The organism is Rhizomicrobium electricum, assembly GCF_011762045.1.
Classification (GTDB): domain Bacteria; phylum Pseudomonadota; class Alphaproteobacteria; order Micropepsales; family Micropepsaceae; genus Rhizomicrobium; species Rhizomicrobium electricum.
On record NZ_JAASQS010000004.1, the window covers coordinates 166,730 to 524,475 of the forward strand.

Annotated in this window: 319 protein-coding genes, 7 tRNA genes, 2 other RNA genes and 2 pseudogenes; 197 read left to right on the forward strand and 133 right to left on the reverse strand. The window is 63.6% G+C overall.

Translation table 11 applies throughout. From position 1 onward, the window contains the following. Positions 1-19 precede the first annotated feature (19 nt). From FHS84_RS08905 to FHS84_RS08955, 11 genes are all read left to right on the forward strand, one after another. Complete coding sequence (locus tag FHS84_RS08905; RefSeq protein ID WP_166933144.1) at positions 20-433, forward strand: phage major tail protein, TP901-1 family; 414 nt, start codon at positions 20-22, stop codon at positions 431-433. A gap of 36 nt (positions 434-469) precedes the next feature. Further along, the gene (locus tag FHS84_RS08910) at positions 470-817 is read left to right on the forward strand and encodes a GTA-gp10 family protein (protein WP_166933146.1); all 348 of its coding nucleotides are present in this window, start codon (positions 470-472) and stop codon (positions 815-817) included. Between the two features lie 23 nt (positions 818-840). After that, entirely contained in the window at positions 841-951 is a 111-nt protein-coding gene (locus tag FHS84_RS21835; RefSeq protein WP_341801818.1) for a phage tail assembly chaperone, read from the forward strand. Positions 952-954: 3 nt separating this feature from the next. Next, positions 955-1,464: a phage tail tape measure C-terminal domain-containing protein gene (locus FHS84_RS08920; protein ID WP_166933150.1), complete on the forward strand. Its 510-nt coding sequence runs from the start codon at positions 955-957 to the stop codon at positions 1,462-1,464. A gap of 17 nt (positions 1,465-1,481) precedes the next feature. After that, complete coding sequence (locus tag FHS84_RS08925) at positions 1,482-2,105, forward strand: DUF2460 domain-containing protein (RefSeq protein WP_166933152.1); 624 nt, start codon at positions 1,482-1,484, stop codon at positions 2,103-2,105. After that, a complete protein-coding gene (locus FHS84_RS08930; protein ID WP_166933154.1) occupies positions 2,102-2,977 on the forward strand; it encodes a DUF2163 domain-containing protein in 876 nt (291 codons plus the stop codon). The genes FHS84_RS08925 and FHS84_RS08930 overlap by 4 nt, the downstream gene beginning before the upstream one ends. 67 nt (positions 2,978-3,044) lie before the next feature. Next, a complete protein-coding gene (locus FHS84_RS08935) occupies positions 3,045-3,497 on the forward strand; it encodes an NlpC/P60 family protein (RefSeq protein ID WP_166933156.1) in 453 nt (150 codons plus the stop codon). A gap of 15 nt (positions 3,498-3,512) precedes the next feature. Then, positions 3,513-7,352, forward strand: a complete 3,840-nt coding sequence (locus FHS84_RS08940) for a baseplate multidomain protein megatron (RefSeq protein WP_166933158.1) — start codon at positions 3,513-3,515, stop codon at positions 7,350-7,352. Beyond that, on the forward strand, positions 7,342-8,952 hold the full coding sequence (locus FHS84_RS08945; protein WP_166933160.1) for a DUF2793 domain-containing protein: 1,611 nt from the start codon (positions 7,342-7,344) through the stop codon (positions 8,950-8,952). The genes FHS84_RS08940 and FHS84_RS08945 overlap by 11 nt, the downstream gene beginning before the upstream one ends. Next, complete coding sequence (locus FHS84_RS08950) at positions 8,942-9,349, forward strand: D-Ala-D-Ala carboxypeptidase family metallohydrolase (protein WP_166933162.1); 408 nt, start codon at positions 8,942-8,944, stop codon at positions 9,347-9,349. Before FHS84_RS08945 ends, FHS84_RS08950 begins: the two co-directional genes overlap by 11 nt. Further along, positions 9,316-9,774 (forward strand): hypothetical protein, encoded by a 459-nt coding sequence (locus FHS84_RS08955; RefSeq protein WP_166933164.1) that lies wholly within the window; start codon positions 9,316-9,318, stop codon positions 9,772-9,774. Before FHS84_RS08950 ends, FHS84_RS08955 begins: the two co-directional genes overlap by 34 nt. Positions 9,775-9,829: 55 nt before the next feature. Here FHS84_RS08955 and FHS84_RS08960 read toward each other — a convergent pair whose 3' ends face one another. Together FHS84_RS08960 and FHS84_RS08965 are read right to left on the reverse strand one after the other, a co-directional pair. Beyond that, the gene (locus tag FHS84_RS08960; RefSeq protein WP_166932828.1) at positions 9,830-10,414 is read right to left on the reverse strand and encodes a hypothetical protein; all 585 of its coding nucleotides are present in this window, start codon (positions 10,412-10,414) and stop codon (positions 9,830-9,832) included. A 193-nt stretch (positions 10,415-10,607) separates the two neighbouring features. After that, positions 10,608-11,021 (reverse strand): hypothetical protein, encoded by a 414-nt coding sequence (locus FHS84_RS08965; protein WP_166933166.1) that lies wholly within the window; start codon positions 11,019-11,021, stop codon positions 10,608-10,610. A 155-nt stretch (positions 11,022-11,176) separates the two neighbouring features. On the opposite strand from FHS84_RS08965, the gene FHS84_RS08970 reads away from it, so the two are divergent. The 6 genes from FHS84_RS08970 (at position 11,177) to FHS84_RS08995 (ending at position 17,305) form a co-directional block, all read left to right on the forward strand. Beyond that, complete coding sequence (locus FHS84_RS08970) at positions 11,177-11,947, forward strand: PepSY domain-containing protein (RefSeq protein WP_166933168.1); 771 nt, start codon at positions 11,177-11,179, stop codon at positions 11,945-11,947. Positions 11,948-11,950: 3 nt separating this feature from the next. Further along, complete coding sequence (locus FHS84_RS08975) at positions 11,951-12,628, forward strand: response regulator transcription factor (RefSeq protein ID WP_166933171.1); 678 nt, start codon at positions 11,951-11,953, stop codon at positions 12,626-12,628. Positions 12,629-12,683: 55 nt separating this feature from the next. Next, positions 12,684-14,000: an ATP-binding protein gene (locus FHS84_RS22225; RefSeq protein WP_166933173.1), complete on the forward strand. Its 1,317-nt coding sequence runs from the start codon at positions 12,684-12,686 to the stop codon at positions 13,998-14,000. Between the two features lie 76 nt (positions 14,001-14,076). Next, entirely contained in the window at positions 14,077-15,474 is a 1,398-nt protein-coding gene (locus FHS84_RS08985; protein ID WP_166933175.1) for a hypothetical protein, read from the forward strand. A gap of 87 nt (positions 15,475-15,561) precedes the next feature. After that, positions 15,562-16,995: a CoA transferase gene (locus FHS84_RS08990; protein ID WP_166933177.1), complete on the forward strand. Its 1,434-nt coding sequence runs from the start codon at positions 15,562-15,564 to the stop codon at positions 16,993-16,995. After that, complete coding sequence (locus FHS84_RS08995; RefSeq protein ID WP_166933179.1) at positions 16,964-17,305, forward strand: hypothetical protein; 342 nt, start codon at positions 16,964-16,966, stop codon at positions 17,303-17,305. Before FHS84_RS08990 ends, FHS84_RS08995 begins: the two co-directional genes overlap by 32 nt. 8 nt (positions 17,306-17,313) lie before the next feature. Here the strand turns inward: FHS84_RS08995 and FHS84_RS09000 are convergent, their stop codons facing one another. Then, complete coding sequence (locus tag FHS84_RS09000) at positions 17,314-17,952, reverse strand: hypothetical protein (RefSeq protein ID WP_166933181.1); 639 nt, start codon at positions 17,950-17,952, stop codon at positions 17,314-17,316. 65 nt (positions 17,953-18,017) lie between these two features. Between FHS84_RS09000 and ccmE the strand changes: the two genes are divergently transcribed. The 8 genes from ccmE to FHS84_RS09040 all read left to right on the forward strand — a co-directional run bounded on the left by ccmE (position 18,018) and on the right by FHS84_RS09040 (position 27,857). Then, a complete protein-coding gene (gene ccmE / locus FHS84_RS09005) occupies positions 18,018-18,467 on the forward strand; it encodes a cytochrome c maturation protein CcmE (protein ID WP_166933183.1) in 450 nt (149 codons plus the stop codon). Positions 18,468-18,585: 118 nt separating this feature from the next. Next, entirely contained in the window at positions 18,586-20,130 is a 1,545-nt protein-coding gene (locus FHS84_RS09010; protein ID WP_166933185.1) for a DegQ family serine endoprotease, read from the forward strand. A gap of 121 nt (positions 20,131-20,251) precedes the next feature. Further along, positions 20,252-20,929 (forward strand): response regulator transcription factor, encoded by a 678-nt coding sequence (locus FHS84_RS09015; protein ID WP_166933187.1) that lies wholly within the window; start codon positions 20,252-20,254, stop codon positions 20,927-20,929. Beyond that, positions 20,916-22,331 (forward strand): ATP-binding protein, encoded by a 1,416-nt coding sequence (locus tag FHS84_RS09020; protein WP_166933189.1) that lies wholly within the window; start codon positions 20,916-20,918, stop codon positions 22,329-22,331. Before FHS84_RS09015 ends, FHS84_RS09020 begins: the two co-directional genes overlap by 14 nt. A 332-nt stretch (positions 22,332-22,663) precedes the next feature. Beyond that, positions 22,664-25,492 (forward strand): bifunctional [glutamine synthetase] adenylyltransferase/[glutamine synthetase]-adenylyl-L-tyrosine phosphorylase, encoded by a 2,829-nt coding sequence (locus FHS84_RS09025; protein WP_166933191.1) that lies wholly within the window; start codon positions 22,664-22,666, stop codon positions 25,490-25,492. A 200-nt stretch (positions 25,493-25,692) separates the two neighbouring features. Further along, positions 25,693-25,767: transfer RNA gene (locus FHS84_RS09030), tRNA-Gly, on the forward strand. Between the two features lie 360 nt (positions 25,768-26,127). Then, positions 26,128-26,661: a hypothetical protein gene (locus tag FHS84_RS09035; RefSeq protein ID WP_166933193.1), complete on the forward strand. Its 534-nt coding sequence runs from the start codon at positions 26,128-26,130 to the stop codon at positions 26,659-26,661. Between the two features lie 254 nt (positions 26,662-26,915). Further along, a complete protein-coding gene (locus FHS84_RS09040) occupies positions 26,916-27,857 on the forward strand; it encodes a TolB-like translocation protein (RefSeq protein ID WP_166933194.1) in 942 nt (313 codons plus the stop codon). Positions 27,858-27,994: 137 nt separating this feature from the next. On the opposite strand, the gene FHS84_RS09045 is transcribed toward FHS84_RS09040, so the two are convergent. Further along, positions 27,995-29,026, reverse strand: a complete 1,032-nt coding sequence (locus FHS84_RS09045) for a hypothetical protein (RefSeq protein ID WP_166933196.1) — start codon at positions 29,024-29,026, stop codon at positions 27,995-27,997. 484 nt (positions 29,027-29,510) lie between these two features. Here FHS84_RS09045 and FHS84_RS09050 point away from each other — a divergent pair, with 484 nt between their 5' ends. From FHS84_RS09050 to kduD, 7 genes are all read left to right on the forward strand, one after another. After that, positions 29,511-32,780 carry a TonB-dependent receptor gene (locus FHS84_RS09050; RefSeq protein WP_166933198.1) on the forward strand — a complete coding sequence of 1,090 codons (3,270 nt, stop codon included), beginning with the start codon at positions 29,511-29,513 and terminating at the stop codon, positions 32,778-32,780. 122 nt (positions 32,781-32,902) lie between these two features. Continuing rightward, entirely contained in the window at positions 32,903-34,372 is a 1,470-nt protein-coding gene (locus FHS84_RS09055; RefSeq protein ID WP_166933200.1) for a tetratricopeptide repeat-containing sulfotransferase family protein, read from the forward strand. Positions 34,373-34,374: 2 nt separating this feature from the next. Beyond that, positions 34,375-35,841 (forward strand): tetratricopeptide repeat-containing sulfotransferase family protein, encoded by a 1,467-nt coding sequence (locus FHS84_RS09060; RefSeq protein WP_166933202.1) that lies wholly within the window; start codon positions 34,375-34,377, stop codon positions 35,839-35,841. A gap of 50 nt (positions 35,842-35,891) precedes the next feature. Beyond that, positions 35,892-38,504 (forward strand): DNA ligase D, encoded by a 2,613-nt coding sequence (gene ligD / locus FHS84_RS09065; RefSeq protein WP_166933204.1) that lies wholly within the window; start codon positions 35,892-35,894, stop codon positions 38,502-38,504. Between the two features lie 185 nt (positions 38,505-38,689). Continuing rightward, entirely contained in the window at positions 38,690-39,778 is a 1,089-nt protein-coding gene (locus tag FHS84_RS09070) for a LacI family DNA-binding transcriptional regulator (RefSeq protein ID WP_341801819.1), read from the forward strand. A gap of 87 nt (positions 39,779-39,865) precedes the next feature. After that, the gene (gene kduI, locus FHS84_RS09075) at positions 39,866-40,720 is read left to right on the forward strand and encodes a 5-dehydro-4-deoxy-D-glucuronate isomerase (RefSeq protein WP_166933207.1); all 855 of its coding nucleotides are present in this window, start codon (positions 39,866-39,868) and stop codon (positions 40,718-40,720) included. A 9-nt stretch (positions 40,721-40,729) separates the two neighbouring features. After that, entirely contained in the window at positions 40,730-41,485 is a 756-nt protein-coding gene (kduD, locus tag FHS84_RS09080; RefSeq protein WP_166933209.1) for a 2-dehydro-3-deoxy-D-gluconate 5-dehydrogenase KduD, read from the forward strand. A gap of 64 nt (positions 41,486-41,549) precedes the next feature. On the opposite strand, the gene FHS84_RS09085 is transcribed toward kduD, so the two are convergent. Then, entirely contained in the window at positions 41,550-43,121 is a 1,572-nt protein-coding gene (locus FHS84_RS09085) for a carboxylesterase/lipase family protein (RefSeq protein WP_166933210.1), read from the reverse strand. Between the two features lie 449 nt (positions 43,122-43,570). Here FHS84_RS09085 and FHS84_RS09090 point away from each other — a divergent pair, with 449 nt between their 5' ends. Both FHS84_RS09090 and FHS84_RS09095 read left to right on the forward strand, forming a co-directional pair. Continuing rightward, positions 43,571-46,513 (forward strand): TonB-dependent receptor, encoded by a 2,943-nt coding sequence (locus tag FHS84_RS09090; protein ID WP_166933212.1) that lies wholly within the window; start codon positions 43,571-43,573, stop codon positions 46,511-46,513. Positions 46,514-46,678: 165 nt separating this feature from the next. After that, the gene (locus tag FHS84_RS09095) at positions 46,679-50,506 is read left to right on the forward strand and encodes a LamG domain-containing protein (protein ID WP_166933214.1); all 3,828 of its coding nucleotides are present in this window, start codon (positions 46,679-46,681) and stop codon (positions 50,504-50,506) included. 67 nt (positions 50,507-50,573) lie between these two features. On the opposite strand, the gene FHS84_RS09100 is transcribed toward FHS84_RS09095, so the two are convergent. Beyond that, entirely contained in the window at positions 50,574-51,713 is a 1,140-nt protein-coding gene (locus FHS84_RS09100; protein WP_166933216.1) for a pectate lyase, read from the reverse strand. 407 nt (positions 51,714-52,120) lie between these two features. Between FHS84_RS09100 and FHS84_RS09105 the strand changes: the two genes are divergently transcribed. From FHS84_RS09105 to msrA, 4 genes are all read left to right on the forward strand, one after another. Beyond that, positions 52,121-52,942, forward strand: a complete 822-nt coding sequence (locus FHS84_RS09105) for a 2-keto-4-pentenoate hydratase (RefSeq protein WP_166933218.1) — start codon at positions 52,121-52,123, stop codon at positions 52,940-52,942. Positions 52,943-53,122: 180 nt separating this feature from the next. Then, complete coding sequence (locus FHS84_RS09110; RefSeq protein WP_166933221.1) at positions 53,123-54,280, forward strand: DUF2914 domain-containing protein; 1,158 nt, start codon at positions 53,123-53,125, stop codon at positions 54,278-54,280. 127 nt (positions 54,281-54,407) lie between these two features. Further along, a complete protein-coding gene (gene msrB, locus FHS84_RS09115; protein ID WP_341801820.1) occupies positions 54,408-54,869 on the forward strand; it encodes a peptide-methionine (R)-S-oxide reductase MsrB in 462 nt (153 codons plus the stop codon). A gap of 10 nt (positions 54,870-54,879) precedes the next feature. After that, positions 54,880-55,545 carry a peptide-methionine (S)-S-oxide reductase MsrA gene (gene msrA, locus FHS84_RS09120; RefSeq protein WP_166933227.1) on the forward strand — a complete coding sequence of 222 codons (666 nt, stop codon included), beginning with the start codon at positions 54,880-54,882 and terminating at the stop codon, positions 55,543-55,545. Here msrA and zwf read toward each other — a convergent pair whose 3' ends face one another. Next, complete coding sequence (zwf, locus tag FHS84_RS09125) at positions 55,546-56,985, reverse strand: glucose-6-phosphate dehydrogenase (RefSeq protein WP_166933229.1); 1,440 nt, start codon at positions 56,983-56,985, stop codon at positions 55,546-55,548. A 95-nt stretch (positions 56,986-57,080) separates the two neighbouring features. After that, entirely contained in the window at positions 57,081-58,412 is a 1,332-nt protein-coding gene (locus tag FHS84_RS09130) for an MFS transporter (RefSeq protein ID WP_166933231.1), read from the reverse strand. A 237-nt stretch (positions 58,413-58,649) separates the two neighbouring features. On the opposite strand from FHS84_RS09130, the gene FHS84_RS09135 reads away from it, so the two are divergent. Next, a complete protein-coding gene (locus tag FHS84_RS09135; RefSeq protein ID WP_166933234.1) occupies positions 58,650-59,372 on the forward strand; it encodes a YwaF family protein in 723 nt (240 codons plus the stop codon). Here the strand turns inward: FHS84_RS09135 and FHS84_RS09140 are convergent, their stop codons facing one another. After that, positions 59,373-60,047, reverse strand: a complete 675-nt coding sequence (locus FHS84_RS09140) for an SDR family oxidoreductase (RefSeq protein WP_166933237.1) — start codon at positions 60,045-60,047, stop codon at positions 59,373-59,375. A 55-nt stretch (positions 60,048-60,102) separates the two neighbouring features. Between FHS84_RS09140 and FHS84_RS09145 the strand changes: the two genes are divergently transcribed. After that, positions 60,103-60,822, forward strand: coding sequence for a TerB family tellurite resistance protein (locus FHS84_RS09145; protein ID WP_166933240.1), 720 nt, complete (start codon positions 60,103-60,105; stop codon positions 60,820-60,822). 36 nt (positions 60,823-60,858) lie between these two features. On the opposite strand, the gene FHS84_RS09150 is transcribed toward FHS84_RS09145, so the two are convergent. After that, positions 60,859-61,377 carry a DUF4410 domain-containing protein gene (locus tag FHS84_RS09150; protein WP_166933243.1) on the reverse strand — a complete coding sequence of 173 codons (519 nt, stop codon included), beginning with the start codon at positions 61,375-61,377 and terminating at the stop codon, positions 60,859-60,861. Positions 61,378-61,622: 245 nt separating this feature from the next. Next, entirely contained in the window at positions 61,623-61,805 is a 183-nt protein-coding gene (locus tag FHS84_RS09155; RefSeq protein ID WP_166933246.1) for a hypothetical protein, read from the reverse strand. A 175-nt stretch (positions 61,806-61,980) separates the two neighbouring features. On the opposite strand from FHS84_RS09155, the gene FHS84_RS09160 reads away from it, so the two are divergent. Both FHS84_RS09160 and FHS84_RS09165 read left to right on the forward strand, forming a co-directional pair. Beyond that, complete coding sequence (locus tag FHS84_RS09160; RefSeq protein WP_166933248.1) at positions 61,981-62,295, forward strand: hypothetical protein; 315 nt, start codon at positions 61,981-61,983, stop codon at positions 62,293-62,295. An 11-nt stretch (positions 62,296-62,306) separates the two neighbouring features. After that, the gene (locus FHS84_RS09165; RefSeq protein WP_208393778.1) at positions 62,307-62,618 is read left to right on the forward strand and encodes a ribbon-helix-helix protein, CopG family; all 312 of its coding nucleotides are present in this window, start codon (positions 62,307-62,309) and stop codon (positions 62,616-62,618) included. A gap of 3 nt (positions 62,619-62,621) precedes the next feature. Here FHS84_RS09165 and bla read toward each other — a convergent pair whose 3' ends face one another. Continuing rightward, positions 62,622-63,440 carry a class A beta-lactamase gene (gene bla, locus FHS84_RS09170; RefSeq protein WP_166933250.1) on the reverse strand — a complete coding sequence of 273 codons (819 nt, stop codon included), beginning with the start codon at positions 63,438-63,440 and terminating at the stop codon, positions 62,622-62,624. A 36-nt stretch (positions 63,441-63,476) separates the two neighbouring features. On the opposite strand from bla, the gene FHS84_RS09175 reads away from it, so the two are divergent. From FHS84_RS09175 to hemG, 5 genes are all read left to right on the forward strand, one after another. After that, a complete protein-coding gene (locus tag FHS84_RS09175; RefSeq protein WP_166933253.1) occupies positions 63,477-64,145 on the forward strand; it encodes an N-acetylmuramoyl-L-alanine amidase in 669 nt (222 codons plus the stop codon). Positions 64,146-64,340: 195 nt separating this feature from the next. Then, positions 64,341-64,610: a hypothetical protein gene (locus FHS84_RS09180; RefSeq protein WP_166933256.1), complete on the forward strand. Its 270-nt coding sequence runs from the start codon at positions 64,341-64,343 to the stop codon at positions 64,608-64,610. 21 nt (positions 64,611-64,631) lie between these two features. Beyond that, positions 64,632-65,162 (forward strand): hypothetical protein, encoded by a 531-nt coding sequence (locus tag FHS84_RS09185; protein WP_166933258.1) that lies wholly within the window; start codon positions 64,632-64,634, stop codon positions 65,160-65,162. A 43-nt stretch (positions 65,163-65,205) separates the two neighbouring features. Further along, positions 65,206-65,608: RNase P RNA component class A (rnpB, locus tag FHS84_RS09190), an RNA gene on the forward strand. Positions 65,609-65,964: 356 nt separating this feature from the next. Beyond that, the gene (hemG, locus tag FHS84_RS09195) at positions 65,965-66,519 is read left to right on the forward strand and encodes a menaquinone-dependent protoporphyrinogen IX dehydrogenase (RefSeq protein ID WP_166933260.1); all 555 of its coding nucleotides are present in this window, start codon (positions 65,965-65,967) and stop codon (positions 66,517-66,519) included. A gap of 6 nt (positions 66,520-66,525) precedes the next feature. Here the strand turns inward: hemG and FHS84_RS09200 are convergent, their stop codons facing one another. Further along, positions 66,526-67,530 (reverse strand): SDH family Clp fold serine proteinase, encoded by a 1,005-nt coding sequence (locus tag FHS84_RS09200; RefSeq protein WP_166933264.1) that lies wholly within the window; start codon positions 67,528-67,530, stop codon positions 66,526-66,528. A 75-nt stretch (positions 67,531-67,605) separates the two neighbouring features. Continuing rightward, positions 67,606-68,064 carry an SAM-dependent methyltransferase gene (locus FHS84_RS09205; protein WP_166933268.1) on the reverse strand — a complete coding sequence of 153 codons (459 nt, stop codon included), beginning with the start codon at positions 68,062-68,064 and terminating at the stop codon, positions 67,606-67,608. A gap of 331 nt (positions 68,065-68,395) precedes the next feature. On the opposite strand from FHS84_RS09205, the gene FHS84_RS09210 reads away from it, so the two are divergent. The 19 genes from FHS84_RS09210 (at position 68,396) to FHS84_RS09300 (ending at position 90,454) form a co-directional block, all read left to right on the forward strand. Further along, on the forward strand, positions 68,396-68,926 hold the full coding sequence (locus FHS84_RS09210; RefSeq protein WP_166933271.1) for a division/cell wall cluster transcriptional repressor MraZ: 531 nt from the start codon (positions 68,396-68,398) through the stop codon (positions 68,924-68,926). Continuing rightward, entirely contained in the window at positions 68,923-69,843 is a 921-nt protein-coding gene (gene rsmH, locus FHS84_RS09215; RefSeq protein WP_166933273.1) for a 16S rRNA (cytosine(1402)-N(4))-methyltransferase RsmH, read from the forward strand. The genes FHS84_RS09210 and rsmH overlap by 4 nt, the downstream gene beginning before the upstream one ends. 9 nt (positions 69,844-69,852) lie before the next feature. Then, positions 69,853-70,224, forward strand: coding sequence for a cell division protein FtsL (gene ftsL / locus FHS84_RS09220; RefSeq protein WP_166933275.1), 372 nt, complete (start codon positions 69,853-69,855; stop codon positions 70,222-70,224). Positions 70,225-70,231: 7 nt separating this feature from the next. After that, on the forward strand, positions 70,232-71,830 hold the full coding sequence (locus FHS84_RS09225) for a peptidoglycan D,D-transpeptidase FtsI family protein (protein WP_166933277.1): 1,599 nt from the start codon (positions 70,232-70,234) through the stop codon (positions 71,828-71,830). Then, on the forward strand, positions 71,817-73,283 hold the full coding sequence (locus FHS84_RS09230) for a UDP-N-acetylmuramoyl-L-alanyl-D-glutamate--2,6-diaminopimelate ligase (RefSeq protein ID WP_166933281.1): 1,467 nt from the start codon (positions 71,817-71,819) through the stop codon (positions 73,281-73,283). Before FHS84_RS09225 ends, FHS84_RS09230 begins: the two co-directional genes overlap by 14 nt. Beyond that, positions 73,280-74,638: a UDP-N-acetylmuramoyl-tripeptide--D-alanyl-D-alanine ligase gene (locus tag FHS84_RS09235; protein WP_166933283.1), complete on the forward strand. Its 1,359-nt coding sequence runs from the start codon at positions 73,280-73,282 to the stop codon at positions 74,636-74,638. The genes FHS84_RS09230 and FHS84_RS09235 overlap by 4 nt, the downstream gene beginning before the upstream one ends. Before the next feature lie 3 nt (positions 74,639-74,641). Continuing rightward, positions 74,642-75,733, forward strand: coding sequence for a phospho-N-acetylmuramoyl-pentapeptide-transferase (gene mraY, locus FHS84_RS09240; RefSeq protein WP_166933286.1), 1,092 nt, complete (start codon positions 74,642-74,644; stop codon positions 75,731-75,733). A gap of 4 nt (positions 75,734-75,737) precedes the next feature. Further along, complete coding sequence (gene murD, locus FHS84_RS09245; protein WP_166933288.1) at positions 75,738-77,123, forward strand: UDP-N-acetylmuramoyl-L-alanine--D-glutamate ligase; 1,386 nt, start codon at positions 75,738-75,740, stop codon at positions 77,121-77,123. Next, entirely contained in the window at positions 77,120-78,256 is a 1,137-nt protein-coding gene (locus tag FHS84_RS09250) for an FtsW/RodA/SpoVE family cell cycle protein (protein WP_166933291.1), read from the forward strand. Before murD ends, FHS84_RS09250 begins: the two co-directional genes overlap by 4 nt. After that, positions 78,253-79,335 carry an undecaprenyldiphospho-muramoylpentapeptide beta-N-acetylglucosaminyltransferase gene (gene murG, locus FHS84_RS09255; protein ID WP_166933293.1) on the forward strand — a complete coding sequence of 361 codons (1,083 nt, stop codon included), beginning with the start codon at positions 78,253-78,255 and terminating at the stop codon, positions 79,333-79,335. The genes FHS84_RS09250 and murG overlap by 4 nt, the downstream gene beginning before the upstream one ends. Beyond that, entirely contained in the window at positions 79,332-80,753 is a 1,422-nt protein-coding gene (gene murC / locus FHS84_RS09260; protein WP_166933296.1) for a UDP-N-acetylmuramate--L-alanine ligase, read from the forward strand. The genes murG and murC overlap by 4 nt, the downstream gene beginning before the upstream one ends. Continuing rightward, on the forward strand, positions 80,750-81,658 hold the full coding sequence (gene murB, locus FHS84_RS09265; RefSeq protein WP_166933299.1) for a UDP-N-acetylmuramate dehydrogenase: 909 nt from the start codon (positions 80,750-80,752) through the stop codon (positions 81,656-81,658). Before murC ends, murB begins: the two co-directional genes overlap by 4 nt. Continuing rightward, positions 81,655-82,572 carry a D-alanine--D-alanine ligase gene (locus FHS84_RS09270; protein WP_166933302.1) on the forward strand — a complete coding sequence of 306 codons (918 nt, stop codon included), beginning with the start codon at positions 81,655-81,657 and terminating at the stop codon, positions 82,570-82,572. Before murB ends, FHS84_RS09270 begins: the two co-directional genes overlap by 4 nt. Continuing rightward, positions 82,560-83,504 carry a cell division protein FtsQ/DivIB gene (locus FHS84_RS21845; protein ID WP_166933304.1) on the forward strand — a complete coding sequence of 315 codons (945 nt, stop codon included), beginning with the start codon at positions 82,560-82,562 and terminating at the stop codon, positions 83,502-83,504. Before FHS84_RS09270 ends, FHS84_RS21845 begins: the two co-directional genes overlap by 13 nt. Then, positions 83,504-84,784 carry a cell division protein FtsA gene (gene ftsA / locus FHS84_RS09280; protein ID WP_166933306.1) on the forward strand — a complete coding sequence of 427 codons (1,281 nt, stop codon included), beginning with the start codon at positions 83,504-83,506 and terminating at the stop codon, positions 84,782-84,784. The genes FHS84_RS21845 and ftsA overlap by 1 nt, the downstream gene beginning before the upstream one ends. A 71-nt stretch (positions 84,785-84,855) precedes the next feature. After that, positions 84,856-86,406 (forward strand): cell division protein FtsZ, encoded by a 1,551-nt coding sequence (ftsZ, locus tag FHS84_RS09285; protein WP_166933309.1) that lies wholly within the window; start codon positions 84,856-84,858, stop codon positions 86,404-86,406. 69 nt (positions 86,407-86,475) lie between these two features. Then, positions 86,476-87,135 carry a GNAT family N-acetyltransferase gene (locus FHS84_RS09290; protein WP_166933311.1) on the forward strand — a complete coding sequence of 220 codons (660 nt, stop codon included), beginning with the start codon at positions 86,476-86,478 and terminating at the stop codon, positions 87,133-87,135. A gap of 1,699 nt (positions 87,136-88,834) precedes the next feature. Beyond that, complete coding sequence (locus FHS84_RS09295) at positions 88,835-89,854, forward strand: tetratricopeptide repeat protein (protein WP_166933313.1); 1,020 nt, start codon at positions 88,835-88,837, stop codon at positions 89,852-89,854. Between the two features lie 189 nt (positions 89,855-90,043). Further along, entirely contained in the window at positions 90,044-90,454 is a 411-nt protein-coding gene (locus FHS84_RS09300; RefSeq protein ID WP_166933315.1) for a hypothetical protein, read from the forward strand. Between the two features lie 155 nt (positions 90,455-90,609). On the opposite strand, the gene FHS84_RS09305 is transcribed toward FHS84_RS09300, so the two are convergent. Next, complete coding sequence (locus tag FHS84_RS09305) at positions 90,610-92,811, reverse strand: tetratricopeptide repeat protein (protein ID WP_166933317.1); 2,202 nt, start codon at positions 92,809-92,811, stop codon at positions 90,610-90,612. A gap of 187 nt (positions 92,812-92,998) precedes the next feature. Here FHS84_RS09305 and FHS84_RS09310 point away from each other — a divergent pair, with 187 nt between their 5' ends. Beyond that, on the forward strand, positions 92,999-95,020 hold the full coding sequence (locus FHS84_RS09310) for a glycoside hydrolase family 97 protein (RefSeq protein ID WP_166933319.1): 2,022 nt from the start codon (positions 92,999-93,001) through the stop codon (positions 95,018-95,020). A 199-nt stretch (positions 95,021-95,219) separates the two neighbouring features. Then, positions 95,220-96,530: an alpha-amylase family glycosyl hydrolase gene (locus tag FHS84_RS09315; RefSeq protein ID WP_166933321.1), complete on the forward strand. Its 1,311-nt coding sequence runs from the start codon at positions 95,220-95,222 to the stop codon at positions 96,528-96,530. On the opposite strand, the gene FHS84_RS09320 is transcribed toward FHS84_RS09315, so the two are convergent. Together FHS84_RS09320 and FHS84_RS09325 are read right to left on the reverse strand one after the other, a co-directional pair. Further along, positions 96,508-96,702 (reverse strand): hypothetical protein, encoded by a 195-nt coding sequence (locus FHS84_RS09320; protein WP_166933323.1) that lies wholly within the window; start codon positions 96,700-96,702, stop codon positions 96,508-96,510. The genes FHS84_RS09315 and FHS84_RS09320 overlap by 23 nt on opposite strands. A 142-nt stretch (positions 96,703-96,844) precedes the next feature. After that, complete coding sequence (locus FHS84_RS09325) at positions 96,845-97,729, reverse strand: hypothetical protein (RefSeq protein WP_166933325.1); 885 nt, start codon at positions 97,727-97,729, stop codon at positions 96,845-96,847. Positions 97,730-97,882: 153 nt separating this feature from the next. On the opposite strand from FHS84_RS09325, the gene lpxC reads away from it, so the two are divergent. From lpxC to FHS84_RS09350, 5 genes are all read left to right on the forward strand, one after another. Further along, positions 97,883-98,734, forward strand: coding sequence for a UDP-3-O-acyl-N-acetylglucosamine deacetylase (gene lpxC, locus FHS84_RS09330; protein WP_166933327.1), 852 nt, complete (start codon positions 97,883-97,885; stop codon positions 98,732-98,734). A gap of 198 nt (positions 98,735-98,932) precedes the next feature. Further along, on the forward strand, positions 98,933-99,778 hold the full coding sequence (locus FHS84_RS09335; protein ID WP_166933329.1) for an outer membrane protein assembly factor BamD: 846 nt from the start codon (positions 98,933-98,935) through the stop codon (positions 99,776-99,778). Between the two features lie 103 nt (positions 99,779-99,881). Beyond that, positions 99,882-101,558: a DNA repair protein RecN gene (recN, locus tag FHS84_RS09340; protein WP_166933331.1), complete on the forward strand. Its 1,677-nt coding sequence runs from the start codon at positions 99,882-99,884 to the stop codon at positions 101,556-101,558. Then, complete coding sequence (gene ligA / locus FHS84_RS09345) at positions 101,555-103,684, forward strand: NAD-dependent DNA ligase LigA (protein WP_166933333.1); 2,130 nt, start codon at positions 101,555-101,557, stop codon at positions 103,682-103,684. Before recN ends, ligA begins: the two co-directional genes overlap by 4 nt. Continuing rightward, positions 103,681-104,307, forward strand: coding sequence for a 3'-5' exonuclease (locus FHS84_RS09350; protein ID WP_166933335.1), 627 nt, complete (start codon positions 103,681-103,683; stop codon positions 104,305-104,307). The genes ligA and FHS84_RS09350 overlap by 4 nt, the downstream gene beginning before the upstream one ends. 40 nt (positions 104,308-104,347) lie before the next feature. Here the strand turns inward: FHS84_RS09350 and FHS84_RS09355 are convergent, their stop codons facing one another. The 12 genes from FHS84_RS09355 to FHS84_RS09410 all read right to left on the reverse strand — a co-directional run bounded on the left by FHS84_RS09355 (position 104,348) and on the right by FHS84_RS09410 (position 114,276). Continuing rightward, positions 104,348-105,034: a hypothetical protein gene (locus FHS84_RS09355; RefSeq protein WP_166933337.1), complete on the reverse strand. Its 687-nt coding sequence runs from the start codon at positions 105,032-105,034 to the stop codon at positions 104,348-104,350. Between the two features lie 25 nt (positions 105,035-105,059). Next, positions 105,060-105,380: an NIPSNAP family protein gene (locus FHS84_RS09360; RefSeq protein WP_166933339.1), complete on the reverse strand. Its 321-nt coding sequence runs from the start codon at positions 105,378-105,380 to the stop codon at positions 105,060-105,062. Positions 105,381-105,445: 65 nt separating this feature from the next. Then, positions 105,446-106,486 carry an alpha/beta hydrolase-fold protein gene (locus tag FHS84_RS09365; RefSeq protein ID WP_208393780.1) on the reverse strand — a complete coding sequence of 347 codons (1,041 nt, stop codon included), beginning with the start codon at positions 106,484-106,486 and terminating at the stop codon, positions 105,446-105,448. Next, entirely contained in the window at positions 106,456-108,270 is a 1,815-nt protein-coding gene (locus tag FHS84_RS09370) for an aminopeptidase P family protein (protein ID WP_166933341.1), read from the reverse strand. Before FHS84_RS09370 ends, FHS84_RS09365 begins: the two co-directional genes overlap by 31 nt. Positions 108,271-108,310: 40 nt before the next feature. Beyond that, positions 108,311-109,171 (reverse strand): 50S ribosomal protein L11 methyltransferase, encoded by an 861-nt coding sequence (locus tag FHS84_RS09375; RefSeq protein WP_166933343.1) that lies wholly within the window; start codon positions 109,169-109,171, stop codon positions 108,311-108,313. Positions 109,172-109,202: 31 nt separating this feature from the next. Further along, a complete protein-coding gene (locus FHS84_RS09380; RefSeq protein WP_166933345.1) occupies positions 109,203-109,592 on the reverse strand; it encodes a DUF6632 domain-containing protein in 390 nt (129 codons plus the stop codon). A gap of 30 nt (positions 109,593-109,622) precedes the next feature. After that, a complete protein-coding gene (locus tag FHS84_RS09385; protein WP_166933347.1) occupies positions 109,623-110,039 on the reverse strand; it encodes a hypothetical protein in 417 nt (138 codons plus the stop codon). 8 nt (positions 110,040-110,047) lie between these two features. Beyond that, entirely contained in the window at positions 110,048-110,854 is an 807-nt protein-coding gene (locus FHS84_RS09390) for a hypothetical protein (protein WP_166933349.1), read from the reverse strand. 24 nt (positions 110,855-110,878) lie between these two features. Then, positions 110,879-113,203: a UvrD-helicase domain-containing protein gene (locus FHS84_RS09395; RefSeq protein ID WP_166933351.1), complete on the reverse strand. Its 2,325-nt coding sequence runs from the start codon at positions 113,201-113,203 to the stop codon at positions 110,879-110,881. A gap of 67 nt (positions 113,204-113,270) precedes the next feature. Next, complete coding sequence (locus FHS84_RS09400; protein WP_166933353.1) at positions 113,271-113,447, reverse strand: DUF4169 family protein; 177 nt, start codon at positions 113,445-113,447, stop codon at positions 113,271-113,273. A 2-nt stretch (positions 113,448-113,449) separates the two neighbouring features. Continuing rightward, positions 113,450-114,037 (reverse strand): glutathione S-transferase family protein, encoded by a 588-nt coding sequence (locus FHS84_RS09405; protein ID WP_166933355.1) that lies wholly within the window; start codon positions 114,035-114,037, stop codon positions 113,450-113,452. Positions 114,038-114,066: 29 nt separating this feature from the next. Further along, positions 114,067-114,276 carry a ribbon-helix-helix domain-containing protein gene (locus tag FHS84_RS09410; protein ID WP_166933357.1) on the reverse strand — a complete coding sequence of 70 codons (210 nt, stop codon included), beginning with the start codon at positions 114,274-114,276 and terminating at the stop codon, positions 114,067-114,069. 105 nt (positions 114,277-114,381) lie between these two features. Between FHS84_RS09410 and FHS84_RS09415 the strand changes: the two genes are divergently transcribed. Further along, positions 114,382-114,759 carry a hypothetical protein gene (locus FHS84_RS09415; protein ID WP_166933359.1) on the forward strand — a complete coding sequence of 126 codons (378 nt, stop codon included), beginning with the start codon at positions 114,382-114,384 and terminating at the stop codon, positions 114,757-114,759. On the opposite strand, the gene FHS84_RS09420 is transcribed toward FHS84_RS09415, so the two are convergent. The 4 genes from FHS84_RS09420 to FHS84_RS09435 form a co-directional block, all read right to left on the reverse strand. Then, the gene (locus tag FHS84_RS09420; protein WP_208393781.1) at positions 114,760-115,662 is read right to left on the reverse strand and encodes a DMT family transporter; all 903 of its coding nucleotides are present in this window, start codon (positions 115,660-115,662) and stop codon (positions 114,760-114,762) included. 122 nt (positions 115,663-115,784) lie between these two features. Further along, a complete protein-coding gene (locus FHS84_RS09425; RefSeq protein ID WP_166933361.1) occupies positions 115,785-116,513 on the reverse strand; it encodes a spermidine synthase in 729 nt (242 codons plus the stop codon). Positions 116,514-116,624: 111 nt separating this feature from the next. Next, complete coding sequence (gene fumC / locus FHS84_RS09430) at positions 116,625-118,016, reverse strand: class II fumarate hydratase (RefSeq protein ID WP_166933363.1); 1,392 nt, start codon at positions 118,014-118,016, stop codon at positions 116,625-116,627. Between the two features lie 55 nt (positions 118,017-118,071). Next, positions 118,072-118,605: an SspB family protein gene (locus FHS84_RS09435; protein ID WP_166933365.1), complete on the reverse strand. Its 534-nt coding sequence runs from the start codon at positions 118,603-118,605 to the stop codon at positions 118,072-118,074. 131 nt (positions 118,606-118,736) lie between these two features. On the opposite strand from FHS84_RS09435, the gene FHS84_RS09440 reads away from it, so the two are divergent. Then, on the forward strand, positions 118,737-119,987 hold the full coding sequence (locus tag FHS84_RS09440; protein WP_166933367.1) for an MFS transporter: 1,251 nt from the start codon (positions 118,737-118,739) through the stop codon (positions 119,985-119,987). A 73-nt stretch (positions 119,988-120,060) separates the two neighbouring features. Here FHS84_RS09440 and ssrA read toward each other — a convergent pair. Beyond that, positions 120,061-120,401, reverse strand: a transfer-messenger RNA (tmRNA) gene (gene ssrA / locus FHS84_RS09445). 10 nt (positions 120,402-120,411) lie between these two features. On the opposite strand from ssrA, the gene FHS84_RS09450 reads away from it, so the two are divergent. The 4 genes and pseudogenes from FHS84_RS09450 to FHS84_RS09465 all read left to right on the forward strand — a co-directional run bounded on the left by FHS84_RS09450 (position 120,412) and on the right by FHS84_RS09465 (position 122,368). Next, on the forward strand, positions 120,412-120,972 hold the full coding sequence (locus FHS84_RS09450; protein WP_166933369.1) for a hypothetical protein: 561 nt from the start codon (positions 120,412-120,414) through the stop codon (positions 120,970-120,972). Between the two features lie 54 nt (positions 120,973-121,026). Further along, positions 121,027-121,301, forward strand: a pseudogene (locus tag FHS84_RS23065) (BrnT family toxin). Continuing rightward, the gene (locus FHS84_RS09460; RefSeq protein WP_166933373.1) at positions 121,273-121,545 is read left to right on the forward strand and encodes a BrnA antitoxin family protein; all 273 of its coding nucleotides are present in this window, start codon (positions 121,273-121,275) and stop codon (positions 121,543-121,545) included. The pseudogene FHS84_RS23065 and the gene FHS84_RS09460 overlap by 29 nt, the downstream one beginning before the upstream one ends. Before the next feature lie 28 nt (positions 121,546-121,573). Then, a complete protein-coding gene (locus tag FHS84_RS09465; RefSeq protein ID WP_166933375.1) occupies positions 121,574-122,368 on the forward strand; it encodes a thymidylate synthase in 795 nt (264 codons plus the stop codon). Positions 122,369-122,434: 66 nt separating this feature from the next. Here the strand turns inward: FHS84_RS09465 and FHS84_RS09470 are convergent, their stop codons facing one another. Next, the gene (locus FHS84_RS09470; protein ID WP_166933377.1) at positions 122,435-122,962 is read right to left on the reverse strand and encodes an RcnB family protein; all 528 of its coding nucleotides are present in this window, start codon (positions 122,960-122,962) and stop codon (positions 122,435-122,437) included. A gap of 133 nt (positions 122,963-123,095) precedes the next feature. On the opposite strand from FHS84_RS09470, the gene FHS84_RS09475 reads away from it, so the two are divergent. From FHS84_RS09475 to FHS84_RS09490, 4 genes are all read left to right on the forward strand, one after another. Then, positions 123,096-123,572, forward strand: coding sequence for a GNAT family N-acetyltransferase (locus FHS84_RS09475; RefSeq protein WP_166933379.1), 477 nt, complete (start codon positions 123,096-123,098; stop codon positions 123,570-123,572). 121 nt (positions 123,573-123,693) lie between these two features. Next, on the forward strand, positions 123,694-125,085 hold the full coding sequence (locus FHS84_RS09480; protein WP_166933381.1) for a serine hydrolase domain-containing protein: 1,392 nt from the start codon (positions 123,694-123,696) through the stop codon (positions 125,083-125,085). A gap of 3 nt (positions 125,086-125,088) precedes the next feature. Continuing rightward, a complete protein-coding gene (locus FHS84_RS09485; RefSeq protein WP_166933383.1) occupies positions 125,089-125,583 on the forward strand; it encodes a dihydrofolate reductase in 495 nt (164 codons plus the stop codon). 65 nt (positions 125,584-125,648) lie between these two features. Beyond that, positions 125,649-126,011, forward strand: a complete 363-nt coding sequence (locus FHS84_RS09490) for a hypothetical protein (RefSeq protein WP_166933385.1) — start codon at positions 125,649-125,651, stop codon at positions 126,009-126,011. A 152-nt stretch (positions 126,012-126,163) separates the two neighbouring features. Here FHS84_RS09490 and FHS84_RS09495 read toward each other — a convergent pair whose 3' ends face one another. Together FHS84_RS09495 and FHS84_RS09500 are read right to left on the reverse strand one after the other, a co-directional pair. Next, positions 126,164-126,805 carry a putative 2OG-Fe(II) oxygenase gene (locus FHS84_RS09495; RefSeq protein ID WP_166933387.1) on the reverse strand — a complete coding sequence of 214 codons (642 nt, stop codon included), beginning with the start codon at positions 126,803-126,805 and terminating at the stop codon, positions 126,164-126,166. A gap of 19 nt (positions 126,806-126,824) precedes the next feature. Beyond that, entirely contained in the window at positions 126,825-127,913 is a 1,089-nt protein-coding gene (locus FHS84_RS09500; RefSeq protein WP_166933389.1) for an Mrp/NBP35 family ATP-binding protein, read from the reverse strand. Between the two features lie 75 nt (positions 127,914-127,988). Here FHS84_RS09500 and hflK point away from each other — a divergent pair, with 75 nt between their 5' ends. From hflK to FHS84_RS09520, 4 genes are all read left to right on the forward strand, one after another. Then, a complete protein-coding gene (gene hflK, locus FHS84_RS09505) occupies positions 127,989-129,107 on the forward strand; it encodes an FtsH protease activity modulator HflK (protein WP_243850897.1) in 1,119 nt (372 codons plus the stop codon). Beyond that, entirely contained in the window at positions 129,104-129,970 is an 867-nt protein-coding gene (gene hflC / locus FHS84_RS09510) for a protease modulator HflC (RefSeq protein WP_166933392.1), read from the forward strand. Before hflK ends, hflC begins: the two co-directional genes overlap by 4 nt. A gap of 119 nt (positions 129,971-130,089) precedes the next feature. Beyond that, positions 130,090-130,557 (forward strand): GAF domain-containing protein, encoded by a 468-nt coding sequence (locus FHS84_RS09515; protein WP_166933394.1) that lies wholly within the window; start codon positions 130,090-130,092, stop codon positions 130,555-130,557. 189 nt (positions 130,558-130,746) lie between these two features. Next, positions 130,747-132,099 (forward strand): Do family serine endopeptidase, encoded by a 1,353-nt coding sequence (locus FHS84_RS09520; protein ID WP_166933397.1) that lies wholly within the window; start codon positions 130,747-130,749, stop codon positions 132,097-132,099. 1 nt (position 132,100) lies between these two features. On the opposite strand, the gene serB is transcribed toward FHS84_RS09520, so the two are convergent. Beyond that, positions 132,101-133,027, reverse strand: a complete 927-nt coding sequence (gene serB, locus FHS84_RS09525; RefSeq protein ID WP_166933399.1) for a phosphoserine phosphatase SerB — start codon at positions 133,025-133,027, stop codon at positions 132,101-132,103. Here serB and miaA point away from each other — a divergent pair. The 10 genes from miaA to FHS84_RS09575 all read left to right on the forward strand — a co-directional run bounded on the left by miaA (position 133,027) and on the right by FHS84_RS09575 (position 142,724). After that, a complete protein-coding gene (gene miaA / locus FHS84_RS09530; protein WP_208393782.1) occupies positions 133,027-133,947 on the forward strand; it encodes a tRNA (adenosine(37)-N6)-dimethylallyltransferase MiaA in 921 nt (306 codons plus the stop codon). The two genes, serB and miaA, sit on opposite strands and share 1 nt — an antisense overlap. A gap of 244 nt (positions 133,948-134,191) precedes the next feature. Further along, on the forward strand, positions 134,192-135,961 hold the full coding sequence (locus FHS84_RS09535; RefSeq protein WP_166933402.1) for an acetolactate synthase 3 large subunit: 1,770 nt from the start codon (positions 134,192-134,194) through the stop codon (positions 135,959-135,961). Between the two features lie 11 nt (positions 135,962-135,972). Further along, positions 135,973-136,245: a DUF6881 domain-containing protein gene (locus FHS84_RS09540; protein WP_166933405.1), complete on the forward strand. Its 273-nt coding sequence runs from the start codon at positions 135,973-135,975 to the stop codon at positions 136,243-136,245. Further along, positions 136,242-136,751 (forward strand): acetolactate synthase small subunit, encoded by a 510-nt coding sequence (ilvN, locus tag FHS84_RS09545; RefSeq protein WP_208393783.1) that lies wholly within the window; start codon positions 136,242-136,244, stop codon positions 136,749-136,751. The genes FHS84_RS09540 and ilvN overlap by 4 nt, the downstream gene beginning before the upstream one ends. Before the next feature lie 79 nt (positions 136,752-136,830). After that, positions 136,831-137,859: a ketol-acid reductoisomerase gene (gene ilvC / locus FHS84_RS09550; protein WP_166933420.1), complete on the forward strand. Its 1,029-nt coding sequence runs from the start codon at positions 136,831-136,833 to the stop codon at positions 137,857-137,859. Between the two features lie 260 nt (positions 137,860-138,119). Further along, on the forward strand, positions 138,120-138,842 hold the full coding sequence (locus tag FHS84_RS09555; protein ID WP_166933422.1) for a hypothetical protein: 723 nt from the start codon (positions 138,120-138,122) through the stop codon (positions 138,840-138,842). Positions 138,843-139,156: 314 nt separating this feature from the next. Next, the gene (locus tag FHS84_RS09560; protein ID WP_166933424.1) at positions 139,157-140,500 is read left to right on the forward strand and encodes a M28 family peptidase; all 1,344 of its coding nucleotides are present in this window, start codon (positions 139,157-139,159) and stop codon (positions 140,498-140,500) included. Positions 140,501-140,751: 251 nt separating this feature from the next. Further along, complete coding sequence (locus FHS84_RS09565) at positions 140,752-141,456, forward strand: hypothetical protein (RefSeq protein WP_166933426.1); 705 nt, start codon at positions 140,752-140,754, stop codon at positions 141,454-141,456. Between the two features lie 62 nt (positions 141,457-141,518). Beyond that, entirely contained in the window at positions 141,519-142,268 is a 750-nt protein-coding gene (locus FHS84_RS09570) for a hypothetical protein (RefSeq protein ID WP_166933430.1), read from the forward strand. Between the two features lie 57 nt (positions 142,269-142,325). Beyond that, the gene (locus FHS84_RS09575) at positions 142,326-142,724 is read left to right on the forward strand and encodes a GFA family protein (protein ID WP_166933433.1); all 399 of its coding nucleotides are present in this window, start codon (positions 142,326-142,328) and stop codon (positions 142,722-142,724) included. Positions 142,725-142,975: 251 nt separating this feature from the next. Here the strand turns inward: FHS84_RS09575 and FHS84_RS09580 are convergent, their stop codons facing one another. Next, a complete protein-coding gene (locus FHS84_RS09580; protein WP_166933436.1) occupies positions 142,976-144,271 on the reverse strand; it encodes an ABC transporter ATP-binding protein in 1,296 nt (431 codons plus the stop codon). A gap of 95 nt (positions 144,272-144,366) precedes the next feature. After that, positions 144,367-146,049: an ABC transporter permease gene (locus FHS84_RS09585; RefSeq protein WP_208393784.1), complete on the reverse strand. Its 1,683-nt coding sequence runs from the start codon at positions 146,047-146,049 to the stop codon at positions 144,367-144,369. A gap of 556 nt (positions 146,050-146,605) precedes the next feature. Here FHS84_RS09585 and FHS84_RS09590 point away from each other — a divergent pair. The 11 genes from FHS84_RS09590 (at position 146,606) to FHS84_RS09640 (ending at position 161,346) form a co-directional block, all read left to right on the forward strand. Then, positions 146,606-148,162 (forward strand): 2-isopropylmalate synthase, encoded by a 1,557-nt coding sequence (locus tag FHS84_RS09590; protein ID WP_166933440.1) that lies wholly within the window; start codon positions 146,606-146,608, stop codon positions 148,160-148,162. A 91-nt stretch (positions 148,163-148,253) separates the two neighbouring features. Beyond that, on the forward strand, positions 148,254-149,294 hold the full coding sequence (locus FHS84_RS09595; RefSeq protein ID WP_166933442.1) for a rod shape-determining protein: 1,041 nt from the start codon (positions 148,254-148,256) through the stop codon (positions 149,292-149,294). A 52-nt stretch (positions 149,295-149,346) separates the two neighbouring features. Further along, entirely contained in the window at positions 149,347-150,375 is a 1,029-nt protein-coding gene (gene mreC, locus FHS84_RS09600) for a rod shape-determining protein MreC (RefSeq protein ID WP_166933446.1), read from the forward strand. Positions 150,376-150,383: 8 nt separating this feature from the next. Beyond that, positions 150,384-150,911 carry a hypothetical protein gene (locus FHS84_RS09605; protein WP_166933448.1) on the forward strand — a complete coding sequence of 176 codons (528 nt, stop codon included), beginning with the start codon at positions 150,384-150,386 and terminating at the stop codon, positions 150,909-150,911. Further along, positions 150,911-152,797 carry a penicillin-binding protein 2 gene (gene mrdA, locus FHS84_RS09610; RefSeq protein WP_166933450.1) on the forward strand — a complete coding sequence of 629 codons (1,887 nt, stop codon included), beginning with the start codon at positions 150,911-150,913 and terminating at the stop codon, positions 152,795-152,797. The genes FHS84_RS09605 and mrdA overlap by 1 nt, the downstream gene beginning before the upstream one ends. A 2-nt stretch (positions 152,798-152,799) precedes the next feature. After that, positions 152,800-153,954 (forward strand): rod shape-determining protein RodA, encoded by a 1,155-nt coding sequence (rodA, locus tag FHS84_RS09615; protein WP_166933452.1) that lies wholly within the window; start codon positions 152,800-152,802, stop codon positions 153,952-153,954. A gap of 121 nt (positions 153,955-154,075) precedes the next feature. Beyond that, positions 154,076-154,151: transfer RNA gene (locus FHS84_RS09620), tRNA-Lys, on the forward strand. A 268-nt stretch (positions 154,152-154,419) separates the two neighbouring features. Further along, positions 154,420-157,452 (forward strand): TonB-dependent receptor, encoded by a 3,033-nt coding sequence (locus FHS84_RS09625; protein ID WP_166933454.1) that lies wholly within the window; start codon positions 154,420-154,422, stop codon positions 157,450-157,452. 376 nt (positions 157,453-157,828) lie between these two features. Further along, positions 157,829-159,118: a NupC/NupG family nucleoside CNT transporter gene (locus FHS84_RS09630; RefSeq protein WP_166933456.1), complete on the forward strand. Its 1,290-nt coding sequence runs from the start codon at positions 157,829-157,831 to the stop codon at positions 159,116-159,118. Between the two features lie 134 nt (positions 159,119-159,252). Next, entirely contained in the window at positions 159,253-159,999 is a 747-nt protein-coding gene (locus tag FHS84_RS09635; protein ID WP_208393785.1) for a COG4705 family protein, read from the forward strand. 60 nt (positions 160,000-160,059) lie between these two features. After that, on the forward strand, positions 160,060-161,346 hold the full coding sequence (locus FHS84_RS09640; RefSeq protein WP_166933460.1) for a M18 family aminopeptidase: 1,287 nt from the start codon (positions 160,060-160,062) through the stop codon (positions 161,344-161,346). On the opposite strand, the gene FHS84_RS09645 is transcribed toward FHS84_RS09640, so the two are convergent. The 4 genes from FHS84_RS09645 to FHS84_RS09660 all read right to left on the reverse strand — a co-directional run bounded on the left by FHS84_RS09645 (position 161,343) and on the right by FHS84_RS09660 (position 165,385). Continuing rightward, positions 161,343-162,548 (reverse strand): beta-ketoacyl-[acyl-carrier-protein] synthase family protein, encoded by a 1,206-nt coding sequence (locus tag FHS84_RS09645; RefSeq protein ID WP_166933463.1) that lies wholly within the window; start codon positions 162,546-162,548, stop codon positions 161,343-161,345. The two genes, FHS84_RS09640 and FHS84_RS09645, sit on opposite strands and share 4 nt — an antisense overlap. A gap of 38 nt (positions 162,549-162,586) precedes the next feature. Next, entirely contained in the window at positions 162,587-162,850 is a 264-nt protein-coding gene (locus FHS84_RS09650; RefSeq protein ID WP_166933465.1) for an acyl carrier protein, read from the reverse strand. A gap of 102 nt (positions 162,851-162,952) precedes the next feature. Next, the gene (locus FHS84_RS09655; protein ID WP_166933468.1) at positions 162,953-164,230 is read right to left on the reverse strand and encodes a glycosyltransferase; all 1,278 of its coding nucleotides are present in this window, start codon (positions 164,228-164,230) and stop codon (positions 162,953-162,955) included. 66 nt (positions 164,231-164,296) lie between these two features. Then, complete coding sequence (locus FHS84_RS09660) at positions 164,297-165,385, reverse strand: glycosyltransferase family 4 protein (protein ID WP_166933470.1); 1,089 nt, start codon at positions 165,383-165,385, stop codon at positions 164,297-164,299. A 168-nt stretch (positions 165,386-165,553) separates the two neighbouring features. Here FHS84_RS09660 and FHS84_RS09665 point away from each other — a divergent pair, with 168 nt between their 5' ends. The 5 genes from FHS84_RS09665 (at position 165,554) to FHS84_RS09685 (ending at position 170,786) form a co-directional block, all read left to right on the forward strand. Further along, positions 165,554-166,519 (forward strand): hypothetical protein, encoded by a 966-nt coding sequence (locus FHS84_RS09665; protein WP_166933473.1) that lies wholly within the window; start codon positions 165,554-165,556, stop codon positions 166,517-166,519. Positions 166,520-166,605: 86 nt separating this feature from the next. Then, complete coding sequence (locus tag FHS84_RS09670) at positions 166,606-167,556, forward strand: polysaccharide deacetylase family protein (protein WP_166933475.1); 951 nt, start codon at positions 166,606-166,608, stop codon at positions 167,554-167,556. Between the two features lie 82 nt (positions 167,557-167,638). Continuing rightward, a complete protein-coding gene (gene lptB / locus FHS84_RS09675; protein WP_166933477.1) occupies positions 167,639-168,355 on the forward strand; it encodes an LPS export ABC transporter ATP-binding protein in 717 nt (238 codons plus the stop codon). After that, positions 168,352-169,587 (forward strand): LptF/LptG family permease, encoded by a 1,236-nt coding sequence (locus tag FHS84_RS09680; protein WP_166933479.1) that lies wholly within the window; start codon positions 168,352-168,354, stop codon positions 169,585-169,587. Before lptB ends, FHS84_RS09680 begins: the two co-directional genes overlap by 4 nt. Then, complete coding sequence (locus FHS84_RS09685; protein ID WP_166933481.1) at positions 169,584-170,786, forward strand: LptF/LptG family permease; 1,203 nt, start codon at positions 169,584-169,586, stop codon at positions 170,784-170,786. The genes FHS84_RS09680 and FHS84_RS09685 overlap by 4 nt, the downstream gene beginning before the upstream one ends. On the opposite strand, the gene FHS84_RS09690 is transcribed toward FHS84_RS09685, so the two are convergent. From FHS84_RS09690 to FHS84_RS09700, 3 genes are read right to left on the reverse strand one after another with little or no spacing between them, the layout of a single operon-like run. Next, a complete protein-coding gene (locus FHS84_RS09690) occupies positions 170,773-171,354 on the reverse strand; it encodes a DUF4833 domain-containing protein (protein WP_166933483.1) in 582 nt (193 codons plus the stop codon). The genes FHS84_RS09685 and FHS84_RS09690 overlap by 14 nt on opposite strands. Next, positions 171,347-172,546, reverse strand: a complete 1,200-nt coding sequence (locus FHS84_RS09695) for a glycosyltransferase (protein WP_166933485.1) — start codon at positions 172,544-172,546, stop codon at positions 171,347-171,349. The genes FHS84_RS09690 and FHS84_RS09695 overlap by 8 nt, the downstream gene beginning before the upstream one ends. Next, on the reverse strand, positions 172,543-173,715 hold the full coding sequence (locus FHS84_RS09700) for a glycosyltransferase (protein WP_166933487.1): 1,173 nt from the start codon (positions 173,713-173,715) through the stop codon (positions 172,543-172,545). The genes FHS84_RS09695 and FHS84_RS09700 overlap by 4 nt, the downstream gene beginning before the upstream one ends. 80 nt (positions 173,716-173,795) lie before the next feature. Here FHS84_RS09700 and FHS84_RS09705 point away from each other — a divergent pair, with 80 nt between their 5' ends. The 4 genes from FHS84_RS09705 (at position 173,796) to FHS84_RS09720 (ending at position 178,682) form a co-directional block, all read left to right on the forward strand. Further along, the gene (locus tag FHS84_RS09705; protein WP_279589299.1) at positions 173,796-174,533 is read left to right on the forward strand and encodes an SDR family NAD(P)-dependent oxidoreductase; all 738 of its coding nucleotides are present in this window, start codon (positions 173,796-173,798) and stop codon (positions 174,531-174,533) included. Positions 174,534-174,693: 160 nt separating this feature from the next. Next, entirely contained in the window at positions 174,694-175,566 is an 873-nt protein-coding gene (locus FHS84_RS09710; protein WP_166933491.1) for a hypothetical protein, read from the forward strand. Continuing rightward, positions 175,563-177,428, forward strand: a complete 1,866-nt coding sequence (locus tag FHS84_RS09715; protein ID WP_166933500.1) for a phospholipid carrier-dependent glycosyltransferase — start codon at positions 175,563-175,565, stop codon at positions 177,426-177,428. The genes FHS84_RS09710 and FHS84_RS09715 overlap by 4 nt, the downstream gene beginning before the upstream one ends. Positions 177,429-177,452: 24 nt before the next feature. Further along, positions 177,453-178,682: an aminotransferase class I/II-fold pyridoxal phosphate-dependent enzyme gene (locus FHS84_RS09720; protein WP_166933503.1), complete on the forward strand. Its 1,230-nt coding sequence runs from the start codon at positions 177,453-177,455 to the stop codon at positions 178,680-178,682. A gap of 96 nt (positions 178,683-178,778) precedes the next feature. On the opposite strand, the gene FHS84_RS09725 is transcribed toward FHS84_RS09720, so the two are convergent. From FHS84_RS09725 to FHS84_RS09750, 6 genes are all read right to left on the reverse strand, one after another. Further along, positions 178,779-179,939 (reverse strand): N-acetyltransferase, encoded by a 1,161-nt coding sequence (locus tag FHS84_RS09725; RefSeq protein WP_166933505.1) that lies wholly within the window; start codon positions 179,937-179,939, stop codon positions 178,779-178,781. A 113-nt stretch (positions 179,940-180,052) separates the two neighbouring features. Next, a complete protein-coding gene (locus FHS84_RS09730) occupies positions 180,053-180,427 on the reverse strand; it encodes a hypothetical protein (protein ID WP_166933507.1) in 375 nt (124 codons plus the stop codon). Between the two features lie 162 nt (positions 180,428-180,589). Next, positions 180,590-181,567, reverse strand: a complete 978-nt coding sequence (gene glk, locus FHS84_RS09735) for a glucokinase (protein WP_166933509.1) — start codon at positions 181,565-181,567, stop codon at positions 180,590-180,592. 119 nt (positions 181,568-181,686) lie between these two features. Beyond that, the gene (locus tag FHS84_RS09740; RefSeq protein WP_166933511.1) at positions 181,687-182,892 is read right to left on the reverse strand and encodes an ABC transporter permease; all 1,206 of its coding nucleotides are present in this window, start codon (positions 182,890-182,892) and stop codon (positions 181,687-181,689) included. Further along, on the reverse strand, positions 182,889-183,524 hold the full coding sequence (locus FHS84_RS09745; protein WP_166933894.1) for an ABC transporter ATP-binding protein: 636 nt from the start codon (positions 183,522-183,524) through the stop codon (positions 182,889-182,891). The genes FHS84_RS09740 and FHS84_RS09745 overlap by 4 nt, the downstream gene beginning before the upstream one ends. A 56-nt stretch (positions 183,525-183,580) precedes the next feature. Then, complete coding sequence (locus FHS84_RS09750; RefSeq protein WP_166933513.1) at positions 183,581-184,765, reverse strand: efflux RND transporter periplasmic adaptor subunit; 1,185 nt, start codon at positions 184,763-184,765, stop codon at positions 183,581-183,583. A 267-nt stretch (positions 184,766-185,032) separates the two neighbouring features. Here FHS84_RS09750 and FHS84_RS09755 point away from each other — a divergent pair, with 267 nt between their 5' ends. After that, positions 185,033-186,178: a hypothetical protein gene (locus tag FHS84_RS09755; protein ID WP_166933515.1), complete on the forward strand. Its 1,146-nt coding sequence runs from the start codon at positions 185,033-185,035 to the stop codon at positions 186,176-186,178. A gap of 9 nt (positions 186,179-186,187) precedes the next feature. Here the strand turns inward: FHS84_RS09755 and FHS84_RS09760 are convergent, their stop codons facing one another. After that, positions 186,188-186,604, reverse strand: coding sequence for an Lrp/AsnC family transcriptional regulator (locus tag FHS84_RS09760; protein ID WP_166933517.1), 417 nt, complete (start codon positions 186,602-186,604; stop codon positions 186,188-186,190). Positions 186,605-186,734: 130 nt separating this feature from the next. Between FHS84_RS09760 and FHS84_RS09765 the strand changes: the two genes are divergently transcribed. Further along, a complete protein-coding gene (locus FHS84_RS09765; RefSeq protein WP_166933519.1) occupies positions 186,735-187,622 on the forward strand; it encodes a dimethylarginine dimethylaminohydrolase family protein in 888 nt (295 codons plus the stop codon). Between the two features lie 22 nt (positions 187,623-187,644). Further along, positions 187,645-188,883: an ornithine--oxo-acid transaminase gene (gene rocD / locus FHS84_RS09770; RefSeq protein ID WP_166933521.1), complete on the forward strand. Its 1,239-nt coding sequence runs from the start codon at positions 187,645-187,647 to the stop codon at positions 188,881-188,883. Here rocD and FHS84_RS09775 read toward each other — a convergent pair whose 3' ends face one another. The 6 genes from FHS84_RS09775 to FHS84_RS09800 all read right to left on the reverse strand — a co-directional run bounded on the left by FHS84_RS09775 (position 188,884) and on the right by FHS84_RS09800 (position 193,181). Next, complete coding sequence (locus tag FHS84_RS09775; RefSeq protein ID WP_166933523.1) at positions 188,884-189,258, reverse strand: hypothetical protein; 375 nt, start codon at positions 189,256-189,258, stop codon at positions 188,884-188,886. Between the two features lie 187 nt (positions 189,259-189,445). Continuing rightward, positions 189,446-189,853, reverse strand: a complete 408-nt coding sequence (locus FHS84_RS09780; protein ID WP_166933525.1) for a hypothetical protein — start codon at positions 189,851-189,853, stop codon at positions 189,446-189,448. A gap of 123 nt (positions 189,854-189,976) precedes the next feature. Then, positions 189,977-190,507, reverse strand: coding sequence for a PAS domain-containing protein (locus FHS84_RS09785; RefSeq protein WP_166933527.1), 531 nt, complete (start codon positions 190,505-190,507; stop codon positions 189,977-189,979). A gap of 157 nt (positions 190,508-190,664) precedes the next feature. Continuing rightward, positions 190,665-191,567 (reverse strand): lysophospholipid acyltransferase family protein, encoded by a 903-nt coding sequence (locus FHS84_RS09790; protein WP_166933529.1) that lies wholly within the window; start codon positions 191,565-191,567, stop codon positions 190,665-190,667. A 4-nt stretch (positions 191,568-191,571) separates the two neighbouring features. After that, positions 191,572-191,940 (reverse strand): DUF423 domain-containing protein, encoded by a 369-nt coding sequence (locus tag FHS84_RS09795; protein ID WP_166933531.1) that lies wholly within the window; start codon positions 191,938-191,940, stop codon positions 191,572-191,574. Continuing rightward, a complete protein-coding gene (locus tag FHS84_RS09800) occupies positions 191,937-193,181 on the reverse strand; it encodes a M20 family metallopeptidase (protein WP_166933533.1) in 1,245 nt (414 codons plus the stop codon). The genes FHS84_RS09795 and FHS84_RS09800 overlap by 4 nt, the downstream gene beginning before the upstream one ends. A gap of 67 nt (positions 193,182-193,248) precedes the next feature. Between FHS84_RS09800 and FHS84_RS09805 the strand changes: the two genes are divergently transcribed. Then, on the forward strand, positions 193,249-194,013 hold the full coding sequence (locus FHS84_RS09805; RefSeq protein ID WP_166933535.1) for an alpha/beta fold hydrolase: 765 nt from the start codon (positions 193,249-193,251) through the stop codon (positions 194,011-194,013). A gap of 212 nt (positions 194,014-194,225) precedes the next feature. Further along, positions 194,226-195,248: a LysR family transcriptional regulator gene (locus FHS84_RS09810; RefSeq protein ID WP_166933538.1), complete on the forward strand. Its 1,023-nt coding sequence runs from the start codon at positions 194,226-194,228 to the stop codon at positions 195,246-195,248. On the opposite strand, the gene FHS84_RS09815 is transcribed toward FHS84_RS09810, so the two are convergent. From FHS84_RS09815 to FHS84_RS09850, 8 genes are all read right to left on the reverse strand, one after another. Continuing rightward, complete coding sequence (locus FHS84_RS09815; RefSeq protein WP_166933540.1) at positions 195,214-195,441, reverse strand: hypothetical protein; 228 nt, start codon at positions 195,439-195,441, stop codon at positions 195,214-195,216. The genes FHS84_RS09810 and FHS84_RS09815 overlap by 35 nt on opposite strands. A gap of 117 nt (positions 195,442-195,558) precedes the next feature. After that, positions 195,559-196,110, reverse strand: coding sequence for a PRC-barrel domain containing protein (locus FHS84_RS09820; RefSeq protein ID WP_166933543.1), 552 nt, complete (start codon positions 196,108-196,110; stop codon positions 195,559-195,561). A gap of 48 nt (positions 196,111-196,158) precedes the next feature. Further along, entirely contained in the window at positions 196,159-197,955 is a 1,797-nt protein-coding gene (locus FHS84_RS09825) for a cation:proton antiporter domain-containing protein (protein ID WP_166933545.1), read from the reverse strand. Between the two features lie 53 nt (positions 197,956-198,008). Continuing rightward, the gene (locus FHS84_RS09830) at positions 198,009-198,695 is read right to left on the reverse strand and encodes a hypothetical protein (RefSeq protein WP_166933548.1); all 687 of its coding nucleotides are present in this window, start codon (positions 198,693-198,695) and stop codon (positions 198,009-198,011) included. Then, a complete protein-coding gene (locus tag FHS84_RS09835; RefSeq protein WP_166933550.1) occupies positions 198,676-199,170 on the reverse strand; it encodes an NUDIX hydrolase in 495 nt (164 codons plus the stop codon). The genes FHS84_RS09830 and FHS84_RS09835 overlap by 20 nt, the downstream gene beginning before the upstream one ends. Further along, entirely contained in the window at positions 199,170-200,105 is a 936-nt protein-coding gene (locus FHS84_RS09840; protein WP_166933896.1) for an inorganic phosphate transporter, read from the reverse strand. The genes FHS84_RS09835 and FHS84_RS09840 overlap by 1 nt, the downstream gene beginning before the upstream one ends. A 69-nt stretch (positions 200,106-200,174) precedes the next feature. Next, positions 200,175-200,819 carry a DUF47 domain-containing protein gene (locus FHS84_RS09845; RefSeq protein ID WP_166933552.1) on the reverse strand — a complete coding sequence of 215 codons (645 nt, stop codon included), beginning with the start codon at positions 200,817-200,819 and terminating at the stop codon, positions 200,175-200,177. Positions 200,820-200,998: 179 nt separating this feature from the next. Next, entirely contained in the window at positions 200,999-202,396 is a 1,398-nt protein-coding gene (locus FHS84_RS09850; RefSeq protein ID WP_166933554.1) for a GH1 family beta-glucosidase, read from the reverse strand. A 163-nt stretch (positions 202,397-202,559) separates the two neighbouring features. Here FHS84_RS09850 and FHS84_RS09855 point away from each other — a divergent pair, with 163 nt between their 5' ends. Further along, a complete protein-coding gene (locus FHS84_RS09855) occupies positions 202,560-202,970 on the forward strand; it encodes a DUF1810 domain-containing protein (protein ID WP_166933556.1) in 411 nt (136 codons plus the stop codon). Positions 202,971-203,053: 83 nt separating this feature from the next. Then, positions 203,054-205,525, forward strand: coding sequence for a ligase-associated DNA damage response DEXH box helicase (locus tag FHS84_RS09860; protein WP_166933559.1), 2,472 nt, complete (start codon positions 203,054-203,056; stop codon positions 205,523-205,525). A gap of 32 nt (positions 205,526-205,557) precedes the next feature. On the opposite strand, the gene FHS84_RS09865 is transcribed toward FHS84_RS09860, so the two are convergent. Next, positions 205,558-206,370, reverse strand: a complete 813-nt coding sequence (locus FHS84_RS09865) for a PEP-CTERM sorting domain-containing protein (protein ID WP_166933561.1) — start codon at positions 206,368-206,370, stop codon at positions 205,558-205,560. A 204-nt stretch (positions 206,371-206,574) separates the two neighbouring features. Here FHS84_RS09865 and pdeM point away from each other — a divergent pair, with 204 nt between their 5' ends. Next, a complete protein-coding gene (gene pdeM, locus FHS84_RS09870; RefSeq protein ID WP_166933563.1) occupies positions 206,575-207,321 on the forward strand; it encodes a ligase-associated DNA damage response endonuclease PdeM in 747 nt (248 codons plus the stop codon). On the opposite strand, the gene FHS84_RS09875 is transcribed toward pdeM, so the two are convergent. The 8 genes from FHS84_RS09875 to FHS84_RS09910 all read right to left on the reverse strand — a co-directional run bounded on the left by FHS84_RS09875 (position 207,246) and on the right by FHS84_RS09910 (position 215,426). Then, the gene (locus FHS84_RS09875; protein WP_166933566.1) at positions 207,246-207,983 is read right to left on the reverse strand and encodes a TIGR02186 family protein; all 738 of its coding nucleotides are present in this window, start codon (positions 207,981-207,983) and stop codon (positions 207,246-207,248) included. The two genes, pdeM and FHS84_RS09875, sit on opposite strands and share 76 nt — an antisense overlap. Then, positions 207,980-208,900: a sulfite exporter TauE/SafE family protein gene (locus FHS84_RS09880; RefSeq protein WP_166933568.1), complete on the reverse strand. Its 921-nt coding sequence runs from the start codon at positions 208,898-208,900 to the stop codon at positions 207,980-207,982. Before FHS84_RS09880 ends, FHS84_RS09875 begins: the two co-directional genes overlap by 4 nt. A gap of 139 nt (positions 208,901-209,039) precedes the next feature. Then, on the reverse strand, positions 209,040-211,307 hold the full coding sequence (locus FHS84_RS09885; protein ID WP_166933573.1) for an SEL1-like repeat protein: 2,268 nt from the start codon (positions 211,305-211,307) through the stop codon (positions 209,040-209,042). 273 nt (positions 211,308-211,580) lie between these two features. Then, complete coding sequence (locus FHS84_RS09890; RefSeq protein WP_166933577.1) at positions 211,581-211,940, reverse strand: Mpo1-like protein; 360 nt, start codon at positions 211,938-211,940, stop codon at positions 211,581-211,583. A gap of 21 nt (positions 211,941-211,961) precedes the next feature. Further along, positions 211,962-212,510, reverse strand: a complete 549-nt coding sequence (locus FHS84_RS09895; RefSeq protein WP_166933581.1) for a CAP domain-containing protein — start codon at positions 212,508-212,510, stop codon at positions 211,962-211,964. Between the two features lie 352 nt (positions 212,511-212,862). Beyond that, a complete protein-coding gene (locus FHS84_RS09900; RefSeq protein WP_166933583.1) occupies positions 212,863-213,456 on the reverse strand; it encodes an inner membrane-spanning protein YciB in 594 nt (197 codons plus the stop codon). A gap of 10 nt (positions 213,457-213,466) precedes the next feature. Further along, on the reverse strand, positions 213,467-214,015 hold the full coding sequence (locus FHS84_RS09905) for a hypothetical protein (RefSeq protein ID WP_166933586.1): 549 nt from the start codon (positions 214,013-214,015) through the stop codon (positions 213,467-213,469). A gap of 139 nt (positions 214,016-214,154) precedes the next feature. Continuing rightward, entirely contained in the window at positions 214,155-215,426 is a 1,272-nt protein-coding gene (locus FHS84_RS09910) for a hypothetical protein (RefSeq protein ID WP_166933589.1), read from the reverse strand. A gap of 215 nt (positions 215,427-215,641) precedes the next feature. Here FHS84_RS09910 and FHS84_RS09915 point away from each other — a divergent pair, with 215 nt between their 5' ends. Genes FHS84_RS09915 through FHS84_RS09925 form a run of 3 tightly spaced genes read left to right on the forward strand, consistent with a single transcriptional unit; the run spans position 215,642 to position 219,159 of the window. Continuing rightward, entirely contained in the window at positions 215,642-216,550 is a 909-nt protein-coding gene (locus FHS84_RS09915; protein WP_166933591.1) for an aldo/keto reductase, read from the forward strand. Further along, on the forward strand, positions 216,547-217,332 hold the full coding sequence (locus FHS84_RS09920) for an SDR family NAD(P)-dependent oxidoreductase (protein WP_166933593.1): 786 nt from the start codon (positions 216,547-216,549) through the stop codon (positions 217,330-217,332). The genes FHS84_RS09915 and FHS84_RS09920 overlap by 4 nt, the downstream gene beginning before the upstream one ends. A gap of 24 nt (positions 217,333-217,356) precedes the next feature. Continuing rightward, positions 217,357-219,159, forward strand: a complete 1,803-nt coding sequence (locus FHS84_RS09925; protein ID WP_166933596.1) for a patatin-like phospholipase family protein — start codon at positions 217,357-217,359, stop codon at positions 219,157-219,159. Here FHS84_RS09925 and FHS84_RS09930 read toward each other — a convergent pair. The 3 genes from FHS84_RS09930 to FHS84_RS09940 all read right to left on the reverse strand — a co-directional run bounded on the left by FHS84_RS09930 (position 219,156) and on the right by FHS84_RS09940 (position 220,125). Further along, entirely contained in the window at positions 219,156-219,314 is a 159-nt protein-coding gene (locus FHS84_RS09930) for a hypothetical protein (protein ID WP_166933599.1), read from the reverse strand. The genes FHS84_RS09925 and FHS84_RS09930 overlap by 4 nt on opposite strands. 102 nt (positions 219,315-219,416) lie before the next feature. Then, positions 219,417-219,662, reverse strand: a complete 246-nt coding sequence (locus FHS84_RS09935; RefSeq protein WP_166933603.1) for a hypothetical protein — start codon at positions 219,660-219,662, stop codon at positions 219,417-219,419. A 1-nt stretch (position 219,663) separates the two neighbouring features. Further along, the gene (locus tag FHS84_RS09940) at positions 219,664-220,125 is read right to left on the reverse strand and encodes a cytochrome c oxidase assembly factor Coa1 family protein (RefSeq protein ID WP_166933604.1); all 462 of its coding nucleotides are present in this window, start codon (positions 220,123-220,125) and stop codon (positions 219,664-219,666) included. 74 nt (positions 220,126-220,199) lie between these two features. On the opposite strand from FHS84_RS09940, the gene FHS84_RS09945 reads away from it, so the two are divergent. The 8 genes from FHS84_RS09945 to FHS84_RS09980 all read left to right on the forward strand — a co-directional run bounded on the left by FHS84_RS09945 (position 220,200) and on the right by FHS84_RS09980 (position 228,291). Continuing rightward, on the forward strand, positions 220,200-221,297 hold the full coding sequence (locus FHS84_RS09945; RefSeq protein ID WP_166933606.1) for a class I SAM-dependent DNA methyltransferase: 1,098 nt from the start codon (positions 220,200-220,202) through the stop codon (positions 221,295-221,297). Between the two features lie 12 nt (positions 221,298-221,309). Then, positions 221,310-221,912 carry a DJ-1/PfpI family protein gene (locus FHS84_RS09950; protein ID WP_166933608.1) on the forward strand — a complete coding sequence of 201 codons (603 nt, stop codon included), beginning with the start codon at positions 221,310-221,312 and terminating at the stop codon, positions 221,910-221,912. 94 nt (positions 221,913-222,006) lie between these two features. Then, positions 222,007-222,417: a hypothetical protein gene (locus tag FHS84_RS09955; RefSeq protein WP_166933610.1), complete on the forward strand. Its 411-nt coding sequence runs from the start codon at positions 222,007-222,009 to the stop codon at positions 222,415-222,417. 114 nt (positions 222,418-222,531) lie between these two features. Then, positions 222,532-223,116 carry a TetR family transcriptional regulator gene (locus FHS84_RS09960; protein ID WP_166933612.1) on the forward strand — a complete coding sequence of 195 codons (585 nt, stop codon included), beginning with the start codon at positions 222,532-222,534 and terminating at the stop codon, positions 223,114-223,116. Between the two features lie 101 nt (positions 223,117-223,217). Further along, on the forward strand, positions 223,218-223,727 hold the full coding sequence (locus FHS84_RS09965; protein ID WP_166933615.1) for a Dps family protein: 510 nt from the start codon (positions 223,218-223,220) through the stop codon (positions 223,725-223,727). Beyond that, positions 223,724-224,611 carry a pirin family protein gene (locus tag FHS84_RS09970; RefSeq protein ID WP_166933617.1) on the forward strand — a complete coding sequence of 296 codons (888 nt, stop codon included), beginning with the start codon at positions 223,724-223,726 and terminating at the stop codon, positions 224,609-224,611. Before FHS84_RS09965 ends, FHS84_RS09970 begins: the two co-directional genes overlap by 4 nt. Before the next feature lie 204 nt (positions 224,612-224,815). Continuing rightward, positions 224,816-224,890, forward strand: a tRNA-Gln gene (locus FHS84_RS09975). Between the two features lie 476 nt (positions 224,891-225,366). Then, on the forward strand, positions 225,367-228,291 hold the full coding sequence (locus tag FHS84_RS09980; RefSeq protein ID WP_166933619.1) for a TonB-dependent receptor: 2,925 nt from the start codon (positions 225,367-225,369) through the stop codon (positions 228,289-228,291). Between the two features lie 90 nt (positions 228,292-228,381). On the opposite strand, the gene FHS84_RS09985 is transcribed toward FHS84_RS09980, so the two are convergent. Beyond that, the gene (locus FHS84_RS09985) at positions 228,382-229,269 is read right to left on the reverse strand and encodes an AraC family transcriptional regulator (RefSeq protein WP_166933621.1); all 888 of its coding nucleotides are present in this window, start codon (positions 229,267-229,269) and stop codon (positions 228,382-228,384) included. A 152-nt stretch (positions 229,270-229,421) separates the two neighbouring features. Here FHS84_RS09985 and FHS84_RS09990 point away from each other — a divergent pair, with 152 nt between their 5' ends. Together FHS84_RS09990 and FHS84_RS09995 are read left to right on the forward strand one after the other, a co-directional pair. Continuing rightward, positions 229,422-230,372, forward strand: a complete 951-nt coding sequence (locus FHS84_RS09990) for an SDR family NAD(P)-dependent oxidoreductase (protein ID WP_166933624.1) — start codon at positions 229,422-229,424, stop codon at positions 230,370-230,372. Between the two features lie 157 nt (positions 230,373-230,529). After that, positions 230,530-230,606 (forward strand) — tRNA-Pro (locus FHS84_RS09995). A 90-nt stretch (positions 230,607-230,696) separates the two neighbouring features. Here the strand turns inward: FHS84_RS09995 and FHS84_RS10000 are convergent. Next, positions 230,697-231,842 (reverse strand): acyltransferase family protein, encoded by a 1,146-nt coding sequence (locus FHS84_RS10000; protein WP_166933626.1) that lies wholly within the window; start codon positions 231,840-231,842, stop codon positions 230,697-230,699. 136 nt (positions 231,843-231,978) lie between these two features. Here FHS84_RS10000 and FHS84_RS10005 point away from each other — a divergent pair, with 136 nt between their 5' ends. The 6 genes from FHS84_RS10005 (at position 231,979) to FHS84_RS10030 (ending at position 236,959) form a co-directional block, all read left to right on the forward strand. Then, a complete protein-coding gene (locus FHS84_RS10005; RefSeq protein ID WP_166933628.1) occupies positions 231,979-232,818 on the forward strand; it encodes a LytTR family DNA-binding domain-containing protein in 840 nt (279 codons plus the stop codon). Positions 232,819-232,938: 120 nt separating this feature from the next. Next, entirely contained in the window at positions 232,939-233,853 is a 915-nt protein-coding gene (locus tag FHS84_RS10010; protein WP_166933631.1) for a hypothetical protein, read from the forward strand. Continuing rightward, positions 233,850-234,773, forward strand: coding sequence for a sulfotransferase domain-containing protein (locus tag FHS84_RS10015; protein WP_166933633.1), 924 nt, complete (start codon positions 233,850-233,852; stop codon positions 234,771-234,773). The genes FHS84_RS10010 and FHS84_RS10015 overlap by 4 nt, the downstream gene beginning before the upstream one ends. Continuing rightward, positions 234,770-235,036, forward strand: a complete 267-nt coding sequence (locus FHS84_RS10020; protein WP_166933636.1) for a PqqD family protein — start codon at positions 234,770-234,772, stop codon at positions 235,034-235,036. The genes FHS84_RS10015 and FHS84_RS10020 overlap by 4 nt, the downstream gene beginning before the upstream one ends. Positions 235,037-235,133: 97 nt before the next feature. After that, positions 235,134-235,343 (forward strand): hypothetical protein, encoded by a 210-nt coding sequence (locus FHS84_RS10025; protein ID WP_166933639.1) that lies wholly within the window; start codon positions 235,134-235,136, stop codon positions 235,341-235,343. A gap of 92 nt (positions 235,344-235,435) precedes the next feature. Then, positions 235,436-236,959 carry a glycosyltransferase family 39 protein gene (locus FHS84_RS10030; protein WP_166933641.1) on the forward strand — a complete coding sequence of 508 codons (1,524 nt, stop codon included), beginning with the start codon at positions 235,436-235,438 and terminating at the stop codon, positions 236,957-236,959. A 121-nt stretch (positions 236,960-237,080) separates the two neighbouring features. Here FHS84_RS10030 and FHS84_RS10035 read toward each other — a convergent pair whose 3' ends face one another. Next, complete coding sequence (locus FHS84_RS10035; RefSeq protein ID WP_166933643.1) at positions 237,081-237,824, reverse strand: TorF family putative porin; 744 nt, start codon at positions 237,822-237,824, stop codon at positions 237,081-237,083. A gap of 228 nt (positions 237,825-238,052) precedes the next feature. After that, positions 238,053-238,850 (reverse strand): SDR family NAD(P)-dependent oxidoreductase, encoded by a 798-nt coding sequence (locus tag FHS84_RS10040; RefSeq protein WP_166933645.1) that lies wholly within the window; start codon positions 238,848-238,850, stop codon positions 238,053-238,055. A 192-nt stretch (positions 238,851-239,042) separates the two neighbouring features. On the opposite strand from FHS84_RS10040, the gene FHS84_RS10045 reads away from it, so the two are divergent. Both FHS84_RS10045 and FHS84_RS10050 read left to right on the forward strand, forming a co-directional pair. After that, positions 239,043-239,642 (forward strand): histidine phosphatase family protein, encoded by a 600-nt coding sequence (locus FHS84_RS10045; RefSeq protein WP_166933647.1) that lies wholly within the window; start codon positions 239,043-239,045, stop codon positions 239,640-239,642. 118 nt (positions 239,643-239,760) lie between these two features. Next, complete coding sequence (locus FHS84_RS10050; protein ID WP_166933649.1) at positions 239,761-240,117, forward strand: hypothetical protein; 357 nt, start codon at positions 239,761-239,763, stop codon at positions 240,115-240,117. A 19-nt stretch (positions 240,118-240,136) separates the two neighbouring features. On the opposite strand, the gene FHS84_RS10055 is transcribed toward FHS84_RS10050, so the two are convergent. Next, positions 240,137-241,051: an SDR family oxidoreductase gene (locus FHS84_RS10055; protein ID WP_166933651.1), complete on the reverse strand. Its 915-nt coding sequence runs from the start codon at positions 241,049-241,051 to the stop codon at positions 240,137-240,139. A gap of 137 nt (positions 241,052-241,188) precedes the next feature. Here FHS84_RS10055 and FHS84_RS10060 point away from each other — a divergent pair, with 137 nt between their 5' ends. Next, positions 241,189-241,665: a hypothetical protein gene (locus FHS84_RS10060; protein ID WP_166933653.1), complete on the forward strand. Its 477-nt coding sequence runs from the start codon at positions 241,189-241,191 to the stop codon at positions 241,663-241,665. 54 nt (positions 241,666-241,719) lie between these two features. On the opposite strand, the gene FHS84_RS10065 is transcribed toward FHS84_RS10060, so the two are convergent. Together FHS84_RS10065 and FHS84_RS10070 are read right to left on the reverse strand one after the other, a co-directional pair. After that, on the reverse strand, positions 241,720-243,774 hold the full coding sequence (locus FHS84_RS10065; protein WP_166933655.1) for an SPFH domain-containing protein: 2,055 nt from the start codon (positions 243,772-243,774) through the stop codon (positions 241,720-241,722). 472 nt (positions 243,775-244,246) lie between these two features. Beyond that, positions 244,247-246,628: a tetratricopeptide repeat protein gene (locus FHS84_RS10070; protein WP_166933657.1), complete on the reverse strand. Its 2,382-nt coding sequence runs from the start codon at positions 246,626-246,628 to the stop codon at positions 244,247-244,249. Between the two features lie 111 nt (positions 246,629-246,739). Here FHS84_RS10070 and FHS84_RS10075 point away from each other — a divergent pair, with 111 nt between their 5' ends. Next, positions 246,740-247,867, forward strand: coding sequence for an aminotransferase class I/II-fold pyridoxal phosphate-dependent enzyme (locus FHS84_RS10075; RefSeq protein WP_166933659.1), 1,128 nt, complete (start codon positions 246,740-246,742; stop codon positions 247,865-247,867). On the opposite strand, the gene FHS84_RS21545 is transcribed toward FHS84_RS10075, so the two are convergent. The 3 genes from FHS84_RS21545 to FHS84_RS10090 form a co-directional block, all read right to left on the reverse strand. Next, positions 247,864-249,636, reverse strand: coding sequence for a methyl-accepting chemotaxis protein (locus FHS84_RS21545; RefSeq protein WP_208393786.1), 1,773 nt, complete (start codon positions 249,634-249,636; stop codon positions 247,864-247,866). The genes FHS84_RS10075 and FHS84_RS21545 overlap by 4 nt on opposite strands. Positions 249,637-249,718: 82 nt before the next feature. Further along, the gene (locus FHS84_RS10085) at positions 249,719-250,174 is read right to left on the reverse strand and encodes a cache domain-containing protein (RefSeq protein WP_166933661.1); all 456 of its coding nucleotides are present in this window, start codon (positions 250,172-250,174) and stop codon (positions 249,719-249,721) included. 27 nt (positions 250,175-250,201) lie between these two features. Then, entirely contained in the window at positions 250,202-250,660 is a 459-nt protein-coding gene (locus FHS84_RS10090; RefSeq protein ID WP_166933663.1) for a cache domain-containing protein, read from the reverse strand. Between the two features lie 366 nt (positions 250,661-251,026). Here FHS84_RS10090 and FHS84_RS10095 point away from each other — a divergent pair, with 366 nt between their 5' ends. Further along, positions 251,027-252,625: a family 43 glycosylhydrolase gene (locus tag FHS84_RS10095; protein WP_166933667.1), complete on the forward strand. Its 1,599-nt coding sequence runs from the start codon at positions 251,027-251,029 to the stop codon at positions 252,623-252,625. Between the two features lie 171 nt (positions 252,626-252,796). On the opposite strand, the gene FHS84_RS10100 is transcribed toward FHS84_RS10095, so the two are convergent. From FHS84_RS10100 to purH, 7 genes and pseudogenes are all read right to left on the reverse strand, one after another. Then, entirely contained in the window at positions 252,797-254,050 is a 1,254-nt protein-coding gene (locus FHS84_RS10100) for a D-amino acid dehydrogenase (RefSeq protein WP_166933670.1), read from the reverse strand. A 98-nt stretch (positions 254,051-254,148) separates the two neighbouring features. After that, entirely contained in the window at positions 254,149-254,613 is a 465-nt protein-coding gene (locus FHS84_RS10105) for a chemotaxis protein CheW (RefSeq protein WP_166933672.1), read from the reverse strand. 29 nt (positions 254,614-254,642) lie between these two features. Beyond that, complete coding sequence (locus FHS84_RS10110) at positions 254,643-256,526, reverse strand: methyl-accepting chemotaxis protein (RefSeq protein WP_166933674.1); 1,884 nt, start codon at positions 256,524-256,526, stop codon at positions 254,643-254,645. Between the two features lie 318 nt (positions 256,527-256,844). Further along, positions 256,845-256,937, reverse strand: a pseudogene (locus tag FHS84_RS23070) (hypothetical protein); the annotation flags it as partial. 32 nt (positions 256,938-256,969) lie between these two features. Continuing rightward, positions 256,970-258,853, reverse strand: coding sequence for a methyl-accepting chemotaxis protein (locus tag FHS84_RS10115; RefSeq protein WP_208393787.1), 1,884 nt, complete (start codon positions 258,851-258,853; stop codon positions 256,970-256,972). A gap of 317 nt (positions 258,854-259,170) precedes the next feature. Continuing rightward, positions 259,171-260,154, reverse strand: coding sequence for a 2-hydroxyacid dehydrogenase (locus FHS84_RS10120; RefSeq protein WP_166933676.1), 984 nt, complete (start codon positions 260,152-260,154; stop codon positions 259,171-259,173). Positions 260,155-260,228: 74 nt separating this feature from the next. Further along, positions 260,229-261,815 (reverse strand): bifunctional phosphoribosylaminoimidazolecarboxamide formyltransferase/IMP cyclohydrolase, encoded by a 1,587-nt coding sequence (gene purH / locus FHS84_RS10125; RefSeq protein WP_166933679.1) that lies wholly within the window; start codon positions 261,813-261,815, stop codon positions 260,229-260,231. Positions 261,816-261,997: 182 nt separating this feature from the next. Between purH and FHS84_RS10130 the strand changes: the two genes are divergently transcribed. Next, positions 261,998-262,237, forward strand: coding sequence for a hypothetical protein (locus FHS84_RS10130; RefSeq protein ID WP_166933681.1), 240 nt, complete (start codon positions 261,998-262,000; stop codon positions 262,235-262,237). Here the strand turns inward: FHS84_RS10130 and FHS84_RS10135 are convergent. Then, complete coding sequence (locus tag FHS84_RS10135; RefSeq protein WP_166933684.1) at positions 262,231-263,313, reverse strand: aminotransferase class III-fold pyridoxal phosphate-dependent enzyme; 1,083 nt, start codon at positions 263,311-263,313, stop codon at positions 262,231-262,233. The genes FHS84_RS10130 and FHS84_RS10135 overlap by 7 nt on opposite strands. Positions 263,314-263,470: 157 nt before the next feature. Between FHS84_RS10135 and FHS84_RS10140 the strand changes: the two genes are divergently transcribed. The 3 genes from FHS84_RS10140 to FHS84_RS10150 all read left to right on the forward strand — a co-directional run bounded on the left by FHS84_RS10140 (position 263,471) and on the right by FHS84_RS10150 (position 267,516). After that, a tRNA-Leu gene (locus FHS84_RS10140) sits at positions 263,471-263,556 on the forward strand. 137 nt (positions 263,557-263,693) lie between these two features. Next, complete coding sequence (locus FHS84_RS10145; RefSeq protein ID WP_166933686.1) at positions 263,694-266,741, forward strand: DUF748 domain-containing protein; 3,048 nt, start codon at positions 263,694-263,696, stop codon at positions 266,739-266,741. Positions 266,742-266,829: 88 nt separating this feature from the next. Then, the gene (locus FHS84_RS10150) at positions 266,830-267,516 is read left to right on the forward strand and encodes a hypothetical protein (protein WP_166933689.1); all 687 of its coding nucleotides are present in this window, start codon (positions 266,830-266,832) and stop codon (positions 267,514-267,516) included. A 989-nt stretch (positions 267,517-268,505) separates the two neighbouring features. Here the strand turns inward: FHS84_RS10150 and FHS84_RS10155 are convergent. The 3 genes from FHS84_RS10155 to FHS84_RS10165 all read right to left on the reverse strand — a co-directional run bounded on the left by FHS84_RS10155 (position 268,506) and on the right by FHS84_RS10165 (position 273,270). After that, positions 268,506-270,152: an ATP-binding protein gene (locus FHS84_RS10155; protein ID WP_166933699.1), complete on the reverse strand. Its 1,647-nt coding sequence runs from the start codon at positions 270,150-270,152 to the stop codon at positions 268,506-268,508. Further along, a complete protein-coding gene (locus FHS84_RS10160; protein ID WP_166933701.1) occupies positions 270,149-270,907 on the reverse strand; it encodes an ATP-binding protein in 759 nt (252 codons plus the stop codon). Before FHS84_RS10160 ends, FHS84_RS10155 begins: the two co-directional genes overlap by 4 nt. A gap of 287 nt (positions 270,908-271,194) precedes the next feature. Beyond that, the gene (locus tag FHS84_RS10165; RefSeq protein WP_208393788.1) at positions 271,195-273,270 is read right to left on the reverse strand and encodes a M3 family metallopeptidase; all 2,076 of its coding nucleotides are present in this window, start codon (positions 273,268-273,270) and stop codon (positions 271,195-271,197) included. Between the two features lie 276 nt (positions 273,271-273,546). Between FHS84_RS10165 and FHS84_RS10170 the strand changes: the two genes are divergently transcribed. The 6 genes from FHS84_RS10170 to FHS84_RS10195 all read left to right on the forward strand — a co-directional run bounded on the left by FHS84_RS10170 (position 273,547) and on the right by FHS84_RS10195 (position 282,080). After that, a complete protein-coding gene (locus FHS84_RS10170; RefSeq protein ID WP_166933705.1) occupies positions 273,547-274,005 on the forward strand; it encodes an Rrf2 family transcriptional regulator in 459 nt (152 codons plus the stop codon). A gap of 141 nt (positions 274,006-274,146) precedes the next feature. After that, positions 274,147-275,256 carry a LacI family DNA-binding transcriptional regulator gene (locus FHS84_RS10175; protein WP_166933707.1) on the forward strand — a complete coding sequence of 370 codons (1,110 nt, stop codon included), beginning with the start codon at positions 274,147-274,149 and terminating at the stop codon, positions 275,254-275,256. Positions 275,257-275,511: 255 nt separating this feature from the next. Then, positions 275,512-276,981 carry a sugar porter family MFS transporter gene (locus tag FHS84_RS10180; RefSeq protein WP_166933711.1) on the forward strand — a complete coding sequence of 490 codons (1,470 nt, stop codon included), beginning with the start codon at positions 275,512-275,514 and terminating at the stop codon, positions 276,979-276,981. Between the two features lie 2 nt (positions 276,982-276,983). Beyond that, positions 276,984-277,850 carry an aldose 1-epimerase gene (locus tag FHS84_RS10185; RefSeq protein WP_166933713.1) on the forward strand — a complete coding sequence of 289 codons (867 nt, stop codon included), beginning with the start codon at positions 276,984-276,986 and terminating at the stop codon, positions 277,848-277,850. Between the two features lie 147 nt (positions 277,851-277,997). After that, positions 277,998-280,865: a glycoside hydrolase family 3 protein gene (locus FHS84_RS10190; RefSeq protein ID WP_166933715.1), complete on the forward strand. Its 2,868-nt coding sequence runs from the start codon at positions 277,998-278,000 to the stop codon at positions 280,863-280,865. Between the two features lie 234 nt (positions 280,866-281,099). Continuing rightward, positions 281,100-282,080 carry a retroviral-like aspartic protease family protein gene (locus FHS84_RS10195; protein WP_166933717.1) on the forward strand — a complete coding sequence of 327 codons (981 nt, stop codon included), beginning with the start codon at positions 281,100-281,102 and terminating at the stop codon, positions 282,078-282,080. Positions 282,081-282,105: 25 nt separating this feature from the next. Here the strand turns inward: FHS84_RS10195 and FHS84_RS10200 are convergent, their stop codons facing one another. After that, positions 282,106-283,683, reverse strand: coding sequence for a sodium:solute symporter family transporter (locus FHS84_RS10200; RefSeq protein WP_166933719.1), 1,578 nt, complete (start codon positions 283,681-283,683; stop codon positions 282,106-282,108). A 170-nt stretch (positions 283,684-283,853) separates the two neighbouring features. On the opposite strand from FHS84_RS10200, the gene FHS84_RS10205 reads away from it, so the two are divergent. Further along, positions 283,854-284,660 carry a 23S rRNA (adenine(2030)-N(6))-methyltransferase RlmJ gene (locus FHS84_RS10205; RefSeq protein WP_166933721.1) on the forward strand — a complete coding sequence of 269 codons (807 nt, stop codon included), beginning with the start codon at positions 283,854-283,856 and terminating at the stop codon, positions 284,658-284,660. A gap of 195 nt (positions 284,661-284,855) precedes the next feature. Continuing rightward, complete coding sequence (locus FHS84_RS10210; protein ID WP_166933723.1) at positions 284,856-286,478, forward strand: DUF6600 domain-containing protein; 1,623 nt, start codon at positions 284,856-284,858, stop codon at positions 286,476-286,478. Positions 286,479-286,502: 24 nt separating this feature from the next. On the opposite strand, the gene FHS84_RS10215 is transcribed toward FHS84_RS10210, so the two are convergent. Both FHS84_RS10215 and FHS84_RS10220 read right to left on the reverse strand, forming a co-directional pair. Beyond that, entirely contained in the window at positions 286,503-287,840 is a 1,338-nt protein-coding gene (locus FHS84_RS10215; protein WP_166933725.1) for a PAS domain-containing sensor histidine kinase, read from the reverse strand. A 271-nt stretch (positions 287,841-288,111) separates the two neighbouring features. Beyond that, positions 288,112-288,516 carry a hypothetical protein gene (locus tag FHS84_RS10220; RefSeq protein WP_166933728.1) on the reverse strand — a complete coding sequence of 135 codons (405 nt, stop codon included), beginning with the start codon at positions 288,514-288,516 and terminating at the stop codon, positions 288,112-288,114. Between the two features lie 559 nt (positions 288,517-289,075). Here FHS84_RS10220 and FHS84_RS10225 point away from each other — a divergent pair. Both FHS84_RS10225 and FHS84_RS10230 read left to right on the forward strand, forming a co-directional pair. Continuing rightward, positions 289,076-289,165, forward strand: a tRNA-Ser gene (locus tag FHS84_RS10225). 112 nt (positions 289,166-289,277) lie between these two features. After that, entirely contained in the window at positions 289,278-289,904 is a 627-nt protein-coding gene (locus tag FHS84_RS10230; protein ID WP_166933730.1) for a corrinoid protein, read from the forward strand. A 12-nt stretch (positions 289,905-289,916) separates the two neighbouring features. On the opposite strand, the gene FHS84_RS10235 is transcribed toward FHS84_RS10230, so the two are convergent. From FHS84_RS10235 to FHS84_RS10250, 4 genes are read right to left on the reverse strand one after another with little or no spacing between them, the layout of a single operon-like run. Then, positions 289,917-290,189 (reverse strand): hypothetical protein, encoded by a 273-nt coding sequence (locus FHS84_RS10235; RefSeq protein ID WP_166933732.1) that lies wholly within the window; start codon positions 290,187-290,189, stop codon positions 289,917-289,919. A gap of 50 nt (positions 290,190-290,239) precedes the next feature. Continuing rightward, on the reverse strand, positions 290,240-291,694 hold the full coding sequence (locus tag FHS84_RS10240) for an ASKHA domain-containing protein (RefSeq protein WP_166933743.1): 1,455 nt from the start codon (positions 291,692-291,694) through the stop codon (positions 290,240-290,242). After that, positions 291,691-292,428 carry a DUF1638 domain-containing protein gene (locus FHS84_RS10245; protein ID WP_166933746.1) on the reverse strand — a complete coding sequence of 246 codons (738 nt, stop codon included), beginning with the start codon at positions 292,426-292,428 and terminating at the stop codon, positions 291,691-291,693. The genes FHS84_RS10240 and FHS84_RS10245 overlap by 4 nt, the downstream gene beginning before the upstream one ends. Further along, positions 292,425-293,306 carry a homocysteine S-methyltransferase family protein gene (locus tag FHS84_RS10250; protein ID WP_166933748.1) on the reverse strand — a complete coding sequence of 294 codons (882 nt, stop codon included), beginning with the start codon at positions 293,304-293,306 and terminating at the stop codon, positions 292,425-292,427. The genes FHS84_RS10245 and FHS84_RS10250 overlap by 4 nt, the downstream gene beginning before the upstream one ends. Positions 293,307-293,480: 174 nt before the next feature. Here FHS84_RS10250 and FHS84_RS10255 point away from each other — a divergent pair, with 174 nt between their 5' ends. After that, positions 293,481-294,506 carry a uroporphyrinogen decarboxylase family protein gene (locus FHS84_RS10255; protein WP_166933750.1) on the forward strand — a complete coding sequence of 342 codons (1,026 nt, stop codon included), beginning with the start codon at positions 293,481-293,483 and terminating at the stop codon, positions 294,504-294,506. Positions 294,507-294,509: 3 nt separating this feature from the next. Here FHS84_RS10255 and FHS84_RS10260 read toward each other — a convergent pair whose 3' ends face one another. Genes FHS84_RS10260 through FHS84_RS10270 form a run of 3 tightly spaced genes read right to left on the reverse strand, consistent with a single transcriptional unit; the run spans position 294,510 to position 296,205 of the window. Beyond that, positions 294,510-294,746 (reverse strand): hypothetical protein, encoded by a 237-nt coding sequence (locus FHS84_RS10260; protein ID WP_208393789.1) that lies wholly within the window; start codon positions 294,744-294,746, stop codon positions 294,510-294,512. Between the two features lie 2 nt (positions 294,747-294,748). Further along, positions 294,749-295,426 (reverse strand): hypothetical protein, encoded by a 678-nt coding sequence (locus FHS84_RS10265; RefSeq protein ID WP_166933752.1) that lies wholly within the window; start codon positions 295,424-295,426, stop codon positions 294,749-294,751. Between the two features lie 59 nt (positions 295,427-295,485). After that, positions 295,486-296,205, reverse strand: coding sequence for a class I SAM-dependent methyltransferase (locus FHS84_RS10270; protein WP_166933754.1), 720 nt, complete (start codon positions 296,203-296,205; stop codon positions 295,486-295,488). A 136-nt stretch (positions 296,206-296,341) separates the two neighbouring features. Between FHS84_RS10270 and FHS84_RS10275 the strand changes: the two genes are divergently transcribed. From FHS84_RS10275 to FHS84_RS10285, 3 genes are all read left to right on the forward strand, one after another. After that, a complete protein-coding gene (locus FHS84_RS10275; protein WP_166933756.1) occupies positions 296,342-297,751 on the forward strand; it encodes an amino acid permease in 1,410 nt (469 codons plus the stop codon). Positions 297,752-299,160: 1,409 nt separating this feature from the next. Next, the gene (locus tag FHS84_RS10280) at positions 299,161-300,057 is read left to right on the forward strand and encodes a CPBP family intramembrane glutamic endopeptidase (protein WP_166933759.1); all 897 of its coding nucleotides are present in this window, start codon (positions 299,161-299,163) and stop codon (positions 300,055-300,057) included. 339 nt (positions 300,058-300,396) lie between these two features. Then, positions 300,397-301,170 carry an NYN domain-containing protein gene (locus FHS84_RS10285; RefSeq protein WP_166933761.1) on the forward strand — a complete coding sequence of 258 codons (774 nt, stop codon included), beginning with the start codon at positions 300,397-300,399 and terminating at the stop codon, positions 301,168-301,170. Positions 301,171-301,180: 10 nt separating this feature from the next. Here the strand turns inward: FHS84_RS10285 and FHS84_RS10290 are convergent, their stop codons facing one another. The 4 genes from FHS84_RS10290 to FHS84_RS10305 all read right to left on the reverse strand — a co-directional run bounded on the left by FHS84_RS10290 (position 301,181) and on the right by FHS84_RS10305 (position 303,916). After that, the gene (locus FHS84_RS10290) at positions 301,181-301,861 is read right to left on the reverse strand and encodes a DUF1349 domain-containing protein (RefSeq protein ID WP_166933763.1); all 681 of its coding nucleotides are present in this window, start codon (positions 301,859-301,861) and stop codon (positions 301,181-301,183) included. 197 nt (positions 301,862-302,058) lie between these two features. Next, a complete protein-coding gene (locus FHS84_RS10295; RefSeq protein ID WP_166933765.1) occupies positions 302,059-302,979 on the reverse strand; it encodes a hypothetical protein in 921 nt (306 codons plus the stop codon). 15 nt (positions 302,980-302,994) lie between these two features. Beyond that, the gene (locus FHS84_RS10300) at positions 302,995-303,384 is read right to left on the reverse strand and encodes a hypothetical protein (protein WP_166933767.1); all 390 of its coding nucleotides are present in this window, start codon (positions 303,382-303,384) and stop codon (positions 302,995-302,997) included. A 52-nt stretch (positions 303,385-303,436) separates the two neighbouring features. Continuing rightward, positions 303,437-303,916 (reverse strand): Lrp/AsnC family transcriptional regulator, encoded by a 480-nt coding sequence (locus FHS84_RS10305; protein WP_166933770.1) that lies wholly within the window; start codon positions 303,914-303,916, stop codon positions 303,437-303,439. A gap of 205 nt (positions 303,917-304,121) precedes the next feature. On the opposite strand from FHS84_RS10305, the gene trxB reads away from it, so the two are divergent. The 6 genes from trxB to FHS84_RS10335 all read left to right on the forward strand — a co-directional run bounded on the left by trxB (position 304,122) and on the right by FHS84_RS10335 (position 310,441). Continuing rightward, a complete protein-coding gene (trxB, locus tag FHS84_RS10310; protein WP_166933772.1) occupies positions 304,122-305,123 on the forward strand; it encodes a thioredoxin-disulfide reductase in 1,002 nt (333 codons plus the stop codon). Positions 305,124-305,134: 11 nt separating this feature from the next. After that, complete coding sequence (locus FHS84_RS10315; protein ID WP_166933774.1) at positions 305,135-306,031, forward strand: LysR family transcriptional regulator; 897 nt, start codon at positions 305,135-305,137, stop codon at positions 306,029-306,031. 306 nt (positions 306,032-306,337) lie between these two features. Then, positions 306,338-306,934, forward strand: a complete 597-nt coding sequence (locus FHS84_RS10320; RefSeq protein ID WP_208393791.1) for a LemA family protein — start codon at positions 306,338-306,340, stop codon at positions 306,932-306,934. Positions 306,935-306,993: 59 nt separating this feature from the next. Further along, complete coding sequence (locus FHS84_RS10325) at positions 306,994-307,752, forward strand: TPM domain-containing protein (RefSeq protein ID WP_166933776.1); 759 nt, start codon at positions 306,994-306,996, stop codon at positions 307,750-307,752. After that, a complete protein-coding gene (locus tag FHS84_RS10330) occupies positions 307,752-308,327 on the forward strand; it encodes a TPM domain-containing protein (protein ID WP_166933777.1) in 576 nt (191 codons plus the stop codon). Before FHS84_RS10325 ends, FHS84_RS10330 begins: the two co-directional genes overlap by 1 nt. A 122-nt stretch (positions 308,328-308,449) precedes the next feature. After that, positions 308,450-310,441 (forward strand): TonB-dependent receptor plug domain-containing protein, encoded by a 1,992-nt coding sequence (locus tag FHS84_RS10335; protein WP_166933778.1) that lies wholly within the window; start codon positions 308,450-308,452, stop codon positions 310,439-310,441. On the opposite strand, the gene FHS84_RS10340 is transcribed toward FHS84_RS10335, so the two are convergent. Beyond that, positions 310,414-311,109: a phosphatase PAP2 family protein gene (locus FHS84_RS10340; protein ID WP_166933779.1), complete on the reverse strand. Its 696-nt coding sequence runs from the start codon at positions 311,107-311,109 to the stop codon at positions 310,414-310,416. The genes FHS84_RS10335 and FHS84_RS10340 overlap by 28 nt on opposite strands. An 85-nt stretch (positions 311,110-311,194) precedes the next feature. After that, a complete protein-coding gene (locus FHS84_RS10345) occupies positions 311,195-313,249 on the reverse strand; it encodes an elongation factor G (protein ID WP_166933781.1) in 2,055 nt (684 codons plus the stop codon). Between the two features lie 236 nt (positions 313,250-313,485). Between FHS84_RS10345 and FHS84_RS10350 the strand changes: the two genes are divergently transcribed. Then, positions 313,486-314,835: an MFS transporter gene (locus FHS84_RS10350; protein WP_166933783.1), complete on the forward strand. Its 1,350-nt coding sequence runs from the start codon at positions 313,486-313,488 to the stop codon at positions 314,833-314,835. Here FHS84_RS10350 and FHS84_RS10355 read toward each other — a convergent pair. Then, positions 314,825-315,325, reverse strand: a complete 501-nt coding sequence (locus FHS84_RS10355) for a DUF4405 domain-containing protein (RefSeq protein ID WP_166933785.1) — start codon at positions 315,323-315,325, stop codon at positions 314,825-314,827. The two genes, FHS84_RS10350 and FHS84_RS10355, sit on opposite strands and share 11 nt — an antisense overlap. A gap of 100 nt (positions 315,326-315,425) precedes the next feature. Then, entirely contained in the window at positions 315,426-316,643 is a 1,218-nt protein-coding gene (locus FHS84_RS10360; protein ID WP_166933787.1) for a pyridoxal phosphate-dependent aminotransferase, read from the reverse strand. Between the two features lie 136 nt (positions 316,644-316,779). Between FHS84_RS10360 and FHS84_RS10365 the strand changes: the two genes are divergently transcribed. Next, entirely contained in the window at positions 316,780-317,226 is a 447-nt protein-coding gene (locus tag FHS84_RS10365; RefSeq protein WP_166933788.1) for a hypothetical protein, read from the forward strand. A gap of 85 nt (positions 317,227-317,311) precedes the next feature. On the opposite strand, the gene FHS84_RS10370 is transcribed toward FHS84_RS10365, so the two are convergent. Further along, positions 317,312-317,659, reverse strand: a complete 348-nt coding sequence (locus FHS84_RS10370) for a DMT family protein (protein WP_166933790.1) — start codon at positions 317,657-317,659, stop codon at positions 317,312-317,314. A 619-nt stretch (positions 317,660-318,278) separates the two neighbouring features. Between FHS84_RS10370 and FHS84_RS10375 the strand changes: the two genes are divergently transcribed. The 5 genes from FHS84_RS10375 to FHS84_RS10395 all read left to right on the forward strand — a co-directional run bounded on the left by FHS84_RS10375 (position 318,279) and on the right by FHS84_RS10395 (position 323,371). Next, positions 318,279-319,775: an efflux transporter outer membrane subunit gene (locus FHS84_RS10375; protein ID WP_166933792.1), complete on the forward strand. Its 1,497-nt coding sequence runs from the start codon at positions 318,279-318,281 to the stop codon at positions 319,773-319,775. Positions 319,776-319,938: 163 nt separating this feature from the next. Next, the gene (locus tag FHS84_RS10380; RefSeq protein ID WP_166933794.1) at positions 319,939-321,069 is read left to right on the forward strand and encodes an ABC transporter permease; all 1,131 of its coding nucleotides are present in this window, start codon (positions 319,939-319,941) and stop codon (positions 321,067-321,069) included. A 1-nt stretch (position 321,070) separates the two neighbouring features. Continuing rightward, a complete protein-coding gene (locus tag FHS84_RS10385; RefSeq protein WP_166933796.1) occupies positions 321,071-321,841 on the forward strand; it encodes an ABC transporter ATP-binding protein in 771 nt (256 codons plus the stop codon). A 4-nt stretch (positions 321,842-321,845) separates the two neighbouring features. After that, on the forward strand, positions 321,846-322,694 hold the full coding sequence (locus FHS84_RS10390; RefSeq protein ID WP_166933798.1) for an MlaD family protein: 849 nt from the start codon (positions 321,846-321,848) through the stop codon (positions 322,692-322,694). Further along, positions 322,691-323,371, forward strand: coding sequence for an ABC-type transport auxiliary lipoprotein family protein (locus tag FHS84_RS10395; RefSeq protein ID WP_166933800.1), 681 nt, complete (start codon positions 322,691-322,693; stop codon positions 323,369-323,371). Before FHS84_RS10390 ends, FHS84_RS10395 begins: the two co-directional genes overlap by 4 nt. Here FHS84_RS10395 and FHS84_RS10400 read toward each other — a convergent pair. After that, positions 323,368-324,285: a diacylglycerol/lipid kinase family protein gene (locus FHS84_RS10400; protein WP_166933801.1), complete on the reverse strand. Its 918-nt coding sequence runs from the start codon at positions 324,283-324,285 to the stop codon at positions 323,368-323,370. The genes FHS84_RS10395 and FHS84_RS10400 overlap by 4 nt on opposite strands. 54 nt (positions 324,286-324,339) lie before the next feature. On the opposite strand from FHS84_RS10400, the gene FHS84_RS10405 reads away from it, so the two are divergent. Continuing rightward, a complete protein-coding gene (locus tag FHS84_RS10405; RefSeq protein WP_166933803.1) occupies positions 324,340-325,113 on the forward strand; it encodes a metallophosphoesterase in 774 nt (257 codons plus the stop codon). Here FHS84_RS10405 and FHS84_RS10410 read toward each other — a convergent pair. Together FHS84_RS10410 and FHS84_RS10415 are read right to left on the reverse strand one after the other, a co-directional pair. After that, positions 325,083-327,764: a PAS domain S-box protein gene (locus FHS84_RS10410; protein ID WP_166933805.1), complete on the reverse strand. Its 2,682-nt coding sequence runs from the start codon at positions 327,762-327,764 to the stop codon at positions 325,083-325,085. The genes FHS84_RS10405 and FHS84_RS10410 overlap by 31 nt on opposite strands. A gap of 150 nt (positions 327,765-327,914) precedes the next feature. Then, positions 327,915-329,075 (reverse strand): sensor histidine kinase, encoded by a 1,161-nt coding sequence (locus tag FHS84_RS10415; RefSeq protein ID WP_166933807.1) that lies wholly within the window; start codon positions 329,073-329,075, stop codon positions 327,915-327,917. Between the two features lie 293 nt (positions 329,076-329,368). Here FHS84_RS10415 and FHS84_RS10420 point away from each other — a divergent pair, with 293 nt between their 5' ends. From FHS84_RS10420 to FHS84_RS10445, 6 genes are read left to right on the forward strand one after another with little or no spacing between them, the layout of a single operon-like run. Then, positions 329,369-330,001: a hypothetical protein gene (locus FHS84_RS10420; protein WP_166933809.1), complete on the forward strand. Its 633-nt coding sequence runs from the start codon at positions 329,369-329,371 to the stop codon at positions 329,999-330,001. Next, on the forward strand, positions 329,998-331,299 hold the full coding sequence (locus FHS84_RS10425; RefSeq protein WP_166933811.1) for a hypothetical protein: 1,302 nt from the start codon (positions 329,998-330,000) through the stop codon (positions 331,297-331,299). Before FHS84_RS10420 ends, FHS84_RS10425 begins: the two co-directional genes overlap by 4 nt. After that, a complete protein-coding gene (locus tag FHS84_RS10430; protein ID WP_166933813.1) occupies positions 331,286-332,236 on the forward strand; it encodes an AAA family ATPase in 951 nt (316 codons plus the stop codon). Before FHS84_RS10425 ends, FHS84_RS10430 begins: the two co-directional genes overlap by 14 nt. A 3-nt stretch (positions 332,237-332,239) precedes the next feature. Beyond that, on the forward strand, positions 332,240-333,550 hold the full coding sequence (locus tag FHS84_RS10435; protein WP_166933815.1) for a DUF58 domain-containing protein: 1,311 nt from the start codon (positions 332,240-332,242) through the stop codon (positions 333,548-333,550). Continuing rightward, the gene (locus FHS84_RS10440; protein WP_166933817.1) at positions 333,547-334,554 is read left to right on the forward strand and encodes a stage II sporulation protein M; all 1,008 of its coding nucleotides are present in this window, start codon (positions 333,547-333,549) and stop codon (positions 334,552-334,554) included. Before FHS84_RS10435 ends, FHS84_RS10440 begins: the two co-directional genes overlap by 4 nt. Then, entirely contained in the window at positions 334,541-335,380 is an 840-nt protein-coding gene (locus FHS84_RS10445; protein WP_208393793.1) for an RDD family protein, read from the forward strand. The genes FHS84_RS10440 and FHS84_RS10445 overlap by 14 nt, the downstream gene beginning before the upstream one ends. Before the next feature lie 59 nt (positions 335,381-335,439). Here the strand turns inward: FHS84_RS10445 and FHS84_RS10450 are convergent, their stop codons facing one another. Beyond that, positions 335,440-336,240, reverse strand: coding sequence for a DUF7847 domain-containing protein (locus tag FHS84_RS10450; protein ID WP_166933819.1), 801 nt, complete (start codon positions 336,238-336,240; stop codon positions 335,440-335,442). Between the two features lie 304 nt (positions 336,241-336,544). Here FHS84_RS10450 and FHS84_RS10455 point away from each other — a divergent pair, with 304 nt between their 5' ends. After that, entirely contained in the window at positions 336,545-340,360 is a 3,816-nt protein-coding gene (locus FHS84_RS10455; protein ID WP_166933821.1) for an autotransporter outer membrane beta-barrel domain-containing protein, read from the forward strand. 218 nt (positions 340,361-340,578) lie between these two features. On the opposite strand, the gene FHS84_RS10460 is transcribed toward FHS84_RS10455, so the two are convergent. Further along, on the reverse strand, positions 340,579-341,184 hold the full coding sequence (locus FHS84_RS10460) for a PEP-CTERM sorting domain-containing protein (protein ID WP_166933824.1): 606 nt from the start codon (positions 341,182-341,184) through the stop codon (positions 340,579-340,581). Between the two features lie 155 nt (positions 341,185-341,339). Between FHS84_RS10460 and FHS84_RS10465 the strand changes: the two genes are divergently transcribed. Both FHS84_RS10465 and FHS84_RS22230 read left to right on the forward strand, forming a co-directional pair. Further along, positions 341,340-342,404, forward strand: coding sequence for a LuxR C-terminal-related transcriptional regulator (locus FHS84_RS10465; RefSeq protein ID WP_166933826.1), 1,065 nt, complete (start codon positions 341,340-341,342; stop codon positions 342,402-342,404). A gap of 513 nt (positions 342,405-342,917) precedes the next feature. Continuing rightward, the gene (locus FHS84_RS22230) at positions 342,918-344,069 is read left to right on the forward strand and encodes an oligogalacturonate lyase family protein (protein WP_208393794.1); all 1,152 of its coding nucleotides are present in this window, start codon (positions 342,918-342,920) and stop codon (positions 344,067-344,069) included. Between the two features lie 76 nt (positions 344,070-344,145). Here the strand turns inward: FHS84_RS22230 and FHS84_RS10475 are convergent. From FHS84_RS10475 to FHS84_RS10490, 4 genes are all read right to left on the reverse strand, one after another. Next, positions 344,146-344,236 (reverse strand) — tRNA-Ser (locus FHS84_RS10475). Between the two features lie 191 nt (positions 344,237-344,427). Beyond that, positions 344,428-344,880 (reverse strand): hypothetical protein, encoded by a 453-nt coding sequence (locus FHS84_RS10480; RefSeq protein ID WP_166933830.1) that lies wholly within the window; start codon positions 344,878-344,880, stop codon positions 344,428-344,430. A gap of 58 nt (positions 344,881-344,938) precedes the next feature. Then, on the reverse strand, positions 344,939-345,289 hold the full coding sequence (locus FHS84_RS10485) for a lipid-A-disaccharide synthase N-terminal domain-containing protein (protein ID WP_166933832.1): 351 nt from the start codon (positions 345,287-345,289) through the stop codon (positions 344,939-344,941). Beyond that, positions 345,290-346,012 carry a glycosyltransferase family 2 protein gene (locus tag FHS84_RS10490; RefSeq protein WP_166933835.1) on the reverse strand — a complete coding sequence of 241 codons (723 nt, stop codon included), beginning with the start codon at positions 346,010-346,012 and terminating at the stop codon, positions 345,290-345,292. Between the two features lie 203 nt (positions 346,013-346,215). Between FHS84_RS10490 and FHS84_RS10495 the strand changes: the two genes are divergently transcribed. The 7 genes from FHS84_RS10495 (at position 346,216) to FHS84_RS10525 (ending at position 353,412) form a co-directional block, all read left to right on the forward strand. Further along, complete coding sequence (locus tag FHS84_RS10495) at positions 346,216-347,898, forward strand: ArnT family glycosyltransferase (RefSeq protein ID WP_166933837.1); 1,683 nt, start codon at positions 346,216-346,218, stop codon at positions 347,896-347,898. A gap of 359 nt (positions 347,899-348,257) precedes the next feature. Further along, positions 348,258-349,535 (forward strand): KamA family radical SAM protein, encoded by a 1,278-nt coding sequence (locus FHS84_RS10500; protein WP_166933839.1) that lies wholly within the window; start codon positions 348,258-348,260, stop codon positions 349,533-349,535. A 251-nt stretch (positions 349,536-349,786) separates the two neighbouring features. Next, positions 349,787-350,776: a D-alanine--D-alanine ligase family protein gene (locus FHS84_RS10505; RefSeq protein WP_166933841.1), complete on the forward strand. Its 990-nt coding sequence runs from the start codon at positions 349,787-349,789 to the stop codon at positions 350,774-350,776. Further along, a complete protein-coding gene (locus FHS84_RS10510) occupies positions 350,773-351,738 on the forward strand; it encodes a D-alanine--D-alanine ligase family protein (protein ID WP_166933843.1) in 966 nt (321 codons plus the stop codon). The genes FHS84_RS10505 and FHS84_RS10510 overlap by 4 nt, the downstream gene beginning before the upstream one ends. Beyond that, positions 351,735-352,361 (forward strand): hypothetical protein, encoded by a 627-nt coding sequence (locus FHS84_RS10515; protein WP_166933845.1) that lies wholly within the window; start codon positions 351,735-351,737, stop codon positions 352,359-352,361. Before FHS84_RS10510 ends, FHS84_RS10515 begins: the two co-directional genes overlap by 4 nt. A gap of 48 nt (positions 352,362-352,409) precedes the next feature. After that, a complete protein-coding gene (locus tag FHS84_RS10520; protein WP_166933847.1) occupies positions 352,410-352,775 on the forward strand; it encodes a hypothetical protein in 366 nt (121 codons plus the stop codon). 127 nt (positions 352,776-352,902) lie between these two features. Beyond that, positions 352,903-353,412 (forward strand): hydrolase, encoded by a 510-nt coding sequence (locus FHS84_RS10525; protein WP_166933849.1) that lies wholly within the window; start codon positions 352,903-352,905, stop codon positions 353,410-353,412. Positions 353,413-353,415: 3 nt separating this feature from the next. Here the strand turns inward: FHS84_RS10525 and FHS84_RS10530 are convergent, their stop codons facing one another. The 4 genes from FHS84_RS10530 to FHS84_RS10545 form a co-directional block, all read right to left on the reverse strand. Beyond that, positions 353,416-353,757, reverse strand: a complete 342-nt coding sequence (locus FHS84_RS10530; protein WP_166933851.1) for a GreA/GreB family elongation factor — start codon at positions 353,755-353,757, stop codon at positions 353,416-353,418. Positions 353,758-354,065: 308 nt separating this feature from the next. Further along, entirely contained in the window at positions 354,066-355,490 is a 1,425-nt protein-coding gene (locus FHS84_RS10535) for a methyl-accepting chemotaxis protein (RefSeq protein WP_166933853.1), read from the reverse strand. Between the two features lie 181 nt (positions 355,491-355,671). Further along, positions 355,672-356,574: a DMT family transporter gene (locus FHS84_RS10540; protein WP_166933855.1), complete on the reverse strand. Its 903-nt coding sequence runs from the start codon at positions 356,572-356,574 to the stop codon at positions 355,672-355,674. Next, a complete protein-coding gene (locus FHS84_RS10545; RefSeq protein WP_166933857.1) occupies positions 356,571-357,548 on the reverse strand; it encodes a magnesium transporter CorA family protein in 978 nt (325 codons plus the stop codon). The genes FHS84_RS10540 and FHS84_RS10545 overlap by 4 nt, the downstream gene beginning before the upstream one ends. Between the last annotated feature and the right edge of the window lie 198 nt (positions 357,549-357,746).

The window sequence follows — 357,746 nt, forward strand, 5'->3', positions numbered from 1 at the left end:
TCTTGAAAGGAGTCTCCCCATGACCGCACAGCGCGGCAAAGATTTGCTCATCAAGATCGGCGACGGTGGCTCGCCCGAAGTCTTCACCACGGTGGCCGGGCTCAAGGCGACCGGGCTCGCCTTCAACGCCACCGCTATCGACGTCACCAATGCCGATTCCGCCGACATGTGGCGCGAGCTGCTCAATGCCGGCGTCAAATCGGCGACCGTCACCGGCTCCGGCGTGTTCCGCGACCAAGCCTCGGACGCCACGCTGCGCAGCGTGTTCTTCGCGCAGAGTCTGGCCAACTGGCAGATCGTGATCCCGAGTTTCGGCATCGTCTCCGGCCCGTTCAAGCTGACCCAGCTTCATTACGAAGGCCCTTATGACGGCGAGGTGAAGATCACCCTCTCGCTCGCCTCGGCCGGCGCGTTGTCGTTCACGGCGATCTAACCACCTCCCCCTTGTGGGGAGGTTAAGGAGAAAACCATGCCCAATGCCATTCGCGGCGAGGCCGCGCTCGAAGCAGGCGGCAACAGCTATCGCTTGCTGCTCACCCTCGGTGCGCTGGCCGAAATCGAAGACGGTCTCGGTTTGGCCGATCTCGCCGAAGTCGGCCCGCGCCTGAAACACGCCCGCGCCGCCGATCTTGCCATTGTTGCGGCGGCGCTGCTACGCGGCGGCGGTCACGCTCTGTCGCCTGCTGACGTGCTCGCTTTGCCGTGCGAGATCGGCGCGCTGGTCGCCGCCGTCGCGCAAGCCTTCGACCGCGCGGGCTTAAGCGGCGAGGGCGCCGGCCGCCCTTTCGCTGGGACGATCTCCTCGCCCTCGGGCTAGGCCGTCTCAAGCTCGCGCCGTCCGTGTTCTGGTCGCTGTCGTTCGCCGAATGGCGTGCGCTGCTGTCACCGCAGCGTGCGCCCGCGCTCGACCGCGCCGGTTTCGAAACCCTGATGAACGCTTTTCCGGATTGAGCCATGGCCACTGAAACCAATCTCGACAGCGCCGGCAAGGCGCTCGCCGATTTCGCCTCCGGTCCCGTCGCCAGCGCGGCGGACAGCATCGGACAGACGATGGACCGCACCTTTGGCGCGATGGAGAACGCCATCGCCCGCTTCGTCGTTTCGGGCAAGGCGTCGATTGCCGACTTCGTCGCCTCGGTGGTGTCCTCGCTCGATCGCTTGGCGGTGAAGGACTATCTCCTCGCCCCGCTCGAAGGCGTGGTCAGCAGCGTGGTGCAATCGATCATGCCGGTCGGCGGCGCCCGCGCCGAAGGCGGACCGGTCGATGCCGGAAAATCCTATCTCGTCGGCGAGAACGGTCCCGAGACCTTCGTGCCGTCCGAGAGCGGCACCATCGTGCCCAATGCGCGGCCGTCCATCGTCCTCAACGTCCAGGCGCGCGACGCCCAGACCTTCCTGAAATCGGAAACCCAGCTCGCCGCGATGCTGGCGCGGGCTTTGGCGCGCGGGCAACGAAATTTGTGACATGGGGAATTTGTGACATGACCTTCCACGAAATCCGCTTTCCCACCACCATCGCGTTCCACTCGACCGGCGGGCCCGAGCGCAAGACCGAGATCGTCACGCTGGGCTCCGGCTTCGAGGAGCGCAACGGCGTCTGGCTGCATTCGCGCCGCCGTTACGATGTCGGCTACGGCATCAAGACGCTCGACGACATCCATGCCGTGATCGCCTTCTTCGAAGCGCGCGCCGGGCGGCTTTACGGCTTCCGCTTCAAGGATTTTGCCGATTTCAAATCGTGCGCGCCGCAAACCGCAGCGACTCCGCGCGATCAGACGCTGGGAACCGGCGACGGCACGACGAAGAGTTTCGCGCTCAAGAAGACCTACGCCTCCGGCCCGACCGGTTGGACCCGCGCCATCGTCAAGCCGGTGGCCGGCACGGTGCGGGTTGCCGTCGGCGGCGTCGAAACCTCGGCCTTCGCGCTCGATGCAACGACCGGCGTCGTCACGCTCACGACTGCGCCTGCAACAGGCGCTGCGGTCACCGCCGGATTCGAATTCGATGTGCCGGTGCGCTTCGACACCGATGCGCTGGCGATCAATCTCGCCGGATTCCGCACCGGCGAAATCCCGTCCATCCCACTGGTGGAGATCCGCGTATGAAATCGCTGTCCTCGGTGCTGCAGACCCATCTTTCCTCCGGCACCACCACGCTTTGCTGGTGCTGGAAGATCGTCCGCCGCGACGGCGTCGTGCTCGGCTTCACCGATCACGATGCGCCGCTCGCATTCGCGGGAACGAATTTCGCCGCCGCCACCGGCTTCACCGCCGGCGAGATGAAATCGGCCGCCGATCTGTCGGTCGACAATCTGTCGGTGATCGGTGCGCTTAATGCCGGCAGTCTCAACGAACACGATCTCGCCAGTGGCCTGTTCGACAACGCGGCCATCGAGATCTGGCGGGTCAATTGGACGGCGCCCGAGCAGCGCGTGCTGATGCGCTCCGGCACCCTCGGCGAAGTCAAACGCGGCAAGACGGCGTTCGAGGCCGAAGTGCGCGGGCTGACACAGGCCTTGAACCAGCCGGTCGGCCGCGTCTTCAGTCACACCTGCGATGCCGTGCTCGGCGATGCGCGCTGCACCGTTGCCGTCGCGCCGGTCGCCGGAACGGTGATCGCCGCCAGCGACGCCCGACGCTTCACCGCGACGCCCCTCAATACCGCCGGCTGGTTCGCAGGCGGCAAGCTGACCTTCACCTCCGGCGCCAATACGGGCCGCGCCATGGAGGTCAAGCGCCACACCGTGGCGAACGGCGCCGCCGCGTTCGAACTCTGGCAGGCGATGAGCGAAGCCATTGCGGCCGGCGACGCCTTCACCGTCACGCCCGGCTGCGATCATTCCTTCGCCGCCTGCAAGGCGAAGTTCGCCAACGCCGTCAATTTCCGCGGCCATCCTTACATGATCGGTGCCGATGCCGCCTTCGCCGCCGCGTCCTCGTCCACGCCGCTCGATGGAGGCAGCCGCTATGGCAACTGAAAAATCACCTCCCCCTTGCTTGCCGGGGCGTAGCTCCGCTGGAGCGAAGGCCGGTGGGGAGGTCGAAATGCGCAGCGTTTCGGGTGGGGGGCTGACGGAGAAGTCTGCTTCGGTCCTGGACATCGCCCGGTCCTGGATCGGCACGCCTTATGTGCATCAGGCGTCGGTGAAAGGCGCCGGTTGCGATTGCCTCGGCCTGTTGCGCGGGGTGTGGCGCGAGCTTCACGGCGAAGAAGCGGAAGACATTCCGCCTTACCGGCCCGATTGGGATGCGTCCGGCGGCGAGGCGTTGCGCGACGGTCTTGCCCGTCATCTTGCGCCGATCGCGGTGAAGGACATCGCGCCCGGCGACGTCGTGTTGTTCCGCATGGTGCCGCGCGCCAGCGCCCGCCACTGCGCCATCGTCGGCGCCAAGGACGGCGTCCTCACGCTGATCCACGCCCGCCAGAACAGGCGCGTCGGCGAAGAACCGCTGTCGCCGTTCTGGCGCGCCAAGCTCGCTTACGCCTTCCGTCTCTAGCGAAAGACCACACCCATGGCTTCTCTGGTTCTCGGCGCCGTCGGTTCGGCGATCGGTTCGTCGTATGGCGGCGTCACGCTGTTCGGCTACACGCTGACGGGCGCCCAGATCGGCGGCATGGTCGGCGCCACCGTCGGCACCATGCTCGACAGCGCCTTGATGCCGTCGATCAAGTATTCCGGCGCCCAGCGGTCCGACATCGCCATCCAGTCCTCGACCGAAGGCCTGGCGATTCCGCATGTTTACGGCCGCGTGCGTCTGGCCGGGCAGATCCTATGGGCCTCGCGCTTCAAGGAGGGCAGCGAAACCTCCGGCGGCAAAGGCATCGGCGGACGCAGCGTCGAAAGCACTACCTACACCTATTCGGTGTCGTTCGCGGTCGGGCTATGCGCCGGACCGGTCACCCGCATCGGCCGCATCTGGGCTGACGGCAATCTGCTCGATCCCACCGCCTACACCATCCGCGCCCATCTCGGCAGCGAAACGCAAGGGCCCGATCCGGCCATCGAAGAGATCGAAGGCGAAGGCAACACGCCTGCCTATCGCGGGCTTTGCTATGTCGTGTTCGAGGACATGCCGCTGGCCGCGTTCGGCAATCGCATTCCGCAATTGCAGTTCGAAGTGGTGCACGCTTTGGCGCTGTCCGACCCCGACGCGCTGGAGAACCGGCTCACCGCCGTGGCGCTCATTCCCGGTGCCGGCGAGTTCGTGTGTGCGCCCGCTCTTGTCACCGAAGACAACGGCCTCGGCACCACCAAGCCGCTCAACGCCCATAATGCGACCGGCGGATCGGATTGGTCGGCCTCGCTCGACGAATTGCAGGCGCTGGCGCCGAATTTGCAGTCGGCATCGCTGGTGGTGGGCTGGTTCGGCAGCGATCTCAGGGCGGGAAACTGCGTCGTGCAGCCGGGCGTCGAACAAGCGGTACGCCGCACCACGCCCGAAAGCTGGAGCGTCGACGGCATCGAACGGCGCGACGCCTATATCGTCTCGTATCGCGACGACCGTCCCGCGTACGGCGGCACGCCGTCCGACGACAGCATCAAAGCCGCGCTGGCCGATCTCAAAGCGCGCGGGCTCGCCGTCACGTTTTATCCTTTCGTGTTCATGGACATCGCGGACGGCAATACGCTGCCCGATCCGTGGACGGGCAATCCCGCGCAACCGGCCTATCCTTGGCGCGGGCGTATCACCGTCACACCGGCGCCCGGACTTTCCGGCAGTCCCGATGGCACGGCCGCGGCCACCAGCCAGATCAATGCGTTCTTTGCGGGCGGCTACCGCCGCATGGTGCTGCATTACGCCCGGCTTTGTGCCGAGGCGGGCGGTGTCGAGGCGTTCCTGATCGGCTCGGAACTGCGCGGCCTCACCCAGGTGCGCGGCGATGGCGCGATTTATCCCGCGGTGGCGGCGCTCAAAGCCTTGGCGGCCGAGGTGCGCGCGATCCTGCCGTCCGCCAAGATCGGCTACGCCGCCGATTGGAGCGAATTCCCGCCGCATCCGACCGGCAATGCCGGTCTCGCGTTCAACCTCGATCCGTTGTGGTCGGACGCCAATATCGATTTTCTCGGCATCGACAACTATATGCCGCTGGCCGACTGGCGCGACGGCAGCGATCATCGCGATGCGGCGTCGTATGCCTCGATCTACGATCCCGCCTATCTCGCGGCCAACATCCGCGGCGGCGAGGATTACGACTGGTACTACGCCTTCAGCACCGACCGCGCCGCGCAATGGCGCACGCCGATCACCGACGGACTCGGCAAACCGTGGGTATGGCGCGCCAAGGACATCTGGTCGTGGTGGTCGTCGCAACATTTCGACCGCGTCAATGGCGTCGAAGCGGCATCGCCCACCGCCTGGGTGCCGCAAGCAAAACCGATCCGTTTCACCGAACTCGGCTGTCCGGCGGTCGACAAGGGCGCCAACCAGCCCAACGTGTTCCACGATCCCAAATCGGCCGAGAGCGCCTACCCGTATTTTTCGCGCGGCGTGCGCGACGATCTCATCCAGCGCCGCTTTCTCGAAACCCATCTCAACTATTGGCGCGTGGCGGCCAACAATCCGGTGTCTTCCGTCTATCACGGCCCGATGCTCGAAACCGGCCGCATGGCGGTGTGGTGTTGGGATGCGCGTCCCTTTCCCTTCTTTCCGTCGCGCGCTGACGTCTGGGGCGATGCCGGCAATTATGCCACCGGTCATTGGCTGAACGGCCGCCTCGGCGATGTCCAGCTCGACGATCTGGTGACGGCGTTGTGCGCCGAGGTCGGCGTTCCCTGCGATGCCAGCGCGCTCGCCGGCGTCGTCACCGGCTTCACCATCGGCGGAACCACAATGCGCGAGGCGCTGGGTGCCCTGATGGCCGCGTACTTTTTCGATGCGGTGGAGAGCGAAGGTCTAATCCGCTTCGTGCCGCGCGGCCGTCCCGATCCGCTGGGGCTTTGCGAAAGCGATCTTGTGCTCTCCGGCGAGGCCGCGTGCGGCTTCGTGCTGACGCGGGCGCAGGAAAGCGATCTGCCGCGTGCGGCGCGTCTCGTTTATGTCGACAGCGACACCTACGAGCAGGCGGTGTCCGAAGCGCGGCGGCTGGTAACGGAGTCGAACGCCGTCGCTTCCTCGAACGTGCCGCTGGTGATGAGCGCCGCCGAGGCGTCCGGCATCGGCGAACGGCTGCTGCAGGACGCCTGGACGATGCGCGAGACGGCAAGCTTCGCCGTGCCGCCGTCGCTCTTGGCGCTGGAACCGTCCGACGAGATTTTGCTGTCGGCAGGCGGCCGGATGCGCCGTTTGCGTCTCACCCAGATCGAAGACAGCGAAGCCCGCGCCTTGACGGCGGTGGCGACCGATCCCTCGCTCTACGAACCGCTCACCGGGGCGGCGCGTTCGGTCGCGGCCACCGAGGCATTGCATCCGCCGGGACGGCCGCTGGTGGTGTTTCTCGATCTGCCGCTGATCACCGAAAGCCAGAATCCGAATGCGCCGTTCGCCGCCGCCTTTGCCGATCCGTGGCCGGGCGCCGTGCCGGTTTACAAGGATTACGCCTCGGCGCCATGCGTCAGTCTCACCACCGCCGCGACCATCGGCGAAACGTTGTTCGATTTCTGGTCCGGGCCGACCGACCGCTGGGATCGCGTCAATCACCTTTACATCAAGCTCTATCGCGGCACGCTGCAGTCCGTCGGCGACGCGCAGGTGTTCGGCGGCGCCAATGCGCTGGCGATCGAGAATGCCGATGGCGATTGGGAGATCGTGCAGTTCGCCACTGCCGAATTGACCGCACCGGGCGAATGGCATCTCAGCCGTTTGTTGCGCGGCCGCCAAGGCACCGAACAGGCGATGCGGGCGCCGGTAGCTGCCGGTGCGCGTGTCGTCGTCCTGGATCGGGCCCTCAAGCAGGTGCCGTTGTCACTTGCCGAAGCGCGTCTGCCGCACACGTTCGCTTACGGCCCGCTCGGCAAACCGGTCACCGATGCAACCTTCCAGACGGCGAACCAGACCTTCTCCGCCGCCGGTCTCGTGCCGCCCGCGCCGTGTCATATCGGCTTTGCCTGGACCACGACGCGCGATCTGGTGCTCACTTGGATGCGCCGCGATCGCGCTCCGGCGGCGAACCAGATCGCGCTCGCCGAAACACCCGCCAGCGATCCGATCCTGTTCGATGTCGAGATCCTGTCGAACGGTGCCGTCGTGCGCACGTTCGAATCCGTGCCGCAGAATTCACAGGTCTACACCGCCGCCGAGCAGGCGGCCGATTTTCCCTCCGGTCTTCCCAACCCCCTGACGGTCCGCGTCGCGCAGCGTTCGAGCGCGCTCGGCCGTGGCCGCAGCAAAACGGAATCCCTCTATGTCCGATGACACCGCCCGTCTCAAACTGCCGCACCTCGTCTCGTTGCAGGAGCTCAACGCCGTCACCTGGAACGAGGCGCTGGAACAGATCGATGCGCTGGTCGATCTCCATCTCCTCGGCCAGTTCGTCAACACCCCGCCCGCCTCGCCGCAGGACGGCGACGCCTATCTGATCGGCGGTGCGCCCACCGGCGCCTGGAGCGGCTACGCCTACAAGATCGCGTCCTGCCGCGACGGCGCTTGGCGGTTCTATCAACCGTTCAACGGTCTCAGTGCGTTCGTCGCCGGTACGGTGATCGTCTATGTCAACGGCGTGTGGCAGCCGGTCGGCTCGACCGATTTCGCCACCCGCTCTGGCAGCGAGACCCTGACCGGCAAGACGCTTTCGAACGCGGCGCTGTCGGGAACGACCGGTTTTCCCGGCGGCAGTGCCATCAGTGCGTCGGGATGGATCGGCGTCGGCAAGGCGCCGGTCCACACGCTGGATGTCGTTCGCACGGATGTCACCTCGAACGCGTTCGTGCAGGCCGGGGCGTCGGTCGTCTACACCGCAACGCCCGGCGGGCTGACCGGGACGAACTTCGTGATCGCCGGCTACTATGCGGCGACCCTGAACGGGCCAGTCACCAGCGGCTCGACCTATCTGCGCGGTTTGCAGGGGAGCGCAACGCTGAATGCTACCGCGATGGGCGCTCTGATCGAGACGCTTGGGCTTACGTTTGCGATCTACAATTATCAGCCCGCCGGAAGCTCGGTCGTCAACGTCTGTGGCACCGATGTCTGGTACAATCATCGCGGTGGCGGATCGCTGACCAATCTGTTCGGTTTTCGCTGGATCGGCGCGCTCAGCGGCGGCACCGGCACCATCGCCAACAGCTACGGCCTCTATCTCGACACCTCGGCGCTCGATAGCTGTATCGCCAGCAATTATGGCGTCTATCAGGCCGGCGGCAATGCCCGGAACTACTTTGCCGGCCGTGTCGGCCTCGGTACCTCGAGTCCGCTCGCCGGTTGCGCGCTCGATGCGGCGGGACACGTCTTTCCCCATGCCGCCAACAGCTACAATCTCGGCTCGTCATCCTATTACTGGGCGAACGGCTACATCCAGAACGCCTGGACAGTGGTCTCCGACGAGACCCTGAAGGACGACATCGCCGGGCTCACCGAAGCCGAAATGGCGGTGGCCAAACGGATCGCGTCGCTGATCGCGACCTACAAGATGAAAACGGCGGTGGCCGAAAAAGGCCCGCTGGCGCGCAAGCATTGCGGCTGGATCGCGCAACGGATCGAAGAGGTGTTCGCCGATCACGGGCTCGATCCTTTCGCTTACGGCTGCGTCGGCTTCGATCCGGCGACCAAGACCGTGACGCGGGTGCGCTCCGTCACGCGTCCGAAAATGGACGGACCGGATGCGGTGATCGATGCCGACGGTACTCCGGTGATGGAGACGGTCGACGAAGCGTACGACGAAGAGGTGCCCGATTGCGACGAAAGCGGCGCGCAACGCACGATCCACAATCTGCGCCTCGAGGAAGTGACGGCCTTCGCCTTGGCCGGTCTTGCCGCGCGTGTTGCCGCGTTGGAAGCGGAGCGTGGCGATGACGACTGACGCAAGCTGGCGCTGGCCGCACGTTGCGCCCGATACCATTGCGTGCCGGTGTTGCGGCGAGACGTTCGTCGATCCGGTGGCGCTCGATGCGCTCGAACGTCTGGCGCAATCGCTCGGTGAAAATTTGGTCGTCACCTCCGGCCATCGCTGCGCGCTGCATAACGCCCGCGTCGGCGGCGCGCCGTTGTCGCGGCACAAGCGGCTCGCGTTCGACATCGCGCTCGCCGGTCACTGCAACGCCGAGCTCGTCGCGGCGGCACGTGCGGCCGGGTTCACCGGGTTCGGGTTCGGCCAAACCTTCCTGCATCTCGATACGCGGGCGCGTCCCGCCCGCTGGTTCTACGGACAAAGGAGCATTGAGCAATGGACATCGGTTCTCTGTTGGATTCCGGCCTGACCGGCGGCCTGTTCGGTCTTCTCGGCAATCTCGCCGGCAAAGTGATCGGCATTTTCGAAACCCGCGAAGCCTTCGCGCAGAAAAAGGAAGAGTGGGGCCACGAAGAACGCCTGCTCGACATGCAGGTGAAGGCCAAGGCGGCCGAGACCGAGCAGGAGCTGGCCGTCACCGCCGCGTCGGGCTCGTGGACCGGGCTCGGCGAAAGCCTGAAGGCGGAAACCGCGATCGGCTCCACCTATCCGTGGGTGAATGCGGTGCGGGCGCTGGTGCGTCCGGCGCTGACGCTCGGCCTCGGCGGCTTTCTCTGTGCCGCGTTCTTCGCCACCGGCGGCGAGACGCGCGCCGGAATTTCGGATTCGCTCGTTTTCGCCGCCGTCACCGCGGTGGTGTGGTGGTTCGGCGATCGCGCACCGAAGAAGAAATGAGCAACGAAAAAGCCCGCGAGTCGCCTCGCGGGCTTTTGCCTTCAGGCCGGTACGGTCAGGGCCGGATGACGCCGATGAATTCGCCGGTATACGGATTGAGTTCGACCATAATCGGACGGCCCCAGCGGTCGAAGGTGCGGACCACGAAATGGCCGCGGAACCAGTAGGGATCGCCGTCGAAGCGATTGAAGCTGTGCTGGCGCAATACGAAGAACAGCCGGTCGCGCGGAACGAAACCGCCGCGGAAATTGGGCCGCCAATAGCGGTCGTGATCGCGATGCCAGCCGCCGCGATTGTCCTGCCAATGCCAGTCGGTGGCATTGTTGTTCCAGCCGGGACCGCCCTTGAACGCCGGGCCGGATTTTGGCGCAGGCCCGCCCATCATCGGACCGGGTTTGGGTCCGGGTCCCATCGAACCGGGATGCATGGTGCCGGGGCCGCCCATCTGATTGCGGTCGCCCATCTTGTTGGGACCGCCCATTTTTCCGGGGCCGTTCATCTGGTCGTGGCCGCCTTGCGGTCCGTTGTTCTGGCAATGCTGTTGGCCCGGCGGGCAGTTCTGCCCGTGCGGGGGTTCGGCAGACGCACTCGCAAACGCCAGCGCCGCCGCGCCGGCCAGAAGCATCAGTGTCGATTTCATTGGATGAATCCCCAAAAGAATCCGCTCGTTGCATTGTCTACCATCGGTAGCGCAGGCCGGGTCTGAAACATTGTATTGATCTGTATCAAAGCCGAAGGCCCGTGGTGGGACTTCCACGGGCCTTCGCTTGATCGCCGTACAAACCTGCAGGGAGGGGCGGACTGCGGCCCGCACGGCTCAAGAGGTCAAATCATCAGAAGCGGATCACGCCGATGAACCGGCCGGTATAGGGATTCACTTCGACGATCACCGGCCGGCCGAAGCGGTCGTAGCTGCGGATCACATAGCGGCCCTGGTACCAGTACGGCGCGCCATCCCAGCGATTGTAGTGATTGCGGCGCAGTTCGAAATAAACCCGGTCCGCGCCGACATAACGGCCGTAACCATGGCGCCAATAGCGGTCGCGATCGTTGTGCCAGCCGCCGCGGTCGTCGCGCCAATGCCAGCCGGGGCGTCCGCGCCAGGCATCATTATAACCGTCGCGGTCGTGGCGTTCGGCCCAGCTATGGTCGGGGCGGCCGTCGCGGTCGCGGTCATAGGCAACGGCACCGGTGGTGGCCAGAATGGCAGCGGCAGCGGCCGTCAAAAGAAATTTGCTGATCTTCATCGTCGTCTCCCTATTGGGCCATTCGGCCCCCGAAATAGCGTCGGCGAAAGTTCTTGCGCCGATTTGATGAAAGGCAGACTAGAATGGTCTGGCTGAACGGGCCGTGGATGGGACGTTCATGGGGGGTTCATGTCTTCGGGGCTATAGAAAGAAACATGCGCGCGCGGTGGCTCATTTCCCTGTTGATGTTCGCGCTCGCGTTTCCGGGCCTGGCACAGGACCGGCGCGGCGGGTCGCTCGATCGTGTTCTGCCGCATGTACGCCAATCGGTTCCCGGCACGTTCTATGATGCGGAAGGCCCGTTTTTCGGGCCCGACGGCCAAGCCAGCTATCGTCTCAAATGGATGACCCCGGACGGCCGCATCATCTGGTTCAGCGTCGATGCGCAGAACGGGCGCGTTCTCGGTGGTGTGCCGCCGGGTTCCTCCCGCGGACGCTCCCGCGATGACGGTGACCGCGGCAGCGGCTGGGGCGGCACCCCGCGCAACAACTGGCAGGATAATGACCGCGGCGGCTGGGGTGATCGCGACGGCTCGAGCGGTTGGGGCGATCGCGACAACCAGGGCGGTTGGGGCAATCGCAGCGGCGGGCGCTCGGGCTGGGGTGATCGCGGCAATCAAGGCGGTGATGGCGACCGGGGCGGCCGCTGGGGAGGTCGCGGCGGCAGCCAAGGCGGCTGGGGCGACCGTGACAACCAAGGTGGTGGCTGGGGAGATCGCGGCGGCAAAGGCGGTCAAGGCGGCTGGGGCGACCGTGGTGGCAACCAAGGCGACCGGGGCGGCAACCAAGGCGGGCGTGGCGGCAATTGGGGTGACCGCGGCGGCAACCAAGGCAAACACGACAACTCAGGCGGTTGGGGCGGTCGCGGCGGCGGCGGACGTGGTAATGATGATCGCGGCGGCGGACATCGCCGTCCTGGTGGATGAGTCATGCGAATTTTGCTTGTTGAAGACGATGCCGATCTGCAGCGCCTGTTGAAGAAGGCGCTGACCGATGCGGGGTATGTGGTGGATCAGGCGCTCGATGGCGAGGAAGGCCATTTTCTCGGCGATACCGAGCCCTATGACGCGGTGATCCTCGATCTCGGCCTGCCCAAGATGGATGGCGTCACGGTGCTGCAGAAGTGGCGCAAATCGGGGCGGACCATGCCGGTTCTGATCCTGACCGCGCGCGACCGCTGGAGCGACAAGGTGGCGGGTTTCGATGCCGGTGCCGACGATTATCTCGCCAAGCCGTTCTATACCGAGGAGTTGCTGGCGCGGGTGCGGGCACTGCTGAGGCGCGCCGCGGGAATCGCGACGTCCGAAATCGAGATCGGGCCGCTCACCATCGACACGCGCTCGAGCCGAGTCACGCTCGACGGCAATCCGGTCAAGCTGACGAGCCTCGAATACCGTCTCTTGTCCTACCTCGCCCATCACAAGGGCAAGGTGGTATCGCGCACCGAACTGGTCGAACATCTTTACGATCAGGATTTCGATCGCGACTCGAATACAATCGAAGTCTTCGTCGGCCGGCTCCGCAAGAAGCTCGAGGCCGATCTCATTCAGACGGTACGCGGCCTTGGGTATTGCCTCGACGATCCGAACGCTCCTCGCAAAGATTAATCTCTCCCGGCGCGGGCCCCGTTCGCTGGCCGGCCGGCTGATCCTGGCGGCCGCCGTGTGGGCGGCGCTCGGGCTGGCGGCTGGCGGCTGGGTGCTGTCGGAGACGTTCGGCTTGGCGATGCGGGACAATTTCGACGCCACGCTGCAGACCGATCTCGACGGCCTGATCGCGGCGGCCGAGCCCGATGCCTACGGCTCCATCACCATGCGGGCGCAGTACCTCAATCGCCGCTTCGAGCGCGCCTATTCGGGACTGTACTGGCAGATCGAAACCGAAGGCTTGCCGGTGACGGTATCGCGGTCGATGTTCGACAACACCCTGCATCCGCAGGATCTCAAGCGGGGTCCGGGGGGATCGTGGGGCTACGCCGAGGGCCCGCTCGATCAGCAACTGCGCGTCCTCGTCAAGCATGCGAAATTTCCGGTGCGGGCGACCCGCAATCCGAATGACTTTCGCGCCTACACCTTCATGGTGGCGGGCGATACCGCCAGCGTCGATGCCGCGGTCAAGGAATTCAATTCGACCATCTTCTGGTCGTTCGCGGTCTTGTTCTTCGGCTTCGTCGCCGCCGTTTTCATCCAGGTACGGGTCGGCCTGCTGCCGCTGCGCCAAGTCCAGCAATCGCTGGCGCGCATCCGCGACGGCTCCGCCCAGCGTCTGGAAGGACGCTTTCCGGCCGAGATCGCGCCGCTGGCGGCCGAACTCAACAGCCTGATCGAGCATTCTTCGGAAGTGGTGGGGCGGGCTCGCGCCCACGTTTCCAATCTCGCCCATTTCCTCAAGACGCCGCTGACCGTGCTCGCTGCCGAAGCCGAAGCTTCGCCGGGTCCGCTCGCCGATGCGGTGCAGAAGCAGGTCGGGGTGATGCGCCGGCAGGTCGATCATTATCTGACGCGGGCCCGCACCGCAGGCGCCCTCAACGTGCTCGGCAACCGCACGCCGGTCGCACCGGTGCTGGAGGATCTGGCCCGCGTGCTGCGCCGGATCCATGCCGAGCGCGGCATTGCCATCGCCGTCACCTGTCCCGACGAGATTTGCTTCCGGGGCGAGCGCCAGGATCTCGAAGAAATGGCCGGCAATCTGATGGACAATGCCTGCAAATGGGCGCGGTCGCGGATCACGGTCGCGGCGGTCCGCCTCGAGGGGCGCAGTTTCCGTCTGGTGGTGGAAGACGACGGGCCAGGTCTGGCTCCCGAAGACCTCGGCCGGGAGCTGAGCCGGGGCGAGCGGCTGGACGAATCCGTGCCGGGATCCGGGCTCGGCCTGTCGATTGTTCGGGATATCTCCAAGTTATACGGAGGGGGATTATCACTGGGGAAGGCTGAATTGGGCGGTCTTTCGGCTGCTCTGACGCTTCCGGCTTTGGCCTAATCCCGGCTATTCTGGTCGGAAATCGCCCATTAATACTAAGTCTGTAGGCTGACCGCCGGATACCCTTGGGTTCTGCATGCTGTCGCCTGAGAAAATATCGCTGCTGCAGTCGTTCCTCGGCGCTTTGCCGAAGGACATTGCTGCGCGTCTGGCGACGGCCGTCGAACTTGACCGGCTCGCCGACGGATCGTTGCTGCCGCATGATCTCATTCTCGAAGGCTTGCGTCCGATTCTGCGCAGCGATGATTCGCGCCGGCGCACGCCGACGCCGTTGCGTCTGTTTTGCATTCCGTTCGAGGACCTTCTGGTCAACACGCCGCGTCCGGAAAAACAGAAGGGCCGCATCTTGCGGGCGCATGTGGTGCCGGTCTGGCATTGGGTGAGCAACACCGTCGTTCCCGCCGAAGCCGCGAAATATGCCTCCGACATTCGCTCGTGCGCACTGACCGGGCGATACGGCAAGGCGCTGGAGCGGGCGGAGCGATTTTGGCCGATTGCCGGTGCCGCCATGGTTGCCGAGTTGGTCAAGAACCGCAAAGCCGCGGCGACCGCGCTGGGCGGAGACATGGTTGCCGCCGATGCCGTCGATATTGCGCAGGTGGTGCAATCCGGCAGTGCGATGATGTCGGTGCAGGCGCTGCTGCCCAAGCCGACGCCGGTCCTCACCGAGGAATTGCTCTGGGGTCTCAGGCGGATTTTCGACATCGTATCCGAGACCAACATCGATGCCGCGCCGTACGTCTCGGTGGTGGCGATGCGGCGGCTGGCCAAGCCGTGGGAGGCTTTGAAGCTGGCGCTTCTGGTGGCGCGTCAGACGCACGACGCCCTGATTTCCTCGACCGACATGGGACTGGCGGGGGACGTTCTGTTCTCCGACATGGAAGACGCGCGCACCGCGATCATGAACATCCGCCATCCGCATTTCGATCCCGATAGGCTGGTCGCCCATCTGGCCTCCTTCACCGAAATTTCGGCCGCCATCGTCAAGGAAGTGGAGATTCTGCGTACCAGCCGCTGGGGTCAGCGGCTGCTGAAGGATCGCGCGGCCGTCGGCGAGGTCATGGAGACCTTCATGGAAAAAGCGCCGAAGGAGATCGCCGGGGCGTTGCCGACGCACAAGGCCGGCTATTCCGGAGGGCCGCGCGTTCCCGATTTCAGCCGTCCCGTCGATCCCGATCGCATCGACCGCGCTTTGCGCTACGCCAAGGTGATATCGCGGACCCGGCTTTTGGCGGGGCCCGGCTCGTTCGGCGCCAAGCATCAGGATGCGCTCGACGAGGCGTGCCTCTATGTTCGCAGCTACACCGAAGATCTTTTGAAGGAGTTGCGCACGGCGGAAGGGCCGCGGCGCGAAAACGTCGAACACCAGTTCCAGCTGGTACTCGAATTGACCCAGCTCCTGTTTGATGTGTCGGAAGCGGATTTCCTGCGCCGTCGCGGCAAGGCGGCGGGGGCGCAGTGTCTTGCGGCGTGATGGCCGCGGAATAATCCGAACGCCTCCGCGTGTGGCGCGATTGTCGCCATTCGCAACCGGGTCTAACACTGGCGCACGGAGATCGCCATGACGCCGCAAGCTGCGTTTGAATCTCTCGTCCGCTCCGCCGGTATTGCGCCGTTGGCGATGCCGGCGTTCGACGGTTCCGAAGCGCTTGTGCCGTCGCCCTTCCGGATCGCGACGGCGATGGCGGCGGCCTTGGGATATGCCGGCGCCGCTGCGGCCGAGATCTGGCGCTTTCGCGGCGGCGACAAACAGGAGGTCGGCGTCGATCTGAAGGCGGCCGCCGCGATGGTGGTGCCGGAATACAAGCTCAACGGCACGGCGGTCCGTCCGATGCTGCCGCCGTCCGCCGTCACCGGCTTTTATCAGAGCGTCGACGGACGCTGGCTGCATCTCAACGGCGGTTTCCCGCACCTCAAACTGCGCACCCTCGATCTCCTGAATGCCAATGATACGAAGGCGTCGGTGATGGAGGCGGTCTCCAAATGGAATGCGCTGGCGCTCGAAGATGCGCTCGGCTTTCTCGGGCTTTGCGGGGCGATGGTGCGCAGCGAGAACGAGTGGCGCAGCTGGATTCCCGGCCGTCTCGCGCTGACGCCGATCGTCTTGACCAATGTGGCGCCCGGTCCGCCGCTGCGCCTCGCCGACAGTGCGGTGCCGCTCGGCGGCCTCAAGGTGCTCGATCTGACGCGCGCCGTGGCCGGGCCGTTGTGTTCGCGGCAGTTGGCGGAGCACGGCGCGGAAGTGCTGTCGGTGGCGGCCGGACGCCTGCCGTCGGCCGGCGTTCTCGATGACATCTACGCGGCAGGCAAGCGGCAGACGAATCTCGACCTGATCGAGCCGTCGGCGGCGGAAGCGCTGCGGCGGCTGGCCCGCAGTGCCGATGTGTTTGTCGACTCCTACCGTCCGGGGGCGCTGACGGCGCTCGGCTTTTCGCCTGCCGCGCTCGCCCATCTGGCGCCGGGCATGATTTCCGTTTCGATCTCGGCCTACGGGTTCGAAGGACCGTGGGCGGCGCGGCGCGGGTTTGAGGAAACCGTCGAGGCCGCCACCGGCCTTGCGAGCGAGCAAGGCGCGTTCATGGCGGCGCGTCACGGCGGCGCCAACCAGCCCGAACTGCTGCCCGGCGCGGTGCTGGCGACGTTGACCGGCGTGCTGGGGACGGTGGGGGTGCTGGCCGCGCTGCTCCGCCGGATCCGCGAAGGCGGCAGCTGGCATGTTGAGGTTTCGCTGGCTGCGACCGCGGCGTGGCTGTCGTCCCTGGGCCGGATTGACGCTGCCGTGGTCCCGGAAGTCTTCGAGCCGTTCACCGGACTCGACCAATATCTGCAATCGTGCGAAACGAAGGACGGCTGGTTCGAATTCCTCGGACCAGTCGTCCGGATGGCGAAGACGCCGCCGCGTGGCGGTTCGCTTCCGGAAGGTATCGTTTCACCACACTGGGCGTCCGCGCACGAGGAAGCCAATGCCGCCGAAAACAAATCCGCTCAAACTTAATCCGCTTCAGCTTCGCACCCTGACCATTCTGCAGGGGCTGGCCAGCCTGCCGGACTTCGCCGCCCGCGAAGCCAACGGCGAGATCACCATCACTCGGTTCCCGCAGCCGCATGGCGATCATTTCCATCTCGGCAACGCCGTCGTGGCGACCAAGGACACCACGGGCCTGTTCAACGAGGCGGTGTGGAACGCGCTGGCGCGCAAGAACCTGGCGCGGACCGATTGGCCGCACCGGCTGACCCTGACGCTCGACGGACTGCAGTACAACACCGGCCTGGCGCAAGAGATCTTCCATCTCGCGCAGCACTGAACGGCAGATCACTCCGCCTTCGTCAGCACGCCGATCTTTTCGAACAGGTCGATCGCGGTCGGCTTGGCGAAAAACGCGTCGAGCGCGGCCGGATCGGCGGTAATGCGCACGTCGGGCGTGCCCTCGTACTCTTTGCCGTCGGCGGTATAGGTGTGTTTTTCGACGTTGCCGGCGATGCGGCCCGCTTTTACGGCCGCTGCCACTTTGTCGATGTCGAGTTTGAAAATCGTGAGATCGCCGTTCGCTTCGAAGCGGTAGAGTACCGGTGACGTTCCGTGTTTCGGCAGCGTCTGGGGTGTCTCTCCAGCAGGCGCAAGCATCACGACATTGAGGAACCGGTTTTCGCCCGCCCGGCCGCTCGATGCTCGATAAACAGCGTAATCGCCAGTGTCGCCGGGCTTGGCCGGTAGCGAGACCACGACGATCTCGAACGGACCTTCACGGGTCGGAAGGACATGCACGTAGCCGCCGCGTTTGCCATCGGCGGTGCGTACGAGGGCGCCGCCTTTCTCATCGTGCGGCCACCACGTGCCGATCAACGCCGGATCGGGCGCCAGGCCGGTGGTCGAACCGACCGGGTATTGGGTGGAAACCTCGCTGCATCCGGCCAGCATCACGGCGGCGACAAGCGCTACGAAGCGGAACATCCCGATTTCCCCCTGTGGCCCGCGTCTGATTAGTATAGTTGAGCCCCGATCCTCAAAGAACCCGCATGAACGCCCGCAAACGCCGTCGCCTTGCTTTCGTCCTCGCCCTTGTGGCCGGAGGGGCGGGCGCGGCCGCCCTGTCGATTGCGGCGCTGAAGGACAATGTCCTTTATTTCTACGGTCCGTCCGAGGTTTACGCGAAGCACGTACCGTCCGGCGTGGCCTTCCGGGTGGGCGGACTGGTGGAGGCGCAGTCGATTCGCAAAGGGCCGGGGCCGCTGGTGCGGTTCAAGGTCGGCGATGGCCGGTCCACTGTGGCTGTGCGTTATGAAGGCGATCTGCCCGCCCTGTTCCGCGAAGGGCAGGGGGTGGTCGCCATCGGCAAGCTTGATGGAACCGGGACCTTCGAGGCTTCGCAGGTATTGGCCAAGCATGACGAGAAATACATGCCGCCGGAGGTGGTTGACGCGCTAAAGCGCGAGGGCCGCTGGCAGGAAACATCCGGGCGGCAGTGACCGCGGCAGAAGCATTGCCTATTTGTCATAAACAGGCAATAATCAGGCAAGCTTTTGGTCGTATCTCAATCATGCTCCACGGTGATGGAGAGTAGGACCAATGAACAAAGAGCAGGTCATGGCATACGTAAAGCGCAACAAGGCGGTGCTGGCCGGATCGGCAGCCGCGGCGGTGATCCTCGTCAGTTTCGGAGCTTATGCGCTCCTGCCCGATCGTTCGGCCGATGTTGGAACGGCTGCCCGCTATGAGGCGCCGGAGCGCGGCAGCGCCGCCGCCCCGCCGCGGATGATGGAGAACGGCACCCCGTTCAGCTTCGCCGATCTGGTGGAGCGGGTGAGCCCGGCCGTGGTCAGCGTCACCGCCGAAGAGAAGGTGGCTCAAGCCGAAGGCGGCGATATGCCGGATGGCTTCCGCGAGTTCTTCCGCCAGTTCGGCGGCCGCGGTATGCCGCAGATGAAGCCGCAGGTCCGCAAGGCGACTTCGATGGGCTCGGGCTTCATCATCGACAAGAACGGCCTGATCGTTACCAACAATCACGTCGTCGACGGCGCCACCAAGATCAAGGTCAAGCTGCCCGACGGGCGTACCTTTGACGCCAAGCTGGTCGGTACCGATCCGGCGACCGACGTCGCACTGCTTCGCGTCAAATCCGACAAGCCGCTGCCGACCGTCGAATTCGGCAATGACCGCGCCCTGCGTGTCGGCGATTGGGTCGTGGCCGTCGGCAATCCGTTCGGTCTCTCGAACACCGTTACGGCCGGTATCGTGTCGTCGATCGGCCGCGACATCGGCAATGCCGAGCAGCCTTATACCGACTTCATCCAGATCGACGCGCCGATCAACCGCGGCAACTCGGGCGGCCCCACCTTCGACCTGCGCGGTCAGGTGATCGGCATGAACTCGATGATCTTCTCGCCCACCGGCGGTTCGATCGGCATCGGCTTCGCCATCCCGTCCTCGACCATCAAGGATGTGGTTGCGGCGCTGGAGACGCATGGCCGCGTCTCCCGCGGCTGGCTTGGCGTGCAGATCCAGCCGGTGACGCCGGAAATCGCGTCGTCGCTCGGGCTCAGCGATCCCAAGGGCGCTCTGGTCGCCACTATCGTGCCCGACAGCCCTGCGGCCCGTTCGGGCGTGCGCCAGGGCGACGTGATCGTCGCCATCAACGGCAAGGATGTCGCCGATGCGCATGACGTGACCCGCCGGGTAGCCTCGCTGGCCGCCGGCAAGGCAGCGGCCTTCACGATCCTGCGCGATGGCCAGCGTCAGACCGTCAACATCACCATCGGCGTGCGCAAGGAAACCCAGCTTGCGGCCAATTTCGATCCGCAGAGCGGCGCTCCCGCGGGCGTCACGGCGACCGGCAAGGCGATGGGTCTCGGTCTCAGCGCGCTGACGCCGGAAGTACGGCGTGCCTACAACCTCGACGAAAGCGTTCAAGGCGTGCTCGTTACCCAGGTCGATCCGGACTCCAATGCCGCCGAGCAAGGTTTGCAGCCCGGTGACGTGGTGGTGTCGATCCGCAACAAGGCCGTGCATTCGCCGCAGGACGTCGAGAAGGGCGTCGCGGCTGCGAAGTCGGCCGGCCAGAAGAGTGTTCTGTTGTTGGTCTCGACCGACGGTACGCCGCACTTCGTCGCGGTTCCGATCGATCGGACGTGAGTTCTCGTTCCGGGCTTCATCCCATCGGGGGTGAGGTCCGGCCCCTGCGCCGGCGGCGGTGGCCCTCCCCCCGTTACTGCTGCCGGTGCGGACCCTTTTCACTGTTTGAATGGAGGCTGGGATGCGCATCCTCGTCGTGGAAGACGATCTTGAGGCGCAGCGCTATCTGGTAAACGGATTGAAGGAAGCCGGCCATGTGGTCGACGATGCCGCCGATGGCGACACCGGGCTGACGCTGGCGCTGTCTCGTCCCTACGATTGCGCGATTATCGATCGGATGCTGCCGAAGCTGGACGGCTTGAACGTGGTGGCTGAGATGCGCGAGCACGGCAACACCATGCCGGTGCTGTTCCTGTCGGCGCTGTCGGAGGTGGATGACCGGGTCAAGGGCCTCAAGGCCGGCGGCGACGATTACCTCACCAAGCCGTACGCGTTCGTCGAACTGCTCGCCCGCATCGATGCCTTGATGCGGCGGCGGGCGCCGGCGGCGGTCAAGACCAAGCTTGCGGTCGGCGAGCTCGAACTCGATCTTTTGACCCGCACGGCGACGCGCGAAGGCCAGGCCATCGACCTTCAGCCGCGCGAATTCCGGCTCTTGGAATATCTGATGCGCCATGCCGGCCAGGTGGTGACCCGCACCATGCTTCTCGAAAGCGTGTGGGAATACCACTTCGATCCGCAAACCAACGTGATCGACGTGCACATCTCGCGTCTGAGAGCCAAGATCGACAAGGGCTTCTCGGCGCAGTTGCTGCATACGGTCCGCGGCGCGGGTTACATGATCCGTGCTGCGAAATAGCGCATTCCTGCATTGGGCGCAGCGGGTCCTGCACACGCAGGCTTTCCGCATTACCCTGGTTTTTGTCTTTTTCTACGCGGTGACGGCGACCGCGCTGGTGGCGTTCACCTGGTGGAACTCGCAGCGCGCGCTCGACGCCCAAACCGATCAGACCATCGAAGCCGAAGTCGCCGGTTTGCGCGATACCTATCTGCGCCTCGGCGTCATCGGGCTTTCCGACGTCATCAACGGCCGTGTCGCCCAGCACGGCAGCGGCATCTATTATCTCGAAAGCCCCAGCCGCGCAGTACTGGCCGGCAATCTTCTCGGCATTCCGGAAACCGCCAAATCGGTCGGCGGTTTCTTCGAGTTCGAATACCAGCGGGCTCAGCAGAGCGAAACCGTGACCCGTACCGCGCGCGGCGAAGGCTTCACGCTGCCCGGCGGCTACATTCTTCTGGTGGCGCGCGATGTCACCGACCAGAAGTACTCGCGCAAGAAGTTCTTCACCACCATTCCGTGGACCATCGGCCTGATGCTGTTGCTCGGCATCGCCGGTGGCGTTCTCTTGAGCCGGAACATTCTGCGTCGTCTCGATACCATTACGCGGACCAGCTCCGAGATCGTGGCCGGCGATTTCTCCCGTCGCGTGCCGATCACGCCGGCCGGTGACGAGTTCGACACCCTCGCCGAGAATCTCAACGTCATGCTGGAGCGGACCGAGCGGCTGATGAAGGGCATGCGTGAGGTGGTGGATTCGGTGGCGCACGACTTGCGCACGCCGCTCAATCGCCTGCGCAACCGGCTCGAGGACATGCAGCGTAAGCTCTCGCCCGAGGACCCGCATCTCGACGATATCGATTCCGCCATCGCCGAAACCGACCGGCTGATTGGCACCTTCAATGCGCTGCTGCTGATCGCCGAAGCCGATTCCGGCATGACCCGCGGCAGCATGAGCGCCGTCGATCTGTCCGCCATCGTGGCCGACATCGCTGACCTCTATGCCCCGCTCGCCGAGGAAAAGGAAATCGTGCTGGAGGTAGCGCCGTCCGGTGTGCTCACCATCGAAGGTAATCGCAGTCTCGTCAGTCAGGCGCTCGCCAACCTGATCGACAACGCCATCAAGTATACGCCGTCGGGCGGCCATATCTGGGTCGCCGCCACTGAGACGCCGGCCGGTATCGATCTCTGCGTTGCCGACAACGGTCCCGGCATTCCGGTTCAGGACCGGACCCGCGTACTGGAACGTTTTGTCCGCCTCGAAAAGAGTCGCAACTCGCCGGGCACCGGTCTCGGTTTGTCGCTGGTCGCCGCCGTCGCCCGCATGCATGAAGCCAAGCTTACTCTCGGCGACAATGCTCCGGGCCTGAAAGCCACGATCAGCTTTCCAAGGACGTTCGTGAAGAAGGGCAACAGGGAGTAGCAAACCCTACCTGTCATCCCCGGCGAGCCCGCGCGCACACCGTCTGTGGTTTGGCACAACGCCATCCGCGCGGGCGAGGGAAGGGGACCCAGGTGTTAAAATGGGCCCGCTGCTTGACGTGATCCTCGCGTGTTCTTCATCACCGAATTTGAGTCACCACCAGGTCCCCCTTCCCTCGCTGCGCTGACGCTAGCTCGGCCGGGGATGACAGCTCGTTGGGAGCGGCGAACGACTCGGCAATTTCGGAAGAATTGAGCTATTCTCCCCCCATGTTCGCGATCTCATCCGCTTCGTTGCCTCAGCCGTTCGACCGTGCCCGGTCGCAGCGGACCTTGGACCAGTTGGCCGAAGCCGGTTATCGGCCGGAAGGCGAAGCACGGGCGCTGTTGGAAGCCGCGTTCGGCAACAGTCCCTATCTCTGTCGCATCGCCATTCACGAACACGGCACCCTTCCGCGTCTGTTTGCCGAAGGTCCCGCGCCGCTGCTCGCCGAGGCGATCGCCGCCGCGCTTGCTGCCGCCGATGCGCCGCGCGATGCCGATGCGATGCAGGCCTTGCGCCAAGCCAAGCGGCAGACCGCGCTGGTGGTGGCGCTTGCCGATATCGCTGGGACGTTCAGTCTCGCCGATGTCACCCAAAGCCTCACCCGGTTTGCCGATGCTGCGGTCAAAGGGGCGCTGCGGTTTGCCTTGAAGAAAGCGGCGACCGGTACCGAATACGAGAGCTGGCCTGCGGCCGCCATCGAGGACGCGACCGGCCTCGTCGTGCTCGCCATGGGCAAGTACGGCGCATTCGAGCTGAACTATTCGTCCGATATCGACCTCGTGGTGTTCTACGACACCGCCCGCTTTCCGTTCCTCAAGCGCGACGATGCCCGCGGTGCCGCCATCGATGTCGTGAAGACGCTGGTCCATCTGATCGCCGACATCACCGTCGACGGCTATGTCTTCCGGGTCGATCTCAGGCTCCGCCCCGATGCCGGTGCTACCCAGATCGCGATTTCGACCGAGGCGGCGGAAACCTATTACGAAGGCATGGGCCAGAACTGGGAGCGCGCCGCCTTCATCAAGGCGCGGCCTTGCGCCGGCGATGCCGAGGCCGCGGCGGCGTTTCTCAAGCACGTCATCGATCCGTTCATCTGGCGCCGCAATCTCGACTTCGCCGCCATCGAAGACATTCAGTCGATCAAGCGCCAGATACATGCCTATCACGGCCATTCCGAGGTTGCGGTCGCCGGTCACAACATCAAGCTCGGCCGTGGCGGCATCCGCGAGATCGAGTTCTTCGTCCAGACCCAGCAGCTTATTCTAGGGGGCCGCGATCCGTCCTTGCGCGTTTGCGCCACGCTCGATGCCATGGAGGCTCTGCGTCTGCGCGGCCATGTCAGCGATGTCACGGCGCGCGAATTGACCGAGGCCTATCGCTTCTTGCGCACGCTCGAACATCGCCTGCAAATGACCGACGACGAGCAGACCCATACCGTGCCGAAGAACCCGCACGATCTTGCTGCGACGGCTTGTTTTGCCGGCTTCGCCGACGTGACTTCGTTCGGCGAGGCGCTGACCCGCCGCCTGACGACCGTGCAAGGCCATTATGCGCGCCTGTTCGAACAAGCCGCGCCGCTGGCGGGCGAAAGCGGCAGTCTCGTTTTCACCGGCGTCGAAGACGATCCCGAAACGCTGGAAACGCTCCGCCGCATGGGTTTCAAGGATCCCGCGCACGTTTCGGGCGCGATCCGCGGCTGGCACCACGGCCGTATCCGGGCCACCCGTTCGGCCCGCGCCCGCGAGCTTCTGACCAAGCTGATCCCGGCTCTGTTGGCCGCGCTCGCCGCTACCGCCGATCCCGATGCGGCATTTGCCCAGTTCGATCGCTTCCTTTCCAACCTGCCATCGGGCGTGCAGTTGTTTTCGCTGCTCATCGCCCATTCCGAACTGTTGCGTCTGATCGCGTCGATCATGGGATCGGCGCCGCGTCTTGCCACCCATCTGTCGCACGCGCCGGCGACGCTCGATGCTTTGCTCGATCCCGGTTTCTTAAGGGCGCTGCCGCAGAGGGCGGAACTTGAGGAGCAGTTGTGCGGGCTGTTGGCGCGTGCACCGGTGTACGAGGCGGCGCTCGATACCGCCCGCCGTTTCGCGCACGAACAGATTTTCCGCGTCGGTGTGCAGGTGATCGACGGTCTGGCCAAACCCAACGCCGCCGGTCCTGCCTTCGCCGCCATCGCCGAAACCGTCATCGACGGCTTGCTTCGCCGCACCGAAGACGAACTCGCTGCGACGGCGGGCAGGGTGCCGGGCGGCGCGTTTGCGGTGATCGCGATGGGCAAGCTCGGCGGTCGCGAGATGACGGCAGGCAGCGATCTGGATCTGATCTTCGTCTACGAGGCGCCGGTCGGCGTCGAGGCCTCGGACGGACCCAAGCCTTGGGCAGTCAGCCAATACTATGCCCGCTTGGCGCAACGCTTTATCGCCGCGCTTACGGTGCCCACGGCCGAAGGCGGGCTCTATGATGTCGATATGCAGCTTCGCCCCACCGGCAACAAGGGGCCGGCGGCGGTGAGCCTGGAATCCTTCACCCGTTACCACGCTACCGAAAGCTGGACCTGGGAGCGCCTCGCGCTCACGCGCGCCCGCATTGTTGCTGGGCCCGAAGCGCTGGCGGAAAAAATCCAGGCTGTGGTGGGCAATACGTTGCGAAGGCCGATGCCCTGGTCGCAGCTTTCGGCCGATGCCTCCGGCATGCGCCGCAAGGTGGTCGAGAACATCCCGGCCAAAAGTGCCTGGGACCTGAAATACGCGCGCGGCGGACTGATGGACATCGAGTTCACCGCCCAGGTGCTGCAGCTCCGCTATGCCCCCGACGATCTGTCCGTGCTCAGGCAAGGCACCCTTGCCGCCTTCGAGGCGCTGGCTGCCGCCGGGCACCTCGCCGAAACCGATACGGCGGTGTTGACGGCCGCCGCCGAACTGCAACTCGCGCTGATGCAGGTGCTGCGGATTGCCCTTGATGGGCCGCTCGACCCCGAAACGGCGACCCCCGGCCTGAAGCTGCTGCTCACCAAGGCGGCCGGGGTGGACGACTTCGCCAATCTCCAGCGCCTGCTGGCCGATCTCCAGAGCCGCGCCCACGCCGTGTTCGTCCGGCTGGTCGAGGGTTGATCGATCTCCCAATGGGAAATTCCCGCTCCTGGCGAGGCGCCGGAAGCCTTTCTGCGGGCAGGTAAAAGGCCATTTTTTACGGAAACTTGCCGGGAGCGGCAGTCCGCCGCGCAGTTTGCCCCCCGCCGGGCCTCCGCCCCCCGGAAAAGCCGCTTGAATCCTGCCCGAGGACAGGTCATAACCCGCCTCCCACTTGGAACGCGGGCGTAGCTCAGGGGTAGAGCATAACCTTGCCAAGGTTAGGGTCGGGCGTTCGATTCGCCTCGCCCGCTCCAAAGTGGATCTTCCAAAAAAACCAGTAGTGTACGACCCCTTCGGGGGCAGGTTGCGTCTCGATCGACGGACGGCTGAGAAGTGGCCGGGCAGCGTATACGCGCCCGCGGATGCGCATTCGACCGTGCGGCGTCGGTGGATCAGTCAGCCCCGCAAAGCTGGGCGGAGTGCACGGAGCAGCAATGCAGCCGACGGGGCACCGCATGCTCCGGCTACGGATCAATTTCGATGCAATACCTCTCCAGCTTTGGACACGATGCGGTGGAAAGGTAGGACTGCGACGGCTCAATTGCCGCTGCGTTGACATGCGAGCGGCGGCGCGCGCAGACTTGCCGGAGGGATAGATAAGGGGGAAGGGGCATATGCGAATCCTGTCTATGTTTGCCGTTTGCGCACTGGCGGTGCTGCTGCCGACGAAAGCGAGCGGCGAGACGTTCACGTCGGATCAGTACGGCTTCTCCGCGGCGTTTCCCGCCGAAGTGACGGTTGGAGACCCGCAAGCGTCGGAAACCGATGCCAAAGGCAACGCCATCTCGAAGTCGGTCATCATCCAGTCGCGGGTGATGGGCGTCTGGACGGCCATGGTCACGGTCGACACCTATACCGTGCCCCGCAAGATCGATGCCGCCACGGCGTTGACGACCATGCCCAAGATGTTCGCCGCCCAGCTCGACGCCACCATCACGGCGAGCAAACCCGGCAAAGTGGGGGCCTACAAGGCGCGTTTCTTCTCGTACGTCACCAACGACAAAAGCTCGTCCGGCAAAGGCATCATGATCGTCGTGCCGAGCGCCAAGCCGCGGACGTTCCAGGTCCTGACGTCGCATACCAGCCTGGCGTCGCCGGAAAACATCGCCGAGCTCGAGAAATTCCTCGCCTCGTTCCAGCCGAAATAGGGCTCGCGGATACAGTTCCACGTGAAGGAATGGGCGGCGAGGTTTCATTGCTCGCTCGCTCCATTTCAAAAGTTGACGCAAAAATCAGCTCGATCCAATCGGCGCGGCCTTTCACGGGCAGGTTGATACGTCGTACCGTCGTGGCCTGACGACGAGTGCTGTGCGCTCCATGGAGTGGCGTCATGAAGCCGTGCTGGCAGCGCCGCATAAAATGCCTCGCATGAGAGTTTCTTCCGCACCTTTGGTATCGGCAGATGAGCAAAGACAAGAGTTGGTGGGAGAAGCGCGGGACACGCGATCTAGAAATTTCAGTTCCTGTCGCGCTCTGCGCCCTGGGTCTCGCTTCACAATTGGCCGTAGCCGCGCAAACGGATGTCCCGGTGCAGAATCCCACGCACTGGGCTCCGGCCGGAATTGCGAGCCCGCTGTTCGAGTCTCACGCGGCCTTTGATCCCCGGACGGGAGATTTTCTCTTCGTTCGCAGTTCGAAGGAATTCACGGGTTGGCATCTTTTGCTGAGCCGCTGCGGAGACTCCGGATGGACGGACCCGCGGCCGCCAGCGTTCGCCGCACCCGGTCTTGAAGCCGATCCATTCTACACACCCGACGGCCGATGGCTGTATTTCAACTCGACTCGGGCAACGGGAAGTTCGCATAGCCGGGATTTGGACATCTGGCGAATGCAGCGCGATGCCGGTGGGCATTGGGGTGCTCCCGAACGGCTGCCCGAACCGGTCAATTCCGCTTCGGCCGAATGGTTTCCTCGCCCTGGTGCGGATGGTTGGCTCTATTTCGGCTCCAGCCGGCCGGGAGGTCTGGGCAAGACCGATATCTGGCGGGCTCGTTCGGACAACAGAGGGCTTTGGCGAGTGGAAAACCTCGGGCCGTCGGTTAACGGCTCCGGAAACGAATACGAGCCGCTGCCTTCGCCCGATGGAAAACGCCTCATCATCGCAACAGAGGATGGTTATTACGAGTCCCTGCGCCGGGGAGAGGCGTGGTTGCCGCGGCAACGTCTGGGTCCGCAGATCAATGCCAACGCAAACGAGATCGGCGCGGTTTTTTCGCCCAAGGGCCATAGCCTTCTGTTCGCCCGCGATCTCAAAGACAACGGATCGGGTGAGTTCTTTGTTTGGCGTTTGCAGGGCAATGAAGACTGGCCGCCGACGTGCCCGCATCGGCCCGCTCGCTTTTGATCGGCCACCTTATCCGCGGACGTTCCAGTCGGGCGCTGCCGACCCAACGCTGAACGATATAACCTTTCGTGTTTCAGCCGAGGCAAGATAGCGGCCGCCGGACCGCGAAAATCCGGCGGCCGTTTCGAGAGATGCGGCTACGGCCGCTTAGGATTGAGTGCACACGTCACGCCGCGTTTGGCGGCTCCGGCACAGTCGACCACCTCGAATGGCGCCTTGACCCCGTTGAGCGGCAGGTAGGCGACAAGGCCTTGCGGGTGCTGCGAGCATTTGAACTCGACGACAAAGCGCTTCAGGTTGGTTTCCTGGCCGTGCAGGCGGACATCGTTGTCGGCGGCATCGCAGGCAATGGCGCGCTGCTTGAGCTCCTTGCGGAAGGTCTGTGGCGTCAGGGCTTCGCCGCCGTTATCCGACAGCTTGCAAGGCAGACCGCGCGCATTGGACTCGCGGCAACTCAAGGCTCGCGCCGGCGCGGTCGAGCCTGGAAGAGCATAGGTCACGATGTAGCCGGTATTGTCGGTGCAGGCCACTTCGCCGAACTCGACATGGGCGCTGGAATTATTGCCGACCCAGCGGTAGTCGCGTGCGGTGCAGGGCGTGCCGATGCGCGTCATCAGGTTGGTCGCGATGGTTTTGACGTCGGCGACTTCCGGCTGCAGGCAGGCCGGCCCAGGCTTGCGCCCGGCCGCCTTGTCGGCGGCGTTGGCGGCGTCGGCCGCCAGACAGGATAGCGCGGTGGTGGGCAGGGATTCGCGCGAGGTCAGGAAATAGCCAAGGCCGTTGGTGCAGACGGTTTCATAGGTTTTCGTCTGAACGGTTTTGCCGTCAACGGTTGCGGGACCTTCGGCGGCGAGAACCGCTTTGTCGACTTGGCAGGCAAACGGCATTGCAGCCACCAAGGCTGTCGCGGCTGCTTTGTCTTCCTTCATCAAGTCTTCGACCGTCTTGCCTTTGTTGTCGCCGCTCAGGCGCTTGGATACGTCGACATAGTCCTGCAGCTTGTTGAAATCCTCGGCCGAGATATTGCCGCGGCCCATTTGGGTACCTGGCGCTACGACGCCGCCGGGACCGCTGCCGGCGCCCCCGCCGCCCACGGGACTGGTTTGGGCTGCTGCGGCCGTTGCGGTCAGAAGCAGTCCAAGTCCGGCAATCGCGATCATGCGTGGCATGTGTGGTCCTCCCCCTTGCCTTTTCTCGGCATGCAGGCGCGTGGAACGCGCTGGGTCACGCCGGGTGCGTGAGAGGATAGCTTTCTCTGGGAGCGTTACCAATAAACAAATTGTGTCATATATGTGGCGTGGCATGCGTCAACCAGCCACATGAGGAAATCTATATATCATATTAAATATCAATGGCTTGAGAGATAATGAAAATGAAGTGCACAACGATGGCGTGAATCTGCAACACGATTCGACCTTTTTCGACACAATGTAGCCCCATTCTTGACGGGCCGATGTTGATAGCGTTATCAACACTCAACTGGGGCTTGGGCGTGCATTGGGTAAGCGCTGACGGCTGCTGCTTCGCGGCTATTCGACGTTGATCGAATTGCCTCTGACCCCGGTCGATAACCATCCCAGGGGAGGGAAAAATATGCATCCAACAGTGAGTAGATGGAGTGGACGCGCGAAGACCGCACTTCTCGGCTCGAGCATGCTTGCGAGCGTTGCTGTGTTGGCCGCTGCGCCGGCTTACGGGCAGGAAATGATGGAAACGGTCACCGTGACCGGCATCCGAGCCAGTCTTCAGTCGGCCCAGGCGATCAAGCAGAACGCCGACCAAGTGGTCGACTCGATCACCGCGGTGGATATCGGTGCGTTGCCGGACAACAGCGTTGCGGAAGCGCTGCAACGCGTGCCGGGCGTTCAGATCACCCGCACCGACCAGCCCAATGACCCTCTGCGCTGGGCCGGTTACGGCAATGGCGTTTTCATTCGCGGCCTGTCGTGGGTGAAATCGCTCGTCAACGGCGAGGAAATCTTCGGTGCCGAGAACGGCCGTACCATCAGTTTCGCCGATATTTCCCCGGATCTCATGTCGGGTGTGGACGTCTACAAGAACCCCAGCGCCAAGATGATCGAAGGCGGCGTCGGTGGTACGGTGAATCTCAAGACGCGCAAGCCGTTCGATTTTGACGGTCGCAAGATCGCGGTATCGGGCTCGCTCGATTATGGAATGGTGGCCGATAAGGCCGGCCCGTCGGTCAACGTTCTCTACAGTGACCGCCTCAACACGAAGATCGGCGAATTCGGTGCGCTGGTCTCCGCCAGCTATCAGAATCTGATCAACGCCAACAACATCGGCACGACCGACCCCTGGACCAGAAACCAGAGGACGGGTCCTTGGACGAACAGCACGGACAATTACCCCCCGTTCCAGACGGATCAGTATTATCCGCGTGGTCTGACCAAGGCCTTCGGCATGGTCGGCTATCGCCACATGGATTGGAAGCAGCCGCGTGTGACGTTCGATGCGACGCTGCAATGGCGGCCGAACGACAAGCTCGAGGTCACCTTCGTCGGTTTGTTCACGAAGGCCGAACCGCAGAGCGACGAACACAACGTGGCCTGGATCGTTCCGGTGGTGAACACGCAGCATTGCGGCACGCATATGAATGGTTCGGCAGCGACCGAAACGGACGGTTCTTGCACCTATCCGCTCAACTCGTTGTCGTCCCTGCAAGCCGGAGATATGACCTCTGCCTTGGCGTCGATGCAGAGCTACGGCTACGACGGCAACGGCTACCTGAATAAAGGCACGATCTTCAACGCCCAGTCCGACTCGACGTACGTCAACTATTTCGACACTCGCTTCGACGTTCGCCATCACATCAACAAGAACGCCGAACTGACTTTGAAGTATCAGCCCACCAACAACCTAACGGTGGTGGTGGATGCGAGCTACGTCGAATCGCGCGCGACCATGTCGAGCATGACCATGTACTACGGCACCAAGAGTGACCGGTACATGCAGTCGTCCAACTACTCCGGGCACGCCGAGTTCTATCCGAATGCGCCGCATATCAACGTCAAGTTCGACCTCACCGATGCCTCGCCTCAGTTCACCTATGACGACGTAGGCCGGAAGGCCTTGGCCGATCAGAGCGAATACCTCTGGGCAGCGGCTATGGACCACTACGAGAACAACTTCGCACAGGCTTATGTCACCCGCGCCGACGCCACCTACACCTTTAACGGCAACGGTCTTGGCGGCTGGCTGAAGTCGGTCGACGCCGGCTTCCGCAGCGCGTTCAAGTCATCGGCGACGCGTAATACCGGTTGGAACTGGGGCCGTATCGGCTTTGCGACCTGGAACACGCTGAACTGCGGTCGTACTTCCAGCTATGGCGCCAACTATGTCCCGGTCGCGGAGTGCGCCACGAATCTCGGCGATTTCTCGACCCGTCTGGCCGGTAACACCGAGTACTACGCGTTCCCGGACTTTTTCGGAAAGAGCATGCCGGGCGTCTGGGAGCCGTCGCTCAACTGGATGAAGCAGCCTTACAAAGTGTGGCAGGACCTCCAGCCGATGTTCACCGAGTTGGCCAAGATCAAGTGGCCTTACACCGCGGCGAACACACCGGAAGCGGGCGCTTCGACGGCGGCCGACAGCACCTGGATTCCGGCCATCGTGCGCGACGGGACCTGCACAGGCACGCCCTATCTGTGCAACAGCGTGTACACCAGAGGGACGGTGAATACGCAGCGTGAGGACACCCTGGCGGGATATTTCGTCGCTTCCTTTGCGCACGAAACCTTCCTCGGCATGGAACTGCCGATCGACGGCAATATCGGTGTTCGCTTTGTCAATACCCGTTACGACAGCGGCCAGGGCCAATTGCGGATGCCGAACGTGACGGATTGCACCACTGCCGCGGCCGGCTCCGACCGGGCGGCGACCTGCACGTTCCTCGGTGCGCAGAACAACTCCACGACGGCGTATCCGGGTGTTGTGAACGAGTATCTCAATGTGCTGCCGTCGTTCAATTTCCGCGCTGCCATAAGCGACAAGCTGCAACTCCGCCTTGGCTATTCGCAAGGTCTGGTCAGGCCCGATCTCGACCGCATGCGCAACTACACCCAGCTCAGCTATGCCTGGGGCGCCATGACGGCTCGCGATCAGTTTGCGTCCTCCAACCCGCGGACAGGCACGGGCAGCAATCCTTATCTCAAGCCGACTTATTCGCAGAACTACGACGTCAGCCTCGAGTGGTTCTTCTCGCCTAGCGGCAATGTGGCTCTGGCGTTGTTCCACAAGACCATCTCCAACTACGTCATGAGCGGCATCCAGCCGATGTCGTTCACGCGCAATGGCGTCACCCAGACGTTCAACGTGTCGAGCTACGTGAACGGTTCCAAGGGGACGGTGGAAGGCTTCGAACTCTCCTATCAGCAGTTCTACGATCAGCTGCCGGGAGCTTGGGGCGGGATCGGCGTGCAGGCCAACTACACGAAGATCTACAATGCCGGTGGCGCCAACCCCGTCGCCGCCATTTACAACCCGGTTAACGGCGTCAACGCCTACTCCAACATCAACGGCACCGACTTCACGCCGCAGGCGCTCGGCTATGCGGGCGACACCACCCTTCCGATGGAAGGCATGTCGAACGACAGCTTCAACGTCGCGCTGATGTACGAGAAGTACGGAATTTCCGGGCGCATCGCCTATAACTGGCGTTCGCGTAACCTGGTCAACTCCTATCCGGCCAACATCTTCCAGCCGGTGTTCCAGAGGAGCTACGGCCAGCTCGATGCGTCGTTCCTCTACACCTTCCTGGAGCACTACAAGGTCGGTATTCAGGGCGCCAATCTGCTCAAGCAGACCGCGGTCCTGGAAGTCGGCCCGACCGTGGCCAGCAAGCATCAGTATCAGTGGGTCGAAGGCGAGCGGAAGCTCTCGCTTGTCCTGCGCGCCACCTGGTAAACGTCCCAACCTGAGTATTTCGGCCCCCCGGTACTGCCGGGGGGCCTTTTTTCTTCTTCGGCGATCTTCACGGCAAACTGCAGAATTGGATAGTGTTGTCGTCGTTATCCCGTGAGTGTGTCATGTGCAGTCAGAGCCATACGTCCAGCGACGCTGCCTATCAGGCGGCGGTGGCCCTGCATATGCAAGGGCGGACGGCGGAAGCCGAAGCCGCCTATCTCGGCGTTCTCAATACCCATCCCGATCACGGCAACGCGCTGCATGGACTCAGCGTGCTCTATGTCCAAACCGGACGCACGGAGGCTGCCGTGGGATGCCTTCGCCGGGCCGTGGCTGCAACACCCAACGATCCCGTGTTGTGGTGCGGCCTTGGCGAAGTGCTGGGGGCGTTGCAGGGCCATGATGAAGCCGCGCAGTGCTTTGCACGGGCCACGCAGTTGGCTCCCGACTTCGCGCTGGCTCATTTCAACCGCGGCACGGCCTTGTTCTATCTCGGCTGCGCGGCCGAGGCGGCAGATGCTTTCTCCCGTGCCGTTGCGCTGGAGCCGCAAGATCCGGCCTTCCGGCGCGCTCTTTTGGGTATCGAAAAAGTCCAACCCGGCAATGTGCACCTCAAAGCGCTCGAAGCCATGGCGCAGGACGGGCTGTCGCCGTCGGAGCGGATTGCTCTCCATTTTGCGCTGGCCAAAGCGTATGACGACCTCGGTGACTATGCCCGCGCCTTTGCCGAGCTCGCTCGGGGCAATGCCGAAAAGCGGCGCTTCAGCCGCTACAGCATCGCCACCGATCTCGCGCGGTTCGAAGCGATTGCCGCAACATTTTCGGCGGATTTCCTCTCCTCTCATGCCGGCTTGGGCACTTCGAGCGATGTGCCGGTATTCGTGATCGGCATGCCACGTTCGGGGACGAGCCTGGTCGAGCAGATCCTCGCCAGCCATCCGGATGTCTTCGGTGCAGGCGAACGCGATATACTGCCATCCTTCATCAACGCCGGAAGGGTGGGACGCGAATTCCCCGCCGGCGTGGGTGCGCTCGAAGATTCCGCGTGGACGCGACTTGGGGAAGATTACGTCCGGACTCTGCGAGCCCTGGCGCCCGATGTTGCACGGATCACCGACAAGCTGCCACTCAACTTCCATCTCGTCGGCCTGATCCGGATCGCGATGCCCAATGCGCGCATCGTTCATGTCCGGCGCGATCCGCTCGATACGTGTTTTTCGTGTTTCTCGACGTTGTTCGACGATGATCTGGACTTCAGCTGCGATCTCGCCGACCTGGCGCGCTATTACCACGGTTACCACCGTTTGATGGATCATTGGCGGGCGGTATTGCCGGCCGGTGTCATGCTCGAAGTGCAATACGAAAGGCTCGTCGCCGATATCGACGCCGAAGCACGCCGGCTAATCGACTTCTGCGGCCTTGACTGGAACGAACGCTGCCTCAAATTCTATGAAACGAGGCGGCCGGTTCAGACGGCAAGTGCGCTGCAGGTGCGCCAGCCGCTCTATACGAGTTCGGTCGGTCGCGCCGCGCGTTACGCGCCCTGGTTGGAGCCCCTGCGCCGACGGCTGGAAGCGCAGGAAGGCACCTGATCATGCCGGCTCCGGAGTTTTTCCTGAATCAGCAGCTGGCGACGGCGATGGACCTGTGCCGGGCCGGAGAGGTCGACCGGGCGAAGTCCATCTATGCCTCGGTGATGGCGGCGGCGCCGTGGCGGATCGAGCCCTATCTCGGCAGTGGTCATATCTGTCTGTCGAGTGGCCAGTTCGAGGAGGCCCACTACTGGTTCGAACGCGCGCGCGATGTTGCGCCGGATGACCCTGCGGTTTTGGACGGCGCCGGATCGGCTCTTCTCGCCTTGGGGCGTCCGGCCGAGGCGCTGGCCTTGTTCGAAAAGCTGCAAGCAGTCGCTCCTCATTCCGACGTTGCGTTTCACCAAGCTGGCGAAGCCTTGAGCCAGCTCGGACGCATCAAGGAGGCGCGGACGGCGCTGGAGCGGGCCGTGGCACTGGCGCCCGATGTTGCCGGCCATCATTGTTTGTTGGCGCAGTTTGCCCGCTTTGTCGAAGGCGATCCCCGTCTATCCGGTCTGGAATGGCTGTCGCAAAAGGCGGAAAGTCTTTCCGAAGCCGATCAATGCGAGCTTCACTTCGCGCTTGCCAAGGCCTGTGATGATCTTGGCCGCCACGCTGAAGCATTCGAGCACTGGCGAATCGCCAATGCCATCAAGCGCCGCCACATCGTCTACGACGAGGCGCTATTTCTGGGCGTTCTGCGCGATCTCGCTGCGGCATTCACGCCGAACGTCATTGCGTCCCGCCAAGGCGTCGGCGATCCGTCCGATGTTCCGGTCTTCGTCGTCGGAATGCCGCGGTCGGGAACGAGTCTGGTCGAACAGATCATCGCCAGCCATCCCGAAACGTTCGGCGCCGGCGAGAAGATGTATCTGCACTATCTGCTCGGGCAGGATTTGGCCGGACCGAACTTTCCGGCACATTTCGCCGGCGTGCGGAATGAGGATTTGCGAAAGTTGGGGTCCCTGTATGTCACGCGTCTCAGGGCCAATGCACCGAAAGCGAGGCGTATCGTCGACAAGCTCACGGCGAATTTCATGCTGTGCGGCTTGATCCACCTCATCCTGCCTAAGGCAAAAATCATCCACGTCCGGCGCGATCCGCTCGATACCTGCTTTTCCTGCTTTACGAACATGTTCGCGCAGAACATCGACTACAGCTACGATCTTGGCGAACTCGGATGCTATTACCGCGCCTACGAAGGCCTGATGGCGCACTGGCGACGTGTACTGCCGGAAGCGGCCATTCTCGATGTTTCATACGAGGCTCTGGTTGGCGATTTCGAAAGCCAGGCACGGCGTATCATTGCCTATACCGGCCTCGAATGGGACGAGGCATGCCTTTCGTTCCACCGAACCAAACGGGTGGTTCATACGCTGAGTGCGTCCCAGGTTCGTCAGCCGCTGTATAGCCGCTCCGTCGGCCGGTCGGTTCCCTATGCCGCTTTTTTGCAGCCGTTACGGAAGGCACTCGCGGGCGAAACCTGACGGCGCAGCGATTTTGCATTTGCCGCGTTCTCTCCGCGATGGAGAGCCGTGTGGCAAAGAAGAAACTCGCCTCGTACCGGGCCAAGCGTGATTTTTCCCGTACCGCCGAGCCCAGCGGGGCCGAGGTCGTGGCCCCGGCGCGGGCGTTGCGGTTTGTCGTTCAGAAACACGCCGCCTCGCATCTGCATTACGATTTCCGCCTGGAGATGAACGGTGTGTTCAAGTCCTGGGCGGTGGCCAAAGGTCCGTCCGTGGACGCGGCCGTGCGCCGGCTGGCGGCGGAAGTGGAAGATCATCCGCTCGATTACGGCGATTTCGAAGGCACCATTCCCAAGGGGCAATATGGCGGCGGGACTGTGATGCTGTGGGACCGCGGTTTTTGGCAACCCGAAGGTGATCCCAAGGCGCTCTACGCCAAAGGGGATCTCAAATTCGTGCTGGCCGGCGAGAAGATGAAGGGCGGCTGGGTTTTGGTGCGTATGAAGAACGACAAGTACAAGCGCAAGCTCCCCAACTGGCTTTTGATCAAGCATCACGACGAATTCGAACAGCCTGGCAGTCCCGACGCGCTCCTTGATCTCGACCGTTCGGTCGCATCAGGCCGCAGCATGGACGATATCGCCGCCGGAAAGGGGCGAAAGCCGAAGCCGTTCATGCGTAACGCAAGCTTCGAGCGCGATGCGGTGTGGAATTCCAATCGCGCCGATGCCGGTGATCCTGTCGGGGAAAAGAAAGCGCAGTCCAAGAGCAAGCCCACCAAACCCAAGAGCATACCCGTTACCAAGATGCCGACCTTCGTGGCGCCAATGTTGTGCAAGCTGGTCGACCGGCCGCCAGAGGGCGCCGATTGGGTGCACGAGGTGAAGTTTGACGGCTATCGCATGCAATTGCGCGTGGAAGCGGGCAGGGCGGTGTTGCGCACGCGCAAAGGACTCGATTGGACCTCCCGCTTTGCGGCGATCGCTCGCGAGGCGCGAAAATTACCGGACGGAATCTACGATGGCGAGATCGTAGCCCTGGACGCCAACGGTGCCCCCGATTTCGCTGCGCTGCAGGCCGCGTTGTCCGATGGCCACGATGATGCTTTGATTTTCTTCGCGTTCGATCTCCCATTTGCCACCAGAGAGGATCTACGTCCCCAGCCTTTGTCGGAGCGCAAAAAGCGTCTCAGCGCGATCCTGGCATCGACCGACAAAGGCCGTATTCGTTACGTCGAGCATTTCCACTCCGGTGGTGATGCTGTGCTGCAGTCGGCCTGCCGGATGGCGCTCGAAGGGATCGTGTCGAAAAATCTCACCGTCCCCTATACGTCCGAGCGTGACGGGTCGTGGACCAAAGCCAAGTGCCGCACCGGCCACGAGGTGGTGATCGGCGGCTGGAGCGATACCGAAGGCCGATTTCGTTCGCTGCTGGTTGGCGTCCATCGGGGCGAGCATCTCATCTATGTCGGGCGGGTCGGCACCGGCTACGGCAAAGATAAGGTCGCTCGTCTGTTGCCCCGTTTGAAGGCCGAGGCGAGCAAGCAAAATCCGTTCACCGGTGTGAATGCGCCACGCAGCAGTCGTGAGGTCCATTGGGTCAAGCCGGTGCTCGTTGCCGAGATCGAATTTGCCGGCTGGACCGGTGATGGGATGGTGCGCCAGGCTGCATTCAAGGCTCTGCGCGAGGACAAACCTGCCGGCGAGGTTGAAGCTGAAAAGCCGGTTCGACCTGCTACAGCGGTCCTTGCCAAACCGGTGACGAAATCCACCGCACGTGCGGGCAATTCCGTGGTGATGGGCGTACCGATCTCTCATCCGGATAAGCCGCTTTGGCCCGATGCCGGCGACGGGCGCCCCGTCACCAAGCTCGAATTGGCGCAGTATTTCGAAGCGGTCGGGCCGTGGATGCTGGAGCATCTCAAAGGCAGGCCATGCTCGATCGTCCGCGCCCCCGACGGGATCGCGGGCGAGCATTTCTTTCAGCGCCACGCCATGCCGCGTCAGTCGAACTTGCTGTCGACCGTCATGGTATCGGGCGATCGCAAGCCCTATCTTCAGATCGACCGGGTCGAAGCGCTCGCCGCTGTAGCGCAGGTCGCGGCGCTCGAACTGCATCCCTGGAACAACGTGCCGGGCAAGCCCGCCGAACCGGGGCGGTTTGTGTTTGATCTAGACCCTGCGCCCGACGTGCCGTTCGATCGCGTCATCGAGGCGGCGCTCGAATTGAAGGACCGCCTCGACGCGATCGGACTCGAGGCGTTCTGCAAAACCACCGGTGGCAAAGGGTTGCATCTCGTGACGCCCTTCGATGCCAAAACGATCGATTGGCCGTCGGCCAAAGCGCTCGCCCGCGAGATCTGCGCCCGGATGGCCACCGACTCGCCGAAGAAATACCTTGTCACGATGACCAAGAAGGACCGCGCGGGCCGGATCTTCCTCGATTATCTCCGCAACGACCGGATGGCGACCGCGGTCGCTCCGCTCTCGCCTCGAGCCCGCGAGGGCGCCACGGTTTCGATGCCGCTGACCTGGGCGCAGGTGAAGAAAGGCCTCGACCCGAAACGCTTTACCATCCGGACCGCACCGGCTTTGATCGCCCGGAGCGCCGCCTGGAAGGACTATGCAGCCCGTCCCAATCTCATTGCAGTGCTCAAACGTGTCGTCGGTCGTGCCGCGGCCTGAATTTGTCCGGTGGACCGGTTGGCCTGTCATCCAGGCAGCATTGCTCCATAAGCCTTTGTAATTAAAAGAGTAAACAAATTGTCGCGGCGATTAAGCGCGTGGACAAGTTGTCATTTGAACTGGAGCAAAAATCTGTATTCTCGGCGCCGAACAAATCGCTTGTGGAGTGGCGCGGTCGTTCGGTCGTGAGTTCTCCACGCTTGATTGCCGGAGTATCGCCCACGCCGACCGATCCGATCGAGAAAGACCGCAGCCGAAAACGGTCAACTATCAATGACATCGCGCGTCTGGCCAATGTCTCAAAGAAGACGGTCTCACGCGTGATCAACGAGTCTCCTTTCGTTAAGGAGGAGACGCGGCTCAGGGTCAACGCCATCATCCGCGAGGTCGGCTTCGAACCCGATCCGCAGGCGCGGGGTTTGGCATTCCGCCGCTCGTTCCTGATCGGCATGATCTACGACAATCCGACGCCTCAATATGTCGTGAACATGCAGCAGGGCATTCTCGATGCCATGCGCGGCACCAGCTACGGCCTTCTGGTGCATCCTTGCGAGCGCACCAGCCCGACCTATCTCTCCGATTTGCGCGGCTTTATCGAACGCCAGAAGCTGTTCGGGGTCATCCTGACGCCGTCGATCTCGGAAGACGAGCGGATGGTCAAGATGCTGCGGGAGTTCGAGTGCCATTACGTGCGCATCGCTTCCGTCATGCTCGACAAGCCCTCAACCATGGTGGTCACTCACGATGCCGATGGCGCGGCCGAAGCGGCCCATTATCTGGCCGAGTTGGGACACGAGCGGATCGCTCATATTTCGGGGCCGCCTTCGTTCCGCTCCGCCCATGAACGCCGCCGTGGTTTCCGCGAGGCGCTGGCGCAGCGCGGCGTGAAACTTCGTCCCAGTTTCGATCGGGAAGGCAACTACACGTTCGATAGCGGCATTGCTGCGGCGCGCGAACTTCTCGCGCTGAAGCCTCGGCCGACCGCGATCTTCGCCGGCAACGACGAAATGGCCGCCGGTGTCTACAAAGTCGCCCATGAGTTGGGGATCGACATCCCGCGCCAGCTCTCGGTGATCGGGTTCGACGACAGCGCCACTGCCTTGAGATTGTGGCCGGTGTTGACGTCCGTACGCCTGCCGGTCCGGGAAATGGGCAAGCTGGCGACCGATAAGCTGTTCGGCCGTCAGGCAAAAAAGAAGCCGGCCGAGCCCGAACTCTCGGAAGTCATTCCCAAATTGATCATCCGCGAGTCCACTGCCGCCCCGTCCGAATAAATTCATCTCCGATGCCGTTGCGCGCGACGCGCAAGGGCGTTATGACACCGGTTACCAAGGCCGCCGGCCTAGAACGAGGATGCGCCCATGTCCCTGTACAAGAAGACCCTTTATGCCACCGATCCTGCCAGCATCATCGGTGCGACCAACCAGCAACTGCGCGACAGCTACCTGATCGACGGAATTTTCGTTCTCGACGAGATTTCGTTGACCTACACCCACATCGAACGGCTGGTAGCCGGCGGTGCGTTTCCGGTGAACAAGGCCGTGGCGCTGCCCGTCCAGGATGAGCCGGCGTCGGCCAAGGGAAAGCCGTACTTGGAGCGTCGCGAGCTCGGCATCGTCAATGTCGGCGAAGGGGCCGGCACGGTGACGGTCGACGGCGTCAAATACGATATGATCCCGGAAGACGGGCTTTATGTTCCGATGGGGACTGCCGAGGTGGTGTTCGCCTCGAATGATCCCAAGAAGCCGGCCAAGTTCTATCTCGCCTCGACCCCGGCCCATACCCGCTACGAGACGGTGAAGATTTCGGTCGAGAAGTCGGTGCCGCTGGAGCGTGGCGCGCTGGCCACCTCGAACGAGCGCACCATCCGCCAATACATCGTGCCGACCACCTGCAAGTCCTGCCAGCTTCTTTTGGGGGTGACGACGCTGAAGACAGGTTCGGTATGGAACACGATGCCGCCGCACACCCACGAACGCCGCTCGGAGGTCTATTTCTATTTCAAGGTCAGCCCGGCCGATCGCGTATTCCATTTCATGGGCAAAGCCGATGGACTGCGTCACATCGTTTTGAAGAACGACGAGGCCGTGGTGTCGCCGCCGTGGTCGGTGCACATGGCCGCCGGAACGGCCGCCTACACCTTCATCTGGGCCATGGGCGGTGAGAACCTCGACTACACCGACATGCAGAACATCGACGTCTCCGATTTGAAATAGGAACGGAACATGAGCAATCTTTTCAGCCTTGAAGGCAAAGTCGCCCTCGTGACGGGTGCCAACACCGGCCTCGGACAGGGCATCGCGGTGGCGCTGGCCGAAGCGGGCGCCGATATCGCAGTTGCGGGCTTCGTGCCGCCGACCGAAACCGAAGCGATCATCAAGAAGATCGGCCGCAAGTTCGTGAACATCGACGCCAACCTGATGACCATCGAACCGGTCGGGCGCATCGTCGCCGAAACGGTTGCCGGCCTCGGCAGGCTCGACGTTCTGGTCAATAACGCCGGCATGATCCGACGTCAGGACGCCCTCGAATTCTCCGAGAAGGACTGGGACGACGTGATGAACGTCAACATCAAGTCCGCGTTCTTCCTCAGCCAGGCGGCGGGCCGTCAGTTCGTCAAGCAGGGCGGCGGCAAGATCATCAACATCGCTTCGATGCTGTCGTTCCAGGGCGGCATCCGGGTGCCGAGCTATACTGCCTCCAAGAGCGGCATTGCCGGCATCACGCGCCTTCTCGCAAACGAATGGGCGTCGAAGAACATCAATGTGAACGCCATCGCGCCCGGTTACATGGCCACCGACAACACCCAGCAGCTTCGTGAGGATCCCGATCGCTCCAAGGCGATTTTGGATCGCATTCCGGCCGGTCGCTGGGGTACGCCCAAGGACGTCGGCGGCACGGCCGTGTTCCTGGCTTCTTCGGCGGCCGATTACCTCAACGGAGCCATCATTCCTGTCGATGGCGGTTGGCTGGCGCGCTGACCCGATCCGTTTCAGTCTGCTCGACTGGCCCCCGTCCGCAAGGACGGGGGCCTTTTGTTTGGCCTCACGTCCCTTGCTGGATGAATGGGACCTTCTCGAACAATTTGCGCTCACGCCCACGCGGATCGTTTTCGAGATGGGGCGGCAGGTCGAACACCATGGTTTCACGTCCGGCAAGCGAGTAGGGCGTCCAAGTAGGGATCAGCGCATTGTCGGGTCTGCCGGTCCTGGCAAACGCGATGAAGGTTTCACTGAGGATGGCGGCCATCTTGCGTGCCGCTTCGCCGTTACCGGTGACGGCGCCTTCCTTGTCGGTATTGTCAAACGCCAGCGGAATGTCGGTGGTGTGCATGGCGCGGCGCTTGTCGTCCGGGCAGGGGAAGTCGAGTTGATAGGCGAACGCCGGCGTTCCGGCCGCCGCCCGCAGTTCGTCTTCCACGATTGCAGCGCGCCACGAGCGTCCAGCGGTGGTGGCGAGGAAAAACAGATCGGTCGGTGAAATGCCGGTATACCAAGCCTTGTATTGGTCGATAACGAACGACGGCAGAATGTCGACGCGCAGATTCCTGGCTAGCCGTTCCGGTAATTCCTCCCAACTGAGCTTGTAGACCCCTGGGTCGGAGATGAAGGCGCGCGTCTCGTCATGGGTATTGCCGATCATCATCGGGATGGCGGCGCTCTGGGCCGGCGCATCCGGATAGAACGGATGGCGAGTGAGATTCTTGAAATCGAGAACCGGACCGAAATACACCCCGCCCGAACCGATGACCGGGTCAGTCGCTCCCAAGGCCGCGACCAGCTTGGCCGTGTCGAGCGTCTTCAAATCGTCGATCTTGGCGACGCCCAGCGCCTTTAGATACACCTCGGCACGTTTCCTCGCATTCAACGGTCCCGAGGCGGTGATCTGTTGGCCGCTCATGCTGACGGCGCGATGAAATAAGCCCTTAGCGCCGGGCATTGCCATCATGGTGGCGATCTTGGCGCCGCCGCCGGATTGGCCGAACACCATCACGCAATTCGGATCGCCGCCGAACTCCGCGATGTTCTCCTTCACCCAGTTGAGCGCCAGGATGATGTCAAGCTGCCCGACGTTGCCGGAATCGGCGTAGCGATCGTCCAGCATGCCGAGCGAGAGATACCCGAACGCATTGAGGCGATGGTTGATCGTCACAACCACAACATTGCCGCGCTTGCAGAGATTGGTGCCGTCGTAGATTGCAGCCGAACCCGAGCCGTTCGAATAAGCGCCGCCATGGATATAGAACATCACAGGCCGCCTGCCGCCGTCGCGCAAAGCCGGTGTCCAGACATTGAGAAAGAGGCAGTTCTCGCTTTGGTTCGGCTCATTCGAACCCTGCGGCGAGGCCGGGCCGTACGCGATGGCCTTCCTTACGCCCCGCCAGGTCTTTGCCGGAACCGGAGGCTGGAAGCGGGTTAGGCGGGTGTCGGCGCCATAGGGAATGCCCTTGAACCCGTAGATGCCATTCTCCGTGTTGCCCTCGACGAGGCCGGAATTTGTTTTGGCTCGCGGTAATGTCCGATGCGTTGCGGCCAGTGTCGCTGCTGCGGAGTTTGCCAGCCCGCCGATCCCAACCAGTCCGCCGAGAACTTTTCGCCGGTTTGACACCGTTGTCATTGATGTACCTCTTCGCCCCTGTTCTCCAGAGTGCCGTTGTTTCGGCGCTAAAAGCGAAGCATGGCTACACCAGATCATGAGGGCAACAAGGAATCTGATGGGAAAACGGCGGTGGGCCTTACTGGAAGTATCCGTCGGGAGGTGTTGAGCGTCAGGCCTTTTGATAAGGCTTTCAGAGTCTTACCTCGCGGTAGCGTTATCAGTAAGTGCTTGAAAGTGTTGCGCTGCTGCATCGCCCGTCGGACAACGCCTCAGTTTTGCCTGCCTTGGACTTGTGGCTGAGAACGGGATCGACGTATGCTCTGGTGCTACCGGTGTCAGAAGATACTGACACCGGTGTCAGCGCCGGCCCGACATTCCGGCGTTAGGGGAAACGTTCGGAACCGACGCTGTCGCACAATACGGAGAACAAGCCGTCCTGACGGCAGCAGCGAGGGAGGGAATACGCCTTGAATAAGAATCTGACCGCGAGCTTCAAGCTGGGCGCGTCTGCGGTAGCGCTGATGGCCGTCATCGGTGCCAGCGGCGCCGCTTATGCGCAAGACCAGGACATGGAAACCATCGTGGTGACCGGTTACCGGGCCAGCCTTGAGAAGGCGATGGACCTTAAGCGCAATTCGCTTGGTGCGACCGACTCGATCATGGCGGAAGACATCGCGAAATTCCCCGACATGAACGTGTCGGAATCACTGCAGCGCATTCCTGGCGTCGCGATCAACCGCGATGCCGGCGAAGGGCGCCAGATCACCGTGCGCGGCCTCGGCCCGCTGTTCTCCCGCGTCCGCATCAATGGCCTCGAAGCCATGTCGACTGCCGGCGGCTCCGACGCTTCGGGCGGCACCAACCGCGGCCGTTCGTTCGACTTCAACGTGTTCGGTTCGGAACTGTTCAGCGGCCTGACGGTCAATAAATCGGCATCGGCTTCGATGGAAGAAGGCTCTCTCGGTGCCACCGTCGACATGCGGACGGCCCGTCCGTTCGACTACAACCGCTTCGTTCTCTCGGCAGCGGTGCAGGAAGGCTATAACGACTTCGCCGGCTCGGCCAACCCGAAGGCTTCGGTCCTGGTTTCCGATACCTTCCTCGGTGGTCGCGTAGGTGCGCTGTTCTCGGCGGCTTATACCGTCCGTCATACCCTGGAGGCGGGCGCTTCCACCGTGCGTATTTCCGCGAACGGCAATTCCGCGGTTGCGGTCGACACCGCCACGCCGGCAACGACCGGCATTCCGGTCCGGCCACGCATGCCCCGTTACGAACTCTATCGCGGCGCCGAGAAGCGTCTGGGCCTGTCGAGCTCCCTGCAATGGCAGGCGGGTGAAAATACGCTGTTTACATTGTCCGGCCTGTTCTCGGACTTCGCTTCGCAGCGCGAAGAGACCCAGCTCGAGATGCAGACCAATTCGTATGGCACGCTGAGCGCCGTCTCCAACCAGGTCTATATCCCTGCGGGCGTCTGCGGTGGCACGACCAACTGCTACTGGCAGCCCGTTCTGAAGAGCGCCAGTGGCGCCAAGATTCGCACCGAACACCGCCAGGATCACCTCGACACCCGCTTCATGCAGGTGACTTTGGAGGGCTCGCATAGCTTCTCCGAGAAGCTCAAGACCAACGTAAGACTGGGATGGTCGGAATCGCATCATCGTAATCCGCTTCAGGATTACATCATGCTCGATCAGTTCAATGTGTCGGGCTATGGCTATGATTTCCAGAACAACGGCAACAACTGGTCGCCCGAACTGAACTACGGCAGCGCCAATCTTGATGTCGCGGGTCTGTCTTCGTCGGCCCCGTCGGGTGGGGCGAGCACCTGCACAGCTGGCAGTAATTGCTGGTTCGTTTCGAGCTTCCGCCGTCGTCCGCAATACAACTTCAACAGCTTCCGTGCGGCGTCCTGGGACATGGAGTTCAAGCCGATCCGTGAAATCACCATCACCGGCGGCTTCGACTACAAGAACTATGGCTTCCGTACGATCTCTTATCGCCTGACGACGGGCGAGGGCACGTCTACGGCTGCGAGCAATCAGGAAACCTTCGCCAGCGCGTATGGCACGTCGACCAGTGCGGCGTTCTACGGAGCCGGTGGAACTGCAGGTACGTTCGCCAACAAGGTCTTGACAACCAAGATCTCCGACATTGCCAAAATGGTCAACTTGCCGGGTTACGCCCCCGGCGTCACGCCGCACTCCTGGCTTGTGGCTGACTTCGACAAGGCGCAGCAGGCGTGGGATTACGAGAACCTGCTCAAGGTTGGTCCCGGTCCCGACCTCGGCAACAACCGCTCGGTCCAGGAAAACGACTACGCCGGCTGGCTCCAGGCTGGGTGGGATCTTGAAGTTCTCGGCATGGGTTTCCGCGGCGATGTTGGCGCGCGGTACGTCAACACGATGGTCACGGCACTCGGTTACGGTTTGACTTCGTCGGGTACCTTCCAGCCGACGCTCACGACCACCGGTTATCATGACTTCCTGCCGACGTTGAACATGGTCGTGGAGCCGGTCGAAAATCTCCTGGTCCGCCTCAACATGGCGCAGGTGATGAGCCGTCCGGACCTCGGAAGCCTTGCCGGTGATTTCATCAGCGTGTCGGGTTCTTCGCACACGATTAACGTGGCGAACTCCAACTTGAAGCCGTTCCGCGCCAACACTATCGATCTGGCGTTCGAGTGGTATTACGGCAAGGGCGCCATGCTGTCGGTAGCCGGCTTCTACAAGAAGCTCGGGACGTTCATCGCGACCTACCGCAACACCAACGTCATTCCGAATGGTGCGGGCGACGCGGTGTTCACGTTGCCTTCCTATGTGACGGGTGTGTCGAAGACGATCGGCGCAGCGGCATTGCAGGCCGCGTGCGGCGCCACCCCGAATTGCGCGACATCGCCGTGGTCAATCGGCGAGTCGATCAACACACCCGGCGGACATATCGATGGTGTCGAAATCAACTGGCAGCAGCCGTTCACCTTCCTGCCCGGCATGTGGAGCAATTTCGGCGTAACTGCGAACGGTACGTTCGTGGAATCGAATATGTGCTACATCGTCGGTACGGCCTGCGCGTATCATCCGCTCACCAACCAGTCGCGCAACAGCTACAACACCACCATTTACTATGACGATACGGTGTTCCAAGCGCGCGTGTCCGCAGCCTATCGCAGCCACTATTTCACTGCGTTGCCCGGCTCCTACACCGACTATGAGGCTGGTGACGATACGTTCAATCTCGATGCTTCTGCGAGCTATAAGTTCAACGAGCACTTCATGGTCACGTTCGATGCGCTCAATCTCACCGATCAGCATCAGCGGCAGTACACGGGCTATTACGACAGCTCGAACAAATACATGTACGTGAACCATCGCACCGGTACCGACTACTACATCGGCATCAAGTACGATTTCTGATCATCTCTCCACTTGCTTGTATTTGCGCCGGGGATTCTATCCCCGGCGCTTTTTCTTTGTGCCATAGTGCGGCTTGCATGCGGCGGGTGCGCGACAATCATGCAAGCCGCGCGGCAGCGGTATGTGGCGTATACAGTCGTTGCCATTGCGAACAGGAGCCTCGCCATGAAGAAGAAATCGGCGCGCCAGTTGGTCACGGCAATTCTGCTCTCGGCATCGGCTCTTGCTCCGGCCGCGGGCGACAGCGCCGGCACGAAAGACGGCCTGCTGTTTTATCTTTCCGGCGCCAAGGGCTTTGACGCCGACGTGGCCTCCGGCGATCCCTCGCCGAATTTCATCGACAAGACGGCGATAGCCTCCGACCCCAAAGCCGGTCCGTTCATCCGTTCCGAGGGTGAGCAGCTGCTCGCATGGCACGCCGGCGGTAACATCTACGCCCAGCGCGGCACACTGGCATTCCGCTTCCGTCCACGCGAGCCGCTTGGCGAGATGCAGTTCCCGCTGTGGCGCGTTTCCTACGCCGACCATACCTCATGGGACATGGACTTCCTGCGCATCGACTGGAACGGCCATGGCATCGATGCGTTCGTCACCGACAACAATCTCGCCCGCCTCCGTGTGTCCTACAGGATGGACACGGTCCCGGCCCCGGATCAGTGGATCGACATCACCTTCACCTGGGACGAGACGGCCGGTGTGAAGCTCTATGTCGGCGGGAAACTGGTAGCCGAGAAAATACAGACCGCTGTGCTCGATGCGGGGCTCGACCAGTTCGGTCCGTTCCACCGGACGATTTCGCCGATGCAGGTCCAGAGCCAATACCAGTATGTGCGCGGCGGCGATATCGATGAAATCCGCATCTATGATCATGCCATCAGCAGCGACGGTGTTGCTGCGCTGGAAGCCGGTCGGCCGCTGACGGCGGACGCGACACCCGCCAGATCCTTGGCCGATCCTCGATTCCGCCAGGAGTGGCTGACGCGGTATGGCTGGACCAATGAGCCGCCGGTTGTACTCTCGGCGCCGCAGACGGCGATCCGCAAGGTGGAAGTGACTGCAGCGTGGGACATCAAGGAGCGCATGATGGGCGCTTCAGACGGCATGGCCGAGACCACTTGGCCGGGCGTCTACAACCGGTCGAAGCTGCCTGGTCGGCACGACTATTTCGAATTGCCGGATTGGAACGTCTATGCCGAGGGCGGCAAGGCGATCACATTCGATTTGCCGAATGAAGCCTGGAACCACATCGAGTTCACCGGTGCTGCTTCCGGCACCCTGACGGCCATCAATTCCACCGGCGAAGAAAAGCTCGGCGACCGGCCGCAAGGTCTCGAGCGCAACGCCTACCAGTTCGCGGCTCGTTCGGGCGGCCACTTGCGCTTCAACAACGCCGTTCAAGAGACACCGATCCAGGAGCTCGGATTCTACAACATCGTGCCGGGCGCCGAACCGCAGAACGAAACCAAGCTCTCCTACACGGTGCGCGCAAGCGCGGAGCCGGACACTTACGCCTCTACCAGCGAACTTCGCCGTTTCATCGATGCCCGCTATGTTGCCGACGAGCGGGAGACGGTGGTTGCACTGCCTGATGGTGCGCCGTCCCGCAAACGTGCGCCTGCGGCGGGCCGATATCAGCCCATCGCGCACATTCTCATCCCGTCCGACTTCCGCAATGGCCGCGGCGGGGCGCCGTCGAAATTCTCCTACACCTGGGAGAACATGGATGCCGGTCTCGACGGAATAGCGCTCGATATTCCGGCTCTGAAGGTGAAGCCGCTGAAGGACGGCCTGTTCCCGCTCAACATCCGGGTGATGGACCCGATCTGGCCCGGCCGCACGTTGATGGACGTCAACGTTTCGGTGAAGCCGGGCGAAGCCCGTACGCTGTGGCTTGATACGCGCGACCGCCTCCTTCCTCCGCATACAAGTCTTTATCTCACGGTGGCCGGCGGCGGCGGCGATTTCTCCGCTGCATCACTCGATGGCATGAAGGTGCGGCTGGTGATGAAGCCGCGTGCGGCCGCGCTGGCCGAGCACATTGCCGATCGTTGGGCACAGGTTCGTGACAACATGGCGTTCGTGGTGGAAGAACACACCAATGACAGGCGCCTGTCCCGCTACGAGCGCATGGAACGCGAATTCCAGTCTCTGTTCGCCGCCGATCCGGAACACACCCAAGGGCGGCTTTATTGGGCGGAACTCAATCCCGAACAGGGTTGGCCTGCCTTCAAACAACCCACACCGCCGAAAGGCGTGCCGCTGTGGGCGTTCCGCCAGACCGAAGATCTGAAGCTCGTGCGCCGCTTCATCGAATGGTGGATCGATCACCGCCAGTCCGATTACGGCGATTTCGGGGGCGGAATTTCCGACGATACCGATCTGACCCAACAGTGGCCGCCGCTCGCCGCTATGGGCGTGATTCCCGACAAGGTGCGGAACTCGTTGCGTGCCTTGACCGATGCCGTCGACAAGAATGGCATGATCACGAATGGGCTCAACACCATCCTCACCGATTATCTCCACACCTACGAGGAAGGCATCAACGCCCGCGGCGAGGATGCCTATCTCAATGACGGCGACCCGAAGTCTTTCGAGCGTCTGATGCAGACGGCGCGCGCTTATCCCAAGATCATCGAAACCAACAAAAGCGGGCACACCGGCTTTGTCAGCCAGGCGTTCAGCGCCACCCGCGTGGTGCGCGAAGGGCCGTGGGGATGGGAGCATCCCTATTCCTACATTTTCCTGCAGCCGGGCATGCAGTTGGTGAATTTCAACGGCAATCCTGCGCTGAAGAAACTGATCCTCGACATCGCCGACAGCTACATCGCCTATGGCAAAAAGAATGCCGACGGATCGATGTGTTTCCCCGAGTTCTTCAATCTCGCAACCGACCAGACCAAGGGCTGCCTGTCGCCGTCGACACGCGGACTCTATGGCGCAACGCAGCTTTTCTGGGCCGCCTATAGCTGGACCGGCGACAAGAAGTATCTTGCGCCGCTCGAAAGCTTCATGGGGCCAGGCCTGCATCTGGCTGTGCGCGGCATCAATGCCAATGCGTTGCCGCTGATGGGCAAGACCGAGGCGTGGGGCAAGGACATCCTCGACTACGTCGCCAAACTGCCGCGGTCCAGCACGGAATCGCGCAGCTTCACGGCCGCCCGCGACGATGGCTCGATGCCGATCGAGATGTACCGCTACGTCGGCTGGCTGCTCTCGGGAGACAAGAAGTATCTCGAAGACATCTACGGCGATGAAATCCAGACCGCCAACCAGCGCATGTACATGGTCACCGAAGGCCATTGGTGGAGCGATCGCGTCGAACTTTACAGCGATCTTCTGCAGCGCACTCGCCTCGGCGGCATAGTCGTCCGCCGCAACCAGGTCTTTCAGGGCAATCTGGTGAGCTGGCGCTTCGCCGGTCCCACCGACGCCGAACAGGTCGGCATCCTGGTTGGCGGAGCCATGCCGGACCGCTTCACCGTGGAGGCCTACAATCTCGCCGCCAAGCCGATCAAGGCGGCTATGACGGGCTGGATGATCGCCCCCGGCACCTGGAAAATGAGCGGCGCTGGCATCGCCCCCAAGACGTTCAAGTTCGAACGTGCCACCAGCGTCGATCTCGTCTTCGCGCCGCGCAAGACAACCATGCTGACGTTCGAGCGGGTCGAAGCCGGTCCGTCGACCGCCGACCGTCCGGATCTCGGCATCGGCGAAGACGACGTCGTGCTAACTGCCGATACCGTGGAGGTCACGGTGCATAGTCTCGGCGCCAAGCCGGCGGAAGGCGGCAAGATCGAACTCCTGGATGCCAAGGGTAAGGTTGTGGCCACCGCGCCGGTCCCTGCGCTGGCGGCTCCAACGGACCTACTTCCCAAGACTGCGAAGGTTACGCTGCCGCGCAAAGCCGGGGCGGCCAGCGTGCGAGTCGTGATGTCCACGCCGGAGATCACGCTCCTCAACAACCAGGTTCGCGTGCCTGCGGCCAAGCACTGAACGCGATAGTAAAAAGAAGGGCGGGCCTTGCGGTCCGCCCTTTTTGTATGCGCAATGCGAAAGGCGATCAGGTGCCCTTCGCTTTGGAGCCGGAATCCAGCGCGGCTGGATTTTTCGGCGTCATATCGTTGAGATTCCAGTCATCGGGATTGAACGGCCGTGCCGTCGGCTTCTGGACCGGGTACCCGTGCAGTTCGTCCTGGCTCGCGATGATATAGCCGCGCCCTTCGGCAACGTCGGCGATCAGGCGCACATCATTATAGTCGCGGTCCCAGGGCCGGGCGCCGGCATTGTGCAGAACATACTGCTGCACTTTTTCCACCGGCATCGGCGTCACATACGGCGGCCAAAGCGGCGGTTCTTTCATGGTGATGATCTTGGCCGGCGAGGTGGTGTAACGGCCGGTGAAGGGGATCGGTCGGCCGATCTGGTCCACCGCGATGTTGTCCTTCATATAGAGTTCGAGGTCGCCGTAACCGCCGAGTTCGACCATCGCAAGATTGGCGGGCGTCGAAATGCCGGCCCGCAGCACCGTGCCGACAAGCGTCAGCTTGCCGACCTGCCACGCCTTGTCGCCCCATTCCTCGGCCATCAGATTGTAATGGACGGCGCGCTGGCCGGGATCGTAGATCAGGTTGTTGATCATCGCCGCGCGCACGCCGCCCTTCAGCAGCGGGTTGCGCTCGTAATTGTGCGCATAGAGATTGTTGACGATCAGGATGTCGTTGGCGTTGTCGTGGATCAACGACCCTTTGGAATGTTCGATTTTGGCATGGGTGGCGAAGGTCAGGCCCTCGGCGATGATGTTGTTCGAGAACGTCACCCGGTGCGAGGCCATCTGCCGCCACCTGTCGGGATCGCTGCCTTCGAAGCGTTGGCCCGAGGCGCTCATGTTTTCGTCGGTAGCCCAGGTGACGGTGTTGTGATCGAAGATCACGTCGTGGGCCGCGCCGCTGGTGCCCATCGCGTCACAGTCGAAGCCGCTTTTCTTGGGCAGGCCGGCATCGCCGACACGCACGCGGATGTGCTGTACCACCACGTCATGGGTGGCGACGTCGATGCCGCCGCGAATGAACGTGATGCCCGGCGAGGGGGCGGTCTGGCCGGCGATGGTGAGATAGGGCTCGGAGATCTTCAGCTCTTTGGCGCCGAGATCGATCACGCCGCCGACTTCGAACACGACGATCCGAGGCCCCTTGGTGGCCACCGCTGCCGCGAACGAGCCGGGCCCGTCAGTGTTGAGATTGGTGACTCTGATAATTGCGCCCCCGCGGCCCCCTGGGGTTGTGGCTGCCCAGCCCATAGCCCCTGGAAAGGCCAATGGCGCAGATTGAGATTGAGTTGCAACAGGAGGGGTTGCTGGTTTGGCCTTCGGAGCTGCCTGGGTGGGCAGGAGCAGCAGAAGGGCGGCCGCCGCCGCAAAATTGAGTCGGCACATGGAGGCTCTCCTGAAGACGGCTGGAGGCGGTAACGCCGGAAAGGCCGGTGCGTACCGTCGCAGTTCCCGTCTCTTTGATTGATAATGACACCGGTTTCCTATAAACCCATTACACCTGCTCCGGAAGGGGCAACCGGCACGACATCAACACCCGTCGGCATAGAGTGGAGCGCGTCATGGAGGCAGTCCTCACGTCCAATTCGGTCGCTGAAGCAATCGCCAATGAATTTGTTTCGGCTCGTTTGAAGGCTGTGGCGCTCAGCGGATTTCCGGGAACTCTGCCTGCGACCCTGGATGCGGCCTACGCCGTGCAGGATGTCGCGATCAAGATTTTCCCCGACGAAGTTGCCGGCTGGAAGATCGGCAAGATTCCCGCCGACCTGGTCGGACCGCTCGGCTCCAAATCGGTTTCCGGCCCGGTCTTCCGTAAGGACGTGCGCTATGCGGCGCCCGGCGGCACGGTCGAATACGGGCAGTTCGTCGGAGGCTTTGCCGCAGTCGAAGCCGAATACATGTTCGAAATCGGCGAAGATGCGCCGGCCGGCAAGACGGTATGGACGACCGCCGACGCGATTGCCGTGGTGAAGCGGATGGTGTGCGGTGTCGAAATGGCCGGCAGCCCGCTGGCCACGATCAACAAGATCGGTCCGCTCTGCGTCGTATCGGATTTCGGCAATAACAACGGCATCATCGTCGGACCCGAAATTCCCAATTGGCGTGATCGCGTGCTCACCGAACTCACCTGTGAGACGTTCATCAACGGCAAGTCGGTTGGCACCGGTATGGCTGCCAATGTGCCGGGCGGCCCGCTCGAATCTCTGCGTTTCGTGGCCGAACTTTGCGCCAAGCGCGGTCTGCCGCTGAAGGCCGGGATGATGATCACCACGGGTGCCATCACCGGTGTTCACGACATCAATCCGGGCGAAATGGCGCGGATCGAGTTCAAGGGCCTCGGCGCCATCCAGTGCGTTGGCGTCCCGATGAAGCCGCGGGTCTGAAGGACCGCCGCACTCAACGTCTGCTTTGACGGACCGGCATTGACCGCTGGACTTCTTCGGCGTGCCTGAAATCGGCAAAAAGGCCGAAGTTTGAGAGGGTTACTCGCGCGACGCGGGGTCGCCTTCGCGTCCGCGGCCATCCGGCTTATCACGCAGCGCAACCCGCTTTACGCTGTGGCCATGTATAAACCGCCCATTCAGCAATGGATGTCGACCCTCAAGGCTTACGAGCGTCACATCTCGGCGGCGGCCATGCTCGGCGGCTTCGGGTTCGACTTTTTCGCGTATGGCCGCGTCGACCACGCCGTCACGCAGACTTTGCTGATCGTCTATCTCGGCGTTGCGGCGTTCTCGATCGCGCTGCTGCATTGGCTTGAAGCGCATCAAGAGTGGGAATCGACGTTTGTCGCCAAGCTGCGAGCCTATCTGCCTGCGCTGACGCAATTCGTGCTCGGTTCGCTGTGGAGTGCGTTCCTGGTGTTTTACGCCCGAAGCGGCGTGCTGGCCGGTTCGTGGCCGTTCCTTCTCATCCTGTGTGCCATCTTCGTCGGCAACGAGGTGTTCAAGCGCTACCATGCGCGCCTGATATTCACCACAACGCTGTTCTTCTTCGCGCTGATCTCCTATTGCGCCTTCATGCTGCCGGTCTTCACCAAGTCGATCGGCGTGGCCATGTTCCTGGCGAGCGGCGTCGTCGCGGTTGCAGTGTTTGCCGGCTTCTTGTGGCTACTCTCGAAGCTCAGCCGCTCGCGGCTCGGTGAGGTGAAATGGCAGATCGGTGGCAGCGCCGTGGCCGTCTATGCGCTGGTCACCGGACTTTATTTCCTCGATGTCCTGCCGCCATTGCCGCTCGCGATGCAGCAGACCGGCGTTTACCACTCCATCTGCCGCGTCCCGGCGAGGGGTGCTATCCGTTGCGTCGGCACCAAGCCGGACAAGGGCATGGCCCGCGCCCGGAGCATATATTACCTAGCGGCAGAGGAACCGCGTTCGCTGCTCGGTTCCGTGGTCAGCCGCCGTACCGTTCACGTCGAGCCGGGCATGCCCGTGATCGTGTTCGGAGCGGTGTTCGCGCCGGTCGACCTCAATACCACCACCTATTATGTCTGGCGGCGGTATGACGATACAAAGGGCGATTGGGAGACGGTACAGCGGCTCACCAACAATCTTCGCGGCGGCCGCGACAAGGGCTATCGCAACTACTCCTACAAGAACAACGTGGATCCCGGCCTCTGGCGGGTCGACGTCGAGTCGGTAGACGGCCGCCTGATCGGGCGCACCGAGTTCAACGTGGTCAATGCACCGGCACCTAGCGACCTGAAAATCGTTCGCCTCTAAACAAAATCAACTTGGCAAGGCCGGCTCCGCTCCCCACATAATCGTCGTGCGGGGACCGGAGGTACGCGTGACGCGACGCCAATTACTGGGTTCCGCAACAATATCCGCACTATTTGTGCGGCCATCTGTGGCCACTACGACCGTTTCGGTGACGGAGTTCTCCGCTGCCGGGCAGGCGCTAGGCGTTAAGCCTATACCCAAACTCGTGCGAAGCGACGAGGACTGGCGCCGGCTGCTCCCTCCGCTCGCCTTTGAGGTGACGCGCCATGCCGGAACCGAGCGTGCGTTCACCGGTCCCGGTTGGGACAATCATGCCGACGGTCTCTATCGCTGCGTTTGTTGCGGCACCGCATTGTTCGATTCCCGTACCAAATACGATTCGGGGACTGGCTGGCCGAGTTTCTATCGCCCAATCGCGGCGAGCAACGTTCGCGAGACCCGCGATGGCAGCTTGTTCGCAGTGCGCACGGCGGTGTCGTGTGTTTTGTGCGACGCCCATCTTGGCCATGTCTTCGGCGATGGACCGCGACCGACTGGCTTGCGCTACTGCATGAACGCCGTGGCGCTCAAATTCGTCCCGCGGGCATAAGGAGATCGCGATGCTGAAGCCTCTGCTCCTCTCCATTCTGCTCCTCTCCGCTTCGGCGTGTGCCGAGGAAACCCAACGGGCACTACCCATGCCGCAGCAGGATGTGCCGGCGAGCGACGCCAATCAGACCGCGGTATTCGCAGGCGGCTGCTTCTGGGGGATGCAGGGCGTCTTTCAGCATGTCAGAGGCGTGAAGTTCGTGACGGCGGGCTATTCCGGCGGAGCGGCGTCTACCGCTCGCTACAATGTGGTCGAATGGGGCAATACCGGCCACGCGGAAGCCGTGCGTATCACCTACGATCCACATCAGGTTTCCTATGGCACGCTGTTGCGGGTTTTCTTCTCGGTCATGGATCCGACCGAACTCAATCGCCAGGGACCCGACGAGGGGCCGCAATATCGTTCCGAGGTCTTTGCCGCCGATCCGGCACAAGCACGGGTCGCATCCGCCTATATCGCCCAGCTGACGGCAACCCGCGTTTTCTCAAGACCGATCGCTACACGGGTGTCATCGCTTTCCGGCTTCTATCCTGCCGAGGATTACCACCAGGACTACCTGATCAAGCATCCCGATGCCCCGTATATCGTCGTCAACGACCAACCCAAGATCGAGAAGTTGCGGGCGCTGTATCCCGCAGTCTACAGCGCCCGCGCGATCACGATGGCTCGACGGTGATCATTCTACCCACGAGTACCCCTGGCGTTCGGTGAGAGCGAAGGAACTCGACGGTCCCCAGGTCCCGGCGGTGTAGGGCAAGGGGCGCATGTCGCGCTCCTTCCAGCCCGCCTCGATGCGATCGATCCAGGTCCAGGCACTTTCGACCTCGTCGCGTCGTACGAACAGGAACATCGAGCCGTTCAAGGCATCGAAGATAAGCCTTTCGTAGGCGATGCGCCGCCGCGTGGTGCGGAAGGCATCGATCAAATTGAGGTCGAGCGTCACGGGCCGCAAACGCACCGCTTCCAGTTCGGGCGTCTTGTTCATGATCTGCAGCGCAATCTCTTCCTGTGGCTGCAGCCGGATGACAAGGCGATTGGGCGCGTTCATGGTGCGGTGGAAAATCGAATGTGGCACCGGCTTGAACTGCACCACGATCTGGGTTGAGCGTGTCGGAAGCCGCTTTCCGGTTCTCAGGAAAAAGGGCACGCCGGCCCAGCGCCAGTTATCGATGTGGGCGCGTAGGGCGACAAACGTCTCGGTGTCGGAGGTCCCACCGCCGGCTTCCTCGCTGTACCCCGGCACGGCGCCGCTTTCCATGAAACCGCGGCGGTATTGACCGCGCACGGTTTCACGCTCCACTTCGGCGGCACCGATCGGGCGTAGGGAACGCAGCACCTTGACCTTCTCGGTGTGTACGGAATTGGCGTCAAGGTCGGGTGGCGGTTCCATCGCGACCAGGCAAAGGAGCTGCAACATGTGGTTCTGCACAATGTCGCGCAGGGCGCCGTAGGAATCGTAATAGGACCAGCGCCGCTCAACGCCGACGGTCTCGGCGACGGTGATCTGGACGTGTTCGATGGAATCCTTATTCCACAAGGGTTCGAACAGCGTGTTGGCAAACCGGAGCGCGATCAGATTCTGCACCGTGTCCTTGCCGAGATAGTGATCGACGCGGTGAATGCGGTCTTCTGGAACCGCTTGCTCCAACGCGATTTCGATTTCGCGCGAAGTTTTGAGGTCGCGGCCGATCGGTTTTTCCACCGCAATCCGTGTCTCCGGTCTGATCAGGCCTGCGCTCTTGAGGTGCCCGGCAATGGTGCCGAAGAAGTCGGGCGAGGTCGAAAGATAGTGCAGCGGAATCGCGCAATCCTTGAGTCGTTCATTGAGACCGCGATAGGGCGTTTCTTGAGTAACGTCGCCGGCGCAGTAACTGAGGCGCCCGGCGAAACGGGCCCAGACGTCTTCACGGAAATCGGCGCCCGCGTGATCGACCAGGCTGTCATGCACCTTCGCGATGAAGGCGTTGTCTTCGAGTTCGCTGCGGGCCGCGCCGACGACTATGAGGTTGTCGGCAAGATGGCCTTCCATGTCGAGAAAATAGAGCGAGGGGTAGATCATCTTCAGCGCGAGGTCGCCGGTGGCGCCGAAGATCACGAGCGCTTGTTTGTCTGCCATGCAGCCTTTCCGAAATGAAACAGGCCGGAGTCTCCTCCGGCCTGTTCAAAATCGCAATCGTACAAGCGCATTCCCTTACGGGAACAAACGCACCTTTATGCCAGTTTGCAGTCGTCGAAGTTCGCCGGCTTGAGGCGCGGCGAGATCAGATGCACGACCAGCAGGCCGATCAGGTAGATCACGCCGGCGATGACGAAGATCAGGGTGAACCCACCGGTATGTGCCAGCGCCCGGCCGACGCCCGCGGCCATGATGATGCCGCCGATGGCGCCCATAGTGCCGCCGATGCCCGAGCAGCGGCCGACGGCCTGCTTCGGCATCAAGTCTGAAGTGAGCGTCATCAGGTTGGCCGAGAAGGCTTGGTGTGCGGCAGCGGCGATGCCGATGATCGCGACCCAGGCCCACATGTCGGTAACGAGCTGGCTGAACACGGCCATCGGCAAGACCGCGGCGGCGCAGATTAGCATCGAGAACTTGCGTGCCTTGTTGACGGTGAGGCCGGCTTTGATCATCGCGGAACTCATCCAGCCGCCGAACACCGAACCGACGTCCGACACCAGGAAGATGATGATGACCGGCAGCGCGGTGCCCGTGATTTCCACATGATAGGTCGTCTGGAAGTAGTAGGGCAGCCAGAAGGAATAGAGGAACCACACCGGATCGGTGAGGAACTTGCCGAGGCCATAGGCCCAGGTTTCCTTCTTAAACAGGACCTTCAGCCACGGCAGCTGCTTCACCGGCACGAAGGGATCGCTTTCGATGTAAGCGAGCTCCTGCTTGGAAACGAATTTGCTCTCTGCGGGCTTCGAAAATAATGGGATCCAGAAAAACAGCCACATGATCGACAGACCGGCAGTGGCGACGATGGCCCATTGCCAGCCATAAAGCACCAGCACGAAGGGGACTATCAGTGGCGTCAGGATGGCGCCGAGATTAGTACCGGCATTGAAGATGCCGATGGCGAACGACCGTTCGCGTTGCGGGAACCACTCGGCCACGGTTTTGAGTGCCGCCGGGAAATTGCCGCCTTGGCCAAAACCGAGAACGGTGTAGCTGACCGTGAAGCTGATCAGGATCAAGGTAGGCGGCAGGAAGCCGACAACGGCGCAGGCGATATGCGCGAAAGTCCAGACGCCGACTGCGATCATATAACCGCGCTTGGCGCCGAACTTGTCAATCAGTTGGCCGAACACCAGGAAGCCGACGGCATAGGCGGCCATGAAGAACTGCACGATGCCGGCGTAGTCGGTTTCGCTCCAGCCGTATGTTTCCTGCAGCGTCGTCTTCAGGTAACCGAGCGTCAGGCGATCGACGTAAAGAAGGCTGGTGGCGAAAAAGATCAGCGCACATGCCACCCAGCGGTACCAACCTGTCGCTTTTACCGCGACCGGCCCCGCTTTGTTTCCGCCAAGGTCGGTTTGACTCATCGTATGATCTCCCTGGATGGCGGTGTCGCCGCCGTGAGGTTCGGGTTACCGGTTCTGACGCCGGTCACTAAATTGGATAGCACAGTCTGTTACCGGTAACGAATGTGCCATTGCCGCTCCCCGGTCGAGAGTGGGAAGGCATTGGATGCAGCGCGAATCTTGGCATCATCCGGGTTCCGGTTCCGGCCTGGATAGGGGCATTATGGCGGAGTTGACACCGGTGGACAAGGAGGAGCTATGACGGGGGAAGAGGCGGCACCGTTCGTCGTTTTCGGACCATCGCACCAGATTGTGCTGGGATTGATTGTCGTTGTGCCACTGGTGCTGTCGGCGCTGGTGAAACTGACTCGGTCCGTCACATTGTCGCGGGCGATCTCGTGGTCGTTTGTTGCCGCCATTGTCGGTGCCTGGATCGCTTGGTACGTCGTCTTCACCCGGCAGGGCTGGATCGATCTCGGTAACGCGCTGCCGCTCGATCTTTGCAGTTGGGCAGCCATCGCCACGGTGGTTGCGCTCATCACCGGCAACCAGAAGGCGTACGAACTCGCTTGGTTCTGGGCCATGGCTGGTACCGTTCAAGGCATCGTCACGCCCGACATCCCCGACGATTTTCCCGCCTTCCGCTTCATCGAGTTCTCGACCTTCCATGGCGGGATCATTGCCGGTGTCCTGTTCCTGACGCTCGGCCGCGGCATGCGCGTTTATCAGCGTTCGATTCCGCGCGTGATCGGCTGGTCGCTGATCTACATGGCGGTCGCAGGAATTGCCGACTGGGTTCTCAAGGTGAATTACGGCTTCCTGCGCGCCAAGCCGGGCCACGCGTCGCTCTACGATCTGATGCCGGTCTGGCCTTGGTACATCCCGGTCGTGGTGGCGTTGGCGCTGATCGCTGTTCTGATCTGTTATTTGCCTTTCGCAGTCGCCGACGCAGTGGTGTGGCTCAAACGCAAGAGGGCGTAACTACCAGCCGATTTCCTTGCCGGAATAATCGAGGAAGCGCCCGCTCGTCCGCGGCGAGAGTTCCGCGATGCGCGTCCGCAAGCCGGTCACGGATGTCTTGGCGTCGAGCGGCGCATGGGGGCCGCCCATGTCGGTTTTGACCCATCCGGGATGGAAGATGCCGACAAGGAGGCCTTCGCGCGCCCACTCCTTGGCGACGGCATGCATGATCATGTTGAGGGCCGCCTTCGAGGCGCGATAGGCAATCTCGCCGCCGGAAGAATCGGAAATCGATCCCATCTTCGAGGTCAGCACGGCCAATTTCCGGTCGCGGCCCGCCAGCAGATTGGGTTTGAACGTGCGCGCCAGCCGAAAGGGCGCTACGGCGTTCACCCGCAAGGTTTCCGTGACCGCGTCGGGATCGCAGGTGTCGGCGCCCTGTGCGCGCGGCCCCCAGATTCCGGCATTACTGACCAGGATATCGATGCCGACACCGTTCAGTGTCGCGGCCAGCGTGGCGACGCTGGCCGGATCGGCAACATCGAGTTCCATCACCTTGACGCCGAGTTGCTGCAGCGAATCGGCCTGCGCCGGATGGCGGCAGCAGGCGATTACATCGACGTCCTCGGTCTGGTACTGGCGGGCGAATTCCAGCCCAAGTCCGCGATTGGCCCCGGTAATCAGCACGGTCGTCATGTCTTACCTTGGGTTCAGTTGTAATTGTCGCCAGTTTGCCGTTTAGCTTGGGCTCATGTCCATCTGGGGAAAAATCGGCGTTGGAGCGGCCGGGCTTTTGTTCGGCGGTCCGGTGGGAGCGGCCCTCGGCTTTGTCGCGGGTCATTATCTGTTCGATCGCGCGGCGGAGATCGACGGAGCCGATCCGGGGGTCGCTTTTACCATCGCGATGATCGGATTGGCGGCCAAGATGGCGAAGGCCGACGGAGTCGTCACCGAAGCGGAGATCGAAGCGTTCGATCGCGTCTTCCGGGTTCCGCCGGAGGAGCAGGCGACCGTACGCCGCTTCTTCGATCTCGCACGGCAGGATACGGCCGGCTACGAAGCCTACGCGGTTCAGATCGCCCGGATGTATGCCGCCCAGCCCGCCGTATTTGAAGACATCCTCGACGGTCTGTTCGAAATCGCCGCCGCCGACGGGGTACTGCATCCCGACGAGGAGCGATTCCTCGAACGTGTGGCGGACATCTTCGGCTTGTCGCCGGGCGAATTCCGGCGCATCCGTGCCTCGCATTTTGCACCCGATGCCGCCGATCCCTATGTGGTTCTCGGTGTCGAGTACGAGGCGAACACCGACGAGATCAAGCGGACCTATTACCGTCTTGTGCGCGAGAACCATCCCGACAGCCTGATCGCGCGCGGCGTGCCGGAAGAGTTCGTGAGAATCGCCAATGACAAACTGGCTGCGATCAACGGCGCCTACGACAAGATCTGCAGAGAACGCGGAAGCAACTGAGCCCGCACAATTCTGCGCGGGCCCAGCGATAGCTGCCTAATTCTTCTTGACGATCTCTGCGACCGATTTGGCAAAGCCGTCTTCCACGTCTTGAATGGAGGTGGATGCGCCAGCGACACCGCCAAGCGCGAAATCCTTCGAAACCTGGTATTTTCCAGTTGTAGCGCCGCTCGGGTCGAGGATCTGGATATCAGCGTCGACGTGAATCTGGCCAAGGCCGATCAGCATCGCACGAGCAAAAGCGCTGCCAGCGTCGTACTGCGTGAAATTGAGCTTCATCTCGCTGGCTGCCGCCGCTTCGGGGCTGGTCGGATCGATGAGGATGCCAGGCGTTGTGGCGCTGAGCTCGTTTTTCACCTTCATCACTATGCGTTCGAAATCACTAGCCGTCATGACGACGCCGGGTGCGGCCGTTGCTGTTATCGTCTTCAGTTTCAGGGTCTGAACCTGCTCGGCACTCATAGCCTGCAAAACGGTCGGCTTGGTCGAACTAGTAGCGCAGGCGCCGAGCAACAGTGCGAGGACCACGGTCCCCGCGAAATGCGTGATTTTCATTTGCCCCCCAAAGGTGAGATGCGTCATCCGCATCAGGTGAAACCGGCCGGAACATACCGCGCGATGGGGGATTACGGATATGCGGGCCGGCCGCAGGGCTCGCTGCAAATCGTCTCATAACCGGTGGGCCGACCTCGTCAGCGATGTCCGATGGTATATCTGATGTGAGGTGGTCTGGGGGCGGGCGGCTCCGGAAGAGGGGCATCGCCCGTCGCAACGCCATCGATCTCGGTCGATTGATCGGCTTATCGCCGACGTTTCACGGAGCAGTGCGGGCTGAGTTCAGACGCCACTGCTTCCCAAAATTCTTTTTGCGCCAACTCCGTTTCAGCCCGCTTCATCGCTTCGCGATAGGCGGCCAGACCGAATTCGGCTGCCAGCTCATTGGCCTTGCGTCCGACCTCGACGGGATTGGGTTGCTCGCTCATGCCGGCGTTTTGGCACATCTAGGCAGTTTTCAGAAGCCTCGTTGCAGCGGTTTTCTCAGTTATTACAAATGGTTGAAGGTGCTTTTCGGAAGACGCTTGACGATTGATGATTTATTGATGATATTCACATCAATAGAACGCCGGAAATGGCTCCGGCCTCAAGCAAGGAGATTTCATGAGCAAAATCGGTGTCGGCGTTGGGGAAGACTTCCCGGTCGACGAAAACAACAAGCCCGAGCCCGACGTGGAGGATCTCGGCACCTGCCACCACCGCCACCATGGGCGGAAAGAGGCTTGGCGGCGTTTCCGCCATCAAATGCATCAGGAATGGCATGCGCGCCGGCGCGCCTTCCGGGATCGCCTCAACGAACGCGAAGGCGTGGAAGCGATCCACGAATTCCGCGAACACCATTTGCATCATCTGATTGTCGGCGGACTGGCCGTTCTCGGCCTGGCGGCCTTGATTGCCGGTTTGAGCCGTCGCGATTAATGGAGGGCGCCATGCATCACGATCACATGCGCCGCCGCTTCCGCGGCATGACGGCCGAGGCCATGCGTGCCGCCGCCGATGCCATGGAAGCGTCGGGCGTCGAACCTGCCCGCGCCACCACGCGGGTGCAGCTCGAACTGCCGCCGCAGGCAATGGAGCGGCTGCAGCGGCTCAAGGACCGCACCGAAGCGGCGTCTTATGCCGAAGTCATCCGTAACGCCCTGCGCCTGTTCGAGGCACTGGTCGACGAACACGAAAAGGGCGCCGAGTTTTCGTTGAAGCGCGCCGACGGCGAAACGGTGGCTTACAAGATTTTCGTTTGACCTCTACATCGCAGCGATGGCGCGGCCCACTTCGGCAAGAGTGTTTTCCGGATCGGGCCGCGTCGCCTCCGTGTAGTAGGCACACGCCAGGATCGGCGCCCGCCCCGGAGGGTAGATAATGGCGACGTCATTATAGGTATCATGCTTACCCGTGCCGGTCTTATCGGCAATTCGCCAGTCCTTCGGCAACCCGGCCTTCAGTCGTTTGATACGGGTAATACTTCGGGCCATCGTGTCGATCAGATGCTGCCGCGAGGCGGGCGTGAGCACATCGCCAAGTAGCACTTTCTGCAAATTCTCCAGCATGGCGTCGGGCGTGGTGGTGTCGCGCGGATCGCCGGGATCGGCGTTGTTGAGCGTCAGTTCGGTGCGGTCGAGCCGGCTGGTCTTGTCGCCGAACCCACGGACAAACGCCGTCCATCCCGCTGGTCCACCGATGGTGTCTAGAAGCAGGTTGGCCGCCGTGTTGTCGCTGACCTGCACAATGGCGTCGACTAGGTCCGTTACGGGAAGGGCTGTGTGCTTTTCCGTTACCGGCGACCAAACGAGATGATCGGCTTTGCTGTAGGCGATCACACGGCTGGCATCTTCTTTACCCGTGTCGATGCGCTTCAGCACTGCCGCGGCGAGCAGGAGCTTGAATGTCGAGCACATGGCAAACCGTTCGGTCGCGCGATGACGCAACCTTTTGCCGCTGCCGGTGTCGAGTACGGAAACACCTAGACGGCCGCCCGTATCGAGCTGGCCGAGGCTGTCTTCGGCTCGCGCCGGTGACGCCACCACGGCTGCCACACCTGTCATAACCGCACGTCGTGTCAGCATTGGTTCTTCTCCATGATCTGAGGTTAAATCGTTCCTATGCGACTCGTCGAGCGTCCTTCACCCAACCACGATGCGCGCCCCGGCGGCGTCGACATGCTGATCCTGCACTACACCGGGATGCCGACCGGCGAATCTGCGCTGGAACGGATGTGCGATCCCGACGCGAAGGTTTCGGCTCATTACATGATCGACGAAGACGGCACGGTGTATCGCTTGGTTCGGGAGGAACGGCGTGCTTGGCATGCCGGCGTTTCGTACTGGGCTGGCGAGAAGAACGTCAATGGCCGCTCGATCGGTGTCGAATTGGTCAATCCTGGACATGAATGGGGCTATCGACCGTTTCCTACCGCTCAGATCGAAGCCTTGATCGAACTCAGTCGCGGTATTCTCGAGCGACATCCGATTCCGGCGCGCCATGTTCTTGGCCATTCCGACGTAGCGCCCGACCGCAAAACCGATCCCGGCGAGTTATTTCCATGGCGGGCGCTGGCGAAGAGCGGCATCGGTCTTTGGCCCTCACCAGGCAAGTTGGAGGGCGATTTTGCGCAAGCACTGGCCGCGTTCGGCTACGGCGTTTCTCCGGATGTCCCGGCTTCGCTTGAGTGCGTCACTGCCGCGTTTCAGCGCCACTTCCGTCCGGCCCTTGTCGATGGCGTAGCGGATGCCGAGTGTACCGCCATCCTGGCAGGGCTGGTGGCGGCATAAGGCCTGGATTCCCGGACGCTTAGGTTGCCCGCAAGATCGTTGCGCTGCCTTTTCCGGGCTTAGGCCGGCCGCCTTACGATGGTGCAAGGTTAACGTTGGCGCACTTCGGTTACGCGCAATTTTGCCGGGAGCGCCTTCTTTCTTTCGTAAAGAATGTGTTAAAATTAACGCCGTAATCGTGGGGAGGGTCGCTTTATGCCCAAAGAGGATAAAGACCTGATTCCGGAGTATGACGTGCAAGTCACCCCGGTATCGATGGCTGGCGCGCCCATAGCCACGCAGTCTGCCGGTCCCGCGGGAGTTCCGATGCAAGTGCCGGGCGGCGGCGGTTATGTTCTGACGTCCGGATCGAATGCGCCGATCATTGTGCAGTCGGCGCAACCCTCGCTGCTGGTGATTACGCTCGCCCCGAAAAAAGAAGGGAAGAAGGAGAAGAAATCCTCGAGCGTGTTCCAGAGGCTTTGAGAAACAACGGGGGGCGGGGCGATGGTGCAGTGGATTGTAACCGGGCTCGCGTTGGCGACGGTTGTGGCACTTGGTGGGGTCTACATAATGTTTTTCTGGTTTGGCGCGGGTTCGCGCAGGCTCAGCGCGCCCAAGCGCGACATGCGTATGACGTGGAAGGTCGTCAAGATCGGTGAGCCGGTGCTGGAAGGCATGGGGCTGGTCGGCAAGATCGAATACGGCGTGATCATTTCCACCGATGAAATGCTGGCGCAAACGCAAACGTTGTTGTTCTGCCCGTTGTTCGATGGCGTGGATAGAGTAGCCCAGAAAGCGCTCGCTATTTTGCCGTGGCACGTCGAAGTGGATATTCGTCCGGAGCCGGACAAGCACTTTGCCGAGGTCGATCTCACCCGCAAATATGTATCGACCAAGATCGTGTTGCCGGTCGGTTCCAACGAAATCGATATGGATGGGCTCGAGCGCGGCTACCTCGACGAGCACAGCCGTATTGCGGTGGCCAGGAAGCTGGCGCTGTGGATGCCCTCCTTCGCGAGGATTGCCCGCGCTTAAGCGGCTGGCTTCGGCCGTAACGCCCCTCTATACTCGTCCTGCGTCAGATGGCCGGATGGCCGCTTGGCTTCGTAACTGCGTGCGAACGCAAAGCGCGAGGTGCAAGAGGAAAGTCCGGGCTCCACGGAAACACGGTGACGGATAACATCCGCCGGGGGCAACCCCAGGGATAGCGCCACAGAAATCAAACCGCCGACGGCGTTCGCGCCGGGCAAGGGTGAAATGGTGCGGTAAGAGCGCACCGCGGTCCCGGCAACGGGAACGGCATGGCAAGCCCCACCGGGAGCAAGACCAAATAGGGACGGCACGTAATCCGTTTCCGGATAGCCGTCCGGGTAGGTCGCGCGAGGCGGCAGGCAACTGTCGTCCCAGAGGAATGGTCATCCCGTTACCAGAGCTTCGGCGACGGTGGCGGACAGAACCCGGCTTACAGGCCATCTGGCGCTTTTACTCTTCACCCTGATTTGCGAATGCAATTCAGGCGACTTCCGGGAGCCCGTAGCACCTCGCGAAAGTGGCTATTTCCGATTTGGCTTCTGGGACTTATGTCGCCGAAATCTGTTCGATCGATGGGGTTTGGCTTGAGTGCTGCCCTGCATAATTGCGATTTGTTCTTATGATCCATTTAGAATTGTCTTGGCGGCAACCTTCAGCGCTGATATTGTTTTGGCTCTACTTCAATCGATGGGGTGTTCTCGAGGGCCGTTCGCTGGGGCGTTCGGCCCTCTGGTTTTTTGGCGATTGAGGAAGCGGCCCGGTGGTGGCAGTGTCGGGTCTACCCTCATTCGCATCTTTGCTCTCCATGTCCTCTTCCCTTCCGGTTTTCTACGCGTCTCGTGACGGCCATACCCGCCGCATTGCCGAGCGCATTGCAGCGCGACTGACGGCAGCCGGGATCGCGGCCGAGCCCGTCGATGCCGCTGGCCCGCTTTCGCGGCAAGCGCTGGTGCCGCTCCCGTACATGATTCTCATCGCGGCGATCCGTTACGGACATCATTTGCGCGAGGCTGAGGCCTTGCTCGATGTCTACACGAAGCTCGATGCGAAGCCGCCGTTGGCGCTCGCTTCGGTGAATCTGACGGCGCGCAAGCCGGAGAAGTGCACGCCCGAAACCAATCCCTACCTGCGCAAATGGATCAAACGGCGCCGGCTATCGCCCGATCTCGCGATCGCGATCGCGGGACGCTTGGTTTATCCGCGTTACAGTCTGTTCGACCGGCTTGCGATCCAGTTCATCATGACGCTGACCGGCGGAGTGACCGATCCGACCGCTGAGGTCGAATATACCGACTGGAACGGCGTCGACGCGTTCGCCGACAAGATCGTCGAGCGCGTGCAGGCGCCGACCGAGGCCTAGTCGACCTTAGCGCATATGGAACACCGAGACGCCGACCTTGCCGTCGACGATTTCGGCTTTCTTCCAGGTCGAATTGTCGTTGAGCGACACCCAGCGGCGTTCCTCGGCGCGATAATGCCAGTCCTTGTCGCGCTGGAAGAAGACCTGCACGCTCTTGCCTTCGATGATGTTGAGGATCGACAGGTCGTGGCTGTTGCGCTCGTCGAAATCGGTCGAGGCGTTCTGACCCATCTCGGAATAGATCTCGTTGAGTTCCAAGAGGTCCGCATTCACGCCGTCGGCCAGCGGCCGCACGTTGAGGCCGATGCGCTCGGCTTCGCGAATGGTGATGGGATAGGAGTGCGATGGGAAACTCGCATTCAAGGTGTTGGAGATTTCCTCGGCGCGCTTCCTGTCCTTCAAATGATAGGACAGGATGTCGACGCAAAGCCGGGTCGACAGGGCGCTCGCCCGGTCCACGGCGCCGATCACCAGCGGATGGACGTGGCGATAGAGTTCGCCATACGGATTATCGCTTTCCTTGCCGGATTGTTCGCGCCACAGCCGGACCACGCGCGAAAGTTCGTCCTGGCTGACCTTGACGCGATCGTTGTCGCGGTCGATCGGCGACAGATCGTGAGTCAGGGAGGTATCGACCGCCGAAAGCTGCGCCAAGGGGCCCATTAGGATCTTGTCGGCGCCCAGCGCCAGCATGGTGGCGGCGCTTTCGCATTCGAGCGGCACCAGCACGGTCAGTTGATCGACGAACTGGCGCAGAAGATGAACCATGCGCAGGCTGGCCTCGCCGAAGCCGCCGGTCGATTTGATGAACAGCGACAGCCGCGGCACCGGGCCAATGCTCTTGAGGACGCCGTAAAGGCCGATCACGTCGTTGGAACAGATCGAGCCGTTGGACGAGTTCCAGTAGGTGATCAGCGGCTCGCCGAGACGGGATTCCAGCCGCTCAATGACGTTCTGTGTCTTTTCGAACAATACCGGCGGGCGCTTCAAAATGGGGGTCTGGTCGGTCATCTCGGCCTCTTGTCTGAAGCCGCGATGATCGGGCGGGCCCCGCCTGCTCACAAGTGCGCAGTGTCCCTTACGTTCTTACCAATAGTGGCGCATCAGTTCCTTCGCCCATTCCGGCTCGTGAACCTCGTCGCGGGGGAGAAAGTCCTTCATAACCGGTTTTATATCGAGCACCGGCGTGCCGTGGATGGCATCCAATCCGGCGACTTTCAGCGTCGTTCCGTGCACGGAGAGAATCCGGCAGAGCGTGGCTCCGATGCGGTTGGGGCGGTCCTTGGCGCGCTGAGCGAAGATGCCGACGCGCGGCCAGTCGGGATTACCGCGAGGACGCCGGGCGCCGGTTTCCGGCGCGGCTTCGGTCGCATGGAAATGAAACAGCACCTCGACGTGCGAGAAATCGGCAAGGCCCAAAAGAGCATCGGGACCGAATTGGTCGGGGTCCAGTTCTATGTGTGCGGGTATTGCCCCCCAGCCGTCGTCGTCCGGCGTGGTGCGGGTGGACCGGACATACCCGACCGGATTCATGAGGATTGGCATCGACACCTCCGAGGCGAAGTCTGTTTCTCCAGTCCTGTTAGGGATCTGTTAACCATTACGGGCTCACCGTTCCACCCGTATTAAGGGTTCGTTTACTTTTCTTAGTGGCCGCTTAACTCGTCTACGGTTTGTTCCAGGATTCGCTAAAGCTAGAGTCGCAATGTCTACCACTTGATTCCAAGGCTGTTCCAAGTCCCTCAATTTCCTAGGTTTTTCGTTGACTTCCCAGTCTGGCCCATGTAAACCCATACGATCCCATGGAGCGTACGGGGTCGGAAACCCGTAATGTCGGCAAGGTGCCGGTCGCCCCAGGGTCTATGGGGCGGAACCTTTGTCCAACCAGCGTTTCATTACGACGTTTGCTGGTACGCTCGACGCGAAGGGGCGGGTTTGCATTCCCGCACCTTGGCGGCAGGTTCTGACTGCCCAGGAAACTACCGGCGTCTATGTTTGCCCTTCGCTCGACGGCGACAGCCTGATTGGCTTCGGCGGCGAGCTGATGAGTGCCGAGCTCAAGCGGCTCGAGACGATGGATCCGGTCTATTCGGAGGATTACGAGACCTATGCGCACCTGGTCTCGTACAGCAGCCAATTGCCGATCGACGAGAACGGCCGGGTGCGCTTGCCCGATGAGCTGATCCAGGCGGCCGGCCTCAAGGACAAGGTCGTCTTCGTCGGCATGGGCATCAAATTCGAGATCTGGAATCCGGATACGTTTGCGCCCGTGAAGGCGCGGCGTCTTGCCAATGCGCGTGCCGAACGTGCGGCTCGCTCCGCCCAGGAGCTTGCGGCCCGTGCGGCGATGCAGGCGGCGGCGGCTCCTGCTGCTCCGGCAGCGCCGACAACCGAGGGCACGCCATGAGCCATGTCCCGGTTATGCTCGCCGAAGTGCTCGCCTCTCTGAACTTGCACGACGGCGGCCATTACGTTGACGGCACCTTCGGCGGCGGCGGCTATTCCCGCGCCATCCTCGAAGCCTGCGATTGCCGCGTTCTCGGCATCGACCGCGATCCGGAAGCTATTGCCCGCGGTCAGGCGTTGGTTGCCGCTTATCCCGGCCGCCTTACCCTGATGCATGGCGCCTTCTCCGACATGGACAGCCTGCTCGCCGAGAGCGGCGAGGCCGCCACCAACGGCGTGGTGCTCGATCTCGGCGTGTCGTCGTTTCAGTTCGATGAGCCGGACCGCGGCTTTTCGTTCCGCGCCGACGGCCCGCTCGATATGCGCATGGCGGCCGAAGGCATGAGCGCGGCCGATTTCCTCAACACCGCCGACGAGCGCGAGATTGCCGACGTTTTGGTGCGCTACGGCGAAGAGCGTCAGGCCCGCCGTATTGCCCGCGCCATCGTCAAGGCGCGGCCGTTGTCCCGCACGCTGGAATTGGCGGATCTCGTCGCCGACGTGCTGGGTCCGGCGGCACAGCGTCTGCCGATCCATCCGGCGACGCGCACGTTCCAGGCCCTTCGTATCCATGTGAACGACGAACTCGGCGAACTCTCGCGCGCTCTCGAAGCCGCGACCGAAATCCTGGCGCCGCAAGGGCGTCTGGCCGTGGTGTCGTTCCACAGTCTCGAAGACCGCATCGTCAAGCGGTTCCTCACCGAGCGGGGCAAGGAGACACCGCAGCCTTCGCGTCATGCTCCGCAGACCGCCAAAACCAACAAGCCGCAGTACCGCCTCGTCTCTTCGAAGCCGCTCACACCCGGCGAGGCGGAGATTCATGCCAATCCCCGTGCCCGTTCCGCGAAGTTGCGTGCGGCCGAACGCCTGGCCGCTTAGGAGAGTGCCATGATCCGTGTCGTGAGTACGTTCTGCGTTGGACTGATGGGGTTTGCGTGCATCGCCAACTACCACGTCTCCGAGCAGACCCGCATCGCCCGTCAGGAGCTGACCCGCACCGACAAGCAGATTCAGGCGGAGAAGAAGGACATTCGCGTCCTCGAGCTCGAGTGGCAGCGGGTCGCCAATCCGGCGGTGATCCAGAAACTCGCCGAGGCTCAGCTCGGCATGCAGAATGCGCCGTCGGTGCAGCTCGCCTCGGTGCGCGATCTGCCGCGCCGCAGCGACGCGCTCAACAACGAAGAGGTGCGTTCCGCCAGCGCGGAAGCCGAGACCCAGCCGATGCCGGTCGTCAAGGCCGCAATGCGCAGCGGAATGTGATGAATCCATGGCGGCGCAGCCCACCGTCTATCAGCGGAGAATCCTGTTAGGGGCGGCGTTCGCGTTCGTCGCGTTCCTCGGGGTGGGGGCGCGTCTTGTTGATGTTACGGCGTTCAGCGACCGGCCGGCTGCGCGCAAGGCTCAATCCGTTTTCACCGCACGCGCCGATATTTTCGATCGCAACGGCGACTTGATCGCCCGCGATCAGCCGGCCGACGATCTTTATGCCCGTCCGCGCCTTTTGAAGGATAAGCGCGCCGCTGCCGTCGCGCTGTCTGCAGCGACCGGTGCCGATCTCAGCCGCGTGACAATGGTGCTGAACGACAAGTACCCGTCCGCCTTGATCGCTCGCCGCGTCGTTCCCGAGGTTCGCGCCAAAGTCGACAGGCTGAAGCTGCCCGGCCTCGAATACCTGTCGAATTCCAAGCGCGACTATCCTTTCGGTCGCGCCACGGCGCAGGTGGTCGGCGTCACTGACCTTGACGGCAAGGGTGTGTCGGGACTCGAACTCGGCCTCGAACCGCGTATCCGCAGCGGCAAAGGCCCGATCGTCACCTCCATCGATAACCGGGTGCAGTTCATTCTTCGCGATGCCGCCGCCGCCGCCATGGCCGAATTCCGCGCCCGTGCCGCCGGCGGTCTCGTCATGGACGTCAAGACGGGCGAGGTGCTGGCACTCGTATCGCTACCGGACTTCGATCCCAACGCACGCGATTTCGCCGAGGGCGATTCCGGCCGCAACATCATGGTGCAGGACGTCTACGAGCTGGGATCGGTGTTCAAGATTTTCGCCTTCGCCCTGGCGGTCGACGACCACAAGGTGCGGCTGGATGAATCCATTCCCATCGGCAATGGCTTCAAGCTCGGCAAGTACACCATACACGAAGCCGAGCACATGCCGGCCTATTTGTCGGCGCGCGATGTGTTGGCGCAGTCGTCCAACATCGGAACGGCCCAGATCGCGCTGCGTTCGGGTGCCATCCGTCAGCGGGAATTCCTCACCAATCTCGGGTTGTTGAAGCCGGTGCGCAGCGAACTGCCGGAGCGGGCGCGCCCGCTCTATCCCTCGAATTGGGGGATCGTCGAAACGGCGACGATCGGTTTCGGTCACGGTGTCTCCGTCAGCCCTCTCAGTTTCGCCGCAGCTGCCGCGTCCGTCGTCAACGGCGGGCGGAGGATTCAGCCAACCTTCCTCAAAAATCCGGTGGATTCACGGGGCGATCAGGTGGTGTCGCCGGAAACCAGTGCCACCATGCGCCAGCTTCTGCGCTACATCGTCACCGACGGCACCGGAAAAAAGGCCGACGTTCCAGGCTATGACGTCGGCGGCAAGACTGGATCGGCGGAAAAGCCGGGCCGTCATGGTTACCAGGCCCACAAACTGGTGACGTCGTTCTGTGCCACCTTCCCGGTCGAGGATCCGCGCTATCTCGTTTTTGTTGTGCTCGACGAGCCGCACGGAACCAAGGCGACCTATGGTTTTGCGCTCGCCGGTTACACCGCGGCGCCGATGGCCGGCCATGTGATTGCGCGCATTGCTCCCTTGCTCGGGGTTCCGATCAATCCGATAACGCTCGCCAAAGAGAACCATAATGGTAGCGGGTAAGAAGGTGTTGGCGGCAATGGATTTGGCGCGGGCGAAGACGTTCGCCGGGCTCGCCAGTGACAGCCGCGAGGTCAAGGCCGGTTTTATGTTCGCCGCCATTCCCGGTACCAAGGGGGATGGCGCAAGCTTTGTTGGGGATGCGGTGGCGCGCGGCGCCGTCGCGGTGCTCGGCAGACCTGAGATCGCCGGTGCGGTGAATGCGGCCGGTGTGGACTTCATTCCTGCCGAAAATCCACGCGCGGCTCTGGCCGCGTTTGCGGCGGCATTTTACGGCGCCCAGCCGGCAACGATCGCGGCCGTGACCGGCACCAACGGCAAGACCTCGATCACGGTGTTCCTGCGCGAGATTTGGACGGCGCTTGGCAAGCGTGCCGCCAGTATGGGCACCATCGGCGTCGTGACGCCGGAGCGCACCATCAAGCTCAACAACACCACGCCGGGACCAATCGAAGTTCAGAAGATTCTGGCGGAAGCCAAGGCGGATGGGATCGATCACCTGGCGCTCGAAGCCTCCAGCCACGGTCTCGACCAATATCGCCTCGACGGTGCCGATATCGCGGCGGTGGGTTTCACCAACCTGACGCCCGATCATCGCGATTATCACCCCACCATCGAGCATTATCTCAATGCCAAGCTGCGTCTGTTCCGTGACTTGGCGCGCGATGGCGCGGCGGCGGTGGTCAATGCCGATGTCGAACACTCCGAAGCCTTCATCGCGGCCGCGGCCGAACGCGGGCTGAAGCTGATCACTGTCGGTGTTCATGGCGGCGGACTGAAACTGGCCGGCCGCAAGCCGACACTCGATGGCCAGACGCTCGATATCGTTTACGCCGGCAAGAATTATGCGGTGGCGCTGCCGCTGGCGGGCGGGTTTCAGGCGTCTAATGCGCTGGTGGCGGCCGGTCTCGCTCTCGGCCTCGGCGAGCCGGCAGACGGCGTGTTCGCCGCATTGGAGCATCTGAAAGGTGCGCCGGGGCGGTTGGAAAAAGTAGCGGTCGCGGCATCCGGTGCGCCGGTGTTCGTCGACTATGCCCATACGCCCGATGCGCTGGAAAACGTGTTGGCAGCGCTGCGGCCTCACGCAGCGCGGAAGCTGGTAGCGGTCTTTGGCTGCGGCGGCGATCGCGATAAAGCCAAGCGACCGCAGATGGGCGCGATCGCGATGCGGCTCGCCGATCACGTCATCGTCACCGACGACAATCCGCGGACCGAAGATGCGGCCCAGATCCGCCAGGAAATTCTCGCCGGTTGCCCCGATGCGACCGAGATTGGCGATCGCGCCGATGCGATCCGCACGGCCATCGCCGAGCTTGGGGCGGGCGACATTCTGGTGATCGCGGGCAAGGGGCACGAGAGCGGGCAGATCGTCGGTGCGACGGTGCATCCGTTCAGCGACCGCGACGAAGCGGTTAAAGCGGCAGTGAAGCTTGGCGGGCGGGAGTGGAACCGATGAGCGCGTTGTGGACTTCGGACGAGATCGAACGCGCCACGCTCGGCAAGGCCTCGGCGCCGTTCGAAGTGAAAAACCTGGTGCTGGATTCGCGCAAGGCGACGGCCGGTTCGCTGTATCTCGCGGTCAAAGGCGAAAACAAGGACGGCCACGATTTCATTGCCTCCGCGTTCGAGAACAAGGCCGCCGCCGCGCTGGTGCACAAGCCCGTCGATGCTGCGGGGCCGGTTCTGACAGTGGCGCACACCCAGCGCGCGCTGGAAGATCTTGCCCGTGCTGCCCGCGCCCGTTCGATTGCCAAGGTGGTTGCCGTCACCGGTAGCGCTGGCAAGACGACGACCAAGGAAATGCTGAAGCTCGCGTTCGGCGCGCTCGGCAAGACCCATGTCTCGGGGGCATCCTTCAACAATCATTGGGGCGTGCCGTTCTCAGTCGCCTCGCTGCCGCGCGATGCCGCATTTGCGGTGTTCGAGATCGGCATGAACCATTTCGGCGAGATCCGCGGTCTGGTGCCGCTCGCCAAGCCGCACATCGCGGTCATCACCACCATTGCGCCGGCGCATCTCGAATTCTTCGGCAACTGTGATGCCATTGCCGATGCCAAATCGGAAATCTTCGAGGGCTTGCTGCTGGGCGGGCCGGCGCTGCTGCCGGTGGATAGTCCGTATTGCGAGCGCCTGCGGACTCGCGCCAAGCAACTCGGCGTGACCAACATTCTCACGTTCGGTTCCGCGGCCTGTGCCGACGGCCGCCTCACTCACTATGAAGAGACCGCGGAAGGCGTTCGCATCCGGGCCGAGATTCTGGGCAAGGCTGTCGATGCGGTGATCGGCGCTCCCGGCAAGCACATTGCCGCTAACGCTCTCGCGGCTTTGACCACGGTTGGCGTGGCTGGCGGCGACGTCGTGACGGCAGCCGCTGCGCTCAAGGATTTTGCAGCGCTCAAGGGGCGCGGCGAGCGCATCCACGCGCACGGCGTCGAGATCATCGACGAAAGCTACAACGCCAATCCGGCTTCGATGGCGGCGGCGCTGGCGCTGCTCGCCAAGGCACCGGGGCGCAAGATTGCCGTTCTCGGCGACATGCTGGAGATGGGGCCGGAGGGTCCGGCGCTGCACGCCGGTATCGCGTCGCATCTGGCGTCCGCCGATCTCGTTTTCCTGTGTGGGGCGCTGATGCGGTCGCTTTACGACGCGCTGCCCGCGGATCGCCGCCATGGTTACGCCGTCAATTCGAAGGAGCTAGCGCCGCTCGTGGCCGCCGCGGTGAAGGCCGGCGATACGGTGCTGGTGAAGGGCTCGAACGGCAGTCGCATGGGCGCCGTGATCGAGGCCATCAAGGCAAGGGCTGGGGGCTGAGCGATGTTCCATTTCCTTTTCTATCTTCCGCACGCCGACCAGCTCGCGTTCCTGCGCCTGTTCAAGTACTTGACGTTCCGCTCCGGCGGCGCGGTACTGACGGCGCTGTTCATCGCGTTCTGGATCGGTCCCGGCCTGATCCGCTGGCTGAAGGTGAAGCAGGGCAAGGGCCAGCCGATCCGCGAAGACGGTCCGCAGCGCCATATCGTCGAGAAGAAGGGTACGCCGACGATGGGCGGCCTTCTCATTCTCATCTCTGTGGTGTGTTCGACCCTGCTCTGGGCCGACCTGACCAACCCCTACGTCTGGACGGTACTGTTCGTAACGGTGGCTTACGGCGCGCTCGGTTTTGCCGACGATTACATGAAGATCACCAAGCGCTCGAGCGACGGCATCAGCGGCAAACTCCGGTTGCTGGTGGAATTCGGCGTCGGCTTCCTCGCCACATTCTTCATTATGCAGGCCGAGCCCGAGGGTCTCAGCGGCGTGTTTGCGGTGCCGTTTTTCAAGAACGTTGTGCTCTATCTCGGCCTCGGCTTCATTGTGGTCGGCGGCTTCTGGATCACCGGTTTCGCCAATGCGGTGAACTTCACCGACGGTCTCGATGGCCTCGCCATCATGCCGGTGATGATTGCAGCGGCAGCCTTTATCCTGATCGCCTATTGCGTCGGTAACGAGAAGTTCGCGAGCTACCTGCAGCTCGTTTACGTCCGCGATACCGGCGAACTCGCGGTATTCCTGGCGGCGCTGATCGGCGGCGGCCTCGGCTTCCTCTGGTACAACGCCCCGCCGGCTTCGGTTTTCATGGGCGATACCGGGTCTTTGCCGCTGGGCGGTGCGCTCGGTGCGGTCGCGGTGTCGGTCAAGCACGAGATCGTGCTGGCGGTGATCGGCGGCCTGTTCGTGCTCGAAACCGTGTCGGTGATCGTGCAGGTGATTTCGTTCAAGCTGACGGGCAAGCGGGTGTTCCGCATGGCCCCCATCCATCATCATTTCGAACAGCTCGGCTGGCGTGAGCCCACCATCGTGATCCGGTTTTGGATCATTGCTGTGGTGCTGGCGCTGATCGGCCTGTCGACGCTGAAGTTGAGGTGATGCGGTGATTGCGGTCGACACTTTTGCGGGCAGGACCGTTGCCGTCTTCGGACTGGCGCGATCGGGATTGGCGGCGGTGCACGCACTCCGCGCCGGCGGCAGTGAAGTTTTGGCTTGGGACGACAAGGAGTCGTTGCGCGATGCCGCGCGCGCGGCCGGCGCCAAAACGATTCCGTGGACCGAGTGGCCGTGGGACCGGCTCGCCGCCGTGATCCTGTCACCGGGCGTGCCGCTGACTCATCCCGTGCCGCACGACGTGGTAGTGCGCGCCCGCGAATGGGACGTGGAAGTGATCGGCGAAACCGAACTGTTCGCCCGTACCATCACCAAAACGCCCGTGATTGCGATTACCGGCACCAACGGCAAGTCGACCACCACGGCGCTGATAGGCCATATCCTGAAGGAAGCCGGTTTCGACGCCCAGGTCGGCGGCAATATCGGTCAGCCTGCGCTGGCGCTCGCCGCACCGGGCCCCCAAACGATCTATGTCCTCGAAATCTCGTCGTATCAGATCGACCTGTCGCCGGGATTGGAAGCCGACGTCTCGATCCTGTCGAACATCACGCCCGACCATATCGACCGTCATGGCAGCCTCGAGAATTACGCTGCGGTGAAGATGCGGCTTTTGAAGCAGACCAAGCGTGCCGGGCGCAACGTGGTCGGTGTCGACGACAGCCATTGCTCGGGCATCTTTACCCGGCTCACCTCCAACGGCGGCGCGCCCTGCGTGCCGGTTTCGGTCGGCAAGGTGCTGGGGCGCGGCGTTTTCGTGCTCGACGGTGTGCTGTACGATGCGCAAAGCGAGCGCTCGACCAAAGTGATGGACCTCAAGTCGGCGCCTCATCTGCCGGGGGCGCATAATTGGCAGAACGCCGCGCTTGCCTATGCGGCCGTAGCGCCGTTCGTCGGCAACGCCGATACGATTGCCAATGCCATCATTTCCTTCCCCGGCCTCGCACATCGCATCGAGGATGTGGGGCGGATCGGTAAGGTGCGGTTCGTCAACGACTCCAAGGCGACCAATGCCGACGCCGCTGAGCGGGCGCTGGTTTGCTTCGATGATATCTGGTGGATCGCGGGCGGCCGGCCCAAGGCGGGCGGCATCGTACCGCTCGCGCCGTATTTTTCGCGCATCCGCAAAGCCTACCTGATCGGCGAAGCGGCCGAGGCGTTTGCCGAAACCCTGCAGGGCAAGGCAGAGGTCGTAATGAGCGGCACGCTCGAAGCTGCCGTAGCCGCCGCGGCGGCCGATGCCGCTGCCTCTGATGTGGCCGAGCCGGTCGTGCTGTTGTCGCCGGCCTGCGCTTCGTTCGACCAGTTTTCCGATTTCGAGAAACGCGGCGATGTCTTCCGCGACCTCGTGGCCAAGCTGAAGCCGGAGACCGCATGAACCGCGCCAGTCGCAACTTCCTGTCCGATTGGTGGTGGACCGTCGACCGCGCATCCGCGATCACGGTGCTGCTCTTGATCGGCATCGGGTTGATGCTGGCGGTGGCCGCGAGCCCGGCGGCGAGCGGCGGGCCCATGACCGAAGGAAATTTCTATTTTGCGCTGAAGCAGGGCATTTTCGCTGCCATCGCTATTGCGATCCTGTTCGGTACGTCCCTGCTCAAGCCCGACGACGTCAGGCGGCTCGCGACCGTGGTTTACGCGCTGGCGGTGCTCGGTTCGATTTTGGTGCTGTTCGTCGGCACACGAACGTTGGGCGCCAAGCGCTGGCTCGATCTCGGCGTCTTTACTCTGCAGCCGTCGGAGTTTCTGAAGCCTGCGTTTGCGGTTCTGGCGGCCGCCATTTTGGCAAACACCCAGACGACGCGTCTGTCCAAGCCGGTGCAAGTGCTGCTGCTTCTGGCGCCCGCCGTCGGCGTCCTGATGTTGCAGCCCGACGTCGGCCAGACGTTCCTGTTGGTTCTGCTCTGCGTGGCGATGCTCTATTTTGCCGGCCTCTCCTACAAATGGATGGGAATCATGGGCGGCGGTGCGGCGGCTCTGGCCGGCATCGCGATCTGGAAATTCCAGCACGTGCAGCATCGCGTGCTGCAATTCTTCCATCCGACCGAGAAGGGGCTGCAGGTTGACCGTTCCTTGCAGGCATTCCAGCATGGCGGCGTGCTCGGCGTCGGTCCCGGCGCGGGCACCGTCAAATACCGGCTGCCGGACGTGCATTCGGACTTCATCTATGCCGTAGCGGGCGAGGAGTTCGGCCTGATCGTTTGCGGCGCCATCGTCATCCTGTTCTGCTTTTTGACGGTGCGCCTGATGCTCAAGGCCGCGAACGCGCGCGAAACCTTCCTCCAGCTCGCCGCAGCCGGTCTGGCGACTGTGCTGGCATTGCAGGCCTTCATCAACATGGCGGTGGCGATGAACATGATGCCCGCCAAGGGTATGACGCTGCCGTTCATCTCCGCCGGCGGCTCGTCGCTGTTCGCCGTGGCGCTGACGATGGGCTTCATCCTGGCGCTCGGACGCCAGCGTCCGCAGGTCGAATTGCGCGAAGGGTTCGGCAAAGGAGTGCGGCCATGACGGTTGTGCTGGCGGCCGGCGGAACCGGCGGGCATTTGTTTCCGGCAGAAGCGCTCGCGGGCGAGCTGATGGCGCGCGGGCACAAAGTCGTGGTGATGACCGACAAGCGCGGCACCGGTTATGGCGACGTGTTTCCCGGTGCCGAGATCGCCATCGTGCCCTCGGCGGCGTTTTCCGACCGCAGCATTATCGGCCTCATGACGGCGCCGTTTGAAATTCTGGCCGGCATTGCGGTGTCGTTCGCCAAGCTGAAGAAGCTGAAGCCGTCGGCCGTGGTGGGTTTCGGCGGCTATCCCAGCGTGCCGGTGATGCTGGCGGCGTGCCTCGGCGGCTTGCCGACGGCGATTCTGTCGCCCGATGCGTTGCTCGGCCGTGCCAACCGGCTATTGATGAATTACGTCAAGGCGATCGCCGCCAACTTCAAGCTGGTGCGCTTCCTGCCGCGGAATCCGGCTAAAATCGTCTACACCGGCAACCCGATGCGCCCGGACGTAATCGCGCTCCATGCCGCGCCTTACGAGGTGCCGGCGGGCTCGATCCGCCTCTTAGTGTTCGGCGGCAGCCAGGGCGCGCGGGTGTTTTCCGAGCGCGTGCCGGATGGCATCGATCGCCTGCCGGAGCCGTTGAAGGCCCGCCTGGAAATCGTGCAGCAATGCCGTCCTGAAGATCTCGACGGCGTTCGTCGCGTCTATGCGCGCATGCACGTCAAGGCTGAACTGGCGCCGTTCTTCAAAGATATGCCGCAGCGGATCGCCGATGCCCATCTTGTGATTGCGCGCGCCGGAGCGGGCACCGTGTCGGAACTGGCCTGCATCGGGCGACCCGCGATTCTGGTACCGCTGCCGCACGCTCTCGACGACAACCAGACGCCGAATGCCCAGGCGTTGGCGGACGTCGGCGGCGGTTGGCGCCTGCCGCAGAAGGATTTCACGCCGGAGAAGCTGGCGGCGATGCTGACCGAAGCCTTCGCCGATCCGCAGAGCCTCGCCAAGCGCGCGGCCGCTGCACTCACCCTGGCCAAGCCCGACGCCACGCGCGCGCTGGCCGATCTTGTCGAAAAATTGGAGGGGGCGCGATGACCGCACCCGTTGGGACCCGCGTTCCGCTCGATATCGGTGCCATTCATTTCATCGGCATCGGCGGCATCGGCATGAGCGGCATCGCCGAGATCATGCACAACCTCGGCTATCGCGTTCAGGGCTCGGACGCGGCCGACAATAATAATGTGAAGCGCCTTCGCGCCATGGGCATTCCGGTGCATGTCGGCCATTCGCCGGAGAACCTCGCCGAGGCGCATGTGGTCGTCTATTCCTCGGCGGTGAAGCCCGGCAATCCCGAATTCGACGCTGCGCGGCTGCAAGGTCTGCCGCTCGTCCGCCGTGCCGAGATGCTGGCCGAGATCATGCGGCTGAAATCGTGCATCGCGGTCGCCGGCACCAACGGCAAGACCACGACGACCACGATGGTTGCCGCACTGCTCGATGCCGCCGGGCTTGATCCGACGGTCGTCAACGGCGGCATCATCAACGCCTACGGCACCAACGCGCGCCTGGGGCAGGGCGAATGGGTCGTGGTCGAAGCCGACGAGAGCGACGGCACCTTCCTGCGTCTGCCCTCGACCATCGCGGTCGTTACCAACGTCGATCCCGATCACATCGATTTCTACAAGTCGTTCGACCATCTGCGCGACGCCTTCCAGCGCTTCATCGAGAATGTCCCGTTCTACGGCTTTGCCGTGCTCTGCATCGATCATCCTGAAGTGCAGGCCATGGTCGGACGCATTACCGACCGGCGCATTATTACGTACGGCATGAGTCCGCAGGCCGATGTGCGCGCAATCAATATCCGTTTTGCCGAAGGCGCCTCGTGCTACGACGTGGTGTTCACGGACCGCCGCGCCGGTACCGAGCGCCGCCTGGAAAATCTCAAGCTGCCGATGCCGGGCGAGCACAATGTGCAGAACTCGCTGGCCGCGATCGCGGTGGCGAGCCAGCTTGGCGCTTCCGACGAGACGCTCGCCAAGGCGTTGGCGTCGTTCCGCGGCGTCGGACGGCGCTTCACCCGCGTCGGCGAATGGAATGGCTGCGCCATTATCGACGATTACGCCCACAATCCGTTCAAGATCGCTGCGGCTTTGAAGGCGGCCCGTCAGGCCTATTCGGGGCCGGTCGTCGCCGTGGTTCAGCCGCACCGCTACACCCGTCTGCGCGATACCTTCGAGCAGTTCGCCAAGTGCCTCAACGATGCCGATGTTGCCATCGTGGCGCCGGTCTATCCGGCGGGCGAGCAGCCGATCGAAGGCATCAATCGCGATACTTATGCCGAAGCTCTTCGCGCCCACGGTCATCGTCATGTCCTCACGGTCGAGGGTGGTGACGATCTCGCCGCCGTAGCGGGGCCGCACATGAAGCCGGGCGGCGTCGTCATCTGCCTTGGTGCCGGATCGATTTCAGCCTGGGCGCACAAGCTGCAAGCCGCCCTGGAGGCCCGCGCATGAACGGCGCCTGCGAAAGCCTGCCGCCTGTCCGGGGCACCTATCAATTCGGCGCTGCGCTGAAGGACCTCGTCTGGTTTCGTGCCGGCGGCGCCGCGGAAGTGCTGTATCGTCCTGCCGATGCCGACGATCTTGCTGATTTTCTGACCAGGCGGCCGCCCCATACGCCGGTGACCGTAATCGGCGTCGGCTCCAATCTCTTGGTGCGCGACGGTGGCATTCCCGGTGTGGTGATCCGTTTGCCGGCAGCGTTCGGTAAGGTGGAGGTCGATGGCCTTCGCATCCGCGCCGGTGCGGCGGCGCTCGATTCCGCGGTGTCGCGGCGGGCCGCCGATGCCGGAATTGCCGGTCTCGAATTCCTGCGCGGCGTGCCGGGCACGATCGGCGGCGCGCTCAGGATGAACGCCGGCTGCTATGGTTCCGAGATCAAGGATGTGTTCGTCGAAGCGACCGCTCTTGATGCGAAGGGCGTCAAGCACATCCTCAAGCCCGCCGACATGGGATTCGAATACCGCAAGTCCAATGTGCCGGCCGATTTGATCTTCGTCGAAGCGGTGTTCGAAGGCTCGCGCGACGAGCCCGCTGCGGTGAAGGCGCGCACGGAAGAACTCCTCGCCCGCCGCGAGGAAAGCCAGCCGATCCGGTCTAAGACCGGCGGGTCGACGTTCAAGAATCCGCCGGGCGCCAAGGCCTGGAAGCTGATCGAAGAAGCAGGCTGCCGCGGACTGCGCCATGGCGAAGCGATGGTGTCCGACGTCCACTGCAATTTCCTCATCAATCTTGGTGAGGCGCATGCGGCCGATATCGAGGCGCTGGGCGAGGAAGTTCGTGCCCGCGTCAAGGAAAAATCCGGCATCGAGCTGGAATGGGAAATCAAAAGGGTGGGAACGCCCGGAGCGCAAAGATGACGAGAGTTGTTGTTCTGCTGGGTGGGCGTTCCTCCGAACGCGAAGTGAGCTTGGTATCGGGTCAGGGCTGCGCCGGCGCGCTGCGCGAGGAAGGTTTCGACGTGGTCGAACTCGACCCCAGTGTCGGCGATTTTCCGGCCGCGCTGCAGGCCGCCAAGCCCGATGTCGTGTTCAACGCGTTGCACGGCCGTTTCGGCGAGGACGGTACCGTCCAGGGCCTGCTCGAACTTCTGCGCATTCCCTATACCCATTCGGGCGTGCTGGCGTCCGCGCTCGCCATGCACAAGCAGCGTACCAAGGACATCTATGCCCGCGCCGGCGTGCCGATCGTCAATTCGATCGTGGTCGACCGCAAGGCGGCCGCCGCGGCACACCTGATGGAGCCGCCGTATGTCGTGAAGCCGGTCTGCGAAGGCTCGTCGGTCGGCGTGTTCATCGTGCGCAAGGGCGACAACCGTCCGCCGGAAGAACTCGCCAGCGCACAATGGGCGGACAGCGGTTTGTGGATGGTCGAAGAATTCGTGCCCGGCCGCGAACTGACCGTCGCCGTGATGGGTACTCAGGCGCTTGCCGTCACCGAAATCACCACCAGCCTCGAATTCTACGATTATCAGGCCAAATACGCCGCCGGCGGTTCGCGTCACATCCTGCCGGCACCGATTCCGGATCTCGCCGCGGCCGAAGCGATGAAGTTGGCCGAAATGGCGCATGCCGCGCTTGGCTGCCGTGGCGTGTCGCGCACCGATTTCCGTTACGACGACTCGAACGGCAAGCATCGCCTCGTCGCGCTCGAGACCAACACCCAGCCCGGCATGACGCCGACCTCGCTGGTGCCCGAACAAGCCGCTTTGAAAGGCATCAGCTATCGCGCACTGTGCCGATGGATCGTGGAGGACGCTTCGTGCGACCGGTGAGCAAGGAACGCCCGTCTGAACGCACGCGCGGCCGTTCGAGCCGCAGCCCGGCACGCGGCATCACCCGCGGACGCCAGGAAGCACCGCGCCGTGCCAAGCGTTCGGGCGGCTTCTGGCCGATGGTCGGTAGTTTCTTCGCATCGGTGTTCAGCCCGCGCCATCCGATGGTGCTGCTCACGATCGTCGTCGTGATGCTTGCCGTTGCGGCAGCGATCATTACCGGCGGAGCGATCCCGCGCACCATCCACAAGACCGATGTGGCCGCGACGACGCTGGTCGATCACGCCGGTTTCGGCGTCGCGCAGGTGCATCTGTCGGGCAATGCCCGCACCAAGCCGGACGAGATCATGGGCGGCCTCGGGATCAAGGCCGGCCAGTCGATCTTTGCGATCAATCTCAGGACGGCACGGGCGCGGCTTTTGACGCTGCCGTGGGTGGCCGATGCCGAAATTCACCGCCGCTATCCCGACGACATCAGCGTTCAGATCGTCGAACGGGTCCCTTATGCGCGCTGGCAGACCCCGAACGGCGTCGTGCTGGTCGAGCGCAAGGGGCGCGTCATCACCGGTGACGACACCAACGAGTTCGGCAAACTGCCGCTCCTGATCGGCGGCGGAGCCCCCGAACACGCCGACGGCTTCATCGAAGCGGTGGCGCATCACCGTGCCGTCGCCGCCCGCGTCAAGGCCTACCAGTATCAATCGGGCCGGCGCTGGAACCTGCTTCTCGACAACGGCGTCGTTGTCAAACTGCCGGAGACCGGCTGGGACGTCCAGATCCGGGAACTCGACCGTTACATCGTCGAAGACGGCATCCTTGAGACCAACATCCGCGAAATCGATTTACGGCCGACCTCTCCTTACTTCTTTGTCGTCAACCGCGACGGCACTCCGGCCAAGGAGAAGAAGCCCGAAACGGGGAGTGCGATCTGATGGGTGAAACGGTGCGCATGCGAGCCGGCGAGGGGATGCCGGCCTACCGCACGGGCCTAGTGGCGGTCCTCGATGTCGGATCGACCAAGACGGTGTGTCTGATCGCACGCTGCGAGCCGGGGCAGATCAAGGTGGTGGGTACCGCTTTGCGCGAGACCCGCGGCCTTCGGGGCGGCACGGTGATGGAGATGACCGCGGTCGAGGAGTCGATCCGCGATTGCGTCGCCGCGGCGGAGAACATTGCCGATGCGCGTATCCAGAATGTGCTGCTCTCGGTCAATTGCGGCAGTCCGGCCTCGATCACCGCGCGGGCGGTGATGGCGCTCGATGGCGCCGAAGTCACCGACGATATCCTGCGCCAGCTTCTGGCCGAGGGCCGTGCCCGCTGCCAGCTCGATGGCCATGTCGTGATCCAGTCGATGCCGACCTCCTACGTAGTCGACGAGTCGCTGGGCGTGCGCGATCCGTCCGGCATGGTCGGGCAGCGCATCGGCGTTTCGATGCATGCGGTGGCGGTGAAGCCGACTGCGCTCGCCAATCTCAGGCTGGCGGTCGAACGTTGTCACCTCAATGTCGCAGCTTCGCTGTTCGCCCCCTATGCGTCGGGCCTGTCGGTCCTCACCGACGACGAGAAACTGCTCGGCTGCACCATTCTCGACATGGGCGGCGGCTGCACCTCGATTGCCGTCTTCCTCGAAGGCCATCTCGTCCATGCCGACGTGGTGCCGATCGGCGGCCAGGCGGTGACCAACGATCTCGCCGTCATGCTGTCGTCGCCGGTGGCGGCGGCCGAACGGGCCAAGGTGCTCTACGGCGCGGCCCTGGGCGATCTCGAATCCGGCGCCGACGTCGTTTCGGTGCCGCAGATGGGCGAAGAGAACGAAGAGGGCGACTTGCGCGTTCCCCGTTCAATGCTGACGCGGATCATCCAGGCCCGTCTCGAAGAGACCTTCGGCGAGGTGCAGAAGCGTCTGCGTGACTCAGGCTACGATGTCGCTGCAGGGCGCCGGCTGGTCTTGACAGGCGGCGCGAGTCAGTTGGCGGGCGCGCGCGAACTCGCCGCCCGCGTCTTGAACAAGCAGGTCCGCGTCGGACGTCCGCGGCCGCAAAGCGGAATGCCCGCTTCTTCGGCAGGGCCTGACTACGCGACCGCCATCGGTTTGTTGATGGCGGGCGCAACGATGCCGCCGGAGGTGTTGAATCCGGAACTTGCACTGCAACGCGAAGAAAATGGAACGAAAGGATGGCTCTCACGGTTGACCGGAGGGCTCATCGGATGATTCAACGATAAGAATGTGATTCGCTTTGGGCTAATGGCGGCGACAAGCGCGACCAGCCAAGGAGAGTAAAGATGTCGATCAGTTTCAAAGCGCCAGAACCGCAGGAACTTCGCCCCCGCATCACCGTCCTTGGCGTCGGTGGCGCCGGCGGCAATGCGGTCAACAACATGATTGCCTCCAAGCTGGAAGGCGTGGAGTTCGTGGTCGCCAACACCGACTCCCAGGCACTGGCCGGATCGAAGGCCGAGCGCCGGGTCCAGCTCGGGGCCCACGTGACGGAAGGCCAGGGCGCCGGCGCCCAGCCCGATATCGGTCGCGCCGCCGCCGAAGAGACGCTCGATGAGATCATGGAGCACCTGCGCGAATCCCACATGGTGTTCATCACCGCCGGCATGGGCGGCGGCACCGGCACCGGTGCGGCTCCGGTCATCGCCCGCGCGGTGCGCGAGGCGGGTATCCTCACTGTCGGCGTGGTCACCAAGCCGTTCGCCTTCGAAGGCGAGCGCCGCATGCGGATCGCCGAAAAGGGGATCGCCGAACTGCAGCAGTTCGTGCACACCCTGATCGTCATCCCCAACCAGAACCTGTTCCGCGTCGCCAACGACCGCACCACCTTCGCCCAGGCCTTCGCCATGGCCGACGACGTGCTGCATGCCGGCGTGCGCGGCGTCACCGACCTGATCGTCTGCCCCGGCCTGATCAACCTCGACTTTGCCGACATCAAGTCGGTGATCACCGAGATGGGCAAGGCGATGATGGGCACCGGCGAGGCCGAGGGCGAAGATCGCGCCCAGAAGGCCGCCGACATGGCCATCTCCAACCCGCTGCTCGACGACGTGTCGATGAAGGGCGCCCGCGGCGTGCTGATCAACATCACCGGCGGTCCCGACCTCGGCCTGTTCGAAGTCGAAGCGGCGGCCAATCGCATCCGCGCCGAAGTCGATTCCGACGCCAACATCATCTTCGGCAATACCATCCTCGACGACATGGAAGGCCGCATCCGCGTCAGCGTGGTCGCGACCGGCATCGAGGCGGCCGAAATGCGGGTGGGCAAGAACATCGAGCAATTCCCGGCCCGCGCCAAGCCGCGTCCGGTCGACATGCTGAAGGCCGCGGCCGCCAGCGTGCAGAAGCCGGTCGCGCCTCCGCCGCCACCTCCGCCGCCGGCCCCGGCGATGTCGGCCAATCAGGTACATCGCCGCATCGAGGACCTCGAAGCCGGCCTTACGCCGACGCCGCATAGCACGGCCGAAGCCATGATCCTCGGCAACAACGATCTGCCGCCGGCCGATTTGCCGCCACCGGCGCCCGAGCCGCTGCCGCAGGCGCGTCCGATGGCCGAAGAGGTCATCCCGGTCCGTCACGAACCCGAACGCAAGCGCCGTGGCATCTTCGGCTGGGGCCGCAAGGAAGAACGGCACGTCGAACCGGCGCCGCACGTCCAGCAGCCGGTTCAGCACCGTCAGCCGGCGCCGCAGCAGCCGCGCGCACTGGCCCAGGCCGAACCGATCCGCCCGGCGCCGCAGCAGCCGGTCGTGCCGCAAGGCTCCGACCTGTTCGGCGATCAAAAGAGCGGCGACCAGTTCGAAATCCCGGCCTTCCTGCGCCGCCAGACGAACTGATCGGTCTCGAATACGCTACAAACAAGGGCGCGTTCTTCGGAGCGCGCCCTTTTTCGTAGGAGATCGCCGATGACCGCCTGCCTGACACCCGGACCAATGCCGCGACCGGTCGTGCTGGAAGGACGAAGTGTCCGCGTCCGGCCCTTGGTGGTCGCCAGCGATGCCGGCCCATTGTTTGACGCCCTCAGCCCCGACCTCGAGCGTACTTATCAGTTCCTGCAGGCCTCGGCGCCATCCGGTTCCGGCGTGTTCGCCAGTCTGCTCGCCGACTGGCAGGCCAACCCCGCCACGCTGCAATTCCTGTTCGAGGACAAAGCCAGCGGCCGCCCGGCCGGGACCGCCAGCTTCATGCGCATCGCGCCCGAGCACCGGGTGCTCGAAGTCGGGTTCGTGGTGATGGCGCCCTGGGCGCAACGCTCGATGCTCGCCACCGAAGCGCATTACCTCCTGGCGCGGCATGTGTTCGAGGATCTCGGCTACCGCCGCTACGAATGGAAATGCGACGACCGCAATCTGCGCTCGAGGAAAGCGGCCGAACGGCTCGGCTTTGTCTATGAGGGCGTGTTCCGCGCCCATATGATCGTCAAAGGCCACAACCGCGACACCGCCTGGTTCGCGATCGTCGATGCCGATTGGCCGGGCGTGAAAGCGGGCTTCGAGCGCTGGCTCGCCCCCAACAACTTCGATGCCGACGGCCGCCAACGCCAAAGCCTCGCCGCCTTGCGCTAAAAAAATGGCCTCCGAAGGAGGCCTTGAAAAGAAGAGACTCTGGAAGCTGGGGCGCCAGCGAGCGCCGCACTCAAGCGGCGAATGACTGGTCACAGTCCGCTTTCTCAACAGACCGCGCAGACAAGCCATCAGCAAGCGCAAGAAGCCGGAAATTTCGCCATTTCCGATTGCGCTCCGGTGCCGCCGCCGTACGCCACTGCCCGCAGGTCTCACGTGGTTATGCACGGACTTACGCCGGTCCTTCGCCAGGCTTGCCCGCAACGCGCACGAGCGCGCATGCAGGTCCTATTATGTCTCGTGAGTGCGAGGCAGGGCTCAGCTACGGCCCGTTCCCGCGTGCTTTGTCGGCGATCCTCTTTTTAAAAACAGCACGCGGAGTGTATAGAACAAAAAGGGAACATGCAAGAGGTTTGTGAGACCCGCAACGTTCTTCAGGGCGCGACGCATTCGTAAATCAATGCCGAATTCCCCAGGTGCCCTAAGCCCGCTTTGCGCCAGAACACGACATTGCACCTTAACTGCGTGCCTAATTTGGCTGCCGCGCCCAACGGATTACTCGCTCCAGGAAGATCACAATCGCGAGGATCAGCAAAGGCAGAACAATCCCAGCGATAAAGATCAGCGTGAGATTTCCGGCTAATTCCGAACCAAGATCACTGTGAGGACCGGCCGCGCAAAACGTCGCCAGACCGGCATATGGATCGCAGTTTGAGAGCAACTTGAAACACAGGAACGCGAGCCAGGTCAGACTAGCCGCCGACCACAGCCACAGAAGTGTCCTTCGTGTCATCACAGATCGATCCCCTGTCGGGTGGTGTCGCGCAACAGTCCAAGTCTATTCCGATCTGAGCCTCACCGGAACGACCGTTCGTGGCGCGTTTCCGCCGTCGCCACGACGTCTGGAAACAGTCCAACTTCGGACCTAGGCCAACCGGCGATTTGGCGCCAATTCCGGTCATCCATTTCGCAGCGCACGGGGTGTAAAGTGGACTGATGAAAAGGACGCACATATTCAGGTTTGGCTTTGCTGTCGTGCTGACATTGTGCACGTTGGCCGCCGCGCGAGCGCAGACCTGGGACAACATAAACGGCACGCCCCCGCCATCATCTGTAGAGAACTGGACCAGAGTGTCAGTCCTTGGCAAAAGGACTATCCTCTACATGATTTTATGGATTTCGCCGCAAAAGTTTGAACGGCAACCATTTGAATGGCACTTGGCGCTGCAAACAGATGAATATCGGCGCGTCCAATCGTTACGCGGCAGTTTTCCTTGCTTAGATCGTGATGCAGCGGCCTCGGAGCTTCACCCGCTGCAAATTTCAGAATTTACGGCGGGAAAAGGTCAGACTGATTGCATATTGAGCAATAAAATCAGTTGCGCATACCTGATTAGGCTGGCTGGGCTTCCGGGCATACGCGGAATAGCAAAAAAGGAAGAACTGGTTCACGACCTCGCCGACGAGATTGGGTGTTCCTAAAGCGCGGGAAGCAGCTTCAACGACTCGCAGGGCAATGTCCGGAGTTGGCCGCGCTTATGCGACCTTGTCGCAAAGTCCCATTCCGGCCCCAAACTCGCCCTTCGAGCTACTTCCGGGTTGCGCCACATCCGGTCATTCGCGTCGATCCATCATCTGACGTAATCTGCGCCTTTCCGCCCACCGCGGCGGGAGGCTTTGATGTTGCCTCGGGGGGAAGCCGATGATCGTGCGATTGTTTCTGTCCGCTGCGTGCGTGATGATGGCATCAGCAAACGCCGAGCAGGTCCATTTCTCGGGCCATACGCGAGCGAATGAGACCTTGCTCCATGACGTTATGCAAAACGTGACGTTGATCAGCAAGGCACGCTTCAAGTGCGAAAGCCCCGATGCCGTCGAAAGCGAGACACTGTCGGACGATTTTGTCATGCCTGAAGTGCAACAGGCCGCGGGTGGCGCAAAGGTCCAATACGAGCGTTGGAAGGTCTCCTTGTGCGGGCATGTCGAGCCATTCGTCGTCGGTTACAGGTCCTCCCCGAATGGCAGAACGATGTTCCTTGTCTCGCAAGGCGATTCGAAAGAGAAACCAAGCGCGCTTCTTGTAATCGAAGACCCCGAAATCCACCGCAACCGGATAGCCGCCGAAAATGGCGATCCGAATGCCCAGTTCGCATTGGGCCTTGCTTACCAGCAAGGAAGCAGCGTTCCAGTCGATTATGCTCAGGCGGCTGATTGGTACGCAAAAGCAGCGGCAGCCGGACATGTCGCCGCCGAAGGCAGACTAGGCGAGTTGTACGAACGCGGGGCCGGTGTGGAAAAGAACCTTGCGAAGGCTGTCGCGTTATTTCGCAAAGCCGCCGAGGGCGGTGATCCGGTTGGACAACTCGATTTGGGTACTGCCTATGTAAACGGCAGCGGCGTGCCTCAAGATTACAACCAAGCACTCGCGTGGTATCAAAAATCGGCGGCACAAAGTAATCCAAAAGCACAGTACGACATCGGCGCGATGTACATGAAGGGCGTCGGCGTCGCAAAGGATTATGCGGTTGCGCTGCAATGGTTTCGAAAGTCTGCGGCTGCGGGCGAGGCGCGAGGGCAGTTCGCGTTGGGCTACATGTACCAGATGGGTTGGGGTGTCGAGCAGGATTATGCTGAGGCAAGGGCGTGGTACGAAAAAGCAGCCGCACAGGGCGATGACATCGCAATCCAGTATCTGGCGCGTTTGAAAGCCTCAGGACATTGACATGGGCCACTGGTGTGGCCCTCAAACAGCTTGGTTTTTACGTCCAGAGTTGGCGCAAGGTCGCCGTCCCGCCAAAGTCTGGAATCGGTGCAACTTCGGACCTAGGCTGGTCGTCCGGCTTGCGCCAGGAACGGCCATTCTAGCGCGACCCCAAAGAGTATAGTTCTGTGGTAACGGCGGGGGATGGCAATGGGACGTAAAGCTCGACACCTACTCATTTGGGCATTGCTAGTGTCGCTGGCCGGATGTGGCTTCTATAACGATGAGGCCCTAACCGCGAAATACAAGCTCGTCGCCGTAGACGCTAGAGAGCAGATGGCGCTGTGTTGGGACGAAGGCGACGGCGTTAGCAGTTTTCTGGCCGGTCCTACGCTGTTTTCGGCGGGATACGACAGGAACTACGTGGTAGCCGCCATTCACCCCAAGGGCGAGAAGGCCGTTACCCAATACTTCTACATCGTTCGTAACCCTAAGTTCGAGGCACGACGTGGGCCAAGTAGCGACGATATTCATGGTCCTTTCAATGCGCAGGAATACTCAAAGGAATCTGCTCGTCTTCGGCTCCCACCGTTTACCCGAACCTTTGATGATCTGAAGTGATGGCAATGACCGTTGCTGGCGCGAGGCCGCCGTCCAGCCAATGTCCGGAAGCCATGGCGCATTCCTGCCGTTGCCGTTTGATAAGGAAACGCAACTTCCGTCCTGATCTCGGTGGAGATCGTGGCTTCCGGCTGACAGCAAATCGGGCGGCCGATCTATCCGGCGCGCGCCGCTTCCGTCAGCGCGTCTTCCAGGGCTTTCACGGCGGCGCGGTTGCCATTCGCCTTTGCGGCGGCATTCCGGATGGTGTCGCGTTTTGCGCCTTCGTGCGCGAAGCGGATAGCGCGGTCCACGTATTCTTCCTGCGATGACGCGATCCCGTCCGTGATCCCGATTTGCCGCAGGAGGCCGGCCGCCAGGCGCTGCCGCAGGAAGGCGCCTTCCAGGGTGACGATCGGCAAACCGCGATGGACGGCCTGCCACGCGGTGGTGTAGCCGGAAAACGCCGGGCAATCCAAATACACGTCCATCGCGTCGAGGAAGCCGGCGAATTCGTCGGGCGCGAGCCACGGCATCACCCGCAAATGCGCGTCGGGATCGAGGCCTTCGGCGCGAAACGCTGCGGCGAGCCGGTCGCGCAATTTTGCCGTGGCCCAGTGGAGTTTCTTCCGCGGCGCCAAGAGCCAGAACTCGCTGGGACCGACAGCCTTGGCAATGCGGGCGATGAGGCCGTCGTCGGCGGGATCGAATTTGATCGGCTGGTGACACAAGGCAAAACGCACCGTGCCGCTTGCGGCAGATGGGGGAGCCCACGGTTTCGCCGATCCGGCGGGCGCCTCCATGCAGACTCCGGTGCCGGGCAGGCGCACGAGCCGTTCGCGATAGTGCCGCTCGGCGTCCGGCCCTTCGAGCAAATCGCCGGACAGAAACACATCGATGGTCGGCAGGCCGGTGGTGACCGGATGGCCCCAACCCGCCGCCTGCACCGGCGCCAGGCGAAGCGCGGCGAGCGTGCAAGCCGTGGGGTCCATGCCGACTTCGGGATAGAAGATCACGTCCGGGGTGTCGTGCTTGATGGCGTCGATCCAAACCCGAACGGATTTCGGCCCGGCAACGAAGCGGCTGACCTGGGCAGCAGCCCACGCGGCTTCGTCCCCTGTCGCGGCTTGCGTGTGATAAAAGAAAATCTCGAACCGCTGACGGTCAAGCTGCGCCACGATCCCGCGCAGGATGACTTCCCAAACGGGATGATGCCGCCGCACTTGTCCGCTGACGATGCCGAGGCGGATTTTATCGCGCCGCACGGCGCAAGGCATTTCCGGATGCCAGTACTCCGCCGCCGCCGCACTGGCGAGATCGCCATAGCGGGAAAGAAGCGCGCCGGTATCGCTCGGCCGGTAAGCCAGATAAAACGGCTGCATGGTTCCGATCGCCTTGCCCAGCTTGCCGGGATTGGCGCGGCTCCAGGTCTCCAACGCCGTGAGGGCCTCAGCGAAGTCTTCCGCCGCACCGGTGCTTTGGCGGACATCCTCGGCGAAGACCGGAATCGCCGCGATGGTCTCGCCGAGTTTCGCTTCGGCAAAATCGGGCTGGATCGCCAGAGCGCGGCGGAACGACTCGGCGGCTTCTTTGGCGTGGCCTTGTTCCATCAGGATCATGCCCAGCGTCTTGTGCGCTTCGGCGTAATCGGGCTTGGCGCGCAAAGCCTCGCGGCACGCCGCCGCCGCCTCGTCCAACTGTTCGGTCCCGATGAGGACGAGCGCGAGATTGCCGTGCGCTTCGGCGAAAGCCGGTTTGATTGCCAGCGCGCGGCGATACGAAGCCGCGGCCTCTTCGAGCTTGCCCTGCAGCCGGAACAGACTGCCGATGTTGTTGTGGACCTCGGCGAAGTTCGGGTTGGCGGCCAGAACCTGCCGGTACGCCGCCATGGCCTCGTCCGGCAATCCTTCCGCCATGAGAACGTTACCGAGACAGAAGAGGGCCTGATGATGGTTCGGCTTCAGTTTCAGGGCTTGCCGGAACGATGCCGCCGCTTCGTCGAGCGAGTTCGCGGCCTGAAGAACGAGGCCGAGATGATAATGCGCGTCGACATGATCCGGCTTGAGCGCCAGCGCCCGGCGATAGGACGCCGCTGCGGCATCCAGCTTGCCTTGCTCCTTCAGAGCGTTGCCGAGATTGTTGTGGAACGACGGAACCTTGTCGTTCTGGCCGATCGCTTTGCCGATCCAGTCGACGGCCGCATCGAACTGCCCGCGCTGAAGCGCAGCCACGCCCAGAAGATGCAAGGCATCGGCATGGCGCGGATCGAGCGCGAGGATGTTGCGGTAAAGCTGCTCCGCATCGTTCAGGCGGCCCGCTTGATGATGGCGCAGCGCCAGAGCGAACATGTCCTGCAGCCGCTTCGGCGGTTGTTCCATTGCGGTACCCTTTCCAAGGCGGGGCGCCCGATCCTAGACGGCCGCCGTCGCCCGCGGCAAGGCGGCGAGGTCCCCGTCGATTTTCTTCCCGAATACGTATTCAGGCGCTCGCGCCGAACCCGACAGCCGCGTAACAATCGGCTCCAAACCGGCACCGCCGAGGGCGGGCCCCTTTCGGGAGGATGGAATGAAGCACGCACTCTTCGCGCTGGCGTTGGCGTTTGCCCTGGTTCCGGCCAAGGCCGATCCGGTGGCGGAGATCGCCTCGCCCGGCAAAGTGCTGGCGGTTCAGATCCAGATCGACGGCGACGGGCGGCCGTCCTATTCGGTGACGCGGGGCGGTAAAGACGTGATCCAGCCGTCGCGGCTCGGCTTCCTTCTCACCGATCAGCCCAAGCTCGAACGCAATTTCAAGCTCGACGGCGTCGAAACCGCCGCCCACGACGACACCTGGGAGCAGCCTTGGGGCGAATGGCGCTTCATCCGCAATCACTACAACGAGCTGCGCGTCCATCTGAAAGAGAAGATCGCGCCGGCGCGCAAACTCGATATCGTGTTCCGCGTCTATGACGACGGTGTCGGCTTCCGCTACGAATTCCCCGAACAGCCGCAGCTCAAGACCGTGAACATCGGCGAGGAGCTGACCGAATTCGCCGTCGCCGATCCGGCCGAGGCGTGGTGGGAAGTCGGCGGCGAATGGAACCGCTACGAGCAGCTTTACCAGCACACCCGTCTCGATCAGGTGAGCCAAGCGCACACGCCGCTGACGATCAAGACCGACAAGGGCCTCTACATCGCGTTCCACGAAGCGGCGCTGGTCGATTATTCCGCGATGTGGCTGCGCCGCGTCGATGGTCAGCGGCTCAAGACGGTGCTGTCGCCGTCGGCGCAGCATGCCGCCAAGGTGCTGCGCACGGCGCCGTTCCCGTCGCCCTGGCGCACGATGATCATCGCCGATAGCGCGCCCGGTCTTTACATGTCGCATCTCGAACTGAACCTCAACGAGCCCGCCAAGGTCGATGTGGCGTGGTTCAAGCCCTACAAATACGCCGGCATCTGGTGGGGCATGCACCTCGGGCTCGAGACCTGGGGTTCGGGGCCGCATCACGGCGCCACCACCGAGAACACCAAGCGCATGATCGATTTCGCCGCCGCCAATGGCTTCAAGGAAGTGCTGGTGGAAGGCTGGAATTATTCGTGGGACGACGACTGGTTCGCCAACGGCCACGATCTTTCCTACACGCGCGCTTATCCCGATTTCGACATCAAGGCGCTGGCGGCCTATGCCAAGGCGAAGGGCGTCAAGATCATCGGCCATCACGAGACGTTCGGAAAGGTCGACAATTACGAAGCCCAGCTTCCCGCCGCGCTCGATCTGCTCGCCGGGCTCGGCTACGACTCGATCAAGACCGGCTATGTCGCCGATGCGGGCGGTCTGCGTGTCAAAGGCGCCGACGGCAAGACCTATTACGAATATCACGACAGCCAAGCCTCGGCGGTGCATCACTTGAAGGTGGTCACCGAAGCGGCCGGGCGCCATATCGGCGTCGTCGATCACGAGCCGATCAAGGACACCGGCCTGCGCCGCACCTATCCCAACTGGGTGTCGCGCGAAGGCGCCCGCGGCCAGGAATACAATGCCTGGGGCAATCCGCCCAATCCGCCGAACCATGAATCCTTGCTGGTCTTCACCCGCATGCTGGCCGGTCCGTTCGATTTCACGCCGGGCGTCTTGAGCCTTACCGGCCAGAAAGGCCAGAAGATCCGGAACACGGTCACGCACCAGCTCGCCGACTACATCGTGCTCTACAGCCCGGTGCAGATGGTCGCCGATTTGCCGGAGAACTATGCCAAGTATCCGGGGCCGTTCCAGTTCATCAAGGACGTGCCGACCGACTGGCAGGATACCCGCGTGCTCGCGGGCGAGCCGGGCCAATTCGCCGTGATCGCGCGCAAGGATCGCAATTCCGCCAACTGGTATCTCGGCGCCGTCGGCGACGACACCAAGCGCACGCTGACGGTGAAGCTCGATTTCCTCGACAACAAGCATCGCTGGGTCGCCGAGACCTATCTCGACGCCAAGGATGCCGATTGGGACACCAACCCGCACGCCATCGATATTGGAAAGCGCGCGGTGAAGCCGGGCGAGACGCTGACGCTGAATCTCGCCCGCGGCGGCGGCGCCGCGATCCGCTTTGTGGCGAAGTGAGCACACCTGTCATCCCCGGCTGAGCAAGCGTCAGCGCAGCGAAGGGAAGGGGACCCAGGTGTTGAAGCGAGCTGTACGCTGACGATGTGATGCAGTTTTGCTCGGGTGTCGGCGCCATTCCGTTATCGGCACCTGGGTCCCCTTCCCCTGCGCCGCTACGCGGCTTCGGCCGGGGATGACAGAATTTTGGAGAGGGAACATGTCCAACCGCGCACTTCTTCTTGCCACCGCTCTCGCCTTTTCTCTCGCGCCGTTCGCCTCCGCCGATGTCGTCCATCCCGGCTGGGCCAGGAACGCGACCATTTATGAAGTGAATGTGCGCCAGTATTCGCCCGACAGCGCGCTTTCGGCGGTGACCAAGGATCTGCCGCGGCTGAAGACCATGGGCATCGACATCGTCTGGCTGATGCCGATCCATCCCATCGGCAAGGAGCACAGGAAAGGCCCGCTCGGCAGCTACTATTCGGTCGCCGACTACAAGGCGGTCAATCCCGAGTTCGGCACCATGGACGATCTCAAGACGCTGGTCGCGCGCGCCCACGGCCTCGGCATGAAGGTCATCCTCGATTGGGTGCCCAATCACACCGCCTGGGACAATCCCTGGGTCAAAGACCATCCCGAGTGGTACCTGAAGGACGAGACCGGCAAGATCGGGCCGGTGACGTTCGGCTCCGGCGCCGACAAGCAGGTGTGGGAAGACGTCGTCGGCCTCGATTACAAAGTGCCGGCGTTGCGCGCGGCGATGATCGACGCCATGGCGTTCTGGATCAAAACCGCCGACGTCGACGGCTTCCGTGAGGACGTCGCCACCAACGTGCCGGTCGATTTCTGGAACGAAGCGCGGCGCGAGTTGGACAAGATCAAGCCGGTGTTCATGCTGGCCGAGTCCGACAAGCCGGAGCTGCAGCAAGACGCCTTCGATATGACTTATGGCTGGGATTTCTACCATGTCCTGGTCAAATCGGCGAAAACCGGCGATGCCGACGTCTTGCGCGATTTCTTCGCTCATCCGCCCAAGACCTATCCGGCGGGCTCGTATCGGATGGAGTTCACCTCCGATCATGACGAGAATTCCTGGGCCGGGTCCGATACCGAGCTCTACGGCAAGGCGTTCAAGCCGTATGCGGTGATCGCCGCCACCGTGCCCGGCATGCCACTGGTTTATTCGGGGCAGGAGTCCGGCCTCGACAAGCGGCTCAAATTCTTCGAGAAGGACCCGATCGCCTGGAAGAACTATCCGCTGGCGGATTTTTATCGCGGCCTGCTGACGCTCAAGCACGACACGCCGGCGCTCTGGAACGACAACGCCGCGATGGACGTGCTCGATCCGCACAATGCGCACGTCTTCGCCTTCCGGCGCGCGAAGGACGGTCACAGCGTGACGGTGACGGTGAATCTTTCGGACAAGGTGCAGGTGGTGAAAGGCGCGGGTCTGAAACCCGGTGCGCTCAAGCCGTATGCCTGGACGATCTCTCTAAAAGAGGCGTCTACCCGAAAATCAGCGCGCTGAGGATCAGGCCCATCACGGCGATGGTGGCGACCGACAGGAGCGGGCGGGCATGGTCGACGGACCAGGACACCGCGGCGCCGCGGCGGCCGTTGCGTTCCTCGAGCTCCATCGCCAGCCAGTCTTCGGTCTCGGCGGCGGTGCAAACGATACTGGTCGCGTGTTCCTGGGACATGCTGGCCTCCACAGCGCCAGAGTGACCGCGGGGTCGTTAGCGTAGGGTTAGCATTGCCGGGGAAATTGTGCGCGTTCCGGCATTTGCCGCCGACCGTTGCCGGAAAGCCGCGCCGCCGGCGCGAACCGACGCGCGGTTCGCTCTAGCCTTGTCCGGCCTCGGGGTTGCGGGACCACAGCCGCTGGGTCACCGCTTCGCGCTCTTTCGCCAGCGTTTTGATGGCCGCCGCATGCGACTTGAAGCGGGCGGCATCGCGGGTGCCGTAGAACGCCATGTCGAAGCCATGGGCGTACCAGCCGGACTTGGCGGCGGCCAGATCGTCGAGCATGCGGGTGTACTCGGCGATCAGGTCGGCATCGATCTGGCGCAAGCGGGCACTGTCGGCTTCGGCGCTGTCGGCGAGCGCAGCAACAGCCGCTTGTCTCGCCGCCGAGGTCGTGTGCAGCGCGGCGAGTGCGGTCCGGAACTTGGCCGCGGCGGCGGTATCGCGGTCGCGGCAGGACTGCTCGACGGCTTGCGTCTGTTTCAGCTTTTCGCGGGCGCGCTCGAGCCCCTTTTGCGATCCGAGACTGACGGGGCGCATGAATTTCGGAAAGCCGACCTGATCCAGTTCGGCCTGACAGGCGTTGGCGTTCATAATCACCTGGGCGGCGTAGTCGTTCTCCAGCATCCGCGGCGATTGCCAGCGCGTATCGTCGACCCAATCGAAACCGGCTTTGCGCGCGAGCTGCGGACCGAAATTGACCAGGATCACCGCCAGCAGCAGGACCGGCAGGAGATTGAAGCCTTGCCACACACGGCTGTTGCGCTGGAGCGCCGCGCAAACGCCATAGGTCAAACCCCATACGATGAAGCAAATCGCGATTTCGGCGCCCCAGAGATACATCTGCGGCGCCCGCCCGGCGGGGCCAACGGCACGGCCAAGATCTTCAAGTTCGAGACGATAAAACCATGTGCCGTAAACCGTCGCGGCGACGACGATCGCCATGACGATGACGGAAAGCCATTTATTGCGGTGTTCTTCCACGGCACATCCCCCCGACCGTTTGGAAATCCATTAATGGCAGGAATAGCCGTACTGGCAAGCGGCGGCGTTACGGTAACATCCTGGTATCATCCGTGATGTGACGGCGTCTTTGACGCTTGTATGATCCGGCTTCCGCCACGAGAATGCTCCGCCATGAGCTTCAGACACACGATTGCCAAGGAAGTCGCCTGCGAGGGCATCGCCCTGCACGCCGGCACTCAGGTCCGCATGATCCTGGCTCCCGCCGCGGCGGGATCCGGCGTGGTGTTCCGGCGGATGGATTTGGGCGGTCTCGAGGTTCCGGCCCGCTATGATTGCGTCACCGAAACGACCCTCGGCACCACACTCGAAAGCGGGCGGGCGTCGGTCGCGGTCGTCGAGCACCTGATGGCGGCGGTAGCCGGCGCCGGGATCGACGATCTGGTGGTCGAGGTCGACGGCCCCGAGCCGCCGGTGCTGGATGGCGACGCCCTGTCGTTCCTCGATCTGCTCGACGCCGCCGGGGTGCGGGAGCTCGAGACACCCCGCCAGGCGGTGAAGGTCCTGCGCCGCGTGGAAGTGACGCACAAGGAGGCGCACTGCGCCCTGGTCCCGGCGCCGACCCTGCAATTCACCTTCGAGATCGCGTTCGCCTCGGCGGCGATCGGCCGGCAGCATTTCGCGTTCGAGTGGTCGCCTGCGGCATTCCGGCACGAGATCGCTCCGGCCCGCACTTTCGGCGACATCGCCCAGCTCGAGGCCCTCAAGAAGATGGACCGCGGTCATGGCGCCTCGCTGCACAACACCCTGGCGATCGACGGCGACAAGGTTTTGAACGCCGATATCATGCGTTTTCCGGACGAGTTCGTGCGCCACAAGCTCCTGGACGCCGTGGGCGATCTCAGTCTGGCCGGGGCGCCGCTGATCGCCCGCTTCGAAGGCGTCAAGTCCGGCCACGCGCTCAATAACGCGTTGCTCCGGGCGCTTTATTCCGACCCCGCCAATTACCGGATCGTTCCCGCGTAGTTTGGGATCGCCGCGCTCGCGGATGGAAATCCAGAGGCCCTTTTCCGGCAGGCGCTTCAAATTACGGCGCTGTAACCCCGGCCCCATGCTAACCGGTTAATACAAAGGCGGTTTTGCCCTCTGGACCTTGCGTCGTTCCGGATGCGATAAGGCGTCCCGCATGCCCGTTTCTGGGCGCCTGAACTGGAACGCTTGTCCATGCAGCTTCTGTCGCGCGGTTTGGCCGCTGTGCTCGTCATCGGCGTCGGCATGTCCCTGTCGGGCTGCGCCTGGATCGATCGTCAGACCGGCAAGGAAGAGCAGCGCGACGCCGACTATCAGGAACGGCCGATCGAGCAGATCTACGCCGATGCCTGGAAGAAGCTGCGCAACAACGACTGGGCCGATGCCGCCAAGCAGTTCGCCGAAGTCGAGCGTCAGCATCCCTATTCGGTGTGGGCGCGCCGCGCCTCGCTGATGAGCGCCTACTGCTACTATCAGGCCAACAAATACACCGACGCGGTGTCCGCCGCCGACAACTACATCTCGCTGCATCCCGGTTCGAAGGAAGTGGCGTATGCCTTCTACCTGAAGGCGGTGTCGCTCTATGAGCAGATCGTCGACGTCGAGCGCGACCAGACCAACACCGAACAGGCGCTCGTTGCCCTGCAGGACGTGGTGCAGCGTTTCCCCGATACCGAATACGCCCGCGACGCCACCCTGAAGATCGACCTGACGCTGGATCACCTTGCCGGCAAGCAGATGGAAGTCGGCCGCTATTATCTTCATCGCGGCGACTACATCGGCGCCATCAACCGCTTCCGCGTCGTGGTCGAACAGTATCAGCGCACCACCCAGATCGCCGAAGCCCTGGAGCGGCTGACCGAGGCCTATTACGCCCTCGGCCTCACCCGCGAAGCCCAGACCGCCGCCGCCATCCTCGGCCACAACTATCCCGGCAGCCCCTGGTACGAGGACGCCTACAACCTGCTTCAGAAAAAGCATCTGAAGCCGGAAGAGGACAAGGGCTCGTGGATTTCGCGGGCGTTCAACCACATTCTGTAAAAAGCGACGGATTTCCTGCCTCCTCCGCGGAGGAGGAAAGAACGCTTGATCCTTCCCTTCTTCTGGTCACTATTCGTTCCGAAAGATTCTGGGTGAACGCGCGATGCTCGCTGCCCTTAGCGTGCGCGACATTGTCCTCATCGAAGCGGCGCGGCTGGAGTTCGCGGCCGGCCTTAACGTGCTGACCGGCGAGACCGGCGCCGGCAAATCGATCCTGCTCGATGCGCTGGGACTGGCGGCCGGCGGGCGCGGCGGCGGCCGGGCGAGCGTGCGTCCCGGCAGCAGCCAGGGCTCGGCCACGGCCCTGTTCGAGCCGCCCAAGAAGCACCCTTCGCGCGGGCTGCTGGCCGACCAATCCATTCCCTGCGACGGCGAGATCGTGTTGCGCCGGACGCTGTCGGCCGACGGGCGCACCCGCGCCTACGTCAACGACGAACCGGTGGGCGTGACCTTCCTCAAGGACCTCGGCGCCGCCCTGCTCGAAGTGCATGGCCAGTCCGACGATCGCGGCCTGTTCGACAATGCCACCCATCGGGCGCTGCTCGACGCTTTCGGCGGCCACGAGGCGCTGGCCGAAGAAGTGGCGAGCCTGTTCGCCGCTTACGACACCGCCCGCATCGCGGCGGACGATCTGAAGCGTGCCCAGGCGGCCGCGGCGGCCGATGCCGATTACATCCGCCAAGCGGTGGAGGAACTTTCCGCGCTCGATCCCGAACCGGGCGAAGAGGAAACCCTCGCCTCCGAACGAGCGCTGTTGATGAACGCCGCCCGCATTGCCGAGGATATTTCCGCCGCGTCCGATCTTCTTTCCGGCGAGCGCGGTGCGGAGAGTGCGCTGGCCGGCGCCTTGAAGCGGCTGAGCCGCATGAGCGAGGAAGCGCGCCAAGCCGCCTCCGCCGCCGAGACGGTGCTGGAGCAGGCGTTTGCGCTGGCCGAAGAAGGCCGCCGCGAACTCGACGCCCTGCTGTCGCGGCTCGAAGTCGATGCCGGCGCGCTGGAGAAAAAGGAAGAGCGGCTGTTCGCGCTGCGCGCCGCGGCGCGCAAATACTCGGTCAAGCCGGATGGCCTGCCGGTGGTGCTGGCGGATTTCCGTGACAAGCTCGATGCGCTCGATCTTTCCGGCGGCAAGCTGAAAGAGGCCGAAGCCGCCGCGCTGCATGCCCGCGCCCAGTTCATGGCCAGCGCGATGCGTCTTTCGGATGCGCGGCATGCCGCGGCGAGGGATCTCGAAAAGGCGGTGGAAAGCGAATTGAAGCCGCTGAAACTCGGCCATGCCCGGTTCCGCGTCGCCTTCGTCGAATGCGATCCCACCGCGCAAGGCTTGGAGCGGGTGGCGTTCGAAGTGGCGACCGTCGAAGGCGCGCCGTTCGGACCGCTGACCAAGATCGCGTCGGGCGGCGAACTGGCGCGCTTTTCGCTCGCCATCAAGGTGGCGCTGGCCGAAGCGGCGCCGCCGGCCGCGCTGGTGTTCGACGAAGTCGATCGCGGTGTCGGCGGTGCGGTCGCCGATGCGGTGGGATTGCGATTGCAGAAGCTGTCGCAGACGACGCAAGTGCTGCTCGTCACCCACAGTCCGCAAGTCGCCGCCCGCGCCGAACGTCATTTCCGCATCAGCCGCAAGGGTTCCAAGACCACCATCGAACAGCTCGACGGCGAGGAACGGCTTGAAGAAGTCGCGCGCATGTTGTCCGGTGCCGAGGTGACGGCCGAAGCGCGCGCCGCCGCCAAACGTTTGATCGCCGAAGCGGCGCCGAAGAAACCGCGGAAAAGCCGGGTATGACGAAGAAGAAAGACACTGCACCGGCCCGCGATCTGTTCGCCGCGGCCACGACCACGGCCGCCGTCGACAAATTGACGGAAAAGGAAGCCGCCGCCGAACTCGAACGGCTGGCGGGCGAAATTGCCGAGCACGACCGGCGCTATCACGGCGAAGACGCGCCGACGATTTCCGATGCCGAATATGATGCCTTGCGTTTGCGCAACGCCGCCATCGAGGCGCGCTTTCCCAAGCTGATCCGTCCCGACAGCCCCAGCCATCGCGTCGGCGCCAAGGCGAGCGAGAAGTTCGCCAAAGTCGTGCATGCCAAGCCGATGCTGTCGCTCGACAACGCGTTTGCCGACGACGACGTCACCGATTTCGTCGCCCGCATCCGCCGCTTTCTCGGGCTTTCCGACGACGTGCCGCTGACCTTCACCTGCGAGCCCAAGATCGACGGGTTGTCCGCGTCGCTGCGCTACGAGAACGGCGTCTTCGTGCAAGGCGCGACCCGCGGCGACGGCAGCGAAGGCGAAGACATCACCGCCAATCTTCGCACCATCAAGGACATCCCGCTGCGCCTCAAAGGCAAAGCGCCGGCGGTGCTGGAAGTGCGCGGCGAGGTCTATATGACCCATAAGGAATTCGCCGCGCTCAATGCGCGCCAGGAAAAAGACGGCAAACCGCTGTATGCCAATCCGCGCAACTCGGCGGCGGGTTCGGTGCGCCAGCTCGATCCCGCGATCACCGCGGCGCGGGCGCTGAACTTTTTCGCTTATGCCTGGGGCGAGGCATCGGAGATGCCGGCCGATACGCAATCGGGCATGCTGGCGGCGTTCAAGAAATTCGGCTTCGTGGTCAATCCGCTGATCCGCCAGGCTTCGACCGTGGAGGAGATTCTCGCGTTCTATCGCGAAATCGGCGAGAAGCGTGCCGGCCTCAGCTACGATATCGACGGCGTCGTCTACAAGATCGACAGCCTCGAACTGCAGCAGCGTCTTGGCTTCGTGTCGCGTAGCCCGCGCTGGGCCATTGCCCACAAATTCCCCGCCGAGCAGGCCGAAACGATAGTCGAGGATATCGACATCCAGGTCGGGCGCACCGGTAAGCTGACGCCGGTGGCGAAGCTGAAGCCGGTCACGGTCGGCGGCGTGGTGGTGTCGAACGCGACGCTGCACAATCAGGACTACATCGCCAAGCTCGATGTGCGGATCGGCGACACCGTCGTGATCCAGCGCGCCGGCGACGTCATTCCGCAAGTCGTGCGTGTGATCGAGGACAGGCGGCCCAAGACGTCGAAGCCGTACAAGTTCCCCGAGAAGTGCCCGGTGTGCGGCAGCCATGCCGTGCGCGAGGTGGACGAGAAGACCGGCAAGGAAGACGTCGACCGCCGCTGCACCGGCGGCCTCATCTGTCCGGCCCAGGCGGTGGAACGTTTGCGCCATTTCGTCAGCCGCGATTGTTTCGATATCGAAGGCATGGGCGAAAAGGCGACCCAGTCCTTTTTCGAAGACGGCCTCATCAAAGAACCGGCCGATATCTTCCATCTCGCCAAGAAACACGCCGAGGCGCTGCTCGAACGCGAAGGCTGGGGCGAACAAAGCGTCAAGAAACTGTTCGACGCCATCGAAGCGCGGCGCCAGATTCCGCTCGACCGCTTCGTCAACGCGCTCGGCATCCGCCATGTCGGCGAGACCACGGCAAAACTTTTGGCGCGCCATTTCCATACGCTGGAAGCGTTGCGCACTGCGATGGCGGGCGAGAATGCGGTCGCCGAACTCACCCAGATCGAAGGCATCGGCGAAACCGTCGCCGAGGCGATCAAGGACTTCTTCGACGAACCGCATAACATCAAGGCGCTCGATCGCTTGGCGAAGGAAGTGACGCCGCTGGAAGTCGCCGCGCCCGCGGCGTCCGGTTCACCGGTCGCAGGCAAGACGGTGGTGTTCACCGGCAGTCTCGAAAAGATGACCCGTCACGAAGCCAAGGCGCGGGCCGAAGCGCTCGGCGCCAAGGTCGCCAGTTCGGTGTCGAAGAAAACCGACATCGTCATCGCCGGCCCCGGCGCCGGCTCCAAGCTCGCCGAGGCGCAGAAACACGGCGTCGAAGTGCTCGACGAAGACGCCTGGCTGAGGCTGATCGGCGGATGAGCATCATCGCCATCGATTTCGAAACCGCCAACGAGCAGCGCGCCTCGGCCTGCTCGGTGGGGCTCGCCTGGATCGACGGCGGCGCGGTGACCCGCGTCGAGGAGCGCTTGATCCGCCCGCGCGAGATGCGGTTTTCCGGCTTCAATATCGGCATTCACGGCATTCATCCCGAAGACGTCGAGGATGCGCCCGAGTTTCCCGAAGTGATGGAGGAATTCGCCGCCGATTTCGCCGGCGCCGTCATGATCGCCCACAACGCCGCCTTCGATATGAGCGTGTGGCGCGCCTCGCTCGATCTTTACGGCACGACCTATCCGAGTTTCGATTATCTCTGCACCGTGAAGATGGCGCGCAAGGTCTGGCCCGATCTGTCGTCGCACAAGCTCAACGACCTCGGCCGGCATTTGTGCATCAGCTTCAACCACCACAACGCGGCCGAAGATGCGCGCGTTTGCGGCGAGGTGGCGCTGGCGGTTGCTGCCGATCTCGGCGCCTCCGGCATCGAAGCGGTTCCGGCCTTGATCGACATGATCCCCGGCAAAATCTACGCCGGCGGCTATCAGCCCTGTTCGTGCGGCGGCACGTCGTGGCGGCGGCGTCCTAGAGTGCGGTCAGAGCGGTAAACTGCGGCTCGCCCCAGTCGTAATCCGCTGACGCGCGCCGTCAGTTGCGGCCGTCGACGATCTGCTCAGCCTCGCGCAATGCTTGGCGATAGCCCTCGGATTCTTCTGTTGCCAGGAACGGGGCCGATGGCGGCTGATAGGAACCGTCCTTCACGTCCCAGCGCGTCACGGTACACAGGTCGCTGAAGAATTCGTGGCCGCCGGGGCAGGCGCCGACGCATTCGCGCGTTTTCACCGGGTGGCACGACAGGATCAGCACGATCCGGGGCGTTTGACCGGGAGCGGTGCGCCGCGATTGTTCGATGTCCATCGTCTTGTCGGCATCGATCGCGATCGGGCAATCGGGCGTGCCGGCACACTTGTCGTCGCGCCGCATCACCACAATGCCGGCCAGCGGCCGCGTGCCGATCTGCTCTTTCCCGCTTTGGAGGCGCTGCATTGTCGTGATGGTCGCTTGGTAGAGGTTCCGCATGCCTTTGGGGCCGTTATGGCCGGCGACGAGGTAATAGCCGCCGATCACGACGGCCAGCGGCAGGCCGAGGTTGACGATGCGGAACGTCATTCCGTGGCGCAGCGTGTTGTAGTCGATCCAGAACCCCTTCTGGCTGCCAGGGTCGTAATGCGCCGCGGCAAGCACGACGCGGAGAACGATTTTCAGAACCAGATACAGCGCGATCCACGCCAGCAGCGCGAACCCGAACAGCGTGTTTTCGGAATAGTATTCCATCGTGCCCCCCGGAACGTGGTGAAACCTACACCGTCCAGTTCACCGCGCTTTCGTCCATTTCGACCGGCACCACGTCGTGCTTTTCCAGCACCGGCATGAAAATTCCCGACAGCGTATTCGTCCACGCGGCGCCGCCGTAGAATTCGTTGGTCATTTTGGTGCGCGACGCCGCGTCGGGAAAGCCGCGCATCCAGAAGACTTTCTGTTCGTCTTCGGTCGAGGCCCATGGTCCGGCGCACTTGACGCCGATGCGCTTCAGTTCGGCGAAGGTCGGTCCCTTCAGCGCTTCGAGAATGGCGGCGCGGTGGCCGCGCTTGATGGTGTAGGTGCGCAGTTCGACGATCATGGGCTTCCCCTAGCTGAGCGCGACCGGAAAAGTGTGCAGCGGTTTTCCGATCAGTCGCGCGACAATTAAAGAAGTGCATTGGCGAGAATGGGCAGGCTGCGGTCCATGCGGTAATCGACCGAGGAATGATTGTCGGGAAATTCCTCGTAAATGTGCGGCACGCCGAGCGCATCGAGCCGCTTGTGCATCCGCCGGGCGCCGTAGACGAGATTGTACTGGTCCTCGTCGCCGCAATCGAGATAGAGCGCCTTCAAGCGCTTCAAGCCTTCGCCGTGGGTTTCGACCAGCGTCAGCGGATCCCATTTGACGAAATTGGCCCAGCGTTCGGGAATGATCTCGCAAGTGTCGATCGTCACCGGCAGGCGCACGCCCATGAAGGCATCCGGATCGGGATCGTAGGTGGCGCACATGGCGAGATCCATCAGCACATGCACGTCGCCGTCTTTCACTTTCACCGCGGTGGCGGCGAAAAAGGCTTCCAGCCATTTTTGGATGGAATTCTCGGTCTTGGCGATCGCCCGCAAAACCTTCGGCCAGTCGCTTGCGAACAGCAGTTCGAACGCCTTGTCGCCGGAATGATCGGCCGCCGCCGACCAGAAATCGGGATGCAGCAGCGCATGCACCATGGCGCCGTAGCCGCCCGAGCTTTTGCCGAAACAGCCGCGCCGCCCGGCACCGCCGCAGGAAAATTCGCGTTCGACCAGCGGCACCATTTCCGAGAGCAGGAAATCGTCCCAGCGGCCCAGCGCTGCGGAGTTGATATACTGATTGCCGCCGAGCTTGGTGTAGCAATCGGGCAGGGCGACCACCACCGGCGGCATGGCGCCGGTCGCGATCAGCCGGTCGAGCCGTTCCGGCAAATTCTCGCCGAAGTTTTTCCAGTTGGTGTGCGACGGCCCGCCGCCGGTGAAGCCGACGAGATCGACCAGGAGCGGCAAGCCGCGCCCGTCGTGATCCGCCGGCACATAAACATCGATGCGCCGCTCGGTCGGTTCGCCGATCAGATTGCCCTGCAGCACCGTGCTTTCGAGCCACAGCGCCGAGACGGTGCCGCGGGGAAACGCCTCGCGCCGCATCAGATCGCCCTCGTGGCGGCCGCCAGCCACGCCTTGGTGTCGTCATCGACGAGCGGCGACAGCACCTCGCGCACGCGCGCATGATAGGCGTTGAGCCAAGCCTTCTCCGCCTCGGTCATCAGCGCGGGTTCGATCAGGCGGGTGTCGATCGGGGCCAGCGTGATGGTTTCGAATTCCATCATCCTGCGATCGCCTGGGTTGGCGCAAAGCTGCACCACGACAAGGTTCTCGATGCGGATGCCGTATTCGCCCGCCTTGTAGTAGCCGGGCTCGTTGGAGATCACCATGCCGGGCTTCAAGGCCTGCGGGATCGGGCGCTTGGAAATGTTCTGCGGGCCTTCATGGACCGACAGATAGGCGCCGACGCCGTGGCCGGTGCCGTGATCGTAATCGAGCCCTGCGTCCCACAACGGCCGCCGCGCGAAGCTGTCGAGCTGCACCCCCGCCGTGCCTTCGGGGAACTTGGCGGTGGCGAGCGCGATATGGCCCTTCAAGACGCGGGTGAAGCGGTCCTTCATCTCCGCGCTCGGGGTGCCGACGATAATGGTGCGGGTGATGTCGGTGGTGCCGTCGGGATACTGGCCGCCGGAATCGATCAGATAGATCTCGTTCATCTTGATCGGCAGGTTCGACGACTGCGTCACATGATAGTGCGGGATCGCCGCGTGTTCCGATGCCGCCGAAATCGAATCGAACGACAGATCGGTGAGGTATTCCGACGTACTGCGGAACGCCTCCAACTGCTGCGCCGCCTTGATCTCGTCGAGTCCGCCTTTGGGCGCCTCGGCATCGAGCCAGCACAGGAACTTCGCCATGGCGATACCGTCGCGCAGGTGCGCCTTGCGCATGCCTTCGATCTCGACCGAGTTCTTGCACGCCTTGGCGAGCTGGCAGGGATCGGCCATCCGCTTGACGGTGGCGCCGGCTTTTTCGAGCCGCGCGAAGATCGCCGCCGCGGCGGTGTTGGGATCGGCCGCGACGGTTTTGCCTTTCAGGGTGTCGAGCACCGGCGCGAATTCCGCGGGCGTATGGCGGCGCACGCTGTTGCCGAGATGGGCGATCAGCTCCGGCGAAGTCTTCTTCTCGTCGATGAACCAGTCGGCGGTGCCGTCGCTGTGCAGGATCGCGAAGCTGAGCGCGAACGGGGTGTGCGGAACGTCGTCGCCGCGGATGTTGAACAGCCAGGCGATCGAATCCGGCATGGTCTGCACCAGCGCATCGGTGCCTTTGGCTTTGATCTCTTCGGCGATGCGGGTGCGCTTTTTCTCCGAGGTCTCGCCGGCCATGTTGAACGGCTGCACGATGGCCTTGGCGGTCGGCGGCTCGGGCTGATCGGCCCACACCGCATCGATCGGATTGGTGCTGCAGGCGACGAGGGTTGCCCCGGCTTTCTCGACGCTCGCGGTCAAGGACTCGATGGCGCTCGCGGTATGCAGCCAGGGATCGAAGCCGATCTTGGCGCTCTTGGGTGCGTTCTGCTCCAGCCACGCGCCGGGGCCTTCGGCGATCAGATCGTGCGGTTCGATCAAATCAAGATCGACCTGGCCCCGCACCATCAAGGTGTAGCGGCCGTCGACGAAGATCGCCGCCTTGTCCTTCAGCACCACCGCGATGCCGGCCGAGCCGGTGAAGGCGGTGAGCCATGCGAGGCGCTCGGCGTGCTTGGGCACGTATTCGCCTTGGTGCTCGTCGGAGCGCGGCACCAGAAAGCCGTCGAGCCCGCGGCGGGCGAGTTCCTCGCGCAGGAGTTTCAAATGCGGCGCACAGGTCGCCGGATCGGAGATTTCGTCGAACGACTGGAAGATCTTTTTCATGGCGCGGCAGGTTACGGCCAACGCCGGGCGGAATCCACCCTTACGCCCGTTCCAGCACCAGTGCGCTCCAGCTTCCGTCGCGACGGGTATCGACCAGCTTGAGGCCGTGCGGGCGGTAGTAGCTGAGCACCAGGATTTCCTGCCAATGCAGCAGGCCCGACAGCACCAGCGTGCCGCCCTTGGCAACGATATGGGAGATCGACGGCGCCAGCCGCGTCAACGGGCCGGCCAGGATGTTGGCGAGAATGAGATCGTAAGGCGCCAGGGTGCGCAGGATCGGATGCATCGGCCCATCGGCGACGACCGACTGGACCAGCGGCCCGACGCCGTTGGCGACCGCGTTCTCGCGCGTCACTTCGATGGCGATCGGATCGATGTCGGAGGCGGTGACGGGTTCGCGCCACAGCTTGGCGGCGCCGATGGCGAGCAGACCGGTGCCGCAGCCGATGTCGAGCACGTTGTCGTAGCGCCGCAGCTTGGCGAGCGCCGAGAGAACCGAAAGGCACAACGCGGTGGTTTCGTGATGGCCGGTGCCGAACGCCTGCCCGGCTTCGATCTTCATCGGAATGACGCCATGCGGCACCTTGCCGGCGTCGTGGGCACCATAGACGAAGAAGCGTCCGGCGCGTACCGGCGGCAGGCCTTCCTGGGAAAGCTTGATCCAATCGGCATCGGGCAGAAGCTGCACATGCACCGCCTTGCCGACGATGCGGCTGAGCAGATCGCCGTCCGGCATCACGTCGTACAGCGCCTCCACCATGCCGTTATCCTTGAACGGGTCCTCCTGGATCAGCACGGCCTGCGGGCTCGGCGGCGCGAGCTCCAACGCCGCCACGATATCGGGCGCATCGATCTTCTTGCAGGGAACGGAGGCTTTCCAGAGGGGGGGCTGCGTGTTCATGGGGCGCATTTACGCCAGCGCCGCCATTTCCTCAAGCTGTGGACTTGGCGCGCCAGAGAAGCCCGCCGAGGACGGCAGCAACGACGAACAGTGCGGGAACATCGCCCGCCAGATGGCCCATGTGGTTCATTCCGCCGGCGGTTCCGAAGGATTGCTGCGTCATGATGGCTCCATGGACGAGGCTCGAAACCGCGGTGAACCAGATCAGGCTTTGATGGGCGAGCGGATCGCGCGCGGCGCGAATGAGAAATACGCCGAGGGTGGCGTAGAGCCCGACGATCATCATGAAATAGTCGGACTCGTAGGGCGCGCCGTGGTGCCAGATCCAGCCCGACGGCCACACCAGCGCGATTGGATAAAAGAGAAGACAGACGACGCCGAAGACAACCAATGCAAGCCGGAGCAGGGACAAGGCGTTCATGACTGGACCCTTATCGATGTGGGTGGCGTGTTACGGAACCTTCTGCAACAGAGAGTCGTGCTGGCCGATGAGGGCCGGATCGCCGATCAGGGCGATGGGCGAAGCCGCCGCATCATAGCGCTGAGTGAAGACGAACGCATCCGCACCCGGCTCGCCGGCGATCACCAGAATGGCATCGAACGGCGTGCCTTCGACGGTGACAGTGCCGTCATACGTCAAGGCATAGGTCGACGTCGTATCGGACTCCCGGGCAAGAAACGCCGCGGCTTGTTCCACCACGTCGTCCTTCGCTGCGAACGCGCGGATATAACAATGCCCGCCGCTCTCGATCAGCACGAACGGCGCAAAATCCGCCGCCCCCTGCCGCGCCGCCAAACCTTGCTCCAGCGCGACCAGCGCGAGGTCGGAGACGGTTTCGGTGATGGTGATATCATCGGCTTCAGGCATCAAGGCTTCTATTTATGCTTTTCACCCAGCAGATAGCATGGATGGCTGGTTTGGGGATGCCTATTCTGGCGCCAATTTCTGGCAAATATATGCTTCGTGAAGCAGAGATAGTTGTCGCCTTTTCGGTGTGAGGCGTCCTTATCGATCTCCTGGTTGTAACTGTCACCTTCGATGTCTCTGAGGATCACGGGCTGCTGCAATACGGGCTTGAGCGATCCGACGCGGAGGTCGAAGACCGAGACCGTCGCAGCGTAGAACCCGCCGCCACCTTCGTTCGTGATCGTGGTCAGCAGGGGCCGTGTCGGATCATCGATCATCGCGAAACGCTGCACGGTTCCGTGATGGACCGTTTCAAACTGGTACGTTGCGGTGATCTTCCATCCGTTGCCGCCTGATGATAGGCGAAACAGGCGGGAGAGCGCGGTACACGAACCCGGCGGATTACCATCGGCAAACTCATACTGAATGAGCGCCAAAAAGTCCGCGCGCGTTCCTGGCCAAGGCAACACTTTAAGCCGAACCTCGCGTCGTGTTCTGACATGGCCGTCGTCACTCAGGAGGTCTGACGCTAGACACTTTTCCATGTCGTCGTTCGGTGCGCCGTCGACACGATAGACCGCAGAGTCCGCCAACGCGTCACGAAACTTGAATCTATCAATATTGCCGCTGCGATCGATGTGCTTGTTGGCTAGCAAGGAAATCGTGGTGTGCGGGAATATTGCGTGCAGCAACTCGACGTCGCTCGGCTTTGCCTGTGCAGAGGTCAGCTCCACCAGCCCAGCGAGTGTGCATGTCAATAAACGACAGGATCTCATCGGCCCCCCCGAAGTTTTGAAACGCTATCCCCTCGTCACGAACTGGTCGATCACCTTCTTCTCGCCGGCCTTGTCGAAATTCACCGTCAGCTTGTTGCCTTCGACGCCGGTGACGCGGCCGTAGCCGAATTTCTGGTGGAAGACGCGGTCGCCGCGCGCGTATTGCGAGGCGCTGGGATCGCTGGTCTGCACGCTCCAGGCTTGCGCTTCGATCAGCGGCGGGCGGGTGCGGCGGTAACCGGCATCCTTGTTGGCCTGGGCGCGCTTCCAGCCGGGGCTTTCATAAGTCGACGCGAAGCCGCTCATGTTATCGCGGAAGCCGGCGTTGCCGCCGTAGAAGCCTTCGTCGACCGTGGTCTCGACATGCTGTTCCGGCAGCTCGTTGATGAAGCGGCTGGGCAGCGCGCTTTGCCAGCTTCCGTGCACGCGCCGGTTGGCGGCGAAGAAAATCCGCGCCCGCTTCTTGGCGCGCGTCAGGCCGACATAGGCAAGGCGGCGTTCCTCTTCGAGACCGGCGAGGCCGTTCTCATCCATGGTGCGCTGGCTCGGGAACAAGCCTTCTTCCCAGCCGGGCAGGAACACGGTGTCGAATTCGAGACCCTTGGCGGCGTGCAGGGTCATCAGGTTCAGCTTGTCGTCGGTCTCGTTCTGCTCGACATCCATCACCAACTGCACATGTTCGAGGAACCCGGCGAGGGACTCGAACTGCTCCATCGAGCGCACCAGTTCCTTCAGGTTGTCGAGCCGCCCCGGCGCTTCCGCCGATTTGTCGGCCTTCAGCATGTCGGTATAGCCGCACTCGTCCAAGATCATTTCGGCGAGTTCGGTGTGCGGCAGGTGACGCGAGACATCGCTCCAACGCGCGAAACTGGCGGCGAGTTCGTTCAACGCCTTCTTCGCCTTGGGCGGCAGTTCGTCGGTCTCGACGATCTCGCGCGCGGCGGCGAGCAGCGGCAGATGGCGCCCGCGGGCGAAGGTATGCAGCGTCTGCACACTGGCATCGCCGATGCCGCGCTTGGGCTTGTTGACGATGCGCTCGAAGGCGAGATCGTCGTCGGGCTGGGCGGTGAGGCGCAAATACGCCATGGCATCGCGGATTTCGGCGCGTTCGTAGAAGCGCGGACCGCCGATGACGCGATAAGGCAGGCCGAGCGCGATGAAGCGGTCTTCGAATTCGCGCATCTGGAACGAGGCGCGCACCAGAATCGCCATGGCGGAGTAGGCATGGCCCTGGCGATGCAGATCCTCGGCGGTGGCGGAGACGTTGCGGGCCTCTTCCTCGCCGTCCCACACGCCTTGCACCTTGATCTTCTCGCCGGGATCGCCTTCGGTCCACAGCGTCTTGCCGAGGCGGCCTTTGTTGGCTTCGATCAGGCCCGAAGCGGCGCCCAGGATCGACGGCGTCGAGCGGTAATTGCGTTCGAGGCGGATCACCTTGGCGCCGGGGAAATCGCGTTCGAAGCGCAGGATGTTTTCGACTTCGGCGCCGCGCCAGGCGTAAATCGACTGATCGTCGTCGCCGACCACGCAGACGTTATGGCGTCCGCTTTCCTTGGCGCCGCCGCCCAAAAGCTTCAGCCACAGATACTGCACCACGTTGGTGTCCTGGTATTCGTCGACCAGGATGTAGCGGAAGCGGTCGCGGTAATCGGCGAGCACGTCGGGATGTTCGCGCAGGATCGACAGCGTATCGAGCAACAGATCGCCGAAATCGCAGGCGTTGAGCGATTTCAGCCGCTCCTGATACATCGCATAAAGCGTGCGGCCCTTGCCGTTGGCAAAGCCGTGCGCCTCGCCGTCGGGCACGTCGTCGGGCTTGAGGCCCTTGTTCTTCCAGCCGTCGATCATGGCGGCGAGCGTGCGGGCCGGCCAGCGCTTCTCGTCGATGTTCTCGGTTTCGAGCAACTGCTTCATCAGCCGGATCTGGTCGTCGGTGTCGATGATAGTGAAGTTCGATTTGCGGCCCGCCAGTTCGGCATGGCGGCGCAGCATGCGGGCGCCGATCGAGTGGAAGGTGCCGAGCCACTGCATGCCTTCGACCACGCCGCCGATCAGCGCGCCGATGCGCTCCTTCATCTCGCGCGCGGCCTTGTTGGTGAAGGTCACCGCCAGGATCTGCGACGGCCACGCCTTGCGCATGTAAAGAATGTGGGCGAGGCGCGTCGTCAGCACGCGCGTCTTGCCGGTGCCGGCGCCGGCCAGCACCAGAACCGGGCCATCGGTGGTCTCGACCGCCTCGCGTTGTTCCTTGTTGAGCCCCTTGAGGTACGGGGGCTCCACTGCCGGAGCGGGCGTCACGGGTTCGTGCCCGAATGCGGAATCGAGCGGGTCTTCGTAATTGCCGATCATGATTCCGGTGTTCTAGCAGGGGCGGCGCGAAAGTTCACGCGTTGTTCTCACCCCGCGACCCCCGGAACTACTCGTCCAGCTTGTGGCCTTCCAGCCGCCGGTTCGTATGGGCGGCCATGATCTTGGCCTTGGTATGGGCGCTCTTGGCGATGCCGTGCTTGGCCCGATTGGCTTCAGCGACGACTTCCTTCTCGTGACGCGCTTTGACTTTGCGCGCTTGGCGGAGATTGACGACGTTGCTCATGCTCACGATTCCATGGCCCGTTTGAACGCCGGCCGCGCGGTGATGCGGTCAGTATACGCCTTCAGGACCGGCGTTTCATGCATCACCTTGAACATCGTGAGATAGTAAATCGCCCCGCCGGTGATGATATCCGCGGCCGAAAAGCGGTTCCCGAGAAGGTATTCGCGGGTCTCCAACGTCTGGTTGAGAAAGGCTTCGACCTCCTCGGCGGGGGCCCAGCCCATGGCGCCGGGAACGTGGGTGACATTCAGCCGCCGCATCATCAGCGAGGGTTCGATCACGCCCGGCCGGTAGGCGAGCCAGGACAGATACTCGCCGCGGTCGGGATCGCCGACTTTGGGCGCCAGACCCTTTTCCGGGAACAGATCCGTCAGATAGAGCGCGATGGCGGCGGTCTCGAACACGTGCTGGCCGTCATGGTCGAGCGCCGGCACCTTGCCGTGCGGATGCGGATTGTGGGCATCGCGGCTGCCGCTGCCGTCGGCGCGGCGGATGTCGACCACCCGCATCTGATAGGACTGGCCCAGTTCCTCGAGCAGCCACACAATGGAACTCGAGCGCGACTTGGGCGCGTGATACAGCGTCAGCATGGCGATCTCTCCAATGGGGCGGGGAGAGGCTAGGGCGCCCGTTTTGCCGCAGCAAGCGCATGAATGCGCAGGGCGCTCGCCAGTGGGCGCATACCTCGCGCAGCGTCAATCTCCCCCACCAGGGCGGCAAGGCTCTTTCCGGCGGCGCGCGCGTCGGCTTCCAGCACCGCCCAGAACTCGTTTTCCAGGGCGACGGAGGTGCGATGGCGCGAGAGCGAGAAGGATCGTTTTTTCAGCATGGCGATTCCCCGGAAGCGGACCCTAGCACGCCGGCCGCGATTTCCCGCTTCCCTTCCGCAACGGTGCCCCGGTTAGGTTCCGCCCGCGTCTTCGGTTGCAGGATCATGCGAAAACTGTTGTGGGGAGCGATGCTGGCTGTCTTGGCGGTGCCCGCGCACGCGGCGGACGCCGATACGGTCTGCGCCACGCTCTACACTTATCTGGCGGAAGGGGCCCGGCTCAACGGCGCCTCCGGCGCGGCGTTCGAAATGGGCGCGATCAAGGCGCAGCAGGCCCATCTCAATCGCAATCCGACCGAAGACCCGGAGCGCTACACGCTGACGGTGATTGACGGCGCGGCCATCATTCGCGAAGGCATGGCGCAAGGCACCATCACCGACGGCACGGTGCAGCTCACCGCGACACGCTGCAACAACCACTATTTCCCCGGCGTGGGACAGCAGTTGGCGTTCCCCGACGATTGGTGGGCCGACCAGCGTTGATCAAGCTGCCATCCTTCTGAGCCACAGGAACGGGCGACCGTCGATGGCGGCAAGCCCCAGCGCGATCACCGCCATGCCGGCCAGATCGGTCGGCGCCACGGTTTCGCCGAGAAACACCGTGCCGAGGAACAAGCCGCTCACCGGAATGAGGAAGGTGACGAGCGAAATATTGGTCGCGCCGGCCTTGTTCAGGATGTGGAAGAAAATGAGATAGGCGAGCACGGTCGAGACCACAGCGATACCGATAAGAGCGCTCCACACATGCCAATCCGGCATCGGCAGCGTCCAGGGATGCTCGAACAGGAAGGCCAACGGCGCCACCAGAATGGTCGCGGCCGTCAACTGCGCCGTCACCACCACGAACAGCGAGCGGTGGGAAAAGCGTTTGCCGTAAACGCCGCCGAAACCGTAGGACACCGTCGAGCCGAGGCAGGCAAGCTCGCCGACGATGCTGTTGCCGCCGAGCGCGCTCGGTCCCATCAGGATGGTGACGCCGGCAAGTCCGCACGCCACCCCGGCCGCCTTGTTCCAGGAGAACTTCTCGTTATAGGTCCAGAAATGGGCGACGATGACGGTGAAGATCGGCGTCATGGCGTTGATGATCGACGCCAGTCCCGACGAGATGGTCTGCTCGCCGTAGGCGAACAGGCTGAACGGGATCACGTTCGACAGCAGCGCCAGGAGGAAATAGGGGCCCCATTCGCGCAACGCCGGGAGCTTCTCGCCGCGCACGGCGAGGAACAAGTTCATGATGACGGCGGCGATGCCCATGCGGCCGAGCACGATGGTGAACGGGCCCAGCGCCGTCACCAGCACTTTGTAGAAGAAGAACGAGGCGCCCCAGAAGAAACTGAGCACCAGGAACAGCGCCCATTCGCGGCGTCCCATCGTAGCGGCCGTCATTCGCGTATCCGTTTTCTGCTGCGTCCGAGACATACCCGCAGGGCGCTGTCTCGTGCAGCCCGATCCTTGCGGCGGACGGCGGCGGGCGCCAGCGATCCCGGCGCATAGCACCTATGCCGCGCTCAAGCGCGTACGGGACGGAAATCCAGGGTGCGAAGGTCGCGCGCCAGCGATTTGGCGCAGCATTTCGGCCGCATCAAAAGCCGCGGCCGCTTGAGGTTTTTCACCGCGCCCGCGACGGCAACGGCGTTGCGGCCTTCGTGGCCGACGGCATCGAGCAGGCGAACCTGACGCCAGGTGCGCTGCATCATCCGCGCGATGCGGTCGGGCGTGCCGTCGTCGTCGTCGCGGACGATCAGGTTGAGAAGCACAACGCCGCGCAGCTTGAGCCGCGACTTGACGAGATTGAAGAAACGGCGGCTGCGCATGTGACGCGGGATCTCGTTGTCGCAATAGGCGTCGAGCACGACGGCGTCATACTTGTCGCCGGTCTTTTTCAGGAACGCTTCGCCGTCGGCGATATGGCATTCGACGTCGGCAGGCAGATGGAAATAGGTGCTGGCGATCTCGAAGCTGCGTCCGTCGATGTCGACCATCGTCACGCGAACCCCGACGCGCCGGAGCATGGTCGCGAGCGTGCCGCCGCCGCAGCCGATCATCAGGACGTGACGGCTTCCCGCTTGCCGCAGGAAGCCGTACATGGCGTGGATGTAGTCCGCCGTCGAGATGCCGCGGCTGTCGGCGAGGCTGTGATTGTCGTCTTTCTGCCAGAAGGAGACTTTGCCCGAGGCATTGTTGTATTCGACGACGAGCCCGTGGTCCGCCGTCGCGGACGTCTTCTTGCGTGGCATGGCGGAACTATTTCGGCGCGATCCTGTTTTCCGGGTTCACGATACACTCGAATTCTTCCGCTGTGACAAGTACCCTCTTCCGCGCGCCTTTGGCGCGGCGAAAGACGTCTGCTACTTCGGCGCGATCATATCCTCCGGGCGCACGATCGCCTCGAACTCCTCCGCCGTGACGAGCCCCGTCCTGAGGGCTTCCTCTTTCAGCGTGGTGCCGTTCTTGTGGGCGGTCTTGGCGATCTTGGCGGCGGCGTCGTAGCCGATCTTGGGCGCCAGCGCCGTCACCAGCATCAGCGAGCGTTCGAGGCCCGCCTTGATGTTGTCCCGCCTCGGTTCGATGCCCGCCACGCAGTTGTCGGTGAAGCTCACCGCCGCATCGGCCATCAGCCGCACGCTTTGCAGGAAATTGTAGGCCATCACCGGATTGAACACGTTGAGCTCGAAATGGCCCTGGCTGCCCGCGAAGGTAAGCGCAGCGTTGTTGCCGAAGATCTGGATTGAGACCTGGGTCATCGCCTCGCACTGGGTGGGATTGACCTTGCCCGGCATGATCGAGGAGCCCGGCTCGTTCTCCGGCAGCGCCAGTTCGCCGAGGCCCGCGCGCGGTCCCGAACCGAGGAAGCGGATGTCGTTGGCGATCTTGAAGAGGGACGCGGCGACCGTGTTGATGGCGCCGTGGCTCATCACCATGGCGTCGTGGGCTGCGAGCGCCTCGAACTTGTTGGGTGCCGAGGTGAAGGCGAGGCCGGTGATGGCGGCGATCTTTCCGGCCACCAGTTCGGCGAAGCCGACCGGCGCATTGAGGCCGGTGCCGACCGCGGTCCCGCCTTGGGCGAGTTGCATCAGCATCGGCAGGGTCTGTTCGATGCGGGCGATGCCGTTCGTCACCTGCTGGGCGTAGCCGGAAAATTCCTGCCCCAGCGTCAACGGCGTGGCGTCCTGGGTGTGGGTGCGGCCGATCTTGACGATGTCGTGCCAGGCCGCCGCCTTTGCGGCCAGCGCATCGCGCAGCTTGGTGAGGGCGGGCAGCAGCCGGTGGACGATCTCCTCCGCCGCCGCGACATGCATGGCAGTGGGATAGGTGTCGTTCGACGACTGGCTCATATTGACGTGATCGTTGGGATGGACCGGCTTTTTCGAGCCCATCTCGCCGCCCAGCATCTCGATGGCGCGGTTCGAAATCACCTCATTGGCATTCATGTTCGACTGTGTGCCCGAACCGGTCTGCCACACCACCAGCGGAAAATGCGCGTCGAGCTTGCCGTCGATGACCTCTTGCGCGGCCGCGATGATCGCCTTGCCGAGCGCCGGATCGAGACGTCCGAGTTCCATGTTGGTCTCGGCGGCGGCGCGTTTGACGATGCCGAGCGCGCGGATCACCGGCGCCGGCTGTTTCTCCCAGCCGATCTTGAAATTGTTGCGCGAGCGTTCCGCCTGGGCGCCCCAATAGCGGGACGCATCCACGTCGATGGGACCGAAGGTGTCGGTCTCGGTGCGAGTCTTGGTCATGGAACTATTCTAATCGGTGACGAGGCGTTGCCAACACCGATTCATCGGTCCCGGCCTACTTCTTGCGGAACTGATCGAGACTGACGACTTCGCCCGCGCCGGCCGGTTTTTCCGCGGCGGGTTCGCCGGACTCTTCGCCCTCGGACTTCGGCTTGGGCGCCAGAGGCGTCGCTTCGGTCGCGGTATGGGAACCCGCGTCCGCCGGCTTGGCGGGGGCGGATTTGACCTCGGCTTCGGTGGTCTTGAATTCGAGGCCGAACGGCACGCCGGGATCGAAGAATTTGGTCAAGGCCTGGAACGGAATGGACAGGGTCGCCGGCACCTTCTTGAAGGTGAGCGCTACCTCGAACGAATCATCGCCGATCTTCAAACCCCAGAACTGGTGCTGCAGGATGATGGTCATCTCGTCGGGATACTGCTCGGCGAGAAAGCTGGGGATATCGACGCCCGGAAAGCCGGTCTTGAAGGTGAGATAGAAATGGTGCGAGCCGATCAGGCCCTGTTTTTCGATCCGGCGCAGAGCATCGCGCACGACGCCGCGCAGCGCCGCGTCCAGCAAAGCCTGATAGCCGATGTAATCCTTGGTCATTACGCCCTGTCCGGGAAAGAGGGCAGAGACTAGCCGCCGGGCGTGACGAGTCAATGCGGGAGGTTGGTCGGGGGCGCTGGAATCGCCTGTCGATTTGGCGCCTTATGCCGGGCATGCGTCCTGAGACCTCCTTGCGAGACGAGGAGCCGGTCCGTCCGGCCCTGGCCGTGCTCGGCGTTTTCCGTCATCGCAATTTCCGGCTGTTTTTCGCCGGACAGCTTGTCTCGCTGATGGGAACGTGGATGCAGACGGTGGCGCAGGCCTGGCTGGTCTACGCCTTGACGCATTCGCCGCTCCTGCTCGGCCTGACGACGTTCTGTTCCCAGGTGACGGTGTTTTTTCTGGCGCCTTTCGGCGGGCTGGTGGCCGACCGCGTCGACCGGCGCCGTCTGCTGCTCGTCACCCAGTCTGCGGCGATGTTGCAGGCGGCGGTGCTGGCCGGATTGACGCTGGCGGGCGTCGTCCGGGTGTGGGAGATCGTGGCGCTGGCGTTCGGGCTCGGCCTCATCAACGCCTTCGACATGCCGACGCGCCAGGCGATGCTGCTCGACATGGTTGGGACGTCGGATCTGCGCCATGCCATCGCCGTCAACTCGATGATGTTCAATCTCGCCAGAGTGATCGGGCCGTCACTGGCGGGCGCCGTGATCGCCCTGACCGGCGAAGGCTGGTGCTTCGCGCTCAATGCCGTCTCGTTTTCCGCGGTGCTGGCGAGCCTGTGGTTGATGCGGCTCACGCCGCGCCTGCCGCGCCGCCACGACCGCCCGCTCGACGAAATCGCCGAAGGCTACCGCTATTCCTTCCATCACCGGCTGATCCGGGTGTCGCTGTTCCTGATCGCCGCCTCGTCGTGTTTCGGCGCCGCCTATCTGACGCTGATGCCGGCCTTCGCCCGCGACATGCTGCACGGGTCCGCGGCCCATTACGGCGTCCTGATGGCCGCGGTGGGGGCGGGTGCGTTCGTCGGCGCCTACGGGCTGTCGCTGATCAAGGAGCGCTGGCTGGTCGCGGCGCCGGTGATCGCGGGCGCGGTGTTCGGCATCGGGCTGATGGCGTTTTCGCAAAGCCAGGGGCTGTGGCAGGCGGTCGTCGTGCTGGTGCCGACCGCGATGTGCCTGATGATCCAAGGCGGCACCACCAACACCATCATCCAGCTCGCAGCCGGCGAGCGTTTCCGCGGCCGGGTGATCTCGCATTACAGCCAGGCCTTCATCGGCATGATGCCGTGGGGCGCCTTGATCCTCGGTGCGCTCGCCGACCGCTTCGGCGTACGCGAGGCGATCCTGTGGGGCGGCTCGGTGGTGCTGGCCAGTTCCACCCTCGGCTGGCTGATGCGCCGCGGGCAGGTGTGGAAGTTAGAGAATCTGAGGACAAAGGAATGACCGTTCCTCCCTCGCGGAGCACTGTTGGTGGCTTCGCATGTTGGGCGAGCAGCGGCGAGATGGAGGGAGAAGCGGGACGTGCTTCTGTTGCCCGGTGCACGTCCCAAAACCGCGCTTGTCTAACTAGAAGTTAGGCAGCGAGGGCCATTTCATTGTCGTTGGCACCTATACAGACAGCCCGATAACGGCGGATACCATACCGAGCGAAAGGTCAACCTTTACACGTCTGTCGATCCTATTTCGCCCCCACATGCCCCTTCGAAAAGGGCTCCCGCTTCTAGCCGGGAGGAAGTGGTGGAGGCGCCGGGTACCGCCCCCGGGTCCAGTCCGCTTATTACGAAGCCGTTTATCGCCGTAGTCCGGCCGAAGCCGGACAGTGCTAATATAGGGGGTGGCGTGGCCAATTTGAAGGGCGGGGGCGGACGTGCGCACAATCATTGTTGCGGCCATTTTCTTTCTGCTTGGGACACCGGCATTTGCCCAGGAATTGACTCCGGACGAGGTTGCTGCGGAAACGGCAAAGGCCAACGCCTGGGAAGCCCACCGCAACGCGGTTAAGATTCCCGCCCAGCTGTTCCCTGGCGCGGCCGAGGTGCGCCTTTATACCTGCGCGTGCGGGTTCGATATCCTAATCACCCGAGACGGTCCCAAGCTGCGCCGTGAGCTGCCGACCAACGTAGCGGTGTTGACGGCTGCGGAAGTCGCGACGTTGCGCCGGTCGGTGTTCCGCGCACCCGAACCGTATGTCGTCAACGGGTGCATCATGATCCCCAAGCACGCCTTTCTGTTCTACGACAAGGTTGGAAAGCTGCTGGGCGGCTTTCTGCTCAATACAGACTCGGGTTATGCCAAACTCCTTCCCGATCAAAAGCCGCCGCACAATTTTACCGCTGTGATGATGGATTTCCCGAAGATCGCAGCAATCATCCAGGCGCACGGGGCACCCATCCATCTCAAAGATGCGCGTTCCTGCCCGGTGCGGTAACCCGCCCGACTGCGGGGCGGCCTTGACTGCCAATCTTATTGTAGTTACAATTAAATGAGGATCGAATTCGATCCCGCCAAAAGCGAGAAGAATGCGCGTGTGTTCCGTTCACCATGGTGGAAGGGTTCGCCTGGGAAACCGCGCAGGTTGCGGAAGATATGCGTTTTGCCTACCCCGAACGCCGCTTTGTAGCGTTGGGGTTTCTTGGTGAAAGGCTGCATGTCCTCTGTTTCACGCCGGTCCCAGAGGGCATTCGGGTCATCAGTTTTCGCAAAGCCAATAAGCGCGAGGTGCGCCGATATGAGCAAGAAAAAGCCGCTGACCGATAAAGATGGCGAAGTGCGCGAGCTGACGACGGCTGACATCCGCGCCATGCGGCCGATGGCGGAGGTGTTGCCGTCTGATCTGGTTGAAATCATCCGCAAGCGCGGCGAACGTGGGCCGCAAAAGGCGCCGACCAAGCAGCAGGTCACGCTGCGTCTCGACCGCGACGTGGTGGAACGGTTCAAGGCAACCGGGCCGGGCTGGCAGAGCCGGATCAACAACGCCCTGCGCAAAGCGCGCGTAGGCTAGGGACACGAATCCCGGTATAGCGAGTTCCATGCGACAGTATCTCGACCTTCTCGACCGCGTGCTGAAAACGGGTGTCCAAAAGGGCGACCGGACCGGCACCGGCACGCTTTCCGTGTTCGGCCACCAGATGCGCTTCGACCTCTCGGAAGGATTTCCGGTGGTCACCACCAAGAAGCTGCATCTCAAATCGATCATCTACGAGCTTCTGTGGTTCCTGCGCGGCGACACCAACATCAAATGGCTCAACGAGCACGGGGTCTCGATCTGGGACGAATGGGCCGACAAGAACGGCGAACTGGGCCCGGTCTACGGCCATCAGTGGCGGGCCTGGCCGCGCGACCATTCCGGCACGCTCGATCAGATTTCGACGGTCGTGAACGACATCAAGACCAATCCGGATTCGCGCCGGCTGATCGTCACCGCCTGGAACCCGGCCGACATTCCGCGGCAGGCGCTGCCGCCGTGCCACTGCCTGTTCCAGTTCTATGTCGCCGACGGCAAGCTATCCTGTCAGATGTATCAGCGCTCCGCCGACATCTTCCTCGGGGTGCCGTTCAACATCGCGAGCTATGCGCTGCTCACGATGATGATGGCGCAGGTCACCGGCCTCAAACCCGGCGAGTTCATTCATTCGCTTGGCGATGCGCACCTCTATTCGAACCACATCGAGCAGGCCAAACTGCAGCTTTCGCGCGAGCCCTATCCGCTGCCGGCGATGCGGATCAATCCCGAGGTGAAGGACATCTTCCGCTTCACCTATGAGGATTTCACGCTGGAAAATTACCAGTCGCATCCGCACATCAAGGCGGCGGTGGCGGTGTGATTTTCTGCCCCCGCTTCTTCAGCGGGGGAAGTGTCCGCGCAGCGGACGAACGGCGCGCGCGCAGCGCTAGTCGAAGAGCCCGTACTGCGTCCGGACGATTTCGCCGTTGGTGCGGTCGACCAGAAGCGCGTCGGGACCGCTGCGCACCCACACTTTGTCGGGCGGCGGTGTCGTCAAGCCGTAAAGGCCGAAGCGCGCGATCCGCAGATCGGGGCCGTAATAAAGCGGCGGCAGGTGTTCGCCGGTGGTCCAGCGGCGATACTGGTATCCGGCCGGCGGCGTCCACGGGGCCATGTGAAAGCGGCGTCCGGCTGCGAAATTGCCGCGCTCTTCGCCGAAATGGCTGTTGTCGCCATCGGGCCGGTTGGGGCCGACGCTTTCGATCTCGCCGTTGCGGTTCATGCCGAGATGATTGGGCATGATGCCGGGAGAACTGTGGCGATTGGGCCCACCGATCTGCGGACCGGAATTGCCGGAAAATCCCGCTCTCGGCGGCGGCGCCGGCGGATTGCCGTGTTCTTGGGCAGCGCTTTGCGCTTCGGCGGCGCCGAAAATCAGCAATGCGCCGGCCAGTGCTGCGAAAATGGCGTTCATGCGAACACTCCTTGCCCAATAAAACGGCCCGGCCGGGGGCGCCGTTCCGCTTCCGCGCTTCGCATCGGGAGTGTGGCCGCTTTCTTGGCAAGCCGGAATAGCCAACTTATGATGACGTCCGAAAGGAATTCCAATGCTTGCCATCCGCTCCGCTGTGCCCGGCGACGAAGCCCTTGTGCTCTCTTTCATCCGGGCGCTCGCCGAATACGAAAAGCTGCTCGATCGCGTTGTGGCGACGAAGGAAACCGTACACGAAGCGTTGTTCGGACCGACGCCGCGACTTTTCTGCGATATCGCCGAATGGGACGGCCAGCCGGCGGGCTTCACCGTGTGGTTCTACAACTATTCGACCTTTCTGGCCCGCCACGGGCTTTATATCGAAGACCTGTTCGTCAAGCCCGAGTACCGCAACAAAGGCATCGGCAAGGCGCTGCTGGTGAACCACGCGGCGCGCGCGGTCGCCGAAGGCTGCGGCCGCCTCGAATGGATGGTGCTCGATTGGAACAGCCTCGCCATCGAATTCTACGAAACCCTCGGGGCGCGCGAAGTGGACGGCTGGTCCGTCTACCGCGTCCAAGGCGAGGCGCTGGCGAAACTGGCGGCCTCGTGACGGCTCGCAGGTACTAGTTTTCTTTCCGCTGCGTCCCGGCGCGTCAGCTTTGCACAAAGTACACTTGCTCCCGGCCCACGCCGGCGGCTCACTGGCCCGGTACCTGAGTCTGGGGCAGTCGATGTCGTTCAAATCCGTGCTGGTTCTTCTGTACGCCGTGGTGACCATGGGCGCGGCCGCCGATCCGGTCGACGACGCCATGGCGAAGTTCATGGCACCCGCCCATATCCCCGGCGCTGCGGTCGCAGTCGTCGAGAAGGGCAAGCTCACCAAGCTCGCGGCGTACGGCACGGCCGATCTCGAATGGGACGGCAAGGTCACGCCCGATACGCCGTTCCAGCTTGCCTCGGTGTCGAAAATCTTCGCCGGTGTTGTGCTGATGCGAATGGTCGAGCAGGGCAAGCTTTCGCTGTCCGATCCGCTCACCAAGTATTTCCCGCAAGCGCCGGAAAGCTGGAAGGCGATTACCATCCGCCATCTGGCCGGACACATGTCGGGGCTGCCGGAAGGCCTCGGACAATCCACCAATGCGACGCCGCTCGAGGTGGCTTCCGAAGCGATGAAACGCCCGCTTGCCTACGCGCCCGGCTCGAAATCGCAATACGGATTCACCGATTTCGTGGTGATGACGGCAATCCTGGAGAAGGTCTCGGGCCTTTCCTACACCGCATTGCTGCAACGCGAGGTGCTCGATCCGCTCGGTCTCAAGCATACCGGCTTCACCATGGCGCGCGAGGACGGCCCGATCCGGTCCACCGGACTCATCCCCGGCCGGGCGAAGGTTTACGCTTGGCGGGCGCCGGTCCAGCGCGACGAGGCCTTCCTTTACCCCGTGCATGCCTACGCTGCCGGCGGGCTCTACAGTTCGGCCCGCGATATGGCGACGCTGATGACGGCGCTGACGCATGGCGGCTTTCTGAAGCCCGAAAGCTTCGCGCTTCTCACCCACCCGATCCGCCTCAACGACGGCAGGAATGGCGAGTTCGGTGTCGGCTGGACGTTCGGTCGCTATCACGGGCTCGAAACGGTCGGCCATACCGGCGGGCCCGGTCTCGGCGACGTGATGTACATCCCATCGGCCGATTTGGTGGTGATCGCGCTCACCAACCAGCGCCGGTTTGTGCCGCTCTTGTCCCAGGCGATTGCCGATCTGAAGCTGCCGCCGTCCCCCGTGCAGCCCGCTATTGCCGACAGCCACCCCGAGTTCACAGCCGACTTCACGGCCCAGCTCGCCGCCGCGCGCGACGGCAAACTCGATGAAGCGCGGTTTACCGCCGAGGGCGCACGCGATTGGCTGCCGTTCTACAAGGAATTCGGGCAGGCGATGCTGGAGGCGGTGGGGCCGGTAAGCAAGGCGGAACTGCTGTCCGAGAGAGCCAAGGACAGCGGCGGCCTGCGGCGGCTTTACCGCGTTGTGTTCGCGCGCAAAACCATGCTGATGGTAGCTTCGACTGACGGCAATGGGCGCTATACTGCGATCGTGCCCTTGTCGGGAGATGATACCGAGAGGTGATCCGTGGCCCAGGCTCCCATCGTTCTCGTTCTTGCCCGCGCCGAAAACGGCGTCATCGGTGCGGACGGCCGTCTGCCGTGGGGCCGCCTCGAAGGCGACCTGCCGCGCTTCAAAGAGCTCACCATGGGCAAGCCCTGCATCATGGGGCGCAAGACCTGGGACAGTCTGCCGTTCAAGCCGCTGGTCGGGCGGACCAATATCGTGGTGACCCGCAACCGTTTTTTCGCTGCCGAAGGGGCGGTAGTGGCGACCAATATCGAAAAGGCGCTGCGGCGGGCCGACGAAGAGATGCCGGAGGCGATCATGGTCATCGGCGGCGCCGAGATCTTCGCCCAAGCCCTGCCGTTCGCTGACAAAATCGAGCTGACCGTAGTGTACGGTACACCACAGGGCGATGTCGTGATGCCGGATTTCCCGCCCGGAAAATGGCGCCAGACGGCCAGCATCGAGGCCGGCTCAACCCACCGTTACGTCACTCTCGAACGGCGTTCCGTCTAACCCCTATTCGTGAGACGCAAGTCATCGTAAGACTCCCACACCAATAAATTGGGGGAAACGAAACCATGCGTATCAGCCTCGTTGCTTTATCGGCATTGTTTCTGGCGTCGGCAGCATTCGCCGCCAGCGAAGACGAACTCATGGCCTCGCGTTATGGCAATACACTGGTGATCAAAGACACGCTCGGCACCTCGCGCGTCTACTACAACAAGGACCATACCTTCCTGGCGGCGAGCTGGCTCGGCGACGTGAAGGGCGAGTGGCGGCTCGAGAACGGCAAGATGTGCCTTTACGCCAAAGATTATCCGATGCTCTATCGGCTGAAGTACAAGATCCCCGAATGCGACGACATTTCGGTCAAGAAGGTCGGCGACTCGTGGGACGAAAACGGCCGCCACTACGAATTGGTGCAAGGCATCCAGAAATAGCTGTCATCCCGGGCGCGCCACGACGATGTCAACGTCTGGCGCGTCGGCGCGACCCGGGAACCACTCCGAAATTTGGATTGTGTCTGAGTAGCTCCCGGCTCTACGCGCCCAGCGCTTCGCGCTGAGCGCTTGGCCGGGATGACACGCGGTGTTTATGCCGGCGGCGCGAGGTCGAATTCGATCGTCACCCGCGTGCCGTTGCCGTCGAAGCGGTGTTCGCCGCGCGGCAGCCATGACGGATGCAGGATGATCATGCCCGAAGCGGGGCGGATGGCTTCGACTTGTCCGGCGGTGAGGCCGTTGGGCACGCGGAAGCCGAACTGCGGCGCCAGCATCGCCGGCAATACGCCGCGCGGATCGGCCAGCTCCGCTTCGCCGCCGAGCGATTCATCGTCCTGCTTCATATAGCCGTCGTCGACGTAATAGACGCCCGACCAATACCAGCCCGGACGTGCGGCGCGTTCGAGATATTCGCCTTTGTTGCGGATCGCGGCGGCGGCCTGGATCTTCCAGTCGAGCACGACGCGGGTGCCGTTGCGCATCGCGGTCACGCTGTCGGCGAGTTCGCGCAACACCCGGAACAGGGTCTGCACGCTGCCGCCGCCCCAGGCTTCGAAATCATAGGCGGAACGCCAGCCCTGATGGTGATTGTTGTTCGCCGGTGCGGTTTCGAGCTTGGCGTGATCGAGGATCAGCGGCCTCAGCTCGGTGTTGAATTCCTGCGCCACCGGCAAGTAATGCACGCACACCGGCGTCGCGAACATGCTGCGGATCTGCGGCTTGGGAGCGACCATGGATGAAATTAAATCCTGATTATTCGATCACGATACTCGGCGCGGGACGCTGCGGCTCGCCGATTTTCGCCGCCACCTGTTCGGCAATCAATAGAAAAGCGCGCGCTTCGGGGGTGTCGGGTGCGGCTGCGACGATCGGTGTCCCGGCGTCCGAGGTCAGCCGAATGGCGGTATTTAAGGGAATCTCGCCCAGGAACGGTTCGCCGAGCCGGGCGGCGGTCTCGCGTGCGCCACCATGTCCGAAGATGTGGCTTTCGTGTCCGCAATTGGGACAGATGAAGGTCGACATGTTCTCGACGATGCCGAGCACCGGCACCTGGGTCTTGCGGAACATGGCAATGCCGCGCCGCGCGTCGGCCAGCGCCACGTCCTGCGGCGTCGACACGATCACCGCACCCTTCAGAGGCACGCGCTGGGCAATGGTCAGCTGCACGTCGCCGGTGCCGGGCGGCATGTCGATCACCAGGACGTCGAGCGGCGCCCACAATCCGTCGTTGATCATCTGGACGAGGGCGCTCTGCACCATCGGTCCGCGCCAGATGGTGGCTTCGTCGTCGGCGAGGAAAAGGCCGATCGAGATCGCCTTGATGCCGTATTTCTGCAGCGGGATGAACTTGCCGTTTTCGCCGAGCGGGCGCTCGGTGAGGCCGAGCATTTTCGGCACGCTGGGGCCGTAGATATCGGCATCGAGCAGGCCGACCTTGAGACCGAGCTTGGACAAAGCGAGCGCAAGGTTGACCGCGACGGTCGACTTGCCGACGCCGCCTTTGCCGCTCGCCACCGCGATGACGGCCTTGACGCCGTCGATGCCGGCGGGCGGCGGCGGGGCTTTGCGGGCCGGGCGCGGCGAGGCCGCCGGTTCGCTGTGTGCGGTGAGCACCGAAGTGACCGACAACACGCCCGGCACCTTCTTTACGGCTTCGTCGCATTCGAGCCGCAACGGTTCGGCCGTGGCGCCGCGGGCGGGATCGACTTCGAGCACGAACCCGACATGGCCTTCGCGCACGACGAGGCCTTCGATCATGTCCTCGTGCACGACACTGCGTCCGCTGACCGGATCGATCACGGAATCGAGGGCTTTAAGAATGTCTTCGCGGTTCACTGCCATAAATTTGCGCCTTTTGCCGGATGCTCATATAACCGCAACGCCAGGAATGACAAGGAATCAAGGCCCGTGCCGTGGATGAATGAGAACGGCGGCGGTCAGCCGAAGGGACCCTGGGGGCAAAGCCGTAAACCCGCGCCGCCAAAGCCCCCCACCGGCATGCGTCCGCCCGATTTCGAGTCGCTCCTGCGCAAATGGCGGGAGGATCTGCAACGCTACCTCCCGGCGGGATTTCTCGGCAAACGCGGCGCCTGGGCGGTGGGAACTTTCGCGCTGGCGATCTGGCTGGCGCTCGGCTTCTACACCGTCAACGACAACGAGCAGGGTGTGGTCCTGCGTTTCGGCGCGTTCGTGAAACACACCGGACCGGGCACCTATTGGCATCTGCCGTGGCCGTTCGAGACCGCCTACACGCCGAATGTGAAGAAGCCGAACCAGCTCGATATCGGTTTCAAGCCGCCGGCCGAGGCGGGCGGCCAGCGCGAGGACATCCAGGACGAGAGCTACATGCTGACCGGCGACGACAACATCGCCGCGGTGCAGTTCTCGGTGTTCTGGCGCATCAAGGATGCCAACGCCTATCTCTTCAACGTCGATCGCGGCAAGTCGGACGATACCGTGAAAGCGGTCGCCGAAAGCGCCATGCGCGAAGTGGTGGGGCAGGAGCGCCTCGACGCCATCATGACCTCGCACCGCGAACAGATCCAGGATCGGGTCCAGCGCGGCATGCAGTCGATCCTCGACACCTACAACGCGGGCATCGAAGTGGTCAGCGTCAAGATGCTGGGCGTCGATACGCCGTCGCAGGTGCGCGCCGCCAATGCCGACGTGCAGAAAGCGGTCGCCGACAAGGACAAGAAGCGCAACGACGCCGAGGTCTATGCCGCCACCGCGGTGCCGGAAGCGAAAGGCGAAGCCGCCCGCATCGTCAAGGAGGCCGAGGCCTACAAACAGCAGGCCATCGTGCTCGGCGAAGGCGAGGCCAAGCGCTTCACCGCCGTGTATCAGGAATACAAAAAGGCACCGGATGTGACACGGCGCCGGATTTATCTCGAGACCATGACGACGGTGCTGAAGCCGCTCAACAAGATCATCATCGACGACGAAGCCAAGGGTGTCACCCTGCAAATTCCGCCGTCGTCCGCACCGAAACCTGCGCCTGCCCGAGCCGGCAAACCGGGAGGCGCCAAGAAATGAACCGCGTTCTCGGCCTCAGCCTTGCCATCGTGGTGCTGCTTCTCACCGGCCTGATGGTGTCGTGCGTCTACACCGTGTCGCAGACCCAGCAGGTGGCCCTGGTCGAATTCGGGGCGCCGATCGGCGTCGTCACCGAGCCCGGCCTGCATTTCAAGTCGCCGCTGCAGAAGGCGCTGTTCTTCGACCGCCGGCTGCTCGACCTCGAAACCCAGAATGAAGACATCTTCACCCAGGATCACAAGCACGTTGCCGTCGACGTGTTCGTGCGCTGGCGCATCGTCAGTCCGCTGTTGTTCTCGGCCCAGCCCGATTTCAACATCGCGGCCGACAATCTGAAGTCGATTTTGTCGTCGAACCTGCGCAGCGTGCTCGGCACCCAAAGCCTGACGGCGCTGCTGTCGGAACGGCGTTCGGCCCTGATGGCCCAGATCCGCGACCGCATGAATGCCGATGCCCGCCAGTTCGGAGTCCAGATCGTCGACGTCCGCATCCGCCGCGCCAGCCTGCCGGCCGAGGCGAGCGAGGTGATCTACCAGCGCATGAAAAAGGAGCGCGAGCGCCAAGCCTCCACCTACCGGGCCGAAGGCGACGCCGAGGCGCAGGAAATCCGCGCCAGCGCCGATCGCGATGCCACCGTCATCAAGGCCGGGGCGCTGGCGGAGGCCGCCCGGATCAAAGGCGAAGGCGATGCCGTCAAGACGGCGAAGACCGCCGCCGCGGCCAAGCTGGACCCAGGTTTTTATGCTTTCTGGCGGTCCATGCTGGCCTATCAGGACACGCTGGGGTCGAACACCACGGTGGTCCTGTCGCCCAAAAGCGAGTTCCTGAAATACATGGACGACGGCGCCTCCAAGAAGAAATAGCCGTCCGCCCCGCCCGTGTTCAAAACGGCACGACTCACGTATGAGGCGTGGTGCCGCGCCGGGGGGCGCCGCAAACACGCCTATAAGTACCGCGTGTCGTGGACTGTGCGAGGGGCAGCATGGACAAGGCCGAGATCTACCGCAAACTCGAAGACGAGGCGCGCAATCGCGCGGCCGGCGAACGCAATCCGATCGCCAATGCCGCCAATTTTGCCGCCCTGATGTGGGAATACCTGCCCGACATCAACTGGGCCGGGTTCTATTTCCGCAAAGGGCGCTGGCTGGTCTTGGGCCCGTTCATGGGCAAGCCGGCCTGTACCCGCCTGCAGGTCGGGCTTGGGGTCTGCGGCACCGCGGTGGCGGAAGGCAAGACGCTGGTCGTGCCGGACGTGCACCAGTTCGCCGGGCATGTCGCCTGCGATGCCGCCTCCAATTCCGAGCTGGTGGTGCCGCTGTTCAAGTATTCGACCATCATCGGCGTCATCGACATCGACAGCCCCAGTTTCGGCCGTTTCGACGAAGTCGACGCCAAAGCCATCGAATCCCTGGGACGGCTGTTCATGCTGCGCAGCGACGACGTTTCCTGAAAATAGTCCTATCCCGGCCCGTGGTGAGTCCGGCACAGCACGCTGAAGATTATTTCACGCAAGCGTTCATCACGCCTCTTTGCTTCCCATCGTGCCCGCATATGCTGTAGGCATCCCGTTGCAGTCAGGGGCTTTTGGCCGATGTCTTGGCGTTCGCCGGTAGTTGCCGCGTTTTGCGCTGTTTTACTGATGATTCCGGCTCTCGCGCGGCCGGCGCCGGATAGTTTCGCCGATCTTTCGGCGCGTCTGTTGCCGACCGTCGTCAACATCTCGACCAGCCAGACGCTGAAGCCGAGCCAGCGCAATCTCATCCCCGACGTGCCGCCCGGCTCGCCGGTCGAGGATCTCATCAAGAAATGGTTCGGGCCGCGCTCGAGCCTGCCGCGCCATGTCTCGTCGCTGGGGTCGGGCTTCATCATCGACCCGAGCGGACTGGTGGTGACCAACAATCACGTCATCGACGACGCCGACCAGATCACGGTCACCCTCAACGACGGCACCTCCTTGCCCGCCAAGGTCATCGGCCGCGACGACAAGACCGATCTCGCCCTGCTCAAGATCAACCCGCGCCATCCGCTACCGGCCGCCCATCTCGGCGATTCCGATAAGGCGCGCATCGGCGATTGGGTGATCGCCATCGGCAATCCGTTCGGTCTCGGTTCGACGGTGACCGCCGGCATCGTGTCGGCGCGCAACCGCAACATCGACGCCGGGCCGTATGACGAGTTCCTGCAGACCGACGCGCCGATCAACCGCGGCAATTCCGGCGGGCCGCTGTTCGACATGAACGGCACCGTGGTCGGGATCAATTCGGCGATCTATTCGCCGTCGGGCGGCTCGGTCGGCATCGGTTTCGCCATTCCCTCCAATCTGGCGCGCGACATTCTCGGCCAGTTGCGCGCCTTCGGTCAGGTCCGTCGCGGCTGGGTCGGCGTGAACATCCAGCCGGTGACGCCCGATCTCGCCGAAGGTCTCGGACTGCCGGGCCCGGTGGGTGCCCTGGTCGGCAACGTGACGCCGAACGGTCCGGCGGCGAAGGCCGGCATCCGCACCCGCGATGTGATCGTCGGCTTCGACGGCAGGAAAATCCCCGATGCCCGCGAGCTATCGCGGGTCGCCGCCTCGACCCCGATCGGCAAGACGGTCAACGTCGAAGTCCTGCGCGGCCGCCAGCATTTGAATTTGCGCCTGACGGTGCAGCGCCTCGCCGATCCGCCGAAACAGCAGAAATCGGCGCCGCCCAAGCGCAAGACGTCGCAACTCGGCCTCGGTCTCGCGCCGATGAATGCCGCCGTGCGCAACCAGTTCCAGGTGCCCGGCGGAGTGTCCGGCGTGGTGGTAACCGACGTCGATCCCGACAGCGCGGCCTACGAGAAGAACATGCACGCCGGCGACGTCATCGTGGCGGTGCAGGATCAGCCGGTGAAAACGCCGAGCGACGTGCAGCAGCGCATTGCCGCCGATCTCAAGGCCGGCCGTCATGTCGAAGTGCTCTTGGTGAGCCGCGCCGGTTCGCTGCAATACGTGGCGCTGCGGTTCTAGCTTACAGCTTATACACCGGCGGTTCCGGCTTGGGCGGCGGCGGGGTGACGATCTCGCCTTCGCAATAGCCTTGCAGATACAGCACCGCCTTCAGGTCGTTGTGCGCGATCGACGTGCCGGCCGCTTCCGCCACCAGCGGCTTGGCGTGGAAGGCGATGCCGAGACCGCCGTTCTCGCCGGCATAGCGGATCATGGCGAGATCGTTGGCGCCGTCGCCGATAGCGATCGCGGCGGCGGGTGCGAATTCCTGCTCGGCCAGTGCGCGCTTCAGCGCCTCGAGCTTGGCTTCGCGCCCCAGGATCGGCTCGCCGACCGTGCCGGACAGCACTTTGCCGTCGTCATGCAGCGTGTTTGACTGATGCTCGTCGAAGCCCGCCGCGTCTTTCACGCGTCCGGTGAACCAGGTGAAGCCGCCGGAAACCAGCAGCGTCCTGGCGCCGTTCGCCTTCATGGTGGCGACGAGTTCGCGCGCGCCGCCGATCAGCTTCACTTTCTCGCGATAGACCTCTTCCAGCGCCGTGACCGGCAGGCCTTTCAAGAGCGCCACCCGTTCGCGCAAGGCGCCTTCGAAGGCGATCTCGCCCCGCATGGCGCGCTCGGTGATGGCGGCGATCTTCGGTCCGATCCCCGCAATGGCCGCCAGTTCGTCGAGGCATTCGCAACTGACGATGGTCGATTCCATGTCGGAAACGAGGAGTTTCTTGCGCCGGCCTTGGCAGGCCACGACATTGATGTCGGCCTTGAGTTCGGTGGCGAGGTCGCCCGCTGCCGCCCGTGCCGTCTTCAGCACCGCCGCGGGATCGCCGTCGAAGCCGATGTCGAAGGCGCGACCTTCCGCCAGCCAGGCCAGTTCGCCGAACGAGCGCAACCGCGCTGCCAACCGGCCGGCGTCCTGTGCGATAACGTTCAGGACATGGGAGAATCGCATTGAGTGCCTCGTTTAATGCCGTGCTTATTGCAGGCCCGACCGCCAGCGGCAAGTCGGCGGCCGCGCTGACGCTGGCCGAAGAATTGAACGGCATCGTCATCAATGCCGATTCCATGCAGGTCTATCGCGAGGTGCGCATCCTGTCGGCGCGGCCGTCCGAGGCCGACGTCGCGCGGGCGCCGCATCTGCTTTACGGCCATGTCGGCGCGGCGGAGCGCTATTCGGTCGGGCGCTATCAGATCGACGCCGCCGCCGCCCTGGCGAAGGCGCAGGCCGAGAACCGCCTGCCGATCTTCGTCGGCGGCACCGGGCTTTATTTCGCCGCCCTGACCGACGGCCTTGCTGCGATTCCGTCCGTGCCGGTCGACATCCGTGAAGCGGCGCGGGTGCGGCTGGCCGCGCTGGGCGTGGCCAGTCTTCACGCCGAACTGATGGTGCGCGATCCGCTGACTGCGGCGGGGTTGCGTTCCTCCGATCCGCAACGGGTGTTGCGCGCCTGGGAGGTGTTCGAAGCGACCGGCCGTCCGCTGGCGAGCTGGCAGAAAGAGGCGGGGACGCCGGTTCTTGCCGGCCTCAAGCTTGCCCGCTTCGTGCTCGATCTCGACCGCGCCGACTTGCGCGAGCGCATCCGGGTCCGCTTCCTCAAGATGCTGGAAGAGGGGGCGGCGGCGGAAGCGGCGGCGCTGGCGGGTCTCGACCCCACCCTGCCGGCGGCAAAAATCCTGGGATTGCGGCAGCTTACGGCGCTTGCCACGGGCGAGATCGAGGCCGAGGATGCGATCACCCTGGCGGTCACCGCCACCCGCCAGTTCGCCAAGCGTCAGGTGACCTGGTTCCGCCACCGGATGGCGGACTGGGAGTGGCTCTCAGTGGACGATTCCAGAAACATTGTGTCCCGCATGCGACATGTTTCCTCCTAAAATTGCTTGACGGCGCCCTTGCCGCTCCATAGTTTGCAGCCACCGCAAAGGAATACCCCCTGTGTTTAAACGGATGGTACTGCTTATTAGGAAGCCGCGCTCCGGCTGGGTTTAGTCCCGGCTCGGCAGGGCGGCTTCACGCGGACAAGGGGCGGCAACGCCCCTTTCGCTTTTTCAGACCACAATGCCACCGAATGAGGACCCCGAGGGTCACGCCGCAAGGCAAGCAGACATGGATAAGACGATGATCCCTTCGATAAAAGAAATGACCGGCGCCGAAATGGTGATCCAGGCTCTCAAGGACCACGGCGTCGAACATATTTTCGGCTATCCCGGCGGTGCCGTACTGCCGATTTACGACGCGCTGTTTGCTGCCGCCAACGAACTCGTCCATGTCCTTGTCCGTCACGAGCAGGGCGCCGTGCACGCGGCCGAGGGCTATGCCCGGTCGACCGGCAAATGCGGCGTGGCGCTGGTCACCTCCGGCCCCGGTGCCACCAATGCGGTGACCGGCCTTGCCGATGCGCTGCTGGATTCGATCCCGATCGTGGTCCTTTCGGGTCAGGTCGCGACCCATCTGATCGGCACCGACGCCTTCCAGGAATGCGATACCGTCGGCATCACCCGGCCGTGCACCAAGCACAACTGGCTGGTGAAGGACATCGCCGACCTGCCGCGCATCCTGCACGAAGCCTTCCAGATCGCGACCACGGGCCGTCCCGGTCCGGTGGTGATCGACATCCCCAAGGACATCCAGTTCAAGAAAGGCTTCTACGTCGAGCCCGGCAGCGTCAGCCATCGCACCTACAAGCCGCCGTTCGAGGCGGACATCGATGCGATCAGCCAGGCCGTGGCGCTGATGGCGTCGGCCAAGAAGCCGATTTTCTACACCGGCGGCGGCGTCATCAATGCCGGTCCGGCGGCAAGCGAGCATTTGCGCGAACTGGTCGAACTGACCGGCTTTCCGGTGACCTCGACGCTGATGGGCTTGGGGGCCTATCCCGCTTCGGACGACAAATGGCTCGGCATGCTCGGCATGCACGGCACCTACGAAGCCAATTGGGCGATGCACGATTGCGACGTGATGATCGGCCTCGGTGTGCGCTTCGACGACCGCGTGACGGGGCGCATCGACGCCTTCTCGCCGGGCTCGAAGAAGATCCATGTCGACATCGATCCGTCGCAGATCAACAAGAACATCCGCGTCGATCTGCCGATCATCGCCGACGCCGGTCAGGCGATCAAAGCCATGATCAAGGTGTGGAAGCAGAAGGAATACAAGGCCGACAAGAAGGCGCTCGCCGAATGGTGGGAGCAGATCGAACGCTGGCGGGCCAAGAATTGCCTCGCCTACAAGCAGAACGGCAACGGCATCAAGCCGCAATACGCCATCGACCGGCTCTACGAACTGACCAAGAATCGCGACACCTACATCACCACCGAAGTCGGCCAGCATCAGATGTGGGCGGCCCAGCGCTACAAGTTCGAGCAGCCCAACCGCTGGATGACGTCGGGCGGCCTCGGCACCATGGGCTACGGCATTCCGGCGGCGCTCGGCGTGCAGCTTGCCCATCGCGACAGCCTCGTCATCGACATTGCCGGCGAAGGCAGCGTGCAGATGACCATGCAGGAAATGTCGACGGCGGTGCAGAGCAACCTGCCGATCAAGATCTTCATCCTCAACAACCGCTATCTCGGCATGGTGCGCCAGTGGCAGCAGCTCTTGCACGGCGGGCGCTATTCGCACACCTATTCCGAGGCGCTGCCCGATTTCGTCAAGATGGCGGAAGCGTTCGGTTGCGTCGGCATCCGTTGCGACAAGCCGGAAGACCTCGATGCTGCGATCCTGAAGATGATCGATTGCCCCAAGCCGGTGCTGTTCGACTGTATCGTCGACCAGATGGAGAACTGCTATCCGATGATCCCTTCGGGCGCGGCGCACAACGAGATGATCCTGTGCGATGCGGACGAAGAGGCGACGCAGGTTTCCGATGCCGGCAAGATGCTCGTCTGAGCGAGGACCCCATGCGTTATCTCTACATCAAATGGGTACACAAAGACCCCGCCAGTCCGGTGCATCTCTACAGCGAGATCGACGACGACTCCTATGAACGCCGGCGGGTCGAAGTATGGGCCGACGGACGCAAGGGCTATGCCGATGCGAGCGAGGAGAAGGGCGGAACGGCGCTGAGCGTCATGCCGGTTCCCTCGCTGAAGGAAATCGCGGCCCAGCCGGAATTCCTGCCCAAAGAAATTGAAGCCGAAGACTTCCACAAGATATGGCTGAAACGCAGATGAGCACCAACCGAATCGAACGACACACCTTCGCCATCCTGGTCGACAACGAAGCCGGCGTGCTCGCCCGCATCGTCGGCCTTTTCTCGGGCCGCGGCTACAACATCGAAAGCCTGACGGTGGCCGAGATCGATCCCAGCCAGCACACGTCGCGAATTACCATCGTGACCTCGGGGACACCGGAAATCCTCGAGCAAATCCGTGCCCAGATCGGCCGCGTGGTCCCGGTGCACCGCGTCGTCGACTGGACGGTGGACAAGCCTTCGATCGCGCGCGAAATGGCGCTCATCAAAGTTGCCGGAACCGGAGAAAAGCGGGTCGAAGCCTTGCGCATCGCCGACGCTTTCCGCGCGCGGCCCGTGGACACCACCCACACCAGCTTCGTGTTCGAGATCACCGGCAGCCCCGACAAGATCAACCAGTTCGTCGATCTGATGCAGCCGCTTGGTCTGGTTGAGATTTCCCGCACCGGCGTGGCCGCGATTTCGCGCGGACCGGATCCGATGTAATCGCCGGGCTTTTGAGACACGACACATCGTTGTATGAACGGCGCGCTTGCACGCCGGAACGCATTAAGGAGAAGGCCATATGCGCGTCTACTATGATCGGGATGCCGATCTGAAATTCATCTCGTCCAAGAAAGTCGCCGTCATCGGGTTCGGCTCGCAGGGTCACGCCCATGCGCAGAACATGCGCGACAGTGGCGTCAAGGACATCGTGATCGCCGCCCGTCCGGGCAATTCCTGGAAGAAGGCGGAAGCCGCCGGCTTCAAGGTGATGACCAACGCCGACGCCGCCAAGTGGGCCGACGTCATGATGATGACGACGCCCGACGAGTTGCAGGCCGACATCTACAAGGAAGACCTGGCGCCCAACATGAAGCAGGGCGCGGCCCTGTTCTTCGCGCACGGCTTCAACATCCATTTCCGCCTGATCGAGGCGCGCAAGGACCTCGACATCGTGATGGTGGCGCCCAAGGGCCCCGGCCACACGGTGCGCGGCGAATATCTCAAGGGCGGCGGCGTGCCGTGCCTGATCGCGGTGGCGCAGGACGCGACCGGCAACGCCCATGACCTCGGCCTCGCCTATGCCTCGGCGATCGGCGGCGGCCGTTCCGGCATCATCGAGACGACGTTCCGCGAAGAGACCGAAACCGATCTGTTCGGCGAGCAGGTCGTGCTTTGCGGCGGCCTCGTCGAACTCATCCGCAACGGCTGGGAGACCCTGGTCGAAGCCGGTTACGCGCCGGAGATGGCCTATTTCGAGTGCCTGCACGAGGTGAAGCTGATCGTCGACCTGATCTACGAAGGCGGCATCGCCAACATGAACTACTCGATCTCCAACACCGCCGAGTACGGCGAATACGTCACCGGCCCGAAGATCGTCACGCCCGCCACCAAAGAGGCGATGCGCGAAGCCCTCAAGAACATCCAGTCCGGCAAGTTCGCCCGCGATTGGGTGCTCGAGAACAAGGCCGGCCAGCCGTCGTTCAAGGCGACCCGCGCCATCAACAACCAGCACCCGATCGAAGAGGTCGGCGGCAAGCTCAGGGCCATGATGCCCTGGATCGGCAAGAACAAGCTGGTCGACAAGGACAAGACGGGTGGTGAGGGATAAGCCTCATCTCGCCGCGGCGTAGCGCAGCGAAGCCGGGTCGACAAGGATAAGACGGGCGGCGAAGGCTGATCGGCTGTCACGCAGGACATTACGGAAAAGGCGGTGCTCCGGCGCCGCCTTTTTTGTTGGCGCAGATTAGACATCCTCCAATCGGCACCGTCTAACCGGCGTCGCGCCCCCGTGCTAATCTTCCTGCGGTCGGCGGCCACCGCCGATGGGGCTTGCAGCGCATCCGCGCCGCACAAAGGGGGAGATCAATCATGCCGCAAGACGGCTTGTTTTTCCGTGTATTACGTCGCTTCAACATGATCCTGGTCGCGATCATCTGCCTGGCGCTGATCGCGTTCGTCGGCTGGCATCTGTACAAGACGCCTGCGTTACGCGGCAGTTTGCTGGGCTATCATCATGCCATCGCCAAGCCACTGGTGACCAAGGCGCAGGTCGCGATCCAGCCGGAGAATTACGGCACGCCGGACACCATCTATGGTCCGCACCTGAACACCGTGCTGGTGCTCAACCGCAATATGCCGTTCCCGACCGCCGAAGCGCCGGAGGCGTTCGAGAACTATGTGCCGAGGCAGGCGCTCAACATCATGGTGCTGGACGAGAAGACCGGCACCGGCCATTGGCTGTTCGCCGACAACAAGCAGATCATCACCATGCGTGATGCGCTTTACGAAGGCGAAGCGGTCGCCCGCACGACGCCGGCCACCGATACGCGTCCGGTGCTTGGCATGGTGATGGTGGTGGTGCCCGATGCCGCGGCCAAAACGGCCAAGCTGCAAGCGATCTATGCCTGGACCAAGCAGCTCGGGACCGCGAAGAAGCTGGTCGACACGGACGAGATGGTCTCCATCTCCCAGACCGCCGAAAACCGCTATGTGGTGATCTACCGGAAAGGCCCGGCGACGCGATCCGCCACTTATTCGGTGCCGGATTTCAAGCTCCTGTCGGATGTGGAGCTGCCGGCCGCGCCGAAGTAAGCGGCTTCTGCCGTACGACGAAAGGCGGCGCTCCGGCGCCGCCTTTTTTGCATTTTCTGCCCCCGCGGGCGCAAAATTCTCATCACATGTTCGTAGACCGTGGGGGAAGTCCGGCGCAGCCGGAAAGGGGGCTAATTCACTTCTTCGCGAGCCCCCTACGGCGCTTCGCGCCACTTCCCCCGCGATCTCAGTGCGCGTTGAAAAATCGTGTTCGCTCGCGGGGGCAGAAAGACGCGACTGCGGCATTTATGGTATCGACGTGCGAAGGTGCGCGGGCGATCTTCGCGGCGGTCACATAGAGGAAGTTACCGCCAATGTTGAGGTCGTTCGCGTTTGTCGCTGTTGCCGCGCTGGTAATGCCGTCGTTTGCCGGTTCGGTCGAAACCGCCGTGCAACTGCGCGACAAGGCGCTGACCGACACGACGGCCTGGGCCATCGTCGAAACGCTCACGTCCGAGGTCGGGCCGCGGCCGATCGGCAGCGCCGCCTACAATCGTTCGCGCGATTGGGCCGTCGCCAAGCTCACGGCGTTCGGCTTCACCAATGTGCATGTCGAAACCTTCGTCAAACCGGCGTGGAGCCGCGGCGCCGAAAGCGCCGAGATCGTCGGCGCCCATTCGCAGAAGCTTGCGGTGCTCGGGCTCGGCTATTCGGTGCCGACGCCGAAAGCCGGCATCGAAGCGCCGGTCGTTGTGTTCGGCTCCTATCGCGAAATGCTGGCGCAGCCGCCGGGATCGCTCAAAGGCAAGATCGTGCTCGTCAACCAGCCGATGACCCGCACCCAGGACGTTTCCGGGTACGCTGCGGCCGTGGTTGCACGCAACGGCGATGCCGAAGCGGCCATGCGCGGCGCCGTCGCGTATCTGGTGCGTTCGATCGCGACCGGAACCGGCCGTGCTCCGCACACCGGTGCGACCTGGGGACCGGGGCCGCATATTCCGTGCGCCGCGCTCGGCGTGCCCGATGCCGATCTGGTGGCCTCGCTGGCCCGCCACGAGACCGTCCGTATACGGCTGAAACTGCAATCCTCCCTCGACCAGAAGGCGGTGGCGTTCGACGTTTCCGGCGAGATCAAAGGCCGCGAACGGCCCGACGAGGTGATCGTCATCGGCGGCCATCTCGATTCCTGGGATCCGGGCACCGGCGCGCTCGACGACGGCGCCGGGATCGCGATCACCACCGCCGCCGCCAAGCTGATCGGCGATCTTCCCGCCCATCCGCGCCGCACCATTCGCGTCGTCTGGTGGGGCTCGGAAGAGAACGGCGGTTCGTCGGAGGCCTATGCCAAGGCGCATGCGGGCGAGAAGTTCGTCATCGCCGGCGAAGCCGATCTCGGCGGCGATCACGCCTATATGGTGGCCGTGCCGCAGGGCCTGCCGGGTCTCGACGAGGTAATGGCGCCGCTGAAGACGATCGTGTCGCGTGCGATGCCGCGCAACGGCGGAGCCGATATCCACGGATTGGAAGAGGCGGGCGTGCCGGTTCTGGTCGTGCTCAACGATGCGTCGCGCTATTTCGATTATCATCACTCGGCCGACGATACGCTGGCGGTGGTCGATTCCGACGGGTTGAAGCAGAACGTCGCCGTCTGGGCTGGCCTCGTTTACCTGATCGCCGAGTCCGACATCGATTTCCGCAAAGTGCCGGCGGCGAAATAAAATCCGGCCGTTGCATTGGTACTGCAATCCATTTGCAGGCGTGTCCGCCGCTGTCACGCGCGCGGGCACGCGGCCAAGTGCTTGATACGTCTGGCGGCCTTCGAACGGCGTCGCAGGGAAGACGAAATTTCGAAAACTCCCTTGAAGAATGCGGGAGGTTTCCCCATCTAGGCTATATCCCCATTCGTGTAGGCCGCCCCGCTCGCCAAGTCGCGCGCCGTTCGGCATGATGCGGGTGGTGGGACGGTGCGATGGCTGGGTTTTTCAAAGTTCTGTGGCGCATCAATGCGGTACTGGCGTTCGTCGCGCTCGTGGCGGTGATCGGCTTCGTGGTGTTGTTCTCGAAAGAGCGGATCGACCGGCCGCTGCGCGATTATTTCGTGCCGCCGCCGGCCGCGGCGCGCGTTCCGGTCAAGCCGAGCTATCGCTATGAACTCGAAAAGGATTTGCTGATCGGCGCCGATACGGCGCACGAGGACTTCGAGATTTATCGCCTGGTGCGCTGGAACAGGAATGTGCCGGCCACGTCGAATACGTCGGACATCGTCAATCTGTTGGTGAGCGACAAGAAATCCGGCGGCAACAAATGGCTGTTCGCCGGTTTCGACCGCACCATCATCAACCAGGAAACGGTCCTCACCGGCCGCTGGTACTGGCGCGAGCCCGAGGCCGACGACGATGTGCCGGTCGAGATCGTGGTGTTGAAAGTGATCGAGGCGGACACCAACGGCGACGGCGCCCTGACGCTCGACGACCGCCAGACGCTGTATGTCGCCCGCTTCCCGGCGACGGGTCCGGTCAAACTCCTCACCGCCGATGCGGTGTGGTTCACGATGCAGAAGAACAAGGAATACCAGGTCGGCTATCGCGAGAAGGGCGAAGGCTTCCTCGCCACCTACGCGCTGCCCGATTTCACGCTGGTGTCGAAAACCAAGATCGAAGGAATGCCGAATTAGCCGAGGAGTATGCCATGCCTGAAGAGAACCGGTTTTTCCGTTGGGTGTGGCGGTTCAATGCCGTGGTGATCGCACTGGCTGTGCTTGGTCTCCTGGGAATCGCGGCGGCCAGTTTCGTCGTAGGGTATCTGCATCCCTGGCAGAATGAAAAGCCGGAAGGTCATTTCACGCCGGTGCAGAACGCGGCGGAGGCGCACAACACCTATCGCCTGCGTTCAACGGGTACGATTGCATTCTTGAAAGCAGGCGGTGGGCAGGAAGTCGATCTCGTTTTTTCGCTCGGCAATTGGGAAGGCAGCCCGAACGAATACGGATTGCAGCACATCAATAGATCAGGTTCTTACCGCGAGCCTTACAATGCCAATGTGTTGTTGGTGAGTTCCGAGACCGGTGACGGACGGTGGCTTTTCTCCGGTGTCGGCCGCAACATCCTGAGCTGGGATGCGGTGGTCGATCCCACGGCAAAAGATGCTTCCGAAATTGCTTCCGCCGAGCCGCAGGTCGTCTCGGCGCGCGGGCTCAACGGCGGTTTCAGCGCGGCGAAAGCGCTGGTGCTCAAGGTAGTCGATAAAGACACCGATAAGGACGGCGAATTGACGGCGAAGGATGGCCCGTCACTCTACACGTGGCGGCTCGGCGAGAAGACGCCGGTCAAGCTTCTGGATGCCGACCTCGTCACCTCGCAAACTCAGATTGGCGCCGATCGCTACGCCATTTCCTACGAGAGCAAAGGTGCGGCTTTTCTCGCCGTCTATTCGGTGCCAGATTTCAAGCTCGTGATCAAGAAAACGCTGCCGAAGTTACCGGGTTAGCTGTCGTCCCCGCGCCGATGGTGTAAAACGCCGGCCGGTTTCGGCTTGGAGAACGAGATGCACGTCACCGGTCATTGTTATTGCCAGAAGATCAAGTTCGAAGCCGAGGCCGATCCGGCGGCCGTGCTGGTCTGCCATTGCACCGATTGCCAGGAGCTGACCGGCTCGACCTATCGTGTCGTGGTGGCGGCGAAGGACCTGAAGATTCTGTCCGGCACGCCGAAAGTCTGGATCAAGACGGCGGAGTCGGGGCGTCAGAAAGCGCATGCCTTCTGCGCCGATTGCGGTTCGCCGATTTATTCCGGCGCCCCCGATGGCAGTCTCGCCGCGGTCACCTTGCGCGTTGGCACGCTCGATCAGCGCCGCGAACTGGAGCCGCACAAACAAATCTGGACCCGCTCCGCACTGCCTTGGGCGCTCGATCTGCACGAATTGCCGGGGAACGAGAAACAGTAACACCTGTCATCCCCGGCGGAGCAAGCGCAGCGCAGCGACGGGAAGGGGACCCAGGTGCGAGCGTTGTCGCGACGAAGAAGGTTTGGCACAGTGCCATTCCTTCAACGAAAGCCATTGGGGCGGGACCTGGGTTCCCTTCCCCTCGGAATCTTCGCTGCGCTCGATCCCTCGGCCGGGAATGACAGTTATTTTTTCGCGGCCGATCGGCCGCCGCGCCTCGTGGCGCGAGCCCCGCGGCGTTTGAGCGAAAACTACGTCGGATTTTCCAAACTGAACGTCTCGCTCTCCGCGTCGTAGGAGAACAGTTCCGCATACCGCCCCCAGCTGGTGACGGCGCGCAGGGTTTCGTCGGCGGCGTCGTCGGTGAAACGGTCTTCGAGTTCGTCGATGAAGCGGCGGCGCGGCGCGGTGTGGCTGGCGCGTTCGTCCAGGACTTTGCGGATATGCGCCGCGAACGGCACGTTGGCGATCAGCGCCCGCTGGAAGATTTCCTTGCGGGTCTGATTTTCGGATTCGGCGAAGTGCCGGCCGAGCGGCGTCAGGCGTACGTCGCCGCCTTCCATGTCGCCGAGGCGCAGCATCTGCAAGGCTTCGGTCATCGGAAACAGCTCGTCGACTTCGAGCTGCAGGTCGGAGGCGATGTCGGGCAAGTCGGCCTTGCCGTGATACGGCGGCGCGTTGAGCGCTTCGATCAGGCCCGCCAGCGCGCTGGTGGACGAACGATGGATCGGCGCGTCGGGAATGAAGCCGACGGCCGGCAGGTTGCGCTGGCGTTCGATCCGCCGCGAGGTCATTTCGACATAGATGCGGTCGACGCAGTCCTCGAAGTTGGGGTCGGCGCGGTCGCGCGGATGGACCAGGTCGATCTTGATCTCGGTGGTGACGCGTCCGGGGTTGGAGGAGAAGATCAAGGCGCGGTCGCACATCTGCACCGCTTCCTCGATATTGTGGGTGACGAGCAGGATCGATTTGATTGGCAGTTTTTTCTGCTGCCACAGCTCGATCAGATCGGTGCGCAGGTTTTCGGCGGTCAAGACGTCGAGCGCCGAGAACGGTTCGTCCATGAGGAGAATGTTGGGATGCACGACAAGAGCGCGGGCAAAGCCGACGCGCTGGCGCATGCCGCCGGAAAGCTCGCGCGGATAGGCGCTTTCGTAGCCGTCGAGGCCGATGAGGTCGATGGCTTCCAGGGCGCGGGTGCGGATTTCCTTGTCCGGCAGGCCCAAGGCTTCGAGCCCGAGCTGCACGTTTTCGAGCACCGTCAACCAGGGAAACAGCGCGAAGCTCTGGAACACCATCGAGATGCCGCGCGCCGGCCCGTCGATCGGATTGCCGAGATAGGAGAGCGTGCCGCCTTGCGGCTGGGCGAGGCCGGCGATCAAGCGCAGCAAGGTCGATTTGCCCGAACCGGAACGGCCGAGCAGCCCGACGATCTCGCCCTCTTTCAAGGTGAGATTGACGCCGTCGAGCACCAACAGTTGATCGCCGCCCGGCCGCGCAAACGAGCGGCGCACATTGGCGACATCGAGGAGAACGGTATTGTCCATTGCTCGTCTCCTTCCAAGGCGCTTTCAGGAAAAGTGGGCCGTTAGCGACAGCGTATAGCGGCGGTTTTCCGTCCGAAAGCGCGACAACAAAAAGCCTAAGCCAGCCGGAACTTGCGTTCCGCATACCAGTAGAGCGGACGCCAGAACAGGCGGTTGATGATCACGACGAATATGCACATCGTGAGGATCCCGATCACGATGCGCTTGAAATCGCCCGCCGAGGTCGCATCCGCGATATAGGCGCCGAGGCCGTAGGCGTGCAGCGATTTGTTGCCCCAGCTTACCACTTCGGCGACGATGGCCGCGTTCCACGATCCGCCCGAGGCGGTGATGGCGCCGGTGACGTAATACGGCATCACGGCGGGCAGGCCGACCGTCTTCCACCACAGCCAGCCTTTGACCTGGAAATTGGCGGCGGCGTCTTTCAGTTCGCGCGGCAGCGCGGAGGCGCCGGCGATGACGTTGAACAGGATGTACCACTGCGTCCCCAACACCATCAGCGGCGACAGCCAGATATTGGGATTGAGGTTCCACGCCACGATCAGCGACACCGCGATGGGGAAGACGAGGTTGGCGGGAAAGGCGGCGAGGAACTGGGCGACCGGCTGGATCACCCGCGCCAGCCGCGGCCTCAGGCCGATATAGACGCCGAGCGGCGTCCAGATCGCACTGGCGAGCGCGATCAGCACCATCACCCGCACCATGGTGGCCATGCCGCGCAGTCCGGCATCGAGCAAGTCCGGCCAGCGGAACGAGGTGCCGACGAAGTGCACCACATGCCATGTCACCCAGGCGGTACCGGCGGTGAGAAGTCCGTACCAGACGATGTCGCCGATCCGCGACCGATGGCTTTCCACGGCGACCGCCCGCGGCCGGACCGGCGATTTCAACGTCCAGCTCCAGCGCATCAGCCGGGCAAAGGGGTGCGACAGGGCGTCGAACAGGCGGGAGCGGCGGTACATGGTCAGCGCCCAGCTTTCCGGCTCCTCGTCGCTCGGCTCGGAATCGATGCGGAAGCGGTCGGCCCAGGCCACCAGCGGCCGGAACAAAAGCTGGTCGAAGATCACGATCACCACCAGCATGGCGCCGATGGCATAGAGAATCGCACTGAGATCGCGGGCGGCGATGGCGGTCTGAATATAGGAACCGATACCCGGCAGGGCGATGGAAGTCGGCCCGACGCTGATCGCCTCCGAAGCGACCACGAAGAACCAGCCGCCGGACATGCTCATCATCATGTTCCAGACCAGCTGGGGCAGGCCGAACGGCGCCTCGATCCGCCAGAACCGGGTCCAGCCGCTGAGGCCGAACGTCTTGCCCGCTTCGGTCAGCTCCGGCGGCACGGTCCGCAAGGACTGGTAGAAGCTGAACGCCATATTCCACGCCTGGGACGTGAAAATGGCAAAAACTGCAGCAATTTCAGCGCCTAAGATGCGTCCCGGCGCCAGCGACAGGAAGAATACCACGGTCACCGAGATGAAACCGAGGATGGGGACCGACTGCAGGATGTCCAGCAGCGGAACCAGCAGCATTTCCGCCCGCCGGGATTTGGCCGCCCACGTCGCATAAGTGAGGGTGAACAACAGCGAAAACACCATTGCCGCCAGCATCCTGAGGGCCGTCCGGAAGGCGTAATGCGGCAGATTGCTGGGATCGAGGGCGATGGTTTTGGCGGTTGCGGTGGTGAGCGGCGCGAGCAGCTCGCGGCTGGCCTCGGCCAAAAGCACGATGGTGCCGAACACGATAAGAACGGCCAGCACGTCCCACGCACGCGGCATGAGCCGTCTTGTCTCGATCGAGACGGGAGCCAGGATTTTCATGCTGGAAGCGCTCGGGAACGCGAGGCGCACGTAACCACGCGGAGCGGGGATCGGCAAAATGAAAGTTCGGTCACAACCGGCGATTTTCCGCCCTTTTCTGCCGCTTTCGAGGGCGGTTAATTTTCGCCGCAGGAACAGGCGTTTGACTTGCGCCCTGCGACAGTTCCGGCATAAATAGCCCGGCAAAGCGAGGACCCACTCGTCCTGTTCACAGGCGCTTAAGGGCGATTCGTTAAAGGTTTAGCGAGCTGATAACTCGGCGGGCGGAACGGCGATCCGGCGATGACGCAAGGTGTGATCAGGCATGACGAAGACTGCGGGTTCTCCGCAGGCATGCTTGCGCGCGCGCGTACGCCCCGTCCTTCCCTCGGTTTGCCGCGTTGCGAGCTTCTCCTCCTTAGATGCCCCTAGGCGCCGGCTGATGCGGATGAATTCGCATCGGGTGTTTAGGGGGAGCGCATGAAAGGAGAGATCGAAGCCGCGTTTAGCGGTGAACGGAAGGAACGTATTGGCCATGACGACGACATCAACCGACAAAGTCCGCATTTTCGACACCACGCTGCGCGACGGCGAACAATCGCCCGGCGCGGCCATGACCTTCGAAGAGAAACTCGAAGTCGCCGATTGTCTCGACGCGCTCGGCGTCGACATCATCGAGGCGGGTTTCCCGATTTCCAGCCAGGGCGATTTCGATGCCGTATCCGAAATCGCACGCCGGATTAAAAACGCCAGTGTTTGCGGGCTTTCCCGTGCCGGGTTCAAGGACATCGACCGCGCCGCCGAAGCGGTGAAGCACGCCAAACGGCCGCGCATTCACACATTCATTTCCACCAGCCCCGTGCACATGAAGCACAAGCTGAACATGGGCGCCAACGCGGTGCTCGATGCGGTCGGCGCGTCCGTCGCGCACGCCCGCAATCTGGTGGAAGACGTGCAATGGAGCGCCGAAGACGCCACCCGCACCGAACGCGATTTTCTCTGTCGCTGCGTCGAGCTGGCGATCCGTTCCGGCGCCACCACGATCAACATCCCGGACACGGTGGGTTACGCCACACCGCAGGAGTTCTTCGAACTCATCCAGATGCTGTTCAACCGCGTGCCCAACATCGACAAGGCGGCGATCGCCACCCACTGCCACAACGACCTCGGTCTGGCGGTAGCGAATTCGCTGGCGGGCGTGTTGGCGGGAGCGCGGCAGGTCGAATGCACCATCAACGGCATCGGCGAGCGCGCCGGCAACGCGGCGCTCGAAGAGATCGTGATGGCGCTCAAGGTCCGCAAGGACTTGATGCCGTTCGAAACCGGCATCAACTCGACACTGCTGTCGAAGGCTTCCAAGCTGGTCTCGAACGTCACCGGCTTCCCGGTCCAGTACAATAAGGCGATCGTCGGCAAGAACGCCTTCAGCCACGAAAGCGGCATCCACCAGGACGGCATGCTGAAAAACGTGGAAACCTACGAGATCATGCGCCCCGAAACCGTGGGCGTGAAGGAAACCCAGCTCGTTCTCGGCAAGCTGTCGGGCCGGCACGCCTTCAAGGACAAGTTGAGCCAGCTCGGGTACGAACTGGCCGACGCCGCCTTCGAGGACGCCTTCCGCCGCTTCAAGGCGCTGGCCGACAAGAAAAAGAGTGTGTTCGACGACGACATCGTTGCGCTGGTCGATGACGAGATCGGCCGCGCCCAAGACCTCATTCATGTCAAGGCCTTGAAGGTCATGACCGGGGTCGGGATCCCGCCGTCGGCCGAAATGACCCTAATCATCGAGGGCGAGGAAAAGCACATCGAGGTAACCGGCGACGGCGCCGTCGATGCGATTTTCAACGCCATCCGCGAGCTTTATCCCCATACCGTTAACCTGCAGCTCTATCAGGTGATGGCGGTGACCGAGGGGACCGATGCTCAGGCCCATGTCAGCGTCCGGCTCGAAGAGGATGGACGTACGGTCACAGGTCGCGGCGCGGACACCGATACACTGGTGGCTTCCGCCTACGCCTATGTTAATGCACTCAACAAGCTCTTAGTGAAACGGAAGAAGCTGGCGCCGGAAGCGCTCAACGTCGCGAAATGACTTTTGCCCGGCTCCGGGGAGGACTTCGGAGCCGGGATCGCTCGTTTGAGGGGCCTGGGTACCCGGCTGGGAAAGGAATGGCAGGTTAAGCATGTTCGGCAGTCTTCTCGGCGCGCTGTCGAGCGATATGGCGATCGATCTCGGAACCGCGAACACCCTCGTCTACGTCAAGGGACGCGGTATCGTTCTGAACGAACCCTCGGTCGTCGCCACGATCAATCGAGGAGGCAAGAAGCAGGTCCGTGCCGTCGGCAACGACGCCAAGATGATGCTGGGGCGTACCCCTGGGAATATCGAGGCGATTCGGCCGATGCGCGACGGCGTCATCGCGGATTTTGAAGTTGCGGAAGAGATGATCAAGCATTTCATCCGCAAGGTTCATAACCGGCGTTCGTTCGCCAATCCGATGATCATCGTTTGCGTGCCTTCGGGTTCGACGGCGGTGGAACGGCGTGCCATCCAGGAATCGGCCTTGTCGGCCGGTGCCCGGCGCGTGTTCCTGATCGAAGAACCGATGGCGGCGGCGATCGGTGCCGGCTTGCCGGTCTCGGAGCCGACCGGCTCGATGGTGGTCGATATCGGCGGCGGCACGACCGAAGTGGCGGTGCTGTCGCTCGGCGGCATCGTCTATTCGCGCTCGGTGCGCGTGGGCGGCGACAAGATGGACGAGGCGATCATCGCCTACATCCGGCGCCATCAGAACCTGCTGATCGGCGAAGCCTCGTCTGAGCGGATCAAGAAGGAAATCGGTTCGGCGGCGCCGCCGATGGACGGATCGGGCGTGACCCTGGAAATCAAGGGCCGCGACCTGCTCAACGGCGTGCCGAAGGAAATCACGATTACCCAGAGGCACATCGCCGAAGCGCTGGCCGAGCCGGTCGGGCAGATCGTCGAGGCGGTGAAGGTCGCGCTCGAAGCGACGCCGCCCGAGTTGGCCGCCGACATCGTCGACAAGGGTATCGTGCTCACCGGAGGCGGTTCGCTGCTCGCCAATCTCGACCAGGTGTTGCGTGAGGAAACCGGATTGCCGGTTTCGATCGCCGATGATCCGCTGTCCTGCGTGGCACTCGGGACCGGCCGGGTGCTGGAGAACACCAAGGGTATGCGGCACGTTCTGTCGACTGCCTTCTGATAGCCTCGCGGTCTGATAGGCTAGCGGTCGGAGGCCGTGCGTCGGAGCAGGAATGGGTAACGGCGGTTGGAGGATTTCGCGGTCGCGCGGCAGAGCCCATCTGCCGCTCACCGTCGTTGCCGTCCTCGCCGTGGCCTTGATCCTGTTCGGCAAGGCCCGGTCGTCGTTGTTCGACGATGCCCGCACCAATCTGTCCGACTGGATGCGACCGGCGCTTTCGGTCACCCGTGCGCCGATGGAAGCGGCCGGCAAGTGGCTGAGTTCGATCGGCGAATTCTTCTGGGTCTACCAGGAAAACCTCCGCCTCAAGGAAGAGAACGCCCGTCTCAAACAGTGGCACAACAAGGCCTTGGTGCTCGACGAGCGGCTCAAGCGCTATCAGTTGCTGCTGCACGCGGTGCCCGATCCGGCGATGTCGAGCGTGGTGGCGCGGGTGATCGGACGCGCCAATCATCCCTTCCTGCAGACCATCATTCTCGATGCCGGCAAGGCCAATGGCGTCAAGCCGGGGCAGGCGGTGATCGACCAGCGCGGCATGATCGGGCGGGTCTATCTCACCGGCGAGCGGACCAGTTGGGTGATCCTCCTCACCGACCTCAACAGCCGCATTCCGGTGTCGATCGAGCCCAACACCGATCAGGCGATCATGACCGGCGACAACTCGCCGATGCCGATGATCGAAACCCTGGCGCGCGGGGTGCAGCTCAAGGCCGATGCCCAGGTCGTGACCTCCGGCGACGGCGACATCCTGCCGGCCGGCATTCCGATCGGGGTGATTGTTCCGGTCGGCAACACCTATCGCGTCGCCCTGTTTGCCGACCAGACCACGGCGCAGGACGTCGAAATCGTCGACTTCAAGCTGAAGCCGGAGCATCCGCCGGCGGTGACCCAGCAGGAGTTGCCGGTGACCGCCGCGGGATTGCCACCGGCCGCGCCGCCGCAGCCGGGTGCCGGATTGCTGCCGCAGCCGGTGCTGCAGCCGCCGCCGCCCGTGTTCAAGCCGCCGGTCCAGACGCAAAAGCCTGCCACGCCTCCCGCCGACAGCGGGGATAATGACGTCCCCAACACCGGAAACGAGTGAGGGCCGCCATGGAACGCCTGGGTGGCTTTCTTCCCAACCGGTTTTTCTCCAATGCCATTCCCGTGTTTTTCAGCCTGGTCGGGGTGGCGCTGACGAACCTGCCGTTCTCCGTGTTCGGCAGCTGGATCCCGTCGCCGCTCTACGCCCTGATGCCGGTCTATTACTGGTGTCTAGTGCGGCCCGACTTGATGAGCCCCGGCTGGGTTTTGCTGATCGGGCTTGGCAGCGATGTGCTGTCGCCGGCGCCGATCGGCATCTGGTCGGCTTCGTTCGTCATTACTTATGCGGTGATCGACCGGCAGCGCGACGCCTTTGCGGGATTGTCGGGCTGGGGTGCTATCCTCGGCTTTGCCACCGCGACGCTGATCGCCTGTTGCGCCCATTACGTGATCACGTCGCTTTATCTCTGGAAAGTCATGGCGGTTTCGGGTTCCATCAAGGAATTCGCAGTCACCTCGCTGATGTACGTCGCCGTCCTGCCGCTGCTAGGCTGGACGCATCGCAAAGTGGTCGGTCCCTTGCGGAGTGATTTCTGATGCCGCTGTTCGACCGCAAGGACAAAAGCCGCTACGCCAGCTTCACCCGGCGCACGCTGATGCTGTCGGGCGCGATGGGCGGGATTTTCGCCGTTCTGGGCGGGCGGCTCTATCAGCTCCAGATCCTCAACGGCAAAGAGTACATGGTGGACGCGGAAAACAACCGCATCAGCCAGCGTTTCATCTTTCCGCCGCGCGGACGCATCCTCGACCGCTTCGGCACCGAACTGGCCACCAACCGGCGCAATTACCGCGTCGTGATCGTGCAGGAACAGGCGAGCCAGGGCGTCGAGACGGCCATCGATTCCGTCGCCAAGATCATCCAGCTCGATCCCGACCGCAAAGCCAAGGTGCTGCACGACATCAGCGTGAACAAGAAGTTCGCCCAGGTGCCGATTGCCGAGAACCTGTCGTGGGAAGAGTTTGCCCGCATCAACATGCACCTGCCTTATCTGCCGGGCGTGCAGACCGATGTCGGCGAGACCCGCGCCTATCCCTACGGCGCCGAGATGAGCCATCTGCTCGGCTATGTGGCGGCGGCCAATCAGAAGGACGTCGAGAAGGAAAACGATCCGCTGCTGGCCCAGCCGGGATTCCGTTTGGGCAAAGGCGGCATCGAGAAGCAGTTCGACACCGAAATGCGCGGCGAAGCCGGCGCCTCGCGCGTCGAAGTCAATGCCTACGGCCGCGTCATCCGCGAATTGTCGGCGGTGCCGTCGGCGGCCGGCAAGGATGTCTGGCTGACGATCGACTGCGATCTGCAGCGTTATGCCGAAGAACGGCTGGCCGAAGAAAGCGCGGCGTGCGTGGTGATGGACGTGGAAACCGGCGACGTCCTGGCGCTGGTCTCGACCCCCGGCTTCGATCCCAATCTGTTCAATGTCGGCATCACCAACAATACCTGGCAGGATCTCCTGCACAACGACCACAAGCCGCTGATGAACAAGGTCCTGCGCGGCGCCTATCCGCCGGGTTCGACCTTCAAGACGGCGATGGCGCTGGCGGCGATGGAGAACGGTCTCGCCGATCTGCAGGTGCATTGCAGCGGCTCGATGACCCTCGGCAACCACGAGTTCCATTGCTGGGCCTGGAAAAAAGGCGGCCACGGCGGCGTCGATCTGCATCGCGGCATCGCGGTGTCGTGCGACATCTTCTTCTACGAAGTGGCGCGCCGTCTCGGCATCGACAAGATGGAAGCGACCGCGCGGGCGCTCGGTCTCGGCGAACCGACGGGCATCGAAATGCCGGGCGAGGTCGGCGGCTGCATGCCGGGCGCGGCATGGAAACTCGCGCGGTTCGGGGTTCCCTGGCAGCAGGGCGACAGCCTCAGCGCCGGTATCGGTCAGGGCTATGTGCTGGCGACCCCGCTGCAGCTTTGCCAGATGGTCGCCCGCATCGCCAGCGGCAAGGCGGTGACGCCGCGTCTGGTGCATCAGGTCGGTCCGGTGTTGCAGCCGCGGGTGCTGCCCGGAGACCTGCCGTTCTCCCAGGAATCGCTCGATGCGGTGCGTCTGGGCATGCAGGCGGTGTGCGAACCCGGCGGCACGGCCTTCGCCTGGCGTATTGCCGAGCCCGGCTTCGAGATGGCGGGCAAGACCGGCACCGCCCAGGTGCGCGTCATCACCAAGGCCGAACGCCAGAGCGGCGTGAAAAGCAATTCGCAAGTTGCGTGGAGCCTGCGCGATAACGGCCTGTTCGTCGGTTTCGCGCCGGTCGTAAATCCGCGCTATGCCTGCGCCTGCATCGTCGAGCACAATTCGGACCCGCATCCGCAGGTGGCCGCGACGCGCGACATCTTGTTGTTCGCCCAGAAGCGCGATCCGCTGCGGCGGCCGACCGCCTATCCGATACGGGCTGCGGAAAATCCGCCGCCGCGGGAGGGCTGACGATGCCGCTTCGTCCTTACGCCGCCGCCCATGGCCACATTTCGATGGCCGACAAGCTTTACGAGATCAACTGGGGTCTCGTCTTGCTCATCACCATCATCGCCGGTGTCGGCGTGGCGATGCTTTATTCGGTGGCGGGCGGTTCGTGGGATCCGTGGGCCTCCAAACAGGCGATCAAGTTCATCCTCGGCTTCGCCATGATGATCGTGGTGGCGATGGTCGATATCCGCGTCTGGCTCAACATCGCCTATCCCTTCTATGCGGTGTCGCTGGTGCTGCTGCTCGGCGTGGAATTGATGGGCATGGCCCATTTGGGCGCCCAGCGCTGGCTGTCTTTAGGCCCGCTGGAGCTGCAACCGTCCGAGCCGATGAAGATCGCCATCATCCTGGCGCTCGCCAAGTTCCTGCACGGCCAGAGCGTCGAGGACGTCTCCACGCCGCTCAAGCTCTTGGTTCCGCTGATCATGATCGGCTTGCCGGCGGCGCTGGTGGCGATCCAGCCCAACCTCGGCACCACCATCATCATCGTCCTGGATGGCTGCGCCTTGCTGTTCCTGGCGGGGTTGTCGTGGTGGTGGATCCTGCCGAGCATCGGGGTCATTGCCGCAGCGGTACCGGTGGCGTGGCGGTTTGTGCTGCACGATTACCAGAAGGCGCGGGTAATGACCTTCTTGAACCCGGAATCGGACGCGCTCGGCGCCGGTTGGAACATCACCCAGGCCAAGATCGCGGTCGGATCGGGTGGGGCGGCCGGCAAGGGCTTCCTGCAGGGCACCCAAAGCCGGCTCAACTTCCTGCCCGAAAAGCAGACCGACTTCATCTGGACCAACTTCGCCGAGGAGTTCGGCTTTGTCGGCTGCATCGCCATGCTGATCCTGTTCGGCGTGGTGCTGGGCTACGGCGTCCAGATTGCGATGAGCGCGAGGAGTCAGTTCGGCCGGCTTTTGGCTATGGGCGTCACGCTCAACTTCTTCTTCTACATCATGATCAACGGCCTGATGGTGATGGGATTGATTCCCGTCGTGGGCATTCCGATGCCGCTGATCTCCTACGGCGGCACCGCTTTGCTGGCGGTGATGTTCGGCTTCGGGCTGCTGCTTTCGGTCCACGTCCACCGGCAGGTGGAAATCCCCCGGCACTCCACGGGAATCATCTGAAAATTCAACCTGTTGCGGGGCCGCGTCGATCCGCCCCCAGGATCCTTGGGGGCGTGGCATTTTTGCGAAACTCGCGCATGGACAGGGTGGAATCCACCTGCTATACGCCCGCCTCCTTCGTGGGTGATTAGCTCAGGCGGTAGAGCAGCTGACTCTTAATCAGCGGGTCACAGGTTCGAGTCCTGTATCACCCACCACTTATCCCTTCCCGATCGACCGCATCGCGGCGGTTTTCCCTGGAAAGCCGTGCCGTTTCCACCGGTTAGCGGAAGTAGCCACCGGTTACCGATCTGTGGCTTAATTGGGGCAAAAATACAACGTTCCGTCTCATTGTAAGCGCTGTCTGGGTTTTACCCTTCCCAATGGCAACGTTGTCATTTAGCGTTTGACAACGTTGTCGTCGGGCGCATCGCATGCGGCTGACGGCCTTCGTGTTTGATTGTGAATGGAATTCAGGAGGGGATCGTGAACAGGAAGAACTTGTTGTTTTGCGGCGTGTCCGCATTGTCGATAGTCGCATTAAGCGGCCCATCGCTCGCGCAAGAGATGATGGAAACGGTGACGGTCACCGGTATCCGTGCCAGCTTGCAGTCGGCGCAGGCGATCAAGCAGAAGTCCGATCAGGTGGTGGATTCGATCACCGCCGTCGATATCGGCGCTCTGCCGGACCGTTCCGTGGCCGAAGCCTTGCAGCGCGTTCCTGGCGTGCAGCTGACACGCACGGACTCTCTGCGTGATCCGATCCGCTTCGGCGGCACCGGTAACGGCGTGTTCATCCGCGGTCTGGCGTGGGTTTCCGCGTTGACCAACGGGCGTGACACGTTCTCCGCCGCGAACGGCCGTACGCTGAGCTTTGCCGATATTTCGGCGAACCTGATGGCTGGCGTCGACGTCTACAAAAATCCGGACGCCAAGATGATCGAAGGCGGCGTCGGCGGCATTGTCGATCTGCGTACCCGCAAGCCGTTCGATCAGGACGGTCTGAAGATCGCGGCTTCCGCAGACGTCACCTACGGTGCGCTGGCGGATGCCGCCACACCGTCCGTCAACGTGCTGGTCAGCGACCGCTGGGAAACCAAGATCGGCGAATTCGGTGCGTTGCTCTCGGTCGACTATCAGGTGCAGAAGAACCGCACCAGCAGCTGGAGCGTCGGCGAGCCCTACGGCGCGGAAGTGACGCTTCCCGGCGGCAAGAAGGGGTACATTCCCGCCTCGACCTTGGGCAACGAAACTCTGGACTGGCGCACGATCGACTGGACGCAGTCGCGTACGGCGTTTGATGCGACGCTTCAGTATCGCCCGAATGAGAAGCTGGAAATCACCCTGACGGGCATCTACTCCAAGGCCGAGCCGCACGAAGGCGAGTACAAGGGCAGCATCCTTCTGCCTGGGACGTATTCGTCGGGCTACACCTTCGCGAGCGACGGCACCTGGACCGGTGGCACGCTGCCGAACCTGGAGATGCGCGGCAACGATACCCGCGTCGGCGAGCATCACAATACGAACGCCGACTATTCGTTGAACGTCAAATACACTCCGATCGACGCGTTGGAAATCACGGCCGACCTTCAGTATGCGGAATCCCGCGCCTATACGCGCAGCATGTCCGTCTACATGAATGCCATTTACAACGGCTGGACGTCGCAAAATTCGTCCTGGAATGGCGTATTCTACACGGTGTTTCCGAATGCGCCGGTGTACAACCCGGTCGTTAATTTGACGGGCCACACGCCGGTGATGACGTATACCGACGCCGAAAAGGCGAACCTCGCCAATCCCAAGAACAACGCGTTCGGCGCGGCGATGGACCACCTCGAGAACAACTACGCCCACAACTGGGCAGGCCGCATCGATGCGACCTACAAGTTCCCCGGTAATGGTCTGTTCGGCGTGGTCAAGTCGTTGGAGGCCGGTTACCGCCGTGAAGACAAAGTGGCGATCACGCGTCAGACCGGCTACAACTGGAATCCGCTCAGCTACGAGCCCTGGTTCGGTGGTCAGGACGTTATGGCAAACCATGTCAAGTTTGCCGACGACGCCTCCATGAAGGATCATATGACCCTTCGCAGTTTCGGCTCGATCTTTGATAATAGCCTGCCGGATCTGTGGCTGGTGAAAGCGTCTTCGCTTCAGGGCAAGGACACCCGCGACTCGGCCAAGCTGCTCGCGACGGTCAAGGGCGATCTCGGCTCTTGGGTTCCGTATGCGGACCAGCATTCGGCGGCCTGCAAAGGCATCGTCGATTACAAGTGCCAGGCGGTATACGAAGCGAGCGATCCGAAGAGCGATAACGTCAGCGGCGGCATCAACCACCAAGGCGAAATCACCCACGCGGGTTACATCAGCGCCAACTTTGCTCACGACACCTTCCTCGGGGCTGATGTTCCGATCGATGGCAATATCGGCGTGCGCTTTGTTGCGACCGAAGACTCCGTCGGTGCCGGCTATGTCTTCTATCCGTCCAGCAATGGCGGCTGCTGGGTCGCCGATTGCTCCGGCTACAACGCGACGAACGCGTTCGTCGGAAACAGCGGCGCCGGTGGAACGGTCGTTACGACTGCTCCGTCGAAGAACACGTACTTCAATGTGCTGCCCAGCTTTAACTTCCGGGCGCATCTGTCGGATCAGTTGCAGTTCCGCACGGGGTATTCTCAGGCGATCGTCCGTCCGGACTTCTCGTTCACGCAGAACTACACGTCGCTGGTCTTCAACTACGATTCCACCGGCGGTTTGTATCGCGCCGATCAGCCGTTCACGGCTGGTGGCGGCAATCCGAACCTGAAGCCGATGAAGGCGCAGCAGTATGATGCCAGCCTCGAGTACTACTTCTCGTCCACCGGCAGCCTGACGTTTGCGATCTTCCACAAGACGTTGGCGGGCTACTTCCTGACCGAAACCAATCCCGAAACCATCGCGCCGAATACTGCGGCCGGCGGTAGCGGCGCTCCCTTGACCTTCTATGTCACCCGCACGCAAAACGGCGGCAAGGGTTCGGTGGAAGGCTTCGAACTGGCATACCAGCAGTTCTTCGACATGCTGCCGGGCGCCTGGAGCGGTCTTGGCCTGCAGGTCAACTACACCAAGATCTACAATCACGGCGGCGGCAACGCGGTCCAGAACGTCAACGAAGCCGCGCAGGTCAGCAACCACTCTATCACCGGTCTGCCGATCGAAGGCATGTCCAACGATAGCGCCAATCTTGCCTTGTTGTATGCGAAGTACGGCGTCGATTTCCGCTTGGCCTATAACTGGCGTTCGAAGTATCTGATGACCAGTTCGGCCGCCAATGCGAATGCGCCGATCTGGCAGGAGAACTACGGTCAACTCGACGCGTCGGTCTTCTATGACTTCCTGGATCACTACAAAGTGGGTGTCCAGGCCACCAACCTCATGAACGCCACGACGGTTCTTGACGTTGGCAATACCAACTATCATCCGAGATACGATTGGATCGATACCGACCAGAAGATCTCGCTGATCTTCCGCGCTAACTGGTAGTCCTCTGACACGGCAAAGCTATGAGGCCCTCCCAGGCACAGACGCTTTGCTCACTTGCTCCCCCCGTGACACCACGGGGGGAGTTTTTTTATCCGATCCGCCGTCCGTTGCCGGCACTCCGGGGACGAGGATCTGTGGCAAAAATGCCAGCTTGCCGCCGCGTCACGGGCTTCGTGTCTGCGGCTTGATCCACCACTTCTTCGTCCGGCCGGACGGCCGCCGCTACCGAGGGAATGCCTGCGCTTTCCGCGTCTTGGCGACGGCGCTTGCGACGGGTAACCAACGGCCGCGTCATCAAGGCGATTGACGGCGGGCCGTTTCGCAGGTGTGTGGAGCGGCCGTAATTTTGACACAGCCAAACGGGGGAGTTCCGGGCATGGTGAGTGCGCTTAACCTGCAGAGTCTCGCCGGCGTTGTTCTTATCATCCTGCTCTGCTGGCTGTTCTCCGAGAACCGCCGCCGCTTTCCCTTCCTGCTGGTGATTGGTGCTATCGGCGTCCAGGTGGCGCTGGTGCTGGCGCTGTTCGGCGTTCCGGCGATCCGCGCCGGTCTTACCAGTTTCGGCTCGGTGTTCGACGGCCTGGCCAAGTCGGCCCAGACCGGCGTCGCCTTCGTGTTCGGGTTTCTGAGCGGCGCCGGCGACCAGCCCTATCCGCTCACCAATGCCGGCGCCTTGTTCGTATTCGGCTTCCGCGTGCTGCCGGTGATCCTTCTGGTCTGCACGCTGGCGGCGTTGCTCTGGCACTGGGGCATCCTCAGGTGGATCACCAAGGCCTTCGGCTTCATCTTCTCGCGTACCATGGGCCTGCGCGGCCCCACCGCGCTTGCCGCCGCCGCCACGATCTTTATGGGGCAGGTCGAAGGCCCGATCGTCATCCGCGCCTATCTCAACCGGCTGACGCGGTCCGAACTGTTCCTGCTCATCACCGTCGGCATGGCCTGCGTGTCGGGCTCGACCATGGTCGCTTATGTGACGATCCTGTCGGGCGTGCTGCCGGGCGCGGCAGCCCATGTCTTGACCGCCTCGATCATCTCGGCGCCGGCCGGCATTCTCCTGGCGCGCATTCTCGTGCCGCGCGACCCCAAAGCGGAAGCGGAGCAGGAAAAGGTCGCGCTCAACGAACGCACCTATTCGAGTTCGATGGACGCGATCATGAAGGGCATCAGCGACGGCATGCAGATCGCCGTCAATGTCGCCGCCTGCCTGATCGTGTTCGTCGCCTTGGTTGCCCTGGTCAATGCGATGCTCGGGGCCCTGCCGCCGGTCGGCGGCGCGCCGGTCAGCGTCGAGCGCGTGCTCGGCTACGTTTTCGCACCGGTGGCGTGGTGCCTCGGCATCCAGCCGAGCGAAATCCTGCCGGCCGGACAGTTGCTCGGCACCAAGATGATGCTGACGGAGTTCACCGCCTTCATCAAACTCGGCGCCATTCCCGCGGCCGAATTGACGGAGCGCACCCGCATCATCATGACCTATGCGTTGTGCGGCTTCGCCAACGTCGCCTCGGTCGGCATCAACCTCGCCGGCTTCTCGGTGCTGCTGCCCGAGCGTCGCGACGAGATCATCAAAATGGTCGGCAAGGCGATGCTGGCGGGCTTCTTCGCCACGTGCCTGTCCGCCGCCATTGTCGGCGCCGTTCCCGCGTCGATCCTGGGATTGCCGGGCTGAAACCGGCTTGCGAACAGCAAGCCTGCACGACAAAATGATCTGATTGCACGATGAAGGTGCATCGGGCGCCCGGTTATGCGCGTCGTCCTCCCTCCTGATTCCGGAATACTGGTTACGTGGCGAACGACAGAGTCTTGAGTAAGGTTCCGGCGGTCACGCTCGGTTTTTGGATCATCAAGATTCTGGCGACCACTTTGGGCGAGACCGGCGGCGATACGGTCACCATGACGTGGGACATGGGCTATCTCGCCGGCAGCCTGATCTTTGTTGGGCCTCTTCTGCTGCTGGTGGGATTGCAGATCGCGGCCCGCAGGTTTCATCCATTCCTCTATTGGGCCGCCATCGTGGCGTCGACGACCGCCGGGACGACGATGGCCGACTTTGCCGACCGTTCGCTCGGGATCGGCTATGCCGGCGGGACATCGGTGCTGCTGGCCTGCGTTCTGGCCAGCTTGCTCTTGTGGTACCGGGTCGAGGGAAACGTGGCCGTCGCGACGGTGAAGACGCCTCGCGTCGAGGCATTCTACTGGCTCACCATCACGTTCTCGCAAACGCTGGGCACGGCGTTGGGCGACTGGATGGCCGACTCATCGGGCCTGGGCTATCTCGGAGCTGCGGCCGTGTTCGCCGCCGGTCTCGCGGGTTTGGCAGCGGCGTTCTACGCCACCAGATTGTCACGCGAGGCGCTGTTCTGGGCGGCGTTCATCCTCACGCGCCCGCTTGGCGCTACGGTCGGCGATTTCTTCGATAAGCCGCTCGACCAGGGCGGGCTCGCCCTGTCGCGGCCACTGGCCACGGCTGTTATCGGAGGCGTCATGCTCGTCCTGATCGTGCTGATACCGCAGCGTGCCGGCGTGGCCGGCCGGCCGTCATCGCCCTAGCGCTGGCACGGGGCGCCGCGGCTGCTAAGATGGCGGAACTGCCATTCGAGTGAGACCGTCATGCCCCATTACGCCGAATCTTTCCTGTCCTATATCGACCGCTCGCCGTCGCCCTATCACGCCATCGCCGAAGCGGTGTCGCTGCTGACCGCGGCCGGATTCGTGTCGCTCGAGGAAAGCGAGCGCTGGGCCCTCAAGCCCGGCGGGGCCTATTTCGTGGTGCGCGGCGGCAAATCGATTGTCGCGTGGCGGCAAGGCTCGGCGCCCGCGGCGGAAGCTGGATTCCGCTTCGTCGCCGCGCACAGCGACAGCCCGGTCCTGAAGCTGCGGCCGCGTCCCGATCTCGACGCCAAGGGCCTGCGCCTTCTCACCGCCGAGGTTTACGGCGGCCCGCTGTTGTCGCCCTGGTTCGACCGCGAGTTGAAGCTGGCCGGCGCGGTGTGGTGCGGCGGCGGCACCGTGAAGCGCCATCTGGTGGATCTGCCCAAGTTGCCGGTGCGGCTCGTCTCGCTGGCGATCCATCTGAAATCCGACAAAGGCAGCGACAGCTTCACGCTCGACCGCGAGAAAGACCTCGCCGTGTTCGTGGGGCAGGGGGCGAAGCCCGGCTTCGATCTGGTGCGTGAGGCTATTGCCGAAGCGCTGGGCGGTGATCCCGGCCCGATCCTGTCGATAGATCTCAGCCTCGGCGATGCCGCTCCCGCGGTGCGCCTGGGCGCCGAGGGCGAACTCATCAGCGCGCCGCGGCTCGACAACCTGTTCAGCGCCTTCACCGCATTGACTGCGCTGATCGAAAGCACGCCTGCCGAAGCCACGCTCGGCGCCATCGTTTACGACGCGGAGGAGATCGGCAGCCAAACCTACACCGGCGCCCGCTCCAATTTCGTCGAGAGCGTGGTCGATCGCATCGTCGGCGGCGGTTCGGAGGACGTCTGGCGTGCCAAGGCCCGGTCGCTCATCGTCAGCGCCGACATGGCTCATGCCGAGCACCCCTCTTTCACCTCGGCCACCGATCCGGTGACGGTCCCGGCGTTGAATGGCGGCTTGGCGGTGAAGACCGGCGTGCAGGGCAATTACGCCATCGGTCCGGCGGCGGAAGCCTGGTTCCTGAAGGTCTGCGAAGAGGCCAAGGTGCCGCTGCAGCGCTTCCGCTATCGCTGCGATCACGGCCGCGGGTCCTCCATCGGTCCGATGGCGACGAGCGGTCTCGGCATGGCCGGCATCGATGTCGGCGCGCCCATGCTGGCGATGCATTCGGTGCGCGAACTGGCCGGCACGGCCGATCTCGAGGCGTCGATCAAGGCGTTCGCCGCGATGTACGCTTCCCGCGAGCCGTTGCCGGTCTAGGCCCGCCGTACCGCCAGCACCGCATTGTGGCCGCCGAAAGCGAACGAGTTCGACAGCGCCACGTCGAATGCTTTGTCTCGCGCCGAGTTGGGCACGACATCGAGATCGCAGGCCGGATCGGGTTCGGTGAAATTGGCGGTCGGCGGTATGAAGCCGCCGTTCATCGCGATCACCGTTGCCGCTAATTCGATCGCGCCGGCCGCGCCAAGGGCGTGGCCGTGCATCGATTTGGTCGAACTGACCGCCAGTTTATCCGCGTACGGACCGAATGCCGCCCTGATCGCCTTGGTCTCGGTGGGATCGTTGGCGGGTGTGCCGGTGCCGTGCGCATTGATGTAATCGACTTCGTCCGGCTTGAGCCCGGCATCCTCGAGACAGGCGCGCATCGCCGCCGCGGCGCCTCCGGCGTTCGGCATCACGATATCCGAAGCATCCGAACTCATGCCGAAGCCGGCGATTTCGGCGAGGATCGGGGCGCCGCGGGCGACGGCGTGGTCGCGGTTCTCGATCACGAAAATGCCGGCGCCTTCGCCCAGCACCATGCCGCTGCGGTTTTTCGAGAACGGCCGGCACATCTCGGCCGACATCACGCGCAACGCTTCCCAGCCCTTGAGCGTGCCGTAGGTCAGTGGGGCCTCGGTGCCGCCGGTGACCGCGGCTGTGACCGCACCGCTTTTCACCATCTGATAAGCGACCCCGATGGCGTGGTTGGCGGAGGCGCAGGCGCTCGCCACCGTGAACGAGGGGCCGGTGATGCCGTTTTCCATGCTGATATGGCTCATCGCCGCCGAGATCATCAGCTTGGGCACGGTAAAGGGATGCGTGCGCTTGGCGCCTTCGCCGTAGAGGCGATGGAAACATTCGTCGAGCGTGGTGATGCCGCCGACGCCGCTGCCGATGATGACTGCCGCACGGGCCCCGAGCGCGCGCAAATCGAGGCCGCTCTGCGTCACCGCCTGGCGTGCGGCAGCGAGCGCGAACTGGGCGCAGCGGTCGAGCAGCGGCAGCTTCTTGTCGTCGAATTGGCTTGCGGCATCGAAGTCCTTCACTTCGGCGCCGATCTTGACCGCGAGCGTTTCGGTCGGAACGCTGGTGAGAGGCGCGATGGCGACGCGTCCAGCATGCAGCGCCGTTTCCATTTCGGCCGCGCTGTTGCCCAAGGGCGAGATGATGCCAAGACCCGTAATGACGACCCGGTTCATACCGTCGCCTTTCTTCGATGTGTTTTCGAAACGAAGGCTCAGGCGGCGCGCCGTTCGGCGATCAGCTTGTCGACGGCGTCGACGATATCGCCGACCGACCCGAACGAGATGCCCGTAGTGTTCTGCTCGCCCGCGCCGTAGGGAACTTCAATGTCGAACTTTTCTTCGATCGCGAAAACGAGTTCGACCACATCGATAGACTGCAAATTGAGATCGGTGAGTTTGGTATCGCGTGTCAGCGTCGTCGGTTCTACCTTGGCCTGCTTGGCGACAAGTTCAATGACGTCGTGTTCCGTATCCATGACTGCCCCGGTTCGAGTTCTAGCCCCACAACTCTTCCGGGATAACTGTAACGCGGAAACGGCTTCCTGCCAAATTGATCCGCATGCCTACAAATGCGAGCTTCAACCGGCCGTAATGCGGACCATCTCGGCCTGCAACTTCAGGGCATGTTTGCGGGCATCGAAATCGCGCTCGATTCGTGCCCTCGCGGCAAGGCCGTGCGCGCGGCGCATATCGGGATTGCGGAAGTAGTCCAAACAAGCCTGGGCCAAGCCCTCGACATCCGGCGGCTTGCCGCAGACGACGAAACCTTCGCGGCCGTGGGCGCACATTTCGGGAATGCCGCCCATGGCGAAGGTCACGATCGGCTTGCCCATGGCCATCGATTCCATGACCGCGCGCGGCAGCGGGTCTTCGTAGACCGACGGAACGACGGCGACATCGAAATCGGCGACAAAGGCGCGGGGGTCGGCGCGGAAGCCGATGAACTGCACGAAATCCCCGATGCCGAGATCCTTTGCGAGCGCGATGCATTCTTCGCGATGGTCGGGCGTCATGTCCTGCGGCGTGTCGCCGAGCACGATGAAGCGGCAGCGCGCACGTTCCTCCTCCGACAAACGGTCGTGAACGATCTTGGCGGCGCGGACCATCTCGACATAGCCCTTGCGCGGCACGATGCGGCCGTGGCTGCCGAAGATCACGATGTCGTCGGAGAGCCCGAGTTCCTTGCGCAGGGCGGGCGTAACACCCGCACCGTCGAACTCCTCGATGTCGAGCGCGGTCTGGATCGGTTTGACCTTGGCGCGGACGTGATCGAACTGCGGCTCGCACGGCTTGGACACGCAGATGATGAGCTTCAAATACTTTCCCGCCGCCAGCTTCTGATGCAGCCGCCGGATCGGCTTGGCCACCGACGGATAGAGCACATGCCAGATCGCCGGTGTTTTGGTCGCCGCCGCCAGGGCGCCGCCGAGGAAGCCCGCCGAGGTGCCGTTGCAGAAGATGAGATCGTACTTCTCGCGTTTGATCCGGCGCATGAGCCGCACGAAGCCGGCCAGGGCGCGGCCGACATTGCCGAGCGCGCGCGCGGCTTTCAGCGGCAGCGGCGCGGCGAAATCCTCGCGCTCGATATTGCGCGACAGCGGCTCGAAGGGATGTTCGATCAGTCCCGGTTCGAAGAACAGCGTCTCGGCGCAGTGATTGTCGGTCAGGCGCTTGGCGACGATGCCGTCGCGCGGCAGCATCACGGTGCGCTCGATGCGGGCGGGATCGAGGAATTTGGTGATGTAGAGGATGGTCCGTCCCGGTCCGCCGTTGCGCGAGGTGTCGTTGATGAACAGCACCTTGAGGCGGCGCGTGTTCGTCGTGGTCGGTGCGGCGGCGGTCAGAATTTCAGCCATTATCCCTCTCTCGGGGAGCGCGGCCGGAAAAGTGTAAAGCGGTTTTCCGACAAGCCGCGCGACAAACTAAACAAGCCTCGTATACACGGCCTCATAGCCTTCGCACATCTTCGCCAGACCGAACCCTGCCGTGACCCAGGCGCGCGCCTCGATCCCGCGTCGGGCGGCCTCGGCGCGATCGGCAGAGGCCTGTCGCAAAAGCCGGGCAAATCCCGCCACGCTGTCGTCGTCCGAGAGCCAGCCGGTGCGGCCATCCACCACGGCTTCGACCAAGCCGCCTTGCGCAAAGCCGATGGTGGGCCGCTGCATCGCTCCGGCTTCCAGCGCCGACAGCGACAAGGCCTCTTCGCGGGTGCAGTTGATGACCGCATCGGCCGCTGCAATGACCGGACCCGGATCGGCAAGATGACCGTGGAAGCGCACGCGCGACGCGATGCCCAGGTCGCGGGCCAGTTGCTCGAGTTTGTCGCGTTCGGCGCCGTCGCCTGCGATCTCGAGCACGACATCCGGCACCTGCGGCAGGGCGCGGAGTGCGATGTTCAGACGCTTGATCGGCTCCAGCCGGGCAATCGCCGCAAGGGTGAACGGGCCTTCGCGGCGCGGCGGCTGCGGCGCGAAACGGGCGAGGTCGATGCCGTTGTGGACGACATGGATGCGATCGGCCACGGCCGGCTCGATGTGCGCCACCGTGCGGCCGACGAAGTTGCTGACGGCGACGATCTTCGTCGTGTGTTTCAGCGCCCAATGGCGGTTGAGGGCGCAGGTCGGATCGCGATAGTGGCGCACGCCGTGTTCGGTGCGCACCAGCGGCAGGCCGAAGCGTTGCGCGGCACGCGCTGCCAGCACATGCGAGCCGTAGGTGTGGCAATGAAGAATGTCGGCGCGTTCCGCCGCGATCACGTGTCCGAGCCAAGCAAGGTCGGTGCGCCCGTAGCTGCGCCACAGATAGGCGAGCGGATTTTCACGGCAGAGGCCGGGATTATGCAGCGGCATCTCGCCGGCCCGGAAAAATGCCGCCAAGTCGCGATTGGGCGTCATCAGGGCAATCACGTGTTCGGATCGGCCGGGATGTGCCGTGAGCGTCGCGAGAAAGCGCTCGGCGCCGCCGATCTGTCCGGCCACCACGATGTGCAGAATTCTCGGTCGCGTGCGCATCACATCCGCTGCGTTGAGGAGTTGTGTGGCATTACATGAACGGGCCGCCCTTTTGCGACAAATTCCGACATCTTCCTTGTATCCACGCGGCCGCGCTCACGCCGGAATGGGTGATGGCGACGCGTTCGACATGTGTATCGCCCCGTTGCGACGCGAGGATTCGGCTGCATGAGTGTTCATTCCGATACCAGGCCGGCTTGGTCCATTGCGTCCCTTCCCCGCCGCCGCGTTCTACTGACGCCAGAATTGACCTGTGCCGAAGCGGACGCCTACGACCAGTTCGTCGCAACTGCCCCCTCCGGCCATTACAGCCAGACCCGCGCCTGGGCCAGAGTGGCCGTTGCGGAACGATCCGTCGAGCCTTTGTTCTTTCTTGTCCGGCACGGCAGCGAGGTCATAGGGACCGGCTTGGCTTTGCGTCCGGTGCTTGGGGGCGTACCGCTGCCCTGGGCGCGGATCGAGCACGGACCGGTGACGGCCATGCCCGAGGATCTGCCCGAGGTGCTGGCATCCCTGCGACAAAGTTGTCTCGCCCGAGGCATTCTCCGGCTGTCCGTGAGGCCGTGCTGGACCGATCCCCATCGTCTCGTCGCCGAAACCCTCCTCGGCGGGGCCGGATTTGTCCCGCAGCAGCGCGTCGACAGCTGCCTGACGCGGGTGAAGCGCCTCGATTTGAGTACCCTTGATGACAAAAAATCTTGGAGTGCCAGTCACTTGGTCGAGATCCGTCGGGAAATCGGACGGGCCGCACAGGCCGGCGCCACGGTTCGTCCGGGCCGGCACGAGGATCTGGTGAGGCTGCAAACCATGGCCGGCTTGAGCGGCGCATGGACCGAGGCATATGGGGGGTATTTTCTTCGCCCCGGCGCCTCGATGTTCGTCTCGGAGTTCCAGGGCGCTTTGGTTTCCGCGATTTTTGTCACTCTCCACAAAGGGTTAGCGACACTGGTCCAGGTTCTTTCGACGGCCCGGCCGTTGCCGTTTTCACCCACCGTGCTGGCGGCGACCGAAGCCATGCAGTGGGCCCGGCGGATGGGAGCGCAGGCCTTTGAGGATGAGGGGTACTCCGGCCTCGCCAGTTATTGCCGAACCGAATTTCTCCTGGTGGGCGAACACGTCCGCTGGCTCTTGTGACTAAGGATTAATACCAACGCCGAAAAGCCGCCGCGACAAAACCCCGGCGTTGCGGCAATACTCAGGCCCTATCTTGGGGTTTGGGGATGGACGCGTATCTCTGCGTCTCGATTGACTGCGAATGCGACAAAGGCGAGGGCTGGCGGCTGAAGAAGCCGCTGAGCTTTGCCGGCATCACGACCGGCATTGCCGATCGCCTGCAGCCGCTGTTTCGCGCCTATGGCGCCAAACCGACTTATCTTTTGTCGCCGGAAGTGCTGCGCGATCCGGCTTCGGCCGATTGCCTGCGGCAGCTTCAGGGCAGCGCCGAGTTCGGCACCCATCTGCACGGCGAGTTTGCCGAGCCCGACGCCTTCGAGCCTGACGAAACGACCGCGTTCCAGTGCAATTACCCGCACCCCGTCGAGCGGCAGAAGCTGGAGTCGTTGACCGATCTCTTCCGTGCTGCGCTCGGCCGGCCGCCGCGTTCGTTCCGGGCCGGACGTTTCGGCATTGGACCCCATTCGCTGCAATTCCTCGCCGAACTCGGCTACACGGTCGATTCGAGCGTCAGCCCGCTGAAGGATTGGAGCAAGCAGGGCGCCCCCGCCGCATCGTTCCGTTCGGCGCCGACACAGCCCTATTGGCCGGTGCCGAACATGCCTGAGTTGAGAGCACGCGAGCCGGGCCCGCTGCTCGAGGTGCCGGTGACGATTCTGCCGTCGCGGTTTCAGCGTCTGCCTTTCATCGGGGCTCGTTTCGAGCCGCGCTGGCTGCGGCCGACCCGCGGAACGGTCGAGAGCCTAGTCGCCGTCGCGCGCGACGAACGGACGCGCACCAAGAACGGGCCGGTGGTTCTCAATTGCATGTTCCACAACGTCGAGATCATGGCCGGCCTCAGTCCGTACGCGAAGAACGAGGCCGAAGCCGATGCCATCCTGAACCGGCTGGCGGGACTGCTCGCCTACGCCAGGGCCGAGGGCATCGGTGTGGTCGGACTCACCGATATCGCGGCAATCTTCAGCGAGACCGAAGTGCGCGTGCCCGAGCCCGCTTAACCCCCTGCGCGCGCGGCCCTGTACTTTGATCGGGTCGGGCCACTATCATCCGCGCCGCAAGCGATTGGCCTATAATCTCAGCATGCTTTCCGTTCAGCATCTGGTGAAGTCCCTCGGCGGACGGCGCGTCATCGAGGATGTGACGCTCCGTGTCGAACGCGGAGAAGTGGTCGGGCTGCTGGGGCCGAATGGCGCCGGCAAGTCGACCAGTTTCAAGATGCTGACCGGTCTGGCCGTGCCCGATGCCGGCACCATCGAACTGGACGGCGACGACATTACATTCATGCCATTTTACGAACGCGCCCGCCGCGGCATCTCCTACCTGCCGCAGGATACCTTCGTGCCGCGTGCCCTGAGTGTCGAAGCCAATCTCGAAATGGTGCTGGAGGCGCGCGAGCCGTCGCGGCGGCAACGCCGGCAGATTGCCGAATCCCTGTTCGAGCAGTTCCATCTCGCAGATCTGCGCAAAATGCCGATCGGCGCCTTGTCGGGCGGCCAAAGACGGCGCAGCGAGATCGCCATCACGCTTGCGATGAATCCCAGCTTTGCGCTGCTCGACGAGCCGTTCGCCCGCGTCGATCCGCAAGCCATCGAGGAAATCGGCCAGCTCATCCGCACCATGATGGGGCGCGGCATCGGCATTCTCATCACCGACCACAATGCGCGCGAACTGTTCCAGATCGTCGACCGCGCCTATGTGATCGAAAGCGGCCGCGTACTGGCCGAAGGTGCGCCGCAGGCGCTGCTGGACGATACCGAAGTGCGCCGGGCCTATCTCGGCGAGGAGTTCCGGATATGACGGACGCTCCTGCGCGGCCTCGCTCGCTTGCCGGGCTGGTGAAGCGGCTCACCGGGCCGTTCACTCTGCTTTATGCCCGCCGCTTTTTCAGTGGTGTAGCGCTGCTCGTTTTCACCGTGATGGTGCTGTTCGAGGCGGTGTTCGTGGCCGAGCGCTTCCCGATGGTGTTTCGTGCCGTCTACCAGAACCACGCCGATCCGCGCGATATGGGCTTCCTGCTCTTGTGCAACTCGACCCAAGTGGTCGATCTGGCGCTGGCGATCGCGATTCTGGTCGGCACCTATTGGACCGTGCTCAAGCTGCGCGAGAACCGCGAGCTTCTGGTCCTGGTTGCCGCCGGGACCGGGCCGTTCCAGTTGATCGGGCTTGCGCTCGCCGTGGCCGTGGTGGGGATGTTCACCTCGCTTTATGTTTCCAGCGTGCTCGATCCGGCGGCCCGCTTTGCCGAGCGCGAGGTGCTGTTCCAGGCGGAATTCCGCGGCCTTCGCACCGGCATCAATACCGGTCAGTTCTACGATTTCCCCGGCCGGGTTGCGTTCGCACCGGCCCGCCAAGCTGCAGGCAACATGACGGCGACCAACCAGACGCGCGGGCTGTTCGTCTATGAGGAATTGAAGGACGACAAATTCCGCGTCGTCACCGCCGATCACGCCAGTCTCGAAGGTCCCGACGCGTCCGGGCGTCTGCTGCTGAAGCTCGGCGGCTTCACTTCGCAGACCTTCGATCCCGCCGGCAAGTCGTGCAAGGACTGCGGCGGCACCACCACCGGACTGTCGCAGATGGCGACGCTGGCCGGCGACATCACTCAGACCATGCGGACCGAACAGCTCCTGTCGTTCGAGCCGCGCGGGGCCAAGGCCGACGAACTCACGATCTTCGATCAGTTTGCCGCCTCCGAATATTCCGGCGAGGCTCGCCATCGCGACGACATGCGGCTCTTGGGCGAACGCCTGGCGCGTAGCTTTCTCTGTCTTCTGGCGCCGCTGATCGCGCTCGCCTGCGTCTGCCTCACCAACCGCACCAGCAACTACTTCGCCTTGCCGCTCGCTTGCATGGTCCTGATGAGCCTCAACGTCACCAGCGAATGGCTGATCCGCGTCATCGTTCCGCTCGATCCGTGGGGCGCGCTCAGGACCCCGGCGCTGCTCACGCTCGTCATCGCCGCGATGCTGCTGGCCGAGATTTTCCGCGAGCAAGGCAAGCTGGCGCAACCGCAATTGGGGCGGCCATGAGCGAAGCTGCGACCCGTCCGCGTATCGTGTTCGCCCCGTTCGGGCGTCATACGGCCTACCTGCTGGCCGGTTATCTGCGCCATGTGCTGATCGTCACCTCCGTTCTTCTGGCCATTGCGCTGACCATCGATCTGTGGCCGCAGTTCCAGGACGTGGCGGCCAAAGGTTCCGGCGATTTCGGCGCCGTGTGGAGCGTGGTGCGGTTCTCGGCGCTGCGCACGCCGGGATTGATCGCGCCGCTGTTGCCGTTTGCCACCTTCATCGGCGTGTTGTGGACCGAGGTCGCGCACACCCAGGCGGGCGAGCGCATGCTGGTGTGGAACTCGGGCCGCTCGCCGCTGCAATGTCTGTCGCCGGTGCTGCTGGCCGGGCTCATTCTCGGTGGCGCCGACTTCGTCATGGATGGATATATGGGGCCCGCGTCGATGGGCATTCAGATGGTCGAGCGGCTGGGACGTGACGGCGCCCGGCTCGATCGCGCCAAGCTGTCGGATCCGGCCTGGATGACGGCGGGCGGCGGCATCTTGCGGGCGCAGATCCAATACGGCCCGCCGCCGGTGTTGCGCAACGTGATGTTCTTCGCGCGCGATGCGGGCGGCAGGCTTACCGAGGTCGACGTTGCGCCGATGGCCGTGTGGGAAGAGGGGACCGACCGCTGGACGATGCAGAACGGCCAGTATTGGAAGGCCGGCTCGAAGGAAGGTGTCAGCCGCACGGTCTTTGCGGGCCGCGCCACCCATCAGTCCATGACGCCGTTTGCGGAAAAATCGGTAACGCTGGCGATCGATCCGTTATGGTTCACGTGGCACAATCTGCAGCCGCAATACATCCCGGTGCCGGTGTTGGCCAAGCTCGCGGCGTCGGAGCGGGTGCCCGATGCCCACGGCCAGTACGAAACGCGCCTGCACGTCGTGCTCTCCGAAGCCGTATTGCCCGGCCTGATGGCACTCCTGGCATCGGCATTGTCGATGCTGTTCATGGCCTACCGCACGCCGGCGCCGGCGCTGGTGGGCATCATGTTCTGCGGTTATATCGCCCATTTCGGCACCAAGGCGTGCCTTATCATGGGCCAGAACGGCTACATGGATCCGGTGATCGCCGGCTGGCTGGTGCCTGCGTGCCTTCTGGTGGTGATTGCGACCGTGTTCGCGCTGATCGAAGCGCAACGCAAAGGAAAGATCGCTCCTAGCGCCGGTTGATGTGTTCGCGCAGGGCCTTGCCGGTGGCGCGGTCGATACCGAAAAGATCGAGTTCTGGCACGTCCGGCACGAGGCCGTGATCGTCGACTTCGAGATAGATGTAGACGAGCTTGACCCAGCGCTCGCCGATTTTGCCGAACACTTCCGGCTTTCCCTGCGCATCGAGGCCGATATAGAGCGTGCGCTCCGGCATGGCCGCGATCTTGAAGCTGTAGGCGCCGTTCGGCCCGTCGTGCTTCACCGATTTGATGCCGTACGCCATCATGCGTTCGGCGAAATTGAGCGGCTTGATGTGGCCGTCGACGCGGTACCAGCGCCAGAACGCCGTCACCGGCTCCGACGGATCGAGTTTGCCGTCTTTCATCTTGGCGCAATAGACGACCGTGCTCGAATTGGACGAGCGCTCGATATAGAACACCTGCTCCGGTTCGGACGGGATCGGGTATTGCGGCTTGACCCGCGGAATCGCGTCTATCTCGGTGACGGTGCTTTTCATCTCCTTGGCGCCCGCCGGCAGGGCGACGGCGAGAACCAGCGCGATAGCGGCCAACAGGTTCAGCTTACGCACAGCACACCACTCCCGTCATTTGCTCCGCGCGCCGCGCGGCGACAGCGTCGGCGTACAGCGCGAAGAGCTTTTCGAAATGACTTTCGATGTCGCCGATGCGCTCGGCGGCGATCGCTTCGGCCGCTGCCGACAGCGTCGGCCGGTCGCGGTTCAGGATCGCGACGAGCGCCTTTGCGGCCGCGTTTGCATCCCCGGCGCGATAGGTTTCGCCGCACGAGGGCTCCGCGAGATCGGCGGCGCCGCCGGTGCCGGGCACCACCACCGGCGTGCCGCAGCACAACGCTTCGGCTACGGAGAAGCCATAGGTTTCCGCCGACGAGCCGTGCAGCACGACATCGGCCGACGCAATGGTGCGCGCCAGCGTCTCGCGATCCTTGAGCCAGCCGGCGAGATGGATATGGGCAGCCTTGGCGGCGCGCGCTGCGATGGTGCGGCGGATGAAACCGTCGCCGACCACATAGAATCCGATCGGCCGCGTTTCTTGCGCCTTCGTCACCGCATCGATCAGCATGCCGACTCGCTTTTCGGGATGGAAGCGGCCGACGTTAAGCACCAGCGCCGCGTCCGGTTTGAGGCCGCATTGCGCAAGCAATTCGGCGCGTAAGCTTTCGTCGCGCAGGCGGGGGCGGAAAACGGCGCGTTCGACCCCGAACGGCACCGTGTGGATGTTCTTGAGGCCGTATTGCTGGAACCGCCGCTTGAGCCAGGTCCCGGCGACGACGCAGCCGTCGTAGCGTGCATTGAGGCGGCGCAGATACGACCAGTACCAGCCGAACAATTTGTCGATCGTCTCCGGCTTCAGTTTTCCCGCCAGCAGCGTCTGCGGATAGACCGCGACCGGATCGGCATGCATGAACAGCATCTTCACGGCGTCGCCGCGCCATTTCGCGGCGTAATAGCCGCCGGTATAGGGCGAGGAGCCTTCCAGCACGTCGGGCTTTTCGGCGGCGATGGCGTCGAGCACGTCGCGCGAACCCCAGAAGGTGCGGTAGTTCTTGTCGAACGGCAGTTGCGGCGTCTTGAGCCAGACGATGCGCCCCCCTTCGCGCGGCTCATGCCGGTTTTCCGTGCCCGGAGCGATCACCGTGAGGTCGTGGCCGAGGCGGGCCGCCATCTTGAACTTCTGCTCGACATACGCGCGAACCCCGCCGCCGGTCGGCGAATAGAATTCGGAGACGTCGACAATCTTCATCGTCCCACCACTGCGCGGTAATGGTCGAGGATCTTCGCCATGCTCTCGTCCCACGAGAAGGTCAGGGCGCGTTCGCGGGCCGCGATGCTGAAACGGGTGCGCAACTCTTCGTCGCGCGCCAGGACGGCAAGCCGTCCGGCAAATCCGTTGGCATTGCGCGGCGTCTCGAGATAGCCGGTTTCGCCGTGGACGACCAGCGAGCGGCTACCGGTGGCATTGGCGCAGATGCACGGCAGGCCCGATGCCATCGCTTCCAGCGTGACGTTGCCGAAGGTTTCGGTTTCGCTCGGGAACAGAAACACGTCGGACGCCGCATAGGCTGCCGCCAACTCCTCGCCTTCGAGAAATCCGGCGAACACCGCGCCCGGCAATCCCTGTTCCAGGATGCCGCGATCCGGTCCGTCGCCGACGATCAGCACGCGATGCGGCATGCCGCGGGCGGCGAACAGCTTGAGGCTCGCCACCACGGTGTCGAGTTCCTTTTCGCGCACCAGACGCGACACGAATGTCACGACGAATTCGTCGGGTCCGATGCCGTGCTTGGCGCGCCACGCCGGCGAACGCTTGTCCGGATTGAACAAGCGCGTGTCGACACCGCGCGGCCACAGCTTGAACGCGCTCTGCACGCCGTCGGCTTTCAGTGCGTCCAGCATCGAGCCGCTCGGCACATAGACTTCGCGTGCGGCACCGTAGGCAAAGCGCAGATAGCGCTTCAGCAGTCCTTCGGCGAGCGCGGAGCCGGGATAATGCTTGAGATAGGTGTCGAACCGCGTATGGCAGGACGCCACCAGCGGGACGTTCAACGCCTTGGCGGCGCGGATGGCACTGTAGCCGAGCGGATCGGGCGCCAACGCCAGATGAATCAGATCGGGCTTGAACGCGGCCAGCGGCGCTTTCGGAATCGCGAAAGCGAGACGGTATTCGGAGCGCAGCGGTACCGGAATCGACGGCACCGGCACCAGCGTTCCGGCATGATCGAGCGCAGCGGTTTTGCCGACCGGTGCGAACACCAGCACTTCGACGCCATGCCGTTCGAGATAAGTGACCAGCCGGTTCAACGTCAGTGCGACGCCGTCGCGGATGTAATTGTACGAACTCGCAACCAGCGCGACGCGCAGAGGTCGCGCATCGTTGTTCCGAACTATCGGGCTACTGGTCTGAACCGACACGGCTTTTGAATGTCCCAAGTGCAGCTTTACAAAATGTCCGGGGCGTGGCTTTGTCAACCGGGGCCTGATTAACTGAAACAATGGGAAATATTCTGATATCCGGCGCGTCCAGCGGTATCGGTGCCGCTTTGGCCCACGCCTATGCCGCGCCGGGCGTCGATCTCACATTGTGGGGTCGTGATCGCGCAAGGCTTCAGTCTGTGGCCGAAACGTGCCGCGCGCGTGGTGCACATGTTGCGACAAGCTCGTTCGATCTGACCGATCTGGAGGCGCTGCATGCCGCGCTCGATGCGGCCGTGTGTCCCGACATCGCGATCTTCAACGCAGGATTGGGCGGCAGTGTGCCGCATGACGCGGTTGCACAGGATTCGCGGGCTGCGGGCCGCATGGCGATGGTGAATTTCGTTGCACCGGTGATCGGCGCCAATGCCGTAGCAGACAAAATGGGGCGGCGCGGAGCGGGACATATCGTGCTGGTGGGGTCGATTGCCGCTTTGTTCCCGCTGCCGATGGCGCCAACGTATTCCGGTTCCAAGGCGGGTATTAAAATGTTTGCGGAAGCTTTGGACGCCCGGATGCGCCGTCACGGCGTGTTCGTTACCCTTGTTTCTCCCGGTTTCATCGATACGCCGATGAGCCAAAGCGTGACGGAGCCCAAGCCTTTCTTGATGACGCCGGAAAAAGCTGCAGCCGTCATCAAGCGCAAGGTGGCGCGCGGTGCGAGGCAAGTTGTCGTACCGTGGCAATATGCGGCCATCGGCGCACTGTCCCGCGTGGTCCCCAAATTCCTGGTGCGGGCGATCCTGTCAAAGTTCTAAGTTTGCCCTCGGCTCGGGGGGCGTTGTATGGTCCGCCACTCCACACATTTCGGCCCAGGGGGCAGTTCTGTCGGAAAAGCTGCGTACACGGATTGAAACGCTGAGGCAGTTCGCCAAGGTCAAGCTCGACACGCGGTTGGGCCGCGCGGCGCAGCATGGCGTGCGCTGGGGCATTCCGATTCTTTTGTTGGGATTGGTCGCCTACGGCCTGACGCGGATCGGCTGGAGCAATATCTATGCGTCGCGCCCGTCGTCGGTCCTGTTCTATCTCGTGCTGGCATTGCCGTTTTTCGTGCAGCCGATCGGCGATCTCATCCTCTACCGCTATCTTCTCGGTGTCGGACGGGCGCTGCCGCTGTGGATCCTCTTGCGCAAGCGCTACATGAACACGGTGATGCTCGACTATTCCGGCGAGGTCTACCTGTTCTTCTGGATTCGCAAGACGCTGAAGATCGACGGCAATTTCCTGATGCACGCGGTGAAGGATTCGAGCGTGCTGTCGGCCGCCGGCGGGCTCGTCGTGTTGTGGGTGATGTTCGTGATCCTCCTGGTCGAGCATCTCATCACCCTGCCGTCGATCCAGATCGGCCGCTGGCCGCTGCTGCTGATCGGATCGGTGCCGCTGCTGCTGGGCATTGCGCTGTTCGTCGGCAACCGCAAACTGACGGCGCTGAGCCGCAAGCAGATTGGCGTCACGTTCTCCATCCATCTGACGCGTTGCATCGTGGCGCTGTGGCTCGAGTATGTGCTGTGGTGGCTGTCGGGCGCGCTGCCGTCGAGCGGCGATTGCTTCAAGTTCGTCGCCTTGCGCCTTTTGGTGACGCGCCTGCCGCTGATCCCATCGAAGGATCTCGTGTTCGTCGGCGTTGCCATGGCGGCGGCGGGCTCGATGGCGGTGTCGGCGCCCAAGGTCGCCGCCGTGCTGGTGCTGATGACGGTGATCGACAAGATCGAAGATCTCGTCGTGGTCGGCGTTCCGTGGCTGGTCCAGCAGGTGCGCTTCCGGCGCAGCGCAGGCGAGGCGGCGTCGTGAGCGCCGCGGCCGTGTTGTGGCGGCGGTGGCGCGCTTCGCCGCTGTTCTGGATTCTGCTCTGCGCCGCACTCGCCCGTACCGCTGCGATCTGGTGGGGACTGCCGGCTTCCGACGGCTGGGACGACGACGGTGTGGCGCCGCGCAATTTCCTCGTCGGTTTGGTCGAGACCTACACGCCGGGCCATCACTTCGCCTATCCGCCGTTTCACATGTTCATCCTGACGGTGCTGTCGCTGCCCGGCATCGTTGCGGCCTTGCTGAGCGCGCCGTCGTTCGCGCCGAAGGATGTCATCGCCGAGATGATCCACGTGCCGTACATGACTTATTTTGCGGTCGTGGCGCGGTTGGTCTCGATAGCGTTTTCGCTCGGTACCATCGCGGTTGCAGCGCGAATGGGCGAGATGCTCGGCGGCAAGCGTGCCGGCTGGCTGGCGGCGGCGGCGTTGGCCTTGAACGGCGGCCTTACCTACTACGGCCAGGTCACAAATCTCGACGGCCCCTCGCTGTTCTGGGCGATGCTGTCGCTGTTCCTGTTCATGCGGGTGATGGTCGAACACGACCTGAAGCCGGTGCGTTGGGCGTGTCTGGCGGCGGCCGCGGCGGTCGCGACCAAGGATCAGACCTATGCCGTCTTCGCGCTGGCATTGCCGGCGGGCTTGATCGTTTGGTTCGCCGTCGATGCTTGGGCGCGCGCGAACGCGGCGGTCGTGTTGAAACAGGTGGCGCTGTGGGGCGCGATCGCGATCGCGGCCGTGCTCGTGATCGACGGTGCGCTCGTCAATCCGCACGGCTTCGCCGATCGCATTGCATTGCTGACCGGCTCGGCGAGCCAGGACTATGCCGAGTATCAGAACAACCTCGCCGGACGGCTCGCGGTGGCGAGCGACATGGCAGCGCATTTCACGCGGTACTATCCGACCTCGGCGGCGGTGCTGTTGGTGCTGGGTGTCGTGGCTGTAATGCGTCGCTCCGGCGGGACCCTGGCCGCCGGTTTGCTGCCTGTTTTGGCGGCAGTCTCGTTCACGGTTGCATTCAATTTCGTCGCGCTCCGCACGGAAACCCGCTTCGTCCTGCCGCAGTCGGTGGTTCTCGCCGTCATGATCGGCCTCGGTGCCGACTTACTGTTGGCGATCGTCAAGAAACAGTGGCTTGCGAATACGGCTTTGATTGCAGTTGCCGCCTGGGCGGGGTATGGCGTTGTCGGAGTTCACACCGCGTTCTGGCTAGACCCACGCTATGACGCGGAAGCTTGGCTCAAGAGCCAGGTGCGTCCAGGCGACCGGGTTGAAATTTATGGCCTGAATGCGTATCTGCCGCGTCTGCCGGAGAACGCCAGGGTCAGCCGAGTCGGCCTGAAGCCGCTCAAGGCCCGGAATCCGTTGCCACAGGTGACGGAGATTCTGCAGCCCTACGGCGCGATTGCCACCCGGAATCCGCGATTCCTTGTGGTTACCGGCTTCTGGGTACAGGACTATTTGGCCCCGGAAGGGGTTGTTGCGGAGCGGGGACGCACCCAGGCAAAGGTGCGGGAAGTGGCATTACGAGACGTGGACGCGCGGGGGTTTTTTGGGGCACTGTTCGCCCAACGGCTTCCGTACCGGCTTGTCCACCGGTCCGACTATTCTGGCCCGCTGGAGCCTGATCTTGATGCGTACGAGAGCCTTAGACAGTCCGTGTTTATCTTCGAAAGGGAGCCCGCCGGGGCAGTTGCGCCAATTGTCACAGCCCCGAAATCGGCGGCCACGACGCTGCCAAACCCCCTATACCGGCCCATATGGGGGTGGACCGACACCAGGGCTGGGGCGCCGTTTACGTTCGTTGTCACGAGGACTTGCTTTCGTTTCCTTGGGTTATCATATTGATCGAACTTGGGGTTGGGACGCGTAATGGCATCTGATTTCTCATTGGCGGGCTACATCGTCCGGCGGGCGCGCTTGGTCGGCGGTTCGGTACTGGAGAATGGAAACCCCTTCTTCGCGCCGCTCGATCGTCTGCAGGCAGACGCTCGCAGCCATGGCACCGTGCTCACAAGCTTCGCGAATTACGACTATCTCGGCATTTCCGATCATTCTGCGATCAAGAATGCCGCACATGCGGCGCTTGATCGCGTGGGGGTCGGCGCGCTGGGTTCTCGGCTCGTCGGGGGCGAGCGGCTGATCCATGCGGACTTCGAAAGTGCCCTTGCAAAATTCGTCGGTTCGGAAGCCGCTTTGACGCTGGTCAGCGGCTATCTCACCAACCTGACGACGATTTCGAGCCTGCTCGGCAAGCGCGATCTGATCCTTTACGACGAACTGAGCCACAACTCGATTATGGCGGGCGTGCAGTCGTGCAAGGCCGATGCGGTCGAGTTCCGGCACAACGACATGGAATATCTGCGCCACGTCCTTCAGACGCAGCGCGCCGAGCACCGCAACTGTCTCATCGTGGTGGAAAGCCTCTACTCGATGGACGGCGACATCGCCAACCTGCCCGAGCTGTTGAAGCTCAAGGACGAGTTCAACGCCTGGCTGTTGGTCGACGAAGCCCACTCCATCGGCGTGCTCGGTAAGAGCGGTCGCGGCATCTGCGAGCATTTCGGGGAAGACCCCAAGCGCATCGATCTCATCATCGGCACGTTGTCCAAGACGTTCGTCTCCTGCGGCGGCTTCATCTGCGGCCAAAAGGTGATCCTGGACTGGCTGAAGTATCTGCTGCCGGGCTTCGTCTACAGCGTCGGCCTGCCGCCGGTGATCGCCGCCGCGGCGGGTGCCGCGTTGCAGGTGATCGAGGACGAGCCGAGCCGTGTCGGCAAGCTGCAGGACAACGCCCAGCGCTTCCTGATCAAGGCCAGGGAAGCCGGTCTGTCGACCGGACCCGCGGAAGGTTATGCCATCGTGCCGGTGATGTTCCCCGACATGAAGTCGACCATGGCGGCGTCGGACTACCTGATGCAGCGCGGCATTTATGCCCCGCCGATCGTTCAGGTGGGCGTGCCGAAGGGCCTGCCGCGCATCCGCTTCTTCATCTCCGCCCGCCACAGCTTCGAGGAAATCGATCGCACGATCGAAGCCCTCAAGGCGTTCTCGGCAGGCTTGGCGAAGACACCGGTTCCGCCCGAGCCGGTTCCGGCCTAAGCGGCGTCATCCGACGATAAACGTTATGCAGAAAGACCGGCCGCAAGGCCGGTCTTTTCGTTTCGGGAGTACGATGCTGGCACCAGTCCGGATCAATCAGCCGATCGTCTTTTCGAAGATGCGATAGCGCTTGTTGATGTGACAGCCGAACGCCTCCAGCATGCGCTTGATCGGCTCGTTGGAATCGAGAATCCACGACAGCTCGGCGGTCTCGGCTTTGCGGACATACTCGGTTTTCTGGCAGGCCTTGATCATCAACAGCGCGATCACGGCGCCGGCCGGGGTGGTGCGGTACTGGCGGCGCACGCCCATCAGCGCCAGGCGTCCCGATTTCACGTTGCGCGTCTTCAACCGCCAGATCAGCTTGACGAGGCCGAGCGGGAACAGCTTGCCGTTCAGGTCCTTGATGAACTCGTTGATGTTGGGAAGCATCATGGCGACGCCGACGGGCTCGCCGTCGTATTCGGCAATCACCAACGCTTCCGGCTTGAGGATCAGCTTGAACAACGCGCCGATTTCCGCGAGCTCGTCGTAGGTGATCGGCACGAAGCCCCAGTTGTCGGCCCAGGCGTCGTTGATGATGTCGCGGATCAGCTCGATTTCGCCGGGAAAACTCTCCTTGTCCATGCGGATCGGGCGCATCGCGAAAGCGTGCTTGCGTTTGCCTTTCTCGATCATCTTTTCGAGGATGTCGCCGAAGGGCTCTTGCGCCGAGCGCTCGTAGGCCAGCACGTCCTGGGCCGGGGTGTAGCCCTGCTCCAGAATGCGGTTTTGATAATAGGGCAGGTGGTGGCCCATCATGACGTTGGGCGGGGTATCGAAGCCGTCGACCAGCAAGCCCGGCTCGTCCCACATATTGAAGCTGACCGGGCCGAGCACCCGGCGGATGCCTTCGTTCCTCAGCCACTCTTCGCCCTTGCCAAGCAGTGCGGCGAACACGCTCGCGTCATCGATCGCCTCCAGAAAGCCGAAATGGCCGGTGGCGTCGTGGTGCTGTTCGAGGTGGAGGAAGTCGATCTGGGCCGTCATACGGCCGACCGGCTCGCCATTCTTGAGTGCCAGCCAGAAGCTCGCCTTGGCGTGCTTGAAATAGGCGTTGTGATGCGCCTGGAAGTGGGTCTGACGCTCGATCAAGAGCGGCGGCACCCAGTTGGGGTCGCCGGCATAGAGCCGTTGGGGCAGGCGGTGGAAGGCACGCCACAGCGTGGCGCCTTCGACCGGTATCACGGTCACGGAATTATCGGCCGCAGGCGTCATGGCACGCACCTCGAAAAGCGGGCGCGCCTCTCTAGGAAAATCGTGACGCAAATACAATCACGATGTTGCTCCACCCGCTCCCGCGCTGCGTCCCGCGGGAGTGGTGGACAGCCTCATTCGGCGGCAACGTGCATATGGTCCGAGCCGCCGCCCATGAGCCAGGCATTCAGTTTCGCGGTGACACCGATCAGCCAGCGCCGGAGCGCCGAGCGGGGCCGGAAATGCGAGGCGAATTCCCGGTTGATCTCCAGCGGCCGCCAGTAATTGGTGTGCCAGTCCTTGAAGCTGTCGGCGAGCTGGCGCTCCTGCTGCGGGTGGATTGAGAGGAACGCGCAATTGCATTCGGCGCGGATCTGCACTCGTCCCGAGGGTTCGAACTTGAAACTATGCCGGCTCGGCGTGTGGGTGAGCCAGTCGCCTTTCAAACGGAATTCCTCGGGGCGCGAACGAAGCGATGCCATCAACGGATTGACGTCGAGGTAAGCCATTACCCTTCTCCATGCGAGGTTTGCCCGGCTATTCCAGGCCAAACCGCAACGAGTCACTCCGGGCGCAGGTTCCCCATCTCGTAGGGAATAGTTTTGCGCCGCGACGGTCGCGGGATTGTATGCACGCGCTACGGATGCAGAAGGTTTCGCGGGCTCTGCCGGCTATCGCTTCACGAACGCACGGATGGCGGCTTCGGCGGAGCCGATCAGGGCGGCGTAGGGATGCACGATCACCTTGGTCGGAACGATTCCGACATAGGCATCGAAGCGTCCTTTTTCCTCGAAGCAGCGGCGGAAAATGCCGTTGTTGAGCTGGGGCAGCAGTTTCGGGGCGATGCCGCCGCCGAGATAGATGCCGCCGCGCGCGCCGAACGCCAGCGCCATGTCGCCGGCGAAACGGCCGTAGATGCCGAGGAACACTTCGAGCGCCCGCACCGACACCGGATCGGTGTGCGCCACCGCAGCGGTGGTGACTTCTTCGGGCGTCAGGTCGACGGGCTCGATCGCCCCGGCGATCCGCTGCAGCGCCCAATGGATGTTGACGAGACCGGGGCCGGACAGCACGCGCTCGACCGACACGCGCGGGAAGCGCTCCGACAATACGCGCAGGATTTCGAATTCGGTGCCGTCGACCGGGGCGAATGCGATATGGCCGCCTTCGGTGACCATCACCGCGCTGGAAAACGCATCGCGCACCAGGGCCGAAACGCCCAGTCCCGTGCCGGCACCGACCACACCCACGGTCTCGCCCGGAATGCCGGGATGTTCGCCGCCGATGGTGGCGAGGTCCGCGCCGGACAGATGTTCGACCGCATAGCCGAGCGCGGCGTAGTCGTTGATCAGGCGGGCGTGGGCGAAGCCCTTGCCGCGCAGCACCGCTTCGTCGAGCACCCATTGGCCGTTGGTGAGCTTGACCTTGCCGTCCTTGATCGGACCGGCCACCGCCACCACGATCGCGTCGGGCATCGGGCCGCCGGTTTCGTTCAGATAAAGATCGACCACGCCTTCAAAGGTCGGATGTCCGGCACGCGGCAGGCTTTTGGGTTCGCTGATCACGGGCCCGGAAAGATCGGCCACTGCCAGTCGCACATTGGTGCCGCCGATATCGCCGACCAGGCAGGTCTTCGGGGTCGTGGTCACGGATAATCCTCCCGGTACGGTTGCATTTCGAATGCGGGGCGTACAAAACACCACTCTGACAGCGCTGTCTATGCCCCGGACGGGTACAGTACCGGGTCAATCGTCGCAAGAACGCGCGGTCATTCGTGGCGGAGGGCTTCGATCGGGTCCATCCGGGCGGCCCGGCGGGCGGGGAAGAAGCCGAACGCCACGCCCACACCGGCCGAGAATAGCACTGCGATGGCCACGATCGAGGGCTGGAACACGAAGGGCAGACCAAGGGCCGCGGTTCCCGCCGCAGCGCCGAGAAGCCCCAGCGTGATGCCGACAATGCCGCCGAGGGCCGACAGCACCACCGCCTCGATCAGGAACTGCAGGAGCACGTCGCGTTCGCGCGCCCCGATGGCGAGGCGGATGCCGATTTCGCGGGTCCGTTCGGTCACCGACACCAGCATGATGTTCATGATGCCGATGCCGCCGACCAAGAGGCTCACCGCGGCAATCGCCGCCAGGAAGGCCGTCAGAACACCAGTGATCGACGACAGCATATTGCCGATCTCGCGCAGATCCTGGACGTCGAAATTGTCCTGCTGACTGGCATTGAGGTGTCGCCGCTGGCGCAAGACCTGCGCGATCTGCTTCTTGGCCTCGGGAATGCCGGCCTCGTTCTGCACTTCGACCATGATGTAATAGGCGAAGTTGTTGCCGACCAGGCGCCGCTGCACCGTGCGGATCGGCATGATGACGTAATCGTCCTGGTCCTGGCCGAAGGTGTTGCGGCCTTTGGTTTGCAACAGGCCGACCACTTCGCAGGTGATCTTGCCGAGACGGATGCGCTGGCCGACCGGGTCCTGGCCGCCGAACAATTCGTGATGCACCGTTTCGCCGATGACGCAGACCGATTTGCCGGTCTTGTCTTCGGCCTCGTTGAAGGCGCGGCCCGACACGATGGTCCAGCTTCTGGCATCGAACCATTCGGTGGTGGCGCCGTTGACGGTGGTGGTGTGGCTGCGGTTTCCGAGCACCGCCGCGACGCTGGTCTGGTTGACCGGCACGACATGCTTGAGGCTCAGGACTTCGCGGCGCAAGGCATCGGCGTCGCTGATCTGGAAGGCCGGCGCATCGCCCGGCGGACCGCCTTCGCGGCGCTGTCCCGGCGTGATGAACAGGAGGTTCTTGCCGATCGAGGATACGGTGTTGGTGACCGATTGGGTGGCGCCGTTGCCGAGCGTCACCATGGCGATCACGGCGCCGACGCCGATCACGATGCCGAGGGTGGTCAGCGCCGCCCGCATCATGTTGTTGCGGATTTCGCGCAAGGCGAGGACGAGGGCGTTGCCGATCATGCCGCGGCTCCGGTGTCCGAATGGATGCGCCCGTCGCGGAAGCGCACCTGCCGCTTGGCATAGGCGGCGATGTCTTCTTCATGGGTGACGAGCACGATAGTGATGCCGCGGTCGTCGTTGAGCCGGCGCAGCAGGCTCATGATTTCGTGGCTCATCGCGGTATCGAGATTGCCGGTCGGTTCGTCGGCGAATACTACCGCCGGCTCGCTGACAAGGGCGCGGGCGATCGCGACGCGCTGCTGCTGTCCGCCGGAGAGCTGCGCCGCGGTATGGTGGCCGCGTTCGGCGAGACCGACCTGGGCGAGAGCGACCGACGAGCGCTTGTGGCGTTCCTTGCGGCCCATGCCGCGATAGATCAGCGGCAGTTCGAGATTCTCGATCGCGGTGGTGCGCTTCAACAGGTTGAAGCCCTGGAAGACGAATCCGAGATGGTAGCGCCGGAGCATGGCGCGCTCGTCGCGCGACAGGGTGCCGACGTCGGTGCCCTGGAACAGGTATTGGCCGGCGGTCGGCGTATCGAGGCAGCCGAGGATGTTCATCGCCGTCGACTTGCCCGAGCCGGAAGGGCCCATCACCGCGACGAACTCGTGGGCGTGAATGGTGAGATCGACGCCCGCCAGCGCGGAGACCATGGCCTCGCCTTCGCCGTACAGCTTGGTGACGCCTCTCAGTTCGATGAGCGGGGAGCTCACGGCTTGCCCGGCAGCTTGGAGTCGGTGATGACCTTGTCGCCGGGCTTGATGTCGCCCTTGAGCACCTGGGTCGCGTGGCCGTCGGTGCCGCCGAGCTTCAAGTCGTGCGGCTTGAGGCGGCCGTTATCCAACGTCCACACACGTCCGAGGCCGACACCGACCGGAGCCGGAGGCTGGCCTGCCGTCAGGGCCGGCAGCGGTACGAAGCGCAGCGCCGCATTGGGCACCGTCACGCTCTTGGGCAGCTTGCCGGTGATGATCTCGGCGGTCGCCGTCATGCCGGGCTTGAGGAGCAGCTTGGCATTGTCGACCAACAGGATGCCCTTGTAGGTGACGACGTTCTGCACCGTGGTCGAGTTGGTGCGGACCTGGATCATCCGCGCCTTGAATTTCTTGTCGGTATAGGCGCCGACGGTGAATTCGGCATCGAGGCCGGCCTTGGCGGTGCCGACATCGGCTTCGTCGATGTCGACGTCGAGCTCCATCTGGGTGAGATCGCTGGCGATCGTGAACAGCACCGGGGTCGAGAACGCGGCGGCGACGGTCTGGCCTTTGGAGACCTTGCGGTCGAGCACGACGCCGTCGATCGGGGCGTAGATGGTGCACTTCTGGAGCTGGGATTCGTACTGCTTCACCTGGGCGGCCGATTGCGCCACGCCCGCCTGGGCGCGCAGGAAGTCGGCTCTGGCGGTGTCGTAGTCCTGGCGGCTGATGTCGCCGGTCTTGAGCAGCGAGGTATAGCGCTTGTACTTGGCCTCGGTCTGGACCTGGGACGCCTGCTGTTGCATCAGCGTGGCGCGCGCCTGGTCGAGCTGGGCCTGGATCTGCTCGGTGTTGATCTGGGCGAGTTTCTGCCCCTTGGTGACGTGGTCGTTGTAGTCGACATAGAGTTCGTCGATGCGGCCGGAGACTTCGGCGCCGACATCGACCGAAACGCGCGGTGCGAGGGTGCCGGTGGCGCTGACCGACAGGGTCAGGGAGCCTTCGCCGACCGTCTGGAAGTCGTAGTTCGGCTTGGGCTTGTTAAGAACGCCCCAGACCACGAACAGGCCGACGATCAGGACGCCGCCGCCGACCCACCACATCCAGGGACGGATCCGGCGCTTGGGTTTCGCCGGCGTCATGCCCAGTCGTTCGCCGATGGCGGAACTTGACTGCGTTGTTCTGGGTTGATCGTTCACGGCCCCCTCCGGATGTCGATTGCTCCCACAAATAGGGTGCAGCGGTAAAATGTGTAGGTCTTCTCGGTCAATTTTGTGTCGGCCGCGTCTTTTTGGCAGAGGCTGGACCTTGCCGGCAGGTTAACGGCCGCTTTGCCGTTCACTCTTCATTACACACGTTCCAGACTAAGTGTGGGCGCAACCCAGGCGCTAGACGATAGATAAAATTGATTCCGGCAGAGTTAAGGGCGGCCGGATCGGTTTTGGGGGTCATTAGGCATGTGTGCAATGGCGGCGTTTCGCGAACGCAAAGAAGTCCGGAGCTTTCACAAGCTCAGGCGCACCAACTCGGGCCGGGTTCTCAATCTCATCACCTTGACCGATGCCGCCCTGCAGGCGACCCCGCCGCACGGCAAGTCCCCGGTGACGATCAAGCCGTTGTTTTACAACAATACTCTCAACTACACGATCCTGACCAAGCATAACCTCAGGGACAACGAGCGCGACTTGTTTGCGCGTTCGGTCCATGTCGCGACCAAGATTTTCCTGCCGTTCGATCCCCGGCGTCTGGAAATCGGCGGCCGGTCCTTCTTCATCGAGGAATACCAGTTCAAGGATCACTTGCGCGAACTCCTGCACCTCGACCTGATGACCGGCGACAAAGAGGTGCTGCACGACATCAAGGTGCTGGAAGCCTTGAGCCGCTCGCCGACGCTCGATGCCTTCATCGTCACCGAATGCCTGAGGGCCGACGGCCTCAGGGTCGAGCCGGCGTTCTTCGCCGAGAGCTACGGCCTCGCCACCAAGACCACGGCCGACGTGTTCGACGTGTTCAAGCCGCTGGTCCAGAAGGCGCTCGGCAAGTCGGCCTCGCCCGAGGAGATGAGCCGGTTCGTCGATCAGGTGTGGAACGTGACCAACGCCACGACCGACAACCTGTTTCTCGAAGCGCTGCAGATCCCGCGTTCGGAATGGGCCGATGTGATCTTCGCCTGGAAGGCGCTGATCTATTACGACCTGGTTTCGCGCGGCACCCACGAGCGGCTGGAGCGCGTGCTCAAGGTGCTGCACGGCACCAAGCCCAAGCTGCGCCTGTCGAGCGCCGATCTCGCCCATATCGAGGAGTTGAAGCGCGAACTCGCCCGCAATCTCTACAAGCTGCACGACGGCTCGACCGGCTACATCCAAAGCGCGCTGCAGCGGCTGGTGTCGGCGATCATCGGCAAGTCGGATGCGAGCGAAATCTCGGAATCGCTGCGCAGCATGGCGCGGAACATCTCGAGCGTCGGGATGAACGTGGTACTGTTCGATCAGGTGACGAGCTACTTCCTGTATCTGTTCCCCAAGCCGACGATGAACCACGTCGATCCCGAAACCTTCGAGAGCGAACTTTCCAACCTCTGCGAAATCGTCGCCCTGCGGGACGAGGAATAGGCCGAAGCCTCAGAACAGGTAGCTCGACAACAGAAGGCTCGTCTCCGACGCCGACACGCCGGCAATCAGGCGGATGCGGTGGAGCACGCGGTCGAAGGTCTGCAAGCTGTCGGTGGCAAGCTCGATCACCATGTCCCAGCGCCCGTTGGTGGTGTGCACGGCGCGAACTTCGGGAAATTTCTTCAGCTCCTCGACGATGCGGTCGGAGCGTTCGCCTTCGATCTCGATCAGCATGATGGCGCGGATGGTGCCGGCGTCGGGCTTGGCGCGGACGGTGAAGCCTTCGATGCCGCCGGTCGCGATCAGGCGGGCGATGCGGTTCTGCACCGTGCCGCGCGACACCCCCAATTTCTTCGCCAGCGTGGCGACCGGCAGGCGGGCGTTGTCGCGCAGCAGGCTGACGAGATGGCGGTCGGTGTCATCCATGGTTCTGCCAGAATGTCAGTTCGGCTTATCATAATGCCAGAAAGTCCAGCATTCCTAAACACCTTGCTGGCTTTTTGTTAGCACCCAGGCAGCGCAGGATAGACCTCCAGAATCTGCTGCAGGGAACGAAATGGCCTTTAAACCCAAGTTGTTGATGGTCGACCCGTCACATTTCGAGGTCTCCTACGTGATCAATCCGTGGATGAAACCCGGAGCGTGGCACGAGGACCCGGCCGGCCATTTGCGTCAGGCCCAGGCTTGCTCCGCCGCCCTGCATCAGGCGCTCACCGAGGCCGGTGCCGAGGTGGTGATGGTGCCGGGTGCGCCCGGTCTGCCGGACATGGTGTTTCCGGCCAACGCCGCTGTGGTGCTCGATGGCCGCGCCATCGTGGCCCGCTTCGCCTGCGACGAACGCCGTGGCGAGGAGGCCCTGTTCCTGAACGCCTTCCGTTCGTTCGAAGCGCGCGGTCTGCTCGATACGGTGGTGCAGTACCCCGAAGGCATTTTCCAGGAAGGCGCCGGCGATTGCCTGTGGGACGACACCCGCCAGCAATTCTGGGCCGGTTACGGTCAGCGCTCGGCCAAGGCGTCGCTGCAAGTGACCGAAGATTTCTTCAACGTGCCGGTGGTGCCGCTGGAACTGGTCAGCCCGCGTTTCTATCACCTCGACACCTGCTTCCTGGTGCTGTCGGGCGGCGAGATCCTCTATTATCCGCCGGCATTCTCGGCGGAAGGGCGTGCCGTCATCGAAGGGCTGGCGGGCAAGGAGAACGTGCTCGAGGCGAGCGACGAGGATGCTGCGGCGTTCTCGGTCAACGCGGTGAATTTCGGCAAGGAAATCGTAATGGCGCGTCCGCCGGCCAAGCTGAAGGCGCGGCTGGAAGAGCGCGGCTACCATGTGCGGAGTGTCGACCTCGATCCGTTCATCCTGTCGGGGGGCGGGGCCTATTGCATGACGTTGCGGCTGAACCGTTTTAGTGCGGTGAAGGCGGCGGCGGAGAAGGCTGCTGCCGAGTAACCCATTTATCGGGAGAATTGCGATGGATAAGGCATTCAACGCTCCGTCGGGGCGTCCCGTTCGCTCGACCAAAGAGTACATCGCGCTGGAAGACACCTACGGCGCGTCCAACTACAAGCCGCTCGACGTGGTGCTGACCCGCGGCGAAGGCGTCTACGTCTGGGATGTGGAAGGACGCCGGTATCTCGATTGCCTGTCGTCCTATTCGGCGGTCAATCAGGGCCATTGCCATCCCAAGATTCTGGCGGCCATGACCGAACAGGCGGCGAAGCTTTCGATCACCTCGCGCGCCTTCCGCAACGACCAGCTCGGCCTTCTCTACGAAGAACTCTGTGCGCTGACCCATTCGCACAAGATGCTGCCGATGAATTCCGGCGCCGAGGCGGTCGAGACGGCGCTGAAGGTGGCGCGCAAATGGGGCTACGAAGTCAAAGGCGTGCCCGCGGGCGCGGCCGAGATCGTCGTCGCGTCGGAGAATTTCCACGGCCGCACGCTGGCGATCGTCGGCTTCTCCACCGATCCGGGCTCGCGCGCCGGCTTCGGTCCGTTCGCCCCCGGATTCCGCATCGTGCCATTTGGCGACGCCGCGGCGCTCGAAGCGGCGATCAATCCCAACACCGTTGCCGTGCTGCTGGAGCCGATCCAGGGCGAGGCCGGGGTGATCATTCCGCCGCCCGGCTATCTCAAGCGCGCCCGGGCGCTGTGCACCGAGCAGCGCGTCATTCTCATCCTCGACGAAATCCAGACCGGCCTGGGGCGCACCGGCACGCTGCTCGCCGAAGAACACGACGGCGTCGAAGCCGATCTCACGCTGGTTGGCAAGGCGTTGTCGGGCGGCTTCTATCCGGTGTCGGCGGTGCTTTCCAACCGCGAGGTGATGGAGGTGCTGAAGCCGGGCGAACACGGCTCGACCTTCGGCGGCAATCCGCTCGCCTGCGCGGTGGCGCGGGCGGCGCTGCGCGTCCTGATCGAAGAGGACATGATCGGCAATGCGGCGCGCATAGGCGCTTATCTGCTCGCCGCGCTCAAAAACATCCGGTCCAACCGGATCAAGGAAATCCGCGGCCGCGGGCTGATGATTGCGGTCGAACTCTATCCCGATGCCGGTGGCGCCAGGGCCGATGCCGAGGCGCTGATGCAGCGCGGGATTCTGTGCAAGGAAACGCACGGCAGCATCCTGCGGATCATGCCGCCGCTGGTCATCACCCGCGATCAGATCGACGAGGCGTTGCCGGCGTTCAATGCCGTGCTGCCGGGCTGATTAGCCTTCTTCGGCCGGCACGTTCCTGAGATCCCATCCGATCTCGGAAATGCGTCCGCCGTCGAGCTTCAGATAGACGACGCCCTTGCGGTCGAGCGCGACCGGCTGGAAGCGCATGAAGGTGTCGCCGTTGCGGCAGGCGAATAGCGCTTGCGTATCGCTCGCACAGGCGACCATGCCTTGATAGCCGTAGCCTGCATCCCACAACGCGGTCGGTGCGTCCGCCGCTTGGCGCCCGACTTCGGCGCCGAATTTAGCGCCGCTGACGAGATGGCCATAGGCGGTGGTTTCGGTCCCGGCGGGAATGGGATTTGGTGTGGTCGAACAGGCCGCGAGACCGGCGGCCAACGCGGCGATCAAATAATACTTCGTCATGCCGTCCCCCAATTGCAGTCGGCGGAAGTGTTGCGCAATTCGACGCGCCTGGAAAGCGGCTTGACGAACTGTATGCAGTGCTGATGCTTATGGAAAATTCCGCTGGGGGTGCGGAACTTGCGGGGGTCTGGAAATGATCGGGCGCGGAGAGACCGTGTCGTCTGCTTCCGCGCCCTCGATAGGAAATCTAGTTCTGCGCTGTCTTCACCGGCGTCTTTGCGGCGGCGTGCTTCTTTTCCATCTTCAGCGCGCCGTGCTGCTCCATCGGCGGGCAGGCTTGCGTGTTGGCGGCGACGTGGCGGCGATGATGATGGCGGGCCGCCATATGCTTCTTCTTCGCGGCCTGCTCGGCGAGGAATTTGTCGACCTTGTCGTTGGCTTGCTGCGCCAGGGCCGTGGCGTCCTGGGCGGACTTGCCGGCGCTGTCGGCGCTGGCCTGCGCCCGGTCGGCGGCGCCCTTGGCGGCCTTGGCATCGCTGTCGGCGAGATCGGCGGTGGCCTGGGCATGTTCGACGGATTCGCGCGTCGCGCATCCGGAAAGCAGTGTGCCGGCGCCGATCAGCGCGGCCAATGAAGCGGCTTTGATAATATGCATGGCGGTATCTCCCTAACTCGCTAGGGCCAACATGACACCGTCAATCGCTGCGGGCGTGTGATAAGGCGGAGGCAGGAAAGGGACGGATTCGGCTCCACGAGCCCCGCCGCCGCTGCGGAAGCGTCAGACGCTGACCGGCTTCAGATCGCGCGGCGCATAGGCGCTGAAGACGACGATGTGATCGACATGGTCGTCGTCGGGTCCGAGCGGCAGCGCCACGCTTTCGAAATAGGCGAACCGCGAGTGCGTGAAATCCTTGCCCGCCCAGCCGCGTATCGCGAACGGCGTGCCGCTTTTCTGGATGTACTGATAGCCGGTGAAAAACGGCTTGCTGTATGGCGATACATTGGCGGGATCGCTCAGCCGCCGTCCGCCATAGGGCAGATCATACGCCATGCGCTGCGCCTCGCCGACAAAGCGGTATTCGAAGTCGGCGCCGCCGTCGATGACCTTGAGCAGGATCATGTAGGGCTGGAACGGCACCAGCGCGCGCTGGTCGAGATTCTCGCGGGCCGGAAACCGTCGTGCTCCGCACAGTGTTCGCCAGTACGCCACCGCCCGCCGCACCAGCGGGTTTTCCAGAGCGTCGAGAGCGACGGGGGCGAAAGACGTGATCTCCGGATCATCGCCGGAATCGGACGACGCAACAGCCATGCAGCAATCCATCCGCGATCCCGCTGCGGAAAGCAAGGACAATGCGTGCGCCGGTCGCAGCGTTATCTCTGTCGAACGACGTTAGAAGACGGGACGTGCGGCCGTTGCCGCAACATTGGGCAGGATGGAATTACCCCAGGTCATCCTGCGGCGCCGCTCATGCCAATCCCGGCACCAGTGTCCCCGGCTTGGGCGTGTGGCGGGGCTTTTTGAGATGCGCTTTCGGCGGCGTACCGACGACATCGGCCTGGGCATAGGTTTGCTCGCGCAGGAACTGCATCAGGGCGGCGCGATCCCGGATCGTCGCCAGGGTTTCGTACGGAATGACATCGCCGACGCCGGCGCGTACTTCGCTGCCGATCTTGTTGTGCACCTCGTAGAACAACAGCGACAGGCGCAGAGTCAGCGACAGATGGCTGACGAGCTGAAACAGCAACGAATTCTGGCCGGCGAAATAGAGCGGCGCCACCGGGGCATGTGTCTTGGCGACGATGCCGGCGGTGAAGGTCTTCCAATCGCTGTCGACCGCCCGCCGCGCATACCATTTCGGCGTCGTCGACACCGCGCCCGACGGGAAGATCAACAGGCAGCCGCCCGCCGCGACATGCTCCTTGGCGCGCTGGCGCGAGCTGAGGTTGGTCTTCATCGCCTCGCCGGTTTCGTTGAAGTCGATCGGCAGGAGGTAGGGTTGCAGTTCCTCGGCCCGCGCAATCACCGCGTTGGTGAGCACCTTGAAGTCCGGCCGGGCCCTGCCGACGATGGCGCACGAGACGAGACCGTCGAGAACGCCGAACGGGTGGTTGCACACCACCACCAGCGGGCCGGTCTTGGGCCATGCCGCCAGCTTGTCGGCGTCGTAGCGGATTTTCAGTTCCAGGAGGCGGATGGCGGCGTCCCAGAAGGTCTCGCCCGGCACCGGATGCGTGCCGTAGCACTCGTAGAGCCAGCGCAGATAGGGCTGGCCGGTGATCCGCTCGATGGCGTGAATGACGAAGCGCTTGAACGGCGGGTCATGGGGATCGGCATAGGAGAACTCGTCGGCTCCGACCGCATGTCCCATCACATCACCCCTTCCGCAAACCGCTCCAGGCCAGTGCCAGCCAGCCGGCGATGAACGCCACGCCACCCAACGGTGTCACGAAGCCAAACCCGCGCGTCCCTGTCAACGTCAACAGGTAAAGAGAACCGGAAAACAGGAGAATTCCGACCGCAAACAGGATGGCCGCCGTCCTGGCCGGTCGCGGCGCGAAGTGTTCGGCCGCCAGCGCCGCCGCGCACAGGGCCAGGGCATGGATCAGGTGATAGCGCGCGCCGGTCTCGAACGCCGCCAGCATGTCGGGCGACAGCCGTGCTTTGAGCCCGTGCGCGGCGAAGGCTCCCGCCGCAATGGCCAGCGCTCCATTCAAAGCGCCGAAGGCAAACCAGCGTCTCATCGGCAGCCGCACCCGGCATGATGGTGATGCCCGGCCTCGACGGCGACCACGGCAAGGCGCGACAGCTCGGCGGTGGCTTCGAAATCGGAGCGCACGCGGGGCAGTGTGGTGCCGTCCGCCATCAGATCGAGCGCGGTCAGGGCGAGCGCCTTGGCGCCGTCGATCACCGCGGCATCGCCGGTATCCGAGCGCGCCCAGCGGGTGAATTCCGGATTATGGATGATGACGTCCGAGGGCGCGACCGCCAGCATGGGATGGATCGATGGCACCCGGTGGCTGACATTGCCCATGTCGGTCGAACCGGCAAAGCCGGGCGGGATCTCTTCGAGCGGGAAGAAATTGCGCCCGAGATGCTCGGCGTGCTGCTTGAAGCTCTCCGCCAGCGGCCAGTTGGTCTTGAGGTCGAGATAGTCGGCGCCGGTCCAGTTGAGTTCGAGGCGGCACCCCGTCGCCATGGCACCCGCTTCGAAGCACGCCACCACGCGCTTCTTGAGCTTGAGCAGATCGTGAATGTCGGCGGCGCGGATGAAAAAGCGGCAGGCGGCCCGCTCGGGCACGATGTTGGGAGCCATGCCGCCGTCGGTGATGATGCCGTGGATGCGTTCGGTGTTACGGATGTGCTGGCGTAGCTGGGCGATCGCCGTATAGGCCGTCACCACCGCATCGAGCGCATTGAGACCGCGGAACGGCATCGCCGAGGCATGCGCCGCCCGGCCGTGATAGATCGCCTCGACATCGGCGACCGCGATCGTCGGCATGGTGATGAGGTTCAAATTGGACGGGTGGATCATCATCGCCGCATCGACGCCGTCGAAGGCGCCGAACCGCGCCATCAATTCCTTGCCGCCATGAGCTTCTTCGGCGGGGGTTCCGACATAGCGCACCGTGCCGGGCAGGTTCGCGCCGAGTTTGGCCAGACCGATGGCAGCGCCGTAGCCGATCGCGGCAATGATGTTGTGGCCGCAGGCGTGGCCGATGCCGGGCAGGGCATCGTACTCGGACAACAGCGCGACGGTCGGGCCGCTGCCGAACTCCGAGACGAATCCGGTCTTCATGCCAAAGGCTTCGCGGGTCACCGGCAGGCCATGGCCCTCGACGGCGTCCGCTAGCCGTGCCGAGGCCTTGAATTCGGCCAGCGACAATTCGGGTTCGGCATGGATGGCATGACTCAGCTGAATCAGTTCGCCGCCGAGCGCATCGATGGCCGCGACAACGTCTTTCCGCATGGATTCGAGGGACATTCACGGTCTCAAGAATGAAACGCACGCCATCATAGACGCGGGGCCGGCGCTTTGCGATGGTCGGCCCATGGATTCGGATCGTATCGTCGTCTCCAAGGACGGCACGCACATCGCCTATGACGTTACCGGAGAGGGCAAGCCTGTTCTGCTAATCCACGGCTTTGCGTCCAGCCGGGAGCAGAACTGGAAATCCACCGGCTGGATCGACCGCCTGGTCCGCCAGGGCTACCGCGTCGTCAGCTTCGATCTGCGCGGGCATGGCCACAGCGATAAGCCGCATGAAACGCAAGCATATGGCGACCAGATGATCGACGACATCCTCGCAGTCCTCAATGCGAGCGGTATCAACGATGCTTTCGTTATGGGCTATTCGATGGGAGCGATGCTCGCCATTCGTTTCCTGATGCTGCATCCCGAAAGGATCCGGCGCGTGGTGACGGCAGGTGTCGGCGATAACTATTTCGCCGAGCAGCGGTCCTGGCGCGAGTCCGTTGCGGCCGCCATGTTGGTCGACGATCCGTCGGCGATTGTCGACGACGAAGCGCGCCGCTTCAGGATTTTCGGCGGCCAGAGAGGCAAGGATCGCCTCGCGCTTTCCGCCTGCATGAAGGCGCCGCGGTACACCTATCCGCCGGAAGCCTTGAAGGCGTCGCAACGTCCGGTGCTGGTGGTTGCGGGTGAGAACGATCCGCTGGTGAGATCGCCTCTCGCTTTGGCGGCGGCTTTTGCCGACGGGCGCGCAGTGGTGCTGCCGAACAAGGACCATATGACGGCGGTCGGTGATCCCGGCTACAAGCGGGCCGTATTGGATTTCTTCGCCGCAACGGCTTGAACGCACTATTTAAATAGACGGAATTCCGGCGCCATTCCTCAAGCGACATGCGGCCGCGCATGGACGCTCCGGTCGAGATTTTGTTGGTCACACGGCATACGCGTGCGCGTTAAGGTCCGAGCATGAAATAACGCGGGCGGCGTTGTTGTTTACGGCTTGTCGGCTGCGGATTTTATCCGCAGAATTTGCCGATCGCATGCGGGGGACCATGCATGACAAAGCCGCTACCGCAGTCGTCGAGACGAACTCTCGATGAGACCAGGATTCTCAGTGGTCCGTTCTGGGGCGAGCTGCGTGTCTTCCTCGCCGTTGCCAAAGCCAAGTCGTTCAACCGCGCCGCCGAAGCGCTGAACATGAGCCAGCCGACGGTGAGCCGTCAGGTGCGGCGCTTGCAGGACGTGATGGGTGCCCAGCTTGTCGTGCCGACCCAGGCCGGCATCACGTTGACCCGGCAAGGCGAAGAGTTGGCGCGGTCGCTGCGCGACCTCGATCAAAAATTGTTCGAGATTTCCACCGATCTCAATGCCGAGACGCGCACCGCCGAGGGCACGGTCCGTCTGGTGATCTCCGAGGTGCTGGCAGGCCTCTCCGTGATCCCGGCGATGGTCGCCTTCAGCGAGATGTATCCCAAGATCCATCTAGAGATGTGTGCGCCGACCGATCACACCAGTCTGCGCGCCAACCACGGCGACGTGATGATCAGCGTGATGCCGCACCAAGGTCCCGACGTGGTATCGCGGCCGCTGGGTTTTCTGCACATGCTGCCGGTCGCCACGCAGGATTACATCGCCCGCTACGGTGTGCCGACCAACAGCAATTTGTCGGCGCATTGTTTCGTGCAATGCACGACCTACATGGCCATGCCGCAACCGTGGCAATCCTGGAATGCGCTGGTCCGGGAGGGCGTCGTCACGCACACCACCGACAATCTTTTGAACTACGCTTTGATGGTCAAGAACGGGCTCGGGATCGGGCTTGTGGCGACCACCGCCTTGGCCGATCCGGTCGCGTTGCCGCTGGAACTCGGCGTTCATATCCGGGTGCCGTTATACGCGGTTGCGGCCGCGGAACGGGTCGGAACCAAGGCGGTTCAGATCGTCTTCGATTGGATGAGCGAACTCTTCGGCGAAACCATCCCGTGGTTCAGTCCCGACCTCAAGCTCGACGAGCTTCCGCGCGAGACGATGACGCCGTTGCTGATCAGGCTTCTGGGGATGCCAAAGCGAAATCCCTGATTTCGTCGGACATATCGAGAAACTTGTTGGCGATGTCTTCGAGCACTGCCGCCATTTCCATCGGCGGCGTGGCATCGTTGTCGACCAGACGGCGAACGGCTTCCGCCTGGATCGCGGTAATGTCCCTGAGATAGCGGCGATAGTCCTGCAGGCCGGCGAGGCTGCGGCGGCCGCCGTTGTCGATGTCTGTCATGGTGCGATCCCCCGATTGATGGCGCGATGGTGATCTGTCCCGGCAGCGAACGGAACGACAGTTTGCGACGAACTGTTGTTCATATTCGAATATGCGATAGCGGTTGTGCGGGCGCAGTCAATACTGTTCGGAGGCCATCGAGACGAGATCGTGATGGGCGAGATCCGTCACGAGAATGGAATCCTCGGTGTCGAACTTGAGATCGCCGCGATCGATCCACACCTGACGCGGTGCATCGTCGAAGGCGACACGCACTGCGCTAATGCGCCCGTCGGCGCGCGCCAGTTCGATCACATGTCCGACGGGTGTTCCGGCATAGGTTTCCACCTTGGCGCCGATCAACTGGTCGCTGTCGACGAAAGCCAGCTTCTCGTAGCGTTTGGGCCATTCGCCGCGCCGGTAGCGCGCCCGTTCCGCGGCGTAGCGGTCGCGTGCCGCGAGATAGCGCGAGGCCTGCGCGTCGTAGACTTGTTTCTGCGCCTGATATTGCTGCTGCTGTTGCTGGTAGAGCTGTTGCTGCTGCTGATACTGCGCGTTGCGCTGATCGGCGTCGGCGCCTTGCGCGTTCTGCGCCTGATTGAGCTGGTCGGTGCGCTGCTCCTCGCTTTGTGCCGATGCGGCCGCGATCAGGAACGGCAGGCAAAGAAATGCTGCGGCTATGGTCTTCATGGCGTCCTCCGTCGAGCGGTGAACGCGCGGGACCCGAAGGGCGTTCCGTCACGTAGCGGAACGATGCTTGCGGCGGACGGCGTAGCTTTCGGCGCGGCCGGCTTCGCGCGCGGCCTGTTGCAGTGCGGCGCGGAACACATCGCGCTGGCCGTGAATCTTGGCGATGGCAAGACCGGTCGGCACGCCGAGGCCCACCAGCGCGGCTTCCGACAACTGCAGCGAGGATTCGATGGTTTCCGGCACCGCGTCGCTGGCGCCCATCTGATAAAGATGGCTGGCGTGCACGGCGTCCTTGGCGCGCGACACGATCAAAAGATCCGCCCGCATCGCCCGCACTTGTTCGACGATGGCGTCGATGGTCTCGCGCGCATTGATGGTGATGACGACGCCGGTCGCTTCCATCACGCCGCAGACGCGCAGGAACTCGGGATCGGCGGCGTTGCCGAAATAGACGTTTTCGCCTTCGCGCCGCGCCCGCGTCACTGCGGCGGGATCGATGTCGGTGGCGATGTAGGGAACGTCGAGATCCTTGAACAGCGTGCTTACCACCCGCCCGACGCGGCCGTAACCGACGATGATGGCGTGGGCTTCGCCGCCGGGCGGCTTTGCGGTCAGCGCCGGATCGCCGATGCCCTGCTCGCGCAGCTTGCGTGTGATGCGCCGCCCCAGGACCGACAGCAGCGGCGTCAGCGCCATGGTGAGCGCGATGGCGGCGAGAATGAAGCCGGAGAAGCGCGCGTCGACGATATGCAGGCTGGCGGCCAGTCCGAGGCCGACGAATGCGAATTCGCCGCCGGGGCCGAGCAGAAGGCCGGTCTCGATCGCGGCGAACCAGGGCAGATGGAACAGCCGTCCCAGCGCGGTCAGGATCACGGCCTTGACCACGATCAGTCCGATCACACAGGCGATCAGCAGCAGCGGCTCGCGGGCGACCTCGCGGAAGTCGATAGCCATGCCGACGGTGAAGAAGAAGATGCCGAGGAGCAGACCCTTGAACGGCTCGACGGTGGCTTCGATGGCTTTGCCGTATTCGGTTTCGGCCAACATGATGCCGGCGACGAAGGCGCCGAGCGCCATCGACAATCCGGCCTGATGGGCGATCACGCCGGCGGCGAAGATGACGAGCAGCACGGCGGCGATGAAGAGTTCGCTCGACCGCGCCGAACCGACCAGGCGGAACAGCCGGCGCATGGCGAGGCGGCCGATCAGGATAATGAGCGCGATGGCGGCGGCCGCCTGCAACAGCGCGCGCACCAGGCTGACGATCACCGATCCGTCGGATTCGCCGCCGCTGATCGACACGAACATCAGGATCGGCACCACCGCGATGTCCTGCGCCAGCAACACCGCGAAACTGGCGCGGCCGATGTTGGACGACAGCCGGTTCTGTTGCGACAACAGTTCAAGCACGATGGCGGTCGAGGACAGCGACACGCTCGCTCCGAGCACGATGGCGGCATTCGACGGCAGTCCGGCCAGCGAAGCGATGCCTGCGATGACCGCCGAGGTCACCAGCACCTGCAAGCCGCCGAGGCCCAGCACCAGCCGCCGCATCGCTTTGAGGCGCGCGAACGACAGTTCGAGCCCGATCATGAACAGCAGGAACACGATGCCGAGTTCGGCGAAGCCGGACACGTGGCTCTCGTCGACCACCGTGAACCAATAAAGGATCGGAAAATCTTTGATGAACGAACCGAGTGCGAGCGGTCCCAGAATGGCGCCGGCGCCGAGATAGCCGAGAACGGGACTGATGCCGACTTTGCGCACCAGCGGCACGATCACGGCTGCCGTGCCGAGCAGCACCAAGGCGTCGCTATAGCCGGAGATATCGAATGTGGCTGCCATCCTGGACGCAGCATGCGGTCCGCGGCGGAAAGAAGCAACCCGAAGATATCGAATCAGTCGTCGTTGGCGTGGTGATGGCAATCGGGGCCATCACAGTCGCCGTCGCATTCCCCGTCGCAATCGCAGTCGTCGTTGCCGCAATGGCAGCGCTCGCCGCTTTGCGGGGCCTGCTCGTGGCGCAGAATCAGCCAGGATTCGTCGTCATAGGCGTTGATGGCGACATAGCGCACGCTATGGGCGAGGCGGTGGAACAGATCGTCCGGCTCGTCCTCGGCCAGCGCGCGGATTTCGGCCGGCGACAGTTCGCTGACATAGACGAGCTTGAGAAAACTGACCGCGATCGAGCGGTAATCCCAGATGAGATCCGGCGACACCTCGGCCAGATCGTAGAGATAGGATACCCGCCCCTGCGGGGTGAGCAGTTCGTCGGGCGGTGGTCCGGCGTAATCGAGATCGCCGGGGCTGGCCCATGGGTCGTCGAAGATCACGCTTTTCAGGTTGGCGTTGCGCTTCTTGAGGAAGAGCAGATAGCTCGCCAGTTCGGCGGCGGAGCCTTCCGGCGAGGCGACATGGCTGGCTTCGAGTTCGGGCAGTGCCAAGGGATCGACGAAATCCGGAACGAACACCACCGGTTCCCACAAGGCTTCCTTGTGGAGTTCGCCCGCAATGCCGCCGCCCGCCGCGTCGAGCTGGGTGCTTGCGAACGCCAGCGCATCATCTTCAAGCCGTACGGCGACCATGACTCACCATTGCCGATTGTTTGCGCCGCCTGAGCTGCGCCAGGCGGACCTCGAAATGCCGGACTACGTGTTTAAGCTCGGGTTCGACCATGGCTCCGGCCGCTTCGGCCACCGAGCACCAGCGCCGCGCCCGTGCATCCATTTCGTCCCAATCGGGACGTTCTTCCACGACTTCGAGCGCAAACACTTCCACCCGGCAGGGCAGTTCGACGCCGTCGCGCAGCATTTTCATATAGCGGTAACGGCCGACGGCGGTCCTGTCCACTTTGCCGGTGACGCCGGCTTCCTCTTCGGCTTCGCGGGCGGCGACCTCGGTCGGTTTGAGGCCGTCCATCGGCCAGCCCTTGGGCAGGATCCAGCGCCGCGTCCGCCGCGAGGTGACGAGCAGGATCTGGAGTTCGCCGTTCCGGAGCCGCCAAGGAAGTGCCGCGTACTGCACGCCGGTGAGCTTGCGGTTGCCCCGGCCCCGCGGCATCAGAACAGCCCGAACAGCTTGTAGGCCAGCGCGCCGACACAGGCCGCGGCGGGAATGGTGATGATCCAGGCGGTCACGATGTCCTTGGCCACGTTCCACCGCACGGCGGACGCCCGCTTGGCGGCGCCGACGCCGACGATGGCGCCGGTGATGGTGTGGGTGGTGGAGACCGGAATGCCGAGGCTGGTCGCCAGGAACAGCATCATCGAGCCGGCGGTTTCGGCGCAAACGCCCTGGTAGGGCGACAGGTGCGTGATTCGCGATCCCATGGTCTTCACGATACGCCAGCCGCCGCTCAGGGTTCCAGCGGCCATTGCGGTCTGGCAGGCCAGGATCACCCAGAGCGGAATGTGGAAGCTGCCCTGGACTTGTCCGTGGGCATAGAGAAGCGCCGCGATAATGCCCATCGTCTTCTGGGCGTCGTTGCCGCCGTGGCCGAGCGAATAGAGCGACGCGGACACGAACTGCAGCTTGCGAAACAGCGAATCCACGCGGGTCGGCAGCGCCTTACGGAAGATCCAGGCGGCGATCAGCATCAGAAGGACGGCGAGGACCATGCCGATGGTCGGCGACAGGAAGATGGCGAGGATGGTCCGCCCCAGCCCGTGCCAGATGATGACGCCGGTGCCGGCATGGATGACGGCCGAGCCGACCAGCCCGCCGATCATGGCGTGGGTCGAGGAGGAGGGAATGCCCGCCCACCAGGTGAAAAGCTGCCAGCTGATGGCGCCGACCAGGGCTCCGAAAATCACCTGATCGGTGATGATATGGGTATCGACGATGCCCGATCCCATGGTCTTGGCGACCGCCTGGCCGAACACCATGAAGGCGATGAAGTTGAAGAATGCCGCCCAAAACACCGCATAGCGCGGCGACAGCACGCGGGTGGAAACGATGGTGGCGATCGAATTGGCGGCGTCGTTCATGCCGTTCATGAAGTCGAACAGCAGCGCGACCGCGACGAGGGCGATAAGAATGGCTAAATCGGGCACCGGCTGGCTCCGTTAGGACTGTTCGATGGCGATGCCCGAAATGCCGTTGGCGACGTCCTCGAAGCGGTCCATCACCCGCTCGAGGTGGTTATAGATGTCGTTGCCGATGATGTAGTCCATGGCGTTGCCGTTCCGGTACTTGGCGAACAGTGCCTTGACGCCCTGGTTGTTGAGATCGTCGGCGCTCTCTTCGAGGCGGATGATCGCTTCGGTGACGCTGTTCACCTTCGCGGTGTTCTGGCGCAGCGTCTGGAGCTGGGCGACCGCTTCGACGGTCAGCTTGGAGGCGTCGACGATGACGTCGCCCATCTGGGCCATGTGCGGCTCGAACGTTTCGACTTCAAACAGAAGGATCGACTTCGCCGTCTTCTTCATCTGGTCGATGGAGTCGTCGAGCGAGGTGATGAGGGATTTGATGTCGCTGCGGTCGAACGGGGTGATGAAGGAACGGCGGGTCAGCAGCAGCACGTCCTGCGTGATGACGTCGGCCTGGGTCTCGAACTCGAACACCTTCTTGCAGGCGGCCTTGACGTCGGTGTCGCTGTGCAGAAGGGACCTGAGCGCCTCGGCGCCGTCGACGATGGTGTGAGCGTGTCGGTTGAACAGTTCGAAGAAACGGTTCTCCTGCGGCATCAGGTTCTGAAACCAGCTGAACATGCTCATCCGTCCCGTAATGTCATCCGTACACCTGCCAGATTGGCCCGGCAGGGCAAAAGCGCGTTTGGTCGCGGAACCGTCATAGTCCCCCGTGCCGGGACCGCAATAGTGCGATTCGGCTCACCAAACCTGCAGAAAACCTGGACTTTGCCGCCGGGACGGCGTTTTCCACCGTTCCGTCAGGCAATTACGGCGTTGGCGGCGGCCACCCGGCCGTACCAGCGCCCGGAATCCTTGACGATTCGCCGTCCGCTACGGAAGTCGACCCAGGTCAGGCCGAACCGCTGGCTGTAGCCCTCGCCCCACTCGAAATTATCCAGAAGGCTCCAGGCGTGATAGCCGCGCACCGGCGCCCCGTCCTGAATGGCGCGCGCAAGGGCCGTCAGATGCCCGCGGAAGTAGTCGGTGCGGCGGTCGTCCTTAACGGTTCCGTCCACGCCCGGCGGGTCGGCATAGGAGCAGCCGTTTTCGGTGATTTCGATCGGCAGATGCCAGTCGCGCGCGGTGCGGGTGACGATGTCGTACAGCCCCTGCGGCCACACTTCCCAGCCGAGATGGGTGAGCGGACCTTCGCGCGGGATATCGGCGCGATAGCCCATCGTCTTCTCGGTCGCGTCGGCGCGCACTTTCATGCGGAAATAGTAGTTGATGCCGATCCAATCGAGTGCGGCGCGGACGCGGGCTTCGTCGCCCGGTTGGAAACCCATCGCGTCGAGCGGGGCGAATTCCTTCGGGTAGGAGCCGGTCAGGGCCGGAGCGATAAAGAAGATGTTGTTGGCCGCGTGCATTTTCTCCGCCGCGGCGCGGTCTTCCGGCGAATTCGTGGCCGGCTCGGCCGGCGACATGTTGTAAGCGCCGCCGATTTCCGCTTTCGGCGCGATCGCCCGCATGGCGCGATAGGCGTCGCCTTGGGCGAGGTTGGCGACGTGCGCCGCTTTCAGGTACTGGCCCATGTCGGCGATGCCCGGCGCGTGGACGCCGATGCCGTAACCGCAGAAGCAGAAAACGTAAGGCTCGTTGAAGATGGCGAAGGTTTTGACGCGATCGCCGAGCGCTTTGGTGACGATGGCGGCGTAATCGGAGAACCAGCCGGCCATGTCGCGATTGGGCCAGCCGCCTTTGTCCTGCAAAACCTGCGGCAGGTCCCAATGGTACAAGGTGCAGGATGGGCGGATACCGGCGGCCAGGAGCGTATCGACGAAGCGCTTGTAGAAATCGAGACCTTTCTGATTCACGGTACCGGTGCCATCGGGCAGGATGCGCGGCCAGGCGATCGAGAAGCGGCAGCTCTTCATATGGAGCTGCTTCATGATGGCGATGTCTTCCGTGTAGCGATGGTAAGAATCACAAGCAATGTCACCGGTGTCGCCGCCTCGGATCTTGCCTTGGGTATGGGTGAAGCGGTCCCAGACCGACTCGCTTTTGCCGTCTTCCTTCCAGGCACCTTCGATCTGATAGGATGCGGTGGCGGCCCCCCACAGGAAACCCTTCGGAAACGACGGTCCGATGGCGGCGGTTTTGGCGGCCAATCCTGCGGAATGCTTCGACTTTCCCGCTTCGGCGTCTGTTGCTGCCATCAGCCCGGCCCCCATAATTCCCACAGAAGTTGTGAGAAAGTCCCGTCGATTTGTCATCCAACCCTCCCTACCCTGAATCGCTCGCAAAACAAGTGTATGTTTCAGACTAGCCGGAAAGCGTGCCGCGTAACCACCAAGTGCCCAACACATCGTGGTGAACGGAATGGACGAGGATCTGCAACGGTTTGTCGATGCGCAAGCGCGCGTGATTGATCACGTGCGGGCCGAACTCAAGGCGGGCACCAAGAAGAGCCATTGGATGTGGTTCATCTTCCCGCAGGTGAAGGGGCTCGGTCACAGCGAGACCGCGCGGCGCTATGCCATCCACTCGCTTGACGAGGCGCACGCCTATCTGGCGCATCCCGTGCTGGGACCGCGGCTGCGGGAATGCACCCGGCTTGTCCTGGCGGCCAACAAGAAAGCCGTCGGCGAAATCTTCGGCAGTCCCGACGATCTCAAATTCCGCTCCTCGATGACGTTGTTCGCACGCGCCACATCGGAGCCGCTGTTCCGTCAGGCGCTGGACAAATACTTCGCCGGCGAAGAAGACCCCGAGACGGTGAAGCGGCTTTAGCCCCGATTGTCATCCTCTTCCCGCACAGCGCTTGCTACGCTCGCTCTACTCGCCGGGGATGACACGGGATATATCTTTTCACGATGAGTTCCGCGCTAACCCCCTCCCTGCTGCCCGACCGTTTTGCCCGCTGGTTTGCCGCCCGCGGCTGGAGCCCGCGTCCGCATCAGTTGCAGCTCGTCGAACACGCCGCGCGCGGGGCCTCCGTGCTCCTGGTGGCGCCGACCGGCGGCGGCAAGACGCTGGCCGGTTTCCTGCCGAGCCTGATCGAACTCTCGACTTTGCCGCTGCGCCGCAGCCGCGTGCTGCACACGCTCTACATTTCGCCGTTGAAGGCACTGGCCGTCGACGTGGCGCGCAATCTCGAAATGCCGGTCGCCGAGATGGCTCTCGACGTGAAGATCGAAACCCGCACGGGCGACACACCTGCCGGCCGCCGCCAGCGCCAGCGTTATTCGCCGCCCGACACTCTCCTCACCACGCCCGAGCAGCTTGCGCTTTTGCTGTCGCACAGCGATGCGCCGCGGATGTTCGGCCATTTGCGCGCCGTGGTGCTCGACGAACTGCACGCCATCCATAATTCCAAGCGCGGCGATCTCCTGGCCCTGGCGCTGGCGCGCCTCGCCAAACTCGCGCCCGGCCACCGCAGCGTCGGATTGTCGGCGACGGTCGCCGATCCCAAACCGCTGCAGCGCTATCTGGTCCCGCAGAGCGGCGAGGAGGCCTTGTCCGAACTCGTGCGCGCCAAGGGCGGCGCCGCGCCGCAAATTTCCATTCTGGCCTCGGAAGAATACGTGCCGTGGGCCGGGCATCTGGCGCGTCATGCCATGGCCGACGTGATGGCCGCGATCAAGAAGGCCAAGACCACGCTGGTGTTCGTCAACACCCGCCGTCAGGCCGAACTGACCTTCCAGGACTTGTGGCGCATCAACGACGACAATCTCGCCATCGCCCTGCATCACGGCTCGCTCGCCCCCGAGCAGCGGCGCAAGGTGGAAGCGGCCATGGCGGCCGGACGGCTGAAGGCCGTCGTTTGCACCTCCACCCTCGATCTCGGCATCGACTGGGGCGCGGTCGACAATGTCGTCTGCATCGGCGCACCGAAAGGGGCCGCGCGTCTGGTCCAGCGCATCGGCCGCGCCAACCATCGTCTCGACGAACCGTCCGAGGCCATGCTGGTGCCCGCCAACCGCTTCGAAGTGCTGGAATGCGAAGCCGCGCGCGAAGCGGTGATCGCCGGCGAACTCGATGGCGACCGCCTCAAGACCGGCAGTCTCGATGTCCTGGCCCAGCATGTGCTCGGCATGGCCTGTGCCGCCAACTTCTTCGAAGACGATCTTTACGCCGAAGTGATTTCCGCCGCGCCCTATCGCGATCTCGGTCGCGAGGATTTTTCCCGCGTCGTCGATTTCGTCGCCACCGGCGGCTATGCGCTCAAACGCTACGACCGCTATGCCAAGCTGCGCAAAACGCCGGAGGGCCAATGGCGTCTCGCCCATCCGCGTCTCGCCCAGAATTACCGCCTCAATGCCGGCACCATCGTCGAAGACCCGATGATCGACATCCGTCTGCAATCGAAGGGCCGTCCCATCGGCGCCGGCGGGCGCGTGCTGGGGCAGATGGAAGAATACTTCATCGAGCAGCTGGCGCCCGGCGACACCTTCGTCTTTGCCGGCGAGGTCTTGGCGTTTCAGGGCATTCACGAAGACGCCGCCTTCGTGGTGCGCACCAACGATACCGAAGCCGAAGTGCCGTCCTACAACGGCGGCAAGTTTCCGCTCTCCACCTTCCTTGCCCAGCGCGTGCGCGAAATCGTGTCCCAGCCCGACCGCTGGGGACTGCTGCCCGATCCGGTCCAGGAATGGCTGCGAATCCAGGAATGGCGCAGCATCGTTCCGCAGCCCGGCCAATTGCTGGTCGAGATGTTCCCGCGCGGCAAACGGTTCTATCTCGTCTGTTATCCGTTCGAGGGCCGTCTGGCGCATCAGACCCTCGGTATGCTGGTGACGCGGCGGCTCGAACGCCTGCGCCTGCAGCCGACCGGTTTTTCCGCCAACGAATATGCGCTCGCCGTCTGGGGCCGCCGCGATCTTTCGGGCGTCAACCTTCCGGCGCTGTTCGACGAGGACATGCTGGGCGACGATCTCGATGCCTGGCTCGCCGAATCCAATCTCTACAAGCGCACGTTCAAGAATTGCGCCGTGATCGCCGGTCTGATCGAGCGCCGCTCGCCCTTGAAGGAAAAGACCGGCCGCCAGGTGACGTTCTCGACCGATCTCATCTACGACGTGCTGCGCGAGCACGAGCCCGATCACATCCTGCTGCGCGCCACCTATCAGGACGCCGCCACCGGATTGCTCGACGTCGCCCGCCTCGGCGACATGCTGAAGCGCGTCAGAGGCCGCATCGTCAGCCGCAAGCTCGATCGCGTTTCGCCGCTCGCCGTGCCGGCGCTGCTCGAAATTTCCAAGGAGATGGTCGCGGGCGAAGCCGCCGAAGAAGCCTTGCGCGAGACCGAGGAATCCCTCATCGCCGATGCGATGCGGATGGAGTAGGGCGGAAGCGATTTAGCCTCCGCCCCACGCGCTCAGGCGGTCTTCTTGCGCCGCGCCCGCCGCAGCGCGAACCCGACCGCCGGGATACCGAACGCTACCAGCGCCAGGCTGCTCGGTTCGGGCACCGAGGTGCCGATGAAGTCGCCGAGGCTGATGGTGTAGAGATCGCTGTCGCGATCATAGGCGTACGTGACCTTGGTCGGCACCAGATCCGGCACCACGTCCTGGCCGTACATGCCGGGCTGACGGATCGTGAAGCTCTCCGAGCCGATCAGGCTTTGGAAATAGGCCTGGGTCACCATCGGTTCGAGGAAGATCTCTTTGCCCTCGAAGAAGCCGTAGATGAAGGTCTGGGTGAAGCTGCCGCCGTTCCATTCGCTGCTGGTGAGATCGACGGAATGGCCGCCCATCATCGGCACCGTCGGGCCGGGCTGGCTGTAGCCGGCAGGCAGGAGTTTGGGATCGACCCCGCCGATCACGCCGCCCGGAATCGTCATGCGCTTGGAATCCGGGATGTAGTAGAAGTGCAGATCGAAATGCGGCTGATCGTAGACGCCCGCCGGTTCGTGGCCGTGCGGGTTCCATTCGAGGCCCAGCACCGTGAAGCCGGTGGCCGACGCCTGCGACGGCAGCGTGAGGAACAGTTCGCCGCCGCTGGCGCCGGGATCGCGCACCACGGCGCCGCTGACCTTATAGCCGACGGCATTGAGATGGCTGCCGGTGACATCGGCGAAAGCCGTCACCGAACCGCCGTTCAGCGAGCCGCTGGTTCCGGCGACGACGGTGGCTTGCGCCGCTGTCGCGAGGGCCGCGGCAGCAATCAGGGAATACAGGGAAAATTTCATTGATAGCTCCAGATCCGAAAGGGCGCATGCGCCCGCCCACAGTGTTATTGGAGCGCGCACCAGCAACCGTTGTGCCAGAAGCGGGAACGGCGGATTGGCTCGTCTTTTCGCAAAGCCGCAGAGCGGGATGTAAATGCCGTTATCAACTTGCAGCGTCGTTTCTCCGGTTTGCCTCGCTGCGGCGAACGATGCACAGTGCTGTCCATGAATCGGAACGAGTGCGTCATCATCGTGAACGGCGAGACGCTGCTGCTGGAACCTTCCGGCGCGGTGTGGTGGCCGGACGAGAAGACGCTCGTGCTCGCCGATCTCCATTTCGAGAAGGGCTCGTCCTATGCGCGCAGCGGCCAGTTCCTGCCGCCATACGACACCAGGGCGACCTTGAAGCGCATCGGCGCGCTGATCGCGCGGCTGCGCCCCGAGCGGGTGATCGCGCTCGGCGACTCCTTTCACGACGGCGGTGCCGGCGATCGTCTCGACGGCGAGGAGATCGCGGTGCTGTCGGGGCTGACGCGGGCGGTGCATTGGGTTTGGGTCGAAGGCAATCACGATCCCGAACCGCCCGCCTGGCTCGGCGGCACGATCAGGCCGTTCTATCAGGCGCGCGGTCTGATGTTCCGCCATATTCCGTGTACGGAACCTTGCGCCGGCGAAGTTGCGGGCCACGTCCATCCGGTGGTGCGCGTCAATCGCAACGGGCTGTCGTTGCGGCGGCGCTGTTTCGCATCGGACGGTTTGCGCCTGTTGCTGCCAGCGTTCGGCGCCTATACCGGCGGCTTCGATGTGCGCGAGGAGGCGGTGACGAGCCTGTTCGCCCGCGAGATGGCGGTCTTCGCGATGGGGCGGGAGCGGGTCTATGCCGTACGCGGCCCCTGTCACACCCTGTTGCGGAACAGGAACATGGACGCCCAGCCGAGCGCCACCGCCATCAGCACGGTGAACACGCCGTAAGTGAACGGCTTGGTGTGGGCGAACTCGAACACGCGCCGCTCGAAACCGGCCTGATCGACGTAGAATGGTGTCGATTGCGCCGCCACCACGTCGCCGTCGCGAAATAGATAGACCTCGACCGTATAAGACCCGCGCGGCACCGCGGCGGGGATCGGCACATGGACGCGGAACAGCGTCGCGCTCTGCATTTCGACGGCGCTGTCGGCCTGGATGTAGAGCCCGGCGCGCTTCTGCGCCCGCACCAGCGAAGCGATGTAGGGCCGCGCATCGCCGTCGCTCGCCGTCACGTCGGCGCGCAGATCGTTGAGCCCGAGTTCGTAGCGCCTGAGGGTTTCGCCCTCGGCGATATCGCCAAGCGGCCGCGTTGCGGTCACGAAGTAGTAGGCCGGCAGCCACATCTTGGCGCGGGCGTTGTTGATCCACAGTCCGGCGATGCGGTCCTTGCGGCGCACGGTCATCAGCGCATCGGGTCCGCGCACCACCACGACGATGTCGCGCGTTTCCTGACCCGCCGGATTTTCGACGTCGCCGAACACCGTCAGTTCCGATCCGGCGAAGGTCGAGGTGATCTGCAGATAATCCTGCGACAGGCCCGAGGTCAGCCCCTCTTCCGCCAGCGCGGGCGCGGTCAGCATCACAAGCGCGGCCAGGAGCATCCTCATGGCGTGCCTGCCGTCAGCGAATAGACGTCGTCCGGGCGCATCACCAGCTGCCACAGAAGGCCCACCGCCACCACCAGCACCAGGATCGCCATCAGGAAGCGCAGCTGCTCGCCGCGCAGCTTGGCGCCCGCGCGCACGCCGTATTGCACGCCGAAGACGCCGCCGATGACGAGGATCAGGGCCAGGAGCGTATCGACGGTGTAGTTGTCGGCGGCGTGCAGGATGGTGGTCGAGGCGGTGACGAACAGCACCTGGAACATCGAGGTTCCAACCACGACATTGGTCGGCATCCGCAAAATGTAGATCATCGCCGGAACCGACAGGAAGGCGCCGCCGACGCCAAGCACCGCCGACAGAATGCCGACGACGAAGCCCAGCACCACCGGCGGGATCACGCTGATATAGAGCCGCGACTGGCGGAAGCGCATCTTGAACGGCAGGCCGTGAATCCAGTTGTGCTGGCCGACGCGCTTGCCGGTCGGCGATTTGCCTTCCTGCCGCGCTTTCCAGGTGCGCATCGATTCCTGCAGCATGATGGCGCCGACCCAGCCGAGCAGCAGCACGTACGACGCCGAGACGGCGAATTCGGCTTGGCCCATGCGGCGCAGCACGGCGAACAGCCACACGCCGGCGGCCGAGCCGACCAGGCCCGAGGCCACCATCACCGAGCCCATCTTGAAATCGACCGTCTGGCGCTTCCAGTGCACCAGCACGCCGGAGAAGGTCACGCCCGCGATCTGATTGGCGGTCGTCGCCACCGCGACGCCGGGCGGAATGCCGTAGAAGATGAGCAGTGGGGTCAACAGAAAGCCGCCGCCGACACCGAACACGCCCGACAGAAAGCCGATTGCGAACCCGAGGCCCAGAACGACCGGCCATTGGACCGACATCTGGGCGATGGGCAGGTAGATTTCCATCGATCGGCTTTTCTTGCGGGCGGGTGACGCGGAATGCGCCGACTGTGCGCGGGTGGCGCGCAGCGGTCAACCCAAAGCCTCGCTTCGGGCTGCGCCTTTAACGTGACCGCGGCGATGAGAACACGGCGGAAGCGAGCCGTCAGCCGCGTGTCACGTCGCCGAGCGTGGGGGCAACATTGGCGCGGGCATTGAGCGGCGCGGCGCGGAAGCTGTCGGCGGCGTGCTGGGCGGCGGCACGTGCTTCGGTATCGAGCTGGCCGGCGATGGCGTTCATGCGGTTCTTGGACTCGCCGTCGTCCTGGGCCGCTGCGATGGCGTACCATTTGTAGGCGTCGACGAGGTTCTGCGGCACGCCGAGGCCGCGTTCGTACAGCACCGCGAGATTGAACTGGCTGTCCTTGAGGCCGAGATTGGCGGCCTTGAGGAACCAGCGCGACGCCTCGGCATAATCCTTCTTCACGCCGATGCCTTCGGCGTAAGCGACGGCGAGATTGTGCATCGCCTTACGGCTGCCCTGATTGGCGGCGGCGAGGTAGAGGCGCACGGCCTTGACCGGATCGGCGGCGACGCCGGTGCCGCGTTCGTAAAGCCCGCCGAGGCGGTATTGCGCCACCGGCTCGCCGGCATCGGCGGCCTTGGTCAGCCATTTGGCGGCTTCGGTTTGGTTCGGCGGCGTGCTGTCGAGGTATTTGAGGCCGACGATCAACTGGGCCCGTGCGTTGCCGGCATTGGCGGCCTGGGTCAGGCGATCGAGCGGTGCGGTCGGCGCCGGACGGGCGGCGGCGGGCTGCTGCGGATTGACGGCTTGCGCCGGTGCCGTGCTGGCCGTCTGCACCGGGGCCGGTTTGGCGGCGGCAGGCGCGGGCGTGGCGGTCGCAGGCGTAGCGGCTTGCTGCGTCGGCGGCAGCGGCGCTTCGACGGCGCTCGGATGCAGGGCCGGTGTCGCGGCGGCTTTCGGCGTGGTGGCAGCTACCGTCGTGACCGGCGGGGTGGCGGCATGATTGTTCGCAGCCTGCCAGCGCAGGAACAGCGCAGCGGTCACGAAAACGGTGATCAACACTAGAAGGCCGACCAGCAGCGGATTGGACTTCTTCTTGTCCTTGGGCGCGCCGGTGTCTTCGCTCTTGGCCGAGCCCCAGCGCAGCGCGCCGAGGGTCGAACTGCGCTCGTTTTCCTGTTCGGCGGCGGCGCGGGCCGAGCGGCGGGCGGCGGCGAGATAGGATTCGCCCGAGGCGGGCGCTTCGGCAGCGGCGTCGAGACCGGGCAGCGGCGCGAAGCCGGTGTCGGGCGGCAGTTCGAAAGTCGTCGCTTCCGCCGGCGGAGCGGCGAACGGCGGAATGGTCGCGGCCGCGGGCGGCGCGACGAAAGGCGGAGCTTCGGTGGCAAACGGCGGCGGCTCGAATGCGGCAGCTTGCGGCGGCGCGACGGGCTCGGGTGCCGGCGCAGCGGGAGGCGGCGGAGGCGCCACGACCGGCGGCGGGGTCATGACCGGCGGCGGTTCCACCGGCTTCACGGCAGCGGCACGGCGCAGTTCGGCGGCGGCTTCGCGCTGGGCGGTCTCGAGACCTTCGAGCCGGACCATCATTTTGCGCAGCGCTTCGTCGAGCGTCTGGGCGGTGTCGTCGCGGGTTTCTATGCGGTCGGCAAGATCGGCCACGCTGCGCTCGATGCCGTTGAGGCGGCGGTCGAGGACCGGATCGGACTTGCGCTCTTCGAGCCGGCGCATGCCGTCTTCGAGGCGGCCTTCCAGGCGGTTGATCGCCTCCATCGGCGACGGCGCCTGCTTCTGTTCTTCGACCGCATCGAGCGCGCGGTTGATTGAACCGGCGTGGGCTTGGCTTGCGGCTTCGACGGCGCGCAGGCGTTCGTCGATGGCGTTGAGGCGGTTTTCCAGGGTGTGATTGACCGCCATTGCGTCCTGGCGCGCCTGTCCGACGCGGCCGGCAACGGTTTCGAGATTGTCGGCCAGATTGGAAATCTGGGTGGCCGACTGGTTGGCGGTCTCGGTGATCTGATCGGCGAGGCGGGACAGGCCCTGATGCAGCGCCTTGACGGCTTCGCGCAGGCCGTCGCCCGCTTCGCGGCCTTCGACCCGGTCGAGACGGTCGGCGATATCGGCGACATGGGCGCCGAGTTGTTCGAACGCCTGGGATTGTTCGCGCGCGGCGATGTTCATCTCGACCGCGGCCTTGCTCATCACCCGGTTGCTTTCGCTCTGGGAGCGTTCCGAGGCGTCAAGGCGGCGGGCCATGCCGCGCAGCTGGTCTTCGATCCGGCGGTAGACCTCGGCGGTTTCGGTTTCGCTGCGAGCGACCCGCTCGAGCATCTCATCCGATTGAATCCGCTGCCGTTCCGGCTGGGGCCGGGGCTCGCTGTGGTAGGTCCATTGGCTGCGGGGTTCGTTCATTTCCGAGAGTTCCGACACAATACGACGCGTGAGCCATTCGCCCACGGACAGACCCTCGCGGCGCGCAGCTGCTCTCGCAGCTTCACGAGCCTCGGTGGAAATCCCCGCGACACTCCATGGCAAATCGGGCCGCATCTCGTCTCTCGTAGCGGTTCTTCCCCCCACATAAGGTAAAGGTACCCACATGTGGTGTAAAGGAAGTGGTGCAATGGAGTGCGCGGCAACCTCCGCGGTCCTCGCCGTTAGAATCCGCTTAAAGGCTTTAAGAGACCGTTAGCGCTGCCGCGGGATTTGAACCACGGCGACACCGGCGCGCTTGAGGTCCTCGTCGAGTTGGCCGGTCGCCCACTCCCACGTCATGCGGAAATCGGATGCCAGGGACCACAGCGGATAGCGGAAGGTGGCGGGACGGTTCTTCTCGACGAAGAAATGGGCGATCCAGGCCGGGCCGTAACCGGCGACCGGGACGGCGATCAGGAACCAGGGCTGGCCGAGCACGCTGCCGACGACCAGGCCGAACACGGCGACGAAGGTGCCGAAATAGTGCAGGGCGCGGGTCCGCGGGTCGGCGTGTTCGCGAAGGTAGAACAGCCAGAACGCTTCGTAGTCGGTGATGCGCGTCTCGCCTGCCATCTTCGTCCTGTCCGATCTCTTCTATTTGGCGGTCTGCCCCGGCACGATGGCGCCCCGCAGTTCGGGGGCCTTGGTTTTCTCCTTGCCCTCGCGCGGGGAGGGCACGGTCTGAACGTCCGGCGTGGCCTGTTCGCTCCGCCCGCCCATGCCCAGATCGGTGGTGAAGATCTGGGCGACGTAGATGGTATCGGCGTTCAGGGCGGCGCCGACCCCGCTCTTGTCGTAATCGGCGAAGGACAGGTTTTCGAGGTGCGGCCTGGAGGCGGCCCAGCTCTCGACGAAGCGCTTGGCGAAGATTTCGACGTCGATGTCCTGGCCGGGCGTGTAGTGCTGGGCGGCGACGTTCTCGCCCACCAGGCCCTGGAATTTGGCGTCGGCGGCCATCAACAGGCTTGCCGCGACGTGCGGGTCGCCGGCGTCGACGAACGAATTGGCTTTGGCCATCTCGGCACTGCGCTTGCGGGCGACGTCGGTGAGAGCGGGATCGAGCGCCAGGGCATGAGCCTTGGGATCGGTCTTATGCCGGGTCTCGGCCACCAGCGCGAAGATGCGTTTTTCCAGGGCCGGCATGCGGGCCGCTGGATCGGGATGGGAAGGTCCGAACAGTCCCGCGCATCCGGCGACGGCCAGTCCGAGAAACGCGCATAAAGCCGCGCGAGCGATCAAGCGTGTTGAATGCACCTCATTGCAGGAACCGTAAGCCCGCTGCTCCCATTCCGCCGCCGCCACCAACCGTGACGGCGTTCGATTTCACTTTACGCGCGCGGTGTACCGAATCCATGTGACCGGTGATCCGCAAGCTCCACATACCACGGCGCTGGGGCAAATATAGATGGCAGCTGCGAAGGTCTGATTAAGCGCCGGTTGCCAATGTCGGAAGATTTGGAACCGTGGCGTTCACGCAACCCTTTCTTGCGCGAAATCAGGCGGCCGGTTCGGCGGCGGCGGCTTTGCGCTGGCGGATGCGGACGAGAATCCGCTTGCGGAAGCGGAAATAGAACATGACCAGCAGCACGCCCTGCGCCGCGGTGGGGCCGACCAGCGCATAAACGGCCCAGAACTTCTGGGAGACGATATCGACGACGGCCAATCCCACGACACTCAAATTGACGATCGCGAGAGCGAACATCAGCGTGGCATAGGCGTAGCCGGCACGGACGATGAGACGGTCGTCAAGATTTTCGGTGACGATGGCCGGCAGATAGGGCGCCATCCAGTCCCGCCGCAGCATCACCACGCCGAGCGCCAGCCACAGGATCGACGGCTTGACCATGATGAAATAGGGCCAGTGGAACAGGATGGTGGCGCCGCCGAACATGCTGATGAGCACGAGGCTCAGCCACTGCAGGGCGCCGATCGGTTTCTTGCGGATGAGCGACCAGACGGTCTGCGCGACTACCAGCGAGATGCCGCAGCCGGTGGCGATGTAGATGTCGGTCAGAAAAAACAGGGCGACGAAGACGAACGTCCCCGCAAGGTCCCGCGCGATCGGTACGAGGGCCCTGAGCAAAATCATGACAATTCCTTTATTTCCGCCCGATCAGCGGGATAGTGCCGCCGTGCCTGTCGATATAGGTGCCGAATTGCCAAGTAAAGGTAAGCGTCGCCGCGAATAGCAAAAGCCCTGATATCGCAGCCCAGCCGGGCGACATCTGGTTGAGGATCGCGGATAGCGCGCTGATCCCGGCGAGGACGGCGTAAACCGTGGCCCAGATCGCCGTCAGCAACAGATGGGCGCGCGCGGCGCGTTCGGGCGGGTGCGGAGCCTTCAGCCAGCGGTATTGGCTGGTGAAGGGACGGCGCGACGCCATCGACCACAGGATGGCGGCGAGAAATCCCGCTTCCAGCACCAGAGCGGCGTGCGCGGCGCCGAAGTCGGAATCGGCGAAGCCGGTGTAGAGCGCCAAGGGCCCGAACAGCACCAACCCGGTGGCGTCAAACAGGCGGAGCGTCCGGGTGGCGCCGAAGGCCCGCAGGCCGATCGCGAACGCAGCGGCGAACGCCAGCCACAACGCCAGGCTGACCGACAACGGGGCCAGGGCGAAGAAAAGGAGCGAAGGCAGAAAAGCGAACATAGGGCTCGCTTCGGCTGGAGCGTTGCGAGGGATCGCGATTGACCCGTCCGGCGCGCGAAAAAGAAAAATAGAAGCCGAAAAAACAGGCAAAAAAATACCGGGCGCCCCCGCGCGGGGACACCCGGTTTGATTCAGATGCTTATTTCGCGGCGGCGGCCGGAGCGGCCGGACGGCGATTGAGGTAGGTCATCCAGAGATCGGCCACGCGAACCAGAGCCGCATCGCCGGTGAAGCCGGTCAGCGTCTGCTTGGCGCCGGCTTCGTCACCCTGACGGGTCTGGGCCATGGCGAGGACCAACTTGGCTTCCGCGACGTACGGGCCACCGGCCTTGACGGCGTTCTGGGCGGCGCGGGCGGCGTCGGCATAGCGGCCGTAGCCGTAATAGGCTTCGGCGACGCTGGTCAGGGCCTTACCGTCCTTGGCGACCTTTTCGATCTGCGGCAGGACCGGCTCGTCCTTCTTGGCGTCGGCGTTGTTCTTGGCGACCAGCGGGCCAACCTTGGCCTGGTTGAACACGCCCTTCTGGATGCCCATCTGCAGGAAGGTGCGTTCATCGCCGAAGGCCTTGACCGCATCGGCGGCGTCGGCGGCTTCGAGGAAGTTCGACGACGACCATTCGGCACCGACCAGGAGACGCAGGCGATAGATGTTGAGCGCGGCGACCTCGGCGGTGGCCTTGTTGCCCTTGGGCAGGAACTCGAGCGTGAAGTCGAGCAGATACTTCCAGTCTTCCGCCTTGCCGTAATCGCGGGCCATCATCGTCAGGCCTTTGATCTCGTTGGCGCGATCCTTGTTCTTGTCATAGGAGAAGGTCAGCAGCTGATAGAGCCCGTACTGCGGGACCTTGCCTTCGGACGTGGCCACATCGATGCCCTTCTGGGCATAGAGGATCGTGTTCGCGGTGTCGTTTTTCGAATAGTAGTACTGCGCGATCGGCGCATAGATGTCGGGGTTGGTCGCCTTGGAGTCGACGGCGATCTTGGCCAGTTCGCCGACGAGTTCGCCGTTGTTGGCTTCGGAGGCGAGCTGGATCGCGGCGCCGAGCAGGTTGGCGCGATCTTCCGGCGGGGAGGCGGGATTCTTGACCACGGCGACGAAGGCTTCACCCGCCTTCACGCGGTCGTTGGTCTGGTAGTAGGCCACGCCGAGGAAGCGGTTGATGAGGTAATTGTCGTAGTCGGTCAGGTCGCCCTTGCTCTTGGCGTCGTTGCACTGCGCGATCGCAGTGGGATAGTCCTTCGCGTTGAGGGCCTTCTGGCATTCACCGAGCGGCTTCGCGATCGATTTGCTGACCTTCGGAGCGTCAGCCTTCTCCTTATCGGCGGCTTGCGCCGGCGTGGCAACCGTCAGTGCCATCGCACAGAACGGGAGGCAGGCGATCAGTGCGGCCCGCAACAAACTCTTGCTCATGGATTCCTCACCTAGCTGTAGCGCGAAGCACCGCGCGGCGCCCGCATCGCGCATCTTGATCTACTATGCAACTTTATTATGGCGAAGACCTGCGTCGAATCTGCCAAAAAAGCGGCTATAGGATGCCGTGTTGCCGCCGGTGGTTGCAACCGGTGCCGTAAGCCCTTTTTAACCATGTGGTGCCAGCGTGGCGGGGCCTTTCCGGATGCTCCGTCATGGCCGAATTCGTCTTGGGCTCCGTCCAGCTTGGACTGCCGTACGGCGCGGCAAATCGCACCGGAAAACCCAGCCGGGAAGCCGCTGTCGCCCTGGTCCGCCGGGCGCTGGCCTGCGGCATTCGGACCATCGATACCGCGCGCGCCTATGGCGATGCCGAGGAACGGGTCGGGGAAGCGCTGTCAAACGAGCACGCCTTCGTTGTGACCAAGCTGAGTCCTCTGAGTGATGTAGGCGACGATGCTGGCATCGCCGTCGCGGCCGCGGAAGCTTCGGTGGCGCAGTCCCGTGCCGCGTTGCGCATGGAACGGCTCGATTGCCTGTTGCTCCATCGCGCCGTGCACCGGACCCAGTTCGGCGGCGCGATCTGGCAGCGGCTGCTGGCTTTGCGCGACGCCGGTACGATCGGACGGCTCGGCGTCTCGGTGCAGTCGACGGCGGAAGCGGCCGACGCGCTGACGTGTCCCGACGTGCGGCACATCCAGATGCCGTTCAATCTTCTCGATTGGCGCTGGCGCGAGGCGGGTATCGCCGATGCGCTGGCGAAGCGTCCCGACGTGACGGTGCATGTCCGCTCGGTTTTCCTGCAGGGCCTGTTGGCGGCGGGCGATCCGGCGGTGTGGCCGGTGATATCCGGTGTCGATCCGGTGGCGGTGTTGGCCGATATCGACCGGCTGGTGCGCGAACTCGGGCGCGACAGCGCGGCCGATCTCTGCCTGGCGTATGCGCGCGGTCAGGCGTTTATTGCCGGAGTGGTGATCGGACTCGAAACCGAAGCCCAACTCGACGAAAATCTGACTCTGATGCGCAATCCGCCGCTGACCCCGGCCGAATGCCGTTTTGTCGAAGACTGCCTGCCGCGCTGTCCCGAACAGCTTCTCAATCCTGCGTTATGGCCGAAAAAATGACAGACCTGTTCCGCCTCGATGGCGCCGTTGCGTTCGTTTCCGGAGCTGCCGGTCATCTCGGCCGTCCGATGGCGCGCATTCTCGGCGAGGCCGGCGCCCATGTGATCCTCAACGGCCGCAGCCGCGAAAAACTCGAAGCCTATGCCGGCGAACTGAAGGCCGACGGCATTTCATCCGAAGTGGCCCCGTTCGACGTTGCGGATACCGCCGCGGTACGCACGTTCTTTGCCTCGCGCCAACGCCTCGACGTGCTGGTCAACAACGCCATCCTGATGCAAGGCAAGCCGTTCGCGGCGCTGGAGCCGTCCGATTTCGCCGTCACCTACATGTCCGGCGTGACGGCGGTGTTCGAAGCCGCGCGTGCGGCGCTGCCGGCGCTGAAAAATGCGGCGGCCGCGGCGGGCGAAGCGCGGATCGTCAATATCGCTTCGATGTACGGCGTGGTGTCGCCCGACAAGCGCATCTATGCCAAGCCCGAGCAGGCGAGCCCGTTTCATTACGGCCCCGCCAAGGCGGCGCTGCTGCAGCTCACCCGCCATCTCGCAGCGGAATTCGCCCCCGAGCGCATCCGCGTCAACGCGTTGGTGCCGGGTCCGTTCCCGCGGCCGCAAGTGTCGGACGACGATCCGGCTTTTGCTGCGCGGCTGGCGGGCAAGACGATGCTCAACCGGTTCGGCCGCGCCGACGAGATTGCCGGTCCGCTGCTGTTTCTTGCCACCAAGGCGTCCAGTTTTGTGACCGGCGCCGCTCTTGCGGTCGATGGCGGCTGGACGGCATGGTAACGGGGCATCTCGAGAGAAGGACGGATGCTGCCTTTTCTGTCCTCGCTGATCCCCGGTCAGGACCACACCCGCTATCTCGTTGAACGGCTGAAGCGCTTCCCGTTGCTGGCCGGTCTTTCCGATGGCGCGATCCGCCGTGTGGTCGCCGAGGCGCGCTGGTTCGGATTGCCCGGCGGAGCGCGGCTCAAGCGCGACAGCAAAAACGAGACGGCGCTGTTCCTGGTCATCACCGGATCGCTCGGGGTGATGGTGGAGCATGCCGGCAGCCGCCGTCTGATCGCGCAGATTCCGCCGGGCGAGACCGTCGGCGAGGTCAGCCTCTTTACCGAAGAACATTCTGCCGAGATCGTCGCCTTGCGCGACAGCGAACTGTTGCGCATCGGTCCGCAGGCGTTCGAGGCCCTGGTCGCCAGGCATCCGCGGATGATGATCGACATGATGCGGGTGATGGCCCGCCGTCTGCTCGAAACCACCCGCGCGCCGCGCGAGCATATCCGCCCCAAAACCTTCGCCATCGTGCCGCTGCAGCAAGGGCTGGGGAACGAGCCGGTGGCGCATCGCATTGCCGCTGCACTGGTCGAGATGGGCGCCAAGGCCGCGGTGCTCGATGCCTCGGCGTCGGGGCAGTCGGCCGAGTGGTTCCACACCTTCGAAGCCGCCCACGATGTCGTGTTCTATCGCGGCGATGCGCCGGGCACGGCGTGGAGCGAAGCCTGCGTGCGTCAGGCCGACCGCCTCTATCTGTTTGCGCGCGCCGACCGGGCGCTGCCGCCGGAAACGGTACGCTCGGCCAAGGAGCGCATATCCGGCCGCCCCGAACTATTGCTTCTGCATCCGCATGGCGCCGGCGAACTGCCGGATCATTTCGCGCTCAAGAGCGATCTGTTCGAAACCCATCATCACATCCGCCAGGATCGCTCCGAGGATATCGGCCGTCTGGCGCGCTGCGTTGCGGGGCGTGCGGTGGGGCTGGTGCTCGGCGGCGGCGGCGCGCGCGGCTTTGCCCATATCGGCGTCGTCAAAGCTCTCGCCGAAGCGGGTGTGCCGTTCGATTATCTCGGCGGGGTGTCGATGGGCGCCATCGTCGCCGCCGGTCTCGCGGCCGAATGGAGTCTGGAAGAACTCGCCGACCGGCTGCGCGCCGCGTTCGTGGCGTCCAAGCCGCTGTCCGATTACACGCTGCCGCTGATCGCACTGGTGCGCGGGCGCAAGATGACCGAACTCTTGCGTACCCATTTCGGTTCGTTGCGCATCGAGGATCTGGCGCGGCCGTATTTCTGCATCTCGTCCGATCTCACCACGGGCCGCGTTCGCGAGCACTGCGCCGGCTATCTGTGGCGGGCTTTGCGCGCCAGTGCGGCGCTGCCGGGCATCGTGCCGCCGGTCAATGCGCACGGGCATTTGCTGGTCGACGGCGGAGTGATGAACAATTTGCCGGTCGATCTGATGCGCGCCCGCCGCATCGGTCCTCTGATCGCCTCCGACGTCACCGGCGAGATCGATTTCTCGGTGCGCGACAGCCGGTACGGCGAACGTCCGGTGTGGCGGCTGATCTGGCAGAGGATGCGCGGCACGCCGTCGATCTTCGATGTGCTGATGCGCTCGGGCACGGTGGGCTCGGAAGCCCAGCGCCGCTTGGTGCGCGACGAAGCCGATTTCCTGTTCGAGCCGACGCTCGAAGGTGTCGACCCGCTCGATTTCAAAAGCTTCGATCGTGCGGTGAAGGAAGGCTACGAACACGCCGCGCGCCTGATCGACAAACACGGCGTGCCGCTGACGACGCTGTGGTGCGAAGGACCGGCGGTGGCGGTGGCGAAGAGGCCCTAGATGCGCTTACCGACCGGCGCGGCTTTCGCCATGACCGGAGGCTTTGGCAGCGGCGGAAGGGTTGCGATCATACTGCCCGACTTGCCCTTGATGTATCCGCCGCGGCTGAAAACACCCGTCGCGAGGTTTCCAAGAAAGTCCAACAGATCGGCCACAAGATTGCCCATGTAGTATAGGTAGTAGCCATTTTGGCCATTTCAATGGCAAACAGAGCGGAAGAGCGGGTTGCCTTTGCGGAAGTATCGCGCGGCCTGCCGCTATTCTTCCGCGTCCGGCTTCTTGCCCGTCTTCAAATCGCGCCCGCTGTAGAGCCGCTGGCCCAGCACGGCGATCATCAGGCCGCCGATCAGAAGCGCCTTGGTGCGGATGGCGTCGGGACAGGTCATGCCCCACAGTTCGGTGATGCCGAAATAGTCGGCGAGCGCGAGCCAATAGGCGCAGCCCGATGCAAGCATCAGAGCCAGCCCTGCCGGCATCAGAATCAGACCAACGACGCGCCGCATGTCAGATGCTGTTCTGCATCATCGGACTGGGCGGCGCGGCGCCGACGATATAGTGATCGCGGCCTTGCGCATCGGTCAGCACCAGCGACGTGATCTTGGCCTTGCCGCCCGCCACGTCGAGATTGGCTTTGGCTTCGCCTTCGCCGTTCGAGCCCACCACCTTCAGCGTATAGCTCGCGGTGCTGCCGACGCCGGTTTCGGAATGGAAGCTCACCCGTTCGCGCGACATCACGGTGATGTTGCGGCCGAGCACGCTTTGGGCTTCGGGATTCTGGTTGAGCGTGGCGACGATGGTTTTGATCTGGGCGTCGTTATCCAGAACCTTGAAGAAATACCGGGCGCTGAAGGTGTAGACCGCAGCGACCACCACCACGATCGCGACCAAGGCGCCGAGGCATCCATACAAGCAACCATGGCGAGGGCGCGGCGGCGGAGCGTCTTGCTGTTCGGCGGTCTGGCTCATGGCTTTCTCGTTGCGGCGGCCCGGCTACTGTGGCACGCCATTTCCTGACATTTTCTATCCCGTCGATGACGCCAATGGAACCATTCGATTCAGTCCCCGAAACCCCGCTCGAAACCGCCCTCCGCCTGTTGGACGAGGGGGATGCGGCCAAGGCGGCGGCCCTGCTCGAAAACCTGATCGGCGAAGGCCATGGTGGGCTTCTGGCGCGGCTGACTCTGGCGCGGGCGCTGACCGCCGCGGGCGAACCCGAAAAAGCCGTTGCCGTCGCGCGCGAAACCGCCTCGCTCCATCCCGACATTGCCGAGGCCGCGCTGGGGCTTGGTGCGGCGCTGTTGGGAGCCGAGCAGTTGCCGACCGCGATTGCCGAATTCCAGCGCGCGCTGCGGCTCGATCCGGAGAACGGCGAGGCACGCTATCTGTTGGGTTGCGCCTGGCTCGAAGCGGGCGAACCGGAGCCGGCGCTGGCGGCATTCGAGGCGCTGGACGGTCTGCCCGGTCTTGCCGAACGGATTGCCGAGGCCGAAGCGATGAAGGCGCGGCCGCGTTCCGACGCCGGTTATGTCCGTCATCTGTTCGATCAGTTTTCGGCCGATTACGACAGCCGCATGCTTGGTCAGTTGTCGTACCAGGCGCCGGTGATCCTGCGCGAACTGGCGGCGCTGGTGCTGCCGGGCGAGACCGGATTGACCGTGCTCGATCTCGGCTGCGGCACCGGTCTTTCTGGCGCTGCGTTCCGCGACCGCGCTGCTCGTCTGGTCGGCGTCGATCTCAGTCCGGCGATGATCGCCAAGGCGCGCGAACGCGGCGTTTATGACGAGTTGAATGTCGCCGACATCGAAGCCGGGTTGGGCATCGAGACATACGATCTCGTCGTCGCCGCCGACACGCTGGTCTATCTCGGCGATCTCGACTCCACCTTCGCCAAGGTCGCGACGGCGCTGAAATCCGACGGCACTTTCCTGTTCACGGTGGAATCCAAAGACGGCGACGGTTTCGAACTCGGGCCCAAGCGTCGCTGGCGTCATTCCGAAGCCTATTTGCGCGCACAAGCGGCGGCGCATGGTTTTGCGGTCGCCGGATTGATGGCCTGCGTGCCGCGCCAGGAAGCGCACGTAGCTGTGAACGGCTATGCCGTGGCGCTGACCAAGTCCGCTCCGCTACAACGCTCCTGAATGGAGGGCGTTATGACGAAAAGGATCGGCATTCTGGTGTTCGACGACGTCGAGGAACTCGATTTCGCGGGGCCGTGGGAAGTGTTCACCATGGCCAACGAAGTTGCCGCGCATCTCGGCCAAGAGCCCGCCCACGACGTCAAGCTGATCGCCGAGCGCGATGCGCCGGTTCGTTGTGCCCACGGATTGAGGGTGCTTCCCGATCTCACCACCGCGGCCTGCGACAAACTGGACATATTGCTGGTGCCTGGCGGGCAGGGCACGCGGCGCGAAGTGCTCAATCCGGCGTTGCTGACTTGGATTGCCGGGATTTCCGCGCGAGCCGAGTGGGTCACCAGTGTTTGTACGGGGGCGCTGCTGTTGTGTGCGGCGGGACCGGCCCGCGGCAAACGGGTCACCACCCATTGGGCGTTTGTCGAAACCCTGCGCGGGCGCGGCGAAGCCTCTGAAGTCGTGGCGGATTGTCGTTATGTTCGCGACGGTAACTTGGTTACTTCGGCCGGCGTTTCGGCCGGGATCGACATGGCGCTGTGGCTGACCGGTGTTCTTCACGGCACAGATTTCGCCCATGCCGTTCGCCGTGCGATGGAATACGATCCGGCACCACCGGTGTAACGTGACGCGGGCGAGTGCTTTGTCCGCCCGCTCAATCTGTGCTTATCTCGGACCCGGTTGGGGACGTACTCACATCCAGGGGAGTTTCAGGAACATGTTGAAGAGCGTTTGTCTGGTTGGTGCCGTTCTGATGTTTGCAAGTCCCGCGCTGGCCGAAACGTGCGGTTCGGCTCCGATTGCGCCCGCGATTCCGGGTGCGAGTGCGGTTGCCGGCAAGCCGGGCGAAGAAGCCACCAAGATCAAGCACGACGCCTTCGTGCAGGTGAAGGACTATCAGGGCCGGCTGAAGCCGTTCCGCGAATGCCTCATCAAGCAGACCTCCGACGTTAAGGCCGAAGCCGAAAACGGCAAGGACGACAGCGCCAAGAAGGCCGCGCAGGCCAAGATGGCCGATTTGCAGAAGGCCTACGACAAGACCGTGGATGACGAGACCAAGACCGTCCAGGAATACGTCGCCCTGCAGACCGCGGTCTGCAAGATCATCGACTGCACGCCGAAGAAATAAGACCGCGTCCCCAACGGACATGGATTAGCCCCGGTCGGGTTCCCCGGCCGGGGTTTTGGCGTTCGGGACGGATGGCGTCGAATCACCTATCATCGCGCCATGATTGAGCCGGACATGGCGACCAGACGGTCGGAACGGCGCGCGCGCGAGCACTTGGCCACGCGCGCTGCGATTCTCGAAGCCGCGCGGCGGGTGGCGGCCCGCGACGGGGCCCGCGATCTTTCCTTGCGCGGTGTCGCCGCGGAAGCCGGTTTCGCGCCGGCCGCGCTCTACAGCTATTTTGCCGGCAAGGACGAGCTGCTGCTGGCACTCGCCGCCGAGGATTTGAGTTCCATCGCCCGCGCCATGCGCGGCGCGGCGGCCGGTCACGAAGGCAAAGGCAAGCTAGCGGCCGCAGCGTCGGCGGCGCTCGATCTGCTCCGCACCACCGAGACCATTGCCGCCGGATCGGCGGCGCTGCCGTCCTCGGCGGGAACCGGCGAAGCCGAGCGTCTGTTCAACGGCCGCATGATCGCCGCGCTGAAGGTGCTGTCCGAAATCTCGGGACAAAGCGCCGACAGCCGCGACGCCCAATGCGACGTGCTGTTGATGGGCGCCGCGCTCAGCGGACTGGCGCTGCTGTCCCGCGCCGGCCGGCTCGACGTGCTGGGATTTTCGATCGACGAAGTCCTGGCCCGCCTGGAAGCGCGTTTCTCGTAGCGACAAGCGAAAAAGAAGTATCCTTCCGGAACGATATGCTAGGCAGCGGCCGCAAAAGCCGCTGATATCGCTTTCGCACATTCATCTTGCGAAGGACCGATATGGATTCGAACCACCACCCCGCATTGCAGACGCCCACCGGCCTCGGCGCCAATGCCACCCGCGACGTCACCGGCGCCCTCAACGCGCTTCTGGCCGACGTCTTCACGCTCTATCTCAAGACCAAGAATTTCCACTGGCACATGTCGGGCGCGCATTTCCGCGACTACCACCTTCTGCTCGACGAACAGTCGGACCAGATCTTCGCGATGACCGATCCGATCGCCGAACGGGTGCGCAAGGTCGGCGGCGCGACCCTGAAATCGATCGGCCACATCGCGCGGCTGCAGCGTATCGACGACAACGACGCCGAGTTCGTCACGCCGCTCGACATGCTGGCCGAGTTGCGCGACGACAATCAGCGCCTCGCCGCGGCCATGCGCGAGACCCACGGCATCTGCGACGAAGCCGGCGACGTCGCCACCGCGAGCCTGTTGGAAGTGTGGATCGACGAAACCGAAAGGCGCATCTGGTTCCTGTTCGAAAGTGCGCGCCACGCCGAGAGCGCATGATCGAGATCGTCATTGCCGCGCGCAGGAAGAATCTCGGCGGCGGATTGGAAGTCGGACGTGTGCTGCCCTTCGCCCAGCGGCGGATGGTGGGACCGTTCGTCTTCCTCGATCACATGGGGCCGGCCGATTTCGCACCGGGCGAGGGCGTCGACGTGCGCCCGCATCCCCATATCGGCCTTGCCACCGTGACATATCTCTTCGACGGCGAGCTGCTCCATCACGACAGTCTCGGCACGGTGCAGCCGATCCTGCCGGGCGAGGTCAACTGGATGACGGCCGGACGCGGCATCGTCCATTCCGAACGCACGCGCCCCGAAACGCGCGCCCGCGCCCGCACGATGGACGGCATCCAGGCCTGGGTGGCGTTGCCCGCCGAGATGGAAGAGACGGCGCCCGCCTTCGCGCACAGCGAAAATCTTCCCACGTTCGCCGAAGGCGGCATTTCCGGCACGCTGATCGCGGGCCATTTCTTCGGGCTCAAAGCGGGCGCGGTGCTGTCGCCGCTGTTCTACGTCCATCTTGAGATGGGCCCCGGCAGTCGCCTGACGCTGCCCGACGAGCATCGCGAGCGCGCCGCCTATGTCGCGCGCGGAACGATCGACGCCGACCACACACCCATTCCCGCCGGTCAGATGGCGGTGTTCGCGCCCGGACCGGCGCGGATCGATGCGGGCGATCATCCCGCGCGGGTGATGCTGCTGGGTGGCGAACCGCTGGGCCCGCGTCACCTGTGGTGGAACTTCGTCTCTTCGCGCCCCGAGCGCATTGCCCAAGCCAAAGCCGACTGGCAGGCAGGCCGCATGCCCTTGCCGCCGTCCGATTCGGGCGAATTCATCCCCCTGCCGCCCGAGCCGTCGCAGCCCAGCCCGACCGACCCGGTTTAGGATGGGCGCGCTCCGGTCGCGCGCCTACGGATGTCATCCCCGGTGTTTTCTTTTCTGCCCCCGTCGTTACGGGGGGAAGTGGCCGCGTGAGCGGCCGAAGGGGGGCGCCCGCAAGAGTCCGGCTTTCGGCAGTGACCTGCGCCAAATCCGCCGCCTGCCCGGCGTTGAAAGCGGGAGGGAGAATCCCTATGGTCCCCGGCCTCTTGGGGCGTCGCCAAGTGGTAAGGCACCGGATTTTGATTCCGGCATTCCCAGGTTCGAATCCTGGCGCCCCAGCCATCTTTCACGCGTGAAGGATGGCCTCCGAAGCCTCGGCGAAGGAGGATCACGCAATATCTCGAGTCTCATGTTCCTGCGCTGCTGAGAGGCATCAGGCTTGAAGACCTCCCGGTTGGAGGCAGTCGCGAATGGTGAAGGCAAGCCGTTCGCGGCTCGATATTCAGGCCCCTGAGGTTTTATGGCCTTGGGGGCCTTGCCATTTCTAGCAGTCCCATCTCCGCTGCCTTTGTTCGCGCCGCGCTTTCGGTCATTGTCGCCGTCGTTGAAAAGCGTGAGAGCCGCACAACGGCTGGTTGGCTGTAATGTGGCGGAAATGCGACGAGCATCCGAAATCTATGGTTGATAACGCAACCATCCCCCACCGGCGGTAACAAACCCTCTGGAATGTAATATAACTCGTGCGGGAATGACACCGGTGTCAGACAAACGCCCACATATTGGGACCGGTGTCATCGTTCACCTGGGAGGGCAACATAATGGAAAACCAATTTCGGCGGCTTCTGAAACTCGGCGTCTGTGCCGCCGTGCTCGGCGCCGTGCCGGCGTCCGCGCAAGATACGCAGCAGATGGAAGTCGTCACGGTCACCGGCTTCCGCGGAAGCCTGGAAAAAGCGCTCGATGTGAAGCGCAATTCCGCCAGTGCGGTCGACACGATCATGGCGGAAGACATCGCCAAATTCCCCGATCTCAACCTGTCGGAATCGCTGCAGCGCGTTCCCGGCGTCGCCATCAGCCGCGATGCCGGCGAGGGCCGACAGCTATCGGTCCGCGGTCTCGGCGGCGGATTTACCCGCACACTGGTCAATGGCATGGAATTGCTGTCGACCGGCGGCGGCACCGATGCGTCGGGCGGCACCAACCGCACCCGCACCTTCGACTTCAACGTCTTCGCGTCCGATCTTTTCAACCAGATCGATGTCGAAAAGACGTCGATGTCCGAAACCGAAGAAGGATCGCTCGGCTCCACCGTCAAGCTCTACACGGCCCATCCGCTCGACATCGATGGCTTCAAGCTGGCCGCATCCGCCAAGGCCGGCTACAACGATCTGTCGCACACCTATTCGCCGCGCTTCTCGGCCCTGATCTCCGACACGTTCTTCGGCGGTAAGCTAGGTGTTCTGTTTTCCGGCGCCTTCGTCAACCGCGACCTGCTCGACGAGGGCTTCTCGACGGTGCGCTGGGCGGGCGGCGCGTCGCCGGTCGCCAACGGCTTCCGCTCGGTTTCGGGCGTCAGCTACAACGGCACGGCTCTGACCACGACCGACTTCAACAGCTCGGCCGCCAGCACCGTATTCCATCCGCGCATCCCGCGCCTCGACAAATACGTCGACAAGCAGCACCGCACCGGCTTCACCGGCTCGGTCCAGTACAAGCCCGATGACGCGACGCTGTTCACCCTTGATGCGCTCTACGCCAATTTCGGCGGCACGCGCGAAGAGCAGTTCCTGGAATCCTTCACCTTCCAGCAGACCGGTGTCTGCGGTCCCACATCGCCGGCCTCGTGCGGCATCAACCAGGTCGACATCGTCGGCGGCACCGTGATCGAACCGCGTAGCGGCGTCCGCGAACTCGTCGCCGGCACGTTCAACAATGTCGATGCCAAATCGGAACGCCGTCACGACAAGCTGATGACGGAAGTCTATCAGGTGACGCTGGCCGGCACGCACAGCTTCAGCAACAACTTCACCGTGAAGGGTTTCCTCGGATTCAACAGCTCGGTCTTCGCCAATTCCGAGCAGACCACGATGCAGTTCGACCAGTACAACGTCCAGAACTACAAATACGACTTCTCGACGCCCTTCCCGACCATCACCTATGGATCGGCCGATCTGATGTCGTCGACGGCATGGCAGCTCGTCGAAATCCGCCTCAATCCGAACTGGGTCTACAATCGCGATACTCAGGCTCAGATCAACGCCGAATGGAAGGTAATGACCGGACTCACGCTGAAGGCGGGTCTCAATTGGGTTGAAGCCAAGAACCGGGCGGTCACGTTCAACCGGTCCAACGGCACCAATGCATCGCGCGGCGCCGTGCTGCCGACCGGCGTGCCGGCGCTCTCGACCGTCGGCATGACCGAAACCTTCAATCTGCCGAGCCAGCCTTCGGGTAATCCCACCAAGTTCTTTGCCCCGAATATCATGGCGGGCATCGAAGCTCTGCATCTCTACGACTCGACCTACCAGAGCGCACAGACCGTGATCGCGAACACGACCTGGGTGTCGCCGTTCAAGTCGACCTGCTTTACGACCGCCGGCTGCGGCGTCTTCAACGTCGGTCCGGAATCGGCCCTCGGCAGCAACTACACGGTTCAGGAAAACGCGCTGGGCGGCTATCTCCAGGCCGATTTCGACACCGATCTGTGGGGCGTTCCGGTGCGCGGCAACTTCGGCACCCGTGTGGTCCAGACGATCCAGAACTCGCTCGGCTACGGCGTTCTGACGACCAAGTCGGGCGCCATTACCACCAACACCATCACGCCCAGCACATATCATCGCGTTTATGCGGACGTTCTGCCGTCGTTCAACATCGTGGTCGAACCGATAGAAAATCTTCTGTTCCGCGTGTCGGGTGCCAAAGTGATGTCGCGGCCGGGCCTCGGCTCGCTCAATCCGGGCGTGACGTTGAGCGTTTCCGGCAACAAGACGGCTACGGCTGGCAACCCCGAGATCAAACCCTACCGCGCCAAGACGTTCGATCTTTCGGCGGAATGGTATTTCGCCAAGGGCGGCCTGATTTCGGTGGCCGGCTTCTACAAGGAGGTCGGGACTTTTGTGCAGACCTATACCTCGCCGCAGAGCGTTTTCTCGGCGAACCCGTGGGGCCTGCCCGATAGCCAGGCCGACGCGGCGTGCGGCACGCTTGCCGGGTGCTCCGCCAACTCGGTGGTGTGGACGTTCTCCTATCCGATCAACACGCCCGGCGGACCGGTCAAGGGCATCGAAATCAACTACCAGCAGCCCTTTACGTTCCTGCCGGGGCCGTTCGACCGGTTCGGTGCCATCTTCAATCTCACGCTGGTCACCTCGAAGATCAAATACCTCAACGCCTCGGGTGCGGTTTCGGCGGTCGACCAGCTCACGAACCTGTCGCAGCGCTCGTGGAACGCGACGCTGTATTATGAAGACGATGCCTTGAGCGCGCGTGTTTCGGCGGCCTATCGCTCGAAGTACCTGACGCAGGTTCCGGGCCGCAACGGTTCCGATGTCGAAGGCACCGCGCCGACGCTGAACGTCGATGCGTCGATCACCTACACGATCGACGAGAACTGGGCTCTCACGCTCGAAGGTCTGAACCTGACCAACCAGCGGCAGAGCCAGTACTTCGACTCGTCGGAAATGCTTTCGTTCAAACACATGACCGGCCGCGAGTTCCTGGCCGGCGTGCGCTTCAACTTCTGATCCCGTCCTCGCGGGAGGTTCCTGGGCGCCGGGTTTTTCCGGCGCCCTTTTTTTCGCGTGTTCTGCGGCGCTCGCAATGAACCCGTCACTTCACCCGATTGCAGCCGTCTCTTCCACGCCGCGCATTCTTGCGGCGTCGCGGGCCGGGGGCAGGCCGAACAGCCGGGCGTATTCGCGGCTGAACTGCGACGGGCTTTCGTAGCCGACGGCAAAGGCGGTGCGGGCGGCGTCGTGGCTGGTCACGATCAGGCGGCGGGCTTCCTGCAGGCGCAGGTTCTTCTGGTATTGCAGCGGGCTCAGCGCGGTCGCCGCCTTGAAATGGCGGTGGAAGGTGGCCGGGCTCATGCCGGCGAGATCGGCCAGCGTTTCGACCCGGATCGATTCATGGAAATGGGTTTTGATCCAGTCGATGGCGCGGCGGATCTGGTTGAGATGGCTGCCGGTATGCACGATCTGGCGCAGCGCCGTGCCTTGCGGGCCCTTGAGCAGGCGGTAATGGATTTCGCGCTCGCACAGCGGCGCCATCACCGGAATGTCGGCGGGCGTATCGAGCAGTTTGACGAGCCGGTGCCAGGCGTCGAGCAGATCGTCGTTGACCGGGCTGACGGCGAAGGCGGGGGCCTGCGGCTCGGCGTTCGGCGGCGCATCGGAGAGGAGTTCGGCGAGAGGCTCGGGATCGAGCGCGTAGGCGAGGCAGATATAGGGCTTGTCGGCGCTGGCTTCGACGATCCGGGTCGAGGCGGGCAGGTCGAGCGAGGCCACGAAATAGCAAGACTCGTCGTAGCGCAGCGTCCGCCCGCCGATGGTCGCCTCCTTGGCGCCCTGCAGCACCAGACACACCATCGGCCGGTAGAGGCCCACGGTCGGCTCGGTAGGCTGGGGCGAAACGACGATCGACAGATTGGGAATCGGGGTCGTGGTCCGGTAGCCCGCGGCATGGCGCAGGGCCGGCTCCCGTAAGGGCTGGAGGTCAAGCATGCCCCTAAGATCGCGCCGGGAACCCCTGCATGCAAGGCCGTGAGAGGATCAGGCAAGAAATCGAGCCGATCGGGCGCCCCAAGGAACCCTTCCGTCTCCATTTAGGCAAGGAGCAGCCGGATTTCCGGCCTCCCCAACGAGAGGAATGGCACATGACAAACACTTACGGCGCGAAATCGACCACCGACGAGGTGCTGCAAGGCATCGACCTCACCGGCAAGCGCATCCTGGTGACCGGCGTATCCGCCGGACTCGGCGTCGAGACGGCGCGCACCTTGAAAGCCCATGGCGCCCATGTCGTCGGCGCGGCTCGCGATCTGGCCAAGGCCGAAAAGGCGACGGCGGTGGTCCGGGCGGAAAAGAACGGTAGCTTCGAACTGATCGAACTCGATCTCGCCTCGCTCAAGAGCGTCCGCGCGGCGGCCGATGCGCTGGTCAAGAAGGGCGAAAAGTTCGATCTCGTCATCGCTAACGTCGGCGTCATGGCGGCGCCCAAGGGCTCGACCGCCGACGGCTTCGAGACCCAGTTCGGCACCAACCATCTCGGCCACTTCGTCTTCGTCAACCGGATCGTGTCGCTGTTCAAACCGGGTTCGCGCCTTGTCAACCTGGCCTCGTCGGGCCACCGCTTTTCCGACGTGAACCTCGAAGACCCCAATTTCGAGCACACCGACTACGATCCGTGGATTGCTTACGGCCGCTCCAAGACCGCCAACATCCTGTTCGCGGTGGAATTCGACCGTCGCCACAAGGCTGAGGGCATCCGCGCCGTGGCGGTGCATCCGGGCGGCATCAACACCGAACTCGGCCGCCATTTACCGCCGGGCGAGATCGAAAAGCTGATCGAGAACGTCAACAAGAACCGCCCGGCCGACGACCCCTTCCAGTTCAAGACCATCCCGCAAGGCGCCGCCACCACGGTGTGGGCAGGCGTCCGGGCCCCGGCCGATCTGGTCGGCGGCACGTATTGCGAGGACTGCCACATCGCCGAGCCGGAAAACGGTCCCGGCATCATGGCTGGCGTGCGCGCCTACGCCCTCGACCCTGCCCGCGCCAAGGCGTTGTGGGCGAAAAGCGAGGAATGGGTCGGCGAGCAGTTCTGACCCGAACTTTCCTCCCCCGCGGTGCGCTAGTCTCTGGAGGGCGTGAGCCCTCTGGAGCCTAAGCGGAGGAGGGTGCGGTAATTCGCGAGAATCCGCCGCTTGCCGGGTGGGGAATGCCCCGCTATAACCCCGCGCCTTCCCCGCAAGGGGGATTGGCCGGAGAGTAGCTCAGCCTGGTAGAGCACCACGTTCGGGACGTGGGGGCCGGAGGTTCGAATCCTCTCTCTCCGACCAGCATTTTCCCAACATTTTCAAAGAAATAGGGCGTCTGGCTGGTGCCAAACGCCCCGTTAGGCTTGTCGGTGGCCGCCGGACCGGCCGCGGCTACAAAATCCGCTTCAACCCCGGCACCTGCCGCAGCAGCGCTCCGGCCGCAAAGCTCGCCACCAGGGCGGCAGCCCACGCGAAGGCAAACATACCGAGCGCCGGCCATTGCAGCGGCCGCATGGCCAGCGTGATCGCCACCAGCACCGGCGGATGGATCACATAAACCGCGAAACCGTTGTCGGAGAGAAATCCGGTCAGCCGGTTGCGGATGTTGAACCGGTCGCGGAAGACGATCAGCAGTCCGACGCAGAACAGCACGCAGACGATCTGTTCCCAGAAGGCATAGATCGCGGCCGCCCACGTCAGGCCGCCGGCGATGTCGGCGAAGCTTCCGTGCATCATGGTGTTCAGCACCGTGAGCACGGCGATCGAGATCGGCGCGCCGATCACGGCGGTCGCCAGCATCGGCGTGCCCCAGCGGGCGGGCAGCGCTTCGATCCAGCCGCGGCGCCGCGCCAGGATCCCGAGCGGGAACAGCACCACGTATTGCGGGAAGAAGCAGAACTGCATGTTGTGCCAGGACGTCCCGACCGGCGCGACTTGGCGCACCAGGAACGCCGCCGCGCCGACCGCTACGCCGATGCTCAACATGGCGATGAGGGAGGGGGCGGTAGGATTTGCGGGCGCCGCCGGAACGCGTCGGACGATCAGCCGGAACACGGCGTAGATGGTGCAGAACGCCAAGAGCGCCACGGCGAACCACAACGGGCCGGTGCCGTTGAGCCAGCCGGGATGCGAGACGTACTCCCACCACGCCGCGGCAAGGCTCAAGCCGGACTTGTCGTACCAGCCGAGCAGGAAATAGCCGGTACCGATATGGATGATGAAAATGTACAGCAGCGCTGGCAGTCCGAGCCGGAAGGCGCGGTCGCGCAGGAAGCGGACGAAGCCTTTGTGGTCATAGGCGGTGGGCACGAAATAGCCCGCCAGGAAAAACAGAAAGCCCATGAAGAAGGCCTGCAGCGAGGCTTCGTAGGCGATCAGCGCGATCTGCGACACCGGATCGGGTTGGGTGGGACTGTGCCAGTACCAGCCTCCGACACCGCTATAGGAACACGCGGCGTGAACGCCGACGACGAAGATGATGACAACCCAGCGGAGATTGTCGATGAAATCGACCCTTCGGGCCGGTTGTGCGGTCATTGCTGCTATCCCCTCGAACGATGAATTGCGTCGCGAACTAAAATCATGACGGAGTGCGGCAAGACGTCTGCCGTCTTCCCACCGATGCTCAGATTTCGTATCGGTCAGGCAGGTTCAACGGGTGTGGGGCCGGTGGATGCGAATACGTGATGTCTGGCAGCGGCTTGTGACGATCGGCGCGGATTTGGGGACAAACGGCACGCCGCGGCGGACCTTTCTGTTCACCCTCGGCGCCGTTGCGGTGGTTGGGGCGTTCATCAACACCCTGGGCGTGATTTCCACCCTCCATGCCAATCCGCGCCTCTCGGTGATCGAGCCGATCATCTGGGAGGGATCGAGCTGGATCACGCTGGTTTCGTTTTTTTGGATTGCGTGGGTGGCCTACTGCCTGGCGCCGCCGAACCGCCTGAGCTGGCGCCTCTTGCTGCACATTCCGGCTTTGCTCGCCTTCGCCGTCGGCCATATCGGCGGCTTCGTTCTCTTATGCAAGGCCGCGTATTTCGCGATGGGGCGGCACTATGTGTTCGCGCCGTTTTGGGAGAGCTTCTTCTACTCGCTCGGCCGGGATGCGTTGGCGTACGTCGTGTTCATGGCGGCCTTCGGCTTCACCCTGTCCCTGTTGCGTCAGCAGCAGGCCCCGGCACCGCAGCCGCTCACCTTCGACATCCGCGACGGCACCAAGCTCAATCGGGTGATGATCGAGACCATTCTCGCGGTGTCGTCGGCAGGCAATTACGCGGAATTCGTGCTGCGCGACGGCCGCCGGCTTTGTATGCGCTCCTCCCTTTCGGCGCTCGAACGCGAACTGGCGCCGCATGGCTTCGTGCGGACGCACCGCTCCTGGCTGGTGAACGCCGCCGCGGTGACCGCGCTCAATCCGGAAGGCTCGGGCGATTATGCGATCGGCCTCGGCGCGTTGACGGTGCCGCTGTCGCGGCGCTTTCCGGAGGCACTGGCAAAACTTCGCGCGAATTAGCGGACTGCAGCCTTCTCTTTATGGTTGTAAAATTCTTTTCCCAACCGTGTGAGTAGCATAACAATGCTCCGGGGGGTGCCGTAGGGCGCGCCCGGAAAAGCTGCCGGGACGGGGGAGACGATGCACGGTTATGGCATCGCGGGCCTTTCGGTAGAGAGCGACATCGCTTTGCCGGGGTTGATTGCCCGGCCGCTGAACGGCGAGCCGCCCGATGTCTGGATCCGGCAGGCGCCGGTTCCGGCAAATCTCGAAAACCCCGACGCCTCCGGCCCCACCTGGGAAATGTCCGGCGACCGCTTTCTCTTGCGCATACCGGGCATCGTCCGGTTTCTTCTGACCGGCGGCCGCGTTCTCGCCTTCGCGCCGGAAGGCCCGGTCGAGGACGTCCGGGCGTTTCTGCTGGGGACGGCGTTCGGCATTCTGCTGCACCAGCGCGGCGCCATCGTGCTGCATGCCAGTGCGGTGAAGGTCGGCGGCAAGGCGGTGGTGTTCTGCGGCGCGTCGGGTGCGGGAAAATCGACTATCGCCGCCGCTTTGGGCCAGCGCGGTTATCCGCTCGTGACCGACGACGTCGGTGCGGTTTCGTTCGATTCCGCGGGCACGCCGGTGATCTATCCCGATGGGCGCCAATTGAAACTGTGGGCGCACGCCATCGCGCAGTTGGGTTTTTCCCGCGGCGAGGCGGTGCGCGACGCCATCGAGAAATTCTATGTCGAGCCTCGAGAGGTATTCGGCGAGGCGATGCCGCTCGGCGCGATCTACGCGTTGCGCGAAGCACGGCCGCCGATCGTGCCGGGCATCGAGCGGCCGAATGTCGTCGACGCTTCGCTGCTCTTGCGCCGCAACGCCTATCGTCCGCTTCTGGTGCAGCGCATGGGGCGGCGGGCGGACTATTTCTATGCGGCGACGGCGATTGCCGGCCATGCCGGGATTTTTCACCTCAGCCGTCCTCTCGATTTCTCCGAACTGCCCGCCGGGCTCGATGGGCTGGAGCGGCATTGGCGCGAAACCGGTTTAACGGAGAAGCCGTCGTGACCAGAACCGTTTGGCTTGCCTCCTATCCCAAGTCCGGCAACACCTGGGTGCGGATGCTGGCCGCCAATTGTCTGGCCCAGGACGGACGGCCGGTCGGTATCAACGATCTGTCCGAACGCAGCGGTATCGCCAGTGCCCGCGCGCCGTTCGATTTCCTGCTACTGATCGACTCCGGTCTGTTGACCCACGACGAAGCCGATCGTCTGCGGCCGCGGGTTTACGAACAACTCGCTCGCGGCGCCGAGGACGACACCTACGACGTGCCGCAGGAGCGCCCGCCGGTCCGTCTCGTCAAGGTGCACGACGCCTATACGCAGACCGCGCAAGGCGAACCGCTGCTTGCCGGAAATCGCGGCGCGGACGGGGTCATCGTGATCGTTCGCGATCCGCGCGATGTGGCGCCTTCGCTCGCCCATCACAACGGCACCGGCGTCGACCAGGCGATCGCGTTCATGGGCAATCCCGAGGCCTGCTTCTGCGCCAAGACGCGGGCGCTGACCGACCAGTTCCGCCAGAGGCTGCTCACCTGGAGCGGTCATGTCGCGAGCTGGCTCGATCAGGCCGATCTTCCCGTCCATCTCCTGCGTTACGAGGATTTGCAGGCCGACGCCGCCGGGACGATTGCGAAAGCCTTGGATTTTGCCGGCTGCCCGGTTGCGGATGAGCGGATCGGGGGCGCGGTCGAACGGACGCGGTTCGCCGAGTTGCAAAGGCAAGAGCTGGATGCCGGCTTCCGCGAAGCTCCGCGCACGCCCACGCAAGGCCGCTTCTTTCGCCGCGGTGTGGCGGGCGGCTGGCGGAGCGAACTCACCGCCGAACAGATCGCCCGGATCGAGCGCGAGCATGCCCCGATGATGAGCCGGCTGGGATACGCGCTATCCGGTGAAATGCCTACTGCGAGAAGGAAAGCCCTGTCATGATGGTGCGAAAGCTGGACGGCTGGCTGGCGGCCAAGGTCGGCGGCGAACTGGTGATGATGAATGCGCAAAAAGGCAACTATATCGGCCTCAGCGAAGTCGGCGCGCGGGTCTGGGAGTTGATGGACTCCACCCAGGATTTTGAAGCAATTTGCGCCGAGCTCGACCGCGAATTCGACGTCGTGCCCGAAATCTGCCGCGCCGAGGTGAAGGCGTTCCTCGAGGATCTGGTGGAGCACGGGGCTGTGGCGATCGACCGCGCGTGAGGCCGGGTGAAGCGGCCGCCGCACTCGGCTTTCTATTTACTGCGCCTTAAATTTTGTAGCAGACCATGGCAGCGTGGGTTCAGAAGAAGCGCGGGTCATGGCTGCCGTATCCAGCCGAGAAAACGTGATCAGCTTGGCCGAAGTACGCGCCGAGCGCCGCCCTGCCTTGCCGGTCTCCTTCGAGATGGACTGGAACCAAATCCATGCCGAAGAAGAGCCTTGGGAACTCGGCCGGACGATCTGGTTTGCCGTGGCGATCTCGGCGGCCTTGTGGGCGGTGATCGCCGGCCTGCTCTGGTTCGTCTGACTCATTCCTCATTCCGGTCACGGTTTCGTTAGCGCGCGTCGGCGCGGCTGCTGCTACCGTGCGCCCGGCGGATTGTTTGCCGGGAGAGGACGATGACGATCGATTGGCGGAAGCTTGCGACCCCCGCTGCGATTTTGGGCGTACTGACGCTGCTTCTGCATCTCATGACCAATGCAGGGTACGGCATTTTTCGCGATGAGCTCTATTTCATCGTCTGCGGCCGGCGCCTCGCCTGGGGCTATGTGGATCAGCCGCCGCTGGTGCCGATGCTGGCGGCATGGTCGTGGGCGTTGTCGGACGGCTGGCTGACCGCCTTCCGTCTGGTCCCGGCTTTGGTGATGTCGCTGACGGTCGCGGCGACGGCCGAGTTCGCCCGCCAGATCGGCGGCGGCCGCTATGCGCAATGGCTGGCGGGTCTGTGCGCGCTGGCGGTGCCGCATTTCCTGTCGATCGGCCTCTTGTTCACCACCGACACCTTCCAGGCGATCAGTTGGCTGGCGTGCGCCATGATCCTCGTCCGGATCGAACGCACCAGAGACGAACGCTGGTGGCTTGCTTTCGGCGCCGTGGTCGGCCTCTGCCTGCTCAGCAAATACATGATCGCCTTCTACATCGGCGCGCTCGCCGTCGGACTTCTGGCGACGCCGCTGCGCCGCTCCTTGCTGCGTCCGTGGGTTTACGGCGGCGCCTTGGTGGCGATCGTGCTGGTTCTGCCGAATGTGTTGTGGCAGCAGGCGCACGGCTGGCCGTTCCTCGAACTCGGCAAGGCGGCGATGAACGGCAAGAACATCGCGCTGTCGCCGGGCGCGTTCTTCATGCAGCAGATCTTGATCGTCGGGCCGCTGGCGGCGCCGGTCTGGCTGGCGGGGTTGTGGGCGTGCCTCGCCCGGCCGCGCTGGTCGACGTTCCGCGCCTTTCCCATCGCCTATGTCCTGTTGTTTGCGTTCTTCGTCGCCACCCACGGCAAAGCGTATTTCCTCACCTCGATCTATCCGATCCTGTTCGCTATCGGTGCGGCCCGGATCGAGCAGTGGTTTGCGTCCGTGGCTTTGCGCGCCGCTTTGCTGGCCCTCGTCGGGTTGACCGGCGCGATCACTGCGCCGCTTGCCATCCCGCTGCTGCCGGAAGAGAGCTACATCCGCTATGCGGCCGCGTTGGGCATGGGGCCGTCGGTGTCGGCCGCCGAGCACCTGAAACAAGGCCGCTTGCCGCAACACTTTGCCGACCAGCACGGCTGGAAAGCGATGGCGGAGAAGGTTGCCGCGATCTATCACGCGCTGCCGCCAGCGGATCGTGCGAAGGCGGCGTTCTACGGCACCAATTACGGCGAGGCGGGCGCCATCGACGTTTACGGCGAAAAACTCGGTCTGCCGCCGGCGATCAGCGGTCACAACAATTATTGGCTGTGGGGGCCGCGGGGCCATACCGGCGACGTGGTGATCGAGATCGGCGGCACGCGCGAAAATCATCTGAAGGAGTTTCGCTCCGTCGAACTCGGCGGCACGCTCGACGATCCTTACGCCATGCCCTACGAGACGGGCCAGCCGATCTGGATCGAGCGCGGATTGAAAAAGCCGCTCGCCGAGGTCTGGCCGAAGGTGAAGCATTACGAATAAACCAAAGGCCCCGCGAGGATCGCTCCTGCGGGGCCTTGTTCAATACGCGGTAGGCAAATCAGAGCGCTTGCAGGAAAAGTGGGAACCGGTTTTCCGTCCGCAAGCGCGACAATCAAAAACTCTAGAGCAGGGTGAAATTGTAGGTCAGGTTGACCTTCACCGTGTCCTTGGTGGCGTCCTTGTTCGCCATCCAGAAGCCGGCGTCCGCCTTCTTGATGTCGTTGCCGACATAGCGCACGTCGAGCGAGAAGCTCTTGTAGACGGCGGTGAAGCCGACATCCCAGTGCCAGTAGTCTTTGGGCGCCAGTTCGACATACTGACGGCCGACGGTGCCGCTGACGGTCAGCCAGTCGGTGAGGGCGTAAGACGCCGTGCCGGCGCCGTACCAGCCGTCGCCGCCTTCCAGGCTCCATTCCGGCGAATAGGCACCGGTCAGCGATAGGGTGAGCTTGTCGAAGGAGTGGCTCAGGATGCCCTGCATTTCGAAGTAGCTGGCCTTGGGGCCGCCGTGGGCGTCGTAGTCGGGGTAGCTGTAGTAATAGGCTTCGACATTGAGGTCGGTGCCGTAGATGTCGAAGTGCTTGCCGCCGTAGATATCCATCTCGAAGCCGGGATTCTTGCCGCCCCAATCGGTGCGCGCCAGCCAGGTGCCGGCATAGAAGCCCATCGGGCCGGTCCAGTTCAGCGAACCTTCCGGCGTGATTTCATTGTTGTTCTGGCTGATGCCGCGATACCGGTAGTCGCTTTCGACTGCCAGATAGCCGCTGATGCTGCCGTATGCCGGCGCATCGTCGGCCAATGCCGGAACCGCCACGGTGGCCATCATTGCCGCGGCAAATGTCAGTTTCAGGCCAGTCGATTTCATGGTCATCGCCCTCGAATGCTTCATGCAGCGACGCATCGTGCGTCAGTGCTGTCTACATGTCGTGTCAGGGCGGCCCTCAAGGCAATATCCAACCGGACGGCGTTACGGCAGGAAAACCGCGAATCAGGCGGGATTTGGGGGTGCGTTGTTGCAATGCAACACCAATTGGACACACCTTGAGCAGTGTGCTGCCCAATTAGACGGCATAATTTCGATTCGTAAGAACGTCTAACGGAACGAGGTTTGCCCCACGGCGAGGTGCAATCCGCCGTCCGCCAGCAGCGTTTCGCCGGTGACGTGGCGCGAAGCGGGGCCGGCGAAGAAGGCGACGATGTCGGCGATATCCTCCGGCGCGGCGACGCGTTCGAGCGGCACCGTCTTGGCGTGCTCGTCGGCGAGGCGCTCGGCGGTTTCGGTGCCGAAACTGCGCGTGAACCAGGAGGAGGCGACGAAGCCGGGGCATACCGCGTTGACGCGGACGTGAGGCGCCAGCGCCCGCGCCAGCGATCGCGTCATGGTGTTGAGCGCGCCTTTCGAGGCGGCATAGGCGATCGACGATCCGATGCCGAAGGTGCCCGCGATGGAGGAGACGTTGACGACGCTGCCGTGTCCGCTCGCTTTCAGCGGCGCGATGACCGCGCGCACCATCTGGAAGGCGCCGATCACGTTGACGCCGTAGAGCCGCTGGAAATCGGCCTGGCTCAAGGCATCGAGATCGGCGTGGGCGGCGAATTTGGTGATGCCGGCATTGTTGACCAGAATGTCGACGGTGCCGAAGGCTTCGATGGCGGCGGCAGCAATCTTGCGGCAGTCGGCGTCGCTGGCGACGTCGCCCTGGATCGCAATGGCACGCCCGCCGGCGGTTTCCACCGCGGCCACGACGGCCTCCGCTTCGGCTTTGCTTCGGGAATAATTCACCACAATATTGGCGCCTTCGCGGCCGAATCTACGGGCGACCGCCGCGCCGATGCCGGTAGCGGAACCTGTGACAATCGCGGTCTTGCCTTTGAAGCCTCTCTCGTCCATGACCTGTCCCGGATTTCATCTTGCCGAAGTTGCGCCTGAAATGCACCTTAGAGCGCTTTCCCGAGAAGTGGGTATCGGTTTTCGGGCTGAAAGCGCGAATATTAACGGCAATCGAAATTTGAGCCAATGACGCTGCAAGGAGCGACCATTAGCGGCCAACCGTCCGTTTTCGCTCGGGCCCGGATGCGCCTCGTGCGCCGGTCGCGACGGCACGCCTATACCCAGGCGGCGCTTCGGATCGTGCTGGTGCGCCACGGCCGTCCGGCGATTTCGACCAAGCAGCGCACCGGCCATCTCGGGTTCAGCGATTATATCGACGCCTACGAAGCCGCCGGCCTCGATCCGTCGAGCGTGCCGCCGGAAGAATTGCAGGATCTCGCCAAAGGCTTGTCCGCGATCTTCACCTCGCAGCGTCCGCGCTCGCAGGAAAGCGCCAAGGCGATCGCTCCGCACGCGGAATTGATTACCGACTCCCTGTTCGAGGAAGCGCCGCTGGCGAGCCCCAAGATTCCGCTGATCCGTCTCGGCGTGCCGGCCTGGGCGGTGATGAGCCGCTTGCTGTGGCATGCCGGTTATCATCCCGAGATCGAGAACTACCGCCGCGCCAAGCAGCGCGCCAAATCGGCCGCCGACATCTTGATCTTCAAGGCGCAGGAAGACGGCACCTCGGCGCTGGTCGCGCACGGCTATTTCAACGCCATGATCGGCCGCGAACTGGCCCGCCGCGGCTTCAAGAAAACCGGCTCCCATCGCGTCCGCTTCTGGAACGCCGTGGTCTACGAACTCGGCTGAACCAGAGCCGCTGCTAGCTGCCTTTGCGGCAATCTTATTTTCGACGTAGTGCGTTCAGCGGCGGTTCAGAAGCCGTTTGCGATACATACACTCGAAACGTCGCCAATGGAGCAAAGCGATGATGTTCGAGTACCGGACCTTCAAAAAAGCAATTCTTGCGGCGTCCTTTGCGGTTGCCGCGTTTGCCGGCGCCACCACCGCCGCATCGGCGCATCAATCCTATACGCGCTGCGATAGCGACGGCGACCGTTGCTGGCGCGTGATCTGCGACGACGACGGCGACGACTGCCGCCGCGTGCCGCTGGATCGCGATCGCTATTCCTATTGGAACAACCGCTACCGCTACGGCCAATACGGCCAGTCCTACGGCGATCGTTCCTACGACAACCGCCGCCATGGCCGCTGGGTCTGCGACGACGACGGCGACCGCTGCCGCTGGGTGGCGACGTCGTGGTCGTGGTGGGGCGGGCGCTAACCGCCCTCGCGCAGCGGGTTTATGGCATTCCCGCGCCGCCCGCTGCGCCGTAAACCTGTCCGTTGGCATAGCTGGCGTCGGCCGCGGCAAGTTGCACGTAGATCGACGCCAGTTCCGCCGGCTGACCGGCGCGGCCGAGCGGAGTCTGGCCGCCGAATTTTTCGACCTTTTCCGGTTTGGCGCCGCCCGCGATGTTGAGCGGCGTCCAGATCGGTCCCGGCGCCACGCCGTTGACGCGGATGCCTTTCGGTCCGAGCTGCTTGGCGAGCCCGCGGATGAGATTGGTCGTCGCCGCCTTGGTCATCGCGTAGTCGAAAATCTGCGGCGAGGGATCGATCGCCTGTTCCGAGGTGGTGGCGATGATGGTCGCGCCCGGCTTCAGATGCGGCACCGCCGCGCGGAGAATCCAGAATGGCGCATAGATGTTGGTCTTGATGGTGGCGTCGAATTCTTCCGTCGTGATGTCGGTGATGCTGGCGTGCTCCTGCTGACGCGCCGCGTTCGAGACCACGATATCGAGCCCGCCGAGCATCTTGACCGCATCCTCGACCAGCTTGGTGCAGAACGCTTCGTCGCGAAGATCGCCCGGAATCGCCGCGGCCTTGCGTCCGGCCTCGGTGATGAGCGCGAGGACCTCGCGCGCGTCCTCTTCTTCCGCCGGCAGATAATTGATCGCCACATCGGCGCCTTCGCGCGCGAACGCGATGGCGGCGGCGCGCCCCATGCCGGAATCGCCGCCGGTGATCAGCGCCTTGCGGCCGGTCAGTCGTCCCGATCCGACATAGCTTTTCTCGCCGTGATCGGGCGGCGGTTCCATCTTGCAGGCAAGGCCCGGCCAGGGCTGCTGCTGTTTCTTGTAGGGCGGCCGCGGATATTTGCTTGTCGGATCTTGAAGGCCGGTTGCCGTTGTAAAGTCGCTGCCGTGCTTGTCCATCGCGCGTCTCCGGAAGGGGTTTGCGGAAAACAACGCGGTATCGCCACGCCTGTTGCGGGCCTATGCTCACCAAGCTGTGAATGTTAGCGCTGCTTGCGCTATGGCATTATTGTCCGACATTTTCCGGAGTGTCTGCCATGAAGGCGACAAGCCTGGTTTCGATCCTCGCACTCGCGGCCGCGATCGCCGTTCCCGCATCCGCCGCATCGCTCACCGACTACGACGTCCAGAAAGCCGACTCCTGGGCCGATGCCCTGGCGATCTGCGATGTCTCCAAATTCCTTTTGTCGGAACCGAACCTGAATTCGGAAGTCATCATCGCGCCGGTTCCGGGCGGGGCGCCGGTGGCGCTGTACCGTCCGCTGTTCCTGCCGCCGGCCGGCTTCTATTCCGACGTCATGCGCGACACCTACGAGCGGGCCAAGGCGTCCGGTCAGGTGACCGCCGAGGCCTACGGCGCCGCGCGCAACCACTATGCCCAGCTTATGCTGTCCGCCTATCACGGCACCAAGGCGGACCTCACTTATCTCGCCGATCGCATGAAGCTCTGCTACGCGCTCGCCGCCGATGCCTCGGGCCGCGCCAAGCCCGGCAAGAGCGAGATCAAGAAGTAGCGCATGAAAAAGGCGGCCAGCCGGGTGGGCTGACCGCCTGAGTCTGCGCGGCTGTCAGTGCTTTTCTTTGATCGTCGCCGAATAGCCGACTTCGAAGCTCACCGCGTCCTTGGGCGCGTGCTGGGTCGCGGGCGCTTCCGGTTCCGGCTTGGTGCTGCTGTCGAGCTTCTTCATCACCAGCGGGATCAGCGCATTGAGGCTGGAGCCGAGATCGCCGCCGCCCAGCGTCAAGGCGAGGTTTTCCGGCATGAAGCGCTGCGTACCCGCCGCCAAGGCCTTCACCACATTGACGATGGCGGTCTGGTCCTTGCCGATGGCGAGCTGCTGGGCTTCGAGGCCCTTGGCCACGGCGAGGCCTTCGGCTTCGGTCTTCACCGCGCTGGCGCGGCCGACTTTTTCGAGCCGGTAGCTTTCGCCGTCGGCTTCGTTCTGGACGCCTTGCGCCTTGTTCTTGGCGATGTCGATGCCGATGGCGGAGCGCGCCAGTTCCGACTGCATGTCGGCCTTGCCGCGCGCCTGTTCGAGTTCGAGGCGCTGGCCTTGCGCCCGTTCTTCGGCCTTGTAGGTCTCCTGCTGCTGATTGGCGATTTCGCGCGCCGTCAAGACATCGACGAGCTGCTGCGGGAACACCACGTCCTGGATGTACACGCCGCGCGTCTCGATGCGATACTGCTTCAGCTTCTCGGTGATGTGTTCCTGCGCCTGCGACTGCACTTCCTGCCGCTTCTCGATGAAATCGATGGCGGGCATCGATTGCAGCTTGTCGCGGAAGTGGTTGCCGACCGCGGCCTGCAAAACCTCGGTGACGAGATTCAGCATGGTGCCGACGATGGAGATCACTTTCGGCGCTTCGGTATCCGGCACATGGATCTGCACTTGCAGGTCGATGTCGAACACAAAGCCTTCGCGCGATTTCGCCGTGATCTGCTTGAGCGATTTATCGAGGTCGTGCGCGGTGGACGTCGCCTCGGCCCAGTTGAGGGTCAGGATGAAGGTCGGCACGATTTCCGCCGAATAGCAGCGCGGATTGATCGCGTATTTGCCGGTGCGCAAAGGCTCTTGCCAGATGCCGCGGTGGCCGGGGCGCACCAAGCTGCCGAACTTGAAGTCGGCGCCCGAGGTGTCTTCGGTGGCGAGGCCGACGTACGCCTTCAAGACCGCGACTTCGCCCTGGTTCACCACCAGCATCGGCACGATTTCGACCGACACTAGGAACGGATTGAGGTTATAGGCGCCGTACATCAACGGGTCGTGCTGCAAACCGATGCGGCCGCCGCTATCAAGGAACGCCTGGAAGTTCTGGTAGTTGTTGTGGGTCTCGTTCTTCACCGCCAAGACCGATTCCACCAGTTCGGCGTCGGTGTTGTTCGGCTTGCCTTCGATCTCGGAGATTTCCGCGAAGTCGCCGATGCGGTTGGCGATGGCGCCCTTGGGCAGCGGCGGGCCTTCGTAGGTGGTGACGATGCCGATCATGTCGACCACCCGGCCGCCGCCGCAGTCTTTCGGTTCGATGCGCACGACATCGAGCTGGTCGGGATTGAGGCCGAAGGATTCCGGCTTCAGGCTGCCGTGACGGGCGGCATAGGCATAGCGTTCGTCGATCGGGGCGCCGAACACCGTGTCCTTGGTGATGACGAGGAAGCCGACCGGATGGATCGCGACGGCCGTGCCCGGCGGCAGCACGGGGCGCTGCACGCCTTTCTGGCCGCCGCCTTTCACGAAGGTCTCGACGTCGGAGAAGTTGCCGAACGCGTCCTTAAAGACGGCCGACTTGGCGCCGACCGGCAACGGCTCGCCGACCTGGGCGATGACGACGCCGATCTGTCCCGCCGGAATCTGCACCATGGGATAGCGCGAAACGTCGTAGACCGGCCACAGTTTGAAGCGCCAGCCCGGCATCAAGAGTTTGGCCTGATAGCCGGCTTCGCCGTCGAAGGCGATGACGCAATCGGCGCCGAGCCGCTTGAAGCCGAAGCGCTTGCGCACCAGACCCACTTCTGTGGCGCCGATCAGGCGGATGGATTTGACGAAATGGAAGACGATCAGGAACAGGATGATGGCGATTCCCCAGCCGACGCCGGAGAGACCGACATTAGCAATGTCGAACATTAAGCCCCCTTCGTTGCGCGCCAAGCCGCCGCGGCGCTCGGGGGAGCACCGGTTCGGTTGCGGTCAACTGTCAGATGATGTTTGCCGTTAAGATGCGCGAACGCGCTCCATGTGTTGGCGAGACTCATGTATGCGCGCCCCCCGGCAAAACAAGGCTATTGAAAACCGTTCGCGATGCAAAAAACAGATGGCAGCATGCGTCCCGGCCGCGCACCGATTTCACTTGACGGACATGTGAGGGGGCGAGTCGGCAGACATCTTTTTCGTCTCGCACCAATCGTGTCATCCCCGGCCGACCGTCCGAAGCTGCGGAGGATGGGAGGGGAAGGGGGCCCAGGTATTACCAACGGTACAGTGATGAAGAATGCACACGACCGTTTCTTCGGCGCCTGCGCGATGCACGCACCTGGGTCCCCTTCCCCTCCCACCCGCGCTTAAGGCGCGTCTGTTCGGCCGGGGATGACAGGCTTTGCTACGGCGTCACGCCCCACTTGGCATAGGTTGCCGCGACATTGGCATCGAGTTTCTTCGCCGCTTCGATGTCGGCGTTGCCGCCCGCCTTGTCGCCGAGCTTCAGTTTGGTCACGCCGCGCATGAAGAGCGACGGCGCCTGTTTCGGTGCGACGGCGAGCGCGGCGTCGAATTCCTTGAGCGCTTCGGCGAATTTGCTCTGGCGGAAATAGATGAAGCCGCGCGAATCCAGCACCGCGGCGGATTTCGGCTCCAGCGTCAGCGCCTTGTTGCAGTCCGCCAGCGCCTTGTCGAGATCGCGGTTGAGAAGTCCGCGCGCCCAGCAGCGGTTGCCGAGCACGACGGAGGCTTCGGGAAGCTGTGCCAGCGCCGCGTCGAGATCGGGCATGGCTTTGACGGGATCGTCGGCTTCGAGATGCAGGCTGCCGCGTTCGGCCAGCACCGCGGCGTTGTCCGGATCGATCGCCAGTGCCCGGTCGAGATCGGCCAGCGCGTGGACGAAATCGCGCTTGCGGCCATAGAAATGGCTGCGCCAGTAGAACGGGCCGATGTCCTTGGGCGCCAAGGCGATGGCTTTTTCGAACGAGGCCAGCGCGCCGGCGTCGTCGTGCGCGGCGGTCTGGATGCGGCCTTTCAGAAGCCAGCCTTCGGCGTTGCCGGGCTGCAGCTCGATCATCCGCGCGCAGTCCTTGAGGGCGAGATCGATCTTGTTCCCATCCCACAGGGTGCGGGCCCGGAACGACAGGGCGTAGTAATAGTCCGGCTCGAGCGCCAGCGCCTTGTCGAGATATTCGGTCGCGCGTGCGGTTTCGTCCTTGTCGTAGGCGAGGACGCCCATCCGCGCCAGCACGTAGGGCTGGTTCGGCTGGATCTTGAGGGCGCGTTCGAAATCGGCGCGGGCGAGATCGAGCTTGTCCCGCATCATGTAACTGGCGCCGCGGTCGGCGAGTGCCGCCATGTAGTCGGGCGACAGCTTGAGGACGGCGGTGAAATCGGCAATCGCCTCGTCGAATTTGCCGAGGCCCATATAGGCTTCGCCGCGGTCGAAGCGGTAGTTGAGCGCGCCGGGGGCGAGGTCGATGGCGCGGCCGTAATCCTCGATGGCGCGATCCATGCGGCCGGTACGGGCATAGATGCGGGCGCGGTTGTTGAAGCCGAGGGCGTAGCGCGGATCGGCGGCGATGGCCTTGTCGAAATCGGCAAGGGCGCGGTCGTAGTCCTTGCGCTCGGCATAGATCAGGGCGCGGTTGTTGAGGGCGTTGGCGTTGCGCGGATTCTGTTCGATCGCCTTGGAATAGTCCGCCAGCGCCAGATCGTACTGTCGCATGCGTTCGCGCACCACGCCGCGATTGTTGTAGGCGAACGAGTTGACCGGCTGCAGCCGGATCGACATGTCGTAATCGGCGATGGCGAGTTCGTTCTGCAGCAGTTTTTCGTGGGCGTTGCCGCGGACGTAATAGTTGTCGGCGGAATCGGGCTTGAGTTCGATGGCGCGGTTGAGGTCCTTCAGCGCCCGCCCCGGCTGGCTGGCTTCGACATAGGTGGTGCCGCGCTGGGCATAGGCGTCGGCGTTGTCGGGATCGCGGGCGAGGACGTCGGCATAGGTCGCGGCGGCTTCGTCGAACCGCTCCTGCTCGCGATAGATTGCGCCGATGTCGAGTTCGGCCGACACCAGCGCGGGGTCCTTCGCCAGCGCCGTTTTGAGTTCGTCGACGGCGCGGGCGTACTTGCCGGTGCGCCACAAGGCGCGGCCGAGGCCGGCATGGGCCTGGGCATTGCCGGGTTCGCGCGCCACCGCCTTGGCGAATTCGCCCGCCGCCTGCTCGGTGAAGCCGCGGTTGAGTTCGACCAGGCCATGCAGCAGCGCCGCCGCCGCCGATCCCGGCGTCAGGGCCGCCAGCGCGGCTTCGTCGAGGTGCCCCTTTTCGCGCCGCGCGTCGCCGCGATAGGCGATCCAGTGCGCCATCTCGGGATCGGCCTGCGCCAGCCGGTCGAGCAGGGCGTGCGACTGTTCGAAATCGTTCTTGATCGCCAGCACGCCCGATTGTCCGGCCAGGGCGCGGCCGTTGCGGTCGTTGAGCTTCAGCGCTTCGGTGAAATCGGCTTCGGCCTTGGCGAGGTCGTCGCGGCGCAGATAGTTCAGCCCGCGTTCGGAGTAGGCAGCGCTGCGCGCCTTGGCGCCGGCATTGGCGTCGTCGATCAGCTTGGTGCAGGCGGCGATGATGGCGTCGCCGTCATTGGGATCGGACGGCTCGTAACAGGCCTTGATGTTGGGCGGCAGCGCCTTTTCGGCGGGCTGCACTTTGGGAAATTCCGGCGGCAGGGCGGCGATCGCAGCCCCGGCCAACAGCACGCCCGTCAGGGCCGTCGCACACCACTTCACGCTACCCCCCACCCCATGTTTGGCGGCGACTATACGGCGGCAAACCGGTCCCCGGAAGGCGGCGTTGCCGCAGTAGCGCTGCAAAGCCCGGCGGGGGTGCTATGATTAAGCATGTTGTCCGAGATCGATCCGTTCTACGCCATGGAGATCAACCGCTTGGCCCATCGCCTGAAGGGGCGGGCGGTGATCCACATGGAATACGGCCAGCCCTCCACCGGGGCGCCCAAGGCCGCCCTCGACGTCGCCCATCGCGTGCTCGACAGCGATGCCATGGGCTATTGGGAAAGCCCCACGCTGCAGGAGGCCCTGGCGGCCCATTACCGCCGCCGCTACGGCCTCGACGTCGCGCCCGAGCGCTTCGTCCTGACCTGCGGCGCGTCACCCGCATTGGTTCTGGCGCTGACCGCGTTCTTTTCGCCCGGCGACCGCGTCGTGCTCGCCCGTCCCGGCTATGTCGCCTACCGCAATGTCTTGAAGGCGCTGCATCTGGAGCCGGTCGAGATCGCCTGCGGGCCGGAGACCCGCTACCAGCTCGCCGCCTCGCACATCGCCGCGCTCGATCCCGCGCCCCAGGGCGTGATCGTGGCGAGCCCCGCCAATCCGACCGGCACCATCATTCCCGATGCCGACCTGAAGGCCATTGCCGACGTCAGCCGCGCCCGCGGCGCCACCGTCATCTCCGACGAGATCTATCACGGCCTCTCCTATGCCGGTCCCGCCGCGACCATGCTCGCCTACGATCCCGGCGCCTTCGTGATCGGCAGTTTCTCGAAGTACTTCTCGATGGTGGCGTGGCGTCTGGGCTGGCTCCTGGCACCGGAAGACAAAGCCGAACGCGCCCGCGCGTTTTGCGGCAACATGTTTCTCACCGCGCCCTCGCTCAGCCAGCATGCCGGCGTCGCCGCGCTGGACGCGACCGAGGAACTCGAAAAGCATGTCGACGTCTATCGCACCAACCGCGATCTCTTGCTGAAGGCCTTGCCGCGGCTCGGCCTGTCCCGCATCGCGCCGCCCGACGGCGCGTTTTACGTCTATGTCGATGTCGGCCACCTGACCGATGACAGCCTTGCCTTCTGCAAGGAGCTTTTGGAAGACACCGGCGTCGCCATCGCGCCCGGCATCGATTTCGATCCGGTCGAGGGCCACCGCTTCATCCGCATTTCCTTCGCGGTGTCGACCGCCGAGACCGAAGAAGCGATCCGCCGGCTGGAGCCGTGGTTCAGGGCCCGCGCGCGCTAAGCGACGGCGCGCAGTTTGCCCGCCCGCCCCTCGGCCGTGCCGCCGACGCGGAAGAACGCGATCAGCTCCGACAGTTCGCTCGTCTCCATCGCCAGATTGCGCGAGGCGGCGGTCGATTCCTCGACCATCGCGGCGTTCTGCTGGGTGACCTGATCCATCTGGCCGACGGCGGCGTTGACCTCCTGGATACCGGTCGCCTGCTGTTCGGCGGCGCCCGCCATTTCGACCACGTAATTGTTGATCGCCGCGATTTCGTCGACGATGCGCTGCAGCGCGGCGCCGGTCTCGCCGACATATTGCACGCCGCTCGACACCTGCTCGCCGGACCGGTTGATGAGGGTCTTGATTTCCTTGGCCGCATCGGACGAGCGCTGCGCCAGGGCCCGCACTTCCGAGGCGACCACGGCAAAGCCCTTGCCCGCTTCGCCCGCGCGTGCGGCTTCGACGCCGGCATTGAGGGCGAGAAGATTGGTCTGGAAGGCGATCTCGTCGATCACGCTGATGATGTCGGTGATCTGCTTCGAGGATTGTTCGATCCCGGCCATCGCTTCCACGGCGGTTCCGACCACCCGGCCGCCGTCCTCGGCTGCCGATTTGGCGGCCACGGCGCGGTCGCGCGCGTCGCGGGCGTTGGCGGCGGAACGTTTGACGGTGGTGGTGATCTCTTCCAGCGCCGCGGCGGTTTCTTCGAGACTCGCCGCCTGCTGTTCGGTGCGCCGCGACAGGTCGTCGGCGGCGTGGCTGATCTCGCCGGCACCGTTGGAGATCTGATGGGTGTTGTGCAGCACCTTCTTCATCGTCTCTTCGAGGCGCTCGAGGGCGCGGTTGAAATCGTCCTTAAGCTTGGCGAACGGCCCGGTGAGTTCGGAAGTGATGCGGGCGGTGAGGTCGCCGCCGGCCAAGGCATCGAGTCCGGTACCGACGCTGCCGACGATCAGGCGCGTCTGGTCCTGCTTGGCTTTTTCCGCCGCGGCGAGGCGGCCGCGCAAAACGGAGGTGGCGCCCGCCAGCCGTCCGACTTCGTCGCTGCGATCGTCCTCGGGCACGGCGATGTCGAGATGGCCTTCGGAGAGCGCCGTCAGCACGTCGGTGACGGACTGCAGCGGCGCGGCGATGCGGTTCGCCATCGCCCAGGACAGGGCCATCGACAATGCGATGATGACGACGACGCTGATGAGGAACACGTTCTGTCCCGACTTCATGGTCGCGTTCAGCGAGGCGAAAGTGCTGTGCTTGGTCTCGTCGAGCCGGGCGACGATGGCGTCGAGCGCGGTGTTCATCGCCTCGTAGCGCTGCCGGGTTCCGGTGAGCATGCCCGCGGCGGTGGGAACGTCGCTGGTGACCATGTCGCCGACCGCCTTGCCGCGCTTGACGTAGGCCGACAGGAGTTCGCCGAACGCTTTGACCTCGGTTTCCGGCAGACCGGCGCCGGTGGCCGCCGCCTGGACTCCGGCGAGATCGGCTTGCAGGGCGTCGAATTCGGCCATGCTGGCCTTGGCGAGCTTTTCGATCTTGGCCGTGTCGCTTTCGTTGCTGGCGGTCGACACCAGGCTGTAGACGTTGGCCGTCGACTTCAGCGTCTTCGCTTTGAAGGCGTTGACGGTATCGGCATATTGGAGCACGCCGTTCTGCAGAGCGCTGGTTTTCTCGCGATTGCCGTCGAGCATGAAATAGCTGTAGCCGCCGAGGCAGGCCGTGAGAAATACGATGCACAGCGCCATCAGGGTCAGCTTGGCGCGGATCGACAGGTTGTTGAAGGTCGTGCTCATGGGGCTCGTCCCGGAGAGTTGCAAATAACGCCGTCGCGGGCGGCCCGTGTTGGGGCCGGACCGTCCGCGCCGTGAGGCGGTGTTACTTGTAGATGCCGACGCAAACGATGGTCTGGTTCAGCTTCTCGCAATACGTCGATTTCGGCTCGATCTTCTTGGTGACCGGATCGGTGTATTTGTAGTCCTGCCAGAAGCTGGCATTGGTCTTGGCGAGGGCCAGGCGGTCCTTGACGTAATAGACGCCGTCCGCGTCCTGCGCTTCGAGGTTGTTCTTGCCGACGAGCTTGGGATTGGCGCCGTGCGCCAGGCACGTGCCGCTCATGTCGTAGACCAGGACATAGAGATCGCGGTCGCGGAAGCCGCCGTCGGTCTTGGCGAACAGGGCGTAGGCTTTGTCGGCGCCGTTGGCCTTGATGGCGTCCACGGCCTTTTTCACCATGGCGACGGCTTCGGGCTTGGTGCCTTTGTCGGCCGCCGGAGCGGGCGAGGAGGAGGCAAAGAGAACGAGGGCGGCAAACAGACTTGCGATGAGTTTCATGCGAAAGTCTCCTTCGGCGATTGGATGCTATTTGTAGATGCCTACGCACACCGCGGTGTCGTTCAGCTTTTCGCAGTAGGTCGATTTCGGCTCGATCTTCTTGGTCAGCGGATCGGAGAACTTGTAGTCCTGCCAGAACGAGGACTTGGTCTTCATCAGGGTGATGCGGTCCTTGACGTAATAGACGCCGTCGGCGTCCTGCGCGTCGATCAGATCCTTGCCGGCCAGCTTGGGGTTGTTGCCGTGGGCAAGGCATTTTCCGGTCGAGTCGTAGACGATCACGTAGAGATCGCCCGCGTGGAATTTCGGGTCTTGGGCGGTGATCTCGGCATAGGCTTTCTGCGCGCCGCTCGCGCCGATATAGGCGACGGCCTTCTTCACCATGGCGATGGCTTCGGGCTTGGTGCCGCGGTCGGCGGCGAACGCTGCGGTCGCCAGGAACGGAACGACCGCGCCGATCAAAAGAATGCGCTTTGCGAAAGTCATCAGTGGAGCTCCCCAGTGTGGACGCCTTTGAACGCAAGGCGCGAGGGAACTATGCGGAAAGCGGGTAAATTGAATGTAAGAAGAATCTGTCCGTTCCGCATTTTGCCGGCAGGCGGATCCGCAATGATCCGTATGCAGCGCAAATTGTCTTGATCGGGCAAGGCCTTCGCGCGGGCGCTCCGCGCGATAGGTATTTGTGCGGATGACGGGGGCTTGACGCCGTCTGCCGGGGGTGGCCGTCGGTTGCGGGGGCGCGCGCGAGGCGCTCCCCCGCGCCGGGTAAAAAAGCCGTGGGTATCGCAAAAGGACGTTCAACGCCGCGCCCGTTTGCGCTATCCCCGTTTCGTCATTTGTGTCGGAGTCGTCATGCCTCGCACCAGCCGCCGCCGCGCCTTGCAAGCCCTTGGTCTGTCCCCCCTCGCGCTGGGGTTGCCCGCTGCCGTCGCCGCCAAAGCGCCGGTGACCTGGACCAAGACCTATGAAGGCCAGCGTCAGGCCGATCTCGGCAACGGCACCTTTCTCAATCCGATTTTCGCCGGCGATCATCCCGATCCGGCGATCCTCAAGGACGGCGCCGACTATTACATGACCTTCTCGTCGTTCGAGGCGTATCCGGCCTGCGTGATCTGGCACAGCCGCGATCTCGTCAACTGGCAGCCGGTCGGGGCGGCGCTGAAGAAGAACATCGGCTCGGTGTGGGCGGTGAGCCTCGAAAAGCACAACGGCCGCTATTTCCTCTACATCCCGACCAAGGCGACGTCGCCGGGCACCAAGACCTCGATCTACGTGATCTCGGCCGACAAGATCGAAGGGCCGTGGAGCGAACCGGTCGATCTCGATCTGCCGCATCACATCGACCCCTGCCACACCGTCGGCGAAGACGGTTCGCGCTGGCTGTTCCTGTCGGGCGGCGACCGCGTGCGGCTGTCCGACGACGGCCTCAAGCGGATCGGCGAACCCGAGCACGTCTACGATCCCTGGCATTATCCCGAGGATTGGGACGTCGAAGGCTTTTCGCCCGAAGGACCGAAGGTCCATCGCCACGGCGAATACTTCTATGTCGTGACCGCCGTGGGCGGCACGGCCGGTCCGCCGACCGGGCACATGGTGATCGCGGCGCGGTCCAAGTCGATTCATGGCCCGTGGGAGAACCATCCGCGCAATCCCTTGGTGCGCACCCGCTCCCTTGCCGAACGCTGGTGGTCGCGCGGTCATGCCAGTCTGGTGGAAGGCCCGGCGGGCGACTGGTGGGCGGTCTATCACGGCTACGAGAACGGCTACTGGACGCTCGGCCGTCAGGCCTTGCTGGCGCCGGTGACCTGGACCAAGGACGGCTGGTTCGACATCGGCGGCGGCGATCTTTCGCAGCCGTTGCCGAAGCCGAAAGGCGGGGCGGCGCAGAAGCACGGCATTGCGCTGTCCGACGATTTTTCGACCGACCGTACCGGCATGGTGTGGAATTTCTTCCGGCCTTCGCCGGCGGAAGCGGCGCGCCTTGCGTTCGGCTCCGACGGTCTTCTCGTCCAGGCGAGCGGCACGGCGCCCAAGGATTCCTCGCCCTTGCTGCTGGTGGTCGGCGATCCGGCTTACGAGTTCGAATGCGATATCGAGCTTGCCGGCGAAACCCGCGCGGGTCTGCTCCTGTTCTACGACGACAAGCTCTATTGCGGCCTCGGCTTCGACGACACGCGGTTCGTCACCCATCAATACGGCATGGAGCGCGGCCGTCCCGCCAATCCGTACGGCAAACGGCTGTTGATGCGGGTCAAGAACGACCATCACATCGTCTCGTTCTGGCTGAGCGGCGATCAGGGCAAGACCTGGAAGCGCTTCGACCGCGGCATGGAAGTGTCGGGCTACCACCACAATGTCCGCGGCGGCTTCCTGATGCTGAAACCCGGCCTCTACGCCGCCGGCCAAGGCTCCGCCCGCTTCCGCAATTTCAAATACCGGGCGCTGACCTAACCCGCTCGCGCCTTCGCGCGATGCCTCCCTTTTCTGCCCTCCACGGGCGCACCCCTTCTGTCATCCCCGGCGGAGCCAGCGCAGCGCAGCGACGGGAAGGGGACCCAGGTAGAGCCAACGGAACGCCGCTTGGGGTGATATCCACTTTGGTATATGGAGCGCCGTGGACTTCTAAAACCGCTCGATGCCGAGCCCGGTCATGTCGATCTCGGGTTCGACGCCCGAAATGAGATCGGCGACCGCTTTGCCGGAGCCGCACGACATCGTCCAGCCGAGCGTGCCGTGGCCGGTGTCGAGATAGAAATTCTTGAGCGGCGTCTTGCCCAGCAGCGGCACCGAATCCGGCGTTGTCGGGCGCAATCCGCACCACAGTTCGGCACTGTCGAAATCGCCCGCACCGGGAAACAGCGCCTTGGCGTTCTTGACGATGGCTTGGGACCGCACCGGCGTCATGGCGTCGTTCCAGCCCGCCAGCTCCGCGGTTCCGGCGCAGCGCAAGCGGTCGCCGAGGCGGCTGTAGACCATCTTGTGCTCGTCGTCGGTGATCGAGACCGACGGCGCCTTGGCCGGATCGGTGACCGGCAGGGTCGCCGAATAGCCCTTGGCCGGATAGACCGGCAGGTGCAATCCGAGCTGGCGCGCCCACGGCGTCGACCAGCTTCCCATCGCCATCAGATAGGCGTCGCCTTTGACGTCGCCGCGATCGGTGACCACCGCTTCGATACGGTCGCCGTCGCGCTTGAAGCCGGTGACGGTGGTGTTGAAGCAGAACAAGACGCCGTTCTTTTCCGCCAACCCCGCCAGGCGCTGGGTGAATTTGTGGGCGTCGCCGGATTCGTCGTCGGGCGTGAAGATGGCGCCGGCCAGTTCGTTCGCCACGGTTTTCAGCGCCGGTTCGATCGCCACCGCTTCGGCCACCGTCTTGACGTCGCGCTTCAATCCCAGCGAGGCCATCAGCGCCGAGGCGCCTTGGGCATGTTCGAACGTCTTGGGATTGCGGTAGACGTGCAGGATGCCGAGCGTCTTCTCGTCGTAGGCGATGCCGGTCTCGGCGCGCAGGGCCTGCAGGCAGGCGCGCGAATAGATGGCGACGCGCAGCGTCCGGTCGGTATTGATCCGTGTGCGTCCCGGCGTGCAGTTGGCGAGGAAGCGGACGAGCCACGCCCACAGCGTCGGGTCGTAGCGCCACCACTTGAACACCAGCGGGGCGTCGGCGCGGAACATCCACTTCAGCGCCTGCTTCGGGGTGCCGGGATTGGCCCAGGGCTCGGCATGGCAGGGCGATACCTGTCCGCCGTTGGCAAAACTGGTCTCCAGGCCCGCCGCCGGCTCGCGCTCGATGACGGTGACCTCGTGCCCGCGCCGGGAAAGAAACCAGGCTGCCGCCGTTCCGACGACGCCAGCGCCTAAGACCACAACTTTCACGGCAGCTCCCGCAAACCTCTGAAACGTGCGGGAGGAGAGCTAGTCCCCTGGGGCGGCCGTGAAAAGGGCCCTTTCGCCGCGGGCCCTACTTTGGCGAATTAAGCCGCCAGCATGGCGTTGTCGATGCCGATGGCGGTCATGTGCGAGATCGCCAGCAAGGTGACCATACGGCCGTCGATCACGGCGATGCCGTCGATATGGCCGTCGTTGCCGCACTGCATGACGTCCGGCGGCGGCTGCACGTCGGCGTTCGAAACGGTGATGATGTCCGATACCGCGTCGACCAGGATGCCGGTGGTGCGGCTGCCGTCCGCCACCACGATGATGACGTGCTTGGCGGTGGCTTCGGTCATGCCGAGGCCGAGCCGCGCCTTGAGATCCACCACCGGCAGTACGATGCCGCGCAGATTGATGACGCCGCGCACGTAATCGGGCACGTGGGGCAGCGGCGTGGTGTCGGTCCAGCCGCGGATTTCGCGGATCGCCATGATGTTGGCGGCGAATTCCTGGCCGTTGGCGATGAAGGTGATGTATTGGCGGGATTGGGTGTCGGTTTCGCTCATGGTGCCCTCCGGTCGGCGCAGTGCCCGGTTTAGAATTCGGTCCAGTCGTCGTCGCCGGTCGGCGCAGCGGCCGGCTTGCCGCCGCCTGCGGCCGCCATTTTTGCGGCGGGCCTGGCCACCGGCTTGGGTGCGGGCCGCGGCGGCAGCGAGCGTGCCGTCTGGCGCGGTGCGGCGGCGGCCGGCGCCGCGAAGTGGGTATCGCCGACCGAGAAGAAGCCGATGAGTTCGGTGAGCGTCTTGGTCTCTCCCGCCATGTTGCGGGCGGCGGCCGTCGACTCTTCGACCATGGCGGCGTTCTGCTGGGTGACCTGATCCATCTGGCCGACCGCGGAATTGACTTGTTCGATGCCGGTCGACTGCTGTTCGGCGGCTTGCGCCATTTCGCCGACCAGGGCGTTGATCTGGACCACTTGGTCGACGATGCGCTTCAAGGCCTGGCCGGTTTCGCCGACGTATTTCACGCCGTCGCCGACATGCTCGCTCGAGGTGTTGATGAGCGCCTTGATCTGCTTGGCGGCTTCCGAAGACCGTTGCGCCAGCGCCCGCACTTCGGATGCGACCACCGCAAAGCCTTTGCCCGCTTCGCCCGCCCGCGCCGCTTCGACACCGGCATTGAGGGCGAGCAGGTTGGTCTGGAAGGCGATCTCGTCGATCACGCCGATGATGTCGGTGATCTGCTTGGAGGATTGCGCGATGGAATCCATCGCCCTGACGGCGGTTTCGACCACGCGTCCGCCGTTCTCCGCCGCGTCCTTGGCGCCGGCGACGCTGTGCGAGGCTTCCTTGGCATTGGCGGCGGTCTTCTTGACCGTGGCGGTGATCTCTTCGAGCGCCGCGGCGGTTTCTTCGAGCGAGGCGGCCTGCTGCTCGGTGCGGCGCGACAGGTCGTCGGCGGCGGTCGAGATTTCGCTGGCGTTGTTGTCGATCTGATGGGTCGAATTGAGGACGTTCTTCACCGTCTCCTGCAGACGCGTCATGGCCAGGTTGAAGTCTTCCTTCAGCTTGGCGAAGGCGCCGGTGAGATCGTCGGTGACGCGATGGGTGAGATCGCCCTTGGCGAGATGATCGAGACCGGTGCCGATCGAGGACACGATCACCTGGGTCTGCTTCTCTTTTGCTTCTTCGGCCGCCGCGAGCTGGTTCTTGAACGTCGTCATCGCTTCGGCGAGCTTGCCGATCTCGTCCATCTGATCGGCATGCGGAACATGGGCGTTGAGATTGCCGCGGGCGAGTTCGCCCATGGCTTCGGTCATGTTGGTGAGCGGCGCGGAAATCGCGCGTACCAGGGCATAACCGGCAGCGCCGCAGAAGACGGCCGCCAGTCCGAGAGCGATATAAATCCAGAGGCGGGCGGTACCGAAAACGGATTGACCTTCGGCACCACGCTGGGCGCTCATTTGGTCGTTGAACTGCACGTCGGCGTCGATCGCCTCGACCAAGGCATTGAATTTGTCGCGGGATTCGCCTTGCGCAAAAGTCGTGGCGGCGCGATCGCCTTCGGTCTTGAAGATCTCCAGGTTCTTGGTCAGCGAACTTTCGTAGGCTTCTCTAGCGGCGACGATCTTGTCGGCGAGATTCTGTTCCGTGCCGGTCGTAACGAGGGGCTTGTATTTCGTCCACGCGGTGTCGGCCTGATTTCTGTAGACCTGAATGTTTTTGATAAGCCTGGCCCGCGTTTCGTCGGCAAGCGGCAGCAGATAGGTGCTTTGCGCCGCCCGCAACCGGGTCACCGCATATTCGTACTGGCCGAGTGCCTTCACCGACGGCAGCCAGTTGCCGGAAACGTCGGCGGCGACGTCGTTCACCTTCGACAAGCTGGTCTGGGCGAAGAGACCCAGTCCGATAGTAACGGCGAGCACCAGCGCGAAAACGCCGACCAGCTTCTTGCTGACGGAAAGGTTCTTGAAGTTCATGACTGCACCCATTGCTAGAGCGACCGCGGCCTGCGGTTCCCGTGTTGCGCGTACGATTGGGGTGCAATTGTTGATATGTCGTGTAGACAATTAAGAGCGGCGAACCCGCCCAATGCCTCCGTCGCCATGCGATTAGTTGGGTGCACGTTGAAGGCGAAAAGCGGCTTACAGTCGTAGCAATTCAAGCCGTTGCATTTGTTCGACTGTGGGCCGCCAGCGCCCGCCTTTATCGTGGGCATGCTCGGCAGGCGCGCAACTGCGGCGTGCGGATAGGGATTTGTACGTGTCGGTGTAAATACCTATCGATGACAGCGTTGGTCAGAGCATCGCCGGAATGACCCGGTCGGGCGGACGGTGGCCGTCGACATAGGTCTTGATATCGACGATCACCTTCTCGCCCATCGCGATGCGGGGACCGAACGCCGCCGGTGTTACCGGTTGTCTCAGAATTCGGTCCAGTCGCCGTCGCCTGTATTCGCCGGTGCGGCGGCAGCGCGTCCGCCTCCGGCAGCCGCCACTTTGGCGACCGGCCTGGGTGCGGGGCGCTTGGCCGGCTGCGGGCCCGGTGTATGGCGCGCGATGGTATGCGGCGCGCTTGCGGCATGCGATATCTCGCCGACCGAGAAGAAGCCGATGAGTTCGGTGAGCACCTTGGTCTCGCTCGCCATATTACGCGACGCTGCCGTCGATTCCTCGACCATGGCGGCGTTCTGCTGGGTGACCTGATCCATCTGGCTGACCGCCGTATTGACCTGTTCGATGCCGGTCGACTGTTGCTCCGCGGCTTGCGCCATTTCGCTGACCAGGGCGTTGATCTGGACGACTTGGTTGACGATGTTCTTCAAGGCCTGTCCGGTTTCGCCGACGTATTTCACGCCGTTGCCGACATGCTCGCTCGAGGTGTTGATCAGCGCCTTGATCTGCTTGGCCGCTTCCGAGGAACGCTGCGCCAGGGCGCGCACTTCGCTGGCGACAACTGCGAAACCCTTGCCTGCTTCGCCCGCCCGCGCCGCTTCGACACCGGCGTTGAGGGCCAGAAGGTTGGTCTGGAAGGCGATCTCGTCGATGACGCCGGTAATGTCGGTGATCTGCTTGGACGACTGCGAGATGGCGTCCATCGCCTTGACGGCGGTTTCGACCACGTGTCCGCCGTTCTCGGCCGCAGCTTTGGCGCCGACCACGCTGTGCGAGGCTTCCTTGGCGTTGGAGGCGGTCTTCTTGACGGTGGCGGTGATCTCTTCGAGCGCCGCAGCCGTTTCCTCCAGCGATGCCGCCTGCTGCTCGGTGCGCCGCGACAGGTCGTCGGCGGCGGCCGAGATTTCACTGGCGTTGTTGTCGATCTGATTGGTCGAATTGAGGACGTTCTTGATGGTGTCCTGCAGACGTTCCATCGCGATGTTGAAGTCTTCCTTCAGCTTGGCGAAGGCGCCGGTGAGTTCGGCGGTGACGCGATGGGTGAGGTCGCCCTTGGCGAGGTGATCGAGGCCGGCACCGATCGAGGAGACGATCACGCGTGTCTGCTCGGCCTTGGCTTCTTCCGCCGCGGCGAGCTGATTCTTGAAGGTGGTCATGGCCTCGGCGAGCTTGCCGATTTCGTCTTGCTGGTCGGCATGCGGGACGTTGGCATTGAGATTGCCGCGGGCGAGTTCGCCCATGGCCTCGGTCATGTTGCCGAGCGGCGTGGAGATCGCGCGCACCAGGACATAACCGGCCGCGATGCAGAACACTGCGGCGAGTCCGATCGCGATGAATATCCATATGCGGGCCGTCGAATATGTTGCGGCACCTTCGTTTCCGGCGGTGACGCCGCCGTTTCGATTGAACGCGACATCCTTTTCGATGGCCGCAATAAACGTGTTGTAGGTGTTGCGCATGTCATGCATGAAATAGGCGATGCCGGCATCGCGGCCCTGGGTCTTGATGACCTCCTCGACCTTTCCCTGCAAAGGCTCATAGGCGTTTCTCGCCGCAACGATTTGATCGACCAGCATGCGCTCTTCGCCGGGAGTGACGGTCGCTGTGTAGTTCGCCCAATGCTTGTCGGCCTTGCCGCGGTATTCCTTCATCCGCGCTTTCATATCTTCGCGCTGGGTATCGGTCGTGGCCATAACGTAGTTGGCTTGGGCCACGCGGGTGCGCGTCATGAAGTATTGGAACTCGCCCAGATCGCCGACGGCCGGCAGCCAGTTGTCGCGAATTTCGACGGACTTGTCGTTCAACGTCGACAGGCTGTTGACCGCGAATAAGCCCAGACCGATGGTGGTGGCGAGAACAAGTGCGAATGCGCCGACCAGCTTCTTGCTGACGGAGAGGTTCCTGAAATCCATGGTGTTGCATCCTAATCGCGACGGTAACGGCGCATTGCCGTTCCCGTGTTACGCGTACGATTGGAGCGAAAGCATTTACGGGCCATGTAGACTTACCGAGGAACGTCAGCAGGTTTCTGCCGCCGGGAGCACGGTCTGCTTGCAAGCCGGTGTGACGCACGCAAGGGCTGCGTCCTTGCAGTGGCTAGGTCGATATAAACCCCAGGAGTAATGCGGGAATTTTTTCTGCGCGGATTCTATTCAAAGAATCTGCCGGTTTTTCCGGACCCGCTAAGGATTTGTACCCATACGTAGCAGTACCTACGAATGCATAGCGCTTACAGCATCGCCGGAATGACCCGGTCGGGCGGACGGTGGCCGTCGACGTAGGTCTTGATATTGACGATCACCTTCTCGCCCATCTCGATGCGGCCTTCGATGGTGGCCGAGGCCATGTGCGGCAACAGCACGACATTGCGGGCCTTCAGCAGCTTGGGATGGATGGCCGGTTCGCGCTCGTAGACGTCGAGGCCGGCACCGGCGAGCTGGCCGCTCTCCAGCATGGCGGCGAGGCATTCCTCGTCGATGACTTCGCCGCGCGCGGTGTTGACGATATAGGCCGTAGGCTTGAGCAGCTTCAGCCGCCGCGCCGACAACAGCCGGTAGGTTGCCGGCGTATGCGGACAATTGATCGAGACGATGTCCATGCGCGACAGCATCTGATCGAGATTTTCCCAATAGGTCGCTTCGAGTTCGGTCTCGACATGCGCCCGCACCGGCTTGCGATTGTGGTAGTGGATCTGCAATCCGAACGCCTTGGCGCGCCGCGCCACCGCTTCGCCGATGCGTCCCATGCCGACGATGCCGAGCCGTTTGCCGGCCAAGCGGTGGCCCAGCATCCAGGTCGGCGACCAGCCGCGGAAGGCGCCGCGTTCGAGCGCCTCGGCACCTTCGAAGAAGCGGCGCGGCACGGCGAGGATCAGCGCCATGGTGGCGTCGGCGGTGTCGCTGGTGAGAACGCCCGGCGTGTTGGTGACCATCAGCCCCTTCGCCAGCGCCGCGGTGATGTCGATGTTGTCGAAGCCGTTGGCGTAGTTGGCGATCATCTTGAGGCCGGGACCCGCCTCGGCGAGCAGGCTGGCGTCGAGCCGGTCGGTGATGGTCGGCACCAGGATTTCGCATGACTGCAGCGCCTGGATCAGCTCGTGGCGGCGGAACGGCTTGTCGGAGTCGTTCAGTTGCGCATCGAACAGCTCGCGCATCCGCGTCTCGATGACGTCCGGCAGTTTGCGCGTGACGATGACGACCGGTTTGCGCACCATGACCGTGTGGCACTCAAGGCTGGCGCATCCGATGTATCAGATGCGCCCCGCCGTGTCAGTGCCGCCCTTCGTTTTCAGTGACGAAAGTGGCGCTTTCCGCTGAAGACCATCGAAAGTCCGGCTTCATCGGCCGCCGCGATCACGTCGGCGTCGTGGACGGAGCCGCCCGGCTGGATGACGCTGGTGGCGCCCGCCTCGGCGATTTCCATCAGGCCGTCGGGGAAGGGGAAGAAGGCGTCGGACGCGGCCGCCGAGCCGATGGTCCGCGATTGCGGCCAGCCCGCGGCCTTGGCGACGGCGCGCGCCTTTTCGGCGGCGATGCGGGCCGAATCCACCCGGCTCATCTGTCCGGCGCCGATGCCGGCGGTCGTGAGGTCCTTGGCATAGACGATGGTGTTGGACTTCACATACTTGCCGACGGTGAAGGCGAACAGAAGATCGGCGATCTCGGCGTCCGAAGGCTTCCGCTTGGTGACGATCTTGAGATCCGCCGCCGTCGTGCGGCCGATATCGCGGGTCTGCACCAGCATGCCGCCCGACACCGACTTGAAGGTCAGGCCCGGTTCCAGCGGATTGGGCAGGCTGCCCGCCACCAGGATGCGCAGGTTCTTCTTCTTGGCCAGAATGGCGCGCGCATCGGCGTCGACGTCAGGCGCGATGATCACTTCGGTGAAGAGCTTGGAGATCAGTTCCGCCGTGGCGCCGTCGAGGGTGCGGTTGAGCGCGACGATGCCGCCGTAGGCCGACAACGGATCGCAGGCCAGCGCCTTGGCGTAGGCATCGGCCAGCGTGTCCGCCAGCGCCACGCCGCAAGGATTGGCGTGCTTGATGATGGCGCAGGCCGCATGGGCCTTGGGATCGAATTCGGCGATCAGCTCGTAGGCGGCGTCGGTATCACTGATGTTGTTGTAGGAGAGTTCCTTGCCCTGCAACTGCTCGGCCGTGGCGACGCCGGGGCGCTTCTCGCCGGTCGCATAGAACGCGGCCTGCTGGTGCGGATTCTCGCCATAGCGCAGCGACTGGCGCAGCGTACCGGCGAAGGCGCGCCGCTTGGGCGGGGTTTCCTTGTCTTCGAGCTGGGTGGCGAACCAGTTCGACACCGCCGCATCGTACGCCGCGGTGCGGGCATAGGCCGTCTGGGCGAGGCGGCGGCGCAGTGTCAGCGTCGTGGCGCCGTTGTTGGCGTCCATTTCGGCGAGCACGGCCGCGTAATCCTCGACGTCGACCACCACCGTCACCCAGTCGTGGTTCTTGGCCGCCGAGCGGGTCATCGCCGGGCCGCCGATATCGATGTTCTCGATCACTTCGTCGAACGCGGCGCCTTTGGCGACCGTGGCTTCGAACGGATAGAGATTGCAGACCAGAAGATCGATGCCCTCGATGCCGTGTTCCTTCATCGCCGCGGCGTGCTTGTCGCGCAGGCCGAGAAGGCCGCCATGCACGATCGGATGCAGCGTCTTCACCCGCCCGTCCATCATTTCGGGAAAGCCGGTGATGTCGGAGACGTCGGCGACGGTGAGACCGGCGTCACGCAGCGCTTTGGCGGTGCCGCCGGTGGAGATCAGCGCCACGCCGTGCTTGGCGAGGCCTTGTGCGAAGTCGACCAGCCCCGTCTTGTCGGACACGGAAATGAGCGCGCGGCGGATGTTGCGGAGCGTCATGGCAGACTCGCGATCGTTTAGGGGTTACGGCCGGTGATACTTCGCGAGGCCGCGAAACGAAAGAGCCAGATCGCCGCCCGAATGAAATTTCCGCGCGAATCGCCCATCACGAAAAGCGAACGATTGTTGCGGGCGTCAATTTCCCCAATACTGTTGGAAAGTTGCGCGCAAGGGAGCTGCGGATGGATATCGAATTGGGCCGGATGGTGGCGGGGGCGGCAAATCGTGCAGGCGCGGAACTCGGCGATCTTGCCTTGCTCATCAAGGATCACGTCACACCCGAAGAGCGCGAGGTGCTCCGGCTCGCTATTGGATCTGCCGTTTTTGAGACCGGTGAATTGATGGAGCGGGTCTTTGCACTTTGCCCTGGATTACGGGAGGAATTCGAAGGCCGGCTTGAGAAATATCTCCGCTGTTACTGAAGTGTTTTCAGCACTTTGAACACCGCACCCGCGAGCGTGTGCAGTTCCTTGGTGACGATGGTGAGCGCCGGCGTCAGCATCACGGCGGTGCCCGAGACCGCCACCAGAGCGCCGTCCATGCGCAATTGCCGCTTCAGCGCGGCGGCGTCGGGAGCGGTGCTCAGTTCGATCACGCCGCAGGCGCCGCGCACGCGAATATCCTTCACCGTCGGCAGCTTCAGGCACTTGCCGAGTTCGGTCGCCAGTTTCTTGCCGATCTCGTTGGCGGCGAGGAGCCGGTTTTCGCGCGCCCAGAGATCGAGGAAGGAATTGGCCGCCGCTGCGGTCAGCGTGTCGATCGAACCCCAGCCGGTGTCGAGGGCGAACTGGTTCGACGCCAGCACGGCGCCGAGCGACAGGGTTCCGCCGGTCAGCATTTCGCCGAGAACGACCATGTCGGGATCGATGGCGGCGGCCTGATGGGCGTACATCACGCCGAGGCGTCCGAAGCCGGAGAAGCGCTCGTCGGCGATCAGCGGCACGCCGCACTTGAAGGTGATTTCGCGCACCCGCGCCAGCGTCTCTTCCGAGTGGAACGGCACGCCGGGCGTCAGTTGCACCAGCGGCTCGATCACCACCGCCGCGAGCTTGGCGGCGCGGCTTTGCAGGGCGGCGATCAGATCGGTCGCGCTCTCGTCGTCGCGCGGCAGCGGCAGCGGCAGCGGGGCGCCGTCGCCGGCAAAGGCTCCGCCTTCGAACGCGGCGATTTCGCCGGGATGGGCTTTCTTCGCCATGGCGAGCGCGGTGTCGAAGGCCAGCCGGCCGTTCGGCGCCAGACTGGCGCGCTTGTTGGGCAACAGGGTGTTGAGCCGGCCGAGCAGCTTGGTGGCCGGGGCGGCGACGAGCACGTCGTCGAAGCTGTGGGGCAGGCGGGCGGCCTGGGATTCGATGCCGAGCTGAATCAGGGTGGGCGACAGGCCGAGGATCGCGTTCCGCGTCGCGCCGTCGATCAGGGTCCGGCCGTCCTCCAGAGTGATGACGCTGCCGCGGGCCTTGGTGACCGTCAGGACGGGGTCGGACGGGAAATCGCTGGACATGGAACGCTCGCGCTGGGCGGGTGGGGCCGCCGGACCGGGTGAAATCGCCGCTATGGTCCTCTCCGACAATTAAGGCCGCGTCAAGGCCGCGGCGCCGCGTTGACGGACGCTTCGCCATGACTATAGTCCGCCGCCTCCATTCGCATACCTGCGACATGCCCCCGTGGCGGAATGGTAGACGCGGCAGACTCAAAATCTGTTGCCTTCACGGGCGTGCTGGTTCAAGTCCGGCCGGGGGCACCACTTTCCTCCATCCTTATCGGTACGGATCGGGCGCCCCGCGGCGCCACATTCGATGGGACATTGCGTACGCCCCTGAGTATCCTTGGCCGCCGGGATTCCTTGGGTGAGATCGGACAGCCGATCCGGGGCTGATAGACATGAACGCTGCGTCCACACTTTCGTCGATTGCCGCCTTCCTGCGCCGGATTCGCCATATCCTCATTGCCTTTGCCGGGCTCTATGTCGCCTGGCTGCTCTTTGCCTGGCTGGCGCTGCCGCCGCTGCTGCAATCGCAATCGGAAAAATACGTCCTGGCGCGCAGCGGTCATCACCTGACGATGGACAAACCGTCGTTCAATCCCTTCCTGCTCCGCCTGCATCTCAGGAACCTGAAACTCGCCGAGCCCGACGGCCGGCCGCTGATGTCGTTCCGCGACCTGATCGTCGATTTTTCGTCCACCAGCCTGTTCCGCCGCGCCTATGTGTTCGACGAAATCGCGCTCGACAATCTCGATGCCACGCTGATCGTCCTGCCGCACAACCGCCTCAACTGGTCCGGCCTGATCGAAGCGTTTCGGAGCAAGGAAAAGACGCCGTCGTCCGAACTGCCGCGGCTCGTCATTCGCAAGATTACGCTGACGGCGGCGCAGGCCACGCTGATCGACCGCCGGACCGCGGCCGAACGGTCCGCCCGGATCGAGCCGATGGCGCTCGAACTGACCGACCTGTCGACGCTGCCGAACGGCAGAGGCCGCTATGAAGTGACCGCCAAAACCAGTTTCGGTGCCACTATCGCGTGGGACGGCGTCTTGACGCTCAAACCCATTTTGATGGCCGGACATTTGCGGGTGGACGGCATTTCGCTGCCGCGTCTGGCCGCCTACATGCCGCTTCCCGCGACCATCGCGGCGCCCGAAGGTGTGGCGGCTTTCGCGACCTCCTATCGGGCGGGCGTGATCGAGGATGCCTTCAATGTGACGCTCGGCGGCCTCGCCGTTCGCCTCGACGGCTTCAAGATCGCAGGCAAGGCCGATCCCTCCGCGGTGGCGACGGCAGGGTATATCGCGCTCACCGGCGGACGCTTCGATCTTTTGAAGCGGCGCATCGCCTTCAAGCAATTGGCGGTATCGGGCGGCGGCGTCGAGGTCGTGCGCGACGCCAAGGGACGGATCAATTGGCAGGCGCTGATGCCGAAGCCCGCACAGCAGGCGGCTGCGCCACAAACATCAGTGAAGGGCGGCGGCTGGCATTACCGCATCGAGCGTGTGAGCCTTGCCGGCTATGGCGTTGAATTGCGCGATGGCGGAGCGAATTTTGCGCTTCAGGACATCGCCGCCGAAACCGGTCCGGTCAGTGAAGACCTGAGCCAGCCGTTGCCGGTGAAAGTCTCGCTGCGCTCGCGCGACGGCGGCACCTTCGCGGCGGAAGGGACTGTGGTGGCAGCGGCACCGTCGGCCGATTTGCAGATCAAGCTGGACGGTCTGACTCTCGCGCCGGTTCAGCCGTATCTGGCGCGCACGACGACGCTCAAACTGGCGAGCGGCAGCGTTTCCAGCGAAGGCCATCTGGTGTTCGCGGGCAAGGACGCGGACTACACCGGCGGCTTTGCCGTGCGCAACTTGCGCATTCTCACCGGCGACGGGCAGGTCTTTCTGGCGTGGACGTCGCTGGCCAGCACCAGTCTGGCGGCGAGCAACGCCAAGCTCGCGATGCGCGAACTGGTGCTCGATGGTCTCGATACGCGGCTGATTATCGCCAAGGACAAGTCGATCAACTTCACCAAGATCTTCCGCACGCCGGCAGCCAAGCCCGCGCCGCCGCAGAGCGCACCGCAACCGGCCACCGCCGAGAGTGCCGCTCCGGCGCCGGCGGCCAAAGCGGCCCCGCTGTTCCCGGTGAACATCGCCCGGCTGCGGATTCTGCGCAGCCAGATGGAATTCGCCGACCATTCGCTGGCGCTGCCGTTCGGCACCCATATTCACGCGCTGAACGGCACGCTGGTGAATATCTCCACCCGGCAAGGCGGCGCTCCGGCGCGGCTTCTGGTCAACGGCCAGATCGACAATTACGGCACCGCGCACGGCGTAGGCCTGATCGATCTCTTCAAGCCGACCGACAATCTCGACATCAAAGTCGATTTTGCCAATGTCGAGATGGCGCGGCTGACGCCCTATTCGGCGACGTTCGCCGGACGCAAGATCGAATCCGGCAAGCTGACCCTGCATCTGCAGTACAAGATCAAGAACCGGCAGATGATGGGCGACAACCAGATCATCATGGACAAGATCACGTTGGGCGAGCGCGTCCAGAGTCCGCAAGCCAAGGACCTGCCGCTCGAACTCGCCATCGCGATCCTGGAAGATTCCGACGGCCGCATCGATCTCGGCCTGCCGGTGTCGGGAAGCCTGGACGATCCCAAGTTCAGCTACGGCGGCATCATCTGGAAGGCGATCACCAACGTCCTGACCAAGATCGTGACCGCGCCGTTCCGGGCGCTGGGTGCGCTGTTCGGCGGCGACGACAAGTTCGACGGCATCGTGTTTGCGGCCGGCAGTCCGGCGTTGAGCCCGCCCGAGCAGGAGAAGCTTGCCGCTTTCGCCGCCGGATTGAAGAAACATCCGAAACTCGCCGTCACGCTGCACGGCACCTGGAGCGAAGCCGACCGTGCCGCGTTGCAGGATTTGCAGTTGCGCCGCCAGATCGCGGCCAAGCTCGGTCTGTCGACCGAAGGCGATCCCGGTCTTCTGACCCCGGACCAGCCGAACGTGAAGGAGGCGCTGGAAGCCCTCTATGCCGGCAAGTTCGGCAACGGCGGTCTTGCGGCCATGCGCGAAGGCTTCGGCAAAGCCAATCCCGGCAAGCTCGAAACGGGCACCTCCGGGCGCATGATGGCGATCTTCACCGGCATCATCGGGTCGAAGAAAGACCTCAGCGCCACGGAAGTCGCCGATCTCAAAGGCGCCGATTTCCACGCCGTGCTCTATCGCAAGCTCGTCGCCGCCGAGGTCGTCACCGACGCCGCGTTGCAGCAGTTGGCGCAGGCCCGCGGGACTTTGATTCTGAACGAATTGCAGAAAGCCCAGGCGCCGATGGACCGCATCAAGCTCGACGCGGTGGCAAAGGCCGAGGCCGACGGCAAGGACGTGCCGCTCAAAGTCGACATGGCGCCCGTGCCCGATCAAGCGGTCCAGCCGGCCCATCCGTGATCGAGAGCCCCCTCCAGGGGAGGGTGATCTCCCCTTTTTTGCCGCTCCGGACTATTCTCGATCCCGCAGTCGCTCGCGGGGGGATGTCGTGCGGTGCTCCGTCGTCGGTCTTGTATCCGTTCTCGCATACGCCGCTCCGGCGTCGGCGGGGTTCGATGCGCCGCTCAAGACCGCGCTCATTCCGGCCACCGGCAAGGCCGTGTTGCACTGCCTGACCTTTCCGAACTTCCTGCTCAAATGGGAAGCCGAGGGCATGACGACGCCGATCGTCTATATCCTCAAGGGCAAAGGCCCGTGGACGTGCGCCGCCACCATGAAAGGCGAACTGAATTTCGGCCATTGGCCTCTGGTGCGGGTGAAGGGGCCTTTCATCGTGCTGCAATATCCGCCGCAAGCGGAGTTCGGCTCGGGTTTCACCGTGTTCGACACGCGACTGTGGCGGTATGTCGATAGCGATACGGCCATCGGCGACTTCACCGCAGTCCGGCTCGATGGCGAGGCGCTGACGCTCGCCTACCGCCGTCCCATCAATCGCGACTGCTCGCTTTATTACGGCGCGGCGACTGCGTGCTGGGGCACGATCAAAGCGCAATCCGGCCTCAACGACGCCCTGATGCCCGATTGCCGGACGGCGTATGAGATCGCCAAGAAGAAACTCGACGTCGCCGACATCACCGGCTATCCGGCGACCGTCACCTACAACGCCGAGGTGCGCATCGCGAACGGCAAAGCCGCCTACACCGCCCGCCCCGGCCCGATTACCTGCGAACCGTGAGCGTGAACCTGCTTCGCCGTAGCCTGTTGCGATGCACTTCACAGGTGAATTCACCAGTCCTCTACATTGTCCCCTCGGTGTTAGGCGCGACAAGATTGCCGTAGCTGCCAGGAAAAATTGTAGTAATTACATACAATATGAAATTGAAGGGGTGTGGTCTTCCGATTAAATTGCGACCCCGAACAGACAATGGAGGGTTCCATGAAAGTGTATGCCTCAATTCTAGTTCTCGTTGGGTGCATTAGCTCAGCTGGTGCAGCTGGCTGTATCGACAATAGCTATCCCGGTCACGACAAGTTTTGTCTGACATCAAAACAAGACGCCAATTACTATTGTCATGGAGCATTCCAGTGGCACGTGGTGCACCTAAAAATTCAGTGCAACGCCGGAACGCGTAATGCGGGGGCGAAGTGGAATATCAGCTGCTTAGACGATGGCAGTAAGTGTAACTTGAATGATCAAGAGTTGTGCCGTGGCTTGACCCAGTGGAATGTAGGTGATCATTGTACGCAGGGAGGCTCTACGCCTAACGGCTAGCAAGTCTCTTGTTGGGACCTCGTGGGGGATGGCGCTTTGCACCTGCCTCTCACTCACCGAAAAAACGTGATAATTATGGACGTTTGCTCTCTTGAACGGCGCCCTTCGCGTTCCCACGTCTATCCTGAAACCATCAGGAGTGACGATCATCAGGTGCGCGATCATCGCGGCCGGTAATACAGTCCGAACGACAAGTGTACACAGAGGCTTGGACGCGCGAGCTTGTGGCGCGCCATGCAGGGCCGATCCAGTGTTCCGGGTGACAACGACCCGCCGCGCATCGCGGACAATACACTGGCGGCCAAGCTGCGAACCTCGCGGAGCCAGTCAGGTGCAGGCCCATTCGCCGTGACACGCGAATGCAAGACCTTCCGCCTCGAAGTCTGGAAGAAAAAACGGCGGGACCGGGGTCCCGCCATTTTCTTATGGGCTTCTTCGGGCACTGTCGTCGATTACATTCCCTTCTTCGCCGCCGGCGAGCGCCAGCGCCGCACGATCTGCGCCAGTTCCTCGCGGCTGATGTCGACGGTGCGCCAGGCGTGGCTGAACGAGGCCTGCTGCACATGCGCCGAGCGGGCGGTGTGCATGTCCTTGAAGCGGATGCGCATCGGCATCACCGAGCCTTGGCCCAAGACGATCGCTTCGCGGTCGCCGAGCAGCGGCAGGAAATCCAACAGATCGAGCGCGCCTTCATGGGTGTTGGCGCGGATCACCGCCTGATCGCGCTCGGTCGAGAGGCGCATGGCGATGACGGTCGAGCATTGCGACAGGATAGTGGTGTCGAGTTCCGACGGCCGCTGGGTGATGAGGGCGAGGGCGACGCCGTATTTGCGTCCTTCCTTGGCGATGCGCGCCAGCGCCTGGCGGGTGGGCATGAACTTGCCGCCGCCCTCGGCGGGCGCGTAGCGATGGGCTTCTTCGCAGACGATCATCAGCGGCAGGCGCGCTTCGCTCCAGCTCGCGAGGTCGAAGGCGAGCCGCGAAATCACCGAGATCACCACATCCATGATCTCGCCCGGCACGGTGGAAAGGTCGAGCACCGTGATCGGCTTGTCGCCGACCGGCACGCGGAACAGGCGCCCGAGCACGTCGGTCATGGTGTCTTCGATCATCACGCTGCCGAACATGAAGCTGTAGCGGGAGTCGCTGACCAGCGTTTCGATCCGGTTCTTCAGCCGCTTGTACGGCAACGTGTGAAGCGCGCGGTCGAGCTTGCCGAGTTGTTCGTCGCAATAGGCGACCAGATCGGCAAGGCGGAACGGCACCGGCGTGTCGACGGTGATGCAGGTGGTTTCGGACTGCGAGCGGCGGACCCGTCCGGCGAAGGCATCGGAATAGCGCCGCTTGGCCCACACCACCGCGTCGGTGAGGATTTCGATTTCGGCCTCGTCGCCGGGCGTGGCGAAGGCCGCCGTGAGTTCGTTGAAGTTCAAGAGCCAGAACGGCAGGTTGAGATTGGAGGGATTGATGACCTCCGCCTGCGCGCCGAACGCGGCGGCGTATTCGCCGTGAATGTCGAGCACCACGATCCGCGCCTGGCGGTATTGCGGCAAGAGGCTTTTGAGGATGCAGGTCAGCGCCGTGGATTTGCCGCAGCCGGTGGTGCCGACGACGAGAAAGTGCTTGCCGATCAGGTCGTCGACCAGAAGCCGGGCCGAGACGTCGGGATGCTGGTACAGCGTGCCGACTTCGATGGTTTCCGCGTCGGGCCGCGTATAGGCGAGCGACACCGCATCGCGATCGGCCGGATGCACGGGATCGCCGATGGTGGGAAGGCAAGAGACGCCGCGGCGGAACACGCGTCCTTTGACCGGATCGAGCACGATTTCGCCGGCGAGATTGAGTTCGAGAAGATTGACTTCCTCGGCGCCCGACGCGGCGTCGGGCATCGGCACGCTGACCGCCGACACGATGCCGATGACGAGGGCGTGCGGTGTCGGGATGGCCAGGGTGGAGCCGATCTCGATGCGGACGTGGCCGGCGCCGGTCTTCTCCATCACCGCGACGGCTTGGGCGCCCGCGACCGAAACGATGTGGCCGGCGCGCGGCGACGTGCTGGGACGCGGTGCGGATCTGCTGTCGAGGCCGGTATAACTCATCGGGACGTCTCCTCGGCGGGAATTGTAAAAGCGACTGTGGTCCCGCGCCCTTCGGCGCTGTCTAGCCACAGTCGCCCGCCGTGCTGTTCGACCAGGGCCTTGGCGATGGGCAGGCCGAGGCCGGTTCCTTCGTGGCTGCGGGTAGGACCGCCGCATACTTGTCCGAATGGCTTGAGTGCCACTTCGATTTGCGCGGGGTTCATGCCGATGCCGGTATCGCGCACCGAGACGGCGACGTAGTGGCTGTCGACCGCAACGGCCGCGAGCGTGATGGTGCCGCCGGGGGGCGTGAATTTGTGGGCGTTGCTCAGCAGATTGATGACGATCTGCTTGAGGCGGCGGCCGTCGGCGCGCACCGGCGGCAGGCCGTCGGGCAGGACGACCGCAAGGGTCTGCGCTTTTTCGTCGATGCGATGCTGCATCAGCGAGATGGCGCCGAGGAGAATGTCGCGCAAAGGCAACCGTTCGAGATCGAGTTCGAAGGTGCCGCTCTCGATCTTGGCGACGTCGAGAATGTCGGAGATGACTGCGAGCAAATGTTGGCCGGCATCGTTGATCAGTCCGGCGTATTCGCTGGTGCGTTCCCGCGCCAGGCTGGGCTGGCTGGCGATGATGTCGGAGAACCCGATGATGGCGTTGAGCGGCGTCCTGAGCTCGTGGCTCATGTTGGCGAGGAATTCGGATTTGGTGCGGGATGCCAGGGCTTGTTCCATGGCAGCGGCCTTGAGCGCGCGTTCGCCGCGCTGGCGCGACACGCACTGTCCGAGATCGAATGTGTATCGGGAAAGGAGCGATGTGCGCCCTTGCCGCGATCCGGCTGCCATTTCTCCGGCCCTATGCTTTTCACCTGTAAGGTGAAATAGCAGACCTCCTGCTAAGTAAGCTTTAAAACCAGAGCGCGCGGTACCGGCCGTGGCACACGTTAACATTCCCGTTAACACCGGTTACTAAAGCTTTGCTGCCGCCGCGCTCGAACGCCGGTCTCAAACGAAAAGCGCCGCCCTTGCGGACGGCGCTTCGCGCACGCGATAGGTATTTGCGGTCAGGCCTTGGCCGGAGCCGGGAAGCCGCGATCGCGCATCAAGGCATCGACCGTCGCATCGCGGCCGCGGAACTTGCGATAGGCATCCGCCGCCTCGACCGTGTTGCCGACCGAGATGATGTCGTCGTGCAGCTTCTTGCACAGCGCCGCATCGTAGAAGCCGCCCGGCGCCTCTTCGAAATACTCCGCCGCATCGGCCACCAGCACTTCGGCCCAGATGTAGTTGAAGTAGCCGGCGGCATAGCCTTCGCCGCCGAAGATGTGCCCGAAGTGGGGCAGGCGGTGGCGCATGACGATTTCGCTCGGCATGCCGATTTCGGCGAGCGTCGTCTTTTCGAACGTTGCCGCGTCGATCGGGGTGGCGCCCGCCAGGTGGATCTTCATGTCGAGGATCGCCGAGGCGAGATATTCCACGGTCGAGAAGCCCTGGTTGAAGGTCTTCGACTTCTTGATCTTGGCGACCAGTTCCGCCGGCATCGGCTTGCCGGTTTCGTAGTGCACCGCAAAGCGCGACAGCACTTCGTTGGTCGGCAGCCAATGCTCGTTGAGCTGGCTGGGGAACTCGACGAAGTCGCGCACCACGCTGGTGCCGGCGAGCGAGGGATAGGTGACGTTCGAATTCATGCCGTGCAGGGCGTGGCCGAATTCATGGAACATGGTCGTGGCGTCGTCCCACGAGATCAGCACCGGCTTGCCTTCGCCGGCCGGTACGAAGTTGCAGTTGTTGGAGACGATCGGCGTGATCGGCGTCTTGAAGCGTTCCTGGGTGCGGTATTCGTTCATCCAGGCGCCCGAGCTCTTGCCGGCGCGGGCATAGGGATCGAAGTACCACAGCGACACATGCTTGCCGTCGCGGGTGACGTCGAAGATGCGGATGTCCTTGTGCACCGTCGGCAGGCCATGGACTTCGGTGAAGGCAAGGCCGTGCACCTTGCCCGCCGCCCAGAACATGCCTTCGCGGATCTTGTCGAGCTGCAGGTACGGCTTCATCACGCTCTCGTCGAGATCGTACTTCGCCTTGCGCACCTTCTCGGCATAGAAACGATAGTCCCACGGCGCGATCTTGATCTTGGCGCCTTCGGCGTCGGCGATCTTCTGCATGTCGGCGACTTCTTCGGCGACGCGCGCCACCGCCGGCTTCCACACCTTCATCAGAAGGTCCATCGCCGCGTCGGGGGTCTTCGCCATCTGATAGTCGCAGATCCAGTGCGCGAAGGTCGGATAGCCGAGCAGCTTGGCCTTCTCGGCGCGCAGGGCGCAGATCTTGGTGATGATCGCCTTGTTGTCGTGGGCGTCGTTGTTGTCGCCGCGGCTCGTCCACATGCGGAAGGCTTTTTCGCGCAGGTCCCGCTTGGTCGAATAGGTGAGCAGCGGTTCGATCGCCGAACGCGTGTTGGCGAAGACGTACTTGCCTTCGTACTGCTTGTCTTTGGCCGCCTTCTCTTTGGCCGCTTCCGCCGCCGCCGACACCAGCCAGTCCGGCAGGCCGTCGAGGTCCTTCTTTTCGACCGTCAGCCACACGGTTTCTTCGTCGAGCAATTCGTTCTGATTGAACTGCGTGTAGAGCTTGGCGAGGTCCTGGTTGATCTCGGCCATCCGCTTCTTGCCGGCCGGATCCAGCGCCGCGCCTTCGCGCACGAAGCGGCGATAGGTGACCCAGACGAGGCGCTGCTGCTCCGGCGTCAGGCCGCTCGACTCGCGCTTGTCGTAGACCGCCTTGGTGCGGGCGAACAGTTTTTCATTCTGCACCACCTCATCGCCGAAAGCGGCGTAGATCGGCATCAACTCCTTCTCGATCTCCTTCATGACGTCGTCGTTCATGGTGGAGGTATAGATGTTGAAGATCGAGGCGCCGCGGCCGAGCGGACGGCCGGCATCTTCCATTGCGGCAATGGTGTTGGCGAAGGTCGGCGCAGCCTTGTTGCCGGCAATTTTCTCGATTTCTGCACGGTTGAGCGCGATCGCATGTTTCAAGGCCGGGCTGAATTCGTCGACTTTGACCTTGCGGAAATCCGGCACGCCGCCGTAAGGCCCGGTCCACGGATCGAGCAGCGGATACTTCGGTTCGGCTGCCATCACGGGCCCCATCGCGGATATTGCGGTTGCTGCGGCCGAAGCTAGCAGAAATTGGCGTCTTTGCATGGATTCACGACCCTCGAACGGTTGGCTGGCGTGGAAAATTGATTGATGTCAATTCTCGCACTGTTACGGGTTCCCGCTCAAATCACGCACACGCGAGTACCCGCGTCAGGATGTCATAGGTAAAGTGGCATTGAAAATACCTGTCCTGATCTGTCCTCCGCTATGATGACGGCAAGCCGCGGGTCATATGCGGCAGTTGGGAGAAATGCCGTGCGCCTTACTCTGCACACAGATTATGCGCTTCGCATGTTGATGCTGCTGGCGCTCGAACCGGAAGAGCTTCACACCATCGCCAGTGTTGCGCAGCGTTATCGGATTTCGCGCAATCACCTGATGAAGGTGGCGCAGACGTTGATCCAGGCGGGTTTCGTCGCGTCCGTTCGCGGCCGTCACGGCGGCCTGAAGCTGGGAATGGACCCAGCTGCGATCAAGATCGGCGCGGTGGTTCGCGCCACCGAAGACGGTTTTGCCATGGTCGAGTGTTTCGACCGCCGCCGCAACACCTGCGTGGTGACGCCGGCCTGCGGTCTCAGGAAGCCGCTCGACGAGGCGGTCCAGGCCTTCCTCGAGGTGCTCGACCGGACCTCGCTCGCCGACGTCTCCCAGGCTCCCGGCAAGGCGACGCGGATGCGCCGGCTCTTGGCCGAAGGCGCGGCGGCCGCTCTCTGAGGTTGATTCCGTACGATTGGGGCCTTCCGGCTCGCTTCACGTTTCACAAATCGGGGCGGGTGGAATAAACAGGACCCCGAGCCGACGGCTCACGATTCCGGACGAGGGGTCCGGAACCGCACTTCAGCTTTGAAGGCCAGGATGGCCCGCACCACCGAACCGCTCGATTCCAAGAAGCCGTCGTCGCGCAAACAGCGCGGCGCCACGACCATTCTCGATGTCGCCCGCCGGGCTGGCGTTTCGCCGATGACCGTCAGCCGTGTGGTTAACGGCGAGAAGAATGTGCGCCCCGCCACGCGCGCCGCCGTTCTGGCCGCCGTCAAGGCGCTGAGCTACTCGCCCAATCCGGCCGCCCGTTCGCTGGCCGGCGCGGAAGCGGCCAGGATCGGCCTCATCTATTCCAATCCGTCGGCCGCCTATCTCACCGAATTCCTGGTCGGCGCGCTCGACGAAGCCAGCCGCACCTCGGTGCAGATCATGCTCGAGAAATGCGAGGCGACCAGCGCCGGCGAACGCGGCGCGGTCCGCAAACTGCTGGCAAGCGGAGCTGCGGGCGTGATCCTGCCGCCGCCTCTGTGCGAAAGCCACGACGTCCTCGACGAGCTCAAAATCACCGGTCTTCCGACCGTTGCGGTCGCCACCGGCCGGTTCGGCAAGGAAGCGAGCTGCGTGCGCATCAACGATTATGCGGCGGCGCGCGAAATGACCAATTACCTGCTCGGGCTGGGCCATCGCCGCATCGGCTTCATCAAGGGCCATCCCAACCAGACCGCATCGATCGAACGCGAGAAGGGCTTCCTCAGCGCGCTCGCCGAGGCCGGCATCAAGCACGATCCGGTGCTGATGGTGCAGGGCTATTTCAGCTACCGTTCGGGGCTCGACGCCGCCGAGACGCTGCTCACCCTGAAGCAGTTCCCGACCGCCATCTTCGCCGCCAACGACGACATGGCCGCGGCCGCGGTATCGGTCGCCCACCGCAAGGGGCTCGACGTGCCGCGCGATCTGTCGGTGGTCGGTTTCGACGACACGTCCATCGCGACCAACATCTGGCCGGAACTCACCACCATCCGCCAGCCGATCACCGCCATGGCCGAGATTGCACTCGATCTCATCGTCCAGGCGATCCGCACCCACAAGCGCAACGGCGAGGCCAAGTCGGTTGACCACCTCGTCACCTATTCGCTCATCAAGCGCGGATCGGCGGCGCCGCCCAATCTTCCCAAGACTCAGCCCAAGCCGGCGGCCGAATAAGTACCTGCGGTTGCGCGGTAACCAAGCGCTTGCGCGCATCTATCGCGGCGGCGGACCCGCCCGCCGGCTCCCTGATCGTTGACGGGGTTATGACAGCGCTTCCATACTACTAAAGTCCTGGACACATTGCCGCCCGCTAGCTGGTAACGCTATCAATATATCGGCTCCGGAAGATACGGTATGGAGACAGGATTGGCAGGCCGCCAAGAGCCTGTGCGCACCAGAACGCGAGCCCGCTCGCTGGGAGAAAACTGAATGGCCAAAGTAAATTACGGGCTGATTACGGGTTTGACGGTAGCCGCCACGCTGGGCGGTCTGTTGTTCGGTTATGACACCGCGGTGATCTCCGGTGCTACCGACGCGATCAAAGAGAATTTCGTCAAGCCGTGGCACCTGAGCGAGGGCTGGGAAAATCTGGTTTGGGGTTTCGCCGTTTCGTGTGCGCTTCTGGGCTGCGTGATCGGCGCGCTGATCGCCGGTCCGATTTCGACCCGCATCGGCCGCAAATGGGGCCTGTTGATCGCGGGCGTTCTGTTCTTCGTGTCGAGCGTCGGCGCCGGTTATCCGGAATTCTTCTGGAGCCTGTTCGGCGCCACCCACGAAAAGGCGCTGCCGGCCTTCATCATGTATCGCCTGATGGGCGGCACCGCGATCGGCATGGCGTCGATGCTGGCGCCGATGTACATCGGCGAAATGGCGCCGACCCACATCCGCGGCATGCTCCTGACCTTCGAGCAGATCGCCATCGTGGTCGGCATCAATCTCGTCTATTTCGTCAATTTCTGGATTCAGTCGGGCCGTACCCACGAATTCCTGATGCAGGACGGCTGGCGCTTCATGCTGGCGTCCGCCGCGATTCCGGCGACGCTGCTGATCTTCTTCATGCTGCTGGTGCCGGAGACGCCGCGCTTTCTGGTGCTGAAGGACCGCAACGCCGAGGCGCTCGCCCTTCTGAAGCGCCTGTTCGGCGACGGCGAAGCCGAGAAGACCCACGCCGAGATCAAGGCGACGCTGGTCGAGCACACCCGTCCGCTGCTCAGCTACGGCTGGATGGTGATTCTGGTCGGCATCGCGCTTTCGGTGTTCCAGCAGCTCGTCGGCATCAATGCGGTGCTCTATTTCGCGCCGCACATGTTCGAGAACATGGGCGCCAGCCAGAGCGACGCCTTCGAGATGTCGGCCTGGTTCGTCGGCGTGTCGATGACGCTGTTCACCCTGGTGGCGACCTTCACGGTCGAGAAGTTTGGCCGCAAGCCGCTGCTGTTCTGGGGCGCCGTCATCATGGCGGGCGCGATGCTCCTGCTCGGCTTCCTGTTCCATCTGCATCTGGTCAGCGCGACCGGCACGACCGGCGGTGCGGGCGGTTCGTCCTACATCGCGATCGCCGCCGTGGTGGTCTACATCATCGGCTTCTCCTTCTCCTGGGGTCCGATCGTGTGGGTGCTGCTGGCCGAGATCTATCCCAACTCGATCAAGGGCCAGGCCATGTCGATCGGCGTGGCGGCGCAGTGGATCGCCAACTTCGTGGTGTCGCAGACCTTCCCGATGATGGACGGTTCGTCTGCGCTCAATGCCGCGTTCAACCACGGCTTTGCTTATTGGCTTTACGGCGTGTGCGCAGTTGCGGCCGCCGTGTTTGTTTGGAAGTACGTGCCGGAGACCAAAGGCAAGAGCCTTGAGGAAATGGAGAACGTCTGGCACCTGCATCGCAAGGGTATGAACTGACTATGATCACTCTCGGACGGGGCAAATTCGAACTCGACATCGCCCCAGACTTCGGCGGAGCCATCACGCGTTTCGAGATGGCGGGCAAGCCCGTGATGCGTCCGGTGAAGCCGGGCGAAACCAACGTGCTCGAAATGTGCTCGTTTCCGCTGGTGCCGTACGCCAATCGCATCGCGGGCGGTATCTTCGATTTCGGCGGCCGGACCTATCGCCTGCCGCTGAATTTCGGAGAGCATCCGCATTCCCTGCACGGTCACGGCTGGCAGGCCCCGTGGAAGGTCGAGGTGCTGTCGCGCGACCGCCTCAGCCTCGTGTTCGAACATGCGGCGGATGCCTGGGACTGGGCCTACACGGCCGAGCAGGTGTTCACGATGACCGAAGACGGCATGGTGCTCGCGCTCACGCTGAAGAACCGCGCCGACAAGCCGATGCCCTATAGCCTCGGTGTGCATCCCTACTTCCCGCGCCGTCCCGGCTCGACGCTGAAAGCGTCCGTGAAGGGCATGTGGCTCGCCGACGAAACCATGTTGCCGACCGATCTCGTGGAGGCCGGCCGGCTGGTCGATCTCAACGCCGGCCAGGTTGTGTCGAAGGCGCCGTTTGTCGACAACACCTTTACCGGGTGGCAGGGGCCCGCGATCATCACCCAGCCCGAACTCGGGCTCGAGATCGCGCTGACGGCTTCGGACAACAGCGCGTTCCTGCATGCGTTCATGCCGGAAGGCGCCGACTTCTTCTGTGCCGAGCCGACGACTGCGATGCCCAACGCATTCAACCGCAGCGAATCGCCTGAGGTCACGGGAGCCAAAGTGCTGGCTCCTGGTGCCGCGGTTTCGCTCGAAATGCGTATTGCGGTGCGCGCACTGTAGTCGAACGAATGTGACTTGACAGAACGCCGGTCCTTTGTGGCCGGCGTTTTGCTTTTCGCGGCCGTGGTGGCGGATCGAATACCGGGTTTCCACAATGGCGGAAGCGCTTTATGGTCCGCCCGCCAACGATCCAGGAGAGACCGGCGCATGCGCGCGTACAAGACTAATACGGCACGCAAACTCCGCTACACCGCACTGATTGCGGGGGCCGTGACCCTGGCCGCGTGCTCGAACATGAGTTTCAAGGATCCGGCGTCCTGGATCGGTCTGTCCGATGCCGAGGCTTCGTCCCCGGCCGAGACCGCTGCGCCGCAGCCGGCCCCGGCTCCCGCACCGGCGGCCGTACCGGCATCCACGTCCACCGCGTCGGTGGCCGAGGCTTCGTTCCCCACTTCCACGGTCGTCCATCCCGAAATCTGGCCTTCCAATCCGCCGCCGCCCAAGAACGCGGCCATCGAGGCCGAGGTCTCCCGTCTCCTGGCGCAGATGACGCTGGAAGAGAAGATCGGCCAGATGCTGCAGCCCGACATCCGGAACGTCACGCCCGACGATGTGACCCGTTATCACCTCGGCTCGGTGCTGAATGGCGGCAGCGCGGGCCCGTACGGAAATCTGCGCGCGCCCGCGCCCGATTGGCTCCGGGCCGCCGACGAATACTACGATGCCTCGATGCGGACCCGGCTGCGTATTCCGGTCATGTGGGGCATCGATGCGGTGCACGGCCACGGCCACATCATCGGGGCTACGATTTTCCCGCACAATATCGGCCTCGGTGCGATGCGCGATCCCGATCTGGTGCGCCGCCTCGGCGAGATCGCCGCGCAGGAAATCCGCGTCACCGGCCAGGACTGGACGTTTGCGCCGACCATTGCCGTGATCCGCGACGACCGCTGGGGCCGCTCCTATGAAGGGTTCGGCGAAGAGCCGCGGCTGGTGTCCGCGAACGCAGTCGCCATGGTCGAAGGTTTGCAGGGCAAGCCGGGTAGTGCCGATTACCTCAAGAACGGGCACGTGCTCGCGTCGATCAAGCATTTCATCGGCGACGGTGCCACCGACGACGGCGTCAATGCCGGCAACATGACCTACTCCGAGCCGGCGGTTCGCGATCTCTTCGGTGCGCCCTATCTTGCTGCCATCAAGGCGGGCGCCAAGAACGTGATGGTGTCCTATTCCGGCTGGCGCGGCCTCAAGATGCACGGCCAGAAGGGCCTCGTCAGCGACGTCCTGGTCGGACGTCTCGGCTTCGACGGTTTCGTCATCAGCGATTATCACGGCATCGCCGATGTGCCCGGTTGCACGCGTTCGAATTGTCCGCAGGCGGTCAATGCCGGCATCGACATGATCATGACGGCCGACGACTGGAAGGCGCTCTACGGCAATCTCATCAATCAGGCGAGTTCCGGCCAAATTCCGATGGCGCGCATCGATGAAGCGGTGCGCCGTATCCTGCGCGTCAAATTCGAATCCGGACTGATGACGGCCGGCCGGCCGTCGCAGCGGGCGTATGCCGGGCATTACGAATTGCTCGGCTCGGCTGAGCATCGCGCCGTGGCGCGGCAGGCGGTGCGCGAGTCGGCCGTGCTGCTCAAGAACGACGGCGGTTTGCTGCCGCTTTCTCCGCGCAGCCATGTGTTGGTAGCCGGCGACGGCGCGCAGAACATGTCGAAGCAGACCGGCGGCTGGACCATTACTTGGCAAGGCACCGAGACGACGCGGGCCGACTTCCCGCACGGCACGACGGTCTATGAAGGCATCAAGGCCAACGTCGAAGCCGCCGGCGGCACCGCCGATTATTCGCTCGACGGCGCCTTCCGCGAACGCCCGGACGTCGCCATCGTCGTGTTCGGCGAAGACGCCTATGCCGAAGGCAAGGGCGATATCTCGACTCTCGAATACCAGCCGGGCACCAAGCGCGATCTGAAGCTGCTGCAGCGTCTGCAGTCGCAAGGGATTCCGGTGGTGGCTGTGTTCCTGTCGGGCCGTCCGCTCTACGTCACGCCCGAGATCAACGCCTCCAACGCCTTCGTCGCCGCGTTCTGGCCGGGCACCGAGGGCGAAGGCGTTGCCGACCTCCTGTTCTCTCATGCCGATGGTTCGGTCGCCTATGATTTCCGCGGACGGCTGTCCTTCTCCTGGCCGCGGTCGCCCGATCAGTACGCCAACAATGTCGGCACCGAACCGTATTTCCCGCTGTTCCCGTTCGGCTACGGACTGACCTACGGCGCGCCGCAGAACATCGGTCCGCTGGCAGTGGCGGTGCCGGCACGCCAGGCTGCTGCGATGCAGCCGGCCGCGGCCGTCCTGCCGGCCGGGACCACCGACCATGGCGTGCTCCTCGACAATGGTGCTCCGGCTTCCGGCTGGAACTTGTATGTCGGCGGCGAACGGGTCGTCACGCGGGCCTCGTCCAAGGCGACGCAAGCCGGATTAACGGCGTCGCGTTCGTCCTCGGGGGTCGACGTGACGTGGTCGACGCGCGTACCGGTGAGCTTCCATATCTCCGGGGCGCCGGCCGACTTCTCCGGCGAAGCCGACCGCGGTCTGGGTCTTGCGATGACGCTCAGGGTCGACCGGGCGCCGGAGTCGAATGTCGTGCTGGCGATGGGCTGCGGCCCGCTTTGCGGCGGCAAGCTCGATTTCACCGACACCCTGCGCGGGCTTGCTGGTCGTGGCTACACGACCTTGAACGTCCCGCTGGCCTGCCTGCGCGGGGCAGGTGCCGATCTCTCCAGCGTGCCGACCGGCTTTGCCCTGACGGCGACCAAGGGGCTCGATGTCTCGATCCAGTCGGTTAAGATTTCCCGCGACGGCGAGGCCCTCAGTTGTGCCCAGGTTCCGCCGGTCACCGCGGCGGCGGCCATGACGGGGCCGGGGCATGCGGCGTCGGCCGATCCCGGCGCGCCCAAGTCGAAATACGCCCACGGCTCCAAGAAAAAGAAGAAGACCGGCGTCACCTCGAGCAAGAAGAGCGCGGTCCATAGCGATCGTAAATCGTCCCGCAAGCGCCATCACTGAAGCGGCCGGCGGCTTAGTTGCCGCCGGTCACGCGCTTGTGAAGCTTTGGGTCCGATACGGTTCTGGCTTCTTCACCTTCTGCGAGTGAAGATTTCCCAACGCGAACGTGGTGTTGGGTGGTAAAATCCGCATACGTTCGAAATCGACGGAGTGCTGGAGCAGCTGGGCCTAGACACAGTTTGGACATAACGGCTCACGACAATCGCGTCTGCCAGCACGGATCGGAGGGCGAAGATGCGTGCAGAGACTGAAGCCACAAGGCTGTCGCGCAGGCGTTTCGTTGCTACCGGAGCAGCCGGAGCCGCATTGACCCAGATGGGCTGGGCGCAGACGATCGCGCCGCCTCAGCCCGGTGTACCCGTCGACGATGCGGCGCGGATTGCCGCCGGCAACGATGCCGACGAGCACATGACCATTCCGGTGATGATCAACGGCCATGGGCCGTTCCGTTTCGTGATCGACACTGGTGCCGACCGTTCGGTGATCGCCGAGGACCTTGCGGTCTCGCTCGGGCTGGTGCGCGGGACCGAGGTATCGGTCCAGGGCGTGGTGCGGACGTTCTCGACCAGGGTCGTACCGGTCGCCAATCTCACTTTCGGCACTCTCACCCGGCGCAATCTGATGATGCCGATGTTGCCGCGGAACTATATGGGGGCCGACGGCTATCTCGGCCTCGATGCCGTGGACGGCTCGCGTGTGACCCTCGATTTCGCCAACCGCGCCCTCAGAGTGTCCACGTCGCGCTCGCAGACCGCGTTCCAGGTGCGGCGTCCGACGGAAGCCTATGTGCCGGTGCGCGGCACCATGGGGCATCTGCGGTCGCTGAACTGCCGTGTCGACGGCGTCAGCACGACCTGCTTCCTCGACTCCGGAGCGCAGATTTCGGTCGGCAATTCCATGCTGCTTCGGGAATTGCTCGAGGAAAACCCCAAGATGCGCACGGTCGGCGTGCTGCCGATCACCGGCATCACCGGCGGCGTCATCATGGGCTCGGTTGTCCGCGTCGACCATATCCGGCTGCATTCGGTGAGCTTCACCGATGCGGTGGTGGCGATCGCCGACATGGCAATCTTCGACGTCTGGGGCCTGTCGAACCAGCCGGCGCTGCTGATCGGGATGAACTTCCTGCGCCAGTTCGCGCAGGTTTCGATCGACTACGGCATGAAGGAAATCCGCTTCGATCTCGCGTCCATGCTGCTGGCGAAAAACGTTTGAGCCGTGCCGGCAGGCGCTTCCGCGCCTACCACAAGTACCAGTAGAGCCCGGCCAGGATTACGGCAATCGCACCGGCGGCGATGTTGTAGCCGTGCGACGTGCTGTAATCGATGCCGGAAAGATCGATCGCCGTTTCGCGTTTCGGTTTGGTGGCGAGCGATCCGCCGACCGCGAGCGTGAGGCAGATCAGGAACACGTGCCCCATGCGGATCATGAACGGCATCTGGGGCAGGAACAGCGCGTAGGCCGTGGAGGCGATCACGGTGCCCGCGGCGGCAAGCAGCGCACCGGTCTCGGTGGTGCGCGGCCAGAACATGCCGAGCACGAAGATCACGATCACGCCCGGCGTCAGGAAACCGGTGAATTCCTGGATGTACTGGAACGCCTGATCGGTGTGGCCGAGCAGCGGCGAGGCGACCGCCATGGCGACGATCAGCGCCCCGATGGCGCCGAACTTGCCGACGATGACGAGCAGGCGTCGCGTCGCGCCGGGGTAGACGACTTCGATGACGTCGTGCGTGAAGATCTTGGCGATCGACGACAGGCTTGAGCCGGTCGAGGCGATGATGGCTGCCACCAGCGCCACGAAGACGAAGCCGAGGAAGCCCGGCGGCAGCGTGGTCATCAGCCAGGGATAGGCGGTATCCGATGGGGCTATGCCCGGCAGCAGGAAGGCGGCGGCGATGCCTGGCAAGACCACCAGCGCCGGCATCAGCAGCTTCAGATAGGCGGCGAACACGACGCCCTTCTGCACTTCGCGGATCGAGCGCGCCGTCAGCGCGCGCTGTACGATGTACTGGTTGAAGCCCCAGTAGGAGAACTGGATCAGCCACATCGCGCCGCCGACCGTGACGATGCCGGGCAGGTATTTGTAGTAGGGATGTGACGGGTCGAGGATCATGTGGAAGTGGTCCGGCATCCGCGTCGCCATGGCGTGCAGGCCGCTGACGATGCCTTGCACGCCGCCCGGCGCGCCGATCGAGCCGGCGATCTTCTCGAGCGCAAACACCAGGATCACGATGCCGCCGAGCACCAGCATGCCGACCTGCACCACGTCGGTGAAATGCGTCGATTTGAGTCCGACATAGAGCGCGTAATTGCCCGCCACCAGGCCGAGCAGGATCACGCTCACCGTCATGTTGAGACCCGTCACGACGTGCACGGCGGTCGCGCCCAGCCACATCACGGCGGTCAAGTTGACGAAGGTGTAGAGCGCGAGCCACATCAGCGCCATCGTCACCTGCGTCTTCGGCCCGTACCTCAGGCGCAGGAATTGCGGCATGGTGGAAATCTGGTTCTTCAGGAACACCGGCAGGAAGTACTTGCCGATCACCACCATGGCGAAGGCGGCCAGCCATTCGTAACCGGCGATCGCGATGCCGATCGCATAGGCCGATCCCGACATGCCGATGATCTGCTCGGCGGAAATGTTCGCGGCGATCAGCGAAGCGCCGATGGCCCACCACGGCAGGGCGCGCCGGACCGGGGTGTCGTCGCCGTCTTCGTCGTCCCGCCGCTCGCCGCGCTGGAACAGGTGCGCGACCGCCAGCACCAGAACGGCGTAGATCAGGATGACGATGATATCCTTGAAACCTAGATGCATGGCAGTGTGCCCCCAGGCCGAGCCATGGTGTGTCCCCGAATCAGTCTACTGATGTTAACGCTATCCGCGCCCAAGCAACGGACGCGCGAGTGTGGCATGACAAATATTGTAAATGCCTCAACGCGCCTTGCGATTGCCGCGCGTCTTACTGAGACGTAAACAGCCCTGCCATGAACTACCGTCACGCCTTCCACGCCGGCAATTTTGCCGATGTCGTCAAGCACTTGGCGTTGATCGCCGGGCTCGGCCATCTTCGCCGCAAGGAGGCCGGCTTTGCGGTCGTCGACACCCATGGCGGCCGCGGCGCTTACGATCTTGCCGCAACCGAGGCTGCCCGCACCGGCGAGGCCGCGGAAGGGATCGGGCGCCTGACGGACGTAAAGGGCGGCCCGGCGGCGCTGACGACCTACCGCGAATTGGCGGGCGGAGCGGTCTATCCCGGCTCGCCGCTGATCGCCGCCAAACTGCTCAGGCCGCAGGACCGTCTGGTGGCGGTCGAAATGCATCCCGAAGATGCTGCCGCCCTGCGCCAGACGTTAAGGCCTTATGCCAAGGCGCGGGTGGAAGAGGGGGACGGTTACAAACGTCTTGTCGCTTTGGTCCCGCCGCCCGAACGCCGTGGCCTTATCCTGATCGATCCGCCCTACGAAGCGCCCGACGAATTCCGTTTTGCCGCGCAGGCGGTGGCGGCGGCTTATCGCCGGTTCGCGACCGGCATTTATCTCGTCTGGTTTCCGATCAAGTCGGCCTCCGAGGCCAACAGCTTCTGCGGCGAGGTTCTCGCTTGCGGCGCCGCCAAAGTGCTCCGCATTGATGTCGAGAAGCGCGGCGTGGCCGAGGGCAAACTCGCCGCCGCCGGTCTCGCGGTCATCAATCCGCCCTGGCAGTTCGACGACGAGATGCGCGCCGCGCTCGACATCGTGCTGCCTTGCCTCGACTGCCTCGCGCGCTTCGATTGGCTGGCGGGTAAGGATTAAGCGCCGCTACAGCGTCGCGAAAAAGCGTCCGTCGCGTCCTCCTGGCGAATTTCGCAAGGTCCCCGACTCTGTCGGATTCTTCATCGCGCGGCCGCACCGACCTCCATTTTGTCACTGGTTACACGAGCAACCGCTTCGCCATGTTGCGCATTGTACCGCCGGTTTTGGGAGCGGGCGTTCGCAAAGGAAAACGGTATGCCATCCAAGTTTCGTGCTGCCCTCGTTGCCGGAGCGATACTATTGGGCGCCGGCCCGATCGTGCTGATGCCGCAGCCTGCCGTCGCGCAGGAATACGTCAGCTTCGACTATTTCCACGGCCAGCTCGCCGGCTACGGCGCGTGGCTCTACAGCGACCGCTGGGGGATGGTGTGGCAGCCGGACGACGTGCCCCCCGATTTCCGGCCGTATTACACCGACGGCCATTGGGTCTACACCAGCGATTACGGCTGGATGTGGAATTCGGATTACGACTGGGGCGACATACCCTTCCATTACGGGCGCTGGGTCAACGATCCCGATGACGGCTGGCTCTGGATTCCGGGCTACACCTGGGCGCCGTCATGGGTCGTATGGCGCACCAACAACGAATACGTCGGCTGGATGCCGATGCCGCCGGATCCGGCTTTCATCGACGGCGCGGCTCTGTCCGTCGGTGGTGGCGGCGTGTCGATTTCGTTCGGCTGGAACAACGATCCTTATTACGGCTACCGCCGCTGGTACGGCGGCGATTACGACGACCGCCGCTTTGCCTCGAACTGGGTGTTCGTCGGCTACGGTCATGTCGCCGACCGCGATTACGGCCGCTATGCGGTGCGCGATCCGGGGCAGACGATCAACATCGTCCGCCAGACGACGACGGTCGTGAACTACACCGTCGTGAACAACTATGTCGTCAATAAAGGCATCGACGTGCATCGCGTCGAACAGGTGTCGCATCGTCCCGTCGCCGTGGTCACGGCGCGGCAGGCGATCCGGCGGCCCGACCTGATCGCGTCTATTGCCGCCGGTCAACGTGCCCAGGTCGCGGCGCGCGCGGTTGCGCCGCGCGGGCAGGGGATCGCGAACAGCGCGCCGCCGCCGCCGCCGCAAGTCGTGCAGCGTCTCTCGGCCCAGCCGCCGAAGGCGCGCGCCGGACGTCCGCCGACGCACTTGTTCGCAAAGTCCGAGGTCGGCAATCCCACCGTGGTCGCATCGCATTTCCACGGCAAACCCGCGGCGGTGCCGGATACCGCGCATCCCGCCGGCATGGGCGGCCCCGCGCCCGCGCATCCCGCGCCGCCGCCCGCCGATGCCGTTCATCGCGCCGATACTCCGCACAAGCCCGCCGACCTGCCGCAGACCTCGCATGGCGGTGCGCCGGATCGCATGATGATGCAGGCGCCGCAGTCCGAGATAAACCGCCCGCGTAGCGGCCCGGCAATGACACCGCCGGAAAATCACGTGCGCCCGCCGGTGTCCCGCTCCGAGGACGAGCCGCACGGCGCAGCGATGACGCCGCCCGAAAAGCGCGCGCCCCGTCCCGATATGGAGCGGCCGCGTAGCGGACCCGAGACGACGATGGCGCCGCCGCAGAGTCATATGCGTCCGCCCGTGACGCATCCCGAAATGGAACCTCGTGGTCCGGGCGCATCGGGCTATGGAAGAAGTCCGGGTGGCGAACCGAAAGGCGGTCCTGCCATGACCGCACGCCCGCCGCAGGGCGGGGTGACGCCCAACCGCGGACCGGCCGCCCGTAGCGCGCCCGCACCCCGCCAGGAGGAGGCCAAGCCGAGCCGCAACGAAGACAAGCGCAAACCCGACGAGGCTCCGCCGCACTGAGCTACGGCCTGAGCTTCTCAGGTCTCACGTGGCGAGGGCGTCCTCGGCCTTCACCGGAGCTGGCGGCAGGCGCACGCAGAAGCGTGTTCCGCCGCCGGGATTCGGTTCGGCAAAGATCTCGCCGCCGTGCGCCTCGATGATGGACTTGCTGATCGACAGACCGATCCCCATGCCGTGCTGCTTGGTGGTGACGAAGGGCTGGAACAGCGTGTCGAGGATCTCATCGGGAATGCCCCGGCCGGTATCGCCGACGACGATTTCGACCGCCTCGGCGTTTCGTCTGCTGGACAGGCTCAGAACCCGTTGGGGCATGTCGGCCATGGCATCCGCGGCGTTGTGCAAGAGATTGACCAGCACCTGTTCGATCTGCACCCGGTCGACGATGACGGGCGGCAGGTCGGTCGCGAGATCGTAGTGCGCTTCGACGCCGGCAGCCTTGGCCCCGATGAGCGCCAAAGCGGCCGCCTCGCGGATGATCGCATTGACGTCGTCGCGCTTTTTGTTGGTATCGCGTTTTTCGACGAAATTGCGCATGCGCTGGATGATGTCGCCGGCGCGCGTGGCTTGTTCGCAGGCTTTCGAGACCGCCTGGGAAGCTCCGATGCCGTCGCCCCGCTCGATCAGGCGTTTGGCGGCTGAGGCGTAATTCTGCATGGCGGCCAAGGGCTGGTTCAGCTCGTGGGCGATGCCGGCCGACACTTGTCCAAGCTCCTGGACCCGTCCGGCGTGGATGAGTTGTTCCTTGACCGCCGCGGCGCGCGCTTCCTGGGCCCGTCTTTCGCTGGTATCGCGTACGATAGCATAGATGGAACTAGGCTGGCCCGCATCGTCGCGGACCAGGATGGCACGCAGCTCGGCGGGAACGATCGTGCCGTTCTTGTGGTAGTATTCCGTTTCGTAGACATCGGAATAGCCGCGCACCATCACTTGGGTGGTGATGATCTCGTTCTCCGGGTCGTGCCGGTGCGGCGGGGTGAGGTCGCGATAGTTGAGCGTGAACAGCTCGGACGCGCTGTACCCCAGCATGTCGCAAAAGACGGTGTTGCAGTCGAGAAAGCTGCCGTCCATCGTGACTTGCACGAAGCCGTCGCGCAAAGACTCGTGCAGCAGGCGATAGCGCCCCTCCGATTGGCGCAGATCCGCGTCGCGGCGGTGGATCTCTGCTTCCCAGCGGCGCAGCATGGCGTACAGAAGTACTGAAGTGACCGCGATGAACAGCGTTCCTTTTCCGACCTCCAGGAAGGAGGAAAAGGTCGGCGGCTCGCGCATCTGGATCCACACCAGGACCGAGGACAGGATGATCCATGCCTCTCCGAAAACGGCATAGATGCAACTGATACGCCACGCGCCCCGGCTCTTCATGGCCGTACCTTTCGTTTTGAGGTCCCTTCCCACCATGGTACGCAACGCAGCGGATCTGCTTCACCATACCCTATGTAAGGAAAGGATGCAGCCCGGCCGGTCGCGTGGGCGGCCCGATGCGCGGGCGGACCGCCTTGAGGATGAACCGCGAGGTAGTGCACCCGTTCAGGTCGTGCCCGTGCGCCGGCGCCAACTCTTCGGCGTCCACTGAATAGTGGTGCTAACCAACGATCGGATGAGGAACGTGCGCCGGCCAACCGCAGCGCGATACCTAGCTGAGTGACGGCTTCTCTGTGGCTTCTCTCACGTCTTCGTCGTTGAGAAATTTGACGGCCTTCACCACGCGGAACGCGCTGAGGACCACCAGCAGCCAGATGAATACGGTCAGCGCATTCAGCCACCCGGATCCCACTCCGCCCATCAGCACGCCCAGGATACTTACGGCAGCGCAAAAGAGCAGAACACCGAATACCATGCTCGTCGCAGTCCGGGAGTGCTCAAAGCACGCGCGGGCGGCCGCAATCGAAAAAATCGTAACGAAGATTCCTACATAGATGCCGTCGAGCAGCAGCACCAAGGTGTTCACCGCCGCCAGCGCGATCCAGCCGATACCGCAATAGCGGACGATCCGGCGCGCCAATTGCGGCGTGTTGATAGGACCCAACCAAAAGCTCATTTCAGCAATGCCCCCCGTTGCGCCCTGGCAATATCGCATTGCGTCCTTGCACCGCAAACGACAAGACCTGGTCCACCGGAGCAAGCCGATCTCCGCCGCCCATCCCGCAGGCTTGAAAACGCGCCGCGGGCACCTACCTCAATGGAAGCTCTTTGATCGCGCCGGTTCGCACTGCGTCGCAGTCGCATTTGCACGCAGAGTTTAGAACGATTCGATTTCGATTCAGGACAGCCGGCGCTCGGTCTCCCCCAAAGAGGTGGCTGGCTGCGTTCCGGCAGCAAGGCGATCGTCCCGGATTTTCCGTGGCTTGACCCCGAAAACGGGGAATTGAATTCGTGTTTTCGCGGTTTCGGTTCATCGGCACCCCGTCCCAGGGTGTTGGCCGAAACCGCCAATCAAAGCTCAAGGCGCGGTAGGTTCGTTTTAGGAGGCATCCCAGATGTTGCGGCCGCCCGCCCGACGCGAATTGGTCGCAGCCGTCTGGGCCTGTCGAAGGGGGCAAGCGTCGGGCCGTGCTTGCACTTCCGGCCGGGGTTCAGTATTTCAGCGCCCTTGCCCCGGACAGGTGGCAGAGTGGTCGAATGCACCGCACTCGAAATGCGGCGTACGGGTAACCGTACCGGGGGTTCGAATCCCTCCCTGTCCGCCAGCCTACGCTGCGAAGCAGCGGGAGGCTGCCGCGCCGCCAGTTGGCGAAGGCGGGTTGGTTGCCGCTGAGCTTCGGCTGGCGCGCCAGACCAAGTCAGCTCTAAAGGTGCCCCATGGCCGACCTTCAAGCTCTCCACCAAGCGATCCTGACGGGTGACGCTGTTACCGCTAAAACGGTCACCGAAGCTGCCCTTAAGGAGGGTGCCGCTCCGCTCGCTCTGGTCCAGGACGTGATGATGCCGGCCATGGACGAGGTCGGAAAGAAATTCGAGGCCAACGAGTATTTCGTCCCCGAGCTTCTGCTGGCTGCCCGCGCCATGAAATCGAGCCTGGAACTGATCCGGCCGTTACTCGCCGCGGGCGGGGTCGAACCGGCCGGCAGGATCGCCATCGGCACGGTCAAAGGCGACCTGCACGACATCGGCAAGAATCTGGTCGCGGCCATGCTGGAAGGCGGCGGGTTCGAGGTGATCGACCTCGGCGTCAATGTCGATCCGCAGAAGTTTGTGCGGGCGGTGAAAGAGAAGGGCGCCGGGATCGTGGCGCTGTCGGCTCTGCTCACCACCACCATGCCGGCGATGAAGACGACCATCGAGGCGCTCGCCAAGGCCGGTGTGCGCGATCAGGTGAAGATCATGGTCGGCGGTGCGCCGGTGACCGAAGCCTACGCCAAAGAGATCGGCGCCGACGGGTACAGCCAGAACGCCGCCGGAGCGGTGCCGTTGGCGCGGTCGCTCTGATCGCTGGTTGGCTCAGTGGCCGGTGGATGACGGACCCGAATTTCTCTTGTCCACCGCATCGCGGTCGTGCCGGGAATGTTTTTCCCACTCCGAGGCCTTCAGACAGACCTCTCGATCGCCGAGGCGTGTGCCCGTCGGCGCACCGAGTTTCTTGCAGACAACGGGATCGCTTTCGGGTTGGGGCGCCGCTGCCGTAGTTGTCGGCGTGGTTGGCTCGGTATCGTCCGCAAAGCCTGGCGCCATCATGGCCGCCGCAAACACAACGCTAGCGAAGAACGCACGCATATTTCACTCCCCCCAGAATAGTGAAAGCGTCTCACTGTCAGACCGCGAGGTCAACCGGGAAAGGCCATTTCACTTGCGAACATATCTACAAATTCACCGTCCTCCGCAAGTGCGATAAACCCAATGCAGTCAGCGACGGCTTCGAAGTGGATGCTGTCGGCGAACAGCGCCCGCTTGGCGCCCTTGAGCGCGGTATTGCCGGCCGCGACGATGTGCTCCGCCGGCGCCTTGATGAGACCGATCCGGGCCGCCGCCGTACGGCTGATGGCATTGCCGAAAGCGCCCGCAAGATAGAGCGCATCGAGATCGGCCGGCGTGGCGTCGAACTTGGCGGTGAGGAGTTTCAGTCCTGCCGCGATGGCGCCTTTGGCGAGCTGGAGTTCGCGCACGTCGTGTGGGGTGAGCGCGACGCCGTCGGCCAGCATCCAGTCGTCGGCCATGCGTCCGCTCGGGGCAATGCGGCCGTTATCGAGGCCTGCTGCTACCGCATCGACCAGACCCGAACCGCAAAGCCCGCGTGCCGGTCCGCCACCGATGACATGGCACGTGCCATCCGCAGCGACTGCATCGATAGCGCCGGTGGCGGCCCGCATGCCGTGATGGATGCGTGCCCCTTCGAACGCCGGTCCGGCCGCCGTCGAGGTGCACAGCATGCGGCCGTTCTTGGCCACCACGACCTCGCCATTGGTGCCGAGATCGACCAGGGCGTTCAGGCCTCGCCGGTCTTTCAGTCCCGTCGCACGGACGCCCGCCAGCACGTCGCCGCCGACCAGTCCGCCGATGCACGGCAACACATCGACCGGCACGTCGACCGGCCAGCCAAGAACGGCACCGGTGAACCGTAGCGCCTCGGGATGCTCGGGCAGGAACGGGTGTGTCGCCAGCGGGGTGATATCGAGCCCGCCGAACAGGTGGTGCATGGCGGTGTTGCCCGCCACCACGATCCGGCTCAACGCCCGGCCAGCTGCCAGTTCGGTGATCATCGCGCCGATCTGGCTGCGGATCAGTCCGGTGAGTTCCGTCGCTCCGCCCGCCAAGGCGTAACTCGCCCGCGACAGCACATCGGCACCGTGCCGGGCCTGATCGTTGAGTGCCGTCCGCGTCGCCAGCACCTGTCCGCTGCGCAGGTCGAGTAGTTGCGCCGCGAGCGTGGTGGTGCCGAGATCGACCGCGATCCCGAACCCTTCGCGGGGAACGAAGGCGAACGCCTCCGCATCGCCGAGGACCGCCATCTCCCACTGCGCCAGTTCGAGGGTGGCGTCGGCCTCCGCCGCATGCCGGCACGCTAAGCGCCAGCCGTCGCGGAGTTCGGCAGCGGAGAAGGTGGCCCGATCCTCGGAGTTCTCCGCCATCGTGCCGGTGACGACCCGGACACGGCAGCCGCCGCAGCGCCCCTGTCCGCCGCAGGGAAACTCGACGCCCTCGCCGGACAATGCGTCGCGCAGGTGCGTTCCGGCCGCAACCTCGAGCCGCCGGTCGGAGCCCTGAAGGGTGATGGTGGTCATGCCGCCTCGATCAATCGCTCGCCGCTCGCCAGCCGGACCTGCTGCCCCGGCCGGACGGTCAGGAACTCTTCTTCCGGCCATGGTCCGCTCAGCAATCGGCACAGCCAGCCGGTATCGCCGTGCAGGCCATGGTACTCCAGCCCGCGCTTGGCGGCGATCGAACGGGCTTCGGATGCGAGCGCAGACGAGCCCTCGACGGGCGTGGTGACATAGGCGAGGCGCTTGTAGTGTTTGGTGAAGCCTTCCAGTTCCTGGATCAGATAGCGGGCTGCCTCATCGCCATAGCGCGCCGCCAGACGTTCGAAGCTGGCATTCGAATTTGGACCGAAGGTGAACTCTCCTGACTCGCCCGCCTCACGCGCCGCTTTCAACCATCCTGCGCTTTGGAAATAAGTGCCGGGTTCGCGGTCGAGTTCGTCGAGATAGCGCGCCGTCGATCCCAGCAGAAGCCCGATGCAATCGTGGGCTCGTGGCAGGACAAGCGGGATATCGCGTGCCGCAATGCCGATGATGCCGCGATTACACAGGCCGTATCCGACGGCGATGGTATCGCAGCCGGTTGTCGTATCGATGGCGGTCTGCAATGCTTCGCGCAGCGCCTCGGCCGAACGGCTGTGCAGCGCCATTTCCAGATAGTGGATCGAAATCCCGGCGCCGGTCTCCGCCGCAACCTGTTCGAGTTCGGGCCGCAGGCTCGGGCAGGCGATAACGCAGAGCTTTGGGCGCGCTGTCATGCCCGTGTCAGGGTTGCCTTCACTTTGGCAATGAACTCGGGCGAGGTGCCGCAACAGCCACCGATGAAACTCGCTCCGGCTGCGAGCACGGCCGGCACCTGGGCGGCGAAAGCGTCCGCCGTGGTCGCATATACGGTCTTGCCGTTCTCGATCCTGGGAAGTCCAGCGTTGGCCTTGATCCACACCGGCACGCTATGGCTGGCGGCTTTGAGCCGCCTGCAGATGGCGACGAAGCCGGCGATGCCCTGGCCGCAATTGGCGCCGATCACGTCGGCTCCGGCTTTGGCGAGCGCATCGGCCGCCTGCTCCGGCGTGGCACCCATCATGGTGCGGTCCAGATCCTTGCCGGAATCGAACACCATGCTTGCTACCACCGGCAAGCCGGTGGCCTTGGCGGCGGCGATCGCGAGGATCGCTTCCTGGATGTCCTGCATGGTTTCGATGACGATGCCGTCCGGCTTGGCGGCGGCAATCGCTTCGGCTTGCTCCGCAAAGCCGACCGCTAGATCGTCTTCCGTGACATCGCCGCTGAGGAGCAGCTTGCCGCTCGGCCCGATCGAGGCGAATACGAGTGCATCCTCGCCCGCCGCTTGCTTGGACAACGCCACCCCGGCCTTGTTGATCTCCTCCACCTTGTCGGCGGCGTCGGCCTCGGCGAGGCGGAAGCGGTTGGCGCCGAAGGTGTTGGTGAGAATGATCTGCGATCCTGCCGCGACATAGGCGGCCGCCACGGACTGGACGGCGTCGGGATGGGAGAGGTTCCATAGGTCGGGCACGTCGCCGGGCTGAAGACCGCGGGCCTGCAATTGTGTGCCCCACGCACCATCGGTGATGACGGGTGCCTGGCGGATGAGCTTGTCGATGACCGGGTGGGACATGGTCGCCCCCTCAAAATGGCGGGTTGAGTCTCAGCACGGCGTCCGGGACGGTTCAATGCACGCCATGTCGCAGCGGGACCGGTACCAATTCCTGTGAAACGGGCGTTTCCGGGGATTGTGCCGGGCGCTGGGCCGGATCATTGTCCGCTGGCTGACCGTCAGGAGGGGTGGAATATGCACGACAGGCATTGGGCGGAGCTCAAGGCGGCAATCGCAGGCAAAACGGGGGCGACGATGCCCGTCGGCTTCATCATCGATTGTCCGTGGCTGCCGAATTGGTACGGCGTCAATCTGATCGATTATTTCCAGAGCGACGACGTTTGGTTCGAAGCCAACAAGAAGGCGATCGAGACCTTCCCGGATATCATGTTTCTGCCCGGCTTCTGGAGCGAGTTCGGCATGTGCACCGAACCGAGCGCGTTCGGCGTCAAATGCCAGTTCCCGGAAAACGAGTTTCCGTTCGCCCAGAAGTGCATCCAGAGCGAGGACGACGTCGACAATCTCGAGGTTCCGAACGTCGAGACCGACGGTCTGTTGCCGTTCATGCTCAACCGCCTGACCCGCAACCGTTCGCGCATCGAGAAGATGGGCCACAAGATTCGCTTCTCGGTCAGCCGCGGGCCGCTCAATATCGCCAGCTTCCTGATGGGCACCACCGAGTTCCTGATGATGCTCGGCACCGATCCGGAGCGCACCCACCGCCTGCTCAAGCTGATCAAGGAATATCTGATCGCCTGGCATGTCCGCCAGCGCGAAGCGATCGACACTATCGACGGCATGCTGGTGCTCGACGATATCGTCGGCTTCATCTCCGAAGCCGACTACCTCGAGTTCGCCCATCCCTATCTGAAGGAGCTGTTCGATCAGCCGGTGTCGGTGAAGATGTTCCACAACGACGCCGATTTCCGGCAGTCGGTGAAGCATTATCCCGACCTCGGCGTGAACCTCTACAATCCCGGCATCCACATGACGATGGGCCAGATCCACGAGGCGACCGGCCACCGCATGACCATTCTCGGCAACATCCCGCCGCGCGACGTGCTCGCCGCGGGAACGCCCGACGATGTCCGTGCCGCGGTGAAGACCATGCTGGCCGAAGCCAAGGATCATTCCCGCATTCTGGCGTCGTGCGGCGGCGGCATGCCTCCGGGCGTCACCACCGAGAACATCCGCGCTTTCCTGGAAGCGGTCCGGTCGTAGACGTCAGTCGACGGTATCGTCTTCCTCGACCTTGAGGCGCCGCACGGTCAGACGGTCGATTTCGGCGCTCTTGAGGTGCAGGTGGCCGACGGCCATTTGCCCGACCACGAGCCGGGCGACCGCCAGCGCGCCGATCGAGACCGCACCCAGCACGGCTGCTCCGACCAGGGCAAAACCGATGGGCGAGAGCCCGATGGGAAGTGCCGCAACGGCACCAATTTTCTTGGGTTCTTTGTCCATAGTTATGGAATTGGTTTGACGCCGTCGTGTTCCACGATGACGCCGTAGGTCGTGCTTTTTCCGTCGCGAGCCGTCACGGCATAAAGCGACACCGCCTTGCCGGCCTGAAGCCAGCTCGGATCGCCCAGAACCCAGGTCGTCACCGGGGTAGCGGGCGTGACGAGGATTTCGGCCTCGCCGGTGCAGCCGCCTTTGCCCGGCGCCGGCGCATGGCCGCTGCAGATGCCGAGGGCGTTGGCGGCCGCGGCATGGAACGAGAGCTTCAGCGTGCCGCCTTTGCCTTTGACCGTCGTGGCCGCCTCGGTGACCGCGCCGTTGACGCGCGTCTGATCGGTCTTGTCGCCCGGATACTGGCCCTCGCCGAAGCCGCGCATCGGCTCGGGGAAGACGCGCACTTCCTTGGCCTTGAGCTTGCCGTCCTTGCCCGCCGCTGCGGTCAGAGCAACGAAATCGTTCTGCTTGATGGCGTTGAAGCTGCTCCGCTGGTTGGCGATCACCTTCGCGGTGGGTGCCAGCGTGATCGTGGCGGTCGCGCCTTTCACCGTCTTCACCGTCAACGTCGGAGCGGCGAAGGAGACGATGGTGCCGGTGATGCGCTCGGGCGCCGCCGCGGGCGTGGTCTCGGCAGCGGCCGGCAAAACATAAAGCGCGGCGAACAGCGCAGCAAAGACAAGACGCATCGTTTCCCCTCCGTCAAACTGGAGTCGGAAAAGTGCGCGCATCGCCCGGTTTGTGCAAGCTAGGGCTTCTTGAATTTCAGCACGAACTGGTCGGTGTGGCCGCGGATGGCCGGATCGAATACCGCCTTGGTGTGATCGTCGGCGGGATTGGCGAGCGCCGCGCTATCGCCGATGTAGACGAACCCCGCCGCCATCACTTCCGCCTTCACGGTGGCCGGATCGATCCGGTGCAAGGTGTTGGTGTCGCGAGCGCCCGAGCCCGGCGCGGCGGCATGGTCGAGCACGATGTAGAGCCCACCGTGCTTCAGCGCCGCGAACGCCGCCTTGTTGACCTGCGCGGTATCGGAGCCGCCGCCGTTCTTGAGGTCGTGATAGTTCTGCGACGTCCAGATCACGTTGAGCTTATCGGGCACCGTCAGCGCGTTGACGCTCGCCCGCACCACCGTGACATTGGGATACTCTTTCGCCACCGCATTCACGGCCGGCTCTTTGTCTTTGAGAAAGCCGTCGAACTCGGTCGGCTGATAGGCGTAGACGTGGCCTTTGGGACCGACCGCGGCGGCGAACAGGCGGGTGAAATATCCGCTGCCCGGAATCAAATCCATCACCTTCATGCCGGGCTTGAGCCCGATGAATTCGAGCATGTCGGCCGGCTTGCGGGCGGCATCGCGCGCGGTGTCGGCAGCGGGGCGGTGGCTGTCGGCGATCGCCGCGGAATAATCGGCGGCGACGGCCGGAGCGGCGAAGGCGAGAAGCAGGGCGATCACGAGGGCGCGCATTTTTTCTCTCCAATGTGCCTGCGAATTATGCACGCAAGCGTTCTGCTAAGCGAGACCGACGCAACGGCAGGCTGGCGTGCTGGACAGAGAGGCTTGCGTTCCGTCAAATGCGGTCTCCAGTTCACGGCGGGGTGGGATGAGCATTTTCACGCGGCTGAAGCCGATCGACAGCGTCCACGACAATCCCGGCGGCGAGCGCCTCAAGCCGACGCTGTCCTGGCCGCATCTGGTGGCGCTCGGCGTCGGCGGCATCGTCGGCACCGGTATCTACACCTTGATCGGGCAGGCGGCGGGGCTCGCCGGACCCGGCATGGTGATCTCCTTCCTCATCGCAGGCGTCGTTTCCGCCTGCGCCGCGCTCGCTTACGCCGAGATGGCGACGATGATGCCGGCGGCGGGCAGCGCCTATACCTATTCCTACGTCGTGATGGGCGAGCCGGTGGCCTGGTTCGTCGGCTGGAGCCTCATACTCGAATACACCGTCGTCTGTGCCGCGGTGGCGGTGGGCTGGTCGGCCTATGCCGGCGGCTTCATGGTGTGGCTCGATCTGCCGATCACCCCCGCTCTGCTCGCCGGACCCGAAGCGGGCGGCATCGTCAACCTGCCGGCCGTCGCCATTTCGCTCGCCGTTGCGGCTCTGTTGGCGGCGGGAACGCGCGAGAGCGCCACGGTCAATTTCGTGCTCGTCATCCTCAAGCTCGCCGCGCTCGCCGCCTTCATCGCGCTGGCGCTGCCGGCATTCGATGCCAAGCATTTCACGCCGTTCCTGCCTTACGGCATTTCTTCGCTGGGCGAGAACGGCATGAAACTCGGCGTCTTGCCCGCCGCCTCGCTGATCTTCTTCGCCTTCTACGGCTTCGACACCATCTCGACGGCGGCGGAGGAGGCCAAGCGTCCGGGCCGCGATCTCTCCATCGGCATCGTCGGCTCGATGCTCTTGTGCACGGCGATCTATATCGTGGTGGCGATTGCCGCCATCGGCGCCGTGCCCGCCGCGAGCTTTGCCACCAGTGCCGAGCCGCTCGCCTTGATCCTGCGCAATCTCGGCCGCGCCAGTTGGTCGGCGATGATCGGCGGTGCCGCGGTGCTGGCGTTTCCGACCGTCATCATGGTGTTCATGTACGGCCAGAGCCGCATCTTCTTCGTCATGGCGCGCGACCGGCTGTTGCCCGGCTCCCTCGCCAAGGTGAACGCAAAAACCGGCACGCCGATCGCCGTGACCTTGTTCACCGGCGTGGTGTCGGCCGTGATCGCAGGCCTCGCGCCGTTGAAGCTGATCGCCGAACTCGCCAACTCCGGCACGCTGTGCGCGTTCGTGGCGGTGTCGCTGGCGATGCTGATCTATCGCCGCCGCGATCCCAACCGCCCGCGCGTCTTCCGCACGCCGCTCGCCTGGCTGGTCGGGCCGCTGGCGATTTTGGGCTGCGCCTACCTCTTCTGGAACCTGCCGGCGCTGACCCAGCGCCTGTTCCTGATCTGGAACGCCATCGGGATCGTGGTCTACGCGGTGTACGGAGTGAAGAAGAGCCGCTTGGCGCAAGGCTGAGCTATTGGTGGATGGCGCAAATCCGAAAAACGCCAGCGCTTGATCTTTGATTTGCGGAATCCGGCGAAAGCCACACCCCCTCCCCCCCCCACCGGCGAGGTATCACGCGGAGACGCGGAGACGCGGAGTTGGTGGGCGTTCGGGGCGTGATGAGGAAAACGAAAAACGTGAATTCAATTCGGCCAAATCGGGCTTAAGCGGCGAGGGCACCACGACAATCGCCTTGCTTCCCGAGGGAGCAAACGTGCGTCTTTCCCGCCTAGTACGGAGCCGGGCGTCCGGAATCGAAATCGAATGGCTCTAAACTTCGGATGCTCGCTGACGCCGCGCAGCGACACGAAAACGGTGAACGTAAGCACCACGTCCAGAATCGAATTCGAATCCTTCCAAACGTTGTACGCATGCAAACGCAACTGCTTCGCAGTCTATCCGGCGCGGTCAAAGAGCTGGTGCTGATGTAGGTGCGGAGGGCCGCGATTCAAGGGGGCGGAATGTCGAGGTAGGCATTCCTCCAAATCACCACTAGCGACGTTTTGCTCCCTGCACGATAATCTACTGGGGCCGATGGACACCAGTGAGCATGACAAGGCAAGAGATTATTGATCGACTGCGATCTCAACGAGATCACTTCCTCGACGAAGTAGCTGAACTCGAAAGCGGAAAATTGACCCGCCACAGAATTGAGGACACTGGCGCTGTTGACATCTCGAAAGCTGAAGCCGCTGATCTAAAAAAGCGCGCTGAAAATCTAAGTTCGATTATCGAGGCATATGAAAACCGCACTCTATGATCTAATGCGGATGAACTGGAATCGGGTTTTGCGTGTTACTGGATGGGCAATTCTCGCATATTTCTGCGGGATGCTCATATATTTGTTTCTTTGCTACAACGGCTCTGTTGGGAGCAAGTTATTTATGTTGGCGGGCATTCTGGCGATCATCTATGTTGTGACTAGCGATTTTCATGACCAGTTTGCCAAATGGCTGGCAAGGATATTCACTGCTCTAAAGTGACCTCTTTTTTTGAAGAAACTTGTAATGGCCTATTATAATTGTCAGTTGGCTTGATCCGATCTGGACATCTCGGGTCGCTGCTTCAGTAAAACTAACTGTCATCCCCGGCCGAGCGCTTGAGCGCAGCGAAAAGCGAGAGGGGAAGGGGACCCAGGTGGTTGAGCTTTTGAGGGGGTGAAGGTGGGGTCGTGCCACATCGCTTCCGGCGAGTATTTCCACCTGGATCCCCTTCCCGTCGCTGGCCGAATACGCTGTCGCTATCGACCGCTAGCTCCGCCGGGGAGTGTGTGTCACCGCTGCGTTCGCTTCGCCGAAGACACCACCATAGTGCGACCGCACGCACCAGTGGCTGTCCCGCGCACGGCCATATACTGGCGCTATATCGGGGGGCGGCTGATGTGGAATTTGGGAAAAGCATACCTTGAAATCGGATGGGACTCTTCGCGCGAGAGGCCGAGCGTCTTCACCATCCTGGGCATCGTTATCGGATCCGCTCTTCTGTTCTTGGCGTCCCTAATTGTCTGCTCCTTGTTGTTTCGTGGTTTCATTCCCGAACAGATCAAAGGCGGGCTCTATACGAAAGGGTCTGGTCTTTACCGGGTCCTTCCAATTTTCCTTTCTGTTGCCCTGGGCTTTCTGCCCGTCCTCATGCATTTGCGCCGGAAGCTGAACTGTTCGTTCGCCGACGCCTTCCTCGGCAAGAATAGATTGAATCTGCCTTGGTTTTTGGGGACCGTTGCCGTGACCTGGGCCACGTATGCTTTGGTTGAGATGTCTTTCGATCCCGGATTTCGCTGGGCGTTTCCGAGTGCAGACCAAGTCATTTTGATACCGTTCCTCCTGGTCGCCATCCTGTTTCAGTCGATGGCGGAGGAACTGTTTTTCCGCGGATATTTCAGCAAGGCGCTCTATTTTTTCGGTCGCAGCATTGTTCCGGTTTTTGTCGTAAGCCCGGTCTTGTTTGCGCTGTACCATCAGCAATTCAATCCTGTGATGCTCCTGTACTACGGCGGGGTTGGCGTCTTTTATTCGTATGTGTCGTTGCGCACGGGCGGCCTGCAAATCTCGACGGCCCTTCATTTTTCCAACAACAGTTTCGCCGTGCTTGCCGGAAGTTTGGTGAATCCTGCGAGCCTGTCCAACCCGCAACTGCTTCAGGTCGGGCTGGTTCGGGCCGTTCAGATCGTGGTGACCGCACTGCTGCTCGAGGCGGCGTTGCGCTTTTGGGGAATGCGGGAGCGCGTGTCTGACAATTCCATCCCACCGGCGATGTGCGATCTCAGGTCCCGGTGAGTGCGCCAGCCAGACGAGATGGAGCTCCGGCCATGAGACGCGCGTTTTAATGCACTACGCCGCTAGCTCTGCCGGGGATGACAGTTGAGATTGCGCTGCCCGCCTCACTCCCTGAGCGGAAATGCCGTCGGGGGATGTCCGCTACCGTCACTGTAACAAGATCGTGTGAGGCATCGCCAGCGGTGTCGCCTTCGCCGGGGACGCGGCCTAATATCGGCGGCGCATTGCAAGGCGGATTCGCATCATGGGCCGTCTGCATTTGAGCCGTTCGGCGGTGCTGGTCTTGCTTCTCGTCGTGCCTGCCTCCGCCGCGCCGGTCCGATACTCTGAGGTATTGCAATGAATGGAGAGCCTCGCGCACCCCGTCTCGCGGTCCTGATCGATGCCGAGAATACGTCCGCCCGCATCGTGCAAGGTTTATTCGAGGAGATCGCCAAGATCGGCGAGGCGAGCGTTCGCCGGATTTATGGAGATTTCTCCGACACGCGACTGAAGGCTTGGGTCGACGTTCTCGCCACCCACGCGATCATGCCGCACCAGAACTTCGCCTATACGTCCGGGAAGAATGCGGCGGACATTGCGCTGGTCATCGATGCCATGGATCTCTTGCATGGCGGCTTGTTCGATGGCTTCTGCCTCGTATCATCGGACAGCGATTTCACCAGGCTGGCGGCCCGCATCCGCGAGCAGGGCGTCGATGTCTATGGCTTCGGCGAGCAGAAAACGCCGACAAGCTTCGTGCGCGCTTGCCGGCGGTTCGTCTATACCGAAAATCTCGCGGCCGGAGCGCCCGGTTCCGATCACCCGGAGCAAGATCGCATCAAGGCTGCGCCGAAACCGGTTGCCAACGCGACCTCTCTCATTCGCACCGCCATCGCGCAACTCGAAAGCGACGATGGCTGGGTTTCTTTGAGCCGCATCGGGGCCCGATTGTCCATTCTTGCGTCCGACTTCGACGCGCGCAACTACGGCCAGCCCAAACTCGTCGATCTGGTCAGTACCTGCGGCGCCTTCGATGTTCGCCGGAACGACAGAAACGAAGTTTTCGTGCAGGTGAAGCCCAAGCCGGGCAAGGCGGGTTCGAGCAAGCCGAAACCCGCCCCGAAAAAGTAAGGCCGCCGCCTCACTCCCCCATGCGGAAATTGGTGATGGATTTCTGCGTCAGGGCGATATTCTCGAACGTGACGGTGTTGCCGTTACCGACCGGCGACTGGGCGCTGACGCCGAGCCAGAGCTTGGCGGGGTAGTCGTTCTTGAACAGGCGGATGAGCTGCCATTTCTTGGCGTCGAGCGAATAGTAGAAGCCGACCGTCTTGGTGTCGGACGATATCTTCATGGTGACGGACTTGGCGGTGACGACGTCGTGGTTGTTGTCGTCCGAGGTGCCGGTGGTCCGCACACTGACGATGCGGATGCGGCCGTCTTCGCTGCGCTCCATCGCGAACTTGAGCCACAGATCGTCTTTCACCCAGATGTAGGTCGCCCCGGCATCGTAGGTGGCGTGGAATTGCGGCGTCACCTTCGCCGTCAGAGTGAAGGGCTTGGCGTTGTCGATCTCGGTCAGCAGCACCGGCGCCGTGCTGTTGGAGAGCTTGCCGTCGGGATCGATGAAATTGTCGCGCTTGGCGTCGCTCTTGAGCGTCAGGCGGCCGTCGGTAACGCTGGCGTTCTGGGCCGCGCCGTTGAGCGCGCGCGTGAAGGTAATGCCGTCAAGCGTGATGGTCATGGCCGTGTCACCCAATTGCTGTGCCTGCGCCGCAACCATGCTTCCAAGCAAGAGCAATGCGGAAAGCGAAAACTTCATGGCGGAATTTCCCCTGTTGAGTGCCGGTTGATATTGGCGCTGCGGTTTATCGATGGGCCGCGATTGTGCACGTCCGGCGGACGCGCGATTGGAGAAACGTGCGGTGATGTCAGGCAACACAGATGTGCCTGTCATGGCTGTCATCCCCTGCGAGCAGGGTTGTGTAGCAATCGCCGTGCGCTCGCTCCGCCGGAAAGCTATCGTCTTGCTTTGCGCTCCCGCAGCAGTCGGCGCAAGCGGTTGATGGCTTCAGTGTTGCGGATCTGGATGCGGTCTTTTTCGGGATCGCCGGTGAGGCGTTCGTCGGCCAGCACGATTTCGAGACCGCCGCCGGAATTGGTCTTCAGCCGCAGGATGGTGCGCTTGCCGATCCACAGCTCGGCCGGTTTGTCGGCGCTGAGCGCGGCATAGCGTTCGGCCTCTTCGTCGGGCAGGTTTTCGGCCCATTGCTCGTAGAGCTGGCGGTCGTCGGTCTCGGTCGGCAGCGTCTGGCGCTCGATCTGCAGCGTCGAGATGTCCTGCCAGAAATATTCGTCGAGCGTCTCGTTGATGACCTGGCCGGTGAGGAGACTGAGGTCGCACTGATAGGCGATCAAATGATCCTTGGTGAGATGCAGCACGGTGAGGCAGGGCGGCGTGAAGCGGGTGACCTTGTCCCGACCGACCTTGACCTTGAAGCGCCAGCGCTGGCGCAGGGTGCCGTCGTCATGGCTGCGGCGGATCGCCAGATGCTGGAAACGGGGCAGACCGGCGAACACGATCGGATCGTTGGGCGCGATCAGGCCGGGCGTGGTGGCCTTGACGTCGCGCCCGATCCGCTCGATCAGGGCCGCGAAGTCCTCCTCGCGCCACAGATCGATGTCATCGTCGTCTGCCCGCCGCGAGCGTTCGTCGAACGACACCCAGGCGATGGCGAACAGCACCACCGTCAGGACCGCCGCCGCGACCGTGCCGTAGAACGAGATCGCGAACGCCGCGAGCGCGATCATGATGGCGAGGCTGACCCCGCCGCCGGCGGCATAGGTCCACGGCGGCAGGCCTTTCTCCGGCGCGAAATACTGCCGGATCATCGCCCGCTTGGCCTGCTCGTCGTCTTGTTTCGGGCTCAACCAGCCCATTGCCCCCTCCGCAAACTACTTTTTTGCCTCGCAGCTCCCCGTGCCGCGGACATAGACGCGCGAAGCGCGGAACGCGTCGTCGTCGTCGGTGCCGTCGATGGTTTCGGTCATCACCGCGCCGTCGGCCGACAGCGTGCGCATGGCGGTGGCGCGCACGAGGCCTTTCGACACCACGACGTAGCGATGATCGTCGACGCGCAGGAAGGCGAGGCTGCCGCCCGCGCCGTCGGCATGATCGCCGCCGTCGAACGCAAACATCCCGTCCTGATGCTGCAGCTTGCCGTCGGCAGCGACGCGCACGGCCGTCATGCGAAACTTGCCGCCGCCGAGATCGTCGAGGCTCACCGCCGCGCAGACGTCGCCGCCGGTCGAGCGCGACGGATCGAGCGTGAAACTGCCGAACACCGGATCGTCGGCGAACGCCGGCGCCGCGACGAACGCCAGCGCCGCCAGAAGGCTAAAGCTTCGCCTCGATCGGCACGCCCGGCTGGTTTTTCGACGAGTGGATCGACAAGGCCGTCTTGACGCTCGCGACATTTTTCTCCGCCGTCAACACTTCCGTGATGAAGCTCTGGAAGCTGGACAGGTCCTTCGCCACGATTTTGAGGATGAAGTCGACTTCGCCCGACAGCATGTAGCATTCGCGCACGTTCGGCCACGAGCGTACATGGTCCTCGAATTCCTTGAGATCGCGATCGTGCTGGCTGTTGAGGCCGACGAAGGCGAAGCCGGTGACTTCGAAGCCGAGCGACTTGGCGTCGAGATCGGCGTGATAACCCTGAATGTAGCCGGCCTTTTCCAGGGCCCGCATGCGGCGAAGGCACGGTGGCGCCGTGATCTTGGCGCGGCGTGAGAGTTCGACGTTGGTGATGCGACCGTCGGCCTGAAGTTCGGCCAAAATCTTGAGGTCGATGGAATCGAGCTTGTGGTGCTCCAAGGGGCTTCCCCGAAATATTCTGTCTCGGCGCATTTGTACTCCGGGAACCGGGGTAGACGCAATAATATGTCGAGAACCGCCTCGCCGCAGGTACAGGGTGTTGCGGGCACTCCTGGGTTGCCCCGGCTTGACGTTTCAGGGGCCAATCCCGATATCACGCGGGGCTGTCGGAACCCTGAGTCCGGCGTCAACGAGAGCGTAGTCCATGCATTCCAAAGTCATCATCCTGGGCAGCGGTCCGGCCGGCTGCACGGCCGCGATCTATGCGGCCCGCGCCATGCTCGATCCGGTCGTGATTGCCGGCCTGCAGCCCGGCGGCCAGCTTACCATCACCACGGAAATCGAGAATTTCCCCGGCTTCGCCGACCCCATCCAGGGGCCCTGGCTGATGCAGCAGATGGAAGAGCAGGCCAAAAAGCTGGGGACGAAATTCGTCACCGATGTCATCACCGCGGTGAACCTCAAGAAGCGCCCGTTTACCCTGACCGGCGACTCCGGCGAGACCTACACCTGCGACACGCTCATCGTCGCCACCGGCGCCCAGGCCAACTGGCTGGGGCTGCCGTCCGAAACCAAGTTCCAGGGCTCGGGCGTATCGGCCTGCGCGACCTGCGACGGCTTCTTCTACCGCGGCAAGAAGGTCGCAGTCGTCGGCGGCGGCAACACGGCAGCGGAAGAAGCACTGTTCCTGACCAACTTCGCCAATGAGGTGACGCTGGTTCACCGTCGCGACGCGTTGCGCTGCGACAAGACCAATATTTCCCGCCTCGAAGGCCATCCCAAGATCAAGATCGCCTACGGCTGCGAAATCGACGAAGTGGTCGGAACCGAGAACCCGAAGGGTGTTACCGGTGTCGTTCTGACGGATAAGGCGACCGGCGCCAAAAAGACCCTGGAGGTCGACGGCGTTTTCATCGCCATCGGCCATTCGCCCGCCACCGCCTTGTTCAAAGGTCAGGTGAAGATGGACGAATTCGGCTATATCAGGACGGCGCCCGATTCCACTCAGACCAGTGTGGCCGGCGTGTTCGCGGCGGGCGATGTGAAAGACCACACCTTCCGCCAGGCGGTCACCGCGGCCGGGATGGGTTGCATGGCGGCGCTGGAGGCCGAGCGGTTCCTGGCAGGGACTCTCGAGCCGGCGAAATTGCGGCCGTCGAAGCCGGCGGCGAAGGCGGACACGAAAGCGACCACAGGGTCCAAGTGAAGAGGTAGGGCATGGATTGGGACAAGCTGCGTATCTTCCATGCGGTGGCCTCCGCAGGAAGTTTCACCCATGCCGGTCAGATGCTGACCTTGAGCCAGTCGGCGGTCAGCCGCCAGATCAGCGCGCTCGAGGAAGAGATCAACACGCCGCTGTTCCAGCGCCATGCCCGCGGCCTCACCCTCACCGACGAAGGCGAGATGCTGTACGCGGCCGTCTCCGACGTTCTGGCGCGGCTCGCCCAGGCCGAAGAGGCGCTGAAGAACGTCCACGACGCCCCGCGCGGCTCGCTGAAAGTGACGTCCACCCACGGCATCGGCTCCTACTGGCTGGTACCGCGGCTCGCCAATCTCATGAAGGAATGCCCGGAACTCGAACTGCATCTGGTGCTGGAAGACCGCGAACTCGATCTCTCCCAGCGCGAAGCCGACGTCGCCATCCGCATGCGCGCGCCGGTGCAGGCCGACCTGATCCAGCGCAAGCTGTTCACCGTGCACTATCATGTATATGCGACGCAGGCCTATCTCGACGCCGCCGGCACGCCGCAGCGCTGCGAGGATCTGATTGACCATACCGTCATTTCCTACGGCGAAACCGCGCCGAGCGAAGTGCGCGACATCAACTGGCTGGCCGATCAGTGCAAGCGAGCGGGGCGCTCCGGCGGCAAAGGCCGCATCATCCGGGTGAACAATGTGACGGGCGTGCTCAATGCCGCGCTGGCCGATATCGGCGTGGTGTCGATACCCGACTACGTCGCTGCGCAATATTCGCAGCTCATCCGCATTCTGCCGGAAATTCCCGGACCGAGCTTCGACGTGCATTTGGTTTACGCGGATTCCTTGCGCCAATCCAAGCGCGTAGCGGCGTTCCGCGACTTCCTGGTGCGCGAAGCCAAGGATTGGCATTACTGAATCGTAAGACGCCTTGAAACGGCGTTTTTCGCACCTATCTGAGAGTCACGGCGCTCCTTCCCCCCAAGGACTGCCGGCGGCGGGTCCCCCGCCGCGAGAGCTCTGGGCGGCGCCCCCGCCGCCCGGCTCGGCTCGCGCCCCCAACCACGCGAGCGATCCCAAGCTGAATTGCCGGAGCGCCCCCCCGCTCCGGCAATTTTTTTCGTATTAAGTGGGAGCCCCGCGATTCGCCGTGGGGGACCACTAGGGCCGTTGCGCTATATGGCGGAAAGCCATTTCCGCTTGCGCTTCATGGGAGGTTTCTCGATGTCGTTTTGGAAGAATTTCACCCGTCTCGCCGTTGTGGCCGCGCTGGGCGTTGGTCTTGCGGGCTGCGGCATCAACAAGATTCCAGCCCAGGACGAAAAGGTGAAAGCCGCCTGGAGCGAGGTGCAGAACCAGTATCAGCGCCGCGCCGATCTGGTGCCGAACCTGGTCAACACGGTGAAGGGCTACGCCAAGCAGGAATCTTCGGTTCTGACCGCGGTGACCGAAGCGCGCGCCAAGGCGACGCAGACCGTGCTGCCGGAAAAGGTCGCCACCGATCCCGAAGCCTTCAAGCAGTACGAAGCGAGCCAGGCACGTTTGTCGGGCGCCCTCGGACGGCTGCTCGCGATCAGCGAGAATTATCCGGACCTCAAGTCGAACCAGAACTTCATCGCGCTGCAGGCGCAGCTCGAAGGCACCGAGAACCGCATCACGGTGGCCCGCCGCGACTACATCCAGGAAGTCCAGGCGTTCAACACCATGCTGCGCACCATTCCGATGCGCTGGACGGCCTCGATCTTCTATCCGGAGCTGAAGCCGTATCCGACCTTCACCACCTCCGAGAAGAACCAAAACGCACCGACGGTGCAGTTCTGACCTCTCCCGCTGCGGCCGGGGTTCGCTCCGGCCGCGACGGGTAAGGGAGAGGGTTGCCAATGTTCAAACACTTCCGCAGCGTCGCTGCGTTCTTCGTGGTCGCCTTGTTCGCGGTCTTCGCGACGGCCTCCGCGAATGCCGCACTCCAGTTCCCGCCGCTCACCGGCCGCGTCGTCGACGACGCCGGCATTCTGAGCGAGCCGGCCAAACAGAAGCTCACCGCCTATCTCGCCGAGCACGAACAGCAGACCGGTCATCAAGTGGTGGTCGTCACGCTCAAGGATTTCGGCGGCACCGACATCGCCGATTACGGTTATCAGTTGGGACGCGCCTGGGGCATCGGTCAGAAGGGCAAGAACAACGGCGTCCTCATCATGGTGGCGCCGAACCAGCACCAGACCCGCATCGAAGTCGGTTACGGCCTCGAAGGCGATCTCACCGACGCGCAGTCGAAGCTGATCGTCGAGAACTTGATGCTGCCCGCGTTTCGCAAAGGCGATTACGACGGCGGCATCCTCGCGGGCACGGTGAATGTGCTCAGGACCATCGGCGGCAATCCCACCGGGGCGGAGGCTATTCCGCGGCCGCAGCGTGACGAAGGTTCGCCACTCGGCGCCTTCCCGATCATCCTCATCATCATCTTCTTCGTCGTGTTCGGGCGTCATCTGTGGCCGCTTCTACTGCTCGGCGGCTTGGGCGGCGGCGGCGGACGCGGCGGCTGGGGTGGTGGCGGCGGTGGTTGGGGCGGCGGTTCCGGCGGCGGATTCTCCGGCGGCGGAGGATCGTTCGGCGGCGGCGGCGCATCGGGGAGCTGGTGATGCAAAAACTGAACGACGCACAACGTGCGAAATTGAAGGAAGCGCTCGAAGCGGTGGAGAAGCGCACCTCAGCCCGCGTGGCGGTGACGACGGTTCCGATCAGCGACAAGTACAAGCTCTATCCCGCGCTCTACGGCGGCCTCGCGGCGTTCCTGATGGGCGCGGTGCTGGCGATGTTCTTCCCGCACTTGCCGCTGCGCGAAGCCTTCCTGATCGTGGTGGTGGCGGCGGGCGCGGCGACGTTCCTGCTCGACTTCTGGCCGCTGCGCCTAGCGGTGGTGCCGCGTCACGCCAAGCTGTGGGAGTGCTGGGAACTGGCGCACCGCGCCTTTGCCTCGCGCGTCCTCGCCCAGAACGACCGCAAGACCGGCATCCTGTTGTTCGTGTCGCTGGGCGAACGCTACGTCGAGGTGGTGACCGACCGCGACGTCGACCGTCATATTCCGCAAAGCGTGTGGGACGCGATCATCAAGGACTTCCTCGCCGAAGCCAAACAAGGCCGCGTCGGCGAAGCGCTGCCCAAGGCGGTCGAAGCCTGCGCCGGCGCCCTGTCCGAGCATTACCCGCCGGCCTGACCTGTCGCACTAGTTTGTACCGCCCGTTCCGGCGCATGCGGGCTATGCGAAACCGACTCTTTGAGCCACTAGGCGGCACTTCCCACCTTTAGGGGAGTGTTGCAGCACGTGGGGTCATGCGTATGCGTATCGGGGCAATTGCGGCTTTGGCGGCGGTGTTGATGGGGACAGCGGCGTTTGCCGACGACCAGGGCGGCACGCTGCAATATCCCAGCTCGTATTTCGAAGCCGCCCGGCCGCAGACCGCCTACGACATGATCGCCCGCGTTCCGGGGTTCGTGTTCGACGACGGCAAGTCGGCACGCGGCTTTGCCGGGACGGCAGGCAACGTGTTGATCGACGGCCAGCGCCCCACCGCCAAGACCAACGACCTGCAAGCCATCCTGCAGCGCATTCCGGCGAACGACGTCGAGCGCATCGACTTGATCCGCGGCGGCGCCCAAGGCATCGACATGCACGGCCAGTCGGTTGTCGCCAATGTCGTGCGCAAGAAGACCGCCTCGACCCAGATCGTCGTCGATCTCACCAACGATATCTGGACCGACGGCCACATGGTGCCTTCGGCCTCGCTGCAAGTGACCCACCGCACCGGCGCCAGCACCTACGAATTCGCGCTCGAGACCTCGACCAGCTACGACGATTCCGTCGGCCACGGCTTCTACAACGTGACCGACGTCGCCAGCGCCGCCACCACGCATTACGACATGCGCTACAAGAACTGGGGCATCGGCTGGATGAGCACCGGCGCCGCGACGGTTCCGTGGCTGGGCGGCGAGTTCAAGGCCAACTACACCTACCAGGACACGCCGGACCAGTCGCATTACGCCTATTTCGGCAGCGCCGGCGATTACGCCATCACCGACAGTTCGGGCACCAAGAAGGGCGAGATAGGCCTGCATTGGCAGGGACCGCTCTCCGGTGTCGAACTGGAAACCCTGCTGCTGCAGCGCTTCGGCCGCGACACCGACAATCAGGTTCAAACGATGGTCGGGGACAACGAAACCTTCTGGCAGCGCAATCGCACGATGGAGAGCATTGCCCGCGCCATCGTGCGCTATCGTCCCGATGCCGATCTGACGATCGAGAGCGGCTGGGAAGGCGCTTACAACCAGCTCGAAGGCACTTCGACCTATGTCGTCAACGGTGCGCCGGTCGATTTGCCGTCCGGCAATGCCCGCGTCGACGAAAAGCGCACCGAGATGTTCGTCCAAGGCATGTGGACGATCACGCCCGAGTTCAAGCTCGAGACCGGCTTGCGGTTCGAATACTCGGTGATTTCCGAAGGCGCGATGAGCCGCGAGTTCTTCTATCCCAAGCCGCGCGTTCTCTTCACCTGGACGCCGATCCCAAATACCCAGGTCCGCCTGCGCGCCGAGCGCGTTCTGGGACAATTGGATTTCTCCAATTTCGTGGCGTCGAGCAGTCTGTCATCGTATGGCGTCACCGGCGGCAATCCCAACCTGGCGCCCGATCGCCATTGGCAATACGAACTGGCGTTCGAACGCCACTTCTGGGAAAAGGGCGCGGTGTCGCTGTCCTTGCTGCACGAGGATATCTCGGGCGTGCTCGACTACATTCCGGTGTTCGGCCCGTCCGGTCATTTCGATGCGCCGGGCAACATCGGCGGCGGCCACCGCAACGTGATCGATTTCGAAACCGTGCTGCCGCTCGATGGTATCGGCCTTCCCGGCGGGCGCCTCAAGACCTCGACGATCTGGCGGCTGACCGGCGTGCGCGATCCGGCCACCGGTGAAGTCCGGCGCATTTCGGCCGAGCGGCCGCGCGTCTACAAGGTTTGGCTCAGCCAGGACATCGAAAGCCTGAAATCGACCTGGAGCGCGTTTCTGTTCACCGGCTGGAACGAAGGCTCCTACCGGCCCTTCATGCGTAACGAACGCAAGGTCATTCCCACCTATATCGAACTCGAATGGGACTACAAGCCGAGCGCGAACTGGATGGTTGCCGTCGCCGCCAAGAATGTCGGCCGTTTCAGCTACGAAAATGTCTCCCAGTTCTATTCCGGTTTGCGCGGGACCTCGGGGCCGAATGAAATCACCGATTTCAAGGTGAAATCGCAGGCGCGGCTCTATGTCGAAGTGCGGCGGACGCTGTAGCCGCGCGCCTTCAGGATGCGCAACAGCACCGCGGCGGCGAACGCCCAGGCGGCGCCGAGGCACCAGCCGGCAATGACGTCGCTCGGCCAATGCACGCCGAGAAACACGCGCGAAAAGCCGATCATCAGCGCCAGCAGCGCCGCCACCGTGAAGGCGAGCACTTTGACGGGGCGGGCGGGATCGAGGCTGGCCACGATCACGGCGAGGAGGAAATAGGTGGCGGTCGCGGTGGTCGAATGGCCGCTGGGAAAACTCATCGAGGTCGGCAGGTCGCCGTACACCGCAAAGGTCGGCCGCACCCGTTCGTAGAAGTTCTTGAACAGTCCGCTCGAGATTTGCGCCAGCACCACCGAGCCGGTCAGCACCAGGGCTTCGAGGCGGTGGCGGTAGGCGAGAAGGGCGATCACCGACATCGCCATCACCAGCACCAGAAGCGTGATGCCGCCGAGCGCGGTGACGTCGCGCATGCTTTCGACCAGCCAGTGCGGACCGATCGCCTTGTGCGGATCGCCCGCCACGCGCAGCGCGGAAATCACGGCGCGGTCGTAGGCATCGAGTTCGCCTTCGTGCATCTCGTCGGCGATGCCGAGAAATCCCCAAACCGCCGCCGCCGCCGCGATCCAGACGGCCAGCACGGCGGTTTCGATGCGGGGGAGGCGGGAGAACATTTCATCCTCAATCAGCGAGACGGCCCAAAAAAGTAGCGGACGGGTCGTCCCGTCCGCTACCGCGTTTCACATCGCTGTCGGCGAATTAATCCGCCTTGGCGTCTTCCTTGGCTTTCTTGCGGTCGGCGACGATCTGGTCGGCGACTTTGCCGGAAAGTTCCTGCAAGTGGTCGAACTCGACATCGAACGTGCCAACGCCTTGAGTGAGCGAGCGCAGCTCGATGATCAGATTGCTGATTTCGTTGCGCGGCATCTCCGCCACGACCGTGTCCCAGCCCTTCCAGCCTTCGCGGGCATCATAACCGAGAAGCTGGCCGCGCCGTCCCGACACCACCGCGTTGATCTTCGAGGTCGTCTCGTTGGGCACGTGGATGCGCACTTTCATGATCGGTTCCAGCAGCACCGGCGCGCACTGGGGCATGCCTTCCTGCATGCCGATGCGGGCCGCGGTCTGGAACGCCGCGTCCGAAGAGTCCACCGTGTGATAGGAGCCGTCCGTCAGCGTCACCGACAAATCGACCACGGGGAAGCCCAGCGGACCTTCGTCCAGATAGGCGACCACGCCCTTTTCCACCGACGGGATGAACTGCTTCGGCACCACGCCGCCGACGATCTCGTCGATGAAGGCGAAGCCGGCGCCGCGCGGCTGCGGCTTGATCTCCAGCACGCAATCGCCGAACTGGCCGTGACCGCCCGACTGCCGCTTGTGCCGTCCACGGATCGTCACCGGCTTGCGGATGGTCTCCTTGTACGGAACGCTGGCCGGCTTGGTGTTGAGCTTGAGGCCGTAGCGGCTCATCAGCTTGTCCACCGCCACGCGCAGGTGGATTTCGCCTTGGCCGGCGAGCGTCATCTCGTGCAGTTCGGAATCCTGCGCGAAGCGGAGCGAGGGGTCTTCCTCGATCAGCTTGGCAAGAGCCGCGGTCAGCTTCACTTCGTCGGCGCGATTGGCCGTCTGAATCGCCAGTTTGTAGACCGGCGTCAGGATTTCGATTTCGGCCTTCTTCGGTGGCGCCTTGCCGGTCGAAAGCGTCGTGCCCGTGGCAATGCCTTCGAGCCGCGCCAGCGCGACCGTCTCGCCCGTCTTGGCTTCGGCGACCTTGGTCGTGTTGGTGCCGACGACCTGCGCAATGCCGCCGACGCGGGTTTCTTCGCCGTCGGGGGTCTTGAGCACGGCGCCGTCCTTCAGCGTGCCTTGCATGACGCGTGCGATCGACAGCTTGCCGCCGCGTTCGGAATAGACCGTCTTCAGCACCTGCACGGTGGTGTCGGGAGCCGCCGGAATGCCGAGCCGCTTGGCCGCGACCGACACGTCGGGACTGTCATGGCGCAGCGCCTTCATCAGGCGGGTGATGCCCTGACCGCGTTCGGCCGAGCCGATGAACACCGGCACGACCAGACCTTCGGAGAACTCGCGTTGCAGGTCGCTGAACACTTCTTCGCGCGCCGGTTCCTGATCGGAGAGTAATTCCTCCATCAGGTGCTCGTCGTAATCGGCGAGCTTTTCCAGCATCGAGTAGCGGGCCTGCTTTTCCTCGTCCTGATCGTCGATGTCGACCTGCTCCGAAGGCTTGCCCTCGCGGTAGGCGAAGGCGCGCTCGAGCGCGAGATCGATAAAGCCGGTGATCTGTTCGTTTTTCCAGATCGGAATCTGGCGGAGCAGCAACGGCGTGTCGCTGGCATCCTGCAGAGCGGCAAGGATATCGGTGAGGGTGCCGGTCGCCTTGTCGATCTTGTTGACGAACATCATGTGCGGGATCTTCAGGTCCGCCAGCCGCTTCATGTACGGCTTCAGCATCTGGACCTTGGCCGGTTCCGGCTCGATCACCACCACGGCGGCGTCGATGCCGGGAAACGTGAACAGGCTATCCTGCAAAAACTCGATGGAACCGGGGCAGTCGAGGAACGTGAAACTCTGATCGATGAAGGTCGTCGTCGCGCAGTTGATTTCGACGCTCATCTGGCGCGCCCGCGCTTCCGGGCTGGCGTCGCCTACCGTGTTGTTGGCCGAGACCGAACCCTTGCGGGCCGTCGTTCCGTTGGCGAATAGAACGGCTTCGAGCAGCGTGGTCTTGCCGGAGCCGTATGGTCCTACCAGGGCCACGGTACGTGGCCCTCTTCCTCCATTTGCACTCGACATTATTGGCCTCCTTCGGACCCCGCTGAAGAAGGGTCCGGGGGGGCGCGGCGGGCGCTGGTCCCGGTGACTGGGCCGCGTCACGCGCCCCGTTTTGGTCTTCGAAGCCTCGCGCCGAATCCCCCGCTTTGGCAAGGGGCTCACGGTGGGGTTGCGGAACTTATCCCGACACCTTTGCCGCAGGCCGGAAAACCTTAAGCCCTCTATACTGTCGCCGTAGCCGAACCCAGAGGTCTCAAGTGACCGAACGCGTGACCCCGGAGCGCTCCACCCACCCGGTATTGTTCCTTCTGATGTTCGTACCGATGGGGATCTCCAACGGCTTCGTTACGGTGACGCTAGGCTTTCTGCTGCAGGCGGTGGGGGTGGGAACGGCCGCCATCGCGGTCCTCGGCAACTGGTCGCTGGTGCCGCAGAATTTCAAATTCGCCTTGGCACCCCTGGTGGACGCGACCCTGACCAACAAGGCTTGGTACTTGATAGCCGCCGCGGCCACCGGCGGCCTCGTATTGGCCACGGGGTTCATCCCGGTGAGCGCCTCGAACCTGACGATGCTTACCGTGTTCGTGTTCCTGATCAGCATCGCTTCGGCTCTCACCGCCCTCGCGGCGGACAGCATCATGGCCCATGCCACCACGCCCGAACAGAAAGGGCAGGCGGGCGGCTGGAGCCAAGCCGGCAATCTCGGCGGTTCGGCGATCGGCGGCGGTCTCGGGTTGTGGCTCGCCCAGAACCTGACGCCTGGCGGCGATGCGGCGATCGGAGCCTGGCTCACGCGTCATACCGGCATTGAATGGTTTGCGGGGGCCGGACTGTGGCTGGGCCAGCACGTCCAGTCGACCGTGATCGGCAGCTTCGCCGTCGGACTGATGTGCCTGTCGACGATCTTTGCTCTGTTATATGTGCACGAACCTCCGGCCGAGCATCGTGCGCCAAGCTTCGTCAACAGCATGATCAATGTCGGCAAGGACGTCTGGACCCTGGTCAAATCGCGCAAGGGCCTCGTTGTCTTCGTGGCGATGTGGCTGCCGATCGGCGCCGCGGCGATGACCCAGCTGTGGGCGGCGGTTGCCTCGGATTGGCACGCCTCGGGCAATTGGGTGGTGCTGATCAACGGTTTGTTGGGCGGCATCATCAGCATGGTCGGCTGCATTGCCGGCGGCTGGATCTGCGACCGTGTCAGCCGCATGACCGCCTTCAACGCCTTCAGTATCCTGACCGCGCTATTGGCGCTGGCAGCGGCGTTCTCGCCCCGCACCCAGGCGATGTACATCCTTTATGTCGGGCTTTATCAGCTCGCCGCCGGATTCTGTTATGCGTCCTGGGGCGCCGTGGTCCTCGAGGCGATCGGCAAAGGTGCTGCGGCCACGAAATACAACGTGCTCGCCGGCATCGCCAATTTCCCGATCCAATACGTGGCCTATCTCGACGGCAGCGCGCACGACGCGAAGGGATTGTCCTGGCTGCCGCTGGACGGTGCCGGCCGCATGATGTTGACCGAAGCCATCGTGCCCATCATGGGCACGTTGATACTGATCGGCTTCTGGCTGCTGACCAAGCCGCTCTATCGCGGCAAGGCTACTGTTTGATCAGCAGGCCGAACAGTTTCGGCAACGGCTGGCCGTGTTCGCGGGCGAGGTGGGCGAGCGAATCGCTGGGTCCATCCACCGGCACGCCGGCGGCCTTGAGCTTGGTCACGGCTTGATCCGCGGTCATGCCGAGGGCCGGCGCCGAGGTGGAAAGCGGTACGTCGGCAACGCGGTTCACCACCATCCAGGGGCCGCCGCCGTGTCCGCCTTCGCCGCTGCCCGAGGGCATGGCCATGACGGTGAGCGCAATGAAGACAACCCCGAGGCCGCCGACGATGGCCATGCCCGGCAAGGATGACATGATCTTCTTGATGCCCGGCCAGTTACGGACGATGTGCATCACCATGGCGGCCACGAAGGCCACGCCGATCCATTCGTGAATCTCGCCGACCTCACCGCGAATGCCGAACAGCAGCATCAGTCCGGTGACGGACACCGCGATGCTGGTCACGATGCTGAGGGGTGTGGCGTACTTCTTCAGGAATTCCATAGTGGGCTCCGGAAAGCGGGTAGGTCGATTGAACGGCCGACCATACCCGTTTCCGTTGCGCCAATTTTGTCGGCTCACGCCGAAATGAGGTGCCTTACCGTTATTTAAGCCCGGCGGTGAACCGCTGGATGCGGCGGCAGGCTTCTTCGAGCAGGCTGTTGGAGGTCGCGTAGGAGATGCGGAAGAACGGCGACAGGCCGAACGCCGCCCCGTGCACCACCGCCACGCCTTCGCCTTCCAGAAGCGCACCCGCGAAGTCCTCGTCGGTCTTGATGACCTGACCCGAAGGCGCCGTCTTGCCGATCAGGCCGCGGATCGAGGGATAGACGTAGAACGCGCCTTCCGGCTTGGGGCACTCGATGCCGGTCGCCTGGTTCAGCATCGAGACGACCAGATCGCGCCGTTCCTCGAACGCCTTCTTGCGCACCGGGATGAAATCCTGCGGGCCGTTGAGGGCTTCGACGCTCGCCCATTGCGAGATCGAGGTGGCATGGCTCACCGACTGGCTCTGCAGCTTGGCCATCGCCTTCACCAGCGGTTCGGCGCAGCCGCAGAAGCCGACGCGCCAGCCGGTCATGGCATAGGCCTTCGACACGCCGTTCATGGTCAGGGTGCGTTCGTAGAGGTTGGGCTCTACCGCCGCGATCGTAGCGAACTTGAAATCGCCGTAGACGAGATGCTCGTAGATGTCGTCGGTCAGCACCCAGACCTGCGGATGCTTGAGCAGCACGTCGGCCAGCGCCTTCAACTGGGCGGCCGAGTAGCACGCGCCGGTCGGATTGGAGGGCTGGTTGAGGATCAGCCACTTGGTCTTGGGCGTGATGGCGGCGTCGAGCTGTTCCGGCGTCAGGCGGAAGCCGTTTTCGAACTTGGCCTCGACGATCACCGGCTTGGCCCCGGCCAGGGCCACGATGTCGGGATAGCTGACCCAGTAGGGCGCCACGCAGATGACCTCGTCGCCGGGGTTCAGGGTCGCCATCAGGGCGTTGTAGATGATCGCCTTGCCGCCGGCGGCCACGAAAATCTGGCTGGGGGCATAGTCGAGCCCGTTCTCGCGCTTGAACTTGGCCGCCACGGCCTTGCGCAGTTCGGGGATGCCCTCGACGGCGGTATACTTCGTTTCACCGCGGCGGATTGCCGCAATCGCGGCTTCCTTGATGTTGTCGGGGGTATCGAAGTCCGGTTCGCCCGCCCCAAGGCCGATCACGTCGCGCCCGGCGGCTTTAAGTTCCCGAGCCTTCTGGGTGACGGCAATGGTCTGCGACGGCTGGATACGTCCCAGCGATTCACTCAAAAATCCCTTCGGCAGCGGCGCCATAGCTTCCTCATTTCCAGGCCGGCGGCAGCAAAGCGCCTACACGGCAAGTTCGCAAGAGCACGTTAGAACCATTCACGGTTGTTACGCTTTCTAAAGCTTTGTAAGCATACCATCCGCGTTAGGAGGAATAGCGGTCATGCGCCGGTTTGCAATCCTTCTGATCGCCGGACTTGTCCTTGCAGGCTGTTCAAAATCTCACCAAGCGCCGAGCGGCCGCTGGATAGGTCATTTCGAATCGCCTTCCGTCATGGTGGTGGCGTGGCTTGAGATTTCGCCGCAGGGCGACGTCCGGGTCAGCGCTCCCGATTTGCTGGAACCGGGCGAGCTGAACGACGAGCAGCGCGCCGTCGCGCATCGTCGGCTGGCCAACGAATTGTACGACGGGTGGGGCAGTGTCCAACCGCGCCGCTACGACTTTGACGGCCACATCTTCCGCAAGCAGGGCGGGGTCGCGCCGCAGATGGAATGGAATCCCCACACCAAGCAGATGAAGCTGGTGTTCTATTTCGGCATGCAGCGCTCGATGCATATCGCGATGACGCCGGTGAAGGAATTCACCGACGATCCGTGGCTGGGCGAATAGGCGGCCGCAGAACGGCTTCCGGCTCCGCGCACATCCATGCGTTGCGCGCTTCGAAGCGTTTGCCGGGACGACAGCGCGCGCGCCGTCACTTCCACTCGTGAAATGCGAAGAAGGCCGCCGCGGCGAGAAGCGCGAAGGCGACGATGTGATTCCATTTGATCGCTTCGCCGAGATAGAAGGTCGAGAACACCGCGAACACCGACAGCGTAATGACTTCCTGCATCGTCTTGAGCTGAGCCGCCGAATAGACGGTGTAGCCGATCTTGTTGGCCGGAACCGCCAGACAATACTCGAAGAACGCGATTCCCCAACTGATGGGAACGATGATCCATATCGGCGCCGACGGAAACTTGAGCTGGCCGTACCAGGCGAAGGTCATGAACACGTTCGAACACAGCAACAGAAGGACAGGCGCCACAAACGGCCAACGCATTACCGATCACCCATTTCTAGTAGGCGGCATACACATCGAAACGAACGCCTCGCACCGCCGCCTATTTGGTCACGAGACTGCTAACGCCGCCGCGTTGGGACAGGTTGTTACAAATTCGGCCCCTCACGGTCTTCCGTCTTCCGCCCCGCACCTACAATCTGTCTGCGTACCGCACAACGCGGTTTGAGACGCCGTCGCAGAAGCAAGCCAATTGTCGGCCGGCCAAGCGACGTCGAGGCTGTGCTTTCATCGGCGCTCCACCACGCAAGGCACAGTCAGTTAAAGGGCGGTCGGATTCATCGGGGTCCCCAAGACCGGTTGTTTCCGGCCGCCCGCCCCATTTCCCGCCTGATTTAATGATTTGGCCATTTTCCCGATGAGCCTTGAGAACATTTGGACAAACCCATGCAATATCGGCATGGCACGGTGTAGTTCCGCCAAGCTGCGGTAGGGCGTCGGGCAAATCTGCTGTACGTCTGAAGCGATTCTCTGCGGCTTCCGCGGTGACAAGGAAAATTGTCTTGTTTGCCGCGGGTCAGAGAAAGATGTTGTCGAATGGCCGGGGAAACCCATATTGACGGCCTAGGGCGAATTTCGGGCCAGCAAGCGAGCAATTCTCATGAAAATTCTGTCGAACAGTGTTTCCGTCCTGGCATTGGCGCTGGTTCTCGGCGCATGCGCGACCACGCCGCCGCCGACGGTCAAACCTGAAGATATGCCAAAGGCTTACCAGGCACCTGTGCCGGATACCCAGCAGCAGGTCACAGCCGATTGGTGGAAGAGCTTCAATTCCCCGGAACTGACGGCCTTCATTGAAGAAGCCCACAAAGGCAATCTTGACCTTGCGACGGCCGCCGCCCGCCTCCAGCAGATGCAGGCGCAATACGGCAGCGACATCGCCAATATGATCCCCTCGGTGCAGGCCAGCGGCTCGGTCCAGCAGAATGGCAGCCACATGACCATCGGCGGGCGCCGCGACGGCATCATCAGCAACTCGTACTCCGCCGGCGGCAGCGCCAGCTACGAGCTCGATCTCTGGGGCCGCAACTACAACGGCATGCGTTCGGGACGCGAGAACGCCCGCGCCGCGGTCTACTACCAGGACACGGTGACGATCACGACCAACGCCAACGTCGCCAACGCGTACTTCACGGTGCTGGCGCTGCGCGAGCGGGTCGACGTCGCCCGCAAGAACATCGAAGCCGCCAAGCGCATTCTGGCGATCACCCAGGCCAAAGTGTCGAACGGCGTGTTGTCGAACCTCGAACTGGCGCAGCAGACCGCCCAGGTGCTCGGCGAAGAAGCCAATATTCCGCGCCTCGAAGAACAGGAACGCGAAGCCCGCAACGCGCTCGCCATCCTGCTCGGCCGCATGCCCGGCACGCTGAAAATCGAAGCCACCAATCTCGAAGGCCTTGCGGCGCCGGCGGTGCAGGCGGGCATTCCCGCTACGCTGTTGACGCATCGTCCCGACGTCAAGCAGGCCGAATCGAGCCTGATGGCGGCCCATGCCGATCTCGACGCGGCGCGCGCGGCCTTCCTGCCCGGCGTCAGCCTGACGGCCGGCGGCGGCTGGCGCAGCGACGATTGGGACAAGTTCATCAATCCCGAAAAGCTGGTGTGGAGCCTCGGCGCCACCGTGGTGCAGGCCATTTTCGACGGCGGCAAGCTCACCTCGCAGCGCGACTACTACAAGGGCCGCGAAGCCGAACTGCTCGCGTCCTATCGCACCGCGGTGCTCAACGCGCTCAACGACACCGAGACCCAGCTCGGCAGCGTTGCGTCGTATTCCGAACAGGAGAGGCTCACCACCGATCAGGTCAAGAACGCACAGGAAGCCTTCCGCATCTCCGAACTGCAATATCGCGAAGGCGTGGTCGATCTGTTGACCGTGCTGCAGGCGCAGCAGACGCTGTTCTCGGCGCAGGACGCGCTGATTCAGATCAAGCAGGCGCGGCTGCAGTCCGGCGTCGGCCTCTATCGCGCGCTCGGCAGCGGCTGGGACGTCACGCAGGACGAGGACAAGTCCCTGCGTAACACCTTCATTCCGGTGCCGGATCTGACCGATCTGCCGATTCCCAATCCGGCCAACATTCCGGCGGCGCTGACATTCTGACCGCCCGATTTGCTCGCGTGAAATGGCCCGCCGTCGTGCGGGCCATTTTTTTTGGCCCATTCCCTCACGGCGGATTCATGCAACGCGGTTGCGCGGCCGGACGTTTCCAGGGGCCTGGAAGCGGGACTGGCAGACCGCTAATGTCCTCTCGGATGGGAGCTGGATGACAAACCCTTGGTTTCACCTCGATCGCAGCGGCGGGACATTGCGCCTGACGGCCGGCGGAGCGTGGACCGTCTATCACGCCGGCATCATCGACGCGGGCTTGCGCCGTCTCGAGCCTGACGGGGCGCCGATCGTCGAAATCGATGCCGGACAGGTCGAGGCGCTCGATACCACCGGCGTCTGGCTGTTGTTGCGCACCAGGACCCAACTCGCCAATGCGGGCGCGCGCATCGCCGCGTTCGAAGTGCCCGAGCATTACCGGCCGCTGTTTCAGGTGATCGAAACCGACACGCCGCCGCCGCCCGCGGTGGTGAGGACCAAAGACACGTTCGCCGACTTTTTCGAGCGCATCGGACGCGCCACGCACGAAACGCTAACCCAGGCGGTGGGCATTCTCGGTTATGTCGGCCGCATCACCATCGAGTGGTTCAAGGCCGTCACCCGTCCGCAGCGCCATTTCCGTTTCACCGCGACGGTGCGCCAGATCGAAGAAGTCGGCATCAATGCGCTGCCGATCGTCGGACTGTTGATGTTCCTCGTCGGCGTGGTGCTCGCCTATCAGGGCTCCGACCAGCTCAAGAAATTCGGCCTCGACATCTTCACCGTCAACGCGCTCGGCATCGGCGTCCTGCGCGAACTCGGCGTCCTCATCACCGCGATCATCATCGCCGGACGCTCGGGCTCCGCCTTCACCGCCCAGATCGGCACCATGAAGGTGAACGAGGAAATCGACGCCATGCAGACCATGGGGCTCAACGTCGACGACGTCCTCATTCTGCCGCGCGTCACCGGGCTCGTCATCGCGCTGCCGTTCCTCACCTTCTATGCCGATATCGTGGCGCTGATCGGCGGCGCCATCATGTGCTATTTCGACATGGGCATCACCGCGCCGATGTTCGTGCGCCAGCTGCATCAGGCGATCAATCTCGACACCTTCCTGGTCGGTATGATCAAGGCGCCGGTGTTCGCCTACGTCATCGGCATGGTCGGCTGCTTCGAGGGCCTCAACGTCGAGCGCAACGCCGCCTCGGTCGGCAAGCTGACAACGCGCTCGGTGGTGGAAGCGGTGTTTCTCGTCATCGTGCTCGACGCCGGGTTCTCGGTCATGTTTTCGATCCTGGGGATATGAGATGGCGGCGCCCGATCCCATCATCAGCGTCCGCGGTCTCGTCACCAACCTGGGCGGCCGGCTGATCCACGATCACGTCGATCTCGACGTCCGTCGCGGCGAGGTGATCGCCATCGTCGGCGGATCGGGTTCGGGCAAATCGGTGCTGCTGCGCTCCATCGTCGGCTTGATGCGTCCGGCGTCCGGATCGATCCACGTGTTCGGCGAAGACGTTCTGGCCATGGACAACGGCGCCATGCGCGCGCTGCAGCGGCGCTGGGGCGTGCTGTTCCAGGACGGAGCGCTGTTTTCGTCGCAGACCGTGGCCGAGAACATCCAGGTGCCGCTGCGCGAATTCACCGACGTGCCGCAGCCGCTGATGAACGAAATCGCCGCGATCAAGCTCGCGATGGTGGGCCTCGAAGCGGACACGGCGGCGAAATACCCGTCCGAGCTTTCCGGCGGCATGCGCAAGCGCGCCAGTCTCGCCCGCGCCCTGGCGCTCGATCCCGAAATCGTCTTCCTCGACGAGCCCACCGCCGGGCTCGATCCGATCGCCGCCGCCGCCTTCGATGCGTTGATCGCAAGCCTGCAGAAAAGCCTCGGGCTCACGGTTTTCATGGTGACGCACGATCTCGACACCTTGCACGCCATCGCCTCGCGTGTGGCGGTGCTGGTCGACCGCAAATTGAAAGTCGGCACCATCGACGCGGTGCGCGCCGATCCCAATCCCTGGATCCAGGAATACTTCTCCGGACCGCGCGGCCGCGCGGCGATCGGAGCGACGAGGTAGAGCGATGGAAACGAAAGCAAACTACGTCGCGGTCGGCGCCTTCGTGATGACCTGCATCCTGGCGCTGGTCATTACCATCCTGTGGCTCGCCGGCACCCAGTACAGCCAGGAATACGATTACTATCAAACCAATTTCCACGGCGCCGTCACCGGCCTCGGCAAAGGCACGGCGGTGCGCTACAACGGCATCGACGTCGGCCGCGTCGACAATCTGCAGTTCGATCCCAACGATCCGCAGGTGGTGATCGCGACGCTGCAGATCCAGCCCGGCCTCGGCATCCGCACCGACTCGGTGTCGTCGATCGAACCGCAGGGCCTGACCGGCACCTCTTATGTCGAGATTTCCGGCGGCACCAAGAACGCGCCGCTGCTCACCGCCGAGCCGGGCCAGAAATATCCGGTCATCAAGACGGCGCCGTCGGCCTTGCAGCAATTGACGCGCGGCGCGCCGGAACTGCTCGCCAAGCTCAACACCATCGCCGACCGGCTGGCGGCGGTGTTGTCGGACGAAAACCAGAAACACCTCACCAGCACGCTCGCCAATCTCGACAAGACGACGGCGGCGCTGGCCGCGCGCTCGGGCGATCTCGACACCTCGCTTGCCAATCTGTCGGCGGCGTCCAAAGGCCTTCCCGAAACCGTTTCCAATGCCAATCTGGCGATGCTGAAGATCCAGCACTTCGCCGACGACGCCGACGGCTTCGTGCGCGGCGACGGACTGGCGCAGCTCGCAGGCCTGATCTCCGACACCCGCCGCACCGTCACCAGTTTGAACCGCCTCACCGAACAACTCGACCGGCAGCCGACCAAGCTGATCTTCGGCGACCGGCGCAAGGGGTACACACCGCCATGACCAGAGCGTTTTCAGGAAAAGTGGGCACCGGTTTTCCGTCCGAAAACGCGACCCCCAAAAGACTGACGCGCCGCGTGCTGTTCGCGGGGACCTCGGGACTGATCCTTGCCGGATGTGCCGATCTGGTGGGGCCGCCGGCGGCGCCCAAACTCTATACGCTGAATCCGCCGCTCTCCGGTCCGCTCGCCGGTCCGAAAGTGGCGTGGGCCTTGTCGATCCAGACGCCGGACGCCAGTGCCGGGCTGGATTCCGAGCGCATCGCCATCACGCGGCCGCCATCGGGGCTCGATTACTATGCCGATGCGGCGTGGGCGGATCATCTGACGGCGCTGGCCGGATCGGTGTTGCTGGAAGCGTTCGAACGCTCGGGGCGCATCGCCGCCGTGGCGCGCGACAGCGACGCCGCGCGGGCCGATTACGTGCTCAGCGCGGACTTGCGCGATTTCTCCTGCCGCTACGATGCGGGCGAGGGTGCGCCGCTCGCGGTGGTACGGTTCGGCGCGCGCGTGGTCGATGCCAAGAGCCGCAAGATCGCCGCCAGCGCCGTCTTCGCCAAGGAGGTTCGTGCGGCCGCCAATTCGGTCCCGGCCGGGGTCGCGGCATTGTCCGAAGCGTATGGCGGCGTGCTGGCCGAACTGGTGCCGTGGGTTCTCGATCGCGGTGTGCCGGCCGCCTAGACCGCTTCTTCGTGCCGCGACGCCAGCACCGGCGAGCCCTCGGGCACCAGCGCCTGGAAGGCTTCGGGCACGAAGCGGATTTCGGCGGCGGGCGGAAGCCACACCATCTCGCCGTCGAGCAGAGCCGGGATCGGACGGCGGGCGGCGATCTTGAGATCGCGCGTCGCCACCGTGGTCACATTGCCGTCGCGCCGCCAATCGGTGAACAGGCCGCTGAGCGCGAGAGAGAAGGCGTCGCCGAGGTCCTTGGGATCGAGCGCGGCCGCTTCGAGCGCGGGCGCATCGGACGGCATGATGCGCGAGATCAGCGGACACAGCACCGCCACCGCCGTCGCCGCGCCGGTGGCGCCGGCACCGAAATCGTAGCGCACCCGGCGCGAGAAGGTCCGCCGCCACGCCTGGGCGCCGCGCTCCAACGCTTCGAACAGGCTGTGCCGGCGCAGCGCCTCGCGCGCTTCCACCCAATGCGCCGGGGTGCCGAAGATCGCGCCGCAGAAGAAGCGATTGCCTTCCACCTCCCCGCAGCCGATCTGAGCCGCGTGCGGTGCCGCCACGGTATCGTGCAGCGCCTGCTGCCAGGTTCGTTCGCCGTAGAGCGCGCGCGGCAGCATGTTCATGGTGCCGCCCGGCAGGGCGATGAAGTGCATCCCCGAGGCGCTGCACTTTTCCGCCGCGGTGCGGATGGTTCCGTCGCCGCCGAGCACGATCAGCGCTTCCACGCCTGCCGCCGCGACGCGATCGAGCGCCGCCTCGATGCCGCCGCCTTCGACGACGTGAAGTTCCACCAGAGTGACGCCGGCCGCCGCGAGAATCTCGATCATGGTGGCTTCGGCCGCCGCGGTGACGTTGCCGCTGGAGCGATTCAGCACCGCCGCGGTTTTGAGCTTGTGAAGCGCTATCTTCTGTTGAAACATCCGGCCGCTGCCCTGCATTGCTCTAGATGCAACGCGCGAACGGCGCACCGGTTCGTGACGGAGGGAAAACTGCCTACGCGCATCGTCCACATCTCGGATCTGCATTGCCCGGCGAAGAACCCCGCCCAGCCCGAGGCGCTGATCGCCTCGATCCGCGACGCCGCACCCGATATCGTCGCCGTCACCGGCGATCTCACCCGCCGGGCGCGCGAGCGCGAATTCGTCCTCGCTGCGGCCCTGGTGAAGGCGCTGCCGGGCGAAAAGCTGATCGTGCCGGGCAATCACGACGTGCCGTTCCTGACCGAGCGGTTCCATCGGCCGTTTGCGCGATTTACCCGCTCCGTGGGCGCCCAGCCGCTGTTCCTCGAAACCCCGGACGTGCTTCTGATCGGTCTCAACACCGCTATCGGCGCGAGTGCGTCGGCGTGGGACTGGTCGCTCGGCGTGGCGCCCGAGACCCGCGTGGCGCCGGTTGCGGGATTGCTGGCCGAACGCCGCGGCAACCGGCTCGGCATCGTCACCTGTCACCATCCCTTGCGACCGCACGCGCTCGACCGGCGCCGGTCCACCACGGCGCGCGGCATCGCGGCGTTTGCGGAACTCGCTGCCGCCGGCATGCGCGTGGTGCTGCACGGCCATCTGCATCGTGCGTCGAAGACCTGCGTCGACGGCGCCTGCGAGATCGCCGCCAACACCGCCCTCAGCGATCGCGAACGCGGCGGACCGGCCGGCTACAATCTGATCGATATCGCGAACGGCGGCTGGCGTGCGTTGTCGGTGCGCTGGGACGGCAAACGCTACGGGCTCGGCGAAGCGGCCGAACTCTGATCCGCCGCCGGCAGGGTGAATTCGAAAATCGCGCCGCCGCCCGGATTGGGCCGCGCGATCAGCGTGCCGCCATGCGCCTCGATGATCTGGCGCGAGATTGCAAGACCGATGCCCATGCCGTCGGGCTTGGTGGTGACGAACGGCGAGAACAGACGCGCCGCGACTTCGTCCGACAGTCCGGTGCCGGTATCGACGACCGACACTTCCACGGTGCGATCTTCGCGGTCCCGGATCGCCAGGGTCAGTTCGCGCCGTTCGGTCGTCGCCATTGCCTCGGCGGCATTGCGCAAGAGGTTGACCAGCACCTGCTGGACCTGGACGCGGTCGGCCAGCACCGGCAGCGGCGTCTCGGGCACGACGACACGGGTTTCGATATTGGCGGTCTTCGAGCCGATCAGGGCCAGCGCGATGGCGTCGTCGGCGATCGTCTGGATGTCGATCACGGCGCGATGCGGATCGCGTTTCTCGACGAAATCGCGCATGCGGCGGATGATCTGGGCGGCGCGCTCGGCCTGATCGCCGATCTTGGCGGCGACCTCGGGAAGCTTGGAAAGATCGCCGCTGCTCTGCACCAGCCGGCGTGCGACGTTCGAGTAGTTCAGCATCGCCGCCAGCGGCTGGTTGAGTTCGTGGGCAATGCCGGCGGAGACCTGCGAAAGCTCGTGTACGCGGGCGACGTGGATCATGTCCGCCCGCATCGATTCCAGCCGGCTCTCGTAGTTCTTGCGGTCGGTGATGTCGCGGATGGTGGCGGAGGCGCCGGTGACCGCGCCGTCGGCATCGCGCACCGGCGACAGGGTGAGCGAGACCGCGAAGGTCGATCCGTCCTTCTTGCGCCGCACGGTTTCGAAATGGCGGATGCTGTCGCCGCGGCTGATTTTCTCGAGCGCGTTGCGCTCCTCCTCGAGCAGATCTTCGGGCACCAACACCAGCATCGAACGGCCGACGATCTCCTCGGAGCTGTAGCCGAACATGGCATCGGCGGCGGCATTCCAGCTCGTGACGATGCCGTTCAGCATCTTGGTGAAGACGGCGTCGTTGGAGGATTCCACGATCGAGGAAAGCAACGCGCGCTGGCGCTCGAACACTTTGCGTTCGGAGATGTCGCGCACCACGCGCGAGGTGCCGATGATCGCGCCCGAAGCGTCCTTGATCGGCGACACCGAAACGAGGACGTGGACATCGCCGCCGTCCTTGCGCGAGCGCGTGGCTTCGTAGGGCGGAACGCGTTCGCCGGCGATGACGCGGGCGACGATCCGGCGCTCCTCGGTAACGCGTTCGGGCGGCATGAATTCGCCGAGACGGCCGTAGAGGCTGGTGCCGATCATTTCCTCGGCCCTGTAGCCGTACATCAGTTCGGCGGCACGGTTCCAACTCGTGATGGTGCCGTCGAGGGCATAGCTGATGATGGCATCGGTCGAGGAATTGATGATGGCGCCGAGCAGGGCGCGTTGTTCCTCGAATGCCAGCCGGTCGGTGAGATCGTGCAGCGTGCGGGCGATGGCGAGCACTTCGCCCCTCTCGTTGCGCACCGGATAGACGGTCGACAGCACCCGTACTCTGGAGCCGTTCTTGCGGATGCGGATCGACTCGTAAGGACCGATCTTCTCGCCGGCGATGGCGCGGCGGCTGTAGTCGAGTTCCGCCGGCTGCAGGTCGGCCGGAACGATGGAGCGGATGACGCCCTCGGCATTGCGGCCGATGATTTCCGCGCCCATCCAGCCCAGGATCGTTTCGGCACCGCGGTTCCAGGTGATGACGGTGCCGTCGAGCGCGATGCAGGTGAAGGCGTCGTCGGAATTGTCGATGGCGAGATCGAGCAGCGCGCGCGCGTGCTCGTGTTTCTTGCGCTCGGTGATGTTGCGTGCCGTGCGGGCGATGCCGATCACGGCACCGTTGGCGTCGCGGATGGGCGATGCGGAAATCACGATGGCGACCGGCGTGCCGTTCTTGTGCAGGCGCACCGTCTCGTGGGGCGGAACGGATTCGCCGGCCAGGACGCGCGCCAGGATGGCGATCTCCGCCGGGATCATCTCGGGCGGCACGAAGTGCGGCATCAGGGCTGGAGCGGTGGCGCCGACGATCTCATCGGCGCGATAGCCGAACATCTCTTCGGCGGCGCGGTTCCAGCTGCGCACGGTACCGTCGAGCATGTAGCTGACGATGGCATCGCTGGAGGATTCGACGATCTGGGCGAGATAGGCCTTTTCCTCGTCGAGAGCGTGCCGCTCGCGATAGAGCTGCGTCAGGTCCTGCAGCACGATCAGGAAAACCGGCTCGCCTTCGAGTTCGCCCTCGCCGATGGAGAGCTGCATCGGGAACTGGCTGCCGTCTTTCCTGAGGCCCTGCAATTCGCGCTGGATGCTGAACGGAGAGGTGGGGCACGCGTGGGCGGCCAAGCCGATCAGCTCCCGGATTTGAGGACGGCAGACGGGCGGCAGCAGGAGATCGATCGGACCTCCCAGCACCTCTTCGGGAGCCCGGTGGAAAAGGCGGTGGGCGGCGTCGTTGTAGAACAGCACCAAGCCATCCGCGTCGGTGACCACGACACCGTTGCCGGTGGTGCGGATGAGGGTGCGGAACAGCGAATAGTCGCGCTGTCCCAGGGTCGTTTCCGTTTCGGCTCTAGATTTGTTCGTACGCCATTCCATTGCTTTGCACCGACCGGCCCCCCCGTTCGGATCAACAGACCACCGGAGATTATCCGGGAGCTACATTGCCACTTAGAATGGCGGAAAGCGGCGCGGGTTGTCATCCGTATATACACGGACAACTCGGGAAATGTTCCGAAGCGAGCCCGGTTATGACCCGGAGGCCGCGACGGCAACCGGCAGGGTGAATTCGAACAAGGCGCCGCCACCGGGATTGGTGCCGACGATCATCTCGCCGCCATGCGCTTCGACGATGGACTTGGAGATCGCCAGCCCGATGCCCATGCCGTGCGGTTTGGTGGTGACGAACGGCTTGAACAAATTGTCGGCCACCGACGGCGCGATGCCGGGGCCGGTATCGGCGACACGAATGTGGATCATGTCATTGCGCTGCGAGATCGCCAGTGTCAGTTCGCGCTTGGGGGAGGCCGCCATGGCTTCGACGGCATTGCGCAAGAGGTTCACCAGCACCTGCTGGATCTGGACACGATCCGCCATCACCGGCGGCAGATCCGGCTCGGGCAGGAAGCGCGTCTCGACCGCGACCGTGTCGGCCCCGATCAGGCCGAGTGCCATGGCGTCTTCGGCAATGGTCAGGATGTTCTCGACCGCCCGGTATCCGGCGCGGTTTTCGAGGAAGTCGCGCATCCGCCGCACGATCTGTCCGGCGCGTTCGGCCTGATCGGCGATTTTGGCGAGAGCGGCTTGCACCTTTTCGACGGCGTCGGGGGCGCCGGAGGCGAGCAGCCGCTTGGCGGCGTTGGAATAGTTCAGCAAGGCCGTCAGCGGCTGGTTGAGTTCGTGGGCAATGCCGGCCGAGACCTGTCCGAGTTCGCTGACGCGCGCGACATGCACCAGTTCTTCGCGCAGCGACAGAAGCCGGGCCTCGTAGCCTTCCCGCTCGCGATAGAGCGCCGAAAGATCGTGGACGATGCCGACGAACACGCGCTTGCCGTAGAGCAGGCCTTCGCCGACCGACAGGTACATCGGGAACGTCGTGCCGTCCTTGCGCTGGCCCGCCACTTCGCGGCCGATGCCGAGGATACGGGCTTCGCCGGTATTGCGGTAGCGTTGAAGATAGTTGTCGTGGTTCTCGCGATAGGGCGTCGGCATCAGCATGTGGACGTTGCGGCCGAGGACCTCGTCTTCGCGGTATTGGAATAGCCGCATGCAGGCCGCGTTGTAGACCTGCACGACCCCGACTTCGTCGATCACCATGATGCCGTCGACCGCCGTGCGGATCAGGGCTCCGAACAGGCTGTCCGGACCGAGCTCCTGTTCCGGCCAGGGCGGGCTGTAATTCATGTCCATCGGCACGCACTCCAGCCCGGTACGCCGTTCCGCTGATGCGGGGGATGGCGGTCATACAACTTCATTGGAATAAGTATAAGCCGCGGAGGCCTTTGATGGAACCGCCGAAACGCCTTTCCCATCCATAACTTGCGCTCATTGCACACGTAAAATGGGAATCAGCTCGGGCGTCATTTTCGGGCGACGGCGTTCGGCCGCGTTTGCGCGACGTCAGGTGGCAAAGAGGCGGCGCGTCGCTGTCGCAATTCGTCGAATTTGGATCCGTGTGTATAGTGCCGGCCTTGGGGGGTTCGATGACTGCCGCACAACAGGTTCCGCCGGAAAGCATTCATCGCGCCCATGAAGCATTGCTTCGCCACAAGGACCTCCAATTCGATTTTCCGCGCTACGACCTGCCGGAAACGCCCGGCTGGATCACACGGCTCGGGCGCTGGCTCGATTGGATCGCTCCGGTCCTCAATATCCTGTTCTGGGTGGTCGGCGCGATCGCGCTCGGAGTGGTGCTGTTTTATGTCGGCCGCTATCTCATCCGCCTCAAGTTCCCGGAAAAATTGAAGGTCCAGGACATCCGCTCGGCAATGGAGGAATGGCGCCCCACCATGGCGCAGGCGCGCGCGCTCTTGGGCGATGCCGATGCCCTCGCGAGCGAAGGCAAGTACGGCGAAGCGGTGCATTTGCTGCTGCTGCGCTCGATCGAGGACTTCGAACGCTTCCGTCCGCGCGTGGTCAAGCGCTCGCACACCGCCCGCGAGATCGAGCAGCTCGGCGCCATGCCGATGACGGTGCGCGCCGCCTTCGCCGGAATCATGGAAGTGGTGGAGAAAAGTCGGTTCGGCGACTACGAGGTCACCCGCGAAGACTGGGTGCGCTGCCGCGCCGAGTACGAGCGTTTCGCGTTCCCCGATGCATGGCGGAGCGCGGCATGAACACCTCCAAAAGCACCGGCTGGATTTCGGGCAAGATGGCGGCCGCATTGGTGGTCGTCAGCGGACTGGCGCTGGTCGCGTTTCTGGCGCTGTCGGCCTATGCGCCGCAGTTCCGCACCGAGACGGCGGGCCGCGCCAATGTGCTGTCGAAATCGGCCATCGGGTACGCCGGTCTGAAGCTCATGCTGGAAGAGACCGGCACGTCGGTCTGGGTCAGCCGCAGCCGCGAGCGCGGCGAGAACGACGAGCGTCTCAGAATTCTGACGCCGGACGCCAACAGCTCCGGAACGGCGGTCGCCAAGCTCGCGGAGGGCGGCCAGCCGACGCTGATCGTGCTGCCGAAATGGTTGGCGATGCCCGATTACCTGCACACCGGCTGGGTGCGCAAATGGCGCGCCTACAATCCGGTGTTGATAACGGCGGTCTTGAAGGGGCTCGACGAGTCCACCGCCGTGATGCGTCCCGGCGAGGTGCTCCCCGGCAAGGTCAGCGACGCCAAAGCGAAAGACGCCAAAACCAAAACCGCGCCGCTGCTCAAGCCGGAACCGGAAAAGCCCTATGCCGTCGCTCTGACCGGCACGCCGGCATTCGGCGCTTCGCCGTTCCCGCCGAAACTGACGATCGATGCCTTCCAGACCGTGGCGGGCGACAAATGGGAACCGGTGCTGAAAGACGCCAAAGGCTACGGCGTGCTGGTGCGGCTCAAGGGCACCCAGACCTATGTGCTCAGCGATCCCGATCTGCTCAACACCGCGGCGCTGAAGAACGAAGCGGTAGCGGCGGGCGCACTCGCGTTGATCCGGCGGCTGCCGGGCGGCGCGGGGCAGATCGGCTTCGACGTGACGCTGGCGGGATTCGACGAACCGAAAAGCCTGTTGCGCAGCCTGTTCGGCACGCCGTTCCTGGCGGTGACGCTGGGTGCGCTGCTCGCCGCGGCGCTGATGGCGTTCCGGGCCTTGAACCGGTTCGGTTCGCCGCGCACCGAACAACGCAGCTTCGCCTTCGGCAAGCGCTCGCTCGCCGACAACACCGCCGCGCTCATCCGGGTGATGGGCCGTGGGCCGGGCATGGCGCCGCGCTACGCCGGCGCGATCCGCCGTCAGGCCGCCAAAGCCTTGCGCGGCGGGCGCGCCGAAGATGCCCAATGGCTCGATGCCGTCGAGACGGCGGGCCGCATCACGCCGACTTATTCCGAATTGCTGAGCGAAGCCGAAACCGTCGCGAACGAACCGGCTTTGCTGAAACTCGCAGCCAAACTACACGACTGGAAATCGAGGATCGTCCATGAGCGTCGTTGAGATGAAAAAGTTGGCGGATGCCATCCGCGCCGAAGTCGCCAAGGCGGTGGTTGGCCAGGAACGGGCCGTCGATCTGTTGCTCACCGCCTTGTTCACCGGCGGTCATATCCTGCTCGAAGGCCCGCCCGGCACCGCCAAGACGCTGCTGGCGCAATCCTTCGCCGCAAGCCTCAATCTCAAGTTCGGGCGCATCCAGTTTACGCCCGATCTGTTGCCCGGCGATATTCTCGGCTCCAACCAGTTCAACTTCCAGACCTCGAGCTTCACGCTGACGCGCGGGCCGATCTTCTGCGAGCTTTTGCTGGCCGACGAAATCAACCGCACCCCGCCCAAGACCCAGGCCGCGCTGCTCGAAGCGATGCAGGAACGCCGCGTCACCCTCGACGGCGCGGTGCATCCGCTCGGCGACCGCTTCATGGTGATCGCGACCGAGAATCCGATCGAGCAGCAAGGCACCTATCCGTTGCCGGAAGCCCAGCTCGACCGCTTCCTCTTGAAGCACACCATCGACTATCCGAGCGAGGCCGAGGAAAAGGCCATCGTGAAGGGCGGCAGCGCCCGGATGCCGACGCCGCAAGCGGCCGGTGTGGTCGCGGTGGCGGACGGCGCGGCGATTGCCGAGGGCATGGCGACGGTGGCGGCGGTGCGTCTCACCGATCCGATTGTCGATTACATTGTTGGTATCGTGCGGGCGACCCGCAGTTCGGCCGACATTTCGTATGGCGCCTCGCCGCGCAGTGCCGCGATGCTGGCCGCCGCCGCGCGGGCCCGCGCCGCCCTCGAGGGGCGCGAATACGTCATTCCGGACGACGTGAAGGGGCTCTGCCCGCCGGTGCTGCGCCATCGCGTCGTGTTGTCCCCGGCCGCCGAGATCGACGGGCGTTCCACCGACGCCGTGCTCGAAACCATCGTCTCCTCTATCGAGGCGCCGCGCTAAGCGATGTTCTATCCGACCCTCCGCGCCATTCTAACGGCCTTGCTCGGCGTACCGGTTGCGCTGGCCCTGGCCCTGTTGCTGCCGGGCTCCTGGCAGGCGGGACTGGCGTGGAGCGGTGCGGTGCTGCTGCTGTTCCTGCTCGATGCGTTGCTGGCGGCGAGACCGTCGCGCGCCGCCGTCGCGCTCGATCTGCCCGAGGCGCTGGCGATCGGCCGCAAGCATGCGCTCGGTATTGCGGTGCGTTTTCCCGGCCGCGTTCCGGCCGAGGCGGAACTGCTTCTGGATGTCGACGGCCGTCTCGTCTGCGAGCCGCGGCGCCAGGCCATCGTGCCCGACGGCGATCTTGCCGAGACGCAGTTCTTCCTCAATCCGCTGCGGCGCGGCGCCGGTCATATCGAACAGCTCTGGCTGCGCTGGCGCGGGCCGCTCGGCCTTGCCTATGTCCAGCGGGTGCAGGAGCTGGCGCACAAAGTCGCGATCCTGCCTCCGATCCCGGCGGTGAAAGAGGAAGCGGCGCGCCTGTTCCAGCGCGACCGGCGCGGCGGCAGCCATCTCGATCTCGACATCCGCCAGGGCAGCGAGTTCCACGCATTGCGCGATTGGCAGCCGGGCCATAACCGGCGCAGCATCGACTGGAAGCAATCGGCGCGGCACCGGAAGCTCCTGGCGCGCGAGTTCCAGGCCGAAAACGATCTGCATGTCTGGTTCGCGCTCGATACCGGCCGGCTGATGTGCGATCCGCTTGCCGGCATGCCGCGGATCGACCGTGCGCTGCAATCGGCGCTGTTGATGGCGTATGTCGGCCTGCGTCTCGGCGACAATGTCGGGCTTTATGCGTTCGGCGACAAACCGGTGCTGAACAGCGGCCTGCTCACCGGCACCAACGCGTTCGCGACCTTGCAACGGCTGGCGTCCGATCTCGACTATTCCACCGGTGAGACCAATTTCACCCTTGGCCTGACAGAACTCGGCGGCAAGCTCAAACGGGCTTCCATCGTGGTGGTGTTCACCGAATTTGCCGATACCACCAGCGCCGAACTGATGCTGGAGAATGTCGGCCGCCTGCTCAAACGCCATACCGTGCTGTTCGTCGCCTTCCGCGACGAAGAAGTGGAAGCGATGTTGCACCAGCCGCCCGACAGCCTCGACGACGTGTCGCGCACCATGCTCGCCGATGCCATGCAGACGGACCGCGACAAGGTGCTGATGCAGTTGCGCCGCCAGGGCGCCCATGTCGTCGATGCGCCCTACGACCAGATCGGCATGCGGCTGATCGAGACCTATATGAAACTCAAGCGCCAGGAACGGCCATGAACGAGGCGCCGCTGACCCTGAAAAGCCACCGCTTCCGCATGGAGCGCGAAGCCGATTGGCGCCGGCTCGAGGAAATCCTCGATCTGGTCGAAACCGGCAAGCGGCGCGAGCTGACCGACAGCGAGATCATCGCCCTGCCGGTGCTGTACCGCTCGGCGCTGTCGTCGCTGTCGATGGCGCGCGCGATCAGCCTCGACCAGAGCCTGATCTCCTATCTGTCGTCGCTGGCGACGCGCGCCTATTTCTGCGTCTACGGCACCCGCATGCATCTCATGCACCGCATCGCCCGCTTCTTCGCGCGCGACTGGCCGGCGACGGTATTCGGACTATGGCGCGAGACCGCCGTTGCCGGCGCCTTGGTGCTGGCGGGCGTTCTGGCCGGGTTCCTGTTCACCCAGGCCAGTCCCGACTGGTTCTACAGTTTCCTGCCCGACGGCATGACCCAGGGCCGCGAGCCCGGCGCTACCACCGCCTATCTGCGTCAGACCTTGTTCGAGCAGCACGGGCCGAGCGGGCTGGCGTTCTTCGCCTCGATCCTGTTCTCGCACAACGCCCAGATTGCGATCCTGGCGTTCGCGCTCGGCTTCGCTTGCGGCCTGCCGACAGCCTATCTGTTGTTCGAGAACGGCCTGTCGCTGGGCGCGCTGCTGGCGGTCTATGCCGATCACGGGCTCGGCGTCGATTTCATGGGCTGGATCCTGATCCACGGGGTGACCGAACTGTTTGCCGTGATCCTGGCGGGCGCGGCCGGTTTCCGCCTCGGTTGGACGCTGGTCTTCCCCGGCGAGGAGACGCGTGCCGTCGCGCTGGCACGGGCCGGCCGCACCGCCGCGGTGGTGATGATCGGCGTGGTGGTGATGCTGTTCTGCGCCGGCCTCTTGGAAGGCATCGCGCGCCAGCTCATCACCAACACGCTCGCCCGCTACGGCATTGCCGCGTTGACCGCGGTGGTATGGTTCGGCTTCTTCTACGCCTATCGCGGAGGCCGCCGTGTCGGAGCCTAACGCCCTGACCCGTCCGTTCGTGACGCCCGAAGGCGTCGACCTCGAACTCGAGCTTGCGGCGGCGAGTGAGCGCATGACGGCGTTTTTGATCGATGTCGTCATCATCACTGTGGCGATGGTCGCCTTCACCCTGGCGCTGCTGTTCGTGGCCCGTCTCACCGGCTTCCGCTCCGCCGAAGCCATGGTGGTGCTGTGGGTGCTCGGCGCCTTCGTCCTGCGTTGCTTCTATTTCGTCTTCTTCGAGCAGTCGGCGCGCGCCGCCACGCCGGGCAAGCGCCTTTTGGGCCTTCGGGTAGTGATGCGCGACGGCTCCCCGCTCAGTCTCGATGCGGTGTTCGCGCGCAACGCCATGCGCGAACTCGAGATCTTCGTGCCGATCCTGTTCATGGCATCGCAGGCCAATCAGGTCCAGGCGGCGGCCGAGATCGCGGCGCTCGTCTGGTGCGGCGTGTTCGTTTTTTTCCCGGTTTTCAATCGCGACCGGTTGCGCATCGGCGACATGGTGGCGGGCACCTGGGTGGTGCATGCGCCCAAGCGCGTGATGGAGCCGGACATCGCCTCGCAAAGCGGCGGGCGCGCCATCACCTTCACCCGCGAACAGCTCGACGTCTACGGCATCAAGGAGCTTGCCGTGCTGGAGGAGGTCTTGCGCAAACGCGATCCCGACGTGATGCGGGCGGTGGCAGCGCGGATCCGGGCCAAGATCGGCTATCCCGACGGCGACCCCGACGAGGCGTTTCTCCTCGCCTTCTATGCCGCGCTGCGCAAGCACCTGGAGTCCCGCTTGCTGCTCGGCAAGCGCAAGCGGGACAAGTACGACAGATAGAGCGCTTTCAGGAAAAGTGGTTTCCGGTTTTCCGGCCGAAAGCGCGACAATTCAAAAAGTCAATCGAATACGGCCGCGAGTTGTTCGGGGCCGATGCCTTCCTTGATCGAGCGCAGTTCGTAATAGACCGAGGCGGTGCCCGTCGCGGCCAGCGTCGTGGTGATGACGCTGACGACGCCGTTGATCACCAGCAGCGGAGCCATCGCGAGGATGCCTTCGCCCGGCAGCACCAGCGCGCTCTGGAACGGCATGATCGCGAAACTCAGCACGATCGAGATCAGCCAAAGGACCACGGCAAGCCCGAGAATGGCCCAGCGATGCCCTTTGGTGAGTTCCGAGCTGCGGCCGAAGGCGCCGAATACGCCGGTCTTTTCCACCACCAGCACCGGCACGATCACCGCCCAGGCCAGGAACATCAGGATGCCCGGCACCAACAGCAGAATGAAGCCGAACATCAGCGCGATGCCGAACACGATCGAAAGCCCGATCACCGGAAAGCAGGTCCTGAGGCCGGTCTGCAGGCAGTCGCCGAACGAGGCCTTTTTGCCGTTGAGATCGCTGACGGTGCCGTGCACCAGCGCCGCCTGCAGCACCGAGTTCAATACCAGCGCCGCCAGATACACGATGCCCATCATTCCCCAGAAATGCCCGAGGTTGGAGAGGTCGACCGGCTTGCCGCGCGCCACCACGCCGACGCCGAGATAAGCGCTCAATATGAGCTGCGGCACGACGGTGAAGACGGCGAGGGTGAAGAAGCTCACCCAATTGCGGCCGATGGCGCCGAAGGTGCGGGACACGACCCGCCCCATCTCGAAGGTCTCGTCGCCGACCGTGGTCCCGATAGAATCCCGTAATGACATGATGCCCCCTTTAATCCCGCGTCCGATGATCGGACCGTCGGACGCGAGGCTAGCGTGCCGTCTGCCGATTGCAAGCTGCCGCAGTGCCGCCTCAGGTAGCAACACGCGGGTGCCCCGCAATCGGAAATGGTGCGACTTGATCGCATGAATGGAAAGGAAGTGAAAAGGGATTGTCCTTAACGTAAACAACCTATTCGAGAATAGTATTCGATGATTCGGGAGAAACACAGTGAACCGGAAAACTGCATTTTCGTCTGAAAAGAGCCGCCGATTGCATCTGCGGCATGTCACGAAAACGCTTTTGATGGGAACCTGCGCCTCCGTTGTCCTTGCCGCCTTCAGCCCGGCTTGCGCAACGCCGGACTTCCTGAGCTTCACCACGACGGGCAACGGCTTTACGGGGTGGACGACCTACGGGACCACCACCGGAAGCTCCGCCACTCTCAAAACGATATCGACCACCGACACTGTTACCCTCGGAGACGGCGTCAACGGGGATAAAATAAAACGGCCGTATTCGCTGGCACCCGCCACCGGCCAATCGATGGCAAGAATTGCGACCTACAATTCCGGCTCTAGCGGCGCCACGTATAATTTGAAAGGGTCCGAGAGCCTCTTCGGCTTGACCAGCGGCACCTTCACCACGGTCTTCACCGACCTCCAGGACGAAGGCCAACCCACCAATTTCGGCGCATTGACGGAAACGATCACGCTCGATCCCGGCAACTACACGTTCTATTGGGCGTATGCCGCCCAGGATTATCACCCCTACAACGACGGTGTGCTGTTCGCGCTGTCGGGCAACGGTATCAACCGGGTCGATGTGCTGGCCGACAACGGCAATGATTCCGGCGGCGGCGGCGCCCAGGCAGGAACCGTCGTGGTCGGCACCTTCGGCACCACGCAATGGACCTCGCATACATTTAGCATCGATACCGCGGGGACCTATCAGCTAAGCTTTGTGGCCTACAATTGGGGGCCGACCTCCCATCCGAGCGACAGGAGCGTCGACCCGCTTTTCTATATCGGTGCTTCGGCAGGCACGATGACAGTCGGCACGTTGTCCCCCATCGATACGGCTCATGCCTTTTATCTCGCCACCAATCTGGGCTCGACGGTGACCCCGGACTTCAAAGGCGGCACGCTGCGCGTCGATGCCTCGGGCATCATCAGCAGTGCTTTCACGGTGGAAGCCGTTGCCGGCAATACGATCGATGCGTACGGGAATAGCGGTGTCTTCTCCGGTGTATTATCGGGTCCGGGCGGTCTCGTCATCAAAGACAGCGTTGGCGGCGGCCTGGTGACATTCAAGGGCGCCAACGCCTACAGCGGCGGAACCACCATCGATGCCGGCGCGACCCTTCTGATCGGCGGCGGTGGAACCACCGGATCCATCACCGGCAACGTCACGAACAACGGCACGCTCGGATTCTATCGCAGCGACAGCATCACCTATAGCGGCGCCATTTCGGGTACGGGCGCCCTCATCCAGGCTGGTACCGGCACGCTGATCCTCACTGGCGCGAGCGCCTATTCCGGCGGCACGTTGATTTCGTCCGGCACGCTGCAACTCGGCAACGGCGGTACCACCGGCTCGATCATCGGCGACGTCGTCGACAACGGCACGCTCGCCTATAACCGCAGCGACACGATCGCTTACACCGGTGCGATCTCCGGCAGCGGCACGCTCGTCGTCAACAACGGCACGCTGATCCTTGCCGGTGCCAACACCTATACCGGCGGCACATTGATTTCGGCGGGCACGCTGCAAGTCGGCGATGGCGGTACAGCGGGCGCGATCGCGGGCGATGTGACCGACAACACCGCGCTGTTCTTCAATCGCAGCGACGCGATCACCTATGCTGGTGCGATCTCCGGCACCGGTAGTCTGACGCAAGTCGGCAGCGGCACGCTGATCCTGACCGGTGCGAACACCTACACCGGCGGCACGGTGATTTCGTCGGGCACGCTGCAGGTCGGCGGCGGCGGTACGACGGGATCGATCGCAGGAGACGTGCTCAACAACGGCGCCCTGGTCTTCAACCGCAGCGATGCGGTGACCTATACCGGTGCGATTTTCAGCTCCGGCAGCCTGACGCAAGCCGGCAGCGGCACGCTGATTCTCACCGGCGCGAACACCTATAGCGGCGGCACGACGATCTCCGCAGGCACGCTGCAGATCGGCAACGGCGGCACCACCGGTTCGGTCACCGGCAATATCGCCAACAACGGCACGCTGGCGTTCAATCGCTCCAATAGCCTCGTCTACGGCAACACGATTTCCGGAACCGGCGGCGTGAGCGTCGGCGGCGGCGGAACGGTGATCTTCACCGGAAGCAACACCTATACCGGTCGGACCTCGATCGCCGCCGGTTCGACCTTGCAGATCGGCGATGGCGGCACCACCGGCTCCATCGTCAGCGATGTCGTGAACCAGGGTATCCTGGCGTTCGATCGCAGCGACACCGTGACGTTCACCGGCAACGTGACCGGCAACGGCACCTTGGTGCAGAACGGCACCGGCAAAGTGATTGTGACGACCAACTATACCGGCAAGACCATCGTCAATTCGGGCACCCTGCAGATCGGCAATGGTTCCTCTTCCGGCACGGTCACGGGCAACATCGTCAACAACGCGACGGTGGTTTACGGCCAGGCGGCGGCGACCACCTATACCGGCGTCATTTCCGGTACGGGCGGCGTCAACGTTGCCGGCGGCGGCGTGGTGATCCTCAACGGCTCCAACACCTACACCGGACCGACGACGATAACGGCGGGATCGCTGATCATCGGCGACAGCACCCATCCGTCGGCCGGGGTTCTGGGCGGCGTCACGCTCGGCAACAACGGTCTCATCGGCGGCTATGGCACGATCGGCGGCAATCTCATCGCCGGTGGCGGCATCGTCAGTCCGGGCAATTCGATCGGCACGTTGACGGTGGCCGGCAACTACACCCAGTCGGCGTCTTCCACGCTCGCCATCGAAATCTCGCCGTCGACCAGCGACAAGCTGGTGGTGGGCGGAACCGCCCAACTCGGCGGCACGCTCGCTTTGTCGCTGGCGCCCGGCGATTACGGCACGCGCTCGTTCGCGATTGTAACCGCCGGATCGATCAGCGGCACCTTCGCGACGGTGAATTATACCGGCGGCGCGAGCGGCATGGTCTACGGCGTCGTTTATGCGCCCAAGGAAGTCGAAGTGGCGATGGCGCCCAAAACCTCGGGCCAGATCTACGGCGATCTCGTCAGCGAGAGTCTCGACACCGCCGTGGTGCTGAACCGGGCGACGCTCGAACGCGTCTCCGGCGCATCCGATAAAGGCTGGACGGTCTGGAGCAGGGCCTTGGCCGGCGCCAGCCGCACCACCGGCAGCGGGACCGTGGCGGACTTCAACAGTCAGCTCTGGGGCGTCATCAGCGGCGTCGATTACGGCTTCGGCAACGGCGCCAAGCTGTCCGGCGTGTTCTCCTACACCCGCAATCTCGTCAGCGTGCACGGCGCCAACGACAAGGCCACGGCCGACGGCTACTTCTTCGCCGTGGCGGGGCATATTCCGGTCCAGGCGTTCCGCGTCGATCTGACCGGCTTCGTGCAGCACAACGTGATCGACGTCGCGCGCCGGTCCGGCAATGCGGACAGCCACACCACCAATCTGGTAGGCGGCGGTTCGGTGCAGGTCGGCTATCCGCTGCAAGGCGGCGACATCCTGCCGTTCGCCCGTCTGACGGTGGCGTCGCTCGATGCCGATGGGTTCACCGAAAGCCAGGCCGCAGGCTTGGCGCTCGGCGTCGGCGGCGTTTCCCGCACCGCGGTGCGCGGCATGCTGGGGATCGAGGCGGTTCACGTCTTCACCACCGAAAACGGCACCCGGCTCGAGCCGCGCCTCACGCTCGGTCTGGAGGAAGAGTTCGGCGACCGCGACCGTACGCTCGGCATGCGCTTCGCCGGGACGGCTTTCGGCGGGCCCGCGGCAACGCCGTCGCCTCTCAGCATCCTGGTTGGCACCGGCCTGACGGCGAAGATGAGCAACCGCCTCGACCTGCATGTCGGCGTCAACGGCCGCGTCAGCAACGCTCAGCAGGAAGGCATCCTGGACCTCGGCATGCGCTACGCCTTCTGATCTGGCGCACATCGAGAAGCCGGGAATCGATATGTGACAAGAGGGGCCGCCTGCGGCCCCTCTTAGTCTGTGAGATCACCAATAGTCGTGATGCGGTTTGCGATTGCCGAGCGGCGTTCTGGGGATCGACGCGCCCGGTTCCGATCCGGACCATGACAGTCTTCGCGGCCCGGCGTGTGGGGCCGTTCACCCCATCACCATAATCCCGTACCCCGCCGCTACAGTGCTTTGCGGCGCATCCCGGCAAAGCCGGCGAGGCCTGCTGCAAAAAGGCTCAGCGTCAGTGGCTCCGGCACGTTTCCAGGCACAGTTCCGCCGGGGACGTACGGCGTCGCCGTCGCGGCGAAGGTGACCGGCGAGTTCAGCGCGTCGATGCGCAATGTGCCGCCGCTTGTCGTGAAGTTATGGCCGGGATTGAACAAACCGTCGCCCGTAACCGGCCCGATGAGCGTCGTCAAATCGTAGCCTGCCAACGCCGGGGTCACGACGTCCACCAAATCGGGGCCGGGGATGAAGCCAAATCCAGACACGGTCGAATTGAAAAAGGCCGCCGCCAATAACGTCACCGGCGAAGCGCTGCCCACGTAAACCTTCAGAGTTCCGTCATTGCCTAAGTTGGCCGTACCGCCGCCATAAACCGTCGTCGTATCGGCGTTCATCGTCAGCACCATGGAGGCGTTCGTAAAGGCGACACCACCGAGCGATCCGGTGGCCGTAACCTTCTCGGTATAGGTGATCGGAGATGCCGACGCCGAAGATCCGACGGCTGCAAATGCAAGCACCGCGATAGCCGCGCCGCCCAACGCTTTCCGCAACGAATACATGAAAAACTCCTCGATCTGTTGGGAGCTTGATCGCCACACCGACACGAGGAGCCCCAATTCCTCTCGCCAGCAAACTGCACTTGCGAAACACTATCGTTCGAAACCGAGGGCCACTATGGTATAGATGTACTATCGGCATCTGGGGCGGGGCAGACATGGACGGCGGTGACGTAGCGGCATCGCTCGAGGCGGCGCACGACCGCCTCGTGTTGTCATTTCACTGCGCCAGCCGCGAGGTGCCGGTCGGCTCGTTCCAGGACTGGTGTTTGTCGGCGCTCGAAACGCATTTGCCGTTCGACAGTGCTTTCTGGTCGCGCACCGGTATCGAGGACGGTGTTGCGAGACTCTACAGCAACCACCGCTACCGCTTGCCGCCCGCGCTCGTGGATGCCTGGCAGACGTTCCAGGACCACGATGTGATCGGCAAAATGGCGCTCGCTTCGCCCGGCCAGACCATCAATCTGTCGTCGCGCGACGTCGTCACGGACCGCGATCTCTTGGAACAGATCGTCGAGCGCTTCGGAATCGAACACGTCATGGCGACGTGCCTGGTCGATCCCTTGACCTCGCTGATCAGCGTGGTGGCGTTGATCCGCGGTGCGAAGGGGCCGCGCTTTTCCGAGGCGGAACGACGGCTGATGCAGCGGGTCATGCCGCATCTCATCGAATCCTATAGTGCCAATCGCGTGATCCATCTGATGGAGGCACGCCAGCCCTCGACGCGGTTCGACTATGTCACGGCGGCCTGCGACGGCGAGGCGTTGTTGCATGTCGCTTCCCGCGAATTCTCGCGGATGCTCAATGCGGAGTGGCCGACCTGGTGTGGCCCGCGGCTGCCGCCGGCGCTTGCCAAACTGCTGCCTGGCGGCAAGCACGCGATTTTCCAGGGCGAGCGCATCGTGGTCCACCTCGAACCGGTGAACGAGCTGATCTGGATACGGGCCCGCACCAAACAGACATCGGTGGAATTATCGCCGCGCGAAATCGAGGTTGCCTTGCTCGCCGCCGCGGGACGCAGCAACAAGCACATCGCACAGACGCTCGGCGTTTCGCCCTTCACCGTCCGCAATCAGCTTGCCGGCATTTACAGCAAGCTTGGTGTCGGCGCACGGGCGGAGTTGGCGAACTGGTTGCGGGAAATGGACTATGGGGAGCCTCATCGTTTCGTGAACGGCGCGGCAGTAGGGACAGTTCGAGGGACGCAATCCGTATCGCGATGACATCGCCGGACCGCCTCCTTAACGGGGCAGTTTGGAGCGCCTCCGGCTCGCAGATTAAATCGCATGCCCTGGCGCTGGCGGGTCTTGAACCGGCGCAGGGCGGTTTCCACCTCTTTCACCGAGAGCGCCCGCGCATTGGCCCCCCAATTCGGAGATGCAAAGGTGCCGACGTCGGTGTCCAGGCCGCCGGCTTGCCGTAGCTTCGAAGGATGGCCCGCCCGTTGCGGGCCGTTCTTTTAAGGAAGATAGCAATGGCCGCGGCCGGACACGCCAAGAAAGATCGAGCCTACTCCGTGCTGTACGGCCGGCATTGCTTTTTGCCGTCGCCATCGGGATGTTGCCTGTCCCGCCGGCCGGCAGCGCACCAAACGGCCGAAGCCCGCGTCAAAGGGGACTGTTTTGCGAAACACCGCATTTGCCGTCTTGGCCGCTTTAGCCGCTCTTTCCGTTGTCCGTGCGTTGGCCGCCGACGCGCCACGGGAATGGATTGACCCCGCCACCGGCCACCGAGTCGTGCAGTTATCCGACGAGCCGGGTTCGCTCAGCCTCTATTTCAATGTCAATGGCTATACGCCGGACGGCACGACGCTGGTGATCTCGACGCCAACCGGCATCGCGACCGTGAATCTCACCAACCGCAAGCTGACCAAGATCGCGACCGGCCATCTCCATCTGCTGTTCGTTGGGCGCAAGACGGGCACGATTTACTACGAGAACGCCACCGGTAATTCGGCAGCAGCAAAAGCGATCTATGCCGTCCCGGCCGCCGGCGGCCCGCCGCGATTGGTTGCCCGGATTCCATCCGGCACGATCCAAACAATCAATGCCGACGAAACGCGGATGGCAGGGGTCGAGGAGTATGCCCCGCCGGCCAAGGTGAGCGGCGACGGCTTGATGCGTGACGGCAAACATGCGCAGACCAAGGGCGAGATGATGAAGGCGCGGCTGGAAGCCAATATCCCCATGCGCATCTTCGTGCTCGACTTGACGACCGGCAAACGCCGCACCCTGGTGCAGTCGTCGTCCGACTGGCTCAACCATCTGCAATTCTCGCCTTCCGATCCCAATCTTCTGCTGTTTTGCCACGAGGGCGACTGGCATCGCGTGGACCGCATCTGGCTGATCCGCACCGACGAGGACGGCGCTAAGCCGCTCAAGGTGCACAGCCGCACCATGGCGATGGAAATCGCCGGTCACGAGTGGTTTTCCGCCGACGGCAATTGGGTCTGGTATGATCTGCAGACCCCGCGCGGACAGGTTTTCTGGGTGGCGGGCTATGAGATCGCGACCGGCAGGCGGCTCTGGTACAATCTCGCGCGCGATGAATGGTCGGTCCATTACAACACGTCGCGGGATGGCGCGCTTTTTTCAGGCGATGGCGGTGGACCGGGCATGGTGGCCCATGCTTCCGACGGCAAGTGGATCTATCTTTTTCGCCCCCAGGAAATGCCGGATGAGAAAACCGGCGATCATGCCACGCCGCCGGGCTTGCCGCTGATCCATACCGGCGTGTTTGAGGCCGAAAAACTGGTAGACCTGAAGACCCACAATTATCATTTGGAGCCGAACGCCAGTTTCACGCCCGACGGCAAATGGCTGGTGTTCCGCTCGAACATGCACGGCGCTTCGCAGGTCTATGCGGTCGAGATCGCCAAGGCGAAATAATTCCATCCCTCTGAGGCTGCAGCAAATTTCGGCCGAACTACCAAGGCCTGCAACCTGAAACCCGCAGGGCGAAGGATGGCGGACAGGGCGGGATTCGAACCCGCGGAACGCTTTTGACGTTCACACACTTTCCAGGCGTGCGCCTTCAACCACTCGGCCACCTGTCCGTACCAGAGGGGGACCCGCAGGTCCGCCCGACTTGGGCGCAGCGGTTTATCGTATTTGCCGGCCAATGCAAACCGGGACAAAGCGCCCGGCCGGGCGCCCCTGCCCGAAAGTCCGTCCAAAGGTAAACGGCAGGCCCATCCCCCCTTTCAGGAGGGGGCCCGCCGCGTCATGTCCGGCATTCGTGCGTGCGTCAGTTGTCGCCCAGCGCCATGGTCCGGCGCAGGGTGCGGGCGTTGATCATGATCGCCACGATCGAGGCCGACAGGCTGATCAGCGTCTGGATCAGGAAGCTGGCGTCGTTGAACCAGCCGAAGCCGACCACGCCGGCCACGCCGAGCACGAACAGCACCAGCTGGACCACGCCCATTGCGACCTGCGCCAGCGCTTCCGCGGTGTTGTCGATGCCGGGGTGGGACACCTTCATCTGCTCGGCCAGGGCCAGCACGGCGGCCAGGATCAGGAACACTTCGCCCCAGGAAATCGCCCAGGTGCCGTTGCCGACCGTGGCATGCATGTCGATGTTCATGGCCTTCACGACCACGTACAGGATCAGGATGAACAGGAAATACGGAATGTAGTGCAGCAGGCCGCCTTTGCGTTTGCCCGGATGCACGTCGATATGGCCCTTGCCTTCGTCCGACATTTTCGATCTCCCCGCAGAACCCATGTGAGCGGCAGTCTCGGCACCGCGGCAGACGATGTCAATCGTGTCCGGACCCGGCGGGGTGGGCGCCGAGCGCCTTCAAACGGGCCTTTTCGCGGTAAATCAGCATCAGATTGCGGACGTAGACGACAAGCCCGCCGACTTGCGCGATCAGGAACGGCAACCCCACTTTGCCCAGATGCAGGGCGTAGACCGTGGTGATGAGGCCGCCGCCCAGGCTGAAATACCAGAAGGCGATGGGCATCACGCTTTTCTTGGCGCGCTCGCTGTAGAAAAGCTGCACGAAAAAGCGCGATGCGAACAGCGCTTGGCCGCCGAAGCCGACGGCGAGCCACGCCGCCTCCAAGGCCGTGTTCACGCCGAACAGATGCGCCAAATGGTCGAGCATCTACAGTTCCTTCGCTTCGGTCTTGCCGCGCATGCGGCGCTGCAGCCAGCGCACGCCGAACAGGTCGTAGATCCCGACCAGCATGCGGTTGAAGTTGGTGTACTTCGAGGCGCCGTGCAGGCGCGGACGGTGGTTCACGGGAACGAATTCGACCCGGTAGCCCTCGCGCAGCATCATGGCGATGGTGAAGCGGTGCAGGTGATCGAAATAGGGCAGCGCCAGGAACGCCTCGCGCCGGAACGCCTTGAGACCGCAGCCGGAATCGACGGCGCCGTCATGCAGCAGACCTTGGCGGATGGCGTTGGCGAGCCTGGAGGCGACGCGCCGGGCCGAGGTGTCCTTGCGCTTGGCGCGCACGCCGCCGACCAAGCCTAGCGACGCATCGCCGCGGTCGAACGGGGCGACCAGATTGGGAATGTCGGCGGGATCGTTCTGGCCGTCGCCGTCGAGGGTGACGACGATCTCGCCCTTGGCGGCGCGCACGCCGGTGCGGGTGGCGCGCGACTGGCCGAGATTGGTGGCATGCGAAATCACCCGCAGCGCCGGGATTTCGGCCTTCAGGCCCAACAGAATCGCCGCAGTGCCGTCGCTCGATCCGTCGTCGACGAAGATGATCTCGGTCTCGCCGAGCGGCGCCGTGGCAGCCGCAATCTCGCGGGCGAGTGGCGCGATGTTCTCGGCTTCGTCTTTCACCGGCACGACGACCGACAGTTTCACGGGCATGGCGAAATTCCGTTCGATACCATCATAGTCTTGAGTTGATTCCGCAGCGTTGGGGTCCAAACGGACGCGGGCCTTATACAAGGCTATGCCGTCGGGAAACAGGGTTGTGCCGGATTGACCCATCGTCAGCCCCATGGTTGCGTGAAACACGCTGATCGGCACGAGGCATACAAAAGGCGTTCCAGATGACGAATGGGGAAGCATTGGGAGGGTGGCTGGACTGGGCGGCCCGGCGGCCGCGGCTGGTCCTGGCGCTGTTCTGTCTCATCCTGTGGGCGCCCGGCGTATTCAGCCTGCCGCCGCTCGACCGCGACGAGAGCCGCTTCGCCCAAGCCTCCAAGCAGATGCTGGAATCGGGCGATCTCGTCGACATCCGCTTCGGTCATGTGCCGCGCTACAAGAAGCCGGTCGGCATCTATTGGATGCAGTCGGCCGCGACGGCGGTGGCCGGTTTCGGCGAACGCACGCATATCTGGACCTATCGCTTGCCCTCGCTGCTCGGTGCGCTGGCGACGGTGTGGCTGACCTTCTGGTGCGCCGGAGCCTTCCTCCGACGTGAGGTCGCCTTGCTCGCCGGTGCCTTGCTCGGCGGCACACTGCTGCTGACCGGCGAGGCAACGATCGCGACCACCGACGCGGTTCTGACGGCCTGCATTCTCGGGGCGCAGGCGGTGCTGTTCCGGGTGTGGCTCGCCGCCAATGGAACCATCGCGGCGCCGTCCCGCTGGGTGGTGCTCGCCGGATGGGTCGCGTTCGGACTGGCGGTGCTGGTCAAGGGGCCGGTGATTCTCGCCGTGACCGGACTGACCGCCGTCGGTCTTTCTCTGTGGACCCGGCAGTGGCGCTGGCTCGGCGGCACGCGACCGCTGATCGGCATCGCCATCGTGCTGGCTATGGTCGCTCCCTGGGTGATCGCCATCGGCATCAAGAGCCATTGGCAGTTCTTCCAGCAGTCGCTGGGCAACGACTTCGCCACCAAGCTCGCCGGCGGCCAGGAGAGCCACGGCTTCCCACCGGGCTATTTCCTGATCGCGCTGACGCCGTCGTTCTGGCCGGCGGTGCTGTTCCTGCTGCCGGGTTTGGTCGTGGCGCTACGCCAGCATCGCGATCCGGCGATCCGCTTCCTGCTCGTCTGGCTCGCCACCTGGGTCGTGTTCGAACTGGTGCCGACCAAACTGCCGCATTACGTGCTGCCGCTCTATCCGGTGCTGGCGATCCTGTCGGCGCTGTGGGCGGCGTGGCCGCAAGCCGCCAGAAATTGGTGGGACAAGATCGCGTTCGGTGTGGCGCCGGTCCAGTTTGCGCTCGGCGCCGTCGTGTTCGCCGCGGCGCCGGTGTTGCTGCCGGCAAAATACGGCGACGGCCCGGCATGGTGGGCGCTGGCGCCGGCGGTTTTGTTCGTTGCCGTCGCGATTGCGGCGCTGGTGTTCTATTTCCGGCGTCAGATGCTGGCTGCTGCCTTGGCTGTGCTGGCGGCGCCGTTGATCGCCTATCCACTCCTCACGGCCGGCGTCGGCCCAACCTTGTCACAGCTCTGGGTCAGCCCGCGGCTGGCGGCGACGTTGCACACGCTGGAGCGGCCGGGCGATCCGCCCCCGGCCCTGGCCGGTTACATCGAACCGAGCATGCTGTTCCTCACCGGAACCGAGACGCGGCTGACCGACGGCGGTGCCAGCGCCGCCGACGCCAAGGCGGGCGAGGGTGGTCTTGCCGTCATCGAGAGCCGCGAACAGGCGGCGTTCGGTGCGCGTCTCGTCCAGCGGGAGCTCGAGGCGGTGGAGGTCGGCGCCGTCGACGGCCTCAACTATTCCAACGGCCGCAAGGTGCATATCCGCATCTGGCGGGTGGCGCCGCAGACCTGGAGCCCGCCGCCGCCGGCCGAGTGAGGGTGCAGGAACGCCTTTATTCACAGGCTTTTTGGCGCCCCCCCTCGCTGTCATCCCGGACGCGCCCGAGGCGATTTCGAAGTTTGGCACAAGGGCGCGATCCGGGACCCACGCGGAAATCTGTGTGGTGTCGGAGTGGGTCCTGGGTCTTCGTGTTTGTCGCTGCGCGCCGAACACTGCGCCCGGGATGACACCTAAGATGTATCGCTCCGTCGCGCGGGGGCAGAAACGATGCCTTCGCTTTCACTTGACGGATCGAAACAACGAACTAATTATCCGGATGAGCGTTGCACTCGTCGATGGAAGGCCGTTGTGGTCTTCGCACGGATCGCAATCGTTCGGAGCGTCATGAGACGACGATGAGTCTCCAAGCACTGCGGGGGCATGACCTCAAACCTCCGCAACGGCCGGACCCAGACACGCCGGCTTCCCCCTTCAAGAACGCGCCGACCAAGATCAAGCCCAGCCGGGCCGTTCTTCGTTTTCCCGTCAACTCCGACACCAAGGCGTTTTACCGCCGCTTTTTCCCCGGCACCTCGACCGCCGAATGGAACGACTGGCGCTGGCAGATGCGTTCCCGCATCCGCAATGGTGCCGAACTCTCCCGGATTTTCACGCTCTCCGCCGACGAGCGCGACGCCGTCGCGCGCCATGAAGGCTCGCTGCCGGTCGGCATCACGCCGTACTACGCCTCGCTGATGGGGCTCGACGATCCGTCGGAACCCTTGCGCCGCACCCATGTGATGACCGGCGGCGAGTATCGTTTCACGCCCGGCGAGGCCGACGATCCGCTCGGCGAGGATCACGACAGCCCGGTGCCCGGCATCGTCCATCGCTATCCCGACCGCGTCCTGTTCCTGACCACCGGCACCTGCTCGACCTATTGCCGCTATTGCACTCGCGCCCGCGTGGTCGGCAATCCGGGCGGCGAGTACCAGTTCGCCATGAAACAGTGGGAAGAGGCGCTCGCCTACATCGAGGTCCATACCGAGATCCGCGACGTGCTGCTTTCGGGCGGCGACCCCTTCACCATCGGCGACGAGAAGCTGGATTGGCTTCTGACCCGTCTTCGGGCGATGAAGCACATCGAATTCCTGCGCATCGGCACCAAGATGCCGATCGTGCTGCCGCAGCGGATCACCAAGGATTTCGCCAAGATGCTGAAGAAGCATCATCCGCTGTTCATCAGCCTGCACGTCACCCATCCCAAGGAACTGACGGCGGAAATGCGGGAAGCCACCGGGCGGCTGGCCGACGCCGGCATTCCGCTCGGCTCGCAGACGGTGCTTTTGAAGGACATCAACGACGATCCCGCCGTAATGGTGCCGCTGATGCAGGGCCTCTTAACCTGCCGGGTGAAGCCGTATTACCTCTATGCCTGCGACCCGATCCGCGGCTCGGCCCATTTCCGCGGCGACGTGTCGAAGGGGATCGAGATCATCAAGGCGCTGCGCGGCCACACCACCGGCTATGCCACGCCGATCTTCGCCATCGATGCGCCGGGAGGCGGCGGCAAGATCCAGATCGCGCCCGACAACATCATCGGCCGCGACGGCGACAAGCTGCTGCTCAGGAATTTCGAAGGCAAGACCTTCAGCTACCCCGATCCCGGCGGGACGCTGGGCGGAAAAGAGTAATCCATGCACGCCAACGCCTTTCCTCCCCCGCGGTGCTCCGTCAGCGAAGATGCACGCCGGCGGAAGAGCGGGGGAGGTGCTGAGCAAAGCGAAGCGGAGGGGGGAGTGTCGCGGGCGTTGCCTCCCTCGTCATTATCTCGAACAGTAATTACTCCCCCCTCCGTCGCGCAGATCTCGCCGCGCGCCACCTCCCCCGCTATTTCACCAAGGTGCGGTGCGGGTTGTTGACCCCCGCGGGGGAGGAAAGCCATATGCGTATCGGCGTAACCTACGATCTGAAATCCGACTATCTCGCCCAAGGCTGGAGCGAAGAAGACGCTGCCGAGTTCGACAGCGAACGCACCATCGCTGCCATTTGCGAAGCGCTCGTCGCGCTGGGTCTCGAGCCGGTGCGGATCGGGACGGTGAAACGTCTGGCCGAACGGCTGGTGGCGGGCGAGCGCTGGGACGGCGTCTTCAATTTCTGCGAAGGCGTGAAGGGGCTAGCGCGCGAGGCCCAGGTGCCGGCGCTGCTTGAGGCCTACGACATTCCCTACGTCTTCTCCGACACGCTGACGCTGGCGGTCAGCCTCGACAAGGCGATGTGCAAGCGCATCGTGCGCGATGCCGGGGTGCCGACGCCGGACTTCGCGGTGATCGAAACGCCCGCCGACGCCGACCACATCGACCTTCCCTATCCGCTGTTCCTGAAACCGGTGGCGGAAGGCTCGGGCAAGGGCGTCGACCGCAATTCGCGGGTGGAGGATGCTGCCGGGCTCAAAGCGGTGGCCGCCGATCTTCTGAAACGGTTTGCTCAGCCGGTACTGGTCGAGACCTTCCTGCCCGGTCGCGAATTCACCGTCGGCATTACCGGCACCGGCGCCGATGCCGAAGTGCTGGGCGTTACCGAAATCGTGCCGCTCGCCGGCTATGTCGGGGCCGGGTATGGCTATGAGAACAAGCAGGAAGAGTGGGAAGACAAGCTGGCCATCGAGTTGGCGCCGCCCGAATTTGCCGATGCCGCCGGCAAGGTCGCGCTGAAGGCGTGGCGGGCGCTGCGCTGCCGCGATGGCGGGCGGATCGATGTGCGCTGCGATGCGTCGGGCCGGCCGCAATTCATCGAGGTCAATCCGCTCGCCGGATTGAATCCCGGCTTTTCCGATCTCTGTCTGATCGCAGAGTTCAAAGGCATCAGCTACAACGACCTGATCGGCCGCTTCATGGCGTCGTTCTTCAAACGCAACCCACAGCTCGCATCATGAAAGTTCTGGTCCTTCATTCCGACGTGCCGCCCGACGCTCCGCCGGAAGACCAGGACACGCTGATTGCCGCCAGCGCCATTGCCGAGGCGCTCGTTTCCCGCGGCCACACGGCGCCGCTGGCGGCGTACGTCAACGATCGCGAAGCCTTGCGCAAACTGGTGACGCCGCATCGCCCCGACGTCGTGTTCAATCTGGTCGAAGGGATCGAAGGCGAGGGGCGGCTGGCGTATCTGGCGCCGCAGATGCTGGCCGAGATCGGGGTGCCGTTCACCGGCGCCGGAGCGCGCTCGCTCGTCATTACCGGCGACAAGCCGCGCACCAAGACGATGCTGCGCGACGCCGGTCTGCCGACGCCGGCCTGGGCCGAGCCGCCGCATTGGAACGGACTTGGCGCCGGCCGCTGGATCGTCAAATGCGCCGACGAGGACGCGTCGGTCGGCCTCGACGACGGTGCGGTGGTCGAAGCCCCCGAGGTGGAGGCGCGCGCGGCGGCGTCTGCGGCCAGGTTCGGCGGGCGCTGGTTCGCCGAGGAATTCATCGACGGGCGCGAATTCAACATCGCGATGGTCGAACAGAACGGCGAGCCGCACGTGTTGCCGATGGCCGAGATGATGTTCGTCGGCTGGCCGGTCGAGCGGCCGCGCATCGTCGGCTACAACGCCAAATGGGACGACGCCTCGTTCGAATCCGTGAAGACGGTGCGCCGCTTCGGAGTCGAATATCGCGAACCGGCGCTGGCGCGCGAACTGCGCTTCTTGTGCGAGGAATGCTGGCACCTGTTTTCCTGCCGCGGCACTGCTCGGGTCGATTTCCGTGTCGACGGTGACGGGCGTGCGCTGATCCTCGAGATCAATCCCAACCCCGGCATCGCGCCCGATGCGGGTCTGATCGCGGCCGCGAATGAAGCCGGTCTTTCCTATGCCGATCTGGTCGAAGGCATCGTCAAGGAAGCGGTGCGATGATTGCGCTGTCGCGCGCTTATGCCTGCGGGCTCGGCGCGCCGACGATCGACCGTGTCGACGAGCGGATTTTCGCGCTGCGCTATTTCGCGGCGTGCATGGATTGCGGTTTCTGCGCCGACCAATGCTGTTCCTACGGCGTCGACATCGATGCGGCCAACATCAATGCCTTGCGCGGCTTGGGATCGGACTTCGCAGCGTTCGTGGGTGTGCCGCCGGCGGACTGGCTCACCGGCGAACTGGTGTCCGACCCCGAATTTCCGTCGGGCGCCTACGGCCGGACCGCCACGCGTAATGGCCAATGCGTGTTCGCGGATTCGAGCGCCCGCGGCTGCCGTATTCATGCGTGGTGCTTGCGTCAGGGGCTCGATTACCACCGCTTCAAGCCGCTGGTCTCGATCCTGTTTCCGGTGACGTTCGAATACGGCGCCCTGGTGCCGTCGCCGGAAACGCTCGACCGGACGCTGGTCTGCAGCGGCGAGGGCGCGACCCTCTACGAAGGCGTGCGCAACGAGTTGCGGTACTACTTCGGAGACGCGTTCATCGCCGAACTCGATGGGCTAGCCGGATTTTCTACCCAGAGATGTTCTGCCGCAGGCCCGATTGAGCGTTTCCTGCCCCGTTAACCGGAAGGCGGCGCTAAGCTTCCAATGAAAACATTGAGGGGCTTGTCCATGCGTTTTGTCTCTATTGCGAGTCTTGCCGCCGTAGCCATCGCCCTGGTCGGCGTACCGGCAGCTGCCGAAAGCGCACCCGATACGATCCTGCGCATCTGCAAGAGCGAAGATCTCCTGATGCACGCCAAGAGCTTCAAGATCACGCCGGATTATCTCGCGGCCATCTGCCCCTGCATCGTCGATCAGGTCAAAGCGAAGGCCAAGCCCGCCGAACAGCAAGCCCTCGCCGCAGCGCTGCAACAGCCGCCGGAGCAGCGCAAGAAGTCCATGATGAACGGCAAGGACCGCAATCTGGCGATGGGAACGCGCGCGTTCCTGGAAGGCCAGATGGTCTGCGCCAAGAAATTCCCGCCGAAGAAGTGACGGGCGGCTTGGCGGTCGAATTTGTCCATCGGCGCGAGACCGTTCTCGTTGCCGATGGGCTGCGGCCCGTCCACCAAACTCGTCGCGTCTGTGCTAGACTCGCCTGGGTTCTTCATGGGGGAATAGCATGGAGCCGAACCGCCTTCCGGTGACCGATTTTACCAAGCTCGAGCCGGGCTGCTGCTGTCCTGCTTTCGATCCCGCGCCGTGGGACAATCTCGACCTGCATTTCCGCGACCGCCGCTTCGTGCGGGCGACGACGCATAGCGTGATGCACATTCCGCTCGACATGGGTCCGGTGTTCGGACGCACCTGGGAGGCGATCAAGGCCGCCGGTGCCGACGACCCCGAGTTCATCATCCTGTCGAACGATTCCTCGGCGTGGCGCGGCGAGCACTTCTTCACCGTGACCAAAGACGTGCCCGGCCTCGAGAACGTTACGCTCACGGGCGATTTCGTCACCCGCGTATTCGAAGGCCCTTATCGCGACGCCTATGTCTGGGTCGGCGAAATGCGTTCCGACATCGAAGACATGGGCCGCAAGATGGGCCGCCTGTTCTTCTACTACACCACCTGTCCCAAGTGCGCCGAGAAGCGCGGCAAGAACTATGTCGTGGGCATCGGCGAGGTTCTGTAGCCGTCACACATTGAGATAGCCCACCGGCTCGAGATTGTCCTCGATGCTGAGGACTTTCAGCGTGCGGCGGTTGCCGTGGCGGTCTTCCCAGTCCGCGCTCTGGCCGACATGCAGGCCCATCAGCGCCGCTCCGACCGGCGAATAAACCGAGATGCGGCCGCGTTCGGGATCGACATCTTGCGGCAGCACTATACGCACGCGCCGCGTCCGCCCGGTTTTCTGGTCGTGATAGAGCACAGCCTCGCCGAGATTGACGATGCCGTGGTCGCCGGGCGGCTGGCGCAGCACGATCCGGGGATCGGCATCGCGGGATGAAACGGGCGGCAGGGTGGTGATGGTCTTCATCGCATGTCTCCTCACGCGCATGCCAAGGGCAGCGCGGCGGTCTGATTGTGTCGGAGAGGGTGGTTCCCGGACGCTGCAGGCGTGGCCCGTCCGGGCCTATTCGCCTTTAGCCAAGCGTCCGGCGCGATGAGCGGATTTGTGAAGCAGTGCCGTCATGCTTCAGAGTTAGGCAGCACGACGCCGGTTTTCAACCTGCGACAGGATGAAAACGCGGCAACAATGCGAAATTTCGTATGTTGTCTCAATCAACGTAAGGTCGTGCCGCCCGCGCGCGTGTTGAACGCATCGGGCGGCCCGGCATTACGGTGTCAGAATTCGGTCCAGTCGCCGGCGTCCGCCGCGGGAACGGACCTGCCGCCGCCCGCTGCCGCACGCTTGACCGCCGCGGGTTTGCGTGCCGGCCGTGCCGCCGGAGCCGCGGGCCGCTTTGCGCTGGCGAACTGCGTCGCCGTGTTTTCGCCGACCGAGAAGAAGCCGATCATCTCGGCGAGTTGGCCGGTTTCGCCCGTCAGATTGCGGGCGGCGGCCGTCGATTGCTCGACCATGGCGGCGTTCTGCTGCGTGACCTGATCCATCTGCGCCACGGCGGCGTTGACCTGTTCGATGCCGCTGGCCTGCTGTTCGGCGGCCTGGGCCATTTCGCCCACCAGGGCGTTGATCTGCAGCACCTGATCGACGATGCGCTTCAAGGCCTGACCGGTTTCGCCGACATATTTGACGCCGTCGCTGACATGCCCGCTCGAGGTGTTGATCAGCGCTTTGATCTGTTTGGCCGCTTCCGACGAACGCTGCGCCAAGGCGCGCACTTCGCTCGCGACGACCGCGAAGCCCTTGCCGGCATCGCCGGCGCGCGCCGCTTCGACGCCGGCGTTCAAGGCGAGCAGGTTGGTCTGGAAGGCGATCTCATCGATGACGCCGATGATGTCGGTGATCTGCTTGGACGACTGGGCGATGGCGTCCATCGCCTTGACCGCGGTTTCGACCACGCGTCCGCCGCTTTCGGCCGCATTCTTCGCGCCCGCCACGCTCTGCGAGGCTTCCTTGGCGTTGGTGGCCGTCTGTTTGACGGTGGCGGTGATTTCTTCCAGCGCCGCAGCGGTTTCTTCGAGGCTGGCGGCCTGCTGCTCGGTGCGGCGCGACAGATCGTCGGAAGCGCTGCCGATTTCTCCGGCGGCACTGGCGATGGTGTGCGTGCTGGTGGCGACGCGGCTGAGCGCCTCCTGCAGCGCTTCGCCCGCTCTGTTGAAATCGGTCCGGATCTTTTCGAGGTCTGCCGGGAAACTCGTGGTGATGCGCCGTTCCAGCTTGCCACCGGCGAGATCGGACAGCGCATCGCCGACGGCGTGGACCGCGTTCACCCGCGCGGTGATGTCGGTGGAGATCTTCACGACCTTTTCGACGCGCCCGTCGGCGCCGCGCACCGGGTTATAGGTCGCCTGAATCCAGACGCGCCGTCCGCCCTTGCCGATGCGCAGATACTGCTGCGCGTCGAACTCGCCGCGGCGAAGCTTATCCCAGAACGCGCGGTATTCGGGACTCTGTGCGTAGGCCGGTTCGACAAACAGGCTATGGTGCTGGCCGACGATCTCGCCCGCGGTATAGCCAAGCGCGTTGCAGAAGTTCGCATTGGCGCGGAGAATTTTGCCCTCCGGCGTGAATTCGATGATCGCAAGGGATTTGTCGAGCGCATCCAATACGGCTTGCGCAGAGTTATCGCGGCGCTGGAAAAGCATTTGTTCTCTCTCGGCAGGATCGGAAGATTGGAACTGTTCCACAAGGGAGCGTCTGCCGTCAGAGTTTTGGCCGGTTACGATGAAGAAGCCGTAAAGTTGGTACGTGTTTTCACTAAGTTTGCCGCGACTTTTGCGATAAAGCGCGTGGCCGAAACAACCCTTCGGTGAAAACTTCGCAGGCCTACGTCATCTGCTCGTTCGGGATCTCGACGCGGTGACGGTATTCGCGCCATGCGATCAATAGACCCGAGGCAATCACCACGCCAGCGCCGGTGAGCACCATCGCCTCCGGCCGCTCGCCGAGCACGAACCAGCCGAGCAGCATGGCCCAGACCATGGCGGTGTAGTCGAACGGCGCCAGCAGCGAGGGTTCGCCATAGCGGTAGGAATAGGTCATCAGTACCTGTCCCATGCCGCCGAACAGGCCGCAGCTCACCAGCCAGCCGATCTGGGTCCAGGAGAGCGGCACGCGGTCGAACGCCATCACCACCAGACCGGTCACGGCGCAGGCGCTCATAAAATAGAACACGATGGCTTCCGAGCGCTCGGTGGTCGACATCTGCCGGATCCACACCACGATGAACGCCGACAACAGCGTGAAGGCGAGGGCGTAGAACACGCCCTTCGACGGCTTCAGCGCCAACAGCGCGTCGAGCCCGCCGTGGGGCTCCATCATCAGCAATACGCCGGCGAAGCCGATGATCACCGCCGCCCAGCGCCACGGACCGGCATGCTCCTTGAGCATGATCGCCGCCAACACCACCGCGAAGATCGGCTGCATGAAGCCGAACGCCGTGACGGTGACGAGCGGCAACAGCGCCAGCGCCGTGAAGTTGGTGAACATCGCGGCCACGCCCACCGCGCCGCGCACCACGTGCACCAGCGGCCGCTCGGTCCGGATCGCCGCGCGCGGCCCCACCGTGAAGCAGGTCCAGAGGAAGAGCGGCAGCAGCGCGAAGAAACCGCGATAGAACACGACCTGGCCGATCGGCACCGGCCCGGCCAGCTTGATCGCGGCGTACATGACGGAGAAGGCGAGCGACTGCGCCAGCTTGAGCGCGATCGCCAGCGCGTTGTTTCTCAAAGCCAGCCTTTACGCTTGAACCAGATGTAGGGAACCACGGCAGAGATGACCATGATGGCCCAGGCGAGCGGATAGCCCCAAACCTCGCTGAGTTCCGGCATGTGCTGGAAGTTCATGCCCCAGACCGAGGCGAACAGGGTCGGCGGCAGGAACACCATCGCGGCGACCGACATGATCTTGATGATGTTGTTCTGGTCGATGTTGATGAGGCCGAGCGTGGCGTCGAGCAGGTACGACAAGCGGCTGGTGAGATAGTTGAGGTGGTCCTGCAGCGAGTTCACGTCGCGCGTCAGCGTCTTGACGTGCGGGATGGTGTCCTTGTTCGGCATGGTGTCGAGGGCCTGCTGCAGGAACGCCAGCATGCGCGAGATGGTGAGCAGGCTTTCGCGGATCTTGCCGGCCAGATCGTGCTTGCGGCCGAGGGCGCGCAATACGTCCTGGAATTCGCGGGACGTGATTGGGTGCTGGGTGTTGTCGGGATCGAAGATATCGCGGCTGATGAGTTCGATCTCGGTCGAGGCGCGTTCCTGAATGTCGGCGAGCCGGTCGATGATGACGTCGAGCAGGTCGAGCAGCACGTTCTCGGCCTTGGTGGCGGGAACGGTGCCGCGACGGCAGCGGGCTTCGAAGGTCCGGAAGGGCTGCGGCTCGGTATAGCGGATGGTGATGAGGGTGTTGCGGACCAGGGCAAAGGTCACCACGCCTGCGACCGGGCTTTCGGTGCCGGAATTGGCCAGCACCAGGGCGGTCATGTAGAGCGCGCCGTTCTCGGCATACAGCCGCGATGACACCTCGATCTCTTCCATGTCGGCGCGGGTCGGCAGGTCGAGGCCGAGGGTGTTGTTGACGGCCTGGCGTTCTTCGGGGGTCGGATCGAACAAGTCGATCCACAGCGCCTCACGGGGAACATCCGCGCTGTCCACATCCGGAACAATTCTGAGGCCGCCGTTCAGCGGCAGGTAGGTCTTCAGCATCGGACGGTGTCCGGAACGGAAATTGGGATGGGACTACCTTGTAACTTGAAGTCCCGCAGATCGGTTAAGCTGACCGGCGCGGTGGCGGACGGAAGATCGTGTCCACCTGGGGCCTCAAGAGCCCGTGGGGAGCTTGGTCGTCCGTCCGCCGTTCCATCGAACCCGAACAGTCGCTTGGGCCGCAAGAAGCGCAGCTCG

Excerpts from the sequence above, each read along its gene's own strand:
- FHS84_RS10135 (WP_166933684.1), bottom strand. The coding sequence starts at position 263,313 with ATGTCCAGCGATTTCCCGTCCGACCCCGTCCTGACGGTCACCAAGGCC.
- hflK (WP_243850897.1), top strand. The coding sequence starts at position 127,989 with ATGAATGAGAACGGCGGCGGTCAGCCGAAGGGACCCTGGGGGCAAAGC.
- FHS84_RS10380 (WP_166933794.1), top strand. The coding sequence starts at position 319,939 with ATGACAAACCCTTGGTTTCACCTCGATCGCAGCGGCGGGACATTGCGC.
- FHS84_RS10525 (WP_166933849.1), top strand. The coding sequence starts at position 352,903 with ATGGAGCCGAACCGCCTTCCGGTGACCGATTTTACCAAGCTCGAGCCG.
- FHS84_RS09725 (WP_166933505.1), bottom strand. The coding sequence starts at position 179,939 with ATGACGCCTGCGGCCGATAATTCCGTGACCGTGATACCGGTCGAAGGC.
- FHS84_RS10200 (WP_166933719.1), bottom strand. The coding sequence starts at position 283,683 with ATGCATCTAGGTTTCAAGGATATCATCGTCATCCTGATCTACGCCGTT.
- FHS84_RS10390 (WP_166933798.1), top strand. The coding sequence starts at position 321,846 with ATGGAAACGAAAGCAAACTACGTCGCGGTCGGCGCCTTCGTGATGACC.
- FHS84_RS10395 (WP_166933800.1), top strand. The coding sequence starts at position 322,691 with ATGACCAGAGCGTTTTCAGGAAAAGTGGGCACCGGTTTTCCGTCCGAA.
- FHS84_RS10385 (WP_166933796.1), top strand. The coding sequence starts at position 321,071 with ATGGCGGCGCCCGATCCCATCATCAGCGTCCGCGGTCTCGTCACCAAC.
- FHS84_RS09850 (WP_166933554.1), bottom strand. The coding sequence starts at position 202,396 with ATGGCAGCAACAGACGCCGAAGCGGGAAAGTCGAAGCATTCCGCAGGA.
- FHS84_RS10205 (WP_166933721.1), top strand. The coding sequence starts at position 283,854 with ATGAACTACCGTCACGCCTTCCACGCCGGCAATTTTGCCGATGTCGTC.
- FHS84_RS10060 (WP_166933653.1), top strand. The coding sequence starts at position 241,189 with ATGAAGGCGACAAGCCTGGTTTCGATCCTCGCACTCGCGGCCGCGATC.
- FHS84_RS08945 (WP_166933160.1), top strand. The coding sequence starts at position 7,342 with ATGTCCGATGACACCGCCCGTCTCAAACTGCCGCACCTCGTCTCGTTG.
- FHS84_RS10340 (WP_166933779.1), bottom strand. The coding sequence starts at position 311,109 with ATGTTCTCCCGCCTCCCCCGCATCGAAACCGCCGTGCTGGCCGTCTGG.
- FHS84_RS09095 (WP_166933214.1), top strand. The coding sequence starts at position 46,679 with ATGAAGAAGAAATCGGCGCGCCAGTTGGTCACGGCAATTCTGCTCTCG.
- FHS84_RS09370 (WP_166933341.1), bottom strand. The coding sequence starts at position 108,270 with ATGAAAAAGATCTTCCAGTCGTTCGACGAAATCTCCGATCCGGCGACC.
- FHS84_RS10365 (WP_166933788.1), top strand. The coding sequence starts at position 316,780 with ATGCGCCGGTTTGCAATCCTTCTGATCGCCGGACTTGTCCTTGCAGGC.
- FHS84_RS10040 (WP_166933645.1), bottom strand. The coding sequence starts at position 238,850 with ATGGACGAGAGAGGCTTCAAAGGCAAGACCGCGATTGTCACAGGTTCC.
- FHS84_RS09465 (WP_166933375.1), top strand. The coding sequence starts at position 121,574 with ATGCGACAGTATCTCGACCTTCTCGACCGCGTGCTGAAAACGGGTGTC.
- FHS84_RS09940 (WP_166933604.1), bottom strand. The coding sequence starts at position 220,125 with ATGAGCCAGACCGCCGAACAGCAAGACGCTCCGCCGCCGCGCCCTCGC.
- FHS84_RS09955 (WP_166933610.1), top strand. The coding sequence starts at position 222,007 with ATGTTGAAGAGCGTTTGTCTGGTTGGTGCCGTTCTGATGTTTGCAAGT.
- FHS84_RS09960 (WP_166933612.1), top strand. The coding sequence starts at position 222,532 with ATGGCGACCAGACGGTCGGAACGGCGCGCGCGCGAGCACTTGGCCACG.
- FHS84_RS09670 (WP_166933475.1), top strand. The coding sequence starts at position 166,606 with ATGGACGCGTATCTCTGCGTCTCGATTGACTGCGAATGCGACAAAGGC.
- FHS84_RS09145 (WP_166933240.1), top strand. The coding sequence starts at position 60,103 with ATGTCCATCTGGGGAAAAATCGGCGTTGGAGCGGCCGGGCTTTTGTTC.
- FHS84_RS09515 (WP_166933394.1), top strand. The coding sequence starts at position 130,090 with ATGGACAAGGCCGAGATCTACCGCAAACTCGAAGACGAGGCGCGCAAT.
- FHS84_RS10105 (WP_166933672.1), bottom strand. The coding sequence starts at position 254,613 with ATGAGCGAAACCGACACCCAATCCCGCCAATACATCACCTTCATCGCC.
- FHS84_RS09745 (WP_166933894.1), bottom strand. The coding sequence starts at position 183,524 with ATGGTCTCCGCGCTGGCGGGCGTCGATCTCACCATTCACGCCCACGAG.
- FHS84_RS09270 (WP_166933302.1), top strand. The coding sequence starts at position 81,655 with ATGACGAGAGTTGTTGTTCTGCTGGGTGGGCGTTCCTCCGAACGCGAA.
- bla (WP_166933250.1), bottom strand. The coding sequence starts at position 63,440 with ATGCTGACACGACGTGCGGTTATGACAGGTGTGGCAGCCGTGGTGGCG.
- FHS84_RS09895 (WP_166933581.1), bottom strand. The coding sequence starts at position 212,510 with ATGCCGGCCCTGGAAAAACGCATCTTCGCGCTGGTGGCCGAGACCCGG.
- FHS84_RS10120 (WP_166933676.1), bottom strand. The coding sequence starts at position 260,154 with ATGGTGCGCAAACCGGTCGTCATCGTCACGCGCAAACTGCCGGACGTC.
- FHS84_RS10360 (WP_166933787.1), bottom strand. The coding sequence starts at position 316,643 with ATGGCGCCGCTGCCGAAGGGATTTTTGAGTGAATCGCTGGGACGTATC.
- FHS84_RS09740 (WP_166933511.1), bottom strand. The coding sequence starts at position 182,892 with ATGATCGGCAACGCCCTCGTCCTCGCCTTGCGCGAAATCCGCAACAAC.
- FHS84_RS10145 (WP_166933686.1), top strand. The coding sequence starts at position 263,694 with ATGAACGCTGCGTCCACACTTTCGTCGATTGCCGCCTTCCTGCGCCGG.
- FHS84_RS09860 (WP_166933559.1), top strand. The coding sequence starts at position 203,054 with ATGAGTTCCGCGCTAACCCCCTCCCTGCTGCCCGACCGTTTTGCCCGC.
- FHS84_RS09605 (WP_166933448.1), top strand. The coding sequence starts at position 150,384 with ATGGAACGCCTGGGTGGCTTTCTTCCCAACCGGTTTTTCTCCAATGCC.
- recN (WP_166933331.1), top strand. The coding sequence starts at position 99,882 with ATGCTCGCTGCCCTTAGCGTGCGCGACATTGTCCTCATCGAAGCGGCG.
- FHS84_RS09935 (WP_166933603.1), bottom strand. The coding sequence starts at position 219,662 with ATGCGGCGCGTCGTTGGTCTGATTCTGATGCCGGCAGGGCTGGCTCTG.
- FHS84_RS09380 (WP_166933345.1), bottom strand. The coding sequence starts at position 109,592 with ATGAACGCCTTGTCCCTGCTCCGGCTTGCATTGGTTGTCTTCGGCGTC.
- kduD (WP_166933209.1), top strand. The coding sequence starts at position 40,730 with ATGAGCAATCTTTTCAGCCTTGAAGGCAAAGTCGCCCTCGTGACGGGT.
- FHS84_RS10130 (WP_166933681.1), top strand. The coding sequence starts at position 261,998 with ATGGATATCGAATTGGGCCGGATGGTGGCGGGGGCGGCAAATCGTGCA.
- FHS84_RS08955 (WP_166933164.1), top strand. The coding sequence starts at position 9,316 with ATGGACATCGGTTCTCTGTTGGATTCCGGCCTGACCGGCGGCCTGTTC.
- FHS84_RS10485 (WP_166933832.1), bottom strand. The coding sequence starts at position 345,289 with ATGCTCGACCATTTGGCGCATCTGTTCGGCGTGAACACGGCCTTGGAG.
- FHS84_RS10320 (WP_208393791.1), top strand. The coding sequence starts at position 306,338 with ATGTCGTTTTGGAAGAATTTCACCCGTCTCGCCGTTGTGGCCGCGCTG.
- FHS84_RS10095 (WP_166933667.1), top strand. The coding sequence starts at position 251,027 with ATGCCTCGCACCAGCCGCCGCCGCGCCTTGCAAGCCCTTGGTCTGTCC.
- FHS84_RS10370 (WP_166933790.1), bottom strand. The coding sequence starts at position 317,659 with ATGCGTTGGCCGTTTGTGGCGCCTGTCCTTCTGTTGCTGTGTTCGAAC.
- ilvN (WP_208393783.1), top strand. The coding sequence starts at position 136,242 with ATGAGCACCAACCGAATCGAACGACACACCTTCGCCATCCTGGTCGAC.
- FHS84_RS10530 (WP_166933851.1), bottom strand. The coding sequence starts at position 353,757 with ATGAAGACCATCACCACCCTGCCGCCCGTTTCATCCCGCGATGCCGAT.
- FHS84_RS10025 (WP_166933639.1), top strand. The coding sequence starts at position 235,134 with ATGGCTGCCGTATCCAGCCGAGAAAACGTGATCAGCTTGGCCGAAGTA.
- FHS84_RS10335 (WP_166933778.1), top strand. The coding sequence starts at position 308,450 with ATGCGTATCGGGGCAATTGCGGCTTTGGCGGCGGTGTTGATGGGGACA.
- FHS84_RS10090 (WP_166933663.1), bottom strand. The coding sequence starts at position 250,660 with ATGACTTTCGCAAAGCGCATTCTTTTGATCGGCGCGGTCGTTCCGTTC.
- FHS84_RS09775 (WP_166933523.1), bottom strand. The coding sequence starts at position 189,258 with ATGACGAAGTATTATTTGATCGCCGCGTTGGCCGCCGGTCTCGCGGCC.
- FHS84_RS10505 (WP_166933841.1), top strand. The coding sequence starts at position 349,787 with ATGCGTATCGGCGTAACCTACGATCTGAAATCCGACTATCTCGCCCAA.
- FHS84_RS10415 (WP_166933807.1), bottom strand. The coding sequence starts at position 329,075 with ATGGACATGAATTACAGCCCGCCCTGGCCGGAACAGGAGCTCGGTCCG.
- FHS84_RS09355 (WP_166933337.1), bottom strand. The coding sequence starts at position 105,034 with ATGGAATACTATTCCGAAAACACGCTGTTCGGGTTCGCGCTGCTGGCG.
- FHS84_RS09885 (WP_166933573.1), bottom strand. The coding sequence starts at position 211,307 with ATGAACGAACCCCGCAGCCAATGGACCTACCACAGCGAGCCCCGGCCC.
- FHS84_RS09045 (WP_166933196.1), bottom strand. The coding sequence starts at position 29,026 with ATGCCACGCATGATCGCGATTGCCGGACTTGGACTGCTTCTGACCGCA.
- FHS84_RS09905 (WP_166933586.1), bottom strand. The coding sequence starts at position 214,015 with ATGTTCGCTTTTCTGCCTTCGCTCCTTTTCTTCGCCCTGGCCCCGTTG.
- FHS84_RS08960 (WP_166932828.1), bottom strand. The coding sequence starts at position 10,414 with ATGAAATCGACACTGATGCTTCTGGCCGGCGCGGCGGCGCTGGCGTTT.
- FHS84_RS08975 (WP_166933171.1), top strand. The coding sequence starts at position 11,951 with ATGCGAATTTTGCTTGTTGAAGACGATGCCGATCTGCAGCGCCTGTTG.
- murG (WP_166933293.1), top strand. The coding sequence starts at position 78,253 with ATGACGGTTGTGCTGGCGGCCGGCGGAACCGGCGGGCATTTGTTTCCG.
- FHS84_RS09950 (WP_166933608.1), top strand. The coding sequence starts at position 221,310 with ATGACGAAAAGGATCGGCATTCTGGTGTTCGACGACGTCGAGGAACTC.
- FHS84_RS09945 (WP_166933606.1), top strand. The coding sequence starts at position 220,200 with ATGGAACCATTCGATTCAGTCCCCGAAACCCCGCTCGAAACCGCCCTC.
- FHS84_RS09910 (WP_166933589.1), bottom strand. The coding sequence starts at position 215,426 with ATGAGCAAGAGTTTGTTGCGGGCCGCACTGATCGCCTGCCTCCCGTTC.
- FHS84_RS09315 (WP_166933321.1), top strand. The coding sequence starts at position 95,220 with ATGTCCAACCGCGCACTTCTTCTTGCCACCGCTCTCGCCTTTTCTCTC.
- FHS84_RS09720 (WP_166933503.1), top strand. The coding sequence starts at position 177,453 with ATGGCATCTGATTTCTCATTGGCGGGCTACATCGTCCGGCGGGCGCGC.
- FHS84_RS21545 (WP_208393786.1), bottom strand. The coding sequence starts at position 249,636 with ATGAGCACGACCTTCAACAACCTGTCGATCCGCGCCAAGCTGACCCTG.
- murC (WP_166933296.1), top strand. The coding sequence starts at position 79,332 with ATGACCGCACCCGTTGGGACCCGCGTTCCGCTCGATATCGGTGCCATT.
- FHS84_RS10375 (WP_166933792.1), top strand. The coding sequence starts at position 318,279 with ATGAAAATTCTGTCGAACAGTGTTTCCGTCCTGGCATTGGCGCTGGTT.
- FHS84_RS10330 (WP_166933777.1), top strand. The coding sequence starts at position 307,752 with ATGCAAAAACTGAACGACGCACAACGTGCGAAATTGAAGGAAGCGCTC.
- FHS84_RS09990 (WP_166933624.1), top strand. The coding sequence starts at position 229,422 with ATGACAAACACTTACGGCGCGAAATCGACCACCGACGAGGTGCTGCAA.
- FHS84_RS10085 (WP_166933661.1), bottom strand. The coding sequence starts at position 250,174 with ATGAAACTCATCGCAAGTCTGTTTGCCGCCCTCGTTCTCTTTGCCTCC.
- FHS84_RS09840 (WP_166933896.1), bottom strand. The coding sequence starts at position 200,105 with ATGAACGGCATGAACGACGCCGCCAATTCGATCGCCACCATCGTTTCC.
- FHS84_RS09050 (WP_166933198.1), top strand. The coding sequence starts at position 29,511 with ATGCTTGCGAGCGTTGCTGTGTTGGCCGCTGCGCCGGCTTACGGGCAG.
- FHS84_RS09460 (WP_166933373.1), top strand. The coding sequence starts at position 121,273 with ATGAGCAAGAAAAAGCCGCTGACCGATAAAGATGGCGAAGTGCGCGAG.
- FHS84_RS09405 (WP_166933355.1), bottom strand. The coding sequence starts at position 114,037 with ATGCTGACGCTGTATCACGCGCCCAAGTCGCGCTCGAGTTCCATTGTG.
- FHS84_RS09805 (WP_166933535.1), top strand. The coding sequence starts at position 193,249 with ATGGATTCGGATCGTATCGTCGTCTCCAAGGACGGCACGCACATCGCC.
- FHS84_RS10020 (WP_166933636.1), top strand. The coding sequence starts at position 234,770 with ATGATGGTGCGAAAGCTGGACGGCTGGCTGGCGGCCAAGGTCGGCGGC.
- FHS84_RS09925 (WP_166933596.1), top strand. The coding sequence starts at position 217,357 with ATGCTGCCTTTTCTGTCCTCGCTGATCCCCGGTCAGGACCACACCCGC.
- FHS84_RS09225 (WP_166933277.1), top strand. The coding sequence starts at position 70,232 with ATGGCGGCGCAGCCCACCGTCTATCAGCGGAGAATCCTGTTAGGGGCG.
- FHS84_RS09475 (WP_166933379.1), top strand. The coding sequence starts at position 123,096 with ATGCTTGCCATCCGCTCCGCTGTGCCCGGCGACGAAGCCCTTGTGCTC.
- FHS84_RS10155 (WP_166933699.1), bottom strand. The coding sequence starts at position 270,152 with ATGAGTTATACCGGCCTCGACAGCAGATCCGCACCGCGTCCCAGCACG.
- FHS84_RS08970 (WP_166933168.1), top strand. The coding sequence starts at position 11,177 with ATGCGCGCGCGGTGGCTCATTTCCCTGTTGATGTTCGCGCTCGCGTTT.
- FHS84_RS09760 (WP_166933517.1), bottom strand. The coding sequence starts at position 186,604 with ATGGATGACACCGACCGCCATCTCGTCAGCCTGCTGCGCGACAACGCC.
- FHS84_RS09855 (WP_166933556.1), top strand. The coding sequence starts at position 202,560 with ATGGACGAGGATCTGCAACGGTTTGTCGATGCGCAAGCGCGCGTGATT.
- FHS84_RS09165 (WP_208393778.1), top strand. The coding sequence starts at position 62,307 with ATGCATCACGATCACATGCGCCGCCGCTTCCGCGGCATGACGGCCGAG.
- FHS84_RS09650 (WP_166933465.1), bottom strand. The coding sequence starts at position 162,850 with ATGGATACGGAACACGACGTCATTGAACTTGTCGCCAAGCAGGCCAAG.
- FHS84_RS09400 (WP_166933353.1), bottom strand. The coding sequence starts at position 113,447 with ATGAGCAACGTCGTCAATCTCCGCCAAGCGCGCAAAGTCAAAGCGCGT.
- FHS84_RS09985 (WP_166933621.1), bottom strand. The coding sequence starts at position 229,269 with ATGCTTGACCTCCAGCCCTTACGGGAGCCGGCCCTGCGCCATGCCGCG.
- FHS84_RS09060 (WP_166933202.1), top strand. The coding sequence starts at position 34,375 with ATGCCGGCTCCGGAGTTTTTCCTGAATCAGCAGCTGGCGACGGCGATG.
- FHS84_RS09235 (WP_166933283.1), top strand. The coding sequence starts at position 73,280 with ATGAGCGCGTTGTGGACTTCGGACGAGATCGAACGCGCCACGCTCGGC.
- ftsL (WP_166933275.1), top strand. The coding sequence starts at position 69,853 with ATGATCCGTGTCGTGAGTACGTTCTGCGTTGGACTGATGGGGTTTGCG.
- FHS84_RS10010 (WP_166933631.1), top strand. The coding sequence starts at position 232,939 with ATGCACGGTTATGGCATCGCGGGCCTTTCGGTAGAGAGCGACATCGCT.
- FHS84_RS09155 (WP_166933246.1), bottom strand. The coding sequence starts at position 61,805 with ATGAGCGAGCAACCCAATCCCGTCGAGGTCGGACGCAAGGCCAATGAG.
- FHS84_RS09580 (WP_166933436.1), bottom strand. The coding sequence starts at position 144,271 with ATGGACAATACCGTTCTCCTCGATGTCGCCAATGTGCGCCGCTCGTTT.
- pdeM (WP_166933563.1), top strand. The coding sequence starts at position 206,575 with ATGAATCGGAACGAGTGCGTCATCATCGTGAACGGCGAGACGCTGCTG.
- rsmH (WP_166933273.1), top strand. The coding sequence starts at position 68,923 with ATGAGCCATGTCCCGGTTATGCTCGCCGAAGTGCTCGCCTCTCTGAAC.
- FHS84_RS09685 (WP_166933481.1), top strand. The coding sequence starts at position 169,584 with ATGAGCGAAGCTGCGACCCGTCCGCGTATCGTGTTCGCCCCGTTCGGG.
- FHS84_RS09470 (WP_166933377.1), bottom strand. The coding sequence starts at position 122,962 with ATGAACGCCATTTTCGCAGCACTGGCCGGCGCATTGCTGATTTTCGGC.
- FHS84_RS09360 (WP_166933339.1), bottom strand. The coding sequence starts at position 105,380 with ATGATCGTCGAACTGCGCACCTACACCATCAAGCGCGGCCACCGCGCC.
- FHS84_RS10035 (WP_166933643.1), bottom strand. The coding sequence starts at position 237,824 with ATGAAATCGACTGGCCTGAAACTGACATTTGCCGCGGCAATGATGGCC.
- FHS84_RS09965 (WP_166933615.1), top strand. The coding sequence starts at position 223,218 with ATGGATTCGAACCACCACCCCGCATTGCAGACGCCCACCGGCCTCGGC.
- purH (WP_166933679.1), bottom strand. The coding sequence starts at position 261,815 with ATGACGCTCCGCAACATCCGCCGCGCGCTCATTTCCGTGTCCGACAAG.
- FHS84_RS10260 (WP_208393789.1), bottom strand. The coding sequence starts at position 294,746 with ATGGACAAAGAACCCAAGAAAATTGGTGCCGTTGCGGCACTTCCCATC.
- FHS84_RS10510 (WP_166933843.1), top strand. The coding sequence starts at position 350,773 with ATGAAAGTTCTGGTCCTTCATTCCGACGTGCCGCCCGACGCTCCGCCG.
- FHS84_RS09395 (WP_166933351.1), bottom strand. The coding sequence starts at position 113,203 with ATGATCGGCAATTACGAAGACCCGCTCGATTCCGCATTCGGGCACGAA.
- FHS84_RS10180 (WP_166933711.1), top strand. The coding sequence starts at position 275,512 with ATGGCCAAAGTAAATTACGGGCTGATTACGGGTTTGACGGTAGCCGCC.
- FHS84_RS09180 (WP_166933256.1), top strand. The coding sequence starts at position 64,341 with ATGCCCAAAGAGGATAAAGACCTGATTCCGGAGTATGACGTGCAAGTC.
- FHS84_RS09055 (WP_166933200.1), top strand. The coding sequence starts at position 32,903 with ATGTGCAGTCAGAGCCATACGTCCAGCGACGCTGCCTATCAGGCGGCG.
- FHS84_RS09230 (WP_166933281.1), top strand. The coding sequence starts at position 71,817 with ATGGTAGCGGGTAAGAAGGTGTTGGCGGCAATGGATTTGGCGCGGGCG.
- FHS84_RS10280 (WP_166933759.1), top strand. The coding sequence starts at position 299,161 with ATGTGGAATTTGGGAAAAGCATACCTTGAAATCGGATGGGACTCTTCG.
- FHS84_RS10435 (WP_166933815.1), top strand. The coding sequence starts at position 332,240 with ATGTTCTATCCGACCCTCCGCGCCATTCTAACGGCCTTGCTCGGCGTA.
- FHS84_RS09200 (WP_166933264.1), bottom strand. The coding sequence starts at position 67,530 with ATGACCGACCAGACCCCCATTTTGAAGCGCCCGCCGGTATTGTTCGAA.
- ftsZ (WP_166933309.1), top strand. The coding sequence starts at position 84,856 with ATGTCGATCAGTTTCAAAGCGCCAGAACCGCAGGAACTTCGCCCCCGC.
- FHS84_RS09385 (WP_166933347.1), bottom strand. The coding sequence starts at position 110,039 with ATGCCTGAAGCCGATGATATCACCATCACCGAAACCGTCTCCGACCTC.
- FHS84_RS10245 (WP_166933746.1), bottom strand. The coding sequence starts at position 292,428 with ATGACAGCGCGCCCAAAGCTCTGCGTTATCGCCTGCCCGAGCCTGCGG.
- FHS84_RS09300 (WP_166933315.1), top strand. The coding sequence starts at position 90,044 with ATGGGACGTAAAGCTCGACACCTACTCATTTGGGCATTGCTAGTGTCG.
- FHS84_RS10255 (WP_166933750.1), top strand. The coding sequence starts at position 293,481 with ATGCACGACAGGCATTGGGCGGAGCTCAAGGCGGCAATCGCAGGCAAA.
- FHS84_RS09250 (WP_166933291.1), top strand. The coding sequence starts at position 77,120 with ATGAACCGCGCCAGTCGCAACTTCCTGTCCGATTGGTGGTGGACCGTC.
- kduI (WP_166933207.1), top strand. The coding sequence starts at position 39,866 with ATGTCCCTGTACAAGAAGACCCTTTATGCCACCGATCCTGCCAGCATC.
- FHS84_RS09560 (WP_166933424.1), top strand. The coding sequence starts at position 139,157 with ATGTTGAGGTCGTTCGCGTTTGTCGCTGTTGCCGCGCTGGTAATGCCG.
- FHS84_RS10425 (WP_166933811.1), top strand. The coding sequence starts at position 329,998 with ATGAACACCTCCAAAAGCACCGGCTGGATTTCGGGCAAGATGGCGGCC.
- FHS84_RS09835 (WP_166933550.1), bottom strand. The coding sequence starts at position 199,170 with ATGCCGCGGGGCCGGGGCAACCGCAAGCTCACCGGCGTGCAGTACGCG.
- FHS84_RS09175 (WP_166933253.1), top strand. The coding sequence starts at position 63,477 with ATGCGACTCGTCGAGCGTCCTTCACCCAACCACGATGCGCGCCCCGGC.
- FHS84_RS09435 (WP_166933365.1), bottom strand. The coding sequence starts at position 118,605 with ATGACCAAGGATTACATCGGCTATCAGGCTTTGCTGGACGCGGCGCTG.
- FHS84_RS09295 (WP_166933313.1), top strand. The coding sequence starts at position 88,835 with ATGATCGTGCGATTGTTTCTGTCCGCTGCGTGCGTGATGATGGCATCA.
- FHS84_RS10250 (WP_166933748.1), bottom strand. The coding sequence starts at position 293,306 with ATGTCCCACCCGGTCATCGACAAGCTCATCCGCCAGGCACCCGTCATC.
- FHS84_RS10230 (WP_166933730.1), top strand. The coding sequence starts at position 289,278 with ATGGCCGACCTTCAAGCTCTCCACCAAGCGATCCTGACGGGTGACGCT.
- FHS84_RS10270 (WP_166933754.1), bottom strand. The coding sequence starts at position 296,205 with ATGCGCGCCCTCGTGATCGCCCTGCTTCTCGCCTTCGCCGCTCCGGCC.
- FHS84_RS09820 (WP_166933543.1), bottom strand. The coding sequence starts at position 196,110 with ATGAAGACCATAGCCGCAGCATTTCTTTGCCTGCCGTTCCTGATCGCG.
- FHS84_RS10290 (WP_166933763.1), bottom strand. The coding sequence starts at position 301,861 with ATGAAGTTTTCGCTTTCCGCATTGCTCTTGCTTGGAAGCATGGTTGCG.
- FHS84_RS09015 (WP_166933187.1), top strand. The coding sequence starts at position 20,252 with ATGCGCATCCTCGTCGTGGAAGACGATCTTGAGGCGCAGCGCTATCTG.
- FHS84_RS10065 (WP_166933655.1), bottom strand. The coding sequence starts at position 243,774 with ATGTTCGACATTGCTAATGTCGGTCTCTCCGGCGTCGGCTGGGGAATC.
- FHS84_RS09480 (WP_166933381.1), top strand. The coding sequence starts at position 123,694 with ATGTCGTTCAAATCCGTGCTGGTTCTTCTGTACGCCGTGGTGACCATG.
- FHS84_RS09825 (WP_166933545.1), bottom strand. The coding sequence starts at position 197,955 with ATGGCAGCCACATTCGATATCTCCGGCTATAGCGACGCCTTGGTGCTG.
- FHS84_RS09085 (WP_166933210.1), bottom strand. The coding sequence starts at position 43,121 with ATGACAACGGTGTCAAACCGGCGAAAAGTTCTCGGCGGACTGGTTGGG.
- FHS84_RS09790 (WP_166933529.1), bottom strand. The coding sequence starts at position 191,567 with ATGGGACATGCGGTCGGAGCCGACGAGTTCTCCTATGCCGATCCCCAT.
- FHS84_RS10410 (WP_166933805.1), bottom strand. The coding sequence starts at position 327,764 with ATGGAATGGCGTACGAACAAATCTAGAGCCGAAACGGAAACGACCCTG.
- FHS84_RS09810 (WP_166933538.1), top strand. The coding sequence starts at position 194,226 with ATGACAAAGCCGCTACCGCAGTCGTCGAGACGAACTCTCGATGAGACC.
- FHS84_RS08950 (WP_166933162.1), top strand. The coding sequence starts at position 8,942 with ATGACGACTGACGCAAGCTGGCGCTGGCCGCACGTTGCGCCCGATACC.
- FHS84_RS08905 (WP_166933144.1), top strand. The coding sequence starts at position 20 with ATGACCGCACAGCGCGGCAAAGATTTGCTCATCAAGATCGGCGACGGT.
- FHS84_RS09705 (WP_279589299.1), top strand. The coding sequence starts at position 173,796 with ATGGGAAATATTCTGATATCCGGCGCGTCCAGCGGTATCGGTGCCGCT.
- FHS84_RS09540 (WP_166933405.1), top strand. The coding sequence starts at position 135,973 with ATGCGTTATCTCTACATCAAATGGGTACACAAAGACCCCGCCAGTCCG.
- FHS84_RS09410 (WP_166933357.1), bottom strand. The coding sequence starts at position 114,276 with ATGCTGAAAAAACGATCCTTCTCGCTCTCGCGCCATCGCACCTCCGTC.
- FHS84_RS10345 (WP_166933781.1), bottom strand. The coding sequence starts at position 313,249 with ATGTCGAGTGCAAATGGAGGAAGAGGGCCACGTACCGTGGCCCTGGTA.
- FHS84_RS09495 (WP_166933387.1), bottom strand. The coding sequence starts at position 126,805 with ATGGTCGCTCCCAAGCCGCAGATCCGCAGCATGTTCGCGACGCCGGTG.
- FHS84_RS10450 (WP_166933819.1), bottom strand. The coding sequence starts at position 336,240 with ATGTCATTACGGGATTCTATCGGGACCACGGTCGGCGACGAGACCTTC.
- FHS84_RS09010 (WP_166933185.1), top strand. The coding sequence starts at position 18,586 with ATGGCATACGTAAAGCGCAACAAGGCGGTGCTGGCCGGATCGGCAGCC.
- FHS84_RS10165 (WP_208393788.1), bottom strand. The coding sequence starts at position 273,270 with ATGGCAGCCGAACCGAAGTATCCGCTGCTCGATCCGTGGACCGGGCCT.
- fumC (WP_166933363.1), bottom strand. The coding sequence starts at position 118,016 with ATGACCAAGACTCGCACCGAGACCGACACCTTCGGTCCCATCGACGTG.
- FHS84_RS09815 (WP_166933540.1), bottom strand. The coding sequence starts at position 195,441 with ATGACAGACATCGACAACGGCGGCCGCCGCAGCCTCGCCGGCCTGCAG.
- FHS84_RS09420 (WP_208393781.1), bottom strand. The coding sequence starts at position 115,662 with ATGACGGCCGCTACGATGGGACGCCGCGAATGGGCGCTGTTCCTGGTG.
- FHS84_RS09185 (WP_166933258.1), top strand. The coding sequence starts at position 64,632 with ATGGTGCAGTGGATTGTAACCGGGCTCGCGTTGGCGACGGTTGTGGCA.
- FHS84_RS09880 (WP_166933568.1), bottom strand. The coding sequence starts at position 208,900 with ATGGAAATCTACCTGCCCATCGCCCAGATGTCGGTCCAATGGCCGGTC.
- ccmE (WP_166933183.1), top strand. The coding sequence starts at position 18,018 with ATGAACGCCCGCAAACGCCGTCGCCTTGCTTTCGTCCTCGCCCTTGTG.
- murB (WP_166933299.1), top strand. The coding sequence starts at position 80,750 with ATGAACGGCGCCTGCGAAAGCCTGCCGCCTGTCCGGGGCACCTATCAA.
- FHS84_RS09680 (WP_166933479.1), top strand. The coding sequence starts at position 168,352 with ATGACGGACGCTCCTGCGCGGCCTCGCTCGCTTGCCGGGCTGGTGAAG.
- FHS84_RS08935 (WP_166933156.1), top strand. The coding sequence starts at position 3,045 with ATGCGCAGCGTTTCGGGTGGGGGGCTGACGGAGAAGTCTGCTTCGGTC.
- FHS84_RS10000 (WP_166933626.1), bottom strand. The coding sequence starts at position 231,842 with ATGACCGCACAACCGGCCCGAAGGGTCGATTTCATCGACAATCTCCGC.
- FHS84_RS08985 (WP_166933175.1), top strand. The coding sequence starts at position 14,077 with ATGCTGTCGCCTGAGAAAATATCGCTGCTGCAGTCGTTCCTCGGCGCT.
- FHS84_RS09160 (WP_166933248.1), top strand. The coding sequence starts at position 61,981 with ATGAGCAAAATCGGTGTCGGCGTTGGGGAAGACTTCCCGGTCGACGAA.
- lptB (WP_166933477.1), top strand. The coding sequence starts at position 167,639 with ATGCTTTCCGTTCAGCATCTGGTGAAGTCCCTCGGCGGACGGCGCGTC.
- FHS84_RS10455 (WP_166933821.1), top strand. The coding sequence starts at position 336,545 with ATGGGAACCTGCGCCTCCGTTGTCCTTGCCGCCTTCAGCCCGGCTTGC.
- serB (WP_166933399.1), bottom strand. The coding sequence starts at position 133,027 with ATGCGATTCTCCCATGTCCTGAACGTTATCGCACAGGACGCCGGCCGG.
- FHS84_RS09780 (WP_166933525.1), bottom strand. The coding sequence starts at position 189,853 with ATGCATATTATCAAAGCCGCTTCATTGGCCGCGCTGATCGGCGCCGGC.
- ftsA (WP_166933306.1), top strand. The coding sequence starts at position 83,504 with ATGGGTGAAACGGTGCGCATGCGAGCCGGCGAGGGGATGCCGGCCTAC.
- FHS84_RS09795 (WP_166933531.1), bottom strand. The coding sequence starts at position 191,940 with ATGAGACGCTGGTTTGCCTTCGGCGCTTTGAATGGAGCGCTGGCCATT.
- hemG (WP_166933260.1), top strand. The coding sequence starts at position 65,965 with ATGTCCTCTTCCCTTCCGGTTTTCTACGCGTCTCGTGACGGCCATACC.
- FHS84_RS10515 (WP_166933845.1), top strand. The coding sequence starts at position 351,735 with ATGATTGCGCTGTCGCGCGCTTATGCCTGCGGGCTCGGCGCGCCGACG.
- mrdA (WP_166933450.1), top strand. The coding sequence starts at position 150,911 with ATGCCGCTGTTCGACCGCAAGGACAAAAGCCGCTACGCCAGCTTCACC.
- FHS84_RS09865 (WP_166933561.1), bottom strand. The coding sequence starts at position 206,370 with ATGAAATTTTCCCTGTATTCCCTGATTGCTGCCGCGGCCCTCGCGACA.
- msrA (WP_166933227.1), top strand. The coding sequence starts at position 54,880 with ATGCTGAAGCCTCTGCTCCTCTCCATTCTGCTCCTCTCCGCTTCGGCG.
- FHS84_RS10005 (WP_166933628.1), top strand. The coding sequence starts at position 231,979 with ATGCGAATACGTGATGTCTGGCAGCGGCTTGTGACGATCGGCGCGGAT.
- FHS84_RS09130 (WP_166933231.1), bottom strand. The coding sequence starts at position 58,412 with ATGAGTCAAACCGACCTTGGCGGAAACAAAGCGGGGCCGGTCGCGGTA.
- FHS84_RS09900 (WP_166933583.1), bottom strand. The coding sequence starts at position 213,456 with ATGATTTTGCTCAGGGCCCTCGTACCGATCGCGCGGGACCTTGCGGGG.
- FHS84_RS10460 (WP_166933824.1), bottom strand. The coding sequence starts at position 341,184 with ATGTATTCGTTGCGGAAAGCGTTGGGCGGCGCGGCTATCGCGGTGCTT.
- FHS84_RS10520 (WP_166933847.1), top strand. The coding sequence starts at position 352,410 with ATGCGTTTTGTCTCTATTGCGAGTCTTGCCGCCGTAGCCATCGCCCTG.
- FHS84_RS10220 (WP_166933728.1), bottom strand. The coding sequence starts at position 288,516 with ATGAGCTTTTGGTTGGGTCCTATCAACACGCCGCAATTGGCGCGCCGG.
- mraY (WP_166933286.1), top strand. The coding sequence starts at position 74,642 with ATGTTCCATTTCCTTTTCTATCTTCCGCACGCCGACCAGCTCGCGTTC.
- FHS84_RS10185 (WP_166933713.1), top strand. The coding sequence starts at position 276,984 with ATGATCACTCTCGGACGGGGCAAATTCGAACTCGACATCGCCCCAGAC.
- FHS84_RS08925 (WP_166933152.1), top strand. The coding sequence starts at position 1,482 with ATGACCTTCCACGAAATCCGCTTTCCCACCACCATCGCGTTCCACTCG.
- FHS84_RS09000 (WP_166933181.1), bottom strand. The coding sequence starts at position 17,952 with ATGTTCCGCTTCGTAGCGCTTGTCGCCGCCGTGATGCTGGCCGGATGC.
- FHS84_RS09135 (WP_166933234.1), top strand. The coding sequence starts at position 58,650 with ATGACGGGGGAAGAGGCGGCACCGTTCGTCGTTTTCGGACCATCGCAC.
- FHS84_RS10235 (WP_166933732.1), bottom strand. The coding sequence starts at position 290,189 with ATGCGTGCGTTCTTCGCTAGCGTTGTGTTTGCGGCGGCCATGATGGCG.
- FHS84_RS09335 (WP_166933329.1), top strand. The coding sequence starts at position 98,933 with ATGCAGCTTCTGTCGCGCGGTTTGGCCGCTGTGCTCGTCATCGGCGTC.
- FHS84_RS10240 (WP_166933743.1), bottom strand. The coding sequence starts at position 291,694 with ATGACCACCATCACCCTTCAGGGCTCCGACCGGCGGCTCGAGGTTGCG.
- FHS84_RS09915 (WP_166933591.1), top strand. The coding sequence starts at position 215,642 with ATGGCCGAATTCGTCTTGGGCTCCGTCCAGCTTGGACTGCCGTACGGC.
- ligA (WP_166933333.1), top strand. The coding sequence starts at position 101,555 with ATGACGAAGAAGAAAGACACTGCACCGGCCCGCGATCTGTTCGCCGCG.
- FHS84_RS10545 (WP_166933857.1), bottom strand. The coding sequence starts at position 357,548 with ATGCTGAAGACCTACCTGCCGCTGAACGGCGGCCTCAGAATTGTTCCG.
- FHS84_RS08995 (WP_166933179.1), top strand. The coding sequence starts at position 16,964 with ATGCCGCCGAAAACAAATCCGCTCAAACTTAATCCGCTTCAGCTTCGC.
- FHS84_RS09425 (WP_166933361.1), bottom strand. The coding sequence starts at position 116,513 with ATGCCACGCAAGAAGACGTCCGCGACGGCGGACCACGGGCTCGTCGTC.
- FHS84_RS10050 (WP_166933649.1), top strand. The coding sequence starts at position 239,761 with ATGATGTTCGAGTACCGGACCTTCAAAAAAGCAATTCTTGCGGCGTCC.
- FHS84_RS10195 (WP_166933717.1), top strand. The coding sequence starts at position 281,100 with ATGCGTGCAGAGACTGAAGCCACAAGGCTGTCGCGCAGGCGTTTCGTT.
- FHS84_RS09970 (WP_166933617.1), top strand. The coding sequence starts at position 223,724 with ATGATCGAGATCGTCATTGCCGCGCGCAGGAAGAATCTCGGCGGCGGA.
- FHS84_RS10535 (WP_166933853.1), bottom strand. The coding sequence starts at position 355,490 with ATGCTTTTCCAGCGCCGCGATAACTCTGCGCAAGCCGTATTGGATGCG.
- FHS84_RS10210 (WP_166933723.1), top strand. The coding sequence starts at position 284,856 with ATGCCATCCAAGTTTCGTGCTGCCCTCGTTGCCGGAGCGATACTATTG.
- FHS84_RS09565 (WP_166933426.1), top strand. The coding sequence starts at position 140,752 with ATGGCTGGGTTTTTCAAAGTTCTGTGGCGCATCAATGCGGTACTGGCG.
- FHS84_RS10440 (WP_166933817.1), top strand. The coding sequence starts at position 333,547 with ATGAACGAGGCGCCGCTGACCCTGAAAAGCCACCGCTTCCGCATGGAG.
- FHS84_RS09535 (WP_166933402.1), top strand. The coding sequence starts at position 134,192 with ATGATCCCTTCGATAAAAGAAATGACCGGCGCCGAAATGGTGATCCAG.
- FHS84_RS08920 (WP_166933150.1), top strand. The coding sequence starts at position 955 with ATGGCCACTGAAACCAATCTCGACAGCGCCGGCAAGGCGCTCGCCGAT.
- FHS84_RS09290 (WP_166933311.1), top strand. The coding sequence starts at position 86,476 with ATGACCGCCTGCCTGACACCCGGACCAATGCCGCGACCGGTCGTGCTG.
- FHS84_RS10400 (WP_166933801.1), bottom strand. The coding sequence starts at position 324,285 with ATGTTTCAACAGAAGATAGCGCTTCACAAGCTCAAAACCGCGGCGGTG.
- FHS84_RS10285 (WP_166933761.1), top strand. The coding sequence starts at position 300,397 with ATGAATGGAGAGCCTCGCGCACCCCGTCTCGCGGTCCTGATCGATGCC.
- FHS84_RS09655 (WP_166933468.1), bottom strand. The coding sequence starts at position 164,230 with ATGGCTGAAATTCTGACCGCCGCCGCACCGACCACGACGAACACGCGC.
- FHS84_RS09140 (WP_166933237.1), bottom strand. The coding sequence starts at position 60,047 with ATGACGACCGTGCTGATTACCGGGGCCAATCGCGGACTTGGGCTGGAA.
- FHS84_RS10190 (WP_166933715.1), top strand. The coding sequence starts at position 277,998 with ATGCGCGCGTACAAGACTAATACGGCACGCAAACTCCGCTACACCGCA.
- FHS84_RS09490 (WP_166933385.1), top strand. The coding sequence starts at position 125,649 with ATGCGTATCAGCCTCGTTGCTTTATCGGCATTGTTTCTGGCGTCGGCA.
- FHS84_RS09575 (WP_166933433.1), top strand. The coding sequence starts at position 142,326 with ATGCACGTCACCGGTCATTGTTATTGCCAGAAGATCAAGTTCGAAGCC.
- FHS84_RS09555 (WP_166933422.1), top strand. The coding sequence starts at position 138,120 with ATGCCGCAAGACGGCTTGTTTTTCCGTGTATTACGTCGCTTCAACATG.
- FHS84_RS09585 (WP_208393784.1), bottom strand. The coding sequence starts at position 146,049 with ATGCCGCGTGCGTGGGACGTGCTGGCCGTTCTTATCGTGTTCGGCACC.
- FHS84_RS10420 (WP_166933809.1), top strand. The coding sequence starts at position 329,369 with ATGACTGCCGCACAACAGGTTCCGCCGGAAAGCATTCATCGCGCCCAT.
- FHS84_RS09695 (WP_166933485.1), bottom strand. The coding sequence starts at position 172,546 with ATGAAGATTGTCGACGTCTCCGAATTCTATTCGCCGACCGGCGGCGGG.
- FHS84_RS09500 (WP_166933389.1), bottom strand. The coding sequence starts at position 127,913 with ATGGCAGTGAACCGCGAAGACATTCTTAAAGCCCTCGATTCCGTGATC.
- FHS84_RS09830 (WP_166933548.1), bottom strand. The coding sequence starts at position 198,695 with ATGGTCGCCGTACGGCTTGAAGATGATGCGCTGGCGTTCGCAAGCACC.
- FHS84_RS09920 (WP_166933593.1), top strand. The coding sequence starts at position 216,547 with ATGACAGACCTGTTCCGCCTCGATGGCGCCGTTGCGTTCGTTTCCGGA.
- FHS84_RS09205 (WP_166933268.1), bottom strand. The coding sequence starts at position 68,064 with ATGCCAATCCTCATGAATCCGGTCGGGTATGTCCGGTCCACCCGCACC.
- FHS84_RS10110 (WP_166933674.1), bottom strand. The coding sequence starts at position 256,526 with ATGAACTTCAAGAACCTTTCCGTCAGCAAGAAGCTGGTCGGCGTTTTC.
- FHS84_RS10175 (WP_166933707.1), top strand. The coding sequence starts at position 274,147 with ATGGCCCGCACCACCGAACCGCTCGATTCCAAGAAGCCGTCGTCGCGC.
- FHS84_RS09040 (WP_166933194.1), top strand. The coding sequence starts at position 26,916 with ATGAGCAAAGACAAGAGTTGGTGGGAGAAGCGCGGGACACGCGATCTA.
- FHS84_RS09105 (WP_166933218.1), top strand. The coding sequence starts at position 52,121 with ATGGAGGCAGTCCTCACGTCCAATTCGGTCGCTGAAGCAATCGCCAAT.
- FHS84_RS09415 (WP_166933359.1), top strand. The coding sequence starts at position 114,382 with ATGCGAAAACTGTTGTGGGGAGCGATGCTGGCTGTCTTGGCGGTGCCC.
- FHS84_RS10275 (WP_166933756.1), top strand. The coding sequence starts at position 296,342 with ATGAGCATTTTCACGCGGCTGAAGCCGATCGACAGCGTCCACGACAAT.
- FHS84_RS10465 (WP_166933826.1), top strand. The coding sequence starts at position 341,340 with ATGGACGGCGGTGACGTAGCGGCATCGCTCGAGGCGGCGCACGACCGC.
- trxB (WP_166933772.1), top strand. The coding sequence starts at position 304,122 with ATGCATTCCAAAGTCATCATCCTGGGCAGCGGTCCGGCCGGCTGCACG.
- FHS84_RS10075 (WP_166933659.1), top strand. The coding sequence starts at position 246,740 with ATGTTGTCCGAGATCGATCCGTTCTACGCCATGGAGATCAACCGCTTG.
- FHS84_RS09390 (WP_166933349.1), bottom strand. The coding sequence starts at position 110,854 with ATGAGATCCTGTCGTTTATTGACATGCACACTCGCTGGGCTGGTGGAG.
- FHS84_RS09980 (WP_166933619.1), top strand. The coding sequence starts at position 225,367 with ATGGAAAACCAATTTCGGCGGCTTCTGAAACTCGGCGTCTGTGCCGCC.
- FHS84_RS10115 (WP_208393787.1), bottom strand. The coding sequence starts at position 258,853 with ATGGATTTCAGGAACCTCTCCGTCAGCAAGAAGCTGGTCGGCGCATTC.
- FHS84_RS09640 (WP_166933460.1), top strand. The coding sequence starts at position 160,060 with ATGCCCCATTACGCCGAATCTTTCCTGTCCTATATCGACCGCTCGCCG.
- rocD (WP_166933521.1), top strand. The coding sequence starts at position 187,645 with ATGGATAAGGCATTCAACGCTCCGTCGGGGCGTCCCGTTCGCTCGACC.
- FHS84_RS10355 (WP_166933785.1), bottom strand. The coding sequence starts at position 315,325 with ATGGAATTCCTGAAGAAGTACGCCACACCCCTCAGCATCGTGACCAGC.
- FHS84_RS09150 (WP_166933243.1), bottom strand. The coding sequence starts at position 61,377 with ATGAAAATCACGCATTTCGCGGGGACCGTGGTCCTCGCACTGTTGCTC.
- FHS84_RS09350 (WP_166933335.1), top strand. The coding sequence starts at position 103,681 with ATGAGCATCATCGCCATCGATTTCGAAACCGCCAACGAGCAGCGCGCC.
- FHS84_RS08965 (WP_166933166.1), bottom strand. The coding sequence starts at position 11,021 with ATGAAGATCAGCAAATTTCTTTTGACGGCCGCTGCCGCTGCCATTCTG.
- FHS84_RS10480 (WP_166933830.1), bottom strand. The coding sequence starts at position 344,880 with ATGTCGGACGAAGGCAAGGGCCATATCGACGTGCATCCGGGCAAACGC.
- FHS84_RS09110 (WP_166933221.1), top strand. The coding sequence starts at position 53,123 with ATGTATAAACCGCCCATTCAGCAATGGATGTCGACCCTCAAGGCTTAC.
- FHS84_RS09630 (WP_166933456.1), top strand. The coding sequence starts at position 157,829 with ATGGTGAGTGCGCTTAACCTGCAGAGTCTCGCCGGCGTTGTTCTTATC.
- FHS84_RS09375 (WP_166933343.1), bottom strand. The coding sequence starts at position 109,171 with ATGAACACGCAGCCCCCCCTCTGGAAAGCCTCCGTTCCCTGCAAGAAG.
- FHS84_RS09305 (WP_166933317.1), bottom strand. The coding sequence starts at position 92,811 with ATGGAACAACCGCCGAAGCGGCTGCAGGACATGTTCGCTCTGGCGCTG.
- FHS84_RS08910 (WP_166933146.1), top strand. The coding sequence starts at position 470 with ATGCCCAATGCCATTCGCGGCGAGGCCGCGCTCGAAGCAGGCGGCAAC.
- FHS84_RS09665 (WP_166933473.1), top strand. The coding sequence starts at position 165,554 with ATGAGTGTTCATTCCGATACCAGGCCGGCTTGGTCCATTGCGTCCCTT.
- FHS84_RS09520 (WP_166933397.1), top strand. The coding sequence starts at position 130,747 with ATGATTCCGGCTCTCGCGCGGCCGGCGCCGGATAGTTTCGCCGATCTT.
- FHS84_RS09875 (WP_166933566.1), bottom strand. The coding sequence starts at position 207,983 with ATGAGGATGCTCCTGGCCGCGCTTGTGATGCTGACCGCGCCCGCGCTG.
- FHS84_RS09035 (WP_166933193.1), top strand. The coding sequence starts at position 26,128 with ATGCGAATCCTGTCTATGTTTGCCGTTTGCGCACTGGCGGTGCTGCTG.
- FHS84_RS10215 (WP_166933725.1), bottom strand. The coding sequence starts at position 287,840 with ATGAAGAGCCGGGGCGCGTGGCGTATCAGTTGCATCTATGCCGTTTTC.
- FHS84_RS08990 (WP_166933177.1), top strand. The coding sequence starts at position 15,562 with ATGACGCCGCAAGCTGCGTTTGAATCTCTCGTCCGCTCCGCCGGTATT.
- FHS84_RS09660 (WP_166933470.1), bottom strand. The coding sequence starts at position 165,385 with ATGCGCACGCGACCGAGAATTCTGCACATCGTGGTGGCCGGACAGATC.
- FHS84_RS10500 (WP_166933839.1), top strand. The coding sequence starts at position 348,258 with ATGAGTCTCCAAGCACTGCGGGGGCATGACCTCAAACCTCCGCAACGG.
- FHS84_RS09845 (WP_166933552.1), bottom strand. The coding sequence starts at position 200,819 with ATGTTCAGCTGGTTTCAGAACCTGATGCCGCAGGAGAACCGTTTCTTC.
- FHS84_RS10265 (WP_166933752.1), bottom strand. The coding sequence starts at position 295,426 with ATGCGTCTTGTCTTTGCTGCGCTGTTCGCCGCGCTTTATGTTTTGCCG.
- FHS84_RS09800 (WP_166933533.1), bottom strand. The coding sequence starts at position 193,181 with ATGTCCCTCGAATCCATGCGGAAAGACGTTGTCGCGGCCATCGATGCG.
- zwf (WP_166933229.1), bottom strand. The coding sequence starts at position 56,985 with ATGGCAGACAAACAAGCGCTCGTGATCTTCGGCGCCACCGGCGACCTC.
- FHS84_RS09310 (WP_166933319.1), top strand. The coding sequence starts at position 92,999 with ATGAAGCACGCACTCTTCGCGCTGGCGTTGGCGTTTGCCCTGGTTCCG.
- FHS84_RS10315 (WP_166933774.1), top strand. The coding sequence starts at position 305,135 with ATGGATTGGGACAAGCTGCGTATCTTCCATGCGGTGGCCTCCGCAGGA.
- FHS84_RS09890 (WP_166933577.1), bottom strand. The coding sequence starts at position 211,940 with ATGGCAGGCGAGACGCGCATCACCGACTACGAAGCGTTCTGGCTGTTC.
- FHS84_RS09755 (WP_166933515.1), top strand. The coding sequence starts at position 185,033 with ATGGCGGCGTTTCGCGAACGCAAAGAAGTCCGGAGCTTTCACAAGCTC.
- FHS84_RS10325 (WP_166933776.1), top strand. The coding sequence starts at position 306,994 with ATGTTCAAACACTTCCGCAGCGTCGCTGCGTTCTTCGTGGTCGCCTTG.
- FHS84_RS10490 (WP_166933835.1), bottom strand. The coding sequence starts at position 346,012 with ATGCCCGTGAAACTGTCGGTCGTCGTGCCGGTGAAAGACGAAGCCGAG.
- FHS84_RS10295 (WP_166933765.1), bottom strand. The coding sequence starts at position 302,979 with ATGGGCTGGTTGAGCCCGAAACAAGACGACGAGCAGGCCAAGCGGGCG.
- FHS84_RS09730 (WP_166933507.1), bottom strand. The coding sequence starts at position 180,427 with ATGGCTTACCTCGACGTCAATCCGTTGATGGCATCGCTTCGTTCGCGC.
- FHS84_RS09645 (WP_166933463.1), bottom strand. The coding sequence starts at position 162,548 with ATGAACCGGGTCGTCATTACGGGTCTTGGCATCATCTCGCCCTTGGGC.
- FHS84_RS10430 (WP_166933813.1), top strand. The coding sequence starts at position 331,286 with ATGAGCGTCGTTGAGATGAAAAAGTTGGCGGATGCCATCCGCGCCGAA.
- FHS84_RS09595 (WP_166933442.1), top strand. The coding sequence starts at position 148,254 with ATGTTCGGCAGTCTTCTCGGCGCGCTGTCGAGCGATATGGCGATCGAT.
- FHS84_RS09785 (WP_166933527.1), bottom strand. The coding sequence starts at position 190,507 with ATGGCTGTTGCGTCGTCCGATTCCGGCGATGATCCGGAGATCACGTCT.
- mreC (WP_166933446.1), top strand. The coding sequence starts at position 149,347 with ATGGGTAACGGCGGTTGGAGGATTTCGCGGTCGCGCGGCAGAGCCCAT.
- ilvC (WP_166933420.1), top strand. The coding sequence starts at position 136,831 with ATGCGCGTCTACTATGATCGGGATGCCGATCTGAAATTCATCTCGTCC.
- FHS84_RS10055 (WP_166933651.1), bottom strand. The coding sequence starts at position 241,051 with ATGGACAAGCACGGCAGCGACTTTACAACGGCAACCGGCCTTCAAGAT.
- FHS84_RS08930 (WP_166933154.1), top strand. The coding sequence starts at position 2,102 with ATGAAATCGCTGTCCTCGGTGCTGCAGACCCATCTTTCCTCCGGCACC.
- FHS84_RS08940 (WP_166933158.1), top strand. The coding sequence starts at position 3,513 with ATGGCTTCTCTGGTTCTCGGCGCCGTCGGTTCGGCGATCGGTTCGTCG.
- FHS84_RS10030 (WP_166933641.1), top strand. The coding sequence starts at position 235,436 with ATGACGATCGATTGGCGGAAGCTTGCGACCCCCGCTGCGATTTTGGGC.
- FHS84_RS09320 (WP_166933323.1), bottom strand. The coding sequence starts at position 96,702 with ATGTCCCAGGAACACGCGACCAGTATCGTTTGCACCGCCGCCGAGACC.
- lpxC (WP_166933327.1), top strand. The coding sequence starts at position 97,883 with ATGAGCTTCAGACACACGATTGCCAAGGAAGTCGCCTGCGAGGGCATC.
- rodA (WP_166933452.1), top strand. The coding sequence starts at position 152,800 with ATGCCGCTTCGTCCTTACGCCGCCGCCCATGGCCACATTTCGATGGCC.
- FHS84_RS09590 (WP_166933440.1), top strand. The coding sequence starts at position 146,606 with ATGACGACGACATCAACCGACAAAGTCCGCATTTTCGACACCACGCTG.
- FHS84_RS09765 (WP_166933519.1), top strand. The coding sequence starts at position 186,735 with ATGGCCTTTAAACCCAAGTTGTTGATGGTCGACCCGTCACATTTCGAG.
- hflC (WP_166933392.1), top strand. The coding sequence starts at position 129,104 with ATGAACCGCGTTCTCGGCCTCAGCCTTGCCATCGTGGTGCTGCTTCTC.